The sequence below is a fragment of the Collinsella provencensis genome (genome assembly GCF_900199705.1).
GTDB lineage: Bacteria > Actinomycetota > Coriobacteriia > Coriobacteriales > Coriobacteriaceae > Collinsella > Collinsella provencensis.
This window is the reverse complement of record NZ_LT904908.1, coordinates 193,694-612,456: the sequence shown is the minus strand read 5'-3', so window position 1 is coordinate 612,456 and position 418,763 is coordinate 193,694. Positions and strand designations below refer to the sequence as shown.

Sequence of the window (418,763 nt, the reverse complement as noted above, 5' to 3'; positions counted from 1 at the left end):
CAGGTGGTCAACGCCCTCAAAGCGGATATCGGGACGGGTGTGTCCCTGTCTTTTAAACACACCCCAGCGGCGGGGGGGCCCCCCGCCGCGATAGTCAGATGAACGCCGGCTCGCGTGGCGGACGTTCCGGGGGCCGCGATAATCGCGGCAGTTACGCCACTCGTGGCAACGCGAATTCCGGCCAGCGTCGTTCAACCCGCCGTCCGGGCGATCACGGCGGGCGTCGGTAGCCATGCAAAAGCGGTATGTAGCGAAATGGCTCGTAGCGGCACTTGGCGTGCTCGCTGTGGGCTTTTGCTTCCAGCGCGCTGTGGTGTTGGCTATCCACAGCACGCTGATGCCGGCGCTACTGCCGTTGCTTGCCAGCAGCGGGTTCACGGGCTCGCTCGTTCCCGTCATGCTGGCGATCACGGAGCTCGCGTGCATCGTGGTGTACATCGGGTGGTGGTGCTCTTTGCGCCCCCGTTCGATTATCAAGCTGCGCAGTCGCCGTCTCGATGCGCGTTCAAATGTGCTGGCCCTCTGCGCTCTCGTGCTGTTGGGCGTCGGCTTGCAGCTTGGCATCTCGTTGGCGCTTCAGCTGGTACTTCCGTTGTTCCCCAGCTTGAAGGCCGAATACCATGAGTTGATGAGCTCGGAGGTGTTCAGCAGTCTTACCCTGCTTTCGCTGTTGGTCGTGGCACTCGGTGCCCCCATTTCCGAGGAGGCGCTCTGTCGCGGCGTCATATTCGAGTTCTCGCTGCGCGCGTTCTGTCCCGAACTGCCCCCAGAGCTTTCGAGGCGCCAGTTTTGGTGCGCCAACATCGTCCAGGCGCTGCTCTTTGGCATATTCCATCTCAATGTGGTGCAGGGTGCCTACGCGTTCGTTGTCGGGCTGGTGTTTGGTTGGGTCGTGTGGCGTACGGGCAGGCTGTGGTACGGGATGGTTTTGCACCTATCGTTGAACCTGTCGTCCTATTTCGTGTCCGATATGCATGCGATTACGGCGCCATGGGGACTGGTTGGCAATATCGCATTTGTGGCACTGCTGCTCATCTGCGGTTTTGCCGGGCTGTTCCGTGCAACAGATGGGCGATGATGCTGCAAAACGCGCATGAAGGCGTTGTTGGTGACAGACGCTTTTTTTTGAGACCGGACCGTTGTTGCAGATGCGCTTTTGAGACCGGACCGTTGTTGCAAAAAGAGACCGGTTTCTGCAACATTCGTCTGGTCTCATTTTTGGGCATGCAGCATCCGTCTGGTCTCAACTTCGGGCGTGACGCGGCGGTTCGGCCTCAACATCTATCGCAGCTGGTGCCGCGCCTCTCAACCGCGCTGGGCAAACCCGTCTGCCTTCCAGATACCCCGCCGACTTGATGGGTAGTAGAATGGAAGATGTCCGCATTTGACCCATCAAGGAGGAATCACATGCCGGTTTCTACGCCCATCGACCCCACCAAAACCCCTGCGTGGGAGGCGCTTCGCGCTCACTATGACAAGCTGACGAGCGAGGGAATCAGTCTCAAAGATTGGTTCGCTGCCGACCCTGAGCGCGTGGAAAAGCTCTCGTTCGATGCGGGCGACCTTCACTTCGACCTCTCCAAGAATCTCATCACCGATGAGACGGTGAAGCTGCTTGCCGACCTCGGTCGTGCGTGCGGTGTCGAGGCCCGCCGCGATGCCATGTATGCTGGCGAGCATATCAACACCACTGAGGATCGCGCCGTTTTGCACACTGCGCTCCGCCGCCCCGCCAGCCAGAAGGGTGAGCTCATCGTCGACGGCCAGGATGTCGTCGCCGATGTTCACGAGGTCCTCGACCGCATGTACGCCTTCGCCGAGGAAGTGCGCTCCGGTGCATGGAAGGGCGTGAGTGGCAAGAAGATCGAGCATTTGGTGTCCATCGGCATCGGTGGCTCCGACCTCGGTCCGGTCATGGTTTACGAGGCGCTCAAACCGTACGCCGACGCGGGTATCGATTGCCGCTACATCTCCAACATCGACCCCAACGACCAGGCGGAAAAGTTGCGCGGTCTCGACTCAGAGACCACGCTCGTGATCATCGTGTCCAAGACCTTCACCACGCTCGAGACGCTTACCAACGCACGCGAGGTCAAGGCTTGGATGCTCGAGCAGCTTCGCGCCGCGGGCGCCATCGACGGTACGCCCGAGCAGGATGCCGAGGCCATCGCCAAGCACTTTGTGGCCGTGTCCACCGCACTCGACCTCGTTGCCGATTTCGGCATCGATCCCAAGAACGCGTTCGGTTTCTGGAATTGGGTGGGCGGCCGTTACTCTGTCGACTCCGCCGTGGGTCTCTCGCTCATCATCGTGCTCGGTCCCGAGCGCTTCCAGCAGTTCCTTGCGGGTTTCCGCGCCATTGACGAGTACTTTGAGAGCACCCCGCTCGAGGAGAACGTCGTCGCGCTCATGGGCCTCATGAACGTGTGGTACGTCAACTTCTTCGGCGCCGACACGCACGCGGTCCTGCCATACACCCAGTACTTGCACCGCTTCCCGGCCTATCTGCAGCAGCTCACCATGGAGTCCAACGGCAAACATGTGCGCTGGGATGGCACGCCGGTGACCTGTCACACGGGCGAAGTCTTCTGGGGGGAGCCGGGCACCAACGGCCAGCACGCGTTCTACCAGCTCATCCATCAAGGCAGCGTGATGATCCCCGCCGACTTCATCGCCTTTGCCAACACCGCCAACCCCGCGGTCGACGGCGGCCAGGACGTGCACGAGCTGTTCTTGGGCAACTACCTTGCCCAGACCAAGGCGCTCGCGTTCGGCAAGACTGCCGACGAGGTGCGCGCCGAGGGCACGGCCGAGTGGATGGTCCCCGCCCGCGTGTTCGCCGGCAACCGTCCCACGACCTCGATTTTCGGCGACACGCTGACCCCGTTCGCGCTCGGCGAGCTCATCGCGCTGTACGAGCACATCACGTTCGTCGAGGGTGCCGTGTGGGGCATCGACTCCTACGACCAGTGGGGCGTCGAGCTGGGCAAGCAGATGGCCAAGCAGATCACGCCCGCCTTCCACGATGATGAGGCGCTGGCTGGCCAGGATGCCTCCACGCGCGCGCTGATCGAGTTCTACCGCGCGCACCGTCAGTAGCGTTTGGCTCGCACAAGCCCGCATTGAGGCGCGCACACCGCACGTAGCGTTTGGAGCGTTCGGCTTAATGCGCGTTGTAAATCAAGCCTTCAAGGCCCGTGTATGTTCGCATGCGCGGGCCTTTTTGTTGTATTGTGGGGTCCACTTCGCGCGATACCCAGTGCGGTGGAGGACAGGAGGGGACATCAAGTATGCAGAACAACGCAGTGCCGGCATTTCCATTCAAGGCGGTTATCTTCGACATGGACGGCGTCATCGTCGACACCGAGATGGCCTATGCGTATGAAACGCGCGACTTCCTGGCGAGCCAGGGCGTGACCGTCTCCATGGAGGAACTCTATGCGCAGGTGGGCCGCTCGCACCAGGACTTTTGCGAGACGCTGGTGGATTGGCTCGGCCGCGCAGGGGAGAACCTCGGCACGCAGGAGGCGCTTGCGCGCTTCGATGCCTGGGAGGATAGCGAACCGTTGGATTACGCCAAGCTGCTCAATCCCGGTGTGCGTGAGGCGTTGGAGGGCTTGGCCGCTCGCGGCGTGCGTCTTGCCGTGGCGTCGTCCTCGCCGCTCGACAACATCCATCAGGTTCTGACGGAATGCGAGATCCTGGACGCGTTCGAGTTCGTGACGAGCGGCGAGCAGTTCGTACGCAGCAAGCCCGATCCTGAGATCTACTTGCACGTGCTGGACGCTCTGGGCCTTTCCGCACGGGAATGCTGTTGCGTCGAGGACTCCGCCCCCGGAATCGCCGCGGGCAAGGCAGCGGGCCTGACGGTTGTTGCCAAGCGCGAGGAGCGCTTCGGTTTCAGCCAGGATGAGGCCGACTATGTAGTGGACCGGGTTTCCGATATCCTGACGCTCGAGTTCTAACGTTCCGGCGCAGCGACCCGTTGTGTGGAAATAGCCACGTCTCGGCCACATTTTGTTTCGCGCACGGGGGTTGCAGTATCATGGGGCGCAATTGACGCAAAACGTAAAAAACGATGCAACGCACGGAAAGGAACACGCCTATGGTCATCAAGGCAATTGCGGTCGATGTCGATGGAACCCTCACCAACGATGACAAGGAGATCGCCCCGCGCACGAGGGAAGTTTTGATTGATGCACAGCGCGCCGGCATCCGTGTGATCATCGCCTCGGGTCGCCCCTCGCAAGGCGTCAAACGCCTGGCCGAGCAACTCGAGCTCGCGCAGCACGGCGGCCTGATCGCCTCGTACAACGGCGGCCACGTCAAAGACGTCAAGACGGGCGAGATCCTCTATGAGCACGCGTTGCCCAAAGACATCATCAAGCCGTTGCTTGATCACGTGAGGCAGTTCGACGTCATCCCGTGGTTCACGCGCGACGGATACCTCTATGTGGAGCACGCCTTCGTGGATGACATCTACATCCGTGGCAAGGCCTGCAACATCATCAAGCACGAGTGCGAAGTGTGCGACCTGCTCGTGTGCGAAGTGAGGAGCCTTGAGAACCTGGCCGACATCCCTCAGTGCAAGCTGCTCACGGCGGGCACCGACACCTATATGGCGGAGCATTGGAAAGAGCTCGCCGCGCCGTTTGAGGGCGTGCTCGATTCGACGTTCACCTCGGACTTCTTCTACGAGTTCATGCCGAAGGGTGTGAACAAGGGCTCGGCTTTGGCGAACGTCCTGCCCACGCTCGGTATCGATGCCTCCGAAACCGTGACGTTCGGCGATGCGCAAAACGATGTCGAAATGCTGCGCTGGGCGGGCACGGGCGTTGCCATGGGAAACGCGACCGACGAGGTCAAGGCAGCTGCAGACATGGTGACGCTCACCAACAACGAGGACGGCATCGCCGCCGCCCTGGAGAAGCTTTTGGGGTAGTTGGATTTGGCTGGGACTTCGGATCGCCCCCGATGGAAGCAGGCCACGAGGGAAGGGGACCGTGCGATGGCGACAACTTCACGTGAACCGTCGTTTATTCCGCTTTGGCAGCAAGTGGTCAACGACCTCAAAGCGGATATCGGGACGGGTGTGTACGAGCTCCTCGACCGCATCCCCTCCGAGGCTGACTTGTGCGAGCGCTTCGGCGTGAGCCGCATCACAGTGCGCCGCGCTGTGGACGAGTTGGTGAACGAGGGGTATCTGGTGCGCAAGCGCGGGTGCGGCACCTTTGTGAGCCGACCGAACGTCCTCAAGGTCATGCAGCGCGACAACGTGGACCACACGGTGATGAGCTACTCGGGCATTTGCAGCCAGAGCGGCTATAAGCCCGGCGCCCGTCCCGTTTCGTGCCGCAAGACCAAACCGCCCGTTACGTGCCAACGGCTGTTCGGAGTCTCCCCATCCGCCGATGTCCTGCGCGTGGAGCGCGTCCGTACCGCCGACGACTTGCCGGTGCTCATCGAGACCAACTTCTTCTCCGGTCCCGCGTTCGACTTCCTGCTCGACCTCGACTTGGCCGACTGCTCGCTTTTCGGCTTGATCGAGGAGCACTTGGGACTGGTGCCCGAACTGCATGAGTCGTGCACCCTCGAGGTCTACAGCGCTTCTACCGAGATGGCCGCGGCGCTCGAAGTGGTTCCCGGCGAGCCGCTGTTCTGCCTTGCCGGCGACTACTACGACCAGTACGGGAATCCGCTGTTCTACGGCGAGCAATACATCGTCGGTTCGCGCTATTTCTTCGCCGTTTAAGCACTTGTCCGGGTGCCTCGGGCCCGTTGTCTTAGTTTTTGCGACATTTATGACACGCCCCTCCGGCACCGATGAATAGGGGCCATCGACCAGTTATCCGACCCTTCGTTGCCCGGCACGTTCGTATAGTCGAATGTGCCGGGCGCGTTCGTTTGCGCACCCGTGCCGTCGAGACATGCAAACCTACGGGAGGGGTTCGATATGGTTCGTGACATCCCAACGATGGAGACGTACATCGGTCGGTCTCCACAGGTGTTCGAAGATAACCTGCGGAGGGGGACCGAGCTCGTCGCCCCCATGGTGGAACTCTTCTCCCAGCAGGACGCGCATGAGATTCGACTGATCGCCTCAGGCTCATCGTATAACGCCTGTGCGGCGGTCCGCCCCTTCATGGAGCAGGTGCTCTCCGTTCGCGTGGACGTGCTCACGCCCTCCCGCTATCTGGATGAGTTCGAGCGCTTGGAACGTATCGCGTCCGACTCGTTCGAGGTGTTCATCTCGCAGAGCGGCTGCAGCACGAACATCATCGAGGCCGCCTGCGCCGCGCGCGAGCACGGTCACGTGGTGATCGGCCTGACGGGCAACGTCGAGGCGGATTTGCGCGCCCATGTCGATTCGATCGTCGAATGGGGCGTGGGAAACGAGACGGTCGATTTCGTGACGCTCGGCGTTGTGACGCTCATGGAGTTCTGGGCGCTGTTCGCACTGCAGACCGCCCGCGAGCGCGCCGTGATCTCCGATGCCGAATGGGCCTGCTGGATGGAGCAGCTTGCGTGCGTGCCCGAGCTCCACGAGGCGGTCCAAAGCGCTGTCCATCAGCTCATGGACGAGCATGCGCGGACGTTCCTCTCCCCGGGTCCCGCCTTCGTGTGCGGAGCGGGCGCTGCATATGGCACCGCGCTCGAGGGGGCGCTCAAGTGGCAGGAGACGCTCAAGTGCCCCGCCACTCCGCTCGAACCCGAGGAGTACATCCACGGTCCCAACATGCTGCTCTCACCGCGCTCCACGGTGATCTTCCTGGATCCGGTCGGCTATCCGGGCCGCACCTTTGACATCTACCGCGCTACACGCGAGGTGACCGATCGCGCCTTCCTCATCGCGGCGTATGACAATCCTGACGCGCGGGACGACCACGTGATCGGGGTCCACGCCGAGGTGGATCCCACAGTCGCGCCCTTCTTCCTGCTGCCCGCCGTGCAGCTGTTCGCGGCGCGCGGGATGCGCGAGCTCGACTGCGAGGAGTGCCATCCGCTGTTCGATCGTTTCGAGCGGCTCGTCAAATGTAAGACGGACGACTACGACGATGTGCAGAAGCGCAAGCTCGAGGTGGCTGGGTACGCCGCGGAAGGCGAGCGTCGCTCGTAGAGGGACGCGCGTCGCATGGGGGCGAGCGTCTTCGACTGCGCCCGTCACCTGCCCTAAAGGGGATTTCGGACGGATTTCGAGGCTTTTCGTCCAGTCCATACGGAAATGGAAGCAGTGGAAAGGGAAGGAGTACTTCATGATCAAGATGATTCGCGTCGATTACCGACTCCTGCATGGTCAGGTTGCCGTGTCGTGGACCAAGGCGCTTGGTCCCGACTGCATCTTGCTGGTAAGTGACACCGTGCTCGACGACAAGCTGCGCCTCTCGGCGCTGGCACTCGCCAAGCCCGATGGATGCAAAGTCGTCATCAAGAACACCGTCGACGCCATCGCGGCGCTCAAGAGCGGCGTGACCGACAAGTACAAGCTGTTCATCGTGTGCGAAACGGTCCAGCAGGCGGGGGTCATCGCGCGTGAGCTCGGGGTGGGCGAGATAAACCTCGGCAACATCCCGTTCAGCGAGGACGCCCGTCAAGTGTCGCAGTCCATCTTCCTCACCGACGAGAACAACGCGTATCTCAAGGAACTGATGGATGCCGGTATCGAGTTGTTCGTGCAGATGATTCCTGCCGATGGCCGGACCGATGCGAAGAAAATCGTGAGTTAGGAGGGGTGTTTTCATGCTTATCAAGACTCTGTTCATCTTTTTGATCGCCCTGCTCGGCTATTCCGAGTGGCTGCTCGGCACGAGCTACGTGCAGCGTCCCATCGTGCTCGGCCCTCTGGTGGGCCTGGTGATGGGCGACGTGGTGACCGGTACCATTATGGGTGCGACGATGGAGCTCGCCATGGTGGGCGCAATCTCCATCGGTGCCTACAACCCGCCCGACACCATCGCCGGCACGATCCTCGGCGTTTCGCTCGCCATGCAGGCCGGTGCTGACGCCTCCGCGGCTCTGACGCTGGGCATTCCCATCGCGACCATCTCTCTGGCGCTCGATACCGCGCTCGGCCAGCCGGTCATGCTCTTCCTGGTGCACCGTATCGATAAGAACGTCGAGGATGGCAACACGCGCGCCATCACGCGCAATATGTTCATTGCCGGCTACGCCCAGAGCTGGTGCGGCCTGCTGCTCGTCCCATTGGCGTTCTACTTTGGTTCCGATGCCGTGGCTCAGCTGCTGAGCATCATCCCCGAGTTCGTCCAGACCGGCATGGACATCGCCGCCGGCCTCCTGCCCGCCCTCGGCTTCGCCATGCTCGCCCAGATGATCATGAACAAGACGGTGCTGCCGTTCTTCTTCGCCGGCTTCTTCCTGGTCGCCTACTTCGGCGTCGGTACCACGGGCGTCGCGATCTTCGCCGCCATCATCGTGGCTGCCATGGTGGTGCTGGGCGGATTCACCAGGAAGCCCGAGCTGCCCGCAACCGAGACGACCACCGCAGGAGGTGCCTTCGATGAGTTTTAAGTTCGAGGCCGCATACGACAAGCAGATCACCCGCAAGGACCTGCAGCAGCTGTTCTTCCGCACGATTCCCTACGAGCACTCCTGGAACTACGAGCGCATGGGCAACGTGGGTTTCACTTGGGCCCTCATGCCCATCCTGCGCAAGTTGTATCCGGATGAGACCGAGTTCCGCGCCGCGATGAAGCGCCACATGGAGCTCTACAACGTGACGCCCTATATCGCCACGCTGCCCATCTCCATCGCCGCCGCGATGGAAGAGGCCAACGCCGCGGACGAGTCGTTTGACACGAGCGCCATCTCCAACGTCAAGCTCGCCCTCATGGGCCCGCTTTCCGGTATCGGCGACGCGTTCTTCTGGGGCACGCTGCGCATCCTCGCCACCGGCATCGGCACGTCGCTCGCGCTGCAGGGATCCATTCTGGGCCCGATTTTGTTCCTGCTGGTGTTCAACGTCCCTCATTACGTCATCCGCTACCTGCTGACGTTCGTGGGATACCGCTTCGGCTCCGATATGATCGCCAAGATCCAGGAGTCCGGCCTTATGGATACCATCGTCAAGATGACCTCCATCATGGGTGCCATGGTCATCGGCGCCATGACCATGGAGATGATCGCGGTCGACATCCCCGTCGCCATCGGCGTGGGCGAGGACGTGACGACCGTCGCGGAGCTGCTGAACGGCATCTTCCCGGGCTTTGTGACGCTCATGATGTTCGGCATCGTGTACTACATGCTCAAGAAGAAGATGAATCCGCTGCTCATCATGTTGATCATCCTGCTGGCGAGCATCGTTTGCGCCTACTTCGGCATCCTGGGCGTGGTGGGATAATCGCGTGCCGACAACGCGTTTCGCACATCCCCGCGATACACGTTTATCGAACGGGTCGAGACCGCTTTGTATGGTGCTCGACCCGTTTTTCGTGCGTGGCTTGCATGTAAAACTCGGTATCTTTTCGGAATTTGGGCGTGCGAAAGTGGGCGAAATGCCGAAAAGCCACCGAGCTGCGCGCGTGCGGACAGAAGGCGTGCGCATTCGCGGTCGCGTTCAGCGAGATTCTGGACTTAGAGGTGCCGCCGTCCAGTTGGTTGTGGTACCGTCTCGTATGACAGCATAAGACGTATCAATACCGGGGGAGGTCTACATGGCGCACACGTTGGACGAGGGTTCGTCGACGCCTCTGTACGCTCAGCTGAGGGACCTGCTCAAGCGCCAGATCGATAAGGGGGAGTTCGTGCCCGGTCAGCGAATCCCCTCTGAGGACAAGCTGAACGGCCTCTATGGCGTGAGCCGCATCACCGTTCGTCGCGCCTTGCAGGAGCTGGTGAACGAGGGGTACCTCGTGAAGTGCCCTGGCAAGGGCACCTATGTCAGAGCGCGCGCGTCCGACATCGAGCCCCCCTCGAAGATCCGCGCCAAGTTCACGCAGGACAATGACGTCCAGAGCTTCACCAAGGCGTGCGAGAGCAATGGCCAGCGCGCCGGCGCCCGCCTGCTCTCGTGCGACGAGGTCCCGGCCTTTGATGAGGCGCGTGAGTTTTTGGGCTTGGGGCCTGAGGACCGCCTGCTGCGCGTCATGCGTATCCGCACGGCGAATCGCATGCCCATCATGGTGGAGGAGAACTATTTCCCGGCGAAGACGTTCGGGTTCCTTCGCGAGGCCGACTTCGAGGACACCTCGCTGTACGATATCGTCGTGGCCCATGGTCATAGCGAGCCGATGCTCAACGAGCCGTGTGCCCTCGACCTCGAAAAGGCGCCCGCCGAGATGGCCCCGTATTTGGACGTGCCCGCCGGCGAGCCCTTGTTTTGCCTCGCGGGGCATTACTACGGCGCGGACGGATCACCCATGTACCTGGGAAAACTGCATATCGTGGGAACGAGATACACGTTTCGCATCTAATGGTTGGACGACGCCCCGACGCATTTCGCGCCGGGGCGTTTTTACTGCCCAAACGAGGCTGAAGCGTGTTTTCCAACCTCCGCCAAATGCTTTCCGTGCGCTGGATGGCTGCGAACCGGTATTACACTGTCATATACAACTTTGTACTAAGAAAAACCACTCACGGTGAAAAACAGGCCGTTGACAGAACGGTGACTATAACAGGCTATAACAGGTTATGCCCTGCCTATAATAGGTCTTGCAACAACGAAACCAGTTGGATGAGGGGGATGCACGATGGCTCAGATCATCATTGCAACGCATGGCGGGCTCTCCCGTGGCATGCTCGATTCGCTTCACATGGTCGCCGGCGGTGCGGCCGATGGCATCGAGACGTATAGCCTTGAGTTCGGCCAGAATCCCAATGACTATTACGAGCAGCTGCGTGAGCGCATCACCGCGAGCGACGAGCAGTTCATCATCATGTGCGACATCAAGGGCGGCAGCGTGCACAACGCGCTCTATCGCTTGACCGAGCTGCCCAACGTCGTCGTTTTCTCCGGTCTCACCATGGGCATGGCGCTCGAGATCGCGCTCACCGCCCGCGACGGCCTCGATGTCGCGGCGGCGCAGCGCGTGCTCGAAGCCGCCCGCGAGGGAGTCACCGTCGCCTTTGGCGGCGAGACCGTCGACGAAGAGGAGGACGAGGACTTCTAGGTTCTCGGTCAATGTGTTCCATTGCGTCGCTCAGCTATCCTATAGACATCGACCGTGCCGCATAAGCGGTTGGGATGAAAGGAAAACGTCATGATCAAGATGCTCCGTGTCGACCATCGCCTGCTCCACGGTCAGGTGGCCGTCTCCTGGAAGAGCGCCCTGGATGTCGATTGCATCCTCGTTGCCAACGACGCCGTGCCCGGCGATGCCCTGCGCAAGAGCGCCATCAAGCTCGCCAAACCGGCTGACACCAAACTCGTCATCAAGACGGTCGAGGACTCGATCACCGCCCTCAACAGCGGCGTGACCGATAAGTACAAGCTCTTCATCGTGGTCGAGTCCATCGCCGACGCCGCCCGCCTGTGCCGTGAGTGCGGCATCAAGTACCTCAACCTGGGCGGTACGAAGGCCACGGCCGACACCCGCGCCATCTCCAAGGCCATGAACGTCACGGCTGAGGAGGAGCAGACGCTGCGCGAGCTCGTCGCCGAGGGCGTGGACGTCGAGATCCAGATGGTCCCCAACGATTCGGCCGTCAAGGTGGAGCGCGCCCTCTAGCGCATCTTCCACCGCGACACCCAAGGGTGCCGGCACGGGCCCGGGTGTCGCGTTTGCGGTGGCGGTTTTCGCCTGGCACATCCCCACAACCTGGCATGCAAGGCCCATCAAGGCATGGGCGGGGGAGTGCTTGTCTGATATGCCGGGTTGGCACTAGGTGCACAAAGAGGTGGCGAGGGGCCGCCTCTTGAGATATGCAGAAAGGAGCACAGATGATTGTCCAAGCCATTTTGCTGGGCCTCGTCGCCATGCTCGGCAACGCGGAGTACCTGCTCGGTACCAGTTGCCTGTCCCGTCCGTTGGTGATGGGAGCGCTCACCGGCATCATCATGGGTGACATCCCCACGGGTGTTATGCTCGGTGCCACGTTGGAGCTCGCCTTTATGGGTTCGTTCTCCATCGGCGCGAGCATCCCGCCCGAGATGATTTCCGGTACCGTTCTCGGCACCGCCTTCACCATCTCGACCGGCTCCGGCCTCGAGACCGCGCTGACAATCGGCATCCCGGTCGCCTCGCTCGTCCTCATCGTCAAGAACGTCGGCATGGTCTTCATCCTTCCGCCGTTCGTCCACAAGGCCGACGACTACGCGGCCAAGGGCGACATGGCGGGCGTTGCGCGCATGCACTTCTTGGGCGGTTTCTTCGGCGTCAACCTCATCATCGGCCTGTGCGTCGCCATCGGCTTCTACGCCGGCGGCCCCGCGGTCCAGGCGCTGCTCGACATGATCCCGGAGTGGGTCTCCAACGGCCTGCAGATCACCATGGGCCTGCTGCCTGCCATCGGTTTCGCGCTGCTGCTTAAGATGATCATGAACAAGACCGTCGCCTGCTTCTTCATCGCCGGCTTCGCTCTGTCCACCTACCTGGGAATCCCCACCACCGGTATCGCCATCTTCGGTGCCGTCGTGGCCGTGGTCCTCTCCCAGATCCAGCAGAAGCTGAACGCCCGTCCCGCTCTCGCCACCGAAGGAGGTATGGACGATGACGACGACTTCTAATGACGCCGCGGTCCAGACCGCAGACGAGCGCAAGCTCACCAAGAAGGACCTCAACAGGGTTGCCGTCCGCTCGCTCGGTATGGAGTGGGACTGGAACTACGAGCGACAGATGAACATGGCCTTCTGCTACTCGATGCTTCCGATCATCAAGAAGCTCTACCCCAACAAGGATGATCAGGTCCAGGCCATGCAGCGCCACATGGAGTTCTTCAACACCACGCCGCATATGTCCACGCTCATCCTCGGCATCACCGCCGCCATGGAGGAGCAGAACGCCACCGACCCCGAGTTCGAGACCGAGTCCATCAACAACGTCAAGGTCTCCCTCATGGGTCCTCTGGCCGGTATCGGCGACTCCTTCATCTGGGGCACGCTGCGCATCATCGCCACGGGCGTCGGCGTGAGCCTGGCCGCCCAGGGCAACATCCTCGGCCCTATCCTGTTCCTGCTGCTCTTCAACATCCCGGCTCAGGGCCTGCGTTTCTACCTGATGCACGCCGGTTACAAGCTGGGTAGCGGTTTCCTCGCCAAGGTGCAGGAGAGCGGCCTTATGGACATCCTCACCTACGGCGCCTCCGTCCTCGGCCTCATGGTCATCGGCGGCATGACGGCGGAGAACGTCTCCGTCAGCGTGCCCTTGGTGATCGGTTCCGGCGAGACTGCAACCACACTGGGCGAGATTTGCAACACGATCATGCCCGGCCTGCTTCCGCTCGCCTTTACGATGCTCATGTACTGGCTCGTGAGCAAGAAGAACGTCAAGACCACCACGCTGCTCGTCGCGCTCGTGGTCGTGGGCCTCGCGGGCTCCTTCTTCGGCATCTTGGGCGTGTAGGTCGCAATTCGTATATTTTTCCTGCAAGGAGTGCATCGGCGCGCCTTGTCGGGGCGTCGGCCCGCACGGATACGGCTGGCGCCCCGTTTTTCATTTCTTTAGGGGAGGAATCATGCAAACGAGTGAGGAACGCATATGGACGATGGGGGACTACGTGGAGGAGTCCGTCACGGCGGTGCACGAGAATCTCAAGCGCGCCGATGAGCTCACCTCGCCGCTCATCGCCTGCTGCAACGGCCGGATGCCCGCTCGTATTCGCCTGGTGGCGTCGGGCTCCTCGTACAATGCGTGCCAATGCGCGCTGCCGTTTATGAAGGCGTGCTTGCCCGAGGTCCAGATCAGCGTGGTGACGCCGCACCGGTTCACGTATTACGAGTCTGAGGTCGGCGACGGCGAACTCGTCGCGGTGGTGACGCAAAGCGGTCTTTCCACCAACGCGCTGGAGGCGCTTGATGTCATCCGCGCACAGAGCGTCTGCGCGGTGTGCCTCACTGGCAACGTGGACGCCGACGCGCGCGAGCACGCCGACGTGATGGTCGATTGGGGCGCGGGCGTCGAGCTCGTGGGGTATGTCACCAAGGGCGTCACAACGCTCGCCCTGTTCCTCATGATGTTTGCCTGTCGGCTGGGCGACCGGCCCGAGCGCATGGCGGACCTCGCCGCCGCGGCTGAGGTGCTCGATTCCGTGCGCACGGCGACGTACGAGTTTTTCCGCAGGCACGAGAAGGCACTGACGTCGATGCGCGTGAGCTACTGCGTTGCAGCGGACGGCGCGCGTGGAGTCGCTCTCGAGGGCGCCCTCAAGATCGGTGAGACGGTGCACNGAGACGGGGGGGAACGGGGACCCGCCCCCGGCCCCGCCTATGAGGTCGAGGAGTTCATCCACGGCCCCAACCTGCAGCTCACCCCGGCGTACACCTTGTTCTTCTTCGATGCCCCCGACGCCGCGCGCGAGCGCTGCCGCACGGTGTATCGCGCGGCCCGCGAGGTGAGCGACGCGGCCTTCTTGTTGACGAGCGCGCAGGCCGTGGAGCCCGCCTCCACGTCGGACCTGCTCCGGGATCCCAACGTGCTCATGGTGCCCGAGCTTCCCGCAGGCGACCTCGCGTGCCTCGCGTACCTGCCGTTCGTGCAGCTGGTGAGCCACCTGGTCAGCAGTTCCCTGGGCAGCTCGAAACAGCATCCGCTCCTCAAGCGATTCAAGGCAATCGCCTCGGCCAAGACCGAGAGCTTCGTGAATTACGACGGGGATGATTAATTCTCGGCGCGATGTCCGAATAACCCCTACAATCATGCATAGCGGCTGCGCGTGCGCCCATCTGTGAGAACGTGTGGGTTGGGCGTCTGGACGCGCGCCGCTTTCGCCCATCAGACAGGAGATCTCAGCATGGCTCAACTCGGCTTTCCCTTTACCGCCGTCATATTCGATATGGACGGTGTGATCGTCGACACCGAGAGGTTCTACTTCGACACGCTGGCGCAGCTGTTCGACAAAGAGGGCATCGATGTGCCCCGTGTGGAACTGTGTCATGCCGTGGGGGCGTCATTCCAAGATTTCAAACGCAACCTCATGCGCTGGTACGGCATGGGCGGCGTGGAGATCACCGCGGAGGAGGGCCTTGCGCGGTACAACGAATGGGAGTCCCAACACGCGCCGGATTTCGCGGCCCTGTTGAACCCCGGTGTGGTCGAGACGATCAAGGAGCTCAAGGCCCGCGGCGTGCGCGTCGCCCTGGCGTCGTCTTCGCCCATGAACAACATCCTCGAAGTGCTTGGCGCCTGTGGGCTTGACGGTGAGTTCGAGTTGGTGACGAGCGGCGAGCAGTTCCATCAAGGCAAGCCCAGCCCCGAGATTTACCTGCACACGCTCGAGAACCTCGGCCTGTCTGCAGATGAGTGCTGCTGCATCGAGGACTCCGTCCCCGGCATCGCCGCCGGCAAGGCGGCGGGCCTGACGGTGTTCGCCAAGCGCGAGGAGCGTTTCGGATTTAGTCAGGACGCGGCCGACTGCATCATCGATTCCGTTCCCGACCTGCTCACGGCGGCCACCTCGCTGTAAGGCGCAACGCGTCGGGACGACATACGTGGCATGAGCCAGCCCGGGAAAAGGAGGTGCGGCGTGGTGGAAGAGCAGATGAGTATCCCGCCCAAAGATCGTGCGCAGGAGGGCATCAGGCACTATATTCGCAGCGCCGGCCTGGTGGGTGGAGACAAGCTACCCTCGGAGCGCGTGCTTTCCGAGCGGCTGGGGGTCTCGCGCACTGCCCTGCGCGCCGCGATCACGCAGCTGATTTCGATGCACGTGCTCGAGAGCAAGCAGGGGTCGGGCACGTACGTCTTGCCGTCCAAGCCCATCAACATCTTCCAGGAGACGCGTAATTTCTCGGATGCCGTGCGTCGCGTCGGACGGCGCCCGGGTGCGCACCTGCTCGACGCGCGCGTGCTCGAGGTGGATGAGGGACTTGCGGGCAATCTCGACCTGCCGTGCGGGTCACCCGTGTTCGAGGTGCGTCGCGTGCGCTTTGCCGACGACACGCCGGTCGCCTACGAGACCTCGTACATCAATCACGGTCTTTGCACGGGAATCGAGAAGCATGACTTTTCCCATGAGAGCCTCTATGATGTGCTGGCCCATGAATACGGCGTTCGCGTCGGCCATGGTGTTGAGCGCGTGTCGATCGCCCGCGCGACGACCCCGGAGGCGCGGCATCTCGTCATCGACGAAGGGGAGCCGGTCTTTTTCGTGCAGGCGCTAGAGCGCACGGTGAGCGGGGTTCCGGTGGAGTACCTCAAAGCGGTGTATGTGCCGAGTCGGTATCGCTTCGCGAGCAATGGTTGCAAGAATGGGGAGACGCCACAGGGGGTGAAGGGCACATGGCTCACGTGGTAGGTCACAACGCCACCGTGCGTGGGGGTGACGATGCATCGGCGCGCGCGCGTGCGTTCGATGCCGGCGCGGCCATCGCCGCAGCCCGTCTTGGCGACGACGCCCCACTGTATCTTCAGATTCGCCATGCCATCGAGCGGAGCATCGCCGATGGCACCTACCCTCCGGGTTCTGCGATTCCCTCCGAGCATGAGCTCGCAGCCGCCTTCTCCACCACGCGCCTTACGGTGCGCAACGCCATTGACGGCCTCGTCGAGCGCGGCGTCATTCGCCGTGTGCAGGGCAAGGGAGCGTTCGTGGCGCAAGGGGATGTGGAGTCCCGCAGGCGCGTGAGCGGATTCCGTTCGGCTGCCGGGGCGGCCAGCGAGGTCGCGTCGGTGCGACAGCTCTCGCGGTCGATTCGCGCCGCCGGTCCGCTGTATGCCGAGCTGTTTGGCATCGATGAGGACGACGAGCTCTATTCGATCAGGCGCCTCAATTGCGCGGACGGTGTTCCCGCCTCGCTCGAGCAGACGCTCATCCCCGTCGCGCTGTTCCCGGGCATCAAGGATGTCGACGTGTCGGTGTTCAGTCTGTACGAGACATACGAGATGTGCGGAAGGCCCGTCGCCTTGGCGCAGGAGAAGCTCGACGTGGTCGCCTTGTCCACGCGCGATGCCGGGTTGCTGCAGGTGGAGCCGGGCAGCCTCGCCCTCTCGCTCGAGTGCGTGAGCTTTGACGCCGATGGCTGCGCGATCGAGCACGCATACGCGCTGACCCCCGCAAGTCAGGGTGGATACATCTATCAGTTCTAAAGAAATGTTCGATACGATGTGGCGATTCTACCGCTTACGGAGAAGATGTGACCGTTTGCGTGAAAGACTTGTCTATCAAAAAACTGGTATGAAAAAGCGTTAAGATGTAATCAACAAGTGGTATTAAAAACTCTCGACTTGGATACGAGAGGCCACGGCGGCGACGAAGGGAGTTCGCAATGAAGGAGACCGAGAAGATCGAGATCATGAATTTCGACCAGGAGGGCTACCTCGAGGACGGCAAGAACGTCTACGAGGCCGGCAAGAAGATGACCGCCCTGGCCGACCGCGTGCACGAGGAGGGCTACGACGCCGTGTTCCTGCTGGGCGTCGGCGGCACGTGGGACGAGCTCATGCAGCTCGAGTACCTCATGAACAAGTTCGGCGACAAGGACCTCGAGGTCTACCTGATCCACGCCGCCGAGTGGAACGTCATGGGCCACAAGCGCATGACCGACCGCTCCATCGTGCTCACCGCCTCCGAGTCCGGCACCACGCCCGAGGTGCTCGAGGCCATCGGCAAGATGCAGGAGATGGGCGTGCGCGTCTACGCCATGACCAACCCCGAGGGCAAGATCGGCCAGGCCGTGGGCGCCGAGAACTGCGTCATGATGGCCTCCGACCACGGCGCCGGCGGTTGCGAGAAGGGCTACTACCTCGCCGACTGCTTCGGCCTGCGCCTGCTCAACCGCCGCGGCTGCTTCCCCAAGTTCGACCTGTTCATCGAGCAGACCAAGGACGTCTGGAAGGACCTGCTCGACATCCGCAAGCGCTTCGAGCCCCGCGCCGAGGAGCTCGCCCGCAAGTACGCTCTGGCCGACTACACCATGTTCATCGGCTCCGGCGCGCTGTGGGGCGAGACCATCCTCTATTCCATGTGCCTGCTGGAGGAGATGCAGTGGAAGCGCATCCGCCACATCACCAGCCACGACTTCTTCCACGGCACGCTCGAGCTCCTCGAGCCCGGCGTCCCGGTGTTCCTGTTCATGGGTGAGGACGAGTGCCGCGCCCTCGACGAGCGCGTCCGCGCTTTCCTCACCAGTGGCGTGACCGGCGACGAGGACTACGTCATCATCGACACCGCCGAGTACGCCATCCCGGGCCTCGACGACGACTTCCGCGTCATCGTGTCCCCCTGGATCCTCTCCGTGCTCACCACCGACCGCCTCGCCCGCAACTACGAGCTGGTCACCAAGCACAACCTCAAGTATCGTCGTTACTATCACCAGTTCGACTACTAAGAGACCGGCCTGCTCGAAGGGGCTGCGCTCTTTTGAGTGCGGCAGCCAGAGTCGCGAAGAAACGGGGCGTCCGCGTGGACGCCCCGTTTTTGTGGTTCGGGTTCGGCTGGTGCATTGTCTGCGCTGTGGCGTCGATTTCGCGTCGCTTCCGCCTGTCCCGGGACGGCGTTCGCAAATGTTCTCGTTATACGCCGAGAACTTCGGAGCTCGTCTGCGCCATGCGTGCGGCGAGCTCTTCTTGTTCGACGCCGCGAATGCGGGCGAGCGCCTCGAGTGTGCGGCTAAGCGAGTGTTCGAGCTCGTCGACGGGGTAGGGGGCGCTGAGCTGCGGCGAGGCGTCGGACTGCGGCGATATCTCGCGTTGTGGTCGTACGTCGAGCTGCGGAGGAGCGTCGGTTTCGAGGTGCAGCTGCTCGAGCGGCATCTGCCGCGCGTATTCGCGACCGCGTTTGGTAGCGAGCATGCGCTCATTCACCGAGATGTGGCAACCGAGGCGACGGAGGCGATCGAGGTCCGCCGACGTGCCCGAGAACCAGTGGAAGATGCACGTCGCGTGGTCGGGCAGGCCGTGGGCTTCGAGAATGTCGAGGGCGTCTGACGCGGCCCGCACGGCGTGGATGGATATGACGCGGTCCCGGCGCGGCTTGGCGGCGCAGGCGGAGACGATCTGCTCGAAGGCCGCGATTTGGGCGCGGGCGTTGTGCTTGTGGGCGGGGGAGAAGTCGAGGCCGATCTCACCGACGCAATCGGATGCCGCGGCGAGCGCGGCTGCTTGCTCGGCATCGGCGGTGCCCTCGGGGTCGTCGGTGACCCACCATGGGTGTAGGCCGGCGGCGATGCGCACATTGCCGCTTTCGGCAAGGACGTCTTGGGCAGATGCGACGTCGTCGGGCGTCACCGTGGTGCATAGGATGGCTATGCGGTGCTCTTGCGCGCGCATGGCAACTTCCGCCGCGTTTGCCATGCGATCGAGATGGCAGTGCATGTCCACGTAGCGCCATGGATCATGGAGCTCGGTGAGGTCGGGTGCAAGGAGGGTGTCTTTGTCGAAAAAAGATGGCAAATCGAGCTTGATTTGCGACATTTTTACCCGCGTTTCGAGATACATATCCGGGCAATCACTTTCGGATGCGCGCATCATTGCGCCCGTCCACCCCGTTTGCCCGCGAGGCGGCCCTTTTGCGCCGCGTCGTGCATGGCCAGCGCTGCGTTCACATCGTCGTTCGTGCCGATGCGTGCGATGGAGCGGATGACCTCTCCCGCAATCATCTGACCCATGATGGGAGGTATATAGGACATGCTGCCCATGCCGGAGCGCTCGCTGCGCTCGGTGCCGGGTAGCGCGGTGGCGGGGGTGGCGTCCTCGCAGGAGTACAGGACGCGCAGGTGGCGAATGCCACGCTTGCGGCATTCCTTGCGCATGATGCGCGCCAGGCGGCAGTTCACGGTTTTGTGCACGTCGGCGATGCGCAGGCATTCGGGGTGCAGCTTGTTCGCGCTGCCCATGGAGCTGATGAGCTCGAAGCCGCGCTCTTGGGCGAGCGAGGCGAGCGAGAGCTTGGTCGACACGGTGTCGATGGCGTCGACCACGTAATCGATGCGTCCGTCCACCTCGGCGAGGATGGTGTCGTACAGCTCTTCGATGTTCTCGGCAAGGACGAACGTGTCATGGGCGATCACGCGGCAGTCGGGGTTGATGTCGGCGATCATGGCGGCCATGACGCCGACCTTGCGCTTGCCCACGGTGCTTTCGAACGCGATGGCCTGGCGGTTGATGTTGGAGGGGGCGACGATGTCCTTATCCACGATGATGAGCGTGCCGATGCCGCCGCGGGCGAGCGCCTCCACGCAGCTCGATCCCACGCCGCCGCAGCCGAGCACGAGGACATTCGCTTGCTGCAGCCGCGCAAGCCGTTCAGCGCCCAGCATCCTGTGCAGACGGTCCTTCATCGTCTCCATTGCGGCCCCTTTAGAATGCGCTCTCCAACATTGAATCCCGTTTGACGCGGATCCAACGGTGCATTATCGATTCTTCTCGAATTAGGGTAGCACGGTTCGTCGTCGAACAGCCTTTTGTCTTGCCACTCGTTGTGCAATTCGGCTCCAATCCGTTCCGCCAAACGTAGTTTCCAATGAGTTTTCCCATTCGCTCATTCATTTCGTTTTCCCTGTATTAGCAGAAAGGACGTGCGGTTAGTGCTGCAAAGCACCCCTCTTTCCGAGTTTCGTGTGCCCGTATTGGGGCAACGATGGTTTCATGCGACAATACAAAAAGTATGACTATCTACCCTGTTCAAGAAACGGAGCACCCCTATGGCCGAATTTATCTACCAGATGTACCAGGCGCGCAAAGCGCATGGCGACAAGGTCATCCTCGACGACGTGACACTTTCGTTTTATCCCGGCGCCAAGATCGGCGTCGTCGGCCCCAACGGCATGGGCAAGTCCACCCTGCTCAAAATCATGGCCGGCATCGAGGAGGTGTCCAACGGCGATGCTCGACTGACCCCCGGCTACACCGTGGGCATCCTGCAGCAGGAGCCGCCGCTGGATGAGGACAAGACGGTCATCGAGAACGTCCGCCTCGCCTACGCCGACCTCAGCGCCAAAGTCGAGCGCTTCAACGCCATCAGCATGGAGATGTGCGACCCCAGCTGCGACATGGATGCCCTCATGGCCGAGATGGGCCGCCTCCAAGACGAGATCGACGCCGCCGACGGCTGGGACATCGACTCCAAGCTCGGTCAGGCCATGGACGCCCTTCAACTGCCTGACTCCGACATGCCCGTCAACGTCCTCTCCGGCGGCGAGCGCCGTCGCGTGGCCCTCTGCCGCCTGTTGCTCGAAGCCCCCGACCTGCTGCTCCTCGACGAGCCCACCAACCACCTCGACGCCGAATCCATCCTCTGGCTCGAGCACTTCCTCAAGAACTACCCCGGCGCCGTCCTCGCCGTCACGCACGACCGCTACTTCCTCGACCACGTGGCCGAGTGGATCTGCGAGGTCGACCGCGGCCACCTCTACCCCTATAAGGGCAACTACTCCACCTACCTAGAGACCAAGGCGGCGCGCATGGCCGCCCAGGGTCAGCGCGAGGAACGCCTTGCCAAGCGCATCGCCTCTGAGCTCGAGTGGGTGCGTTCGTCCCCGAAGGCCCGCCAAGCCAAGAACAAGGCCCGCTTGGCCCGCTACGAGGAGATGGAGGCCGAGGCCCGCGCCGCCCAGAAGCTCGACTACACCGACATCCGCATTCCCGTGGGTCCGCGCCTGGGTGCAAAGGTCCTCGTGGCCGAGCATCTGCACAAGGAGTTCGACGGCCGCGTACTCATCGACGATCTCTCCTTCACCCTGCCGCGCAACGGCATCGTGGGCGTGATCGGTCCCAACGGCGTGGGTAAGACCACGCTGTTCAAGACCATCGTGGGTCTGGAGCCGCTGACCTCGGGCTCGCTCGAGATCGGCGAGACGGTCAAGGTCTCCTACGTCGACCAGATGCGCGCTGGCATCGATCCCGACAAGTCCCTGTGGGAGGTCGTTTCCGACGGCCTGGACATCATGCAGGTGGCCGAGAACGAGGTTCCCAGCCGCGCGTACGTGGCGAGTTTTGGCTTCAAGGGTTCTGACCAGCAGAAGCGCGCGGGCGTGCTCTCCGGCGGCGAGCGCAACCGCCTGAACCTCGCGCTCACGCTCAAGCAGGGCGGCAACCTGCTGCTCCTCGACGAGCCCACCAACGACCTCGACGTCGAGACGCTCTCCGCGCTCGAGTCCGCACTGCTCGAGTTCCCCGGGTGCTCGGTGGTCATTTCCCATGACCGCATGTTCCTCGACCGCGTGGCCACGCACATCCTCGCGTGGGAGGGTACCGATGAGAATCCCGGTAACTGGTATTGGTTCGAGGGCAACTTCGAGCAGTACCAGGAGAACCGCGTCGCCCGTCTGGGTGAGGACGCCGCGCAGCCGCATCGCGTGCACCGCAAGCTCACGCGCGATTAACGTACGTCTGGGAGGAAGACGCGACGGCTGCGGCTGTCGCGTGGTTCCACTTGGTCGCTCCGCGTAGCTCCGTTGTCGGTCGATTCCCGCGCGTATTATCGCGCGCGCATGCGCATACGACACCTTGCGCAATGACCGTTCCCATGCTTGACCAGCTCACGCGTTTGCGTGCACATGTAATACTCCAGTCGTCCTGATTACGCCGACCTCAAAACAGCCCATTCATTCATGACCTCTCGGAGCGCCGTTTGCGCACTGAGAGGTCATAGTTTTCTTGCAGGTAATAGCTATCGCAAAAACTGAGACAGCCATTCCAATAGTGGGAGGGATGGAGCCATTGGCCAGTGTGCCGCCGCAGCCTCGTACAACAGCGGATAAGCTATCGAACAGCATCTGGTAGGCAAACCATTGTGGTTCGCGAAAGGAGTTGTTCCATGAAGGAAACTGAAAACGTCGAGATCATGCATTTTGACCAAGAGGGGTACCTGAAAGACGGAGCTGCTGCGGTAGAAGCGGGCAAGCGCATGATCGCGCTGGCCGATCAAGTTGCCGACGAGGGCTACGATGCCCTGTTCTTGTTGGGCGTGGGCGGTACATGGGACGAGCTCATGCAGCTCGAGTATCTCATGAACAAATTCGGCGACAAGGACTTCGAGGCCTACTTGATCCACGCTGCTGAATGGAACGTAATGGGCCATAAGCGCATGACCAACCGCTCTGTGGTGCTTACCGCCTCCGAGTCGGGAACGACCCCTGAGGTGCTCGAAGCGGTTCGCAAGATGAAGGACATGGGCGTGCGCGTGTTCGCCATGACCAAACCCGAGGGTCCCATCGGTAAGGCGGTCGGCGCCGAGAGCTGCATCGAGATGGCGAGCGCCCATGGTTCCGGCGGCTGTGAGCTGGGCTATTATCTTGCCGACTGCTTCGGCTTGCGTCTGCTCAACCGCCGTGGCTGCTTCCCCAAGTTTGACCTGTTCCTCGAGCAGACCGCCGATTGTTGGAAGGATCTGCTCGACATTCGCAAGCGCTTCGAGCCCAAGGCCGAGGAAATTGCCAAGAAGTACGCTCTCGCTCCGTACACCATGTTCATCGGCTCCGGCGCGCTTTGGGGCGAGACCATCCTGTTCGCAATGTGCATTCTTGAGGAAATGCAGTGGAAGCGCGTTCGCTATGTGTCCTCAGCCGACTTCTTCCATGGTACGCTTGAGTTGGTGGAAGAGGGAGTTCCCGTGGTCCTGTTCAAGGGCGAGGACGAGTGCCGTGCGCTCGACAACCGCGTCGAGGCTTTCCTGACCCGCGGCGTGACCGGCGACGACGACATCGTGATTATCGACACCGCCGAATATGCCATTCCGGGTTTGGATGACGACTTCCGCGTGATCGTTTCGCCATGGATTCTGTCCTCCATGGTGACCGACCGCCTGTCGGCGTACTACGAAACGGTGACCAAGCACAACCTCAACTACCGCCGTTACTATCATCAGTTCGACTACTAAGCGTTGTCGTAGTCGAGCAGAGCGAATACCCGCGTGGACGGGGTTCGTCAAAGGAGGCTTGCAATGAGGCAGTTCATTATCGCGTCGCATGCGCACTTCGCCAGCGGCATCAACGAGAGCATCTCCATGCTTTCTGGCGAGCGGGACAACATCCGCGTTCTTCCCATGTATGTCGATGGGAACAACGATCTGCAGACCGCTGCCCGTGAGCTGATCGACGCAACTCCCGAGGGTGACGACCTCGTTATTTGCACCGACCTGTTCGGCGGCAGCGTGAACAACGAGTTCTCCATCCAGCTGTTCAGCCGCCCTAACACCTATTTGGTGACGAACATGAACCTGCCGCTGCTCATCCAGCTGCTGTTCGCCGATGAGGGACGCGATACCGCCGAGGTTATCCGTGAGATTTGCGCTGCTGAGGATACGCGCGTGAAGTTCGTGAACGATCTTCTCGCTCCCGCCGAGTCGTCTGACGAGGAAGAAGGGTTTGACGAGGACTTCTAAACCTCGTTGGATGATGCAAGCACCACTATAAGCGGCGTGCAAACAGCCAGCACCGCAAGCAGCGTGTAATAGCGCACAAAAAGTGCCCGTACAGTCCGAAAAGGATTTGTACGGGCACTTTGTTTTCAAAAATGACGGAAATGCGCAAATCTTTTCGAGCACGGTGAGTATAGGCAGATTTGGTACTCGTCTCACCTGCGGTTTTGCTATTCAAAATTGACATCTACTCGGGAAGACGGAAATGATTTATGCATTTCCGTCTTTTTTGCCTTGGACACCGCTCTTGCGCTAGCGAACCTTGGAGAGTTCCCAGCGCAGGCCGGAGCCGGAGCGCTTTTTGAGCGTCACCGCAATAGGTTCGGTGCTGTCGAGATGTTCGACGCGCAGTGGGAACGTGACCTTGGCGCGTGTGCCGCTCAAAAGCTCAAGGTTGCGGGCACGCGTGTAGTCTTCCGCGAGCATGCCGAAGACATCAGTTCCATAGGGGAGCATCTCGCACAGGTCGGCGACGACATCGCTCGTGAGATACACGTCGGTCGAAAGATCGACGGGGTAGCCTGCGAGCGCCTCAGGCGAGGGACGGTCATCCCTGGGCTGAGGTGCCGGCGCGGTCCCGGGTTGCGGGGTTGCCGGAGTCGGCACCGCTTCGGGCTGCGGAGTTGCCGGGGCCGGCACAGCTGCTGTAGGGCTTTGAGCTGGCGCGATGACCGGTGCAGCTGCTGGTGCGGCTTCCATTTCGATTGACTGCGCGGCGTTCGGTGTATTTACGGGCGCAGGGGAATCCGCCGTTTGCATGGGAACTTCGTCGGCGACCGCTGGGGTGGCTTTTGGGAGAGAAGCGTGGGTCTCGGCGGGCTGCTTGGACTCAGAAGCGGGTGCAACTGGGTTGATAACGGGATTTGACGCGAGAACCGTCTCGTCTTCGTTGCCCGTGTACGGATCATACGTGACGGTGATGGAGATGGCGGGTTCGACGAAGGGCTTCGGAGCCGAGGGAGTTTCCTGATCGACAGCCTTGTCAGCTGCGGAGACAGATTCGGGTGAAGAAGCTGATTCGGATGCCGAAACGGATTCGGGTTCAACGGCGTCTGTCGATCCGGCTTCGGAACCGACCTCGGGATCGGCGCCATGCGCCGGAACGGCTTCTGCTTCCGTTGCGGGCTTGGAATCAGAAACGGATTCAGATGCCGAAGTGGATTCAGGCGTCAAAGCAGGCTCGGACTCGGCCTCGGACTCAGCCATGGGCACGGGCTTTGACTCAGTCGCGGGCATCGGCTCTGGCTCCACCTCCGGTTCAGGTCGTTTGACGCGTTTGGGACGGACAGGTTTGAGCGTCTTATCAGCCTTCTTGCGCTTCCAGGGCTTTCCGTTTTTGGGAGTTGCGTCCGCCTTATCGGCATTTGCCGCCGCAAGTGCCGCATCCCATTCGGGTTGCGCGATGATGGTCGCGTAGATGCGCCCTCCTTTGAATACGGTGAGCTTGACAAACTCCTCCAGTGTTTCGAGCAACGCCCGCGTGCTTTCATATCCCAGGTCATCGGCCGTCATGCGGTCGGATGCAAGCGCCTCTTCCACCGTGGTGATAAAGACCTGCTTGCCGCACCCCAACTCGGAGGAGAGCAACCGATAGAGATAGATGCGGTTGTTGAGTGTCAGCGTTGTCGTTTCGGTATAGCGTGCCATGATGGTCTCTTTCTCGATGCATGTGCAAACCATGGTAGCATCGCGTGGCTGCCAAGCAGTAGTTTTCCGCCGGACTCATAGGTAGACGGTTAAGACGAGCTTGACTTAGAAGCCGTCTTGGAAGGCGTTTTGGAAGTCGATGTTCCGTTCGAGGTGCCGGCTCCCGTTCCAGATGCGGGATCGGCAGGTGTACTGCCGGAGTTTCCTCCCGTCCCCGCATCTTCCGACCCATCGCCTGCTCCCTGGTCGGGAACGGTGGGCGTGTCCGTTGCAGATCCTCCGTCCGGCGCGCTCGGCGTATCTCCATCTGTTGCGCCGTCGCTCTCGTCAGGGGAGGGAAACGCGGTAGAAGCATTTCCGGCTTCAATGTCTCCAGGGTTTTCGCCTAAGGTTTCCTCGGATTGGGGCGCAGACGTAAAGATCGATTTCGGTTTGGCTCCCAGCCCGTTTCCCGCAGTGGTGATGAGGACGACCGCCACACACACGGCGACGGCGAGCGCCGCTATCCCCAAGGAGGCGAAGGCGATTTTGCGGGCGCTGGCGTTTCGCTTTGCAGCGGCACGTGCCTGCAGTTTTGTTGGGGCGATGCGCATGTTCGCGACCTGCGTGGAAGCCTCGCCGTACGGATTGTCACCGTATGGATTCGCGGTACGCGGTTCGTCCGCGTACGGGTTGTCCACATATGGGTTGCCCTCATACGCCCCGCTCTCATACGGCGTGCTCCCACTCGAAAGGCCACGCATGGGAACATATGCCCTGTTGTCAAAAGCGATTTGCGAGCGCTCGGGGGTTTGCCGCAGCTTGAGCTTCTCGGCGCTGGCATCCAGCGCGTTACGATAGAGCTGCGAGCAAATAACCGTCACCATGGAACTTACCGCGGCTCCAATGACGGAGCCGGCGATACCGATTTTCGAAGCAAGCAGCATGGAGGTCGCCGCGGCGGCGGACGCGGCAATGACCTGCGCGGCGGAGATGCCGTCGAGGAGTTTCTTGCGCGGCGCGCTCACAAGGGTTTGTCCCATCAAGTCCTCATTAACGGGCACGGAATTCTGGTAAACGCGCGTTTCTTGGTTGTCGAAAGACGACTGCATGGATCTCAATACCTCTCGTTCAAAGTTGTTCCAAAGATTTTCGTACCCCATCGACCGCAAAACCACCCGTCCGTTTCAAGTAACGCAAAGTCCCAACAGACGGGGAGGGTCTGTGAAGGAACGGCGGTTGTGCTATGGAGAGGGGCTTCGATGCTAGGCTACAATGCTGTGAGAGCAAAACGGCCAACTTCCATGCGGCAGGGGGAATACATGTCGGTACGTGCAGATTCGTTTGCTGGTATGTCTTCGGACGACGTTGCGGCTTTTGACGGTGGGAGCGTCGATGACGGCCTTTTGCGCATTGCCGCTGCAACGCCGAAAATCCGCGTGGGCGATGTTTCGGGCAACGCAAGCGCGATTCTCTCATGCGTGCGCGCGGCTGCTCGTGAGGGCGCTCGTGCCCTGGTGCTGCCCGAACTTTGTCTGACGGGCTATACCTGCGGTGACTTGTTCCATGATCGCGCCCTGCTTCGTGCGTGCGAGACCGCCCTCAAAAACCTGCTTGCGAGCACGACCGATATTCCCGTGCTTTATACGGTGGGATTGCCGGTGGCGTACGGAGAGTCGGTTTACAACTGTGCAGCGGTATGCTGCGCGGGCAGCCTGCTGGGTCTTTCCGTTAAGACGAGCCTCCCATCTTATGGCGAGTTTTATGAGGGGCGTTGGTTTGCGTCGGCAAACGCGCTCGATCGCGGTGCGCGTGTATCGTATGCGGGTTGCCGCAACGTTCCTCTGGCGGCGCGTCTGGTCTACACATGCGAGGACGAAGGTGCCGAGGATGTCCGCGTTGGCGTCGAGTTGTGCGAAGACCTGTGGGTTCCCAATCCGCCCTCGACGGACATGGCTCTGCACGTCGGCGCGACCGTGATGCTCAACCCAAGCGCATCAAGTGAAACCGTTGGCAAATCGGCATATCGTCGCGAGCTGGTGTGCGGTCAGTCGGCACGTCTGTACTGCGCTTACGCCTATGCCGATGCGGGTGAGGGAGAGTCCACCACCGATTTGGTGTTCGCCGGCGAAAACCTCATTGCCGAAAACGGCGCGCTACTTGCCAAAACCGACCTGTTCACCTGCGACATGGCCCTTGCCGACGTCGATATCGAGCGCTGCCTAGTTGAGCGTCGCCGCACAACGACTTGGGCGCCCTTGGGTGGCGCAAGCGTGCAGTGCGAGGAAGTGCCGTTCTCATTTCGCTCCTGCGATGCTGCTGAAGACGTGGACGCAGCTGCGCGCGTCGATGGCGAAACCGCTCCGAAGGCGCCCTCAATCCTGCGCTCCTCGCTCGATTCGACGCGCGTGGCGCCGCGCAAGCCATTCGTTCCCGCCAACACGGTCGATTTGTCCGAGCGATGTGAGACCATCTTCACCCTGCAGGCCGCAGGTCTCAAAACGCGTCTGGCACATACCAACACAAAGGCCGCTGTCATCGGGCTCTCGGGCGGCTTGGATTCCACGCTTGCACTTTTGGTGACCGTGCGCGCGTTCGACATGTTGGAACTGCCTCGAACGAGCATCTATGCGGTGTCGATGCCGGGCTTCGGCACCACGGAACGCACCAAATCCAACGCCGCCCGCTTGGCAGAGCAGCTGGGTGTCGACTTTCGCGTCATCCCCATCGGCTCAGCCGTCGAGCGCCATTTCGAGGACATCGGCCATGACCCCGCCGTGCGCGATGTGACTTACGAGAACGCGCAGGCCCGTGAGCGCACGCAGGTGCTCATGGATTTGGGTAACGAGGTCGGTGGCTTTGTGATCGGCACGGGTGACCTGTCCGAGCTCGCGCTCGGTTGGGCCACATACAACGCCGATCACATGAGCATGTACGGCGTGAACGCAGGCGTACCCAAAACGCTCGTGCGCCATCTGGTCGCCTATGCAGCGGATGCATTTGGCGGAGAGACCGCGCAGATTTTGCGCGACGTGCTCGACACGCCCGTTTCTCCTGAGCTCCTGCCGCCCACGGGCGATGGTGAGATCGCGCAAAAAACCGAGGACCTGGTGGGTCCCTACGAGCTCCACGACTTCTTCCTGTACCACATACTGCGTTTTGGCTTTAGGCCGGGAAAGATCTACCGCATGGCGTGCCGCTCGTTTGAGGGCGTCTACGAACCGACGGTTATCCTGCATTGGCTGCGTACGTTCTATCGTCGCTTCTTTGCGCAGCAATTCAAGCGCAGCTGCCTGCCCGACGGTCCCAAGGTGGGATCGGTGAGCTTGAGTCCGCGCGGTGACTGGCGTATGCCGAGCGATGCCTCTGCGGCGCTTTGGCTACAGGAGATCGACGCGCTGGAGTAGCGTCTAGTCCACGTCCTTGTCGGGTTGGATGAGCTCCTCGTAGTTGCTGATCGCGTCGCGCGCGTCGGGCAAGATGGGGAGCAGGAAGTTGTAGATGATCTCGATGAGCAGCGTGGCCGAAATCTTGGAAAACGCAAAGTCCGCGGTGGTGAGCAGCGCTTCGTAGCTCACGGTTTGAAGAACGACATCTGCGTCACGCGCAAGGGGAGCCGAGGGGTTGCTGCACAGGAGGACCACCGTCGCGCCCCCGCGTTTCGCTCCCTGCAAAATCCGCTGGAGACGCTGCGACTTTCCCGAGTTGCTGATGAGGACGAGCAAGTCGTTTTTATGCATGGAAAGCGAGAGCGACGTGGAGTTTTCTGTAATGGTGCTCGCGACGCTGCGCAGGCCGAGCTGACCGAATTTGATGGCGGCGTCGATGGCGACCGCGTTGGTGTTGCCCACCGCAGCGAATACGATGAGGTCGGCGTGGGCGAAAAGCTCCACGACGCGTCGGAGCGTCTCGGGGTCGAGTTCGTCGATCGTCGCTGCGATTTCCCGCTGTTTGGCGTGCTTGATATTGGTAAGGGACTGTTCGATGTCGTCAAGTGACACATCGCGTGTCAGCTCAACATCTCCCATTTGCGAAGCAAGGTCGCGTGCGAGGGAGAACTGGAACGAGCGGTAGTTTTTGAATCCGAGGTTCTTGCAAAAGCGCGAAACGGAGGCTTCCGAGGTTTCGCTCGCGCGGGCGAGTTGCGCAGAGGTCATCTGCGCCGCGCGGTCGGTATTGTTCAAAATGAAGTCGACGATGCGCTGCTCGGTGGCAAGAAGAGCGCGCGACGACGTGATTAAGGTCAAAGCGCTGGGCAAAATGGCTGATGTGGACATGGCGCCTCTCAAATTGGTATATAATCACAATTTCTTCATATATCAGAGCAGATGATGGGTTTCTTTCAGTGATTTTACTATGAAAGGAAGTTTCTTACCATTCACCCTTACAAAAATACCTTTCATGGAATAAACTCTACTTGAAAGAAACTTTCAACACATGCTGTCTAAGATAGGCATGAAGTTGCACCAAGAGGTGCATGAGTGTAAGGGGGGAATATGGCAGAGAAGTATGACATCATCGCTGCCACGGGCTGCCCAACAGGCATTGCCCACACCTTCATGGCAAAGGAGGCGCTCGAAAAGGCTGCGGCCGCGCGCGGACTGACCATTAAGGTGGAGACTCACGGACAGGTGGGTATCGAGAACGAGATCACCGCCGCCGAGATCGCAGCTGCGCGCGCTGTGGTCATTGCCGCCGACAAGGACGTGCAGGCCGAGCGCTTTGCGGGCAAGCCCATGGTTTCCGTGGGCGTTTCCAAGGCTCTTTCCGTCGAGGCCGCTGACGCGCTCATCGAGCGCGCTTTGGCCGCCAAGGGCGACGCCTCTGCTGTTACGGCAGTCGTCGAGGACGTTCCCGAGGAGAAGGAGACCCTGGGACACCAGCTCTACAAGCATCTGATGAACGGCGTTTCCCACATGCTCGTGTTTGTCGTCGCCGGTGGCGTGCTCACCGCGGTGTCGTTCCTGTGGGGCATCACGTCCTTCGATTCCACGGCCGCCGACTACAACAGCTTCGCGGCCATGCTCAAGATCATCGGCGGTACCGCCATGGGCCTCATGGTTCCCGTGCTCTCCGCCTACATCGCCGAGTCCATCGGTAAGCGCCCGGCGCTCGTTCCCGGTTTCGTCGCCGGCATGATCGCCATCAACGGCTTGCCCGTGAACGCTGAAACCGGCCTCATCGACGCCGGTGGCGCGGGCGTGGGCTTCGGTTTCCTCGGTGGCATCGTCGGCGGCTTCCTCGCTGGCTACGTCATCCTGCTGCTCGAGAAGGCTTTCTCCAAGATTCCTGCGAGCCTGAACGGACTCAAGGCCATCTTCCTGTATCCGCTGTGCTCGACCGCTATCGTCGGCCTTGTTATGCTCGGCATCTCCGGTCCCATGGCCGCCGTCAACCAGGCCATGATGGACTTCCTGCAGGGCCTGTCCACTTCCGGTCCTATCGTGCTCGGTCTTGCCATCGGCTGCATGTGCGCCTTTGACATGGGTGGCCCGGTCAACAAGGCCGCTTACACCACGGGCACCTTCCTGCTCGGCACCGCTCTCGAGGCTGGCGTGGGTACCGCTACCTACAACTTCGGCACCAACTTCATGGCCGCCGTCTCCGCTGCCTGCATCGTTCCGCCGCTGATCACCACCTTCGCCGTCGTCGTTGGCAAGAAGTACTTCAGCCAGGAAGATCACGACGCCGGTCTGGTCAACTTCATCTTGGGTTGCACCCACATCACCGAGGGCGCCATCCCGTTCATGACCAAGAATATCTGGCCCGTCATGCCCATCATGATGATCGGTTCCTCTATCGCTTCTATCCTCACCATCTTCTTCGGCGTTCATGACCCGGCACCTCACGGTGGCTTCCTGGTCCTGCCCGTCGTCGACGGCGGCGCCATGTGGGTGCTCGCCATCGCCATCGGCGCTGTTGTCGGTGGTCTCCTGTTCGTCATGTTCAAGAAGTACGACTGGACCAAGAAGCAGGCCGCTCAGGCTGAGGCTCCTGTCGTCGAGGCCGTCGAGACTCCTGCTGTTGCTGCTGCCGTTGATGCGGCTCCTGAGCAGGCTGACGAGGGCTTTGCCAAGGCTTCCAACGTGTTCTGCAATCAGCAGTTCGCAAATCGCGACGAGGCGCTTCGCTTCATCTCCAATCACGCCGTCGAGGCTGGCATCGCCGATGACGCAAATTTGCTGCTCGACGCCTTCCTCAAGCGTGAGGCTGAGGGAACCACGGGCATGACCGACGGCTTCTCCATTCCGCATGCCAAAACCGATGCAGTTAAAGAGGCTGCTGTCGTGGTCATCAAAGCATCCGATGGTATTGCCGAGTGGGACACCCTGGATGGTGCTGCAGTGAATTGTGCCATCGCACTGCTCGTGCCGGATGCTGAGGCCGGTACCACGCACCTGCAGATCCTCTCCAAGATTGCCACGGCTCTCATGGACGATGACTTCCGTGCTGCCCTGAAGGCGCAGGACGATCCCGCGAAGATCGCTCGGATCATCAACGAGCGTTTGGTGTAACGATTCGCCTTTTGACGGCGGCGCGACGGTTCGCGTCGCCGTCTTTGCGCTCGTTCGGGAATTGAGTGACGGATGCCGATACGAGTCGGCCCTAGATTGCGATCCACGCGGAAAGGTATTCCATGATTTACACGCTCACGGCCAATCCGACCATCGACTACAACATCTCCTGTTCGGGACTCAAACCCAACACGGTTACCCGTACGCGCGATGCGGTGTATACTCCCAACGGCAAGGGACTCAACGTCTCGTTTACCTTGGACCATTACGGTGTTCCCACGGCCATTCTCGGCTTTTTCGCCGGGTTCTCCGGTCGCTTTATCGTGGAAGGCGCGCGTGAGTTGGGCGTCGAGGTCTATCCCGTGTGGACCGAGGGCATTACGCGCATCAACGTGTTCCTCAACGCCGGCGACGACGTCGAGTACAACATGGTAAATGCCGGCGCAGCCATCACCTCCGAGGACGAGCAGGCGATGTTCGACCTGGTAAGTGGCTTGGAAGAACTCGACTGCCTCGTGATTTCGGGCTCGCTGCCGCCAAACACCTCCGAGGGCTTTTTGCGCACCGTTATCGAGCGCGTCGTTGCTGCGGGCTCTGAGTTCGTGCTCGACATTTCAAGCCCCCAGCTGGCAGACCTGCTTGCCCTTCATCCGCTGCTTATCAAGCCAAACGATGATGAGCTGCACGATATCTTCGGCATCGACGTCCAGGCGGGCGATGACGAATCTGTTGTTGCCGCTATGGCCGAGCTCCATGAGCGCGGTGCCAAAAACGTTCTGCTCACGCTGGGCGGAGCCGGTGCGTATTTCTCGAACGGCGAGCACCTGTGGTTTGCCAACCGCACGTTTGACGTCAAGGTGCTCTCCACGGTGTGCGCGGGCGATTCATCGCTTGCCGCGTTCCTTTCGATTTGGTTCGACGATTGCGACCGTGTAGAGGATGCCCTGCGTCGCTCCATGGCGACAGGTGCCAACGTGGTCGAGTGCGCTGGCTTGGGAGATTTCGCTCACGTCGCGGAATACGAGAAGGGTATCGCGATTCGCCAGGTCCGCTAGGCTGAAGGGGCGGCAAGCTCGTTCGATCTCCGACAGACAACTTTTCCTCGCGCTGTTCCGCGAGGTGAGAGGGGTGCCGCGTCGTGCTTGGAGCATGGCGCGGCGTTTCCGTTCTGTCAATATGAGGCCGTGTTGCCGACTCTCTCGCGTATGGTCGTGCCATAATGGACGGGTTCGCATCAACGGAAAGGTCCGAAATGGAATTCTCAGATAGACTCAATCGCTTCGGTGACGAAATCTTCGCCTCGCTCAATGCCAAGCGCGTGGCGCTCGAAGAGGCGGGGCGCACCATCTACAACCTGAGCGTGGGTACGCCGGATTTCGCGCCGTATCCTCACGTGGTCGAAGCGCTTACCACCGCCGCACAGGACCCCGCTGAATGGAAGTACTCGCTGCGTGACCTGCCCGAACTCAAACAGGCCGTGTGCGATTACTACGAGCGCCGCTTTGGCGTTGAGGGCATCACGCCCGACATGGTCGCCTCCTGCAATGGCACCCAGGAGGGCGTGGGTCATCTGGGCCTCGCGCTGCTCAACCCGGGCGATACCGTTTTGGTGCCCGATCCGTGCTATCCGGTGTTCGAGGCGGGCGTCAAGATCGCCGACGGCGAGCTCGCGTACTATCCGCTCGACGCTGAGCACGATTTCCTCCCTTATGTGGCCGGCATCGACCCCGAGGTCGCTGATCGAGCCAAGTACATGATCGTCTCGTTGCCTGCAAACCCCGTGGGTTCGGTGGGAAATGACGCCCTCTACGACGAGATCATCGCGTTTGCGCGCGAGCACGACCTGCTCATCGTGCATGACAACGCCTACTCGGACATCGTGTTCGACGGCCCCAAGGGCGGAACGTTCCTGGCGCATCCCGGTGCGCTCGAGGTGGGCGTCGAGTTCTTCTCGCTTTCCAAGTCCTTCAACGTCACTGGCGCGCGCATCGGCTTTTTGGTCGGCCGTCCCGACGTGGTGGCGGCATTCTCGAAGCTTCGCGGTCAGATCGACTTCGGTATGTACTTCCCGTTACAGCGCGCCGCCATCGCTGCACTCACCGGTCCGCTTGACGCGGTGGAGGAGCAGCGCCTCAAGTACCAGGAGCGCCGCGATGCCCTATGCGACGGCCTTGAGCGCTTGGGTTGGGAGCGTCCCAACGCGCACGGCTCCATGTTCGTGTGGGTTAAGCTTCCCGGCGGTCGTACGGATTCCGTGGCGTTCTGCGAAGAGCTCATGGAGCGCTCAGGTGTGATTGTGACCCCGGGTGCGAGCTTTGGGCCCCATGGTGAGGGGTATGTTCGTATGGCACTCGTATTGCCGCCTGAGGGGCTAGAGAAGGCCGTTGCAGCTATTGAGCAGGCGGGCATTTTGGGATAAAGCTGTGCGGCGGCTCTTTGAACGTGCCGCCGCGTTTATGTCATAGCGTGTTATATAAATCGGGTCGAGGCGAATGCGGTTCTCGGCCCGATTTTGTTGGCGTAGAATGGTTCGGCGGTTCGAACAAGACGATGCTGGGATAGGGGATTCGTGGCGGACGAGAAAAGCGAAAAAGGGCTTAAAGGCTTGATCGTAAAGGACAAGTCCAAGGACAGCGACCCCATCAACTTCCTCACCTATGTGCGCGAGCGGATGGATACCTTTGAGGAGCGCCCGCTGTGCAGCGTGGATAGCCTGGTGTTCTCATGGCTCGCCTACGCGCATATCGGTTCTTCGCTCGATGCCGCGTGTTTTTCCGAGGGCATCGCTCTTTCCGATCTGCTTCGCGCCGAGGAATTCGACAACATGTTCGGTACGAGTTGGGACCCCGTCGGAAGCCGCGAGCTGCTGTTTGCCGTCTGTGCGAGCCCGCGGTTTCGAACCGTGCGCCTGTGCGAGTTTCGGTTCAAGACCGATATGGGTGCCGAGGAACAGTTCGCCGCTATGACGTTTCGTCTGCCCACGGGCGCTTCCTATGTGGCGTTTCGCGGAACGGACTCCACGATTGTGGGATGGAAGGAAGATTTCAACATGACCTTCCTCAATCCCGTGCCCGCGCAGGTCGAGGCCGCGCGCTACCTTAACGAAGTGGCGCAGGTAACCGATGGTCCGCTCTATGTGGGCGGTCACTCCAAGGGCGGTAACTTGGCGGCGTATGCCGTTGCCATGTGCAAGCCCGAACATCGCGCTCGCGTCCAGCGCGTTTTCTCCCATGATGGTCCGGGTTTTCACCGCACGTTCGTGGAGCGGGAGGAGTATCAACGGTTGCTGCCGCTTATGGAAAAGACGACGCCTCGCTCTTCGCTCATCGGTCAGGTGCTTTCCGAGGACCCGGCATGCGAATGCGTGATTGTGGAGAGCGACGGTTTCTCGATGCTGCAGCACAATCCGTTTTTGTGGCACGTCGACGTGGATGCATGTGATTTTGTTCGCGTGGACGGTTACAGTGCCTCCTCGCGGTACTTCAACACGACGCTCGACGCTTGGATGGACAAGTATCCGCTCGAGGATCGTCAGCGCTTTGTCGACGCGCTGTTCTACGTCATCGGTGTCACGGGTGCCCATCGCTTCGGTGATATCGCGGCGGATTTCAAGACCAGCCTACCGCTCATGCTCGACGCCGCCGACACCTTCGATCCCGATTTGCGCGACTTCATCAAAGACGTGTTTAAGACCTTTGCCAAAACGGCGACGGTCGAGCGTGTGACCGACGCGGCAAGCGGCCTGCTCGACTCCATCAAAAGCACCCGACCCCTGTTGCTCATGAGCGAGGAAGGTGAAGCGGACGGGTTTGAGTCCGCGTTTGATGTCGAAGAACAGGCCGAAGACGATGCCGATATTCAGTAAAAGCTCAGGCTGAGCAGGCGTTCGATCTGAGTAGGAATTCAGGTCGAATGACCGCTCAGCATCATTCGGTGACCATGAGCGGGTCGCCGACCTTGACGAGGGGGCGTCCACCCAGCAGGGTGTTGGACGAACCGACTAAATGCACTTCTTCAAGCGATTGCGGATTGCTGATCACGCAGGTTACGATTTCGTCGTATCCCGCCTCCTTGATGGCGGCGATGTCGAAGCTCAGGAGCGGCTGACCTGCCGTGACGGTATCTCCCATCTCGACGTAACGGGTAAAGCCCTTGCCGTCCATTGCAACGGTGCCGATACCTGCGTGAATAATCACTTTTGCGCCATTTGAGGCGAGTAGACCGATGGAGTGGTTGGTAACGGTGGTCATATCCACGCGTCCGCTTGCCGGCGCGTAGATGATGTTGCCCACAGGCAGAATGCCGTAGCCCTCGCCGAGCATGCCCTCGGCGATTACCTCGTCGTTGATTTCTTTGCGGCTGACAAGCATGCCGGAGATCGGGGCGTAGATCGTATCGCTGCGGGTTGCGAACAGGGCGGGCACGGGGATCTTGGTATCGTCTGTTGCATGGAACAGGGTCTTGAATTTGCTGAAGATGCTCATGGTTGCCTCCAATGAGTTTCACGCACACCGTGATTGGCATGCGTTGCTGGTCATATGGTACCCATTGCCTATCAAAATACTAGGATATTCAATTCCTTCACAGGATTCGGTCATTTGGTTGTAACGGCAATAAAAAAACGAGGCCCCAAAGGAGCCTCGTTTTTCGAATCGCCTGATCTAGTGTTTGCTAAATGCGGTTCATCTCGGACAGCGTGTTGTTGTACCAGTTGAACCAGTTGGGCGGACAGTAGCGCTTGGCGTTGGCAACGCTGATGGTGTAGCCATAGCCGCGGGCAAGGCCGGACACGTGGGCGTCGATGGCCTCTTCCCAGCTGCTCCAACTCGCGCTGCCCCAGCCCCAGGCATTGTGCGGCTTGAAGCAGTGACGACCCTTGGAGCTCTCGGTGTTGGAGATGGCGGGGGACCAACGCGGGTCCACACCGTACTTCCAAGCGGCCGTGGCAAACGTGGTGCCCTGGCCCTCGAGCGGGGAACCTGCGAGATATGCGTCGATACGCGGTGCCCACTGCGATACGAAGGTGTCCTGATCGACGTTCCAGTCGACGGCGCCGTTATCGGGTTGGGGGATGGAACCGACGTCGGTTCCAAGTTCGGCCGCTGCCTCCTGGAGTGCGGCAGCTTCGGCTGCGGCTTCTGCGTCGGCCTGAGCCTGAGCCTCCTCGCGAAGTTTTTGCGCCTCGGCGAGAGCCTCCTCTGCAGCCTGCTTTTCCTGCTCGGCCTGGGCGCGCGCAGTGGCGAGCTCGGTCCTTTCGCTCTCAAGTTCAGCCTGCATGTCGTTAAGCTCCTCGAGGGCCTCAACGTTGGCATCCTGAACCATGCCCATGTACTTCATGGTGGAAAGGAGCTCGTCGAGACTCTGCGTGCTCAGCATGAAGCTCATCAGGACATTGGTGCCCTTCTGCTGCTTGTACAGGTCACGCATGGCGCGGCTTGCCTTGTCCTGTGCACTGGGGAGTTCCGCTTCGATCTCCGCGATGCGGGCCTCGTTCTCGCTGGCCTGCTCTTCGAGGTCGCAGAGCTGCTTGACGGCCTTATCATAGGTCGCGGCGGTCTCTTCAACTTTTTCCTGGGTCTCGGTGAGCTTGGCTTCGGTTTGGGATGTGATTGCTCTAGCCGGGACGGGGAACAACACGCTTGCTGCGATCGCAACCGTAACGCCAGCGCTCGCAATAAGACGGGCGGCGGCAGTGGTGCGCCACGTAGCGTGCAGCCTTGGATGTGCGTCCATGTAAATCCTCGTCTGCTTGCCTACCTTTGACGAAAGGAATGATACCACCAGTTTAGAGTTCAACTTGAAGGTTAGAGATTCTTTAAGGTTCAAGTTGAAGGTTTAAGCTTCAACTACCTGCGGTTATGAGGAAATGTGAAACAGTTTTGAAGTTTCAAGTTCATCTTTAAGGTGAGAGTTCCCCTAAGTGCCCAGTTGGGGAGGGGAGACGAGATTGCTCTTATTTTACCCTATCTACCTGCATGGACGTTGCTTTGAACCTCTGATAGGATGTACGGCTAGTTTGGCCGAGATGGTGGTGCGAAAGCACGTAGTTGAACCTTAAAGTAGGCTCATCTGCAGTGGAATCGGGGTGCGAATCCCCGGCTATACCAGTAACCGTAACTCGTGTGCCGCAATGCGCGTTTCCCTGATGATGTGGAACGTGAGCGGACGCTGACAAGTCGGATCTTCTCCCATCTACGCGGGCATGTGGCCCGTAGGCCCTGGATAGAAGGGACCAGATATGGTCGATGTATCTGTAAACAAAACGGCATGGTTCGCCCGTGTTCGCGCTACCGTCGCGGCGCTGTTCATCGCACTTGTGATGACGTGCGGTGTGGCCGTTCCTGCGGTGTTTGCCGAAGACGCGGCGGGAAAGGTGACCGTCTCCGTAGTGGGAGTCGAAAACGCGGACGACCCGCAACCGATGGGGGTTACCTGGGTTGGTCCCGTTACCAGCGAGTTTGCCGAAGGCGCCACTGCGTGGGACGCTTTCAAGCCCGCGCTCGACGAGGCGGGCTGCACGTATGACGCGCAGGATTCCGAGTACGGTATCTTCGTCCAGTCCATCACGTCTCCTGATGGCATGTTGCTTGAGGGAACCGACACCGAACCTTACAGCTATTGGTCGTTCTTGGTGAATGGCGAGATGGCGTCGGTGGGCGTGAGTGGTTACGAGCTGCAGGACGGCGACGCCATCGAGCTCGTGTATTACGCGAATGGCGAGGCGCCGACGGTTGGGGAGCAGCCTCAGGTCGATGCAACAGCCAGCACGGATGGGGAGGACGCGACGGATGCGGATTCCACTTCCGATAACTCGGGCTTGATTGCGGGTGGCGTTGCCGTCGCAGTGGTCGCCGTTGTAGCGGTTTTGGTCGTTAAGAGCCGCAAGAAGAGCGCCTAATGTGGCTCATTCGTATAGTTCCTGTGCATGACCTTATGTTTTAGGTGCGCGCATTGTATTATTGAGCAGTTTTGTGCGTATGCGCAGGCTGTATTGCATCGAAGGTTGGAGGTGAAGCAATGCGCGCTGTTCTGGCTCGTCCGGGCACCCAGCAATTCGTCAAGTTCGCCCTCGTGGGATTTGCGTCCCTCGCGGTTGAGTACGTGCTGCTCGCGTATCTGCTTCACTCTATGCATATGAACTATCTTCTGGCGACGACCATCTCGTTTGCCGCTTCGATCGTCTTTAACTACGGCCTGTCGATGAAGTACGTGTTCGAGCGCAAGGACGATATGAGCCGCCGTCGCGAGTTCACGATCTTCGCACTGCTCGCCGCCGTGGGCTTGGGTCTCAACGACCTGTACATGTTCATCGGCGTGGGCATGCTCAATGTGGGAACGATGGTGATGAAGCCCATTTCCACGTTCTTCGTGACCTGGTATAACTTTTTAAGTCGCCGTCGTTTCCTGGACGCCGGCAGGCAGTAGGTTCGGCGGGTTGAGCGGGCTAAGGTCCCGCTTACGGACAAATGTCCGATTCTCGCAGTTTTACATGCAACAAAAACGAGGGTCCAAACGGGCCCTCGTTTTGTTTTCCTTCAACAGAGTACGCAATTCCGTCAGTGCGCATGACGCCCTTGAATGCACAGAGTGTCTTTTGGCGTGCAGCGCCGCTACTCGCGTTTGCCTCTGAAGAAGTGCTGGTGCAAACCACCCCGCAATGGGCTGCGGCGTCCGCGCGTGGTTGCGTTGGCGATCGCCTCGTCGGGAAGCGGGACGTCGGCGGGTGCGCTTTCGAGCGGGTTCATGTCCGCCGCGGCAACGGGGTCGAGGATGGGTACTTCTGGCGTGGTTTCGGCGTCACGGTAACGGCGCATCATCTCTGCCTGAAGCTGCTGAGCCGAAGGGGGTGTCCAAATCACCGCGTTGGCGCCGGCGGCCACGGTCTCGCGCACGGAGAGTGACGAACGTCCGCCCGAGGCGATGAGCGGCAGGTTGGGGTAGCTCGCGCGCAGCTCGCGCAAAACAGCGGGCGTGTCTTTGCCGGCCGCCACGTTCAAGATCTTGGCTCCCGCTTTCACCTTGGCGTGCGCTATGGCATCGCAGCGCACGACGGTCGCGATGACGGGGATGTCGATGATGCCGCAAATTTGCTCGATAAGCTCGGGCGGGGCGGGGGAGTTCACCACAACGCCCGCAGCGCCCTGCATTTCCGACACGGCAGCGAGCTGCACTGAACGCTTGCCGGTGGTCGTGCCGCCGCCCACGCCCACGAACACGGGTGCTTCGGATGCCGTGAGCAGCGCCTGCGTGATGGCGGGTTGCGCGGTGAAGGGGTAGACGGCAAAGATGGCGTCGGCGTTCGAGTTGCGGATCACAGCAACGTCAGTGGTATAGAGCAACGACTTGATACGGCGTCCGAACAGCGTGAAGCCACCGCAATCCTCAAGTTCCTCGGGAACGCGCAGCGGCGCCTTGCGCAAACGGCCCTCGATGGGTGAGGGTTCCATGGGCAGCAACCCGCCCGGCGTGACCGCCATGGGCTTCTCGGCGAACTCGTCGGCAAGCTCAACCTCGGAGAAATCGATAGTGGCCTCGATGCTTCCAGGGACTTCCGCTGCAACCGCAATGGGATCGTCTAAGGAGTCGCCGGGCTCGAATTCAGCAGCCGAGGCGTCGCGCTCAATCGAAGGGGAGGAAGCGTTTGCACCCTTATCGACGGGTGTCGATTCGAGGTTAGACACGGGTTCTGCTTGCGACGTGGCGCCCATTGACGCATCGATGTCAGTTGTCGTGGTTGGTTTGTCCGTCATAGGCGTTGTATCTGCCATAATCGCATCGGGGCGCGGGTCGGGGTAGTCTTGGGCTGCGGTCGAGATGATCGTGTCGTTGTTCATAACCCATCCTTGGAACGAAATGAATGGGGGAATTGTACCCAACGTGCGCGCGCTCAAGCATGATGCGGAGCGAACATGCGCTCTCCATGAGTTTGGGTTTTGCGGGGGATGTGCAATGGCGAGAGGGAGGGGCCTTCAATCTGCTATGCTTTGCCGTCGAGAAGAAAACGAGTTGTTTTGAAAGGGGAGTGACATGCGATCGATGGGTATGTTCGATGTGTTGGCACCCGTGCTGCTGATTGTGGGCGCAATCGCCGTTGCTGCCCTAATTTATCTGGGCATCACGGCCATGAAGGACCGTCGTGCGGAAAAGCGCTCCGAAAAACAGGCAAAGGTTGCCCGTGTGGAAAAGCAGGACGCGCCCGCTCACTTCAAAAAGTAATCGCACTGGGGGTTTCAGCTGTCGGCTCCTTTGACCGCTGGTGTTTCATCGGCCGGCGGCTATAGCCGTCTGTAACCTAAAACTTGCGTCTGCGGTGACGGCGCCTAGCGCTTGCCGCGCGTACGCTCCTTCTTGCGGATGGCCGCGACGAAGAATCCCTCATAGTATTCGGTCGGTGCCACGGTGAGCGTTCCGGGTAAGGTGTTGCGGAGGTCGGGAATGGCAAACGTTCCCGCGTCGGCTCCCGCAAGCACGATGGGCTTGGGTGCGCAGTCATCGTCGCTCGCATCGTCCTCAGAAGCCGTGGCTGCCTCGCTGAGCGCCAGTGGGATGATCTCACAGTCGGAATGGCGTTTGAGGCCCATGCGCACCTGATCTTCATTTTCCTCGCACAGCACGGAGCACGTTGAGTACACGAGCGTTCCCCCGGGCTTGAGCACAGTGAGCGCACGATCGAGCAGTGCCTTTTGGGATTTGGTTACCTTGGCAAGTAGCTGCGGGGTAGTGCGCCGTTCCGCTTTCTCGTCACCGGCGCGGAATGTGCCGGTACCCGTGCAGGGAGCGTCGAGCAGGATTTGGTCAAAGCTGAAGAACTCATCCAAACGCCGTGCGTCCGTGCGCATGACGTTGACGTTGGCGACGCCGAGCTTTTCGAGGTTGTAGGCGAGTTTTTCGGCACGGGGGGCGCTCATCTCGCAGGCCGTGAGATGAGCGGCGTTGTGAGTGAGGGCGGCGATCTGCGAAGTTTTACCACCCGGCGCTGCACACATGTCGAGGATGTCCTTGCCTGCTTGCGGCTGCAAGATCAGCGGCGGCAGCATGGATGAGAGGCTCTGCAGATATACCGAACCTGTTTTGTAGATGTCGAGTTCCCAGATTGCGCGCTCGCGTTCCTCGGTAATGACGAAGGCATCTGCATACCACGGTACGCGTTCATAGGCGATACCCGCATGGTCCAGTGCCGCGGCGACGGTGCCCGCATCCGTTTTGAGCGTATTGGCGCGCAGCGTTACCACGCGGTTACGTGCGCGTTCGAAACCGGTCAAAATACGCTCATCGGTAATAGCTAACATGGGGTTCCCATCGTGATAGTTCGGCGTGTTCGAGTCCTACCTTACATCACAATGCCCAAAACGACGAGCATCGCGCAGAATGCCAGCGCAGCGAAGTCGAGCGCGGTAATGGGATAGCGCTTGTACGAGCTCTCGCGTGTACGCAGATAAAAACCGCGCTGCTCGGCCGCGAGGGCGGCTGCATCGGTCTTACCCACCGAGGTCACCAAAAGCGGGATGCAGATGGGCAGCATGAGCGAGAGCTTCTTGAAGGGGTTGCGCGTGTCAAACTCGACGCCGCGCGCGGTCTGCGCCTCCATAATCGCCTGCATCTCCTGCGTGAACACGGGGACGAATCGCAGGGCCGTGGTGAACGTGAAAGCGTAGCGGTAGGGGAGATGCAGAACTTCCACGCAGGCATTCGCCAGGTCGGTAAGGCGCGTAACCGTGAGCACGAGCACGAGGGGAAGCGCGATGCCGATCAAGCGCAGGCACGCGCGCCCTCCCGTCGCAAGGCCATTGGTGGTGGCGACAACGAGCACGGGCTCACCCGTTCGAACAAATATGACCTGCAGGATCAGCATGATGAGTGCAACGGGGATGAGCATGGCGAGCAACCCCTTAAGGCGCGAGAGCGTGCCCGCGTACGCTCCCAGGGCGAGGGTGAGCACGAGGAGCCCCACGAGTGCGAACCAGCTGTTGGCAAGAAGTGTTGCCGCGATGATGGCGGCGGCAAGCACCAGCTTGACAACGGGGTTCAGGCGATGCAGCACCGTGGTACCGGGAACATAATCGATGACGTTATTCATGGCGCACCAGCTCCATAACATGCCCGACGAGATGTGAAACCTCGGCAATTCCCGCAAAGGTCGGGGAGACGCCGCGCGATAGGCGCTCGGAAAGCGCGATGACCTGCGGCGGGGCGATATGGGCCGCTTCCATCAGTTGGGTATTGCGGAACGCCTCGTGCGTGGGCATTGTGCCCAAGATGCGGCCCTGCGCCATCACGACGACGCGCTGGGCAAAATCGCTGACGACTTCCATATCGTGGCAGACGAGCACCACGGCGCTTCCATTTTGGGCCATGTCGCGCACAGTTTCCATTACGGTCATGCATTCGCGGTAATCGAGTCCGCTGGTGGGTTCGTCGAGGATGACGACCTGCGGTTCCATGACAACCACGCTTGCGAGCGCCACCATCTGGCGCTGTCCGCGTGAAAGGCTGAATGGCGCTTCGTTTGCGGGAAGGCCGAAGCGCTCGATGACCGCCTGTGCTCGCCGCTGCGCTTCTGTGGACGAAACACCTTGCAGCTCAAGGCCGAAGGCGACCTCTTCGAGCACGGTGTTGCGGCAGAGCTGTCGGTCGGGGTTTTGGAAGAGGGTTGCCGCATGGCGGGCAATGGTCGATACGGGAGTAGTGTTCGTATCGTTGCCCGCAATCGCCACGGTGCCGCGTTCCGGTTTGAGCAGGCCGTTCAGCAGCTTGGTGAGCGTGGTTTTGCCCGCGCCGTTCTGCCCCACGATGCCCACGATCTCGCCGGGTGCCACGTGTAGCTCGAGGTCGTGCACGGCAGCGCCGCCGTTTGCGTAGGAGAAAGAGACGTTGCGGACTTCGACGACGGGCGATGCGTTTAATTCGACGCGCGGTGCGTGCGGTGAGCGGCCGCGCTCATCGTCGATCGGCTGGTGTACGTTTGAGGTGCGCGCGCCAGATTTCTGTGGGTTAATGAGGGACGAAACGAGCTTGTATGCCTCATCGACATTCAGGCAGGGCTCGCACGTGGGGATGAGCCCCGCGGTGGCGAGGCTATTCGAGATACGGGCGGTTCGGGGAACGTCGACGCCGATGCGACGTAGTTGTTCGGCATGCGCGAAAACCTCGTGCGGTGTGCCGTCGAGCGCCACCGTGCCTTGGTCGAGCACGATGACGCGATTGCAGAACTCGGAGAGCAACGCCACGGCCTGCTCGACGATGACGACCGTAATGCCGCGCGTCTGGTTGATGGTGCGGAGCACCTCGAACACCATGCGGGCGCTCACAGGGTCAAGGGCGGCCGTGGGCTCATCGAGTACGAGGACGCGTGGTTCGAGCGCCAGGATCGCGGCGATAGCCACCTTCTGCTTCTGGCCGCCGGAGAGCGTGGCTATTTCGCGTTGGCGCAGGTCGGCGATGCCGATGGCGTCGAACGCGCCTGAGATGCGTGCTTCGATCTGGTCGTGCGCGACGCCAAAGTTCTCGAGACCGAACAGCAGCTCGTCCTCAACGACGGAGGCGACCATTTGGGCGTCGATGTCCTGCAGCACCGATCCCACCACGCGAGCGATATCGGTGAGAGAAACCGTGCAGGTATCCATGCCCGCCACGCGGGCGGCGCCGAAGAACTTTCCCGAAAAATGATGTGGTACGGCTCCGGAGCATACGTGTGTGAGCGTTGTCTTGCCCGCGCCGGATGGGCCGATGATTCCCACAAACGTCCCCTCATCTATGGCGAGGGTGATGTCGCGCAGGCAACAGACGTCCGCGTCTGCATAGGTGAACGAGACGCGATCGAGCTCGATGATGGGTTCCATGGCGTTATGCGATCTTGAGTGCGTGCTTGATGGGCAGGTACAGGGCACCGACCAGGCAGGCGTTGAACACGGCGGTCAGCGCGACGACGGGCATCATGACGGCGGCGAGCTCGGTGGCAAAACCCATCATGGCCATCTTGACCACCATGAAGATGCAACCCGAGAGGAACGTGGTCACAAACGTGCCCACCACGGGGATGAAGCGCTCGGCAGGCGTTCCCATGCCGCCCTTGACGATGAGCGCCATGACGACGGCGGCGATGCCTTCGGCCAGGAAATCGATACCGGGGGAGGTGGTGGTGATTTGGATGACGGCGGCGGAGATGAGGCCGATGATGAGCGCTTGCACCATATCGGGACGGATCACGAGGATTGTAAGGCAGAAGGCGGAGATGATGAACTCAGGGGCGATGGCACCGCCGGAAATCGTGGTGATCGCCTTACCGACGGTGAAGTTGAGGATGAAGCCTGCGGCGAGCAGGACGGCGAGCAAGACGAGGTGGCGCACGTCAAGTCCGTTGTGCGTTTCGGTGATGACGGTGCGGGCCTGACCGGAAGGGGTGGTGTTCTGTGACATGGCAATTCCTCTCAAGAGAAGGTGGAAACATAAAAAGACCCCCGGTCAAACGGGGGCCATGCGTAACAAATGGAGTACGGACGGACTCACCGTTGACCGGCAAAACGGAAAGAACGCCACCAGTTGTTGCAAAGGGTTACGTTGGTTTTCATGCTGGTGACTCCTTTCGTGTGCGCGAAATGCGGTGTGTCTGAGAAGCACTCCATCACGCTAGAGTGCTCCGCTTGGGGGGAACTATAACACAGGAGTGTGGCCCTCTACACTGAGGGCGGGCATATTTCCGTTTCGTTTCAGGCGCGCTGAGGTGTTTCAGGTGTGCGATGGGGTCGATGCACGGCGACGCGGCGATATTGCGCGTGTCGGCGCACCATACATCGTGCAGCGGAACGTTTTGTGTTAGAGCTTCGCGAAGTCGTCCACGATGACGTCGAGGCATTGCGGTAAGACGCGTGCACCGAACACATTGGAGCTACCGTGGATGAGCTCGCCGTCGAATTCCATGCCAAGTGAGGGCGTGCAGGTGATCTTCGCCTCTTTGGTCTGGATGATGGTGAACTGCGGACGGCCAAGCCCCTTGCCAACGGGATTGAGGATGCCCGCCACGAGCGTGGGAAGGAGTTCGACGGTTTTCACCGGTTGGATCACCGCGATGTCGAGCAGGCCGTCATCCATGCGACAGTCGGGGAAGAGGTTGATTTCGTTTTGGATAACGGCGGTGTTTCCCGCCATGCAGCCGATGCCATCGAGCTCCTCAACAACGCCATCGTGCTCGATGGTGAAGTGGGCGACGGTGGGCTGGAGCGTGGCGAGTGCAGAGAGGAAGTAGGCGACCTCGCCCATGTCGGCCTTGTTCGCCTCCGCCTTGTGCATGATGTCGGCATCAAATCCCGTACCTGCGATGATAATGAAGCCGTGACGATGCGTTTCGTCCGCCTCGTCCTTCCAATACAGCTCTCCCATGTCGACGCACTTGGTGCGACCCTCGCGGCACGCCTTGGCGAGCGCCGCGGCCTCGGGCGCGTTGCCGATGTTGTTGAAGAAGAGGTTGGCGGTACCCGACGGGAACACGAGCACGGGAACATGACTGTCGCGGATGCAGTCGAGCACGTTGGAAATGGTGCCGTCGCCACCCGAAACCACCACACGGTCGAACATGCGCACGTCCTTCGTGGCGTCCCATGGCTCCATGCCGGTTCCGATAAAGCGCATAACGACCTCGTCACCTGCTTCTGCAAGGGCACGTGAGAAATCGAAGATTTCGTCTGACCGGGGGCCGGAGGCGGGATTGTGAATAATGAGGCAGCGCATAGTGAGTTCCCTGTTCGAGCAAAGCCGAGTATAGTTAACAACGTTTGTAATCCTACCCGTGTTTTCAGCGGATTTTTCAACCACCGGGAGACTGATGTACATCTCCACAAACGAGGACCTTGTCGCCTTTTGTCGTCGCGCGCGCACGTATGCCGTGGTCGCGGTCGATACTGAATTTCTGCGTGAGCGCACGTACTACGCCAAGCTCTGTTTGGTGCAGGTGGCAACGCCCGACGAGTGCGTCGCCATCGACCCGTTGGCCATCGACGATTTGACGCCGTTGGCCGAGCTCATGGCCGACGTGAATACGCTCAAGGTGTTCCATGCCTGTTCGCAGGACATGGAAGTGCTCGACCATACGCTCGGCGTCCTGCCCACGCCCATCTTTGACACGCAGGTCGCCGCGGGCTTTTTGGGCGAGCGTTCGCAGGTGTCATACAACGGACTGGTTCATGCGTTCTGCAATGTGACGCTTCCCAAGACGGAGTCTCTGACCGATTGGTTGCGTCGCCCGCTTTCACCCAAGCAGATCGAGTATGCCCTCGACGACGTGCGCTATCTCATTCAGGCGTACCCCGTGATTGCCGACAAGCTTCGCGCGCTCGGTCGCACGGCGTGGGTCCGCGACGAGATTCGCGTGTTGACGAGCCCCGAGCACTACCACACCGACCCTCGTCAGGCGTTCAAACGGGTCAAGCGCATCAGTTCCTGCACACGCCGCCAACTGGGTGTTGCGCGCGAGCTCGCCGCATGGCGCGAGCAGCGCGCCGAGGCACGCGACGTTCCGCGCAAATGGGTTATGTCCGACGAGGTGCTCTTGGCACTTTGCAAAGCCGCCCCGAAGACGGTCGATGGATTCCGCCGCATGCGCGGGACCGAGCAGTTGAGCGAGCGCGATGTCCAGGTCGCCCTTGACGCCATCGCCCGTGGCTTGCGTTGTCCCCAAGAGAACCTGCCTTCCATGGGGCGCGCCCACCACACACCCACGCCCGAGCAGGAAAGCGTGATCGACCTCATGTACGCGCTCATCCGTCTGGTGTCCGATCGCTCGGGTGTGGCGACGTCGCTCATCATCTCGCGTGATGGCCTGTTGAGCTACATCGACCATCCGGAGCGCAGCCCCTTGCGTGAGGGCTGGCGCTTTGAGCTTGTGGGCACGCTCATCGACGATTTGCTCCAGGGCAATATCGGCCTCACGGTCAAAGACGGAGCGCTCGAGATTCTGTAACGCGTTTCATCCGACGCTCTAGCTGCCTATCTTTCGGGCTGCACGCCCGTATATCATCCGGCGCTCGGGTAGTCCTGCTCACGACGAAGGCCCCACTGGGGCCTTCTGTTCGTGCGGAACTCGCGGCGGACGATATACGGGTGTGCGGCATGGAACTGTGCGTTGAACGATGTGCCTGGCCAGAGGTTAAATACGCCATTACATGTGGACAGTTGCTTGCTGTCACGAAATGGATACGTTTTCGTTTAGTCTTTAAAAAAATCGCAGCGAGTTCCGCATATTAGAAGATCCGCAATGTCTTAACGCGGTAAAAACAAACAATGGCATCAGAGAAGAGCATCCCCTCAGGCGATTTCTCGAAGAGCTGAGCCTGAGGGGATGTTCTTGTAAGGTCTGGGGGAGTGTTCGACTATGCGTTTGAGTTGCTAGTACACCATTCCCATGGCTTCCTGCACCTCTGCGAGCGTCGCGTTGGCGATCTCGTTGGCGCGGCGATTGCCCTCGTGCAGAACGTCCTTCACGTAGTCGAGGTCACGTGCGAGCTCCTCGCGGCGCGCACGGATGGGCGCGAAGTACTCGTTGACAACCTCAGTCACGTACTTCTTGAGCTGGCCGGAACCGCCCATGCCGATCTCCTTGGCAATTTCGACCTCGGTGCGGCCCGTGCAAATGGCAGCGGTAGAGAGCAGGCCGGAGACGCCGGGGCGCCCCTCGGGATCGAACGTGATCATGCGCTCACCGTCGGTCTGGCTCTTCTTGATGCGCTTAGCGGTCTCCTCTGCGGTCATGGACAGCGAAATCGCGTTGCCATAGCTCTTGGACATCTTGCGGCCGTCGAGTCCGGGCAAGAGGGGAGTGTCGGAAAGCAGCGCGTCGACCTCGGGGAATACCTCGCCGTAACGGTTGTTGAACTTGCGGGCGATGGTGCGCGTGAGCTCGATGTGCGGCAGCTGGTCGCGACCAACGGGAACCACGTTGCCCTTGCAGAACAGGATGTCGCATGCCTGGTGCACGGGATAGGTGAGTAGCAGGCCCGTGAGCTCATGGCCGCTCGCCTCCATCTCGGCCTTCACCGTGGGGTTGCGTTGTAAAAGCGCCTCGCTCACGAGTGAGAGGAAGGGGAGCATGAGCTGGTTGCATGCGGGAACGGCGGAATGGGTGTAGATCATGGTCTTATCGGGATTGAGGCCGCACGCGAGGTAATCCATAACCATGTTGTACACGTTGTCCTGGATGTTATCGGTCGAATCGCGATCGGTGATGACCTGGTAGTCGGCGATGAGAACACTGGTGCGCACGCCCATGTTCTGCAGTTCAACGCGGCTCTTGAGCGTTCCGAAGTAGTGGCCGAGGTGCAGACGACCCGTGGGGCGATCGCCCGTGAGCATCGTATAGTTCTCGGGATGCGCGGGAAGATCAGCGCGAATCTCGTTGCTGCGCTTGAGGCTCACTTCGTAGCTAAGCTCGTTGGGCATGATGTCTCCTTGTCAATTTCTCGGCGCGGATATGCCGATGGCTGATGGGTAACGAAAACGCATCCATATATTAGTGGACGTCCTTATGTTCACGGCCACGAGATGACGGATCCTCGTTTTTGCCGGGGATGAGTTGTTCCAAATGCTCCAACCGCTCTTCGTGCGCGGCGGCAGCAGCACGTTCTTCCTCGGCAAATGCCTCATCCTCGGGCGTTACGATCTCATCGCGATGCGTCTTGGGATTGTAATGGTGACGCAGCACGGGTTCAAACAAGTGCAGTCGAGTGGCAAAAAATGCCGAGCAAACGAATAGCGCGATGAAGATGAAGATGCGCGGTCCCACGCTGACCTGGTTGATGAGCATGGCGCCGAGTGAAAGCAGCAGGCACCAGGCGTAAATCATCAGCACTGCCTGACGCTGGTCGTAACCTTCCTGGATAAGGCGGTGATGGATATGGCCTTTATCGGCCTGACCGATGCTCACATGCGCGCGCATGCGGCGGATGATGGCCGAGAATGTGTCGATGATGGGAACGCCTGCCACGATGAGCGGAATGATGAGCGACGTGAGCGCCGCGGTGCGGCTCACATTGAGCAGCGAAATGGTTCCAAGGACGAATCCCAGCTGCAGCGAGCCCGAGTCACCCAAAAAGATGCTCGCCGGATGAAAGTTGTACCGCAAAAACGCCAGACACGCGCCGAACAGTGCGATGGCGAGCGCAGCTGCGTCCCCGCGGTGGGAGAGTATGGCAAACGAGAACATGGACAGCGAGGCGATTCCCGAGATGCCGGTTGCCAAACCATCGAGGCCGTCGATGAGGTTGATGATGTTCGTGAACGCGACGAGGTACACCACCGTGATAGGGTAGGCGAACCATCCGAGTTCGATCTCTCCTCCCGGGATGAGCGGATTGACCACGCGCCCGATGAGCAGGCCGCCCGTCGCGGCTATGCAGGCGGCGAGAATCTGACCTGCCAACTTTTTCCGGGGGGAGAGCTGGCGGACATCATCGACGGCGCCGGTTATTACGATAACGAGAACAGCGATGCCGAGCATCGGGTAGTTGATGGTCATGGAGGGGTGCGGAATGAGGATGGGGGGCCATCCCAGATGCTTGATGCCGTATATCTCAACGATGAGCGCCGCGGCAAGACCCGCGAAAACCGCGAGACCGCCCATGCGCGGGGTGGGTTCGACGTTGATGCGTCGTTTTGAGGGGTAGTCGATGGCGTTCAGTCGATACGCGAGGCGCCGTACGGGTGGGACGCAGAGCAGGGTGGTGAGGAAGGAGGCAGCTGCCACATATAGAAATGGCATCGCTTGTTCCATGTTTTGGCACCACCGTTTTGATCGACATTACCTTTGCGCCTTTTGACGCGCAACTTGTCCATGATAGCGGATGGAAATCGCCGTGTTTGTGTGGTTCACGTAAAGGCATCGTACCAGCACATGCTTGCCGGGTTCATGCACGGCAGTCGCAACCTTTCGCTTTTTCACGCGCTGGCTTTCGGGTCCTTTGCACTGATCGGCGATCCTGCCGAACGGTCTCTGGCATCAAAATAATTTAGTGCTTCTGAGCAGGCGTTTTTCTCTCACATAAAACAAAACGTATAGAAGTATTGGAAATAATGTGAAGAGAAGCGTACCCTTATCCATGCCATATAAACGAGTTCTGGAGGTTGTTATGGCTCAGACAGAGGAAGGAAAACAGGCAGAGCAGAAGGTCATGCTCTCCTCGTACACCCTTCTTATCATCATCACGCTGCTGGTGGGTGTGGCGACGATTGTGCTCGCACAGTTCGTCCCTGGCATCACCGCCGCGAGCGTGAGTGACATTCTCGCGTCGCCGATTCTCGGCTTTCTCGACGGTATCGAGGTGTCGCTCTTCTTGCTGATTTTGGGAGGCTGCCTCGGCATCGTAAACAAGCTCGGTGCCCTCGACGCGGGCATCGCCGCACTCGTCCGTGCGCTTCACGGCAAGGAGACGCTGCTCATCGCCGTTATCATGGCCGTCTTTGCCCTGCTTGGCTCGACCTACGGTTTCTGCGAGGAAACGATTCCGTTCTATGCCCTGCTTTCCGCAACGCTGTATTCCGCAGGGTTCGACACGATGGTTGCTACTGCAACGGTCCTTTTGGGCGCCGGCGTCGGTTGCCTCGGCTCTACGGTGAATCCGTTTGCCTGCGGTGTGGCAATTGACGCGCTCGCAAGTGTGGGCGTCGAAGCCAGCCAGGGTATCGTGATCGTCATGGGCGTGATCTTGACGGTCGTCACCTACGCCATCTCGCTGTTCTTCATCCTGCGCTACGCCAATAAGGTGCGTCGTGACAAGGGTTCGACCATCCTCTCGCTGCAGGAGCAGCAGGCTTCCGAGGCTGCTTTCGGCGAGGGGTCCAAGCTTGAGGAAAACGGCGTTGTCGACCTCGAGTTCACCCCGAAGCGCAAGATCGCACTCGCACTGTTCGGTCTGTCCTTTGTGATCATGATCTGCGGATTCGTGCCGTGGGGCGACTTCGGTGTCGACATCTTTACCGCCGGTGGCGTGTGGGATGAGGCTGAAGAGGCCTGGACGGTTATGCCCTGGAGCGGCCTTATCACCGGCTGCCCGCTTGGCGAGTGGTACTTCAACGATGCTTCCATCTGGTTCTTCATCATGGCCATCGTGATCGGCATCTTCGGCGGTCTGCGTGAGAACGAGATCGTCGACGGCTTCCTCGACGGTGCCGCAGACATGATCGGCGTCGCCTTGATGGTCGGCCTGTCCCGCGCCATCTCCATCCTCATGGGTCTCACCGGCCTCGACATGGTTATCCTCGACAGCGCTTCCGAGGCCCTTGCCGGCACCTCCGCGTTGGTGTTCGGCCCCATTTGCTACCTGGTGTACCTGGGTCTTTCGGTGGTCATCACGTCCACGTCCGCACTGGCGACCATCTCCATGCCCATCTTGGGGCCGCTTGCCGCCAATCTCGGCTTCCCGCCTGAGATCATCATCAGCATCTTCTGCGCCGCCAATGGCCTGGCGAATCTGTTCAGCCCCACGGCCGTCTTCCTGCCCGGTTTGGTGCTCGCACGCGTGCAGTACCCCACGTGGCTCAAGTGGGCGCTGGTGCCCATCGTGGTCATCGCCGTTGCCAGCGTGGTCATCTGCACCGCCGCGCTGTTGATCCTGTAGCTCTTGCTGGGCGCTTTGCAGCATTTGTTCCTTTACCACGCTCAATCTGGGAGGATTTGACGTATTTCGAACCTCATTTTTGACAGAAAACGTGTCAAACCTTCCCTGATTCCGCCAACAAGCAAGGCCTCGTGCTGCTTGCAGGCAAGGTTTCGTACCGCCAACAAACAAAGCCATGCAAAACAAAGCCGCCGTCCAATATCGTTTGGGCGGCGGCTTTTCATATAAAACGATGCGAGTTTCCATTCGCTCAAGACAGGTCGGCAGTTTTGCATCCACATCGAAAATAATCCGCGCAGGCGGTATAAGAGGGGAGGTAAACGGTTGCGATAATCATAATAGTGCATAAATTAGATAAAAATCTGCATAGCATCATGCGTGAAAACGAATGAAATAAATTGTGGAGATATACAGGAGAGAGTTATATTTATTCAAATCTAGTCACACACACGAAATAAAAAAATGCAGGTATCCTCCTTTAATGCACGTCATAACGCTTTATCGCGTAAAAGCGTTAACAGGAACAATTATGGAAATATACCGTTCCCCCTCCCTAATCTACCGTTTGGGGGTGAGGGGTAAAAATGAATCAGAATTGGATATAACGGTATTGTCCACGAGGCCCTGCGGAAGGGGCCTAGTAGAGCGGGGCCAAAGAATGGCCCCCTAAAAGAAAGGTAGGAGGCAAATGACGAAAGGCTTGCATGTCCCAAGTGAAATTGGGCAGCTCAAGAAGGTCTGCCTGCACAGGCCGGGCGAGGAGCTTTTGAACCTGCCGCCGTTCGAGCTTGAGCGCTTGCTCTTCGACGACGTTCCGTTCCTCGAGGTCGCTCAGGAGGAGCACGACGCTTTTGCTCAGATCCTTCGTGATCAGGGCGTTGAGGTTCTGTACCTCGAGAAGCTCGTGGCTGAGGTCTTCGATCTTCATCCCGAGGCTCGTCAGGAGTTCCTGGATCAGTACATCGCTGAGGCCGGTATCAAGGGCCAGCAGATGCCCAAGGTCGTCCGTGAGAAGCTCGATTCCATCACCGACAACCTCGAGTTCGTTAAGAAGACGATGGCTGGCCTGACCAAGGCCGAAGTCGATCTTCCTCTCGTGAGCTCCACCACCCTGGACTCCCTCGTGAACACCGATTCCGAGTCCGACCTCATCATCGACCCGATGCCCAACCTGTACTTCACCCGCGATCCGTTCGCGGTTGTGGGCAACGGCGTCTGCCTGAACCGTATGTACTCCGTCACTCGTAACCGCGAGACCCTGTACGGCAAGTACATCTTCAAGTATCACCCCGACTACAAGGATGTCTCGCTGTACTTCCGTCGCGACGCAGCCTTCCACACCGAGGGTGGCGACGTCCTCAACATCAACGAGCACACCCTGGCCGTGGGCATTTCCCAGCGCACCCAGGCTGCCGCCATTGACGTCATGGCCCAGAACATCTTCTGGAACAGCGACTCCAAGGTCGATCGCATCCTCGCCTTCGACATCCCGAACAACCGCGCCATGATGCACCTCGACACCGTGTTCACCCAGATCGACGTGGATAAGTTCACCATTCATCCCGCCATCATGGGCACCCTCAAGGTGTACGAGCTCACCCCGGGCAAGAACCCCGGCGACGTCAACATCAAGGAAATGGTCGACACGCTCGAGCATGTCCTCGAGGATGCTACCGGCGTCGATCAGATCAAGCTGATCCCCTGCGGTGGCGGCGACCCGATCGCTGCTGCTCGCGAGCAGTGGAACGACGGCTCCAACACCCTGGCCGTTGCCCCTGGCAAGATCTGCGTGTACGCGCGCAACACCGTTACCAACGACGTTCTCTACAAAGAGGGCCTCGAACTTCTGGTTTGCCCGTCCGCTGAGCTTTCCCGTGGCCGTGGCGGCCCGCGCTGCATGAGCATGCCGTTCTGGCGCGAGGACATCTAATTGATGTAGTTGCTGGCGCGCCGATCTGCTCGGCGCGCCGGCTCATGTCTTGCGAGGTTACCTACAACCTCGCCTTCGGCTTTTAAGCCGAGAATGCACGGAATCCAACTTTCGAAAGGAACCAATATGGGCGTTAACCTCTCCGGTCGTAGCTTCCTGCGTCTGCTCGACTTCTCCACCGAGGAAATCGAGTACATGCTCAACCTTGCCAAGAACTTCAAGGACCTCAAGCGTACGGGCACCCCGCACCGCTACCTTGAGGGCAAGAACATTGTCCTGCTGTTCCAGAAGACCTCCACGCGCACCCGCTGCGCCTTCGAGGTCGGCGGCATGGACCTCGGTATGGGCGTGACCTATCTCGATCCCGGCAGCTCCCAGATGGGCAAGAAGGAGTCCATCGAGGACACCGCCCGCGTGCTCGGTCGCATGTATGACGGCATCGAGTTCCGTGGCTTCGCTCAGGAGGACGTCGAGGAGCTCGCCGCCAAGGCCGGCGTGCCCGTGTGGAACGGCCTCACCGATCTGTGGCATCCCACCCAGATGCTCGCCGACATCCTGACCGTTCAGGAGAACTTCAACTACGACATCAAGGGCAAGACCCTCGTGTTCATGGGTGACTGCAAGAACAACGTCGCTCGCTCCCTCATGGTCGTCTGCGCCAAGCTCGGCATGAACTTCGTGGCCTGCGGCCCGCAGGAGTGCATGCCCGCCAACGACGTCATCGACGCCTGCAAGCCCATCGCCGAGGAGAACGGCTGCACCATCAAGCTGACCTCCGACGTCAAGGACGCCTGCACCGGTGCTCACGTCATCTACACCGACGTGTGGGTCTCCATGGGTGAGCCCGATGAGGTTTGGACCGAGCGCATCAAGCAGCTCGAGGCCTTCCGCGTCACCACCGAGGTCATGGCTATGGCCGACCCCTCCGCGATCTTCCTGCACTGCCTGCCCGCGTTCCACGACACCAACACCACCATCGGTGCCGACATCGCCGAGAAGTTCGGCGTCACCGAGATGGAGGTCGAGGACGCCGTCTTCGAGTCCAAGCAGTCCAAGGTCTTCGACGAGGCCGAGAACCGCATGCATACCATCAAGGCGGTTATGTACGCGACCCTCAAGTAAGTAGCGTACGCTTGTTTACTTACCGTATGGGCGCATCACTGCGCGCCCATACGGCCGTTGGCTGATTTCGTTTCACTGCTGGGATGCACGGCACGGAAAGCCCGAATGTGGGCGGGATCGCCTCAAAAAAGGAAGGGGGGATGAGAACCATGACTGAGACCGCGAAGAAAAAGCGTGGTATGCCTTCATCGTTCACCATTCTTCTACTGCTTCTGGCCATTGTCGCCATCGTTACCGTAATCGTTTCTGGCTCGACGCCCGACGTTACCGCCGCTCGCCTTGATGACTTCTTCATGGCTCCCGTGCGCGGCTTCCAGGACGCCATCTCCGTTTGTCTGTTCGTTCTGATCCTCGGCGGCTTCCTCGGCATGATGACCGAGACCGGCGCCCTGGATAACGGCATCGCTGTCCTCGTGAAGAAGCTCAAGGGCAACGAGATCATGATCATCCCGGTGCTCATGTGCATCTTCGCCCTGGGCGGTACCTCCTATGGCATGTGCGAGGAGACCGTTCCGTTCTACGCCCTGCTCGCTGCCACGATGATGGCTGCTGGCTTCGACCCCATGGTCGGCGCTGCGACCGTTCTTCTGGGCGCTGGCTGCGGCTGCCTCGGCTCCACGGTCAACCCGTTCGCCGTCGGCGCTGCCGTTGACGCTCTCTCCTCTCAGGGCATCGAGGTCAACCAGTCCATCATCATCGGTCTTGGTGCGCTCCTCACGGTCGTCACGACCGCCCTCTCCATCTTCTACGTCATGAGCTACGCCAAGAAGGTCAAGGCTGACAAGGGCTCGACCATCCTGTCGATGCAGGAGCTCCAGGACGCCGAAGAGGCTCACGGCGCCGCTGCTGCCGAGGCCGCCAAGGACGTCACCCTCACGGGTCGTCAGAAGGCCGTTCTGTGGATCTTCGCCTTCACGTTCGTCGTCATGATCGTCGGCTTCATCCCTCTGGCCGACCTCAACGAGGGCGTCGCCAACTTCTTCGACATGGGCGCCACCTATGATGCCGACGGTAACGCCATCACGCTCGGCTGGTCCGCCATCATCACCGGCTATCCCATTGGCCAGTGGTACTTCGACGAGGCTTCCACCTGGTTCTTCATCATGGCCATCATTATCGGTATCGTCGGTGGCCTGTCCGAGAAGGAGATCGTGAGCACGTTCATCAACGGCGCCGCCGACATGATGTCCGTCGTTCTCGTTATCGCCCTCGCCCGCGGCATTTCCGTCCTCATGGCCTCCACCGGTCTGGACCTCTACGTCCTTGACGCTGCCGCCAACGCCCTCGCTGGCCTTTCCGGCATCGTCTTCGCTCCCATGAGCTTCCTGGTGTACTTCGGCCTGTCCTTCCTCATTCCTTCGACCTCTGGCATGGCTACTGTGTCCATGCCCATCATGGGACCGCTGGCCGTTCGCCTCGGCTTCTCGCCTGAGGTCATGGTCATGATCTTCTCCGCCGCTATCGGTGTCGTGAACCTGTTCACCCCGACCTCCGGCGCAATCATGGGCGGTCTCGCACTTGCCAAGATCGAGTGGACCACCTGGCTCAAGTTCGCGATGAAGTTGATCGTTGCTCTGACGCTCGTCTGCATGATCATCCTGACCGTGGCTTGCATGGTTATCGTCCCGTAATGTGACGTGGCCATCGTCTGGGCCCGCGGTAATCCGGCGAGCCGATGGCCGCTTCCATGATGTCCAGCCGGTTGTCGTTTCCGGCAACCGTCTGAGACCCCGGCTTGGCCCCTCTTGTTTCCGTGCGCAAGAGGGGCCGACTTCTTTTTCGCCCTTGGCGGCGTGCTGTTTGCTCTCCAGCTTGGGCGTCGAGCAGTTTTGCACGATAACGTTTGAAACCGCTCCAATCAGCGTGTTTCGAAAAACGCTCCTGTAATCTCAACTACCAATTGGAGGAACGTGTATGTCGTCGCATGACACTCCTGTTGACAATCCGAAGGGCGTCGGCTTTTTCGGTTTAATCGGTTTGGTCGTTTCGTCCTGCATCGGTTCGGGCGTCTTCGCCTTGACCGGTCAGCTTGCCAACGTCGCATCGCCCGGTGCCGCGCTCATTGCGTGGGCCGTCTGCGGTGCTGGCTTCCTGTTCCTTGCGCTGTCCATCGCGAACGTGGGCTCCAAGCGCCCTGAGCTCGATGGTATCTGCGCGTACGCCGAAGAGGGTTTCGGCGTATTCCATGGCTTCATCTCCGGATGGGGCTACTGGCTCTCCGCATGGCTGGGCAACGTCGGTTTCGGCACCATGGTCGCTCAGGTGCTCGGTAGCGAGTACTGCCTTGGCGGCATCCTTCCCGGCGTGTTCTCTGATCCTGCGACGGGCAACCCCGCCGTGGGCGGCGTCATCATCGTGTCGCTCGTCCTGTGGGGCATCACCCTGCTCGTCATCAACGGTGTCGAGAGCGCCGCGTTCCTGAACGCCGTCGTCATGGTCGTCAAGATCGCCGCCATCCTCGTGTTCATCGGCTTCTCCATCATGTGCTTCAACGCCGGCGTGTTCACCGCCGACTTCTGGGGCACTCTTGAGCGCAACGCCGTTATCATGGCTGCAAACGAGTATGAACTGGGAGATGTCGTCAACCAGGTTATCCAGTGCGTGCTGATCCTCATGTGGGCCTTCATCGGTATCGAGGGCGCATCCGTCATGTCCAACCGCGCTCGCCGTCGCAGCGAGGTTGGCACCGCTACCGTGCTCGGCCTGTTCGTGCTGCTCGCGCTCTACATCGGCGCTTCCATCATCCCTTACGGCGTTATGGATTACGCCGACCTCGTCGCCGCTCCCAAGCCCGCAACGATTACCGTTCTCGAGTACATGGCCCCCGGTTGGGGCGGCGCCTTCATTTCCTGGGCGATCATCGTCTCCGTGTGCGGTTCCTGGCTGTCCTTCACCATGCTTCCGGCCGAGACTTCCTCGATGATGAGCGAGCATCATCTGCTGCCCGCATCCTGGAATAAGATGAACGTCAAGGGCGCTCCCCAGATGGCCCTCATCATCGTCGGTGTCCTTACCGAGTTGTTCATCATCATCGCCACGTTCGCGGCCGATGCCTACACCTTCGCAATTTCCATGTGCACCGTCACCATCGTGATCACCTGGGCTTATGCTGCCGCGTATCAGGTCAAGCTTTCCCATGAGAACGGCGAGGGCCTGCAGATGGCCTTCGGCATTCTCGCCCTGCTGTTCCAGGTCGTCGGCGTTCTGATGACCGGCTGGGGCTTCCTGCTGCTCGCCTGCCTGGGTTACATCCCCGGCTTCTTCTTCTACAAGCAGGCCCGTGGAGAGATCGGTGAGAAGCTCAACGGACGTGATTGGGCCTTCATCATGGTTATCTCCCTGCTCGGCATCATCTCCATCCCGATGACCTTCATGGGCATCATCCCTGTTTTCTAAGTTGTAAGGCCGCCTGTTGACGCGCCTCACCTGCGTGGTGCGTCGACAGGCGTTCGACGGGGGAGTTGCCCCGCTTTCGCTCCGCCGCATGGTGGGACGGCAACTGTTTCTTTTGAGTACGACCCAAAGGAAGGACTAAACATGGATATTCCAATTATCGGTGTTGAGGACTGGCTGAACGTTCATGAGATGGATGCGACGTGGGATATCGCCCAGTCGACGATTGCCTCGCTGACCATGGGCGAGCTGCGTGCGCTTGACGAGGCCGACGGTGCCACGTTCTACGAGCAGCTCGATCGCGAGAAGATGAACTACGGCTGGATTGAGGGATCTCCCGATTTCAAGGCCGAGGTCGCCAAGCTGTACGAGCACGAGATCAACCCGCGCAATATCCTGCAGACCAACGGCTGCACCGGCGCGAACCTCAACGCGCTCATGGCGGTTGTGCGTCCGGGCGACCATGTGATCGCCGAATGGCCCACGTATGCGCCGCTGTATGAGATTCCGCGTACGCTTGGCGCCGAGGTCGAGTACTGGCAGATCCACGAGGAGCTGGGCTGGATGCCCGACATCGAGGAGCTGCGCCGCCTTGTGCGTCCCAACACGCGCCTCATTTGCATCAACAACGCGTCGAACCCCGTCGGCGCGGTGCTCGACAAGGAGATGCTCGAGCAGATCGCCGAGATCGCCTCGAGTGTGGGTGCCTACGTCTTGAGCGACGAGGTCTACTTGCCGCTTGAGAACACTGAGAACTTCAAGTCGATGATCGACGTGTACGAGCACTCCATCGTGACGAACTCCGTGTCGAAGACCTACTCGGTGCCTGCGGCTCGCTGCGGCTGGGTCATTGCGGACGATGAGGTGTCCGACGCTATTCGCACCTATCGTGACTACACCATGATTTGCGGCGGTGTGTTCAACGACGCCCTTGCCACCTATGTGCTGCGCCATCGCGACAAGATTCTCGATCGCAACCGCGAGATCGTCTTTGGCAACCGCGAGATCGCCCAGGCTTGGATTGACAGCCAGCCGCGCGTTTCGTGGATTCCGCCCAAGGGCGTCTCGACGTCGTTCATCCGCTTCGATATCCCCGAGCGCGACGAGGACTTCTGCTTGCGTTTGCTCGACGAGCGCGGTGTGCTGCTCGTCCCCGGCAGCCGCTTTGAGCTGCCGTGCGGCGCCCGTTTGGGCTACTGCGCGCAGCCTGACGCGCTCAAGAAGGGCCTCGGCCTGCTCGGCGAGGCTTTGGCCGAGTTCGACTAGGCGCGCAGACGCTTCGAAGATGCGGTTTCTTTTCGGGAGCCGCACCAGATGACGTGCCGAACCGCACAAAACCCGGTATGTTTTAGGTATTTATGAGCTCTAAAAAAGGGTGAAATGCCGAAAAACTACCGGGTTTGCGATATCGAGGGTCTTCGCGCAGGGCGGCCGCTCTGCAGTCGCTATCCCAATGCGTACATCGCATGGATGCAGTCAATTGACGCGGGCGATGTGCGAAGCGAACGTTAGACTTACTCGGGTACCGTCGGGGCATATCGGAAGAGGGGAAGCGCATGCGCCAAGGGTTCGACAACGAGAAGTACATCGAAAGTCAAGCCGCACACATCAAGGAGCGCATCGCGCAATTTGGCGGTAAGCTCTACCTGGAGTTCGGCGGCAAGCTCTTCGACGATTACCATGCGAGCCGCGTGCTTCCCGGATTTGAACCCGACAGCAAGTTCCGCATGCTCAAGAGCCTGTCCGACGACGTCGAGATCATTGTCGCCATCAACGCCAACCATATTGAGAAGAACAAGGCGCGCGGCGACCTCGGAATCACCTACGACGAGGATGTCTTGCGCCTGGCCGACATCTTCCGCTCCAACGGCTTCAAAATCGCGGCCGTGGTCATGACCCAGTACTCCGGTCAGCCCGCGGCGGACCTGTTCCGCCAGCGCCTTTCCATGTTGGGTATCCCGTGCAAACTGCATTATCCCATCGAGGGCTACCCGCATGACATCGACCTCATCGTGAGCGAGAACGGCTACGGCAAAAACGAGTTCGTTGAGACCGAGCGCCCGCTCGTGGTCGTGACGGCCCCCGGTCCCGGCTCCGGCAAGCTCGCCACCTGCCTTTCGCAGCTCTACCACGAGCACAAGCGCGGCGTGGCGGCCGGCTACGCCAAGTTCGAGACCTTCCCGGTGTGGAATCTCCCACTCACACACCCGGTGAACACGGCGTATGAGGCCGCAACGGCCGATCTTGACGACGCGAACATCATCGACTCCTTCCACTTGGAGGCCTATGGCGAGACCACGGTCAACTACAACCGCGACGTCGAGGCGTTCCCGGTGGTCAAAGCCCTGATGGAGAAGATATTGGGGGAGAGTCCGTATCAGAGCCCGACCGACATGGGCGTGAACATGGTGGGTTACTCCATCACGGACGACGAGGCGTGCCGCGAGGCTTCCAATATGGAGATCGTCCGTCGCTACTTCGCGGCATCCACGCAGGTCAAGCGCACGGGTACGGGTCAGGATTTGGTTGACCGCCTGAAGGCGATCATGCGCAAGGGCGGCGTGACCAAGGACTACTCGCCTGCGCGTTCGGCCGCCTTGCTCAAGGAGGAGACGACCGGGTCGCCCGCGGGTGCCATGGTCCTGCCTGATGGCGCGGTGGTGACGGGCAAGACGTCCACGCGCCTTGGTGCGGCGAGCTCGCTTCTCATGAACGCGCTCAAGGCCGTGACGGGCGTCGACATGGAGCTCGAGGTCATTTCCAACGATGCGATCGAACCCATCAGCAAGCTCAAGACGACGTCGCTCGGCAGCGTGAATCCACGCCTGCATCCGGACGAGACGCTCATCGCGCTTTCCATTACGTCGGCGACGAGCGAGATCGCCGCACGCGTGCTCGCGGGTCTGCCCAAGCTGCGCGGCTGCGACGCGTTCTTCTCGGTGATCATCTCGAGCACCGATGAGGCGCTGCTCAAAAAGCTCGGCATCAACGTGTGCTGCGAGCCCAAGTTCGAGCGCAGCGGGTATTACCACCGCTGATTCCACGCAGCACATCGTCCCATTGAAGACCCGCGGCGCCCTGTTTTCGGACGGGGCGCCGTTTCGTTTCGGGCGCGTGAACTGAAAGAAAATCCTTTCGGCGAAATGGGTGAGTGCTACACTGAAATCCCGTAGAAGAGTTGTAACTTCGACGGGAATCGCAGGTAAACGCAATGACCAAGCACATTTTTGTAACTGGCGGAGTAGTAAGTTCACTCGGTAAGGGAATCACGGCAGCTTCACTCGGGTGCCTGCTCAAGGCGCGCGGCTACAAGGTGACCATGCAAAAGGCCGACCCGTATCTGAACGTCGATCCGGGAACCATGAGCCCGTTCCAACACGGCGAGGTCTTCGTGACCGAGGACGGCTACGAGAGCGATCTTGACTTGGGCCATTACGAGCGTTTCATTGACGAGAACCTCACGCGCGATTCGAATTTCACCACGGGCGCGATCTACCAGAGCCTTATCGCCCGCGAGCGCCACGGCGACTTCCTCGGTGGCACCGTGCAGGTGATCCCGCATGTGACCAACGCCATCAAGGACAAGTTCCGCAACGTCGAGGAGCAGCTCAAAGCTGATGTGGTCATCACGGAGCTCGGCGGTACCATCGGCGATATCGAAGGCCAGCCCTTCGTCGAGGCCATCCGCCAATACAAAAAAGATGCCGGCGCCGAGAACGTCTGTTACATCCACGTCTCGCTCGTACCGTATATCTCCGCAGCCCATGAGGTTAAAACCAAGCCCACCCAGCACTCTGTCAAGGAGCTCCGCAGCTTTGGCATCCAGCCCGACATCATCGTGCTGCGCAGCGATCATCACATCGACGATGCCGTGCGCTCGAAGATCGCCCATTTCACCGATGTGGATATGGAGCATGTGTTCACGTGCGAAGACGCCCCGTCCATCTATGACGTGCCTCGCATGATGGCCGATCAGGATTTTGATTTGCGCGTCTGCGAGATCTTGGGCCTCGACCCGCGCGAGCGCGACATGAGCGCGTGGGACGAGTTCCTCGCTAAGAAGAACCATGCCGAGGCGCAGGCAGAGCGTGTGAAGATCGCGCTCGTGGGCAAGTACACGCAGCTGCCCGATGCATACCTCTCGGTCATCGAGGCGCTGCACCATGCGGGGACCAACCTCGACCGCCATGTGGATGTCGAGCTGGTGGACGGCGAGGCGCTCACGTCGGAGAACGTGAATGCCGTGCTGGGCGATGCCGCGGGCATCCTCGTTCCCGGCGGTTTTGGCAAACGCGCTTTTGACGGCAAGATCTTGGCGGCGCGCTACGCCCGTGAGCACAAGATTCCGTATCTGGGGCTTTGCCTGGGTATGCAGGTGGCGGTGTGCGAGTTCGCGCGCGACGTGCTGGGCTTGACCGGCGCAAGCTCTTCCGAGTTCGATCCGGACGGTCCGCACTCCGTGATTGCCCTGTTGAACGAACAGATTGATGTGGTTGACATGGGCGCCACGATGCGTTTGGGTGCGTATCCCTGCGAGCTCGCGGAAGGCACGCTTGCGCGTGCGGCTTATGGGGAGGGGCTCGTGTATGAGCGCCATCGCCATCGTTATGAGTTCAATAATGCCTATCGTGCGGACCTTGAGCGCGCGGGGCTGGTGGTTTCTGGAACGAGTCCCGATGGTTCGCTCGTCGAGATGGTCGAGTTGCCGCCTTCGATGCATCCTTGGTTTGTTGCCACGCAGGCGCACCCCGAGTTCAAGAGTCGTCCCACGAAACCCCATCCGCTGTTCCGCGAGTTCGTTCGCGCTGCATGTGAATTCGCCCTTGCCGAATAGGCCTTAACGCATTGTTGTACGTGGTATGGTTGGTTGAGGCGTACGACGACGGGGGAGGGATAGCGGTCGGTGGCAACTGAGCTGGAGCAATGCTGCGTTGAATACCTAAACCACGTGGCGGTTGAGCGCAATCTCGCCGACAACACCATTGCGGCCTACCGTCGCGACCTCGATGCCTACCTCGCGTTTCTTTCCGAACGTCAGATTGATGCCCCCGATGAGGTGACGCGTCGCGACGTAGAGGACTTCGTCGCGGCAAAACGTGATGCTGGAGCGGCGGACACCTCGGTCAACCGGGCGCTGTCCGCCGTCAAGGGGCTCCATCGCTTCATGGTGCGCGAGGGGCTATCCAATACGCACCCCACTTCGACGATTCGCCTTCCCAAAACCGCCGAGCATCTTCCGGAGTTCATCAGTATCGACGAGGCGACCGCCTTGCTGGAGCAGCGGTTTCCCGATACGGCGGCGGGTGAGCGCGACCACGCGGTGCTCGAGGTGCTGTATGGCTGTGGCCTGCGCGTGAGCGAGCTTACCGGACTCGATACGCATGACGTGTATCTTGATGAGGAGTTTCTACGCGTGGTGGGTAAAGGCTCTAAGGAGCGTCTGGTTCCCATTTCCGGTGCGGCACGGCGCGCCATGAACACCTATCTAACAGGCGGGGCCCGCGACGAGCTGCTCTCGCATGCACGCTTAGGAAACCAGGGCTCCGCGGTGTTTCTCAACGCGCGTGGAACGCGCCTGTCGCGCCAAAGCGTCCACACCCTGTGCGAGCGCTATGGACGTGCGGCGGGAATCGAGGGACTTCACCCTCATACTCTGCGTCATTCTTTTGCGACGCATATGCTCGCAGGCGGTGCCGATCTGCGTGTGTTGCAGGAGATATTGGGGCATTCCGACATCTCTACGACGCAGATTTACACGCATCTCGACCGTACGCAGCTGCGTGAGGTTTACCTGGCCGCCCATCCGCGCGCGTGACGGCTTTCGCGGCGCGGCTCCACGGCTCCCTGACGGATTTCATCACACGCTGAACACAATCCGTTGCATGTGGGGCATTGATTTCACATGGCCCTGCGTCCCAGTTGGCGAGAGCGACTTGGGTGCGCGTTGAGGGCCTCGACACAAGATATTGTGTCCCTCCAAACAACCGTTCGTAACCGTCCATGCTCCCAATTGTACCGTCAGGGGAAGCTGGGGGAGAAAATGGGAAAAAATGTTGCGCAAGGGGACTCTGAACCATAAAATGAAATGCGTCGACAGCGGGGTGGCTCCCGCATGTACCCACGAGTAAGCCTAAGGGGGTGCGAGCCAGTGTATTTGACCGGTACTTACGATCGAAATCTCGATGAGAAGGGCCGTCTTTCGCTGCCTCCCGCCTTTAAGGGCGCTTTTGATGGGTGCAGGCTCAAGGTCATCTCTGCTCCCGAAAGGGAAGTCGATGCCGTGTACGTGTTCACCGAGGACACGTTCAAGGAGTGGCTTGATTCGGTGTTCATGGCGAAGGGTGGATACAATCCGCTCGATCCCACCCACCGTTTCATGAAAGGAAAGCTGAACGGCGAGGCAATTGAACTCAAAATAGACTCCGCCTCCCGCATCAGCATCCCTGAGGCTGCGCGTGTGAAATCGGGCCTTGATCATGAGGTGTCGGTTGTCGGTAACGGCGACCGCCTCGAGATCTGGGATCGCGAGAAGCTCGCCGATCGCCTTGCCGCCACCGAGAACCTTGCCGCAGACTTCTTCGGATAGTCTTGAGGTCGCCTCATGGATGCGAACATGGACGCAGGTACGTTGACACCTGAATATCGGCATGAACCCGTCATGCTCCAAGAAGTGCTCGAGCAGTTGAACCTGCAAAGCGGCTCTGTCGTGTGCGATTGCACGCTCGGCGGCGCTGGACATTCCGTACGGATGGCCGCGCAGGTCGGGCAGGAGGGCCTGCTGCTCGGAATCGATCAGGACGACATGGCGCTCGCGGCAGCGGGGGAGCGACTCGGTATCGAAGCCCCGCAAACACCGCGCAAGCTCCTCAAAGGTAACTTTGGGGACTTGGACGAGCTCCTGTGCAAGGCAGAGGTGCCCGGCGTCGATGGATTCCTGTTTGATCTGGGCGTTTCGAGCCCGCAACTTGATATCCCTGGAAGGGGGTTCTCGTACAACGAGGATGCCCCACTTGACATGCGTATGGATCCGGGAACAAACACCCTAAACGCAGCTGAGGTCTTGAACACCTACAACGAAGCCGACCTCGCCCGGATTCTTCGCATCTACGGAGAGGAGAAGTTCGCCTCTCAGATCGCGCGAGAGATCGTGCGGAGGCGCGCAACGACGCCGCTTCGCACCACGGGTGACTTCGTCGACGTCATCAAAGCGGGCATACCCGCGGCGGCGCGTCGACATGGAGGTCATCCGGCCAAGCGCAGCTTTCAGGCGATTCGCATCGAGGTCAATCATGAGCTCGATGTGCTCAAGCAAGGTCTTGAGGCTTCGATCCGCTGGCTTAATCCGGGAGGGCGCGTCTGCGTCATCTCGTATCACTCCCTGGAGGATCGCATCGTCAAGCGCCTGTTCCAGGAGCTGTCCCAAGGGTGCACGTGCCCGCCGGATATTCCGGTGTGCGTGTGCGGAAATGTGCCGATAGTCAAGGTCATCACCCGCAAACCGTTGGTTGCGACGACCGAGGAGGTCGCACGCAATCCCCGCGCGAGGTCTGCCAAGATTCGCACGGCCGAGCGCCTCTAGCTCCTTCGTGTCTTTGCAGCAAACTTCCGCAACGTAGCTTAAACACACCACACGCTCGGAAGGAGGGGCTGCATATCATGGGTTACCACACTTCAAACGCAGCATATGCCTATGATATCCAGCCCGACCTTCCCGCTCTTCGCATGGCCGCGCCTGCGTATCAGCAGGCACCGCGCCCCAATTTCGATGTCGTCGTCGGCAATGGTCGCGAGGCGAACCAGGATGTCTCTCCTCGTTTCACGTACTGCATGAAGGTCGCCGCCGTCTTAGTGGCGATGTTCATCGTGCTCGGTCTCTTCCGCGTGACGCTTGCCGGTGCGACGACGGCTGTCCTCAACAATGCTGCCACGCTTTCGAACGAGCTCACCACCGCCCAGGAGCAGAGCTCCGAGCTCGAGGTCATGCGCTCGGTGTATGGGTCTCCCACGCGCATCCGCGATTTGGCCGAGGGTTATGGCATGGTTGCCGCCGAGGGTGGCGTGACGCTTGACTTCACCGAGTACGTCTCTGCGGGTACTTCGGCTGTTGCGCGTTAGGCGCGTACCATGGCTTCAAATAGGAACAACACTCGCCGTGATCGACGCTCGGAGGCATCCGGGCGTTCGGCACGTGCGTCGCGATCCAAGGGTTCGGCGCTCCATACGGACGTTTCCGGCGAGCCGATTTCCAGGCATACATTTGTGACGGGTCTTCTTGGCGCTGCTGGCGTCGCAGTTGCCGGACGTTTGGCCTATTTTCAGATCATCAAGGCCGATGATTTTCGAGCAGAGGCAAATGCCCGTCGTCTTTCGAGTCAAAAGCTCTACGCTCATCGTGGAACCATCTACGATCGCAACGGCAACGTTATGGTGTCGAGCGTCGAGTGCGAAAACGTATATGTGAATCCGCAGCTCATCAAAAAGAAGCAGCGCAAGAAGGCGATTGACGCACTGGTGGACGTGCTCGGTGTTGACAGGGATTATGTGGAAGAGCTGGTCGATCGCGATACGACGTTCGTCTACGTCAAGCGTCAGGTCGACGAGGAGGACGCGCAGATTCTCGCGGATATGAATATTTCCGGTATCGAGTTCGAGCCCTCCATCAAGCGCGTATACCCTTACGACAACCTCGCCTCGCAGGTTTTGGGCATCGTCAACGTGGACAACGCGGGCGTCTCGGGTCTTGAATATTACTACGATGAGGTGCTGACGGGCACGGACGGCTCTCTGTCACGTGAGCGCGCCCGTGACGGTTCGTTCATTGCCGGCGGTGCGTACAAGAAGGTTCCCGCGCAGGACGGCATGGACATCGTACTCACGCTCGACGTCAATATCCAGCGCGCCGCCGAGGAAGCCATCGCCGATGCGGTGGAGCGCGTGGCGGCAAAGTACGGTTCCGTCATCGTGACCGACCCCACTACCGGTGAGATTCTCGCCGCGTGCTCGTACCCCACCTATGACCAGAACGATCTCGAGCATGCCTCCAATGCCGATTTGAACCTGCGCGTCGTGACCGACGTGTATGAGCCCGGTTCGGTGTTCAAGCCCCTGGTGGTCGCCGGCGGTATCGAGGCGGGCGCCATTACGGCCACGACCTCCTTCAACGTGCCCCCCATGGTCATGTCGGGCGACGACGAGGTGTACGACGTCGATAAACGCGATTTTGCCATGGACATGGACATTCGCGAGATTCTTCGTCGTTCATCAAACACCGGCATGGTGTTGGTGGGCGAGCGCATCGGTGCGGATAACTTTGACGAGAGCGTGATCAAGCGCTTTAAGTTCGGTGAGTCCTCGGGCATCGACTTCCCAGGACAATCCCTGGGCATTATCAAAGAGCGCGATGAGTACGACGGTGCAAGCGTGACTTCGATGTCGTTTGGACAGTCGCTTGCCGTCGAGCCCGTGCAGGTGGTGCGCGCGATGAGCAGTATCGCGAACAAGGGCGTTATGACCACTCCGCATTTTCTCAAGATGCGTGCGGGCGAGGAGGTCGATTGGACCGATGGCGAGGAGCGCGCGATAAGCGAAGAGACCGCCGCGACGCTCGCCGATATGATGCGCACGGTTGTCGATGAGGGAACGGGTGAGCTCGCCCAGGTTCCCGGGTATGAGGTTTCGGGAAAGACCGGCACCGCACAGCGTGCGGGCGAGGACGGAACGGGTTACCAGGAGAACAACAACATGGCTTCTTTCTTGGGATTCGTTTCGACGATTGATCCGCGCGTGATGTGCTACGTGACGCTCGACGGAACGGCGGCTCAGTCGTACGCCGCCACGCCGGTGTTCAAGACGGTGATGGAAACGGCGCTGCCCACGCTCGGCATCAAGCCGACGCGCTAAGGGCGGATGCGGCGGATGCGCCTATTGTCCACACGCCCTGCACGATATCGGAGGCTTATCGCGCTACCATGACAGATTGCAGTGAACGCACACGGGAGGATACGCCGTATGGTTGAAATAGCAGTGCAAGATCTTGTGCGCGCGACGGGCGCCGCGCTCCATGTCGGGGCGGCCGAGCGCGTGTGTCGCGGTTGTGCAATCGATTCTCGAGAAGTGGGGAAGGACGCTATCTTCGTCGCGTTTCCCGGTGAGCGCGTGGATGGCAACGCGTTTGCGCCCAAGGCGATCGAGGCGGGTGCCGCGTGCGTGGTGCTCACCGTCGAGCCTTCTGAAGAGCTGCTTTCCCTGGCTGCCGAGCACGGCTGCGCCGTTTTGACGTGCGATGACCCCACCGAGTTCTTGCTGCGTCTGGCGAAAGACTACCGTGCACGTCTGGGATGTACCGTTATCGGCGTGACGGGCTCCATCGGCAAGACCACCACGAAGGACGTGCTTTCCGCCTTGCTTGCCAAGCGGTATCGCGTACACGCGACGCGTGGCAACTATAACAACCTGATCGGCCTGCCGCTCACCATCCTTTCGGCGCCTGCCGATACGCAGGTCCTCGTGCTCGAAATGGGCATGGACGGTGCCGGTCAGATCGAGCGCCTCGCCGCATGCGCCCAGCCCACATTTGCCGTCATCACCAAGGTCGGCACCTCGCATATCGGCATGCTGGGTAGCCGGGAGAACATCGCCTGCGCCAAGGCCGAGATCATCTCGGGCATGGCCTCGGGTACGGCGGATTGCCGTCCCACGCTCGTGCTGCACGGCGAGGACGATTTCACCCCGTACATCATCGAGCGCTTTGCCCAGCCTGCGAATGTCGACGTCGTGCTTGCGGGCACTTCGATCGATGACGATGTCTACGCCGCCCACGTCGAACTCGACGACGAGGGGCATCCCTCGTTCGACATCACTTTTGAAGACGGCACGACCTTGAGGACGCACGTCGCCGTTGCCGGCGCCCAGTCGGTCCCCAACGTGCTGTTCGCCGTTGCGGTGGCACATCGTCTGGGTGTCTCCTGCGCCGAGATCGACGAGGCGTTGGGAGCGTTGGAGCTCACCGGTCGTCGTGCCCAGGTTCGCCGCACCGCAGATGGCGGGCGCGTCATCGATGATTCGTACAACGCCAGCCCCGAATCCATGGCGGCGGGTTTGGACCTGCTTGCGAGCCTGCCGTGCACCGGCGCCCGTATCGCCGTTTTGGGCGAGATGGGCGAGCAGGGCGACGAGGCCGCGCGTTTGCATGCGCTGACCGGCGCATATGCGGCCGCTAAAAAGCTCAACCTGCTGGTATGCGTGGGCGGCGAGCTTGCCCAGGAGATGGCCGCGGCGGCTCGCATGATGGGCATGGACGAGGGGGACGTGCAGGTCGTTTCCTCCTGTGATGTGCTGATTGACCGCTACGCTAAGCTCCTGCGCGAGCACGACCTCATGTTGGTAAAGGGCTCGCGTTTCGTGGGTCTCGATCGTTTCGTCGAGGAGGTGTGCTGATGTTCGGTAACCCCCAATATCCGACCTACCAGGTATTCCTGGCACTTCTCATCGCCGCGCTCATCGCCGGTTTCATCATGCCCCTATGGATTCGCCTGCTCAAAATCGAGGGAATCGGCCAGCAGATCCGCGCTGATGGCCCACAGCGCCATCTGGTGAAGGCGGGTACGCCCACGATGGGTGGCGTGGTGATCCTTCTGGCCGTGGTGCTCACGTGCCTTATCATGTGCAAGCCCACGTTCGAGCTTCTGCTTGCGATCGGTGCCACGCTCGCGACGGGTGCGCTCGGCCTGTTCGACGACATAACCAAGGTCGTGCAGAGCCGTTCTCTGGGCCTCACACCTTCCGGCAAGATGGCGGGCCTTACGCTGATTGTCGTGGTGTTCTTCGTGCTGGCAGTCAACTTCTGCGATGTGCAACCGGTTATCGCGTTCCCGGGCGGTTTTGCCATCGACCTGGGCATTCTCACCACCACGTTCATGGCGGGCGGCATGGAGATCCAGATTCCGTGGCTGTATCTCATCTTCGTGTTCCTGCTGCTCGCCGGTATGTCCAACGCCGTCAACCTCACCGACGGCCTTGACGGCCTCGCGGGCGGTACGGTTATGATGGCCATGCTGGTCATGGCTGCCATCTGCTTCATTCGCGATGACATCAACCTTGCGATGTTCTGCGCGTCGTGTGCCGGCGGCTGCATCGGCTTTTTGTGGTTCAACGCCTATCCGGCGAGCATCTTCATGGGCGATACCGGTTCGCTTGCACTCGGAGGTGGCCTTGCGGCCGTCGCCATCCTCACCAACACCGAGGTCATTTCGCTCGTAGTCGGCGCGCTGTTCATCGTCGAGACCCTTTCGGTCATGATTCAGGTCGTGAGCTTCAAAGCCACGGGCAAGCGCGTGTTCCTCATGGCGCCGCTGCATCATCATTTTGAGAAAAAGGGCTGGGCTGAAACGACCGTCGTCATTCGATTTTGGATTGTGTCCGCAGCGTGCGGGGCTCTTGGACTTGCCCTATTCTTCCAGTTGGGTTAGGAGCTTATATGCCGTTGCCCGATAGCTTTACGTTGTTGGTGTTGGGCCAGGGCGGGACGGGCCTCGAGGTCGTCTCGTGGGCCGTTGCGCATCTGGGCGAGCGCGTGTCCTCCGTGACGATGTACGGCGGGGCAAAAGCGCAACCTACCGAGCGTACGCGCGAACTTGAACGTGCGGGCGCGACGTTCGTTTACGGGACTGAACAGATTGAGGGCAGCTACGACATCTGTGTTGCAAGCCCTGGCATCTCAGAGTTCTCCGACTTTTTCCGCAATGCCCGGGCGGTGTGTGGCGAGATCATGGGGGAGCCCGAGTTTTCGTATCGTCTGTCGCCCGAACGGTGGTGCGCGGTAACGGGAACCAACGGCAAAACGACGGTGACGAGTCTCATCACAAGGCTCATGCAATCGGGTGGATTGCCGTGCGTTGCCGTGGGCAACATCGGCAATGCACCGATCCATGAGGTCGACAATCGTGCAGAGGGCGAATGGTTTGCCGCCGAGCTTTCCAGCTATCAGATTGCGACGACGAGTGAGCTGCATCCGCGTGCAGCGGTTTTGCTCAACATCACGCCCGATCATCTTGCATGGCATCATACGCACGAGAACTACGCTTTGGCGAAGATTCGCCTGTTCCAAAATATGGACGAGCATGATGTCGCTATCGTCAATGCCGAGGACGAGGGCATCGCGGCATTTTCCGAGCGCATCTACATGCCAGGTCGTCGCGTGCTCAAGTTCGGCCTTGCCGATGCCGGTGGCACCGACGCTGCTTTTGTGCGCGACGGCAGTCTTGTGGTTCGCCTTGCAGGGCGGGAGAGCACGCTTGTTCACGTCGACGAGCTCAAGATCGCCGGCACCCACAACGTGCTGAACGCACTTGCCGCAGCATCGGCGGCGCTCGTGTGCGGCGCCTCTCTGGAGGGCGTGCGCGCCGGCCTTATCGCATTCGCGCCGCTTCCGCACCGTTTGGAACCGGTGGGCGAGATTTCCGGTGTGCGCTACATCAACGACTCCAAGGCAACCAATACCGATGCGGTCGAGAAGGCGCTGGAGGCGTTCTCCGACTGCCGTATTTTGTTGTTGCTTGGCGGTGCCGATAAGCACACTCCGCTTGAGGACTTCATGGAGCGAGTCGCCGCGAACGTTTCGGGTGTCGTATGCTTCGGCGCCGCACGTGAACGTTTCCGCAAGGCACTCGAGGAGGCGTCCAGTGCCTCCGAGATCGATATCGCCGAGGCAGATGACCTGCGTGATGCGGTTGACGTCGCACGGTCGCTCGCCCAGCGCGGGGATCTTGTGCTGCTCTCGCCGGCTTGCGCTTCGTTTGACGAGTTCAGCGGTTTTGAAGAGCGCGGGGATGCGTTCCGCTCCTACGTGGCGGAGCTTGCGTCCGCGGTAGAGGAGTAGGGCGTCGTGGCAGAACGGACCGACAAAACGCCTAAGAAGGCACAGAAGGGCACCGCGCCTGCAACGTCGGAAGGCGTGCAGGTAGAAGCGCCCAAGCCTTCCAAGCGCAAGGTGACCAAAGAGCAGAAGGCGCGTGTGAAGCAGCAGGCCGCGACTGCGGCTTCGAAGAGCGCCCCTCGTCCTTCGAAACGTTCGCGTTTGCATGCCACCGCCACGGGCCATTCGGAAATCGGTGAAAAGCTCATCGCCGGTGTGCCCGCACGTATCATGCGCCCCCGTTTGGTGTTCATCTTTTGCCTGGTGAGTATCTGCCTATTCGGTTTGCTCATGGTCTTTTCCGCTTCTGCGGTCGAGTCGCTAAAAGAGAACGACAACGCGTTTTACTACCTCATTCGCCAGAGCATCTTCATGGTGCTTGGCGGGCTGTTGGTCGTATTCATGTCGGGTCGTTTTGGCGGGTTCCCCACCTGGAATATGTATCGCAGCGGTTCGCGCACGTTCTGGTTGGCCACACTCGTCCTGCTGCTCGCCGTGCTGTTTATCGGCACCGGTGGTGACAGCTGGGGCGCGTCGCGATGGATCCCGCTGCCGTTCTTTAACCTGCAGCCCGCCGAGTTGGCGAAGCCCGCGGTTATCCTCGTCATGGCGAACCTCTTTGCGAGCCATTATGAAGACGGGACGCTTTCGGTTCAGGAGTTTGTCGTACAGGGCCTCATCGTGTTGGCCTCCACCCTTGTCCTGATTCTTGCCGAACCTGATTTGGGCACGTCGTTCATCATTTTCGCCGCGGTGTTCTGCATGCTCTTCATTGCCGGTCTTTCGTGGCGGTGGACTATCGGTACCATCGTTTTGGGATTGTGCGCAATCGCGATCCTGGTCATTGCCGCGCCGTATCGTTTCAATCGCTTCATGATCGCATTCAATCCATGGAGCGATCCGTATGGCTTGGGCTATCAGCCCACGCTCGCCATCATGGCGTTCGCTTCGGGCGGAGTGTTTGGACGCGGTATCGGCAACTCCACGATGAAATACAACTATCTTCCCGAAGCGCATAACGATTACATCCTCGCCATCATCGGTGAGGAACTCGGTTTCGTGGGAACCCTCATCTTCATCGCGGTGTATCTTCTCATGATTTATGCGGCTTTCAGGATCGCCATGCGTTCCCCGACGTTTTATGGGCAGATGCTGGCAATGGGAAGCGCGCTGGTGATTGCGATTCAGTTTTTCGTCAATGTCATGGGCATCGTCGGTTGGCTGCCCATGACGGGCAAGCCGCTTCCGTTTGTCAGTTACGGCGGTTCGTCGGTCATAACGTCTTTGATGTTGGCGGGCATGATCATACGTGTGTCGCTGGAAAGCAACGTGGAGACCGCGGCCGATCGCCGTCGTGCCGGCTTCTCCGTTATGCACGACGATCCGTATGATCAGGAGGATGTTTCGGCGCATTTGGGTCGCAGCACCGCAGGTACCGTGAGAACGCGCTCAAGCCGCGCGTCCATGCGGCGTTCGGATGAGGCGGAACCGACGTATCGGAGGTCCTCGGGTTTCCGTGTGTTTGACGGCGGGCGCTCTGACGCTCCGCCTTTTCGGGACGGACGCAGGGGTGACGATGGCCTTCGCCGTTCAAGCCCGCGGCGGGAGGGGCCGTACGAACGCATCAACTTGAATGGTGACGGATCGGGTCGCCTGCGTCATGATGGCATGCGAACACGCGTCGATTACAGCGACATCACCCGTTCCGCCCGTCCGCGCCGCTCGGGCGACAATCGTTCGGGTTCATCATCGAGAGGAAATCGCTATGACCGATAAGAAGCTTACCGTCGCCATTGCCGCTGGGGGAACTGCGGGACATGTGAATCCGGCGCTTGCGCTTGCCGATGCGTTGCGCGATCGTGGCCATGAGGTGCATTTCTTTGGTGAGACGCGTCGTTTGGAGGGGACGCTCGTCCCGCAGGCGGGCTTTCCATTTCATCCCATCCACGTGACAGGGTTTGATCGCCAGCGCCCTTGGACACTGGTGCCTGCATTGGTGCGTTTGGCGAAGGAAGAGCGTCGCCTGGTCAGAGAGTTCAAAAACGGCTCCATCCCTATGCCCGACGTCGCAATCGGTTTTGGCGCGTATTTGGAGCTTCCCCTCGTGCGCGCGGCGGCGAAGCTGGGAATCCCTGTGGCATTGCACGAACAAAACTCCGTGTCCGGCTTGGCGAATAAGCAGTCAGCGAAACTTGCAAGCCTCATCGCGATGGGGCAGCCGGGGGCTGAGGACGTTTTGCGATCGCATGCCGGTGCGAATACGCGCATCGAGTTCACGGGCAACCCCGTTCGCACGAGTGTGCTCAACGGAAATCGCGCGCAGGGACGTGCCGCGTTGGGCATTCCCGAGGATGCCACGATGCTCCTTGTGTTTGGCGGCTCTCTGGGCGCCAAGCATCTCAACGAGCGCCTCGCCACACTCAAAGACGAGCTTTTGGGTGTAGAGGGGCTGCATGTGGTCCACTCCACGGGCAAGGGCGGTTACGAGGACGCATGTGCTGCACTCAACCTTACGGAAGACGAGGCAAAGCGCTGGCGTGTGTGCGACTACATCGACAACATGGGCGATGTGCTCTCTGCCGCCGATCTGGTTTTGTCGCGTGCGGGCGCCTCATCGGTTGCCGAGATTGCGGCGCTTGCCGTACCGGCGGTTCTCGTGCCCTATCCCTTTGCGACGGCTGACCATCAAACGACCAATGCCCGCCTGCTTACCGATGCGGGCGCAGCTGTGGTGTTTGCCGATGCGGATATCGATGACGATGATTTCAAGCAGGAGCTCATGGACCTGCTGCAGAACCCTGCGCGTCGCGCCGCTATGCACGAGGCGGCGCGTGGTCTTGCTCAAGATAAGGCGGCGGATCGCTTGGCTGATCTGTTGGAGGGTCTCGCGTAACGTTTGGAAAGCGGATTGCTTGGCAGACTTGTTAGAGGACTTCGCGTAGCACCTGGGCGGCAGATTGCTTGATCGGCCTGCTGGAGGGCTTTCGTAAATGGCAGCCGGCATGCGGAAAGCGCGGGTTGCAGACGAATTTGGGAAGGTTTGCTTGCTTTTCAAGTCGAAAAGCACGGGGAGACGTGTCAAATCTTCCCACATCGGTGTGCGAATGAAGCGTGAGCTTTCGCGCGTTGCAAGGTGAATGTCGTATACTAGCCTTCGGCTGATTACACTTTATCTGCGAGATACGCGAGGAGACGTCATGGCGACCATCGCTGTTCCTGAAGCAACTACTGCGCCCGATTTTAAGAGCGCGCACTTTATCGGCATCGGCGGTGCGGGCATGAGCGGCATCGCGCTCGTGCTCCACGAGCGCGGTTTCGACGTGACCGGCTCCGACCTCAAGACGTCGCGTTACATTCGCCAGCTTACGCGTGCCGGCGTTTCCATCCATATCGGTCATACGGCCGAGACCATCGATGAGATCATGCCCGATGTCGTGGTGGTGTCCACGGCCATCCCCGAGACCAACCCCGAGCTCGCTCGTGCTCGCGAGCTTGGTATTCCCGTCTGGCATCGCGCCAAGATGCTCTCGGCGCTGGGCTATGGCTTTACCACGATTGCCGCGGCGGGAACGCACGGAAAGACCACCACGTCATCCATGGTTGCCACCATGCTCGACCGCATGGGGCTCGACCCGAGCTTCCTCATCGGCGGTATCGTGGAGGGCTATGACACGAACGGCCGTTGCGGTTCGAGTGAGTACTTCGTTGTGGAGGCCGACGAATCTGATAGTTCCTTCCTCTACCTCAGCCCCAAGGTGGTTATCGTCACCAATATCGAGGCCGACCACATGGACCATTACGATTCGCTCGAGCAAATCGAGGAGACGTTCTGCACGTTCATGGGTCTGGTTGGCGAGGACGGCACAGTGATCGTGTGCGGCGAAGATCCGCATCTGGTGGAGCTTGCACGTTCGACGGGTCGCAAGGTTGTGACCTATGGCGAAGGGGAGGGGCACGATGTGACGTGCACTCCGGTTACCTCGAAGTACACGTTCGGCTCTACCTTCAACGTGACGCTGCCTGATGGCACTACGCACGAGGTTTCCATCAAGAGCAATCCCGGGCGTCACAACATGCTCAACGCGTCCGCGTCGCTTGCCGCAGCATACGTGCTCGGCGTTGATACCGCACAGGCTGCCGAAGCACTTTCGACGTTCGAGGGTGCACGCCGCCGTTTCACGCATGTGGGCGACGTGCGCGGCGTCACGATTGTGGACGATTACGGCCATCATCCCACCGAGATCAAGGCGACCCTCGCCGCTGCAAAAACGCTCGACTTCCCGCACGTCGATGTGGTGTTCCAGCCGCATCGCTATTCGCGTTTGCAGGCGCTCACCGACGATTTCGTCGAGGCGTTCGAGAACGCCGACACGCTGATCCTCATCGATGTGTTCCCCGCCGGTGAGATGCCCATCCCCGGTGTCACGAGCAAGATGCTCGCCGACCGCATTCGAGCTGCTCATCCCACCAAAGAGGTCTACTACGTGTCCGATCATCCCGCGCTCATGCAGCGTTTGGACGAGGCAGTCCATGCAGGCGACCTGCTCATCACCATGGGCGCCGGCGACGTCACGACGGTCGGCCCGGAGTACATCGAGCACGTTGCGCACATCGAGGCGGAGGCTCGCTAGGCCATGGGAGTCTTCAACGCGTTCATGTCGCTTTCGGGCATGATCGACACGGATGTCACGGAGCAGGAAAAGCTCGCTCGCCATACGTCCTATCGCATCGGGGGCAAGGCGGACCTGTTCGTGACATGCCACAGCTACCATTCGCTGCGCCGCGCCATCGAGGTACTCGCCCGCGAGCAAGTTCCCTGGGTCATCATTGGCAAGGGTTCGAACCTGCTTGTTGCCGACGATGGCTATCGCGGTGCCGTTGTCACGCTGGGCACGGAGTTCTCCCGCTTCGTGGTGGGCGAGGACGGTTGCACCATCACAGTCGGTGCCGGCGCCATGCTTGCGCGCCTGGTAAACGAGGCGCTTTCGCGTGGGCTTTCGGGTCTTGAGTTTGCCGTGGGTATTCCGGGCACCGTGGGTGGCGCCGTGTCCATGAACGCCGGCTCGCGTACCGACTGGATCGGAAGCCTTATCGAAGACGTGGTCACGTATAAGCCGGGCGAGGGGATTCGCCATTATGCGCACGATGATATCGTGTGGGGCTATCGAACCTGCGGTTTGCCGCGCGACGAGATCGTCCTCGAGATCACCCTTTCGCTCAAGCCCGCGTCCAAAGATGAGATTCGCGCCAAGATGGAGCGTTCGCTCACGCGTCGCCGTCGCACACAGCCCATGGGGGTGCCATCCTGCGGTTCCGTGTTCCGCAATCCGCCCAACCGTTCCGTTGGCGCTATGATCGAGGAATGCGGTTTGAAGGGATTTTCGCAAGGAGGGGCCGAGGTCTCCGATATTCACGCTAACTTTATCGTGAATAAGGGAACTGCGACCGCCGCCGATGTGGCCGCCGTGATCCAGCATGTCCACGGCAAGATTAAGGAAACGTATGGCGTTGAGCTCCAGCCCGAAGTCAAATTCCTCGGCTTCTAAGGCTCCCAAGCCCACCTATCGCCGTGCGTCGAGCGCAGGGCAGGCGCGTCCGTCGGCGAAGTCCGGTGCGGCAAAGCCGAGCTTGAAACCCAGCAAGAAGCCCTTTTCCAAAAAACCCACCGCCTCTGCAAAACAGCGGGGGACGGCTAAGGCCGCCGGTTCGTCGCGTCCCGTTGCCACTCCCAAACGGGCAGGCGCATCCAAGGTTTCGCCTCAAGTACAGGCGTCGAAGCCCAAACGGCCTGTTGCCTCTAAGCCCGCGCAGGCGTCCAAGCTCAAGCAGCCTGCGACTCCAAAAGCAGGACGTTCGCCTTTGCAGGCGGGTGGTTCGACCGTTTCGCAAAAGAGCACCTTGCGTGCGGCGCAAGTCCCGCACAAGGTCGCCAAGCGTCGTCGCTCCATAAAGATCCCCGGCTTTTTGAAACCCATCGCATCGGTTTTCTCCGCCGTAGGTCGCGCCATCGCGTCGGTTTTCTCCCGCATTCCGCTCCCGCATGTAAGTCGTGGGTTGGTGTTCGGCCTGCTCGGCGGCTCGCTGCTGGCGATTCTCGCTGCGTTTGTCATTGCGAACTCGCCCATCTTCGCCGCAACCGACATCCAGTTGAAGGGGAGCGCCCACGTTGAGCAGGAGACGGTGAGTGCGCTGGCAGAAGTTCCCGATGGAACCACGTTGCTTAATGTCAATGAGTCCGCCATCCTGGAGTCGCTCAAAGCGAGCCCATGGGTCGCCGGTGTGGATATCCAGCGTGAATGGCCCCATACGCTGGTGATTACGCCCGTCGAGCACAAAGTCCAGGCGATTGCCTATATCACTGCCGACGAGATCGCCTGGGGTATCTCGGAGGACGGAACGTGGATTGCGCCCTTGTCGCTTGCCATTGCGGTGGATGCCGATGGCAACGAGGTCGCACTTAACGATGACGGCTCGGCGCCGGAGGGGGCGACGCAGCTTTCTCCCTCAGATGCCGCTCTGCGCCTTGCGCAGGAAGCGGGAGCTCTCATTTTGACTGACGTGCCATCGGATGTGAATCCCAAGAGCGGTGAAACGGTGAATTACGAGGTGGTGCTTGCCGGTCTCGCGTATGCCAAGGGCTTTTCTCCTGAATTCGTCGCGCAGATTAAGAGCCTTTCGGTGAGTTCGGTTGAATCCATCGCTGCCAACCTTACCTCGGGGGTGGAGGTCTCGCTCGGCGAACCTGAGAACATCGTCGAGAAGGAACGCGTGGTCACCAAACTGCTCGAAGAGCGGGAGGGCGTGACGTACATCAATGTTCGCGAGCCGGGTGCGTACACGTTCCGTGCGGCACCGCAGTAGGTTTTGGCCCGTTACAAGGGGATAGCTGTCGTCTTGGGGGATAGGTGCCACTCGCGGTAGAGCTAGTACGAGACGCGCATGATCACGCCGCTCTCCTGCAAGGAAAACCGCTGCTACCGTTTGCATATGGCAAACGGTGCCCCATCTTACCTGCGGAAACCCCGTCAGCTCCACATTCTGTGTGAAGCAATTTGACTAAATGGGCGTTTTTGTGCAAACATAGGGCGGTTTACCTCGACTTTTAATCTCAACTTGAGGGTTAATGTTGTAGTGCCGCCTGATACAGGTTTAAACGAGGCGTTCGGAGGACCGCACATGCACGAGAACGAGATCAACAACTACCTTGCTGTCATCAAGGTCGTCGGTGTGGGCGGCGGCGGTACCAATGCCGTGAACCGCATGATTGAGGAAGGCATCCGCGGCGTCGAGTTTGTCGCCATCAATACCGATGCCCAGGCGCTCGCCATTTCCGATGCCGACATCAAGGTGCACATCGGCACCGATATCACCCGCGGTTTGGGCGCTGGCGCCAACCCCGAGGTCGGTCGCAAGGCTGCCGAGGAGTCCCGCGACGACATCTCCGAGGCGCTTGCCGGCGCTGATATGGTGTTCATCACCTGCGGCGAGGGCGGCGGCACCGGTACGGGTGCTGCTCCCATCGTGGCTGATATCGCACTCAACGACGTGGGCGCGCTGACGGTCGCCGTTGTGACCAAGCCTTTCACCTTTGAGGGCCGCAAGCGCAAGCTGTCCGCTGAGGAAGGCATCAAGACCCTTTCCGAGTCTGTCGATACCATGATCGTCATCCCCAACGACCGCCTGCTCGACATCGCCGAAAAGAAGACCACCATGCTCGAGGCCTTCACTACGGCCGACGGTGTGCTTTCCCAGGGCACCCAGGGCATCACCGACCTCATCACCGTTCCGGGCGTCATCAACCTCGACTTCGCCGACGTCAAGACCATCATGAAGCAGGCCGGTACCGCCATGATGGGCATCGGCGTCGCCTCTGGTGACACCCGCGCTACCGACGCGGCTCAGCAGGCCATTTCCAGCCGTCTGCTCGAGAGTTCCATCGACGGTGCCACGCGCGTCCTGCTTTCCATCGCCGGTTCCAAGGACCTCGGCATCCAGGAGATCAACGACGCCGCCGATCTCGTTGCCAACGCCGTCGATCCCGATGCCAACATCATCTTCGGTACCGTTGTGGACGAGTCTCTGGGCGACCAGGTGCGTATCACCGTTATCGCCACGGGCTTTACCGATGCCAACGTGAACCGTCAGGACGAGCTGTTCGCTTCCAGCAAGTCCGCACGCACCGCCGAGCACGCGTCCGAGCCCGTCTCCACTCCCGCTCCCACGCGCAACGTCGGCGGTACCGAGCTCCCCAACTTCGGCAACGACCAGTTTGAGCTGCCTGACTTCCTCAAGCGTGGCAATTTCTAACGTTTGAGCGCACTGCAGAAACTTTAAGAGAGCCGCCTTCGGGCGGCTTTCTTTTTGCATCAGACAGCTGTGAAGTTACATGGCTTACGCGAGCGTTCCTTACTTTTTCAAAAATGACGGAAATGCATAATTCTTCTTCTATGTTCCGAGTAGTCTGCCTTTTTCTGAAATAAAAGCGCAGGTAAATAAGGTAATAGATTTGCGTATACTCGTGATTCCGTTCTTAATCTATGCATATCCGTTATTTTTGAAATGCGCCGCTCTCATGGTGTCGTAGCATTTGCAATTTGAATCGTGCGATTTACGTATTTGTCCATAAGGCTGTATATATATAGGCCAAGAAGGTCTATGCTGTACAACGCATGAACAACCTACGGGACAATTTGGACGGATACGATGGCTACGGTGTGGGCAATGGCAAACGCAGAGGCGAATGCTGCAAAACGGCAGGATTCTGGTAGCCAGGCGCCCGCGCCCGCGCTCAAACCGCGCGAGACCCTCTATACGCAGCTTGCAGATATCCTTCGTGCCAAGATCTACTCAAAGGAATGGAAACCGCGCACCAAGATTCCCTCGGAGCACAAGCTCATGGAGCAGTTCAACGTTGCGCGCGGCACCGTGCGCAAAGCCCTGAAATCCCTTGTAGATGAGGGACTGCTCGTTCAGATGCGGGGGAGTGGAACCTATGTGGCGGAGCCCGGGATCTCCCACCCCGCCGGCGTGCGACCCTTGTCGTTTGCCGATTCTCTTGCCGAACAGGGCAAGAGCTTCAAGACGATCGTTATCGAAAAATGGACGGCGCCCGCTTCGTTTGAGGTCGCCGCGGAATTGGGTATCAACGCGGGCGAGGAAGTCATGTTTATGCGCCGCGTTCGCACGGTTGACGATGAGCCCGTGATGTGCCAAGAGAGCTGGCTGAACCTCGGCGCCTGCCCGGGGCTGTTCGATATCGATTACACAGCGGAATCCCTCTTCAATGCGGTCCAACGTTGCTCTGGGCGCAAGATCAAGACTTCCAACATGCGCTACAGCGCCCGGACTGCAGGCATCGAATACGGTTCGCTTCTCGCGTGCAGCGAGACTGCTGCCCTGCTTTTGCTCGAGCAGAACATTTCGCTCGAGGATGGAACGATAATCGAATGGACCAACACCTGGTTCCGTCCCGGGCAATCCATCGTGGGCACCGCCATTCAGCGCGACTGATCAAGTGCCACACAAACCGTACAACGAGAAATATCGACCTTTGATAAACCGAATTTGCGGTTGGCTCTTGCATAGTTGTTCATAGTGGGGTATACAACTATCTGTACACTGTGGAGTGGACAACTACAACCGAATGTTCACATTTGGTTTTCGCCCGTATCCACGCGGCCATCGTAGACGAGGAAGGTTGTGTCGATGGAGAAACAAGCGTTGAGGACTCCGTTTTTTGTGGTGAACCCCAAATCGTATCTGTATGGTGACGATATTCTCGCCCTCGCGAAGAAGACTGACGAACTGGCAGCGAAGTACGACTTTGATGTTCTGTTCACCGCCCAGCTCATCGACCTGCCCCGCATCATCGCCGAATGCCCGCATCTTATTCCGTGCGCTCAGCACATGGAGAGCCTCAAGCCGGGTCGCGGCATGGGCCACGTGCTTCCCGAGGCGCTTGCAGCCGCGGGCGTGAAGGCGACGTTCCTCAATCACGCGGAGAACCCCTGCACCGTGCACGAGCTGGCTTCCACGATCGCCCGCGCCAACGAGGTGGGCATCCTTACCGTCGTGTGCGCTGACTCCGTCGAGGAGGGCGAGTGGATTGCCGGTCTCGAGCCCGATGTCATGGTGTGCGAGCTCACGAGCCTCATCGGCACCGGTCAGGTTGCCGGCGAGGACTATATGCGCGCTTCCACCGAGGCAGTCAAGGCAGTTTCCCCCAACACCAAGGTTCTTCAGGCCGCTGGCATCTCCACCGGTCAGAACGTTTACGACGCCATCAAGTACGGCGCCGACGCAACGGGCGGCACTTCTGGCATCGTTGCCGCCGAGGATCCGTTCGCGACGCTCGACGAGATGTTCGAGGCTCTCGATCGCGCCCGCACCGATTTTTGCCAGGAGGCTTAAACCATGACCGTTTACAAGGATCTCATCAAGATGGACACCCTCGCCGGTAAGCCCACGTACGTGGACATCACCGCCGAGGTCGCCGCCGCCGTTGAGGCTTCTGGCATCAAGGAGGGCACCGTCACGGTCATCTCCTGCCACACCACGTGCGCCGTCTTCTCCGAGGAGTACGACCACGACCACACGCCCGCGGGCGACACCTACCTGCAGGCCGACCTCAACAACGGCCTCGACCGCGTCTTCCCCGAGCAGCACGATTGGAACACCTACCGCTATCCCGGCATGAAGCACTTTGAGGAGGTCGAGTCCTGGCCCAACCTCGAGTCCTGGCTGCCCGGCGGCGACCGCACCATGCTGTGGAACGGCGACGCGCACCTGCGCTCCACCCTCATCGGCCCCAGCGGCGTCTACGAGGTCGCTGACGGCAAACTCGAGATGAACGGCCTCGCGAGCATTTATTTTGTCGATTATGACCGCACCCGCGAGCGCACTCGTAAGGCCCGCGTCATCGTCATGGGCGAGTAGGTTCAGCCCAAACCCCATTTTTGTTACCACCTTTCGCCTATTATCCAAGAGGGGAGATAGGAAAAAGCGGTATTGTGGATAGGCATCGTTCCCAAGAAAGGAGAAAGACATGAAGAAGATCGTTTTGGCGTGTGGCTCCGGTATTGCTACCTCCACTGCTGTTGCGCAGAAGGTTAGCACCCTGCTCGACGAGAAGGGCTTCAAAGGCCAGTATCACATCGTGCAGTGCGCCATCGCTGAGGCTGCCTCCCAGTGCGCCGATGCTGACCTACTCATTGCAACGACTGTTGCTCCGGCTGGCATCACCTGTGAGTTCGTGAGCGGTCTGCCGTTCCTGACCGGCATGGGCCTTGCTGACACGCAGCAGAAGATCCTGGACATCGTTTCTAAGTAAAGTACGGTCCGCAACGTAGTAGTTTTACGGAAAGGAATGCAGCAATGGATGCAATCCTAGGTTTCTTTGGTTTTATTCAGGGCCTGGGCGTCTCTGTCATGATGCCCATCATCATCACCGTCATCGGTGCCGCCTTGGGCGTGGGCCTTGGCAAGAGCATCAAGGCCGGTCTGACGGTCGGCGTCGGCTTCATCGGCCTTAACCTCATCATCAACAACGTGCTCGGCACCAGCCTGGTTCCCGCCGTCACCACCATGGTCGAGAAGTTCGGCCTTGCCCTCTCCATCATTGATGTGGGTTGGCCTGCGTCCGCGGCAATCGCCATGGGCACCACCGTCGGTATGTTCATCATTCCGCTCGGCCTGCTCGTCAACCTCGTGATGCTGTTCACCAACACCACCCAGACCGTTGACGTCGACATTTGGAACTACTGGCACTTCGCCTTCACCGGCTCCATCGTCGCCATCATCACCAACGATCTGACGCTCGGCTTTGCCGCTGCCGTCATCAACGAGGTCATCGTCCTCATCCTCGGCGACATCACCGCTCCGCAGGTTGAGAAGTCCCTCGGCATGCCCGGCGTTTCCCTGCCTCACGGCTTCACCGCCGCCTTCGCTCCGATCGCCATGGCTGTGAACTGGCTCATCGACAAGATTCCCGGCGTCCGTGACATCAACCTCGACGTCCAGTCCATGCAGGAGAAGTTCGGCGTCTTCGGCGAGCCCATCTTCATCGGCACCATCATCGGTGTCATCATCGGCTGCGTTGCCTACTTCGATCCCGCTGACATCATGGGTTCCATCACCCTGATTCTGACCCTCGGCGTCTCCCTCGGTGCCGTCTTGGTGCTCATCCCCCGTATGGCTTCCCTGCTCATGGAGGGCCTGCTTCCCATCTCTGACGGTGCTTCCGCCTTCATCCAGAAGCGCATGCCCAACCGCGCCAAGATCTACATCGGCCTCGACTCCGCCGTGGGCGTTGGTCACCCCGTGACCCTGTCCCTGGCTCTGATCCTCGTTCCCGTTATGCTCGCGCTCGCTGTTATCCTGCAGCCGCTCGGCAACCAGGTCATTCCTCTGGTCGACCTTTCCGTCGCCACCTACATGCTCGTGCTCGTTACCCCGATCGTCGACCAGAACGGCTTCCGCGGCCTCATCGTCGGCATCGTCGTGCTTGCCGTCGGTCTGCTCATCGCCACGTACATGGCCCCGTTCCAGACCGCCGCTGCTGTCCAGTCCGGCTTCGATATCGCCAGCGCTGCTGGTAGCGCCAACGCCCAGATCTCTTCGCTCTGCGACGGCGCCAACCCGCTGACCTTCATCTTCGTGTTCCTGAGCAACATCAACGGCTTCGTCTGCATCGGTGTTACCGGTGTCGCCGCCGTCGCGTTCGCCATCTGGAACCGTGGCCGCATCCTGAAGGAGGCCAAGGAGCTTCACGCTGAGGCGTAAGTCCTGAGGTTTCACTCCGATATGCTGTGACACTGCCCGCGCCCATCTGCCCCGTTGAGGTGCAAGGGCGCGGGCTTTTTCACATACCAGACCTTTCTATGTTCGCGTTAGAGGAATACCAGTGGAAGACGCTCAGTCGCTTGATCGCATGCCAGAGGGCAAAACGTACGTATACAACGCACGCCGGTATCTTTTCGATGTGAAAGTGCCTGCCGTCGTTGCTGCCATCGCCTTCTTCGTGGCGGGGTACTTCGCCCTCGCGGGCATGTTCACCCCCATTGCCATCGGCGTGATGGTGCTGTGCGTGTACGTGTTGTTCAACACGCTCGTTGCCAAGACCTACCCCCAGACTGCGGCGCTCGTAGACGGGGAGCTGAGGTTGGTCTCCTTCGGCCGCACCGATGTGTACCGTGTCGACGAGATCACGCGCTTGCAGGTTCGCGAGAACGCTATGACTCACAATGCCTATCTTCGCGTAAATGGAGGCGGACTTCTTCGCGGCCGTTACTTTGTGGGCTGCGGAGACATGTACGACGAGAACGGCGAGAAGGCGCTCGACCTCTATCAATTCTTCCTCGACACTGAGGCGCGGCTCGATCCGGATAACATCCGCGTGCGTTCACGTACCGTCGAATCGAGAAAAAACGCCAAGAAGAACTAAGGGTATTCCACGTCCCTACATGCGTGCAGCTGGTCATCCACGATTGCCCATCCTTTTAATCCACCATTGAGAAAAGAGCCGACTATGCTCGTTAACCTTCGTGATATCTGCGCTATCGCCGAGCAGAACAACATGGCGATCGCCGCATTCAACACTCCGAGCCTCGAGGCCGTCCGCGCTGCCATCGGCGCGGCCGAGGCTACCGGTTATCCCGTCATCATCCAGCATGCCGAGTGCCATGAGAACATCGCGCCGCTCGACGTGATCGGCCCGGCCATGGTCGCCCTGGCCGAGCGTTCAACCGCTCAGATCTGCGTGCACCTCGACCATGGCGAGAACCTCTCCTACATCCGTCGTGCGCTCGAGATGGGCTTCACTGGCGTTATGCTCGACGGCTCCGCGCTTCCTTACGAGGAGAATGTCGCCATGTCTGCCCGCGCTGCAGCCATGTGCGCTAACTTCGACTGCGGTCTTGAGTGCGAGCTCGGCAGCCTCGGTGCCCGCGAAGGCGACGTGCTCCACGGCGGCGACACCCCGGCTGGCGGTACCGGTGCGACCTACACCGACCCCGACCAGGCCCGTGAGTTCCTCGATGCCACCGGTGCCGATTTGCTCGCCTGCTCGTTCGGTACGGTCCATGGCCTGTATCGCGGTGAGCCGCATCTGTCCTTCGAGGTACTCGAGCAGATCCGCGAGCGTGTGCCTCGTGCCGCCCTCGTCATGCACGGCGGTTCCGGCGTGTCCAACGAGGACTACCACAAGGCCATCGACGCGGGTATCCGCAAGATCAACTACTACACCTACGGTGTGAAGTACGCCGGTGAGTCCGTGGCCGAGCTTGTGGACGCCCGTCGCACCGCCGGTACTCAGGTGTATTGGCACGACATGACCATTGCCGCATATGAGCGCCTGCTTGCCGACTTCACCGACGTCATGAAGGTGTTCGCCAACGGCGCCGCACCTCTGGCATAGGGAAGATTGTGTTTTGCGGCTATGAGTCACTGTACGCATGCGGCTCATAGCTGTAACCTATATTCGTCGTATCGTTCTTTCTAACGAAGGGATTCGCATGGCCACCATTGATACCGATCTGTTCAAACCCGAACTCGTTTTCTTTGATTTTGAGGCTGAGGACCGCGAGGACTTCTTCAAGAAGCTCGGCAAGGAACTTGGCGACCGTGGCTACATCAAGGACACCTGGTATGACGCCATCACCACGCGTGAGGCCAATTATCCCACGGGCCTTGCCTGCCAGGCCATCAATGTCGCTATTCCTCACACCGACCCTGAGCACCTCGAGAAGCCCTACATCGCCGTTATCAAGCCCAAGAAGCCGGTCGTCTTCGAGTACATGGCCGGTATGGGCGATCCGGTGCCTGCTGAGCTCATCGTGAACCTCGGTCTGCTCCAGCACGCCGAGGGCCAGGTCGCCATCCTCCAGGCTCTCATGCGCGTGTTCATGGACGATGCCGCTTCTGCCGATATCTTGGCTCAGGACACGCCCGAGGGCATGGTCGAGACCATGGTTAAGTACTGCGTTGCAGAGTAGTACGTTTTTACACCGATAGCTTTGTGCTGAACGGGCCCAGCGCCCAAAACTGCGCGAAGTGTGGGGATTGTTCTTACCCTGTCGAGTAGACCCTTTTCTTACAAACGCTTGACCTGCATTTTTGCGGAGATAACAGTTGGGTATACTCGGAGCGTTCGATTACATCACCGCACTTCGCGCTTTTTTGTCAGAAAGGTCATGGGATGGAGCGAATCGAATCCAATGGGGTTGCGTTAACGGGTGTTTTCCCGAACGCGCAGGGTTCCTCGGTGGCATTTGGGTTCACAGAGCGGACAGGAGGCGTCTCTGTCGCCCCCTACACCTCGCTTAATCTGGGCACCCATGTGGGCGATGATCCATCTGCGGTTGAGGAAAACCGTCGTCGCGTGCTGGCGGCGCTCGGTTGCGAGGCGGATATGGCCGCGCTGCTCGTCCCCAACCAGGTGCACGGAGATCACGTGGTGCTGGTAACGCATGGCGACGAAGACGAGCTGTGTTCCGTGCGCGCCGAGATCGCCGAGGGTGCCGATGCCATCGTTTGCGTTGCCCCACATGTGCCGGTGATGCTTTGCTATGCCGATTGCGTGCCGGTAGTCCTTACCGCTCCAGGTGGTTTTGCAGTGGTCCACTCGGGTTGGAAGGGAACGTTTGCCCGTATCTCCGCCAAGGCTGCACGCGTGCTCGCCGAGGTAGCTCAGTGCCCGCTGAGCGCCATTTCAGCTTATATCGGCCCCCATATTCAAGGCGATGAATACGAGGTCTCCGAGGAGCTCATCCAGCGTTTTGATGCGGCGTTTGGCTGGCATGAGGCGGGCAAGACCCGCTTGCTCGACCTGACTCGCGCCATTCGCCAAGCGCTCGAGGAGGTTGGGCTGGAGCCCGATCGTATCGAAGACACGGGCCTTTCCACCGTCAAGGAAAACGATCGCTTTTACTCGTATCGCGTGGAGCAAGGGACGTGCGGTCGCCACGGTGCCGTTGCGGTTTTGATGGGGGAGTAGCCTCGTTCGCCCGGATCGATTCGGTATTCTGTTGCCCCTTTGTGACTATCGGTCTGTCCTGCGGTATCTGCATGAATTTGGGGTAGCATGGCGATAGGTCGAAAACGAGGGAGTGCACGGATGCACGAGCAATACGCGCATATGATTTGCGAGCGTCGTGAGGAGATTCTCGCGCGCATGGATGCCGCCGTGCGCATGTCGGGCCGTACGCTCGATGACGTGGAGCTCGTCGCCGTCTCAAAAACCGTGGGTATTCCCGAGGTCCTCGCGGCGATTGATGCGGGATATCGCACCTTTGGCGAGAATCGCCCACAGGAGCTCATGCGCAAACTTGAGGGCCTTGGTTCCATTGTCGACCTGCCATCTGTTCGCTTTGACATGATCGGCAACCTGCAGACAAATAAAATCAACGCCACGCTCGGCCGCGTAAAACTCATCCATTCCATCGGGTCGCTCCATCTCGCGGAGGCAGTTTCCTCCCGCGCGGCGCGTCGCATGGAAGCAGGGGAGTTGAAGGCTCCGCAGCCCGTGCTCATCGAGGTCAATGTGAGTGGGGAGGAGACGAAAGGTGGCTTTGCTCCCAACGACCTGCGGCGTCACATGGACCAACTTCAAAATCTTTGTGGAATTGATATCCGGGGTCTTATGACTATGGCGCCGCGTGGGAACAAAGATGTCGCGCGTTCGTGTTTTTCGGACTTGCGGGACCTGCGCGACGAGCTCGCTGTTTCGAGCGGTCTTGCCCTTCCGGAGCTTTCCTGCGGCATGAGCGAGGATTTTGAAGCGGCACTTGTCGAGGGTTCTACCATCGTTCGCCTAGGGCGCGTGGTATTTGACCCTATGTTTGAAGTACTATAGGTGGGTACGCCCTGCATGGTGCGAGGAAAGGTATTACCGTGAGTTTCTTAGATGATCTGAAAAGCCGTTTGCCGTTTGGCCAAAACGTCGAGCCCGAGCCCTATGGTGACGAACCCTACGACGACTGTTATGACGATGGAGCAGGCGACGGATACGATTCGTATGCCGCATCCGATTATGTACAGCCTGCACAAGACAGCTATCGCGGTTATGAGCCCGCAGCGCCCGGTAACGGCATGCTCGGTCAGACGCGTCGCGGCGAGGCTGAGTCGGTAGCGGTCTATACGCGTTCCGGCCAGCTCGTGGGTGATGCCGACCGTCACGCCACCATCTATACGCCGCCTGCGCGCGACGCGGGGTATCGTCCCGGCGCTTACGACACGCCGTCCAGCTACGCTCAGGCGCAGTCCCAGCATGCCGCCGCCGTTTCGACTGCGACCTCGGCGACCGACGCTCGCGTGAGTGCAGTGTTGGATGCCAATCCGCAGCTGCCCGCCTACATTTTGCGTCCTGAGAGCTATGACGATGTCGAGACGGTCGTGCGCCGCGTGCGCACCCGCCAGCCGGTCGCGCTCGTGTTCGCGGGCGTACGCACCGAGGTTGCCAAGCGCGTGCTCGACTTTAGCTATGGCTTTGCCTGCGGCCTGGGCGCCAGTGTGCGCGAAGTGGGCGACCGTGTGTTCATCGTGCTGCCGAAGGGTTGCGAGGTCAAGGATTCCGATCTTGCGAAGCTTCGCACCGAGGGCTATTTGAAGCGCTAGGAGTTTATAGACAGTGACGACTCTCACGATTGCTCGATTCATCCAGTCGCTTTTCAACTTCTACAGCCTTCTGATCTTGGCATACTGTTTTATGAGCTGGATTCCCATCCGCTCGGGCAGTGTTGTAGAGGACATCGCGTACGCGCTTCGTACGATTGTCGAACCGTATCTGGGCATTTTCCGTCGGTTCCTACCGCCTATGGGAGGAATCGATTGGTCGCCCGTGATTGCGATACTTGTGTTGAATATGCTGGAAACCTTTGTTTTGAGGTTAGTATTGTAGGGATAAGACGCTGAGCTGCGGGCGCCTGTTCGGGCGCCTCTCGCGTTGGAAAGGATTGACTCATGGCTATCACCCCCGCTGACATTCAGGCACAGACATTCTCCGAAGCTATGCGCGGCTATGACCCCGCCGAGGTCGACGTGTTCCTCGAGACGCTCGCTTCTGAGGTCGACGCCATGCTCAACAAGATCGTCGATCTTAAGAACCGTCTGACGGCTACCGAGCAAGAACTTGCCGCGGCCCAGGCACAGGCCGCCACTCCCGCGCTGACCCCCTCGCCCGAGTACACGGCTACCGCCAGTCAGATCTCCGCTGCGCTCATCGCGGCCCAGCAGTCTGCCGACGCCATCGTCGCCGAGGCTCGCGACAATGCCGATCGCATCCGCAATGAGGCCGATGCCAAGGCCCGCGAGGTTATTCGCCAGGCGCTCGCCGAGAAGCAGAACGAGATTGCCGAGATCGACCGTCTCAAGGCTTCTCGTGAGGAGTTCAAGGCTGAGTATCTCAAGCTCATTCAGCACTTCATGGACGAGGCCCAAAACGAGTTCCCGCCCAGCCTACTTTCCGGACTGCCCACGGGCTCCGAGGCAGCGGCAGTGGCTGCCCCCGCACCGGCGCCTGCGCCCGAGCCCATGCCGGTCGCCGATCCGTTCGCCCCGCTGCCCAACTTCGGCGCCGACGATCTGGACTAGCGTATTGCCAAAACCGCTCTAGCCGCGGGCCCAGGTGTATGCCTGGGCCCGTTTGTTTTCGAGGACTTCAGACGCATTCGTGAGCCTAAACAATGTGCGTCGAGGCACGATGGAAGGGGAGGATTGTGGACGACGTTTTGACCACCCAAGACGATGCGTTTTCGTCCTTCCATCCCGCATTGACGTTTTTTTACTTTTTGGCGATCATCGGCTGTTCCATGTTCGTGATGCACCCCGCCGTTCTTACCGCCTCGCTTGTCGGAGGCGTCTCGTATAGCTGGTATTTGACACGCGGGGCATCCCAAAGGGGCCTGATCACCATGATGCTTAGCGCGATGGTTCTCCCCGCGCTTATCAACCCGTTGTTCAATCACGCAGGCGCCACGGTGCTGTTCAGGTTGTGGTGGGGCGCTCCCGTCACCCTCGAAGCTGTTGCCTTCGGCCTATGCACGGGTTGCATGCTTGCATCCGTGGTCGCATGGTTTGCCTGTTATCGCGTGGTGATGACGTCGGATAAGACGATTTATCTGTTCGGCAAGGCGGTTCCCGCGCTTTCGCTCGTTTTCTCGATGACGTTGCAGTTTGTGCCGCGTTTCATGACGCAGTTCAAACGTGTGCTCAACGCCCAGCGCTGTATGGGGCGAGACGTCATTCACGGCACGCTGAGAGAACGTACAAGCACGGCGGCAAAAACGATTTTGATTATGGCGACGTGGGCGCTTGAGGGATCGATTCAGACAGCGGACTCCATGCGTTCACGTGGTTACGGATTGCGGGGGAGGACGAGCTATTCGCCGTATCGGTTTGATTTACGCGATCGGATGGCAGCTGCAGTCGTGTTGGTGCTTGTCGGTTTGATAACCTACGGCCTGTGGTCGGGTGGACTGGAGATGTCGTTTTTCCCCATGATCAATGCAGCCGCTCCATGTGCCAGTTCCGCAGCGGCATGCGGCGCTTTTGCGGTGTTGTGTATGTTTCCCCTGATAGTTGACGGCGCAGATGAGGTCCGATGGCGATATTTGAGATCAAAGATCTGACATTCTCATATCCAGATGCCCAACGTCCCGCTTTGTGCGGGATCAACATGGCTGTCGAACCGGGAGAGTTCGTGGTCGTGTGCGGTAAGTCGGGATGCGGCAAATCGACATTGCTGCGCCATCTGAAAACGGCGCTCACTCCTCATGGCGCGCGTTCGGGTGAGGTGCGTTTCGAAGGTCGTGCGCTCGAGAATGTCTCGGTGCGCGAGCAAGCTGGCGCAATCGGATATGTGCTGCAGAGCCCCGATGCGCAGATCGTGACCGACAAAGTATGGCATGAGCTGGCGTTTGGATTGGAAAACTTGGGCCTCGACCAGCAGGTCATTCGCTTGCGCGTAGCTGAGATGGCGAGCTTTTTCGCCATGCAACCGTGGTTTGACAAGCGCGTGGATGAGCTTTCGGGAGGGCAAAAACAGCTGCTCAACCTGGCATCGGTCATGGCGATGCAACCGCGCGTGTTGGTGATCGACGAGCCGACCGCACAGCTCGATCCGCTGACGGCGCGAGAGTTTTTGGACACAATCCATCACATCAACGTCGATTTGGGTACGACGGTGATCATGGTCGAGCACCGCTTGGAAGATGTGCTGCCCTTGGCCGATAAGGTCCTGGTGCTTGAACAGGGACGCCAGCTGCTCTATGGAGACCCGCGCACCGTGGGGCACAATCTGGTTGGGAATGAGCTGTTCCTCACCATGCCGAGCCCCATGCGCATAATGGAGGGATCGCAGCTGGGTGGCGACTGTCCGCTTACGGTGCGCGAGGGCCGTGTTTGGTTGGATGATCGTCTCGATGCGGGCGCGAGCACGCTGCGTGTACATGCCGCTCCTGATGGACTTGCCGGTTCAGACAGCAGCCTACAAAACGCCGGAGACAGTTCGTACAGCGTTGGTTTTGCCGCCCAGGAGGCTTGTGACGGATACAGTGTCGTGCCCAAGAACGGGGACGTGGTGTTGCGCTGCCAGGAGGTATGGTTCCGCTATGAGCGGCGTGCGCCCGATGTACTGCGCGGTCTCACGATGGAGGTGCGGCGCGGTGAGCTGTTCTGTCTGCTCGGCGCCAACGGAACGGGCAAGAGCACCGCATTGGGAGTACTCGCCGGTCTGTTGCAGCCGTATCGTGGGGACGTCCAGGTTTTTGGACGCAAACTGCGTCGCGGAGAACTGGCGACATCGACAGGCGGTGTCGGTATGCTCCCACAGGACTCGCAGTGTCTCTTTGCCGAGGACACGGTACGTGCGGATTTGGAAGAAATGCTTCTCGACCGCAAAGATATGGCACCTGACGAGCGCGCCTGCAAGGTCGAGCGCATGGCGGAGCTTGTCGAAATCACGCACCTGCTCGACATGCATCCCTACGACCTTTCGGGAGGAGAGCAACAGCGCGCGGCGCTTGCCAAAGTCCTGCTGCTTGAGCCGAAGATCTTGCTGCTCGATGAGCCGACCAAGGGCTTGGATGGACTATACAAGGAAAAGCTCGCCCACATCTTCACGCGCTTGCGCGCACAGGGTGTGACGATCCTCATGGTTTCACACGATGTGGAGTTCTGCGCCGCCCATGGTGGTCGATTCGCCCTGCTGTTTGACGGCTCCATCGTTTCTAAGGCAGATGCCAACACGTTCTTTTGCGGCAACAGCTTTTACACCACCGCGGCGAATCGCATGGCACGCCATCTCTTCCCGAACGCCATTACGGTCGAGGAGGTGGTTCACGCGTGCAAAGACGCGACGCGACGTCTATAGCCGCCCCTGCTTTTGTGTTGGTGCTCGTCGCCCTGTTCAACATCGTGGCATGCGTCCTGCTGCCATGGTTTGAAATTCCGGCTGTCGGTCACGCGGGCGCGCCGTATGAGTTCACCGCGTATGCGTTTGCAAGCGGTGCACGTGCCCTGCTGAGCCAGCTATACGGCGCCTCGACAATTCCGGTGAACATTTGGGCCCCGTTCGAGACGTGGGGCTGGGTGGTGCGGGTGACCGCTCTTGCGGACATTGCGTGTATGGTCGTAGCCATGCTGCTCATGTGGCGATTTCGTACCACCTCGGCACGTATGGTGCGCAGGTGCTTTGTCGCATCGTGCATGGTCCCGTGTCTGACGATTGCGCTGCTCGTGGTTTGCAACGCGAGCCTACATGCACTTACAGGGCAAGTACCCACCCTGGCCAATCTGACCTCCAAAGGGTTCATCCGGTTGACCTATGTTCCGTTGGCGCAGCTATTCTCAGGGCTGGCGGCGGCGTTGTCTGCTGAACGTCTGCTTGCGCCCCCTCATGAGCTCGTGGGGGAGGAGCGCGTTACGTGGAGTGTGCAAAACGACGGTGACGCTCGCAATCGCCCGCGCTTGTCGCTCATTGTCATAGCGGTGATTGTCCCGCTCATCATGGGGCTGGGCATCGTGCTGTTGGGTAATCGCAGCCAGGTGTTCATCAGCCTGTGTTTGGTAATCGCTGCTATGGCGCCTTTTGCCTGGTCGTTTGAGCATCGCGGTCCGCAAGCTCGCGAAATCGTGCTCATTGCGGTTATGACGGCGCTTTCCGTCGCAGGTCGCCTTGCGTTGTTCATGGTCCCCCAAGTCAAACCTACGTCCGCGCTGGTCATCATTTCGGGCATATGGCTTGGACCTGAGGCGGGATGCCTAGTCGGTATGCTTTCCGCCTTCACGTCCAATTTCTTCTTCGGGCAAGGTCCCTGGACGCCCTGGCAGATGTTCGGTTTTGGATGCATCGGATTTTTGGCGGGAGTGTTGTTCAAGGGCTCTCGCAAATCGGGCGTTACAAACAGGGCCTTGACATGCATATATGGCTTCATCTCGGTCATGCTCATCTATGGGCCGATCGTCGACACCTCAAGTGTGCTTTATGGCATGGGGGCCATGAATGCGCGCGCCTTCGGTGCCGTCTATCTTGCAGGCGTGCCATTCAACTTCGTTCACGCGGTTTCAACCGCCTTGTTCCTCTTCTTCTTGGCCGATCCCATGGGTAAGAAGCTCGCTCGCATCCAACGAAAGTACGGTATAGCGGGGTAGGGCATGTGCCCTTAAGTCCTCGTTCCATCTCTAACAAAAAGCCTGGCGACACAAGCGTCTCGCCAGGCATTGCAGAAGCGGAAATGTGTTCTCGCCTTAGCTGTTCTTCATGATGATCGACTCGACCGTATCGGCAACGTATTCGCTGGCGTCGGCGCAGAACTCGAGGAAGGTGTACACGTCACGCCACGAGACGATGGTGAGCAGGTCGGGCTCGGTGGTGTGGAGCCTGCGCATGGAATCGATGTACAGGGCGTCGCACTCGCTTTCGAGCGTGTTGACGGCGATAACGTGCTCGCGCAGGCTCTTGGAACGCTTGAACTGCGGCAGCTCACGCACGAGCTCACGCATCTGCTCGTACGCCTCGAGCACCTTTGCGGCCATCTCGAGCGAGTCGGGGCGAATCTCGCGCACGTTGGTGAAGTAGATGCGGTGCAAAACGCCCTCGACGCGGTCGACCATGGTGTCGAGTGCGTTGCTGAGGGTGGAGATGTCTTCGCGCTCGATGGGGGTGATGAACGCAGTGACGAGCGCATCGTCAACCATGTGGACGATGTCGTCGGCGGCGTTTTCGATCTCGCTCATCTTGTTCACGCTGGCTTCGATGGCCTCGGGGTCGAAGTCGTTCATGACTTCGTAGAGCAGTTCGGCCGCCTGAACAGCCAAATTGGCGCTGGCCATGAAGTTGTCAAAATAGAATGCGTCATTTTTCTTAGCCATGATGTGAGTCCTTTACAGATCGATCGTTCATATCATGCACGATGGGAACTAGACGAGAAGAAGGAACAGCTTTGCCATGAAAAAGCTGATGATACCGCATCCCGGGAATGTGAAGACCCAGGTGAGGAGCATGTCTTTGACCACGCCGAAGTTGATGGCGGACAGGCGCTTGACCGCGCCGACGCCCATGATGGCGCTCGTCTTGACGTGCGTGGTCGAAACGGGAATGCCCGTGAGGGTGGCGAGCAACAGGCACAGGGAGCTCGAGAGGTCGGCGGAGAAGCCCTGGTACTTTTCGAGCTTGACCATGTCCATACCCACGGACTTGATGATCTTCTCGCCTCCCACGCTCGTACCCACGCCCATGACGATGGAGCACAGGATCATGAGCCACACAGGGATGATCATGTCCACCACGGAGCTCTGGCCGTTGCAGAACGCGACGCCGAGGAAGAGCACGCCGATGAACTTCTGACCGTCCTGCGCGCCGTGCATGAAGCTCATAGCGGCGGCACCGGCGATCTGAGCGTACTTGAAGAACGTGTTGGACTTCCGGCGATCGGTGCCGGAGAAGAGCACCGTCACGACCTTGCAGGTGAGCCAGCCCATAAAGAAGCCGAGAACCAGGGAGAGCACCAGACCGTAGATGACCTTGATCCACTCGTCCATGTTCACGCCGTCGGCGCCGCCCAGAGCGATGGCCGCGCCGGTGAGGCCGGCGATAAGGCTATGGCTCTCGGAGGTGGGGATGCCGAAGATGCTGGCACCCACCGAGTAGACCACGATGGAGAAGAGCGCCGCACCCAGCGCGATGAGCGCGATCTGCGTGTTCGATCCGAAGTCGACCATGTTGGAAATGGTCGAGGCGACGCTCGAGTTGATGCTCGTCATGATGAAAACGCCCAGGAAGTTGAAGATGGCGCTCATGATGATGGCCTGCCGCGGAGGCATGCAGCGCGTGGTCACGCAGGTGGCGATGGCGTTCGGCGCGTCGGTCCAGCCATTGACGAAGATCACGCCGAGCGTGAGAAGGACCGTGAGGGCAAGTATTGGATTGGAAGTGACTTGCGCAATGAAAAAGGAGAATGATACGTCCACGTATACCACATTCCCGTCGGGTGCGATGCATAGCGCACCTGTTTACATAGCCGTATTAGTCTACCACCATGCGTTTGAGTTTGCCCCAACATCAAGGGCGTTTTTTGTCGAGATTGAGTGTGGGAAACCGGATGCTTGAGCACGAAATAATCCGACTCGTCTCGTGTGGTAATGCAGTTGAACGTGGGGAAGTGGGAGGTGTCAGCGGAGTGCGCAAAGAAAAGCAGAGCGAGCCGATAAGCCGGGTTCTGTCGAGGGCGATCATTTATCTTGCCTGCACGTTGCCATGCAGTTCCTCGCACGCTACCCGAACGCGAGTCGGGCCGACCCATGGCGTTCCTATTCGCGCTTGCTCCGGAAGGGGCTTGCCAAGCCGTCGCGTTGCCGCGACGCTGGTGGTCTCTTACACCGCCGTTTCAGCTTTTCTCTCACCCGCATGACACGGGCAGCGGGAGTCTTCTTTTCTGCGGCGCTTTCCGTCGGGTTGCCCCGCCTGGCCGTTAACCAGCTTCCTGCCCTATGGAGCCCGGACTTTCCTCACGTGCACGGCCCGAAGGTGCGTGCATCGCGCGATCGCCTGGCCCGCTCTGCGAGAGGGCATTGTACCACGGGGATTCTCGGGCGAGGCTTGGGTATCATGGACGCATGAGAAATGACACGAATGGGGTTGCCGGTATGGAAAACTACACCACACTTCGAGCGGGCGAGATGGCGATAGGGGAGTTCGTGGACCGCAAGAGCCGGTTCATCGCGCAGCTCGTGCATGTAGAAAGCTCCGAGGAGGCTGCGGCGCATCAGGCCGCCATGCGCGCCAAGCATTACGATGCGCGTCACAATGTTCCCGCGTTCATCTTGGCCGACGGAACGGAGCGGGCAAGCGACGACGGCGAGCCACAGCGTACGAGCGGTATGCCCACGCTGGAGGTGCTGCGCGGAGCGGGTCTGCGTGACGTGTGCTGCGTGACGACGCGCTACTTTGGTGGGACCCTGCTCGGTCCGGGCGGTTTGGTGCGCGCGTATACGGCGGCTGCGCAGGCGGCGATTGAGTCGGCACATGCCGCGGGGCAACTTGTGGAGATGACGAGCGTCGTGCCCGTTGACGTCACTGTGCCATATTCGCTGTACAACCAGGCCACGCGTCTTGTTGAGGACGCGGGCGGCAAGGTAGTGGGGACTGACTTCACCGATGTGGTTGCCGTGCACGTTGTGTTTCGAGTGGGGGAGGAGCGACCGTTCTTGGCGGCGCTCACCGAGCTGGCGAACGGTGACGAGTGCGCCGTTGTAGACACCCCGCGTTTTGATGAGTTCTAGTGCGCCGCCTTGCCTCCCTTGCGTGAAGGCGGAGGTTCAGGCGAGCCCGCGTATCCGCACGCATCGTTTCATGTGCGGCTCCGTATAAATTGGGTGTCAATCAGCAGGGAAGACGCGTCCTTTCAGGCGATTTCTCGAAGAGCTGAGCCTGATGGGACGCGTCTGCTTCGCTTGCGGGATTGTGCGTTAGCCTACCTGCGCTCCCTGCTCAATCATGATGTCGCAGAACAGGTCGATGGCGTCGTCGATGCATCCCGGGCAGCTGCGCAAGGGACCGTGGTCGGTGCCGATGCCCTTGAGCTCACGGCAGATGTTCGAACCGTTTTTTTCGCAGAAGCGTTCGCAGAGGTCTTTGGCGATCTTGTACGTGCGGCCCTTGCTTCCCGGGGCATCAAAACCGCTGCTTTCAACTTGGCCAAGCGCCGCAATCGCACCGCTGATGGCACCGCACGTCTCGGTCCTGCCGCCCATGCCCGCGCCGAACGCTTCCGTGAGGGCAAAGGCCACGTGCTCATCGAGATCGATACACGGTGCGAGGGCGCAGATGACCGACTGAGCGCAGTTGAAGCCGCTCTTGTGATAGGCGTCCGCCGTCTGCTTGAGCGCCTCGCGGTCAAGGGACATTTCTTCTTTGTTGATTGCCATGGTTCATCCTTTCGAATGCGATTGTTCGGTATACCATTTTACCCGTATTGCAATTCACAGCGCGGTGCAAACGCCGCGCTATCGAGCAAAGGAGCCCGCAATGGCAGAGCATATCGGAACAACGTGTGTGCAGGGCGGTTATCATCCCGGCGATGCCGAACCGCGTCAGATTCCCATCTATCAGTCCACGACGTGGAAGTACGATACCTCTGAGCACATGGGGCGCCTCTTCGACCTCGAGGAATCCGGCTACTTCTACACGCGTCTGCAAAACCCCACGAACGATTACGTGGCAGCGAAGATCGCCGAGCTCGAGGGCGGTACCGCGGCTATGCTCACGAGCTCCGGCCAGGCGGCGAACTTCTTCTCCGTGTTCAACATCGCGGGTAACGGTGACCATGTGGTGGCGAGCTCCGCGATTTACGGCGGCAGCTACAACTTGCTCGCCCACACCATGCACCGCATGGGCATCGAGTGCACCTTCGTAGCCCCCAACGCTACCGAGGAGGAGCTTGAGGCGGCGTTCCGTCCCAACACCAAGTGCGTGTTCGGTGAGACAATCGCCAACCCTGCGCTCGCCGTTCTCGATATCGAGCGTTTCGCTACGGCTGCCCACGCCCATGGCGTGCCGTTGATCGTCGACAACACGTTCCCCACGCCCATCAACTGCCGTCCCATCGAGTGGGGAGCGGACATCGTGACGCACTCCACCACCAAGTACATGGACGGCCACGGCGCGGCGGTGGGCGGCGCCATTGTGGACGCGGGCCGTTTCGATTGGATGGCACATGCCGACAAGTTCCCCGGCCTTACCACGCCCGATGAGACGTATCACGGTGTGGTGTATGCCGAGAAGTTCGGCAACGAGGGCGCATTCATCACCAAGGCAACATCCCAGCTCATGCGCGACTTCGGTTCCATCCAGAGCCCGCAAAATGCCTTCCTGCTCAACATGGGCCTCGAGAGCCTGCATGTGCGCATGGCCCAGCACTGCAAAAACGGCCAGGCTATGGCCGAGTACCTGCAGCAGCATCCCGCCATTCGTTTTGTGCGTTATCCGGGTCTGCCGGGCGACGAGTATCATGAGCTTGCGCAGAAGTACCTGCCGAACGGCTCCTGCGGTGTGGTGAGCTTTGGCTTCAACGGCGGGCGCCCCGCGGCAGAGCAGTTCATGAAGAGCCTGAAGATCGCGCAGATCGCCACGCATGTGGCCGATGCGCGCACCTGCTGTCTGCATCCGGCAAACGCCACGCACCGCCAGATGAACGATGCCGAGCTCGAAGCCTGCGGCATCGCTCCCGACATGGTGCGCCTCTCCTGCGGTATCGAGTCCACTGAGGACTTGATTGCCGATGTCGAGCAGGCGTTGGCTCAGCTGTAGCCTTTGAACGTGAAAACGGTTTATTTCCGGCGTCTTTGCACGTTGCGTGCTTCGTTTCGCGCTCCATATGCGAGGCGTTGGGATGGCCGATTGAGTAAAGGGATTTGAGGAGAAGATGGGCGCAACGGCACAGGAGCCAGCCATTGTCTATGAGGATGACTGGCTGCTTGCTGTGGATAAGCCCGCGGGCATCATCGTGCACGGCGACGGCACCGGTGCGCCCACGCTCACCGATGCCGTCCGCGACCATCTCAAGCAAGAGGGGCGCGTGCAGGCCGCCGCGCAGGTACAGCCCGTGCAGCGGCTCGACGCCGATACGACCGGCTTGGTGCTCTTCTCGCTCGACAAAAGCACGCAACCGGCCCTCGATGCACTCGTGGCAACGCACGACGGTATGCAAAAGCGCTACCTCGCCATCGTGCGCGGACATGTGCCGGCGTCGCTTACGCGCATCGACGCGCCCATCGCACGCGACCGTCACGACGCGCGCCGTATGCGCGTGGGTACGGGCAAGCAGGGCAAGTCGGCGACGACCCTCGTACGCGTGCTCGATACGACGCGCCGCCATGGGGCTAACCTCACGCTGCTCGAGCTCACGCTCAAGACGGGGCGCCGTCATCAAATCCGCGTGCATCTTGCGAGTCGTGGTTTCCCGATTCTGGGAGACCCGTTGTATGGCACCGCGGCGAATCGCGGCGGCCGAGCCCCGCTCATGTTGCATGCTGCCGCCGAGGTGTTTCCGCATCCCGCGACGGGCGGGCGTCTCGAACTGCGCGCTCCGTACCCCGACCGTTTTGTGCCATACTTTTCAAAGCGAGACATCGATTCGTAAAGAGAGGGCTTTCATGTCTGGAACGATGCGCGGCGTTTACACGAATTTGACTCAGATCCGTAGGAGGGTATTTACCGAGGTCGCGAAGATCGCATACGCGTCGGGCTCGGTCGACGCCTCCGCCGAAGGGGACGGTCAGTTGGGCGAGGTCGCCTCACGGCTCCATCGCCTGCCGTATGACATCCTTCCCGGCGACGTGGCAACGTACCGCGAGTCGGTCTTCTTGGAGCGCGCCATCGTGCAGGAGCGCATCCGCCTTGCCATGGGCTTGTCATTGCAGGACCTCGACCAGCCCGAAGGCGCGACTGGCGACATCAAGAAGGCCGCAGTGGCGGAGACCTACTACGAGCCGCCGCTGGTGAATGTCATCAAGTTTGCCTGCAATGCCTGCGAGGACAACGTCTATCGCGTGTCGCCTTCTGCCTGTCAGGCGTGTCTGGCCCATCCGTGTCGCGAGATCTGTCCCAAGGGCGCCATCACGTTCAAAGACAAGAAAGCGTTTATCGACCAGGAGAAATGCATCAAGTGCGGCCGTTGCGCCCAGGTGTGCCCCTACCACGCGATCCACCATCACGTACGCCCGTGCGCCGAGGCTTGCGGTATGCACGCCATCGGTTCCGACGAACACGGTCGCGCCGAGATCGACTATGAGAAATGCGTGAGCTGCGGACAGTGCCTCGTAAACTGTCCGTTTGGCGCTATTGCAGACAAGAGCCAGATCTTCCAGATCATCATGGCCATCAACGCGGGAGACGAGGTCATCGCCGAGGTGGCGCCTGCGTTTGTTGGTCAGTTCGGTGGCAAGGGCAACGTCGATAAGCTGCGTGAGGCCTTTAAGCAGCTGGGATTTGCCGGCATGGAGGAGGTTGCCCTCGGTGCCGATCTCTGCGCCGTCGAGGAGGCGGGCGACTTCCTGGAGGAGGTTCCCGACAAGATCCCGTTCATGGGCACCTCCTGCTGTCCGGCCTGGTCGGTTATGGCAAAGAAGGAGTTTCCCGAACATGCCGACTGCATCTCGATGGCTCTCACGCCCATGACGCTCACGGCGCGCCTCATTCGCAAACAGCATCCCAACGCGAAGATCGTCTTTGTGGGGCCATGTTCGGCAAAGAAGCTCGAGGCCATGCGCAAGAGCGTAAAGAGTGAAGTCGACTTTGTGCTGACGTTCGAGGAGATGGCCGGCATGATGCAGGCCAAGGACATCGAGTACACGGCCCTTGAGGGCGAGGGCGGTGATTTCGAGGTCGCTAGCGCCGACGGTCGCGGGTTTGCCGTGGCGGGTGGTGTGGCGACGGCGGTGGTGAACGCCATCCACCGCGAGCATCCTGATCTTAAAGTTAAGGTTGCCAACGCCGAGGGTCTCGACGAGTGCCGCAAGATGATGAAGCTCGCCACCAAGGGCAAATACGACGGATACCTGCTTGAGGGCATGGCGTGCCCGGGCGGTTGCGTGGCCGGCGCGGGAACACTGCAGTCCATTGCCAAAACCACCGGTGCAGTAAAAGCGTACGCCAAGAAGAGCTCGCGCAAGGATGCGACCGAGAACGCGTACTGTTCGCTCATCCCGGAGCTCGAGCGTCCCGAAGACGGCGTAATTGAGCGCGCGCAGGTTGCCGAGACCGACGAGGCGCAACGCCCCAAGGCGTAAAGCTTCTCATACGACCCTTTGGTTGAGGCATAAGCGCAGGCGAATGTGGGTATGAGTCCCACAGTTGATGGCGGCGCGTCCACAACGGGCGCGCCGTTTTCTTTTGAAAAAGGAGTGCCGCCATGCCGTTTGCCGACCTGACCCAAAGCCGCTATTCCTGCCGTCATTACGAGGACCGGCCCGTCGAGCCCGAAAAGCTCAATGCCATCCTCGAGGCGGGACGCATCGCGCCGTCGGCTCACAACAACCATCCCACGCGCGTGCTGGTATGCGACACGCCGGCGCTGCGCGAGCGTGCGGCTGCTGCTGCGGGACGCTTCGGGCGTGACGGCAGCGTGTTCGGTGCACCGCTCGTGCTCATGGTGTGCGAGAAGGTCGACACGGCGTGGGTGCGCACCTACGACTTGATGAGCTCCGCAAACATCGATACGAGTATCGTGGTCGATCAGATGATGATGCAGGCGGAGGACCTTGGATTGCATACCTGCTGGGTGTGCCACTTCGATCCGCGTGAGGTCATCGATTCGTTTGGTCTGCCAAGCGATTTGTATCCGATCCACATGCTCACCGTGGGCTATGCGAGCGACGAGATCGGTGATGCCGAAAAACGCGAGGCTCGCCGTATCCCCATGAGCGAGTTCAGAATCCCCTCGATGTTTTCCGAGTAAAACCTGCTGCCAGCGGGCTTACATCGATCATTTGTAGGGGAGCTTGCGCGCGTGCGGTCGCTATGAGGCTCGGGCGCGTGCTTGTCCACTTGGCGCGACTGCAGAGGAGCTTCCATGAAAACGACGACGCTAACGTATCCGAGCCGTGATGGTCGTTCCACGGTGCGCGCTTTGCTGTGGGAACCTGCCACGGTTGTCGCTGGCAGCGAGGCACCGCGTGGCTTGATCCAGCTCGTGCATGGCATGGCCGAACACGTGGAACGCTATGCTCCGTTTGCCGCATACCTGTGCGAGCAGGGTTTTGCCGTGTGCGCCAACGATCATGTGGGTCATGGAAAAACGGTGTCCTCCGCTGATGAACTGGGACACATGCCGCTTGAGGCGGGGGAGGACGTACTGATTGCCGATGTGCACACGCTGCGCAAGGCCGCGCTCGAGGTGCTTGCCAAGCAGGCGGACATGCGTCCGAGCAACATCCCGTACATCATCTTCGGCCACTCCATGGGCAGTTTCATCGCCCGTGTGTACATCACGCGGCACGCTCTCGGCGTCCGCGCAGCGGTGTTGTGTGGAACCGGTCAGCAACCGCGCGCGTTGACGCAGGCGGGTAAGACTCTCACGCGCTTGTTCGCGCGCACGCGCGGTGAGCACCATGTAAGCACTCTGGTAGACGGCTTGGGCGCCGGCGCGTACGGCAAGCAGATCGAGGACGCACAGACCGAGGTGGATTGGATTTCCACCGATCCCGAAGTTGTGGCCGAATATCAGCGCGACCCCCTCTGCGGTCAGCCGTTCACGGTGGGCGCGTATCACACGCTGCTGAGTTTGGTGTCCGATGCCACGGACGTGCGTTTGGCGCGCGGCATTCCCCATGGGTTGCCGTTGCTGTTCATCGCGGGCAGTGATGATCCGGTGGGTGAGTGCGGCGCGGGTGTGGACCGCGCGGTTGAGATGTATCGCAAGGCAGGCATCGAGCGTGTGGACGAGAAGCTCTACGATGGAGCGCGCCACGAGATCCTCAATGAGCCGATACGTGATGAGGTATATGCCGACGTGAACACGTGGCTTGCCGAGCGCGGTCTGTAAGCGCGCCGAACGCTGTACTTATGTCGCTTCCTTCGCCGTAAATGGGACGGAACCGACATATCGTCCGCCGCGAGTTCCGCACGAGCCGAAGGGTCCAGTGGACCCTTCGTGCGAACAGGACTGCCCGAGCGCCGGATGATATGTCGGCTCTCTCGTGTGAATCCTTATTTGCACAGAGCCTATTCGACAGGGTTGTCGTATCCTTCGAGCTTGCTCGTGCAGTTGGGGCACCGGGTTGCATCGTCGGCGATCTCGGACTTGCAGAAGGGGCACACGCGTGGTGCGGGTTTTGCCGCCTCTTCCGCTGCCTTGGCAAGACCGACTTTCTCGGCAGCGCGCTCCTTGATGTGAGCAGCTTCGTTCATCGCCTTGACGATGGCGAACACCGCGATCGCGGTGATGAGGAAGCTGATGATGGCGGAGATGAAGGCGCCGAAGTTGATTTCCTGGCCGTTGAGGTAGAACGCCAAGCCCTTGATTTCGGGCGAGCCACCCACGGAGTTGAGCAGCGGCTGGAGGATGTCGGTCACCAATGAGTTGACAATGCCGGTGAACGCGCCGCCGATGATGACGCCGACGGCCATATCCATGACGTTGCCACGGTTGATGAACTCTTTGAACTCGGCGATGATACCCTTTTTCTTGTCTGTCATGTGCGCTCCCGTCGATTTGGCCGCTGGATGTTCTCTATGATAACCGCCCGTGCATTCGCGTTGTATGCTAATGGACGATTTGGACGTTCGACGCGGAGGCGGAATGAATCGAGAGACGTTGAAGTTGAGCGAGGAGCAGCGGCGCGACCTTGTTGAGGGCAACACTCATGGCAAAAGTAAATGGGCCGTCTTGTTTACCGTGCTGATTATGACGTTCATGGCGACGCTCGATTCGAGCATCGTCAACGTCGCGATGCCCGTAATGCAGCGAGACCTTGCCGTCGGCCTTGACGAAATTCAATGGATCTCATCGATTTACCTGCTGGTGACCTGTGCGGTTCTTTTGGTATTCGGCCGTCTGGGCGATTTGTACGGAAAGGTCTGGATGTTTCAAGCCGGCGTCGCCGTCTTTACGGTGGGATCGCTTTTGTGCGGCATGTCGGCTACGCTGGGACAACTTGTGGCAGCGCGTGCGGTTCAGGGCGTGGGTGGTGCGGCGGCCATGGCGAACAACATGGGCATCATCACCGAATCATTTCCTGCGCGCGAACGCGGACGTGCGCTCGGCCTGCTCTCGAGCTTCGTGGCGCTCGGCATGATGTGCGGGCCGGTGCTCGGCGGGTTCATCGTCTCGGCGCTACCCTGGGAGTACATCTTTCTCATCAACGTGCCGGTAGGTATCGCATCGCTCGTCCTCGGCTTCAAGACGCTTCCCCATGTCAAGCCCCAGATTGCAGGTCGTTCGCTCGATGCGTTGGGCTGCGTCCTCATCGTTCCCGGCATGTTTTTGACCTTCGTGTGCGCATCTACGCTCGCCTCGGGCGTGGAGACGCCCGTCTTGGGCGGATTGGCGATCGGGCTTGTATTGCTGGCTGGGTTCGCGTTGCACGAGCGGCGCGCACGTGACCCGCTCGTACCGCTTGAGCTCTTCTCTGACCGCATGTTCGTGGTGAATCTGCTCTGTTTGTTCATCTCCTTCGTCGCCATTGGCGCCTATGAGCTCATGACGCCGTTTTACCTGCAGGATGCGCGCGGATTTACGCCGAGTTTGGCGGGCATTGTGTTTTGTGTCATCCCGCTGGCGAACGCCATCACCGGCCCGCTTTCGGGCGCTGCGTCCGATCGCATCGGGTGCGAGCTTCCCACCTGCGCCGGTTTGGCTACGTTCGCATTCGGCCTGTTCATGGTGGGGCGTTTCGACATGGAGAGCGGTCTGCCCGAGATTCTGTTCTTCCTGGGCTTGGCTTCGTTCGGCACATCGCTGTTCCAGTCGCCCAACAATTCGCTCATCATGGGATCGGTTCCGCACGAGTTACTGGGATTCGCCGGAAGTGCGAGCGCTCTGGCACGATATTTGGGCCTCGCCACGGGCATCACGGGCTCCATGTCGCTGCTCTACGGGCAGATGAGCGTGGCGGCGGGAGAGCACGTGACGGCGTTCGTGGAGGGTCGTCCGGATATCTTCCTCTTTGGATACGAGCGAGTGTATTGGGTGATGAGTGCCCTGGTCGCCCTTGGGTTCGCCCTCACGCTTTGGAGAATGCGCTCCCGGGCTCGATAGCGGTTTTGCATGTGACCTCTCCGAGAGAGGGGATTTGTCGGAGCGCGTGTATCTTGGGAGCAATTTGCCAATCCTGCGGTGAGTGACTGTACAATAAATGCGTCTATGAAATGCGTTTGAGGAGCGATTCATGCTGAACCCCGAAATTCGTTTCGGGGGGGGCGCTCAAAACTGAGGTTCTCTCCCAAGTAGATGGTGCTACCACGCTGAAGGCGCTGATCGTCAGCCTCAAATGGAGCTACGTGAAGGAGGTTCAGCCCTCCAAGCGTATCGAGGTCGGACTCTCCTTTTTGGAAGGGGAGTAGGCCATGGAAAAGGTCGACCTTGCAACGGCGGACATCGCCAGTGAGAACGCTGCTAAACTTGCAGAGCTGTTTCCTGATATTGTGACCGAGGTGTTGGATAAGGACGGCAACGTTTGCCATAGCATCGACGTAGAGGCACTCAAAGCCCATGTGGGTGATATTGCGGAGGACAAACGCGAGCGCTATCAGTTCACTTGGCCTGGCAAACAGAAGGCTCGTGCAGAGGCGATTCGCCCTATCGGAAAGACCATGCGCCCGGCACCCGAGGAGAGTGTCAACTGGGACACTACGGAGAACCTCTACATTGAGGGCGATAACCTTGATGCGCTCAAGATTCTGCGCGAGACCTATGCCGGCAAAATCAAGATGATCTACATCGACCCGCCGTACAACACGGGTCATGAATTCGTCTACAACGACAGCTTTGCTTGCACGGCGGAGGAAGAGCGTGTCGAGAATGGGGCCTTTGACGAAAGGGGCAACATTCTCGATGGGTTTGAGGAGAACCGTACGAGTAAAGGGCGTTTCCACTCCGACTGGTGTTCAATGATGTATCCGCGCCTGCTTCTCGCTAAAGATTTGCTGAGCGATGATGGTGCCATTTTTATTTCCATCGATGATCATGAGTCAAGAAATCTGCGCTTGCTGTCCGATGAAATCTTTGGTGTGAATTGTTTTGTGGCGGATATCGCTTGGCAGAAGACGTATTCGCCGAGGAATGACTCGAAAGGGATTCCTGCAGAAATCGAGCATATTCTGGTGTATTCGAAGCAGGGCATGTGGATTCCGGGTCGTCTTGAGCGGACTGCTGACATGGATGATCGCTATGCTTCGCCTGACGGAGACCCTCGCCCGTGGTCTTCTGGCGATGCTGCAGCTCCAGGTGCGGCAAATCATCAGGGTATGGTTTATGCAATTCAGCATCCCATCACTGGAGAGCTGCTGTACCCGCCGAACGGTCGGTGCCGACCGTTCGGCGGGTACAGCATGCTCGAAATAATGAATGAGTGGGCTGAATATGAATTCCGCAACATTCATGATGAGGAAAAGCGAGCGGAAATATGCGGTGTCGCTGTAGAGGATGTGCGCAAAGATGTTGACGCAATCATGCTGAAGAATCCTACTGAAGAGACTTTCGCTGCAGCCCAGAAAAGATATGAAGAGGGAAATTGGCCTCGACTTTATTTTACTGGCGGCGGTAAAGGGGGAATGCGCTTAAAGCGATATCTGGATACAATGGGCGGCAAAATGCCAACCAACCTATGGCCGTATTCTGAAGTTGGGCATACCGATGAGGCGAAGAAACATCTCAAACTGTTGTTTGATGATGTGGCGCCTTTTGATACCCCAAAGCCAGTTCGTCTCATGAAACGCATCTTGGATATTGCAACGGATGCAAACTGTATTGTTTTGGACTTCTTCTCGGGTTCTGCCAGCATGGCCGAGGGTGTTATGGAGAAAAACTCCGAAGATGGCGGCTTGCGGCAGTTTGTTCTTGTTCAGATTCCAGAAAAGGTATCTGGGCAATTCGGCAATCTCTGCGAAATCGGCAAGGAGCGCATCCGCCGTGCGGGTGCTAAGATTGCGGCCGAGGTCGAGGAGGCAAACGCCCAGCTGAAGCTTGGCGAGGAGCCAAAGAAGGTTCCCGACATCGGTTTCCGTGTGCTCAAGATCGACTCATCCAACTTCGAGGACGTCAAGCGTACTCCTGATGTAATTCAACAAGATCAGCTTTCCGGTTTGGCAGACAACCTCAAGCCCGATCGTACTCCCGAGGACATCCTCTTTCAGCTGTTCCCGCAGTTCGTAATTCCTTATACCGCCCGCATTGACAAGCTCGATATTTGCGGCAAAACGGTCTATTCCGTGGACGATGACACGCTACTGGCGTGCTTTGATCGCGAGGTGCCCGAGGATGTCATCCGCGCCATGGCCGAGCGCGAGCCGCTTCGTGCCGTACTGCGCGACGCGTCCTTCATCGGCGACGACGCTCTTGCCAACTTTGAGGAAATCTTCAAGACCATAAGCCCCGCCACCCAGACGAGGGTGGTGTAGGGACGTGCTACAGCAAGAATGTGTTTTTGCTCAGCGCCTTTGGATCCTCGCCGCGGAACAGAATGGCGAATGCGAGGACAGTCTGCTCAGCATCGTCAATCCAGTACAGAAGTTTGAACGAGCGAATGCTGACACCGCGGATCTCCTCACCGATGGCCCTGCTCGCATCTTTGTCAACCATGTAAGCGCGGGGGAACTCCTCTATGACTGCAAACTTAGCCTCGAGATCGTCGTACAACATGGAGGCGGATTTTGGGAGACCGAGGTCATCCCTGATGTAAGTGGTAATTTCACCCAGGCGTTCTGTCAAGGCAGGGACCACGCGAATTCTATAGGTCATACTGTGCCCTCAGCTCGGACAGCACCTCAAAGCCATCGCGAGTATTTCCCGCTTTGTAATCTGCCATACCAGCGCGGAAATCCTCGACGATTTCTTCGAGCTCCTGCTGATGTCTTAGTTCGCGCTCAAGCACGCGCTGCATGATTCGGTCGTAGCGCTCGAATACCTCGGTGCTCATGATGACCATGTCGCCGTATCCGTTTTTAGTGATGTGGATGGGCTCGTTGAGTTCGTGGCATTTGGCGGAAATCGCTGCTCCGTCTTTGAGTTCTTTGATTGGTGCGATAACCATACAAGACTCCTTTTCAAGGGATAGTAATCCCATTATAAAACCATCCTGTATGTTGATTGGCGTGATTATGGAATTCAAGTTCTCTGTTCTCGACTACCAGACGCGCGCGGCGGATGCCGTGGTCAACGTGTTTGACGGACAGTCAAAAATCGACGCGCAGTCCTACGTGCGCGACCTTGGCGCAACGCGCGTGGACAAGCGCGGGCAGAGCTCACTTGGGTTGACGGGCGCCGCCGACGGCGGTGTTGTAGTGGATAATGGTTCGGGTTTTCGCAACGCGCCGTTGCAACTCACCACTCTCGAGCTGCTCGAAAACGTGAAGAAGTCCCAGCGTAAGAACAGCATCCCCGTTTCCGCTGGCTTGCATTGCGATCTTGGTGCCGTGGAGATCGACGTGGAAATGGAGACGGGCACGGGCAAGACCTACGTCTACACCAAGACGATGTTTGAGCTCAATGCGCGTTATGGCTGGTCCAAGTTCATCATCGTGGTTCCGAGCGTGGCGATTCGCGAAGGCGTTGCGAAGTCCCTCGAGATTACCGCCAAGCATTTTCACGAGCAGTACGGCAAGCGCCTTTGGTCGTTTGTGTACAACTCGAGCCGCCTGAACGAGATCGACTCTTTTGCCAGTCGCGCGGACATCTCCGTCATGGTCATTAACATGCAAGCCTTCAATGCTTTTGATGAGTCCAAAAGCAAGGAGGGGCGTGGCGGTGACAAGACCGCGCGTATCATGTTCTCCGAGCGCGACGACTTTGGCAGCCGTCGTCCCATCGACGTGCTTTCCACCACTAATCCAATCCTCATCATCGACGAGCCTCAGAAGATGGGCAAGAAATCGGGTGCAACGCGCAAAGCCATGCAGCAGTTCAAACCGCTGTTCAGCCTCAATTACTCCGCTACCCATAAAGAGCGCCATAACACGGTGTTCGCGCTCGACCCTCTCGACGCCTATAACGAGCGCTTGGTCAAGCGTATCGAGGTCAAGGGCATCGAGATGATAGGTATGCGCGGTACCGATGGTTATGTGTATCTACAGGACATTCGCGTGAGTCCCACCAAGCCTCCTGTGGCAGTGATTGAGTATAAAAAGCAGCTCTCAGGCGGTAAGGTCACCAAGAGCATGGGGCGCTTCTCCGAGAACGACAACATTTACTATGCGTCAAATGAGCTTGAGGCGTATGTGCATGGGTACCGCATTCTGCGTATTGTGCCCGATCAGAACGGCGAAACGGGCTATGTGGAGTTTGACAACCACGAGAGGCTCTACCGTGGGCAGATTGCCAACGACTCCTCCGAAGAGGACCTGCGTCGTATTCAAATCCGCGAGACGATAGCCTCGCATCTGCAAAAGGAGGAGGTGCTGTTCCGCCAAGGTATCAAGTGCCTGTCTTTGTTCTTCATTGACGAGGTGGCTAAATATCGCGTCTACGACGAGGATGGTAGCGAGGGCGTAGGCGTATACGGACGCATATTCGAGGAGGAATATCAGGTTGCAGTCGAGGCGCGCACGGCCGAACCCACGCTCGATGACGCGCGTGATCCGCGCTATCTTCGCTATCTGCGCGAGTCTCTTGAGCATAAGGTTCACGAGGGCTATTTCTCCATTGACAAAAAGGGCCGCGCGATTGACAACAAACTCAAGCGCGGCACTGAGTTTGCCGAGGGCGAGGATGCGGTAGTGGCCTACGATCTTATTCTCAAGGACAAGGAACGTCTGCTTTCATTTGAGGAGCCTGTGCGTTTTATCTTCTCCCACTCCGCACTGCGTGAGGGCTGGGACAACCCCAATGTGTTCCAGATTTGCACTCTCAAAAGCTCGGGCGACTCGGATATTTCCAAGCGCCAAGAGGTGGGTCGCGGCTTGCGTCTATGCGTGGACCAAGACGGTACGCGCCAGGACGAAAGGTTGCTTGGCAGAGACGGTGTGCATGCGGTGAATCTGCTCACTGTAATCGCTTCCGAGGGTTACGACAGCTTTGTGAAGTCGCTTCAAAGCGAGACAATCAGCGAACTGCGTGAACGCCCAAAGAAGGTTGAGGAGAAGCTTTTCACTGGCTTTGTGCTGTCCGACGGTGTGGCGGAGTACAAGCTCACCGAGGAAGATGCCAACGAAATTATGTACGCGTTGGTTCGAAATGGTCTCATTGACCGTAAAGGTCAGCTTACGGACGAGTTTAACGAGAAGGGTCTCAAGGCGCTTGGAGATTCGGATATACCCGAGCACCTTGATGGATATCGTGCTCAAATCGAGAGTCTGGTGCGCAGCATTGAGGATTCGTCTGCTCTTGCGGGCATGTATGCAAACGGCTTGGGCACCAAGGTGGCAAGTAACGGCCTCAACGACAACTTCCGTAAAAAGGAGTTCCAGGAGTTGTGGGCGCGCATCAATCACAAGCATGCGTACACGGTGGAGTTTGACTCAAACGAGCTCCGACGCAACGCCGTGGCAAGTATCAATAAGAATCTCACGGTATCCGCTCCGCGTTATCGTCTCAAGAAAGGTGCGCAGCGTGATGAGACGACGCGCGAGCAAGTCGAATCCGCCGATAGCTTTGCGGCCCAGAGCAGTAAAACGCTTGAGGTCAATGCTGGTGTGATTTCAAATGTTGCATACGACCTGGTTGGCGAAGTGGCAGGTAAGGCGCGTATTACGCGCGCAACTGCAGCGGCGATTTTGTCGGAGATCGCGCCGGACCGATTTGCTGCATTCCGAACGAACCCCGAGGAATTCATCGTCAAGGTCGCGGCGCTCATTGTGGACGAAAAAGCGCGCATGGTGGTGGAGCATATCCGCTATAACCGCGTGGCGGGAGAGTACGATGCTGCGGAAATCTTTGCCGCGGATATGCCAGAGAGCCTGGGGCGCGCGTTGCCGACGTCTAAAAGGGGCGTGCAGAATTGGACGGTGTTTGACAGCGAGACGGAGCGTAAGTTTGCCCAGGAGCTCGAAGAGTCTGATGAAGTGTGCGTGTTTGCACACCTGCCGCGCTCATTCAAGATTCCCACGCCTGTGGGTGACTACGCACCCGACTGGGCAATCGCCTTCAACGAGGGTGTGGTGAAGCATATTTACTTTATTGCCGAGACCAAGGGCTCGCTCAACTCGTTCAGCCTCAAGGAAGTGGAACGGACAAAGATTGAGTGCGCACGAAAGCTGTTTGAGCAACTCGGCGAGGACGGCGTTCGCTATGACTTTGTGAGTACGTACGACGAGCTCATGGACAAGGTGATGAGGTAGGATCTCCGATAGGGCCTCCCGTCCCGTTCATGCGGCTTGTGCCCCTCGTGGGGACAGACGGAACGGGAGCGCTTGTGTCTTGCTGGCTCTATTGCAGAGCTATACAGCTATATAAAAATGAATAGTGTGAACTAAAATAGGTTCCATGAGGTAAAGGAGGTCCCTATGCCCGCCCCAACGATAAGTCCGGCTATGACACAGATGAACGTCCGTATTGAAAGCGAGTTGAAGCGTGCGGGAGATGCTGCGCTGCGAGCTGCTGGCTTTACGCCGAGTGAGGCGATTCGTGCTCTATGGGAGCGTGTTTCGGATTTGGGTGATAAGCCTGCGGATATCCATGCGTTGCTACGTCCCGATGAGTTTGAGGCGCAGCAAGCTGAGGCGGAAGCTGAGCGTCAACGCCGTATTGAGTGGGCGCGCCGTGGACCGAAGATCGTCGAGGATTTCTACCGCGAACAGGGACTTTCTTGGCCTCCAAAAATTGATCCCATTTCCGACGAAGAGCTGCGCTATCTCATGTTTGAAGAGCGTTTTGGTGCCTAGAAGCCTGTCTGGGTGGTTATATGATGCTTTTGCTCGATACCAATGTGTGGATGGATTATTACTCTGCGTCTCGAGCGGGTCATGTGAAAGCTTTTGAGCTCATCGACTATGCTTCTGCTCATGGGATAGATCTGCTGTATGCCGTCAATTCATCTCGAGACGTGTTTTATCGCGTGGCTGCTGACGCGAAACAGGCTTGTAGGGAAGACTCAGGCGGTGTATTAACGGATGCAGAGGCGCTTGCCGCTCAGGCTGTGGCATGGGCGAGCGTTGAACATATGCATGGATTGGCCACGGCGGTTGGCAGCGATGAGTCCGATGTGTGGCACGCTTGCAAAACACGTTCAATTCATAGCGACTACGAGGATAATCTTATACTTGCAGCCGCGCAGCGTGCACATGCCGATTTTCTCGTTACGGGTGATTTGAGACTCTTACAGCATAGTCTCGTTGCAGCGTTGAACGTCGATGACATGTTGGCCTATTTGCGTGCGAACGATTCTGAAGACACGCCGTCCGAGGGGCTGGCGTTGGGACAAAAAAGAACCTCGCAACCAGAGAATGACGCCCCAGTTACGAGGTGATGGGGTGAATAAGCGGAAGCCATTTCACCCCAATTCATCATCAACCCCCAATTCTCCGATACGACCTTCTTCGGTGATTGGCCTCATCACTCGACAAGGATTACCAACGGCGATTACCCCGGCAGGGACATCCTTTGTCACGCAGCTTTTGCCGCCAATGACTGCTCCCTCCCCAATGGTTACTCCGGGCAGGATGGTCACATCCGCACCAATCCACACATTGTCTTCAATGACAATTGGCAACGCTCTTTCCAGCCCCTTGTTTCGTTCCTCCGGGTTCAAGGGGTGCCCCGCCGTATACATCCCGCAGTTGGGACCGATAAAGCAGTGCCTACCGATGGTAATGGTGCCGCCGTCCATGAGATAGGCATTGTGGTTGATAAAAGTTCCGTCTCCGATCGTGGTTTTGACACCATAGTCGGCATAGATGGGAGCAAGGATTACGGTGTCATTCCCATGCCTGGGGATTAGTTGTGACAGAAGGCGTTCTTTTTCTTCCGATTTTTTAGGACTTGTGTGATTGAACCGAAAGCACAATTCATCTGCGTTTTCCCGTAGAGCCAGCAGCTCCGGGTCAAAATTGGCGTCATACCACAGCCCATTTTCCATGCGTTCTCTGTGCGTCATGTCGATATTTTCCTTTTCGTTTAATGTCTGCCGATGCATCCCCTCTGAATAGCGCTCATCCATATTCTCTGTTTTCGATCGTCAGAAGCGCACCTCTTACGCCGGCTTGAGCACGTTAAGTGCCTGCGGGACGATCTCGATGCGCATGTTGCGGGCCTTGAGGATTTCGCCGTCAAGTTGGATGGGGTAGGTGTCCTCGGCAAACTGCAGGTCAACTGAGTGCGCGCGCTGCAGATGGATGTGCTTGTTATTCACGTGATTACCGTTTTTGGCGGAAAGGAACACGGGAAGGGCGACGGCTCTGGGAACAGGCCCTTTTGCATAACAGATGTCGAGTGCCCCGTCGGCAGGGTCGGCACTGGGACAAATGTGGTAGCCGGAACCATAGGTGGGGCCGTTTTGCACAGCGAAGACGATGATTTTGAGGTTCTCAGACGTGCCGTCGTCGATGCGCACGGTTACCGGGAAGTTGCGGTATCCGCGTCCGAAGCATCTCATACCGCTTGCGGTGTAGAGTGGGGCACCTCGAAGTCCGGTTGACTTGCGAAGAACCTGCGTGTCGGCTGCGATGGCGGCACAAAGACCGAACGACACCGTTTCCACGGCGTATTCGACCTGATCGCGAGGTGCGTTTGTCGCATTTCCCATAACGGTGTTGCGCGCTTCCTCAACAGGTTCGTACGTCACCTTGAGCACGTCGATCGCGGTGCGTGCGCAGTCGAGAAGTGCGGACAAGTCAGCGTTGTTGGCGTTGGTGATTTCCGCAATACCGAGCGTCCTCGCAAAATCATTGCCCGATCCCACAGGCATGATCCCGAGCGTGGGTCGCTTATCCGCTTCGATTGCCATCAGGCCGTTTGCCACTTCATGCACCACGCCGTCGCCACCAAGGGCAAGCACGGTGTCGTAGCCTACGGCGTGTTTCGCAAGCTCGATAGCGTGGCGCGGATATTCGGTCCGTACCAGGTCAAACGTATTGCCATGGCTGTAGAGCGACAAGAAGCGCTGCAGACGTTCGGCAACGTTTGCAGCGGCACCGCTTTGTGCCGTGGGGTTGACGATGATGAGCGTTTTTCCAAGTGCCTTGAGACGGTTTTGCATCATTGTTCGTCCTTCGTGGAAGGGGCTGCGGTTTCGGCGTCTGTGTGGGATGGCTCGTGAACTTCGACGATTGTGCGGTGTCGTTCGAGGGCGTCTGCCACGCTGAGTTCTGCATCCTCTTTAAGGCTGCGGCGTTTAGGCGTGATGATACGCTGGGCGGGGTAGACCGCGCTATGACCCGCGACCAGATAGCCCACAAACGAAACGATGACAAAGTACGCTCCTGCGGTGCCTCCGAACATGTCGATACCCAGCATGATGGTGGTGACAGGCACGTTGAGCGCACTGCCGAACAAGCCGAGCATGCCAAGGGCAGCCATGAAGTCCGGTTCTCCGAGCGTCGCCTCGCCGAACCAGCCGCCGAGCGATGCTCCGATTCCGAATAGGGGAGTGACCTCGCCACCTTGGAATCCAGCGCCGACGGTGAGCGCCGTCATGCCGAGCTTGGCGATCGGATCCGCCAGCGTGGTTTGCCCTCGGAATGCAGCGGGAACGAGCCATTCGGAAAGTCCGCCGTAAAGGTGCAGCTTGCATCCGAGGAACAGGGCGATGAGCACAAGGCCGCTGACTACCGCGGCGGCGAGGTAGTTGGGGAAGAAGCGCGCATAGAACCGTTTGACGGTGCGAATGCAGAAGGTGAACAGGCGCGCGGTGAGACCGAAGAGGATGGCGGCGACGATGACGAGGGCGATTGTTGCGGGCTGCATGCTCGGCACCGCGCCGATGGGCTGGAAGACAAAGGTGCTGCCCAACCCTCGGCTCACAAAGTCGCCTACAAACGAGCCGGTAAGGCAGTAGAGCGCCGCACTGTAGTCGAGTTTTCCGATGAAGCACATCTCCATGCCGAAGAACGCGCCGGCCAATGGGGTGCCGAAAGCGGCGCCAAACGCCGCCGAGATTCCCGCCATCATGACGTCGCGGCGATCATGTCCGGTTACGTGGAATGCCGAGGCAACGGTGCTGGCAATGGTTCCGCCCATCTGCACGGCCGCGCCCTCGCGTCCCGCCGAGCCGCCTGCCAGGTGGGTTGCGGTGGAGCAGACAAATGTGAGCAGGCCCATCCGGCGATGGATGGGGGAGCCGCCGAGCGTGCTGTCGATGACCAGGTTATTGCCGCGCTGTGCGCGCAGGCCGTGGTTGCGGTAAATCCATGCCGTTGCGACGTTGACTATGGGAAGCAGCAAAAAGAGCCAGAGGTGAGCTTCGCGTGTGGCGGTTGCCCAGTTGAGCGCAGCGAGAAACGCCCAGCCCGCGATGCCCATGAGCGCGGCGACGATGATGCACAGGATATATACGCGCAGGCTATCGCGCAGATTGCGAACGTCGCGCGTGGCATCTGCAGTAAGCGCATGTGTGGAACGCGTGAGTCCGTCGCGTGTTGTCTCGAGTGCCTGCTTGGGTCGCATGGATGGACGTACCCCCTCGTCTTGCTTCACGTTTTAAGGTCTTTTGTATTAGCGGCTTTGTAATGAGCATACGCATGCTCAAGTATACGGCGTATCGCGCCGCCTAACTGCTCCAAAGAGCAATCGATTCCGCCAACATGCATTGAGAAATCCAGTGTGATTGACATGGGCCGTTCCCACGGTACGACGCTATCGCCTTCCGTATTCTTACCGAAAATGGAGAGGATTGACATGGGCTGTTCCCATGGTACGACGCTATCGCCTATGCCGGGTCGTTGTTCCTTATGGCAAATTGTCGTTGCCTATGAATTACTGCAGTATGAAAGCCTCAAAGCGCGCAAACCCATAGGCGATGGCGGGAAACCATAGATAACGGGATACAGGCAGGCGGAAAATGCGTGAGCGAGTGTCCATAGTGAGCGAGTGTCCATACTTTGGGCTGTTTTAGGCATTTGGCCCTCAATTACGAGGTCCGAATGCCGAATTTTGGCCCAAAGTTTTCTTATATGCAGCCAGTGACGGGAATCGCCGCGCGCAGGCGCGCTCTTTCCGCTTCGGCCCTTGCGGCCCTCGCGTGCTTCGCTGGCAAACGCTTCCGCGTTTCCGCAGCTCCGCACCCGCAACCGGGTTCGATTCCCGTTGGCACGTAAAAGAAGCGAGCCCGGAACCGCGATGGCTCCGGGCTCGAAAAGTCTCTGGAGCGGGCGACGGGAATCGAACCCGCCTCATCAGCTTGGAAGGCTGAGGTTCTACCAATGAACTACGCCCGCAAATATGGTCGGGACGACAGGATTTGAACCTGCGACATCCTGCTCCCAAAGCAGGCGCGCTACCAAACTGCGCCACGTCCCGAAGGTGTTGAGCAGCCGGGTTATATGACCCTGCTTGTCCCAAGGCGCTAGCGATTATAGAGGATTCGGTCCGAAGGAGCAAATGACCGGCATCCAGGTAACGTGGAAACGCCCGCACTCCACATGAGGCGCATGAGATGCAGGCAAATCACTCGTTGGAAACGTATTCGTTCTCGCTCGTTCACAGGCTAGAAACCTACAGGAAACGAGGGCAATTGTTCTCAAATCGCTTTAGTGAAGCGTAGTACTATGGCCTCGCATTACACCGCTATGCACTTTGGAGGCAACAATGACCTACACCGAAAAGGTCCTCGCCGAGCTCAAGGATCGCTATCCCGAGCAAACCGAATTCATCCAGGCTGCCACCGAGATTCTCGGTACCCTACAGCCCGCACTCGATGCGCACCCCGAGTACGAAGAGGCCGCCTTGCTCGAGCGTTTCGTCGAGCCTGAGCGCGTCATCATCTTCCGCGTCCCGTGGGTTGACGATGCGGGTAAGGTTCAGGTCAATCGCGGTTACCGCGTCGAGTTCAACTCCGCCATCGGGCCCTACAAGGGCGGTCTGCGCTTCAACCCAACGGTCACGCTCGGCATGCTCAAGTTCCTCGGTCTCGAGCAGATTCTCAAGAACTCCCTCACCACGCTACCCATGGGCGGCGGCAAGGGCGGTTCCGACTTCGACCCCAAGGGCAAGTCCAACAACGAGATCATGCACTTTTGCCAGTCCTTCATGACCGAGCTCTATCGCCACATCGGCCCGAACACCGACGTTCCCGCCGGCGACCTGGGCGTTGGCGGCCGCGAGGTTGCCTACATGTTCGGTCAGTACAAGCGCCTGCGCAACGAATGGACCGGCGTGCTTACCGGCAAGGGCCTCAGCTTTGGCGGATCGCTTGCCCGCACCGAGGCCACCGGTTATGGCCTGGTGTACTTTGTGGACGAGTACCTCAAGAGCAACGGCGATTCCTTTGAGGGCAAGAACGTCGTCGTGCACGGTTCCGGCAACGTCGCCATCTACGCCGTCCAGAAGGTCGCTCAGCTCGGCGGCAAGGTACTGGCCTGCTCCGATACCCACGGCTGGGTCGAGGATCCCGACGGCATCGACTACACCGTGCTCGAGCACGTCTACAACCAGAAGCGTTCCGGCCACGACAAGGGCGTCACGCTTGCTATGTATACCGAGGAGCGCCCGAATGCCGTCTGGCACGCCGAGGACGGCCGCGGTGTGTGGCAGGTCCCGTGTGACATCGCGCTTCCGTGCGCTCGCGAGAACACGCTGCTTCTCGAGGACGCTCAGGCACTCGTTGCCAACGGATGCAAGGTCGTGGGTGAGGGCGCCAACATGCCCACTACGATCGATGCCACGAATTACCTGCAGGAGAACGGTGTCGCCTTCATGCCCGGCAAGGCTGCGAATGCGGGCGGCGTACTTGTGTCCGGTCTTGAGATGAGCCAGAACGCCGAGCACCTCTCTTGGACGTTCGAGGAGGTCGACGGCAAGCTCGAGCAGCTCATGCGCGGCATGTTCCACAACGTCGATGATACGGCGCGCGCTTACGGCAACGAGGGCAACTTCGTCCTCGGCGCCAATATCGCCGGCTTCCTGAAGGTCGCCGATGCCATGATGGCACAGGGCGTCTGCTAAGTGACGAAGGCGATTTTCGTTAATCGCGCGGGCACGCTGGCGGGGGCATCGTCGCCGCTTGCGGGTTCGTCAAACGCAACATAACCCCTCATCCTGTGGAAACTGGGTATGCAAAGGGATGCGCGATGTTTCGTGCGTCCCTTTTTGTTATCATCTACAGCTTGTGTGACCATGTTGCGGGCGTGGCGGAATTGGTAGACGCGCTGGATTTAGGTTCCAGTGGGCTTCCCGTGAAGGTTCGAGTCCTTTCGCCCGCACCACAGTCCCAAATCGTGGTATCAAAAGGGGCCCCGACACCCATGTCAATGTCGGGCGTGTTTTAGAGGAGGAACGTTGAACATCACTTCTGACGTGAAAGACGGTAAGCTTACCGCTCAGGTCACCATTGAGGCCGAGAAGGTCGACGCTGCTATCAAGAAGGCAGCCAAGGACGCTGCCAAGAAGTATAACTTCCCGGGCTTCCGCAAGGGCAAGGCCCCGCGTCGCGTCGTCGATTCCGCGCTGGGCAAGGAGTACATCCTCGGCAATGCTACCAATGAGCTCATCGGCTCCAACGAGGGTGCCGTTCTGAACGAGCTCGATATCGTTCCGGTCAAGGAGGGCGATTACCAGGAGATCGACCTCTGCGCTGACGGTACCGACTACACCTACACCGTCGAGTTCAAGCTGCGTCCGGCTCCCGAGCTCTCCTCTTACGAGGCCGTTGCCATCGAGATGCCTCCGGCGGAGGTCACCGAGGCCGAGATCAACCAGCAGATCGACATGCTCATGGGCTATCACGCCACCTTCGAGGACGTCGAGCGCGCTGTCGAGGATACCGACTACGTGACCGTCGACATCAAGGACGTCGAGAACGCCGAGGCGCTTGCCGGTGAGGGCCGCATGTTCGCGGTCGGCGGCGGCAACCAGCCCAAGGAGTTCGACGAGGGCCTCAAGGGCATGAACATCGGCGAGACCAAGACCATCACCTGGACCTTCCCGGGCGAGGAGGAGACCACCGCTTCCTCCGAGGTCACCGTCAAGAGCATCCGCACCCGCAACATCCCCGAGCTCACCGACGACTTCGCCAAGGAGAACTTCGGCTTCGACGGCATCGACGCCATGCGCGACGCCGTGAAGCTCGAGATCGAGCAGGACAAGACCACCCAGCTGCCGCAGCTCAAGGAGAACCGTGCGGTCGCCGAGCTCGCCAAGCGTCTTGAGCTCGAGGAGCTCGACGAGGATTACGAGCAGTCCGTCTTCCAGGACCTCGGTCAGAACTTCCTGCAGAGCCTCTCCTCCCGTGGCATGAACCTCGACACGTGGCTCCAGGCCAACCGTCTGACCGCCGACCAGTTCATCGGCGACCTGCACCGTCAGGCCAACGATGTCGCTCGCGAGTCCCTCGCGCTCGATGCGCTCGCTCGCAACCTCAAGGTTGAGGTCACCGACGAGGACATTGACGCCGAGTTCGCAAACGCTGGCGTCGAGGACGTCGAGGCTGCCAAGGCCGCGTTCCTCGCCGACGGCCGCATGGCTGCCATCCGCGACTCCATCCGTCGCACCAAGGCCGTCGAGTGGCTCGTTGAGAACGCTCAGGTCACCGAGGTCGACGAGGTTGCCAAGGCTGCCGAGGCCAAGGACGCCGAGTAACTCGGACCCCCATACCGTTTGACGCGGTAGGACCGCTGCAAACGGGGTATCATAGCGGCTGTACGCTTATTGTTCGTGCGGTGCGTGGCAGATGTGCTTGAACGAGCGTCCGCCGCGCGCCGCATATCTATCTCGATACTTCTCACGAAAGGAGCATCATGATTCAACGCCTTGATTCGGCCCTCGTGCCTTATGTCATCGAGCAAACTCCGCGCGGTGAGCGCAGCTACGACATTTACTCGCGCCTGCTCAACGACCGCATCGTCTTCTTGGGCGAGGAGGTCAACTCCGTTACGGCGAATCTCGTCATCGCCCAGCTCTTGCACCTTGAGAGCCAAGATGCCGAGAAGGACATCTCGCTGTATATCAATTCCCCTGGTGGCGAAGTGTATTCCGGTTTGGCGATCCTCGACACCATGAACTACATCAAGCCCGACGTTTCCACCATCTGCGTGGGCATGGCGGCTTCCATGGCCGCCGTGCTGCTTGCCGCCGGTGCCAAGGGTAAGCGCTTCTGCCTGCCCAACTCCATGGTCATGATCCATCAGCCGAGCGGTGGCGCCCAGGGCCAGCAGACCGAGATCGAGATCGCCGCGCGCGAGATCAAAGAGATGCGCCGCAACCTCAACCAGATTCTGTCCGACGCCACCGGCCAGCCGTTTGAGAAGGTTGAGCGCGACACCGAGCGCGACAACTACCTGCGCGCGAAGGACGCTCTCGAGTATGGTCTCATCGATCGCATCGTTACCTCCCGCAACGACGCAGGAAGCGAGCGCTAATGCCCCGCGATACCACAACGCACAATCCCCATTCCTCCGACGACGGTTCGATCCGTTGCTCGTTCTGCGGAAAGACGCAGGACCAGGTGCGCAAGCTCGTGCGCGGTGCGGATGGCATGTTTATCTGCGACGAGTGCGTCGACGCATGCAACGAGATTTTGGGCCAGTCGTTTGCCCAGGATGCCATGATGCAGGCCTTCGGCGCCACTTACGTTCCGCATATGGAGGAAGACGAGCCCGAGGAGGCCCCCGCACCCACCATGCGTGAGACCGCTTCGGCCCTTATCACGCGCGTTCCCACGCCGCATGAGATTTATGATGCGCTGTCCCAGTACGTGATGGGGCAGGAGGACGCCAAGCGTGCCATGTCGGTTGCGGTGTACAACCACTATCGCCGCGTGCTTGAGGGCGACGAGCCCCATACCGCAGGCGAGGCGTTCGATGCTCTCGACGAGGATGTCGAGCTTGCCAAGAGCAATATCTTGCTGCTCGGTCCCACGGGTACGGGCAAGACGCTGCTCGCGCAGACGCTCGCCCGCGTGCTCGAGGTGCCTTTTGCCATCGCCGACGCCACGGCGCTCACCGAGGCGGGCTATGTGGGCGAGGATGTTGAGAACATCCTGCTCAAGCTCATTACCGCCGCCGACGGCGACATCGATCGCGCGCAGATCGGCATTATCTACGTCGACGAAATCGACAAGATCGCCCGCAAGGCCGAGAACCTCTCCATCACGCGCGACGTGAGTGGTGAGGGCGTGCAGCAGGCGCTTCTCAAAATCCTCGAGGGCACGGTTGCGAGTGTTCCTCCCACGGGAGGCCGTAAGCATCCCCAGCAGGAGCTGTTGCAGATCGACACCACGAACATCCTGTTCATCTGCGGCGGCGCCTTCGTTGGCCTCGACAAGATCATCTCCGACCGTGTGGGCAACCAGGGCGTCGGCTTCAATTCCGAGATCGCCGGCCCCACGTCAAAAGACGAGAACGTCCTGCTCAAACAGGTGCTGCCCGAGGACCTCAACAACTTCGGTATGATTCCCGAGTTCATCGGCCGTACGCCGGTTATCACGCAGACGCAGGCGCTGTCCGAGGATGACCTGGTTGCCATCCTCACCGAGCCGCGCAACGCCGTGGTCAAGCAGTATCGTCGCATGTTCGCCATGGAGGGCGTCGATCTCGTGTTTGAAGCCGAGGCCCTGCATGAGATCGCAAAGAAGGCGTTGGCCCGCAAGACCGGTGCCCGTGGTCTGCGCAGCATCTGTGAGGAGCTTCTCCAGCAGACGATGTTCGACTTGCCGAGCGAGACCGGTGTCCGCCAGGTTGTGGTGACCGTTGCCGCTGCACGTGGCGAGGAGCAGCCTCGTCGCGTGTACGAGCAGGGTGCGCAGGCGCCGAGCCACGCGTCCGTCGCCGAGGGTGCGGCCGCCGATACCCGCGTTGCCGATGCCCCTGCATCCGGGTCGGCGACTGTTCGTGGTGGCGGGCGAACTGCACCGGATGCGTTTGACTTGGATTAACACGTAGGGCAGCCATGCGGGGCGCTTCGTGCGCAACGTTTTGTTCCGGTGTTTTCGAGCGGGGCCGCTCCGCTCGGACACATAGATAGGCGAGTTCGAAAGAAGGGTTTCCATGAACGGGTTCATCTATAACATTCCAGTCAAGGTTTACTTCGGCGAGAATCAGCTCTGCCATCTGGGCGAAGAGCTGAGCAAATTCGGATCTCGCGTCCTGTTGACGTATGGTGGCGGCTCCATCAAGAAGAGCGGCTTGTACGATCAAATCGTAGCAGAGATCGAGAAGGCCGGTCTGACCCTCTTTGAGCTCTCTGGTATCGAACCGAATCCCCGTATCGAGTCTGTCCGTACGGGCGCTCAAATCTGCAAGGACGAGCACATCGACGTGCTGCTCGCAGTCGGTGGCGGTTCCACCATCGACGCCACCAAGTTCATGGCGGCTGGCGCCTGCGTCGATCACGACCCCTGGCTGTTCCTAAGCGAGCGCGCCCCCATCGAGAAGGCCCTGCCCATCGTCACGGTGCTGACGCTTTCCGCTACGGGTTCCGAAATGGACAACGGCGGCGTGATCTCCAACCCCGAAACCCAGGATAAGCTGGGAAGGGGAGCGGCTGCGATGCTGCCCAAGGTGTCGTTCCTCGATCCCACCATCACGTATTCTGTGAGTCCGTATCAAACGGCTTGCGGTTCGGCCGACATGTTCAATCACATAATGGAGGTCTACTTCAACACGGAGCAGGACCTTTACATGTTGGATTGTTTCATGGAAGGCATGATGAAGACCATCGTGAAGTACGCGCCCATCGCCATGAAGGAGCCGGACAACTACGAGGCTCGTGCCAACCTGATGTGGACCAGCTCGTGGGCGATCAACGGCTTTGTCGATGGCGGACGCACCCAGCCGTGGAGCTGCCATCCCATCGAGCATGAGATTTCGGCTATCTATGACATCACCCACGGTCTGGGCTTGGCGATTCTCGCGCCGCGTTGGCTCGAGTACTGCCTGGACGAGACCACGTTGCCGCGCTATGTGAGCTACGGCGTGAACGTGTTCGGCATTGACGCGAATCTCGAGCCGATGGAGATTGCCCACAAGGCCATCGAGAAGACCTCCGAGTTCCTTTTCGACACGCTGAGCCTCACTAGCACCCTTGGTGAGCTGGGCATCGATGACACCAACTTCAAGGTCATGGCTGAGAAGGCCGCGTCCCATGGTTTGGACCACGCTTTCAAGCCGCTTTCGGCTGAGGATGTCGAGAACATTTTCAAGATGTGCCTGTAGTGAGGTAGCAGCACAGTCTCGTAATGCCGCCGCGCGCTCTTACCCGGCGTATTGCTTGCCTTGAGTTGCCGCCGTTCAATTTCCCTTATCTGATCGGGGTCGGTTCGCAGAAGGATGCCTTCGTGCGAGCCGGCCCTTTTTCGTACTGAGTGATTCAACGGGTGCCGCCTGAGACGCTTCGCTTTTATCGGTGTGCAATATGATTCTGCTATGGGTGACGGATCGGCATATCGTCTCGTAGCGTAAACCCCATTTCGGGCGCTTGCGATAGGTGCCAACGTCGTTTCAGTCGATGGGAATCTCGGGGCTCGCGTCTGCCAAACGACTGAAGAACACCTCAAGTTCACTCCGATAGCGGGGTAAATCGTAGCCAATCGTCTGGGAGTTAGAACAGGCTTTTCGATAGGCGAGCGCGGTCATTCCCGCTACATCGGCGAACTGCCGATTGAATGTTCGAATCGACGAATAGCGGCACATGAGGGCGATTTCACCGACAGGGCGGTCGGTCTGCACGAGCAAACGGCGCGCTGCATTGACGCGTGTGACGGCGGTATATGAGGCGAGGGACAATCCGAGCACCGGCTTGAGGGAACGCGAGGCGTATGTGCGCGAGATTCCAACCGTTTGGGCGATGCTGTCGAGTGACGGGTTCATCTCGTCGACTTCGATGTACGCTGCGCGTGCAAACCGATCCTCCATGCTCTCACAGTGTCGTTGCGGGAGATGCTTCGCGCGTGTCATGCGCGTCGAAAGAGAGTCGAGCAGCAAGCCGAATCCACTCATAAGTTTGATTCCGGTTTTAAACGCCGTGGGATGCGAAATGAGGTGACCGATGGCCTGGTAGATCTCTGGATCGTCCAACGCATGCTTGATGATGAACGCCGAGACGTTCATCTCGTCGACGAACTCAGTGAACTGTGGCATGAGGTCGCAGCTGATACCGGCGAGTAAGGCTGAAGAGTCAGGACTGAAGCAAAACCCGTGCGTTGAAAGACGGTCGACGAATACGAGGTCACCCGCGTGTAAATGCCGAGCTAACCCACCGACGTACATGATGCCGTCTCCATATTCGAGGTAGATGATCTCATGACCATTTTGCCGATGTAGGGGGTAGAGCGCTCCGGTCGCCGTGATTGCGACGATGGAAGGAGAGAAGCGATCGGTAACGTCACCGCGCGCAGCTACTGTCATAGTTTCCACCTTCCTTCCCAAGTAATATGTCTGGGATGTTTCGGACTGTTTAACTTTTTTCCGACACCGTGAAGAGTGCACGGTGTAGCACCGTGCAAGATGAGTGCAATTTCTGTCCCTTTTGCGCTATCCCATTAAAGCACTCTCGTAGAGTAAAGTGCAATATTTGTCCAAAAAATAATTTCTATTGAATGCCCTGAATTGACTATTTGTGGCCCTGAAATCGAATTCGTGAATAAAACGTGCCGAACATCTGCATTTTTTGGATGCTAGTATACCGAAAACCTTTCGAAGAGAACGAAGGGCGAAGCACCCGCGACTATGGGAAAGGGAAAGGTGAGAGCAATGAATGGTTGTGCACAGGGAAACAACGGAGTCTCCCGTCGTGGTTTCGTAGGAGGCATGGGAGCCGCTGCGCTAGCAATGCTTTCCTCTGGCTTGGTCGCGTGTGGCGGCGATTCCGGCACCGGTTCGGTTGGCGAAGACGGATACAAGGATACGCTCGTCGTTGCCGCCTATGGCGACCAGGACACCCTCGACCCCCAGATCAACGTCACGAATGACAAGGTTCTGCGCCTGCTGTACAGCGGCCTGCTCGTCGTCCAGGAGGACGGCAGCATCGCCGGCGACCTTGCCGAGACCTATGACATGAGCGAGGATGGCCTTACCTGGACCTTCCACCTCAAGGAGGGCGTCAAGTTCGCCAACGGCGAGGACTTCACCTCCGCCGACGTCGTGGCTACGTTCGAGCGCCTGCTCAACCCCGATCACCCGCTGCGCTACACCGATACCGTCGCGTTTATCGACAAAGTCGAGGCGACCGACGATTACACCGTCGTTATGACCATGAACACCACCTACGGCGCGGTCGAAGACACCCTCGCCATGCAGTGCTGCTTCATCATGTGCAAATCCACCCTCGAGGAGTTCGGCTACGACATCGGCACCGATCCTGAGACAATCAACGGCACCGGTCCGTACAAGGTCACGAGCTGGGATATCGACGAGCAGATGACCTTCGCGGTCAACGAGAACTGGTACCTGGGCGAGCCGGGTACCCCGAACATCATCATGAAGGTCATCCCTGAGGCTTCCAGCCGTGCCATGGCTTTGGAAAACGGAGAGGTTGATATCGTCGACCGTCCCGCTGTCGACGACGTCGAGCGCCTGAGCTCCATTGAGGGCCTCACTCTGGTTTCCGAGCCCGGCTACGGCCTGCAGGGTTTCCAGTTCAACTGCTCCGAGTACTCGAAATGCCAGGACGTCAACGTCCGTAAGGCCATCAGCATCGCCATCGACCGCGAGGCTATCGTCGGCTCCCTGTTCAAGGAGATCGGTGAGACTCCGACCCACGGTCCGCTCGTCCCGATGAATCGTGGCTACGTTGACCTTGGTGTTCCCACCCGTGACGTCGACGCCGCCAAGCAGCTGCTCGCCGAGGCGGGCGTCCCCGACGGCTTTGAGATGACCATCATGACGTTCGACGGCTACAACAAGGGTGTTGAACTCGCCGAGGCGATCAAGGATCAGATCGCCGACGCTGGTATCATCGCCGAAATCGTCACGGTCGACTCCGCGACCTTCAATGCCACCCTCAACGGCCTTACGCCTGAAGAGATGAAGTACGACATGTTCATCATGGGCTTCGGAGGCAGCTCGCTCGACCCGGATGCGTCCCTGCGCCGCATTTGCGTCACGAGCGAGGACGGCCTCAACACCAACAACTACGGCTGGTACTCCAACGCTCGCGTCGACGAGCTGCTGAACGGCGCCATCACCCTGGTTGACCAGGAAAAGCGCATGGAGATGTACGAGGAGGCCCAGCGGATTATCTATACCGAGGATCCGTTCGCCGTGTATCTGAACCTGCGCAACAGCCTGTTTGTCATGGCCGAGGGCGTGGAGAACTTCTCCCTCAACCCGCTGCAGGTGCCCTGCTTCGAGACGATTAAGGTCAAGGCGTAAACGCCCTGGCAGATCGTAGGTACGCGAGGGGTCCGAATGCCATCCCGGACTCCTCGCTTCTTTGTCAGATGGGAGGACGACCGCCATGTTCAAGTATGTCGTCAAGCGCTTTTTGCAGATGCTTGTCATGCTGTTCGCGCTGTCGGTGATCGTCTTTTTGATGGTCCGCCTCATTCCCGGCGACCCGGTCACCATGATGTTGGGGCAAGGTGCGGGCAAGGAGGCCATTGCGGCCGAGCGTGCGCGCTTGGGACTCGACTATCCACTGCCGCAGCAGTACGTGATGTGGCTCACCAATGTGTTCCACGGTGACTTCGGCACGTCGATCACCACGCACAAGCCCGTGCTCACCGAGATCGTGCGCCGGTATCCGCTCACCATCATCATCGCTGTCGGCTCGACGGCGCTTTCCGCCGTGGTGGGTATCGCCTTCGGCATCATCTCCTCGGTGTACCACGGCAAGCTGGCCGACAACATCCTGATGTTCGTCTCTCTGTTCGCGGTCTCGACCCCGTCGTTTTTCCTGGCGATCCTGCTGCTCATCATCTTCTCGGTGACGCTCAAGTGGTTCCCCTCGGGCGGCGCCTCAAGCTGGGTCGGCTTGGTGCTTCCCATCATCACGCTGGGCATGCAGGAAGTCGGTTACATCACCCGCATCACCCGCTCCGCTATGCTCGACGTGTTAGGCGAGGACTATATCCGCACTTCGCGCGCCCGTGGCGTCGCCGAGCATGTGGTCATTTGCGTCCACGCGCTCAAGAACGCCATCATTCCGGTTCTGACGTCGATCGGCCTGCGATTCGGCTCCCTGCTTGCGGGCGCCACGCTGGTTGAGACCGTCTTTTCCCTTGCGGGCATCGGCCGCTTGACCGTCGACGCGGTCGCCGGGCGCGATTACCCGCTCATCCAGGGGTGCGTGCTCATCCTCGCCGCGACCTTCGTCATCGTCAACACCGTCGTCGACGTGCTCTACACCGTCGCCGATCCCCGTATCGAATTCGATTCCTAAAGGAGGTGCGTTTCGGTGAAAGAGATCGTTCAGCGCTTCTGCCGCAAGAGGATGTCCGTGGTCGCGGGCGTGATGCTCATCCTCATCATTGCCGCATGCGCGTTCGCGCCGCTTTACGTGCACGTCGATCCGCTCAAGCAGAATCTGTTCAACACCTACGCGCGCCCCAGCGCCGAGCATTTACTGGGCACAGATAACCTCGGGCGCGACATCCTGGTGCGCCTGCTTTACGGCGGCCGCAGCTCGCTTGCCATCAGTTTCTCCGGCGTGCTGTCCGGCACGGCGGTCGGCGTGATCCTCGGCGTGATCGCCGGGTACTTCGGCGGCATCGCCGACACGCTCATCTCCCGCCTCATCGACGTGTTGCTGGCGTTTCCCGGCCTGCTGCTCGCCATCGTGGTTGTGGCTATCCTCGGCTCCGGCGAGTCGAACACGGTCGTCGCCATCGCGATCTTCTCGATCCCGACGGTCGCTCGTATGGTGCGCGGCGAGGTCCTCAAGATCCGCTCCGCCGACTACATCGCCGTGTGCAAGGTCATGGGGGAGAGCAGCGCGCGTGTTATCGTCCGCCACGTGATCCCCAACGCCATCTCCCAGATCATCGTCAACGTGACGCTGCAGTTGGGCACGGCGATCCTCACGACCTCGGCCCTGTCCTTTTTGGGCCTGGGCGTGCAGCCGCCTGCGCCGGAGTGGGGCGCCATGCTCTCCTCCGCCCGCGACGTCCTGCGCTCGTATCCGCTTCCCGCCGTCGTTCCGGGCATCGCCATCACCCTGGTCGTGGTGTGCTTCAGCCTGGTGGGTGACGGCTTGCGCGACGCGCTTGACCCGCGCCTCAAGAACGCGTAAAGGAGGGGTTATATGAGCGAGAACACCGCGCCCGTTCCCGAGGTGGACGTCGAGAGCACCCCGCTGCTCAAAGTGCGCGGTCTCACCACTGCGTTCAAATCCAGCGGCGCGATGACCAACATCATCGAGGGCATCGACTTCAACCTGTATCCGCATGAGACGCTCGCGATCGTGGGCGAGTCCGGCTGCGGCAAGTCCGTCACCAGCCTATCGATCATGCGCCTTATTCAGTCGCCCGGAAAGATCGTGGGCGGCTCTGTGGAGCTTGAGGGCACCGACCTGCTGCAGCTTTCCGAAGAGGAGATGCGCGGTGTGCGTGGCAACAAGGTCTCGATGATCTTCCAGGAGCCCATGACGAGTCTGAATCCCGTCTTCACCGTGGGTAGCCAGGTCATGGAGTCCTTCCAGATTCACCAGCACCTCTCCAAGCCCGAGGCGCGCGAGAAGACCATCGAGATGCTCCGCCTCGTGGGCATCCCCGCGCCCGAGACGGTTTTCAAAGAGTACCCGCACGAGCTTTCCGGCGGTCTGCGCCAACGCGTCATGATCGCCATGGCGCTCGCCTGCCGTCCGCGCGTGCTGATCGCCGACGAGCCCACCACGGCGCTCGACGTGACCATCCAAGCCCAGATTCTGCGTTTGCTGCGCGAGCTGATGGACGAGACGGGCACCGCTACGATTCTCATCACCCACGACCTGGGCGTCGTGGCGCAGATCGCGACCTATGTCATGGTCATGTACGCGGGCCAGGCCGTGGAGTACGGCTCGGTGCGCCAGATCATCGAGGATCCGCTGCATCCGTACACGCTCGGCCTGCTGCAATGCCTTCCGCGCCTGCACGAGAAGACCGACCGTCTCTTTACCATCCCCGGTGCCGTTCCCAGCCCCGATTCCTATCCCGCAGGCTGCCGCTTCTGTCCGCGCTGCAACCGCGCCTGCGAGCGCTGCCGGGACGAGCGTCCGCCGCTCATGGAGCTGCCCGACGGCCGCCGCGTGCGCTGCTGGCTGTATGCCGACGCGGAGGGCGCCGTCGATGTCTCAACCGCCGCGCCGAAAGGAGGCGAATCCGCATGACGTCATTGCTGAGCGTGAAGAACCTCAAGGTCTACTACCCCGTGAAGGCCGCCAATCGCCTGAGCAGCCGTGTGTCGTGGCTCAAGGCGGTCGACGACGTGAGTCTCGAGGTCGCCGAGAACGAGACCGTGGGTATCGTGGGCGAGTCCGGCTGCGGCAAGTCGACGCTGGGTAAAGCCGTCGTCGGTCTGATCAAACCCACCGAGGGAAGCATCGAGTTCGACGGCCGTTCCTATGCCGAGATGTCCACCAAGGAACGTGCCCGCAACATCCAGATCATCTTCCAGGACCCGTATTCCTCCCTCGATCCCCGCATGACGGTGGGGGAGTCCATCGAGGAGCCACTCGCGGTCATCGAGGGGATGTCGCGCGCAGAGCGCCGCCGTCGCGGCCTTGAGCTCATGGAGGAGGTCGGTCTGCGTCCCGACCAGTACAACCGCTATCCACATGAGTTCTCCGGTGGTCAGCGCCAGCGCATCGGCATCGCCCGCGCCCTGGCGACCAACCCCAAGATCGTCGTGTGCGACGAGGCCGTTTCGGCCCTCGACGTGTCCATCCAGGCTCAGATCCTCAACCTGATCGACGATCTGCAGCGCCGTCACCACCTGTCCTTTGTGTTCATCTCGCACAACCTGAGCGTGGTGGAGCATATCTGCGACAAGGTGGCCGTGATGTACCTCGGCCACATCGTCGAGTATGGCGACGTCGAGTCGATTTTCGAAAACCCGCAGCATCCGTATACCAAGGCGCTGCTCGAGGCGATTCCGCAGATCAAATTTGACGACGTGGAGCCCGTGCGCGGCTTGGAGGGCGATGTCCCGAGCGCCCTCGACCCGCCCTCGGGTTGCTGTTTCCACACGCGCTGCCCCTTTGCGACCGAGTGTTGCTCGGCGGCGCGTCCCCAGACGGTCCAGGTCGGCCCCTCGCACTGGTGCGCCTGCCATCTGGTTACCGGCGATGCTGCCGGCGAGGGCACCCCTGTATAAGGGCCCTCTTGTCGTGCATTTAGCACGCTCCGTCCGCGTCGCCGTGCGGATGGACCCCCTTTGGGAACGATGCGCCTCACCCGGGGCGCTGCTCCATCGAAGAAGAAAGGAAACAACCCATGATCGAGAGAACGCTTAACCGCTCCTATGAGGTCTCCGACCCCAACCCCAGCACGTACACGCCCGACGAGGAGCTCGCCGCGATTGAGGCCAAGCTCGCCGAGGACCCCGACAACGCGCAGCTCTGGATGGAGAAGGGCCTCGCCCTCGCCGGCGCCGAGCTCTATCGCGAGTCCGAGGAGTGCTACGCCCATGCGATCTCCCTCGAGCCCTTCAACGGCATCCTCTACCGCCATATGGCGCACCGCATGCTGTCCCAGTGGCGTTTCGAGGACGCCCGCGCGGGCTTCACCATCGCCTCGCGCCTGATTCCCGACAACTGGGATGTGTGGTACCACCTCGGCCTGTCCCACTTCCTGCTGCGCGACTACGAGAAGGCGGCTCAGGCCTATCAGCGCTGCCTCGAGCTCTCTCGTGAGGTCGACGACTTCATCGCCGTCTGCGACTGGTATTACATGACCGAGCGCCGTCTGGGCAACGACGAGAAGGCGCTTGCGCTGCTCGCCAACGTTCCCGATGAGGGCTATGAGGGCGAGAACCTCGACTACTTCGAGCGCACCCGCATGTACAAGGGCATTCTCAAGCCCGAGGATGTCTTCCCGGAGGACTTTCGCACGCTCGACGCCATCGACATCATCACCCGCGGCTTCGGCGTGTCGAACTACTATCGCATGAACGGCGATGTCGAGAAGGCTGACGCTATCGTCGACGCCATCATCGAGGCCGGCGATGAACGCGAGTGCTACTTCGCCTTCGGTTACCTTGCCGCCATGGTTGACAAGAGCGAACGATAAGGAGCATCACATGTTTGGAACCCCCAAGGACCACCAGGTCGCCGATCCGCAGCGCACCGAGACCGAGCGTTCTGAGGAAACCGTTCGTTTGGCAGCCGCTGTTGCCGACAATCCGCGCAACGCTGACCTGTGGCTCGATTATGGTTTGGCGCTTTCCCGCGACTCCTTGATGCGCGAGGCCGTCGAGGCGTACTCGCGCGCCATCGCCCTCGATCCCTTCCGCGGCATCCTGTACCGTCATCGCGGTCACCGTCATCTGAGCTGCTGGGAGTTTCCCGAGGCTGCCGCTGACTTCGAGGTCGCCGCACGCATCATTCCGGACAACTGGGATGTGTGGTACCACCTCGGCCTGTCCTACTATCTGCTGCGTGAGTACGACCTTGCCCAGGCCGCCTACAAGCGCTGCCTCGAGCTGACCGATATGACCGATATCGAGGCGTTCCCCGCGGTGATCGACTGGTCGTGGCGTACAGCACGCCGTCGCGGTGACGAGGCCTATGCCGCCGAGCTGCTCGCGATGCTGCCCGCCGATTTCGAGGTCGGCACCGACGAGTGCGGATATGCGCTCAACTGCGCCGTCTATCAGGGTCGTGCGACGGTGGACGATGTGCTTGTGATGTGCGCGGACAAAGATCCTCTGAATGCCGCCACCAACAGCTACGCCATGGCGAATTACCTGCGCGAGACCGGTGAGGAAGCGCGTGGTGTGGAAGAGCTCGGCAAGCTCATGGAGAGCCTCGACGCCGAGGGCTGGTGCACCTTCGGTTATCTGGCGGCCATGGTTGACCTTAAGGGCTAATACGAGGGGTGGACCGGTTTGCCGGCAGCCAGCTTGGATATCGAATTGTTTGAGCCTTCAGGGCAAATTGCCTTTGCGGGCGGTGGACACAGGGTTCACCGCCCGTTTTGTTTGATATGAGGGGAAGTCCTTACCTCAGCAACGAATGCCGCTTTTGTTCACATGCAACCATATCCAGGTAATCCTCACAGGTAAGCGTGGGTACGGAGAAGTACTGATATTTCCCAATCAAGTGATCGATTATCGTGCTCTCCAATTCATCGTCGACCATCTGTGAAAGGTGCTCAGCAGCCGCCCTTACCATCGGTTTTCTGACTCGACGATATCGAGATACTCTTCGCAGGTGATTGCCCGTATCGTTGAACGCTTGAATGCTTCCGAATCGCGAGTGAGGATGAAATCGACATCATTGAGTTCTGCGGCAGCGCGTACCATGCCGTCTTCAAAATCGGGCTCATTAGATTCTGCAGCGATGATGCATTCCTCGGGCCCGAAGGGAAGGACGACCAATAGAGCCAAAAGGCTCTTGACGGCTTCGCGCGCCCATGATTCTCCGTAGTTTTTTCTGAGCACATAATATGCATCATTGAGGGATGAAGGGGATGCGATTCCCATATCACCACCACCATTGCAGCATTGAAGTGCTCGACATGCCGCTTCGGAGTGCTCGCGGGTGGCATCAGCGGCGTCGATCAACGTGTTGGTGTCAAACAAAATGCGGTGTTTCCTTTGCTTTACCATTATAAAAGCGCCTCGTATTCTTTGAGCTTTTCGTTCGCGAGGTATTCTTTAAGTTCGCTATTGGTCATTTCCGGCACGCCGCTTTCCGTGTTTTGAACTTGCATTTGTTCACGGATCAGCATGAACTGCTCGAATGCATCTGTTGTTTCGGTATCGGATTCCACGGAAAACCGGGGAACACTTTTTGTCTGAGCAATATACGTCCAAAGATCGTTTATAACCTCACCTACGGTAAGTCCGGCAGCGAGAATGTAGGCTCCCGCCCGATCCTTCACATCGGAATCGACGCGTCCTGAAACGATTGCCGTACTCATACTTGCCCCTTTCTGTATACGCGTATACACTATACACCATGGCGAGCCCTTGTGCCAGGTGCCGATAGCGCAAAGGAGGTTTCGGCGTCTGTCCGCCTTCCCGTTTTCGCATGCCGTGTGAGGGTTATTCGAGCGCGGGGTTCTCGCTGGTTCGTGTGCTATTCTGTTGAGCCATACGACTTGATTCTTTGGTCTGAAAAGCTGAGGAAGGATATCCCATGGCAGAAGAGATGCCCAAGAACTACAATCCTGCGGTCAATGAACCTGCGATGATTCAGAAATGGCTCGATGGGGGTTACTATCGCCGTCGTCCCGGCGTGGGTGACTGCACGGTTACCATTCCGCCGCCCAATGTCACGGGCATCCTGCACATGGGCCACGCCACCGACGATTCCATTCAGGATGCCATCGTTCGTATGGCGCGCATGCGTGGCCGCTCCACGCGTTGGATTCTCGGAACTGACCATGCGGGCATCGCCACACAGACCAAGGTCGATAAGAAACTCAAGAGCGAGGGCATTTCGCGCCTTGAAATCGGCCGCGAGAAGTTCCTTGACGCTTGTTGGGACTGGACGCATGAATACGGCGGCACCATCGTCGAGCAGATTAAGCGCATGGGCTGCTCCATCGACTTCGATGGTGAGCGCTTCACCATGGATGATGATTACGCCGAGGCCGTTCGCAAGGTCTTTTGCGATTGGTATCACGACGGTTTGATTTACCGCGGCAAGCGCATCGTCAACTGGTGTCCCGACTGCACCACCGCTATTTCGGATGACGAGGCTGAGTACAAGGATGAGGCCGGCCATCTGTGGCATTTGCGTTATCCGCTCACCGAGCCCGTGAACGGCCAAGAGTACATTGTCGTTGCAACTACGCGTCCCGAAACTATGCTCGGCGACACCGGTGTTGCCGTGAGTCCCAAGGACCCTGAGAAGGCAGCCTTTGTGGGTAAGACCGTTCGCCTGCCCATTGTCGATCGCGAGATTCCCATTTTTGAGGATTGGCACGTCGACGCCGGTTTTGGCTCGGGTTTCGTCAAGGTCACGCCCGCGCACGACCCCAACGACTACGCCATGGGCCAAGCCCACGACCTGCCGCAGATCAACATCTTCGACGAGCACGCGGTTGTTGTCGAGGGGTATGGCGAATTCAGCGGAATGACGCGCGACGAGTGCCGTGAGGCTGTTGTCGCGTGGTTCGAGGAGCATGATCTACTCGATCACGTAGAGGATCACGACCATTCCGTCATGCACTGCTACCGCTGCGATCAGACGCTCGAGCCGTGGCTCTCCGAGCAGTGGTTCGTGGCCGTCGACAAGCTCAAGGGCCCTGCGCTTGATGCCGTGAAGGACGGTCGCGTGACGTTCCATCCGGCTCGTTGGACCGATACGTACACCACGTGGATGGAAAACCTCAAGGACTGGTGCATCTCTCGTCAGCTGTGGTGGGGTCACCGCATCCCCGTGTTCTACTGCGAGGATTGCGGCTGGGAAGACGCCTGCATGGAGGACGTCGACGTATGCCCCAAGTGCGGCGGTCGCCATGTGCATCAGGACGAGAACGTGCTTGACACGTGGTTCTCGAGCCAGCTGTGGACCTTTGCCACGCAGGGCTGGCCGCAGCACCCCGAGCAGCTCGAGGGTCATCATCCCACGACCGCGCTGGTCACCGCGCGAGACATCATCGCGCTCTGGGTTGCCCGCATGGTCATGAGCTCGCTGTACTTCCTGGATGAGATTCCCTTCCATGACGTGGTGATTTACCCTACGATTCTCGCCAAAGACGGCAGCCGTATGTCCAAGTCCAAGGGCAACGGTGTGAACCCCATGGACCTCATCGACATGTATGGCGCCGATGCCATGCGCTTCAACCTGTACACGCTGTGCACCAACAACCAAGACGTCAAATTTGACGCCGATATCGACAAGAAGACCCACGAGCTAAAAGGCTCCCCGCGCACCGACCAGGCCCGCGCGTTCGTGACCAAGATCTGGAACGCCAGCCGTTTCCTGCTCATGAACATGGAAGGCTACACCCCTGGCGAGCCGATTGCCGAGACCGCTGCAGATGCGTGGATGTTCAGCCGCCTTGCCAAGGCCGTCCGTATGGTGACCGAGGGCATCGAGCAGTATTCCTTTGGTGACACTGCCCGTGGCGTGCAGAACTTCTTCTGGAACGAGGTGTGCGACTGGTACATCGAGGTCACCAAGACGCGTCTCAAGGACGATGATGCCCGCCTGCAGGCTCAGCGCAACTTGATCTTCGTGCTCGACACCTCGCTGCGCATTATGCATCCGCTCATGCCGTTCGTGACCGAGGCGATTTGGGACCAGATGCCTGCAAGCTGGCTCGATGTGAACGAGGCGGGGGAGTGCAATCGTGCCGAGGCACTTATCGTTGCCGCATGGCCGGAGCCCGAGGCGTTCGAGCGCTATGTTGATGAGCCTGCCGAGCGCTCCTTCGAGCTGGCGCGTGCTGTGGTGGGCAATGTCCGTTCCACGCGCGCTCGTTATCGCCTGAGCCCCAAAGAGCCGCTTGCCGTAGTTGTGAAGGCCGCGAATGCCGAGGTCGCCGACGCGATCGAGGGCATGTCCGCCTTCATCTGCGGTTTGGCGAACATCAGCGAGCTCGCCGTGTGCGGGTTTGAGGGCTTTGATAAGCCGGCCCAGTCGATCGCGTTTGCCGGCTCTGATTTCGACTCCTTCGTGGTCGTGGGCGATTTGGTTGACTTTGACGCCGAAAAGGCGCGCCTGCAAAAGGAACTCGCTGCGGCTGAGAAGGAGCTTGCTTCCGCGCAGAAGACCCTGTCGAACGCGGGCTTTGTTGCAAAGGCCGCACCTGAGGTCGTCGCCAAGAAGCGCGATCGCGCAGCGGAACTTACCGATACCATTGCCGCAATCAAGGCGCAGCTTGCCGACTTCGGGGCGTAGTAGTATCGAATTGTTCGGGTAAGGTCCGGCTGGGTGTTTTACCTGGCCGGACACGTTATTTTTCGGTGAGGGGAAGTCGTCATGTCGGGTATGCAACAACATAATGAGTGCGCGTCGGCTGTCATGCGCCCCCCCGCCGAGAACCTCACGGCGGTTGAGAACGCGATGGCGGCGAAGGCGAACATGCCTTTGGTGCGCGCATTTGCGCTCGCCGTGCTCGCTGGCGTGTTCGTTGCCACGGGCGGATCGTTCATGATTGCCGTGCGTTCCGACGCTACGCTCGGCTCCACTGCTTCAGCGATCATAGGCGGTCTGGCATTTTGCTTTGGCTTGTTTGCCGTTATGGCGGCGGGTGCGGAGCTGTTCACGGGCAATAGCCTCATGGCGATCGGCGTGTTGCGCGGTCGATTCAGCATGGGACGCATGCTCAAGATGTGGGCCGTCGTGTATGCGGGAAATCTCGTGGGTTCGCTGCTCATGGTGGCGCTGATTTATTGTTCCGGATGTCTCGGTCTGTTCGGCGGCGCCTTTGCACAGACGGCATACAACGTGGCGGTGGGCAAAGCGAGTCTTGCCCCGCTTGAGGCCTTCGTGCGCGGTATCTTGTGCAACTATCTCGTGTGTTTGGCCGTTTGGATTGGTAGCGCCGGAAAGACGACGTGCGATAAACTTGCGGCCACCATCTTGCCTGTGACCGCGTTCGTGGTGCTTGGCTGCGAGCACTCGGTTGCCAACCTGTTCTTCTTACCGCTCGGTTTGGCCATTCAAGGTTTGTTCGGCGCTGTGGCTCCTGCCACGGGCCTCGCCGCTTTGTGCCAGGGGGTGCTTGTCAACATCGTTATCGTGACACTCGGTAACGTCGTGGGTGGCGTGGCCTTCGGCACGACGTATTGGGTCGCGTTTGGACGCGAATAATCGAAGGAGCCTTTCGTGTCAAAACGTATGCAGACATATGCTGTGCCCTTTGAGGTGCGGGAACTTGGCTATGAAGAGGCGCTCGCCGTTGCATTTGATACCGGAAAGATATTCGGTACGGGAACGGCGCTGCTTGAGACGGTCGTGGCGTTGCTCGACGAGCTCGAGCGTCCCGACGAGCATGTGGACTGCATTCAGGTTGCGGGCACCAATGGCAAGACGTCCACGGCGCGCTTTACCGCGGCCATTTTGTCGGGCGAGGGGCTGAAGACGGGCTTGTACACATCGCCCCAACTCGTGCACTTTGAAGAGCGCATCGAGATTGCGGGTTCTCCTGTCTCGAGTGAGGTTTTTGCCCACGGAGTGTCAGTTGCCGTGGAGGCTGGACGCCGCGTTAACGAAAAACGTGTTCAAGCGGGGAGGGAGCCGTATGGCATCTCTCCGTTCGACCTGCTGACCGTCGGCGCCTTTGTATTGTTTGCCGAGGCACGCGTCGATGTGGCGGTGCTCGAAGTTGGCTTGGGCGGACGTTGGGATGCGACGAGCGCAGCCGACCCCCTCGCCGTCGCCATTACTGGCATCGGTCTCGACCATATGCATATCTTGGGAAACACGCTCTCCGAAATCGCAGGCGAGAAGGCGGCTGTTATCAAACCGGGTCGAGCGGTGGTGCTCGGCGAGGGCGTGCATGAGCCGAGCGTATGGCGCGTAATGCAAGAGCGCTGCGCGGCATGCGATGTCGATCCTGTAGTGGTGTCCCACACGACGCTCAAGGAGCCGGCGTTTTTGGGCGATACCGTTGAGTTCAAGACTACAACGACCCACGCTACCTACCATGCGTCTCTGCATAAGCCGAGCTATCAGCCGCAAAATGCCGCATGTGCAATCGCTTTGGCCGAGGCGTATCTGGGTCGGAAACTTGATGACACCGTACTTTCGGAGAGCCTCGATGCCTGTCCGACACCTGGTCGTTTTGATGTGTTGCGCGTCGATCCGTTGGTGCTTATCGATGCGTGTCACAATCCGCAGAGCTGTGAGAACTTCGTGTTCGCCCTTGATGAGATTGAACCATGTGTGGAGACCCGTCCCACGCTGCTTGTCGCTGCGCTTTCCGACAAGGACGTAAGCGGTATCGTAGATGTGCTTGTTTCCGCGTTTCCGCGTGTGGTGGTAACTGCCACATCGAGCGAGCGCGCGCTTCCGGCTGACGAGCTTGTCGGGCTCATTCAGCCGAAGGACAAAATCGTCGCAACATACGCCACGGTTGAAGAGGCCGTGCATGTGCTTACCGCAGCGGGCACACCGTTTGTGGCGGCGGGTACCATCACCCTCGCCGGCGAGGTTGCAGGGCTGTTCCGCTAAACTTGCTGGTGGTTTTGGCGGGAGCTTCAGCCTTTTGTGCAGCTTTCAACAAATGAGTCGCGTGCGTTCTTGCGAACTCAGCGCACGCTGAGGCTAGCGACGACATCCGTCCCGGTATCCAGGATATTGGAAATCACGACGTCACCCATGGAAACGGGCGCTTGGACGGTGGTATGTTGGAGCAGCTCCATCGCTTGTGCGTGCAAGTCGAGAGGAATTGCCTCGGCGGTCCGCACGGGCAGCAGGCGCTCATCTGCATCGTGCAAAATCACGGTTGTCGTGAGGACGCGCATGGGGCGGGTTATCTCCTGATGGGCAAAGGCGGCTCCCCGGGGGCAGCGATTGCCGCTCACCTCGCGCACGCCCACCTCGACGCCCATGGAGTCAAGCTCCACCTCCACGGTGAGCAGGCACTCTGAGGGGCAGGTGGTGCAGTGGATCTGCCTGATCTCAATGGTGTTCGTATCCGTGCCCATGTGTGTTACCCCTCAATCGGCTCAATGGAAAGCGTGATGGTGCCTTGGGCGGCGTCGATCATTTTGGCGGTAAGCGGTGCCGCCTCCATGATGCTCGGCTTGAACGCACGCGGTTTGCCCTCGAACAGCACACGGTCGCCCGAGAGGATGCGCAGGCGTGCATGGTCAAGCGGTTTGCGCACGCGGAAGTAGAGCTTGGTGGAGGCGGGATGCGTGATGCGCGAGGGCATGACGTATCCGGCAAATCCTGCAGGCTCGACGGTGATGTCGCAGGTAACGGTGGCATCTGCGCCCTCAAAACCCATCTCGCATGCATATGCAGCAGCTGCGCGGCCCGCTCGCTCCGCTTCGTCGGTGACATTATCTGCCAGGTCATGCACGTGCAGCACGTTGCCGCACGAGAAGATCCCCGGGACGTTCGTCTGCAGGTCTTGATCGACCGCGGCACCGCGTGTGCGCGGGTTGAGCTCAACGCCCGCTGCGGTGGCGAGCTCGTTTTCGGGGATGAGACCCACGGAGAGCAGCAGGGCGTCGCAGGGGATGACCCGCTCGGTTCCGGGAATCGGGGAGAGCGAATCGTCTACCTGGGAGACCTCGACCGCCTCCACGCGCTCGCGCCCGATGACGCGCGTGACCGTGGTGGAAAGATGCAGGGGGATGCCAAAGTCGTCCAGGCAGTTTTTGATGTTGCGGTGCAAACCGTTGGCATAGGGCATGAGTTCGTAGACGCCTTCGACCTCAATGCCCTCGAGTGCACAGCGGCGTGCCATAATGAGGCCGATGTCACCCGAGCCCAAAATGACCACGCGCCGTGCGGGTTTGAGGTTTTCGATGTTGATGTAACGCTGCGCCAGGCCCGCGGTAAACACGCCCGCCGGCCTGCTGCCGGGGATTTTGATTTCGGAGCGCGTGCGCTCGCGGCATCCCATGGCGAGAACGACCGAGCGGCAGGAAAGTTTTATCATGCCTTCGCTCGACATGACGGTGACGGTATGGTGGCCGGTCGGCTTGCCAGACACGTCTGCATCATCGGAGTCGATGCCGAGTACCATGCTGTTGAGCATGACATCGATATTTTCGGCTTCCACCAGATCGATGAAACGCTGCGCATATTCAGGGCCGGTAAGCTCTTCGTTGAAATGTTTGAGGCCAAAGCCGGGATGGATGCACTGGCGCAGGATGCCGCCTAAGCGCTCGTTACGCTCGATGAGGGCGACTCGTGCACCCGCCTCATGTGCAGAGAGTGCGGCTGCCATGCCCGCCGGGCCGCCGCCTATGACAACGACGTCGGTATTGGTTTGGGCTGCTGGGACATGGCGCTCATCAAGTGGGCGGGCTGCAGTTGAGGTATCGCCCTTGAGCGCTCCCTCGACGATCCAGGATCCGGAATCTTCGAGTAAGACTTCTTCGGGCTTGCAATCCAATTCGCGCGCGAGGATGTCCACCACGCGACTCTGGCAAAAGCCACTTTGGCAACGACCCATGCCCGCACGGCAGCGTCGTTTGACGCCCTCAACCGAAACGGCACCCGGCTCTCGATGAATCGCGGCGACGATTTCGGCCTCGGGGACCGTTTCGCAGCGGCAGACGATGCGACCCCATGCGGGATCTTGGGCAATGAGTTCTTGCTTGCGCGCAAGGGGGGCGACATCGAAGTCGTCGGGTGCGATTCGGCGCGGGTTCCAATCGGAGCGGGGGACGAGGGGCACGCCGGCGTCTCTCATAACATGCTCCATGCTCTCCGCGACTGCGGGCGCGCTCGCAACGCCGGGGGATTGGATGCCCGCAGCGTGGAAAAGGCCTTCGACCTGTGTTGACGCTCCGATGTAGAAGTCGTTCAGACCCTCGATGACGGCTCGCCCACCGCCAAAGGCGCGCACCACACGTCGCGTATCCAAGCTGGGGACGAGCTTGCGAGCGCCCGTGAGCAACGCTTCGATATCGGCGGCGTACGTATCGGTGTCACCAGGCTCGCGCAGAGCCGCGGTGGCGGTGATGACGGTGTTGTTGTGGACGGTGCCGGTAACGATCACGCCCTTGGAAATGGGCGTGGGAACCGGGTAGAGCGGCATGAGTGCGCGCGGCTCTTTGTCGAGGACGACGATGTTTCCCTGGCGCCACTTGAGTTTGAATTCCTCGCCACCTGTCATACGGGAGATGTCGGCCGCGCCCGCGCCCGCCGCATTGACGAGAAAACGGGAGCGCACCGTTCCCGCGGTTGTGGAAAGCTCAAAATCGCCGTTTTCGGTGTGTTCGATGGATTCGACCGCCGCGCTGCGCAGGAAGGTCACACCGTTTGCCACGGCGTTTTCTGCCGCCGTGATGGCGACCTCGAAAGAATCGACATATCCGGTGGATGGGCACCACAGTGCACAGGTCGCCTCTTCGCTGGCACGCGGTTCAAGTTCGTGGATGCGTTCGGGCGTGATAATCGAAAGCTCCGGTACGCCATTTGCAATGCCGTTGGCTTTCAGATGCTCGAGTCTCGCACGGTCCTCTTCGCTAAATCCCAGCACCATCGATCCGGTGCGTCGGAACGAAAAGCCAAGCTCATCCGACCATGTGCCGTATAGGGAACATCCGCGTGCGTTAACCGAGGCTTTCACGGTGCCCGGCGCGGGGTCATAGCCTGCATGTACCAAGCCGCCATTCGCCTTGGAGGCGCCCAACGCAATGTCATTTCCCGCTTCGACAACGCATATCTTGAGTTCGAACTGTGCCAGGTGTCGCGCGATTGCGCACCCTGTGATACCGGCTCCGACAATGGCGACATCAAAACGTTCCATGTTCGTGCTCCCGTCCGCGATGGTCGCGTGCTTACAGGCTCCTCTGTATATCCTACTCGTTTTTAGGTCTTCCGTTTTCGAGGGTTTCTCGTGGCGCTCGCGTGCGACCTGCGTGTTGTGGGGCGCATGCCCGTATGTGCGGGTATACAATGCTGAACGTAAATGACCAGTTTGCGTTCTCGCAGCCCGCTGAAAGGTTAATCAGCATGTCGAAGTACATCTCCGAGCTTATGTCTCCGCAGCTTATGATGGTGGTTTACGCCTTCATTGCTTTTGTGGTCGCACTTTACGTGCTCTCCGTCGTCTATGTGTTCATCGACGCGAAGCGTCGCGGTGTCAGGCAGTTCTGGGCTTGGGGTCTCGTTGCCCTCATTCCCTTCGTCGGTCTCATTGCCTACGTGGTGCTTCGTCCCAATTCCTATCTCTCCGATCGTGAAGAGCAGGAGCTCGACGTTGCCCTGCGTGAGCGCCAGCTTGCGCAGTATGGCACTTGCCCCAACTGCGGTACCCCCATCGAGAAGGATTTCATCGTGTGCCCCGTGTGCAACACGCAGGTTCGCAATGTGTGCCCCACCTGCAAGAAGCCGCTCGATGCGCNAAACGACGTCCCCGTGTATGTCCGGGGCCCGCTTGGCGCGCCGACTTGCCCCCGCCGCATCAACGCTGGCGGGTGCCTTTGTTTGTACCGTGGGTCGTCGATTGCAGGACTAACTCGGTAGATAAACGAGTACACTGTTTCAAGTTCAAATGCGTGAACGCAGCTCTCGAGGAAGGTTTTGAATATGAAGGCACTGTATAACGACGGGTCGGTGGCTGAGGTCGAGGGCGCTGAGGCCCTGCACGTCATTCGCCACTCCGCCGCTCATATCATGGCTCAGGCCATCAAGCGTTTGTATCCAGGTGCGGATTTTGCCTATGGTCCTGCTACGGACAATGGTTTTTACTACGACGTCGATCTGGGAGACGCGCAGCTCGGTGAGGAGGACCTGCCCGCCATTGAGGCCGAGATGAAGAAGATCGTCAAGGAGAACCTCAAGTTCCAGACCTTCGAGCTTCCGCGCGCCGAGGCCATCGCCCTTATGGAGGAGCGCGGCGAGAAGTACAAGGTCGAGCACATCGGCGACCTGCCTGAGGATGCGCGCATCACCTTCTTCCAGCAGGGCGATTACATCGACATGTGTGTGGGCCCGCATCTCACCTATACCAAGGCGCTCAAGGCGTTCAAGCTCACGGGTGTTTCCGGCGCTTATTGGAAAGCCGACGCCAGCAACAAGATGCTTACCCGCGTGAATGGTACGGCGTTTGCCACCAAGGATGAGCTCGAGCATCATCTCAAGATGATTGAAGAGGCTAAGCTGCGCGACCATCGCAAGATCGGTCGCGAGATGGACCTCTTCATGATGCGCGACGAGGCCCCGGGTTTCCCGTTCTTCCTGCCCAACGGCATGATTCTCAAGAACACGCTGCTCGAGTACTGGCGCGAGATCCATCACAAGGCCGGTTACGTCGAGATTTCCACGCCGCAGATCATGAACCGCCAGCTGTGGGAGACCTCCGGCCACTGGGATCACTACAAGGACAACATGTACTCCACGACCATCGACGACGAGGAGTATTGCATCAAGCCCATGAACTGCCCCGGCGGCGTGCTCGTCTACGCTTCCAAGCCGCACAGCTATCGTGAGCTGCCCATTCGTGCGGGCGAAATTGGCCTGGTGCACCGTCACGAGATGCGCGGTGCCCTGCACGGCCTGTTCCGTGTGCGCTGCTTCAACCAGGACGATGCCCACTTGTTCGTGACGCCTGAGCAGCTTACCGACGAGATCGTGGGCGTGGTCAAGCTCATCGACTCCGTGTACCAGAAGTTCGGCTTCAAGTACCACGTCGAGCTTTCCACGCGCCCCGAGGACTCTATGGGTTCCGACGAGGACTGGGCTGCCGCTGAGGATGGTCTCAAGACCGCGCTTTCGCAGCTGGGTATGGATTACGAGCTCAACGAGGGCGACGGCGCCTTCTACGGTCCTAAGATCGACTTCCACCTGGAGGACTCGCTCGGACGCACGTGGCAGTGCGGTACCGTGCAGCTGGACTTCCAGATGCCGCAGAATTTCGACCTGCACTACGTCGACGCTAACGGCGAGCAGCGCCGTCCCATCATGCTGCATCGCGTGTGCTTCGGCTCCATCGAGCGCTTCATCGGCATTCTGATCGAGCATTACGCCGGCAAGTTCCCTGTGTGGCTCGCGCCGATGCAGGTCAAGGTCCTGCCCGTTTCTGAGAAGAGCCGCGACTATGCGCACCAGGTTACCGAGCAGCTCGAGGCTGCTGGCGTTCGTGCCGTTTGCGATGACCGTGACGAGAAGATCGGCAAGAAGATTCGCGACGCTCGCAGCATCGACCGCGTGCCGTACATGCTCATTTTGGGTGAGCAGGAGGCTGAGGCCGGCAACATCTCCGTGCGCGACCGCTCCAACGAAACGGTGCCGATGGCCATCGATGAGTTTATCGCCAGGGTCACAGAGGAGATTCGCACGCGTGCGTAACGGCGGCTGTGTGGAAGATAGCTAAACGAGCGAGCGGGGCACCTGGTTGCCCCGCTGCTGTTTGGATACGTGGCGCATACGGTGCATGGTATGGGGCGGACGTGTTCTTTTTTGCAGGTGAAAGGTGGTTTTGATGGTGTTGTCTCGGCATGAGCTCGAAGCTCGGTATGCGGAAGCAGTTGGCGCCACGACCNTTTGCAGGTGAAAGGTGGTTTTGATGGTGTTGTCTCGGCATGAGCTCGAAGCTCGGTATGCGGAAGCAGTTGGCGCCACGACCTCCCTCTTTGTATATGCAGGGCACGTTGATGAGGTGCTTGAACGGTTTGCGCTGGCGGGAGAGCACGACGTTGCGGTTGACGCTCTTGGTGGGGCCGGCCTGCGCGTCCCCGACCTGCGCGCACGCGCACAGGGGGTGCACGTTGCCGGCGGGCGCTTGCTGGCGGACATTACCGTTCCGTCGCATTTTGGTTGCAGGCCATTTGAGCTGGGCGCTGACGTGAGCTTTGAGGCATTTGATCGCATTGCCGCGGGCAAATTGCAACGCAAGGTAGTCGCGGTGGCTGCGCGTGGCCCACTTGCGCTTGATGCTGACGAGCTTGATACGTGCGATCTCGTTGCTATTTCCGAGGGTCTCAGCACCGTGCCCGAGCGTATGCAGCGGCATTTCGACCATGCCCGCGCACTTGCAGAATATTTAAGCTGTTGCGAGGAGCTTGCCTCAGTGTCGTATCCGGGGCTGCCAAGTCATCCCGACCATGAGGTTGCCACCCGCATGTTGATGCACGGCTTCGGCCCCGCGGTCGAGTTCCAGCTTGACCCAGCAGCGGGCATGACGGCGGGGGAGTTCATCGAGGCGTGTCGCTTGAACGGACGGACGTATCCGGTTGGCGGATCTCACACGCGGATGTGCGCACCCAATGGCAGCGATGGCCATACCGTTCGCATCTTCGCCGGTCTCGATAACCCGCTGGAGGTTGCCGCAGAGCTCGACCGCGTGTTTCGCTCGTTGCGCCGCGGGGAGTAAGGTTGCTCTCTCAGCCACACCGTCCACCTGATAGATTCGCGAAAGGAAGCGCATGATTTCTATTACGGGCGCAGCATTGCTCGAAAGCTTCGTCTTGGGCATTGCCCTCGCTATGGATGCGATGACGGTCACACTCTCCAACAGTCTGTGCGAACCCGACATGTCGAAGGCGTTAAAGTTCGGCATGCCCGTGTATTTTGCGTTGTTTCAGATGTGTATGCCCATACTCGGATATGTGGGCGGCATTATGATCGCCGACTACATCAATGCGTATGCGGGAGTCGTTTCGCTGGTCATTCTCGGTATTGTGGGCGGCAAGATGATCGTCGACGCCGTGCGCGAGCTGCGCGAGCCTGAAGCTTGTCCGTCAACGCATCTCACCTGGCGCATGGTCAGGATGGAGGCTATCGCAACGTCCATCGATGCGCTTATCGTAGGAGTATCCCTTGCTGCGGATGGAAAAAGCCTTGCGCTGTACAGCTGCATGATCGGTGTTACTACATTTGCATGTTGTATATTCGCGCTGCTACTTGGCCGCAAGCTCGGCGATCGATTTGGCACGCGTGCTCAGATTGCGGGCGGTATTGTTTTGATTTGCATCGGCCTCAAGGCGTTTTTGGGTTTGTAGGCGATGGTTTTCGCAAGCCGGCATGCATTTTTTCTTGTCCAAGACGCGAAGTGGCCGTTTTTGCCGGATATGCGTGATTCGGAGTCGCTTGCATAGGGGAAGCCAAAAGTAGGGCACGCCCGCACGGGAATGGGCAGACCGTTTGAAGACGGTTGCCGAGGACCACTTGATCACATTACTGCGTTACAATGGCTCAATCGTAACTAAAGGGCGTTAAAGCTACGCGCAAAACGACCTCAGCCAAGTCGGTAGTAAAACGTAAAGGAGCATCATGGCAACGTTCTTCCCCGGTGAGTCCCATACCTTTTCCGAGTATCTGCTTGTTCCTGGTTACTCGTCTTCCGAGTGCATTCCAACAAACGTCTCCCTTAAAACCCCGCTGACCCGCTTCAAGCGCGGTGAGGAGCCTGCGATTTCCCTGAACATCCCCATGGTGTCGGCCATCATGCAGTCCGTGTCCGGCGTGAACATGGGTGTTGCCCTTGCAACTGAGGGCGGCATCAGCTTCATTTACGGCTCTCAGACCGCTGAGGACGAGGCTGCCATGGTCAAGGCCGTTAAGGACCACAAGGCCGGCTTCGTGGAGTCCGATTCCACGCTGACGCCCGATATGACCATGGAGCAGGTTATCGCCCTCAAGGAGAAGACCGGTCATTCCACCATGCCCGTCACCGACGACGGAACCCCGCGTGGCAAGCTGCTCGGCATTGTGACGAGCCGCGATTATCGCCCCAGCCGCGATGACCACTCCAAGAAGGTCGCCGAGTTCATGACGCCGCGCACCGAGCTCGTGGTTGCCGACAAGAGCATTTCGCTCAAGGACGCCAACGACCTGATTTGGGACAAGAAGCTCAACGCCCTTCCCGTGGTCGACGAGAACGACCACCTTGCCGGCATGGTCTTCCGCAAGGATTACGACAGCCACAAGACCAACCCCAACGAGCTACTCGACGAAAACAAGCGCTACATGGTCGGCGCGGGCATCAACACCCGCGACTACGCCGAGCGTGTGCCGCTGCTGGTCGAGGCCGGTGCCGACGTGCTGTGCATCGACTCCTCTGAGGGATTCTCCGAGTGGCAGAAGCGTACCATCGAGTGGATTCGCGCCAACTACGGCGACACCGTCAAGGTCGGTGCCGGCAACGTGGTCGACGCTGAGGGCTTCCGCTTCCTCGCCGACTGCGGCGCTGACTTCATCAAGGTCGGTATCGGCGGCGGTTCCATCTGCATTACGCGTGAGACCAAGGGCATCGGCCGTGGTCAGGCTACCGCGCTTATCGACGTGTGCCGCGCCCGCGACGAGTACTTCGAGGAGACCGGCGTGTACGTGCCCGTGTGCTCCGATGGCGGCATCGTGTACGACTACCACATGACGCTCGCGCTCGCCATGGGCGCTGACTTCCTCATGCTCGGTCGTTACTTTGCTCGTTTTGACGAGAGCCCAACGAGTCGCGTGAACGTGAACGGTCAGTACATGAAGGAGTACTGGGGCGAGGGCTCTGCGCGTGCCCGTAACTGGCAGCGCTATGACCTGGGCGGCGCCCAGAAGCTCTCCTTCGTCGAGGGTGTCGACTCCTACGTGCCCTACGCTGGTTCCCTCAAGGATGGCGTGAACGGTACGCTCTACAAGGTGAAGTCCACCATGTGCAACTGCGGTGCGCTCACTATTCCCGAGCTGCAGGAGAAGGCGCGCCTCACGCTCGTGTCCGCCACCTCCATCGTCGAGGGCGGTGCCCACGACGTCGTGGTCAAGGACTCCCAGCAGACGGTGAGCTACAGCTAAGTGGTGAACCCATCCGTTTGAGATGCAAAAGACCCGTGCTTCGGCGCGGGTCTTTTTTATAAGAGCAAACCACCCCTTATGGGGGTTCTGATGGGGAATTACCGTGGCAAAAGCCGACGGATGATGCTCGCGCCTCCAACCGAGCGGTGCATAGAATCGACTCCCAAATCATTGTTGCATGTTGATGCTGCCCGCACGATTCATACCTGCTAGAATAGCGAACGTTATTGAATATGTAGTACTCGTATGACATGACGTGACCGAGGAGCAGGCTATGTGTGATTGCACTGATCATCAGGCCGAGCGCGTGGCGGGGGAGATTCCCACCTACGATGCGCAGGCGATTGAAACCAAGTGGATGAAGGCATGGGAGGAGCAGAACCTCTTCGCCGTGGACACGGATTCGTCCAAGCCCAAGAAGTATGTGCTCGAGATGTTCCCGTATCCGTCGGGCGACCTGCACATGGGCCATGCCCGCAACTACACCATCGGTGACGCCATGGCTCGCCAGGCCCGCATGCGTGGCTTCGACGTGCTGCACCCCATCGGCTTTGACGCCTTTGGCCTGCCCGCCGAGAACGCCGCCATCAAGCATAAGACCCAGGCAGCCGCGTGGACGTACAAGAACATGGACCAGGCGCTCGCCACTATGAAGCGCATGGGCTTCTCCTACGACCTCGATCGTCTCGTCAAAACTTGTGATCCCGACTACTATCGCTGGGGCCAGTGGATCTTCGAGAAGCTCTGGGAGCGCGGCCTGGTCTACCGCAAGAAGAACCCGGTCAATTGGTGTCCCAAGTGCAACACCGTGCTTGCCAACGAGCAGGTGATCGAGGGCCGCTGCTGGCGTTGCGATTCTGAGGTCGAGAAGCGCGAGCTCGAGCAGTGGTATATCAAGATCACCGAGTACGCCCAGGAGCTGCTCGACGATCTGGAGAAGCTGCCCGGTTGGCCCGAGCGCGTCAAGCAGATGCAGGCCAACTGGATTGGCCGTTCCGAGGGCGCCGAGGTCGACTTCACGCTTTGCGATGCCAACGGAGCCCCCATCGAGGGCGACGAAGGCAAGCTCACCGTCTTTACCACACGTGCCGACACCCTGTTCGGCAATACGTTCTTCCTGCTCGCTCCCGAGTACAAGGGCCTGATGGGGCTTGTCGAGGGCACCGAGTACGAGGCAGGTGTCCGCGAGATCGTCGAGGGCGCCAAGCACATCTCCGCCGTCGAGCGCGCGCAGGGCGTCGTGGAGAAGCACGGCGCATTCACCGGCCGCTACGTAGTGAATCCCGTCTCGGGCGCCAAGGTGCCCGTGTGGGTTGCCGACTACGTGATCTCCGACTACGGCACCGGTGCCGTCATGGCCGTGCCGTGCGGCGATACGCGCGACTTCGAGTTCGCCAAGAAGTACGACCTGCCCATCGTGCCCATCATCCTTTCCGATGACGATCCGCTGTATGAGCAGCTCAAAGACGAGCAGGGTACTGTGGTCACCAGCGTGGACTGGGATGAGGCCCTCACGTGCGAGGGCACGCTCGTTCAGTCCGGCAAGTACACCGGCATGACGGGCGGCAAGCATTCCGAGGGTGAGGCGGCCATCGTTGCAGACCTCGAGGCCGCCGGCACGGGTCGTCGCAGCGTGCAATTCCGTCTGCGCGACTGGCTCATCTCCCGTCAGCGCTACTGGGGCAACCCCATCCCTGCGGTTCACTGCGAGCACTGCGGCATCGTCCCGGTGCCGGAGGACCAACTGCCCGTGCTGCTGCCCGATAACCTCGATCTTGCCAGCGGTCAGACGCTTGCAGAGTGCCCCGAGTTCTACGAGACGACCTGCCCTGTGTGCGGTGCTCCCGCTCGCCGCGAGACCGACACCATGGACACGTTCACCTGCTCGAGCTGGTATTACCTGCGCTATACCGACCCGCACAACACCGAACTGCCGTTCTCGCGCGAGGCGGCCGATCGTTGGATGCCCGTTGACAACTACATCGGCGGCATCGAGCACGCGATTTTGCACCTGCTGTACTCGCGCTTCTTCACCAAGGCGTTGCGCGACATGGGCATGCTCGGCGCCGACGAGCCGTTCACCAACCTGCTGTGCCAGGGCATGGTGAAGGACGCCAATGGCGACACGATGTCCAAGTCCAAGGGCAATGTCGTGCCGCCGAGCTCGGTAATCGAGCCGTTCGGCGCCGACACCATGCGCCTTGCCATCCTGTTCATCGCTCCGCCCGAGAAGGATTTCGACTGGGATGAGAAGGCCGTCGAGGGAGCCAACCGCTTCATCAAGCGCGCATGGCGCACCGTGTGGCAGCTCGTCGATGGCGTCGATAAAACCGCCGTATTTGACAAGTCCGCATTGGACGAGGAGGGTTTGAAGCTCTATCGCGAGCGTCATCGCACGCTTGCCAAGTGCACCAACGATTTCGATCGTGGCCAGTTCAACACGGCGATTTCCGCGATGATGGAGCTTGTGAACGCAGCGAACGCCTACCTCAACGCGACGCCCGTGGATGCCCGCGACGCGGCGCTCTGCACGCTTGTGGCCGTGGATATCGTGAGTGTCCTTTCGCCCATTTGCCCGTTTGTCTGCGAAGAGCTGTGGCATGCCGCGCTGCAGTGCGAGGGGAGCGTCTACACCGCGCCGTGGCCTGAGTTCGATGAGGCCGAGGCCGCTGCCGACGAGGTTGAAATCGCGGTTCAGGTGTTGGGCAAGATGCGCGCCCGTGCGATGGTTCCCACCGACGCCGACGCAGCTGTCATGCAGGCTGCCGCCGAGGCCGCTGCTGCCAAGTGGATTGAGGGCAAGACGGTCGTCAAGGCCATCTGCGTTCCCGGTAAGTTGGTCAACCTGGTCGTGAAGTAGCGCCCTGCGGCGCGCTCAAAACGACATAGCTGTCGGTATGTGCGGAATTTGTGGGCTTACGGCCCTCCCGTTCACCGCCGAGTGTGCGTAAAATTGCCCCTTATGCTGGGGATGTGTTATATTGCTCTGGCAAATGAAGTTGTCACGTGAAGGGAGTGCGGCATCCGCCGCGCTCCCTTTTCATGAAAAAGGAGGTGCTGCATGGTCAAGAGCAAACTCGAGCAGAGCATCATCGATGCCCTCGAAGAGAAAGCCGCAGCTCACGATATCGATATTGTGGATGTCGAGATTGTGGGCGCCACCAAGGCCCCGTGCATCCGCGTACGTTTGGACAAGCTTTCGGGCGATCCCATCAACCTCGATGAGGTCACTGCCCAGACCGCCTGGGTTTCCGACTGCATCGAGGCACTCGATCCCATCGAGTCGGCGTACACGCTCGAGGTCAGCTCCCCGGGCATGAATCGCCCTCTGCGCCGTCCATCCGATTTCTCCCGTTTTGCGGGCGAGCCCGTCGAACTCACCACGACTGCGACCGAGGGTCGTCGTTCGTACAAGGGCACGATCGCCGAGGCGCACGACACGTCCGTCACCCTTGAGCTCGAAGAGGGCGAGACGGTGACCATCTCCTATGACGAAGTGAAGAAATGCACGTTGAAGCCGGTTTTCGACTTCAAGGGCTCCAAGGAAGGGAAGTAAGATGGCCGAAGAACTGAACATGATGGAAGCGCTCATGGCCCTGTGCCAGGAGCGTCACATCGACCAGCTCCTCCTGATCGATCGTCTCGAGGCAGCGCTCGCCGAGACCTACGCCAAGAACCTCAAGCTCGACTGGGGTGCCAAGGTCACCATCGACCGCGAGACCGGCAAGATCTACGTTTACGAGCTCGAACCCATCGACGACTCCATGGACGAGGAGGGAAACTTCACCGAGTTCATCGAGAAGAAGCTCGACCTCAAGGGCGTGAGCCGCTTTGCCGCTCAGACCGCCAAGGCCGAGATCAACGCCATCGTGCGCAATGCCGCCCGTGAGCAGATCTACGAAGAGTTCTCCGGCCGTATCGGCGACCTCATCAACTGTACGGTGCTCCAGTCCACCGCCGACTTCACCATCGTGAAGATCCGTGAGGGCGTCGAGGCCGAGCTGCCGCATTTCGATCAGCGCCGCAACCCCGGCGAGCGCAACGAGCGCCCGATGGGCGAGCGTTACCCGCACGGCCAGCATCTCAAGGCCGTCATCATCGACGTGCGCGATCCCAACTCCACGTTGCCGCCCGTCCGCGGCGAGCACTCCCGTCCGCCCATCGTGATCTCCCGTACCCATCCCGAGCTCATGCGCCGTCTGTTCGAGCAGGAGATTCCCGAGGTCTACGACGGTGCGATCGAGGTCAAGTCCATCGCACGCGAGCCTGGTCAGCGCTCCAAGGTCGCCGTCCACTCGCTCGATGACCGTCTCGATCCCGTGGGCGCCTGCGTGGGCCCCAAGGGCAGCCGCGTGCGCGCGGTCGTGGGTGAACTGCGCGGCGAGCGCGTCGATGTCATCCTTTGGGACGAGGACCCCGCTGTCTACGTCGCCAACGCCCTGTCTCCCGCCAAGGTCACGCGCGTCCTCATCGACGAGGAGAAGAACTACGCCGGCGTCATCGTTCCCGATGACCAGCTGTCCCTTGCCATCGGCAAGGAGGGCCAGAACGCCCGCCTCGCCGCACGTCTGACCGGTTGGCATATCGATATCAAGAGCGAGACCCTGGCCGCCGACATCCTCAAGAACGTTCCGCTTCCCGCGGAGCCCGTCGAGGACCTGCTCGACGATGAAGGCGAGCTCGAGGTCGAGCGCTGCGCCTACGTGAGCCCCGAGGGCGTTCAGTGCCGCAACCATGCACGCCCCGGCTCCAACTACTGCGGCGTGCATGACCCTGCCGACTTTGATGGCTCCGATTCCGATGTCTTTGAGAACGCCGAGGACCTCATCTAGTCTTCCGCCCGCGTTTGTGCCCGTTTGTTTGATGATCCGCACCGCGTGTGCGTAAGAGGTAGGTGAAGCTTATGGCGAAACAACGTATCTCCGCCCTGGCCAAGGACTTCGGCATGACGTCCAAGGAGCTCATGGGCTATCTAGAAGAATTGAAGATTCCCGCAAAGTCCGCATCTTCCACCCTTGAGGACGCCTATGTCTCCATGGTGAAGAAGCATCTCGCCCCCATTATCGCGGCCCGCGCCGCCGAGGTCGAGGCCGCCAAGAAGGCCGAAGAGGAAGCCGCACGTGCCGCCGAGGTCGAGGCCGCCAAGAAGGCCGAGGAAGAGCGCCTGGCCACCGAGGCTCGCCGCGAGGAGGAGCGTCGCCAGTCCCAGGAGGCCCAGGCTGCCGCCGAGGCCGCCCGTGCCGCCAAGGAGGAGGCCGAGCGCCGTGCCAAGGAGGAGGCCGAGAAGGCCGCCCGCGAGGCCGAGCTCGAGGCAAAGCGCCGTGCCGTTCCCGCGAGCGACTCCGGTCAGCGATTCCGTTCGCTGCTCGATCAGATCGCCGAGCAGGAGGCCGTGCTCAAGGAGAAGAAGGAGGCTACCAAGCCCGAGGAGCGCGCGCCCCGCAATGAGCGCGGTGGTCGTCGCAACAACCGCAACGCCCGTTCCGGCGCTCCCGCTGCTGCCGCTGAGGCCGCTTCCGAGGCGCCCACGCGCAGCCGTCGTCGCAGCTCCGCGCCAACCATGCCCGATAATTCCCCGCCTGCGCCCGAGAAAGCGGCCAAGGGAGGCAAGAAGCGCCGTGGTCACGAGCAGCCCGAGGGCGAGGACCGCTACGCGCGCATGGCCCGCGAGGCGGAGGAGTACAGCCGCGAGAAGGTGCTCGAGGAGGCCCGCGCCGCCGTCGAGGAGGCTTCCCGCGAGTCCACCGGTCGCCGCAAGAAGCGCAAGGAGAAGCGCGCCGCCGAGGCTGCCGCTGCCGCCGAGGAGCGCAAGATCGAAGAGGCTCTGGCACAGGGCATCAACCCCGAGGACCTCGACGCCGTCAAGGTCTCCGAGGGCGTGACCGTGGCAGAGCTCGCCGAAGCGCTCGATGTCTCCGCAAACGACATCATCAAGCGCCTGTTCCTGCTGGGCACCCCGCTCACCATGACGCAGACCATGAGTAACGACCTCGTCGAGCTCGTGGCCGACGACCTGGGTCGCCAGGTGCGCATCGTCACTCCCGAGGAGGAGAACTCCTTCAACTTCTACGACGACCCCAAGGACCTCAAGCCCCGTCCGCCCGTGGTCACGGTCATGGGCCACGTCGACCACGGCAAGACGTCCCTGCTCGACGCCATCCGCCACACCAACGTGTGGAGCGGCGAGGCCGGCGGCATCACCCAGCACATCGGCGCTTCCGAGGTCACGATCAACGGCCGTCAGATCACGTTCGTCGACACCCCGGGCCACGAGGCGTTTACCGCCATGCGTGCCCGCGGTGCCAAGATCACCGACGTCGTCGTGCTGGTCGTCGCTGCCGACGACGGCGTGATGCCTCAGACCATCGAGGCCATCAACCACTCCAAAGCTGCCGGCGTTCCCATTATCGTCGCGGTCAACAAGTGCGATAAGCCCGAGGCCAACCCCGACAAGGTGCGTCAGATGCTCACCGAGTATGGCATCATCCCCGAGGAGTGGGGCGGCCAGAACATGTTCGTCAACGTGTCCGCCAAGGTGCGCACGGGTATCGACGACCTGCTCGAGACCATCTTGCTTCAGGCCGACGTGCTCGAGCTCAAGGCCAATCCCGACACGTTCGCGTCGGGTAACATCATCGAGGCCAAGCTCGACCGCGGTCGCGGTCCCGTTGCCACGGTGCTCGTCACGCGCGGCACGCTGCACGTGGGCGACACCATCGTCGCAGGTATGAGCTACGGCTCCGTCCGCGCCATGCTCGGCCAGCACGGCGAGCACAAGGACGTGGCCCGTCCCTCCGATGCCGTCGAGATCCTCGGCCTCAACTCCGTCCCGGCCGCCGGTGACGAGTTCCGCGTCTTCGAGGATCCGCGCGATGCCCGCAACCTGGCCGAGCAGCGCTCACTCAAGGCCCGCATCGAGGAGCAGAACAAGGTCAAGCACGTCACGCTCGAGACCCTGTTCGACGAGATGAGCAAAAACGAGCTCAAGGAGCTTAACCTGGTTGTCAAGGCCGATGCTCAGGGCACCATCGAGGCTCTGGCCGACTCCATCAGCAAGATGGACCAGTCCGAGGTTCGCATCAACATCATTCACTCCGCCGTCGGCGCCATCTCCGAGACGGACGTCACGCTTGCCATGGCATCCAACGCCATCATCATCGGCTTCGGCGTGCGCCCGCAGCCCAAGGCCCGTGATGCGGCGGAGCGCGAGAACGTGCAGATCAAGACCTACTCCATCATCTACAAGGCCATCGAGGACATCGACGCCGCGCGCATCGGTATGCTCAAGCCCACGGAGGAGGAAGTCCAAACCGGTTCCGCCGAGGTCCGCGACACGTTCCGCGTGCCCAAGGCCGGCCTCATCGCCGGTTGCATGGTCACCGAGGGCGAGATTTCACGCGACGACAAGGTCCGCGTGGTCCGCGACGGTGTCGTGGTGTTCGATGGCGTCTTCGGTTCCATGCGCCGCTTCAAGGACGACGTCAAGACCGTCAAGAGCGGCTACGAGTGCGGTTTGGGCATCGAGAAGTTCCAGGACATCAAGGTCGGCGACATCCTCGAGGCCTACAAGATCGTCGAGGTCGCACGTACCGAGTAACGCGTGCCACCTGGTTGTTTGTTTGAGATTGAGGGCCCGCTCGTTTGAGTGGGCCCGCGTTGAAGGAGAGCTATGAAGCAGACGCCGATGACCCGTCGTTTGGGCGAGCAGCTTCGCGAGAAGCTCGGTTACATCCTGCTGTTCGAGATTGCCGACCCGCGTCTCGAGTTCGTGACGCTCACGGGCGTCGAGGTCTCCCAAGATCGCTCGTTTGCCCGTGTGTTCGTGAGTTGCGACGCCGATCGCTACGAAGAGGTCCTCGGTGCGCTCAATGCCGCCAAGGGCCGCATTCGCAGCCTGCTCGCGCGCGGCCTCGATTGGCGCGTGACGCCCGAGCTCGCGTTCAAGATCGATCGCTCTACCGATGAGGCGGAGCGCATTTCGCGCGCTCTCGAGAACGTGCCTGCCACGCTTGCCGTGGAAAAGGACGAATTCGGTTATCCGATCGAGCAGGCCGACGGCAAGGGAGCGGAGAACGCCGATGAGGCTGAAGATGCGCCCGTTGACGACGCTGTCACCGAGGAGGAAGGCGTCGATGAGCGCTAGCACGTCGCCCTGCACGGGGCGGAGCACAACACCGGATATGTGGGAAAGCGTCATCGACTACATCGAGGACGCGCGGACAATCGCCATCTCGGGGCACACGAACCCCGATGGTGATGCCCTCGGTTCCGTTTTGGGGCTCTTCCTTTCCCTGTGCCAGCAGTTTCCGTCCAAGCGCATCGACGCGCTTTTGGCCGATGACGGCGCGATTCCGCGGATCTACCGGTTTTTGCCGGGTTCCGACAAGCTGACCCCGTCGGTTCAGCATATGGAAGCGTACGATCTCTTCATTTCGGTGGACGCTCCCACGCTCGAGCGTTTGGAGGATTCCGCTTCGGTGGCAAAACATGCCATGGGGCGCGTGTGCATCGACCACCATCCCGCACGCGAGGAGTTCGCCGATGTCACAGTGCGCGTTGCTTCGGCTGCCGCTACCGCCGTGCTCGTATTCGAGCTGATCGATGCCGCCGGTTGGCCCCTGACGCCCGATATCGCAACGTGCCTGCTGACGGGTGTCATGACCGATACGGGTCGCTTCCAATACCAAAACGCCAATCCTTCGGCATTTGCCTGCGCATCTCACCTGGTGGATGCCGGTGCCCAACCGTCGAAGATCGCACTCGAGGTGTACCAGAGCCAACGACTCGAGTACCTGCATCTCGAATCTGTCGTGATGAGTCGCATCGACACGCGTTGCGGTGGGCGTGTGGCCTACAGTTACGCATTTGCCGAGGACCTCGAGAGCCGCGGTGTCAAGCCCGCGGAATGCGACGGCTTGGTCGATGTGGTGCGCCAGGTTGCCGGAACCGAGCTCTGCCTGTTCCTGCGTGAATCCGCGCCCGGTGTCGTGCGCGGCAATTTGCGTTCTAAGGGACATGTCGATATCTCGGGCGTCGCCGTCAAATTGGGCGGCGGCGGTCATGCGGCTGCGGCTGGTTTTACGTTCAAAGGCACGGTCAAGGAGGCTGCAGAACGTGTGCTCCCCATGTTGGAGGCGTTGCTGTAACCATGGCGAAGAGAAAGCCCAGTGAACTGAATCTCCTGCTTGCCGTCGATAAGCCTGTGGGTATCACCTCGCATGACGTGGTATCCAAGGTTCGGCGTGCGGTGGGGGAGCGGCGCGTGGGCCATGCCGGAACCCTCGATCCGCTCGCGTCCGGCGTCATGATTGTAGGCGTGGGTCAGGCAACGCGTTTGCTCGGCCGCATCACGCTCGATCGCAAGGGGTATCTCGCGCGCATCGCCTTTGGATCTGAGACGACGACCGACGATGCCGAGGGAGAGGTCACGCGCACGGCGGCTTTGTCGGAAAACCTTCTCTCGCCCATGTTTGCCCGCCAGGTCCTCGCGGATTATGTGGGAGAGCAAGAGCAGGTTCCCCCGGCGTTCTCTGCGATTTCCATTGACGGTGTGCGTTCATACAAACGCGCCCGCGCGGGGGAGGACATCGAGCTTCCCGCGCGAACCATCGAAGTGTATTCCGCCGAACTGGTCGCTATCGACCAGATTGGCGAAACAGTGGTGTGGACCTGCGTATTTGAGGTGAGCAAGGGCACCTATATCCGTGCTCTCGCGCGCGACATCGGACGTGCGGCGGGGAGTGCCGCCCATATCTGCGATTTGCGTCGCACATCTTCGGGCTCCATCACGAGTGGCATGTGTCTGCGTATCGAAGATATCAATCCGCAGGCCGCCCGCGAACATGCGCTTGACCCTGTTTCCGTGTTGGGCTTGCCGGCAAGTGAACTGACCGAAAAGGAATTGACATTTGTGATGAACGGACGTGCCATTGCCCGCGACCGTGAATATCGAGGGACAGAGGCTTCCGGTGCTCCGGGTGTTGCCCTGGTTCATGCGGGACAGCTTCGCGCCATCGCCGGATGCGAGGGCACCGCGCTTGCCATGGAGCTGGTGTTTCCCCAGGGAATCGAAGGCGTTGCACTATGACGAGCACCCCTGTTCCCCGTGCATCCATGCCCGATGTTCGCGAACTTCAACGTGATTTTCTTTTGTCCGACGGCGGCGGGCGGATGTTTTACGTCGATGGGGCGGAGGCGCCACGGGGTCTACCCTGCGTTATCGCCATCGGCGCATTTGACGGTTTTCACCGTGGGCACCAAGATCTGCTCGCTCGCGCTGCCGCCGATGCCGCATCGCGCGGCGTGGCGACTGTGGCGGTCACGTTCGATCCTGACCCCGATGAGGTGCTTTCCGCACACCCCGCCCATAAGCTTCTGAGCTTTGACGATCGTGTGTGCGCCCTGCTGTCGACTGGCGCTCATGTGGCGGTCGTTCCATTCACGCCTGCACTTGCCGAGCTCGATCACGATGCGTTCTTCTCGCGCGTCCTGGCGCCTGCCCTCGACATCCAGGCGATTCACGTCGGCACGGATTTTCGTTTGGGAAGGTGCGGCGCCTCGACAGTCGAGGTCATGCAGGCGTGGGGCGCGCAGCATGCCATCGAGGTTCACGGTCACGCATTGCTCGAGGATGATGGTGCGCCCATAACCGCCACGCGCATCCGCACGCTATTCGCCCAAGGCTCTATCGAGATGGCGCGTCGCGAACTGGGGCGTCGTCCGCTTTTGCGCGGTACGGTGCAGCATGGTCGTGGTCAGGGAGCCGATATGGGGTTTCCCACCGCCAACATGGCTTTGCACACGGGAATCCAGCTTCCCGCAAACGGCGTATATGCCGGTCTCGCCCTTATCGACGCCAGCGTGTGGCCCGCCGCCATCAACGCCGGACTGCCCCCCATGTTCGATTCGGACGCCCATTCCGCGCATCTCGAGGCAAATCTCCTCGGCTGCACGGGTGATCTGTATGGTAGGGACATCGCAATCGCCTTCGACCGTCGCCTTCGACCGTCGCGCAAGTTCGAATCGATTGACGCGCTCATCGAGACAGTCAACAATGATATTCAGACTGTCCGAGGGCTGTTCGGCGATACGGGGGTGAGGCTCGCATGATTTCCGAGGAAGACAAAAATAAGGTGCGTGACGCAACCGACCTTGTCGCGCTTGTGCAAGAGACTGTTGAGCTCAAGCCCCGCGGCAGCAATGACCTGTGGGGTTGCTGCCCGTTTCATGGCGAGAAGACGGCGTCGTTTCACGTGATTCCCGCCACGCAGGTTTGGCACTGTTTTGGCTGCGGTGAGGGTGGCGACGCTTTCACGTATGTGATGAAGCGCGAGAATCTGAGCTTTCCCGAGTCCATTCGCTACCTTGCCGAGCGCGCGGACATCGAGATTGAGGACGACCCTTCGTTCAAACGCACGGGAACCAAACGCAATCGCCTGATCGACGTTTGTGAAGAGACGTCGAGCTTCTATCACATGCTGCTCATGCGCGGCAAGGACGCTCGGGGTCGCGACTACTGCAAAGGTCGCGCCCTCGATGCCGATACCTGCCGTAAGTATCGTTTGGGATTCGCGCCGGGCCGCAACATGCTCGTTCAGCATCTGTCTTCCAAGGGTTTCACCTCTCAGGAGATGATCGATGCCAATGTCGTCTTCCGCGGACGCAACGGTGGGTTGGTCGATCGCTTTTTCGACCGCGTGATATTTCCCATCTTCGATGAGCAGGGTCGCTGCATCGCGTTTGGCGGTCGTGCGCTCGATAAGGAAAAAACCAACGCCAAGTATCTCAACACCTCCGAGACGCCCATCTTTCACAAGGGTAAGAACCTGTATGGATTCAACTGGGCAAAAGACCATATCGTGAACAGCGACGAGGCCATTGTCGTTGAGGGTTACATTTCGGCCATGAGCTGCTGGAAGGCCGGTATCGAGAACATCGTCGCGGTGCTCGGTACGGCGCTTACCGAGCGCCACGTCAAGACGCTCACGCGTTTCACGAAGAAGATCATCTACATGTTCGACGGTGATGCCGCAGGTCAGAAGGCCGCGCGTCGCGCCATTCAGTTCATCGAGAAAGACGACATCGACTTGCGGTGCGTCATCTTGCCCGATGGTATGGACCCAGATGATTACGTGCGCGCCAACGGAGCCGCAAAGCTGCGTGAACTGCTCGACAACTCTATTCCCCTCATGGATTTCGTGTTTGGGAAGCTGGAGGAGGAGAGCGATATCTCGACGCCAGGCGGTCGTGCCAAGGCCATGCGTGCGGCGCTCGAACTCATCTATCCGCTTCGTGCGAGTTACATGATCGATGGCTATTACATGCAAATCGCCGACCGCCTGGGCTTGGATGTCGAGATGATTCGCGGCAACGCCGGCAAGGTGTTCCGCGAGGTCCAGCAGCGTGAGGAGGCGAACCGTCGCCGTGAGCAGCAGCGCGAGCGCTTGCAGGCCGCGCGTGACGGCGAGCAGATGGACCGCGCCGGAATGCCGTCTCAGGCGACGAATGCAAGCGTGGCACGCGCCGCATCGAGTGATGACTATCCGCCCTATGACGAGGTCCCCTACGATTATCTTCCCAATGATGGGGGAGTGTCCGTCGACGAAGGTGCGGGTGCACCCATAACTTCGGGTTCGGCGCAACCGACTTCACCCGTCAACGACGATCTGTCTGTGCTCACCGATTTGGAACGCCGTCAGTTGGCATGTGAGCGTGAGCTGCTCACGCTGCTCACCACATTCCCCGACAGCTTCCGCATGTTCGCTGATCGCATCACCGAGATCGAGTGGGTGGACGCACGTCATGAGGCGATTGCCTGGTCAGTGCTGGCAACCCCTGAGCAGACCGGCGCCGTAGACGTCATGTCGGCGGCTCGTGCGGTATGTCCCGAGGCAGCACAACTCGTTTCGGCGGGCAGCATGTCTTCGACCAGCGCCCATCCAACCGAGACGAATATCCAGTTTTTGCTCGATACCTTGGAGCTCTACACACTGCGTCGTCGCCTGAAAAGCGCGCAGTCCCGCTTGCGCACCGCCTCGTCGCTTTCCAGCGAGGAGCGCCGTGCCCTTACCATCCAGGCGTCTCAAAACACCGCACGTATACGCGAGCTTGAGCGCGCTGTCGGCGATATCGCCGATCCATTCAAAACGGATTAGTTCTTTAGCGAGTTTATGTAACATTTTGGTTTGAATGGGTATAGAACCGTGGTAAAGTGATGAATCCTATGTGCTATGAAGGGAGCATCTGTGCCAAAAAAGACTCAAAGCACCGGATCTGAGTTGGACCCCACGATTGAAAAACTCGTTGATGCAGGGTCAAGGACGGGATCCGTTACTGAGGACGACATCCAAATCGCCCTTAAAGATGTCGATGTCACCGATGCCCAGCTGAGTTCCATCTATCAGGCGCTGCGCAACCGCGGCGTTGAGATTGTCTCTGCCGGCGAGGATGATGAGCCTGCCCTCTCTGTCGACGATGATGACAACGATGTCATGGACGTCGACGATCCCGATCGCGATGAGAGCGACGAGGACCATGACCTCAAGATGGCCAAGCAGGCTGATGCCGAGATGGCTTCCACTAAGTCGAAGAAGAAGGCCCGCACGGTGCGCACCACGCGCAGCCGCTCGCGTGTTCGCGGAATCGATGCCTCCACGGTTATGCTTACCGGCGATCCGGTGCGTATGTATCTCAAGGAGATCGGCAAGGTCGACCTGTTGAACGCCGCCGAAGAGGTCGACCTCGCCATGAAGATCGAGGCCGGTCTCGACGCCACCGACAAGCTCGAGCGCCAGGAGGCCGGTGAGCTGGAGCTCTCCCGCGCCGAGATGCGTCGCCTCATGCGCGTGGAGCAGGTGGGTCTGGATGCCAAACAGGCGCTGATTTCCGCCAACCTGCGTCTGGTCGTCTCCATCGCCAAACGCTATGTCGGTCGCGGCATGCTGTTCCTCGACCTCATTCAGGAAGGCAACCTCGGCCTGATTCGCGCGGTCGAGAAGTTCGACTACGAGAAGGGCTTCAAGTTCTCCACGTATGCCACGTGGTGGATTCGCCAGGCCATCACCCGCGCTATTGCCGACCAGGCGCGCACCATCCGTATCCCCGTGCACATGGTCGAGACCATCAACAAGCTCGTTCGCGTGCAGCGTCAGCTGCTTCAGGACCTCGGACGCGACCCGACTCCCGAGGAGATCGGTGCTGAGATGGATATGAGCGCCGATCGCGTGCGCGAGATTCAAAAGATCAGCCAAGAGCCCGTGAGTCTCGAGACTCCTATCGGCGAGGAAGAAGATTCCCAGCTTGGAGACTTCATCGAGGACTCCCAGGCTGTGGTGCCTGCCGATGCCGCGAGCTTCTCGATGCTGCAGGAGCAGCTCAAACAGGTGCTTGACGGTCTTGCCGATCGTGAGCGCAAGGTTATCGAGCTGCGTTTCGGTCTTGCCGACGGTCATCCGCGCACGCTTGAGGAAGTCGGTCGCGAGTTCGGTGTCACGCGCGAGCGCATTCGCCAGATCGAGTCCAAGACGCTTGCTAAGCTGCGTCATCCCAGCCGTTCCAGTAAGCTCAAGGATTACATCGAGAGCTAAGCTGGCTGTTGAGCTACATTGGGTTTCAGGTTTGTCGCCGAATTGTATTTCAAGTCAAGTTGCTGGTAAGGCCGCACCTCCGGGTGCGGCTTTTTTGTGTACACGCAACAAACGCGGAGCGCACCATTTATACGCGACGGCATTTTTTGCGTACGTGTGCCGCCTCTTCTGCGCGCCATTTCTTCCGCACTGCGAATTCCGTTGGTTTTTCGGCATTTGAGGGGTGAAAACGGGCTGAAAAGTGCGAAAAAGCAACGGAATTCGATTGGGTGTTTTGATTTGAGCTGGCTTTGATTGGATGTCATTCAATTGAAAGTAAATAAAAAACCCGCCGGTGGGGGCGGGTGGAAGTTCTGGCTCCTCGAGTAGGACTCGAACCTACAACAACGCGGTTAACAGCCGCGGGCTCTACCATTGAGCTATCGAGGAATATGTAGCTGCGCGTGCGCAACGGAGTTCATTATACGACATGGGTTCATATGTGCAACCTATTTTTTCTAAAAAATTTGAGAGATTGCCAATACGGCATTTGACCTGTGCTTCTTAAAAACGAGTGCATTTTCGTTGTGCAGTTCGAAAGGAAGCCAAAAGTTTGTGTGCATGCGACAACTATCTGTGTACAATAGGTTAGACCTTTAATCGTGGTACGAGATACCCGCAAGGAAAACATAGCTCTTGACTCGGAGTCTTCGTGGGTGTGCTCGTATCGCGTGACGCGGTCGGGCATTATTTTTTGGCTGTTGGGCCTATTGGAACACGGCCATGGCACAAAGGAAGGAGTTTGATGGGCATGTCTTCACCTAAGGCGGTCATCATGGACGAAACCGCCATCAGCCGTGCGATCACGCGCATTGCGCACGAGATCGTCGAGAAGAACGAGGGCGTTGAGAATCTCGCGCTTGTCGGCATCGTGACCCGCGGCGACCTGCTCGCCAAGAAACTCGTGGACGAAATCGAGCGTATCGAGGGGGTGCGCGTCGAGCTCGGAAGCCTGGACATCAGCTTCTACCGTGACGACTTCGCTACCTTCGCTCCCGAAGTGCACGCCAGCAAGGTCGAGTTCAACGTCGATGGCAAGCGCATTGTCCTCGTGGATGACATCCTCTACACGGGCCGCACCATCCGCGCCGCTCTCGATGCCATTATGGACCTGGGTCGCCCCAGCCGCGTCGAGCTGGCCGTGCTCGTCGACCGCGGTCATCGCGAGCTGCCTATCTGCCCTGATTTCGTGGGCAAGAACGTTCCGTCCGCACACAACGAGAACGTCCGCCTGTATCTGCAGGAAGTCGACGGTCGCACCACCGTCGAGATCTTCGATGTCGAGCCGGGCTCCCGCGTGGGCTCCGCGCCGCTGGGAGGCGAGTAGTCCATGTTCAACAACCATAAGCACCTGATCGACATTTCCGAGTATTCCGACTCGGAGCTCATGACGATCCTGACGACCGCCAAGGCCTTCTCTCAGGTCAACGAGCGTGCCATCAAGAAGGTCCCCACCCTCAAGGGCAAGACCATCGTCAATATGTTCAACGAGCCTTCCACGCGTACCCGCTCCTCCTTTGAGCTCGCTGAGAAGCGCCTTTCCGCCGATACTCTGAACTTCGGTGGCTCCTCCACCTCCACGGTGAAGGGCGAGAGCCTCATCGACACCGTCATGACGCTCGACGCCTACAAGATCGACTGCATCGTCGTGCGCGACCGCCACGCCGGCGCGCCCTACATCGTAAGCCAGGCCAGCCCTGCCGTCGTCATCGACGCCGGTGACGGTAAGCACGGCCACCCGACTCAGGCCCTGCTCGACCTGTACTCCATTTGGGAGCGCAAGGGGAGCTTCGACGGCCTCAAGGTCGGCGTCGTGGGCGACATCGGACACTCCCGCGTCTGCGGTTCCCTCATCCCTGCGCTCAAGATCATGGGTGCCGAGGTCACCGTCGTGGCTCCCGGTACGCTCATGCCGCCCGCGCCCGAGGTTCTCGGTGCCGACCACATCGCCTATAACCTGGACGACGTCCTACCCGATCTCGACGTGGTCTACATGCTGCGCATCCAGCGCGAGCGCCTCGAGGGCGCTCCGTTCCCGAGCCTGCGCGAGTATCACCAGCTCTTCGGCCTCACCAAGGCCCGTGAGCGCCTCATGAAGCCCGACGCGATCATCTGCCACCCCGGCCCGATCAACCGTGGCGTCGAGTTCGATTCCTACATGCCCGACCATCCGGAGCGCTCGGTCATCATCGACCAGGTCTACGCCGGTATCTGCGTGCGCATGGCTGCCCTGTATCTGCTGCTTGGAGGTGCCGATAATGGCCTTGCTTCTTAAGAATGCCCACGTCGTCGACCCGGCTGTCGAGCTCGACGGCATCATGGATGTCCTCGTTGACGGCGACAAGATCGCCGCGGTAGGCGAGGGTCTCACCGCCGAAGGTGCCGAGGTTCTCGACCTCACCGGTAAGTACCTCGTACCCGGCCTGGTGGATATGCATGTCCACCTGCGCGAGCCCGGTTACGAGGCCAAGGGCGATATCGAGTCCGAGACCGCTGCCGCTGCCAAGGGCGGCTTCACCGGTGTGTGCTCCATGCCCAACACTGACCCTGTGACCGATAACGGCGTGGTCATCGAGTACGTCAAGTCCGTTGCCGCCGTCAAGGGCCACTGCCGCGTGTATCCTTCCGGTGCCATGACCAAGGGCCTCAAGGGTGAGGTCATCTCCGAGATGGGCAACATGGTCGCCCACGGCGCCGTCGCCTTCACCGATGACGGCCGCGGCGTCCAGGGTGCCGGCATGCTGCGTCGTGCCATGGATTACGGCAAGATGTTCGGCAAGGTCTTCATGAGCCACTGCCAGGACGAGGACCTCGTCGGCGAGGGCCAGATCAACGAGGGCGTCGTCTCTACCCGTCTCGGTCTGCTCGGCTGGCCGGCGGAGGGCGAGGAGATCCAGATCGCCCGCGACATCCAGATCGCTGAGCTCACCGGTGCCAAGCTGCACATCCAGCACATCTCCACGGCCAAGGGCCTCGAGTATGTGCGCGCCGCCAAGGCCAAGGGTCTGCCCGTGACCTGCGAGGCCACGCCGCATCACCTTTTCCTCACCGAGGAGGTCTTCGACGGCACGTATGACACCTGCCACAAGGTCAACCCGCCGCTGCGCACCGCTGCCGATACCGAGGCGCTGATCGCCGGCGTGCTCGACGGCACGGTGGACGCCATCGTGACCGATCACGCCCCGCATTCCGACTGGGAGAAGTCCCGCGAGTTCGAGCTCGCCCCCTTCGGCATGATCGGTCTGGAGACCTCTCTTGCCCTGGTTATCACCAACCTGATCAAGACCGGCAAGATGGGTTACGCTCGCATGGTCGAGCTCATGAGCTCCAAGCCGCGTGAGATTCTCGGCCTCGAGCCCGTCACCATCGCCGAGGGCAGCGTCGCCGACATCACCGTGTTCGACGCCGATGCCACGTGGACGGTCGACGAGAACGAGTTCGTCAGCCACGCCAAGAACTCCGGTTTCAAGGGTGCCGAGCTTACCGGCCGCGCCACGGATGTCTTCGTGGGCGGCAAGCGCACGCTCGCCGAGGGCGTTGTTTGCTAACATAGCCTCAAGGGGCGCGCGGTGCGGCGACAAGATTGGCCCGTGCTGCGCGCCCATTGTCTCTGTCAACATTTTGCAAGGGAGAGGGGATACACATGCCAAATCCTTCACCCGCGCGCATGCATGACTTCGAGGTCATTTCAAACGAGAAGATTGCCGACGGCATCTTCTCGCTTGTTATTTCGGCCCCTAGGCTCGCACGTGCGCTCAAACCCGGTCAGTTCGTGAATATCCGCGTACCGGGTGACGCTTTCGAGCTCTTGCGCATTCCGCTGAGCTACGTGTCGGCAGATCCGGAGCACGGAACGGTCGAGATCTGGTATGCCGTGGTGGGCAACGCCACGCGTCGCATGTCCGCTTGGACGCCTGGAGCTACCAGCGATCTGCTGGGCCCCGGTGGTCACGGTTGGACCGCACCCGAGGGTACCAAGCGCGCTCTTGTGGTAGGCGGCGGCATCGGCGTTCCGCCCGTGCTGTGCCTTGCGCGTGACCTGATGGAGCGTGGTATCGCCGTCGATGCCTGCATTGGCGCGGCGACAGCCGACAAACTCGTGGGCGTTGAGGACTTTAAGGCCCTGGGCTGCGAGAACGTGTGCGTCGCCACCGACGATGGTACGGCGGGGGAGCACGGTTTTTGCACCGATTCGGCTTCGCGGCTCCTTGCCACGGGCGCGTACGACTACGTTGCCACCTGCGGTCCGGGCGTCATGATGCACGAGGTCGCCGATGCGGCGGCTGCGGCGGGCGTGGCGTGCGAGGCTTCGCTTGAGCGCATGATGAGCTGCGGTTTCGGTGCCTGCAGCACCTGCAATGTGGAGACCACGGACGGCATGCAGGGCGCCTGCATGTGCGGACCGGTGTTCGATGCGACCAAGGTGGTGGTTTGGTGAGCAAGGTGAATATGGCCGTCAACTTCGGCGGCGTGCAGATGAAGAACCCCATCAACACCGCTTCGGGAACGTTTGGTCAGGGTTGGCAGTTCAGCGAGCTCATGGATGTGAGTCAGCTCGGCGCCATTACGACCAAGGGATGCGCAGCCGAACCATGGCCCGGTAATCCCGCCCCTCGCATGACCGAGGTTCGCGGCGGCATGATGAACTCCGTAGGCTTGCAGAATCCGGGCGTCGAGGCGTTTGCTCGCGATTACGGTCCGTGGCTCTCCGACCTCACCGATAAGGGGACGCAGGTCATTTGCCAGGTCGCCGGTCACTCTACCGAGGAGTATGTCCGTGCGCTCGAGATGTTCGTGGAGCTGTGTCCCTGGGCTGCTGGCTTTGAGATCAACGTGAGCTGCCCCAACATCGCCGCGGGCGGTGCCGCTTGCGGCTCCACGCCCGAAGGGGCTGCGGGCGTCATGCGCGCTTGCCGCAAGGTGACGGACAAGCCGCTGTTTGTGAAAATGGCCCCGGTTCGCGTGCCCGAGATCGCCCGTGCCCTCGAGGCGGAAGGCGCTGATGGTCTAACGATCATCAATTCGATTTCCGGCATGTCCATCGATGTGCATACGCGCCGTTCCAAGCTCTCAAAGCCCACGGGTGGCATTTCCGGTCCGGCTTGCCATCCGATTGCCGTGCGCATGGTGTGGGAGGCCGCAAAGGCCGTCAATATCCCCATCTGCGGCGTCGGTGGCGTTATGACCGGCGAGGATGCGGCCGAATTCATCCTCGCGGGTGCGTGCTGCGTGTCGGTTGGCATGGCGAGCTTCATCGAGCCCGATGCATCCGTCCGCATCCTGCACGAGCTTGAGGCGTGGGCGGAAAGCCAGGGAGTTTCTGACATCAACGAGCTGATTGGAGCATTCGAATGCTAGAGTCCGATGCACGCGATCGCATTATCGTCGCGATTGACTGCGACCGCGACCGCGCCATGGAGCTCGCCGATGCCCTTGAGGGCCATGCGCAGTGGCTCAAGGTGGGTATGACCCTCTTTTATGCTGAAGGTCCGCAGATCGTGCAGGCGTTTAAGGAGCGCGGATTCAAGGTCTTCCTCGATTTGAAGTTCCATGACATTCCGCATCAGGTGCGTGGAGCTGCGCGTTCCGCGGCGCTTGCCGGGGCTGACTTGATGTCCGTCCATGGCTTGGGCTCCGGTGCGATGCTTGCGGCATGTCGCGAGGGCGCCGAACAGGCAGCCGAGGTGCGTGGCGATCGCCCCAACCTCGTTGCCATCACGGTGCTTACGAGCATGAATCAGGATGCCTTGGCCGAAATCGGCGTGACTGACGCGGTGGCCGATGAGGCGGCTCGTTTGGCACGCTTGGCGCAGGATAACGGTATCGACGGCATCGTGTGCTCTCCTATGGAGGCCGAGTCCATGCGCACGCTGTTGGGTCCGGATGCATGGATTGTCACCCCGGGCGTGCGCCCCGCAGGCGCCGCACTTGGCGATCAGTCACGCGTGGCGACGCCCGCCCAGGCCATCGAGCGCGGAGCAAGCCACATCGTGGTGGGGCGTCCCATCACCGGTGCCGATGATCCCGTCGTTGCGTACGAGGCGATTGTCTCTGAGCTTGTAGCGGGCGTGGAGTAACGATGAAGCGACCCCTGTAGCTGCGCGTATATTGCAAAAAATGCGCGAATACGGGGGTTTTAGTGCAGGTTTTGCCCGACATGCTTGCACTTTGCCCCACGTTAGACTACGCTATGATGCCGTTGAAGGTTCGAATCTGCACGTAACAACACGTAGAGAACCAATGACATGTAAGAAGAAGCCTATTATTTGGAGGTTCAAATGGCGCTTCCTCAGCTCACCGATGAGCAGCGCAAGGCTGCACTTGAGAAGGCCGCTGCCGCCCGTCACGCTCGTGCCGAGCTCCGCGAGCAGATCAAGAAGGGTTCCGTTTCCCTCGAGTCTGTTCTCAACTCCGACGATCCGATTGCTTCCCGCATGAAGGTCTCCACGCTCATCGAGTCTCTCCCCGGCTATGGCAAGGCCAAGGCCGCAAAGATTATGGACGAGCTGGGTATCTCCGCCACCCGTCGCGTTCAGGGCCTCGGTGTCCGTCAGCGCGAGCAGCTCCTCGAGCAGCTTACCAAGTAAGTGAGCCTCACCGAGCCAAAGCTCTTTGTGATTTCCGGGCCGTCAGGCGCAGGGAAGGGTACGCTGGTCGCGCGCGTGCGCGCGGTGCGTACCGACCTGGGTCTGACGGTTTCCGCTACCACGCGAGAGCCGCGCGCCGGCGAGATCGACGGCGTGAACTATTATTTTTTGACCGACGATGAGTTCTCCGCCCGCATCGAGGCGGGGGATTTCGTTGAATGGGCGCAGGTGCATGATCACCGCTACGGCACGCTTGCCAGCGAGGTCGATCGCAATCTGGCCACGGGCCAATCCCTCATTCTTGAGATTGACGTTCAGGGTGCGCTTGCCGTTAAGGAGCGCTTCCCGGAGGCTGTTCTCATTTTTATCGAGCCACCCTCGCTCGAAGTTTTGAGAGAGCGCCTCATCGGCCGTGGCTCTGAGACTCCAGAGTCATTGGCGCTGCGTCTGCATACTGCTGAGAGCGAGATGCAGCTGCGCGACCGTTACGACGACATCGTGGTCAACGACGATCTCGACCGTGCTACCGACGAGCTCCTCGTCGTCTTAAACGCTCATGAAAGGAATGCTTGCTAATGTCTGTTGTGAAGCCTGCTATCGACGATTTGCTCGAGAAGACCGATCACAATCGCTTCCTTCTCGCTTCGCTTGCCTCCCAGCGCGCCTGCGATATCAACAATATGCTGCGTGGCCAGCACAATCGTGTGTTGACCGTCCAGGATACCGATGACATCACCGTGATGCTCTCCGGCAAGGACACCATTTCCATGGCGATGGAGGAGATTGTGGATGGCACGATTTCCTACGATCACGAGCGTTATGCGAACGCTCTGAGCCACATCGATCCCACGGAGGAATAAGTGGCCAGTCGTGTTTGCCTGGTTCATTATCATGAGATAGGGCTCAAGGGCAAGAACCGCTCCCGGTTCGAGCACGTGCTCATGGATTCAATCAAGGCGGCTTTGGCCGCCTTTTCCGTTGCGACCATCACGCGCATTTCCGGTCATATTTTGGTGACGTTTTCCGAGCGTGGCGAGGCCGAAGCCGCTATGCCGCTGATTGCCAAGGTTCCGGGTGTCGCCCGATGCTCTCTGGCATTTCACACCAATCGTGAACCGGCTGAGTACTGCAAGGCGGCCATCGAGGCTCTGCGTGAGTTTGGGTCGTTTGAAACGTTTAAAGCTGCCTCGCGCCGCTCCAATACAGATTACGAGCTTACCAGCATGGATTTGAACCAGCAGGTGGGCGAGGCGCTCTGTTTGGCGTTCCCCGATAAAAAAGTCAAGATGAAGGATCCCGATGCCACGGTGCACGTGCTCGTGGTGCAGGGAAGCGTCTACGTGTACGCCAAGAGCATCCGCGGTGTGGGAGGCTTGCCGCAGGGGTCTGCCGACAAGGTTGTGACGCTGTTGAGCTCGGGTATCGATTCTCCGGTTGCAACGTGGCTGTTGGCTCGCCGCGGTGCGGTGACGGTTCCCGTGCATTTTTCCGGGCGCCCGCAGACGGCGGATACGAGCGAGTATCTCTGCCAGGATATTATTCGCGAGCTGGCTCCCGCGGTGCAGATTGGCCGCATGTACGTGGTGCCGTTCGGTGACTGTCAGCGTGAGATTTCGCTCAAAACCCCCTCTGACCTGCGGGTGATCATGTATCGACGCGTGATGTACTCCGTTGCGGAGCGTATTGCAAAGCTCGAAGGCGCCAAGGCACTCGTGACCGGCGAATCGCTTGGCCAGGTGGCATCGCAGACGCTTGAGAACATCATGGCAGTCAATGAGGTCGTGGATATTCCCGTCTTCCGTCCGCTTATCGGTTCGGATAAGCAGGAGATTATCGCGCGTGCTCAGCAGATCGGCACGTATGACATCTCGTGTCAGACTGCTCCCGACTGCTGCACGCTGTTTATGCCGCGTCGTCCCGAAACGCATGCCAAGCTCGATGCAGTGCATGAGGCGTGGGAGATGTTCGACCATGAGGCGATGATCGAGCATTTGGTCGATTCGGTCGAATACGTCGATTTCGATGCCCCGGTGTACCATCGTCCTCGTGCGATGAAGGCGCGTCACGAAGTGCTTGCGCCACGTGAGACTCGTGTTCGTAATCATAGTGACAAGACGTTTGACGATGAGGAATTGCTCGAGAAGTAATCCGAATACTCCAGCTGTACGTTGATAATTGCCCCTTGGTGCATGCCTTCCTCGTGATTTGCATGGGCCAAGGGGTTTTTATTTAATTTACCTACATTTACCTGCGATTTTAGATGACGAGGGGTTAACTCGTAAGGTCGCATTCCACTTTCTGTTTTTGTTTGCCGCCGGCACATTCCATCTTGGCACTATAGAGATGGAGGTGGTTGGATGGCACAGCTGGAACGAGGGGAAGAGAAAAAGCGTCGGCTGATCACAACGTTACGGCAACGTCCTATGCTTTTGGTGGCGTTGACACTAGTTGTGGGGTTACTTGCTGGTTCGGCTCTGTTTGGCGTGTTGCAGGCAGTGGATGCAGGCGGTATTGAGATTGAGCGCGTGAACCTGCGAAGTGACGATACGGCAGATGATGCCGAAGCTACATCTAAGGGACAGCGTGAGGCAGGGGAATCTGACGATAAGAATGATGAAGAAGTCTCGTCCCCGCAGGGTGATGTCATTGTTGTAGATGTTGCGGGGGCGGTTGAAAGTCCTTCGGTTGTTCAATTGCGTGAGGGGGATCGCGTTCAAGATGCGATAGATGCTGCCGGTGGTCTTTCAAGCGATGCGGACGTGTCGAGCGTGAACCGTGCGGCAAAGCTTGTGGATGGACAACAAGTGTACGTTCCTCACGAAGGTGAGGACATATCGACACGGGCATCGGGTAGTGCATCTGGAGGAGCATCAAGCGTAACATCCGGTTCATCGCTGGTGAATATTAACCTAGCGAATGTGGAGGAGCTCGATACGCTGCCGGGAATCGGGCCTTCGACCGCGCAATCCATTGTCGATGATCGCGAAGCGAATGGTCCATTTGCATCCCCTGAGGACTTGATGCGGGTGAGCGGCATCGGTGAAAAGAAGTTTGAGAAGCTCAAAGCATCGATTTGCGTGTGATGGCGCATGCGTACGGGGAAATTGGAATTACCTCCGCGGCCCTATGTGCCTCCGACTGCCTTCGGTGCCCTGGGATTATGCGGGTCTGCCGCACTTGTGCTGAATGAGGGGTGGCGTTGGCGCGCCATGTCGTGCATTCTTCCTGTCGGTCAGATCGGCGCGCTTGTTGTGCTGGGATTTCTTGTCCTCGCCCTTGGAGTGATGTGTAGAAAACGAATGGGAGCTGCAGAGCGATTATGCAATCAAGTTCGCTGGAAGGAGGCCTATAAGGTTCTCTGCTGCGTGGGCGTAGGTATGCTCGTGGGTTGTGTGACGGCGTCTGTTTGGTTGTTGAGATGGCAGGGACACGCTCGCTCGCTTGGGGGCGTCTCGATTGGCTCGTGCACGCTTGTGGTGAAAGGTGACCCAAGCATCGGAGAATTTGGGATTTCGTCGACTGCCGACGTGCTGGACGGAGTGTCGGGACGGTATCGAGCATCGGTTCGTTTTACGGCGGATGAAGCGTTTGAGGCGGGTTCTAAGCTCAGAGTGGTTGGCAGGCTGAAGCCGCTTGGCGACGATGAATGGGCGCGAAGCCGATTCATGAAGGGAGAGGTGGCCCATCTACAGGTAGTGCGGGTGATCAACGCTGATGGCGGCAGTTTTTTGCACGGCGTGGACGGACTACGCTCCTTACTCCTCACCGCGATAGATCCCAGACAGACTGATGCGCGAGCGTTACTTGCAGGAACGATTTGCGGACGGACGACAGAGCTGAACAAAACTGAGGCGAACGAGGCATTTGCGCGCTGCGGTCTTTCTCACCTCGTTGCCGTATCCGGAAGCCATCTGGCGTTCATTTCGATGCTGCTCGAGGCGGCTTTGCGCAAGACACGGTGGGGAAGTGGCTTAACGCGCTTTGTGGTGCTTGGCGTGATGGTGTGGTATGTGTTGTTTACCGGTTGCGCCCCCTCTGCGATACGTTCGGTGGTGATGGTCGCAGCGAGTATGGCCACGACCCTTTTCAAACGCCGTGCTCACCCGTTGTCAGGATTGTCGTGGGCGATATGCGTCTTGATGGTTTGCAATCCAGGCACGGTCTACGATCTGGGCTTTCAACTGTCTGCGCTGAGCGTTTTATTCCTGCTGGTATTTGGCAAATATGTTGCACATCTTTTGGAACAACTGGGTATTCCGAGCGTGATGTCCGAACCGCTCTCGCTCACGCTGGTTGCGCAATGGGCGACGCTCCCATTGACCGTTCCGGTCTTTGGGGAGATGTCGGTTGTGGCCCCCTTGGCAAACGTGGTGGTTGGTCCGGTCATGAGTGCCTTGCTGGTTGTGGGGCTACTGGTCACCCCCGCGGCGTTGCTGCCGTTTGGCGCCTGCATGCTGGTGATCCCCGACACTCTGGCACGTGTTTCGATCTTTCTCGCAAACATGTTTTCACGGATTCCATATGCGTCGGTGAAGATTGAAGCAAGTTGGTGGTTACCGATTGTCGCGTATGGTTTTGCCGTACTGGCGTATATCGCATGGAAAGATGTGAGTCGCGCCACGATGGCGATTGCGTTTTCACTTGTTGGGGCGTTGTTGCTTGGGAACACGGTGCGTTGGTTGCTATTCGCACCGCCTTCAGTCGTTGTTTTGGATGTTGGGCAAGCGGATGCCATTTTGTTGCGAGACGGGCCTCATACCATGCTTGTAGATGCAGGTGTCGATGAACAGGCTGCTATTGCGCTTACACGCAATTATGTGATGCATTTGGACGCAGTGGTCGTGACGCATTGGGATCGCGATCACTGGGGAGGTTTGCCTGACATACTCGATTCGATTCCCGTTGATCGCATCATCGTGGCAGAAGGGGCGCTTGCCGCTATGCCCGAGGAGCTGGAAGAGCGGACGATAGAGAAAGCTGAACTTGCTGAGGGCGACTGCGTACATGTGGGCGCTTTTGCATGCACCATGGTGTGGCCAGATGTTCCCGTTGATGGCGAGGAGAACTGCGATTCAGTTTGTCTCGGTGTTTCATATGAACGAGCAGGCAAGACGCTCGACATGCTTTTGACGGGAGATGCCGAGTGCGAAGAGCTGGCAGTATTTGCGGATGAGGTCGGCGATATTGATGTGCTTAAAGTGGGGCATCATGGCTCGAAGGTTTCGTTGACCGGAGAGCTGCTGGACGTGCTGGAACCTGAAATCGCCGTTGCAAGTGCCGGCGAAGACAACTCATACGGACATCCGGACAGGGCGTGTGTCCAGCTCGCCAAAGATGCAGGCGCTTTGTTTTTATGCACGAAAGATGTTGGGGATATCGTCATTTATCCAGGCGAAACAGGCCCGCGCGTCACGACGGAGCGTTCAGAGATTTTGAAGTAGCCAAGAGGGAAAGGAGGACGGTTGAATGGCGAGAGGGTAGAATGAGCCGAGTGTAGATACTGCACATGAGTGAGCGGAGGTGAAGCTATGGCTGAACAGCAACTTTTGCCGGGATATCTTGTTGTTGGGGCGGATGAACTGAAGCGCGTGCGTTCAATCGAGCGCATGCGCGCCCGCCTTGAGAAGACCGGTATGGCGGACTTTAATATCGATGTGCGCGATATGGCAAAAGACCCGCAGATCGATGATGTCATCGCTTCGCTCAATACGTTTCCCATGGGCGCGGATTTCCGTCTTGTTATCCTGGAAAACTGCGACAAATTGCCCAAGACGGTGAGCGAGCCTCTGGTCGAGTACTTTGCGAATCCGTCTTCAACGACGGTGTGTCTCGTCATTGCGACATCGCTTGCGAAGAACACGCGTCTGTATAAGGCGATTGCCAAGCTCGGGTCGAAAGCTGTGATAGATTGCGGGCTTAAAAAAGCATGGGAGATGCCTCCGCAGGTAGTCAAGATGGCGCAAACGCATGGTAAGCGCATGTCGATTAACGCGGCGGAAGCGCTTGTCGCCCGTGCAGGTGAGAATACCCGCATGCTCGATAACGAACTGAAAAAGCTCGCAGCCATGATTGAGGGTCCGGAAATCTCGCTTGCCGATGTAGAACGCCACGTTGCGCGCACCGTGCAGGTCAAGCCGTGGGAGTTTTTGAACGCTGTTTCTGCGCGCGATGCGAACAAGGCCCTCGAGCTGCTTAAAATGCAGCCTGAAAAAAGTGAAGTGCGCTTGTGGTCACTTTTGGTGACGCGTATCCGTGAGCTCATCATCGCAAAGGCGCTGGATGCACGTGGACAGGGGAGCCAACTTGCCTCGACGCTCGGTGTGCAGGGCTGGCAAGTGAAAAATCATCTTACGTGGGCGCGTCGCTGGCGCATGGAAGAATTGCTCGACGCCCTATCTACGGCAGCGGAAACGGAGCTGGCGTTGAAGGGGTCTCGCGACAGCGAGCTCGCTTTTCTCATGTGGGTGACGGGAATCATGCGTCCCTAGCGCTGTGCCGTAGGTCATCGAAATGAACTAACTTGTGGATTCTGCTGCGTAACCTGCACAATTGGGCGATATGTGCTTGCACGAGGGCGAAGGCGTGTGTACAATACTCGACCGTATGACCTCAACCCGTGTCTCAGAGGCCGGATAGAACGTAAGAAGTATTCGAAAGGAACCGAACCCGATGGCAAACATCAAGTCCCAGAAGAAGCGCATCCGCACCAATGAGATCGCTCGCGTTCGCAACAAGGCGATCCGCTCCGAGCTCAAGACCGTGATCAAGCACGTTAAGACCGCCGTTGAGGCTGGCGACAAGGCTGCTGCTCAGGCTGCTGCCACCACTGCTTATCGCAAGCTCGACAAGGCCGTCGCCAAGGGTGTTATTCACAAGAACCAGGCTGCCAACCGCAAGTCCGGCGTTCAGAAGCTCGTGAACAGCCTCTAAGTTTTCCAACATCTTTGATGTGTGACGGGTCCCGCAGGAGCGGGGCCCGTTTTTTGTTGTACGGCTTATATTGACGCATTTCCTCTTCCGTTAAACTTTGATGACCTATAGGTCACTCCATTTCGATAGAGTGCACAAAGGTACAATCCCACGCATCGTTTGTTTGACGCTTTGGGCGGTTTGAAGAACAGCGATATGCGTTGCCGTTTAGCGGTTTGAAAGGAAGGCTGAGCAATGATTACAGAGAACTTGGGTGCGAAGAAAAAGCAACTTGATTGGTCGAATTTGGACTTCAACTATCGCAAGACCGATTACAGCTTCGTATCCAATTGGAAAAACGGTGCATGGGACGCTGGCGAGCTTACAGCGGACCACACGATTACGCTTTCGGAGTGCGCTGGCATTTTCCATTACTGCCAAGAGGTTTTCGAAGGTCTCAAGGCTTATACCACGCGCGATGGCGACATCGTGTGCTTTCGTCCTGATTTGAACGCGCGTCGCATGGCCGATTCTGCTGAGCGCTTGGTGATGCCGCCGTACCCGCAGGATCGTTTTGTCGATGCGGTTGAACAGGTTGTACGTGCTAACGCAGCATGGGTTCCGCCGTTTGGGTCGGGTGCAACGTTGTACGTGCGCCCCCTTATGATCGCTACAGGCGATGTTATCGGTGTCAAGCCGGCCGATGAGTATCAGTTCCGCATTCTGGTCACACCCGTGGGTCCTTATTTCAAGGGTGGAGCCAAGCCCATCCGTCTGTGCGTTGCGCGTTATGATCGCGCGGCGCCCCATGGAACGGGCAATATCAAGGCGGGTCTTAATTACGCCATGAGCTTGAAATCAGGTATGGATGCTCATGCTGCAGGTTTTGCCGAGAATCTCTATCTGGATTCGCAGTCGCGCACCTACGTTGAGGAGACCGGTGGCGCCAACGTGCTGTTTGTCGATCGCTCCGGCAAGCTGGTGGTGCCCGTTTCTCATACCGATTCGATCTTGCCCTCCATCACACGTCGTTCGCTTGTACAGGTTGCGCGCGATTTGGATGTGGATGTCGAGGAGCGTCCCGTTACATGGGATGAGGTTGCCTCGGGTGCGTTTGTGGAGTGCGGTCTGTGCGGTACCGCTGCGGTGATTTCCCCGGTGGGTGAGATTCACGATGATAAGGACGTCGTGACGTTTGAAGAGGGGCACGAGTGCATGGGTCCCGTTATGACTCGCCTGCGTGAGACGCTTACAGGTATCCAGGATGGAACGGTCGAGGATGTTCACGGTTGGGTGCATAAGATCTGCTAGGTTTTGAATGTATGCCTTGTCTTGCGACAAATTACATCGTTATCAAGATGAAACATCCGAAACATGAATGTAACGAGAAGCAAAGAGGATGGACTTTAGCAAAATAGAGTGTATCCTACCAACAACTGTTGGCAGACGCGCCGCTTTGAGCGGTGCGTCTTAAGAAGAAAAGGTTGTCGATCATGAGCATGAGCCGTCACGAGCTACTAACCATTATTGAGATTATCTAGCGCGGGTGGCTGCTGGTCGCCCGTGGGATTACGGGCGGCTCGACATACAGATGCGAGGTAGAGGGCCGTCGTTAAATGCGACGGCCCTCTTTTTGTATCTATAGGGTGCATGTATTGGTTGTGTGGCAGCATCTCGAAAGTGTTTTCCAAGTTCGCAATGGGCTTGCAAAAAGCGTTTAAGACGACACGCGACAGATGTTTTCGATGACATTTCTTGGAAAGGAAGTAATATGAACGGAGTTGTTGTAATGGCGGTGGCTGCGGTGGTGCTTGCCGCAGGTTACCTTGTCTATGGCCGTTGGCTGGCAAAAACGTGGGGTGTAGACACCGATGCCCTTACGCCGGCACGCCGCATGGAGGACGGGAAGGATTTCTCACCTGCATCGCGTTTCACCACGTTCTCGCATCAATTTAGTTCGATCTGCGGAGCGGGTCCCGTTACGGGAACCATTGTCGCCATGATGTTCGGTTGGCTGCCGGTGCTTTTGTGGGTCATGGTGGGTGGCATATTCTTTGGTGCTGTGCACGATTTTGGTGCGCTGGTCGCCTCGATGAAGAACAACGGCAAGTCACTCGCCCAGCTCATCGAGAAGTACATCGGCCGTACGGGACGTCGCCTGTTTTTGCTGTTTACGTGGCTCTTCTGCATCATCGTGATTGCTGCATTCACCTCGATGGTCGCCGGAACCTTTAAGACCACGGTTGACGCTGCAACGAATGCTGTGAATTTCGATGCTTCGTATGCGGCGGGGTGCGCGGGTACGATTTCGATGCTGTTCACCTTTGTTGCCATCGTCTTTGGATTTGTGTGTCGCAAGTTCAACCTTGCCGGTGTGCGTCAGTTCGCGTTTGCCGTCGTTCTCATGGTTGCGATGTTTGCGGTAGGTATGCAGTTCCCCATCTATCTGGACATGAACGGGTGGATTGCCGTCGTCATGGTCTACCTGGTGTTTGCCGCAGCGATGCCCATTCAGGTCCTCAAGCAGCCTCGCGACTACCTCACCAGCATCATGATGATTCTGATGATTGTCTGCGCAGTGTTGGGCATCATGGTTTTGGGAGTGAATGGACAGGCAGTTATGACCGCGCCTGCAGTGGTCGATGCGGCGACGCTTGATCAGCTCGCGCAGCGAGGCAACTATCTGTTCCCCGTGTTGTTTGTTTCCGTTGCCTGTGGCGCCCTTTCCGGTTTTCACAGCTTGGTCTCTTCGGGAACGTCTTCCAAGCAGGTCGAGAAGGAGTCTGACGCGTTGCCCGTGGCATACGGTGCCATGGTGGTCGAATCTTTCGTGGGTGTGCTGGCTGTAATCATCGCAGGCATCATGTTCTCGACCATGAATACGACCGGCGCCGGTGGCGCGGCTGTGGGAACACCGTTCCAGATTTTTTCGGCAGGTATCGCACGCGGTATGACCTCGTTTGGCGTGGATTCAACTGTTGCGACGGTCTTCATGACTATGTGCGTCTCGGCGCTGGCACTTACCTCCCTTGATGCCGTAGCGCGCATCGCACGCACCTCACTTACTGAGTTTTTCGCCTCTAGCAATGACGCACTTGCCGTTTCGGCCGAAAAACGTGGGGCCATGCGCGTGTTTGGCAATCCCTGGATTGCTACTGCCGTGACATTGGTTCCCGGTTTGGCTCTCACCTTTGGCGGCTACACCAACATCTGGCCGTTGTTTGGCGCGAGCAATCAGCTGCTGGGTGGTATGTGCATGATTACGCTCGCAGTCTTTTGCAAGTGCACGGGTCGTCGTGGCTGGATGCTGTATGTGCCGGTGGCATTCCTGCTGGTGTGCACGTTCACCTCGCTGGTTCAGAGCGCTTGGGGTTGCTACGTTGCGGTATCTGCCTATGGCTTCTTTGGTTACATGCCCGACGCATCTGGTGCTTTGATATCGGTCGCAGCTACCAAGGGTTTGCAGCTGGTATTTGCCATGCTCCTCATGGTTTTGGGCGTTATCGTGGCCTATCGCTGCCTGCGTGAGCTCTTTACCAAGCAGGCAGGTTCTTTGCCCGACGAGGAGCCCGAGTGGACCGAGATGGGACGAGATCATGTGACTGCTTCGGAACGTTCGGTTTCTGTCGTTCTTCCGATGGGAGAAGGCGCCGAGGCATAAAACGTTTGGGTATACGGGCACGCTTTGGACGTTGTTCTGTCGATTGGTATCGGGGCATGTTTCAGCGCGCCACCCAGCTGCGCGGCTACTTGTTCTTTTGAAGTGCACATGCCGCCTCGTAACTTCTCAATCTCCTGAAAAACGTGGAAATACCTGTTAGAAATGATAGGTCAGACGTGGATTATCTGTGCTCCTGATACCTGTCCTAGGCGAAAAGACACCGCCTAGCGAACAACCCACCAGCCTTTTGGTTGCCTCTATAAACTTGATTTCAAGGCGGTTCTCGAGAAGGGAGCATCGGATGAACTACGAGATTTTTGGACAGACCGTTCCTGCCGTTGAATTGACGCTCGATGCGGGTGAAACCGTCTTCACGCAATCTGGCGGTATGTCGTGGCAGACTGATGGTTTCGAGATGGGCACGAACACGCGCGGCGGTTTTCTCAAGGGCCTTGGGCGCGCCTTTGCGGGTGAGAGCATGTTCATGGCGAACTACACCTCGATGCGCGACGGTTCGAAAATCGGTTTCGCCTCAACGGTTCCCGGCACTATCGTCCCTGTTGATGCGAGCAGAGACCCCCTCGTTATTCAAAAGGGAGCGTTCCTGTGCGCCGAGACGACCGTAGAGCTCAACACGATTTTGACAAAGAAGGCCGGCGCTGGTTTCTTCGGCGGCGAGGGCTTTATCCTCCAGAGCCTCGGTGGCACGGGCATGGCATTCCTCGAGGTCGACGGCGATGCCGTCGTGAGGGAGCTCGCCCCTGGTGAGGTGCTCAAAGTTGATACGGGCAATGTCGTTGCCTTCTCTCCCTCCGTCAATTATGAGATCGAGACGGTTAAGGGCCTGGGGAACATCGTGCTTGGCGGCGAGGGTCTGTTCCTGACAAAGCTGACGGGGCCGGGCAAGGTTATCGTCCAGACGATGAACGTCGCTGAGTTTGCCCAGCACATCGCAACGCTCATTCCTGCAAAGGGATAGTTTTGTAGATTTCTGCGAAGAGGCGATCCCGAAGGGATAGCGATTTTATCGGGTCGGTGCACTATGGGGTGCATCGGCCCGATACGTGTTATTATGCTGCCCACAGGCGTTGATGGGGACGAGTAGGTCGTATCCATGCGGATGAGAGAGCTCGGGGAAGCTGAGAACCGAGCGCGTGTGGCCGAGTTGAAAATCACCCCGGAGCCGCGGTCCGAACGATTGTCTTGCCGCATGTGAAGGAGCAGGCGTCCGCCTTGTTTCGTGCACGCAATCAAGATGGTTCAGTAGATGCCGCCGGGATGGTCGTCGTTACGGACCAGCCGAGTAACGGGGGAGTGCGCAGCCAGGCGCACGAGCCTAAGCTGGGTGGTATAGCGAAACGCTTCGCGCGCAAGCAGGCTGTGAAAATCACAGCGTCCAACTGCTCAAACGCAATTCTCAAGGCGCTTCGTCCCAGCTTGTAAGGGACGGGCGCTTTTTTCATGTCGTGACGGGGTGTCATGATGTACTGCATGCATCTCGACGTGAAGTGCCCACAACAAGAAGGGGGTATTCGTGGCAAACGAGTACAAGCAGACGATGAATCTGCCCAAAACCAAGTTCCCCATGCGCGCCGCTTTGGCGCAGCGTGAGCCGGAACGCCTCAAGCGCTGGCAGCAAAATCACGTCTATGAGCTCATGCTCAAAAAGAACGCCGGCAAGAAGGGCAAATTCGTTTTGCACGATGGTCCTCCGTATGCCAACGGCCCCATCCATCTGGGCCACGCGATGAACAAGATCGCCAAGGATATGATCAACCGCTACAAGGCCATGCAGGGCTTTGAGACTCCGTACGTTCCCGGTTGGGACTGCCACGGCCAGCCGATCGAGCACAAGGTTGAGGAGAAGCTCGGCACCGAGAAGTTCAACCAGACCTCCACGGCTGAAATTCGCGAGCTGTGTAACGAGTTTGCTGTTGAGAACATCGACCTGCAGCGTGCGGGTTTCAAGCGCCTGGGCGTGCTGGGTGATTGGGACAACCCGTACCTCACGCTGTATCACCAGCATGATGCCGCCGACATCGAGGTCTTCAAGGCGATGTTCGACAAGGGCATGGTCTATCGCGGCCACAAGCCCGTGCACTGGTGCAAGCACTGCCACACGGCGCTTGCCGAGGCGGAGATCGAGTATGGTGACGAGACAAGCCCGTCGATTTACGTGCGCTTTGAGCTCACGAGCAAACCTGCCGGTCTTGAGTCCTTCGACGGTCCGGTTGACTTCGTGATCTGGACTACGACCCCGTGGACCATCCCCTCCGACCAGGCGGTCTCGCTCAAGCCCGAGGCCATCTACACCGCTATCGAGCACGACGGCCGCGCCGAGATCATGCTCAAGGACCTGGCGGAGAAGGTCTGCGGCATCGCGGGCTGGGATTGCACGCCGGTCATGGTCGGCGGCAAGCCGTACGAGGTCCCTGCGGAGACCTTCGATCACCTGCACTACAAGCAGCCCATTTTCGATGGTATCGAGGGTGTGGCGCTGCTCGCCGATTACGTCGGCACCGAAGACGGTACCGGTATCGTTCACAATTCGCCTGGTCACGGTGTGGACGACTACTATGTCTGCCTTAAGGAGGGCATGGATATTTGCATGCCCGTCGACGATGACGGTCGCTTCTACACCGGCACCGAGTTCGGTACGGGCGGTCCGTTCTCTGGTATGGATACCGACGAGGCCAACCCGCACATCATTCAGTTCCTGCGCGACCGCGGCATGCTCGTTGCCGAAGTCAAGATCACGCACAGCTATCCGCATTGCTGGCGCTGCAAGCACCCGGTGCTCTTCCGCGCAACCGACCAATGGTTTGTTTCCATGGACAAGACCGGTCTGCGCGAGCAGGCGCTCGATCAGGTGCGCAACCACGTGAAGTGGTATCCCGCACATGCCTCCAATCGCATTGGCGCCATGGTGGAGCAGCGTCCCGACTGGTGCATTTCGCGTCAGCGCAATTGGGGCGTGCCGATTCCGAGCTATACCTGCGCCGACTGCGGCGAGAAGGTTATGAACGACGCGACCCTCGATGCGGTTATCGCCCTGTTCCACGAGAAGGGCTCCGATGCCTGGTTCACCGATGCCCCCGAGGACTATCTGGGTGAGGCCTGCGTGTGCCCCAAGTGCGGTGGCCACCATCTCAAGGCCGACCGTGACATCCTCGACGTGTGGTGGGATTCCGGCGTTTCCTGGAAGGCCGTGTGCGAGTATCGCGACGAACTCGAGTATCCGGCGGACGTGTACCTTGAGGGTTCCGACCAGCATCGCGGATGGTTCCAGTCCTCGCTGCTTACTTCCGTGGGCGCGAATGGTGTCGCTCCGTACAAGGCAGTTGTGTCCCAGGGCTTCACGCTCGATGGACAGGGTCGCAAGATGTCCAAATCGCTGGGTAACGTCATCGACCCCAACAAGATCTGCGACGAGATGGGTGCCGACATCGTGCGCCTTTGGGTCGCTTCGGTTGACACGTCGACCGACGTCGCCTGCGATCACGAGATCCTCGCCCGTACGGCCGATGCCTATCGTCGCTTCCGCAACACGCTGCGCTTCCTGCTCTCCGTGCTTGAGGGTCAGTTCGAGCCCAGCACCGACGGCGTTGCTTTCGACGACCTCATGCCGCTCGACAAGCTCATGCTTGCGCGCCTCACGCAGGTTCAGGCCGAGGTTGACGATGCTTATGCGGCCTTCGAGTTCAACCGCGCCTACCGCACGCTCTACGACTTTGTGGTAACTGAGCTTTCCAACGTGTATCTCGATGCGCTTAAAGATCGCCTGTACTGCGAGAAGAGCGATTCGCTCGAGCGCCGATCCGCCCAGACCGTCGTGGCAGAGCTGCTTTCCATGCTCATGCGCGATTTGCAGCCTATCCTTGCCTACACGGTGGACGAGGCTATGGAGTACGCTCCTGCGGGCTGCCGCGACAATCAGGAATACGCGGCGCTGCTTGATTGGTACCAGGCCCCCATCACACTTGAGCAGGCCAACGAGTACCGTCCGGTGCTCGAGGCTGCGCTTGAGCTACGCGGTGTGGTGACCAAGGCGATCGAGGATGCACGTGCTGCCGGTACCTTCACCAAGAGCCAGCAGGTACGCGTCGAGGCCGTTGTTCCGGCAGAGGCTTATGCCCTGCTGACCGGCGAGTACGCCGTCGATCTTGCCGAGTTCTACATCGTGAGTGAGGTCGCGCTTGCCGAGGGCGACGCGTATGCTGCTACGGTTGAGGCCGCGCATGGTGAAGCATGCGACCGTTGCTGGAACTACCGTGAGAGCACGGGAGTTCATGGCGAGCACGCCCATATTTGCGACCGTTGCGCTCAGGCGCTCGACGCGTAATGGCTACCGAGTTGAATAACAAGAACAAGCCAGAGGTGGATTTCGATCCGCCTTTGGCGTGGCGTGTGCCCGTGGCGCTCATCGTGAGCGTCACGGTGTTCGCGCTTGATTACATTTCTAAGGTCTATGTGCGCAACACGTTGGCAGCGACGGGGGAGAACATCCCGTTCATCCCCGGTGTGCTGAGCTTTCGCTTTGTCGCCAATATCGGTGCCGCTTTCAGCATGGGCGAGGGCATGGGAATCCTCTTTGCCCTGTTCGCCTTCGTTGTAGTGGCTTCTATCGTTGTGTATCTATTGCGCAGCAAGCAGCTCTCGCGCGTCGAAGTTTTCGGGTTGTCGCTGGTTGCCGGTGGAGCGCTGGGAAACGCACTTGATCGCGTGATGCTCGGCTACGTCGTTGACTTCATCGCGACCGATTTCATCTCGTTCCCGGTGTTCAATGTGGCGGACATCGGCGTTACCTGTGGTGTGGCACTTGCCTTTGTGGGCTTCATGTTCCTTTCGCCTGCAGCGAAGGTCGATGCGGGTGCTGAGCTCGATGCGCGTGACAAGCGTGCCGCTGCTCGCCGTGCCGAGCGTCGTGCCGAGCGTGTGCGCAAACGTACGAACAAGGACGGAAAATAATGGCGGGCGAGCTGCATATCGTGGTGCCAGCTGAACGGGCGGGCGAGCGTCTCGATGCTTTTTTGGGTACGCTCGAAGCCTGTCCGTCTCGTTCTGCCTGCGCCAAGTTGATAGAAGCGGGTGCGGTTGTCATCAACGGCGAGACATGCCTGTCAAAAAAGCAGCAGGTGGTCGAGGGCGACCGCATCTCCGTTGAGCTCCCTGAAGTGCGGGAGCCAGGTGCGATTGTGGGCCAGGCGATTCCGCTCGACATTCGCTATGAGGACGACTACCTCATCGTGCTTTCAAAGCAGCGCGGTTTGGTGTGCCATCCCGCGCATGGGCATGAGGACGGAACCCTTGCCAATGCGCTCGTGCATCACTGCGGCATCGAGCACCTTGGAACTGTCCAGGGAGAAGATCGCCCTGGTATCGTGCATCGTTTGGATCGCGACACCTCGGGTTTGATGCTTGCCGCCAAGGATGACGATACACAGCGCGCCTTGCAAAATCTCATTCGCACGCGCACGCTCGATCGTCGCTACATCACGCTGGTCCACGGCGAGATCGTCATGGACGAGGGGACCATCAGCACGGGTATCGCTCGCTCGACGCGCGACCGCGTGAAGATGGCCGTATCGGATGATCCGTTTGCGCGTCAGGCGATCACGACGTTCCGCGTGCTCGAGCGCTTTGAGCCCGCGCGTGGCGACGAAGGTTATACGCTGGTGGAATGCCATCTCTATACGGGTCGTACGCATCAGATCCGCGTGCACATGCGCCATATCCACCATCCGTTGGTGGGTGACCCGTTGTACGGTAAGGGGTCTGAGCACGCGAACCTCGACCTCGATCGCCAGTTCCTGCATTCATGGCGCGTTCAGTTCAAGCATCCGGTTACGGGCGAGCATATCGAGTGTCGTGATGAGTTGCCATGGGATTTGGCCGCGGCGTTGGACGAACTTCACGATCGCTCGCTGGGACGCACTGAAGCCGGCGAGGAAATCATCCCGCAGCTCGGGCTCTTGGAAGACTAGGCATTCATTCGGGTGGCAAGCTGCACATCCGAACGCGTGCGAGCACGCCTCCCTTAGCAGCTGCTTGGAGATTGCGTGCCCGTGCAAGAGATGACGTACACTTATCTGCGGCAGTATCTCACGTTCAGGAGCGTGCTTTGACACCTATCGTTATCTTCAATTCCATTGTCGGCGTGATCTTCACCGTCTGCTTTCTTTATCAGGTCGTTTTCTTTTTCATCGGCCTCATTCGCGGTCAGGTGAAGATCCCCAAGGCCAAGACGCTGCATCGTTATGCGTTCTTCATCGCCGCTCATAACGAGGAAGCGGTCATCGCCAATTTGGTGCGTTCGATCAAGGATCAGGATTACCCTTCCGAGCTCATCGACATCTTCGTGGTTGCCGATGCCTGCACCGACAACACTGCTGCCGAGGCGCGCGAGGCAGGCGCCATCGTGTATGAGCGCAACGACCTTTCGCGCAAGGGCAAAAGCTGGGTCATGGATTACGGTTTCGATCGCATTCTCGAGGAGTATCCGGACCGCTATGAGGGGTTCTTCATCTTCGACGCGGACAACCTGCTCGCGCGCGACTACGTGAGCATCATGAATGATGCCTTTGACCAGGGATATCTAGCCCTGACGAGCTACCGCAATTCCAAAAACTTCGGCAGCAGCTGGATCAGCTCCGCGTATGCCACGTGGTTTATCCGTGAGGCGCGCTATCTCAACAATGCCCGCATGATCTGTGGCACGTCCTGTGCGGTTTCGGGTTCGGGATACTTGGTGTCCTCAAAGATCATCGAGGGCATGCGCGGCTGGGATTTCCACACGCTTACCGAGGATATTCAGTTCGCGACGTTCTGTGCCATTCACGGCGTGCGTATCGGTTATGCCCCTGCGGAGTTCTTCGACGAGCAGCCGTTGACGCTCAAAGCGTCCATCAAGCAGCGCATGCGCTGGACCAAGGGTTTTTACCAGGTGCTTTTCAGCTACGGTAAACACATGCTCACGAGTATCGGCAAATTCAGGCGCTTTGCCGCCTATGACATGCTCATGGTTGTGGGTCCCGCCATGCTGCTGACGCTCATGTGCTTGATGGTGAATGCCACGTTCCTGATCGTCGGCGGCTTCAGCCACGGTTTCCTGGCTACGGATGCAGAGCTCGAACAGACGGCGGCTTCGGTCATTGGGCTGTTCCTGTATATGTATGGAACCTTCTTCGTGATGGGGCTAACCACGACGATTACCGAGTGGAAGCACATTCACTGTCCCAAGAAATGGCGCATCTTCACCAATCTGTTCACGTTCCCCATCTTCATGTTCACGTATATGCCGCTGACGGTTGCTGCGCTCTTCCTCAAGGTCGACTGGGTGCCCACGCCGCATGATGTGTCCGTTACGCTCGATGACGTGTTGAACGGTGCTCAATAACTGGGCGTAAAGCGCGATTAAACGAGCTGGCTGCTGAAATAAAACCTGTCGGTTGCCAAAACATAACCCCGCGTTTGAACGGCGCGGGGTTTAGTCGTTTGCAACGTATGGACGCTGCAGTCTGTGTTTTACAGGTTATCGCTGCTACACGCGTATGTGCGATTCGCCCGTGAGGGAGTCGATGAGCTTCTGCTCGAACTCGTCGAGCTCATCTTCGTAGTAGTCATCGTAATCGTAATCGTCGTAATATGCATCATCGTCATAGTCGTCGTAGTAGTACGCCATATCGGCAGTTGCCTGGAAGACTGAAAACACCAGGAACGTGAGGCCGAGGGCGAGCAACGTGAGGATGCCCAGCACCGAGCCCGTAAGGATATAGGCAAATTTGGACGACGAAGTCTGACAGGCGGTCGATGCGCTCGCGCTTTCGATGACAGCGGGCGTGGCGACGGGTGAGAGGTCCGTTGTACCGTTGCTCGGCTGCTGGGGATTGGACGTGGGGTTGTTATAGTTGAAATCAGGCGCTTCCATGGCGTCTCCTATCGTCTTGAGAACTTGGACCATTATACCCGTCTGCTTAGGTTCGGGCGTTCGGGGGTATCATCCCCAGCATATCGAAACGCAATGGAAGGGCGGGGGAGAGCATGGCGTGGTCGCATATCGTCGAGTTGCTGCAGCCGGTGCTCGGCGTTCTCGTGCTGGCGCACGTTCTTGCCGCCGCGGTTATCGATGCTCGTTCTCGTCGCTTTCCCAATGCGCTTGCCTGCTCGTTTGCCCTGTGCTGCGCCCTGTTCAGCATATCGCTCGGTGGTGTCGAGCATCTGCTGGTTTGCGGTGTTCAGGCTGTCATATGCTGCGCCGCACTCGTCGGTTGTGAGCTCTTGTGGCGGCGCACCCATGATGGGGACACCGGTCTCGGAATGGGGGACATCAAGTTTCTTGCCGCATCTATGTTGATAAGTCCCTTAGGTGCCCTGCTTTCCTTCTCGTTCGGGCTTATGGCGCTGGCGTTAGTCGGTGTTCTTTGGAAAAAGCACTCGCTTCCGTTGTTGCCCTTTGTTGCGAGCTCCATGGCCGTTCTTTTCTTTGTGTCAAACGTTGCGTAGCCTCGCGTGTTTTGTCCGAGCGGTGTGCGAAGATAGCGTTGAAAAAATATCGTGAGGGGACAGGCGTATGACTGACGTGAACAGCGAGCTGCGGGAGCGGTTGCTTTCGATGCCCGATGAGCCTTCTGCCGAGCTGCTTGAGCGCATGAAGGAGAATCGTGCCCGTGGATGGGTCAATCCCTATCGGGCAAGTGACGACACGGCGATTCGCCGTGACGATCGTCCGGGAGACGAGGGGAATATCCTGCGCCCCGCGTACGTGCGCGATGTTGAGAAGATCCTCCATCTTCCCGCGTATAACCGTTACAACGGGAAGACGCAGGTGTTCAGCTTTCGCAGCAACGACGATTTGTCGCGTCGTGGCCTTCACGTGCAGCTCGTTGCCCGCATTGCGCGCGATATCGGTAGCGCCTTGGGTCTCAATTGCGATCTCATCGAGGCGATTGGCCTAGGGCACGATTTGGGGCACACGCCGTTTGGACATGCGGGTGAAAAGCACCTCAACGAAATCCTGTTCGAGCGGACGGGGCGCTCGTTTTTCCACAACGTGCACTCCGTGCGCGTGCTTGACAAGCTCTATGGGCGCAATTTGAGTTTGCAGACGCTCGACGGCGTGCTCTGCCATAACGGTGAGTACGAGCAGCGCATCTTCGAGCTTTCGGGGCTCGATTCATTTGAGTCGTTCGACGAGGTGGTTGAAAACTGTTATCGCAACGATTTCGATTACGTGAAAACGTTGCGTCCCATGACGCTTGAGGGTTGTGTGGTCCGTATCTCGGACATCATCGCTTACGTGGGTCGCGATCGCCAAGATGCCATCGAGGCGGGGTTGCTTTCCGAGGACGCCTTCGATGACGGGTTGGGCGGCGGCTATAACACGTGGATTCTCACCCACGCGTCAATCGACATCGTTGAACACAGCTACGGTAAAAATCGCATTGAAATGAGCGAGGAGCTCTTTGACGAGATCGCCCGTGCCAAACGCGAGAACTACACAAAGATTTACAGCTCAGGTGGCGTGGAAGAAGAGCACGGCGACATGATGGCCCAGGCGTTCCGTCGCATGTACGAGCATTTCTATCACGATCTTGAGCACGGGGATGAGTCGAGCTTCATCTTCCGCCATCACATCGCGCGCATCGAAAAGGCGCTGAGTTATTACGACCGCACGTATGACTGGCAAAGCGACCTCGACCAGACGGTCGTCGATTACATCGCCAGTATGACCGATGGGTATTTCACTGAGCTTGCGACGACGCTTTTCGATGACTTGGAGTTTTTGCAGCGCACGTACATCAAGGCGAATCACGTAGGAGTCTAACCGCAACGCTGGGCATTTTTGCAGATAGAGTAGGATATGGACACCCTTTTTTCGAACAATGAACGCGTGAGGCAGCTTAAGAACGCACCGCTTGCCGTGCGCATGCGCCCCTCTTCGCTTGAGGACTATGTGGGTCAAGAAAAGGCCGTCGGGCCCGGTTCGTGGCTTCGTAACGCCATCGAGCACGATGTGCTTTCAAGTGTGATTCTGTATGGTCCGGCCGGCACGGGGAAAACCACGCTTGCCCATATCATCGCTTCGTCCACAAAAAGCGAGTTCGTCGAGGTCTCCGCCATTACGGGAACTGTCAAAGACCTGCGCCGCGAGATTGAAGAAGCCAAGCATCGCCTTATGATGTTCGACCGTAGGACGATTCTGTTTATTGATGAGATTCACCGATTCTCGCGTTCGCAGCAGGATGCCCTGCTTCATGCGGTGGAAAACCGCACTGTGGTGATGATTGGCGCCACCACTGAGAACCCCTACTTCGAGGTCAACTCGGCGTTGCTTTCGCGCAGCCGTGTGGTCGAGCTCACGCACCTGAGTGATAGCGATGTTGAGAAACTGGTGCGTCGCGCCCTATCCGCACCCGAGGGATTGGCGAATAAGTATGAGGCCTCCGATGAGGTGATCGCTGCCATTTGCACCCTTGCTGCGGGGGATGCCCGTGCCGCACTCACGACGCTCGAGCTTGCGAGCGAGATTGCCCTTACGCGTCCGGTTGATTCCACGGGTGAAGCGCCAGACGAGAACACTGAGCCGCGTGGCGAGGAAGTGCCTCTCGCCATCACACTCGAGGATGTCCGTCAGGCGAATCCGCGTCGTGGGTTATCGTACGACAAATCGGGCGACATGCACTACGACGTCATCTCGGCGTTTATCAAGTCCATGCGCGGTAGCGACCCCGATGCGGCGGTGTATTGGCTCGCCCGCATGATCGATGCGGGGGAGGACCCTAAGTTCATCGCGCGCCGTATCATGATCCAAGCGAGTGAGGACATCGGCAACGCTGATCCCATGGCGTTTTTGATTGCTGAGGCTGCGTTTAAGTCTGCCGAGGTCATCGGGTATCCCGAATGCCGCATCAATTTGGCTCAAGCGGCGATTTACAACGCGTTAGCGCCCAAGTCGAACGCAGCAGAAGCCGCCGTCGACGCTGCGATGGAGGATATCCACACGAGCGGGCAGCGCGAGGTTCCCAGCTATCTGCGCGATCGTCACCGTCCCGGTTCCGATGAATACGGGGAGTACAAGTATCCACACGACTATCCTGAAGGGTGGGTTGAGCAACGCTATCTGCCCGAAGGGTTGGAGCGCGGAGCGTTCTGGAAACCGAGTGGCCGCGGTTGGGAACAGTGGCGTGCGGAGAACAAGCCGCGGTAACGCTCGTTTCGTTTCGGCGTGCGTTGCGGATTGTTTCTTGCGCCAAACGGGTATCATCAGAAGAGCTGTGTATTCAACGTGACCGGAGGCACATATGGAGCCTATACAAATCGCACTTATCGTCCTGGTACTCGCCGGCGCTTGGGCCGTTGTCGAGCTCGCGCTCACCCTGCGCCGCACCCGCGGTGTCGTTGACTCACTCGATAAAACGGTTAGCCAACTCAACGGTACGCTCGAAGAGGCGCGTCCCATGGTCGCCAAGCTCGATGCCGCCATCGACGAGTTGCAGCCCGCCATGGCGCAGATCGAACCTTTGCTTAAGCAGACGAACGTTGCCGTCGAGGCGCTTTCGGCCGACCTGATTGAGGTGAACGGCGTACTGCGCGATGTATCGACGGTGAGCGGTGCTGCGGCAAACACCTCGAATGCGGTGACCGGTCTTGCCGATGCGGCAAGCGAAAAGGTGCAGAAGTTCTTCGGCAAGGGCACCAAGTCTGCGCCCGTGGATGGCTCGCGTACGCTCGAAGAGGCTTCCGGTTCGTCGACGCCCGACGAGCTCGACTTGGATGAACCTCCTGTGCACGATGAGACTGCGAGTGAGCCCCAGCAGCCTCAGCAGTATTACACCTACGGGCAAACCGAGGAGTCGTCTCATGAGTAAAGCTACGCACGTGTCCCTTACGGTTGCCTGTGATCCGCATCTTGCCAGAATTGTGCGTATGACCGCGGCGAATGTCGCCACGCTTTCTTCCATGTCGGTCGAGCGCGTTGAGGATATTCGCATGGCGGCCGAAGAGGCGTTTATCTATGCCTGCGGAACCGCGGCGGGCAGTGACCTCGTTATCGATTTCGATACCGACGAGACGCATCTTGCCATGACGTTTGCGCTCGATGTTCCCGCGTTTGCCGAGCCTTCCGATGATGACCCCACGGCAGCGTATGTCGACCTCATTCTCGGCAGCGTTTGCGACGTGTATGAAAAGCATGAGCAACCCGCTCGTTTGCTGCTTGACGTAAAGGCGGATGTTAATGCCCTCTAAGACCTCGGGAAAAACCGCTTGGGATAAGGAGAAGACGCGCGAACTTTTCAGACGCTATAAGGAAGAGGGCGATACCGACGCCCGCGAAAAGCTCGTGATGTCTCACCTCAATCTGGTGCGGTTTATCGCCAATAAGTTCAAAAATCGCGGTGAGCCCATCGACGACTTGATTCAAGTCGGGTACCTCGGTTTGCTCAAGGCCATCGATCGCTTTGATCCGAGCCGCGGTCTTGAGTTCACGACCTTTGCCACCCCCACCATCATGGGTGAGATCAAGCGCCACTTCCGTGACAAGGGCTGGAGCGTTCGCGTGCCCCGCCGTTTGCAGGAGCTTTCTGCCAAGGTGAATCAGGCTACGGACGCGCTGACCGTGCAGTTGCAGCGCTCGCCTACAATTGAAGAAATCGCCGATTATCTCGATGCAACGGTCGATGAGGTGCTCGAGGCGATGGAGTCCTCTTCCGCTTACAGCTCCGTTTCGCTCGAGGCGCCCTCGGGCATGGAGGACGATGACACACCGTCGGTCATCGATCGCTATGCCACCGAAGATCAGGAGCTTGCCTTCACGGACGATCGCATCGTGATCGAGGAGGCTCTCGCGAGTTTCTCGCCGCGTGAGCGCGAGGTCATCGAGCTGCGCTTCCTTCAGGGCATGACGCAAATCGAGATAGCTGAAAAACTGGGAATCTCTCAAGTGCAGGTTAGCCGTCTGCTGCGTCGAACGCTCAAGAAAATTCAGGAAAAGATCGACCCCGACGGGGTCATGACCGGCTAGAGGGTCCAGTGCCACCCGGTAGATTACGAGGCAGCATGCAACAAGATACGTCGCGCTCAGAGCGCATGGCAAAGATCACATTTCTGAACATTTGGATCGTCATCGGCTTTTTCATCATTGGAGGTTTTGCGCTCCGCGTGATTGGGACGCTGTCGGACGTGTTGTTGTTCCTCTGTGTGGGAGCTATGTCGGCGTTTGTCGCTTCACCTATCGTCAACAGGCTTGAACGCCGTGGCTTTCCGCGCGGCGTTGGCGCGCTTATCGGCTTGGTGGTCGTGCTGGTGGCGCTCGTTTTGTTGTTCGTGCTGGTCATTCCTCTGGTGACGGGTCAGCTCGTCGATTTGGTGAAGGATGCCCCCGGAAAGATCGCTGGTATCGGCACGTGGATTGCCGGACTCGAAAAACAATATGCGATCGTCGAACACCTGAATGACATGGTCAAGTTCGAGGACCTGTTCGCGATGCTTCAGGACATGCTCAATCAGGTGTTCACGGGACTGCTCGCGGCGATCCGCGACGGGCTTGTTCCCATGGTGAACAATGTCGCCTCCGTGCTCTTCACGGTGTTTTTGGGTTTTGTGCTGGCGTATTGGCTGGCTAATGACTATCCGATCATCAACGAGGAGATCTGCCGCGTCCTTCCCGACAACGTCGCCGATGACTACCGCTTGATGATCGCCGTCGTGAGCCGTTCAGTGGGCGGTTACCTGCGTTCTACGCTCATCAACTCGACGATTCAGGGACTGCTGGCATTTTTGGGATTTTTGGTCGTGGGCCATCCGTATGCTGCGACTATGGGCTTGCTTTCGGGTCTTTTGAACATCATCCCCGTGGTCGGTCCCTCCATCTCAGCTGCGATCGCAGTGATAATCGCGCTGTTTTACAGCCCCATCATGGCATTCTGGACGCTGGTTGTGGCCGTGCTTTCCCAAAACGTCACGGACAACGTGATTGCGCCCAAGATCAATCAGTCCACGATGTCGGTGCATCCGGTGCTCTCGCTTACCGCGCTCGTTATTGGCTCGACGTTTGGCGGGGCGATCGGTATGGTCGTTGCTCTGCCGTTGGTCGCTGTCATCAAGTCGCTGTTCATCTTCTACTTCGAGAGTCGTACGGGGGAGCAGATCGTGTCGTATAAAGGTGCACTGTTCCGTGGCACACCCTTCCACGATGCGGACGGCAGGCCCGTGCCCGCCTATGACGCACTAGGGGATGACGCGTTCGTGGCGCACTCGCAGATCCTCGATAACGATTCGATGCCCGATGCGGAAATGGAGCCCAAACCGCAGGCCGATTTGGATAATCCGTGGGCAAAACTCATGGTGCTCGATAATCCGTTTGGCTCTTTTGAGAACCCCTTTGCCTCACATGAACACGATTCTGAGTCTGAAGACTCCGAGAAGGCAGAGAAACCCGAGGAAACCGACACAACACGGAGCGGTCGTTAACGTATAATCGTTGAGTTTAAGAATCGCCCGTAGTGGGCTGCAACTCGACAATCAGGGAGTACCTTCATGGCCGCTGACTATCCAACCATGACGACTGCCGAAATTCGTTCGGCATACCTCAACTTTTTCGTGGAGAAGGGCTGCAAGCTCTACCCGAGTTCCTCACTCGTTCCCGATGACCCCTCGCTGTTGCTCGCAAACGCCGGCATGAACCAGTTCAAGGAGTTCTACCAGGGAAAAAAGACGATGAAGGAGGTCGGTGCATGCTCGTGCCAGAAGTGCGTGCGCACCAACGACATCGACATCATCGGCGCCGATGGCCGTCACGCCTCGTTCTTCGAGATGCTCGGCAACTTCGCTTTTGGCGGCGTGCCCAAGGATCAGGCTTGCGCATGGGCCTACGAGCTCATCACCGAGGTTTTCAAGCTGCCGGCGGAGCGCCTGTACTTCACCGTGTTTACCGACGATGACGAGACCTTTGAGATTTGGCGCAGCCTGGGCGTGCCCGCCGACCATATCTCCCGCTTGGGCGAGGATGACAACTTCTGGGCCGCCGGCCCCACTGGCCCCTGTGGTCCGTGCTCCGAGATTTACTTCGATCAGGGAGAGGAAGTCGGTTGCGGCAAGCCCGACTGCGCTCCCGGCTGCGATTGCGACCGCTTCCTCGAGTTCTGGAACCTGGTCTTTACGCAGTTCGATCGCCAGGAGGACGGCTCCATGCCGGAGCTTCCGCACCGCAACCTCGACACGGGCATGGGCCTCGAGCGCATGGCCGCCATCATGCAGCACAAGAGCTCCTTCTATGACGGTGACGTCATGCAGAGCCTCATCGCCCTGGGTGAGAGCATCTCGGGCAAGAGCTATGTCGAGGACGATTACGTGGGCGCTTCCCGTTCCCTGCGCATCATCGCCGATCACGCGCGCTCGGTTGACTTCCTGATTTCTGACGGCGTGCTTCCGGGCAACGAGGGCCGCGGCTACGTGTTGCGCCGTCTCCTACGTCGCGCAGTGTTCCATGGCCGTTTGCTCGGCATCGAAAAGCCGTTCCTCAGCCAGTTCATCGACGCCGTCAACGAGGTGATGGGCGACGCCTATCCCGGTCTTATCGAGAACGCCGCCCTGGTCAAGGGTATCGTGAGCGCTGAAGAGGATCGCTTCTCCACCACCCTCAACAACGGCCGTGTGTACCTTGATGCGCAGCTCGCAAAGCTTGCCGAGGGCGAGGTTCTCCCCGGTGAGGCCGCCTTTATGCTGCACGACTCCTTTGGTTTCCCCATCGATCTCACCATCGAGATCGCAGAGGGGATGGGCCATGCCGTCGACATCGAGGGCTTTAACGCCAACATGGCCGAGCAGAAGGCGCGCGCTCGCGCCGCTGCCAAGGGCGACGCTTGGGGTTCGTTCAACGACGTGTGGACCGAGCTTTCCGACGAGATCCGTGCGACCGAGTTTGTGGGCTATGACGAGGAAGAGCTCGATGACGCCCAGGTGCTTGCAATCGTCAAGGAAGGGGAGCGCGTCTCGTTTGCGAACGCGGGCGACGAGGTTGAGATCGTGCTTGATCGCACCCCGTTCTACGCCGAGATGGGTGGTCAGCAGGGAGACGCCGGTGCGCTTGCAACTGATGCGGGCGCCGAGGTGATCGTGTCCGACACGCACGCGCATGGTGGCCTATACGGCCACGTTGCCAAGGTGCTTGAGGGCACTTTGACCGTGGGTGATTCCGTGTGCGCCTCCATCGATTTCGAGCGTCGCGCGCTGCTGCGTCGCAACCATACCGCTACGCACCTGCTCGACGCCGCGCTCAAGATGGTTTTGGGCGACCATGTGAATCAGGCTGGCTCGCTCGTTTCCCCGGATCGTTTGCGTTTTGACTTCACGCACTTCGAGGCACTCACCACTGAGCAGCTTGTTCAGATCGAGCATATTGTCAACGATGAGATTTTCGCTGCCGAGCCGGTTATCACCAAGGTCATGGACATCGAAGAGGCAAAGGCCTCCGGTGCCGTGGCGCTCTTCGGCGAGAAGTACGGCGATGTCGTGCGCGTCGTTTCCGCTGGTGAGGGCGACGAGCCCTTCTCGCGTGAGCTGTGCGGCGGCACCCACGTGCGCAATACGGCCGAGATCGGTCTGTTCAAGATCGTTTCCGAGTCCTCCACCGGCTCGAACATCCGCCGTATCGAGGCTGTGACCTCGAAGGGCGCCATCGAGTACCTTGAGAACCGCGCTGCTTTGGTCGACCAGGCCGCGGCAGGTCTCAAGTGCCGTGCCAACGAGGTCCCTGCTCGTATCACTGCGCTCCAGGCGGAGCTCCGTGAGGCGAATCAGAAGCTCAAGAAGACGCTCACCGGCGGTTCTTCCGACGCGATTTCCAGCGCCATCGAGGCTGCGGCCGACATGGGTTCCTACAAGCTCGTGACCGCTGAGCTCGCCGGCCTTGAGGCCGCTGACCTGCGTAACGTATGGGATACCGTGCGTGAGAAGATCGCCGGTCCCGTTGCCGTTGTGTTGGGCACTGTGACTGAGCAGGGCACCCCTGCACTGCTCGCCGCCGCAACTGACGAGGCTGTTGCCGCTGGTTTCCATGCGGGCAATATCATCAAGCAGATTGTCCCCGCGGTAGACGGACGCGGAGGCGGTCGTCCGAACATGGCACAGGCGGGTGGCAAGAACGCCGCTGGTATCGCCGCGGCGCTCGAGGCGGCCAAGGCTGCGCTTTCCGAGTAAGGAACACCTTGTGATCGCCCTTGCCCTTGACATCGGTGGTGCTCGTACCGGTATCGCGGTCTCCGATCGCACCGGGAGCGTGGCGAGTCCCGTCAAGGTGTTGCCCGCAGCCGAGGTCGAGGGCATGGCGCGGTCGTTTCGCATGATTCTCGAGGATTACGAACCCGAGATTTTGGTGTGCGGCTTGCCGCAGACCATGGCGGGGGAGGAAGGTCCCCAAGCCGAGCACATCCGCTCCGTGGCGCAACGCATTGCAGACGCTGCGGGGCTTCCGCTCGCATTTATCGATGAGAGGCTTTCCTCAACCGAGGCAAAACGGATTCTGCGTGCGCAGGGATTGAACGAAAAACAGATGCGCGGCAAGGTCGATATGATCTCCGCCTCGTTGTTCTTGCAGGCATGGCTTGATTCCCAACGTCGAAAGGAAGAGCGTGGCTAACGTCCCCAACGGGCAGCGCCCCACACCTAATCCAAGTCAACGTCCCGCCGGTACTCGGTTCCGTACCGATTCGGATGCAGGTGCTCAAACTCAGGGAGGACAACATGCCTCCGCAAGAGCGAGCAACGTTCGTTCGACTCAGGGACATGGTGCCGCTCCCGCTTCTTCCACCGGGCGTCCCGCCGGCACCCGTTTTGCCAATCAACCTGCGCAAACGCGTCCCGCACAGGACATGGCGCCTTCTCGTGCCGCATCTGCATCTCGCGGCACCGTGCCGTCCCACGGTCGTTCCGCAGCTTCCTCGCATAACGCCGCATCTCCGTATGCCCGTCGTCAGCCGCAAAAGAAGTCGTCGCCTCTTCCCGTCATTTTCGGCGTCGTTATCGCCGTTGCGGTTGTGGCCGCAATCGCGCTATTCGTGTTCCCTGCGCTGTTCGGCGTTCCAGGTGAGGCTCCCAACACCGTCGAACCCGGTCAGGAGGTCACGCTCACCATTCCCGATGGTGCGAGCGGTGATGAGATCGCGTCCATTCTTTCCGAGAATCACGTTATCGAGAATCCCAAGGATTACTATGCCGCGGTGAAAAGGCTCGATGCGGAGATGTCGCTCAAGCCCGGTGCATATGTGTTCTACACAGGACAAGACCCCATCGAAGTCGTCAAGCAGCTTGTGGCAGGTCCCAACGGGGATACGCTCAAACTTGTCGTTCCCGAGGGCAAAACCGTAAAGCAAACGGCTGCTTTGGTGGAAGAGACGTATGGGATTTCCGCAGATGACTTCTTGGCACAGGCGAAGGCCTCGAATTACGTTGAAGATTATCCGTTCCTTGAGGGCGTGAACGACGATTCGCTCGAGGGCTTCCTGTTCCCCAAGACCTATATGTTCAACGGGGACCCCACGTCCGATCAAATCATCCGAGCCATGCTCGATCAGTTCCAGATTGAGGTGTTGAATGTGGTGGATTTTGATTCTGCCCGAGCTGCGCTCAACGAACGCTATGGCCTTGATTTGAGTGTGTATGAGCTCGTCAACTTGGCTTCCATTGTCGAGCGCGAGGGACTGTATGCCGAGCAGCGCGCACACGTGGCCTCGGTGTTCCTCAATCGCCTTGCCGGCAGGGGAGACTTTGCCGGTAGGCCCTACCTGCAAAGCGATGCCACGCTCATGTACGAGACGGGCGGTGCTGTGACGGCAAACGATATCCAGACCATTGAGAGCCCATACAATTCGTACAAGAATCCGGGTTTGCCTCCCACGCCCATCTGCTCCCCATCGCTTGAGGCCATCAACGCAACGCTGAACCCCGCGGACTCCAACGACCTGTACTTCTTCATTACGCAGGAGGAGGAGTACTTCTCCGAAACCTACGACGAACATATGCAATCCTGGAATTAACCTATGAGCAAATTCAGTCCCACTCGTTACATTTCATGTGTTGAACATATCGACCTTGACGCCTTATGGGCGCAAGGCAAGCGCGCGCTGCTTTTTGACCGCGACAACACGTTGGTGCCGCGCGATCGCACGACTGCCCCCGATGCGGTATGCGCATGGATGGATCACGCGCGCGAGCTGGGGTTCAAGCTCATCATGGTTTCGAATAACTGGCACAAGAACCATGTCGCCCGCTCTGCTCGCGAGTTGGGTATGGATTACATCTTCTTTGCTTGCAAACCGTTGCCGTTTGCCATCAACTATGGCCTTGAACGCCTTGGCGCCAAGGCGGATGAGTCGGTCATGATTGGCGATCAGCTGTATACCGATGTGTGGGCGGGCAACTTCGCCGGCGTGGAGACCATTCTGGTCAAACCGCAAACGCACGTTGATATGTGGTACACGCACATCTTCCGCATCTTCGAGCGCCGCGCGTTGGCGCACCTGGAATGCGAGGAGTAGGTCGCTATGGCTGAGCTGGAAAAACGCGGCTGCGACCACGTGTTCTTCGTGGGTTTTCTCGGTGCGGGTAAGTCGACGCTTGCACGCAACCTCGGTCGCATGTTCCGCCGTCGCTACGTCGATACCGACCGACTGGTCGAACGCCGTGCCGGGCAAAGTGTTACCGAGCTGTTCGGAGCCCATGGTGAGGAGCATTTTCGCAGGCTCGAGACTGCCGTGCTTGAGGATTTGAGTTCCGAGAGGAGCTTGCTGGTCTCGTGCGGAGGCGGCATTGTCGAGACGCCCCGTAACATCGAGCTCATGCACCAGATGGGTTACTGTGTCTATCTCGACGGTGACCTGGACGATTCTCTGCGGCAGATTCGTCGTTCCGACACGCGTCCGGATTTCAAAAGCGTGGAACATGCCGCGGGGCTTTTGGAGCATCGCAAGCCCCTGTATGAACAGGCTGCCGATCTTACCGTTGACATTCGCGGCGCATCGTTCACCGATGTGTCGTATACCGTTGCTGAATTGCTTTTGGAGCGTGGTTTGCTATGACGATCCGTCGCCAGCTGCTCAACTTTGGTGGATATACCACGGATTACCGCATGGGATGTGGTGCGCTTGACGAGCTGCCGCGCCTGTTGGGCGGATCGGTGGGAAAGGCATGCCGTGCGTTTTTGCTTTACGGTGCTTCTGAAGATGAATCGCAGGTAGAGTGCGTGCGTCGCGCCCTTATTGACGGTGGTTTCAGCGTATCCGAACTGACTGTCGAAGAGACTCGGGCAACAGCATTCTCGACCGTCGAGCGCGTGTTGCATGCGCTTGCCACGTCGGGAATTACCGGTGAGGACCTGCTCGTGGGCTTCGGCGATGCGAGTGTGTGCTCTTTGGCGAGCTTCTCCTCGCGCATGTGGGCGGGGCGTCTGTCGTGCGCGCTTATTCCAACCACGCTTGACGCCATGATTACGTGTCCCACTGCCGCTGGACCGTTTTCTTTGGATGAAGAGGGCGCTGCTGCTGGTCAGCAGGGCCTCGTGAGCCTCATGCCCGAGGCGACGCTGGTCGTGTGCGACCTTGATTTGGTGCGCACCGCTTCGTTTGAGCGCAACGCTTTGGGCTTTGTACGCATGGTCGCTGCCGCGCTTACGGACAGCCGCCGCGCATGGGAAGGCTTTGAAAAGCGCATCGAGGGTTTGCTCAGCGGCGGGGAGATCGCCTATATCGAGGGCGTTGGCGCGGCTCTTACCGCGCGCCTGAATACCGTGAAGTCCGTGAGCCCAGCTTCGCGCAAGGCGTTCATGTACGGCGAAACCACGGCCCATGCTCTGCGCGCGTGTCTGGGTTCACAGTTCCCCGAGTATCAGCTGCTTGCCGAGGGTCTGCGCTTTGAGGCCCGCATCGCGGTCGATGCGTTCGGCTTCTCCGTCGATTCCATGTTCTTGCAGGACGACTACCTCGAGGACCTCGGTGTTGAAGAGCTGACGTTCGAGCTCGAACCCGAGGTGTTTATCGAAGCGCTCAAGCGCGAACGTTTTCGCGAGGCCAATCGCTTCCAGCTCGCTCTTCCCAAAAATCCGGGCATCATTCGTCTCACAAGTGTTGATGATGAGATACTTGAGCGCCATGCGCGCGCCTTCCTCTCATCGCGCTCGTGTGCGTGATAGGCTGAGTAACAGGACGAACGTCGTATAGAAAGGCAGTATTGCTATGAGTGAAGTTCTTTCCGGACCTGCAGGTCGCATTGCCCGCCTGCGCACCTTCATGGACGAGCGCGGCTATGACGCGGTCGTTGTGCGCGACGAGGCGAATCTTCGCTGGTTGACGGGCGCCATGGGCGTGTTCGACTACACGGGCGAGTACCCGCATGTCGCGTTCATCACTGCCGATGAGTGCTATCTGCACACCGACTCCCGCTACTTCAACACTTTTGAGGAGAACCTGCCCGAGGGACATCCTTGGAAGCTCGATATGTTGGTCATCGACATGCCGCTGTGGGTTGCCGAGCGCGCACGCGACACCAAGAGCCGCGTGATCGCCGTTGAGGACGACATGCAGATCGGCTTCTACCGTGGTATCGAGCGCGGCCTGGAGGATTGCTCCATCTGCGCCAACTTGCCGCTCATGCATGGTGATATCCAGCTCATGCGTGCCATCAAGGACGAGGAGGAGCTCGAGCTCATGCGCCATGCGCAGTCCATCACGGATGCGGCGTTTGCGCACATGTGCGAGTTCATCCGTCCGGGTCTCACCGAGAAGGAGATTCGCTCCGAGCTCGAGAACTTTATGTTCAACAACGGTGCCGATTCCCTGGCGTTTGGCTCCATCGTGGCGAGCGGCCCCAACACCGCCAACCCACATGCCATTCCCTCCGATCGCGTGGTCGAGAAGGGCGACTTCGTGCTCATGGACTACGGCGCGGGCTATCGCGACTATCGCTCCGACATGACCCGTACGGTCGTTTTGGGCGAGCCGAGCGAGAAGCAGCGCGAGCTTTACGACTTGGTGCGCCGTACGCACGAGGAGTGTGTCAAGGCGGTTCACGCGGGCGTTGACGGCCACGATATCCACCTTCTGAGCCAGAAGATCATCGGCGATGCAGGCTATGGTGACTACTATGGCCACGGCCTTGGCCACGGCGTGGGCATCGACATCCATGAGCTGCCGAACTTCGGTCGCAAGAGCAATGTCGTTGAGGCTGGTGCCGTTGTGACGGTCGAGCCCGGTGTGTATCTGCCCGGTGTGGGCGGCGTGCGCCTTGAGGACTACGGCGTGGTGACCGAGGACGGCTTCGAGCCCTTCACCACCTCGACCCACGACCTGGTGGTCATCGACTGCTAGTTTGAGTGGTGCGGGAGCTGCGATTTGATCGCGGTTGGCGCGAACAAACCAAAGGTGCCTGGGGAACTCAGGAAAACACGCCCCCATCTCTTGGATGCAAAGTCGCAAATCCAAGAGATGGGGCTTTTAATGCACAACGGGATAGGGTTTTCGCACAACTTTGGAATTTCTCCAAGTAGAGAGTAAATCAGCGAAAAGAAACCGCAGGTAGAAGTGATGCTCTTTTTCTTAAAACGGCGATCTACTCGGCGGTTAGCCAAAACTGTGCGAAAACCCTACCCCATTGTGCATTCAATGCTTTTCGAATGGGCGCCAAGCATGCAAAAGCCAGTGTTTACGCCGCGATGCCGGATAGATAACAGAAGATGTCGACTACTATGAGCGTTCCAAGCAACGCTGCGGTCACGAAGCGCCTGCGTCGTACGGTTTGCACGAGATACCAGAGCAGACACAGGTCAAACGAGATATGCAACAATGGGCTCACTGATGTAAAGCTGCATGCGCCAAAGAATATGAGCGCCGATAGCGCTGCTCCAATGACCAACTCGATATACATTGCCTTAGGGCTGATTTTCTCGTCCATGTCTTCCTTCACTAGTCGGAAAGTATTTATCAATTATTACACAATATGAATGCAGGAATATAATAGGTTGAACGAATGGCTTGTCATCGTGGGTTTATAACCTCTGATGGCATCTTTTCGATGGGTATACTGATAGGGTTAGTGTTGTTCCCAAGTGGATGGGGGAGGCAATGAGCGCTATCAATGATTCGGCGAGTAGTTCTGTGCAGAAGCGTCACGTACCTTTTTCATGGCGCATCGGTGTTGTGGTTCTTTACGCTCTGATCCTTCTGTCTGCGCTTTTGGCTGCCCATTGGTATGGGGAGCGAACTCGTATCCTTGACGGAGCCACGGCTGGCTATTCGCTGCGCGGAACATACCAGAATCCGAAAGTGCCAGATGGGTCGTGTTTCAGCGCCGCCTTCATGAACGATGGAGTTGCCACCGATGAAGGAGAATGGCAGCTTGTGTTTTACGATGCTGAAGCTCAGCGCCAGTGGGTGAGCGAAGGTACGTATCAAGCAACGATCGATCCCAACGTTTACACCCTGCTTGATGAAGAGGGGCAAGAGGTGGGATCTGCCCATCTGGCCTATGCGACCCAAGAGGGTACAACAGGACGCATCTACATCACCTACGGCGGAGAAACCTATAGCCTGCCAAAAATCAGTTCTCAGCCGGCAATCTACGCTGATTTCTCCTGGTAGTGCGGATACGTGATAGGTATGTTTGAAAAGCGCCTGCATAACAAAGGAGCACGGGCGGTTTCGGTGCTCGGCTATCTGAATGTGCTGCTGACGCTTATATGCGTCTTCGAATTGTTCATATTCTTCTCGCCCCTTTACGGCATTTCTATCGCTCTTTATTTAAGTCTCTCTCCTTGTTTGGTTGGCTTGTTGACCAGTGCACTATTGCTTCCTGTGCGCAAAGCATCTGTATTGAGGGACGCGACAATCATCAAAATAATAGAGCGCGTCACGTTAATTGGTTTTGGTGTGTGTGCTTTGGTGCTCTGCGGGATATGCGCGTTTCGCATTCAACCCGTTGATGTCTCTATGCTTCTTGCAATACAGAGTTTATGTACTATGGCGAGTACGCTTGAGGGTTGGGCTATTTACCTGGTTGTTCGATTTTATTTCGATTCTGTCAATCGTACCGGGCAAACAGAAGGAGTAACCAAGTTCCAGGACTCCAATGACGCCGATTCGGAAGAAGCCCGAGTGATTGCCCCGCTTATTGAGGTCTTGGAACAACGAGGTTTATCTCAGAGGGAATCTGCCGCACTTGCATACACGCTGAATGGATTGACATCGGCGCAGGTGGGGGAGTACATGGAAGTCCAACCGCCGACTATTCGGACCTATTTGCAGCGAGCTTATAAGAAACTGGGCGTTTCTTCTCTGTCTGAGGCGCGCAAACTACTTCGAGATGAGCTGGAGCCCACACTTATTCTTCGTCATCCAAGAGAGGAAGAGTCTCACAACAATCATGGTGCTTCTTCAATGCAATCACTGTTTGTCTTTGTTCGTTTTTGCGGGCTTGGTGTTCTTTTGGGAATGTTTTTTGTTGAAGCTATGACTCCCGGGACGTTCTATCCTTCTGCGGTTTTCGAAATCCCCCTTGCCACTCCGTTGATTGTCGCTTGTGCTTACCTTGTTAGAAGACAAGTTATAAGTGATGGCTTGCTGTCCAACGTTCCCGTATTTGCTTTGCTATCTGTCTTGTGTGCTGCGTTGTTATTGGTGACATCTGTATCGGTGAGCGTGCTGATAACCGCATGTACAAGTGCCGTGTTGATCGCGGCTCATTTTAACAAGCGTATCGCGTGTCCTCGTGTTGTTCTTTGCCTGTGTCGGGGAGTTGCTGCAGGGTTTCTGCTCGGATTGCACCTTGCTTTGTTTGACATATTTGTAGTTATGCATTTTGTTCCAGGTATTGTTGTCGTTGACCGGGAATTGCTTTTGGCATCTCGCGTGTTTGTCTTTAGCGGTTTTGGGCTCACGGCAGTCTCACTGCTCGCATATGGCTTGATGGCAATGAAACCCGTTGATTCAGTTCAGTTTTGTACGGATGCTCGCAATGCGGTTCTTTCATATCTTGTGGGTCGCGGGCTTTCCGAGCTGCAATCTCAGGTAGCTTGGGGCATCTTTGAAGGGAAGACGGGCCCTGAGATTGCTCAAGAGCTTTCATATTCGCTCGGATCGGTTAATGTCGCACGGCGCGAGGCGTATCGACTGCTTCGCGTTCACAGTGCATTCGAGTTGCGCACTCTTATTCAGTCTGATGTTCCCGCAGTTCATGTGGTATGACTAAACTGTGGGAACCTCCACACTGTGGAATCCAGCTGGGTAGAGTGCATGTCATGCGCTTGTGGGTTATACTTCTACAGTTACGCAACAACAACGAGGAAAGGTAAGCCATGGCTTCCATCACTACCGCTGATTTCAAGAACGGCATGGGTCTCAAGATCAAGGACAAGTACTACTCCATCGTCGAGTTCCAGCATGTCAAGCCGGGCAAGGGCGGCGCGTTCGTGCGCTACAAGACCCGCGACCTCAAGACGGGCCGCGTAGTCGAGAACACCTGCAACGCCGGTTCCAAGTTCGAGAGCGTGCAGCTCCTCACCAACGAGATGCAGTACCTCTACAACGACGGTGACAACTACTACTTCATGGACATGGAGACCTACGAGCAGATTCCCGTGTCCCAGGAGTTCATTGGCGACAACGCCAAGTGGCTGCGCGAGAACGACACCTGCCAGCTTCTTTACGCCGACACCGAGCTGCTCGGCGTGAACCCGCCCATGTTCATTGAGGCTGAGGTCATCGAGACCGTTCCCGGCGCCAAGGGCAACACCGTTCAGGGTGCCACCAAGCCTGCCACCATCGACACGGGTGCTCAGGTCATGGTTCCCATGTACCTCAACGAGGGCGAGCGCATCAAGGTCGACACCCGCACCGGCGAGTTCGTTCAGCGCCTCTAATCCCCGGGCACACAATACTCCACGTACCCTTCTTCATCCGTTCACCGTTGTTAGGAGTGAGCATGTCGCAAGAGATCACTATTGCCGGCATCGGCATTGCACCCGAGGTGCTGGCCGCTATCGTCGCGCGTTCCGTCGAGGGCGTCGAGGGCGTTGCATCGGTGGGCGTAAAGGACCTTGCCACCAACCTCGTCTCCATGTTCTCCACTAAGACCACCTCGGTTTACGAGGATGTCGAGGCCGAGGTCGTTGACGACAAGCTTCGCCTGACGGTGCACCTCACGGTGTTCTTCGGCTATCCGTTCAAGAAGCTCGCCGAGTCCGTGCGCGAGTCCGTGGTGAACGCCATCGACGCACAGGTGGGCGTTGACGTGGAGTGCGTGAACGTTTGTATTGACAGCCTCGTGTTCCCCAAGGAGTAGCCGGTGGCGTCACTGAAGGTTAACCGCGGGCGCACGCTTGCCCGTAGTCAAGCTTTGCAAATTCTGTTCCAGGCGGAGATGCGCGGCGAGGCCGTGGATGATGTGCTGGCGGGCGACTTCGTTCTGTCGAAGGGTCCGCTTGCCGACTATGCCGTGGAAATCGCCCGCGGCGTTGCGGCCAATCGCGAGCGCATCGACTCTGCGCTGCGCGCTGTTTCGACCAACTGGACGCTGGAGCGCATGCCCGGGGCCGACCGCAACTTACTGCGCGCCTCTGTGTACGAGCTGTATTTTCAGGTTGCCGACACGCTTGACGCCGCCGTTGTCATTAACGAGGCGGTCGAGATCGCCAAGGCGTATGGCACCGATGATTCCGCCGGTTTTGTGAATGGCGTGCTCGGACGCATCGTGCGCGATCGCCATCTGCCGAGCCTCCAGCATGTTGCCTGCACTGTAACTGCAGACGACTGCGAAGCCGCGTGCATTTCGGCTCTGTGGTTCGAGATCGACCCGCTGCGCGCTCGCCAGGAAGAAGAGCAGAGCGACTACCGTTCCTACTTGGATGACGAGCGCTCCCTCGAGGGCATCTTCGTTGACCCGTACGACGTTGAGGACGGGGAGTAGCTGTGGCTGAGGGGACGTTCGACGACATCACCGCTCGTTTGGACGAAATCATCACGACCGTCCGTTCTAAGGACACGTCGCTCGAGCGCAGCCTCGATCTGTTCGATGAGGCAATCGAGCTCGGTTCGCGCGCGGTCGATATGGTCGATTCGTTCGAGCTCTCGCCGCGTGAGGCTGAAATGCTTGATGAGCGTGAGGTTGACGCGCAGGACGCTGCGGACGAGGGTGCATCGGAGGGCGACGTTTCGTCGGATGAAGCGGATGCAGTCGCTCAGGCCGGCCAGGGCGCCGAGGATTCGGCTGCCGAACAACAGGCATAGGGGCGCGCAATGGCGCGCGTCCGTCTTGATGATGAACTGATTTCCCAGGGCATCTGCGCAGACCGCGCGGATGCCCTGCGCACCTTGATGGCAGGTCTCGTCTCTTCGGGCGGTCAGCGCCTGACGTCTCCCGGTATGAAAGTAAAGCCAGGAATAGAATTGCACGTCAAAGGCCATATTCCCTATGTGGGACGCGGCGGGCTCAAGCTTGCGGGCGCACTCGATGCGTTTGGCGTCAATCCGTCGGGTATGCATTGCCTTGACGTAGGCTGCTCTACGGGTGGTTTTACCGATTGCTTGCTCAAACGCGGTGCGGCGACGGTCCTTTCCGTTGATGTAGGGCGCGCGCAGTTCGACTGGTCGCTTCGCAACGACGAACGCGTGACGTTGCTTGAACGTACGAACATCGTCGATGTGCCCGTGCAGGGGTTTGCCGCCGCGTGCGATTTGGCCGTTTGCGATGTTTCCTTCACGAGCATCCGAACCATCCTGCCTGCGGTTCTGGAGATCCTAGGACCGGACGGCATGTTTCTCACGCTGGTGAAGCCCCAGTTTGAGGCCGAATCCCATGAAGTGGGCGAGGGCGGCATCGTGCGCGACCCCGCAATTCATGCGCGTGTGCTGCGCGATACGGTAACGCTGTTTGCCTCGAGCGGTCTTGCTCCACTTGACCTGTGCGTTTCGCCCATTACGGGTGCGAAGGGCAATCGAGAGTTCTTCTTACTTGGTGTCCGCGGGCAACGTGACGAAGCGCATCTGCTCGATTCACCATCTGCCCTTGAGGAGCAGGTGCTGAAACTCGCTGAATATGCGACTCAGATTTCAGAGAAAGCGACACGGCTATGAAGGTGTTTCTCGTCCCCAATTACTACAAGAACGAGGCGGTTCAGAGTGGCTTAACGCTTGAGCTGTGGCTTACGCGTCAGGGCTTTGAGGTCATTTGGGCAGCCGATCAGCGCTCGGGCATCGTGAGTGAACCCGATTTGAGCGATTGCGGTCTGGTCATCTCGCTGGGGGGCGACGGAACCCTGCTGCGCGCGGCGCGCATCGTGGGGTATCGAGAGATTCCGATCCTGGGTCTTTCCTATGGTCATCTTGGCTTTTTGACGGCGGCGAGCCCGCAGGAAAAGGACATCCTCGCGGTGGTGAGCGATGCCCTGGCGGGTGAGCTTCATGTGAGTCGCCGTGCCACGCTCGATTGCGAGGTCATCTTCCTCGACGGTGCGGGAGAAGAGCAATCGCTCCACGGCTTTGCGCTGAACGATGTCGCTGTCACGCGTGGTCCGCTTTCCGATATGGTCGAGTTTGACATCACCGTATCCGGTCACCATATCGACCGTCTGCGTGGCGACGGTGTGGTGGTCTCCACGGCAACGGGTTCCACGGGTTACGCGCTTTCTGCTGGTGGACCCATCGTGAGCCCCGATTACACGGGTCTGGTGTGTGTGCCGGTGGCGCCGCACACTATCCAGGCGCGTGCTTTCCTCACTTCGCCTTCCGATGTGGTGGAAATCAAGATGTCCAAAGATCGTCCCTCGGTTCCGGCTATCGCGCTCGATGGTCAGTTCATCTCGTGTGAGGGCGAGATCGATCGCGTCATCGCGCGTCGTGGCGAGGCGGATATTCTCTTGCTCGATTACGGCCCGGAGAGCTTTTACAACTCGGTGAGCCGCGTGTTCTACGGAGTGCGCAATGATCGATGAACTGCATGTCGAGAACATCGCGCTCATCCGCGAGGCCGATTTGGTCCCCTGTGCGGGTCTGACGGTGCTCACGGGCGAGACGGGTGCGGGCAAAACCGCGTTGCTTTCCGCGCTTAAACTGCTCATGGGCTCCCGTGCGGATTCCTCCACGGTGCGCGAGGGGAGCGACGGCGCGCTGGTTTCCGGTCGTTTGTTCGCGGGCGCGCATGATGAGGATGGGTTCGTCGTGACCCGTCGTTTGGGCGCGGATGGGCGCTCGCGCATCAAGATTGACGGTGGCATCGCCAGCGTGCGCGAGCTTTCCGAGCGCGTGAGCCCGCTCATCGATTTGTGCGGACAGCACGAGCATCAGCGCCTGCTGGATGCGTCTTCGCACATCGATATGGTCGATGCATGGGCGGGAGTGAACGTGGCCGACGCGTTGGCTGCCTATCGCGAGGCGCTCGTCCATGCGCGCGAGGCGGAAGCCGAGCTCGCGCGTGTTGAGGAGGCGAGCCGCACGCAGGGGAGCCGCCTTGAGGAAGCCCGTTTTGCGCTCGAGCGCATCGATGAGGTCGACCCCCAACCGGGCGAGTACGAGGAGCTTGCGGAGCGCCTGCCACGAGCCGAGCATGCCGAGTCGCTGGCAACCTGCGCGAACGACGCCGCCGAATCGCTCTCGGGCGAGAATGGGACGCTCGACGCCCTTAACAGCGCCATTGCCGAGCTCGCGCGCATGGGACGTGTAGACGCCAAGCTCGCCGAGTTTGCCGATGTTCTGACGGGTGCCGCGATTTCCATCGAAGATACTGCTGCCGACTTGGTTCGCTATCGCGATGAGGTTGATTTCGACCCCGCCGAGCTCGCGGCTGCCCAAGAGCGCTTCAGTGCGTTCAAGGGACTGTTGCGTCAGTGGGGTCCGCACATGGAAGACGTGTTCGCACGTCGCGCGGAGGCCCAAGATCTGTTGAGTTTGGTGAATGATGCCGAGGCACATGTTGCCAAGGCGCGTGCCGCTCACGATGAAGCCGAGGCTGTGCTCGCTGATGCCGCCCGTACGCTCATGCGTCGTCGCAACGCCGTTGCCCCGCGTTTTTGCCGCGAGGTCGGCAAGCAGATGGCCCGTCTTGAGATGGGTCGTGCCGAGCTTGTGTGGGAAAGCCGCGACCTTCCGCGCGATCGCTGGACGATGCAGGGGCCGTGTGCCTGCGAGCTGCTGTATCGCAGCGGCTCGGGCCTTACTCCGCGTCCACTCAAACGCATCGCCAGCGGCGGTGAGCTCTCACGTGTCATGCTTGCCTGCAAGGTGACGCTGGGAGAGTCCGACCAAACCGATACGCTGGTGTTTGACGAGGTCGATGCCGGTGTGGGCGGAACCACGGCGCGTTCGCTCGCTGCGGTGCTCGCCGACTTGGCGCGTACGCACCAGGTCATCGTGGTGACCCATTTGGCGCAGGTTGCCGTTCAGGGCGAGACGCACTACGTGGTTCGCCGTTCCGATGACGATGTGCCCGAGACCAGCTTGCTGCTCGTCGAGGGCGAAGATCGCGTCAACGAGATTGCCCGCTTGCTTTCCGGTGATGCGAGCGAGGAGAGCCTGGCGCATGCAAGGCAGATGTTGTTAGAAGCCGGACGGTTATAAGTCTTTTGGTTGAGAAATGTGCTTAACGGTGTTTTGGCAGATACCAACAAGGCTCAGCGTAGATTTCGCACGCAAAGGAGCGTCCAGTGGACGCTCCGTCTTGCGCAGGACTGACCGAGCGCGGAGTCTTGTTGGCATCTGACGAGAGAGACCTTTGCGAGCACCCTATTTCGAGAATTTAGGTACAATGACCCGCATGGATACGATTGACACTTCACATATCAGGAACTTCTCCATCGTCGCTCATATCGACCATGGCAAGTCGACCATCTCCGACCGCATTCTCGAGCTCACGAGAACAGTGGAGGAGCGCGACATGGAGTCGCAGTTGCTCGACACCATGGATATCGAGCGCGAGCGCGGCATCACCATCAAAAGCAACGCTGTGCGCGTGATGTACGACGCCGACGATGGCGAGACCTATCAGTTCAACCTCATTGACACGCCGGGCCATGTCGACTTTACCTACGAGGTCAGCCGCAGTCTGGCGGCATGCGAGGGCGCCGTGCTCGTGGTTGACGCTACCCAGGGCGTTGAGGCGCAGACGGTCTCCAACGCGAATCTCGCCATGAACGCTAATCTTGATATCGTACCCGCGATCAACAAAATCGACCTGCCTTCCGCCCATCCCGAAGAGGTCAAAGTCGAGATTGAGGACGAGCTCGCCATCCCGGCCGACGACGCCGTGTGCGTGTCCGGCAAGACGGGTGAGGGCATCCATGACCTGCTCGAGTCGATTGTGTTCCTCATCTCTCCGCCGAAGGGCGATGCGAGCAAGCCGCTTAAGGCGTTGATTCTCGATTCCTATTTTGACGAGTATCGCGGCGTCGTCGCTACGGTTCGCGTGTTCGACGGCTCGGTGAAGAAGGGCGACCAGCTGCGCATGATGCAGGGCGGCGAGGACTTCCTTGTCGATGGCGTCGGCGTGCGTCGTCCCGCCGAGGTTGCCGTGGATGTGCTTGCGGTGGGAGAGGTCGGCTACGTTGTCACGGGTCTCAAGGACCCTGAGGCGGTGCATGTGGGTGACACGCTCACGTTCCGCGACAATCCTTGCGATGCTCCGCTGTCCGGTTACCGTGAGGCCAAGCCGATGGTGTATACCGGCCTATTCCCGATCGATAACAAGGATTACGAGAACCTGCGCGACGCGCTTGAAAAACTGCGCGTCAACGACCCGTCGCTTATCTGGACGCCCGAGACGTCGGTGGCACTTGGCTTTGGTTTCCGTGTTGGCTTCCTCGGTTTGCTGCACATGGAGGTCGTGAAGGAGCGCCTTGAGCGCGAGTTTGACCTCGACCTCATTGCCACGAGTCCCAGCGTTGACTATCACGTGTACAAAACGGACGGCGAGATGATCGACGTCCGCAGTCCGCAGGACCTGCCCGATGTCACGCGTATCGAGCACATCGAGGAGCCGTATCTCAAGGCAAAGGTCATCGCTCCGCCCGAGTATACCGGCGCTGTCATGCAGCTTGCCATCGAGCATCGCGGCATCACGACTGACATGATTCACCTTTCGCAGAAGTCCGTCGAAATGCATTTCGACGTGCCGCTCGCCGAGCTCATTCTTGATTTCTTCGACCAGCTCAAGAGCCGTACCAAGGGGTACGCGTCACTCGATTATGAATTCTCGGACTATCGCGTGAGCGAACTTGTCAAACTCGACATCCTGCTTTCGGGCGATGAGGTGGATGCGCTTTCGTTCATCGTGCACAAGGACAAGGCATATGCGCTTGCGCGCAGTCTGTGTGACAAGCTCAAGGAGATCATCCCTCGTCAGCAATTCGAGGTTCCCATTCAGGGTGCCATCGGCAACAAGATCATCGCGCGTTCCACGGTGAAGGCGCATCGCAAGGACGTGCTAGCCAAGTGCTACGGCGGCGACATTTCGCGTAAACGCAAGCTACTTGAGAAGCAAAAAGAGGGCAAGAAGCGCATGAAGGCCATCGGCTCTGTCGAGGTGCCGCAGGAGGCGTTCCTCGCCATCCTCAAAGTCGAGGACTGATCTGGTTTCCTCAAGTACGGCATCTTGGCGTTCAAACCGTCGCTCGCGTATCTTAGTACGCGTCGCTCCTCTTTCACGCCAATCTGCGGTACCTGGAAAAGCCGAAGTTGTTTTCAAATGGGAGCCAATCTGCGGCGCTTGAGAAACTCAGGTATGTGATCAATTAAAGGACTGTGAGCATGCACAATCGCTCAGAAGCATTACGAGAACAATTCGCCCGCCAGCCGTTTCTGATGGCGCCCATGGCGGGGGTTACCGACGCGGCGTATCGCATCATGTGCCGTCGTCGCGGCGCGGAGCTTGCCTATACCGAGATGGTGAGTGTGGCTGGGCTTGCCTATAAGAGTGCCAAAACGTGGGTCCTTGTTGAACCCGAGCCCGAGGAGCCGCAGATTTGCGTGCAGCTGTTCGGCTCCAAACCCGAGCAGTTCGCCGGAGCGGTTAATGCTGTGCAAGAGCGGGTGGGGGACAAGCTTTTCCTTATCGACATAAATATGGCGTGTCCCGCGCGCAAGGTCGTTACCAAAGGCGAGGGGTCCGCGCTCATGAAGACGCCCGAACTTGCGGAGGACATCGTGTGCGCGGCAGTGCACGAAGCGCAGGTGCCCGTAACCGTGAAGATCCGTAAGGGGTACGCGGCGTGCGATAACACGGCTGCTGAGTTCGCTGCACGCATGGAACAAGCGGGGGCAAGTGCGGTTGCAGTACATGGCCGTACGGCGAGCCAGTTGTATGCTGGATCTGCCGATTGGTCGGTTATCGACGAGGTGGCATCCCGCATTTCGGTGCCGGTTATCGGGTCGGGCGACGTGTTTTCGGCCGATGATGCCGTGCGTATGTTGCAGACCACATCTGCGGATGCCGTGTTCATCGCGCGTGGAACGTATGGGAATCCCTGGGTGTTCGGTGACGCACGAGCCTGTGCGCTTGATGGCGTGCCGGTGCCCGAGCATGCACCACTCGAGCGTCTTGAGGCCCTTCGCGAGCATTTGGGGCTACTGCACAGCACGCAGCCGTTCATGGCGCGTGCCCGCACGTTTGCGACGTGGTATCTCAAAGGCATGCCCCATGCCGCTACATGGCGGGGGCGCGTGGTACGTTGTACGACCTACGAGGAGTTCATGGCGCTGCTTGACGAGATTGAGACCGACGTGGCGAATCAGGGAAGTTTTGACACACTTTCCGCTTCAGAATGAGGCTCAAATACGTAAAATCTTCCCAAATTCGACGGTCTTACTCGACGGTCTTACTCGACGGTCGATATCTGAGATGTGAGGTGCAAACGTGAACGAGACATCGTATCAGGCGCTCTACCTTCACATCCCGTTTTGCCGTTCAAAATGCGCGTACTGCGACTTCGATTCACGTGCGTTTGCGCCTTGCGAGTTGGATGCGGCTCTCGATGCCTATTGCGTGCAGCTTGAGGGGCTGCTGGACAAGCATGGTAAAGCAGGGGAGCTCGATCAGGTGGCAACCGTCTACATCGGCGGCGGAACGCCTTCTATTATGGGAGAGCGTTTGCCGCGCCTCGTTCGCCGCGTGTGTGCCTATTGCAACCCTGTGGAGTTTACCTGCGAGGCTAATCCCGAGTCGTTTACGCCACGGCAGGCACGGGAACTTCGCGATGCGGGGGTGACGCGCATCTCCCTGGGCATTCAGTCGCTCAATGCGGTTGAGCTCAAAATCCTCGGTCGCATTCACAGCGCGGAGGAGGCGCTTGAGGCGCTTGAGCTTGCCAAACGCAACGGTTTTTCGACGTCGTGTGACCTCATGTGCGCTTTGCCAGGTCAAACGTACGAGAGCTGGCGTACAACGCTTGCGCGCATTATCGCTGCAGCTCCAGATCACGTTTCGGTGTATCCGCTGCAGGTCGAAGGCGGGACACCGCTGGCTCGGCTTGAAGAGGCGGGCAAGATCGATATCCCCGATGAGGACTTTCAGGCGCTGTGTATGGAAGAGGCGGCAAAGCAACTGCGCGCTGCGGGGTATGCCCGCTACGAAGTTGCCAGCTATGCGAAGCCGGGGCATCGCTGTCAACACAATATCGCGTACTGGACGGGAAAGCCCTATCTTGGTTTGGGGCGGTCCGCCTCGAGTATGCGTCACGTTGCGTCCGAGCGCACCAATGATGTGTCTGAAGATGGCGCGCATCGGCCGTTTGTGCGTGAGCGCTTTACGCAGCTTGATGATGCCGGTACACGTTTTGACCGCGAGATTCTGATGCCGCGTGAGGCATATGCGGAGGACCTCATGCTCGCCTGTCGCATGACCGACGGCATCCCGCGCAATCTGCTTGAGCGTGCCGAGGCATATATCCCATCCGCAGAGCTCAAAGCTGCATGCGCACGCGCCGTTGCCTTGGAGTTGGCAACATGGCGCAACGAGTTACTGTGCCCTACGCAACAAGGATGGCTGTGTGGCAACGAGCTCTACGGCCTCTTTTGGGATTTGGCTGAGTAGAGAAAGACCACCCTCGGACAATTGACGCTTGAACTGGGAGCCATATTGCGGCATGCTGTGCAAAACGCGTTGATGGGAGGATGTATGCCGGGCAAACGCGAAGATGTGATCAGTTGGGACGAGTTCTTCATGCGTGCGGCCGTTGCGGCGAGCATGCGCAGCAAGGATCCGAATACCCAGGTGGGTGCCTGCATTGCCGATACCAACAACCGTATTCTCTCGGTGGGGTACAACGGCACGCCCTCGAGTCTCAACGACGACGATTTTCCCTGGGGCACGGCGGACGACCCGCTGCACGACAAGCACAACTATGTCATTCACGCCGAGGCGAATGCCATTCTCAATTATCGCGGTTCACTCAAGGATATGGCGGGCGCCACGGTGTACGTCACCTTGTTCCCGTGTCACGAGTGCGCGAAAACCCTCGTGCAAGCGGGCATCGGTGAGGTCGTGTACTTGGACGACAAGTACAACGGAACCGAGGACAACTTGATTTCCAAGAGCATCTTGGACCTGTGCGGCGTTGCATATCGTCAAATCGAGCTGTCCCACGAAGGGTAGGTCGGCGGTAGCCGTTGTTCGGTAGGTCGTGGCCGTTGGTTGCTGCTGCGTTCCCACACGCCTTGCCTCGCCCACGCACAAACTGAAGCGTCCCACATGTTTGCGTGCTTTTTGCTCACATTGAATGAGGCTTCTGTCCTCGGGATATAATTATCCAACTATGCAATCAGCACGTAGGGAGTTATGTGCCACATGGCAGGCATGAACGAAAAAGATTATTACGCCATTTTGGGTGTTGAGAAGGACGCCACTGCGAAGGAAATCCAAAAGGCGTTTCAGCAAAAGGCGCGCAAGCTGCATCCTGATGTCAATAAGGAACCTGATGCAGAGGAGCGTTTTAAAGAGGTCTCCGAAGCGTATGCCGTTTTGTCGGACGAGCAAAAGCGCGCTCGCTACGATGCGATGCGTTCGGGCAATCCGTTCGCAGGCGGCACTCCGGGCGCTCCGGCTGGCTACGGCGGAGGTTATTCCGGCGGCTATACCGACTTCGGCGGTTTTGGAGGCTTTGGCTTCCCCTTCGGTGGCATGGGTGGATTCTCCAGCCAGCGCCGTCGTCGCTCGGCGTCGGCGTATAACCCTGCAATGGGTGCCGATGTGGTGGTTGAGGTCAAGCTCAGCCGCGAGCAGGCGCGCGATGGTGCACGCGTTGCGGTGAAATATCCGCGCTATGAGGCATGCGACAACTGCCATGGCTCGGGTTCGGTTGCGTCTGAGCATCATAAAACGTGTCCTACCTGCGGTGGAACCGGTTCCATCGCCGTCGATCTGGGTATGTTCGGCATGGGTCAGGCACGCATGGTCTGTCCCGAATGCGGAGGCTCGGGTCAGGTCGTCGCCGACCCCTGTCCCGTTTGCGGGGGAGAGGGCCGCACGCGTGTGCAGGCTGAGGCGGTCGTTGAGTTTCCGCCTGCCACACATGATGGCGACCAGGTTCGCATGAAGGCGCGCGGTAATGCCGGTACGAACGGTGGCGAAGCGGGCGATTTGGTCGGTCGCGCATATGTCGCCGCGGAGCGCATGGAGGGTCGTGCCCGCTCCGGCTTCTACATGGTCGGTTTGGTGTTGCCGTTCCTCGTCTTCTCTGCGTTCTCCGGCACGCTTTCGGTGTTCATGACCATCTGTGCCGTTCCGCTTTTGCTGGGCATTTTTATGATCGCGTCGGATGACGTGTTGCATCGCAGTGTCCTATGGTGGAAGCGCGGCTTGCAGATCATGGTGAGCGGCGTTTCGAATGGGCTGTTTTTCGCACTCATCTCGGTATGGCTTACGAGTTGCACGCAATCGCTGTTCTTGATGCCGTATCGGTTTATGTAGGTGCCTTGAGGTGCAGCTTTACGTGCTTACGAGCTGATTGACGGGGTACAAACGACGATGCTGCAAACGATAAGGTAAGGATTATTTGGGGGAGGGCCACGTCGTGGCGGAAAAAAGGGATTACTACGAGGTATTGGGTGTCGAGCGTGATGCAACACCCGAGCAGATCAAGCGCGCGTTTCGCAAGAAGGCGATCAAGCTACATCCCGACCGCAACGACGCTCCCGATGCCAACGAGCAGTTCGCCGAGCTCAACGAGGCATATTCGGTCCTCTCGGACGAGCAGAAGCGCTCCATGTACGATCGCTATGGAACCGTCGATGGCGTGGGTTCCGGCTACGTAGATTTCTCTGACATCTTCGGCGGCATGGGCGTCGACGATATCTTCTCTTCGTTCTTCGGCGGTGCCGCCGGCGGCGCAGGTTCGAGTTCACGCAGCCGTGCCCAGCGTCGTGTCGGTCGCGACATGGCGATTTCCCTGTCGATTTCCCTCGAAGAAGCCGCAACGGGCTGCAAAAAGACCATCTCCTATGACAGGCTTGCCTCGTGCGAGGACTGCAACGGTTCCGGCATGGAAGAGGGCGGCTCGGAAAAGCCGTGCCCGCGTTGCGGCGGAACGGGATATGTGACCACCGTTCAGCGTTCGATTTTTGGCCAGATGCAGTCCACCGCTCCGTGTCCGGATTGCGATGGCGAGGGAACGATCATCGATAAGCCGTGCCCCCATTGCCACGGCCAGGGTCGTGCTCACAAACACGAGAAGATCGACGTCGAGATTCCCGCTGGCGTTTCCACGGGGCGCCAGCTGCGTGTGCGCGATTACGGTGAGGCGGGCTATCGCGGTGCCCAGGCGGGCGATTTGCTCGTCACCATTCAGGTCGAGGAGCACGAGCGCTTTAGGCGCCGTGGCGACGACCTGTTGTCCGAAGTCCGTATCGGCATTGCGCAGGCGGCCCTCGGTTGCACGGTCAAGGTCGAGGGCATTCTGCCTGACGAGGTGTTTGATCTCGAGATTCCCGCTGGTGTTCAGTACGGTGACACGGTCGCGGTTCCCGAGCACGGCATGCCCCGCATCGGCGGCGGCGGTTCGCGTGGACGCTTTATCGGGCATATCGTGGTCGTCGTTCCCACAAGCCTTTCCGATGAGCAACGTGCGCTGCTCGAGCAATACGTTGAGCTTTCGGACGAACAGACTGAAGGTGAGCCCAAGAAACGCTCGGTGGGCGATCGCATCCGCGATGCCATCGACGATATCCTCGATTAAGGGTTTGTCATGAGCCGTCCGTTCGTGTGCGTAGTTAACCTGGGCTGTCGCGTCAACCGTGTGGAATCCGACCGCATCACCGCCGATCTTGCCGCGGCGGGCTTCGCGCTCGTCGATCAGGACGAAGCGGAGATCATCGTCATCAACACCTGCGCGGTGACCGGCGAGGCAGAAGCAAAGACGCGCAAGGCGGTTCGTCATGCGCTGAACCTGCCGCAGGAACCGATGGTCGTAGTGACGGGATGCGTGGTGAACTTGCATCCAGAGGAGCTCACCGAGCTATCTGATCGCGTTGTTGCCGAAGCGTCTAAAATCGACGTCGCTGCCCGTGTGGCGGAACTCGCCGGTATGCCACACGTGATGAGCGGTTCGCACGGTATGGCAGCGGACGCAACTGATTCTGTACATGATCTCGCCGGCTTGCTTGGCCGTTCCCGTCTGGGTATCAAGGTGCAGGATGGGTGCAACAACCGCTGCACGTATTGCATCGTGTGGAAAGCTCGCGGGCCCGAACGTTCGGTGCCAGTCGAGTCGGTGCTCGAGCAGGTGCGTACGGCGGAAGCCGCCGGTATTCCCGAGGTCGTGCTCACGGGCGTTAACCTCGGTGCTTACGATTATGCGAACCAGGATGACGCGCACATCGAAATCGATGAGCTGCTTTCAATTATCCTGCGTGAGACTTCCATCCCGCAGGTCCGCTTGTCTTCGCTCGAGCCCATGGATGTCAACGAGCGTCTGATAGACGCTATGGTGGCGGGCGGCGATCGCGTGGCACCGTTTTTGCATCTGCCCTTGCAATCTGGCTGCACCGACACGCTCGTCCGCATGAACCGCCCATATACTGCGGACGAATATGCCGCGATGGTCGATATGATTCGCGCAAAGCTGCCTGCTGCGGCTATATCGTGCGACATCATTGCGGGATTCCCCGGTGAAGACGAGCGTGAATTCCAGGAGAGCCTGGATTTCTGCAAGCGAATCGGTTTTGCGCATATGCACGTGTTCCGCTATAGCGCACGTCCTGGGACTCCCGCCGCTACTGCCCCTGATCAGGTCGACCCCGAGGTCATGGCGGCACGTGCGGCTGCACTGCGCGCGACGGCGCTTGACTGTTCCAAAGCCGATGCACGTGCCCGCATCGGCACCTGCGAGCGTGCGGTGCTCGAGTACGGTAACCGCGGCACGCTCGGCAGTTTCCACCGCGTGGTGGTGGACGATGCAGATGCCGAGGCTACCGGAGCGCTGGTAACTGTTGCTATCATGGGTATGGATGATCACGGAACGCTTCACGCGGTTTTGCGTGAGCGCGCCGAGTACAAGTCTTGTCGCCCCTAAGGGGCCGATCACCTGATGAGGAGCGTGTATTGAGCACCGACGTCGCAAAGGTTCGCCTATCTATTCCCGAGGGTATCGACCCTGCCTGCATCACGGGCGCCGGGGACGTACTGCTACGCACCATCGAGCGCCGTTGCGAGGGCGAGATCGTCGTGCGCGGCACGGATATTTCGATTGCGGGTGAGCCTTCCGAGGTCGAGGTTCTCGTACGCTTATTCACGCATCTCATCAAGATTGCCGCGGGAAATGAGGTTTCCACAACCGATGATGTCGAACGCGCCATTGATGCCATGCGTGCGGAAGAGGCGGACGCCTCGGGTTTTCGCGATGACATTTTGCTCACGTATCGCGGTAAGGCCATTCGCCCTAAAACGCCGGGTCAAAAGCGTTATATCGACGCGATTCGCAATAACACGGTGACGTTTTGCCTGGGTCCCGCTGGTACGGGCAAAACGTATCTCGCTATGGCGATGGCCGTCGCCGCACTCAAGCGCCATGAGGTGGGTCGCTTGGTTCTCACGCGTCCCGTGGTTGAGGCGGGGGAGAACCTCGGCTTTTTGCCCGGTACGCTCGAAGAGAAGGTCGACCCGTACGTGCGTCCGCTGTACGATGCACTTTTTGACATGATGGATACCGAGCGCGCCCATGAGCTCGTCGAGCGCGGTGTGGTGGAAATCGCCCCGTTGGCGTATATGCGCGGCCGCACGCTTAACGACGCTTTTGTGATTTTGGATGAGGCACAAAACACCACGCCCGAGCAGATGAAGATGTTCCTCACGCGCTTGGGCTTCAACTCGACGTTTGTCATCACCGGTGATGCGAGTCAGCGCGATCTTCCCGGTAAACGCAACGGTTTGGCGGAAGCCGAGGAGATTTTGGGTGACGTAGATGATATCGTGTTCGTTCGCCTGACACGTACCGATGTGGTGCGCCACCGCTTGGTGGGCAAAATCGTTGAGGCGTACGACGCGTTTGATGCACGTAAAGAGGGGAGCGGCCATGGCCGTGCTCATAAGTAACGATGCCGAGCTATCGACGCTGATTTCCGAAGATGAGGTTTGCTCTATCGCGGCGCACGTCTTGGCAGCCGAGGGCGTGGAGCGAGAAGTTGAGATTTCCGTCTCCTTCGTCGATGAGGAGGAGATGCACGCTCTGAATGCCGAGTGGCGCGGCATCGACCGCACGACCGACGTTCTTTCCTTTGAGTGCGACAGTGCCTTTGACGAGGATATCCCCGCGGATGGGGTACTTGAGCTGGGAGATGTGATTTTGGCTCCCCAGGTTATCGCGGCACAGGCCCCGGACTTTGGTAACACGCCTGCTGATGAATGCCGATTAATGCTGGTGCATGGGTTGTTGCATCTGCTGGGTTACGATCATATCGAGGACGATGAAGCCGAGGTCATGGAAGCCCGCGAGGATGAGCTTTTGCGTGAGCTGGCGGCTTGCCGCGGCGATGACCCGGATGCCATCGTTCATGGTCCGCTGACGCATCACGAGAATGACTAACGACTAGCCACTACCTACGACCAACCACGACTATCTGGAGAACGTCATGATTCCCGGTTCCAACAAAGAGCACCCTTCGTTCGTCCGCTCATTCGGCTATGCAATCCAAGGGTTTTTCACGGCGGTATGGACTGAGCGCAACATCAAGGTCCAGCTGCTTGCCGGTTTGGCGACGTATGTCGCGGGTACGGTTGTGGGACTCAACTGGCTCGAGTGGAGCATCGTGACCATTTGCATCGGCATGGTGATTTCCGCCGAGTTGGTTAACACGTCGCTCGAGGCGGTTGTGGACCTTGCTTCTCCCGAGCTGCATCCGCTCGCCAAGCGCGCCAAAGATATCGCGGCGGCGAGCGTGTTTGTTCTTTCTGTTGCTGCGGCGATTGTGGGCGTCATTGTGTTTGCCCATGCGCTTAATCTGCTGTATATGCTGGGTATTCGCACGGTTTAGGCAGTGAGGATTGCTGGCGGGTGCGGGGTTTTACCTGCGCTGTCCTTCTGCGCTGTTTGCCTGTCTTGTCCATTTTCCGTTTTAGGTTTCACGTGTTTGATTCGAGGAGATTCAGATGTCCGACATGGTAGATTTCGATCCGTTCGCCGACCTTTCCGACGAGGAGCTCGATGCCATGATCGAGTCGGGTGAGCTGGGTGAAGACGAGAGTCTTTCCGCTGGCCTCTCGTTTGGTACGGATGTTCCCGAGGGCTTTCGTTCGGGTTTCGTCGCACTTGTCGGGCGTCCCAACGCCGGTAAATCGACGCTGCTCAATGCCTGTTTTGGCCAGAAGATCGCCATTACCTCGCCCGTGGCGCAGACTACGCGTCGCCGTTTGCGTGCTGTGGTGAACCGTGAAAACTGCCAACTTGTGATCGTGGATACGCCGGGTATCCATAAGCCCAAGGACGGTTTGGGCTCAGAGTTGAATAAGAGTGCGTTGGGTGAGCTCTCCGATGTTGACGTGATTGCGTTCGTAATTGATGCGAGCGCGCCGATCGGCCGTGGCGACGCGTGGGTTGCCGAGCGTGTTGCCGCAGCTCGAGCTCCAAAAATCCTGGTGCTCACGAAGGCGGACAAGGCGACGCCCGAGCAGATGCAGGCCCAGCTCGCCGCTGCGCATGAGTTGGTCGATTTCGACGATGAGCTCGTGGTGTCTGCCACCGAGGGCTTCAACGTCGAGACCTTTGTCGATGTGGTTGCGGAGTATCTGCCCGAGGGCCCGCGTTGGTATCCTGAGGGTATGGATACCGATGAGACCGAAGAGGTCATGGTCGCGGAGTTCGTGCGTGAGAAGGTGCTGCTGCACACGCGCGAGGAGATTCCGCACGCAGTTGGTGTCATCTGCGATGAGTTCGAGCGTCCCAAACGCGATTTGCTGCGCTTGCATGCAACTGTGTATGTGGAACGTGAAGGCCAAAAGGGCATCATCGTGGGTAAGGGCGGCGAGATGATCAAGCGCATCGGTGTCGAAGCGCGTCGTGACCTTGAGAAGATGTTCGGTTGCCGCGTGTTCTTGAGCCTTGATGTGCGCGTGAAGCCGCGCTGGCGCGAGGACGCGCGCGAGATTCGTCGTTTTGGCTATGCGGCACCCGACGACGAGTAAATGACGATGCAGCTAAGTCCAACATATATCGTCGAATGCGAGTTCCGCACGAGCCGAAGAGCCCAGTGGGCTCTTCGTGCGAGCAGGACTGCCCGAGCAGGCGATGATATATGTTGGACTACTGTGCAGTTTGCATCCGGAGCGCACCATGGCTGGTAGTCGCACATATCGCACGAAGGCGATCGTCCTCGATAAGACGAAGCTCAAGGAAACCGACCTCATCCTCACGTTGGTTGCCGAGAGCGGACGGCAGATTCGCGCGGTTGCGAAGGGCGCGCGCAAACCGGGGGGCCGTTTGGCGGCGCGGTGCGAGCTGTGTTGCGAGGTCGATTTGTTGTTGGCTCATGGCCGCAATCTTGATGTCGTTTCACAAGCCGATCTGATCGCAGCTCCTCTGGGTGCGAGCCCGAGCTACGAGCTGCTCACTGCGGGTTCGGCTGTGGCCGAGGTTGCGAGCCGTTGCACGTTCGAGGACGCCGACGATCCGTTTGTTTTCCCCATCACCAGTGCGGTTCTCGAATGGATCGCCTCTGTGGATTCCGCTCATCTCGATCTTCTAGTTGCAGCGTACATCTTTAAACTGCTCTCGCATGTGGGGTATCGGCCTGACTACACGGGTTGCGTCGCATGTGGTGATGAGGCACCAACGTATTTCTCAGCGCAGGCCGGTGGCGTGTTGTGCGCGAGTTGCGCTTCGAATATCGCGGGTGCGGAGGAACTCGATCCAGTGACGCTCTCATGGCTGTCCGCTCTTATCGCGCTGCGGTTTTCGGAGCTGGCGGCGGCGCAGATCGACTCTTTCACTGCATCGCATCTGCTGGCGCTGGCGCACCTGTGGGCTGCCACGCATCTCGATTGTCGTCTCCGCGCGCTCGAGTTCATGCTGGGATGCTAGATAGCGGCTCGGTTTATGCAAATCCCGTGCACAACGGTCTAGTTGTGCTTTTATGTCGTCTGCCAGCGCTTCTGTGGTAACATATCGACCTGTTGGTACCCCCACCTTGGACGTTCGCTCACACCGGCGGCGTTCCCAGATGAGGGCGAATCGAGGTCATGGGGAAGCGCATTCCCGCGACCGTTAGCAGAAAGGTGAAATCATGACGATTTCCAAGGAGCGCAAGGCGGAGCTCACCGCCCAGTTCGGCAAGAACGCCCAGGACACCGGCAACTCCAAGGTTCAGGTTGCCATCCTCACTGAGCGCATCAAGGAGCTCACCGAGCACATGAAGTCCCACAAGAAGGACTTCCACACCCGCCGCGGCCTGCTCATGCTCGTCGGTAAGCGTCGTCGTCTCCTCTCCTACATCAAGAAGAACGACATCAACGAGTACCGTGAGCTCATCGCTCAACTCGGCATTCGCGACAACATCCAGTAGTCGCCAAGTTCGTGCATGTGGGGGCGCCGCAAGGTGCCCCTTTTCATGTGGGAGACGCACAGGCCGCAACGGCGCGTCTTCACACCGATCGGCGGGAGGGTCCCGTCGACCTTTAGAAGCCCGTGTGCAAGGGGCATACGGGGATTGGAGTAATACATGACACTCGTTAGCAAGACCTTCGATCTGTACGGCAAGACCTACGTGCTGGAAGCCGGCGAGCTCGCCAAGCAGGCAACCGGCGCCGCCCTCGTCAAGCAGGGCGATTCTACCGTGCTGAACACCGTGGTGGTGTCCAAGGAGCGCAAGAACTACGACTTCTTCCCGCTCACGGTGGACTTCCAGGAGAAAATGTACGCCGCGGGCCGCATTCCCGGCGGCTACCTCAAGCGTGAGGGCCGTCCCTCCGAGAAGGCCACGCTTACCGCCCGCATGATCGACCGTCCCATCCGCCCGTCGTTCCCAGACGGCTTCCGCAACGAGGTGCAGGTTGTTGCAACCTCGCTTGTTGCCGACCAGAAGAACCCCGTCGACGTCATCTGCGTCATGGGCGCCTCGCTTGCCATGCTCATCGGCGGCGTGCCCTTCGAGGGACCGCTTGCTTGCGTGCGCATCGCCCGCAACAAGGAGACCGGCGAGTTCATCGTGAACCCCACCTATGAGGAGCGCGAGGGCTCCGACCTCGATCTCGAGCTCGCGGGCACGCGCGACTTCATCTCCATGGTGGAGGCCGGTGCCGAGGAGGTGTCCGAGGAGGACATGCTCGACGCCATGCAGTTCGGTCAGGAGGCCATCGGCGCCTTCTGCGACGCCCAGCTCGCCTTTGTCGAGGAGTGGGAGCAGGTCAACGGCCCGATCGTCAAGCGCGAGTATCCGCTCGACGAGCCGGTCGAGGAGGTCCACGACCGCATCTTCGCCCACTACGATGAGATGGCCGCCGCCCTGCGCGACGCCGATAAGCTCGCCCGCCAGGACAAGGTCGCAGAGCTCAAGGAGGCCATCAAGGCCGAGTTCACCGAGGAGGAGCAGCTCGAGTGGGAGCGCGAGATTCCGGTGAACCTCAAGAAGCTCGAGAAGACCGCCATGCGCCGCATGGTCGTCGAGACCGGCGAGCGCGTTGACGGCCGTGCCGCCAACGAGATCCGTCCCATCATGGTCAAGGACAACTACCTGCCGCTCGTGCATGGCTCCGGCCTGTTCCAGCGCGGTCAGACCCAGGTGCTTTCCGTGCTGTCGCTCGGCATGCTCAACGAGGCCCAGCGTCTCGATACCATCGAGCCGGTCGAGGGCAAGCGTTACATGCATCACTACAACTTCCCGCCCTTCTGCACCGGCGAGACCGGGCGCATCGGCACCCCGAAGCGCCGCGAGATCGGCCACGGCAACCTGGCCGAGCGCGCCTTGCTGCCCGTGCTGCCCGACGAGAACGAGTTCCCGTACGCCATTCGCGTCGTCTCCGAGGTCATGGAGTCCAACGGCTCTTCGTCCATGGCTTCCACCTGCGGCAGCTGCCTGGCGCTCATGGACGGCGGCGTGCCCATCAAGCGCCCCGTTTCCGGCATCGCCATGGGCCTCATCCAGGAGGAGGGCAAAACGGTCGTGCTGTCCGACATCCAGGGTCTCGAGGACTTCCTCGGCGACATGGACTTCAAGGTCACCGGCACCGAGCGCGGCATCACGGCGCTCCAGATGGACAACAAGGCGACCGGCCTGACGTTCGACATCCTGCGCACTGCTCTTGAGCAGGCAAAAGAGGGTCGTGCCTACATTCTCGACAAGATGCTCGAGGTTATCCCCGGCCCGCGTGAGGACACTCGCGAGACCGCCCCGCGCATCACGACGATCTCCATCGCCGTCGATAAGATCCGCGAGGTCATCGGCAAGGGCGGCGAGACCATCCGCGGTATCCAGGATGAGACCGGCGCTTCCATCGACATTCAGGAAGACGGCACCATTTACGTGGGCGGCGTGGGCGACTCGGTGGGCCAGGCCATCGAGCGCATCCAGCTTATCGTGAAGGAGCCCGAGGTCGGCGAGGTCTACGACGGTCGCGTCGTGACCGTCCAGTCCTTCGGCGCCTTCGTGCGCCTGTTCGGCAGCAAGGACGGCCTGCTGCACATCTCCCGCGTTGCCCAGGGTCGCGTTGAGCGCGTTGAGGACGTGCTGAACGTGGGCGATGAGGTCAAGGTCAAGGTCATCGAGATCGATGACAAGGGCAAGATCTCGCTTGATCGCCTTGATAAGCCCGAGGCTCCTGAGGGTTCCGGCTCTGGCCGCTCCGAGGGTGGCGAGCGTCGTGAGCGCCGCAGCAGCCGCGACAACGGTGCCCGCGGCTTCGACCGTCCCAACCGTGAGCGTCGCGAGCGCGGAGATCGCCCGCGCCGTCCCGGCGACAGCGGCGGCCGCACCCCGCGTCGTCATCACGAGGCAGAGTAGCGATAACGCACTAAGCTTTTATTAAGAGGTCCACAGCATTTGCTGTGGACCTCTTTTCTGTGTACAGCGATTTGGAATAAGAAGTCGATTGCGTCGTTGGTGCGTGTGATTTCCCATGTGGTAGAACCTGCTGTTTTAGCCTTGCATCAAATTATTAGCGGGAAATAGCGTTAAATCGTTTGCTGGATCAGGCCATATATAGTCCCACGCGCAGTTCCGCACGAACAGAAGGCGCCGGTGGCGCCTTCGTCGTGAGCAGGACTGCTTGAGCATGGGATGATATATGGCCTGGCTCTATGGCCGTATTCAAAGAGCTGATTTGATTACTCAATGGACGTCAAACGCTATTCGATGGCACTCCACCTCGCGAATTCGGTTCAATTTTCCGGACATGTCGAGCAGAGCTTGATATTGAGAAAAATGCGAGCACTGTACCTGCGGTTTCTTCAGGCGTTTTGACTCGAAATCGTCGTATACTTCGCATGTCGTAGAAATTGAACCGAATTCGAGTACTTTCCATGCGTCTTCGAGAGTTTTGCCCTTCATTGAGCCGTTCTAATGCAAATGTCAGTGGAGCCAAAAGGTTAAAGTCCAAGCTTTTCCGCAAGAAGCTGTAGAGCGTGGGCGTATCCCTGCAGCCCTTCGCCGGTGATAGTGGCAAAACATGCCATGCCGGCATAGGAGATTTGGCGAAAATCTTCGCGCTCTTCAACAGCTGAAATGTGAACCTCAACTGCGGGAATGGCGACGGCTTTTAGGGCGTCGAGGATCGCGACGCTGGTATGCGTATATGCAGCGGGGTTGATTACGATGCCGTCGATAGTGCCGTACGCCTCTTGAACGCGATCGACAAGAGCTCCTTCATGGTTTGATTGAAATACTTCGACGCCCGTAAATCCTGCCTCTTCAGCGGCAGTTTGGCAAATCTCGACGAGCGCCTCGTAGTTGTCGGAACCGTAGATGTTCGGCTCGCGAATTCCGAGCATATTGAGATTGGGACCATTGATAACCAGGGCTTTCATGGACACTCCTTAAAGACACGGAATAGGGCTCTTGTTACATCTCGAGCATGGGAGGCAGGGCATCGCATACCGCCTGCGCAGTATTGGCGGCGCAATTGAGTGAATCAATGACGATGTCCGCCCAGGACCGATACAGTGGCATGCGGCGTTCGGCGAGCGCTTCGATACCGTCGCGCGCCGTAATGGGGCGCCCCTTCTTCGAAAGCTCTTCCAAGGGACGGTTGAGCATGACGATAAGGCTATTTTGATGCAAAAGCGGATAATTCTCAGGTCGGGTGACTACGCCGCCACCGCAGGAAATGATGAGTCGCGATTGCTTGGCAACTTCCGCCACCATAGCGGCTTCTTGTTCGCGGAATGCGACCTCGCCTTGCTGTTCGATGAAATCTGCGCAGCTCATACCCAAGCGTTCGGCAAGAGCCTGGTCGATGTCGATGCGTTCGCGTCCCAATAGCTTTTCAAGTTGCTCGCCCACTCGGGTCTTCCCGCAGCCAGGCATGCCGATGAGCACGATGTTCTGTTCGGTGGCCGAAAGCCGCTTGGTAACATCAAGCATACGGTCGACCGAAATAATGTCCCCGGTGTAGCGTTCAACGGCTTGAGCGGCTTGGGCAACCAGCATGAGCAATCCGCCTGCGCAGGGAATGCCGCGCTTCTCCGCTTCCATCATGAGGCCCGTACAAGCGGGGTTGTAGACGATGTCAATGAAACCCTCAAGGTTGGGAAGCGCATCGAGTGTGCAAGGGGCGGCGGGGCAGTTGGGGTACATGCCAACGGGCGTGCAGTTGACCGCGAGTGCAGCGTCTGCGTGCAGATCAAGCTTCTCGTAGGTGTCCGCGCCTTCTCGTCCAATCGACACGGGATCCATTCCCATGTCGGCAAGGACGGTTCGGACAGTTGTGCCAGCGCCGCCGTCTCCACCGAACACCACTGCTTTTTTTCCAGCAAGCGACAGGCCGAGTGACTCAAGCAGCACTTTGAAGCCGAAGTAATCCGTGTTGTCGCCGCGAAGCCTTCCGTCGACCAGGCGTGTCACGGTGTTGACGTTTCCCAAGCGTTGCGCGATCGGGGAGACATCATCGACGATTTCATACACGTCCTTTTTGTAGGGAATGGTGACGTTGACTCCTTCCCACACGTCGGAACGCATGAACTCCAAAAGGTGTTCGGGTTCAACTTCAAACTTACGATAGTCGATTCCCGCAAGCTCGCGATAAATCACAGGCGTATAGCTGTGACCGAGGACTCGGCCCAGAACTCCATAAGGACGCGCGGTCGTATCACCCATTACAGCACCTCCGTGTAGCTGCCGAAGTACGTAAAGCTGTCACATAGGTCGTCGAGGCTGTCGAGCAGCGTGGCGAACGCCGGGCTCGTGGCCGCGCACGACAGGTCGAAGTAGAACATGAACTCGAAGTCGCTGCCCGGAACGGGACGGCTCTCAAGTTTGACAAGGTCGATGTTGAGCGCGTAAATGCGCTCAAGCACGCGATACAGTGCGCCTGGCTCACTGGTGAGCGTGAGTTGAATCGAGGAGCGGTTGGCGCCGGGATAGATGGCGGGATCACGGGCGATAACCACGAAGCGCGTGTAGTTGTTGTCGGAATCTTGTACATTGCGCGCAAGCGGAATCAAGCCGTAAAGCGACGCGCAGGAGAAAGACGAAAGCGCGGCAAGATCGGTGCGTTCGGACGAGGCGACAAGCTCGGCAGCGCGCGCTGTATTCTCGCATACGGTCGTCTTCACTCCAAGGTTGTTCAGGAACGCGCGGCTTTGGTTGAGTGCCTGGCTGTGCGAGACGACTTCACGGATGTTCTCCAGGCGGGCACCCGGTTTGGCGAGAAGGTTATGATCGATTTTGAGGCGCACAGAACGAACGATGGAAAAATGATGCCTGCTGAGCAGGTCATACACGGCGTTGACCGAACCCGCCGTTGAGTTTTCGATGGGGAGCACGCCGAACTGGCAGGTACCTGCCTCAACTGCCTCGAACACGCCCTCAAACGTAGGGGAGAAGGTGATGTCGGGAACATCGAAGAGCTTGCATGCGGCCTGCTGACTATACGCGCCTTCGACGCCTTGGCAGCAGACAGTGGCGATGGTGGGGAATGCGTCTTCAAGTGCACGATACGAGGCGCGCATCTTCTTCGACTGCGCCTGCTCCTTCGCCCCATTGATGATGCGGAGCTGCTCAGCCTTGTTCATGCTCATAAGCAGGGAGAACAATGCAATGCTTTGGTTTTGGAGTCCGTCGGGAGACTGGGCGGCGATTGCGGCAAGCTTTGAGCGCTCGCGTACCGGGTCGAACACCGCTTTGCCCGTATCGACTTTGCTTGCGGCAACATCGCGTGCAAGGTTCATACGCTGCACGAAAAGGTCGAGCAGTTGGCCGTCAATCTCATCAATCTGTGCGCGAACGTCGCTCAGCTCCATGTGGTTCCTTTCTTATGGTTGGCCCTCTTCCGAATTCCGTTGGTTTTACTGAATTTTGGACGTTTATTTCGAGGGAAAATGCGGAAAATCCAACGGAATTCGAAGGATGGATGAAGAGTGGGTGATGGATGGTGTTTGCTGGGCACGATAAGAGGGGTCCAGTATGTTTAACCTGCAGCGTTTGGCTGGTTAACACTTGTAAGGAAGTGGCAGACATACAGACCTCTGAATGTTTACCGGACAGTGTTTGCCTTGCAAACGTTTGGGTTTGCAAGGTCGAGCACAGGATTCTCGAGCATCGCGTCCAGCAGGGCGAGGGCGCATGCCGCTTCGGCAACCGGCACTGCGCGTGGGACGATGCAAGGGTCATGGCGGCCATGGACTACTAAATCAGCATCCTCACCTGCGGCTAAATCGACACTATGCTGGGGCATGCCGATGGAGGGTGTGGGTTTGACCGCCATCTGCCAGACGATGGGCATGCCGGTCGTGATGCCGCCTAGAATGCCACCGGCGTTGTTGGTCTGCGGCGCAACCCGGTCCTCGACCATCCGATAAGCATCGTTGTTTTGAGAACCGCGCAGGTAGGCGGCGCTAAATCCGGCTCCAAAATCGATACCCTTAACGGCGGGGATGCCGAACGCGATGCGCGCGATACGGTTTTCGATACCGTCGAACATGGGGTCGCCTAGACCCGCGGGAACGCCGTATGCCGCACATTCGACGACGCCGCCCACGCTATCGAGGTTGTTCTTCGCTTCGAGGATACACGCGTGCATGTGCTCGGCTGCTTGTGCGTCGATGCAAGGGAGCGGATTGGAGAGAATCGCCTTAAGCTGCGTTTCGTCGAGTTCAAGATTGTTGAGCGCGGTGTCGGGAATGCCCTCGGGTCCCAGGTTTGCGATATGGGCGGCGATGCGGATCCCCTTGGTTTCGAGCGCTTGCAGCGCGATGCCGCCGGCTATGCACAGCGGCGCCGTCAGGCGACCGGAGAAGTGCCCGCCGCCCGCCACATCTTGGAATCCGCGGTATTTCACCTGGGCGGGGTAGTCGGCGTGTCCCGGGCGCGGAATGCGGCGCAGCTCGTCGTAGTCGCGGCTGCGCGTGTTGGTGTTGCGGATAATGGCGGCGATGGGGGCGCCATTGGTGTACCCGTCGGTCACGCCGGCGATGATCTCGGGGATATCACCCTCACGCCGCGCGGTGGCGGTGCCGCTCCTGCCGGGTGCGCGACGATTCAAAAACGCCTGGAGGCGCTCCATGTCCACGGGAATGCCCGCGGGGATGCCGTCGAGCGAGCATCCGATGGCGGGGGAGTGCGATTGACCGAAAATCGAGAGATGCAGCACGTTGCCGTATACAGAGGCCATGGGCGTCTCCTATTCGTCGATGAGCTCGACCTCGCCGCCGAGCAGGCGGTAGTGGTCGAAGAATGCGGGATAACTCTTATTCACGGCTTCGGCTCCGAGGATCTCCACAGGGCCGTCGCAGCGAATGGCGGCGACGGCGGCCATCATGGCGATGCGATGGTCGTTGTGGCTTTGCACGCGTCCGCCTGCGAGGCGCTCGCGTCCTTGGATGACGAGAGAGTCGCCCTCGACGCGCACATCAGCCCCGAGGTTGTTGAGCTCTTGCGCAGTGGTCATGAGGCGATCGGATTCTTTGATGCGCAGGCGCGCGCAGCCGGTGATCCTGCTCTCGCCTTCGGCGCAGACTGCGACGGCGGAGAGCACGGGGACCAGATCGGGGATGTCGTGTGCATCGAGCGTGATGCCGCGCAGGCGGTCAGGACGGATGGTCGAGGATTGCGCATTGCGGCGTCCTTTGGCGCCGAACAGCATGAGGGCGGCGTTGACGGCTCGATCACCCTGCACCGAAGCGGCATCCACGCCGCGTACGGTAACGGCATGGTCTCCCAGGGCTCCCGCGCACAGCCAAAACGCGGCGTTTGACCAGTCCCCTTCAACGGCGATCGCCCCCGGCGTGCGATACGTCTGCTCGGGTACCGTGAATTCGGTGAGTGACAATCCACCCGGCGTCGCCCCCGTTTCAATCTCGACGGTGACGCCAAACGATTCGAGCACATCGAGCGTGAGGTCGATGTAGGGACGGCTTTCGAGCGTTCCCGTGACGGCGATTTGCGTGGTGCCGCCCATGAGTGGCGCTGCGAGCAGCAAGCCGGAGATGTACTGCGAGCTCACGTTGCCGGGAAGTTCAAAACGGCCGGGGCGTAGGCGTCCCGAGGTTCGCAAGGGGAACGCACCCAGTCCCTCAAGCGAGCAGCCGCCCGCGATGAGCTCGTCGGAAAGCGGTGCGAGCGGGCGCTCGCCCAAACGTCCTGCTCCCACGAAGGTCGCCTCTGCGCCGAGGGCGCAGGAGACGGGCAGCATGAAGCGCAGCGTGGAACCGGATTCCCCGCAGTCGAGCGTACCCCCGCAAAGAGCCTTGAGCAGCCCGTGTTCCACGCTTTTGGGCATGGGGTGCACATCGTAGCCCGCGGGCGTCACGTCGATGCGGGCGCCGAGGGCTGTAAGGCAGCGGATGGTCGCATCGATGTCCGCACAGGTGGTAGCCGAGGTCACATGAGTGACGCCATTGGCCAACGCCGCGGCGATGATGATGCGGTGCGCCATCGATTTCGACGCGATGGCGGGAACCGTTCCAGCAAGCGGGCGGGGAGTGATGCGCGCTAGCATGCGTCCTCCTCTGTAGAATCGGGATGAGCGAGGGCTCGTGTGCAGGCAAGTCCGACCTCAAGGATGCGACGGAACTCGTCAAGCGGCGTGACCTGATGGGATACCGTGCCGATCTCGCGGGGGACAATCAAGTCGATGGTATCGCCCGAGCGTTTCTTGTCGTGTAGCGCCTCGGCATAAATACGTTCAGATGTCGCGGTGAAATCAAGCGAAAGACCATGCGCTTGCAATAAAGCGCAAAGGCGTTCGGGAACATCCTCGGCGCAGACATCGGCTGTCACGCTTGCGCTGGCGATGGCTACCATGCCGATCCCCACACAGGTGCCGTGACCCAGGCGAAAGCCCTCGGCGGCTTCAACGCCATGCCCGATGCTGTGGCCGAAATTCAACAGTTTGCGCAGGTTCGTTTCGCGCTCGTCGGCAACGACCACCGCACGTTTGATGTCGATGTTGCGGGCAATGAGGTACGCCACGCGGCCCAAATCGCTTTTAAGGAGCGCCGGTGTGAGCGGGGTGCGCTCGAGTTCCTCGAACAGCTCGGCATCGGCGATGGCGGCGTGTTTGACAACTTCACCGCAGCCGTCGGCAAACTGCTCATCGGTGAGGGTGCCCAAGCACCCCACGTCGACAATGACAGCCTTGGGCTGCCAAAATGCGCCGGCAAGGTTTTTACCGGCCGAGAGGTCGATGGCGGTTTTACCGCCCACCGATGAATCCACCATGGCAAGCAGGCTCGTCGGGATCTGCACGAAGTCGATGCCGCGCATATAGGTCGCCGCGGTGAAGCCCGCCATATCGCCCGTCACGCCACCGCCCAGAGCGATGATGACATCGCTGCGGGTGAGCTCTTCCTCAGCGCAGCGCTCGAGGAGTATCTCAAGCGTGGAGATGCGCTTGTTCGCCTCGCCTGCTTCAAACGTGGCAACGGCAACGGTGAGCCCCGCTGCGGCCAAGCTTTCCTGGACAGGCGCGGCATAGAGCGGGCCCACGTTCGAGTCGGTGATGATGAGCGCGCGCTCGGCGCGAGGGCACACGGCATGTGTGAAAGTCCCGGCTTCTTCCAGCAGAAACGTGCCGATGTGTACCTGATAGGGCTGGGGCGTGTCAATGTCGAGGGTGTAGGCGGTTGCCATAAATCCTGCTTTCATGCATGGGTCGAAGGGATGAATACGATACGTGTTCGGTCAACAGGCGCCCGAGATGCAACGGGTGGAAACCTCTGCGGGAACACAGTGCGGGAAATGCGGCGCTATGCCTCCTGCTCCCGTGTGTCGTCGAGAGCGCGTTTGATGCGATCTCCCTCAGCGAGCAGCTTGCGCAGGCGATTGGTGTCACGCGCGTCCAGTGCGTCGCGCACGGCGCCGAGGTTATCGATGATCGTAGTGAGCTCAAAGCTGAGGTTGTCGGCATCGTCCATCATGAGCTCCGACCACATCTGCGGGTTGAGGTGCGCCACGCGGGTGAGGTCGCGGTAGCTTCCCGCAGAAAAACCATGGTGCTCCTGCGCCGTGGGGCTTTTCACGTAGGCGTTTGACACCACGTGTGCGAGCTGGCTCGTAAACGCGATGACGCGGTCATGCGTGTTCGGCGTGGTGACGGAAAACGATCCAAAACCGCAGGGTTTTAGCAGCATATGGACGCGGTCGAGCAAATTGAGGCGGTCGATATCCGCAAACACGGGCGGCACGAGCACCATGGGAGCTCCGCAGAACAGGTCGGCGCGTGCATGGGCAAAGCCCGAAAACTCCGTGCCTGCCATGGGATGCGCCCCGCAAAAGGCGAAGCCGTATTGCTTGGCCAGCTCAAAGGCCTCATTACAGACGTGTTCCTTTACACCGGCAGTGTCGATGACGAGCGGTCCCTCGTGCACGGGGTCGGTAGTTGCGCGTGCGAGCGCCTCTGCGTGACGGCGTAGCCAATCGAGGCATGCCTCGGGATACGCGGCAAGTACGATGAGATCACAGGTGCCGAGCGTCTGGTCATCCAAGACGCCGGCGATGGTGTCGATGCGGGCGAGGTCCATGGCGTCCGAGTTGGGGTCATACGCCAGCACCGTCGTCCCCGCCGCGGCATAGGCGCGTGCAAACGATCCGCCGATAAGGCCCAGCCCCACGACACCGACGGTCACGCTGCCCGCCAGATTGCCAGAAGGGAATTCTTCAAGGGATGCGTGTTTGTTTGCGGGTACCGTCACGGGTCTTATGCCTCCTCAGTGCGCTGTTCGGCAATGACAGCGCGGATTGCGCGGATACGATCCATGGCGCGGTCAAACTGGTCGGGCGTGAGCGCCTGCGCGCCATCTGACCAGGCGTTCGCCGGGTCGTCATGAACCTCGATTTCGAGTGCGTCGGCACCGGCCGCGCACGCTGCAAGCGCCATGGGCTCAACGTAGCGGGTGTATCCGGTTGCGTGGCTTGGATCTGCAACGACCGGCAGGTGAGACAGGTTGTGCAGGACGGGTACCGCGTTGAGGTCGAACGTGTTGCGGGTGCGCGTCTCAAATGTGCGGATACCACGTTCACAGAGCATCACATGGTCGTTACCCTCGCTCATGATGTATTCGGCTGCCATGAGCAACTCGTCGATGGTGCCGGCGATGCCGCGTTTGAGCAGCACGGGGGTGTTTGTCTTACCTACTTCTTTGAGAAGGTTGAAGTTCTGGGCGTTGCGCGCGCCGATCTGCATGACGTCGATGCCCTTGTCGACGAAGATGGGGACGTCGCGGACATCCATAACCTCCGTCACGATGGGCATACCGAGCTCGGCTTTTGCCTCGAGCAGCAGGTCGAGACCGCGTTCACCCATGCCCTGATAAGCGTAGGGGCTGGTACGTGGTTTGTAGGCTCCTCCGCGGAGCATGGTGGCACCGGCCGCCTTTACACGGCGGGCGATATGCAGGAGGTTTTCGCCCTCAACGGAGCAGGGACCTGCAATGACCTGGAAATTGCCGCCTCCGATTTTGATGCCACAGCCAAAATCCACAACCGTATCGGCGGGGTGGAACTTGCGATTGGCCTTCTTAAATGGGTCGGATACGCGCTGCACGCGCTGGACGACATCGATTGACTCGAGCAAGAAGGGGTCGATTTTGGTGGTGTCACCCACAAGGCCGATGATCGTCTCGTTCTCACCGCGGCTCACATGGGCGGTGAGCCCCTTTTTCTCGATCCAAGAGACGATGTGCCCGACGGCTTCCTCGGATGCGTCCTTGCGAAGAATGGCGATCATGGTGCGATCCTTTCCGGCGTATGCCGGAAATGCCCGGCGAGCTGCATAGTTGAGATGCACGTTAGTGTACCGCAGCGTTCGGGCATTCCGCCGCGCGCGGCTGGATTGCAACAAAGGGGACACGGGTTTGCAGCAGAGATGAAAGAACGATGCTTCGTGATTCTTGTTCATGTTGTCCAAATGCGAGCAAGCCCCCTCCATCCTGTCGATGAAAGGGGGTTTGCATTTTTGTGATTTAGACGCTGCAAAGTTTAAACGCCATTGGCCAGGCTACTTTGTTTGATCTTTGTCTTCGGTGATGATTACGATGTCATCGTCAAAGCTGTAATGACGGTATCCATCGTCTTCGACGGTGTATTCATTTGCGCTTCCGTCCATTATTTTGTCCATGTTGTTTGCTACATCATTAATCACGTTAACGTTGGTCACGATTTCGTTGTGGCCCGTGCACAGAAAATTGATATCCATTGGTGCGATTGTTTCTGCGAGTTTATGGAGAGACGAAGCATAGATTTCCACATCAGCGTCAGCTGAGAAGGCGTATATATCGTCAGGATAATAGGTATCCCCGGAGAACAGGATGCCATTTTCTCGATCGATGAAGCAGCAGGAGTCAGAGGTGTGGCCAGGTGTATGAACGACGCTAAGGGATCTTCCTCCCAAGTCAATCGTATCTCCGTCTTTAAAGGTACCGGCCGGCTTCACTCCCTTGATTTCGAAGTCTTCAAAGGCCATGCCATCGGGCAGCCCATTTTTGAGCGCTTCCTCTTCGACCTCATATGTCACATCTTCAAATTCGTCAATTCCGGTCTCTAAGCGTTGACGAGCATCATCGGAGTCAAAGCACCAGACGTCATCGAACTCGTGGGCGCCGCCGATGTGGTCATGGTGGGTATGGGTTAGGAATACGGTTATGGGCAGGTCGGTCAGCTTGTCAACAACAGGCTTGATTGGGCTGATGCCCAGGGTGGTGTCGATGAGAGCCGCTCGATCCTCGCCGATTACAAGGTAGACAATGTCTTCCTCCCACTGGGAGGTATCCTCGATAGCATAGACATTGTTGGGGAGCTCGTATACGGTGTACCAGTCGGACACATCGGACACGTCAATCTCTTCGAAGTTCGACCAGCTTTCACGCGGCAGCTCGTCGTACCATGCCGCGCTTGCGCTGACGCCTTCGGTAGAAGATGCCGTAGACTCCTCACCTGTCGTCGCGCTTCCCACGCTTTGGTTGCCAGTGCATCCCATGAGGGGGAAAGCGCCGAAGATAAGACAGAATGTGAGCAGTTTGATTGAGATTTTTTGCAGGCGGTTTGTTCGCATGTTTCCCATGGCAGTTTCCTTCCTTCCTTCATGCTCCTTGCGCGCACGAATCGAAGATACCTTGGATCTATCTTTTGGAACATCGGCCCAATGTGCTATTTTTCTTCTAGATCAATTGATGTATGTGGGCAGTGCGAAGGGAGTATATATGACTGGTTTTGAAAAGGAGCTCGCCAATCTTGGCTGCGCACTCATCCAGACGCGTGACTTAGATGGTTTTGCGTATGCTCTACTGAATGCTTGCCCTCATATTGTGCATTGTGACAAAACATGGCTTAGCTTTGCGGGTCTTGCTGCGTCTGGTGGCGGCTTTCCCTCATATTCAAACACCCTTACAGATGATGAAATCAACGCCTACTACCGTGATTTTGCAATCGACGATTACACCGCTTGGTATCTACGAGACCCCGAGGTGCGCGCGTATAGGGATTCTGAGGTTGTTTCGCCTGCCATGCAGGAACGTTCTGCCATTTTTGAGCATTGGGTCAAACCGATGGGCATGTATTGGTTGGGTGGTTTTGTTCTTCGGATCGACAGAGAATGCGTCGGCGATTTTCTGATTATGCGCGCCAAAGAAGTCGGTGATTTTTCGGACGAGGAGCTCGAAAAGCTTGAGCTCGTGGCCAATCTTGCGGAATCTTGGCTTTGCTCCAATCGTCTTGCTATAACCGAGGCAAGCCCTGTCGGCAACCTTACGGACCGTGAGGCGGAGGTGTCCAAGCTCGCAGCACAGGGCGTGGGTCTTCGACAAATCGCTGACGAGCTTTGTATTTCTTATGCCACGGTGCGTACACATCTTGCCAACGTCTATTCAAAGCTTGGTGTTCATTCTCGTGTGGAACTTTCTCGCAAAATCAAGGATCTCCTCTAGCAATCGCTTTTCTTGTTGAATTGTGATTCTTCAGATAAAGCTCGGGTATACTAGGGCGCGTGCCGTGCCCTGTTAGCTCAGTGGATCAGAGCGTCTGCCTCCGGAGCAGAAGGCCGTAGGTTCGAACCCTATACAGGGCACCAGTTGGTTTTTCGGGTCGTGAGCATTTTGCTTGCGACCTTACTTATATATGGGTGAGGAGTCGTATGCCGGACACCGCAACCAGCCCCTTTACCGAGCGCGGACTTTCCGCCGCCGAGGTGGAGCAGCGCATCGCGGAGGGCAAAATCAACGTAAACACTGAGCTCAAGACCAAGTCGGTCAAAGAGCTGGTGATTGAGAACGTCTGCACGTTGTTCAACCTCATCAACGTGATCCTCGCCATCCTCGTGCTTATCACCGGTGTGTGGAAAAACCTCACGTTCCTGGGAATCGTCTTCCTCAACACCGCAATTGGTATCGTGCAATCTTTACGCTCCAAGCGCATGGTCGACAAGCTCACGTTGCTTGCCTCGAAAAAGGCGGTCGCGCTGCGCGATGGGCGGGAGGTTGAACTTGAGCTTGACCAAATCGTGCTTGATGACCTCGTGCGTCTCGGCCGAGGCGACCAGATACCCGCCGATGCCGTGGTAGTCGAGGGCGAATGCCGTGTCAATGAAAGCTTGCTCACCGGCGAGAGCAATCCCATCTTTAAGCAGTCGGGCGACGAGCTCATGTCGGGCAGCTTCATCGATTCCGGTCTCGTGCTGGCGCGTGTCATCCATGTGGGCGCCGACAACTATGTTGCACGAATCAACAACGAGGCTAAGTACGTCAAAAAGGTCAATTCGCAAATCATGAACGCGCTGAACACCATCGTTCGGTTTGCGTCGATTCTCATGATTCCCTTAGGTTTGGCCCTGTTTTATTCCAGTCTTCATGAGGCGTACCTGCTTTCGCATCCCGTAGGCGTCGATTTTGCGGGTTGGCTGTTCTCCGGATCGGATGCCTGGACCTCTATTTCCGCGTCGATCCTCACCACGGTCGCTGCACTTTTGGGCATGATTCCCCAGGGCCTCGTGCTCCTTACCTCCTCGGTACTCGCCATCGCGACCATTCGCCTTGCACGGCGTAACGTGCTGGCGCAGCAGCTGTATTGCATCGAGACGCTCGCACGTGTCGATGTGCTTTGCCTGGACAAGACGGGCACCATCACCTCGGGCCACATGAAGGTTGCGGGCGTCTATGTCGCTGAGGGTGATGAGGCGGTTTCCGTAAATCGTTCCTCTTCAGATTCCGCCGCTCTCGTGAATACGGCGCTTTGCAGTATCGCGCAAGCTACCTCCGCTGATGCGAACGAAACCTGCACGGCCATTCTCAAACACTACAGCACGCATGAAGCCGAGACGCTTGCTCCTACGCGCGTTATCACATTCGATTCCGCCAAGAAGTGGAGCGGCGCCTCGTTTGGCACGGAACATTACGTGATGGGCGCCGCGCAGTTCGTGCTAGGCGGCGCGACCTTCGCGCGTTTCGAGAACGTGGTCAACAGCCTCGCAAGTTCCTCTCGCGTGCTCGTGATCGCAGCGGTGGACGGTTATACCGATGAAGGCGATATGATCGGCACGGCGCGCCCCTTGGGCTTCGTGACCATCCAAGATGAGATTCGCACATCTGCGCCCGAGACCATTCGGTACTTCTGCGAGCAGGGCGTTACGCTCAACGTGATTTCCGGAGACGATCCGCGCACAGTTTCGTCGATTGCCAAGGTGGTGGGCATCCCTGGTGCGGAGACGTTTGTGGATACGACCACGCTTGACACGCCTGCGAAGCTCGACGCTGCCGTTGACAAATACCACGTATTCGGACGCGTGACGCCGCAGCAGAAGCGCGAGCTTGTGGTCGCCCTGCAAAAACGCGGCCACACCGTTGCCATGACGGGCGATGGCGTTAACGACGTGCTTGCGCTCAAGGAGGCGGATTGCTCCGTTGCCATGGCCGCCGGTTCCGATGCGGCGCGCAACGTAGCGGAAATCGTGCTCGTGGATAACGACTTCGCCTCGATGCCCGCGGTTGTGGCGGAGGGCCGTCGCTCCATCAACAACCTGCAGCGTTCTGCGGCGCTGTTCCTCACCAAAACGCTCTTCTCCATGGGTCTTGCCGCCATTTGCGTCATGCTGCCGCCGTATCCGTTCCAGCCCATCACCATGACGCTCATCAACTTCTTCTGCATCGGTTTCCCGAGTTTCGTGCTCGCCCTGGAGCCGAATCATGCGCGCGTGAAGGGCTCCTTCCTTTCCAACGTGCTCAAAAAAGCGCTGCCCGCGTCGGTCGGAGTTCTTGTCTCGACGCTGCTTTGTATCATTTCGTCTCAGGTTTTCGGTTTTTCCGAGTCGATGCTCTCGACCATGTGCCTGATTTCCACCTGTGCGGTGGGAACAGCGCTCATCTGGCGTATCTCGGTGCCGTTTACGCCTCTGCGCATCGCCGTGTTGGTGATTGTGGTTGTGGGAATTTGCGTCGGCGTGGTCGTGTTCCCGCGTTTCTTCTCGATTGCCCGCGTCGAGTTGGGACCGGCGATTCTCATGCTCGTCTTCGCGGTTATCGGCTGTGTCCTGTTCTTCCGCCTTGCCCAGGTGATGGAGCGTGTGCCAGAACGCTCGACTCAGCGCGCCACAGGTTTTGGCCGTGGCGTACGGGTGAGTGTGAAGCGCAACGGACGTGGCAAAGTGAGTTCCACGGGAACGAGCATGCAGCGCTTTGTCGATCGCATGGTCGCTAAACGTGCGCGTCGCGTGCGCGATCGCACGCAATCAACTCCGTCGGTACCTGCTGATTCTTCGCGTAAGAGCCATGCCTCTGTGCAGGATCGCGTCGTTTCTGCATCGAATAAACCTGCAAAAACGACTTGTGAGTCGATTTCAACAGATAACGAACGGGTAACCCGCGGAAGTACTCCCGTCCCGGAAAAGGGTCGCGGTGATAAAGTAGGATTCCATTTGACGCAAACCAGTGGCGGCATTCATGTGAAGATGCCCTCGGCACGGAAGAAGAAACGATGAGTGGATCTCAGTTTATATACTGCGAAGGCTGTGGTGCTCGTCTTGATCCGCAAGATCGCAGTTGTCCTAAATGCGGTCGACCTGCTCCGGGTATCCTGTCCGCAGATTCCTCGGCGCATGATCTTGCGGCTGGCAAAACGGCGAGCTTCCCCAAGCTTTCACAGGAGCTGATTGAAAGTTCGATTCCCGCCCCCTCTTCGGACTTTTCCAGTCATGCAAGCCCTTCATTTGATGAGCAGGCTACCGGCGTGCTCGATAGAGCGGCTTTGGAGGGAGCTTCTGTATCCGAGCGCAAGAAACCTCATAAGGGACCCCGTTCGACACGTGACTCTGTGGCGGACGATTCCGAGTCCTTACAACGTAGGCGTTCGCTTCATCGTTGGGCCATTGCCGCGGTCGTGGCGTTGTTGGCTGTCGGCGTCGGTTTGTTCGCGTTGATTGACCCGCTCCATGTCATGCCTGAGGTGTACGACGCGTTTGAGCAGGCTGCCTCTGATGCATTCCCGAGTCGTCAGGAACCACAGGACGGCGCGGAGCAGGCGATGGATGAGGATGAAGATGACACCGATGCCGCAGCGGCGCCCGACCTCTCCGATGCCACGTTGAGCGAAGATGCCGCTTTTGAGAAGCTGACGGAGATCTATCAAAGGATCCGCGGCTTCGAGGATGACCTTGGTCCGGTGGTCGATAGCTACAACGGCTACTATATTGCGTATGATTTGCCAAAGCGAAAAGAGCATGCTCAAACTGCGTATGACTTGCGCGATAGGATTACGCAAACCCAAGACGAACTCTCCAACCTCAACCTTGCACAGGATTCGGCTTACAAAGAGGATGTCGAGCATCTCCAACAGCTTGCAACGTGGATGTACAACCGCGTTGACGTGCTGTGCCGCTCATGGGACATCTCGCTCGCCATTCCGGAAGGCGAATATCCCTCCGATTCACAGGACGAGATACTAGCTCCGTTGCGTCATGTCGAGAAGGTCGATGGTAAGGCGGTCGACGTTCTCGAATATGAGCGCAATGTCATCCCTTGGGAGCCGCATCAGAAGTAATGCGAGCGCGCTCGTGTTCACCGTGTGCGTGGAAACACTGTAAAACACGGGTGTATACGCTGTTTCTTGCTAAAATATCGGAAGTATGCCTAAAGACAGGGGGACCGCTATGTTCCAAAAGACGCTTCATACACCCGAGTATCAGCTCGCCGGTGACGAGGTCGCTATCATCGAAACCACGCAGGGCACGATTCGCGTACGCCTTGATTGCGATGGTGCGCCCATTCACGTTGCCAATTTCTGCGAGCTCTCGGTTATGGGTTTTTACGACGGCTTGAAGTTCCATCGTTACGTTCCGGGTTTCGTGATTCAGGGTGGTTGCCCCAACACGCGCGACATGACGCGCGAGCAGGTTGCGGCCGGCCAGGTTGGTCCCGACGGGCAGCCTGGTACGGGTGGTCCCGGCTGGTGCATCAAGGAGGAATACTCCACCAATCCGCGCAACAGCCATGAGGACGGCGCACTTGCCATGGCACGCTCAATGAATCCCAACTCCGCCGGCTCTCAGTTCTATTTCTGCTTGGGTCCTCAGCACGGCCTCGATTCCGGATATACCGTGTTTGGATTCACCCTTGAAGGTAAGGATGTCATCGCTAAGCTGCGTGCTGGTGACGAGATCTTGCACGTTGAGATTGCGCACGAAGCGTAAAACCTTGCATACCGACACTCCATACGCTGCATAAACAAAGGAGCTCTCGTGGATAACCAAGCATTGCAACAGGCCCAGCAGGCATACCGTACCGGCGACTTCGCTACCGCAGCGCAGATGTTCAGCGCTGCAAAGGCTCCTTCAGAGCTGGCAGGCGAGGTCGATCATCTGCGCGGTAATGCCCTCATGCGCATTGGCATGTATGCCGACGCGGCAGATGCCTATCGCTCGGCTCTTGCCGATACCGCATACGGCAAGCGCGGAGCTCTTCTCACCAACCGTGGCAAAGCCCTTGTCGCCGCCGGCAATCTTCCCGGCGCCGTCGAATCTTTCTCCGCGGCAACGCAAGATGCAAGCTATGCCACCCCGTATAAGGCATATTTGGGTTTGGGTGGCGCCCTTGAGAAGCTCGGCAACTTCACCGAGGCTGGTGTCGCGTATCGTCAGGCGGCCATTGACGGCACGAATCCCGCTCCCGCGGGTGCCCTTTCAAGCCTCGGTGAGTGTTTTGTCAAGCTGGGGCGTCCCGAAGACGCTATCGAGGCGTATCGCACCGCAGTCGACTTCGCCGGCCCGCGCGATGACGTTCGTGCCATCAATGCAGGTCTCGGTCTTGCCTATGTTTCGTGCAACCGCCTGACCGATGGCATCGACGCGTTCAACGCCGCAGTCGCCGATGGCATCTACCAGCTATCCGAGGAGCAGCAGGCTGCGTTTGAGCGTGCTCAAGATACCATGTCGGCGAATGCCGCCATGATGCTGATGGGCAACGGGTATCAAGGCGGCGTCGATCCGCTCGATCCGCTTGGTCAGTCGGGTAACTTCATGCCCGATCCCTCCGATACCGGCTTTTTCACGCTGAGTGAATCCGAGATGATCCAGCAGGATCGTTCGGAGACCAAGGTGCGCCGCAAGAAGCGCCACACGGGCCTCAAGGTGTTCATCGCCGTGCTCGTCGTGCTCATCCTCGTGTTGGGTGGTCTGGGCTTTGCATATACCCGTGGTTTCGGCTTCCCCTCGCAGCAGGATGTCCTCACCAAGCTGTTCGACGCCGTTTCCAATGACGAGGACGCAACCCAGTACCTTGCCTCCAATATGGATGACAGCACCAAGTCCATCCTTGTCGCTTCTATTCCCTCCGGTGCGACGCCGACCATCGAGGGCATGGATGCCTCTATGAGCACCACTGAGGCGACGGTCACCGTCGAGCTCGAGCAGGGTGGAACCATGCGTTACGAAGTCGACTTCGTTCGCGAGGGTATCGGTTGGGCTGTCTCGAATATCTCCACGGACTTCAACGTGGGTACCGTTACCACCGAGTAGATGGACTTGCCGTGCGTATCCCTGCTCGTACTCGCATGGGTGGGGGAGCGCACGTTACACTTCTAAAGCGAGCTATCTTAATTGCGTTCGAGCGCATGAACATACGTAGGAGCTATTTTGTTCTCATTCATGGATACGTTTTTCGGCCAGTATGACGGCGATCTTGCGATTGACCTCGGTACAGCCAATACGCTGGTTGCCGTGCGTGACAAGGGCATCGTTATTCGCGAACCCTCCGTCGTCGCCATCGATAAAAACGATGAGCGCATTCTCGCCGTCGGCATCGAGGCCAAGCGCATGCTCGGCCGTACGCCGGGCAATATCGTTGCCGTGCGTCCGCTCAAGGACGGTGTCATCGCAGATTTCGACGTGACCGAGGCCATGCTCCGCTATTTCATCGATAAGGCGAGCGACAGGCGCTACCCCTGGACGCCGCGTCCTCGCGTGGTGGTGTGCGTTCCGTCGGGTGTCACTTCGGTCGAAAAGCGTGCAGTTTTCGAGGCGACTATTCAGGCAGGCGCGCGTCAGGCGTATCTGATCGAGGAACCCATGGCCGCCGCTATCGGCGCCGATCTTCCCGTTGAGGAGCCCACGGGGTCCATGGTCATCGACATCGGAGGCGGCACCACCGAGGTGGCGGTTATCGCCATGGGAGGCATCGTCGTATCGCAGTCCATTCGCGTCGCGGGCGACGAATTCGATCAGGCGATTTTGCAGCACGTCCGTGATGTTTACAATCTCGCTATCGGCGAGCGCACTGCGGAGGACATCAAGATCAAAGTCGGTTCCGCCGTCCCGCTTAAGGACGAACTTGACGTCGAGGTCAATGGCCGCGATGTCATTTCCGGTTTGCCGAAAACCGTGCGTATCGAAAGCGAGGAGATCCGCCGCGCGCTCGATAAGCCTCTTGATGAGATGGCGAAGGCCGTGAAGGATGCGCTCGACGCCACGCCGCCCGATTTGGCATCCGATCTTATGTATTACGGCATTCTGCTCACGGGTGGTGGCGCACTGCTGCGCGGCCTTGACGTGCGTCTGCGCGACGAGACCGGTGTCGCGGTGAACGTAAGCCCCACTGCCCTCGATAACGTGGTCAATGGATGTGCGCGCGTGCTTGAGGCCAACGCATTCGACGGCGGTTTTGTTCAGAGCAACGCATAACGGGAGCTGTTCGTGTCGAGGAAACCCAAGTACTCCTCAAATTTGCATAGTCGGCAACAATCAACGGGTGGACGCCCGTTGATTGTTTTGTGCCTCATTTCCGTGCTTCTGCTCACGTTCTACATGCGTGAGGGAGACGGGGGCCTGGTTCATTCGCTGAGGTCTGCGGCGATGACCATCACCTCTCCCGTTCGCGAGTTGGGCTCGATTGCCGCCTCTCCGTTCAACGCATTGGGTAACGCCGCGTCAAACGCCTCTGCGTCATCCGAAACCCTCGAAGAGCTTCGCGAGGAAAACAAGCGCTTGACTGCTCAGGTGGCAGAGCTGACTGAGGCCCAACATACGGCCGAGCGTCTTGAGGAGCTTAATAATCTTCAAACCGAGTACAAGCTGGTATCGACTCCCGCTCGCGTCATTGGGTCTGCGGGAAACGCCTGGTCGAGCTCGGTGATTATCGACAAGGGAAGCAAGGACGGCTTTGAAGTCGGCATGCCGGTCTGCAATTCGGGCGGTGTTATCGGTCAGATCGTCGAAGTATCTGCCACGACGTCGACGGTGCGCTTGATCACCGACGAGCAGTCGAGTGTTTCCGCCATGGTTCAAATCTCACGTGCACAGGGCATGCTCGCCGGTCAGGCGGATGGTACGCTGCGTCTGCAATATGTTGTTGCGGATTCCGAGGTTGAAGTCGATGACATCATCGTCACATCCGGTTTGGGCGGTGTCTTCCCCAAGGGCCTTCCTCTGGGTACCGTTTCTTCGGTTGATCGCTCTGCGAACGATGTGTACTACACCATCGTGGTCCGTCCTTTCTCCCTTGCGGAGAACAACGAGGAAGTTCTCGTCATCACGTCGATTGACGACAGCCAGGTCGCCAACGATGAGGACGTGGCGAGTGCGAATAAGAATCCTCAGGGCACTTCCGCGGCAGATGCGAAGAGCTCATCCGATGACGACTCCGATTCGGTTGATGACGGGTCAAATGGATAGGAGGTAGACATGGCGTTGGAGCTTCAGAAAACAGGGCGCAACAACCGCTCTCTCATCATTACCAGCATCATTGCCGCCTTCTTGCAGGTCGCCTTGGCGCCGCAGCTTTCAATTTTGGGGGGTAGCATTAATTTCATGCTTGCCTTGACGGCAACAATCGCTATCGGATGCGATTCGCGCACGATGGTGTACGTCGGGTTTTTCGCCGGCCTGTTTTTCGACCTGACCTCGCTTGTTCCCATCGGACTCATGACGCTGCTACTCACCTTATTGGGCTATGTCGCGGCCTCGATATCGCGCGGCATCGCCCCTGGGTTTTCAATGGATGCCCTGCGTATCGTATGTGCGGGCGTACTTATTGTTGAGGTGCTGTATAGCGTCCTTCTCTTTTTCATGGGGGTGCAGACAAGCTTTTTCGTCTCACTTGGACATGGATTGAGCGGTGCTCTGTTGACCATCCTCGTATGTGCGGTCTTTCTGTTCGTGAGCGGAGCGGGGAGTTCCTCGAACACCTTTGGCCGCGGCGGTGTTTCGTCGGGCGGCATGCGCTTCAAGGGCTCGCGCTAGGTGCCTGTCATGGATGCTCAGCTAATCGTCATCATAGCCGGCGGCCTGCTTGTCGCGGCGATTATCGGTTCGTTGGTGTTCCTTCACGGTCATAACGGTCGATTTACTTTCGACACTAAAACGGGAACACGTCCACGCGCTTTGGAGGGGGAGGGCAATACCACCGCCGTTTCCTCTAAGGGCCGTTTCAAACTGCTCACCGCTGGCGTCGGTGCCGTTTTTGCCGCAATCTTCGCCAAGCTTTGGAGCATGCAGATGGTCTCTTCAGACTATTACGACAAGCTCGCGGAGCAAAATCAAACGCGCACCGTTACCACGCCCGCGCCGCGTGGACGTATTCTCGACCGCAACGGCGTGGCGATTGTGGATAACCGACCTGCTCTTGCCGTGGTCGCCTACCGCGATCTTGCAGAAGATACCGTTACCGTTCGTCACCTTGCCAACGTGCTCGGCATGCCCTACGTGGCGGTGCTTCGTAAAATCCAGGACAACACCGAAGGAGCTCAAAGTCCCCACACTATCGCGACTGATGTACGTCGTTCCACGGTTGCCTACATTCAGGAGCATCAAGAGCAATTTCCCGGTGTGTCCATCGCGGAGCGAACTGAACGCGCCTACCCTTATGGCTCTCTTGCCTGCCATGTTGTCGGTTATACGGGAACGGTGACGCAGGAGCAGCTCAAGGCGCAGGAAGAACTCGATGAAGATCAAAAAGCAGGTACAATCACCTACCAATCGGGTGACGTTGTGGGACAAGCGGGCGTTGAATACTATTACGAGAGCTTGCTTCAGGGCATTCGCGGTGAGCAAACCGTAAAAGTCAACGCAGGCGGCAATGTGACGGCGCAGGCCGGCGCTGTTCCTGCGGAACCGGGCAGCGATATCAGGCTCACCATCGACATAAAGATCCAACAGGCATGTGAAGAGGGCCTCAGGTTGGGTATGGAAACCGCTCAGCGGGTGGGTGATCCCGGCAATGCAGCTGCATGCGTGTGCATCGACTGCACGAATGGCGAGATCCTCGGTATGGCAAGCGCGCCCGCCTTCGAACCATCTGCGTTTGTGGGCGGTATTTCCTCAGATTTATGGAATGAGCTCAATAAAGAAGACGGTGACCATCCGCTTATCAATCGCGTCATTGCGGGCTCATATCCCTCCGCGTCTACCATTAAGCCGCTGAGTGCTATGGCAGGCATCGAATACGGGGTGTATACGGCCGATATGACCTCGAACTGTGCGGGTTGGTGGACGGGTCTCGGTGAGGCTAACGGTAAATGGTGCTGGCTGCACGCCGGTCATGGTACCCGCGATCTCGAGACGGGCATCCGCGATTCCTGCGACGCTGTTTTTTACGATCTTGGCAAGAATTTCTATTACGACAAGGAGAACCCCGAGGGACTCCAGGAGATGTTCCGACGCTTTGGACTTGGGTCGACGACCGGTGTCGATTTGATTGGTGAGGCAGAAGGCCGTGTTCCCGATGCCGCGTGGAAAGAAAGCTATTTTAAGGACTGGTCTTCCGACGAGCGAGCTTGGAATGCGGGCGACTCGACGAATATCGCCATCGGACAGGGCGATATCCTCGTCACGCCGATCCAGATGGCGCTCGCCTATTGCGGCATCGCGATGAACGGCGTGGAATGGCGTCCTCACCTGCTTCTTTCTGCGGTTTCCCGCGATGGCGAGGGTGATGCGTACGAGTTTGCCCCCGAGAAGCGTTTGACTGCGGAGCTTAAACATAAGGATGCGCTCACCGTTGCGCAAAATGGCTTGCATCGCATGATCTATGAGGAAAGCTCGAGTGTCGCCCGTCAGTTCCAAAGTCTGCCTGTGCAGGTTGCGGGCAAGACGGGTACCGGTGAAAAGACTGGCGAGTCGCTCTATGGTTGGTTTATCACCTATGCGCCGTTTGAGGACCCCAAATATGTCATCGCCAGCATCGTCGAACAGGGCGGCTTTGGTTCCGTTTGCGCCCTTCCCGTCGTTCGTACCGTTTTGGGTGCGATTTACGATTGTCCGTCCGAGATCGACTTCTTGGACACGACGGATCAGTCGAGGTAGGTGAATGGTATGTCGCAGGATAGTTTGAAGCGCGTGAACAAGCGCATGGTTTCCAACAAAAGCACGTTGAGGCAAAACGTCAACGTTCCGTTGTTTGCCGCATGGGCTGGCCTCATCCTTTACGGCGCGTTCACCATTTGGACCGCCTCGTTAACCATCGCCGACGCGTCGTTTACCCGTCAGTTGTTCGGCATTGCGCTCGGATCGGTGCTGGCGTTTATCTGCTGGCGCTCGGATTTCTCCGGCTTGGCGAGCATGACCACCGTCTTGCTGGTAATCGACCTTATCGTTTTGTTCAGCCCATATTTCCCCGGTTTGTCATATCGCGCCAAGGGAATGACGGGATGGATCAAGATCCCTCTCATTGGATTGACGTTCCAGCCGATCGAGCTTGCCAAGCTCATTACGATTTTTTATATGGCATCTCTGGGCGCCCAATATAACGGGCGAATTGACGATGTGCGAGAGTACGTCAAACTGTGCGGCATGCTTCTTATTCCGTTTGGAGGGGCACTCGCGGCAGGTGACCTTGGCTCGGGTCTCGTCGTGTTTTCCTCGGGCGCTGTCATCATCATGATGAGCGGGCCTCGCAAAGAGTGGGTTTTGTGTACGATCGCCCTGTTGATCGGTTTTGTTTCCATCATGCTCGCTGCCGACTCCGTACTTGACGGACTGCTTGGGCACGATGTCCTGCTCAAGGAATATCAGATGAATCGCCTGCTCGTCTTCATCAATCCCGACGCTGACACCTCGGGTGCGGGATACAACCTCAAGCAGTCGCTTATCGCAGTGGGGTCTGGCGGGTTTTTCGGCAAAGGTATCGGTAACGCATCGCAGGCGGGCGAGGGGTTTTTGCCCGAGGCCCATACGGACTTTGTGTTCGCGTTGCTTTCCGAGGAATTCGGTTTTCTCGGCGCCATGCTTTTACTTGCGCTTTACGCGACACTTATCATCTCGACCATTCGCGTCGCACATCGCTCGGACTCCCTTTTCCTTCAACTTGTTTGCTGTGGCATTGTGGGTATGTGGACGTTTCAACTCCTCGAGGAAGTCGGTATGTGCATCGGGCTCATGCCCATCACGGGTATCCCGCTGCCGTTTATCAGTTTCGGTTCAAGCTCGATGCTGATGCAATGCGCGGCCTTTGGTATTGTTCAATCGATTTGGCGCTCGCATGGAAAGACGCTGTAGCGCTTGTTTGTTCGGATGGGATTTTGACGCGGTTCTCGTGCAAAGCGCATATTCGGTTTTTCTCAAGACGGAAAGGAGACAACGATGAACATTCCTTTCGATAAGGTGGTTAGCACGTTCAAACTCGGTGCGTCCGTGCAAGGTGACGCCGACACGCCCGTACGCGTTGCGGTTTTCGTTGACGAGAATGCCACGCCCTTTTTGATTGAGACTATTCGCGATGCCTTTGTGCCTCGAACGACTGCGGCGCTCGTGCGCGTGGCGCGTCTGAGCGCCGAGCCGCTCACGGTGAAGCCCGACACCGATGTTGCCCTGGTGCTTTCCTGTGGGTCTTCGTATCTGCAAGAGCAGGTGCAGTCCATTGTGATTGCAGGCATCCCTACGGCGATCATCTCCGAGTCAAGTGTCGAGGTTCCCTTCGTTCAGCAGGACAATCGCATGCTGGGTCTTATCGCCGCTACGGACGAGGTACACCTGCTCGATACCCTTGCTCGTTGGATTCTCGACCGTACTGAAAAATCCACGGCGTTTGCCGCAAACTTCCCCTTCATGCGTATCGCCGCCGCTAACCGCATCATTTCATCTGCCGCTATGGGGAATATGGTTACCGGCGCCCTGTTCTTCATCCCCGGTGCTGATTTTCCCGTCATGACCGCCGCACAGATGGGCATGATGCTGCAGCTTGCGGCCGTATTTGGAAAACCGCTGCGCATCGAGCGAGGATACGAGGCCGCTGCCATCTTTGCCGCCGCACTCGCTATGCGTGCGGTGACGCGCGAGCTTGTCAAACACGCGGGGCACGCGGGTTTTGCGGTAAAGGCACTTATGGGCGGTGCGGGCACATACGGTGTCGGCCGAGCCCTCTGTGCGCTTTACGAACGCGATGTCGATTACACGCGTGTTAACGAGGCGATTCGAACCGCTTATATGTATGTGAAGGATGCCGTTGGTGCCGTGAAGGACATGCGTGACGGGCAGAGTTCCGCGTCCACATCCGTCGTATTGGCAGACTAGTAGGGTTTTGATACATGAAGGTTATCTACGAGAATCGATTTTCCGAGCTTGAGCCCTTGCTTGCGCGCGTTGAAAAACCAACGCGCTACATCAATCATGAGTGGGGATCGCTCTACAAGCCAGAGGCTGAACATCGCTGCGTTTTGATTTACCCTGACGTGTACGAGGTCGGTTTGCCCAACCAGGGCATTGCGATCCTCTACCGCAACCTCAACGAGACCGAGGGCCTGTCCTGTGAGCGCGGCTACATCCCCTGGATGGATATGGCTGATGCCATGCGTGAGGCCCATGTTCCGTTGTTGTCGCTCGAAGGAGCGGCGCCCATCGCGTCCTTCGACGTTGTGGGATTCCATGTTCCGCACGAGATGGCATGCACCAATTACCTCGAGGGCCTTGATTTGGCCGGTATTCCACTTTATGCCGCCGATCGCGGCGAGGATGACCCCATCGTCATCTGCGGCGGTCCGTCCGTGTATAATCCCGAGCCCCTTGCCCCGTTCTTCGATTGCATGTTGATCGGCGAGGGTGAGGAACAGATCGTCGAGTTTTGCCAGCGCCACCGCGAGTTGCGCGATGCGGGCGTTCCGCGCGCGCGGATGTTGCGAGAGCTTGCCCACGTTGGCGGCGTATACGTACCGTCGCTCTATGAGGTGCGCTTTGACGAGCCCTGTTCGGCTCACGGCTATACCGTGCCCAAGGCGGGGGAGGATGTACCTCCCGTGGTATATAAGCGCGTGGTCAAGGATTTTGGCGCAACGAACCCTGTTCCGCAGACGGTTGTTCCCTATGCGCAGATCGTTCAGGATCGCCTTTCCATCGAGGTGCTGCGCGGGTGTGCGCGCGGATGTCGCTTTTGCCAAGCGGGCATGACGTATCGCCCTGTGCGCGAGCGCTCTGCCGATCAGGTGGTCAGTGCGGTGACGCGCGGTCTTTCGTCTATGGGTTACGATGAGGTTTCACTCAACTCGCTGTCTACGACCGATCATTCGTGCTGCGAGGAGATTCTCAACCGTCTCAACGCACGTCTGAGTGACACGGGCACTTCGATCTCCGTTCCTTCCCAGCGTCTCGACTCTTTTGGAGTCGATATGGCAGCGGCGGTTGCAGGCGAAAAGAAGGGCGGGCTTACCTTTGCCCCCGAGGCGGGAAGCCAGCGCCTGCGCGATGTCATCAACAAAAATGTGACGGAAGAAGACCTCGAACGTGCCACCCGTGCAGCCTTCGAGGCTGGATGGCGACGTGTGAAGCTCTATTTCATGATGGGTCTGCCGGGCGAGACGGACGAGGATATCGTTGCCATCGCAAACCTCGCCGATCATACGCTCGAAATTGCACGCGAAGTCGTTCCAAAGGAGCAACGCGGTGGCATCTCCGTTTCGATTTCCGTCTCGGTGTTCATCCCTAAGGGGCAAACGCCGTTCCAGTGGTGCGGTCAGACGCCCGACGAGGAGGTCAAGCGCCGCCAGCAGTTGCTGCTGCGCAGTGTGAAGAACCGTGCCGTCCGCGTGCATTACCACGACGCGGATACCTCCTTGCTTGAGGCTGTCATGTCGCGTGGCGGGCGCGATATCGCCCCGCTCATCGAGGCGGCTTGGCGCCGAGGTCAGCGTTTCGACGCGTGGACTGAGCAATTCCATCTCGAGTGGTGGGAAGAGGCGGCTGCCGAATGCGGACTCGATTTGCGAGAGATCGCCCAGACGCCGTACGAGCTCGATTGGCGATTGCCCTGGGAGCATGTAAGCCCCGGCGTTTCACGTGGCTTCCTGCAGCGTGAATACCGTCGCTCGCTTAAGGCTGAGACCACACCCGATTGCACGCGCACGTCCTGCACGGGTTGCGGTATCTGCCCGACGTTGCATGCCGAAAATGTCTTGGTGGGTGAGCGCGTATGAGTAACGCTTCCGAGCAAACGCTGTTCCGTCTGCGTGTGGCCTTCGTCAAACAGGGCCGCCTGAAATACCTCGGGCATCTCGAGGTCATTCATACCATTGAGCAGATTGTTCGCCGCGCCAAACTCCCATATGCCGTCACGCAGGGCTTCTCGCCGCACATGCGCATCGCCTATACCTCGGCGTTACCTGTGGGTACTTCGTCCACCTGCGAATATTTCGACGTGTATCTCAACGAGCTCGTTTCGGTTACCGATGCACTCGATCGCCTTCGCATCAGTGCGCCCATGGATTTGCAGCCGCTTTGCGCAGGTTACGTGGAACTCCGCCGTCCGGCGCTCACCGCCGAAATAACGCGTGTCGATTACCTCATTGAACTGTTCTTCAAGGATGGAAGCGCTCCAAATATCGAGGAGCTGCGCCAGTCGTTTGACACCTTGCGCGCTCGCGGAACAATTCCCTACACACGCGGCAAGAAGCACAAGGAACTTGACATCGCCCGCACGCTTGAGTCGATCGCGCTCGCCAATGGGGAGGATGCGCACGTCTATGTCGCCCTTGCAACCCATTGCGATAACGAGGGGTCACTTCGACCTGAGATCATTCTTGCCGCGCTCGACCAAGCCTTGCGCGGTGTAGAGCCGGGCGTGGGGGAGGAGATCGTATCAACGGGAATCCAGCAGCTTTCGGTTATAAAGAGCTATAATGTCGAGCGCGTCGGACAGTATATTGTTGACGAGCAGGGCGAGACCCACGCGCCGCTCGAGATGAAGCCCGAGGTTCCCGAAGGCAGTCTGCTCAAACAATCGCCCATCGGGGCTTTGTCGAACCTGTGAATATGCAGGGAGAACGTTCAAATTACCTGTTGACGCGCCATAATCGTCCTGTTACCATATCCGACTGTTGCACGAACTGATGCATGAAGGGCAAGAACATGTACGCAATCGTTTCTACCGGCGGCAAGCAGTATAAAGTCGCCACCGATGACGTCATCACCGTCGAGAAGATTGAGGGCGAGGTTGGCTCCAAGGTCGAGCTTCCCGTTCTCTTCCTCAACGATGGTAAGAAGATCGTCACGGATCCTGCCAAGCTCGCCAAGGCTAAGGTCACTGCTGAGATTCTGGAGCAGTTCAAGGGCGAGAAGCAGCTCGTCTACAAGTTCCACAAGCGTAAGCGCTATCACCGCCTCAAGGGCCATCGTCAGCAGCTCACCAAGGTGAAGATCACCAAGGTTCAGGCTACGTCCCGCGCTGCCGCCAAGAAGACCACCAAGGTCGAGGAGCCCGAGGCTCCCGTCGCTGAGTAGACGCAGTTTCACCGTAGAGTTTTAGAGAGCAGGTACCTGACATGGCACACAAAAAAGGTCTCGGTTCCTCCCGCAACGGTCGCGACTCTCGCGGCCAGCGTCTGGGCACCAAGCGTTATGACGGTCAGACCGTGAAGGCCGGCGAGGTTCTCGTCCGCCAGAACGGCACTCACATCCACCCCGGCGAGAACGTCGGTCGTGGCAAGGACGACACCCTCTTCGCGCTCGTCGAGGGCAAGGTTAAGTTCACCAGGGGCACCAAGCACCGCGTGAACGTCCTTCCGATCGTTGAGGCTTAGTCCACCCTTTCTGCATTTGCATCTTTTGGGAGACCCTCTGCGCATGGCGCTGGGGGTCTCCCTTTTTGGTAAGGTGGAACACGGAATACGAACTGCGGGCTGCTGGGCTTCCAATCGCTGGCTGGCATGTTCGCTGTCGCTTACGATGAGGAGGGGCTTCGATGTCCCAGTTCACAGATATTTGCCGTATCAATGTCAAAGGCGGAGACGGCGGCGCCGGTTGCATGTCGTTCAGGCGCGAGGCCTTCGTTCCCAAGGGCGGACCCGATGGAGGCGATGGCGGTCACGGCGGCGATGTGATTATCGAGGCGAACGCCCAGCTTTCCTCGTTGATCGACTATCGATTCAAGCATCACTTCAGGGCTGAGTCGGGTACGCACGGCAAGGGTTCCAAAAAGGACGGTGCCGACGGTGCCGACTTGGTACTCAAGGTGCCCATGGGCACCGTTGTGCGCGAGCTCGATCCCGTGACGATGGAGCCGCTGCACGAGATTGCCGATCTCACACATGATGGGGAACGCGCGGTTGTCGCACCAGGTGGTACAGGTGGCTTGGGCAACCCCCATTTCGTCACCTCCACGCGTCGTGCTCCTGCGTTTGCCCAGAAGGGTGAGCCCGCCATTGAGCATTGGATTGAGCTTGAGATGAAGCTCATGGCCGATGCCGCGCTTGTCGGCTTCCCGAGCGTGGGCAAGTCGTCCCTCATCGCACGCATGAGCGCCGCACGACCCAAGATCGCCGATTACCCCTTTACCACGCTTGTCCCGAACCTCGGCATGGTGCGTGCGGGGGAGTACTCCTATGTGGTTGCAGACGTCCCAGGATTGATAGAGGGCGCGGCCGAAGGCAAGGGCTTGGGTCACCAGTTCTTGCGTCATGTCGAACGTACGGCGCTCATCTTGCATGTTGTCGATATCACGGGTTCCTACGAGGGTCGCGATCCCGTTGAGGATTATCACATCATCAACGATGAGCTCCGTCGTTATGCTGCCGATTTGGCCGACCGTCCGCAGATTGTTGTTGCGAACAAGTGCGATGCTTCGGGTATGACCGAGCGTGTGCAGCAGCTCAAGCAAGCTGCCCTTGCCGACGGTCACGAGTTCTTCGCAGTTTCCGCGCTCACGGGTGCCGGGCTTCAAACGCTCATGCTCGCCTGCGGTGAGCGCGTGAGTGAGCTGCGTCGTGCTTTGGCTGAGGAACAGGCTGCCGAGCCCGCCTTTGACGAGGAGAAATGGGAGCGGGCACGCAAGTCGCGCGATAAGCGCTTCACCGTGGAGCTCGAGGAGCCCGGTGCATGGCGTGTGGTTGGAACCAATGTCGAGCGCATGGTCGTCCAGACTGACTGGGAGAACGAGGAAGCCGTTATCTACCTGCAGCATCGTATGGCGCGCATGGGCGTTGACGATGCTCTCGCAAAGGCGGGTTGTCGAACGGGCGATGAAGTCAGGATCTTGGGCTATGCCTTCAATTTCGAGGGATTCGATGACGAAAACGACGATGACTTTGAAGGCGATGAGGCCTTTGAGGTTGATGTGATCGATCTTGACGTTGCTGAAGACGAGCTGGCTGAAGCCGATGAGGAGAACGAGAGCGATGAATAGCCCTGCTCCTGTGCTGCCACCGTTGGGAAGCTACCCTGCACGTACGTATCGCCTGGGTATCATGGGCGGTACGTTCGATCCCATCCACTACGGCCATCTCGTTACCGCTGAACAGGCGCGCGAGGCGCTTGATCTGGATTTGGTTTTGTTCATGCCTGCCGGCGTTCCCGCTTTCAAGCAAGACCGTCATGTGTCGAGTGGCGAGGATCGCTATGCTATGACGCTTCTCGCCACGGCAGCCAATCCGGCATTTGTGGCGAGTAGGTTCGAAATCGACCGCGCGGGTGTGACCTACACGGTCGATACGCTTCGTGAGCTGCGCGCTCGATATCCCGAAAACGTCGAGCTGTACTTCATTACCGGTGCCGATGCCATTATGGACATCGTCTCTTGGCATAACGCCGAGCAGATCGGTGATTTGGCGACGCTTATCGCCGCAACGCGTCCCGGCTACGACATCGAAACCGCTAAGGCGCACATTACCGCCGCGGGGCTGAACATTGACGTACACTACATCGAGATACCTGCTCTTGCCATCAGCTCCACGCATCTTCGTGAGCGTATTGCCGAAGGAAAGAGCATCCGGTATCTCACGAGTGAATCCGTCATCGGATACATTCGCAAGAATTCACTGTACCTACCTGTCGAGGAGTAGCATGGCTTTCACGCCCGATCAAGAAGTAACCCTTGCGCGCATGCGCGATATGCTGCGCACGCGCATGAAAGACAAGCCACGTCGTTATGAGCATTCCCTGGGTGTAACGGAAACTTCCATCATGTTGGCTCAAACCTATGGGGTTAATGTATTTGATGCGGCGGTTGCCGGCCTGCTACACGACTGGGACAAGGTGCTCGACGACCATGACCTGCTTGCTCGCGCCGCTCAATTCGGTATCGAGGTTGCAGGGTCTCCCGTTGCCGCAGTGGGCTTGCTTCACGGCCCCGTTGCTGCGTGCGAGTTGCCGCACATCTTTCCTGAATTATCTCAAGAAGTGTTGCAGGCAATTGCTCGCCATACCGTGGGAGCCTGCGATATGACCCCGCTCGACATGGTCGTCTTCGTAGCGGATGCCATCGAGCCCCATCGCTTCGGCTCGTATGCCGATGACCTGCGGTCCATGGTTGGTGAAGCGCCTCTTGAGGAACTGTTTTTCAAGACGTTTTCCCAAGGACTCGTCTATGTGATTTCGGGCGGACGATATTTGTATCCCACTGCCGTTGACATTTATAATGCCTACGCGCAAACACGTTGCCATTGATTCAGTTTGAAAGGCTTGCATATGACTGATATGACCGATGCCCAGCTCCTTGAGTATGCGGCGAGCATTCCGGCGAAGAAAACCGAAGAGGTCGAGGAAGGTTCCACGGCATCCGTGGAACGGAGTGCTGCCACGCCTTCGAGCACAGGTGTGTCTGCCCTTGATGTTGCTCGTACCGCTGCGGCAGCTGCAGAGTTCAAGGGCGCCGAGGACGTCTGCATCATCGATCTTACCGAGCTTTCCGACGTGTGCGATTACTTCGTCATTGCCACGGGTTCCAATACCCGCATGGTCGATGCCATTGTCGACGAGGTTGAGGAGCGTGTGGCTCAGCATTGCAGCGACGAGCACCCCTTCTCCATCGAAGGCCGTGAAGAGCGCTCTTGGATTCTCATGGATTATGGCTCGGTGATCGTTCACTCCTTCACGCCCGAGGCTCGCGCGTATTATCGTCTCGAGAAGCTGTGGGGCGATGCGCCTACCGTTGAGCTATAGGATCACCATCTCGTCATTTGTTGTGACGAGCGCTCTGAGATTTCAACGTCTCGTTTACTGAATATGACCAGGTGTCCAATCGGCTCCTGGGCATATTCGATAGATTGCGTGACGTCGAACTCAATCGTTCGGTTTGTTCTGATTGAGGAATTTGGACGGATCGACCAGTTCTCCGTTAAAGCGCGTGGCTCGGCCGAACGTTACGGCGTCAGTTCCGAACTTGTCGCGTACGGCATCCATGGTCACAGAGAGCTTGCGGCGCTCACTTGACATCGCGCCGCGTTCGTCCACCTCACAGAACAGGTCCGTTTGGATGCCTTCCTCGTCATGGAAATCGCTAATGCCGATTCCCGCCAGCCGTACATGGGTTCCTTCCGACCAGATGTTCCCCAAAAGCTCGATCGCCACAGGTGCGAACACGTTCTCGTCATCGGTGGGATGGGCGAGCTTGCGTTGGATAGTGCGTCCTTCACCATAGGAGTATTTGAGTTTGAGTGTGACGGTGCGTCCCGCAAGATTCTTACGACGCAGGCGCCGACCCACCGACTCCGCCAACAGGATGATTGCGGCTTCGATATCCGCGCGGTCGGTGAGATCGGAGGCAAACGTGCGCTCGTTGCTGATCGATTTGACGTCCTCGGGCGTATCGTAGGGTGTGACCTCGCTCACTTCTTTACCCGCCGCACGCATGCGCATAAGGTCGGCGTTGATACCGAAGATGGGGGAGAGCAGCGTGTCCGATGCCTCGGCAAGTTGACCGAGCGTACGGATCCCCACCTGGACAAGGGCCTTTTCCGCGGCCTTTCCAATTCCACTCATGGCGCGCACGGGCAGTGGGGCCAAAAATCCTGCCTCCGTACCGGGGAGTACAACGGTGAGCCCACGTGGTTTTTCGCGTTCGCTGGCGATTTTCGCAACCGTTTTGTTGCAGCCCAGTCCAATGGAGCAGGTCACGCCCAGCTTTGCGACGCGATTCGAGATGCGCCGTGCGATGGCGAGGGGGCTTTCTGCCGAAAACCTGCCAGGGGAGATATCGAAGAATGCCTCGTCGATGGAAACTTGATCGACGAAGGGGGTTTCGTCTGCCAAGATATCCATGATGGCAGCGCTCATCTCACGGTATCTGCCAAAATGTCCCGGTGTCCAAATGGCTTGGGGACACAGGCGTTTTGCCTGCGCAGAGGACATGGCAGAGTGAACTCCAAACACGCGTGCCTCATACGAACACGTCGAAACGACACCGCGGCGTTCGGGACTACCGCCCACGATTACAGGTTTACCGCGCCATTCGGGATGATCGAGCTGTTCCACACTGGCAAAAAACGCATCGAGATCCATGAGCCCGATGGCCGGCCCGCTCCACGAACCGAATAGACCCGACGCGAGCGTGGTGGCATCGAGCGTCTGCTCGGAAATCTCCGAGCAGGGTGCTGTGGGAAAACCGTATGTATGTTCGATGTCGTCCATGTGATGAGTATACCTAAAATGAGGGATGTACGCTGCGTGAACTTGCTTGCATTCCGCGCAAACTCGGATAAGATACTGAATTGCTTGCGACTTTCCTAATGAAGCCGGTCTCACATGCTTCCCGTCAAGTCGTTGGCATGTAGATTGTCCTGTTTATGGAAAAGCAGCTGAGTGCTGCGCAAGTGAAGGAGTTTGCATTGGCAGTCAAGATTCGCCTTGCCCGTCACGGCTCTAAGAAGCGTCCGTACTACCGCGTCGTCGTGGCCGATTCCCGCACCCGTCGTGATGGCCGTCCCATCGAGGAGGTCGGTCGTTACAACCCCATGACCAACCCGAAGGTCATCTCCCTTGACCTTGAGAAGATCGCTGATTGGCAGTCCAAGGGCGCTCAGCTCACCGATGCCGTCGCCGCTCTGGTGAAGGCCGCCAATGAGGGCGAGAAGGTTGCCGCCGCCCCCAAGAAGTCCAAGAAGCAGCTTGCCAAGGAGGCCGAGGAGGCCGCTCGCAAGGCTGAGGAGGAGGCTGCTGCCGCCGCCGAGGCTGCTGAGGGCGCTGAGGAGTAACGGTGTCTGAAGAGTTGATCTCCGAGCTGGACGTCGAGACCGCTGTTGACGCAACCGATGCCGAGGAGTTTGTCTCCGACCGTATCGCGGATCTGGTCGAGTATCTCGTCGTCAACATCGTCGATGACGCTGATGGTGTGAGTCTCGAGGTCATCGACGGGGTCGGTTCCTCTACGATCGAGGTCACCGTCGCCGATGGCGACGTTGCCAAGGTTATCGGCCGTCACGGTCGCACCATTAAGGCCATTCGCACGCTTGCCCGTGCATTGGCCGCTCGCCTCGACACGTCCGTCGAGGTTGAGGTCATGGGCTAAACCCCCGTGCCGGCTCAATACAAAAATATTGCCCGTGTGGTTCGCCCGCACGGGACCAAGGGGGAGGTTCTCGTGGCACCGCTGCGGGGCCTTCCTCTTTTACTCGTTGAGGGAATGCGCGTGTCTTTGACGCCTCCCGCGTTCAAGCGTGAGCGCTTTTCGACGGTCAGGTCGATTTCCGAGGCTCCTGACGGAGCGCGTATTTTGTTCTCATGCAGCCGTACCCTGGATGATGCTGAGGGTCTGACGGGCTGCTATGTGTTGGCGCTCGAGTCCGATCTTGACCTTGACCCCTTTGACGTCGCGTATGACGACTTGATCGGCCGCGAGGTTGTCGATGAGCGCCATGGTTCGCTCGGTACCATCCAAAGCATTATGGAGACACCGGCAAACGACGTGTGGGTCGTTGATGGCTCTGACCACGGCGAGGTGCTCATTCCCGTCATCGAAGACGTTCTGTGCGAGATTCCGCATGAAGGCCCCATCGCCGTGTGCATAATGGATGGCCTGCTCGACCTGTAACCTGTAAGGGAAGTGCTCATGCTCTTCGAGACCCTCTCGGTCTTTCCCGAGCTCTTTGAACCGTATATGTCGACGTCGATTATGGGGCGCGCACGCTCCAAAGGTCTGTTCGATTTTAAGTCGTATGACTTGCGCGATTGGACGCACGACCGCCATCGCACGGTGGATGATGCTCCGTTTGGCGGCGGTGCGGGCATGCTCATGAAGGTCGAACCCCTATATGAGGCCATTACCGCCATTGCGAATCAGGGCGATGTCAAGCCCCGCGTGGTGTTTTTCACCCCGTGCGGCGAGCCGTTTACCCAGCAGGTCGCCCGGCGCTTGTCTGCGACGGAGCGCATTTTGTTTGTGTGCGGTCGCTATGAGGGCATGGATGAGCGCGCATATGATTTGGCTGACGAGCGTCTGTCCATCGGCGACTACGTTCTTACGGGCGGAGAGCTGCCCGCCATGGTCGTAACCGACGCGATTGTGCGCCTGCTGCCTGGTGCCCTTGGCAACGAGATGGGTAGCGTCGACGAATCGTTTTCCACGGCAGACGACGGAGGGCTGCTCGAGTATGAGCAGTACACGCGTCCAGCCGACTTTATGGGACATGCGGTTCCCGAGGTGTTGCTTTCGGGCGATCACGCAAAGGTCGATGCGTGGCGCCGTGCCAACGCGCTCGAGCGCACCTGCCGTTGGCGTCCCGATCTGATTGCCTCTGCACGCTTGACCGATGAAGAGCTTGAACGTGCACAGGAGCTTATTGACCGATTCCATGGAGATTCGCATGAATGAATACGACCGTCCGCCTCAGCATTTTGCTCCGAACGTGCGGGATACGAGGCCAAGTAAATTCAAGATCTTCTTGAAGAATTTCCTAGAGTGGGTTGGCGTTTTCCTTATCGCGTTTGCGGTTTTCGCGCTTGTCCGCACCTTTGTGATGGCGCCCTTCACGGTTCCCTCCGGCTCGATGGAGCCGACCATCCACGTTGGCGACAACGTTTTTGCTCAAAAGGTGACGCTCAATCTCGGCCAGGATGTCGAAGTGGGCGACATCGTCGTCTTCAAAAATGTCGAACCAAGTGCAGAGCACGAAACGCTCATCAAGCGCGTTGTCGCGACTGAAGGCCAGACAATCGAGTTCATCGACGGTGTTGTGTACGTCGATGGCGTCCCCCTTGACGAGCCGTATACGGTGGGGACGACATATGAGCTGGTTCCCACAGACTCGGTGGGTCAAATCATTTATCCGTATACGGTTCCCGAAGGCTTCATTTGGGTGATGGGTGACAACCGCGAGAATTCAGCGGATTCGCGCTACTTCGGCCCCGTGCCTAAAGAGAACCTCATCGGCGTTGCGTTCTTCCGTTACTGGCCCCTCGACCGCATCGGGGTACTGTAGGGCATCTGTAAATGCCGTCCTCGTTTTCCGTGCACCATGTTTTGCTTGTAAAACTTGCTAAAATGCCCTCTTGTATGTTCAAAGCTCGATAAGGGGGAGTAGCGCGGGATGAATCCGAACGCATTGACCTTCCAAGACATGATTCTCAAGCTGGAGGCCTACTGGGCGAGCCATGGCTGCACGGTTATGCAGCCATATGACTCCGAGGTTGGTGCCGGCACCTTCCATACGGCCACCTTGCTGCGCAGTTTGGGCAAGGCGCCCTGGCGTACCTGCTATCCTCAACCGTGCCGCCGTCCGGCTGACGGCCGTTATGGCGAGAACCCCAACCGCATGCAGCATTATTATCAGTTCCAGGTGCTCATCAAGCCGAGCCCCGAGAACTCCCAGGAGCTGTACCTCGATTCGTTGACCGCCATCGGCCTCAATCCCGCCGAACATGACGTGCGTTTCGTCGAGGACGACTGGGAGAGCCCGACCCTCGGTGCCTGGGGCCTTGGCTGGGAAGTGTGGCTCGACGGCATGGAGGTTACGCAGTTCACGTACTTCCAGCAGGTCGGTGGCATCGAGTGCGATCCCGTGCCCGTCGAGATCACCTACGGCCTCGAGCGCATCGCCATGTATGCCCAGGGCGTCACGAGCGTGTACGACCTGGTTTGGAGCTATCTGCCCGATGGCACCCCTATGACGTATGGCGACGTCTTCCTCGAGAACGAGCGCGAGTTCTCGGCTTACAACTTCGAAGTTGCCAATGTCGAAATGATGCGCCAGAAGTTCGACGACTTCGAGGCTGAGTGTCACAGCTGCCTCGACGCAAAGCTACCGTTGCCCGCCTACGACTGTGTGATGAAGTGCAGCCACAGCTTCAACGTGCTTGACGCCCGCGGCGCCCTTTCCGCGACGGAGCGCGCGGCATACATCCTACGCGTGCGTACGCTTGCCAAGGCTTGCTGTGAATCGTACCTGGCCGAAGTCGCTGGAGATGGCACAACCGATGCCGCATCTTCGGAAGGGGAGGTGGCATAAATGATGTCCACTCGTGATTTCCTGCTTGAACTGGGCGTTGAGGAGATGCCCTCCGCTCCGCTCAACAATGCCGTTTCGCAGATGAAAACCCTTGTGGTCAAGGGTCTCGATGAGGCGGGGCTCGCTCATGGCGATGTCCGCATCATCTCTTCTCCGCGTCGTCTAGCAGCTCTCGTTTCCGACGTCGCCGAAGCGACCGAAGAAATCCATTCCGTTTTGCGCGGACCTTCTGCAAAGATCGCTTTTGACGCCGATGGTAATCCGACTAAGGCGGCTGAGGGTTTTGCCCGCAAGAACGGCATTGCCGCTTCCGAGCTCGTTCGCCGTGCGGAAGCCGACGGCAATGAGTATGTCTTTGCCGAGCAGAACATTCCCTCTGAACCCGCTATGCCGATCCTGACACGTGTGGTTGAGCAGCTTATCCCTGCTATCGAATGGCCCAACTATCGCAGCCAGCGTTGGGGCTCTGAGCGTGCGACCTTCGTTCGTCCCGTTCGTTGGATGTGTTGCTTGTTTGGCGAGGAGGTCGTGCCCGCCCACTTTGCCGATGTTACGAGCGGCAACACCACGCGCGGTCACCGCGTGCTTGCCCCTGGCGATCATGTGGTCGCATGTCCGGCTGTCTATGAGCAGGTGCTCGAAGACGCATACGTGCTTTCCGCCGAGCGGCGCCGTGCTGCCATCCAGTCCGGTATCGAGAAGATTCAAAACGAGCTTGGCCTGCGCGTCGACACCCCGAAGAAGATTTTCGATGAGGTCGTGAACCTGTGTGAATGGCCCACGGTGCTCGTCGGTCGCTTCGACGAGGAGTTCCTTGCCGTACCGCAGGAGATCATCTGCGAGTCCATGCTGTCTAACCAGCGCTATTTCCCCACATACGACGCGGACGGCAAGCTGACCCGCGCGTTCGTAGTCGTCTCCAACGGCAATCCGGATGTGAGCGATACGGTCGTCGACGGCAACGAGCGCGTGGTGCGCGCCCGCCTCTATGATGCCAAGTTCTTCTATGACGAGGACCTCAAGGTTTCACTCGAAACGTTCCGCGAGCGTTTGTCGAGCGTCGGTTTCCAAAAGAAGCTCGGCACCGTGCTGCAAAAGTCAGAGCGCATGGAAGATCTTGCGCTTGTAATCGCCCATGAGGCTCGTATCGGGGCAAGTTCCGCCTCGGATGCCCAGCGTGCCGCGCATCTCGCCAAGGCCGACCTTGTTTCCTCCGCTGTCGTCGAGTTCACGAGCCAGCAAGGTGTCATGGGCGGCTATTATGCGGCTGCGGCGGGGGAGAGCCCCGAGGTCGCCGCAGCCATTCGCGATCATTATCGTCCCCGCTTTGCCGGTGATGATCTGCCCGAGGGCATTGCCGGTTGTATCGTCGCCGTGGCGGACAAGCTCGATACCATTGCGGGCATGTTTGCCATTGACGAGCCGCCCACTGGCTCTAAGGACCCGTTTGCCCTCCGTCGCTCTGCAATCGGCGTGCTGAACATTTTGCGCAGCCGCTTGAAGTGCGGTTATGAGGCTCTGATCGACGCCGCCCTGGATGCCTACCTTGAGCAGGGTCTTGAGTTCGATAAGACGGCCGTTTCCAAGCAGGCGTGCGCGTTCATCAAGGGCCGTATGGAGCAGATGGCGCGTGACGAGAAGATCGCCGCCGACACGGTTTCCGCCGTTTCCGCCGGTTCCGTTACGGTTCCGACCGATTACTTCGATCTTGCCCATGCGCTTGAAGATGCTCGTGCCAACGATCGTGCGGCGTTCGACAACCTTGCCACCGCCTATGCTCGTGCCGCGCATCTTGCTAATGCCGAGCTTGGCGTCGAGGTTGACGAATCGCTTATGGGCGAGGCCGAGAAGGCGCTGTACGAGGCGACGGGCCGAGTGCGCGAGCAGGTTTCCGACGCCTTGGCTTCTAAGGACTTCACGGCTGTCATTGCATCGCTTGCATCTTTGCGTGAGCCCATCGACGCCTTCTTCGATGACGTCATGGTCATGGACGAGAACCCCGCACTTCGCGATAACCGTCTCCGTTTGCTTAACGGATTCGAAGCAGTATTTGCCGGTATCGCCAACATCGGCGAGCTCGCTCGTAAATAACCCGAGATTAAGAGGTGGCCATGCTTCAGTTCGATCCCACGGCGCAGAATATCGAGCGCACGATTCTCATCATTTCCGATGCGTTGGGTAACACTGCCCACGGGCTCGCACTGGCAGCACTTGGCCAGTTTGATGCTGATGCCGCACGCATTGTCCGTTTAAGCAAAATCACCAGCATCTCGCAGGTGGAGGAGCATTTTGCCGAGTTTGCGTATGAATCGGGTAAGTTCGCGGTCATCCAGACTATCGCTTCACCGGCTCTGAGCAAGGATGTTTCAATCTACTTGAACACGCATGACATCCCCTTCATTGACGCTTTAGGCCCAGCAATCTCCCTCGTAGCAGGCCTTACCGGTATGACGCCCAAAGGCATACCCGGCGTGACTCACCGCGTCGACGAGCGTTACTTTGAGCGTATCGAGGCCATGGAATATTTTGTCGAGCACGATGACGGCAGGGGGGCAGATGATCTTTCCCGTGCCGAAATCGTGCTGCTTGGCATTTCGCGCACGGGCAAAACGCCGCTTTCCATGTACCTTGCCTTCCAGGGCTACCGTGTTGCCAACATCCCGCTCATGCACGGCGTCGAGCCTCCGGCTTCGGTGTACGACATCGACCCGGCAAAGCTCTTCGGTTTGATTTCGACCACGAACGTCGTATCGAGCATTCGCCAGACACGTATTGGCGAGGAAGTCGCGCGTGGCTTTACGGGTACGTATGCGAGTCCCGAGCACGTTTCGCTTGAGATGGATGAGGCCCATGCGCTCATGCGCCGTCTGGGCTGTTTCATCGTTCGAACGGACAAGCGAGCCATCGAGGAGACGGCGTCGGAGATCATTTCGCGCATTGAGCTTGTTGCGGCGGCTCGTGCACGCCGAAACATGGCGTAAATACTCTGCACAGACTATCTCCACGTCATCAGTGGTATCCCCACAAGATGACCACGTGCAAAACCGCTTGCTCACAATTTATAACCGCCTACGGACCCTCTTATTCTCTGCAAATTTCAGAGTTGTTTGGTCCGTATAGTGCTCCCTAACCCACGTTTTCAACGCGGGGAGATATTGAAACGTCTCGTAAGAGACAGGGAAAGGGAGACAAGGTAAACATGGAACAGCACGTTTATCGCTTCGGTGCCGATCGCACGGGCGCCGATGTCACCGAAGGCAACGCCTCGATGAAATTCATGCTTGGCGGCAAGGGCGCTAACCTTGCTGAGATGGCACGCCTCGGTTTGCCGGTGCCTGGCGGCTTTACCGTGACCTGCCAGACCTGCATGGCGTATTCCAACGCCGGCAACGTTTGGCCCGAGGGCGTTCTTGACGAGATTAAGGTCGCACTTGCAGACATGGAAGAGCGCATGGGCAAGCGTCTGGGTGACGCCGACGACCCGCTGCTCGTTTCCGTCCGTTCCGGTGCCCCGTTCTCCATGCCCGGCATGATGGATACGGTTTTGAACCTCGGTATGAATGACGAGTCCGTTCAGGGCCTCATTGCGCAGACCGAGAACCCCCGTTTTGCTTGGGACTCTTACCGTCGCTTCGTGCAGATGTTTTCCAATGTCGTTCTCGGTGTCGACTCCGACCTCTTTGAGAACGCGTTGACCGAGAAGCGTCTCGTCGCCGGTGTCCGTTCCGATGCAGAGCTTGCCGAGCAGGACCTGCGCGAGCTTGTGGCTGAGTTCAAGCAGATCGTCTCCGAGCATGTCGATCCCGAGCAGTATCCCGAGATCGTCGTCGATGGAAAGGTCGTGTTCCCGAGCGACCCGATGCTCCAGCTTCGTCTTGCCATCCAGGCCGTTTTCGGCAGCTGGATGAACGAGCGCGCCGTTCTTTACCGCGCACTCAACAAGATTCCCGATGACCTCGGCACTGCCGTCAACGTTCAGTCCATGGTCTTCGGCAACAAGGGCGATACCTCTGCCACCGGCGTTGCCTTTACGCGCAACCCTGCAAGTGGCGCTCGCGAGTTCTATGGTGACTTCCTGGTCAACGCTCAGGGCGAGGACGTTGTCGCCGGTATCCGCAACACCGAGCCGATCTCCGACCTCAAGAAGATCCCCGCGCTGCACGAGGCAGGCGAGGAGCTCGAGCGCATCTTCGGTATCCTCGAGGGCCACTTCCGCGATATGTGCGACATCGAGTTCACCATCGAGCAGGGCAAGCTTTGGATGTTGCAGACCCGCGTGGGTAAGCGCACCGCCACTGCCGCACTGAAGATCGCCATCGACATGGTGGAGGAGGGCCTCATCACCAAGGAGGAGGCCGTCAAGCGCATTGATCCGGCTCAGCTCGATCAGCTGCTCCATCCGCAGTTCGACAAGACGGCTCAGTTCGATATTCTGGCCAAGGGCCTGAACGCAAGCCCCGGCGCCGCCGTCGGCGAGGTTGTCTTCTCCTCTGATGACGCCGTCGCACGCGTCAATGAGGGTCATAAGGTTGTTCTCGTGCGTTGGGAGACCAACCCCGACGACCTCAAGGGTATGACGGTCGCCGAGGGCATTTTGACCAGCCATGGCGGCAAGACCAGCCACGCTGCCGTTATCGCCCGTGGCATGGGTACCCCTTGCGTCTGCGGCGTCGAGACCTTCCGCATCGATGCCGGCGCTAAGGAAGTCCGTATCGAGGGCTCCGACGTTATCTTGCACGAGGGCGACATCATCTCGCTTGACGGCACGCAGGGCATCGTCGTGCTGGGCGCCGTTCCGCTTACGTCCGCAGAGATCACGGGCGACCTTGACACCATGCTGTCCTGGGCAGACGAAATCCGCCTCGATGAGACCGACGGCCGTGCCTACCATGTGCGCGTCAACGCTGATAACCCCGCCGATGCCGAGCTCGCTCTCGACTTTGGCGCCGAGGCCATTGGTCTGTGCCGCACCGAGCATATGTTCTTGGGCGATCGCAAGCAGATCATCCAGAGCTTCATCCTCTCTGCTGACGAAGCTGTTCGCCAGAAGGCGCTTGACGACCTGCTGGCCGTTCAGACCGACGACTTCGTGAAGATGCTTCGCACGATGACCGGCCGCGATATGGTCATCCGCCTGCTCGATCCGCCGCTGCATGAGTTCCTGGACGATCCTCGTGAGCTTGAGGTCGAGATCGCCCGCGCTGAGGCGACCGGTGCCCTGAGCGGCAAGGAGCTCGAGGAGCGCCAGGCGTTGCTCCGTCGTATCAACGGCATGACGGAATCCAACCCGATGCTCGGCCTGCGCGGCGTCCGTCTGTCCATCGTCTATCCCGACCTGCCGCTCATGCAGGTGCGTGCTATTGCCACCGCTACCGCGCAGCTCAAGCGCGATGGGTTCGATCCTCGACCCGAGATCATGGTCCCGCTCGTCTCCATTACCGAGGAGCATGTCCGTGTTCGCGCCGTCATCGAGCAGACGCTTGCCGAAATCGCCGCTGAGTACGATGTCGAGCTCGATATCCCCATCGGCACCATGGTTGAGCTGCCGCGCGCCTGCGTTGTTGCCGACCAGATCGCCCAGTACGCCGAGTTCTTCTGCTTCGGCACCAACGACCTGACGCAGACCACCTTCGGCTTCTCCCGTGATGACGCCGAATCCAAGTTCATCCCGCTGTACCTGCACGAGAAGATCCTGCCGGTCAACCCGTTCGAGACCATCGACCCGGCTGTCCTCGAGCTCGTCAAGATGGCAGTTGATAAGGGCCGTTCCGTCAACCCGGATATGCACTTCGGTGTGTGCGGTGAGCACGGCGGCGACCCCGCTTCCATCTCCGGCTTCTTCAACGTCGCCGGTGTCAACTACGTGTCCTGCTCGCCCTACCGTGTCCCGCTGGCCCGCCTTGCCGCTGCGCAGGCCAAGCTTGACGCGAGGAAGTAAGCGTTGACTTAACGCTTGACGCGTTCTTTGCGACCCGAGTTGGCGTCGTTTCCGAGTGGCTCATTTGAGCTGCTGGAGGCGATGTCGGCTCGGGTTTTTTCGTACTGCCGTATTCAAGTTCTCTTCTCCAGATGCCCGTACTTTTGGTGTACTTCCAGCGCAATGCCGTCTATTCGGTACAATGGGTTTTGTATGCGTCGATGATTGTCGCGCACATTGCATATGACCTGTACGGCGGGGGAGACCTGCCGTTGATGTGTAAACGCAACTGAAAGGAACTACACCCTACATGGCAGCTGAAAAGAAGAAAAAATCTCCAGCGCTCAAGATCATCCCCTTGGGCGGCCTTGATGGTATTGGCAAGAACATGACCGCGTTCGAGTACGGCGAGGATATGCTCCTGGTCGACGCGGGCCTCATGTTCCCCGACGACAACCAACCCGGTATCGATTTGGTGCTGCCGGATTACACGTATGTGCTTGAGAACGAGCATAAACTTCGCGGCATCATCGTCACGCATGGTCATGAGGACCATACTGGTGCCCTGCCGTACCTTCTTCAGGATCTCAATTCGAAGGTCCCCATCTTTTCGAGCAAACTCACGCTCGGTTTCATTGAGGGTAAACTCGCCGAGTTTAAGATCCGCGCACCTCAGTTCCGTGAGGTCAAGGGCGGTTCGCATGTAAATCTCGGGTGCTTCTCCATCGAGTTTTTCTCCACGACGCATTCGATCCCCGGTGCACTCGGTGTGTATCTCAAGACCCCTGCCGGTACGGTCGTGCATACGGGCGACTTCAAGCTCGACCAGACGCCCATCGACGGTGTCACGCCCGATTACGCCTCGCTGGCACGCGCGGGTAAGCAGGGTGTCGACCTGCTGCTTTCCGACTCCACAAACGCCACTGTCCCAGGCTTTACCAAGTCCGAGGCGGAGGTCGGTCCCTCGCTGCTCCACATCATCAAAAACGCAAAGGGCCGTGTATTCGTGGCTTCTTTCTCCAGCCACATCCATCGTTTGCAGCAGATTTGCGATGCCGCGAAGAAATGCGGGCGCAAGGTCGTGGTGACCGGCCGCTCCATGCTCACCAACACGCGCGTGGCGCGTGAACTGGGCTACCTTAACGTTGATGAACACGACTTGGTAGATGCTTTCGATATCAACGGTCTTCCCGAGGACAAGATCGTCGTCATGTGCACGGGCTCACAGGGAGAGCCGCTCTCTGCGCTTTCGCGTATGGCGAACGGCGAGCACAAAACGCTTTCGATTCACGAGGGCGATACGGTCATCATCTCCGCCACTCCAGTCCCCGGCAATGAGAAGGCTGTTCAACAGGTCGTCAATAGCCTTGCCAAACTCGGTTGCGACGTGTACGACAAGAGCCGTGCCTTGGTTCACGTTTCCGGTCATGCCAGCCAGGAAGAGCTCAAGCTCATGCTGGCACTCACGCGACCCACGTACTTCATGCCTGTACATGGTGAGGCCGTGCATCTTCGTGCCCATGCGCATTTGGGTGAGAAAATGGGTGTTCCTACGAGCAACATCTTTGTCCTTGATAACGGCGATACGCTCGAGATGCGCGATGGCGTCGTCAAGCGCGGTCAGTCGGTTGAGAGCGGCGTGGTCTATGTCGATGGCCTGCGCATCGGTGATACCGACCCCATCGTGCTGCGCGATCGTCAAAAGCTTGCAAGTGACGGCATGGTAACGGTTGTTGCCATGCTCGATATGAAGCGCAAGAAGATCGGTAATGTTGAGTTTTCCGGTCGTGGCGTTTCGTTCCCCATCGACGATCAATTTGCCGCCGACGCTCAGGCCGCGGTGCTCCGCGCTATCGAGAAGGGCTCGTTCAACTTCTCGAGCTCTGGTACCGACGCGCTGCGTAAGGCCGTGCGCGATTCGGTTTCCAACTATATTTGGAATAACAATCGCACGCGTCCCATGATCATCCCGGTTGTCATGGAGGTGTAAGTTGGGTCGCTCCAACTCCGCCAACGGAAAACAGAAGACGACCTCAAAGGGCAAACGTGCAGCTAACAGCAAGGCTGCCTCGCGTAGCCTTCGAGCAAATGAAGGCAAGCATGCCGCTCCCCAACGTGAGCTCGAGCCGCTCATGGACAATGGGGCCTCTCGAGAAATTGCCGCCGTGATACTTGCCGTCATCTCGGTGATTTCGTTCATCGCGGTTGTCAGCAATTCTAGCGAGCCGGTGTCCGGCGCCATTTCCGGATTCTTTCATTTGGGATTCGGTATGGGTGCGTATGTGATACCACTCGCTATGCTCATGTTTGCCGCTAGCCTCTTTTTGCGCGACCGCTCGCCGTTGAACGTTCGCACGCTTTCTGGCGGTGCTCTCATACTCGTTGCTGTGCTGGGCATTCTTTCCCTCATGGTCCCATTAACCGATTTGTCAACTGTGGGAATGTTTGAGCCTGATGCGCTCGTCACGTCCGGCGGTTATCTCGGCGCGTTTGTCGCGAGTGCATTGCAAAGCGCATTGGGTAAGACGATTTCCTACGTAGTTCTCGTCGGTGTCATCATTATCGGATTGGTTGTCATCGGGTTCTCGGTCAGCGACTTTTTCCAGGCGGCACGCGATCGCGCGCATGCGTTTGTAGAGCGTCGCCATGTAGATGTGAACGAGATGCCCTGGGGCGATCAGCCCGGCGTTTTTGACAAGCCGGCTATTGATGCGGCGCAGCGTGCACCTGTCGTGCAGGGCAGCCTTTTCGATGATGCTCAGGCTGCGCAGGATTCGTATCTCGGCGCGAGCAAGACTAAAGTTATTGTAGATGCCGACAACGCGGGCGAAGACCCCTTCGTCGACGTTTCTCCTCAGTTGGCCGCCGAGCGCGCCGAGACGACGCTCATTCCCGTGCGTGATCGGTATGTCGAAACTACACGAGAAGACGCATCCGCGCCGACGGTTCCCGATACGCATGTTGAGTTTTCCGCAGTCGATCCTAAGCCTTTCGACGTTTCTCTGAATCAAGAGCAGGCGCCTTCCACTGAAGGGGATACGCCGACTCCCGTCGAAGTGTCTTCTCCTCAGGTTGCGACAGCCGATGGCCTGCGCCCGATTCCCGATTTCCTCAAACGAACGCAGACAGCAGGTGAACAGAGCGCTTCTCTCACAAGCGAGCAGGACGATGGCACTGAGCCCAGCGCCTCGGAGTCTTCAGGACAGGAAAAGAAATCTCCCGCAACCAAAGTCGCGGTACCTCATGCGGAAAACATCGAAGAGGATGGCGGCACACTGGAGCTTCCTCCGCTCACGATGCTTCGCCACAATCCAAAATCGGCTACTTCCGCATCCTCGGAAAAAGAGCTGGAACAGACCGCTCAATCCCTGCAGTCCACCTTGCAGGAGTTCGGTCTTCATTCCAGGGTCGTAGGTTGGATTTCGGGACCGACGGTAACAACGTTTAAGGTTCAGCCAGGTGAGGGCGAGCGAGTAAGTCGCATCTCCAACCTGGAAGACGATATCGCTTTGTCGCTTGCCGCCCAGTCGGTCCGCATTTTCGCTCCCATTCCGGGTACGTCGCTCGTCGGCATTGAGATTCCCAACGCCAAGCGTCAAAACGTCAACCTGGGCGATGTGCTTCCGTATGCCCAGGGCGAACCGCTCGAGCTGGCCATCGGCCGCGATGCGGAAGGCGCTCCTGTCGTTGCGGACCTTGCCAAGATGCCGCATCTGCTTATCGCAGGCACAACGGGTTCCGGTAAGTCGGTGATGATCAACTCCATCGTCATGGCTCTGATCATGCGCAATCTCCCCGAGGATGTCCGCTTGATCATGGTCGATCCCAAGCGCGTCGAGCTTTCAGGTTATAACGGGCTTCCGCACCTATATGTCCCCGTTGTCACCGAGCCCAAACAGGCGGCAAGCGCCCTGCAATGGGGCGTTTCGGAAATGGAACGCCGCCTCAAGGTCTTTGAGCGTCTGGGAGTGCGCAACATCGCCACGTTCAACGCGAAGCAACAGGCGGGGGAGTTTGAGCATTACGACAATCCTCCGCAGAAAATGCCGTTCCTCGTCATTATCATCGACGAGCTCTCCGACCTCATGATGGTTGCGGGCAAGGATGTCGAGGCTTCCATCGTGCGTATCGCTCAGCTCGGACGTGCCGCCGGTATTCACTTGATTGTTGCAACCCAGCGTCCGAGCTCTAACGTGGTCACCGGCCTCATCAAGGCGAATATCACCAACCGCATTGCATTCAACGTCGCCACGGGTATCGACTCCCGCGTCATCATCGACCAGATGGGCGCCGAAAAACTCACCGGCTACGGCGACATGCTGTTCTCTAAGGTTGATTGGGGAAAGCCCAAGCGCATTCAGGGCTGTTTTGTTTCAGATGACGAGATTAACGGTGTTGTCGAGTTCGTCAAGGAGCAGGGCGCACCTGATTATCACGAAGAGATTCTGTCCGTTGTGAGTCCTGCATCTGTGGGTGGCGGCGGTGGGGGACACGCGTTTTACAACGAAGCCCCCTCGGATGAGGATCCGCTGCTGTGGGATGCCGCGAAGATCGTTGTCGAGTCGCAACTCGGTTCTACTTCGGGCTTACAGCGTCGCCTCAAGGTGGGCTACGCCCGTGCCGGCCGCATCATGGATATGCTTGAGGAAAAAGGCATTGTAGGTCCGCCCGACGGTTCAAAACCGCGTGAGGTGCTCTACGATGAAGAAGGGCTTGCAGCGCTGAGAGCTGTTGAAGAGCCGCTTTCGGATGAAGAGATATTTGGGGGGATGTAAATGCCGCAGCGTTTTGGCGAGATGCTTGTTTCGCGCCGCCGCGAGATGGGCATGTCCATTCAACAAGTCTCAAATATCACGAAGATCCGTCCTCAAATCATCGAGTATGTCGAAACGGAGAACTTCCAGGCACTCCCTTCTCGAGGGTATGCCCAGGGGATCATCTCGAGTTACGCGCGTTTTTTGGGACTCGATCCCAATCAGGTTGTCGATGCGTATTTCGATGCCCTCGATGAGTATCGTCGATTTGGAGCCGGTGCTTCGAGTGGACGTTTTCAAGAGGTTACGTCCGAGGCGAATCTTCGCAGCGCGCAAGCTGCCTCTCGGTATCATTTAATCGATCCCAATCGCGCGGGTTCACGATACGCTCAACGCCCGCCGCAGGCAGGCTATGTGCCCGAATCCAGTTCTCCACATGAGCCGATGGAGACCACGCGCCTTCGTCCGTCCTCCGCTGCCGATAGGCGTAGAAGTCCCGCGTTGGCGGGAAATGGTTATTCCCAGCGCAATACTACGGGGCGTCAAACGCAGCAGCGTCGTTATGATCACGCGGGTGCAACGGGTGATTATCGTTCGGCGCAGCAACGTCGTCGTCCGGCCGAAGCATACGACCCGCGCGAAGGTCGTCCTTCTTCCCGTGCTGGTTACGGTCATGATCCGCGCCGCGGTGATCCTCGCATGTCGCGAACCCGCGGCAACGGGCAAGCTCCACGCGGTGGTCGCAATGGTCGCAATGCTGCTCCGAGGGGAGGGCGCGGCGCAGGAAGGTCGAACAATCCTTTGAATCCAAAGGTTTTTGTAGGAGGCGCCATAATCGTCCTCTTGCTCATCGTTTTGATCGTTGTGACGCTATTGCGAGGGTGCGCTCCCAAGAATGACCCGACAACTGGTTCGACGCCGACAGCGGTCCAAAAGGTGGACAAGAAGCAAGACGATACGTCATCTAAAGATGACGATGGATCGGATTCCGATGGAGCCGACTCGAACGATGACAATTCCGACAACGATAGGCAATCCGCCCAGGAACCCGAAAAGACCGTTGTGAAGGTCACTGTCAAAGAAGAAGGCGTTGTCGCCTGGGTTGAGGTCAAGCTGGACGGTAAGTCCGTCCTCGCAAAACAGGTTGTTGGACCTTTTGAGCAGGAATACACCGTTGAGCAGCAAATCGACATCACAACCGATACGCCAAATGAGGTGACGGTTTACAAGAACGGCAAGAAAGTTCGTTACGACACCAAGGTCTCTGGTGTGGCAAAGGTCAGCATTTCTGCACCAAAGCCCGAAACTGTTGATCTTACCGTCGATACGGATGGGGATGGCGTAGCGGATATGACGGCAACGGACGCGCGTGATGCAGGCTATGATGTCGAGGCACGCACCGTCGCTACCATTACTGTTTCTAAGTCTGAGTACGAGAGTTCCAAATCTGATTCTTCTGAGTAGACCTTCTGATACCTGAAAGGAGCCATCATGGCAAAAGATTCCAGCTTTGACGTCGTGTCCGAAGTCAACATGCAGGAGGTTGACAACGCCTTCCAGCAGACGACACGTGAGCTTGCGCAGCGCTACGACCTCAAAGGGTCCGGTGCATCCATCGAGCTTTCCAAAGGCGATAAGCTTTTCACACTCAATGCTCCGGCGGATTTCGTCGCGCGTCAGGTCATCGACATCCTCAATACCAAGCTTATCAAGCGCGGTGTCGATATCAAGGTCATCAAGTGGGGCGACCCGATTGCAGCCAGCGGCGGAAGCGTTCGCTTGCTCGGTTCGATTGTCGAGGGCATCGATCAGGCTACGGCAAAAAAGATCAACAAGGACATCAAAGACCAAAAGCTCAAGGTAAAGGTGACCATCGAGGCCGACAAGCTACGTGTTTCCAGCGCATCTAAGGATGCCTTGCAGCAGGTTATCGGTTTCTTGCGTGACCAGGATTACGGTCAGCCGCTCCAGTTCACGAACTATCGCTAAGGACGCTTTTCATGGCACACGCCTCCCTTATGTACATCACGCTCGGCTGCGCAAAAAACGAAGTCGATACCGACCGCATGCGCTCTCTGCTTACCGCCGCTGATTATGAAGAGGTGTTCGATCCTGCAGAGGCTGACGCTGTCATTATCAACACGTGTTCTTTCCTTGCCTCCGCTACTTCCGAGAGCATCGAAACGACGCTGGCGCTTGCTGACGAAATTGCAGACGGTGTACGCAGTACGCGCATCATCATGTGCGGCTGTGTTCCCTCGCGCTATGGCGACGATCTTCCCCAAGAGTTGCCCGAAGTTGCGGCGTTTGTTCGCACCGATGAGGAAGACGGCATCGTTGCGGTTGTCGATGAGCTGCTGGGTGTCGAGCGCGAGATGCCGCCGTTCATCCCTACGGTCAAACGAACGGTCGAAAGCGCAGTTGCGTACGTGAAGATTTCCGACGGCTGCAACCGTTTCTGCAGTTTCTGCGCGATTCCCTATATCCGCGGGCGCTATCATTCGCGGTCTGCTGAAAGCATCCTTGAAGAGGTGCGTGATCTGGTAGCCGGTGGTGTGCGGGAGATCGTGCTCATCGGACAGGATACGGGCATCTGGGGTACCGATTTTTCCGATGAAGTGCAGGGTCCTCGCAATCTTGCGCAGCTCATGCAAGCAGTTGCCGAGGCCGTGCGCCCCGAGCATGTTTGGATTCGCGTGCTTTACCTGCAGCCCGAGGGCATGACCGACGAGTTGATTGCGACTATCCGCGATACGCCCGAGGTGCTGCCGTACATCGACATTCCCGTACAGCACTGCAATGCCCGTGTGCTCAAAGCGATGCATCGTTCGGGCTCTGAGGAGCAGCTCTCCGAGCTGTTTGCAAAGCTTCGTCGTGAGATTCCCAACATGGTTATTCGTACGACGAGCCTTGTGGGCTTCCCGACTGAGACCGATGAGGAAGCCGAGCAAATGCTTGCGTTCATGGATCGCGAGGGCTTTGATTACACGAGCGTTTTTGCCTACTCGCAGGAGGAGGGAACGCGTGCGGCCACCATGGACGACCAGATTGATGAGGATGTCAAACTCGAGCGCACGCAAGGCGCTATGGATTTGGCTGAATCGCTCGGGTTTGCTGCGACTGCATCGCATGTGGGTGAGATCGCCGAGGTCATCGTCGATGGCATTGAGGAAACGGACGACGGACCGGAGCTCATAGGTCACGCATGGTTCCAGGCACCCGACTCAGATGGTGCCGTTCATCTCGATGCCTCCGAGGCGTCCGTGGGTGATATTCTGCAGGTGAAATTTATCGATAGCTTCTGCTACGAGCTTATCGGCGAAGTCGTGGAGGATTAGACAATGGCCGTAAACAAAATGGGCAAGGAGATCACGAGCATTTGGACTCCTGCCAATGTGGTCACATGCATTCGCATTGTGTTCATTCCTGTTTTCATGATTCTGAGCGAGTTGTCGTTCGGCGGTTATGCCGCTGTTCCCTTGCAGGAAGATGCCTCACTCAGTGGGTTTGCCATCGCGGCTTTTGCCGTCTATATGCTTTTGAGCTTGACGGACAAGGTGGATGGTGAACTGGCGCGCAAGCGTGGCGAGGTGACGGATTTCGGCAAGTTCCTCGATCCCATCGCCGATAAGCTCTTGGTGTTCTCGGCTCTTCTCATCTTGCTTGAGCACCAAATGGTAAATGTGTGGTTCGTGTTCATCATCATGTTCCGTGAGTTCCTGGTGAGTGCGCTTCGTATGGTCGCAAGTGCAAACGGCACGGTGATCGCCGCAGACAAGCTTGGAAAGGCGAAGACCGCTACAACTATGGTGTCGCTTTGCACATATCTGCTGGTCATCGCCATGATGACGTGTGTTGTTCCGAGCAATGTGCTGGGTCTTGTGTCAGCGCTTCGCCTCATCGCCGATGTTTTGATGGCTGTTGCGGTGATTTTGACCGTCGCTTCAGGTGCCCAGTATTTCTGGAATGCCCGTCACATCGTTTTTAGGGTCTAGACCCTGACGATGATTCACTTGGACTAGCTATAGCACATGTTTTGGCGCGATGGGCACTGCCGTATCGCGCCTTTTTCTTGAAAGGATGATGCGGTGAGTTTTCAGAACATGATTGAAGCGCACGCACGCAATCTTGTGCGTCAAGCTATTGAAAAGGGTCTGACTGTTGCCACTGCAGAATCCCTTACGGCGGGTTTGACCGCGGCCTCAATCGCCGATATACCAGGAGCGAGTGCCGTTCTGCGCGGAGGAGCCGTAACATATTGCGATGAAATCAAGCATAAAGTCTTGAGCGTATCTGAACAGACGCTTCGTGAACACACGGCAGTTTCCGCAGAGACCGCGTGTGAAATGGCGCATGGAGCGCGTCAAGTTTTTGAGAGCGATATCGCAGTGAGTCTGACAGGTTATGCGGGTCCCGATGGGGGAGGCCTCGATAAGCCGGCGGGTACTGTTTACATTGGCGTTTCTGACAAAACGGGTACTGAGTGCACGCGCTGTCAATTTGAAGGAAGCCGCAATGAGGTACGTATCCAAGCAGCCAACAAAGCACTTGAAATGCTGCTTGAGCGGGTCAATCGTCTGTAGATTATGCGCAAAATCAAGGCAATCTGTGCTTGTTACATGAAGCCCTCAACGCTTTGAACTGGGAATATCTTTTCATTTGAAATGCGCATTGGGACTCGACTGACAACAGCAGGAATTCTTTGAGATACGTGCCGATACCATTTTATCGCGAGGCCTTGACCACGAACACCCGTTCGCGTATTATCGAACAAGCACAGAGCAACAAGGAGGAACCATGGCCAAAAATTCCGGTCCGGCGCGTGTTATTCACGAAAAGACTACCGGAGAAGATCGAGAGAAAATGATTGAAGCCACCAAGGCGGATATCGAAAAGAAGTTCGGCAAAGGTTCCATCATGCGCTATGGCGATGGCGGACCTGAGCTCGAGGTTGAGGTCATTCCGACGGGGTCCATCGCCCTCGATGCCGCACTTGGCATCGGAGGCGTGCCCCGTGGTCGCATCATTGAGATCTACGGTCCTGAGTCTTCGGGTAAGACGACGCTTTCGCTTGAAATTCTTGCAGAAGCTCAAGCCATGGGCGGAGTGGCTGCGTTTATCGACGCCGAGCATGCGCTGGATCCAACCTATGCAGCCCGTATCGGCGTTGATATTGATGAGGTTTTGATTTCTCAGCCTGATACGGGTGAGCAGGCTCTGGAAATTTGCGACATGTTGGTCCGTTCTGGCGCTATCGACGTCGTCGTAATCGACTCCGTTGCAGCCCTTGTCCCGCGTGCTGAAATCGAGGGCGAAATTGGCGACACTACCGTTGGTTTGCAGGCGCGCTTGATGAGCCAGGCACTCCGCAAGCTGGCTGGATCTCTTGCAAAGTCTAAGACTACCTGTATTTTCATTAACCAATTGCGTGAGAAGATCGGTGTGATGTTCGGCAATCCCGAGACGACCACCGGTGGACGTGCGCTTAAGTTCTTCTCCTCTGTACGTATCGACATCCGTCGTATCGACAGCATTAAAAATGGCTCCGACATTGTGGGCAATCGCGTTCGCGCTAAGGTAGTCAAAAACAAGCTCGCTGCTCCGTTCCGTTCAGCTGAATTCGACATCATGTACGGTACCGGTATTTCCAAAGAGGGTTCCGTGCTTGATATGGCGGTCGATTTTGGCATTGCTACGAAATCTGGCGCCTGGTACACCTACGAGGGAGAGCGTCTCGGCCAAGGTCGTGAAGCCGCAAAGGACACCCTGCGCAAGAATCCTGAACTGCTGGATGAGATCGATCATAAGGTTCGTGTTGCCTGTAGTCTTGAATTTGAGGACGAACCGGTTGGAACCCTCGTCGAACCACTTGACAACGCATCTGATGCGCTTGGTAACTCTTCCGTTGAGTAACGAAGCACATAGGTTCTCCCTCGGAGTGGTATGACGCTGCGCATGACTGAACTCGAGGTACGCCTTCCTGATAGAAAGCGTACTTCGAGTTCTTTTTCAAAGAAAAAACCCGTTGCTGAAGTTTCTTGCATCATGGAAAACGGCCGTGTGCGAGAAATAGTCGTACCTGTGCGTGTGGGTCGTATCCTTGACAAGGAGGGTATCGAGTTGCCTCAGGATGAGGAAGACGCTTTTGACGCGATTCATGCGCTTGAGGGGCGTGTGTGTTTCACCCTGCTTACCGAAATGCTTTCACGTCGCGATCACAGCACTGACGAAGTTCGTCAAAAGCTCTTCGACTACGGATTTCGCAACCAGGAGATAGAAGCTTCGATTTCCCGTGCATTGGCACATGGCTTTCTCAATGACGATCGATTTACAACGTATTTCATTGAAGAACGTAAGCGCCGCGGATGGGGAAGGCGTAAAATCGAAATGGAATTACGACGCAGGGGAATCGACCTAGAGAGTTGTGCCGGTTATCCAGATGCATTTTTCAACGAAGAGGATGACCGAACGCGTGCCTTTGCCGTATTGCGACGAAAGCCGATCCCTTCCACTCGAGCGTACGAAAAGTTAGTTCGGCATCTTATGACAAAGGGATTTCCCTATTCGATTGCCTCTGATGTAGTTAAAGATCATTTGAGTGGCAATTTGTCGGACGAAGAAGTTGTGTAATCTCTCTTCATAATTGGTGATTATACCTACACAACGAGGGGTTTATTTCAACCGATAGCTGCCCATCTTTTGACAAATCCCCAGCTTCCACGTACGATACAGAAGTCATTTGTTTGTTATGAGCTCATCTTTACGATGAGATTGACGATATTTCCTATCGGTTTGATTTCACACTCCACAAAGGTGGACCATACCCGGCAAATGTCCCACGCTTGCCCTGAGGCGAGCGTTGGTTATACGCGTATTGAACCACTTTAAGGGAGTTCCAATGACTGAACTTATCATCGCCCTCGTGGCGCTCGTGATTGGTGCAGCGGTTGCTGCGCTTGTCATGCGAAATTCTAAGATGGGAGGTCTTCGCGAAGCAGACGAGAAGATGCAAAACGCTCGCGCGGAGGCCGATCAGGTTGTTGCCGAAGCACGTCGCGCTGCCGAAACGCTGAAAAAGGAGGCCCTGCTCGAAGCAAAAGAGCAGATCATCCAGAGCAAGCAGGCTGCAGAGGCGGAAGAAGTCCAGCGTAAGAAGGAAATTCGTTCGCTTGAAAATCGCGTGATGCAGCGCGAGGAGTCGCTTGATCGCCGTAACGACGCTCTTGACAAGCGTGAGCATCAGCTTTCAAGCCAGCAAGGCCAACTCGATAAGCGTTCGCGTGAGCTTGAAGAGCTTTATGAGCGCCAGACCGATGAGCTCGAACGTATTTCTGAGCTTACTCGCGAAGATGCTCATGCCGAGCTGCTCGAAAAGGTTCGTGGCGAAGTCACGCATGAGGCTGCAACCATCATTCGTGAATCCGAACAGAAGGTGAAGGCCGAGTGCCACAAAACCGCTCAGGAGATCATCTCTCTTGCTATCCAGCGTTGCGCTTCTGATCACACTGCCGAAGTGACCGTGACTTCGGTCCACATTCCCTCTGATGACCTTAAGGGCCGTATCATCGGCCGAGAGGGCCGCAACATTCGTACCTTCGAGCAGATTTCTGGCGTTAACCTCGTGATTGATGATACGCCTGAGACCGTTGTGCTTTCTTGCTTTGATCCCGTTCGTCGTGAGACGGCACGCGTTGCACTCGAGAACCTCATTGCGGATGGACGCATCCACCCGGCGCGTATTGAGGAGATGTATCGCAAGGCTTCTGATTTGGTGCAGGAGCGTGTTCGTGAGGCCGGTGAACAGGCCGCTTTCGATATGGGAATCCACGATTTGCATCCCGAGCTCGTTAAGACCCTTGGCGCCCTGCGCTATCGTACGTCCTTTGGTCAAAACGTTCTACGTCACTCCATTGAGGTCGCTGAGCTTTGCTCCATCATGGCCGCTGAACTGGGCATCGACGTTGTGACCGCAAAGCGTGCCGGCCTGCTACATGACCTGGGTAAGGCAATCGACCATGAGGTCGAGGGACCCCATGCCGTTATCGGTGCTGAGCTTGCGCGCCGTTACGGTGAGAAGCCCGCGATCGTCCATGCCATTGAGGCGCATCATGCTGACACCGACCCCAACACGGTCCTTGATGTTCTCGTTCAGGCTGGAGACGCTATCTCCGCGTCTCGCCCCGGTGCTCGTCGCGAGTCTGCTGAAAACTACATCAAGCGCCTCGAGCAGCTTGAGGAAATCGCCAACTCCTACGATGGTGTTGAGCGCACATACGCCATGCAGGCGGGTCGTGAGGTCCACGTCATGGTGCAGCCTGATAAGATCTCTGATGCCGATTCGACGGTGCTTGCTCACGGCATCGCTCAGCAGATCGAGGAGAAGATGCAGTACCCTGGACAAGTTCGCGTTGTCGTGATTCGCGAGAGCCGCGCCGTCGATATTGCAAAGTAGTATCTGATCATGGCTGATGGAAACGATTTGATCTCGTTTATCGCTTCGATGTCGGGGGAGGGTAATCTCCGCGTCGAAGAGAATCTTGGCGAGGGGTTCGTCCGCCTTCGTGTTTCCGAAGCCGAGCGCCGTCAGGCAAAGCATGATATTCAACATGTCGAAGATATCGTTGTCGAGATGCTGCGCAATGCCCGCGATGCTGGTGCGAAAAATATCTATCTTGCAACGGTAAAGGAGGAGGGTATTCGTACCCTCCTCTTCTTTGACGATGGTTCGGGTGTTCCCCAAGACATGCAGGAGCGCATTTTTGATGCGCGCGTTACCTCCAAGCTAGAATCCATGAAAATGGACAAATGGGGTGTCCACGGACGTGGCATGGCTTTGTTTTCCATTAAGCAGAACACGGTATCATCGGAAGTTGTTACTTCTGGTACAAATCTAGGTTCTGCTTTTAAGGTCGTAGCAGACACTTCCCAACTCTCCGAACGTGCGGATCAGTCCACGTGGCCGCAGGCTGCAAAGGACGACGAAGGCGTATTGTCCTGCGTGCGCGGCCCGCACAACATCGCCCGTGCTGTGTGTGAGTTTGCCTGCGAGGAACTTCATGGGTGCGATGTGTATTATGGAACGCCAACTGAGATCGCTTCGACTCTGTATGCGCACGCCTCGGGCGCCCTCGATGCTTCTCGGTTGCTGTTTATGGATAACGAGCTGGATTTGCCGGTGGTTTCTCGTTTGGGATACGCTGCAGACGCTGCAGACTTTATTCGAATCGCTGCTTCGCTCGGTCTCGATCTCTCCGAGCGTACCGCGCACCGTATTCTTGCTGGTACGATTGCCCCCTTGCGCAGTGTTGCCTCTCGCTTGCTGCGCGAAAAGGAACATGTTGCCCGTTCAAAGGCCGAAATTGACCTAGAGCGTGATCGTCGTGGATTGAAAATTGGCAAGGAAGATCTTGCTTCGTTTTCGCGTGCACTTGAGCGCGACTTCAACGATTTGGCGTCTCGCTATTATCTGACGCTTTCCCACGACCCGAAGATCCGCGTGACGCATGACCGCATTACCGTTACCTTCGAGATTGATAAGGAAGACGCTTAATCCTTGCCCCTGGCTATCGCTTGCGTTATCGTTATCAATTAGCTGCAAAAACGTACTATACCTGCTGGAGAAACGTACATGGACTTCCTCAAAGTATCGAGCAAATCATCGCCTGCATCGGTTGCTGGTGCCATTGCCGGCATGGTGAAGGACGGCGTGCCCGTCAACATGCAATGCGTTGGTGCGGGTGCCGTCAATCAGGCCATCAAGGCTATGGCCATTGCGCGAGGTTTTCTCATTCCTACGGGTTTTGATATTTCCTGCGCACCGGTTTTCTCCGACATATTGATCAACGGTGAATCGCGCACTGCTATTCGTCTATCCGTATATGTTCACCGTATCTCGGTAGCTAACTCTGAGATGGCCGAATCCCTCGACGACGTTCAACAGGTAATCTAATATGGCTAACCTTTCAATTCTTGCTGGTAAAACGTACTTTATCCGTACGTTTGGATGTCAGATGAATCTCCACGATTCTGAGCGTGTGAGTGGTTTATTGGACTCCTGTGGATGCTTGCAGGCATCGGAACCCGCTGATGCCGACATTGTTATCTTCATGACCTGCTGTGTCCGAGAAGCAGCTGACACACGTCTTTACGGACAGTGCTCGTCGTGCAAGAGCCTTCCTGCTCCGCCGTCCGGACGTCGCGTGGTGGCTGTGGGTGGCTGCATCGCCCAGCGCGATGGGGAAGGGTTGCTCACCAATCTTGATAACGTCGACGTGATATTCGGCACGCATTCCATCACTCATGTGGCTGATTTGCTTGCAGCAGCGTTTGAGCAGGGTGGGCATCAAGTTCGAACGGAGGAAATCGATACCGGCGAAGCCACCGATATGCCATGGCACCGTGAGACGACGTATCACGCCTGGGTTCCGATTATGACGGGCTGCAATAATTTTTGCAGCTATTGCATCGTCCCCTACGTTCGCGGACGCGAGAAAAGCCGTCCGATGGACGAAATTGTCGACGAGGTCTCGGCGCTGGTCCGTCAAGGTGTTCGTTCAATTACCTTGTTGGGTCAGAATGTGAACTCTTACGGCCGCGACCAAGGCTCTGGTCCGCGCTTTGCCGAGTTGCTTCGCCGTGTGGGTGATACGGGAATTGAGCGCATCTACTTTACCTCGTCTCATCCTAAGGATTTGCTCCCCGAAACCATCGATGCAATGGCCGAAGTTCCGGCTGTCATGCCACAGCTTCACTTGGCGGTCCAGTCTGGTTCTTCGCGTATTCTCAAGCTCATGAATCGTCGTTACACGCGTGAACAGTATCTTGATCTGGTTCAGCGCGTTCGAGCTCACATTCCGAATATCGCGCTTACCACTGACATCATCGTTGGTTTCCCAGGCGAGACTGAGGAAGATTTTGAGCAGACATTAACGCTTGTCGACGAAGCTCAATTTGCACAGGCATTTACTTTCATATATTCCAAGCGCGCGGGTACGCCTGCTGCGGAGATTTTCGATCCAACGCCGCGTGAAGTCATTCAGCAACGTTTTGACCGCCTCGTAAAGCACGTAGAGACAACCGCCTATGCGTTTAATCAACACTCCCTTGATACGGTTGTTCCCATGTTGATCGAGGGCTCTTCCAAGAAGAACGATCGCATTTTACAGGGTAAGAGCCCATGGAATCAAACGGTCCACTGTCCTATTCCTGATGACTATGAGACGCACGAGCTGGTCGGTCAGGTTCTTGACGTGCATATTGATACAGCTCGTACGTGGTATCTGTCTGGCAACGCCGTCGGCAATCCACGATGATTCCTGTTGTCGCCATTACCGGCCCTACCGCAGTAGGGAAGAGTTCCGTAGCCGATCGCTTAGCCCTCGGATGGGACACCGAGGTTATTTCCTCCGATGCCATGCAGGTATATCGCGGCATGGATATCGGAACAGCAAAGACGCCCGTTGGTGAACGACTTGTTCCGCTCCGACTCGTGGATATCGTCGATCCCTGCGAGGCGTACTCAGCCGCTCTGTACCAGCGTGATGCTCGACGGGAGATTAAACGACTGCAATCTGAGAATCGCGTTCCTGTCCTTTGCGGAGGGACGGGACTGTATATCCGCGCTGCATTAGACGAGATGACTTTTCCAAAAGGTGATGTGTCTGACGAGCGACGCACGCACTACAACCAATTAGCCGATGAGCTTGGACCCGAAGGCCTTCATGCACTGCTGGAGCAGCGTGATCCTGAGAGCGCGGCTCTCATTCATATGAACAACGTCAAACGAGTTGTCCGCGCTTTGGAGATGTGCGATGAGGGCGTTTCGTATGCGGAGCAGAGCGCTGGTTTTTCTGCACCTGTTATGCGCTACGACCATATGACCTTTGCATTGACGATGGACCGTGCGCGACTTTACGAGCGCATTAACGCCCGTGTTGACCAGATGATGGAAATGGGATTGTTGGATGAAGTCAAATCCCTGGTAAAACATGGCGCGGCGAACGCCCTTACCTCACGTGCGGCCATTGGTTATAAAGAACTCATTCATTATTTTGATGGCGAACTGTCGCTTTCAGAAGCCGTTGACCTCATAAAACAACGTTCTCGTCGCTATGCAAAGAAGCAGTTGATTTGGTGCCGTCGTGACGTGCGCATGCATTGGCTTGATATGGACAAGCTGGGTATAGACGGTGCGGTCGAGGCAATTCAGCGTGAAGTGGAGCGCCATGGCTCGTTTTAATCCAATTTCCACTGCTCCTGTGCCTGAACGTGCCATTTTGGTTGGTGTTGATTGGCGTGAGGACGATTGGCCCATTGACCGCTCCCTTGATGAGCTTGAGCGTCTTGCCGACACCGCAGGAGCTTGCGTGGTCGGTCGCCTTACGCAGAAACTCGACCGACCGATTCCAAAAACCTATATCGGTTCGGGAAAAGTCGAGGAACTGAAAGGTTTTGTTTCTCGCCTAGATGTCGATGTGGTGATATTCGACGCCGATCTTAGCCCCTCTCAACAGTCGAATTTGGAAAAGGCCGTGGGTTCTCCGGTTAAGATCATCGACCGCACGGCGTTGATTCTCGACATCTTTGGTCAACATGCGCAAACACGCGAGGGCCGTTTGCAGGTGCAACTTGCCCAACTTCAATACCTGCTTCCGCGCTTGCGCGGCATGTGGAGCCATCTGGCAAAAGAGCAAACGCGTGGCGGAATCGGCAGCCGTTTTGGTCAAGGTGAAAGCCAGCTTGAAGTTGACCGCCGCATGATTCGCAATAGGATTTCCGTTCTTCGCCGTGAATTGAAGGAGCTTTCGAGTCGTCGCGACGTTCAATCTAAATGGCGCGTCTCATCTCCTGCCTACCGTGTTGCTCTTGCCGGGTATACCAACGCTGGCAAATCGACCTTACTTAACCTCCTGACTAGTTCTTGTGTTCTCTCGCAAGACAAGCTCTTCGCAACGCTTGATCCCACAACAAGGGCATATGTGCTACCTGGTGGTCGCGTTATGACGATAACCGATACTGTTGGATTTATTCAGAAACTGCCTCATGGGATTGTTGAAGCATTTAAATCTACGTTGTCTGAAGTACGCGATGCTGACTTGATTCTAAAAGTTGTCGATGTATCAGACGACAACAAACTTCGACAGCTAAAAGCAGTGGAGCAAGTGTTGCAAGAAATCGGAGCAGGTGAGCAGAATGCGATTACGGTCTACAACAAAAGCGACCTACTTGACCCCGTTGATCTAGCCGCGCTTCGCCTTCGCTATCCTTCTTGTGTGTTCTTTTCCGCTGCAACAGGCGAGGGACTTGAGCAGCTGACTGACCGCATCGCACAGGAGGCGGCTGCAAGCGACGTATTGTTGTCCTGTGCTCTTCCTTATAGTGAAGGAGCCCTTTTAGCCGCAGTACACAAACAGGGACAGGTGCTCAGTGAAAACTATGAGCACGATTCGGTACGACTTGTTTGTAAAGTGCCTGTTCGTATCCAGGCTCTGCTTGAGCGATATCGTACAGAATAGCCCGTTAACCAAGAATAAACTGCAATACGGCTAAGATCGCAACTTGGTGCAGGAGATAGATCGGAAGACTCTTTGTTCCGATGAAACTGAGTACGGGGCACCAATTGCGATATGTCCATTCGGGATAGGTGTGTCCCTGCTGCTTCCATGCGTTTCCTAAAACAGAAAAAGCAAGGTACAGAAAACTAAATGGAATAAGCGGGTAATAATCTCCCGATGAAAAACCCGCAGATGGAAAACCGAGCCAAGCAAGTCCTGAGACGTCGTAAATATGTCGAGGTATACGGTAGAAAACGAGAAAAGTGACGATAAAGAATATAGAGAGCATAAAAGGATGCCGCTCTATTGTCTTAGATGTCGTACGTTTCATGAGGACCCAAGCCCATGTGCTTCCTGCCATACAAAAAAGGATGCCAAAAGAAATGGGCGTATCCACCGATGCAATCGTCGTTGCAACCCAAATGATGAATGCTGCAGCACTGTAAAGATACGCCCTACGCACGTTATCGCGTGAAAGGGACGTCATCCAACCAGCTAAGGAAAGAAAAACCCAGCTAATTGATATTCGCCAAAGCTCTTGAGCAGGTCCTACGGTAAACCAAGGAATTTGGCAACCATACAGGTAGACAAGGTCATAAGTCGTATGAAATGCGACCATTGAAACAATGGTAAAACCACGAATGGTGTCAAACAGACAGACGCGATTCTCACCCGTTACCGTGTTCAAATGGCAATCAGTTGTAGACGATTGCGAGAGCATGAGTTAGAAACGACGCATGAGAGCGACGACTTTACCCAAGATTGTGGGATTATCTGCGTAAATCGGTTCCATGGCATCGTTTTCAGGCTGCAGACGCACGCGACCACGCTCTTTGTAGAACGTTTTGACTGTAGCTTCGCCATCGATCATGGCGACCACGATCTCGCCATTCATTGCGTTTTTCTGTTCGCGAACAATGATGTAGTCACCGTTGAAGATGCCTGCGTTGATCATCGAATTGCCGTGCACCTCTAATACGAACGAGCTGGAATCAGTTGCGATCTCAGTTGGAAGCGTGAAGGTATCCTCGACATTTTGCTCGGCAAGAATAGGCATGCCTGCGGCAACGCGACCTACGAGAGGGAGGGACACCGTTCCTCGATTCGGTGTTTCGACAACCTCTGCAAGCTTGACGGTGCTTCCGTCTGTATTGAAAACCTCAAGCGCACGAGGTTTAGTTGCATCGCGTTTGATGAGGCCACGTTCTTCCAAGGCATTGAGGTGCGCATGGACGGTGGAGGGGGAGGAGAGGCCGACGGCTGCAGCCATTTCACGAACACTTGGAGGATAGCCCTTATCGCGCTGATAAGAACGGATGAAGTCGTAAATCTGCTGCTGACGCTTCGTAATTTTGCGAGCCATGGCCGCTCCTTTCAAACCTACAAACATTTGTTCGTTTTTCATTGACAAGAACAACTGTTCGAGGATAATAATACACGAACACCCGTTCTTGCGCTAGAGAATTTGTCCGAATGAGTCGGTATATCTATAAGCGACAAGAAGAGTGAGAGGAGCAGAAATGAACTCGATGGTCTACGGTAATTTGGCACTTTCTCCGCAGGAACCGAACAATGGCTTTACGGTCGTTTCGGGCGGCAAACAATCGCTTACCGTTGCGCCGCAGCGTCAATTTTTTGCTCCTGATGTCTACCCGCACGCTGTTGCATCTTCTTTCCTTCTTTCCGCAAAGATGTTTGCAGTTGCGATAGCGTTAACGCTTATCTGCATCCTCGGTATTGCTTGTGGCATTTCTTATGCGAGGTTCGCTACTCAGAATGCGGTTCTTGAGGAGACGGCGCAAATGGAAGTTAAAATCCAGCCTGGTGAATCGCTGTGGAATCTCGCAGAAACTCACCCAATCAACGGCCTGAATACAAGTGAAACAGTTGAGGTCATCAAGAACTGGAATGGCCTGTCCTCATCGATGCTGCACCCAGGCGAAAGTCTTGTTGTCCCAGCCATTTCATAGCGATTTAATCTATGGGAAATCGATGCACGATATATCACATTTTTTAATCCTTTAATTTCATACGTGGTATCCTGATACGGTTGAACGTTGAGGGGGTATTTACATGCGTTGTCCGAAGTGCGGCAATGACGAAACTCGAGTGGTCGATTCGCGCATGCAAGACGCCTCCAACGCCATCAAACGTCGTCGTGAATGTCGTGCCTGCGGCTATCGTTTTACCACGTTTGAACGGTGCGAAGATCCAATTGAAGTGCGTAAAAGTGACGGTACTATTCAACCATTTGACCGCAACAAGCTGCTCGTTGGCTTAATGCGCGCCACCATTAAACGTGACATCGATCTCTCGACGCTCAATGCATTAATTGATGATATTGAGCTTGAATTGCGTGGCAGTACTCTGTCTACGGTCTCCTCCCATGATTTGGGCGACATGGTGCTCAAGCGTTTGGAAAAAGTCGACAAGGTCTCATACATTCGATTTGCCTCAGTGTATCGAGATTTCAAAGATATTGACGAGTTTTTGCTGGAACTGGATAAGCTGAGGTGATTATGAGCGAGCTCAACGTCTCCATTAAACGTCTCGATCCCACTATTGAACTTCCTTCGTATGCGTATGAGGGAGATGCTGGCCTTGATTTACGTGCCAATGAAACGGTGGATATCGCACCATACGAGCGTGTGCTGATTTCCACGGGCATAGCTATCGCACTTCCTGATGGGTATGCGGGGTTTGTGCAGCCGCGGAGCGGTATGGCACTCAAACGTGGCCTGTCGATTGCCAACACACCTGGTCTTATTGATGCACATTATCGCGGCGAACTAAAAGTTATCGCTGTTAATCTCGATGCACATGAAACTATTCATATCGAGCGGGGCGAACGTATCGCCCAGCTCGTTATCCAGCAGGTGCCTATCGTGCACCTCATTGAGGTCGAAGAACTTGACGAAACCGATCGCGGAACCGGTGGGTTTGGGTCAAGTGGTTCGAAATAACCGGTCCAACGAAGAGGGGGAAATCTATGGACCAATTCTTTAAATTGGCAGAGCGCAAGTCGAGTGTTGGCACTGAGCTGCGCGCTGGCCTGACGACCTTCCTGGCGATGGCATACATCATCGTCGTCAACCCGCTTATCCTCATGGATGGCGGTGTGCCGATGACGGCAGCGGTGACCGCTACCTGCATCGGCGCAGGCATCATGACGATCGCCATGGGTGTGTTCGCCAACCGTCCGCTCGCATGTGCGTCTGGTATGGGTATCAACTCGGTTGTTGCCTATACGCTCTGCCTCGACATGGGTCTTGGCTGGCAGACCGCCATGGCTATCATCTTCATTGAGGGTATTGCCATTTTGCTTCTCGTGCTCTGCGGATTGCGTGAGGCGATCATGGACGCGATTCCGGTGACGCTGCGTCACGGCATCTCCATCGGCCTTGGTCTCTTCATCGCCATGATCGGCCTTAAGAACGGTGGAGTCATCGTTGCGAACGAGGCGACTATGGTCTCTTTGGGCAATATCAATGACCCGGTGTTCCTTGTCGGTATCATCTCGATCATCTTCACGGTCATCTTCTCGTCTATGAACATCAAGGGTTCCTTGCTTTGGGGCATCATCATCGCAGCTCTTTGCGGCATCCCGCTGGGCGTGACCGCTGCTCCTTCTAGCATCGTCGCTCCGCTTGACTTCTCCACCTTTGGCGCGCCGTTCATGCCCGGTGAGGATGGCGTTATGGGTGTTGTGAAAGCCCTGACCACGCCGACCCTGTTGCTCTTCGCCTTCTCACTCATGATGAGCGACTTCTTTGACACCATGGGTACGGCCATGGCTGTTGCGAAGCCCGGCGAGTTCCTTACCGAGGACGGTAGGGTAGAGGATATCAAGCCGATCTTGATTGTCGACTCCATCGCTGCCGCTGTGGGCGGCGCCCTGGGCGCATCTTCCATCACGACGTTCGTTGAGTCTGCTTCCGGCGCGGCGGATGGCGGTCGTTCTGGTCTCACATCTATTTGCACGGGTGTTCTCTTCCTGCTCGCCGCTTTCTTCTCGCCGATCATTGGCTGCATCAGCTCCGCTGCCACGTGTGGTGCTTTGGTCTACGTTGGCTTCCTGATGATGAGCGAGGTTACCGAAATTGACTGGTCCGACATTATCGAGGGCTTCCCGACGTTCATGATCATCGTTGGTGTGCCGTTCACGTACTCCATTTCCAACGGCATCGGCCTGGGATTCATTTCCTATATCCTCGTTGCTGCGGTGACGGGTAACATCAAGAAGGTTCGTCCGCTCATGTGGGTGGCAGGCATTGCATTCTTGGCATACTTCCTGCTTCTTTAGGATGTGCAACATAAACGCATGTTGATTGCGTAAAAAACGAGGGCCCGTAGGTTAAGAAAACTTACGGACCCTCGTTCTATTGAGAGGAAGCGTCGAACGCCCCTATTATTGAAAGAGCTCTAATGCTGAATGACAAAGCTGCGTTCGATAAGCGTTGAGGTTAACGAGTGTGCGCGGGTTTTCCACCCCAATAAAACTCAGCAAAATGGCGATCGCGCTCACAAGGAACGCCAACCAGCTTCATGGTGCTACGCACTATATCTTCCGCGGCAGACGGCCTACGAAGCGATTCAGCATTGACTAATAGGGCGTGGAGCATCTCAGGATGTTCATACAGGCGATGCAACAGAACAATGAGCTCACGGTAAGTCGTTGCGTGCATACTTGCGCCAAAGGCCGTCAACATGGTTGTATTGGACTTTTCCTGACCATAAGACTTGCCGAGCAGCAACATGGGCAATTCGGCACAGAGGCACTCTGTTACGGTGAGCCCTCCAGATTTTAGGATTGCCAGATCAGAAGCATGCATGAGCGCTGCCATGTCATCCACATAATCTATCACCGAGACGTTGGGGAGCTTCATGCCATCGAACACAGTTCGAAGATGTGCTGCGTAATCACGATCCTTACCTGGCAAAAAGACGAAATGCATGTTTTCGAAACTTCTAAGATATGGCAAAGTCTGCTCGATCGCCGCGCGAAAACGTACGTAAGGTTGAGGAAGCGAAGCTCCCGCCATTACGAGGATGATCTTCTTATCTTGCGGAAGGTTGAATTTATCTCGAACAGCAGTGATGTCATGCGCATTGTCAAATCCCCGACGGATGGGAATACCCGTGATAGAAATTGCCTTTTCATCGACTTTGCGCGGCCGTAGCGTCTCTGCCATGAACTCAGTTGCAACGCAAAACAAGTCGGTTTCGCGATGAGGCCACCAGCCTTCGATTTCATAATCGGTGGGAACGCAGACAACGGGATAATCGACACCCGTGAGCATGCGAGCACCTACGGCGACGTTTGCCGCCGTGATATGGGTGCAAATGACAGCCAACGGTCGCTTTTCCAGCACATAATTGTTGAAGCTTTTGAACATGATGCGGGACCATGCGGAGCCTCCGCCCCACAACAACCGGCCCGTAAGCGTGTACCGCCAGGTCACGTCGTAAATTGGACGCGTAGCTCCCGTGAATGCTGCAGCGGTCTTATTCCCGTCGAATTTGATGCGACCAAAATCGAGAACATCCAATACCTCTATTAAGACATTTTCCGGGATGTTTTCTGTGCCACGCATGGCTTCAAAAGCCTGGGCGATTGCAACCGCCGCAGCTCGATGCCCTGAGCCCACAGATGCATGCATAACGGTAATGACGGGTCGTGTATCAGTATGCACCTGCTCATCCGGTGCGTTGTCGAGAGCAGGCGAAGCTTCGATAGCCATGTAAAAAACTTCCAGTCGGAATCATATGGTGCCTATTGTACGGTTATCAACGCATGAACGCAGGACATGAGGGGTAAGAGCAAAGAAACAACGTACGAAAGGAAGCGACATGGAGACTCAACTCTACGATGCCATCATTATTGGCGGAGGTCCTGCAGGGTATTCTGCAGCGATTTATGCCAGCCGTGCCGGTTTGAATACCTTGGTACTTGAGCAGGGAATGCCTGGTGGACAAATCGCCACGTCGGACATGATTGATAATTATCCCGCTATTCCAAGCTGTTCGGGTTCTGAACTAGGCCAACGCATGCAAGATCACGCAACGCAGGTCGGCGCTGAGACGGCATATGGAATGGTAATTAGCATTGAACGTTCGGATCAAGGCGTCTTTACCGTTCAAACTGACATGAATGCCTATCAATCTCTGAGTGTGATCGCTGCGACGGGCGCAACCCCACGTACCGCCGGTTTTAAGGGTGAAGACACATACCGTGGAAGGGGAGTGTCGTATTGCGCAACCTGCGATGCCATGTTTTATCGTGGAAAACATGTCTTTGTGATTGGCGGCGGAAATTCTGCGTGCGAAGAGGCTATCTACCTTTCAAACGTCGCAGAATCGGTTGAAGTTATTTTGAGGCGTGATCAGTTCCGCGCATCGCGTGGCATGGCCAATCGGATGCTGTCCCACGATAACATTACAGTGAGGTACCAAACTAGTATTGTTTCCGTCGAGGGCGACACGTTTATCAATTCAATTACCTTCAAGAATAATTCTACCGGTATCGAATATGAAGAACACTTTGAGGCCGGTAGCATTGGCATCTTCGTTGCCACAGGTCATAATCCCGCAACCGATCTTGTCGCGAACTTCGTTGAATTGGCTTCAGATGGTAGCGTCATGGTCGATAGCTCAATGGCGACTCAGACACCCGGCTTGTTCTGCGCGGGTGACATGCGTGCCGGCTCGCTTCGACAAGTTATCACTGCGGCAGCTGATGGTGCCATTGCCGGAGTTTCGGCTTATAAGTATGTGGAAGCTTGCAAAGAAACTCTTTGATTATTTACGACTGTGTTCCATAACGCGAAAACCTCATCGTATTAGAGCAGTATTTCAACATAGTGCCGGAACTAATCCCTGTTATCTTGAGTTTGCTTAATTCGAGATAATATATATTATGTCAAGTAGAAAAGAAGAAGGAAAATGGGGCGTGTCCTGTGTCTACACGCCCCATGCTTTGGAGCCGTCTCCTGCTTTGCCAACAAGTCAATCTGAAGAACGTGCGTCACAGCATCTCGTAGCCCACAATAAGACCCGTCTGCTCTGCATAGTATGAACAGAGACCTCCACATGGAATGATATGGACTTCAGCAGTTGGCCAGGTGCTCATAATCGCATCGCGTAGATGTGATGCTCCCTTTGCATTGTCGACATGATCGATATAGACCATGCCGCCATGGAAGCCGTCAGCAGCCATACACTCAATGATCTTTCGATTCGTCTTTTTGTCGCCACGTGTGGGTGCAACCACCTTTATCGTTCCCTGTGGGCTTGCCGTACCCAGCATGCGAATGGAAAGTGAACTCGCGACACTTCCAACAAGTTTGGGCATACGCCCGTTTTTAACAAGGTTGTCGTAACTTGAAAGTGAGAAAAGCACTTGGGAATGTTCGATGATTTCCTGAGCATAGTTTGCAACTTGCTCAAATGAAGCTTCAGGATTTTCTGTTAGATACCTATCTATCAACACCACTGCAACTTCGAGTGGTCCGCCAGCAGCTTTGGAATTGATGACCTGGATATTCTTACCTTCAATAGAACCCGCATGGTCGCGAATGTACTCATCCATAGCGATGGTTCGTCCCATAAGCGCGGCCTCATAGCTACCTGAAAGGTTAGCCGAAATCGTAATGGCTATTACCTTGTCGGCGCTATGGAAAAGCTCTGCCCACTCCCCTGCACTGGGACATGCACTTCCCGAGGCTGATTTTTCTTCAGCAACACGACGATTTAAATCATCAACATCGAGGTATTCGTCGTCGATGTATTCCTGTCCAGCGATCTCGATTTTAAGCGGAGCGATTGCAAAAGAGCAGTCGGGTGCGGAGGGCACATATCCTCGAAGATTGCAGCTGGAATCGGCAATCAAAGCCCAGCTCATGTAGGTCTCCTCCCCTTCTATTAAAGGTTAGATACCAGTATACCAGTCGTTACCACAACTAACCTATATTCCACCTTGGGAAATATGAAACATGAATCATTATATTTTTTGTACTAGATCTAATCCAAAAAAGATTCATCATATCTTGGATTCAAGGCGCCTAATCGACATCAAGCGGACGGACGCGAATAGGTTGAACAGCCAGCTCGCTTGCGTCTAGGGGGTCAATTACCTGAGAAGCGGACACTTGCGCTGCATGCTCGGCGCGCGTGATCTCATCGTCGATTGCATCGATATCGGCATCATCGACCACGGCATTAAGAGAGCTGAACACACGATTGCGCAGCAAAGCAGTGCGAACGCCGTCGGTAAGATCATGAAGCGTCTTAAAGGCGCGCTCAAGCTTGGCTTCACGGTCGTCATCTGAGTCATCGGAACCGAGCATGCCGACGAGCACCTGTTCAAACAAGGTCGACTCACGGTTTGCAGCGCTTACATACTGGCGGAGGTTGCGCGGCTCGATATGGAAACGCGAGAGCTCGGCACAATGGCGAATGATTTCGAATTCACGTCCGTCAATGAGCTCACGGTTTTGCGGGCTGCGAATGATGCGAATGAGATCGTTATCGGCAAGCTGGCGAATAAAGGAGATCTCAACTCCCAGCAAATCCGGAACGTCCTCAATGGGATGGAGTTTTTGGCGCGTTTCTTTGGAAGCGACCTTCATGGGTGCATCGGTAAGCAAGCCTACCTCGAATGCGAGCGTCGACAAGTCGGTAGCGCTATCGAGCTTTTGCTTAATGGCAGACAACGGCATATAGCGCGTCTTCTGCAAATGCAAAATGACTTCCAAGCGATCGACGTCTTCCTTGGAATACTGACGATATCCCTTGGGGGTACGATGCGGCGTAATGAGCCCCTCGTCTTCCAAGAAGCGAATTTTGGAGTTTGAAAGATCGGGATAGGTGGCACGAAGTAAGTTCACGACCTGCCCGATACTCAGGTAGCTACGCTCTGCCACCGTTACTCCCCGGTTTCGATGCGCTCCGCAGTGCTTTCGTGATAAATCAGCGTGAAGGTGCCGATTTGCACGGATGAGCCGTCGTGTAACGGAGCGGAATTGACGATGGCACCATCAACCCATGTTCCATTGAGGGAGCCAAGGTCCTCGATAAGCGTGCCGGCGGCATTGCGCAGAATCTTTGCATGGCTGCGAGAAACCGTCATATCGTTGAGGAAGATGGTGTTGGAAGGATCGCGCCCCAGCGTGACCTCAGAGGCGTCGAGTTCAAAGTTATTACCCGTTTGCGGCCCCTTGATAATAGAGAGCACGGGCACGGGAATCTGAGCGCTCTTCATGAGGTCGGGCGCGGTCGCGTCGCTCAAAGGCATACGAAAAACACGCGTCGTCTCGTTCTGCTCGATATTAGCCATGAATGCTCCCAACTTGCAAACGGCCACAAGGCCGCGTAAACGTCCATTACGGTATTCTACCGCACTCTAGAGGTAGGAAAGCGAATTACGCTGTTTCGACACCCTCAACCAACGCATCATCCTCAATCTCGGGATTGAGAAAGTCGATATCCTCTTCCTCGGGATGTGTAATGGCTCGACGGATAGCGGCGGCGCCCTTGAAGGTATACACAACACCCGTGAGAAGCGAGCACGTAACACCAGCGTAGACGAAATAGATACCCAAAGGAGCGCTCGCGCTGTTAAGTCCCGGTAGCCACGTAAGGGCGTCGGGCACGATATGCAGGCCGTCGAGAATGGGAAGACCGAGCAGCATGAGTGAGAAACCGCTCATCAAGAGGGCCGTGGCGAGCTTTCCGATAAAGACGACGTCGATGGGGCGCTTGTGATAGCGGCGCACCACGAGATTACCGAGGAACAGATAGCAATCACGACCCACGATGGCAATGCAGATCCATAACGGAAGCTCACCGCGCACGGCCAGACCGACGACGCCCGTAAAGAGCAAAGCACGATCGACGATGGGATCGAGCATCTTGCCCAGCCAGCTCACGGTTCTGGTCATGCGGGCAATCTGACCGTCTAACCAGTCGGTTGATGCGGCGATGGCATAAATCGCAAGGGCGACGTAGCGATTGCCATCGGAAACAAAGAGATACAGAAAAACACCCGTGAGGATAAGGCGCGTGAACGTGATGAAATTAGAAATCGTAAAGATCTTATTCGAGGGGTAATCGGAGGTGCCGATCAGCTCCTTTTTGATCTTCTTCCGAATCTTACTTGAGGCCACGCGCGTCTCCCCGTTAAATGATACATACACTAGATGCATCATACCCGCTTGCCCGCGGGGATAACCGTTAATTGAAAAAAGGGCAGTCAAATGACCGCCCTTTCAAGCTCCATGGTCGGGACGACTGGATTCGAACCAGCGACCCCTTGACCCCCAGTCAAGTGCGCTACCAAGCTGCGCCACGTCCCGAAGCGAGTAGATACTTTACCCAACCCGACCGTCAGATGCAAGAGATAATTTGGACTTCTATTGGGATTTCAACATATGCGCACGTCGAAGCAGCTCAAATGCGAGTGCTTGCTTGCCCATGCACGGCAAAGGCTCCACACATGTTTCCGTTACCCAGGTCACGGCATCTGTATCAGATCCAAATGTCGAATCTGTCCGTGAGACATCGTTGGCAACAATCGCGTCGCATCCCTTACGCGCGCGCTTAGCACGGGCTCGTTCTTCAAGGTTATTGGTTTCTGCGGCAAAACCAACGACAATACGCTCCCCTTTCTGAGCAGACATGTCGGCGAGGATGTCAGCGGTTTTCACGACAGGGATAGAAGTGAGCTCACCATCAGCCTTGCTGAGCTTCTCCCCTGCCGGATTTGCGGGAGTGTAATCCGCTACCGCGGCTGCACAGATGAGCATCGTCGCGTTTTCAAATCGCTCGGACACAGCTGCGTGCATCTCAGCGGCACTCGTCACACGCACGCCGGTTACGCCGTAGGGAATGGAAAGATTCGAGGGACCCGTTACAAGCGTTACCTCGGCGCCCATCGCACGCGCCGCACGCGCAAGTGCGTAGCCCATCTTGCCGGTAGAACGATTGCCGATGAAGCGAACGGGATCAATCGCCTCGTGCGTACCTCCGGCGGTGATAAGCACACGCTCGCCCGCCAGCAAACATGAGGTTTGAAGGGCCGCAAGGGTACGTGCGACGATCTCATCGACCTCCGCCAGCTTGCCCTCTCCTGTATCTCCACAGGCGAGGTATCCGGTAGCGGGACGCACGATGTCGTAGCCCAGCGCTTCGAGTGCGGAAATGTTGTCCTGGGTCACAGGCGCCTGCCACATGCCAACGTTCATTGCAGGTGCCACGACAACTGGGACATCGGTGGCGAGCACCGTAGTTGTAAGCAGGTCATCTGCCTCTCCGTGGGCGATTTTAGCTATCACGTTGGCCGTTGCGGGTGCAATCAGCACGGCATCCGGCTCTTTGGCAAGTGAAATATGATGAATGGGGTCGGAAGGGTTATCGAAAAGCCCAACAGCGACCTCTTCGTGCGTCAACGCGCGAAACGTCGTGGGTCCAACAAAGGACGTGGCATGTTCGGTCATGCACACCTTGACGCGTACACCGGCTTTCTGTAGTCCGCGTACGATCTCACATGCTTTATAGGCTGCAATACATCCCGTAACACACACCAAGGCAGTTTTGCCTTGAGCTGCCGCAAGGTTCGCCATGCTATTCGCCCTCATTCAATACGAGAATGCGATGGCAATACGGGCACTCGGCAATGTCGCTTGCATGGCGCAGCTGATCCATAGATGCGGTCTGCAACACCGTGCGGCACACAGAGGGAATCTTTCCTTCGAGCCTTTCAACGGCGATACCCTTAAAACGACGCGATGTCTGCTCATACTTTTGCAGTGTGTCGGCAGGCAACTTCGAAGCAAGACGTTCGCGCTTTTGCCTTGAAGCTTCGATGCGACCCTGGAGCACCTCAGCCTCCTCGCGAGCTGTTTTGGCATCGCTGAGAATCGCCTGCTCAAAGCGCTTGATATATCCCGTAAGCTGGTCTTCCTTTTGCTTGATATCTTCAAGTGACTTTTCGGCGGCGGGACGGTCGAATGCGATTTTATCCAATCGCTTGGCAAGAAGGGACAACTCGATTTCAAGGTCCTGGACAGAACGGTAATCGGTCAAGGTAGCCTGCTTATTCTGAATCCCAGCTATCTTCTCGTGACAGGAGCGCTCGGCATCGTCCAAATCGCCCACGGCGATTTCGGCATCCTTTCGGCGGGCGAGGATTTTGGTCGATTCGGACTTCAATTTGGCATACGTTGCGCGCTTTTTCGCAAGCTCGGAGAGAATCGGAAGCTCTTGCAGCTCTTTGGTGGTGCGCTCGAGTTCCAAGTCGAGGTCTTGCAGTGCGAGCAGGTCGGCACCTAGGCTCATACGGATCTCCTTTACGCTACAGTCCACCATGTGGATGGGTGTGAAATGATATGGATGCGGTCCTGTGGTACGCCAGCATCGCAGGCCGCGGCGGATAGGATAGCGCAAAACGGTTGTTCGGAACGGTCGTGGCCGAGAAGCACAACGCAAAGTCCACGTGCACACAAGTCCTGAACAACGTGGTAACCGCACTCCCCCGTTACGACGGCATCCACATGCGCCCTAACCGCCAACTCGCCGAAATCCCCCAAGGATCCGCCGAGAAAAGCAACGGATTGAAGGTTGCGACTCACGTCTCCCCAAACACGGGCTCTTGTCTCGAAAATATCCGAGGCGCGTTTCGCAAGTGCCTCAAGTGTCATGTCGGGACAACGGCACAATGAGCCAAGCCCCAGACGCTCGGGGTCGTCTGCATACTCAAGCGAACTTTCAGCCGAGAATCCCATAAGCGCGGGAAGTTTCATGCGCGCTTCCAACGAGCGATCGAGGTTGGTATGAAGCGAGATGATGCTCACACCCATGCGCGCTGCCGTATAAACTGCCGCTGCGCTTGACGGTAGCTCGGAAGTGGCGGGTGTAAACGCATCAGGCGCCTTGATATACACCGGATGATGGGTAAGCAGCACATTTGCGCCCAGTTCGACAGTGTGCAAAACGTTTTCCTCGGTTGCATCAAGCGCACAGACAACCGCCTTGACCTCGTCAGCAGGATTACCTACCGATAGACCGACATGGTCCCAAGGTTCGGCGTTCTGGACGGGAAAACGGCTCAAAAGCGCATTGCATAGATCGCGTACGTTCATTTAGCGAACCACCTCAAGTAAAGCATCGGCAAATCGATCGAGGTCAATTGGATCAACACGGTCATCAAAGGAGATTCTGAGTGACCCTAGAGCCTCTTCGCGTGAGATGCCCATAGCACGAAGCACATGACTTGCATCCAACGAACCACTCGAACAAGCGCTCGCCGCAGAGACCTCGAAGCCGCGTCCGTCGAGCTGCAAGATGAGCTCTTCAGAGTCCATGTTGTCAACGAAAATGCTCACAATGCCGGGAAGACGATCGACGGTCACCCAATCTCCCATAGTGGCATGGATATGGGGGTGTGTGCAGATTCGTTCATAGAGAAGGCTAGACAGACCAAGCAAGCGCTTGGAGTCTTCCTCAATATGGGGGTGAAGCGCATCTGCCGCCGCCGCAAGCGCAACGATGGCGCGAAGGTCCTGCGTGCCGGGGCGGAGGTTGCGCTCTTGACCGCCTCCAAAGCTGCGAGCACGTAACGGGGTGCGATTCTTGAGATACAAAGCACCAATCCCCACCGGTCCACCGATTTTATGGCCAGCGACAGAAAGGGCATCGATGTTAAGCTCCTGCACGTCAAAGGGTGTATGCAGCCAACCCTGAACAGCATCGGCGTGATAGAGCGCGCCACGCGCATGAGCGACGGCGGCAAGTTCACGCACGGGCTGGATAACGCCCGTTTCATTGTTGGCGAGCATGACGGAAACGAGTGCGACGTCATCTCCCATGCAAGCTTCGAGCGCCGCTGGTTCAACGTAACCAGCACGACAGGGCTTTATAAGCTCTGTGGTAAAACCTGCCGCGTGGAGCAGCGAAAGGTTGTCGAGCATGGAATCATGTTCGATGGCGGAAAGAATCACACGCGTTCGATTGCGATCCTGTTCACGCACCGCCTCGGCGAGGCCGAACAATGCGAGAACGTTTGCCTCGGTGCCGCCACCCGTGAATATGACTTCACTCGAGCGAACGCGTGGACCAAATGAACGTGCAATCGAACGTCTGCATGTTTCGAGCTGCGCTGCCGCCTTACGACCGAGCGTATGAAGTGAATTGGGGTTTGCACCCGCAATGTCCGAGGCATCATAGGCGGCCTGTGCACGTACCGCCTCAACACGCATGGGCGTCGAGGCGGCATAATCCAAATTGACGAAGGAGTTGTCGAACATCACTATGCGTCCTGCTGTGCGCAGCCGCGCTTTCCTGCTGCACGAATGGCATCAACAGCCGCTGCAGGATCATCAGCGCCAAACACGGCAGAACCGGCGACAAATACGGTGGCGCCTGCCGCAGCGAGCTGCCCGGCGTTGGCAACGCTCACGCCGCCATCGATCTCAATCTCGGGATTCGCGCCATGCTCGATACACATCTTACGCAGCTGACGCAGCTTCTCGAGAACGCGCGGAATGAACTTCTGACCGCCAAAGCCAGGGTTCACGCTCATAAGCAGCACCATATCGAGTTCGTCGATGATGTCTTCGAGCACGTTTACGGGAGTGCCAGGATTAAGCACCGCTCCTGCCTTACAACCACGTTCCTTAATGTGGGTAATCGTGCGATGCAGATGCGTGGATGCCTCAACATGAACCGTAATCAGATCCGCACCGGCGTCGATGTACCAATCGACCGTGCTGTCAGGATTCGTCACCATCAGGTGGACATCAAGGGGAATATTGGAGGCAGACTTGCATGCCTTGACAATACCTGTTCCAAAGGTCAAATTCTGTACGAAATGACCGTCCATAACATCGATGTGGATGTAGTCCGCATTGGCAATGCGCTCCAAATCATGACCCAGCTGAGCCATATCAGCCGAAAGAATCGATGGGGAAACCTTAATCTGAGTCGTCATGAGTTGTCCTCTCCTACCCTAGTCGTCCAAACCATAGAACTCTTCACTGGGAATACGGCTCACGAGTATATCCAAGGCATCGTCCAAAGACACGTCGCCGTAAAGCAACTGTTCAAGGGCAAATGTAAGTGGAACGTCAACGCCCTTGGCACGAGCAAGCTCGCTTACGCTTTTTGCCGCCACTGCTCCCTCAACGACCATATGGCGGCGCGCCTGGTACTCTTCAAGTGTTTCGCCCTTGGCAAACGCCTCGCCAAAGGTACGGTTACGCGAATGCTGCGAGGTACAGGTCACAATAAGGTCACCCATACCGGCAAGACCCATGCAGGTGATTGCCTCGCCACCGCAGGCATGTACCAAACGGCTGATCTCGGCAAGACCACGAGTCATGATAAGCGCGAGGGCATTGTCACCCAAACCAAGTCCAGCCGCGATACCACATACGATGGCTATAACGTTTTTCATGGCACCGCAGAGCTCGACACCGGTCATATCAGTGGAAAGATAAACGCGAAAGTTTTGGCTCAACGTCAATTGTTTGAAAAACTCACCGATTTCAGCGCTTTCAGAGGCAATGGTTGAAGCGGAAAGGGCACCGTGACAAATCTCCTCGGCGTGATTGGGACCGGAAAGCGCTGCGATACGCTCAGGATGACCGATTTCGCTCGCGACTACATCGCTCATGAGAAGGCCGGTTCCAATTTCGATGCCCTTTGACAGGCACATTACAGGCAAATCTTCGGGCACATATTCAGCGCAATTGTGAGCGACACTACGCAAGAAGGCAGACGGTACGGCAAAAATCGCCGCATCCGCCCCATCAAATGCCTCGGCGAAATCCGTGGCTGCGCTTACGTTATTGGGAAGTACAAAATCCTTGAGATAACAGGCATTGGTGTGATACGTGTTAATCTCGAGTGCCGGCGCCTCCTCAAACGACCACATCACAACATCATGACCGTGGCCCGCAACGAGGCCGGCCATAGCCGTACCCCAAGAGCCAGTTCCAATCAACGCGATTTTCATGCGGCATCATCCATTCTGTCGACACGTTTGGTAAATGACAACTTTGACTCCGTTCCGAAGCGAAGTTTCTTAATGTTAGAGCGGTGCGCCCAAACCACTAACAGGCCGAGAGCCGCCATGATGAGCTTAAAAGCCAAAGTCGCATTTGGGAAATAAAGGCTTACCGTAAGACCGACCAGCGCCGCAGTAACAATCGAGCCAGCTGAAACATACCCGGTTATCGCAACAAGCACGATAAAGATGCCCAAATGAATAAGGGCGAGCGGCCAGGCAAGGCCAAACAGGACACCGACGCCCGTCGCAATTGATTTGCCACCATGGAAATGTAGGTAGGGCGAAAACATATGGCCAAGGACACACGACAGGCAAAGCAAAGCGATGAGATAGTCGTGTGCCGTTCCAGGCGCAACGGCACTTGCATTAAAACCCAGACCCTCAAGTGCGATGACTTGGGTTCCAAGATACACACATCCAAAACCCTTGAGCACGTCGCAAAGAAGTGTTAGTGCAGCGACTTTCGGTCCACCAGCGCGCAGAGCATTGGTGGTACCGATATTGCCTGAGCCGACCTTTTGCAAATCGACCTTGCACATGCGATTTGCGATGATCTTACCGAAGGGAATGCCGCACACCAAATAGGCAACAACCATGCAAATGACGGCGACAAGGTCTGGATGACCGGAAAGCGTCATGCGGCTTTACGCCTCCTTATCCTTAGTATCCTTTTTTGCGCGGAAGCGCAGGCGAATGGGCGTTCCCTTGAAGTCGAAGGTGGAGCGCATGCGGTTTTCGATATAGCGACGATAGTTATCAGTCACCAAGTCGGTGTGGTTGACGAAGAACGTGAACGCGGGTGGCTTCTCACCGGTCTGCGTCACGTAGTGCATCTTAAGACGACGCTTGCCGTCAGAAACCGTATGACCGAATTCACGCATGTCAGTAAGCAGGCGATTAAGCTGTGAAGTGGAGATATGGGTAGCGCGTCGCTCCGCAGCCGCATCGATCATATCCCAAATCTTATGGACGGACCTACCCGTGAGAGCAGAAATGCGCAGGTATTCAGCCCAAGGAGCCATGGTCAATCGACGATTGACCGTCTCCATGACCGCCTCGCGCTCATAGTCGTCTTTAAGCAGATCCCACTTGTTGAGCAGCACTACTAATGCGCAACCGCGCTCGATGGCCAAGTTGGCAACTTTCTGGTCTTGCTCGGTTACGCCCGTGGACGCGTCTACCACCAGCAAAGCAACGTCGGCACGGTCGATGGCGCGCAGACCACGCACCATGGAATAATATTCGATGTTCTCATACACGGTGCTCTTTTTGCGAATACCAGCCGTGTCGACCATGCGGTACCGCTTGCCATTGCGCTCGACCACCGTATCGATGGCGTCGCGCGTGGTACCGGCGATGTTGCTCACAATGGAGCGATCGGAGCCGATGATCTTGTTGAACAGCGAAGACTTGCCGGCGTTGGGGCGCCCGATGATGGCGACGCGAAGCGTATCGGGCTCATCGTCCTCGTTCTCGCCGTCGTCTTCAGGAAGCAGGGCAACGACGTCATCGAGCAAGTCGCCCGTGCCATGTCCGTGGAGCGCAGAGACCGCAACGGGGTCGCCCACGCCCAAGCTATAGAACTCCCAAAGGCGCTCATTTTCGCGGTCAGGGTTATCGAGCTTGTTTACAAGCAGGAAGGTAGGCTTCTTGAGTTTGCGCACCATGCGCGCAACGCTCTCATCCTCTTCGGTAACGCCCACCGAACCGTCAACCACGAACAAAATGACGGCGGCTTCCTCGGCTGCGGCAAGCGCTTGGTCGCGAATGGACGTGGCAAAGACGTCGTCACTCTTCATGGGCTCGATGCCGCCCGTATCAACGAGCATGAACTCGCGACCGTTCCAGTCGGCAACGTGATAGCTGCGGTCACGGGTGACTCCGCGGCTCTGGTGCACGATGGCATCGGAAGTTTGTGCAATACGGTTGACGAGCGTCGACTTGCCCACATTCGGACGGCCGACAATCGCAACGATAGGTCGAGACATAGGTTCTCCTTGTGTTGTCATAGCTGAAGTCAGTCTACCATGCGCAGGTTATGCGTCCGTCTTCAGGCAAGCGTCTGGACAGAATCTCTGTAGCCATGCGCCTGGCTCAACCCGCAGGTATTGTCCTGCAGGAGGAACAGCGGCAATATGCATGTACGGATTACCCCGAGTTCCAAACACCTAGGCTATTCGCCAAGCTCGTCAAGCATCTTGTAGGGACTTGAAACACACGTTTTGACACAGGCACCGCGCGCCGCAAGCGACCTTTCGACGAACTCACGCGTTTCACCATCGAGGGTTAGGCCATCGTAGTTGTAGATGACTTCGGGGATAAGCACGATCGCGCTCGACAGGTCCTCGGGCAATTGAGCGAGCAAGTCACAGGCGCAAATCAAGCCCGTTACATTGACGTTGCCACCGAAGTACTCGTTCTTAATCGCCTGTGTCAACACCTGCGCATTCGAAGAGAACAATGCGCAGAACGCGTCAAACGTACGTTGCGCAGCTTCGCCACAGACAACAATGACAGATGCATCACGCTGCGAAAGGTACTCCCCCACTCGCTCAACATCATCCATGTGGGAACAACGCAGCTCCTCGACTTCATCAAGAAAGCTCCTGAGCATGCCGATGCCATCATAGAACTGTGGAAAACCGTCATACGTCTCCGCAGGCGGAACATCCAATTCCGCATCGACGTAAAACTCATCGGCAAGCTGAAAGACCGTACAACCACGCGTCGCACGTGCACGCTCTTGAAATGGCTCCAAAAGCTTGACCACCGCACGCGACCCCTCGACATCATCAGAGTACGAGGTGGTGAAACGCTTCTGGTGCTTGGTAAAGCCCAAAGGCACGATTGCAAGGCTCGTGATGCCGGGATGCTGCTCCACATACTCAAGCGTGGCAAGCAATTCGTCGCCGTCGTTGATACCGGGGCACAAAACGATTTGCGCGTGAATCTCAATTCCGGCGTCAAGGAATCGCTCGAGCACCTCGATGCCGCGCGGTGCGTTGCGTCCGATGAGCTTACGACGACATTCCGGATTGATGGCGTGAAGGCTCACGTTCATAGGCGACAGCATCTTACCGATGGCATCGTCGACCTCGGCATCACTCATGTTGGTAAGCGTGACAAAATTGCCCTGTAAAAAGCTCAAACGATAATCGTCGTCACGAATGGAAAGCGAATCCCGGCTCTCCTTGGGCAACATATTCATGAAACAGAAAATGCAAGCATTCACGCAGGTACGCATACCGTCGAACACCGCACCATCAAACTCGACGCCCCATTCTTCCCCGGGGAAGCGCTCGATTGTCGCACGTGCAACCGTGTTATCACGCGGATCGAACACCTCAAGGTCAGCCTCAAGATCATCGGTTTCCCACAGCCAAACGATCATGTCCGTGAGCTCATGCCCATTGACGGAAAGAACGCGCATACCGGGCTCGATACCCAAGTCATCAGCGGGAGACTCAGGTACGACGGAAATCACAAGCGCACCCTCCGCATCGGGATGACGGCTCGCGCAATAGTTTGCAACGCTGGCAGCATATTGTGGAACGGTTGGCAAACTGGATTGCGGCATGGTATCCGCCTCTTCAAAACCCATGGACATCGCCTATGCTTTCGATGCGTTACGTAAAGCTTCGACGACTTGCTCGATATGAGCGGCAGGTGTCGAAGCGCCCGCAGTCACACCGATGAGCTGCGCATCTTCAAGCCACGAAGGATCAAGCTCGCATGCCTGCTCGATATGGTAGGTCCTTGAACATCTTTCAGAGCAAATTTGCGCGAGCCGCTGTGTGTTGCCCGAGTTTTTTCCACCAACAACGATCATGACATCGGCACGCGATGCAAGCTCGGCGGCACTCGCCTGGCGCTCCTGCGTGGCGGTGCAAATCGTATTGACAACACGCAATTCCGAAACGCGTGGAAGCACCGAAGCAACGACAGCATTAAGGGTGTCGGCGGTCTGTGTCGTTTGCACAACGATGCCTACTTTGCGCCCGAGCTCAAGTTCATGTAAGTCTTCAGGAGAGGAAACGATATGCGCATCCATTCCGGCATGACCCATGATGCCCTCAACCTCGGGATGACCGCTCTCCCCTACAACCAAGAGTTGATAACCTTCTCGCTCAAGGCGTTCGGCAGCAACATGGACTTTTTTTACAAACGGGCATGTGGCATCGATGATTTGCAGCCCCTTGTTTTGCAACTCGTCGATCACTTGTGGAACAACCCCGTGTGCGCGAATAATCACCGCTCCCTCGACACAGTCCTCAACAGAGTTGGCCACAGACACGCCGGACTGTTCCAGTTCGTGTACCACGATGGGATTATGGATAAGCGGACCCATGGTGCAAACTGGACCAGTTGCAGTGGATCCAGCCTCTTTGGCAAGCGTCAGCGCGCGTTCAACGCCATAACAAACGCCCGCATATTGAGCGACTTCGATGCACGGAATACCCATTAATGCCGTCCCGGATGCTCAACACGCAGCGCGTCTCGAATTTCGAACATGCGACGTAGCGCCTCATCTTCAACCCACTGGGTACGCTCGCGGCGTTTCATACCCTCTGGCGCGTCCTCAAGGCGAACGAGATCGCCGGCGCGCATCCAGCACTTCATCGGTCGCATCACCTTTTTGCCAAGCGGTGTGATATCGCGGAATCCGCATACCGCCATGGGAGCGATAGGGGCCTTGCCCATTTGGGCGATCAGTGCGAAGCCACCGTGAAGCTCAACGGGCTGCTCATCACTGCGAATACGGGTACCCTCAGGGAAGATCAAAATATCCTCGCCACGCTGTAGAGCATGTTGGGCAGCACGCAGAGCGCTCAAATCAGCGGTTCCACGGTCGACCGGAATGCCTCCCGCCAATGCGAAAGCCCAGCGCACGATACCCGTCTTGTTGAATTCAGATTTAAAGATGGGTCGCACACGACGGCCCATTGCCCATAAGTGCGTGACGATGGGTAGCACCTCGGCCATCGAAGTATGATTGCAAATGATGACCGATCCGTTCACGCCGTCATGGAGTTTATCGGCATCTTCAAAGTTCCAACGCCACATGATTTTGCTGAACACCCACAGCACAGCCATAACAAACGCATAGATAGCGCGATCCAAAAGAGAAAATGAGCTCATTCCCTTGTCATAGTGGGGATTACTCTCGACGTGCGAAGCATCCACTGCGGTATTTGCCGCCATGTGCTACCTCCGTTCGTTGATAAGCTCGCCAATCTGCTGAACGATCTCATCAATTGTATAACTCGTAGAGTCGATACGCATAGCATCGTCCGCGCAGGTAAGCGGTGCGGTATCACGCTGAGAGTCCAACGCATCGCGTCGTTCGATATCGGCCAGCGTCTCATCGATCTCGGTTTCCAACACCGCAGGGTCAACGATTTGACCCTCATGGCGTTGCAAAACGCGACGACGAGCGCGCTCACGTGGATCGGCAGTGAGAAACAGCTTGAGCTCGGCATGAGGAAATACCACGGTCCCCACATCACGGCCTTCTGCCACGACATCGCGATCTTGCGCAAATAAACGCTGCGGCGCCAACATCGCCGCACGGACGCCAGGGTTGGCCGCGGCGGCAGATACATTACGATCGACCTCGGCGGTACGGATGGCATCACTCACATCCACACCGTCCACAAACACCGAAACGTTGCCATGCTGCTCAGACCCGAAGGTAATGGAAATGGTGCGTGCAAGCTCGGCGACGGCATCGGTTTCATCAAGGGAGACACCCCGCTGCAAAGCAGTCAAAGCAACGGAACGGTACATCGCACCGGTATCGAGCTTGGCAAAACCAAAGCGGGCGGCAACTTCTCGGGCGATGGTAGACTTGCCCGAACCCGCCGGACCGTCGATTGCAATGATCATCGTTCCTCCTACCTATCCTGCTGAGCAGGCGATTCCTTAAGTGTACGTACTTCGAGCTCCGTGAGTTCACGCCAAGTTCCGGGCTTCAAGTTTCCCAACTCAAGCTCGCCGAACTTGCTGCGATGTAAGCGCAACACGGGGTGGCCGATTTTTGACAACATACGTTTTACCTGATTTTTGCGACCCTCGCGAATCACAACTTCAACGGCGGTGGTTCCGGGTCGTACGCCATGTGGTGCGACGACATGCGCTTCTCGATTTGGGAGTACGCGGCAACGCGCCGGCTGACAAGGGCCGTCATCAAGCACAATGCCCCGACGCAGTGCGTCGAGTTCCTTATCGGAGCATACGCCATCAACTAGCGCGAGGTATGTTTTCCACACGTGATGCGAGGGGTGCAGCAACATTTGCCCCAAATCACCATCGGTGGTGAAGAGCAAAAGGCCCGTCGTGTCTTTATCGAGTCTGCCCACAGGGAAGAGGCCGGGGTACCGGTCAAGTGACATGAGCTCGGCAACCGTAGTGCGCCCATAAGGGTCGCTCATGGTCGTCAATACACCTGCAGGTTTGTTGAGCATCAAATAGGACGCACCAGCACCGAGAACAACGGGAACGCCGTCGACGGTGACGACATCGACAATCGGATCGACCTTGGTGCCAAGCTCGGTTTTAACCTCGCCGTTCACACATACGCGCCCTGCAGTCATCAAATCCTCGGAGCCACGCCTGCTTGCAACACCTGCGCGTGCCAAAAAACGTTGAAGACGCATGGGGACCAACATCGCGTCATCGGGGTGAACCCTCATACCATTGTCGCGAGGAAACTCAGACATCGAAGTCCTCATCAGAGGCATCTCCGATAATCATCAAGTCATCGTCGGCGTCGTCTTCCTCGGTATCGATCAAGTCACGTTCCTCGGCTAAATCGTTATCGACCTCGTCGAGCGTAGATTGAATGGAACGGCCCGAAAGACGCTCTCGAATGAATTGGCGCGATTGCTCATCGGGGGCGAATTGCTCCAAATCGGGCAGATCGCGCGTGCTGCGCAAACCGAACTTTTCCAAGAAGGCGTTCGTGGTTCCGTAGAGAATAGCCTGTCCTCGATCGGCATCACGCCCCATCTCGCGAATAAGCCCCTTATCGACCAGTGAGGAAATAACGCCATCGGAGTTTACGCCACGGATTCCTTTTACCATTTCCCTTGTAACGGGCTGGTGATACGCAATGACGGCAAGTGTTTCGAGAGCCGCCTGAGAGAGCTTTTGCGTGTCCCACGACAGCACGAACGATTCAACCTGCTCATGATAGGCGGGGTGGGTGAACAAACGCCATCCACCCGCAACTTCGCGGAGTTGGAAGCCGCGGTTCGTCTCCTCGTACTCGACCTTGAGCTCGGCGAGCAACGACGCGACCTCGCCAGGGGCCACATTGAGCACCGAAGCGAGCTGACTGGCGTTCACAGGGTCGCTAGAGACGAGCAGCATGGCTTCAAGAGCGCCTTTGAGCTCACCAGCCTCGAGAGTTGAAAGGTTGTTCACGAGTCCTCCTCGTCAAAAAGGGTGCCATCGCCGGGGTGGTATTCAGGCGCACCTTCAACGCGATCAATCTGTATCGTGCCAAAATTCTCATCTTGCGAAAGCACGAGGGAACCGCGTTTGGCAAGTTCCAAGATGGCCAAAAACGTCGACACGATCTGTTCGGTCGTGGCATCACCATCAAGAAGCTCACGAAAGGTGGTATGAGGTTTGGAAATCGTCACACGGTCGACTGAGGCCACCGTGAGTTCGATGGGAACGCGATGGGGTGCAACGTGTTCCGCTTCAAGCAAGAACGTCTCACGTCGCCCTGCCAAGTCAGCGCAGATAACCGCAAGACCACGCAGCGTGATGCCAGATAGATAGTCGGGCATGAGATTGAGGAATTCCGGATCAGGTCCCGCAACGCGTGGATGCATACGGCTCTCGGCCTCCATGCGCGCGCCCAAAGCCGCGGCGGCGCTTTTGAACTGTTTGTATGCAATCAAGCGCTGGATTAGAACCTCGCGCAGGGCGTCGCCATCCAGTCCCTCATATTCATCTGCTTCGTCTTCTTCGTCGAAGCGCTGCTTGGGAGCGTCCGCAGGAACCAGAGAGGCTGCCTTGATGTCGAGCAGCGTAGCGGCAACGAGTAAGAAATCGCTCGCAACATCAAGGTCCAGAGCTTCAAGACGCTCAACCTCAGACAGATACTGCTCTGCCACTTCGGAGATGGAAATAGAGCCGATGTCGACCTTCTGGCGGCTCACCAATTGCAAGAGCAGGTCAAACGGTCCTGAGTAGACCTGCGTGGAAACACGATATGACAACGCGGGCCTCCTCACCAAACGCAAATGTGCAAATAGACGGACGTGGGCTAGTGTAGCGCACTCCTACCCCAGCGCGAAACGAAGAAGCATAAAGAACAGGGGATCGACTGTCGCGCTGAAATACATATCAATCAAATCGATGTGCAGCACACTGGGAAGCAGGTACAGCACAACGATCAAGATGGGCATGGTGTAGCGCTGAAGCTCGTAATACGTGCGAAGCGCCTTGCCCTTGAGAAACGGAACGAGTAACGACGAACCGTCAAACGGAGGAATCGGAATTAAATTGAAGAAGGCGAGTGACAGGTTGACAGAAATCGAGCTGACGAAGAGCAGCACTGCAAAGTCGATCGCACCCGTTCCCATCGTCACATAAATCGAGGCGGGCATCGAGCCAAATGCGTGTAACAGCAAGGTAGCGAGTAATGCAAGAAGAATATTCGACGCGGGGCCCGCAAGCGACACCAAGATCTCATCGCGCTTGGGGTGCTTGAGGTTGCCCAAATACACAGGTACCGGTTTGGCAAAGGCAAACACCGGTCCACCGGCGGCAATCATCAATAGAGGCAAGATAACCGTGCCAAAAGGATCGATATGGGCGAGCGGATTGAACGAGATGCGTCCGCGTTCCCGCGCCGTGTTGTCACCCAGCAGATAGGCAGCCAGAGCGTGCGCACTTTCATGTACAACAATGGCAAACGCAACGGCAATGGCGCTGGTGATCATGGAAAGCAAATCGTACACGCAGCTCTCCCCTTTCAGCTAACGAAGGCTGCGCGCAAGACGTGCGCACAGGTAGTCGACTATGAATAGCACGACAGACATGAGCATGAAATCAAAACGGAACACGCCGCCAAACGGCGTGGGAATCAAACCATAACCGGCAATGACATCGGGCAGCGATTGCGTAAGCTCGATGACAAACGATACGATGCCGAGTCTGGTCGAAACACCGCTGAAGCACAGCAAGACCGTGAGCGCACACAGCAGAAGCGCGAGAATACGACACGCATAGCTCAGCACATTAAAAACAATGGCACCTGCCTTACGCGCATCCACGTGCGGTTTCCTCCTCAATCGTGGTGGACAGCTCAAGCCACTCATCTTCGAGCGCGGGGAGCTGTTGCTTCAACTCGTTATATTCGGCAAGCGCGGCGTTGAACTTGTCTTGGTCGGCATAGAGTTCCTCGCTTGCCATAAGCTCCATGAGCTCGTCATAGCGCTTACGCTTGGTTTCAAGCTCCACTTCGACCCTTTTGAGGCGATCTTTGGTTCCTTTAAGACGGCGGTTGAGTTCCGCACGGGCCTGGGCCTCAGCGCGACGCTGCTCCTTGGTCTTTTTACCCTCACGAGGAGCAGACGCATCGACATGCGTACGGGGAACGCGATGCTCTGTTGACGCGGAGCCGGCGGCTTCCTTGCGAGCGGTACCTTGTGCCATCGCGTCCTGCTCCACGGCGGCACGCTGTGCCAGATCCTCACGTTTGAACTGGTAGTACTCGTAATCTCCATCAATTACGGTCATCTTGCCGTCACGGATGTCGACAACGCGGTTTGCAACCGAGCGCACCAGATGCTCGTCGTGGCTGATGAGCACAATCGTGCCCGGGAAGCGCTTGAGTGCATGCTCGAGCATATCGACCGAGTCGATGTCCAAGTGGTTGGTAGGCTCATCGAGGCACAGGAGGGCTTCGGGTGCCACGAGCATCTTTGCAAGCGCCAAACGCGCCCGTTCGCCGCCCGAAAGGACGCGTACGCGTTTGTCGACGTCTTCTCCCGAAAACAGGAACGCACCGAGAAGGCTGCGCTGCTGGGGAACGGTCCACGTTGGGGCGACCGAGTCGATCTCTTGCAGTACCGTGTTGGACTCGTTGAGGCCTTCAAGCTGGTGCTGCGCATAATACGCCACACCCACGTGCGTACCAAGGGTGCGTGTGCCTTCGTCAAGCGGCGTCTGTCCGATAAGCATCTTGAGGAGCGTTGATTTTCCAGCACCATTGGGTCCGACCAGCGCAACGCGGTCGCCGCGATACAAGGTTAGGTTGGCGTCTTCGTAAAGCGTCTTGGAACCGAAGCGCTTGGCGAAGTCCTTAAGCTGAATGACCATATCACCTGAACGCGGAGGATCGGGGAACGTGAAATTCACGTGCTTGTGGCCTTCAGGCAAGATGACGAGCTCGCTTTTAATCTGCTCGATGCGGCGTATACGCTCCTGTGCCTGCGCAGCCTTCGTCGGCTTATAGCGGAACTTATCGACAAAGACCTGCATATGGGCGATCTCACGCTCCTGAGCGGCGCGTTTGGCGCGCATCTGCTCGAGGTTGTCGGCACGCTGTTTGAGGTAGGAAGAATAATTTCCCACGTAGGTGGTGATACGACGATTCTCTATAGCCGCAACATGATCGACCGAGGCATCCATGAACGCACGGTCGTGCGAGACGATAACGACCGCGCCCTCGTAGTTTGCGATAAAGCCACGCAACCACTGAACGCTTTCGAGGTCCAGATGGTTGGTAGGCTCGTCAAGCAGCAGGACATCGGGATGACGCAGGAAGAGCTTGGCAAGCGCGATACGCATCTGCCAACCACCCGAGAACTCCGAACATGGTTTTTCGAAATCAGAGGGATGGAAGCCCAGGCCGGCAAGGATCTGTCGCGCGTTGCTTTCAAGCTCATAGCCGCCCAAGCGCTCAAAACGATCCTGCACATGACCGTATTCTTCAAGCAGCGCTCGAGGCACCTCTCCTTGCTCTCCCGCTTCGGCAATCTGAAGCTGCAGCTCTTCGGCGCGCTCGCCCATATGTCGGATTTCCAAAGCGGCATCCATGACTTCCTGCAAGATTGAGGTGTCGCTTGCAAGCTTGGTTTCCTGCTCCAGGTAGCCGACGTTCACATCTTTGGCAAAAGTGACCGTGCCCGAATCGGGAGCATCGATGCCCATGATGATTTTGAGCAGCGTTGTTTTACCCGCGCCGTTGGGACCAACCAGCGCGTAGCGCTCGCCGGCATTTACCTGCAAAGAGGCACCCGTAAAGAGGGTGCGCACACCAAACGACTTCTCAATCTTGTCGAGCAGAAGGATCATATCCGTCAATCCAATCCACACTTCAGACGTACTGGAAATATCAGGTGCTTCTGTACTATGTGAGAAACACCCGAGTGATAGCAAAAAGGCCCCAGTTGCCTGGAGCCTCTACTGTGTGATGGTGGGCGATACAAGATTCGAACTTGTGACCCCATCCGTGTGAAGGATATGCTCTACCCCTGAGCCAATCGCCCGTGCTTTTCAGCAAGGAAAATAGTACCACGGATATCACGTTGAGCCAAGAGGGAATTTCTGAGCGTTCGTTCAACATGAAAAGTGTCCATTGTCTGCGGTCACTTGCCATTGCCTATGATTTTCGACCGTTTGGCTTCTTGAAATTGCAGGAAATCATAGGTAACGGGAACAGGGTTCGAATCCATACAAGTAAGCCAAACAAGAAAAGGCCCCATTGCTGGAGCCTTGTTCATTCCTGGTGGGCCCTCCGGGATTCGAACCCAGAACCCAGGGATTATGAGTCCCCTGCGCTAACCGTTGCGCCAAGAGCCCGCATGTTAGAAAAACGACCCCCGGAATATCCGAGGGTCGTTAAATCTCATGGGTGGAGACAAGGGGGATCGAACCCCTGACCTCTTGACTGCCAGTCAAGCGCTCTCCCAGCTGAGCTATGCCCCCATAGAGAGAAGAAATTGCAATGGTGGAGACGAGGGGGATCGAACCCCTGACCTCTTGACTGCCAGTCAAGCGCTCTCCCAGCTGAGCTACGCCCCCAAGCAACAGATAAGAACTATACGAGAAAGTTACTCGGTGTGCAAGGACTTTTTTACGCGCCTACAAAATACTCGCTCGCAAAAGAAAGGCGTGCGGTCGAAACATTGCCCACACGCCTTTCTCCTACTCAACCGTTACGCGCGCTGAGGGATTACCAAAGCAGCGACCTTGGACGCCACCTCGTCGATGGCAACATCCTCACGCTCGCCCGTGGCACGATCTTTCAGTTCAACCGTGCCGTTGGCAAGACCGCGCTTGCCAAGCACGATTTGATACGGGAAGCCCATAAGGTCGTTGTCGGCGAACTTGACGCCGGGACGTTCAGAACGATCGTCCACAACGACTTCGATACCCGCATCACAAAGCGCCTCGACAATCGCGTCACACGCACTCTGGCAGGGCTCCTTGCCCGGATCGAGCGGAATGACGGAAACCTCGAACGGGGCGATGGAAACCGGCCAAATGATGCCATGCTCGTCATGGTGCTGCTCGACGGACGCGGCGAGCGTACGGGAGACACCCACGCCATAACAACCCATCAAAAACGGCTTCTCAACACCGTTTTCGTCTGCAAATGTAGCTCCCATAGCTGCAGAATACTTGGTGCCGAGCTGGAAGACCTGGCTCACCTCGATGCCACGCGCGCCGGCAAGCGGTTTACCGCAACGGGGGCACGGATCGCCCGCGACGACGGTGACGAGGTCCTCCCAGGCATCCGCCTCAAAATCGCGACCCGGGCAGGCGCCTGTGTAGTGGTAGTCAATCTCATTGGCACCGCATGCCCACTGCTTGGAGTCCTTGAGACTCACGTCACAGACCAAACGGACGCCTTCGGGCAGATTCACCGGCCCGATAAAGCCCTTGAACAGGCCGACCTGCTCAAGCTCCTCGTCGGTCATCATGCGCCAGCCCTCGCCAAACGCGTGGTCGGCTTTGCACTCATTGAGCTCGTGGTCGCCCGGGACAATGGCGACAACGGGCTTGCCCTCAGCGTCGAACAGAGCCAGAGACTTGCGAGTGCCGTTCTCAGGGAACTCGAAGAATGCCGCAACATCGGCAATCGAACCGAGACCAGGAGTGTGCACCTTGGTAAGCGTGCCGTCGCCAGGGCCTTCGGTCACGGCGATGCGGGTGGAGGCAGCCTCGTCGTCTGCCGCATAACCGCAGTCATCGCAATACACAAGCGCTGCCTCGCCGGCATCGGCCAGTGCCATGAACTCGACGGAAGTGTCGCCGCCAATCTGACCGGAGTCGGCAACAACGGGAAGGGCCTTGATGCCACAGCGCTCGCAAATGTTCGCATACGCTTGCTTCATTGCGTCATAGGTCTCCTGCAGGCTCTCCTGCGTTGCATTAAAGGAGTAGCCGTCCTTCATGATGAATTCACGACCGCGCATCAAACCAAAGCGCGGACGCATCTCGTCGCGGAACTTGTCCTGAATCTGATACAGGTTGACAGGCAACTGTTTATAGCTTCTGAGCTCGTTCTTGATCAGGTCGACCACGGTCTCCTCATGCGTGGGGCCGAGCACGAACTCGCGCTCATGGCGATCGGAGAAACGCATGAGCTCCGGACCGTATGCGTTGTAGCGACCGGACTCATGCCAAACTTCGGCATCGACCATGATGGGCATGAGCAACTCCTGAGCGCCGGCGGCATCCATCTCGTCGCGCACGATGTCCTCGATTTTGCGTAAAGAGCGCCATGCAAGCGGCAGGTAGCTGTAGAGGCCGGCCGCCTGCTTGCGAATCATACCGGCGCGCAGCATCAAACGATGGCTGGCGAGTTCGGCATCGGCCGGATCCTCCTTAAGGGTGGGTGCATAGAGTTGGGACATCTTCATGGCGCGCGTCTTAAACACTGGCGACCTCCTCATAGAAATACAGTCAAACGAAGCAATGGTACCACAGGGCTAGAGCAGGGCGATTTCCTCCATGAGGGCATCAACGATCTGATCCTCAGGGACCTTGCGGATGATTTCGCCATGGCGAAAAACCATACCCACTCCCCTGCCGCAGGCAACCCCCACATCGGCGTCCGACGCCTCGCCAGGACCGTTGACCACACATCCCATCACCGCGACGGAAATCGGCTTGTCGCACGTTTTGAGTCGTTGGGATACCTGTTCGGCAAGATCGATCAAATTCACCTGCGTGCGTCCACAGGTGGGACAGCTTACCAGCTCGGGACCACGCCGGCGCAAACCGAGCGACGAAAGGATTCCCCATGCGACCGGCAGCTCATCCACGGGATCGGCGGTAAGCGACACGCGCAACGTATCGCCAATGCCCTCGGATAGCAGGACGCCGAGCGCGACAGAGCTCTTGATGGTTCCCTGCAAGTGCGTTCCCGCTTCCGTTACGCCCAGGTGAAGGGGCACCGTGGGAAGCTCACGCGAAAGCGCGCGATACGTCTCGATGGTGGTGTTAACACTGTGGGCCTTCGCGGATAATACGATGTTTTCGAATCCACGCTGCTCGAAGTGCTCGACAAACTGCAACGATGACGCAACGAGCTTCTCGGGCTGCGTAAGGTCATCGCGAGCGGCAATCGTCTCGTCAAGCGACCCCGCATTCACACCGATGCGAATGGCAGCGCCCGCCTCGCCCGCCGCATCGATAACGGCATCGACGCGTTCCCACGAGCCGATGTTGCCGGGGTTGATGCGCAGCTTGGCTGCACCAGCCCGTACCGCCCCAATTGCCAGGCGATAATCAAAATGGATATCGGCGACGATGGGAACAGGGCTCTGCGCGCACACGCGCCCAAAAGGTTCCAGCGCCTCACGCGTGGGAACGCTCACACGCACAACATCACAATCCACCTCGGCGAGCGCACGAACCTGCGCGAGCGTGGCTTCAGCGTCAGTCGTCGGCGTACAGGTCATCGATTGGACCACGACAGGTGCACCGCCACCGATTTGCACGTTGCCAACCATAACGGGACGCGTCAAATTACGGGCAAGTGAGGTCATGTTTCCATCTCCCGTTATAAGAAGAACCGAATGATGTCAGCGCGCAGCATGTAGATGAAGAGCAGCATGAACAGCCCGACGCCGATAAACGACAGGATCGTTTGCACCTTGAGCGATACTTCACGGTGCAATATGGCCTGGACAATCTCAATGACGAGCTTGCCACCGTCAAGCGGAGGTATGGGCAGAAGGTTCATAAATCCGAGCGAGAACGAAATGAGTGCCGCGAAGTTCAAGAACGAAGCGACACCCGCAGAAGCCGCCTGAGCTGACAAGATTGAGATACCGACCACCGAAGTGGAATTATCAAGCACCTCTTTCGTGTGCTGCGGGTTGATCAAACTTGCAATTGAACGCGCTGTAAGCACGATATTCTCCACTGCAATAGAGCAGGAATCGAACGGATTGAGGCGAACGCATTCTTCCTTAACCGAGATGCCGATCATACCCGCGTCATCAAGCTCAACGGGCACGGTCTTTATCTCGCCGTCCGCGCTCTCAAATTCGATTTGAACGGTATCGCCAGCTTCAAACGCATCCAATTCATCAAGAATGGCCAACCAGGAATCGGTCTCAACGCCATCAATCGAGATAATGCTGTCTCCACCATGTAGACCGGCCTGATCTGCAGGCGATCCAGCGGTCACCGCCCCCAGTTCATTGGTATTAATGGTGATGTCCACGCCGATGACGGAGTACACCATAACGATAAACAAAAAACCGGTGACGATGTTGACCGCAATACCGGCAACAAGCATAAACGCGCGCTTCCAAAAGCCCTTTCCCTGGTACGTCCGGGAGCGTTCTTGGGCATAGAACGCCTCGTCATCCATAGGGGGTTCCCATACCTCCCCCGCCTGCGTTGCGTTTGCTCGATCGAACAACCGGCCGTCAAACAACGTGTTTCCTTGCGCATCGCGTGGAACGGAACGAAGAACGTACGAAAAGCCCTCGATTTCTGGATGATCAGCAGACGGTTCAATCTCCTCGGTTGTAATGGATCCCCAGTCCTGTAGGAGGTACACCGCTTCAGACAATTCATCGGCACTCAAACCAAGTTCTCGATGAGCATCCCACGCACTGATGGTTCCATGGCGATGCACCAAGGCGAGCACGCGACTTCCCCAAGGGGCAGGCGTGGGGTCCATGCCGCAAATAGCCGCATAACCGCCGAGTAGCAAGGGCGTCACGCCAAACTTGGTGCCCATGCGCCTTGATACATGATTGATGTTGAATTTACAGGGCAATCCAAGGAAAAACTCGCTCACACGCACGCCACAGGCGCGCGCGGCAAGGAAATGTCCTCCCTCATGGAGAAAGACAATGACCGATAAGAGGAGCAGGCCCCAAAACAACGGACCGAGAATTCCGAGAAGATAGTCCATACCATCCAAATTTCTGTCGTACTGATATACGGCTCGATACAATCGCTCCATCGAACATACCCGCTGGGGGCAAACTGCATGCAACGCCCAAAAAAGAACCTGGTTTTATGCAAGTGAAGCCAGTACCTGAGCGGCACGTGAACGCGCCCAAGCATCTACCTCATGCAATTGCTCGAGCGAAGAAACTTCCATACGATCGTGCGCTTCCATGCATGTCTCGACAACGCGCGGAATATCGTTGAACGAACAAGCTTCTTGCAAGAAAGCCTCAACTGCTACCTCATTGGCAGCGTTCAACACACAGGGCATCGTACCGCCCACTCGACCTGCAAAATCGGCCAAGCGCAAAGACGGGAATGCCTCGACATCGGGTGCATCAAACGTAAGCTTGCCAAGCTCTCGATAATCGATTCGAGGGGCAGGAGTGCTCCAACGCTCGGGGTATGAGAACGCAAACTGAATGGGAATACGCATGTCGGAGGTGCCCATATGGGCCATAACCGAGCCATCTGCATATTCGACCATCGAGTGGATCTTCGACTCACGTTGAATGACGATCTGGATTTGATCAAGGTCGGCATCAAACAGATGCATAGCCTCAATACGCTCCAAACCTTTGTTCATAAGGGTCGCGGAGTCGATGGAAATTTTCGCACCCATGTTCCAATTAGGATGAGCCAACGCGTCTTGCTTCCCCACGCGAGCAAGCTCATCGTGAGAACAACCGAAAAACGGGCCACCTGAACAGGTGAGCCAAATGAGATGGACCTCGCGAGGTTCCCCCACCATCGAGCATTGATAGATTGCAGAGTGCTCGGAATCTACCGGGATGAGTTGCCCGGGAGCGGCCAAAGGCATGAGCAAGTCACCGGCAGCAACCAGCGGCTCCTTGTTTGCAAGCGCCAATCGCTTGCCAGCCTTAAGCGTCGCATAACTCGCCTCGAGCCCAACGGCACCGACGACGGCAACCAAAACGATATCGATATCTTCAAGATGCGGAAGGTCGGCAAGCGCATCGGAACCGAAAAAGAGTGCACAACCATCGGGCAGCTCGGATAGAACGGGGTCATTGCAATGCGCCTCGTCAGTTACCACAACACGAGTCGCCCCGAATTCCCGAGCATTTGCAACGAGTTGGTGCGTATTTGAATGAGCGGTCAGGGCAACGACCTGAACCTTATCGGTATGTTGACGGCACACATCAAGTGCCTGAGAACCGATTGATCCTGTACAGCCTAAAATTGCGACGCGCATGCGCGTGTCTCGTCGTTTGTCCAGATCCATGCAAGCTTTATAACGAAGCGTCATTACAAAACACCACCGATATGAAGCAAGAGATACGCGGTGATGACACCGAAGATGAGAGAATCGGAACGATCGAGCATGCCGCCATGACCCGGAATCAAGTTGCCTGAGTCCTTAACGCCCACACCGCGCTTAATTCGGCTTTCAATAAGGTCGCCGCAGACACCCATAATCGACACGACGATTCCGCAGAGAATCGCAAACCAAATCCCAATGGTATTCGAGCAAAGAACCCAAATGAAAATCCAAACTAGAACAGAGCCGAGCAGTCCGCCGAAGAAACCCTCCCAACTCTTTTTGGGAGAGATTTTTGGAACCATTTTATGCTTACCAAATTTGCTGCCAACCATGTAGGCGAAGGAGTCACTGATCCACAGTGAAGCACAAACGCCAATAGAGAAGATAATTCCCTCAAAACCGGGAAGCGCGGCGCGCAAAAGAACGACTGCCGAAAGCATGTAACCGGTATACACCGGACCAAACAGCGTAACTGCAACGTCAGACAAGCGCACACGGGGCATTTGGATATACCAAAGACCCAAGGCGAGTACGAGGAGGAAATTGAGGACGGTAAGCCAGACGCCATCTACCAGCGCCGACAACGGAAAAAGAACCGTGGCGACTAAGCCAATGAATTCATTGGGAACCTTACCGTCGATACGCACCATGCGGTAAAACTCGATGCAGCACAGCAAGCTCATCACAGAAACAAAGATTGCAGTGGGAACAACTCCGAGCAACAGGGAGCCCATAAAAAGCACGGCATATACGATGCCGGCGCTTGCGCGAACGACAAATGAGTGCAGAGGGGTATTATTGCGCTCGGTATTCGAGCCCCCCTTCATCGAAGGGGCGGAATTGGTATCCATAGAATCTCGCAGCTTTCCTTAACCATGACTTACAGCGTGATTTACTTGCTGTCGGTCAATCCTCCAAATCGACGATCTCGCGCTTGGAATGATGCAATGGCGCGCACCAGTCCCCAACGATCGAAATCGGGCCAATAGGTATCTGTGACATAGAACTCTGAGTAGGCGATTTGCCACAAAAGGTAATTTGAGACGCGCATCTCACCCGAGGTGCGAATCACCAACTCAGGATCGGGAAGGTCAGAAGTGTAAAGCCTCGCAGCAACGGCCTTTTCATCTACTTTTTCTGCCATGAGCTTTCCAGACTGAACGTCCTGGACGATCAGACGCGCAGCACGGGCAAGCTCGGCTCGGGCTCCGTAATTAACCGCAAGCGCCAAGATCATGCCGGTGTGATCTTTCGTCTCAGCAAGACCATATTCGAAGACCTCACGCGTCTTCTGCGGAAGAGCGGAGATATCGCCCAAAAATTCAACGCGGACATTTTCACGCTTCAGGAGCGGCAGTTCGTCGATAAACGTTTTAGCGAACAAATGCATGAGCAAGTTCACCTCAGATTGAGGGCGATTCCAGTTCTCAGTGGAAAACGCATACGCCGAAAGTACATCGACACCCATACGGACGCAGGCAGTGATGATTTCGCGCAGCGCAACGATACCGGCCTTGTGTCCTTCGCCGCGATTCATACCGCGGCTCGTCGCCCATCGGCCGTTTCCGTCCATAATGCAAGAGATATGGCGCGGGAGACGCGCCATATCAATGTCATCAATCGAGATGTCCTCGGGATGCTCGGCAAAGTATTCGGCGAATTTAGTTTCGTCGTATTGCATGCCTAGATCTCCATGACCTCTGCTTCTTTAGCCTTTAGCAGCTCGTCGATCTTGGCAACATACTCGTCGGTCGCCTTCTGGACCTTCGCCTGCTCGCGGCGCACATCATCCTCGGTAAGGTCCTCGTCGCGCTCAAGTTTGTTGTTCGCATCGCGACGGATATTGCGCACAGCGACCTTTGCGTGCTCGGCAAGCTCGTGGCATTCCTTCACGAGCTCACGACGGCGCTCCTCCGTAGGAGCCGGGAACGGAAGGCGAACGACCATACCATCGGAACTTGGTGTAATGCCAAGGTCGGAAGCGGTAACGGCCTTGACGATGGCATTAAGGAGCGCCTTATCCCACGGCTCGATGACGAGCATATGAGCCTCAGGTGCCTTCACGGCGGCAATCTGCGTAATCGGCGTGGCCTGACCATAATAATCGACCGTGATGTCGGCCAGGATGTTGGCATTGGCGCGACCCGTGCGGACCTTTGAGAAGTTGTGCTTCAGGTTCTCGATGGTCTTTTCCATGTTCTCTTTGATATCAGACATTGCTAATCCTCCTGCATGACAACGGTACCGATAGGTTCGCCGGCGAGGGCGCGCTGAATATTGTCGTCCCCGTCGATATTGAGCACGATGATGGGCATGTGGTTGTCCTGGCACAGAGCCGTTGCGGTCGAATCCATGACCTGCAGGCCGCGCACGAGGACCTCATGGTAGCTGATGTTCTCGAAACGGGTGGCATCCTCGTTCTTGACCGGGTCCATGTCGTAAACACCGTCGACCTTGGTCGCCTTAAGCAGGCAATCAGCACCGATCTCACATGCGCGCAGCGCGGCAGCGGTGTCGGTGGTGAAGTATGGGTTACCCGAGCCGGCGGCGAAAATGACAACCTCGCCCTTCTCAAGGCTGCGCATGGCGCGACGGCGAATATACGGCTCACAGACTTCGTTCATCTGAATACCGCTCATAACACGGCACGGGCAATCGATGCGCTCAATGGCATCCTGGAGTGCCAGCGCATTCATGACGGTTGCGAGCATGCCCATATAATCGGCCTGCGCGCGCTCCATGCCCTTCGCGGAACCTGCAACACCACGGAAAATGTTGCCTCCACCGACGACGATGGCGACCTCAATCCCCTCTTCATTCAGCTGTTTGATCTGCTTTGCCATGTGGGCGACAAAGTCCGGATCGATACCGTACTCGTTGTTGCCCATAAGAGCTTCACCGGAAATCTTCAGCAATACGCGCTTGTACTGGTACTCGGACAAAAGAACCCCTCCTCGAACGCGATTTCATCTATTCTAACAGGCTTTGGAAAAGGTTGCTGACCATGACAACACATACAAAAAAGCAGGCCGTGAGCGGAACCCACGACCTGCTCTCATGTTCATAATGCGAAGTTACTCGCCAACGACCAGACGGTCAAATGCGACGACCTTGACGTTGTCGCCGAGCTCCTTGGAAACCTTCTCGGCATATGCCTTGATGGTAAGGCTGGAATCCTTGATGAACTCCTGCTCGTTCAGAACGAAACCCTTGAAGAACTTCTCGAGGCGGCCAACGGCCATCTTCTCCTGGATAGCCTCAGGCTTACCAGACTCGGCAGCCTGGGCCTTGTAAATGGAAACCTCGTGATCGATAACTTCCTGGGCAACGTCCTCACGCACAGCGGCGATGGGAGCGGTAGCAGCGACCTGCATGGCAACGTCGTGCGCAAAGGCCTTGAAGGCATCAGCGGAACCGGTCTCGGGCTTGTCGAAGGAGAACTCGACGATAACGCCGATCTTGCCACCCATGTGGATGTAGCTGGAGACAGCACCGTTAGCGGGCTTGCGCACAGCGCAGCGGGAAATCTTCATGTTCTCGCCGATGATGTGAATCATCTCAGTGAGGGCGGACTCCACGGTCTCACCGTTCATAGCGGCGGCCATAAGAGCCTCGGGCTCGGTGATATCGGTATCGCACACAACCTTGGCGACCTCACCGACAAAGCCGGTGAACTTGGGGTTGGAGGCGACAAAGTCGGTCTCGCAGGCAACCTCGGCGAGGGCACCCATGGCGCCGTCCTCGGAGACGTATGCGGCGACGGCACCCTCGTTGGTATCGCGACCGGCCTTCTTGGCAGCAGCAGCAAGGCCGTTCTTGCGAAGAATGTCGACGGCGGCGTCCATATCGCCCTCAGCCTCGACGAGAGCCTTCTTGCACTCCATCATAGGAGAGTCGGTCATCTCGCGGAGCTGCTTGACCATAGCGGCGGTAATCTGGGCCATGTTCGTTCCTTTCAAAGAGATGCGTTCGTTACAACGTAGTTGGTTACTCAGCGACTGCCTCAGTAGCAGCGGCCTCAGCCTCGGGAGCCTCGCCAGCCATCTCGGCCTCGGAGATCTGCTCCTTACCAGAGCCAGCAAGGCAGGCGTCGGCGAAGAGCTCGCTCATGAGCTGAATGGCGGAAATGGCGTCATCGTTGCAGGGAATGCCATAATCGATCACATCGGGATCAGAGTTGGTGTCGATAAGGGCAACCACGGGAATGCCGAGACGCTTGGCCTCCTTGATTGCGTTCTCCTCGCGCTTGGTGTCGATCACGAACAGGGCAGCCGGAGCGGCCTTCAGATCGCGAGCGCCACCGAGGTTGGCCTGGAGCTTAGCGAGCTCCTTGCCCAGAACGGCCTGCTCCTTCTTGCCACGCAGCGCCATGGAACCGTCAGCGACCATGCCCTCGAGCTCCTCGAGGCGGTTGATGCGGGAACGGATGGTCACGAAGTTGGTGAGCATACCACCGAGCCAGCGCTGGTTGATGTAGGGCATGTTGGCGCGCTCGGCAGCGGCCTTCACGGCCTCCTGAGCCTGCTTCTTGGTGCCGACAAAGAGCACCTTGCCGCCCTTGGCAGCGGTCTCCTTGAGGAAGGAATAAGCGCGGTCGGCCTCGATGATGGTCTGCTTGAGGTCAAGGATATAGATGTTGTTGCGCTCGCCGAAGATGTACGGCTTCATCTTGGGGTTCCAACGACGGGTCTGATGACCGAAGTGGCAGCCAGCCTCGAGCAGAGTACGGATGTTAATCTTGGTAGCCATGTTTACCTCCCGGTTTTGCTTTCGCACGGTGTCGTCCACGTCGGCCACCCGGATATGTGCTACCAAACCCCAGGCACCGCGGCCGACGTGTAGCCGTGCGTGTGTGATGAAACGTTGCGTTTTCGCAACCCGATGAATGATACCAGCTCATCTGCCATCTGCCAAGGCTTCACAAAGACAACGCGCATGCGCATCGATATCAGGGCCGTTCGAGATGGTCATCCCCTTGGATGCGCTTGGTGCACGGCCACTTTGAGCCGATCGGGAGTCAAATGCGTGTAAAGTTGCGTCGTGCTAAGGCTTGCATGACCGAGAAGCTCCTGCACGGAGCGCAAATCAGCGCCACCGCCCAGCAGCTCAGTCGCAAACGTATGCCTCATGGTGTGGGGAGTTACATCACTTGAAATTCCAGCACGCCGTTTGAGTACATCAAAGCGGTAGCGCAATGCTGCAGCATTCATCGCACGACCACGATTGGATACAAAAAGCGCATCCACAGGACTGCCTGCGCCACTCTCCCCTATGAGTTTGACGCGACCGTCATAGACATAATCCATGACGGTAGTAACAGCTCGCCGATACATGGGAACGATTCGCTCTTTTGAACCTTTTCCGAAAAGCCGGACGAACCCCTCTCTCTCATCAATATCGCCGACGGAAAGCCGCACCAACTCCGAGATGCGCGCACCGCTCGCAATGAACAGCTCGAGCATGGCAGCATCTCGCTGCCCCTCAGCTGTCTCTTTTTCCGGTGCCTTCATCAGCAGGTCGAGTTCCGCCATAGTCAACGTATGGGGCAGTGGCTTATCCAACTTGGGCGTCGCAAGCGCCCCAACGACATCCGTATCCACTATGCCCTCAAGGTTTAACCAACGGAAAAAAGAGCGAAGAGCCGAGAGATGGGCGGCAACGGTCCTGCCTGCATAACCTGCGGACCGAAATTCAGCCAAATATCCACGCAACATGCGCGCATGAGGGTGCAAGCCGTCAACCTGAGAACGTTCACTCCAGCGTGCATATGCCTCAAGATGCTGGGAATACGCGCGGACCGTCTCAGGAGACATCCCCTCAACACGCGAGATATATGCAACGTAATCGTCTATCGCGTCGTACAACGCGTCGTGCGCACCCATCGACATGCTCTATGCACCACAAGCGAACAAATCGCCACGTGTGGCCATGTAGCCATCCAAATCCCGCAATGCCCTGTCGGAATACGCTGCATAGCGGTCACGCTTGCTTCGGCGCGTCCCATCCTCCAACGGCGGGACAACGCCGAAGTTCACATGCATGGGCTGATAATCAACCGTCTCGGGATTGGTTGCGTGTGCAACGAGAGAACCAAATGCACCCGTAACGGGCAAAGATACCCGTTCGGCTCCAATGGAATCAGCATACGTATTCAGAGCGGCAAGTAACCCTGAAGCAATGGCCTCCGTATAGCCTTCCGTTCCGGTGATTTGTCCTGCAAGGCGAACCGAAGTTCCAGGAACCCTAAAGGTGCGATCGAGTACGTGGGGGGCATCGACAAACGTGTTACGGTGCATAACTCCATACCGGAAAAACTCCGCGTTCTCCAAGCCAGGAATCATACGGAACACGCGCTTCTGTTCACTGAACGTCAAATTGGTTTGGAAACCCACAAGGTTATACGCTGTGCCCGCTTCATTTTCGGCACGAAGTTGAACGGCAGCCCATGGGCGCTTCCCCGTTCTCGGATCGGTCAAACCGACGGGTTTCATAGCGCCAAAACGAATGGCATCATGCCCCGTGCGCGCAACTTCCTCAGCGGGCTGACACGCCTGAAAAAGCTCACGTCGCTCAAAATCTTTCAGAATGACGCGGTCGGCTCCAACTAAGGCATCGATAAACGCGTCGTATTCATCTTTAGTAAATGGAGCGTTGAGATAATCTCCAACAGCCGCATCATCGTAGCGAGATTGAGCAAACACGATCTCTCGATCGATTGTTGACGCATCCACAATCGGCGCCGCCGCATCAAAAAACGAAAGGGACTCTCCGCCCACGAGCTCCATCACACGTGTTGAAAGCGCAGGAGAACATAGCGGGCCCGCAGCAATCACACATGGACTTTCAGGTATTTCCGTTACCTCACCTCGAACCACCTCGATAAGCGGACGAGCGGAGATTTCTTCCTCGACAAATTGAGAAAAACGCTCTCGATCGACGGCAAGGGCCCCACCGGCCGGAACAGCCACTCGCTCAGCGCATTTCAGCAGGACAGATCCCATACGCCGAAGTTCCTCTTTAAGCAGTCCGGCGGCGGAGTCAATCCGGGTGGATTTTAACGAATTGGAACACACGAGCTCGGCAAGACCGTCGGTTTTGTGCGCAGGCGATTCAACCTCGGGACGCATCTCGCATAAGCGGACTTTCATTCCGCGATCGGCAAGTTGACAGGCGCATTCACAACCAGCCAACCCTCCGCCAACCACCGTTACACAATCAAATGGCATGATGCCCCTATCGGTCGAATCCTACGTTCATCCATTTTGCCCCAACCGTGTAAGTGCGTGAAGTGCGGTCTTTGTGGGCGAAAACCTTCCATCAATCAAACGCTTGACCAACCCACTCACCTCCATCCTGCTTAGAAGCTGAAGACAATCAAGACTGCTCAATTTCATAGATAGAGCAAGTTCCTCGACACGCATGGCATTTGCAATCAACATGGTCAGGGCTCGGCGTTCATCAGCGCTAACCCCTTCAATTCCTTGAGCTTGAGGCCGTTCAAATCGTAAAACACCATATATTCGCGAAATCGCAACCTCAAGGGTCTCTTCGTCTGCAATACAGCAGGCGCCGTTCGATATAAGGTAATTTGCCCCGCGTGATTGAGGCGAGAAAACCGAACCAGGCGCTACAAGCAATTCTCGCCCAAGCTCTGAAGCCGTTTCAGCCGTGCTGAAGGTTCCGGAGGGCATCCCTGCCTCACCGATGAACAATGCCTGCGATAGAGCTGCGATCACACGATTTCGCTTGGGAAATGCCCAGCGTTGGGGAGGTGTTCCCCATGGCTCCAGCGATACAACCGCTCCTCCCCGTTCCAGAGTTTCTTCAATCAGCGATCGAGATGAGGCAGGGTATGGCACGTCTGCCCCTGTTCCCAATACCACGACGTGCTTTCCTCCAGCCTTGAGGGCCGCTCTACCTGCAGCGCTGTCACATCCCTTTGCGCCACCTGAGACTATCGTGAGCCCCGCTTCGGCTCCAATACGCGCCGCCATCTCCGTCAAAGCTAATCCATAAGGAGTCGCAGAACGTGACCCGATAATCGAAAGAGCGGGGGCGCCCAGCATCTCGACATTACCGCGCACATACAGACGTTGCGGGGCGTCATGAAGCTCCAAAACGCAGGCGGGATACGCTTCGTCATCCCGTTCAATCTCAAGTCGCATGTCACATGTGCTCATTCCCGCGTCTCCCTTGCAACTGTGACGCTTCAAGTAAGTGCAATGGACTCACATGCTCAGCCTCATCAATATCTGCAATCGTACGAGCGATTCTGCAAAGGCGTACGATGCCACGTCCGGTCAAATGATTTCGATGCGAGATATCAAGCAGCATATCCTGCCCTTCACCATTAAGGTCAAATTCCGAGATAGCGGCATCTAAACTTCCAGCCGTCTTGTTAACGGCTCTCCCAGTTTTCGCTGCTCGCTGTTCTCGCCAAGTACAAAATGCCCTGCCGCGCTCAACTTGCCCTCGCATCTCTTGCGTGCCCATGCCCTCTTCTCCCTGCACAATCAACCGTGCATCAGGCCGTGCCACGTTCAAAATCAAATCGATTCGATCGGCTAAAGGACCGCCCAACTTATTCTGGTACCGTTCAATTGCCGCGTCAGAGCACCTGCACGTCACCTCTCTGTCGCCTAGATATCCGCAAGGGCAGGGGTTGCTCGCTGCTATCAGCTGAAAGTGTGCTGGAAACGAATAAGAGCCATCCACGCGCACGATTCGCACGGCACCGTCTTCAAGCGGTTGACGAAGCATTTGCAGTGTCTGAGACGAAAACTCAGCGAGTTCGTCCAAGAACAGCACTCCCCCGTGGGCCAAACTAATCTCCCCCGGCCGAACGGGCCTGCCACCTCCCACCAGGCCGGCAGAAGAAATACTATGATGTGGGCTTCTGAAAGGCCGAAATCCAGCAAGCAGCATGTCGGTTGGTTCGCCCATGACTGAATGCACGCAAAGGGCCTCCTGCTGCTCACGCTCCGAGATGGGCGGAAGAATCCCCGTCATCCGTCGTGCAAGCATCGATTTTCCCGAACCAGGCGAGCCAATCATTAGCATCCCCAAACTGCCTGTTGCCGCGACCGTGATGCCACGCTTCGCCACTTCCTGGCCAATCACGTCGCTGTAATCAAGCACCGAAAGTCGGATCTCGTCCTCGGACCGATTGTTCATGAAGGTCTTACTAGCCCGCTCAATCCCCTCTCGAAGCCCATCGAGACGATCGAGGTATCTTTGTTCGACACCTGCAATCGCAACGTGGTCCTTCGAATGGCCACTTATCAACCGTAGGCCGCGTTCACGCGCGAGCAATTGGTAGGCAACCTCACCCTTGACTCCGCATACCGATCCATCAAGTCCCAGCTCCCCCACAAAAAGGCAGTCATCAAGATCGGAAAGCGGTATCTGATTCGAGAGCGCAAGAACCGCAACTGCAATAGGCAAATCAAAGCCCGACCCCGTTTTCCGAATGTCTCCGGGCGCCAAGTTCACCGTAAATGAGCTACGAGGAACTTCAAAACCGCTGGAACGCAACGCACACCGTATTCGACTTCTCGCATCGAGAACAGCTGCATCCGCCATCCCCACGATACTGATTCCCGGAATGCTTCCGGACGCCGAGACCTCAACCGTCACGGAAAAGGCCTCGACGCCCCGAATGCAGGCCGCATGTACGGCATACGTGCGCATTGCGGCCTTCCCGCTCACCGCTCCGCCTCCCAATCAAAAGCACGGCAGATGTGGTGAATCGTGCCTGTTCTCGCCTCTTGATCTGGATCGATGCAAACGGCGATGACATCAAAACGGATTGCGGGAACGGGATAATGCTCCGCCGCATAGTAATGGGCAATACGACGATAGCGCTGTCGTTTATGGGGTGTCACGGCTTCCTCGGGATACGTCATGTCAATTCCCGAACGCTCCCGGCGTGTCTTAACCTCAACGAGCACAACTTCGGAGTTGTCCTCGTCAAGCACGACGATGTCCGCTTCCCCTTCAGGGCAGCGGTAATTGCGTTCAACAATCACATATCCGCGCTCTTCGAGATACCAAGCGGCGACTTCTTCACCTAATGCTCCCAGCAACTGCGTCGGAAGACACTCCAGCCCCTCATCGCCCAGCTCAGAAGAATCCCCTTGCAAGAGTGCCTCGAGCAGCTCGTGTGCACGCTCCCTGTTTTTGCTTCGACCCATAACCCACTCCTCTCAACGGAACGTGAAAGGAGTATCAATCTGAGGGTCTCAAATTAATCCCTTTGAGTGCCCAGATGAACTGACGCGCTTCCAACACCCAAACAGACTTCAACTAAAACGAAAGCTCAGGACGACAGGCAATTTGATTGTGCGGTGCAACTCAACACAGGAGCATCAAAACAAGCGAGCAGTCTCCAGAAAGTTTCCGCAGAAGCTCACGCGGTGTATAGGTGTAAGCCCATGTTCCTTGATCGCTTGGATGTGTTCGGGAGAGGCATATCCCTTTGATTGGGCAAGATGGTAACCGGGGTATTCGCCATCAAGCTCAACGAGCATCTCGTCACGCGTCACTTTGGCCACGATAGATGCGGCGGCAATGCACGCAACCTTGGCATCGCCCTTGACGACATCCCGTTCATTGGGAACGGCTCCGAGCGGGTTGCCATCCATAAGCACGCAATCGGGCGTTAAACCCGTGTCTGCCACAGCCCCGGCAACCGCCTCGCGTAGCGCACGGGCCATCCCGATCTCATCGATTCGTTCAGGCGGAATATGGCAAAGGCCAATTGCACGAGCGACCTCGGCAATTCGGACAGCGAGCATTTCACGGCGTGCAGGGATCAGCTTTTTGGAATCATTCAAGCCCCAGATGTGCGGCTCTGCGGGTAGACAAACGGCACATACGGTCAACGGGCCCGCAACGGAACCGCGCCCCACTTCATCAACACCGACAACTACGCCCTCGCCACCCAATTCAAGCATGGTGGCATACATGTCATCGACTCGATTGCGCTCGGCAAGCTCATTTTCATAGCGATTCATGGCACGTGAACAGGCCTTTTGAACCTGAATACGCGGGTCCTCGGCGTAGCGATCAACCAGCGTCTTAATTTCCTCAAAGGGAGCGCTTGCCAGTTCAGCAGCCACAACAGTCGCCGAAGCAGAGATTGTCATATTTGCCATCGTTATACCTCGCATCCATTCGACAGCATTGTGGCACAAAAAAGCGGGCCACCCAAAGGGCGACCCGCAAACAGCACGGATGAAACCGGTGCGTGCGTCTTAGCGCTTCTCGGGAATACGAGCGGCCTTACCAGAGCGATCACGCAGGTAGTAAAGCTTGGCGCGACGGACTTTACCGTGACGTACAACCTCGAGCTTGGCGATCTTCGGGGAATGAACCGGGAAGGTACGCTCAACACCGATACCGTAGGAAATCTTGCGGACGGTGAAGGTCTCACGGGAACCAGCACCCTGGAGACGAATGACGTCGCCCTGGAACACCTGGATGCGCTCGCGGTCGCCTTCCTTAATGCGGTAGTGAACCTTGACGTTGTCACCAACGAGGATGCGGGGCATATCCTCACGGATCTGCTGACGCTCGATTGCGCGGATGTAATCCATCTTTGCTTCCTTACTCTTCTAGAGGTGCCGCACGCGTACGCCGACACATAGGTTGAACAAACGTCGACAAGTATACACAAGACAGGTGCATTCACCAAGGAAAATCTCAAGCTCTCCACGTTGTTACACATGGAAAGGCAGATTATACGTGATATTGCCAGACCTACTTCATCCGCAGGTAAATTGCACGCGCTCCCGACTGACCATCAGGCTCGTTGAACTCATACGCATCGAGCGATTTCAGGAACGGGAACAGGCGGTTGAAGCCGTAATTGCGAACATCGAAATCAGGCAGGCGCTTAACGAGCAGGTTGCCCAACCATGCCAGGTCGATCCAACCGTCGTCGTCACCGTGGATGTCGAGAATCGCATCAATTGCCGAAAGAACAGGAGCCGTGCTGAGCGTTTTCATGGTGCTCGTATCACCAGGCTTGCGGCGCGAACGATGCTGCTTTTCAGGTCGCGTGGAAGCTAACACGGCATCCTCGGTATCCTCAACCACCTCAGTTTCGTTGTTTTGTTGCTGTGCATAGAGCAGGTCAAGGTACTTGAATTGATTGCATGCCGAGATAAACGGCTTGGGGGTCTTTTGCTCCCCCATACCGATGACCTGCATGCCGCTCTCACGCAAGCGCGCGGCCAAACGGGTGAAGTCCGAATCGGAACTAACAATGGCAAAACCATCGACCGTACCCGAATAGAGGATGTCCATGGCATCAATGATCATGGCCGAGTCAGTCGCATTTTTGCCGACGGTATAGCCGTACTGCTGCATGGGCGTGATCGAGTTATCGAGCAGGCAGGACTTCCAACTGTTGAGCCTTGTGCTCGTCCAGTCACCGTAAATGCGCTTATACGTTGCCACGCCGACATTTGCGACCTCATCAAGCACGATCTTGATGTACTTCTCGCTTGCGTTATCCGCATCGATCAAGACCGCAAAACGCACATCATCATTTTGAAATGCCATGGGCACCCCCTTTCATTTGAATAAACTATGCAGTCTACTGTTAACCATTCGTCTTCGGCATGAGCGGGTTCTCACGAGTGAGCAGGTTCATGAACTCCTCGCCCGTGATGGTCTCCTTCTTGTACAGGTAATGAGCGAGCTCATGGAGCTTGAACTTGTTCTCCTTGAGCGCCTGAAGTGCACGCTCATGAGCCTCGGCGATAAGCTGCTTCACAACCGCATCGACGCGCTCAGCCGTACCAGGAGCGCACGTCAAAGACGTGTCCTGGTTGAGATAGGCGTTCTGAACCGTACCGAGGGCCATCATGCCGAACTCGTCGGACATACCGAAGCGCGTCACCATGTTTCGAGCGAGCTTAGTCGCCTGTTCGATATCGTTAGCGGCTCCCGTAGTCATCTCACCGAAGATAAGCTCCTCGGCAGCACGTCCACCGCAGTACACGGCGAGCTTGTCGAGCACCTCTTGCTTAGTGGTGAGGAAGTGTTCGTCCTCTTCGACCTGCATGGTATAGCCCAGAGCACCGTTCGTACGAGGCACGATGGTGATCTTGGTAACCGGGGCACTCCCCTTCTGACGCGCCGCAACGATGGCGTGGCCAATCTCGTGGTACGCGACAACCTGCTTCTCATGGTCGGAAAGCACAGTAGATTTACGCTGCTGGCCAGCGATGATGACCTCAACGCTCTCTTCGAAGTCCTCCTGCGTGGCACGCGTGCGACCCAAACGGACGGCACGCAAAGCGCCCTCGTTGATGATGTTCGCCAAATCGGCGCCAGAGGCACCAGGCGTTGCACGCGCGATAGCGGAAAGGTCGATGCCGGGCTCCGTCTTCACATCTTTGGAATGAAGTTCGAGAATGGCCTTACGACCTGCCAGATCGGGAAGCTCAACGGGGACGCGGCGGTCAAAGCGACCGGGACGCAGCAGAGCCGGATCGAGCGTGTCGGGACGGTTCGTGGCAGCAAGCACCACGATGCCCTTCTGGTTGTCAAAACCGTCCATCTCGGTAAGCAACTGGTTCAGGGTCTGCTCACGCTCATCGTTACCGGAGAAACCGGAGCCGTCGCGCTTTTTGCCGATGGTATCGATCTCGTCGATAAAGACGATACAGGGAGCCTTTTCCTTTGCCTGCTTAAACAGGTCACGCACCTTCGCAGCACCACGGCCCACGAACATCTCAACGAACTCAGAACCGGAAATGCTGAAGAACGGCACGCCCGCCTCGCCGGCAACTGCCTTGGCGAGCAGAGTTTTACCGGTACCCGGAGGACCTACGAGCAGGGCACCACGCGGCAGCTTGGCACCAATTGCCTCGTAACGCTGCGGCTTCTCAAGAAAGTCAACGACCTCCTTGAGAGATTCCTTGGCCTCTTCCTGACCGGCAACATCCTTAAACGTCACACCGACATCCTTGGAAGCGACGATGCGGGCACCGGACTTACCGAGCCCGCCACCTCCGAAGCCGCCGAAGCCGCCACTCGAGAAATCCATCGAAGGGTTGTCATCGCCCATGGCCTTCTTCATGCGGCGATTGAGCCAACGTCCAAACAGGAAGAATACAAGAACAGGCAAAACGATCGTTACAAACAGGTAGGTCCACATGCCCGAATCGCGATCGGGAACCGTCACCTTGAGGGTGGCGCCTGCCTCTTGAATGCGATTGGTAAGATCGGCATCGGTAGGCATGGTCGTTGTGCGATAGACCTTACCCTCTTCACCCTTGAGCGTGTAGACCGCCCGAGCGTCATCGGTCGTGTACTTAATGTCCTCCACGCGCTTGTTCTCAAGATCGTCAAGGAGCTGCGTGTAGTTCACATCCTGCGTTTGCACCCCACCGTTTTGCAGGTTGGGGAACAAAAACGTGTTGAGTACCATATACACCACAAAGGCAATCAGCACGTAGAGCAGCATATTCCGCTTGCGTTTGTTATCGTCCAGTTGCATGGATCTTCTCCATCCGTAGTAATACGTAATGGTTTGAGGATACCCAGCAATGCGGACAATAAACGGATAGGTTGTCGGGAACCTCCCGCCAACATCGTCGCCCCATCTTAAATGGAGAGCTCCAGCTTTTCGCGACGTTCCTCGGCGTGCGTGAGCCAATGACCGAAGTGGTGATAAAGCACGAACAGTACGGCCGTGAGTATCCACGTCACGGGATAAACGAGCAGCATCGTTTCGAGGGTGTGATGCATCGGCACAACGAGCAGAAGCCAAACCACTCGGAACACGCAGGTTCCCACAATGGTAAGCAACATGGGGCGGAAGCTCTCTCCCGACCCGCGAATGACGCCCGATGTGTTGTCGACCACGGAGTAAAACAGGTAGAACGGCGCGATGAAGTGGATCATCTTGCTGGTGTACCCCACAACGACATCGTCGTCGATAAAGAACCGTGCAAGCGGATTCACAAACGTGACCAGGAAAAGAGCCAGACATCCGACGAGCGTGACGGTGATAACCAGGGACGTGTGGTAACCCTTGCGCATACGCTCGTAGTTGTGCGCACCAAAATTCTGGGCAGAAAACGTGGTGATTGCGACGCCGAGCGCCTCAGTCACCATCCACACGATGGCATCCAAACGACCGGAAAGACCCCAGCCCGTCACCGCGTCGGCGCCGAAGCTGTTCACCGTGGACTGCGCGATGATGTTAGAGAAGGAATACACGCTGGACTGGATACCGAGCGGAAGACCGCACGAAATCATGCTTTTGCACAGTGTGGGGTCGATGCCGAGCTTATGGATATCGAGCCGCCATGCGCCCTTCGCACGCATCATGCGCACCATCACCATCGTGGCGTTGATGGCGATAGTCAAAGCCGTTGCGATACCGCAACCCAGCGCCTCCATCTTAAAATGCGCCACGAAAATGAGGTCGAATATCACGTTGAACACGCAACCTGAGGCGATGATAAGTGCGGGCGCACGCGTGTCACCCACAGAGCGCAGAAGCGCCGTTCCCATGTTAAGAACGAGCGCAAAGACCATGGCTCCGAAGTAGCAGCGCGAATACGCAACGGACTCCCACATGAGCTCTTCAGGGGTACCCATGAATGCGAGGATGGATGGCATGAAGACCACACCGAGAACCGATAGGACGGCACCAAGCACCAAGGCAATCGTCATCGCGGTATGAACCGAGCGGGAAAGATGCTCGTCATCTTTCTGACCGAAGAACTGGCCCGAGATAACCGCACAACCGGCACCAAGTCCAACGGAAAAGCCGACGGCGAGTTCGGTCAACGACATCGTTGCCTGAATACCGCCCAGGGCGTTTTTTCCTCCGAATTGACCCAAGATAAAGGTATTGATGAGGGAATATGCCTGTTGGAAAAATGAGCTGAAGAAAATGGGGACGCACAGGATGAGCAACTGCTGCCAGATGACTCCCTCAGTAACATCGATTGACCCGTTTTTCGCGCGCTTCGCCATAGACCTTCCCCGTTATCACGCTCGCTCAAGCTCGTTCAAATCCCTATAGCACGGTACGCTTTTACCTGAATGCCCGCAACACCGCATCTTACGGTTCACATCTTCTCATGATTTAAGAAGCCCGCAGGAAATACGCTATGAATTTTTATAATAAACCAGCAGGGGTTTAGGCGAACATCCCCGGTCGATAGTGATACCCATTATCAAGGTGGGGGCACAATTGCCAAAACGCAACAGCACTCGCGGCGGCAACATTAAGCGAATCGACGCCATGCGCCATCGGGATACGGATGGTCTTGTCGCAGCCCGAAATCGTCGTTGCCTTAAGGCCCGCGCCCTCGGTGCCCATGAAGATGGCAAGCCGATCAATCCGCTGTAAGGACGGGTCATCAAGGGAAACCGAATCATCGGTGAGCGCCATAGCGGCACATTCAAAACCGACCTCGTGCAAAACGGAGAGCCCGTCCTTTGGCCATGCATGTGCGTCGGAACCGATACGACACCACGGAACCTGAAACACCGTACCCATCGAAACTCGCACGGAGCGTCGATACAACGGGTCACAGCATGTGGGGCTTACGAGGATGCCATCCACGTTAAGCGCCGCAGCGGAACGAAAGATGGCACCAACGTTGGTATGGTCGACGATTCCCTCAAGCACACAGACACGAACAGGGCGCTCCCCCGCCCGCTCGACAAGTGCCTGTAAAAAAGCCGAAGCATCTGCCATACGCGGACGACGGAAGGTAGCCAGAGCACCGCGCGTGACGGAAAAGCCCGTGAGCGTCTCCATGAGCTCCATGCTTGCAACGAACACGGGAATATCAGCCTCAGGGCGCTCGCAAGCGACTTGCTCAAGCAGCGGCATGAGCTGGTCGAGCCAACGCTCCCCCATCAAGAAGCTCACGGGCTCTAGACCGGCGCGAACAGCACGCTCAATCACCTTGGCGCTCTCAGCGATAAAGATACCCTTTTCAGGCTCGAGGACGCACCTGAGCTCGCGCTCGGTCAAACGCGTATACGCGTCAAGGCGCTCGTCCTCAAGAGACGAGATGCGAATGATATTTGGCTGAACGTTGCTCTCCACGCGCTTCATTCCTCAAATTCGACAATCGAAAAAGGGTCTACTTCGCCGGAATGATCTCCAGGTAGAAGCCGTCGGGGTCGGCGATGAAATAAATGCCCATAGCAGGATTTTCCTTGACGATGCAACCCATGCGCTCGTGCAGCTCGTGTGCAGCGTCCATGTCCTCAACGGCAAACGCCAGATGGATGTCACGACCGCCCTGGTTGTACGGCTCAACGCGGCCCTTGTTCCAGGTCAGCTCAAGCTCGCACTCACTGGCCTCATTGCCGAGGAAAACGAGCTTCCAAGATCCATCCTCAGGGCCCTTCTCACGAACGGGGTGCAAATCAAGCGCCTCGGCATAAAACGCCAAGGAAGCATCAAGATCGAGTACATGAATTTCGGTGTGAGCCATTTTGAACTGCACGAGATTTCCTTTCGGTTGCAATTTCAGATGCGACGATACGTTACGAACTCGTAGGTAACGCCCACATCTCCCTGCCCTTCTTCAATGATACTTGTATCTGAACGAGCGACGACCCTCCAATGTGAATCGGAAGCCAAGTTGGGAAAGAACGTATCTACTTCATGCGTAACGTAATTATGCGTTACCACGGCTTCCTCGCAGTACGGCAAAAACTGCTCGTACACCGCTCCGCCGCCGATAACCCAAGCGACTTCCTCGTTCGCAACAGCAGTCAAAGCCTCTTCAACGGAATGCACGACCTCCACGCCGTCAGGAGCGTAAGCCGCATCTCGCGAAAGTACAATGTTCCGACGGTTTTTCAGCGGCTTTCCGCCCGGAAAGCTCTCGAGCGTTTTGCGACCCATAATGACAGGACGCCCTTTTGTGCAGGCAACGAAATGCCGCATATCAGTGCGATTGACGACCACCATATCGCCATCGCGACCAATCCCCCAGTCGTCACACACCGCAACGATTGCCTTAAGTTCGCACGTCATGAGCTACACCGCAATCGGAATGCCCTTGATTTGCGGGCCATGCTGGTAGTCCTCAACGATCAAATCGTCCGTCGTGAAATCGTAGAAGTTGGTCACCTCAGGATTGAGCGAGACCTTCGGCGCAGGATACTGGGGGCGCTCGATGAGCTCGCGCACGATGTCCACATGACGGTCGTAGATATGGGCGTCCACAATTACATGCAGCAGTTCACCGGCGATCATGCCACAGTGCTGGGCAACCATCATGAGAAGGATGGCGTACTGGCACACATTCCAGTTATTGGCGGCAAGAATGTCCTGTGAGCGCTGCATCAGCACCATATTGAGCGTAGGCTTATCGCAACCCGGATCCTGCGTCACGTTATACGTAACCGAATAAGCGCATGGATACAGGTGCATCTCGGAAAGATCGGAGAACGTGTACATGTTCGTCATGATACGACGCGAATACGGCGTGTGCGTGAGGTCGTACAGCACGCGGTCCATCTGGTCGAAGTCGCCCTCGGGATAATGCGACTTCTGCGCAATCTGATAGCCGTACGCCTTACCGATGGAGCCGGTCTCGTCCGCCCATTCATCCCAGATGTGGGAGTGCAGGTCGTTGATGTTGTTCGATTTCTTCTGGTAAATCCACAAGATTTCGTCCATGGCACTCTTGAGCGCAGTGCGACGCAAGGTAGTCGCAGGGAACTCCTCACGCAGATCGTAACGAGCCGTCACGCCAAAGTTTTTGATGGTATAGGCAGGCGTGCCGTCCTCCCAATGCGGACGCACCTTCTGTCCTTCAGTCGTCGTTCCATGGTCCAAGATGTCCTGGCACATGGATACAAATAGCTTGTCTGCCTTGCTCATATGCCGCCCCTTTACTTGCGCTTGTACTGATCGTTCATACGCATGAGCTTGTCCATGTCGGTCATACCGCCACCAAGGCCGCCCATACCACCCATCTGGTTCATGAGCTTGTTCATGTCCATGCCACCCATACCGGGCATGCGCATCTTCTTTCCCTTTTTGCCCTTCTTGCCCTTTTTACCGCCCTGCTGCTGGGTCATAGCGCGCATCTTGCCCATCATCTTGTTCATCTCGCCCCATTGCTTCATGAGGACGTTGACGTCAGCGGGCGTCAAACCGCAGCCACGTGCGATACGGGCGCGGCGCTGTCCGTTGATGATGGAGGGACGGTTGCGCTCCTCGGCGGTCATGGACTGGATGATCGCATCATGGCGATCGAACACGGCCTCGTCAAGGTTGCCACCCATCTGATTGAGGGCCTTCTGGCCGCCCGGCAGCATGCCGAGGACGCCCTTCATGCCACCCATCTTCTTGAGCGCGCGCATCTGCTCGAGCATGTCGTTCATCGTGAAGCCGTCGCGAAGCATGCGCTCGGCGGCTTCCATCTGCTCGGCTGTAGCGATCTCTTGGGCCTTTTCGATGATGCCGACGACGTCACCCATGCCCAGGATGCGCTTGGCCATACGCTCGGGATTGAACACCTCGAGCGAGTCGGGCTTCTCGCCCATCGAGACGAACTTGATCGGCTTGCCCGTAACCTCGCGAACGGACAGCGCGCCGCCGCCACGGGCATCGCCGTCAAGCTTGGAGATGATCACGCCGTCAAAGTCGGTACGCTCGGCAAACGTGGACACCACGTTGACGATGTCCTGACCGGTCATGGCGTCGACCACCATAAGGACCTGATCAGGCTTGACCGCGTGCTTGATGTCCACAGCTTCCTGCATCATCTGCTCATCGATCTGCAGACGACCGGCGGTGTCGACGATGACCACGTCGCGCATCTTGTCCACAGCCTCGCGGATAGAAGCAGAGGCGATCTCAACCGGGTTCTTGCCATCGCCGCGGAAGACTGGCACGCCGATCTCGCCGCCAAGCGTAGCAAGCTGATCGGCAGCGGCGGGACGATACACGTCGCACGCGGCGAGCAAGGGACTGCGACCCTGCTTTTTAAGCATGTAGGCGAGCTTCGCGGCAGCGGTCGTCTTACCGGAGCCCTGCAAACCGACAAGCATAATCACGTTGGGGATGCGGCTCGAGAACACCAGCTTGCTCTCCGTACCGCCCAGCAGCTCGGTCAGCTCATCAAGAACGATCTTTACGACGTTTTGCGCAGGGGTGAGCGAGTCCATGACGTCAGCGGTGAGGCAACGCTCTTTGGTACGCGTCACAAAGTCCTTCACCACACGGTAGTTGACGTCAGCCTCGAGCAACGCCATGCGGATTTCGCGCATGGCAACGTTGATATCGGCCTCAGTGAGCTTGCCCTTGCCACGCAGGCGGTCAAATGTGTCGGTCAAACGATCGGAAAGCGATCCGAATGCTGCCATATGCTCTCTCCTCAAACGAAGACCAAAAGGTCGTACTTATCCGATGCTATTCGATGCCAACCAAAGCTCGGCAGAAATCGTGAGCATTAAAACGCTGCAGGTCATCCACCTGCTCGCCCACGCCGATACGATAAATCGGCAACTTGAGCTGGTTGGCAACAGCCAAAGCGATACCGCCCTTTGCCGTGCCATCGAGCTTGGTCATGATAATGCCATCGAGCCCCAAGGCGTCATTGAACTCCTTGGCTTGATTGAGGCCGTTTTGGCCGGTAGCGGCATCGATAACGAGCACCGCGTGCACAGGCATGGGGCCTGCGGTGCAGGCCTCCGCGCGCTTACGCGTAACCTTGACCACCTTGGCAAGCTCGCGCATGAGCTCCGGGCTCGAATGCAAACGACCCGCGGTGTCGATGAGCACTAGGTCGCTGTTGCACTTATCCGCCTCGTCAAGCACGTCGTAGCAAACGCTTGCGGGGTCGGAACCGCGGTCGCGCTTGATAACGGGCACGCCTGCACGCTCGCCCCATACGTCCAGCTGCTCAATGGCGGCGGCGCGGAAGGTGTCGGCACTGCCGATCACCACGTTCTTGCCAGCGGTCGCCTCGGCGCTCGCGATCTTGCCCACCGTGGTGGTCTTACCCGCTCCGTTGATGCCTACAAACAGCACGCAGCTCGGCGTATCGTCAAAGATGTCCGACTCGGGTGCGACGAAAAACTCCTCGAGACGCTCGGCAAGCGCGGCGCGCAGCTGATCGGCGGTTCGGAGGTTCTTGCGTGCAGCCATCTCACGCAGGTCGTCGGTGACGCGCATGGCGATTTCGCCACCCATATCACCCATGACAAGCGTGTCCTCGAGCTCCTCCCAGAAGTCCTCATCGACCTCGCCACCAAAGTAGAAGATCTCGTTGAGCGCCTCACGGCTGCGCTCCAGACCGTGCTTAAGGGAATCAAACAGACCCATTATGCATTCACGACCTTTCCGGTTTTTCGATCGAGTTTTTGACTGACCACGCGGCTCACGCCGTCTGCCTGCATGGAGACACCGTACAGCACGTCGGCGTCTTCCATGGTACGGCGCTGGTGGGAAATAACGAGCAGCTGCGTAGAATGACGCAGGTAATCGATGGCACCGATGAGCTTGGAGAGGTTCGAGTCGTCAAGCGCGGCCTCGACCTCGTCAAGCACGTAGAACGGCACGGTGCGCGTGCGATACACGGCGAACAGCAACGCGAGCGCGGTCAGCGACTTCTCGCCGCCGCTCATAAGCGTCATCTTGGTGATGCGTTTGCCGCGCGGCTGTGCAATAACCTCGATACCCGTCTCGGCGGGATGCTCGGGGTCAGTCATCTCCAAATGAGCCTGACCGCCAGGGAAGAGCATGGAGAACACCTCGCGGAAGTTCTCGTCAACCTTCTCGAAGGTGGTCAGGAAGCTCGCACGCATCTTGCGATCGATTGCAGCGGTGATCTTGGTGAGCGCCTTACGAGCGGTCTCAAGATCTTCAAGCTGGGAGGCGATGTAATCGGCGCGCTTCTTGAGCGTCTCGTACTCCTCCATGGCAACCTGGTTCACGGGTCCCAAATTGTTGATTTGGCGCACCAGGTCATTCAGTTCGCGCTGTGCGGCCGCACGGTCCTCAGGCGCGGGAAGCCTCAAAGCCTCTTCAAGTACCGTCTTACCATCAGCCGTAATGGCCTTTACTGCAGTTTCGACCTGCACTTCCAGCTTGCCGCGAGCAACCTTGGATTCGTTGACCGCCACGTTGGCGAACTCAACCTCCTCCTTGGCACGCAACACCTCGGCGCGAGCGTTCTCGATCGTGCGTTTGAGCGAAGCGGAATCCGCTTCCTCAAGCGATGCCTGGTCGCGCAAGCGCGCCGCCCAATCCATGGCGCGCTCGGAAAGCGCCTGATAACGGTCGTGCAGAGGGTCAACGCGCAAACGCAGCCCCTCAAGCGACCGCGCCGCTTGCTCGGTGCCGTGAATACGGCGGTCGATGGCCTCAAGTCGCTTTTCAAGTTCGGGGACACGTGCGGAAAGGCTGCGCACGCGCTCGGTCGCCTGGGCAAGGCGAACCTTGGCGTCGGCGAGTTTGGCACCCGCCTCGGCATCATCACGACGTAGACGCTCAAGGTCGTCGTGCGCGACGTCGAGCTCATCGGCAAGGTCTTTAAGCTGCCCCTGGGCCTCATCACGTGTTGCCGAGAGCTCTTCGAGCTTTGGCTGGGCGGCGCGCACCGATTCGGCCGCTGCCTCACGACGACGCGTCAAATTGGAATGCTCGGAAAGCATGGCGGAAAGCGAGTGCTCCATGCGACCAATCTCAAAAAGAAGAGAGCTTTGCTCTCCCTCAAGACGCGAAATCGCACCGGCCTTCTCAGTCTCAATCGATCGCGCCTCTTCAATGGCAGCCTGAGCTTCGATGACGCGCTCAGCCGCGTGTTCAAAAAGTACAGATACCTCGGGCTCGAGACCCTCGAGCTCGCGAATGCGACGCTTGCGCTCAAGCGCACCGGACATCTCACCGCTTCCGCGCCCCACGCGCACCACGCCGCCATCGCGGACGCGCGCACCATCCAGGGTCACATACAACACGCCCGGAACGACGGGGGCAGATAAAGCAGCTGCAAGATCGTCAACAAGGTAGATATGTCCCAACAATGCCGCAACGGCAGGTCCATATCCCTCGCGAATATTGAGAAGTTCCACCAAGCGCTTGCCCGCGGCCCCCTCGGCAAATACGGGTGCCTTTATGTCACGCGCGAGGAGCACCGCCTCGCCGGACGCATCCGACGCCTCAAGCGCAAAATGGGCGGCATCGGAAAGCCCTGCGGCGTCATTGCACACGAGCGCATCAATGTCGTGGGAAAGCAGATTCTCGACCAGTGCCTCAAGCTCGGCGGGAGCCTCGATCGCATCACCCAGGCGGCCCGCAAAACGCTCGGCACGCTCATGCGCCACACGTGCAACGAGCGGGGAGGCATCGGCCATGCTCGCATCGAGCTTCTTCAAACTTGCAAGTTCGGAACGGACATCGGACAGCTTGCCGCGTGCGATTTGCTCCTTCTCACGAAGGTCGTTCAAGGCTGCAAGTGCAACCTCGACGGCGGCCTTAGCCTCATCTCGTGCAGTTCTAGCGGACTCGAGCTCACTCTCAAGCTCCTTCGCGCGCGTACGACGGCTCTCCAAAGAAGCAGTGAGCGTCTGCGTCTCATCGTCGATCTGCTCGAGGCGCTTGGCGTACATACCGTCCTCGAGCTCTGCGTTCGAAAGCGTCTCCTTCACCTTGACCAGTTCAAGGGCTGCGGTATCGGCGGTACGCTGAACCTCGCGCTGGGTACGCGTGAGAGTGGAGATGAGTTCATCCAACTCGACGCGACGACTGTGCAGTTCGTCGGCCGCCGGCTCAAAAGTTGCGACATCGCCACGCGCCACTTCGGCGGCGGCACGCTCCCCATCAAGCTGACGATTGATATCGGAAAGTTCTTCAACCGTCCGACGACGCTGATGCTCCGAACCGGACAGCGTCCCGCGCATCTCAGAGAGGCGCGAGACCATATTGCGGCCCTTTTCCTCGAGCAGGCGCATATCGGAACCGATGCGGCCAACGACGTCTTGCATGTGACGACGCTGTTCGCCGAGGTCGCCCACGAACAGGCCCTTTTCCTCGAGCATCACCTGCAGTTTTTCGAGCTCGCGTTCCTTTTCGCTCAGTCGATAGCGGGCAAGCTCCAATGCGGCAGAGCTCTCTTTTGAGGATGACTCAAGGTCGGCCCATTGCGTTTGCAGCTGACGCAGCTCATCGACAGCGAGAATCTGCGTGAGCTCAGTCGCGCGGCTCGACAGGTCGCGATATTTACGTGCACGGTCGACCTGGCGCTCGAGGGGCTTAAGCTGACGCGAGATCTCTCGATTGATATCACGGGCACGCGTGAGATGCTCGTCCATGTTTTTCAGCTTGCGCAGCGCGCGCTCCTTGCGGCGCTTGTGTTTGGAGATGCCCGCGGCCTCCTCAATCAAAGAGCGACGCTCCTCGGGACGGCTCTGCAAAATCGAATCGAGCTTACCCTGGGAGATGATGGAATGGGTGTCTTTGCCCAAGCCCGAATCGTGCAGGATATCCTGGATATCCATCAAACGGCATGGACTGGAATTGATGAGATACTCGCTTTCACCCGAACGATACATGCGCCGCGTGATCGCAACCTCGTTGAAGTCGACGGGCAGCATGTGGTCGGAGTTGTCCAGCACGAGCGTGACCTCGGCCACGCCGACGGGCTGACGTGCGGACGAACCGGAAAAGATCACATCTTCCATGGCCTGACCGCGCAGCTGCTTGGCGCTTTGCTCGCCCAGGACCCACAGAATAGCATCGGAGATATTCGATTTGCCGGATCCATTGGGTCCAACGATGACCGTAAGACCGGGCTCGAATGTCATGTGCGCGCGATCGGCAAAAGATTTGAACCCTTTGAGGGTGAGAGATTTTAAGAACACGTGCCCTCGCTATCCAAGCTTCTTCTTGAGAATGACGCCATTGGTGGTATACCCCATACGTTCAAGTGCATCGAGCGCTGCGGCAGCTTCGGCTTCCTTCTTCGAAGAACCGGTCCCACGACCACGGCGAATGCCATCGACGATGGCAACCGCGGTGAACGTGGGCTGATGAGCCGGACCCGACTCCCCCACCACTTTATACGAAGGGGGGTCAAGGCGGTCGGACTGCACACATTCCTGCAGGTAACTCTTGGGATTCGAAGGATGTTCGGCACGTTCGGAGGCTAGATGGGGCTTGAGGGTGCGCAGGATGAAGTCCTCGGCAACATCCCAGCCGCCATCGAGATACAGCGCGCCAACCAGCGCCTCGTACACGTTTTCAAGCGCAGAGTGCATGCCACGCGCACCGGTTCCCTGCTCGGAGGCACCCAGGATGATCACGTTGTTGATACCGAGCTCTTCTCCCACGTCGGAAAGCGTGGAGCCGGCAACGAGGGACACCTTGAGACGTGTGAGCTTGCCTTCGTCGAAATCGCCATACGTGCGAAACAACGAAAGTGCAACCACGCTGCCCAAGATGGAATCACCCAAAAACTCCAAGCGTTCATAGGAGGCAGAAACAGGCTCACCCTCCACAGCGGAAGGGTGCGTTACGGCGCTCCTAAGAAGTTTTTTATCGGAAAAGGTGTATCCGCAGATCTCCTCTGCGGCGGCGAGCTTCTCGCTAATCGACAAAACCTTACCCCTCCAGCGTTTCCTCAATCGCGTCGATAGCCTCGGAAACCGAATTGATCTCCATGAGCTTGTCGTCGTCGATCTCGATATCGAACTCGTCCTCCATGGCCGTTACCAGCTGGAGGCGATCGAGCGAATTGGCGTCGAGGTCGTCGAACGTGGTTTCATAGGTAAGCTCATCGGCTACGATACCCAGCACGTCAGAGGCGATATCGCAGACCTTTGCATAAATCTCGTCACGATTCATAGCCATGGGATGCTCCCTTCAGCAAGACGGAAAACACGACGCTCCCGCCATTCACAGACGTCATTCATTTTAGCCGCATATCCAGGCTCGCTCAACAACACGACGCCTCATAGACGAAGCATCACTACACGAACGCACCCATGGATTCCGCCACGCGCTCCACAAGGCCCTGTCGTGCTGCGTCGGCCACCGCGAGCGTACCGTTCTTCACGGCCTCCACGCTCGTAGCGCCGTGTCCAATAACCACGACCCCTCGCAAGCCCAGCAAAACGGCACCGCCCTTGGCATCGCCCGAAAGCTTAGCTTTGAGCCCATGCAAGGTGTCTTTAAACAAAAGGGCGGCGAGTTTAGTTTTGAGCGAGCTCATGAATCCGGCTTTGAGCTCTTGCATCATGAACTTGGCAGCGCCTTCGATGGATTTCAGCGCGATGTTGCCCGAAAACCCGTCGCACACCACCACATCGACATTTCCGCTCGTCACATCCGTGCCCTCGCAATTCCCCGCAAAACCGGGAACCTGCTCGCGCATGAGCGGATAACATGCCTGCGTAAAAGCGTTGCCCTTGTGTTCCTCGGTGCCGTTGGCCAGCAAGCCGACGCGCGGATGCTCGATACCGAGCACGCAGGTGGCGTAGGCAGCACCCATCTGTGCAAAGCGGACGACGTCCTGCGGTTCAACATCGGGATTGGCACCCATATCGCACAAGACGGTCAGACCACCCTTGCGATTGGGCAAAGCGTTGGTGAGGCACGGACGTACCGGACTGCGCTTGCCGTCGGCCTCTACTTTATAAGGTGTCACATATGCAGTCCCCGCTGCGGTAACTGCTCCCGTCGAGCCGGCGGAGAAGAAGCCCGCAGCCTGACCCTTTTTAACCGCGCGGCATCCCAGCACAATGGACGACTTGCGCTTTTTCATAACGGCGGCAATCGGGTCGTCTTCCATGGTGATGACATCGGGGGCGATCAAGGCCTCGGCACGCTCGTGCGCGTCGCAGAACGGCACCACGACGTCCTCAGGTCCGGCAACGAGCACCTCAAGCTCGGAATCCGCCTCCAACGCGGCAGCAATGCCTTGCAGAACCGTCTCGGGCGGTTCGTCGCCGCCAACTGCATCAACGCAAACACGCACCTTGCTCATGAGCAACCCCTCTATACAGAAATGGCCGACTCACCGAGCCGGCCATAACAACTCAACGTAACCGCCAGTCGAGCTACTCGACGACGATGACCTCGCGGTCCTTGTAGAAACCGCAATTGGGGCACACGTGGTGCGGAAGCTTCACAGCACCGCAACGAGGGCAGGTGGACTGAGCAGCAGCGTTGATCTTCATGTTCGTCGAACGACGAGAGTGCGTCTTAGCGCGACCCTTTTTTTGCTTAGGTACTGGCATGATGACCTTCCTTATGAACTCTGTACTGGCGGCGATTACGCGCAAGTAACGATATTAACAGAAAACACCTGCATACACAAAACATTTGCAAGAAAAATCATATGAAACAGAAGCTTTGGACCTGCGTATTATGCCCAAAGCAAGCTACTCGTCAAATTTAAGGTTCTTAAGCGCAGCGAAGGGATTCTCATCAGACTCGACCCAGGCATCTTCCGCCTTGGCTGAGCAGCCGCAATCCCCCTCATTGAGGTTGGCACCGCACGTGGGGCACAGGCCAAGACAATCAGGCTGGCAGAGCACCACAAACGGCGTATCCATAATCACGGCATCGGAAATGGCATCGCCCAAATCGATGACGCGATCCTCGCCCACAAGCTCAAATCCGTCTTCGTATGCGTCGGAATTCTCAGGTTCTTCGAACAGGAAATACTCCTCGATCTCGCCGGAGACCTCAAACGAAGCGGGCTCGAGGCAGCGATCACACTCCCCTTCCACCGAGGCGCGCACGATGCCCGTCACCAAAATGCCATCGCCGGCATTGGTGAGAACGACATCGTACTTGGGGTTCGCAGGCAACGAAAACGTCTTCTCGCCCACCGTATACTCAGATGCTTCGATAGCGCCGGCAAGCTGGATGGAGTCGCCGGGGTCCTCGAGGCGCTCGGACAAGTCGACGGGGATGGAGCCAAAACAGCTCATGACTTACCAGCCCTGATTCATGTTCTGAGAAGCAGTGTCGGTCAATTGCTGACGGCAACGCGCAACGGTGCTCGTCAAAGACTTGAGGTTCTCCTCAAGATGCGTGAAGACCTGCTCGGCGTAATCCTCAGCGGCATAACGGGTCTCGCGCTCATACTGATTGGCGCGATCGGTGATCTCGTCGGCCTGAGACTGTGCAAGACGGACGATCTCCTGCTCAGAGGCAATGGTAAGCGCTTGCTGCTGTGCGTCGGCGATAATCGAATCGGCCTGAGCGGCGGCGCTGGCCAGAAGTTCGTCACGCTCCTTGAGAATACGACGGGACTTCATCCACTCCTCGGGATAGCTCATGCGAATCTCATCGAGGATATTGAGGAAGACGTCGCTTTCGATAACCTTGAGCTGACCGCCCTTGCCCCACGGCGATTTGGACTCCGCGATGATGCCCTCGAGCTCATCGACGAGGCTTTCGATGCGCTCGCCAGGAAGGTTCTCACCCGGCATGAGGACTCCTTTCACATTAGGTACATTCTAGTGGCTAATAGTACCACAACACTTTGTTACAACCGAAGCGCAGGTACCGGATGCAAAATGACGCTACTTGAAGCTCTTTGCGCAAAGGCGCCACGCGAAGTGCCAGACGTTGATTCGAAGCTTCCTCACGTTCCACAACGTCACACACTACATAAAACGTTCGTGTAAAGCCTCTGTCACGCATGCGGGGACAAAATCACTCACATCCCCGCCCATCGAAGCGAGCTGGCGCACCACCGAGCTCGACAGATACCCGTACTCGGGAGCGCTCATGACGAACATGGATTCCAAACGCGGATTGAGTCGATAGTTGAGGTCTGCCTGCTGCAGCTCATATTCAAAGTCGGTCATCGCGCGCAATCCCTTGACCACGCCCTGAGCGTCGACCTCACGGGCAAAATCAACGAGAAGGCCCGTGAAGGGAAGCACGTCCACACCGTCAAGGCCATCGAGCGCTTCGCGTGCCAACGCAACGCGCTCTTCCAGCGAAAACGTGGTTCCGACACCGTTTTTCCCCAAGCTTTCGGCCACAGCCACGGTCACATGCGGACAGATGCGCCGCGCACGCCGCACGACATCCATGTGGCCATAGGTAATGGGATCGAAAGTACCCGGAACCAACACATGTTGAATAGCATCGGACATGCTATTTCCTCCTCAACACATCGATAGACGTCTGACCGTATCGTTTTTCCTTGACATGCTCAAAACCTGCCACCTCAAGCGCGGGCGTAGTCGAGGTGCGCTCGAAAATCACAACGGCACGTGGAGAAAGCAGGTCATGCTCAAGGAGAGACGCAAGCAGCTGCTCAGCGGGAGCGGTACCGAGAGCATACGGCGGATCGATAAGCACCACGTCAAAAGGGGCACCGGGCAGACGACCGCGTTTTGCACCCAGAAGCACATCGCCGCGCACGACGTGAAAACGCGCGGGCGAACAGGTCACCTTTTCGAGGTTGTGTTTGACGAGCGCAGCTGCCGAGCGATCGATATCGAAAAACGTGGCATGCGCCGCCTCGCGTGAAAGCAACTCGATGCCCATGGCCCCCGAACCTGCAAAAGCGTCGAGTACACGCGTGCCCTCAATGCCGCTATCGATGGCAGAATCGAGCACGGAAGCGATGGCTTCACGCACTCGATCGGTCGTGGGGCGACTCACATCGCGGCCCTTTGGCGGGTCGATGGGACGCCCGCGCCACTGCCCTCCAACGATTCTCATCCTCCACTTACCTCCTTGAATACATCGCCATAACGCGCAATGACCTCATGACGCAACGGCAATACGGCAGTCGCGTTGAGGCTAGGCGCATAGCGCAAAAGCTCCACGGCATCATGGTGCGCCGCTTCGATAAGATCCGTATCGTCATCAAGGTCGACGAACTGCAAGGACACGCCTCCATGTTGGCGCAATCCCAAAATCTCGCCCTCATGGCGCAGGCGCAAGTCCATCTCGGCGAGCTCAAAGCCGTCCGTCGAATGCTCAAGGGCTTCCAAGCGCTCAATTGAAGGGGAACGCTTACCGCGCTTGGCGCGCAACTCGGTAATGACATAGCAGGTGCCCGAGAGCTTTCCGCGTCCCACACGACCGCGAAGCTGGTGCAGGGTCGCCAAGCCAAAACGCTCGCCGTTTTCGATGATCATCAGCGTGGCATTGGGAACATCGACACCGACCTCAACCACCGTCGTGGAAACGAGCACGTCGATATCGCCCGCTCGAAACGCGTCGATAACCTCGTCTTTTTCACGAGCGTTCATCCGGCCGTGCAGCGCCTCGATGCGAGCCTCGGGAAGCAAAGCTCGCATGCGATCGACTTCGGTCGCAACATCATGCAGCGTCATCGCCTGCTTGGCACGGCCCTCTTCATCGATATCCAACCCGGGGACATCCTCAAGCTCGTCAGTACCCTCTTGCGGTGCCACAAGCGGACAGATGACGTAACCCTGCCTGCCATTCCCTATAGCCTCACGCAGGGCATCGTATGCGATATCGCGGTTCGCGCTCTCCAAAACTTCGGTCGCAACACCGGCGCCGGGAACAGGGCGATGCCGGATGATGCTCGTGTCCAAGTCTCCATATACGGAAAGCGCCAAAGTGCGCGGAATGGGGGTTGCAGTCATCACAAGCAAATCAGCGCCGGGGCCCTTCGAGCGCAGGGCATTTCGCTGCCCCACGCCAAACCGATGCTGCTCGTCAATCACCACGAGGGACAAGCGCTTGAAGCGCACATCATCACCGAGCACCGCGTGCGTACCGAAGAGAACTGTGAGCTCTCCATTTTCCAAACGGCGGAATATCTCGGCACGCTCCGAAGTGGGCGTGGCGCCCGTGAGCAATGCCCAGCTAACCCTAGCGCTCGCAAGTAGAGGTCCGGTCTTCACCGCATATTGTTGCGCCAGTACGCTTGTGGGCGCCATCACACACGCCTGCGTGCCTGAGTCTGCAACGGCGGCAAGTGCAACGCAAGCAACTGCGGTCTTACCCGTACCGACGTCACCGAGCAACAAGCGGTTCATAACGCGGTCGGGGTTTGACATGTCCGCCAAAATCTCATCGGCAGCCTGCTGTTGCTCGTCGGACAGCGAAAAGGGCAGCGCACCATAGAGAGCTTCAACATGTGCGCCCGGCGTGTGCGCAAGCGGCGCTACGTTCAGCAAATTCGAATCGTTGCGCAGGCGGAGCGCAAGCTGAAGATACATGAGCTCATCATAGGCAAGACGACGGCGGGCAAAGGGAACCTCGGCCATGGTACGCGGGAAGTGAATGGTTCGCAGCGCGCGAGACAGGCTCATGAGGCCGTTACGTGCGCGCAGCGGTGCCGGCATGGGATCAGGAAAACTCCCAACCGTCTCCAGCGCCACGGAAGCCAAACGCCGCATCCAAGCCTGGGACAAGCCTTCGGTCACACGATGAACAGGCAGTATCGTGCCCACGCCACTTGAAGCATCGAGTTTCTCATAATGGGGCGAAGCCATCTGTTTGAAGCCATAGGCGAACTCGACTTTACCGATCACGGCAAGGCGATCTCCCTGCGCCAATTCTCGCGCGATCCACGGTTGCTTGAAAAAAGCGACCTTCAGCACACCGGTTTCATCAAGCACATACACCTCGGTCACCGTCATACCGCGCTTAGAGGTGAGACGATTGGAAACCTTGTCCACCGTGCCCACGATGGTACACACCTCGCCTATCGGCGCATGCTCGATGCAATACGCGTGCGTGAAGTCGAGATAGCGAAACGGCGCATGCAAGAGGAGGTCCCCCACCCGCTCGATACCGAGCCTGCGGAGGGCCTCCTCACGTACACCAGAAACGTATTTCAGACGCGATACATCCTCGAAAAGGACGCTCGCGTGCGCCAAACGAGACGCGGCGCGCGGTGTCGAAAGGGCGCCAACCATCACGCCGCCGTCTTACTCGATGGAGAAAATCACCGGATAGAGCGGCTGCTCACCGCGGTGAGGGTCGATCTCAAGATCAGGCTGAGCCTCTTCGATGGCGTCGATGATATCCTGGAATGCCTCGTCATCGAGCTCTTCACCTGCAAGGATCGTCAGCGAGTCGCCTTCCTCGTCCTCCATCATGCGGTTGATGCAGTCGAGAGTGACCTGCTTGATGTCGGAGCCCACGATGTCAATGGAGTCGCAAATGATACCCATGACGTCACCATCGTGGATGGGTGTGCCATCGGAAGCCTGCGAATCGCGGACGGCACGCGTGACCTCGCCATCGCGCACCTCGGCCTTAGCCTCGGTCATCGCCTCGACGACCTCCTCAACGGGAGTATCGGGCATGACGGCGAACAGCGCAGAGAACGCCTGCGGCACCGTCTTAGTGGGCACCACATACACGTGCTTGTCCTCACATGCGCTCGCAGCAGCCTCGGCAGCCATGCGGATGTTGCCGTTGTTGGGCAGGATAATGACAGACTCGGCGTTCACTTTGGAGACGGCATCGAGCAGGTCGGCAGTGGAGGGGTTCATCGTCTGACCGCCCGAGACGATCACATCGACACCCAGGGACTCGAGAATCTCAGCCTCACCGGAACCAGCGGCCACGGCAACGAAGCCCAGAGGCTTGGCAGGCTCGGCATCAGCCTCCTGATCGGCATGGATCTTGGCGGTGCGTTCGGCGACCTCGAGGTCCATGTTGTGGATGAACACCTCGTACACCTGACCATACTGGAGCATGTGCTCGAGCACCAGGTTCGGCGTGTTGGAGTGGACGTGCACCTTGTAATCGGGGTATGCGCCCACGAGCAGCTCACAGTCGCCCATGGAACCCAGGAACTTGAGGGTCTCGTCCTCATCAAACGGCTTCTCTGCCTTGAAAAGGAACTCGTTGCAGTAACGGAACTCCGAGCCCTCCCAGTCGTCATTGGCCTCGATCTTGACGCGATCGAGCGCACCGGCCTTGGCGGAGCCGGCGTCGAACGTTGCGGAGAAGTCCTCGATCCTGGCGGTGCGACCGAGGGCAGCGGCTACAAAGTTCTCCAGGAAGATAGCAAAGCCGAACGCGCCGGAGTCGACAACGCCGTTCTCCTTAAGAACGGGCAGCAGGTCGGGCGTGCGCGCAACGGACTGATAAGCCTCGACGACGAGCGCGTCGAGGGTCTCCTCGACCGTGAACTTCTTCTTTTCGCACTCGTCGGCCTTGGTGGAAACGTCACGGAGCACGGTAAGAATCGTACCTTCGATGGGCTTGCGAACCGCCTGGAAGGCGACCTTGACAGCGCGACGGAACGCAGCGGCAACGTCGGCGCTCGAAACGGGCTCGCCGGCGTCTTTCAATCCTTCGGCAACGCCGCGCAGAATCTGCGAGGTGATAACACCGGAATTGCCGCGCGCACCCATGAGCGAACCGTGGGTGATGGCACCGGCGATACCCTCCATGTCTGCGTCGACGGGCAGTGCGGCAAGCTCTTTTACCACGGACTGCAGCGTGAGCGACATGTTGGTACCCGTGTCACCATCAGGTACGGGGAACACGTTGAGTTTATTGATGTCCTCTGCTTTTTCGGCAACGGCGTTGACGGCAATGGGGAAACAGGTGCGAATGGTTTTTGCAATCATGTATCTAGGCACTTTCGTCTCGTGAATGCTGGTTCAGCGTAAACGGCGTCGCGTTTACAGGCGCGACTTCATGCCATCGATATGGATGGCGATCTTGAGGTGAGCAGGATCGATCTGCGCGATCTCCTGCAACGTGAACGAAACGGCGCTCGCGAGGTTCTCGCTCACGGACTTCATGTTCACACCCGACTCGATGACGACGTGCAGGTCGACGGTAAGGCCATTCTCGGTAGAGGTGACGAGCACGCCCTTGCGCATGCGCTGGCCGGCAAGCAGACGCACGCTTTCGGCACCCTGAAGCTGCTCGGCCATACCGACCACGCCGTAGCACGACATGGCTGCGTAACCGGCGATGTGGGCAATGACGTCGTTGCTGACACTCAGAGTACCGGCGATGGGCTCAGACATAACAATCTCCTTTACTGTGCATGCGCAACGATGCGACATGAACATACAGTTGAGATATTGTACAACTAATGCCCATTCCGCAGAAGGGCAACCAGAGGCTCCATACGTGCGCTATGCTTCCATGCCTTCGTCGAACTGGGAGTTATAGAGGTCCGCATAGAAACCGCCACGGGCAAGCAACTCGTCGTGCGTGCCGGACTCGACGATGTCACCATCGCGCAGTACCAAGATCATGTCGGCATTGCGAATCGTGGAGAGGCGATGCGCAATGACGAAGCTCGTGCGGCCAGCCATGAGGATGTCCATCGCGCGCTGGATGCGCTCTTCGGTACGTGTGTCGACGTTTGAGGTGGCCTCATCCAAAATGAGGATCGGACGGTCGGCAAGCAGGGCTCGCGCAATGGTAAGCAGCTGCTTTTGGCCCTGACTCACATTGGATGCCTCCTCATTGAGTTCGAAGTCGTAGCCACCAGGCAGCGTGCGGATGAAATGATCGGCCAACGCGGCACGCGCTGCCGCCTCGACCATGGCGTCGTCTGCCTCGGCGTTGCCGTAGCGGATGTTCTCGCGTACCGTTCCCTTGAACAGCCACGTATCCTGAAGCACCATGGCGAAGTTGCGGCGCAGGTCCTCGCGCGCATAATCGCGGACGTCCACCCCATCGACCTTGATGGAGCCCGAATTGACGTCGTAAAAACGCATAAGCAATTTCATGAGCGTGGTCTTGCCCGCACCCGTGGGGCCCACGATGGCAACGGTTTGGCCAGGTTCAACGGTGCAGCTGAAGTCGTGGATGATGGTCTTGTCGGGCACATAGCCAAATCGCACGTGCTCGAAATCGACCGCTCCCTTGCAGCGGGAAAGCTCGGGCGTCGTGGCGTCGGGGCTCTCCTCGGGCTCGGCGAGGAAGTCGAAGATGCGCTCCGCGGCCGCGGAAAGCTGCTGCAACATGTTCGATACCTGAGAGAGCTGTGTGATGGGCTGCGTAAAGTTGCGAACGTACTGCATGAACGCCTGTACATCGCCGATGGAAATAGTCCCCACGATGGCCTGGAACGCCCCGATCACCACAACGGCGACGTATCCCAGATTACCTACGAAGTTCATGATGGGCTGCATGAGGCCCGAGAGGAACTGAGCAAGCCAACCCGACTCCATGAGGCGGTCGTTGACCACATCGAATTCCTCAACCGAACGCTCAGACGCGTTGAACGCCTGGATGATGTTTTGACCTGCGAAGCTCTCCTCGATGATGCCGTTTGCCTGACCGAGGAAGGTCTGCTGACGACGGAAGTACTTCTGCGAGGAACGCACCACGAGGATGACCGCGATCAGCGAGATGGGAACCGTAAGGAACGTCACGCCCGCCAGCATGACGGAAAGCGACAACATCTGGATGCTCACACCCACGAGCTGCGCAATGGAGGTGATGAGCTGCGTCACGCTCTGATTGAGCGACTGTCCGAGCGTGTCGACGTCGTTGGTCACGCGGCTCATAACGTCGCCCGTGCTCACGCGCTCAAAATACGCAAGCGGCATGCGGTCGACTTTCTCGATGATCTCGCGACGCAAGCGATAGCAGACGCGCTGCGTGATGCCCGTCATGAGCCAACCTTGCACAAGGTTGAGGAAGGCGGAGCTCACGTAGATGCAAAGCGCCGTGGCAAGGATCATACCGACCGCGTCGAAGTCGACGCTGCCCGTACCCGCAACTTTGGCGGCAATGCCCTCAAAGAGCTGCGTCGTCGCATTGCCGAGCACACGAGGACCCGTGACGTTGAACGCCACGGAGCCGACCGCACAGGCGATGGCGATGAACAGGCGGACCTTATCGCGCGCAAGGTAGCGCACGAGCTTTAGAAGCGTACCCTTGAAGTCCCTAGCCTTCTCGGTCGCATGATGACGAGGTCCCATCGGCGGCATTAGCGCTCACCCCCTTCCGTCTGCTCGGCAAGTCCGAGCTCTTGAGCCGACAACTGGCTCGTGGCGATCTCCAAATACGCGGGGCACGTTTTGAGGAGCTCTTCATGGGTGCCCTGCCCCACCACGTGCCCGTCATCGAGCACGAGGATTTCATCGGCATGCATAATCGTGGCGATGCGCTGCCCCACGATGACCACCGACGCATCCTTTGCCTCCTGGGCAAGCGCGGCGCGCAGCGTCGCGTCCGTCTTATAGTCAAGGGCGGAGAAGCTGTCGTCGAACACGAGGATCTTCGGCCGGATGGCAAGGGCACGCGCGATGGCGAGACGCTGGCGCTGTCCACCTGAGACGTTCGTGCCGCCCTGGGCAATGGTGCTCTCATACCCGTCGGGCTTCTCGTCAATGAACTCAGTAGCCTGGGCAATGCGTGCGGCGCGCTCCATGGAGGCGTCATCCATGTCCGGATCGCCGTACTTGATGTTGCTCGCGATGTCACCCGAGAACAGTAGGCCCTTCTGCGGAACATAGCCGATGAGCCCACGAAGCTCTTCCAGCCCGATGGTTCGCACATCCACACCGTCCACCGTCACACGACCCTGTGTGGCGTCATACAGACGAGGGATGAGCTGGACAAGCGTTGATTTGCCCACGCCGGTGGAGCCGATGATGCCGAGCGTTTGACCGGGACGCACCGTAAAGCTCACGTGGCTGATGGTGGGCTCGTCGGAACCCGGGTAGGTAAAGCTCACGTCGTTGAATGAAAGCTCGCCCGTCCAAGGCATAACCTCACCCTCTGCAGTCTGCAGATGCGCTCCACCGCGCGGGCTCTTGGCAGGATCCTTGATGCTGGAATACGTATCGAGCACCTTCTTGACACGGTCGGACGAGATGTCGGCACGCGGGAGCATCACGGCGATCATCGTGATGATCATGAAGCTCATGATCACCTGCATAGTGTAATTCATGTACGCCATCAGGTCGCCCACCTGCATGGTGCCCGCGTCGACGCCGTGGCCACCAAACCACACGATCGCAACGGAGATGACGTTCATGATCACCATCATGATGGGCATCATGAAGCTCATTGCGCGGTTGGTGAAGATATACGTACCCGTGAGCTCGCGGTTTGCCTCGTCATAGCGCGCTTCCTCGTACTTCGAACGCCCGAACGCGCGCACGGGCATGATACCCGTGAGAATCTCGCGAGCGATGAGGTTGTTGCGGTCGACCAGGTTCTGCATGGTGCGGAACTTGGGCATGGTGAGACCCATGAGCACACCGATCACAATCGAGATAACCGCCAACCCGGCGACGATAATCCACTGGAGCCCGGTCGAACCGAAGCAGATGACCTTCACCACGGCACCGATACCCATGCACGGGGCAAACAACACCATGCGCATGCACATCACGAGTACCATCTGGATCTGCTGGATGTCATTGGTCGCACGCGTGATGAGCGATGCCTCCGAGAACTCGTTCATCTCGGCGGGTGAGAAGGACAAAACACGCTCATATATGTCATGGCGCAGGCCGCGCGCGATCTTTGCCGCCGTACGCGAGGCATTGAACGCCGCACCGATGGCACACAGCGCACCGACCAGCGCATAGGTGAGCATGAGCGAACCCTGGCGAATCAGGTAATCAGTTTGGACGGCGTTCACATCGACCCCAGCTCGCCCAAGCGCATCCTTCACGAACATGATTGCCTGTGAGGTCACGATGGTGTCGCCATTTGAACCGAGCTGCTCCATAAACGAGCTGCGCATCTGCGCGAACGCGCCCGGACCGAGCTCCACGGGCTGCCCCGCCTGCATGGAGGCCATAATGGTCATCAACTGCTTGAACTCCTCGAAGTCCATGGACTCGCCAACCTGTGCTTGAAGTGCGTTGGCATCAAAGGAGCCGTCCGTTTCCATACCGGGCATCTCGGCAAATGAGTCCACCGACACACCCTGCTCGAGCGTATAGACGAGCATCTCGGCCTCGCCCATGAAGCCTTCAAGATCGGCGCGCTCGGATTCCTGTCCGATGAACGTGCGCACGCCCATTTCGTCGGCAGCGCCATACGCAGCTTCAACGGAATCGATCTCACTCGGGCGCAAAAAGAGCTCGATATTCGCGAGATCATCGCCGGCGATACTCTCAGGCACCACGCTTTCGATACCGCCGCGGCTGATGCCCGTATCCACGATGTCGCTCATCACTGTCGGCAGCGTCAATTCGCAATACGCCTGGACCATGAGCAGACAAAGCGCGATGAGCAAATTAATCTTGTGATGTTTTAAGAAACCGAACGTCTTCACGTGGATTCTCCTCCCAATACGCAATGGTTAGCATTCTCTCCTTACGTCGCCACGCAAAACGGTCGATCGGCAATTCCACAAAAGCTCAACCATGCACACAAACTTCCCCAAAAGACGCATTAGGACCTTGCGCGGAGGAACGCACTCTATATAATTGGTGCCGCATGCTTCGCATCCCACGCCGCGATGCATGTTTTCCCCGCTCATTGTGGAGATTCCGCACATGAGAAGGGTTCTGTGTTATAGTTCAATGCTGTTTGTTCACGCGGCGCTCTATACAGCCGCCTAAGAAGGGTCACTGACATGTCCAAAGTTTGCGAAATCTGCGGTAAGCACCCCGTTGCTGGTCGCTCCATCAGCCACTCCCACCGCGTCTCCAACCGTACGTTCCGTCCGAACATCCAGCGCGTGTACGTCGTCGTCGACGGTCACCGTCGCAAGATGAACGTGTGCACCAGCTGCCTCAAGGCTCAGAAGGTGGCTCGCTCCTAACGCACCCCTTTCTTTGGACAAACGTTTGCTTGCATGCATTGCGCCCTTGGTTTACCAAGGGCGTTTTTCTATACCTTGGCTCTCTGTGAGGAATGATTCATGGACGACTTTATGAAAGATCGCTACGGCGTTGACGAGCTTACGACCGTCTTGGGCGTAACGGGCATGTTGTTTGCGCTTGTGGGTTCTTTGCTGCACAGCAAGCCACTCATGTGGATTTCTATCGTCGTGGTGCTCGTGGCGCTTGCCCGCGCGTTCTCTAAGAACCTTCCCGCACGTCGCAAAGAGAATGATTCTTTTAAGACAATCGCGGTGAAGATTCCCGGCGTACGCAACCTCGTTTCCCGGCTCAACACGAATGGCATGTACAACGAAGCAGGCAAAACGCACGGAGCTTCCTCCTCTCGTGCCGATGCTCAGGCGCGCAAAGAAGAACTTGAACGGAATAAGCGCCTTGCAAAGCGGATGTGGAAGGAACGCAAGACCACGAGCTTCATCAAATGCCCCGTATGCGGACAGGTTCTTTCCGTTCCCAAGGGCAAAGGCAAGATTCGCGTCACATGCCCCAAATGCCACACCAAGATGGAAGCTAAATCATAAACTGCCTGCACTCTGTCAAAGTTTTTTTGAACGGGCATTTGTAATCGACGCGCATATTCATGTTGATTCATCCTTGTTAGAGCATTCGCTCCTAAGCGCACATTGCTCTCTATTCAGATCAGAACCGATTTACAGTGCGCGACTTTACAAAGTGAAGCGATTCAACTCTCCCTTTCAATCCACCTTCTGAACACAATTTGTGCCTATTTTGGTCGATTGAAGCGATTCATTTATCATTTCTAAGCCACTTTCCCCAACTAGAGTGAATTGAATCGTTTCAATACGCTAAAGTTCGCGTTGTTGGGATAAACCGCTTCTCGTAAAGGAGAGAGCAGATGGCGAAGAAACCTACTGTTACCGCCGCCCCTGAGATCGTAGACTCCATTGAATCCCTTGAGGCAAAACTCGCTCAAATGCGCGAGGCCCAAGGGATTTTTGCCACCTACTCCCAGGAGCAGGTCGACAAAATCTTCTATGAGGCTGCGATGGCTGCAAACAAGGCCCGTATCCCCCTGGCGAAGCTCGCCATCGAGGAGACCGGCCGTGGTGTGCTCGAGGACAAGGTCATCAAGAACCACTACGCCGCCGAGTACATCTACAACGCCTACAAGAACACCAAGACTTGTGGCGTAATCGAGCGCGACGATGCCTACGGCATCACCAAGATCGCCGAGCCCATCGGCATCGTGGGCGCTGTCATCCCCACCACCAACCCCACTTCCACCGCAATCTTCAAGTGCCTTATCAGCCTGAAGACCCGCAATGCCATCATCATCTCCCCGCACCCGGCAGCCGCTAAGTGCACCATCGCCGCAGCCAAGCTCGTGCTTGACGCCGCAGTGAAGGCTGGTGCTCCTGAGGGCATCATCGGCTGGGTTGACGTTCCCTCCATCGACCTCACGAACAAGGTCATGGCCGACGTTGACATCATCCTGGCCACCGGTGGCCCGGGAATGGTGAAGGCAGCTTACTCCTCCGGCAAGCCCGCCCTGGGCGTCGGTGCCGGCAACACCCCCGTGGTGATCGATGACACCGCCGATGTCAAGCTCGCTGTCAACTCCATCATCCACTCCAAGACTTTCGACAACGGCATGATCTGCGCCTCTGAGCAGTCCGTAACCGTTCTCGACACCATCTACAAGGACGTCAAGGACGAGTTCGCCCGTCGCGGTTGCTACTTCGTGAAGAAGGGCGCCGAGATGGAGGCCCTGCGCGGTGCCATGTTCAAAAACGGTGCGCTCGACCACCGCATCCCCGGCATGCCTGCCGCCAAAATCGCCGAACTCGCCGGCATCGAGGTCCCCGCGAAGACCAAGATCCTCATCGCCGAGGTGACCTCCACCGACCTTGAGAAGGAGGAGTTCGCTCACGAGAAGCTCTCCCCCGTTCTCGCCATGTACAAGGCCAAGACCTTCCAGGAGGCCGTGGACAAGGCCGAGCACCTCGTGTTGGCAGGTGGCCCGGGCCACACCGCTTCCCTGTATGTGCACCCGGCCGAGGCCGAGAAGATCAGCCTCTTCGAGCACACCATGAAGGCCTGCCGTATCGTCATCAACACCCCCTCCTCGCAGGGCGGCATCGGTGACCTGTACAACTTTGGCATGGCTCCGTCGCTCACGCTGGGCTGCGGTTCCTGGGGTGGCAACTCCGTCTCCGAGAATGTTGGGGTGAAGCACTTGATCAACGTCAAGACCGTGGCCGAGCGCCGCGAGAATATGCTGTGGTTCCGCGCTCCCGAGAAGGTCTACTTCAAGAAGGGCTCCACGCCCGTCGCGCTCGATGAGCTCGGTACCGTCATGGGCAAGAAGCGCGCCTTCATCGTGACCGACCAGTTCCTCTTCAAGAACGGCAACACCCGCGCCATCGAGGCCAAGCTCGATTCCATGGGCATCGCTCACGACTGCTTCTACGATGTCGAGCCCGACCCGTCCCTGCAGTGCGCTCGCCGTGGTGCCGCTCAGATGGCCCTCTTCGAGCCTGATGTCATCATCGCCGTGGGCGGTGGCTCCGCTATGGACGCCGGCAAGATCATGTGGATGATGTACGAGCACCCCGATGCGAACTTCGAGGATATGGCCATGGACTTCATGGATATCCGCAAGCGCGTCTACACCTTCCCCGAGATGGGCAAGAAGGCCTACTTCGTGGCCATCCCCACCTCCTCCGGCACCGGCTCCGAGTGCACGCCGTTCGCCATCATCACCGACAAGGAGACTGGCATCAAGTGGCCGCTCGCCGACTATGCGCTGCTGCCGAACATGGCGATCGTCGACGTCGACAACGCCATGACCGCACCGCGCGGCCTCACCGCCGCCTCCGGCATCGACGTCATGACCCACGCCATCGAGTCCTATGTCTCCATCATGGCTTCCGACTACACCAAGGGTCTGTCCATGAAGGCCGCCAAGCTCGTCTTCGAGAACCTGCCGAGCTCCTTTGAGAACGGCGCAAAGGACCCGCATGCCCGCGAGGAGATGCACAACGCCTCCTGCATGGCCGGCATGGCCTTCGCCAACGCCTTCCTGGGCGTCAACCACTCCATGGCCCACAAGCTCGGCGCCTTCCATCACCTGCCGCACGGCATCGCAAACGCCGTCATCCTCACCCGCGTCATGCGTTACAACGCTGCAGAGTCCCCGGTGAAGATGGGCACCTTCTCGCAGTACCCCTACCCCAACGCGCTGGCCGCCTATGCCGAGATGGCCCGTTACTGCGGCATCGAGGGCAAGGATGACAAGGAGGTCTTCGAGAACTTCATCGTCGCGCTCGAGGACCTCAAGGCGACCATCGGCATCAAGGACACCATCGCCGACTACGGTGTCGATGAGCAATACTTCCTCGACACCCTTGACGAGATGACCGAGCAGGCGTTCAACGACCAGTGCACCGGTGCCAACCCGCGCTACCCGCTCATGAGCGAAATCAAGGAGCTCTACCTGGACGCATATTACGGCCGCGAGCCTCAGGACTACGCCGTCCTGTAAGCAACGTCACCCGCTTCCCGCCCGTTTCGCGCCGCTCGTCCACACGTGTAGGCAGCGGCGCTTCGGGCGATTTACGATGGTGCAAACCCGTACAGAAAGGACGGTAACGCCATGATTCTTCCCGAGTCTAAGATCGTGATCGTCGAGCACTCCAACAAGAAAGTCTACGACCTGGGCGACAGCATCGCCAAGGTCTTCAACGCCAACAAGCCCGCTTCCGATGTGTTCAACGAGGCCCTCGCGCTCGCCCGTATTTACGAGTCCGGCGTGCCTGCGCCCAAGCCCCTCGAGGTTTCCGAGGTCGAGGGCGAAGGCTGGGCCATGGTTACCGAGAAAATCAAGGGCACCACGCTTGCCGACAAGATGGCCGCTGAGCCCTCCAAGTTCTACGAGTACCTCGAGCAGTTCGTCGACCTGCAGATTCAGATCCATGCGAACCACTCCCCGCTGCTCAATCGCCAGCGCGACAAGTACGCCCGCATGATCAACAGCTTGACCAACCTCAACGCCACCACGCGCTACAACCTCATGGAGCGCCTCGATGGTATGAAGAAGGAATTCCAGATCTGCCACGGCGACTTCAATCCCAGCAACGTGATCATCACCGACGACGATAAGTGGTTCGTCTGTGACTGGGCACATGCCACCCAGGGCTCCCCTGCCGCCGACGCTGCTATGACCTACCTGCTCTTCGCCCTGAACGACAAGCAGCAGGCCGACGCCTATCTCGAGCTCTACTGCAACCGCGCCGACCTGCCCATGCAGGTGGTGCAGCAGTGGATGTCCATTGTCGCCGCCGCCGAGCTTTCGCGCGGCCGCACCGACGTGAACGACGAGTTCTTGATGAACTGGATCGACGTCGTGGATTACATGGGCTAAGACTCCCTTAGTACTCCGGTTTCTCCATTTAGTTGATGGGGATTGTCGATGCCCTCGGATGCTTTTCTCCGCGCTCACTTCACGAGCTTCGCTCGTTCAGAAATCGCGCTTGAGAAAACATCCGAGGGCTTACGCCTATTTATTCTAAAAATGCAATAACCGAAGTCCCTGCGTCCACGCCCTGTGAATCTGGCTCAAATTAAAGCGCTTATCCTTACGCTTCGAAGTTCAAGATCTCGTCAAGTAGACCGGCGCGGTAATCTTCGATGAAGATCTCGCAATTGGCGCGCACCTTAGCTTCATCCTGATGGCCGTTGGGGTCGAAAATGCCCACACGGCGATATCCCACTTCACCCGTACTCTTTAGACCGAAAAACGCATCTTCGAAGACCCAGACATCCTCGTGGACCACCTCGCCCAAACCGTGCTGCTCCGCCAAGCGAGCAAGCGCGAGATTATATACATCTGGGCGCCGTTTACTTGTTCCGGAATCCTTAGTAGTGGTGATGTTCGAAAAATACTCAAGCAAGCCATGGGCCTTGAGGGCAATCTCAACCGAGTCTTTGTCCGTGGAAGTGGCAATCGCCATGGGAATGCCCACATCGCGAACAGCATCCAGAAACGAACGAACGCCTTCACGGGTGGGGACACACGTTACATACGACTCGCGGATGATTTCGAGCAATCGATTGACGACCTCGGCTGCATTCGCCCCAACACCCCAATGTTCATGATAGGCAGCGCATTCATCCTCGATTGCCAAATGCTCGAATTGGGCAAGGTCCTCAGGCGTCGCTTCGACCCCGTACTCGGAAAGCAAACGAGAACTTGCCTTGATCCAAGCGCCCATGGAATCTATCAGCGTTCCATCACAATCGAAAATGAAGGCCTTTGGGGTTGCGAACATAACGCTCCTTTCATGGCGGCTACCGATAATCCACCGCACGGTACACCGAACGATACTAACAAACATGCAGGGCAGGATGCCGACTAATCGAAGACCCAGGCAACAACTACGCCTTCATGGCAGGTGAACAGGGCATTGTTGGATTCGATCACATTCGAGATGCCAAGATCGCTCAAGAGCTCCACAGGTGCGCAGTTGAGCTCCCAGCGCATACCGAACTCGCTGACCACAGCTTCGGGACTCAACGGCACAAACGAGAACCGCTTACCCCAGGCATCCTCAACATGCAACATGAACGGGCCATGAAGCACGTACGAGCGAAAGCCGTCCTCCCGTAGCTCGATGAGGCTCTCGCGACATGCCGCAAGACGACCGTACACGGCAAGTGCATGATCGGGGTTTCCACCCGTCAAGCACGTGCACACAAGCTGGGCATCCGGCCAGCGCTCATCAATCGCGCGCAACGCGAGCGCAAGGTCGGTGTAGTCCTTATGAGGGTCGTAACGCTCGACAGCACACACCAGTCCCTGCTTCCCCGCTTCGCAAGCGTGAACCAGCTCGGCACCCCGTTCGCTCACCGAATCGGCATCCCCACAAAACAGATCGCAGGCAATTCCCACTTCGAGCAAGACGTCCAAGCCGCGATCGACAGCGACTACCGCGTTGCACTGCGCAGCGAGATTGGCCACCAACACAGCAGAAGACGGTTCGGGAGAACCGCCCACGATGAGCACGCGCATATCTTCCAAGATGCACCGCCTTTTCTCAAAACAATCGCTCACATCCTAACAAATACCGTTCCTCGCCCGCGCAACGATTCCGCTAACAAAATGCAGTGAAAACAAATCGCCATCTGTCAAGTAAAAAATGAGGAACTTCATCCACGGCGTTAATTCCCACCATCGACCAGGTTTGCATAAGATAAAACACCCACAAGTGATAGGGTATTTGTGTCACTGGTTCCACATGCGCGTTAAGTGCGTGGAATGCACGGATTTAAGTCCTGTCCCGTCGATGCGCGTATGTGAACCTGAGATATTTCGTCCGCATATGGCCAAACGCCATAATAGCGATGGGAAGGTTCGAATGGCCAAAGCATCGGCTCCCAAATCAGCACTATCTAAATCTCAATCCAAGCGAACTGCGCGCACGGCAAATCTCTGTCCCAACCTCATACTCACCAATGACGATATCCACATGTTCTCGGCAGGCACATGGCAGCGTGCCTGGGAGAAGATGGGCGCACATCGCGATATTCAAAACGAGCGTGAAGGTTGGCTGTTCCGCGTATGGGCTCCCAACGTCACCAGCGTCCACGTGGCAGGCGATTTCAACGACTGGGACCCGCGGGCAACCCCGCTTTCCCGCGCCAATCAAAGCGACATCTGGGAGGGCTTCGTTCCCGGGCTTGAAGCGGGAGAGCTTTACAAGTATGTAATCGAAACCGCGGACGGCACGCTTCTCTGGAAAGCCGATCCCTTTGGATTCTATGCTGAGACCCCACCCGGTACTGCCTCGAAACTTTGGGACCTCTCGGGCTATGCCTGGAAGGACGCAGCGTGGATTCGGAAACGCGATAAGCGCGACCTCATGGCAAGCCCCCTCAACATCTACGAAGTCCATCTGGGCTCCTGGCATCGCCACGGCAATGAGCCGCAGGGCGAACCGCGTGAGGACGGCACCTACCCCGGTCCGGGCGACCCCTTCCCCGCGCAGCGCGGCACCTACTACACCTATGACGACCTGTCTCAAGAGCTCGTCGCCTATGTAAAGGAAATGGGTTACACCCACATCGAGCTCATGCCCCTCATGGAGCACCCCTTCGACGGGTCATGGGGTTACCAGGTAACGGGATACTACGCTGCCACCTCGCGTTATGGCACCCCACAGCAGCTCATGCACTTCGTCGACGCATGTCATCGCACCGGCATCGGCGTGATCCTCGACTGGGTCCCCGGAGGCTTTTGCGCCAACGCCGAGGGTCTTGCGACCTTCAACGGAGAAATGCTCTTCGAGCACGAGATCCATCCCAATTGGGGCACGCACAAGTTCGATTTCTCCCGCCCCGAGGTCCGCAGCTTCCTCGTGTCCAACGCGCTGTTCTGGGTCGAACTCTTCCATGCCGACGGCATCCGCATGGACGGCGTTTCGAGCATGCTCTATCTCAACTTCGGCGTCGATAATCCCGCAGACAAGAAGTTCAATAAGTACGGCACCGAGGAAGACCTCGACGCATCCGCCTTTATCCGCCAGGTCAACTGCGCTGTGGGACGCGAGTTCCCCGGCGTGATGATGATCGCCGAGGAATCCACCGCGTGGCCCCTGGTGACCTACCCGGCCGAAAACGGCGGCCTCGGCTTCCACTTCAAGTGGGACATGGGCTGGATGAACGACACCCTGCACTATATGCAGTGCGATTTCCCGTGGCGCCCCGGCAACCACAGCCTTCTCACGTTCTCGATCATGTATGCCTTTAGCGAGAACTTCGTGTTGCCGCTCTCACACGACGAGGTCGTGAACGGCAAATGCTCGCTCATCGGCCGTATGCCGGGCGACGACTGGCGTCGTTTTGCCGGCCTGCGCACGCTCATGTTCTATCAGATGATGCATCCGGGCGCGAAGCTCTCGTTCATGGGCAACGAAATCGCCCAGCAAATCGAATGGCGCTACTACGAGTCAATCGAATGGTTCCTCGCTGAGCAATTCGAGCTTCATGGCGGCCAGCAGCGCTTCGTCGCCGCACTCAACCACTTCTACACGCGCATGCGCGCCCTGTGGACCCACGCCTACGACGAAACGGGTTTCGAATGGATCGACGCCAACAACGTGGATCAGTCCATCGTGAGCTTTGTGCGTCACGGCAATCGTCCTTCCGACGATCTGCTCATCCTCATCAACTTCGATCCCGCTTCCTATAAGACCTTCAAGGTCGGCGTTCCACGCGAGGGTGACTGGGAGCTCGTGTTCTCCACCGATGAACCCGAGTTCGGTGGATCCGGGTATGCCAAGGTCGAGATGGCCTCGTCCAAACCCGAGCCATGGAATGGCCGCGATGACTCCATTGAGATCTCAGTTCCCGGCCTTGCGGGACTGGTATACAAGCGCCGTCGCAAATCTTCGTACAAACCGGCCGAGCTACCTTCAAGGACATCTTCTGCGACCAAGTCCGCAGCGACTACAAGGAAGACGACTCCAGCGCGTGCGAAAACCAAGCCAGCAGCCTCGAAGACCAAGAAGGTGACTGCCCGAACGAAGCGCGTGTAAATGCGATTTCCTAACGCTCATATGCCATGTTTGGCTCTCATCGGCTGTCATGTGTGCAATTATGGAATGCGTCCTATTCATCGTGAGAAGGGTATCTATGGAAAAGATTTTCGAAAGCAAGGAGCAATTTATCGAGCAGTACCGCCAAAGCGTGCGCGGTCTGTCCGGTAAGGAATTCGAAAACGCAAGCGACCTCGATCGCTTCACCGCTCTGGTCAACATGATCGCTTCCGACGCCCGCGTCATTGCGGCTCAAACCGACGAGCGCAACAGGAAGCAGCACAAGAAGCGTGTCTATTACTTCTCGATCGAATTCCTCATCGGCCGTTTGCTCGATAACTATCTTTTGAATTTCGGCATCCGCGACATGGTCGCCGAGGCTATTACAGATATGGGCGGCGACCTTGACGTCATCGAGCGCCAAGAGCCCGACCCCGCGCTCGGCAACGGCGGCTTGGGCCGTCTTGCCGCGTGCTTCCTCGACTCCCTGGCACAGGAGGGCATCGCCGGCTACGGTAACGGCATGCGCTATCGTTACGGCCTGTTCAAGCAGGAGATCCGCGACGGTCGCCAGGTCGAGGTGGCAGACGAATGGCTCTCCAAGGGCTATCCGTGGGAGGTCAAGCGTCCCGACAAGGCCGTCCGCATCGGCTTTGGCGGTCACGTGGTGGCACATGAGGAGAACGGTCACACCGTCTACTCCGTCGAGGGCACTGACGATGTTCTGGCCGTTCCCTACGACATCCCCGTGGTGGGTTACGGCGGAACGACCGTAAACAAGCTCCGTGTTTGGAGCACCGAGCCTATCGACGACCATTTCGATCTCGATGCGTTCAACGTTGGCGATTACACGGGCGCCGATCGCGACCGTGCGAACGCCGAGGCGATTTCCGCCATCCTCTACCCCAACGACGCGGGTGAACACGGCCGTTTGCTGCGCCTCAAGCAGGAGTATCTGTTTGTTTCCGCCGGCATCCGCACCCTGCTCGACACCTATGAGCGCGAGCATGGCGAGACATGGAGCGACCTGCCCAAGTACGTCGCCATCCACACCAACGACACCCATCCCGCCATGTGCGGCCCCGAGCTTATGCGCATCCTCATGGACGAGAAGGGCCTGGCATGGGATGAGGCTTGGGAGATCGTGACGCACACGGTGTCCTTCACCAACCACACCATTTTGCCTGAGGCTCTTGAGAAGTGGCCCATTTCCACGTTCTCCACGCTGCTTCCGCGCGTGTACCAGATCATCGACGAGATCAACCGCCGCTGGCGCGAGGGCTTCGACATGACGCAGCCCGATGCCGCCGAGCGCCTGCGCGCCACCGCCGTTCTGTGGGATGGCGAGGTCCGCATGGCCAACCTCTCCGTCATCTGCAGCCACTCCGTCAACGGCGTCGCCAAGATTCACACCGAGATCCTCAAGAACGCCGTTCTCAAGGACTTCTACGCGCTCCAGCCCGAGAAGTTCAACAGCAAGACGAACGGCATTTCGCACCGTCGCTTCTTCGCCGAGGCGAACCCCAGCTACGCTAAGCTCGTGACGAGTGCCATCGGCGACGGCTGGCTCTCCAACGCCGACGAGCTCAAGAAGCTCACCGCCTTCGAGCACGATGCCGACTTCCTCGAGCAGGTCGGAACCTCCAAGCGCCTCAACAAGGTGCGTCTCGCCAAGTACGTCAAGCGCGAGTTGGGCCTCGTTATCAACCCCGACAGCATCTTCGACGTGCAGGCAAAGCGTTTCCACGCCTACAAGCGCCAGCTGCTCAACATCATGAAGGTCATGGACCTCTACAACCGCCTGCTGAGCGATCCCAACTTCACGGTTGAGCCCACCACCTTCATCTTCGCCGGCAAGGCCGCCTCGAGTTACACCTTCGCCAAGGAGGTCATCCGCCTCATCAACGGCGTCGCCAATGTCGTCAACAACGACCCGCGTGTGAACGAGCTCATCAAGGTGTGCTTCATCCCCAACTTCGCCATTTCCAACGCTCAGCTCATTTACCCGGCAGCCGAGATCTCCGAGCAGATTTCCACGGCGGGCAAGGAGGCCTCAGGCACCTCGAACATGAAGCTCATGATGAACGGCGCCATCACGCTGGGCACGATGGACGGCGCCAACATCGAAATCGTCAAGTTCGCCGGCGAGGAGAACGAGATGATCTTCGGTCTTACCACCGACGAGGTCAACGAGCTGCGTGCCAACGGCCAGTATTTCGCATGGGACATCGTGAACAACGACCGCCCGCGCCTCGGCCGCATCATCGACGAGCTCGTCGACGGCACCTTCGCCGCTCAGTCGGGCAACTTCGAGAGCATCCACCACGAGCTCATGTTCAACAACGACCATGACCTCGTTCTCAGGGATTTCCACTCGTATGTGGACGCATGGGAGCGCCTCACCGCAACCTACTGCGACGCAGAGAGCTGGAGCCGTCGCTCGCTGCACAACACCGCGATGTCCGGCTGGTTCTCATCCGATCGCACCATTCGCGAGTACTGCGACGAAATCTGGCACGTGTAAGGAGGCAATCTCGAGGTAGGCATCTGGAAGTCATAGTTGCAAGCAACGGTTGCGGCGGGCACGGGTACGCCGCAACCGGTCACGGTAGGTCCCGAATCCATTATCTGTGTAGGTATCCGATCGGATCAAAGGGAGAGATCAATGGCAACTAAAGAATGTATCGCCATGCTCCTCGCAGGAGGACAGGGAAGCAGGTTGGGGGCGCTCACATCTAAAATCGCCAAACCTGCCGTCAGCTTCGGAGGCAAGTTCCGCATCATCGACTTCTCATTGTCGAACTGCGCCAACTCCGGCATCGACACCGTGGGTGTGCTGACCCAGTATCGTCCCTATCAGCTGCACGAATATGTTGGATCCGGTCGTGCGTGGGATCTCGCCGAGCGCGGCGCGGGTGTGTCGATCCTTCCTCCGTACGCTACGCAGGAAGGCGGCGCCTGGTATGCGGGCACGGCTGACGCCATCACGCAGAACCTTGACTTCATCAAGAGTCACGACCCCGAGTATGTGCTGATTCTCTCCGGCGACCACCTGTATCGCATGGACTATCGCAAGATGCTCGAGAGCCACATCGCCCACAACGCCGACCTCACCGTTTCGGTCATGCCGGTGCCGTGGGAGGAGGCGTCCCGCTTCGGCATCATCACCGCCGATCCCGAGGACGACCGTATCCAGAAGTTCACCGAGAAGCCCGAGAAGCCCGATTCCAACCTGGCATCCATGGGCATCTACATCTTCTCGACCGACGTCCTGGTCAAAGCACTTGAGGACGATGCCCTCGATCAGCGTTCGAGCCATGACTTCGGTAACGACATCATCCCCAAACTGCTCGCCGAGGGCAAGCGCCTGTTCACCTACAAGTTCACGGGCTTCTGGAAGGACGTCGGTACCATCGCGAGCTATCACGAGACTTCGATGGATCTGCTGGGTGCCAACCCCGAATTCGACCTGTTTGACAAGTCCTTCCCCATCATGTCTAACGACACTACCCGTCCCCCACACTTCATCGGACCTGATGGTCGCTTGGACGATTGCCTGGTCTCCAACGGTTGCCGTATCGATGGTACCGTGCGCCACTCCATCCTTTCCACCGACTGCGTGGTGGGCAAGCGCGCCATCGTTGAGGACTCCGTCCTGCTGCCCGGCGCCGTCGTAAAGGACGGTGCGCACGTGGTTCGCGCCATCCTGGGCGAGAACGCCGCAGTTGAGGAAAACGTCAAGCTCGGTAGCGTTGACGTCACAAAGGACACCGCCGTCGTCGGAAATGACGTCGTGATCGGAAAGGGGGAATGATCCGATGATCAACCGTAAGGCCATCGGCTACATCACCGCAAACTATTCCAGCAAGGAGCACAGCGCTCTGCTTGAAAGCCGTCCGCTCGCAAGCTGCCCCTTCATGGGCCGTTATCGTCTCATCGACTTCCCGCTCTCCAACATGATGAACGCGGGCATCCGCACCGTGGGCGTCGTACTCCCCACCAACTACCGCTCCATCGTCGACCACCTCGGCAGCGGTCGCGAGTGGGAGCTCGACCGCAAGAAGGGCGGCCTGTTCCTGCTTCAAGGCAGCGCCTATGGCACCGCTAAGACGGGCATCCGCTTCTTGCTGCGCGACATCATCAAGAATCGCACCCTGTTCGAGCGTGCCCCTGAGCCCTATGTGGTTATGAGCGGCACCAACATCGTCTTCAACATCGATCTTGCCCACGTGATCGAATCGCATGAGACGAGCGGCGCTGGCATTACCATGATCTATCGCGCTGCCGACCGTGCACTTGACGACATCACACGCCTTGAAATCGGTGAGAACGGACGCGTCACCTCATTTGCGAGCGGCTGCTCCTATGGCGACAACAAGTTCCTCGACTGCTTCGTCATCAACCGTGACCTGCTGCTGCAGATCATCGACGACTACGAGAGCATCGATTACCTCGACCTGTTTGAGGCGATTCGCAACGACTTCGGTCGTATCGATGTGTGCAGCTATGAGTTCAAGAGCCTCGCCGTCGGTATGTTCAACGAGGAGACCTACTACCGTCGCAGCATGGAGATGCTCAATCCCGATGTCATGCATGCGCTGTTCACCCACGAGCGCCCCATCATGACCAAGGCTCACGATACCCCGCCGGCGAAGTATGCACCAAGCTCCAACACGCGCAACTCCTTCATTTCGGCCGGTTGCCGAATCGAGGGTGACGTGAGCGGCTCCATCCTGTCCCGCGATGTCATTGTCGAGAGCGGCGCCTATGTGTCGAACTCCATCATCATGCAGGGCTGCGTTATCGAACGCGGCGCCCGCGTGGAGAACGCCATCCTCGATAAGAACAACACCGTGCCGGCCCAAACCGAGCTGCGCGGAACGCCCGACCACGTCCTCGTGGTCCCCAAGAAAGACCTGGCACGCGCCAAATAGACCTGACGTCGCCTAGTTTTGATGCGTCGCCTGAGCTCGTGCCGGGCGGCGCATCTTTCGTACAAACACGCGATAACGTGCGTGTCAAACAATGAATGCGGAGTATTGCATGACTGAAGAAGTAACCCCCAAGCTGCACGTAGCCTTTGCAAGCGCAGAGGCGGCACCTTTCGTGAAAACGGGCGGCCTGGGTGACGTGGCCGGATCGCTCCCCCATGCCCTCAAGGCGGCGGGCGCCGAGGTCGTGGTCCTCACCCCCAAGTACGACACCATTGCCCAGGAGTACAAGGACCGCATGGAGCACCTGTGCGACTTCTACGTTCCGTTGGGCTGGCGCAATGAGTACTGCGGCATCGAGCGCCTCAATCATAAGGGCGTCGATTACCTGTTCCTCGACAACGAGCACTATTTCAGCCGCGGCTACCCGTACGGTTTCTTCGACGACGGCGAGCGCTTCGCATTCTTCTCCAAGGCCATCGTCGAGTCGCTGCAGTACCTCCCCAACGTTATCGAGGGCTTTACCTGCGATGTTCTCCATTGCAACGACTGGCACACCGCCATGGCGCCGGTGTTCCTGCGCGAGTTCTATCAGGCATCGCCTTTGTATCGCAACGTCAAGACGGTGTTCTCCATCCATAACATCGCCTTCCAGGGACAGTTCAGCGCAAAGGTGCTGAACGACATTCTGGGTCTCGCCCATGTTCCCGCCGCGGCGTTCCAGCTCACCTGTGGGCCCGACGCCATCAATTACATGCAGGGAGCCCTCAATTACACGGACTCCATCACCACCGTCTCCCCCACCTATGCCGAGGAAATCAAAACGCCCGAGTTCGGTGAGGGTCTCGACGGCCTTCTGCGCCGCCGCGCACCGATTCTGCAGGGCATCCTGAACGGCATCGACGTCGAGGGCTTTAACCCCGCCACCGATTCGCGCATCGCCGCCAACTTCACGGTCAACGACCGTTCGGGCAAGGCCATCTGCAAGGCAAAGCTCCAGGAGGAGTTGGGTCTTGAAGTGCGCGACGACCGCCCGCTCATGGTCATGGTCACGCGCCTTACGCGCCAGAAGGGCATGGACCTGGTCACGTATGCGCTCGACCGCATCCTCTCGGGTGGCGTGCAGGTGGCGGTGCTCGGCACGGGTGACGCCGAATACGAGAACGCCCTGCGTTATTTCGAGCACAAGTACCCCGGCACCATGGCGGCGCGCATCCAGTTTGACCCCGCACTGTCCCAGCGTATGTATGCCGCAGCTGACCTCTTCCTCATGCCGTCCCTCTTTGAGCCGTGCGGCCTGTCGCAAATCATCGCCATGCGCTACGGCACCCTTCCTGTGGTGCGCGAAACCGGTGGCCTTAAAGATACGGTCATACCCTACAACCAGTACACGGGCGAGGGCACGGGCTTCTCGTTTGCAAACTTCAACGGTGATGAGCTGGGCGACACCGTATTCCGCGCGGCACGCCTGTTCTGGGATGATCGCAAAGCCTTCGATCAGCTGGTCACCAATGCCATGAAGCAGGACTTCAGCTGGACACGCTCGGCCGGTGAATACCTGGCGGTTTACCACAACCTGCATCCCGAGATTCCGATGCCTGGAGCTGCAACGGTTGACGCCCCTGCAAAAGACGAGGCAGAGGCTCCCGCTCCCGAAAAGGACGAGGAGAAGACTCCTACAAAGAAGACGCCTGCCAAGACCGCTGCGGCCAAGAAGCCCGCAGCTAAGACTACAACCAAAAAGACGGCTACGAAGACTACCACTAAAAAGGCATCTGCAGACATTGAGGCAAAGCCCGCTGCAAAGAAGCCTGCGACTAAGAAAAAGACGGTCGCTGCAAAAACGACGAACGCACCTGAGGGCACGACAGGGCCGATAGCCGAAAAGCCCGCCGCAAAAGCACCTGCTCGCACGGCCAAGACTGCAACGACCAAGGCCACTGCGTCCAAGACAACGACTGCTAAGAAGGCCACGACCAAGGCCGCTACGTCCAAAAAAGCCGTAAAGGAACCTGAAGTCGTGGCCAAGCCCGCTGACGAAAAGCCCGCAGCCACAAAGAGCACAGCAAAGAAGGCAGCTGTTGAGGCGAAGCCTGCAACTGAGGCAAAACCTGCTCCGGCAAAGACCGCTGCAGCAAAGACCGCGACTCAGAAAAAGCAGCCCGCAAAGAGCGTTTCCGAGGCAAAGGGAACGCGCAAAGGTGCACGTAAGTAGCCCACTGTAATAACCGGATTGCCCAATCTGGAATTTACTATGCGGGAGGTGGCTTTTACCACCTCCCGTCTTTTTGTATACTGTGCAGGTCCTATTCCCGACCCAACAGTTGATGCCATGAATCTCATTCATAACACCCGTAAATCGGAATTCCGCGTACCCTTTGGCGCCGTCGTTGTTGGAACTACCGTCCATCTCACGTTGCAAGTTCTCGATGCCGACGCCAGCTTTCTTTCCGCTACCGTCCGCACATGGATCGACGAGGTTGGAGAACAGCTCATCCCTATGGAGCTCGGCGCCAACAACACGCTCGTAGCCGAACTTCCTTGCCCCGAACCTTGCATCGTTTGGTATAGCTTCTGCGTCACCACCAGCGACGGTACGTGCCTGCGCGTTGGCGCGCGCGAAGGCGCGACGGGCGGCGAGGGCGTTATCTATACCGACCGCGCAGATGTTCCCTCGTTCCAAATCACCGTGTACCAACACCGCGCAACGCGACCCGCATGGTACGAGCACGGTATTGTGTATCAGATTTTCCCCGACCGCTATCGCCGCGACGCAGCATGGCGCGAACGCGCACAGACCGTTATCGATCAGCCTCGCAAGGGACCCGGCAAGCATCTCGTTGAAAACTGGAGCCAGCCGCCCGTTTACGACCGCAACCCCGACACCTCCATTCGGAGCTGGGACTTCTACGGCGGATCGCTCGAGGGTATTCGCGAAGACCTGCCGCGACTTAAGAGCATGGGTGTCACGGCAATCTACCTCAACCCCATCTTCGAGGCGCTGAGCAATCATCGCTACGATACGGCCGACTACCTCAACATCGACCCGATGCTCGGCACCAAAGAGGACTTCTGCCGTCTTGCGCAGGACGCGCGTGAACTCGGCATTTCCCTCATCCTCGACGGCGTGTTCAATCACACGGGCGATGACTCGCGTTACTTCAACCGCTACGGTACCTATCCTGAGCTCGGTGCGTGGCAGGGCGAAGACTCCCCTTGGCACGACGCCTACTGCTGGCACGAAGACGGCACGTATGACTCATGGTGGGGCATCGCGAACATGCCTGCGCTCAACGAGAACTCCAAGCTTGTCCACGAGCTCATCACGGGCGAAAACGGCGTCGTTCGCACCTGGCTGCGTGCGGGAGCACGCGGCTGGCGCCTCGATGTCGCAGATGAGCTTTCCGATGAACTCATCGCTGAAATCAAGAAGGCCATGCTCGAAGAGTGCCCCGACGGCCTGCTGCTGGGCGAGGTGTGGGAAGACGCCTCCAACAAGGTGAGCTACGGCAAACTGCGTCGCTATCTGCTGGGCGATGAACTCGATTCCGCCATGAATTACCCGCTCAGGGACGCCATCCTCGGTCTGCTGATCGGCGGCGAATCGGCTTACCAAACTGCCGAGCGTATTGAGACGCTCCGCGAAAACTATCCGCCCGAGGCGTTGGCCTGCTGCCTCAACCTGCTTGGCAGCCACGACAAGCCGCGCATCGCTTCGATTCTCGGCGGTGGCCCCGACGAGTCGCAGATTCCCGAAGAGGAGCGTGGGCGCTTCCGCTTGGACGAGAACTCCATGGGGCTGGCCAAGGGCCGTTTCTGGCTTGCCACCCTCATGCAAATGACGCTACCTGGCGTCCCCTCCATCTACTACGGCGACGAATATGGTCTTGAGGGCCTCTCGGACCCCGGCAATCGCCGCACCCTTCCCACTCCGTTTGATGCACGCGATCGCGACATGCTCATCATGGTGCGCAACAACGCGATGCTACGTCGCGCCCTCCCCTTTCTGATCGACGGCACGCTCGAGGCACACGCCTACAACGATGACGTGCTGAGCTATACACGCCGCGGCTCTGACGGGCAAACTGCGTACGTCATCGTGAACCGAAGCCTTACCAACACGCGCTCGGTCCGCGTTCCCATCGAAGGCGATTTTGCCATCGACCTGATTTCCGGCCTTGACCTTGAACGCGGTATGGATGGATGCGCCGAGGTTCGCCTCTACCCGCTCGGCTCGTCCGTCGTGTATATGCACCACACCAAACGCCTGCAAAAGCCGCTTGACCGCGGCGCGGGCGTGGTCGCGCACATCACGTCGGTACCCAACTCCAACGGACGTCCGGGTACCCTCGGTGCGCCTGCTCGCCGCTTCATCGACCATCTCGTCACCATGGGAATGCGCTACTGGCAGGTACTTCCGGCCAATCCCACCGACGCGTTCGGTTCCCCTTACGCCGGCCCTTCTGCCTTTGCGGGCAACCCCAACTTGCTTGAGGAGAACCCCTCCGAACTCATGAGCTCGTATCGTCACTTCAAGGCAACAGGTGGATTCACCAGCAAGGCGTTCTTCGATTTCGCCCTTGAAAACGAGGGCTGGCTCGATCCGTACTGCGCCTTCATGGCTGTCAAGGACGCTTTAGGTGGGGCGGCGCGCCATACGTGGCCTGCGGAGCTACGTCGCTATAACGTTGCGATCTTCGCTGACGCGCGTTTCTCGGAGCGTGCGCGCTACCATGCGTTCACCCAATTCAAGTTCGAGCAGGAATGGCAGGCCATGCGCTCCTATGCCAACGAGCGCGGCATTCAAATCATCGGCGACATCCCCATGTACGTCTCCGACGACTCTGCCGACGCTTGGAGCGAACCCAGCATGTTCTCGCTGGGCAAAGACGGCATGCCGTACGAAATCGCAGGTGTTCCGCCCGATCGCTTCTCCGCCACGGGGCAGGTGTGGGGCAACCCGACATACCGCTGGGACAGCATGCGCGAGGATGGTTACGTGTGGTGGATGGCACGCCTGCGTCGTGCGTTCAAACTGTACGACCGCGTGAGACTCGATCACTTCCTCGGCTTCCACAACTACTTCGGTATCCCCGCAGGCGGAACCGGTGCCGATGGAGAATGGATTCCCGGTCCCGGCATCGAGTTCTTCGAGCATGCATACCGCGAAATGGGGCCTTTGCCCCTCATCGCCGAGGACCTGGGCCTTCTCACGCCCGGTGTGCGCGCGCTGGTCGCAAGCTGCGGCTTCCCCGGAATGGATGTCCTTGAGTTTGCCGACTACGACGTTCGCGAAGGTATCCATCCGCATAAGGAAAAGGTACTCTACACCTCAACGCACGACACCTCGACGCTCAAGGGCTTCTGCCAGCGCTCGTTCTGCTCCGATCAGGATGAGGAGGGTGCAAGCTATCTGGCGCACAACATCATGCGCCAGGCCCTGGGAAGCGATGCCGAGTTAGTCATGCTGCAGTTGCAAGATGTCATGGACCTGGGAGACGAGGCACGCATGAACGTCCCCGGCACCGCAACGGGCAACTGGAGCTGGCAGGCGGATGAGGAGCGCATCAAAGAGCACGAGCACGCTATCATGGGCATGATGACCGAAACTGGCCGCTTTGCCTCGTAGGGAGCGTCTCTAGGGGGCCGGCTGTTTAAGCTAAAGTCTGCCTTTATGTGCATATGCACCCAAGCTGTGCGATTTGCAGATTTTAGGGTAGAGTATCCCCGTACAAACACTGCGCCCGTCGAGCTTCATGCACGGCGGGCGCCTTTGAGCACATGAGATTGGATTCGATTCATGGCCGTCTATGACTATCGCTGCACTTCATGCGGAAACGTTTTCGAGGTTTCCCATGGCATGACCGAACACCCCGATGTAACTTGCCCCACCTGCGGAAATCCCGCAAATAAAGTATTCAGCGCCAATGGCATCAAATTCGAGGGTTCGGGTTTCTACAACACCGACCAGCGCGGTGGCGGTTCAAGCACGGCAGCTACAAGTGCTTCGTCCTCTCATTCGTGTGGATGCGACAACTGCCCGCACAAGGAATAACTGAAACCTTGCTTGGCATCCATTATTTAGGCTGAATCTTGCCCGGCACCTCGATACTGGGATTGACACCATGCTCGGTATTTCCCATACCGAATTCTGCTGAATGCCAAACGGTCAACTAGCTCTTGCGCACAAACCGAGCGCAGAAATGGCCGTCAAATCCGTGCAAGCTAGGCGCGGTCTGGAAGAGCCCACGCTCATCTTCATGCTCTTCGACTTGGACACGAGCCGGCTTATAAGCGGGAAGCGTGAAGATGTCCGCCTGAGAAAGCGGTACAAGCTCAAAGCTCTCACCGTGCTCCGAACCCAAGAATGCGTCGACCACATCCCCATTCTCAGCTGTCATTACCGAGCAGGTCGCATAGATGAGCTCTCCACCAAGCGCAACTCGCTCGGAAGCGGACTCAAGCATGGCAAGCTGCAGTTGGGGAAGGTTCTTGCGCGTATCCTCGGGCGTCAGGCGCCAAGGAATCTCCGGGTGGCGGCGCATGGTGCCCGTTCCGGAGCAGGGTGCATCGACAAACACCGTGTCAAATAGGGTACGCCCTCCGCTTGCAGCATCAACATCGACAAGCACAGAATCGAGATCACACGCATCACCTGCAACCGTTTGCAGCTCACCAAAGCCCGCACGAGCAATGCGCTCGGCATTCGCACGACATTTTCCATCAAACAAATCAAGAGCAATATACGTCCGCTTCATGTGGGCAACATGCACATGGGCATGCATCATAAACGTTTTGGTACCGCGACCGGCACCGATTTCCAAGCAAGACCCCGCGCGTGTCGCCGCAGCCGCAATGAGCTGTGCATGATAATCCGAGGCGACAAGATCCGCGCTCTCAAATGCGTCGGTCGCAGCAATGCCCGCCATATGCCCAACTGCATACGATTCAGGCAAAGCAAGAGGCGTTGCTTCAGCATTCAATAATGCAGCATCCACATGGTCGGCTCTCAACGGATTAGCCAACACGGCAAAAGGAGCCGGCTCAAGCTGAGCTGCAAACAAAGCGGCTGCCCGAGAATCGCCTAATGAGACCTCGATATCGCGGGCAAGCCATACAGGCAGGCCCGCATGACGCGCAACGGACACAATACGCTGCTGATTGGCAGAGGCATCTGTTGCAGATAAAAACTCCTGTCTGCCCGCGCAAACGCGACGCAATACAGCGTTTGCAAGACCTGCGGCATTCTTCGCACATGAGCGTACAAGCTCAACACCCTGGCTTACCACAACCTCGGACGTAACATCCAAATACAGAGCCTCGAATGCGGAAATGCGCAGCGCGGTTCGCACGCGTGCAGAAACCTTTTTGGGTTTAGCGAGATACAAATTGAGGATGTCGTCCAGGATGCCTTCGGTAGCCGTAACCCCCAAGGCAAGACGCAAGGCAAACGCGGCATCGCGAGCATCGCACGAGTCGGAAGCACTTGAACCTGCGAGGATTTCACGAACATAACGCCCCGTTTCCTGCGCTTCCATAAGCACATCGAGCGCCAGACGCCGCGCAGGCGAAAGCTTGGCCATGTCCGTTCACCCCCTCAAACTCTGAAATGCAAAACTGGTCTGCACATGGCATAACATGCCGCGCAGACCAGCGATTTTTACGATGTGCTTACGCCAACAGCTCCCATGTGCCTTTGTTCTCATGTTGCCCCGCAGCCCACGCACTGGAGTCCATGGCACGCTTGCCATCGGGTTTGATGCTCGTTACCTCAAAACAACCGTCCGAACAGCCCAGGTATAAACACTTCTGCATGATGGCAAAAGCACCCGCCTCGACATGCGGTACCCCATCCTGTGCGCAAACCGCGTGCATCACGCGCGCAGGCTTGCCGCCAAGTACGCAACGCGCAGGTGCGGCATCAGAAGACGCCAAAACGCGTCGAACGTTGTCCTGAGCAGTGGCAGCAGAATCCAAACGAAGCTCGGACTTGGCGATCTTTGCCGCATGCGTCACCTGAGACTCATCTTGCTCGGTCCATACCGCGGTGCCATCAGCAAGTGTTGGCAACACATTGACCAGCAGATTTCCGCCGATTTCCGCAAGCTCGTCGGTAAGCTCATCAGCGGTTTTGCCGGGAACCGTGCAGCTTCCCTGCGCGCAATAGGCACCGGTGTCGACGCCCTGCCCAATGCGCATAATCGAAACGCCCGTCTTGGCATCGCCCTCAAGAATGCAACGTTGGATGGGCGCCGCACCACGCCAACGCGGCAGCAACGACGCATGAACGTTGACGCAGCCCAGCGGTGCCATGGTCAGAACCTCGTCGGGTAGAATGCAACCGTATGCGGCAACGCAAAAGACCTGCGCATCGACCGCGCGAAGCTCGTCAAGGACCTCGGGTGTCATGCGATTCGCCTCAAGAACGGGCAAGCCAAGCTCAAGCGCCGCTTCCTTCACCGGTGATGGCTCGAGCTTCTTGCCACGCGAACGCACCGCATCCGAGCGCGTAACTACAAGTGCCACCTCGTACGATGCGGCCAATTTCCTCAACGACGGCACCGCGAACCGCGGGGTACCCATAAAGACAACGCGCATGGTTACTCCGTTTCGCCCGGCCTGGCACCGCGGTCAAGTGCCTCTTGATACTGCTTCAGCGCAGAAATCCGCTGCTTGGGCAACAGGCGCTCGAACATGGTCCTACCATGCAGATGGTCGATTTCGTGCTGGAGGCATACGCAGAACAAATCGCCCGCCGCCTCGTAACGCATCAGGTCGCCCTCAAGGTCATACGCCTCGACGACCACATGATCGGGGCGTGAAATCTCACAAGTGATACCCGGAATCGAAAGGCATCCCTCATTGAAGGGAGCCAAGGTGTCAGACTGCTCCACGATAACCGGATTGATCAGAACATAGGGGTCGTAATCGTCCGCCGAGGTGTAATCGGTATCCACGATGCACAGGGACAGCAGCTCGCCCACCTGCGGAGCAGCCAGACCGCAGCCGCCGTTCTCGAACATCTGCACCTTCATGCGTGCGACCAGTTCCTCGATCTCGGGTGTGATCTCCTCGATCTGTGTGCACTCCTGACGCAGACGCGGATCGGGCGACAAAACGATACCGTTGATTTCCATACGTTTCCCTCCATTGGAAGTATTCAAGAGCTTTTCACGTGCTCTATCCTACCCGAGGTAGCGCATGGGATTTCCGCCATTTTGATTTCTGGACATCGCGGCCAAAGAAACTATACGAGAAGGAGGGCAATCGCTGTTTCACAGTGAGATGAGAAAAAGCAGATTCTACAAACCGACGGCAACGACCGAAAGCGCGCCGCGCATCTCACATCATATCGTACGCATCGACATCGACCGAAACGCTCACTCCACGCTGTGTTCCCACATGGTCGAGCGCGGCGGAGATTGCAGGTGAGATGGGATAATCGTAAGACGCCTTTATGGTGACATGGAAGCGATACCGATCCTTGGCGCGCTCGATAACGCAGCTCATGGGGCCCATGACCTGCACGACGTCAAGCTCCGCGACACATGCCGTACGATTATCGATTGTCTGCGCGGCCTCCGTGTCGTCGGCATGCAAATCAAACTCCGGTACACCCAGCAGCGCACGCAACTCATGGGCAAATCGCTCGATATAAGTGCGCGTCGCACGTTCGTCATATCCCCAAACCAGCACGTTGACCAAGCGCACAAACGGCGGATACAGTGCATCGAGGCGCTGCGCCTGATCGTGCTCGGTAAAAATCGACCGATTATGCTGGGCAACAGCGCGGATCACCGGATCATCGGGCAGATATGTTTGGATAATGACCTCACCGGGCTTGTCGCCACGTCCCGCACGGCCCGCAACCTGCTCCAACAGGTCAAACGCACGCTCGCCCGCACGGAAGTCGGGCATCTTGAGCGCATAGTCCGCATTGACCACACCCACCAGCGTAACCTCGGGAAAATCGAGACCCTTGGCAATCATCTGCGTGCCCAACAACACCGCGCACTCCGCCGCATCGAACTCCTCGAGCAGGCGCTGATGCGCGCCCTTCTTGCCCGTGGTATCCGCATCCATGCGAATCACTGCGACATCGGGCGGCAAAATCTCACGAAGCGCATCCTCGACCTGCTGCGTGCCTAGACCCATCTTGGCAAGGTAGCGGCTTCCGCACCGCGGGCAAGCACTGCCCAAAGCTGGATAGGCACGTACGCGATACCGAGAACCGCACGTGTGACACACGAGTTCATGGGTGCGTTCGTGGTACGTAAGTGCTGTGGAACAATGCTTGCACGTTGGTACGCAACCACATTCACGGCACATGAGAAAGTTGGCAAACCCGCGACGGTTGTGCAACAGCACAGCCTTCTCGCGACGCTGGACTACGCCCATGAGCGCATCGAATAATGGCTTTGAAAAGATACCGCGTTGTCCGGACACAAATTCGTGACGCAAATCAGCGACGGTGACATGCGGCAACGTGGCACCTTGAGGACGCTCGGGCATTTCCACGCGCGTCCAGGCTTGGCCGCGAAACGTGCCCGCGGCGCTGCGGGCAAGCGCCTCAGCGGAAGGAGTAGCGGAACCAAGCACCAACGGACATCCATAGCGGCGCGCCATCTCGGCGGCGACTTCGCGCGCGTGATAACGCGGACTGCTCCCCTGCTTGTAGCTTTGCTCATGTTCCTCATCGATTACGATGAGTCCCAGGCTGCCAAACGGACAGAACAACGCCGAGCGCGCACCCACCACCACGCGGGCGGCTCCGGAACGCACCATATCCCATTGATCCAAGCGCTCGCCTGCCGAAAGACGCGAGTGGAATACCGCAACCGCATCGCCGAAGCGAGAACGAAAACGCCCGACCGTCTGCGCAGTCAGGGAAATCTCGGGTACCAGCACGCAGGCCGACTTGCCTTGAGCAAGCACGCGTTCAATCGACGCGAGGTACACCTCGGTCTTACCCGAGCCGGTCACGCCATCGACCACGACGACGTCGCCGACTCCGCGTTCAGATGCCTGTTCGATGGCATCGAGCGCATTGCGCTGTCCCTCCGTCAGATGCGCCGGAGCAGTTCCACATGCTGATGAAAGCGTGGTCGCCACATCGCAGGTACGCCATGCACGACGCTCCTCAACGGACACAACGCCCTTCTTTTCGAGCGCACGAACCGCAGCGGACATATCTCCATTGAGCATATTGAGCTCGCGCGTGGTAACCGGACCGCACGACAAGGCATCCATAAGCTGACGCTGACGATGGGCATTACCAGCTGGTTCATAAGTGCGCCCCTCGTCTGTGAGCGAGACCCAGCGTGCCGTTGAAGCTGTGACAGTAGGTTGCTCAACGGAATACGTTCCGTCCTCATGACGAATCACACGAGAACCGCCGCCGGGAGGCAAGAACAAACGCAAGCACTCGGAAACTGGTGCCACGTACTCACGGCTCATCCAAAACGCGACCTCAACGGACACCGTTGAAAACGCGGCATCAGCCAGGACTTGCTGTACGGCCTTTACACGACTCGCTGAAAGACCCTCCGTCCCCGGAAGACCCGAGAGTTCATGAGCTCGGGCGATAACATAGCCCGCTTCAACGCGATGCCCAAAAGGAACGAGCACCGTTGCGCCCACACAGCAGGACTCGCACAGTTCCAGTGGCACGGCATAGGCAAACGGCTCGGACAGCGTACGTGCGGGAATGTCGAGCACCACAGCGGCGTAGGAAACAGGCGCGTCTGCAACATCGCCCAAACGGGAATCAGCCTCAACTGCGTCAGCATGCGCATAGGAAACGGGGGCACCCGCACCAGCGGGCACCCTCGATTCCGTTTGCATCCCTTGTGAAAAAAGCGAATCCTGACGCGCCATGCGCACATCCCTTTTGCTGCTTCGCGGTGTTTACGCGATGCCTATGCGGTCAGGCCGCAGGCAGCGCGGAGCTCCTCTACGCGGTCGGTGCGCTCCCAGGTAAAGTCGGCATCCTCACGGCCAAAGTGACCATACGCGGCCGTCTTCTCGTAGATGGGACGACGCAGGTCAAGGTCGCGGATGATAGCGCCCGGACGCAAGTCAAATACCTTTTTAACCGCCTCGGTAATCGCATCCTCGCTCACCTGAGCGGTGCCGAAAGTGTCGACCATGATGGAAAGCGGATAGCTCACGCCAATGGCATAGGCAAGCTCGATCTCGCAGCGTTCGGCAAGGCCCGCCGCAACCACGTTCTTGGCCACCCAGCGTGCGGCATACGCAGCGGAACGGTCGACCTTGGTGCAGTCCTTGCCCGAAAAGGCACCGCCGCCGTGACGGCCCATGCCGCCGTAGGTGTCGACGATGATCTTGCGGCCCGTAAGGCCCGTGTCGCCCATGGGACCGCCCACCACGAAACGACCCGTGGGGTTCACATAGAGTTCGGCGTTGTCCCAAGCGATGCCCGCGGCCTCCATAACGGGCGCGATCACGTGCTGGCGCATGTCGGCCTCGATGATGGACATGTCCTCGATCTCGGGCGCGTGCTGCGTGGAGATCACGATCGTCTCCACGGCCACGGGACGTCCGCCCTCGTAGCGCACGGTGACCTGGGTCTTGCCGTCGGGACGCAGGTAGTCGAGCGTTCCGTCGTGACGCACGGCGGCCAGGCGCTCGGCCAGGCGACTGGCGAGATAATGCGGCATGGGCATGAGTGTAGGCGTCTCGTTGGATGCATAGCCGAACATCATGCCCTGATCGCCCGCGCCGATGAGGTCGAGCGGGTCGGTCGTGCGACCGGCCTGCGCATCGTAGGACTCGTCGACACCCTGCGCGATATCAGGGCTTTGCTCATGGATGAGATTGAGTACACCGCAGGTATCGCAGTCAAAACCGAACTTGGCGCGGTCATACCCGATACGACGCACGACCTCGCGCGCGATGCTCTGCACGTCGATATAGGACTCGGTGCGAATTTCGCCCGCCACGATGACGGTACCCGTCGTCACGAAGGTCTCGCAGGCGCAGCGCACGTTTTCGAGCTTGGCAGGCGTTCCGCTCGGAGCGATGTAACCCGCGGCCTCAAGCTTGGCCTCCTGAGCGAGGATAGCGTCGAGAATGGCGTCGGAGATTTGATCTGCCATCTTATCGGGATGGCCTTCGGTAACCGACTCGGAGGTGAACACGAAGGAATCTGCGCCGAAATCGGTGGCGCGAGCCGGTTCCATGGTGGAACGAAGATCATTTGGCATGAAATGCCCCTTTCATATAGACGCCCGGCGACCGTTACCATTCCGCCGGGCTGTTGCGTAAGAGATTGTAGCGCGTGGGCAGGACGTAAAACGCGAAGCGCCCACGAACACGGATATCCTATAATGTTGAGCGATTGACCCGACCACCTATCCAAGCGACCAAAAGGAGCATCCATGAGCTCGAATGTCCGCGTTCGTTTTGCACCCTCGCCCACCGGTAAGCTGCACATCGGCGGCGCACGAACCGCGATTTACAACTGGGCCTTCGCCCGTGCCAATGGCGGCACCTTCATCCTGCGTATCGACGACACCGACCCCACCCGTTCCACCGACGAGAACACCCAGATCATCCTGCGCGCCATGCGCTGGCTGGGTCTCGATTGGGACGAGGGCCCCGAGGTCGGCGGCGACTTTGGCCCCTACTCTCAGACCGAGCGCCTCGACCTGTATCGTGAGGCGGCCGAGCGCCTGCTCGCCGAGGGTCGCGCCTATCCGTGCTTCTGCACGCCTGAGCAGCTCGCAGCCGACCGTGAGGCAGCACAGGCCCGCAAGGACCCCTTCCAGGGCTATCAGCGTCGCTGCCGTGACCTCGACCCTGCGGAGGCAAAACGCCGCATGGATGCCGGCGAGCCCTACACCCTGCGCATCAAGGTTCCGCTCGACCGCGGCGACGTGGTCATCCATGACGCCGTCCATGGCGACGTCGTCTTCGATGCCAAAGAACTGGACGACTTCGTGATCTTCCGCTCCGACAGCACGCCCACCTACAACTTCGCTACCGTGGTCGACGACGCCCTCATGGGCATCACCCACGTCATCCGCGGCGACGACCACCTGTCCAACACCCCGCGCCAGGTCATGGTGTACGAGGCCCTGGGCGCACCCGTCCCTACGTTCGCACACATTTCCATGATCCTCGGCTCCGACGGCAAGAAGCTCTCCAAGCGTCATGGCGCCACCTCCGTTGAGGAGTACCGCGACGCGGGCTACCTCTCCGACGCTTTCGTGAATTACCTCGCACTGCTGGGCTGGTCGCTCGACGGCGAGACCACAGTGATCCCGCGCGACGTGCTGGCAAGCCAGTTCAGCCTTGAGCGCATCTCCAAGAACCCGGCGACCTTCGACCCCAAGAAGCTCGACTGGATGAACGCCGAATACATCAATGCCATGGACAACGCCTCGTTTGCGCACGAGATTATGCTTCCGCAGCTACGCGAGGCAGGCATCATCGCTGAGGACTTTACGGCTGAGGATGCCTGGCTCGACGCCCTTGCCGAGATTGTGCGCCCGCGCACCAAGATGCCCGCCGACGCAGCCACCGTCGCAGCACCCGTATTTGCCACGGCGGAGACGCTCGAGTACGACGAGAAGTCCGTCGCGAAGGGCCTTGCCAAAGAGGGCTTGGGCGCCGTTCTTGATGCTGCCCGTGCGGCACTCGAAGCGATTCCCGCCGACGGTTGGACCGCTGAGGCAATCGACGAGGCGCTTGAGGTCCTGCCCGAGCAACTCGATATGAAGAAACGTTTGGTCTTTGGTGCGGTTCGCGTTGCCGAGTGCGGCAACATGGTCTCCCCTCCGCTTGGCGCCACCATGGAGCTCATCGGTCGCGACGACTGCCTTGCCCGCCTCGACCGCGCTCGTCCGATGGCCCTGTAAGCAGGTAGCACCAGCTCCTGTCGTCCAATAACCGCGTGGCATCTAACGTGTCCGCGCGTCGTGATACGATGCGAGATACGTCATGCCACGCATAAAACAAGGAGTACGCCATGGCAGGAAAACCGCAATCGTTTGCCACAACCTCGGCTTTCGAGATTCTCGGACCTGTCATGGTCGGTCCTTCGTCCTCGCATACCGCAGGTGCCCTGCGTTGCGCGCAGGTGGCGGCATCCCTGCTCGAAGGCGATATCAAACACGTGACCTTTACCCTGTGGAACAGCTTTGCGCATACCTACCGCGGACACGGCACCGATCGAGCGCTTTTGGGCGGCGTTTTGGGTCTCGACACCGATGATGAGCGCATTCGCGACGCCTTTGCCCTTGCGCAGGAGCGCGGCGTGACGTACACCTACGAAATCGGCGGAGACGACCCGCTCATCCATCCCAACACCGTTGACATCCACCTGGAAAACACCGAGGGGGCCACTGCGGAAGTCCGCGGCGAGAGCTTGGGCGGTGGACGCATGCGCATCAGCGCCATCAACGGCGTCCATGTGGAAATCTCGGGACTCTACGCTACCCTATTCGTTGCCCATCAAGACGTGCCGGGTGCGCTCGCATCCCTCACCGCCGCACTTGCGTACGACAAGATGAACATCGCGTTTTGCCGCACCTATCGCACCGAAGCGGGTGGGCAGGCATATTCCGTGTTTGAGACGGACAGTACCCCGAGTGACAGACTGCTGCCCGCCATCCAGTCACTCGACATGGTGAATTACGCAACATTCATCGAACTTCCCGGTTCCGCTTCGTCGTTGGCGCCGGGCATCTCCGTTCCTGAGCTCTTCGATGACGGCGCTCAGCTGCTTGATGCCTGTGACTCCTACGGACTCACCATCGGTGGCGTTATGCGCCTGCGGGAAGAGCGCATGGTCGGAGTCGAACGTACCGCCATACAGATGAAGCGTGTGATCGAAGTCATGCGGAGCGAAACTACCGCCACGATACGTACGCCCCAGCGCTCACTCGGCGGCTTCCTCAACGGCGAGGCGAAGACCGTCAACGATGCCATCGATCGCCTCTCCCCCATGCTCATGGGCGCCGTTCAGTCCGATGCCGTGGCCCGCGCCATGGCCGTCCTCGAACGTTCCGCGACCATGGGCGTCATCGTGGCTGCACCTACCGCAGGCTCCGCAGGTGTGGTGCCCGGTTGCGTCCTCGCCGTTGCAGACGCTCTCGGACTTATGGACGAGCAAGTTGCCAGCGCGTTGTACGCCGCATCCGCTGTGGGTCTCGTGCTCTCCACGACCGCCTGTGTAGCGGGTGCCGAGGGTGGATGCCAAGCAGAGGTCGGCTCTGCTGCCGCCATGGCTGCCGCGGCCCTCGTACAGATGCTCGGCGGTACGCCTGAACAGGCACTCCATGCCGCATCCATTACCCTTGGCAACCTTTTGGGCCTTGTATGCGATCCCGTAGGCGGCCTTGTCGAAGTCCCCTGTCAAAATCGAAACGCCATCGGCGTCGCTGCCGCCTTCTCATCTGCACAGCTCGCGCTCTCGGGCATCAAGAGCCTCGTGTCCTTTGACGAAATGGCGCGCGTCATGCTTGATGTGGGCCATGCGCTTCCCGCCTCGCTGCGCGAAACCGCTCAGGGTGGTATCGCCACTTCCCCGAGCGCGCTTTCCGCGTGTGCCCGTTGCGGAATGTGCTCCTAGGAGCCCTAAAACGCACGACGCGCTATAATGGCAAAACCCAATGTAATCAAACCCAAGAGGTGACTATGACGAGCAACCCTGACGGCTTGCCGCAAAACGATAGCAATCCCTATGCTTCGGGTTCCCAGCAACCCGTGAGCGTTATTTCCGCCGACCAGCCCACGACGGTCGCCCCTCAAACGATTTCGGAAGCACATGCCGCCCCATCGGGCGCAGGTGCAAACGCGAAGACCTCCCAGCAAAAAAAGAACGGCGAATCAGGTGCGCACTTTTCCTTTGAACCTGAGCGTCGCCCTAAAAAGCCCCTTATCATTTTGGGTGTCATAGCCGCCTTACTCATCGCTGCCTACGGCGGTGGCGTCTATGCCTTCTCAAGCGTTTGCTACCCCAACACGACCATCGCGGGGGTGGACGTCTCCCTCATGACTCGCGATGATGCCGTGCAGCAGGTAAAAGCTTCAGCGAAAAGCTACAAACTCACCGTCGAAGGCGAAGGTTTTTCCTGGACGTATACGCCCGATTCACTTGCAAACATCTTCGACGCGCAAGCGGCCGTCGACCAAACCCTTGAGGCCAACGAGCCATGGACCTGGCCGTTCCGCGTTACTCAAGCTTTTTTGAATCAAGATGAAGCGGCGGCAACCAATGCCGAAGACCTCGATACCATCAATGTCAACGAGCTTGAATTCCCCGATTCCTTCGACCGCGAGGCGTTTTCCACCAGCCTCAAAGCGGCAGTCGACGAATTCAACGCAACACATCCCGGCACGTTCGACGCGGTGGGCGCTTACGACGCCGAGGCGCACAAGTTCACGCTTGAACAGGCACATGCCAATCAGCAGCTCGACTTCGAACCCATCGAAAAAGCGGCGTTGGTTGCGCTCTCCCGCTTAACCGGAAGCGTCGAGCTCGATGAAAGCTGTCGCATTCCCCTTGCGGAAGATGCCACCGACGAGCAATTGCAGGCAGCACTTGACAAGGCAAACGATCTCATCGGCACGGACGTCGATCTCACCATGGGCGGCAACACGGTCGCGACGCTCGACGGAGCCCAGCTTGCCACTTGGATCACCTTTGACGACAACCTCACGCCGGCCCTCGATACTGAGATGGTCACGACGTGGGCCCACGACCTGGCAACCAATACGCTCGATACCGTGGGAACAAAGCGCACCTACACGCGACCTGATGGCAAACAGGTCGAGGTGGAAGGCGGCACGTATGGATGGATCTCCGACGAGGAACAACTTATCGCGCTCGTGCAAAACGCCGTAGAACAAAAGCAAACCGGCACGCTCGAGGTTCCCACCAAGAGAACCGCAGATACCTTTAACGGGGCGGGCGGGCGCGACTGGGGAGCCTATGTCGACGTCGATCTTTCGGAGCAGTACGCCCGTTTCTACGATGCTTCGGACAATGTGATTTGGGAAACCCACGTTATCAGCGGCAACGTCAACCTGGGGCGTGGCACCCCGAGCGGCGTATACATGCTGAACAACAAAGCCCGCAACGTAACGCTGATCGGCGCCGATGAGGACCACGACGACGAGCCCGACTACAAGACGCCCGTCGCCTACTGGATGCCCTTCGTAGGTGGCGCCGTGGGCCTGCATGACGCCAATTGGCAATCGGATGCGGCGTTTGCCGACCCGAACGCCTACACCTATCGCGGAAGCCACGGCTGCGTGAACCTGCCCACTTCTAAAGCGGCAGAGCTCTACGACATGATCAGCGTAGGGACCTGCGTCATCGTCCACTGGTAGCGTTAGCCTCCTCAAACTTCCAAACAAGACTTCCGGTGCATAGCTTGAAAAAGAGCGGTGTTTTCACGCAGTCTCGTCGAACACTTACAAAACTGTCACACATTACGCTCTGGGCTTCGACATAGGCCGAACTACAATCGAGCAGTACGCCCATGCAGCGGGCAAAACGAAGTAAGGGAGCGCAACGCATGTCTTCATCTGATCGTATTTTGCTGGTCGAAGATGATTCGCTCATCGTGGACGCCCTCACCGAGTTGCTTGCCGGCGCGGGTTACGCGGTCGACACCGCCGACACACAGCAACATGCCATCGAACTTGCAACATCGAATGACGCCAACTATCAGCTCGCACTTCTTGACGTCACCCTCAAATACGGCAACGGTTTTGCCGTTTGCGCCGCCATCAAGGAAGCCACACCTGAGGTTCCCGTTATCTTCCTTACGGCGGCTGATGACGAATTCAACATCGTCACTGGTCTCACTATGGGAGCAGACGATTACGTGTCAAAGCCCTTCCGTCCGCGTGAGCTGCTCGCCCGCATCGCCGCGGCAATTCGTCGCTCACAACCCAACCGCCGCACCGTGAACCTCGGCCCTATCCATATCGATGTAGAACGTGCCTACGTAGAGCGAGATGGCGTTGAACTCACGCTGTCGGCACTTGAATACCGGCTACTGCTCCTGTTTGCCACAAGTCAGCAGAAGCTCATCACGCGCGACATGATTCGCGAGGCCTTATGGGATAGTGCGGGTATGTACATCGAGGAAAATACGCTGTCGGTCTATATCAAACGCCTGCGTGACAAAGTGGAAGAGGACCCCTCACATCCTCAGCTCATCCAAACCGTGCGCGGCATGGGTTACAAAACAAAGGGATAAGAGATGCTACTGCGCAATCGCGAAGTCAAACGCACGCTGATTCTTGCTGTTATCCTCTGCGTGCTGGGAGCATTTGCTACGGGCACCATCGTCGCCCTTTACGCCAATAACGTCCTCGCTATCAGCACACTCGACATGGAAATGCTCACACTTCTTGCCGCTACAGGCGTGCTCGTCAGTGGCATCTTTATCGTAACGGTCTTTATGTACGCCACGCGTCAACGCTATCGCGATCTCGCGCGTATGGCCGAAAAGCTCGATGCAGCGCTCGCCGGCGAACGCTCCATTGGTTTTTGCGATATGAAAGAGGGCGAACTTGCCATCCTCGCAAGCGAACTCGATAAGGTAATCACGCGTCTCAACCTGACTGTTGACGAGCTTCAAACAGAAAAGCTCGCACTCTCCGATGCACTAGCCGACATTTCGCACCAGCTAAAAACACCGCTTACATCCATTGCTTTGAGTACCGAGCTCATGCGTAAACGTCTTATCGAACGAGACGACGCTCCGGAAATCCTCGAACGCGTGAGGCTGATACAAAACCTCCAATATCGCGTGGAAAACCTCATCGCTGTCTTGCTCAAACTCGCCCGTATCGATGCAGGCGTCATTAAGCTGGTAAAAGCCCCTGTACTTGCAGAGGAGTTGATACAGAAAGCGTACGAGCCGCTCGCCGTTGCGTTCGATATCGCTGATATCACATTCGAAACGGACGTTCAGCCAGGTGCACAGTTTGATGGCGACCTCACCTGGAGCGCCGAAGCACTCGAGAATATCATCAAGAACTGCATGGAATACACGCCCGCGGGAGGTCATGTACGCGTGCAGGCAACAGAAGATGTTCTGGCCTGTCGTATCCGTATAGAAGACACCGGACCGGGCATCGCGCAAGCAGATCTGCCCCATATCTTCGAACGATTCTATCGTGCAAGCCATGATGAGCAAGAATCTTCTAAGGTGAATCCCGCTGGCGTGGGAATCGGGCTCTCCCTTTCAAAAAGTCTCGTCACCGCACAAGGTGGCACCATCACTGCCGAGAACGTCAAAGATTCCTCGGGATCCGTCTGCGGAGCGGCTTTCACATTCGTCTTTTTCAAAACTGTGGTGTAGAGGCATCAAGACATTGTCGTGTACAAGAACCCTGTGCATTACGGGCGCAAATGCGCAACGATTACAAATCTGTCATCGCACGGTAAGAGCCCAGAAACAGCTCACGTACATCATGATGTTCGACGGAAAACAAATGGAAAGGCCGCGCTATGAACATTCTTTCAGTCGAGCATCTCACCCGTGTGTACGGAACGGGTTCCACTGCCGTCAAGGCGCTCGATGACGTGAGCTTTGAGGTCGAAGCAGGCGAATTCATCGCCATCATCGGCAGCTCGGGTTCGGGCAAATCCACCCTCATGCACCTCATGGGCGGCGTGGATCGCCCCACTTCGGGTACGGTGAAGCTCCAGGGGCAGGACATCTTCGCACGCAGCGACGAGCAACTGGCGGTGTTCCGCCGGCGCGAGGTCGGCCTGATCTACCAGTTCTACAACCTTATTCCCGTGCTCAACGTGGTGGAAAACATAACGCTTCCCGTCCTTATGGATGGACGTGCTGTCAATGAGCAGCGCCTTTCTGGCCTTGTCCGCGCACTGGGGCTCCAGGGCCGCGAACACTACCTTCCCAACCAGCTTTCGGGAGGACAGCAGCAGCGCGTCGCAATCGGGCGCGCCCTCATGAACGAGCCCGCCATCGTGCTCGCCGACGAGCCCACCGGCAACCTGGACTCCAAGAACTCGGCTGAGATCATGTCCATGTTGCGCGCGGCGAATCGTCAGTTCAAGCAAACGCACATCATCATCACCCACGATGAGAACATCGCTCTCATGGCCGACCGCGTCATCGCCATCGAAGACGGCCGCATCGTGCGCGACGAGCGGAGGAACTAGCATGTCCTCCGAACGTCTCACTCCCCCGCCCACCGCATCCGCCGAACGCGCGACCCCCGCCCTTCCGCATCGCGTTTTCTCTCATTTTGCACGCCGTTCATTGGCACTCAACCGCAGTCGCACCGTCGTTTCCATCATCGGCATCACGCTATCCTGCGCCCTCATCACCGCTATCTTCACCAGCGCGGCCACACTTATGCAGAGTCTCCTCAATGCCACCATCGAACATAGTGGGTCGTGGCAGATCGAAGTCGAGAGCATGACTGACGACGCACTACAGGAACTTGAAAGCGATGGTCGCGTCGCGCAGCTCTATGAGCGCCCGTACTATGGCAGCGCGCTGCTTCCCGAGGAGTGCGAAACATGGTATTACCGTTATTTGAACGCCCAGGCATGGCCAACCGAAGAAGAAACCCAAGGGTTACTTCCTCTACCCAAACTCATCGAGGGGCGAGTTCCAACAACAGAAAACGAGATCGTCCTGCCTTCATCCCTCAAAGGGCGGCTCGAATCCGATTGCGCTTGGGACTCGGGTGAAACGCGCACTGCAACGGGTAGAGACGACGCAGTGCCGCGCATGACCTGGTACGACAAGCTTGAGATCGACAGTGAGATTGAGCTCGCTTTTGGTGAGCGATTGTGGCTTGACCCCGAGCTCAACCGCGAGCACGCGGCTTTGGCGAGCGAAACGCTCTACACCGATTTACAGGGCGATGAGTCTCAGTTGGGCGAATGGCTCGGCAACGTCGAAACACCCCAGCGCTTCCGTGTCGTTGGATTTTACGAAGAGGATAGTGTTTGGATGAGCACCAATGGGTACCTGGGATTTGTCTGCCGTGATACCACGCTTCCCGTGCGCTCTACCGATGCCTTTATGAGCACCAATCTCTCCGACCGCACCTCCATCGACGAGCTTGCAATCGATTACACCAAGCAAACAGATCAATCGCAAACCGGCGTCATCCACGACACCATTGCCGAGCGCCACGAGACGCTTTTGCGCTACCAGCTCCTAAACGATAACCGCGATATTTGGGGCACGCTCTATTCCCTCGCGGCCATTCTTTCTGGCGTCGTGATGATCGCCTCGATATCGCTTGTCTACAATTCGTTTGCAATCTCGATCTCTGAACGCACGCGCCAATACGGCCTGCTATCCTCCCTCGGCGCGAGCCGTCGTCAGATACGTCGCACGGTGTTTACCGAAGCGCTCATCCTCGTATGTATCAGCATCCCCCTCGGTCTGCTCACAGGCCTTATAGGCACCTCAGTCGTTTTCCATATTGCAGGAGAGGGCATCGAAAAACTCGTAGGTGCGACACTCGGCGTAACCAACCGCACTCTCAACATCGCCATCAACCCGTATGTACTTGGCGTCGCTATCGTGCTTACGCTTTTCACGGTATTCATCAGTGCCACTGTCCCCGCCTTTCGCGCCAGCCGAGTCTCGGCCGTCGAAGCTATCCGCCAAACGCGTGATGTGCACGTAGTGGGGAAAAGCCACAGAGACAGCAAGCACGCAGGACAACTTGAAACAACTGATTTCATGCCTCGCGGGTTCGATAGGCTGCGCATGCGCCTGCTCGGCGTACCCGACTGGCTCGCACACCGCAATCTCACGCGTGCCCGCAGCAAAGGTCGTGTTGCGGTGGCTTCGCTTGCGGTATCCGTTTCGCTGCTCATCGCCTCGGGATCTATCTCGCATTACATGAGTTACCTTGTCGATGTCGTCGACAGCAATGCAAGCAATATCGTGTTGGACGCCTCAGTCACCCCCAGAGGCGACAACGCCTCCCAAACCTTCCTGTCCTCAATTGCCGCTGCATACCAGGATCTTTCAGATGTCGAGGGAGTCACACCACGTGGATATTTTTTCACTGTGGAACTATATGCCAAGGGAACGCCAGGCACCTTTAGTACCACCGACGTAACGAGCGAAGCTGCCCGCACCGTCTCTGATATACCCGAGCAGCTCCTCGCAGACGACGGAAGCATCTACGCCCGCACGTCCTTAGTGTTCGTAGATGACGAGTCTTGGGAGAGCATCGTAGAGGATAACGGTCTCGACAAGACGGTTTACTGCGATGCAAATCACCCCGTGGGCATCGGTCAAAATGACATGCCAACAAACGATGGCAAACGCTATGGCTCTCGTAATCCATTCGACGCGCCTGGCACCCTCGAAGCCTATACGCATATCGCCGCACAGGATGGAAGCTGGTTTAGCGGTATCTCCCTGCAGGACGGGAAGATAATGGCACGGTATGATCAAGTCGCTTACAACGACGGCGATACCACGGAAACCAATCTCCCGTTGAACGATGTCGCGCTCGACACCTATGAGCTGCCCATCGGTGCAATCCTCTCCAATGTGCCCAGCTGCCTTGGTAACCATACGTTTATCTGGCCTACGGTCATTCTGCCCGCCTCAGCACTGCCCGCACTTGCCCAAGGCAGCGCTTATGAGGTCGCTAGTAGCTTTGATACCAATTCGAACGCCCCATTCGTGTTCAACAAGGGCTCGGAAGACGCCAATGCGGCGACGCTTGCTCTTACCTTCTCCTTTGACGCAACGAACGCCCATATCGCTGAAGAGGAGATGAACCGCTCCATTTCCGAAGGGCTGAACAATGACACCTGGGGTGTAGGCTGGCAACGAATAGATTTGATCAACAACGCGGAAAATGCTCGCAACTCCCTGCTCGTGTACCAAACCATCCAGCTGTTTATCGGGTGCTTCTTCCTTATCACTGGAGCTATCGCCATAAGCAATGTCTTCACCACGCTCTCGAGTTCCATCATTCTGCGTCGACGCGAATTTGCCATGCTCAAGAGCGCCGGTATGGGCGAGCGTGCGTTCCGTCGCATGATTGCCTTCGAATGTGGCTCCTATGCGTGGCGCGGTCTCGTAGGCGGACTGGCGATCGGCGCCATCGTGACGTACTTCATTTGGCGCGCGATGTGCACGTCCTTCTATGAGATCGATTATTCACTACCACTTGACTGGGTTATTGCTTCCTTCTGCGTGGTTGTCGGCGTACTGGCCCTGTCGACAAGGTATGCTTTGCGCAAGTCGGGCCATGGCTCGATTATCCAAACCCTGCGCGAGGACGTGATTTAACCGTCAAACCATGTCGCTCTCATCCTACGTAAAAACCGGGCATTCACCAGCTCCTTTCGCACGGCGATTCAATCCAAGGAGATGTCATGTCAGATTCCAACCGCCCCGATAACCAACCGGTCGATAAATTGGCGAGCTCACATGCGGCGTCGCCCCTGAGCGCGCGTGATGCCGAACCTGAAACCACACGGGTGCTCGATGTTCCCATCATCCCCACACTCAGCACGCTTTCCAATCCTTCGCAGAACGCGCACGGTGATGCAGATGTCCCGCTTGAAGGCTCTGACGCCGAGGCCTATGAGGCCCTCAAAAAGAAACGCGCCGAGCGTCGGCGCAAGAAGCTCATCCGCCGCGGCATCATCGCCGGCGTCGTGGTCGGCGTGCTCGTGGTGGGCGGCATCGCGGTCTCGCTCATGAACCAGCAGCCCGAGACGACCATGGACACGATCACCGACATGGCGATGCAGGGGTCGTTTACCAAACAGGTCGATGCGAGCGGTACGCTGCAGCCGCTCTCCTCCACCGTCGTCGCACCCGAGATCGACGGACAGATCGAGACGGTCAACGTGAACGCGGGGCAGTATGTCAACGAAGGCGACACGCTGTTCACCATCAAGAACAATTCACTTGACCGCGATGTCGCCCAAGCGGAACGTGCGTTAAAGGCGGCGAAGCAGAGCCTTGCGCTGGCGCAGCAGATGCCTGCAACGCCCGTCGCCGATCCGGAGACAGGTGATCCGACAGGCGCCTACGACACCTCCGAGCGGGATTCGGCCATCCTTTCGGCAACCACAGAGGTCGAAAGTGCTCAGGAGGCCTACGACCTCTCCGTTTCGCGTGCGGCCCAGCGTACGGTCAAAGCACCCTGCTCGGGTTCCATCGTGGCCCTGAACGCGCAGCCCGGCGCCAATCTCTCCGACCTCGCCGCGGGCGGCAGCTCGAACGGCCCCCTCGTCCAAATCGCTGACCTCTCCAAGATGAAGGTTACCGTGCAGGTAGGCGAAGAGGACATCGCCAGCGTGGCGGTCGATCAGACGGGCGATATCACGTTCCCGGCGTTCGAAGACCTCACGCTCGAGGGCCGTGTGACGGGCATCGCCTCAATCGCCACGGGCAGCAGCGAATCCTACTACGGAGACGGTTCCTCCCCCACCTTCGCGGTCGACATCCTCATCGATGCCCCTGACGCGCGCCTCAAGCCTGGCATGACGGCCGATGTGTCCATCATCACCGAAAGCTACGACAACGTCGTCATGGTTCCCTTGAGCGCGCTACTCTCCGACGATGGCGAAACCCACTATGTCAACGTCATGACCGATCCCGAAACCGAAGAGATGGAGCGCGTCGAGGTAACGGTGTACGCTCAAAACGACGATTACGCCGTGGTGGGCAAGCCCAAGGACGCCCCTGCCGATGAGAACCCCGACCTCAAAGAAGCGCCCATCGCCGACGGCGACATCTTGGTCATCGCTGGCGGTATGATGGGCGACGACGACATCGACGCCGGCTTCACGAGCGAAGTGGCCGTGATGTAGTGTGGAAACCCCAACGTATACCCCACGCCATGCCGTGGGAGAAGCCGGCAGTACCGCACGGCCCATCATCGACATACGTCATATCCATCGCATTTTTGAGAGCGAAGCGGGCCTCGCGCACATCTTGCACGACATTTCATTCACCGTGCAACAGGGTGAGTTCGTGGCGATCATCGGACCTTCGGGATCAGGCAAGTCGACGCTCATGAACATCCTCGGCTGCCTGGATACGCCAACCTCCGGGACGTATCTACTCGAGGGTCTTGACGTTGCCAAGCTGACAGACGATGAGCTCGCCGAAGTGCGCGCCACGCGCATCGGCTTCGTGTTCCAAAGCTTCAACCTGCTGCCCCGCATGAGCGTCCTTGACAACGTTATGCTCCCGCTCGCCTACATCGACGTGCCGCGCCGCGAACGCGAGATGCGCGCCGTCCATGCACTGCGCGCCGTGAGTCTCCCGCTCGATCACTACGACCACCGCACCAACGAGCTTTCAGGCGGACAGATGCAGAGGGTCGCTATCGCCCGTGCGCTGGTCAACGACCCCGCCATCATCTTGGCCGACGAGCCCACAGGCAACCTCGACTCGACCACCGGGCATCAGGTGCTCGACACCTTCCATCATCTCAAAGACCAAGGCAAAACCATCGTCCTCATCACGCACGATTCCAGCGTCGCCGCAGAGGCGGACCGCATCGTCACCATCCGCGATGGGCGCATTTTCGAAGGGAGCACAAAATGAGCATGCGCGATTTGGCGCGTGAAGCGCTGCGCTCTCTTGAGGCGAACCGCGGTCGAAGCTTACTCACTATTCTGGGTATCGTAATCGGCATTGCGGCGGTCATTGCCATGACGTCGCTCATAGGCGGCGTGCGCAACAGCTTGGTAAGCGGTATGGGTCTCAACGCCGCACGCACCATCTTCATCAGCTGCGCCGAGCCGTTGGACGAAGATGACCTCAACGACCTCGCCCGACGTATCCCCGACTACGAGATGATCGAGGGAACCTACGACTCATACACACAGGTCCAAGTGGACAACGAAATGATCAGCGTGGGCATCACCGGCAGCAACCCGCAGTTCCTCGAAATGACCGGCATGCACAGCAAAGTCTCTGAAGGTCGCATCTATACCGAAGAAGAAGCCACTAGCGGAGCTCGCGTGGCCCTTATCAGCCGAGCAGGCGTGGAAGCGCTCTTTGGCACCGGGACCTCGAGTGCCGTGGGTGAGACGCTCAAACTGAACAACAAGGCATACACCATCATCGGCGTTATCGACGACGGCATCACCGGTACGGGCTATTGCAACGCGTATATTCCCAGCAAAGCCCTTCTCAAAGACTTCAGCGACGGATGGCATTACTTCTCGCAGGTTACCGGCCTCGCTCGCGAAGGGGTCGACATCGACGCCCTGCAGGAGGAGACGAAAACGCAGCTTGCCAAAGTCAAACGCATCGATGACGAGGATATCGAAGACAACGTGTATGTCTATTCGCTCAAGTCGTCTATCGATCAGTTCAACACGTTCATGATGTCCTTCCAGGTCATGATCGGCTCGGTTGCGGGTATTTCACTGCTGGTAGGCGGCATCGGCATCATGAATATGATGCTCACCAATGTAACGGAACGCATCCGCGAGATCGGCGTGCGACGCGCACTCGGTGCATCAAGACGCGACATCACCCTGCAATTCCTGGCAGAAAGCTCAGCCCTGTGCATCGCGGGCGGCATCATCGGCACCATTGTGGGCTACCTCATCGCCTGGGGCCTGGCATTTGGCATCACCGCTTTGGGAATCGACTTAAGTGAAGTAACGGGGTCCACGAGCGCAGCTTTCACACCCGCCATCGAACCCGCAGCTATTGCCATTGCGGTCGGAATCTCCGTTTTCATCGGCGTGGTATTCGGCTACTACCCCGCCCGTCGCGCCGCCAAGCTCGATCCCGTCGAGTGCCTGCGGTATCAGTAGACTGCACCTTTCTATGCCCCCGTCGGAAGACTAACTTTTTTGCGAAACCGGGTCCATAATGGCAATTTTTGCCAGATTGTGACATCTCTACGATCGCATGAAAACGAAAGACTGATGACGCGCGGATCCATACAAGGCATCGAATCAAAACGACCTGCGGTTTTGCTGAATCGACATCGAACAAAACGTTACGACCACGCCTGAAAGCTCTCTCGGGTTAGGTGCCAGGCCTCATAATCTGGCAAAAGTTGCCACAAAACTGGGCTTAGAGGACAAAACTACAGCCGTGGAAATAGCCAACTGAGAACCGCAAGAAAAAAAACCCGGGCCCCAAACGGGACCCGGGAACGCATGTGGTAGCCCGTACCAGATTCGAACTGGTGATCTCCGCCTTGAGAGGGCGGCGTCCTAAACCGCTAGACGAACGGGCCATATGTGAGGGGCTTGGAGTGCCCCGAGGAACTCATGGTAGCCCGTACCAGATTCGAACTGGTGATCTCCGCCTTGAGAGGGCGGCGTCCTAAACCGCTAGACGAACGGGCCATACGATAAGAAATAAGTGCATCATGGCTGGGATGGAGGGAGTCGAACCCCCATTGACGGAACCAGAATCCGCTGTCCTGCCATTAGACGACATCCCAATGAGATGCACATTAGGTCTTAGCGCGAGGAAATACTATACGGAAAGTTCCCCGTCTTCGCAAGCCCTAAATCAAGAAAAATTAGTGTTGTGAACAAAATGAGAAGCCGCCGTGCCCATATGGTGGCAAACGATCCCTCACAAGAAGACCAAACGATTGCGCACTCAAACATAGAAAAGAACTTCTACAATGGGTGTGTTGTAGCGCCTATCAAGGAGGCTTCCTTGTCGAGCTCCTCCAAATATACTTCACCCGCTCCGCAGGTCGACGCACCTGCTGGAGGCGACGATAAAACCATGGCGCGTCGCGGTGCCATTTTCATCGGCATCGTGTTGATCGCCTACATTGTCTACCTTGTAGTCACAGGTCAAATCGCCCAATTCTGGGAAGCCATGCAAAGTGTGCAGGCGCCTTGGCTCATCGTAAGCTGTCTGTGCATGCTGCTCTATCTCATCTTCGGCATCGGCGCCTACGCCATTGCCGTCTGGCTCGACCCCAAGAGCCCCGTAGGCGTGCGCGACCTCATCTCCGTTGAGGCGAGCGGCATCTTCTTTGGCAATCTCACACCCATGATGATGGGCTCCACGCCTGCGCAGATCTACCGCCTCACCAAGGCTGGTCAAAACGTGGGCGAAGCTGGTGCCATCCAGTTCACGCGCTTCATCGTGTACCAATTCGGCCTGGTAGCTTGGGGCGCCATCCTCCTGCTTGCACGTATGCCGTTTTTTGCAAAGCAGTATGGTGACATCACGCTCCTGTGCGTGTTCAGCTTCGGCGGGCATGTACTCATCCTGCTTTCCATCTTCGCCATCGCTTTGATGCCCACCACCGTGATTCGTCTTTCCCATTGGGGCATCAACGTGCTTACACGCATGGGTGTGGGCCGCAACAAAGCCGAAGGCTGGCACGAGTTTGTCGACAACGAGATCCATGCGTTCTCAGACAAATTCCGTTTGGCCGCAGGCCACTTCAAATCCATGGCGATCACCGTGGTCATCACCATGATGCAGCTGGCGTTTTTCTACCTCGTCCCCTATTTTCTCATGCTCTCGTTCGGCCATAACGACGTCGACTTTTTCTCGGTCATGGCTGCCAGCGCCTTTGTGCAACTGTTGAGCTCTGCCGTGCCGCTGCCGGGCGGAACAGGCGGTGCCGAGGGCGGTTTCGCGCTGTTCCTCGGTCACTTCTATGGAAGCGCCGCGACTGCCGGCTATCTGCTGTGGCGTCTTATCACCTTTATCGCGCCCACTATCTTGGCAGCCCCTCTGCTGGGTCTCAAGAGTTCTCATCATGCCAGCCTGCATGATCGCTGGGACCGCGCGGTGTCCAAGTTCGGTCGCAGCAAGGTTCAAAAACTCGAGCACGAAAAATCTGTGGCAATGGCCACGTCAGCTCCCATTGCGCGCACCGCTTCTGCCAGCACGACTTCCACGCACGAAAGCACGGCGCCGACACATGTCCTTGCACCCGCCGCCTCTTCAACTCAACACAACAAAAAAGCACAGGAGCGCACCATTCGTCGAACTTCAGCAGGCATCACGGTCTCGCCCAAGGCGTTTAACAAGAAGAAGAAATAGCGTATGCGAGCAGATCCTCGCGTTCGTTTGCAACCTCACCGCGCATCGTCGCCTCAAGCGCCCGTTTGAGCGCCGCGCCGATTTGCGGACCAGGCGTCATACCTGCGGCAATCAAGTCCCCGCCCGTCAAGGCAAGCGTCTTGATGCTGTACGCCTCCCCACTCTCGAACAGCTCGTGTGTCATTGCGCGCATATGCTCGATATCTTCAACGTAATAGAAACAGCTCGGAGCCTTACCGAGCGTGTCGGCACGCTTGAGGTCGAACAGCTCGTCCATCAAGCGATGCGTATCGACGCCCTCCCCTGCTATGTTGCCCATCATGTACAATAGGCGCTCGCGTGTGGGGCGCATCGGCTCGTCATGAAACCGAATGAGCAGACACGCATCGCGAATCAAATCGTTGTTGCACGAAAAACGACGCATGATGTCTCGCGCGACCTTCGCACCGCGCTCAGGGTGCCCATAAAAATGCCCGCGCCCGTTCTCGTCCACGGTAAAGCAATCAGGCTTGGCGATGTCGTGGAGCAGCGCCGCCCACATAAGCGAAGCCGATACGGGCGAGGTCGGATCTCCCCCGTCAATGCGGGAACTCGACAACTCGCCTGCCACCGTAAGCACACGCGCCACATGATCGTATACGTCAAAGGCATGGTACTGAGTACGCTGGTCAAAGCCGCGCGAAGCCGCAAGCTCCGGAATCGCTGCACACATGAGCTCCGGATAACGCAGGAGTGCGTCCCCCCCGTGACGTGTAAGCAACATCCCATTGAGCTCGATACCCACGCGCTCGCGTGCAACTTGATCCAGCAACGGGGCGCAAGTCGCAAGCGCCTTTGCCGTCTGCTCTTCGATCACAAAATCCAAGCGACATGCGAACCGCACCGCACGAAGCATACGAAGCGCATCCTCTTCAAATCTGCGACGTGGCTCACCCACCGCACGGATCACGCGGCGCTCAATGTCACCACGCCCGTCGTACAGATCGAGCAGACCGCGTTGAGGATGCCACGCCATGGCGTTGACTGTGAAGTCTCGACGCGCGAGATCCTCCTCAACGCACGAGGCGCGCACCACCTGCTCGGGATGGCGCCCGTCGCTATAAAACCCGTCCAAGCGATATGCGGTGACCTCGATGCGCTCACCGTCCACTACAGCGGTGATACCGCCGAACTTCGTACCCGACTCAACGACATCGATGTCGCGCTCGCGCAATGCGGCGGCGCTTTGCTCCCATGAACCGCTACAGCAGACATCGATATCATGGCACGCAACGCCCATCAAAGCGTCGCGCACCCAACCGCCCACCAGCCACGCTTCAAGCCCCTGTGTTTCAAGGGCTTCAAGCACACGCAACGCGGCTGCGCTTGGAACCGCGCCGTTGAGCGCCGAACCGGCAAACGCGATATCCGTCATATGCTCCATGGGCCTCCCAATTCACCTGCATTCATAGGGTTTGACTACATCTTAAGCCAATCTCGCCATACAACGGGCTTGCCATCTAAAACAAATCGGACGCCCCGAACCACTGGGTCGAGACGTCCGATCGTTTCACGAAACGTGATGCAAATCAGCGACAAACCTCATCGAACAACAGGGCAGCGCCGCAAAGCAAACCGCCCGATAAACGCACGCCACCGCTGGACGGCGAGGAAATCGCAAAGGCTACTCGCGCTCGAGCTTGCGCACCGTAATGCGCTTGCTGTACTCGTCAACACGGCCAAAGTCGCCCAAGCCCACAGCCTCGGCAACGTTTGCGCCGGTGGCAAGAGCGAGCTTCATGGCATCCTCGACATTGTCGCGATCCTTATACCACTTGTGCAGGAACGCAGCGAGCGTGCAGTCGCCTGCGCACACGGAGGAAACGAGCTTGATGTTGAACTCGCGCCTGGCATACCAGATGTCCTCACCGTTGGAGAAATACGCGTCACCACGGCTACCACGGGTGAGCAGAACGTTCTGAACGCCTGCCTCGTGAGCCATGCGCATAGCGACACGCACCTCGTCGTCCGTGTTCACCGGGACGCCAAAGATGGCACGCATCTCGTGATGGTTCGGCTTGATGAGCAGCGGCTTCTTGTGAGCGAGCTCCTTCAGCGTCTCGGAAGAGAGGTCGAGCACCACGTCGGCGCCACGTGCCTGAGCGTGATCCATGACCTTGGAAAGGAAGTCCTTGGATGTGCGCGGGGGAACGGAGCCGGAAACCACCAGGCAGCTCACATCGGAGCTGGTGTCGATAATGTCGTAAAGCTTCTCCTCATACTGTGGAGTCAGCGGAGGTCCCGGGTTCAAGACGCCGTACTCATGCTCACCGTCGTTGATGTACGCGCAAATACGCGTAATGCCATCGATCCACACCGGACGGCACAGGCAACCGAGGTTCATGGTCTCCTCGACGATGTAACGGCCGGTAAAGCCGCCGAAGAAGCCGAGCGCGACGGAGTCGACGCCGAACTTCTTGAGGGCGAAGGAAACATCGAGACCCTTGCCGTTGGCGGTGTAGCTCGCAGAGCCCGCGCGCACGTTCTCATCGGGAACGAGCGGGGAGCTGGACACCGTCATATCGACAGCCGGATTGGCTGTAAGCGTATAGAACATGCAAGCCTCCTCATCTGCGCTATTCCACGTGCAAAGCGCATCGCGAAAAAGCGTGTCGGTTACAATCACGGGCACAAGGCCCAAGTGCCAAGCCATAGAACGGCCATGGACCGAACAGACAGTCCATGGCCGTTTTTCAAAGCTTAGCGTGCTGCAGCCTCAAGCAGCTCTTTGACCTCTGCCGCGGTGGAGCAGGCAAGGGCCTTCTCGGCGAGCTCGTCGCACTCGGCCTTGGTCCACTGGGAGATGGTCTTGCGGGCGCGCAGGATGCTCGGTGCGGACATGGAGAACTCCTCCAGGCCGAAGGAGATCAGCAGCGGCTCGAGCAGCGGATCGGCGGCAGCCTCGCCACACATGCCCACCATGATGCCGGCGTTGACACCGCTCTCGATGATGTTCTTGATCGAGCGCAGAACGGCCGGGTAGTAGACCTGATACAGGTTGGAAATATGGTCGTTGCCGCGGTCGGCGCACATGGTGTAGCCCGTAAGATCGTTGGTGCCGATGGAGAAGAAGTCAACTTCCTCGGCGAGCTTATCGGCGATGAGGGAGGCAGCGGGGGTCTCCATCATGACGCCGACCTCGATGTTCTCGTCGTACTTCAGGCCCTCGCACTCGAGCTCCTTCTTGCACTCCTCGACGAGCTCCTTGACGGCGCGAACCTCCTCGACGCAAGTGACGAGAGGGATCATGATCTTGACATCGCCAAAGGCGCCAGCGCGCAGCAGGGCGCGGAGCTGGACCTTGTACTGATCGGGGTTCTCGAGGCAGTAGCGCACGGCGCGGAAGCCCATGAACGGGTTCTCCTCCGGCTCCATGTGCAGATACGGAATCGCCTTGTCGCCGCCCACGTCGAGCGTACGGATGATGACCGGGGCACCCTTCAAGGCCGTAGCGACCTTACGGTATGCCTGGAACTGCTCCTCCTCGCTCGGAAGCTCGGTGGCGTCCATGAACAGGAACTCGGAGCGGAACAGGCCGATAGCCTCAGCGTCATGATCGAGCGCGTTGGCGACGTCGTCGGGGCTGCCGATGTTGCAGCCGAGAATCTTCTTGATGCCGTCGGCGGTCACGGTCTCCTTGCCGCGGAACGCCTCGAGAGCGGCCTTGTTCTCGGCGTACTCTTTGGCCTTTGTCTGGTACTCGGCCAACACGTCGTCATCGGGCTCGGCGATGACGATGCCCTGCCCACCGTCGACGATGACGGGCATGCCGTTGGTCAGCGCGGAGCAGCTGTTGGCCACGGAGAGCACCGCGGGAATCTCGAGCGCGCGGGCGATGATGGCGGAGTGGGAGGTACGGCCACCCGTCTCGGTCACAATGCCGGCGATGTGCTCCTTGTCGATGGTGGCGGTCATGGACGGCGTGAGATCATGCACGACCACGACGGTGTTCTCGGGCAAAACGGAGAGGTCCACGACCTCGACGCCCAGAAGCTCGGCGAGGATACCGGTACGGATGTCGGCGATATCGGCAGCGCGCAGGCGGAACATCTCGTCGTCCATGGACAAGAACATGTTCTCGAACATGGTGCTCGTGTCCACGAGGGCCTTCTCGGCGCAGGTGCCCGCCGCGATGGCGTCCGTCATACCGGGGTCCTGGGCGAGCATGATGTGACCGGCCATGATCTCGGCCTCGGCCTCACCCACGGCGACCTTCATGTGGTCGGCCTGAGCTTGGGTCTTCTCACAGAAAACCGCGAGGGCCGCCTGATAGCGCTCCTTCTCGGCTGCAGTGTCGGAAACCTCATGCGGATCGAAGGTCAGATCGGGGTCGACGGCGACCATAACGGTGCCGATACCGATGCCTTCGGAAGCATTGACTCCCTGGTACATTCCCATTTCCTCTCTCTGTGTCCCGTTATCGCTAACGGAAATCCCGTACTCCCCTCTCCGTGCGGAGGGGATATACAAAATGCAGGCGCCCACGGAATCCGCAGACGCCTGTCAAATACACCTATGAACTAGATGTTCGTCATCAAGATGCCCGCGCGCGAGTTACTCGCCCAGACCGCTCTTGATGAGCTCGATGGCGGCCGCGAGGGCCTCCTGCTCGTCAGCACCGTCGCACTTGACCTCGACCTCGGTACCACAGGGGATACCAGCGGCCATGAGGGCCATCGGGGACTTGCCGTTGACCTCCTTGTCGGGGGCGACAACCGTGACCTCAGAAGCGAACTTGCCCATGGTGGAGGCGAAGAGGCCGGCGGGACGCATGTGGAGGCCCTGCGGATTGACGAGGGTAGCCTTCTCAGAAACCATAACGTGACTCCTTTTTCATGTGACCCGCACGCAAAGTGCGAGTCAAACATACGACGTGCTTTATTGTAGTACGAACGGACGATATTTGGCAGATAAAACCGCAAAGATGAATAGGACTCGTCAAATCATGCAAAAAGACGAGGTAGATGCAGCAAACGAATCAGTTGAGACGTACATTGACGACGTCTGCAATGAGCTCTGGATCAGTCTCGTTTTTGAGCGTGCGACGGAAATCCTCGTCCATGAGCGCCTGGGCAACCTCGGACAAAAGCTTGATGTGCGTGGTGCCAGCCTTTGACTCGGGGGCGAGCAGGGCGATGGCGCAGGTAACCGGCTGATGATCAACGCTTTCCCAAGCAGAGATTCCCTCGGTGACCTTGAGGACAATGACGCCGGCATTCTTGACCGCGTCGGTTTTGGCGTGCGGAATGGCAAAACCGTCCATCATGGCTGTGGAGCCCTCAGATTCGCGCTTAATGAAGGCGCACATGAGGGCATCGGGATCGTCTGCCATACCGAGTTTGACCGCGTTGTTGGAGATAAAGGAGAGGGCGTCATCGCGGGAGGCAAACGACTCCGTGCAGAACACATGCGCCGCGCTGACAAGAACCTCATTTGCGCGATGTTCGTCCTTGGACTGGTCTTGCTGGACGACAGAGCTCGTTTTGGATGCCGAGACGCCGCTGGGCGACGTGTTGCGCTTGCGGTTTTCAAAACTCACAACTAGAACTCCGCCGATGGCAAGACCGATGATAACGGCGATAGCGACGCCGAGCTCCATGCGAACCTCCCCTTTTCCCACCGCGCGAGAATGCCGGTTGAGCCTGGCATAGCGAGTGGAGGCAAATACCTGTACTTGAAGTTGAAATTATACGAAGAAACAACATGGGGACGCAAATAGAAAGGTCGGCTATAATCAAGTGCGGTTCTTGTTGGGCGAATGCGTTCAGCAGGCAATCACGCGCCATTAGCTCAGCTGGATAGAGCACCGGACTTCTAATCCGATGGTCGAGGGTTCGAATCCCCCATGGCGCACCAGTGAACGTTTCAGCCCAGGCTCGCTTGTGAACCTGGGCGTTTTGCTATCAAGCACAGGGATTCGGACCCATGAGGGTCACGAGGCTGTGGAAACGCGTCGAGTGTTTCCACAGCGACTGGAGACTGCGCCACCTTACATGAACGAAACAGCACTATTGTCGCTATCCACGAATCTTGCGAACCACTTTCTTAGCAAAATCACGACGAGCAGATCCGAGCGGCGCAATAGGATCGATAAACCTTCTAATCCTGCTGTTCGGCGAAATGAGCGGCTCGTTGCTAAAGCGACCAGTCGAACGTGAAACGGGGACACCCGAAGTAAGCTGCACGAGCAAGCGCTCATAGAACGGCGTTTCGCGTGCGTAGCGCCAGTACAGTTCCGACCGATCACAATTTGATTGTTTCCACGGTTTTTCGCAACCGGCATAATGCACAATCTTCTCGTGATTTCTAGAATCCATAAAGGCATCGAACATGGACGCGGGGGCAAATGGGAACAAATTGCCGATACGACCGCCGCAATCAATCATGACATTCCAGTCATAATCGAGATATATGACCCGACCTTCGCAATGCGCATTCAGAACATCTTGATCGTTGTATATAAAGCGATCGTCTGAAGCAAATTCAAGCCACTGCTCCATAGAGCACTCTGAACGCATGGCACGGGTATTCAAAACCAAAACACCCGCCTGGAAATAGCTATAAGGATCTTCCATTCCGAGAATTTTCTTAGCGTAAGAGAATCGATCTCCACGCTTCAAATTAACATTGGCAACAAAGTCGACATCATGAGTGGCTGCTAAAAGATTGTCTCCCAAATCGATCTTGAAAAGCTCGGAAACATTCCCTTCAACAATAAGATCGGAGTCCAAATAAAGCACCTTGTCATAATGGGGTAAAAGATCCTGAATAAGGAAGCGATAGTACGTCTCAACGCTGATGTGGGGATTGTTGGTCGTAAGCTGGTAGCGTTCAATAATTTGAGACACATTACAAAATGACAAGCGAGCGTTTTCAAATCCATGGACAAATTCACGCATAATACGCTGGTTCACAGCGGAAATGTCTCGAGTGAGAACGATCACATCGAAATAGTATTTCGAAGACGCATTCTTAAGCATCGAATATATCGTGGTAGTAAGCATTGGAACATAGTTGTCATCAGATGCAAACACCACGGGAATAATTGGCCTGACATCATTTGAACGTATGGGTATCTTCAATCCAGGGTTGAAGTCAGGGTGCTCAAAATGAACACACTGCAGACGCTTGACATTCCACTCCGGATGAACGCGCTGTTGATGCAGCAAGAAGATGTTCAATAGCCGCTCGGAAAGATGGCCAGGAGTTCGCACGCCCTCGCGACTGTATCGGCTCATATCCGTAGTGTCGACAAACTCTCTGAGAAGAGGGAAAAGCCATTCACAATACTCGTTGAAGATCTCGCGCCTCATAACAAACATGTTGCAAAAACACGCGTTATGTCCAGAAAGGAACCTATCGGCATCCTCAGAATATTCAGGGTGATTCTTCTTTAGAATGTCGATGACTCGATCAAGGTCCTCTACATGAAGATGATCGGCTGCGCCATATTGGGAGCGAAGGGTAGCGAGAGGACCCATATAGGATCGAATATCCTGCACGACCGTTGTCACGATGTCCGCCCCGGCAAGTGCGACGCGAATTGAGTCATCATCAAGATGGTATTTCGACTGTGTAACGCTATCGATGCGACCGTCCATTATCTCGCCAAAGGAATTTTCCATATGCTTTTCAGGGGAAAAGTCGAAGTAACGACGATAGTGGCAGAATCCAACATAGGGGGCGTCAACGTTTTTCCATGCCCAATACTGCGTCGTAAGTTCACAATACATTGCATTTAGAGTGGAGATGTTTTCTCCCTCATCATCGTGCAATGCCCAGTCATAACGATAATCTCTTAAGGCACAGCCAACCTGAACAGGCTGAAGGATCAGGCTGTCAAAAAGATCGACACGCTTATGGGTGGATACAAAAATCCTAATATCCTGCTTTTCATATTCTGCTATCCGGGATTGACGACGCAAATCGTCGATGTGATCTTTTGCAGCATGGAAAAACTCTTGGAACCGGTTAGAGCAGGCACCCTCGTTGCCCGCAAGCTGCTGAGCGGCATCAAACCAAGACAATAACGGTTCATCCTCAGATAAGATGTCACCGCGTTCCCAAAGACCGTACGCCTTATCTCTTACGAGCCTCATAAGTTGTACGGCACATTCGAGACGAGAAGACACCTCTGCTGCAAAATTTGCAGCATCCACCTTTTCGTTGTCTGAAACTCGATAGAGCCAATCATTGAACAGAAGGTCAAATAGCTTATGACGAGCACCGAGAGCACACTCGATCAGCGACGAAGAATTCTGTGTTTCAGCAAAGGCATCGATTGCCAGAATCGAAGACCAGAACTCAGCGGCATCCTCGGAAAACTGCTCGGGTGTAAGAGGGTCACCCGAGTTCACACCACGTCCGTAGCAGTACCGAAGCCCAATAATGTCGTTTCTGGTAACCGCATGATCGGCCATAGCAAGAATAACGAAGCTCTCATACGCATCCTCAGCGCGTCCCAAATCAGAGACTGTCATGACATCAAAGGCCCGCTTAAGAAGCGGTGTTGAAATCGCACGCTGGGTAACACGCCAATCCTGGCGATAACCACCAGTACTTGACGAGAAAACGGCATGTGTTATTTGATCGCAAGAAAGAGGTTCGACTAAAGCGTTCACGAACTTCTCGAAGTCACGAGCCTCTCTCTCCCCAACCCCGCAATCTACGACCTCAATACCAAAGTGTAAAAGATCAACCGGATTCTCATCAAGTGCGACGTTAAGTTTTGAGAGAAAGCCCGGGATGAACTCGTCGTCCGAATCCAAAAAGACAACGTATTCTCCAACCGCATGCTCAACAGCCTCTCGGCGCGTTAAATGCAGTCCCAGGTTTTCATCTCGATCCACTACAACAACACGCTGGTCGCGGGCGGTAAACTCAGAAAGGACCCCGGAAGTCCCATCGGTGCTGCCGTCGTTAATAACAATGACTTCAAGATCTTTGTAATCCTGATCGAGAACGCTTTTCAAACAAGAAGGAAGATATGCTGCGTTGTTGTATGTAGGAATGCAAATCGAAAAACGTGGCACAAAAGCCTCCAGGTAAGACGAAGACAAGGACATCGGAGTTTGCAGCGTTAATCAATTCAGAATAACGCGGCCCTATTGGTTGATTATAGTCGCACCGCCAAGGTGAGGTTTCAAAGCACGCTTCGCAGTCAAAAAGACAATGCCAAATACAAATGAAAGCACAATGACCGTTGGAGGGCGAACACCCAAGTCCCAAATTATACGGTGAGGAACATATACGTCTAACATGTGGATAACCAACATATGAATGAGATAAACGTAAAACGGAACGGAAGACAATAAGCGAAACGCCTTACCTCCGAATGCAGAAACATCTCTCATCCTAGATTCAGCGTCCTTTGCCAAACAAAAAACGGCACAGGAATAGGTGCTGCAGAATATGTTGTAGACGTTAATATAAAAATTATCGAACTCTGCAAAATTACCAGATATAACAGTGTGAGACACATTTGTCTTGTATGTCATAACTGCCATTATTGCAAAGCAAATTATTGCAACCCCAATCGCACCAAGGCGAATCTTCCTTGTTATTTCAACGTAACGCTCAATGTAGTAACCCAACAGATATAGAAAGATTGATCCGGAAAGATACGGAACCACAAATAAGTCGAGCAGCGTATGTATTGGTGCAAATCGATTCACAAGGGGAATCGCCGCAGTTGAGATAAAGCTGACGATTAGCAAATAGCGCAGAAGACCCTTGTCGTCTGCCGCGAGCGACAACAAGGGAGTAACGAAATACAGCGCAAGAATTGCATACAGAAACCAATATACATCGCAAATGCTGTTCGTAAACAAACCGGCCACGAAACCAGAAATGGACAGCTCGCGCGCTGGAAGCCCGAAGAATCCAGGCGCAAAACAAGAAAGCAGATAATACAGAGCGCTAAAACCGACTAGTGGAATCGCAACACGTTTAAGGCGCTTAATTAAGAAGGTTTTCGTATCGTACTTTTTGCGATAGCCAATAAGGTTTGCCCCGCTAATCATGAAGAAGACTGGTACCGCAAAACAAAAAAGCGATTGAACGATAATCGAAAAAAACCAGAGCAAATCACCCTGATTTACATATACAACCGTCGAACAATGAAGATATACGACCGCCATGCAAGAAAGAATGCTGAGCACATCCATATAGATATTACGTTGAGTCATACATCCCCTTAATCCTGTGTAACAAATATCAAGTCAAACATAACATGCTGAAGCTCAATACGAATAGGACAGTACCCTCCAACCTTGTCCTTCGCGATGAACAAAAGCTAAATGTTCAAAACTATCGGATTATTTTCAACAACTTGTTTACTCCATCATCCAAAACAACCTCATATTCCTGACCATTGGGATCGATTGTCTCGAATGCCTCCCATTTCGTATAGGGATAGAGAATGAACGGAGACCAGAGCTCCTCATCCGAAAAGGGAAGATAATTCGAAGTATCCATGATTAGAATGTATCGTGCATCTATATCCTCGACCGCCTTTTTCACTCTCTGATTTTCAGGATATTCATCGATGCCTCGCCGTATGGTAATCGAGTCCTCGCTCTCGTGCTTTTGAGAGGGGAATGCCTTGTAATAGACGTTGATGCCGTAAACAGAATATGCAAACACAGACCCATCGAAGGGATTGTTTATCACCATGTCGTTCCCGGTAACAGCAGCGACCTCCTTGAGGAAAGCATCTTCCTCCGCAGTGACTATCTTGTTTTCGTTTTTGACGTTCAAGCTGGACAGCTCTAGATAGACTTCCGTGAAGGCACCTTGCGAATAGCCATAATTGGGCATCAGAACGTTTGTAACGACCGCGGCAAAGCCAACAACAAGACATGCGGCAATCTCAACGGCATAATGAGATTGAACACAGTGGGGGACCTTGGACCATACAGCACGAACAAGGGTGGCAAGTGCCAGCGAAGCGATCGGCATCGCGAGTAATGCAACGGAAGCGGCAGTGCGGTAGGGGTCTGTGTACCAAAAACCCGCAAGGAGCTGTTTCAACAGACCCTCAGAGGTAATGCCCACAACGTAAATCAAACCCATGATTCCGTAGGAGAAGGTCATCCAACGATAACGAGCGTCAAAAAGCGCAGCCATCACACCGACAAGCACCAAAACCGCCGCAACATATTGAGGGAGGTCACGGCGAAGACCCAGACTGAACAAGCTCCAGATTCCATACCCCACTGTATAAAGCTTTTCCCATCTAAAAGTTACGACAGATTGAAAAGCCGGAAGCTTAAAGCATATAACCCAAACAGTGACGGCAAAGCCAGCAAATAATAGAGCGGCGAGCAAACCACGTTTACTCCGTATGGGTTCGCCCTTCTTTTTAGGTGAAGAGAAATGTTGGTACAGGGCATGACAACAAAAGGGCGTCAAAAAGACGATGAGAAGAAACACGGTGTTAGGTTGCAAGGATGCGAGCGCAACGGACGAAAGGAAAAAGAGCAACGCGAACGCGAGGCGCTGGCAAACAGGCCTGCATTTACTCCAAATGGAAATGAACGCAAACGCCACATGGGGAGCGCAGCACATAGAGGCCATGTTTGGATACAACGGACCGTAGAGCAATAGTCCAAACGGAAAGGCTGCGAACATCATGGTGGAAAAAGCACCGAAGAGAACAGCCCCGCGATTGTCTTTAAACAAGGCTACATGCATCAAATATGAACCTGAAGGAAGAACAAAGGCCATAAAAACGAAGAGGACAACATTCTCCGCAAGAGCAGCGGATACTCCGAACAGATTCACAGAAAGCGATGCGAGCAGGGGGAGCGCCGCTGGATAAAAGCCCGCTTTGATATTGAGAGGCTGAGCGACAGAAGACATACTAGAAGGGTATACACCGGTGTGCAAAATGGAAAAGGAGCCATCAACCGCCATTGCCTTAATTCTTCCTAGATGGGCTGTGTTGTCCGCATATTGAACAAACGAATCAGGACCATCGAGCGGCAGAACGAAAAAGACGCCGCATATCACCGCCGCCACAAATAGATAAAGTAGCAAGTAGTGCATATCGAAATATCCAGCATCGATGGTTGGATCAAATAAATTATGATGTATACCACCGTGCGGCTTCGCACGACCCGGAGAAACGGCGCTGGACGACAATGCGTGTCTCCGAGCAAACACAGTGACGGCTGACGCAGTGATGCAAATCACAAGAACGCCTGTAACGAGCGCTGAGGCAGTAATTCTTATTGATAGAGTGTCGCAGATAATTCCAGCAACACATAAAAGCGCGATTGTGATAGGCGATGCCATCCCAATTGAAACCGCTATCGAGAACCCACACGCTCGAAGAGGAAGCACCGATATTAATAACAGACAGAAATAAAATGCTGCTAGCACAAAAAAGAACAACCAAGACAAAATAAATCACCCATCGAAAGCACAACAATCATTAGATTATTGTATCGTTTCATCAATTATTGCAGAATGGCTCCTTACCAAATGCGTGTGTTTCTTTCCATATTACGTGCGCTTTGCGGTTGTTTGTCAAAACTCGTTCTTATTTATTCAAACCCAAAAGTCGATTACGCATGTGTGTTTTTATAAGACGGTTGATTTTCAAACCTAGCGAAACGTGAATCTACCCCGATTCCATTGACACTTTCTACGCCGCCTTGTCGTCGCGGCCTTCCTCGGGCCAATTGGCCTCTTCGAACTCGGCCGGGCTCATGAAGCCCGGCGCAGAATGCGTCCTGATCCTGTTGTAGATGACCTCGATCCACTCGAACAAATCGAGCGCCGCCTCCTCGCGCGTCGCGTACGTGCGGGCGTGCACGCATTCCGACTTCACGATCCCCATGAGCGATTCCATGGCCGCGTTGTCCCGCGGCGACGATATCGACCCCATGGACGGCCTCGCGCCGTGATTCCGCATCGTCTTGGAGAGAGGCGGCGACACGTATTGGGGGCCGTGATCGCTGTGATGTATGCGGCCCTCCGGCGGGTTTCGCCTGGCCGGCGCCATCTTCGGCGCGTCGTCGGCCAGCTCGGCCGTGATGTTGGGCCCCATGGACCATCCCGCGATGCGCCTCGACCGGATGTCCGTCACCGGCGCCAAATAGAGCCGGCCCTGCCTGGTCTTGACGTGGGTTATGTCGGCTTCGCCGGCTCTTCGTCGCGCATGGCG

357 protein-coding genes, 14 tRNA genes, 1 other RNA gene and 2 pseudogenes are annotated in these 418,763 nt (G+C 58.0%); 240 read left to right on the top strand and 134 right to left on the bottom strand.

Annotated elements, in window-relative coordinates:
* Positions 1-232: 232 nt before the first annotated feature.
* From C1711_RS02720 to C1711_RS02630, 18 genes are all read left to right on the top strand, one after another.
* Positions 233-1,078 (top strand): CPBP family intramembrane glutamic endopeptidase, encoded by an 846-nt coding sequence (locus C1711_RS02720; RefSeq protein ID WP_102337682.1) that lies wholly within the window; start codon positions 233-235, stop codon positions 1,076-1,078.
* 329 nt (positions 1,079-1,407) lie between these two features.
* Positions 1,408-3,099 carry a glucose-6-phosphate isomerase gene (gene pgi / locus C1711_RS02715; protein ID WP_102337681.1) on the top strand — a complete coding sequence of 564 codons (1,692 nt, stop codon included), beginning with the start codon at positions 1,408-1,410 and terminating at the stop codon, positions 3,097-3,099.
* A gap of 191 nt (positions 3,100-3,290) precedes the next feature.
* Positions 3,291-3,965 carry an HAD family hydrolase gene (locus C1711_RS02710; protein ID WP_199824828.1) on the top strand — a complete coding sequence of 225 codons (675 nt, stop codon included), beginning with the start codon at positions 3,291-3,293 and terminating at the stop codon, positions 3,963-3,965.
* A 140-nt stretch (positions 3,966-4,105) separates the two neighbouring features.
* The gene (locus C1711_RS02705) at positions 4,106-4,942 is read left to right on the top strand and encodes a Cof-type HAD-IIB family hydrolase (RefSeq protein WP_102337680.1); all 837 of its coding nucleotides are present in this window, start codon (positions 4,106-4,108) and stop codon (positions 4,940-4,942) included.
* A gap of 66 nt (positions 4,943-5,008) precedes the next feature.
* Complete coding sequence (locus tag C1711_RS02700; protein WP_102337679.1) at positions 5,009-5,752, top strand: GntR family transcriptional regulator; 744 nt, start codon at positions 5,009-5,011, stop codon at positions 5,750-5,752.
* A 201-nt stretch (positions 5,753-5,953) separates the two neighbouring features.
* Positions 5,954-7,117, top strand: a complete 1,164-nt coding sequence (locus C1711_RS02695) for an SIS domain-containing protein (protein WP_102337678.1) — start codon at positions 5,954-5,956, stop codon at positions 7,115-7,117.
* 136 nt (positions 7,118-7,253) lie between these two features.
* Positions 7,254-7,724, top strand: a complete 471-nt coding sequence (locus C1711_RS02690) for a PTS sugar transporter subunit IIB (RefSeq protein ID WP_102337677.1) — start codon at positions 7,254-7,256, stop codon at positions 7,722-7,724.
* Between the two features lie 13 nt (positions 7,725-7,737).
* Positions 7,738-8,526 (top strand): PTS mannose/fructose/sorbose/N-acetylgalactosamine transporter subunit IIC, encoded by a 789-nt coding sequence (locus C1711_RS02685; protein ID WP_102337676.1) that lies wholly within the window; start codon positions 7,738-7,740, stop codon positions 8,524-8,526.
* A complete protein-coding gene (locus tag C1711_RS02680; protein ID WP_102337675.1) occupies positions 8,516-9,355 on the top strand; it encodes a PTS system mannose/fructose/sorbose family transporter subunit IID in 840 nt (279 codons plus the stop codon). Before C1711_RS02685 ends, C1711_RS02680 begins: the two co-directional genes overlap by 11 nt.
* Before the next feature lie 313 nt (positions 9,356-9,668).
* Complete coding sequence (locus tag C1711_RS02675) at positions 9,669-10,427, top strand: GntR family transcriptional regulator (protein ID WP_102337674.1); 759 nt, start codon at positions 9,669-9,671, stop codon at positions 10,425-10,427.
* Positions 10,428-10,703: 276 nt separating this feature from the next.
* Entirely contained in the window at positions 10,704-11,123 is a 420-nt protein-coding gene (locus C1711_RS02670; protein WP_102337673.1) for a PTS sugar transporter subunit IIA, read from the top strand.
* 90 nt (positions 11,124-11,213) lie between these two features.
* Positions 11,214-11,681, top strand: a complete 468-nt coding sequence (locus C1711_RS02665; protein WP_102337672.1) for a PTS sugar transporter subunit IIB — start codon at positions 11,214-11,216, stop codon at positions 11,679-11,681.
* Positions 11,682-11,893: 212 nt separating this feature from the next.
* Positions 11,894-12,679: a PTS mannose/fructose/sorbose/N-acetylgalactosamine transporter subunit IIC gene (locus C1711_RS02660; protein WP_102337671.1), complete on the top strand. Its 786-nt coding sequence runs from the start codon at positions 11,894-11,896 to the stop codon at positions 12,677-12,679.
* Positions 12,663-13,514 carry a PTS system mannose/fructose/sorbose family transporter subunit IID gene (locus C1711_RS02655; protein WP_102337670.1) on the top strand — a complete coding sequence of 284 codons (852 nt, stop codon included), beginning with the start codon at positions 12,663-12,665 and terminating at the stop codon, positions 13,512-13,514. Before C1711_RS02660 ends, C1711_RS02655 begins: the two co-directional genes overlap by 17 nt.
* A 1,387-nt stretch (positions 13,515-14,901) precedes the next feature.
* Positions 14,902-15,573, top strand: a complete 672-nt coding sequence (locus C1711_RS02645; RefSeq protein WP_102337668.1) for an HAD family hydrolase — start codon at positions 14,902-14,904, stop codon at positions 15,571-15,573.
* Between the two features lie 60 nt (positions 15,574-15,633).
* A complete protein-coding gene (locus tag C1711_RS02640; RefSeq protein WP_234346191.1) occupies positions 15,634-16,404 on the top strand; it encodes a GntR family transcriptional regulator in 771 nt (256 codons plus the stop codon).
* Entirely contained in the window at positions 16,389-17,195 is an 807-nt protein-coding gene (locus C1711_RS02635; protein ID WP_102337667.1) for a GntR family transcriptional regulator, read from the top strand. The genes C1711_RS02640 and C1711_RS02635 overlap by 16 nt, the downstream gene beginning before the upstream one ends.
* Before the next feature lie 179 nt (positions 17,196-17,374).
* Positions 17,375-18,436, top strand: a complete 1,062-nt coding sequence (locus C1711_RS02630) for an SIS domain-containing protein (RefSeq protein WP_102337666.1) — start codon at positions 17,375-17,377, stop codon at positions 18,434-18,436.
* Between the two features lie 184 nt (positions 18,437-18,620).
* On the opposite strand, the gene C1711_RS02625 is transcribed toward C1711_RS02630, so the two are convergent.
* On the bottom strand, positions 18,621-19,520 hold the full coding sequence (locus C1711_RS02625; protein WP_102338537.1) for a TatD family hydrolase: 900 nt from the start codon (positions 19,518-19,520) through the stop codon (positions 18,621-18,623).
* 53 nt (positions 19,521-19,573) lie between these two features.
* Positions 19,574-20,395 carry a tRNA threonylcarbamoyladenosine dehydratase gene (locus C1711_RS02620; protein WP_102337665.1) on the bottom strand — a complete coding sequence of 274 codons (822 nt, stop codon included), beginning with the start codon at positions 20,393-20,395 and terminating at the stop codon, positions 19,574-19,576.
* 354 nt (positions 20,396-20,749) lie between these two features.
* Between C1711_RS02620 and ettA the strand changes: the two genes are divergently transcribed.
* The 3 genes from ettA (at position 20,750) to C1711_RS02605 (ending at position 24,429) form a co-directional block, all read left to right on the top strand.
* On the top strand, positions 20,750-22,429 hold the full coding sequence (gene ettA, locus C1711_RS02615; RefSeq protein ID WP_102337664.1) for an energy-dependent translational throttle protein EttA: 1,680 nt from the start codon (positions 20,750-20,752) through the stop codon (positions 22,427-22,429).
* Between the two features lie 434 nt (positions 22,430-22,863).
* A complete protein-coding gene (locus C1711_RS02610) occupies positions 22,864-23,925 on the top strand; it encodes an SIS domain-containing protein (protein WP_102337663.1) in 1,062 nt (353 codons plus the stop codon).
* A gap of 63 nt (positions 23,926-23,988) precedes the next feature.
* Entirely contained in the window at positions 23,989-24,429 is a 441-nt protein-coding gene (locus C1711_RS02605) for a PTS sugar transporter subunit IIA (protein WP_102337662.1), read from the top strand.
* Positions 24,430-24,717: 288 nt separating this feature from the next.
* Here C1711_RS02605 and C1711_RS02600 read toward each other — a convergent pair whose 3' ends face one another.
* Complete coding sequence (locus C1711_RS02600; RefSeq protein ID WP_102337661.1) at positions 24,718-26,112, bottom strand: hypothetical protein; 1,395 nt, start codon at positions 26,110-26,112, stop codon at positions 24,718-24,720.
* A gap of 89 nt (positions 26,113-26,201) precedes the next feature.
* Complete coding sequence (locus tag C1711_RS02595) at positions 26,202-27,134, bottom strand: ICP22 family protein (protein WP_159060026.1); 933 nt, start codon at positions 27,132-27,134, stop codon at positions 26,202-26,204.
* A gap of 309 nt (positions 27,135-27,443) precedes the next feature.
* Between C1711_RS02595 and C1711_RS02590 the strand changes: the two genes are divergently transcribed.
* Positions 27,444-29,498 carry an NAD(+) synthase gene (locus tag C1711_RS02590; protein ID WP_102338536.1) on the top strand — a complete coding sequence of 685 codons (2,055 nt, stop codon included), beginning with the start codon at positions 27,444-27,446 and terminating at the stop codon, positions 29,496-29,498.
* 3 nt (positions 29,499-29,501) lie between these two features.
* Here C1711_RS02590 and C1711_RS02585 read toward each other — a convergent pair whose 3' ends face one another.
* Positions 29,502-30,368 carry a MurR/RpiR family transcriptional regulator gene (locus C1711_RS02585; protein WP_102337659.1) on the bottom strand — a complete coding sequence of 289 codons (867 nt, stop codon included), beginning with the start codon at positions 30,366-30,368 and terminating at the stop codon, positions 29,502-29,504.
* 219 nt (positions 30,369-30,587) lie between these two features.
* Between C1711_RS02585 and C1711_RS02580 the strand changes: the two genes are divergently transcribed.
* The 4 genes from C1711_RS02580 (at position 30,588) to C1711_RS02565 (ending at position 36,471) form a co-directional block, all read left to right on the top strand.
* The gene (locus C1711_RS02580; RefSeq protein WP_102337658.1) at positions 30,588-32,606 is read left to right on the top strand and encodes a fructose-specific PTS transporter subunit EIIC; all 2,019 of its coding nucleotides are present in this window, start codon (positions 30,588-30,590) and stop codon (positions 32,604-32,606) included.
* 122 nt (positions 32,607-32,728) lie between these two features.
* Complete coding sequence (locus C1711_RS02575; protein WP_102337657.1) at positions 32,729-33,661, top strand: 1-phosphofructokinase family hexose kinase; 933 nt, start codon at positions 32,729-32,731, stop codon at positions 33,659-33,661.
* A gap of 197 nt (positions 33,662-33,858) precedes the next feature.
* The gene (locus tag C1711_RS02570; protein WP_102337656.1) at positions 33,859-35,025 is read left to right on the top strand and encodes a pyridoxal phosphate-dependent aminotransferase; all 1,167 of its coding nucleotides are present in this window, start codon (positions 33,859-33,861) and stop codon (positions 35,023-35,025) included.
* 150 nt (positions 35,026-35,175) lie between these two features.
* The gene (locus C1711_RS02565; RefSeq protein WP_234346188.1) at positions 35,176-36,471 is read left to right on the top strand and encodes a DUF2974 domain-containing protein; all 1,296 of its coding nucleotides are present in this window, start codon (positions 35,176-35,178) and stop codon (positions 36,469-36,471) included.
* A 61-nt stretch (positions 36,472-36,532) separates the two neighbouring features.
* Here C1711_RS02565 and C1711_RS02560 read toward each other — a convergent pair whose 3' ends face one another.
* The gene (locus tag C1711_RS02560) at positions 36,533-37,090 is read right to left on the bottom strand and encodes a PTS sugar transporter subunit IIA (RefSeq protein WP_102337655.1); all 558 of its coding nucleotides are present in this window, start codon (positions 37,088-37,090) and stop codon (positions 36,533-36,535) included.
* A gap of 187 nt (positions 37,091-37,277) precedes the next feature.
* Complete coding sequence (locus C1711_RS02555; RefSeq protein WP_102337654.1) at positions 37,278-38,339, bottom strand: coiled-coil domain-containing protein; 1,062 nt, start codon at positions 38,337-38,339, stop codon at positions 37,278-37,280.
* Between the two features lie 505 nt (positions 38,340-38,844).
* On the opposite strand from C1711_RS02555, the gene C1711_RS02550 reads away from it, so the two are divergent.
* Together C1711_RS02550 and C1711_RS02545 are read left to right on the top strand one after the other, a co-directional pair.
* Positions 38,845-39,504, top strand: a complete 660-nt coding sequence (locus tag C1711_RS02550) for a DUF4430 domain-containing protein (protein ID WP_102337653.1) — start codon at positions 38,845-38,847, stop codon at positions 39,502-39,504.
* Between the two features lie 119 nt (positions 39,505-39,623).
* Positions 39,624-40,031 (top strand): GtrA family protein, encoded by a 408-nt coding sequence (locus tag C1711_RS02545; protein ID WP_102337652.1) that lies wholly within the window; start codon positions 39,624-39,626, stop codon positions 40,029-40,031.
* A 185-nt stretch (positions 40,032-40,216) separates the two neighbouring features.
* Here the strand turns inward: C1711_RS02545 and C1711_RS02540 are convergent, their stop codons facing one another.
* On the bottom strand, positions 40,217-41,440 hold the full coding sequence (locus C1711_RS02540; RefSeq protein ID WP_234346187.1) for a beta/alpha barrel domain-containing protein: 1,224 nt from the start codon (positions 41,438-41,440) through the stop codon (positions 40,217-40,219).
* Between the two features lie 193 nt (positions 41,441-41,633).
* Here C1711_RS02540 and C1711_RS02535 point away from each other — a divergent pair, with 193 nt between their 5' ends.
* A complete protein-coding gene (locus C1711_RS02535) occupies positions 41,634-41,822 on the top strand; it encodes a hypothetical protein (RefSeq protein ID WP_102337651.1) in 189 nt (62 codons plus the stop codon).
* A gap of 104 nt (positions 41,823-41,926) precedes the next feature.
* Here the strand turns inward: C1711_RS02535 and C1711_RS02530 are convergent, their stop codons facing one another.
* From C1711_RS02530 to C1711_RS02510, 5 genes are all read right to left on the bottom strand, one after another.
* Positions 41,927-42,895, bottom strand: a complete 969-nt coding sequence (locus tag C1711_RS02530; RefSeq protein WP_102337650.1) for an RsmB/NOP family class I SAM-dependent RNA methyltransferase — start codon at positions 42,893-42,895, stop codon at positions 41,927-41,929.
* A gap of 41 nt (positions 42,896-42,936) precedes the next feature.
* On the bottom strand, positions 42,937-43,683 hold the full coding sequence (locus tag C1711_RS02525) for an energy-coupling factor transporter transmembrane component T family protein (protein WP_102337649.1): 747 nt from the start codon (positions 43,681-43,683) through the stop codon (positions 42,937-42,939).
* Positions 43,676-45,445, bottom strand: coding sequence for an ABC transporter ATP-binding protein (locus C1711_RS02520; RefSeq protein ID WP_102337648.1), 1,770 nt, complete (start codon positions 45,443-45,445; stop codon positions 43,676-43,678). The genes C1711_RS02525 and C1711_RS02520 overlap by 8 nt, the downstream gene beginning before the upstream one ends.
* Positions 45,446-45,449: 4 nt before the next feature.
* Positions 45,450-46,022 carry a hypothetical protein gene (locus C1711_RS02515; RefSeq protein ID WP_102337647.1) on the bottom strand — a complete coding sequence of 191 codons (573 nt, stop codon included), beginning with the start codon at positions 46,020-46,022 and terminating at the stop codon, positions 45,450-45,452.
* Positions 46,023-46,418: 396 nt separating this feature from the next.
* Positions 46,419-47,330, bottom strand: a complete 912-nt coding sequence (locus C1711_RS02510; RefSeq protein ID WP_102337646.1) for a diacylglycerol/lipid kinase family protein — start codon at positions 47,328-47,330, stop codon at positions 46,419-46,421.
* Between the two features lie 94 nt (positions 47,331-47,424).
* Between C1711_RS02510 and rnd the strand changes: the two genes are divergently transcribed.
* Positions 47,425-48,558, top strand: coding sequence for a ribonuclease D (gene rnd, locus C1711_RS02505; RefSeq protein WP_102337645.1), 1,134 nt, complete (start codon positions 47,425-47,427; stop codon positions 48,556-48,558).
* A gap of 425 nt (positions 48,559-48,983) precedes the next feature.
* Here rnd and trpS read toward each other — a convergent pair whose 3' ends face one another.
* Positions 48,984-50,033, bottom strand: coding sequence for a tryptophan--tRNA ligase (trpS, locus tag C1711_RS02500; RefSeq protein ID WP_102337644.1), 1,050 nt, complete (start codon positions 50,031-50,033; stop codon positions 48,984-48,986).
* Positions 50,034-50,103: 70 nt separating this feature from the next.
* Complete coding sequence (locus tag C1711_RS02495) at positions 50,104-51,363, bottom strand: glycosyltransferase family 4 protein (RefSeq protein ID WP_102337643.1); 1,260 nt, start codon at positions 51,361-51,363, stop codon at positions 50,104-50,106.
* A 355-nt stretch (positions 51,364-51,718) separates the two neighbouring features.
* Here C1711_RS02495 and C1711_RS02490 point away from each other — a divergent pair, with 355 nt between their 5' ends.
* The 38 genes from C1711_RS02490 to C1711_RS07780 all read left to right on the top strand — a co-directional run bounded on the left by C1711_RS02490 (position 51,719) and on the right by C1711_RS07780 (position 96,207).
* Positions 51,719-53,206, top strand: coding sequence for a YfcC family protein (locus tag C1711_RS02490; protein WP_102337642.1), 1,488 nt, complete (start codon positions 51,719-51,721; stop codon positions 53,204-53,206).
* A 688-nt stretch (positions 53,207-53,894) separates the two neighbouring features.
* Positions 53,895-55,136 carry an arginine deiminase gene (arcA, locus tag C1711_RS02485; protein WP_102337641.1) on the top strand — a complete coding sequence of 414 codons (1,242 nt, stop codon included), beginning with the start codon at positions 53,895-53,897 and terminating at the stop codon, positions 55,134-55,136.
* 126 nt (positions 55,137-55,262) lie between these two features.
* Entirely contained in the window at positions 55,263-56,258 is a 996-nt protein-coding gene (gene argF, locus C1711_RS02480; protein WP_102337640.1) for an ornithine carbamoyltransferase, read from the top strand.
* 140 nt (positions 56,259-56,398) lie between these two features.
* On the top strand, positions 56,399-57,889 hold the full coding sequence (locus C1711_RS02475) for a YfcC family protein (RefSeq protein WP_407641520.1): 1,491 nt from the start codon (positions 56,399-56,401) through the stop codon (positions 57,887-57,889).
* A gap of 283 nt (positions 57,890-58,172) precedes the next feature.
* The gene (locus tag C1711_RS02470; RefSeq protein WP_102337639.1) at positions 58,173-59,654 is read left to right on the top strand and encodes an amino acid permease; all 1,482 of its coding nucleotides are present in this window, start codon (positions 58,173-58,175) and stop codon (positions 59,652-59,654) included.
* 141 nt (positions 59,655-59,795) lie between these two features.
* Positions 59,796-60,917, top strand: coding sequence for an aminotransferase (locus C1711_RS02465; RefSeq protein WP_102337638.1), 1,122 nt, complete (start codon positions 59,796-59,798; stop codon positions 60,915-60,917).
* A 290-nt stretch (positions 60,918-61,207) separates the two neighbouring features.
* Complete coding sequence (locus C1711_RS02460) at positions 61,208-62,689, top strand: DUF1846 domain-containing protein (protein WP_102337637.1); 1,482 nt, start codon at positions 61,208-61,210, stop codon at positions 62,687-62,689.
* Between the two features lie 173 nt (positions 62,690-62,862).
* Entirely contained in the window at positions 62,863-64,485 is a 1,623-nt protein-coding gene (locus C1711_RS02455; protein WP_102337636.1) for a CTP synthase, read from the top strand.
* A 69-nt stretch (positions 64,486-64,554) separates the two neighbouring features.
* Entirely contained in the window at positions 64,555-65,466 is a 912-nt protein-coding gene (locus C1711_RS02450; RefSeq protein WP_102337635.1) for a site-specific tyrosine recombinase XerD, read from the top strand.
* A gap of 333 nt (positions 65,467-65,799) precedes the next feature.
* Positions 65,800-66,237 (top strand): division/cell wall cluster transcriptional repressor MraZ, encoded by a 438-nt coding sequence (locus C1711_RS02445; RefSeq protein WP_102337634.1) that lies wholly within the window; start codon positions 65,800-65,802, stop codon positions 66,235-66,237.
* 27 nt (positions 66,238-66,264) lie between these two features.
* Entirely contained in the window at positions 66,265-67,230 is a 966-nt protein-coding gene (rsmH, locus tag C1711_RS02440) for a 16S rRNA (cytosine(1402)-N(4))-methyltransferase RsmH (RefSeq protein ID WP_102337633.1), read from the top strand.
* 77 nt (positions 67,231-67,307) lie between these two features.
* Positions 67,308-67,766 (top strand): hypothetical protein, encoded by a 459-nt coding sequence (locus C1711_RS02435; RefSeq protein ID WP_102337632.1) that lies wholly within the window; start codon positions 67,308-67,310, stop codon positions 67,764-67,766.
* Positions 67,767-67,910: 144 nt separating this feature from the next.
* Positions 67,911-69,551 (top strand): peptidoglycan D,D-transpeptidase FtsI family protein, encoded by a 1,641-nt coding sequence (locus tag C1711_RS02430; RefSeq protein ID WP_234346184.1) that lies wholly within the window; start codon positions 67,911-67,913, stop codon positions 69,549-69,551.
* 108 nt (positions 69,552-69,659) lie between these two features.
* Complete coding sequence (locus tag C1711_RS02425) at positions 69,660-71,087, top strand: UDP-N-acetylmuramoyl-tripeptide--D-alanyl-D-alanine ligase (protein ID WP_102337630.1); 1,428 nt, start codon at positions 69,660-69,662, stop codon at positions 71,085-71,087.
* Entirely contained in the window at positions 71,087-72,118 is a 1,032-nt protein-coding gene (mraY, locus tag C1711_RS02420; RefSeq protein ID WP_102337629.1) for a phospho-N-acetylmuramoyl-pentapeptide-transferase, read from the top strand. Before C1711_RS02425 ends, mraY begins: the two co-directional genes overlap by 1 nt.
* A gap of 8 nt (positions 72,119-72,126) precedes the next feature.
* On the top strand, positions 72,127-73,527 hold the full coding sequence (gene murD, locus C1711_RS02415) for a UDP-N-acetylmuramoyl-L-alanine--D-glutamate ligase (RefSeq protein WP_102337628.1): 1,401 nt from the start codon (positions 72,127-72,129) through the stop codon (positions 73,525-73,527).
* A 6-nt stretch (positions 73,528-73,533) separates the two neighbouring features.
* Positions 73,534-75,339, top strand: a complete 1,806-nt coding sequence (gene ftsW, locus C1711_RS02410; RefSeq protein ID WP_102337627.1) for a putative lipid II flippase FtsW — start codon at positions 73,534-73,536, stop codon at positions 75,337-75,339.
* Positions 75,329-76,456, top strand: coding sequence for an undecaprenyldiphospho-muramoylpentapeptide beta-N-acetylglucosaminyltransferase (gene murG / locus C1711_RS02405; protein WP_102337626.1), 1,128 nt, complete (start codon positions 75,329-75,331; stop codon positions 76,454-76,456). The genes ftsW and murG overlap by 11 nt, the downstream gene beginning before the upstream one ends.
* Before the next feature lie 304 nt (positions 76,457-76,760).
* On the top strand, positions 76,761-78,194 hold the full coding sequence (gene murC, locus C1711_RS02400; protein WP_102337625.1) for a UDP-N-acetylmuramate--L-alanine ligase: 1,434 nt from the start codon (positions 76,761-76,763) through the stop codon (positions 78,192-78,194).
* Between the two features lie 3 nt (positions 78,195-78,197).
* Positions 78,198-79,109 carry a UDP-N-acetylmuramate dehydrogenase gene (murB, locus tag C1711_RS02395; RefSeq protein ID WP_102337624.1) on the top strand — a complete coding sequence of 304 codons (912 nt, stop codon included), beginning with the start codon at positions 78,198-78,200 and terminating at the stop codon, positions 79,107-79,109.
* Complete coding sequence (locus tag C1711_RS02390) at positions 79,066-80,424, top strand: cell division protein FtsQ/DivIB (protein WP_102337623.1); 1,359 nt, start codon at positions 79,066-79,068, stop codon at positions 80,422-80,424. The genes murB and C1711_RS02390 overlap by 44 nt, the downstream gene beginning before the upstream one ends.
* Positions 80,425-80,739: 315 nt before the next feature.
* Positions 80,740-81,870: a cell division protein FtsZ gene (gene ftsZ, locus C1711_RS02385; RefSeq protein WP_102337622.1), complete on the top strand. Its 1,131-nt coding sequence runs from the start codon at positions 80,740-80,742 to the stop codon at positions 81,868-81,870.
* A 414-nt stretch (positions 81,871-82,284) separates the two neighbouring features.
* Positions 82,285-83,073: a GntR family transcriptional regulator gene (locus tag C1711_RS02380; RefSeq protein ID WP_234346182.1), complete on the top strand. Its 789-nt coding sequence runs from the start codon at positions 82,285-82,287 to the stop codon at positions 83,071-83,073.
* 195 nt (positions 83,074-83,268) lie between these two features.
* The gene (locus C1711_RS02375; RefSeq protein WP_102337620.1) at positions 83,269-83,973 is read left to right on the top strand and encodes a triose-phosphate isomerase; all 705 of its coding nucleotides are present in this window, start codon (positions 83,269-83,271) and stop codon (positions 83,971-83,973) included.
* 3 nt (positions 83,974-83,976) lie between these two features.
* On the top strand, positions 83,977-84,498 hold the full coding sequence (locus C1711_RS02370; RefSeq protein ID WP_102337619.1) for a YjbQ family protein: 522 nt from the start codon (positions 83,977-83,979) through the stop codon (positions 84,496-84,498).
* Between the two features lie 109 nt (positions 84,499-84,607).
* Positions 84,608-84,892 carry a PTS sugar transporter subunit IIB gene (locus tag C1711_RS02365; protein ID WP_102337618.1) on the top strand — a complete coding sequence of 95 codons (285 nt, stop codon included), beginning with the start codon at positions 84,608-84,610 and terminating at the stop codon, positions 84,890-84,892.
* A 44-nt stretch (positions 84,893-84,936) separates the two neighbouring features.
* Entirely contained in the window at positions 84,937-86,343 is a 1,407-nt protein-coding gene (locus tag C1711_RS02360) for a PTS galactitol transporter subunit IIC (RefSeq protein WP_102337617.1), read from the top strand.
* Between the two features lie 121 nt (positions 86,344-86,464).
* Positions 86,465-87,004: a hypothetical protein gene (locus C1711_RS02355; protein WP_102337616.1), complete on the top strand. Its 540-nt coding sequence runs from the start codon at positions 86,465-86,467 to the stop codon at positions 87,002-87,004.
* Positions 87,005-87,088: 84 nt separating this feature from the next.
* Positions 87,089-87,976: a class II fructose-bisphosphate aldolase gene (locus C1711_RS02350; protein WP_102337615.1), complete on the top strand. Its 888-nt coding sequence runs from the start codon at positions 87,089-87,091 to the stop codon at positions 87,974-87,976.
* A gap of 97 nt (positions 87,977-88,073) precedes the next feature.
* Positions 88,074-88,553 (top strand): PTS sugar transporter subunit IIA, encoded by a 480-nt coding sequence (locus tag C1711_RS02345; RefSeq protein ID WP_102337614.1) that lies wholly within the window; start codon positions 88,074-88,076, stop codon positions 88,551-88,553.
* 203 nt (positions 88,554-88,756) lie between these two features.
* Complete coding sequence (locus tag C1711_RS02340) at positions 88,757-89,554, top strand: polyphenol oxidase family protein (RefSeq protein ID WP_102337613.1); 798 nt, start codon at positions 88,757-88,759, stop codon at positions 89,552-89,554.
* Between the two features lie 120 nt (positions 89,555-89,674).
* Positions 89,675-90,412 (top strand): YggS family pyridoxal phosphate-dependent enzyme, encoded by a 738-nt coding sequence (locus C1711_RS02335; RefSeq protein ID WP_102337612.1) that lies wholly within the window; start codon positions 89,675-89,677, stop codon positions 90,410-90,412.
* Positions 90,413-90,450: 38 nt separating this feature from the next.
* Entirely contained in the window at positions 90,451-91,173 is a 723-nt protein-coding gene (locus tag C1711_RS02330) for a cell division protein SepF (protein ID WP_102337611.1), read from the top strand.
* A 13-nt stretch (positions 91,174-91,186) separates the two neighbouring features.
* Positions 91,187-91,456 carry a YggT family protein gene (locus C1711_RS02325; RefSeq protein ID WP_102337610.1) on the top strand — a complete coding sequence of 90 codons (270 nt, stop codon included), beginning with the start codon at positions 91,187-91,189 and terminating at the stop codon, positions 91,454-91,456.
* Positions 91,457-91,518: 62 nt separating this feature from the next.
* On the top strand, positions 91,519-92,148 hold the full coding sequence (locus C1711_RS02320; RefSeq protein ID WP_102337609.1) for a DivIVA domain-containing protein: 630 nt from the start codon (positions 91,519-91,521) through the stop codon (positions 92,146-92,148).
* Positions 92,149-92,273: 125 nt separating this feature from the next.
* Positions 92,274-93,185, top strand: coding sequence for an energy-coupling factor transporter transmembrane component T (locus C1711_RS02315; RefSeq protein ID WP_102337608.1), 912 nt, complete (start codon positions 92,274-92,276; stop codon positions 93,183-93,185).
* Positions 93,158-94,927 carry an ABC transporter ATP-binding protein gene (locus C1711_RS02310; protein WP_102337607.1) on the top strand — a complete coding sequence of 590 codons (1,770 nt, stop codon included), beginning with the start codon at positions 93,158-93,160 and terminating at the stop codon, positions 94,925-94,927. Before C1711_RS02315 ends, C1711_RS02310 begins: the two co-directional genes overlap by 28 nt.
* The gene (locus C1711_RS07780) at positions 94,900-96,207 is read left to right on the top strand and encodes an ECF transporter S component (protein WP_199824827.1); all 1,308 of its coding nucleotides are present in this window, start codon (positions 94,900-94,902) and stop codon (positions 96,205-96,207) included. Before C1711_RS02310 ends, C1711_RS07780 begins: the two co-directional genes overlap by 28 nt.
* A gap of 96 nt (positions 96,208-96,303) precedes the next feature.
* On the opposite strand, the gene C1711_RS02300 is transcribed toward C1711_RS07780, so the two are convergent.
* From C1711_RS02300 to rnpB, 3 genes are all read right to left on the bottom strand, one after another.
* Positions 96,304-96,927 (bottom strand): DUF47 domain-containing protein, encoded by a 624-nt coding sequence (locus tag C1711_RS02300; protein WP_102337606.1) that lies wholly within the window; start codon positions 96,925-96,927, stop codon positions 96,304-96,306.
* A 48-nt stretch (positions 96,928-96,975) separates the two neighbouring features.
* On the bottom strand, positions 96,976-98,025 hold the full coding sequence (locus tag C1711_RS02295) for an inorganic phosphate transporter (RefSeq protein WP_102337605.1): 1,050 nt from the start codon (positions 98,023-98,025) through the stop codon (positions 96,976-96,978).
* A gap of 221 nt (positions 98,026-98,246) precedes the next feature.
* An RNA gene (gene rnpB / locus C1711_RS02290) (RNase P RNA component class A) lies at positions 98,247-98,614 on the bottom strand.
* Positions 98,615-98,700: 86 nt separating this feature from the next.
* On the opposite strand from rnpB, the gene C1711_RS02285 reads away from it, so the two are divergent.
* Positions 98,701-99,336: an IMPACT family protein gene (locus tag C1711_RS02285; RefSeq protein WP_102337604.1), complete on the top strand. Its 636-nt coding sequence runs from the start codon at positions 98,701-98,703 to the stop codon at positions 99,334-99,336.
* A 186-nt stretch (positions 99,337-99,522) separates the two neighbouring features.
* Here C1711_RS02285 and C1711_RS02280 read toward each other — a convergent pair whose 3' ends face one another.
* Positions 99,523-99,981, bottom strand: coding sequence for a C-GCAxxG-C-C family protein (locus tag C1711_RS02280; protein WP_102337603.1), 459 nt, complete (start codon positions 99,979-99,981; stop codon positions 99,523-99,525).
* A gap of 100 nt (positions 99,982-100,081) precedes the next feature.
* Here C1711_RS02280 and C1711_RS02275 point away from each other — a divergent pair, with 100 nt between their 5' ends.
* The 5 genes from C1711_RS02275 (at position 100,082) to C1711_RS02255 (ending at position 105,596) form a co-directional block, all read left to right on the top strand.
* Positions 100,082-101,362, top strand: coding sequence for an O-acetylhomoserine aminocarboxypropyltransferase/cysteine synthase family protein (locus C1711_RS02275; protein WP_102337602.1), 1,281 nt, complete (start codon positions 100,082-100,084; stop codon positions 101,360-101,362).
* Between the two features lie 115 nt (positions 101,363-101,477).
* Positions 101,478-102,194, top strand: coding sequence for an RluA family pseudouridine synthase (locus C1711_RS02270; protein ID WP_102337601.1), 717 nt, complete (start codon positions 101,478-101,480; stop codon positions 102,192-102,194).
* 13 nt (positions 102,195-102,207) lie between these two features.
* Entirely contained in the window at positions 102,208-103,842 is a 1,635-nt protein-coding gene (locus tag C1711_RS02265) for a 4Fe-4S dicluster domain-containing protein (RefSeq protein WP_102337600.1), read from the top strand.
* 122 nt (positions 103,843-103,964) lie between these two features.
* Positions 103,965-104,510 (top strand): nitroreductase family protein, encoded by a 546-nt coding sequence (locus C1711_RS02260; RefSeq protein WP_102337599.1) that lies wholly within the window; start codon positions 103,965-103,967, stop codon positions 104,508-104,510.
* Between the two features lie 114 nt (positions 104,511-104,624).
* On the top strand, positions 104,625-105,596 hold the full coding sequence (locus C1711_RS02255) for an alpha/beta fold hydrolase (protein ID WP_102337598.1): 972 nt from the start codon (positions 104,625-104,627) through the stop codon (positions 105,594-105,596).
* Between the two features lie 179 nt (positions 105,597-105,775).
* Here C1711_RS02255 and mscL read toward each other — a convergent pair whose 3' ends face one another.
* Positions 105,776-106,249, bottom strand: coding sequence for a large conductance mechanosensitive channel protein MscL (mscL, locus tag C1711_RS02250; RefSeq protein ID WP_102337597.1), 474 nt, complete (start codon positions 106,247-106,249; stop codon positions 105,776-105,778).
* 103 nt (positions 106,250-106,352) lie between these two features.
* Here mscL and C1711_RS02245 point away from each other — a divergent pair, with 103 nt between their 5' ends.
* Together C1711_RS02245 and C1711_RS02240 are read left to right on the top strand one after the other, a co-directional pair.
* Positions 106,353-107,810, top strand: a complete 1,458-nt coding sequence (locus C1711_RS02245; RefSeq protein ID WP_102337596.1) for an MFS transporter — start codon at positions 106,353-106,355, stop codon at positions 107,808-107,810.
* A gap of 308 nt (positions 107,811-108,118) precedes the next feature.
* A complete protein-coding gene (locus C1711_RS02240; protein ID WP_102337595.1) occupies positions 108,119-110,170 on the top strand; it encodes a site-specific DNA-methyltransferase in 2,052 nt (683 codons plus the stop codon).
* Between the two features lie 7 nt (positions 110,171-110,177).
* Here the strand turns inward: C1711_RS02240 and C1711_RS02235 are convergent, their stop codons facing one another.
* Together C1711_RS02235 and C1711_RS02230 are read right to left on the bottom strand one after the other, a co-directional pair.
* A complete protein-coding gene (locus tag C1711_RS02235) occupies positions 110,178-110,510 on the bottom strand; it encodes a type II toxin-antitoxin system RelE/ParE family toxin (protein ID WP_159060025.1) in 333 nt (110 codons plus the stop codon).
* Positions 110,500-110,802 (bottom strand): type II toxin-antitoxin system Phd/YefM family antitoxin, encoded by a 303-nt coding sequence (locus tag C1711_RS02230; protein WP_102337593.1) that lies wholly within the window; start codon positions 110,800-110,802, stop codon positions 110,500-110,502. The genes C1711_RS02235 and C1711_RS02230 overlap by 11 nt, the downstream gene beginning before the upstream one ends.
* A 67-nt stretch (positions 110,803-110,869) precedes the next feature.
* On the opposite strand from C1711_RS02230, the gene C1711_RS02225 reads away from it, so the two are divergent.
* The 3 genes from C1711_RS02225 (at position 110,870) to C1711_RS02215 (ending at position 115,170) form a co-directional block, all read left to right on the top strand.
* Positions 110,870-114,043 carry a restriction endonuclease gene (locus C1711_RS02225; RefSeq protein ID WP_102338531.1) on the top strand — a complete coding sequence of 1,058 codons (3,174 nt, stop codon included), beginning with the start codon at positions 110,870-110,872 and terminating at the stop codon, positions 114,041-114,043.
* Between the two features lie 165 nt (positions 114,044-114,208).
* A complete protein-coding gene (locus C1711_RS02220) occupies positions 114,209-114,586 on the top strand; it encodes a type II toxin-antitoxin system RelB/DinJ family antitoxin (protein ID WP_102337592.1) in 378 nt (125 codons plus the stop codon).
* A 20-nt stretch (positions 114,587-114,606) separates the two neighbouring features.
* Positions 114,607-115,170 (top strand): PIN domain-containing protein, encoded by a 564-nt coding sequence (locus C1711_RS02215; protein WP_102337591.1) that lies wholly within the window; start codon positions 114,607-114,609, stop codon positions 115,168-115,170.
* Positions 115,171-115,194: 24 nt separating this feature from the next.
* Here C1711_RS02215 and C1711_RS07950 read toward each other — a convergent pair whose 3' ends face one another.
* From C1711_RS07950 to C1711_RS02185, 5 genes are all read right to left on the bottom strand, one after another.
* Positions 115,195-115,860 (bottom strand): sugar O-acetyltransferase, encoded by a 666-nt coding sequence (locus C1711_RS07950; RefSeq protein ID WP_234346181.1) that lies wholly within the window; start codon positions 115,858-115,860, stop codon positions 115,195-115,197.
* Positions 115,861-115,893: 33 nt separating this feature from the next.
* Complete coding sequence (locus C1711_RS02205) at positions 115,894-116,901, bottom strand: diacylglycerol/lipid kinase family protein (RefSeq protein ID WP_102337589.1); 1,008 nt, start codon at positions 116,899-116,901, stop codon at positions 115,894-115,896.
* Positions 116,898-118,304, bottom strand: a complete 1,407-nt coding sequence (locus C1711_RS02200; protein WP_102337588.1) for a chloride channel protein — start codon at positions 118,302-118,304, stop codon at positions 116,898-116,900. The genes C1711_RS02205 and C1711_RS02200 overlap by 4 nt, the downstream gene beginning before the upstream one ends.
* A 696-nt stretch (positions 118,305-119,000) precedes the next feature.
* A tRNA-Gly gene (locus C1711_RS02190) sits at positions 119,001-119,074 on the bottom strand.
* A gap of 5 nt (positions 119,075-119,079) precedes the next feature.
* Positions 119,080-119,156 (bottom strand) — tRNA-Pro (locus C1711_RS02185).
* A gap of 288 nt (positions 119,157-119,444) precedes the next feature.
* Here C1711_RS02185 and gdhA point away from each other — a divergent pair.
* The 6 genes from gdhA (at position 119,445) to C1711_RS02155 (ending at position 126,004) form a co-directional block, all read left to right on the top strand.
* A complete protein-coding gene (gene gdhA / locus C1711_RS02180; protein ID WP_102337586.1) occupies positions 119,445-120,800 on the top strand; it encodes an NADP-specific glutamate dehydrogenase in 1,356 nt (451 codons plus the stop codon).
* Positions 120,801-120,976: 176 nt separating this feature from the next.
* Positions 120,977-121,060, top strand: a tRNA-Leu gene (locus C1711_RS02175).
* 73 nt (positions 121,061-121,133) lie between these two features.
* The gene (gene tig, locus C1711_RS02170; RefSeq protein WP_102337585.1) at positions 121,134-122,432 is read left to right on the top strand and encodes a trigger factor; all 1,299 of its coding nucleotides are present in this window, start codon (positions 121,134-121,136) and stop codon (positions 122,430-122,432) included.
* A 158-nt stretch (positions 122,433-122,590) separates the two neighbouring features.
* Positions 122,591-123,211: an ATP-dependent Clp protease proteolytic subunit gene (locus C1711_RS02165; RefSeq protein ID WP_102337584.1), complete on the top strand. Its 621-nt coding sequence runs from the start codon at positions 122,591-122,593 to the stop codon at positions 123,209-123,211.
* Positions 123,211-124,725: an ATP-dependent Clp protease ATP-binding subunit ClpX gene (gene clpX, locus C1711_RS02160; RefSeq protein ID WP_324761437.1), complete on the top strand. Its 1,515-nt coding sequence runs from the start codon at positions 123,211-123,213 to the stop codon at positions 124,723-124,725. The genes C1711_RS02165 and clpX overlap by 1 nt, the downstream gene beginning before the upstream one ends.
* A gap of 112 nt (positions 124,726-124,837) precedes the next feature.
* Positions 124,838-126,004 (top strand): iron-containing alcohol dehydrogenase, encoded by a 1,167-nt coding sequence (locus tag C1711_RS02155; protein WP_102337583.1) that lies wholly within the window; start codon positions 124,838-124,840, stop codon positions 126,002-126,004.
* A gap of 285 nt (positions 126,005-126,289) precedes the next feature.
* Here C1711_RS02155 and C1711_RS02150 read toward each other — a convergent pair whose 3' ends face one another.
* Entirely contained in the window at positions 126,290-127,195 is a 906-nt protein-coding gene (locus tag C1711_RS02150; protein ID WP_102337582.1) for a helix-turn-helix transcriptional regulator, read from the bottom strand.
* A gap of 345 nt (positions 127,196-127,540) precedes the next feature.
* Between C1711_RS02150 and C1711_RS02145 the strand changes: the two genes are divergently transcribed.
* The 7 genes from C1711_RS02145 (at position 127,541) to C1711_RS02115 (ending at position 134,791) form a co-directional block, all read left to right on the top strand.
* Entirely contained in the window at positions 127,541-129,160 is a 1,620-nt protein-coding gene (locus C1711_RS02145) for an ABC transporter substrate-binding protein (protein WP_159060024.1), read from the top strand.
* An 85-nt stretch (positions 129,161-129,245) separates the two neighbouring features.
* Positions 129,246-130,169 carry an ABC transporter permease gene (locus tag C1711_RS02140; RefSeq protein WP_102337580.1) on the top strand — a complete coding sequence of 308 codons (924 nt, stop codon included), beginning with the start codon at positions 129,246-129,248 and terminating at the stop codon, positions 130,167-130,169.
* A 15-nt stretch (positions 130,170-130,184) separates the two neighbouring features.
* A complete protein-coding gene (locus C1711_RS02135) occupies positions 130,185-131,018 on the top strand; it encodes an ABC transporter permease (protein ID WP_199824826.1) in 834 nt (277 codons plus the stop codon).
* Between the two features lie 12 nt (positions 131,019-131,030).
* Complete coding sequence (locus C1711_RS02130; protein WP_102337579.1) at positions 131,031-132,092, top strand: ABC transporter ATP-binding protein; 1,062 nt, start codon at positions 131,031-131,033, stop codon at positions 132,090-132,092.
* Positions 132,089-133,078 (top strand): ABC transporter ATP-binding protein, encoded by a 990-nt coding sequence (locus C1711_RS02125; protein ID WP_102337578.1) that lies wholly within the window; start codon positions 132,089-132,091, stop codon positions 133,076-133,078. The genes C1711_RS02130 and C1711_RS02125 overlap by 4 nt, the downstream gene beginning before the upstream one ends.
* A gap of 119 nt (positions 133,079-133,197) precedes the next feature.
* Positions 133,198-133,992, top strand: a complete 795-nt coding sequence (locus C1711_RS02120) for a tetratricopeptide repeat protein (protein WP_102337577.1) — start codon at positions 133,198-133,200, stop codon at positions 133,990-133,992.
* A 10-nt stretch (positions 133,993-134,002) separates the two neighbouring features.
* Positions 134,003-134,791: a tetratricopeptide repeat protein gene (locus C1711_RS02115; protein WP_159060023.1), complete on the top strand. Its 789-nt coding sequence runs from the start codon at positions 134,003-134,005 to the stop codon at positions 134,789-134,791.
* A 297-nt stretch (positions 134,792-135,088) separates the two neighbouring features.
* Here the strand turns inward: C1711_RS02115 and C1711_RS02110 are convergent, their stop codons facing one another.
* Both C1711_RS02110 and C1711_RS02105 read right to left on the bottom strand, forming a co-directional pair.
* Positions 135,089-135,505, bottom strand: a complete 417-nt coding sequence (locus C1711_RS02110) for a type II toxin-antitoxin system VapC family toxin (RefSeq protein ID WP_234346179.1) — start codon at positions 135,503-135,505, stop codon at positions 135,089-135,091.
* A 26-nt stretch (positions 135,506-135,531) separates the two neighbouring features.
* Positions 135,532-135,846, bottom strand: coding sequence for a type II toxin-antitoxin system RelB/DinJ family antitoxin (locus tag C1711_RS02105; protein ID WP_102337574.1), 315 nt, complete (start codon positions 135,844-135,846; stop codon positions 135,532-135,534).
* Positions 135,847-136,064: 218 nt separating this feature from the next.
* On the opposite strand from C1711_RS02105, the gene C1711_RS02100 reads away from it, so the two are divergent.
* The 3 genes from C1711_RS02100 (at position 136,065) to C1711_RS02090 (ending at position 141,056) form a co-directional block, all read left to right on the top strand.
* On the top strand, positions 136,065-138,779 hold the full coding sequence (locus tag C1711_RS02100) for a valine--tRNA ligase (RefSeq protein WP_102337573.1): 2,715 nt from the start codon (positions 136,065-136,067) through the stop codon (positions 138,777-138,779).
* A gap of 81 nt (positions 138,780-138,860) precedes the next feature.
* Complete coding sequence (locus tag C1711_RS02095) at positions 138,861-139,694, top strand: formate/nitrite transporter family protein (RefSeq protein ID WP_234346178.1); 834 nt, start codon at positions 138,861-138,863, stop codon at positions 139,692-139,694.
* Positions 139,695-139,721: 27 nt separating this feature from the next.
* Entirely contained in the window at positions 139,722-141,056 is a 1,335-nt protein-coding gene (locus C1711_RS02090) for a bifunctional folylpolyglutamate synthase/dihydrofolate synthase (protein ID WP_102338528.1), read from the top strand.
* Between the two features lie 77 nt (positions 141,057-141,133).
* Here the strand turns inward: C1711_RS02090 and C1711_RS02085 are convergent, their stop codons facing one another.
* Positions 141,134-141,532 carry a DUF1667 domain-containing protein gene (locus tag C1711_RS02085; RefSeq protein WP_102337572.1) on the bottom strand — a complete coding sequence of 133 codons (399 nt, stop codon included), beginning with the start codon at positions 141,530-141,532 and terminating at the stop codon, positions 141,134-141,136.
* Between the two features lie 5 nt (positions 141,533-141,537).
* Positions 141,538-144,318 carry an FAD-dependent oxidoreductase gene (locus C1711_RS07945; RefSeq protein WP_324761436.1) on the bottom strand — a complete coding sequence of 927 codons (2,781 nt, stop codon included), beginning with the start codon at positions 144,316-144,318 and terminating at the stop codon, positions 141,538-141,540.
* Positions 144,319-144,524: 206 nt separating this feature from the next.
* On the opposite strand from C1711_RS07945, the pseudogene C1711_RS02070 reads away from it, so the two are divergent.
* The 15 genes and pseudogenes from C1711_RS02070 to rpoD form a co-directional block, all read left to right on the top strand.
* A pseudogene (locus tag C1711_RS02070) lies at positions 144,525-144,941 on the top strand (double zinc ribbon domain-containing protein); the annotation flags it as partial.
* 159 nt (positions 144,942-145,100) lie between these two features.
* Positions 145,101-146,861: a threonine--tRNA ligase gene (gene thrS / locus C1711_RS02065; protein WP_102337571.1), complete on the top strand. Its 1,761-nt coding sequence runs from the start codon at positions 145,101-145,103 to the stop codon at positions 146,859-146,861.
* Positions 146,862-147,078: 217 nt separating this feature from the next.
* Entirely contained in the window at positions 147,079-147,885 is an 807-nt protein-coding gene (locus C1711_RS02060) for a PLP-dependent transferase (protein WP_234346176.1), read from the top strand.
* Between the two features lie 52 nt (positions 147,886-147,937).
* Positions 147,938-148,513: a manganese efflux pump MntP gene (locus tag C1711_RS02055; RefSeq protein WP_102337570.1), complete on the top strand. Its 576-nt coding sequence runs from the start codon at positions 147,938-147,940 to the stop codon at positions 148,511-148,513.
* Between the two features lie 271 nt (positions 148,514-148,784).
* Positions 148,785-150,296 carry an IMP dehydrogenase gene (locus C1711_RS02050; RefSeq protein ID WP_102337569.1) on the top strand — a complete coding sequence of 504 codons (1,512 nt, stop codon included), beginning with the start codon at positions 148,785-148,787 and terminating at the stop codon, positions 150,294-150,296.
* 274 nt (positions 150,297-150,570) lie between these two features.
* Positions 150,571-153,156: a leucine--tRNA ligase gene (gene leuS / locus C1711_RS02045; RefSeq protein ID WP_102337568.1), complete on the top strand. Its 2,586-nt coding sequence runs from the start codon at positions 150,571-150,573 to the stop codon at positions 153,154-153,156.
* A gap of 201 nt (positions 153,157-153,357) precedes the next feature.
* Complete coding sequence (locus C1711_RS02040) at positions 153,358-153,852, top strand: ribosome maturation factor RimP (protein ID WP_102337567.1); 495 nt, start codon at positions 153,358-153,360, stop codon at positions 153,850-153,852.
* Position 153,853: 1 nt separating this feature from the next.
* Positions 153,854-155,128, top strand: a complete 1,275-nt coding sequence (gene nusA / locus C1711_RS02035) for a transcription termination factor NusA (protein WP_102337566.1) — start codon at positions 153,854-153,856, stop codon at positions 155,126-155,128.
* 71 nt (positions 155,129-155,199) lie between these two features.
* Positions 155,200-157,893 carry a translation initiation factor IF-2 gene (gene infB / locus C1711_RS02030; protein ID WP_102337565.1) on the top strand — a complete coding sequence of 898 codons (2,694 nt, stop codon included), beginning with the start codon at positions 155,200-155,202 and terminating at the stop codon, positions 157,891-157,893.
* A gap of 72 nt (positions 157,894-157,965) precedes the next feature.
* Positions 157,966-158,439, top strand: coding sequence for a 30S ribosome-binding factor RbfA (rbfA, locus tag C1711_RS02025; RefSeq protein WP_102337564.1), 474 nt, complete (start codon positions 157,966-157,968; stop codon positions 158,437-158,439).
* Complete coding sequence (locus tag C1711_RS02020; RefSeq protein ID WP_234346175.1) at positions 158,429-159,442, top strand: DHH family phosphoesterase; 1,014 nt, start codon at positions 158,429-158,431, stop codon at positions 159,440-159,442. The genes rbfA and C1711_RS02020 overlap by 11 nt, the downstream gene beginning before the upstream one ends.
* 2 nt (positions 159,443-159,444) lie before the next feature.
* The gene (truB, locus tag C1711_RS02015; protein ID WP_102337562.1) at positions 159,445-160,383 is read left to right on the top strand and encodes a tRNA pseudouridine(55) synthase TruB; all 939 of its coding nucleotides are present in this window, start codon (positions 159,445-159,447) and stop codon (positions 160,381-160,383) included.
* Positions 160,380-161,405, top strand: a complete 1,026-nt coding sequence (ribF, locus tag C1711_RS02010) for a riboflavin biosynthesis protein RibF (protein ID WP_234346173.1) — start codon at positions 160,380-160,382, stop codon at positions 161,403-161,405. Before truB ends, ribF begins: the two co-directional genes overlap by 4 nt.
* On the top strand, positions 161,402-163,450 hold the full coding sequence (gene dnaG, locus C1711_RS02005; RefSeq protein WP_102337561.1) for a DNA primase: 2,049 nt from the start codon (positions 161,402-161,404) through the stop codon (positions 163,448-163,450). Before ribF ends, dnaG begins: the two co-directional genes overlap by 4 nt.
* Before the next feature lie 90 nt (positions 163,451-163,540).
* Positions 163,541-164,881 carry an RNA polymerase sigma factor RpoD gene (gene rpoD / locus C1711_RS02000; RefSeq protein ID WP_102337560.1) on the top strand — a complete coding sequence of 447 codons (1,341 nt, stop codon included), beginning with the start codon at positions 163,541-163,543 and terminating at the stop codon, positions 164,879-164,881.
* A gap of 354 nt (positions 164,882-165,235) precedes the next feature.
* On the opposite strand, the gene C1711_RS01995 is transcribed toward rpoD, so the two are convergent.
* A tRNA-Asn gene (locus C1711_RS01995) sits at positions 165,236-165,310 on the bottom strand.
* Positions 165,311-165,665: 355 nt separating this feature from the next.
* Here C1711_RS01995 and pyrR point away from each other — a divergent pair.
* From pyrR to C1711_RS01885, 21 genes are all read left to right on the top strand, one after another.
* A complete protein-coding gene (gene pyrR / locus C1711_RS01990) occupies positions 165,666-166,247 on the top strand; it encodes a bifunctional pyr operon transcriptional regulator/uracil phosphoribosyltransferase PyrR (RefSeq protein WP_102337559.1) in 582 nt (193 codons plus the stop codon).
* A 3-nt stretch (positions 166,248-166,250) separates the two neighbouring features.
* Positions 166,251-167,195: an aspartate carbamoyltransferase catalytic subunit gene (locus C1711_RS01985; protein WP_102337558.1), complete on the top strand. Its 945-nt coding sequence runs from the start codon at positions 166,251-166,253 to the stop codon at positions 167,193-167,195.
* Positions 167,179-168,468 carry a dihydroorotase gene (locus C1711_RS01980; RefSeq protein ID WP_102337557.1) on the top strand — a complete coding sequence of 430 codons (1,290 nt, stop codon included), beginning with the start codon at positions 167,179-167,181 and terminating at the stop codon, positions 168,466-168,468. Before C1711_RS01985 ends, C1711_RS01980 begins: the two co-directional genes overlap by 17 nt.
* A gap of 119 nt (positions 168,469-168,587) precedes the next feature.
* Complete coding sequence (locus C1711_RS01975; protein ID WP_102338524.1) at positions 168,588-169,358, top strand: dihydroorotate dehydrogenase electron transfer subunit; 771 nt, start codon at positions 168,588-168,590, stop codon at positions 169,356-169,358.
* 11 nt (positions 169,359-169,369) lie between these two features.
* On the top strand, positions 169,370-170,278 hold the full coding sequence (locus C1711_RS01970; RefSeq protein ID WP_199824873.1) for a dihydroorotate dehydrogenase: 909 nt from the start codon (positions 169,370-169,372) through the stop codon (positions 170,276-170,278).
* Entirely contained in the window at positions 170,272-170,997 is a 726-nt protein-coding gene (gene pyrF / locus C1711_RS01965; protein WP_102337556.1) for an orotidine-5'-phosphate decarboxylase, read from the top strand. The genes C1711_RS01970 and pyrF overlap by 7 nt, the downstream gene beginning before the upstream one ends.
* 201 nt (positions 170,998-171,198) lie before the next feature.
* Entirely contained in the window at positions 171,199-171,507 is a 309-nt protein-coding gene (gene mihF / locus C1711_RS01960) for an integration host factor, actinobacterial type (protein WP_102337555.1), read from the top strand.
* Positions 171,508-172,083 (top strand): guanylate kinase, encoded by a 576-nt coding sequence (gene gmk, locus C1711_RS01955; RefSeq protein WP_102337554.1) that lies wholly within the window; start codon positions 171,508-171,510, stop codon positions 172,081-172,083. It abuts the gene before it with no gap.
* Positions 172,083-172,367 carry a DNA-directed RNA polymerase subunit omega gene (locus C1711_RS01950; RefSeq protein ID WP_102337553.1) on the top strand — a complete coding sequence of 95 codons (285 nt, stop codon included), beginning with the start codon at positions 172,083-172,085 and terminating at the stop codon, positions 172,365-172,367. Before gmk ends, C1711_RS01950 begins: the two co-directional genes overlap by 1 nt.
* Positions 172,368-173,654 (top strand): tRNA uracil 4-sulfurtransferase ThiI, encoded by a 1,287-nt coding sequence (gene thiI, locus C1711_RS01945; protein ID WP_102337552.1) that lies wholly within the window; start codon positions 172,368-172,370, stop codon positions 173,652-173,654. It abuts the gene before it with no gap.
* 210 nt (positions 173,655-173,864) lie between these two features.
* Positions 173,865-174,590, top strand: a complete 726-nt coding sequence (locus tag C1711_RS01940) for a ComEA family DNA-binding protein (RefSeq protein WP_102337551.1) — start codon at positions 173,865-173,867, stop codon at positions 174,588-174,590.
* A 126-nt stretch (positions 174,591-174,716) separates the two neighbouring features.
* A complete protein-coding gene (locus tag C1711_RS01935) occupies positions 174,717-176,948 on the top strand; it encodes a DNA internalization-related competence protein ComEC/Rec2 (protein ID WP_159060022.1) in 2,232 nt (743 codons plus the stop codon).
* An 87-nt stretch (positions 176,949-177,035) separates the two neighbouring features.
* Positions 177,036-177,995 (top strand): DNA polymerase III subunit delta, encoded by a 960-nt coding sequence (gene holA, locus C1711_RS01930; RefSeq protein WP_102337549.1) that lies wholly within the window; start codon positions 177,036-177,038, stop codon positions 177,993-177,995.
* A 181-nt stretch (positions 177,996-178,176) separates the two neighbouring features.
* Entirely contained in the window at positions 178,177-178,437 is a 261-nt protein-coding gene (gene rpsT / locus C1711_RS01925; protein WP_102337548.1) for a 30S ribosomal protein S20, read from the top strand.
* A 234-nt stretch (positions 178,438-178,671) separates the two neighbouring features.
* Entirely contained in the window at positions 178,672-179,727 is a 1,056-nt protein-coding gene (locus C1711_RS01920; RefSeq protein ID WP_199824825.1) for a branched-chain amino acid aminotransferase, read from the top strand.
* A gap of 460 nt (positions 179,728-180,187) precedes the next feature.
* Positions 180,188-182,077, top strand: coding sequence for a carbon starvation CstA family protein (locus tag C1711_RS01915; protein WP_102337547.1), 1,890 nt, complete (start codon positions 180,188-180,190; stop codon positions 182,075-182,077).
* Positions 182,078-182,378: 301 nt separating this feature from the next.
* A complete protein-coding gene (locus C1711_RS01910; RefSeq protein WP_102337546.1) occupies positions 182,379-183,056 on the top strand; it encodes a TIGR00266 family protein in 678 nt (225 codons plus the stop codon).
* Between the two features lie 555 nt (positions 183,057-183,611).
* A complete protein-coding gene (gene ileS / locus C1711_RS01900) occupies positions 183,612-186,419 on the top strand; it encodes an isoleucine--tRNA ligase (protein WP_102337544.1) in 2,808 nt (935 codons plus the stop codon).
* A complete protein-coding gene (gene lspA, locus C1711_RS01895; RefSeq protein ID WP_102337543.1) occupies positions 186,419-187,045 on the top strand; it encodes a signal peptidase II in 627 nt (208 codons plus the stop codon). The genes ileS and lspA overlap by 1 nt, the downstream gene beginning before the upstream one ends.
* Positions 187,045-188,061 (top strand): RluA family pseudouridine synthase, encoded by a 1,017-nt coding sequence (locus tag C1711_RS01890; protein WP_102337542.1) that lies wholly within the window; start codon positions 187,045-187,047, stop codon positions 188,059-188,061. Before lspA ends, C1711_RS01890 begins: the two co-directional genes overlap by 1 nt.
* Before the next feature lie 137 nt (positions 188,062-188,198).
* Complete coding sequence (locus C1711_RS01885) at positions 188,199-189,473, top strand: glycosyltransferase family 2 protein (protein ID WP_102337541.1); 1,275 nt, start codon at positions 188,199-188,201, stop codon at positions 189,471-189,473.
* Between the two features lie 144 nt (positions 189,474-189,617).
* On the opposite strand, the gene C1711_RS01880 is transcribed toward C1711_RS01885, so the two are convergent.
* Positions 189,618-190,004, bottom strand: coding sequence for a hypothetical protein (locus C1711_RS01880; RefSeq protein WP_102337540.1), 387 nt, complete (start codon positions 190,002-190,004; stop codon positions 189,618-189,620).
* A gap of 113 nt (positions 190,005-190,117) precedes the next feature.
* On the opposite strand from C1711_RS01880, the gene C1711_RS01875 reads away from it, so the two are divergent.
* The 14 genes from C1711_RS01875 to C1711_RS01810 all read left to right on the top strand — a co-directional run bounded on the left by C1711_RS01875 (position 190,118) and on the right by C1711_RS01810 (position 204,432).
* Entirely contained in the window at positions 190,118-190,579 is a 462-nt protein-coding gene (locus C1711_RS01875; RefSeq protein WP_102337539.1) for a prepilin peptidase, read from the top strand.
* A 67-nt stretch (positions 190,580-190,646) separates the two neighbouring features.
* Positions 190,647-191,900 (top strand): deoxyguanosinetriphosphate triphosphohydrolase family protein, encoded by a 1,254-nt coding sequence (locus tag C1711_RS01870; RefSeq protein ID WP_102337538.1) that lies wholly within the window; start codon positions 190,647-190,649, stop codon positions 191,898-191,900.
* Between the two features lie 36 nt (positions 191,901-191,936).
* Positions 191,937-193,283, top strand: coding sequence for a replication-associated recombination protein A (locus tag C1711_RS01865; protein WP_102337537.1), 1,347 nt, complete (start codon positions 191,937-191,939; stop codon positions 193,281-193,283).
* A gap of 94 nt (positions 193,284-193,377) precedes the next feature.
* Positions 193,378-193,944 (top strand): hypothetical protein, encoded by a 567-nt coding sequence (locus C1711_RS01860; RefSeq protein WP_102337536.1) that lies wholly within the window; start codon positions 193,378-193,380, stop codon positions 193,942-193,944.
* The gene (locus tag C1711_RS01855; protein ID WP_102337535.1) at positions 193,937-194,323 is read left to right on the top strand and encodes an ATP-binding protein; all 387 of its coding nucleotides are present in this window, start codon (positions 193,937-193,939) and stop codon (positions 194,321-194,323) included. The genes C1711_RS01860 and C1711_RS01855 overlap by 8 nt, the downstream gene beginning before the upstream one ends.
* A complete protein-coding gene (locus C1711_RS01850; RefSeq protein ID WP_102337534.1) occupies positions 194,313-195,098 on the top strand; it encodes a SigB/SigF/SigG family RNA polymerase sigma factor in 786 nt (261 codons plus the stop codon). The genes C1711_RS01855 and C1711_RS01850 overlap by 11 nt, the downstream gene beginning before the upstream one ends.
* A gap of 35 nt (positions 195,099-195,133) precedes the next feature.
* Positions 195,134-196,546 carry an AI-2E family transporter gene (locus tag C1711_RS01845; RefSeq protein WP_102337533.1) on the top strand — a complete coding sequence of 471 codons (1,413 nt, stop codon included), beginning with the start codon at positions 195,134-195,136 and terminating at the stop codon, positions 196,544-196,546.
* Between the two features lie 66 nt (positions 196,547-196,612).
* Positions 196,613-199,273 carry an alanine--tRNA ligase gene (gene alaS, locus C1711_RS01840; protein WP_102337532.1) on the top strand — a complete coding sequence of 887 codons (2,661 nt, stop codon included), beginning with the start codon at positions 196,613-196,615 and terminating at the stop codon, positions 199,271-199,273.
* Between the two features lie 10 nt (positions 199,274-199,283).
* Positions 199,284-199,712, top strand: a complete 429-nt coding sequence (gene ruvX, locus C1711_RS01835) for a Holliday junction resolvase RuvX (RefSeq protein ID WP_102337531.1) — start codon at positions 199,284-199,286, stop codon at positions 199,710-199,712.
* Positions 199,705-201,108, top strand: a complete 1,404-nt coding sequence (gene mltG / locus C1711_RS01830; RefSeq protein WP_234346172.1) for an endolytic transglycosylase MltG — start codon at positions 199,705-199,707, stop codon at positions 201,106-201,108. The genes ruvX and mltG overlap by 8 nt, the downstream gene beginning before the upstream one ends.
* Positions 201,109-201,111: 3 nt before the next feature.
* Positions 201,112-201,609 carry a YqeG family HAD IIIA-type phosphatase gene (locus C1711_RS01825; RefSeq protein ID WP_102337529.1) on the top strand — a complete coding sequence of 166 codons (498 nt, stop codon included), beginning with the start codon at positions 201,112-201,114 and terminating at the stop codon, positions 201,607-201,609.
* Between the two features lie 6 nt (positions 201,610-201,615).
* Complete coding sequence (locus C1711_RS01820) at positions 201,616-202,149, top strand: shikimate kinase (RefSeq protein ID WP_102337528.1); 534 nt, start codon at positions 201,616-201,618, stop codon at positions 202,147-202,149.
* Positions 202,146-203,255 carry a dehydroquinate synthase/iron-containing alcohol dehydrogenase family protein gene (locus C1711_RS01815; RefSeq protein ID WP_102337527.1) on the top strand — a complete coding sequence of 370 codons (1,110 nt, stop codon included), beginning with the start codon at positions 202,146-202,148 and terminating at the stop codon, positions 203,253-203,255. Before C1711_RS01820 ends, C1711_RS01815 begins: the two co-directional genes overlap by 4 nt.
* A gap of 46 nt (positions 203,256-203,301) precedes the next feature.
* The gene (locus C1711_RS01810) at positions 203,302-204,432 is read left to right on the top strand and encodes a M24 family metallopeptidase (protein ID WP_102337526.1); all 1,131 of its coding nucleotides are present in this window, start codon (positions 203,302-203,304) and stop codon (positions 204,430-204,432) included.
* A 334-nt stretch (positions 204,433-204,766) separates the two neighbouring features.
* On the opposite strand, the gene C1711_RS01805 is transcribed toward C1711_RS01810, so the two are convergent.
* A complete protein-coding gene (locus tag C1711_RS01805) occupies positions 204,767-205,015 on the bottom strand; it encodes a hypothetical protein (protein WP_102337525.1) in 249 nt (82 codons plus the stop codon).
* 170 nt (positions 205,016-205,185) lie between these two features.
* Here C1711_RS01805 and C1711_RS01800 point away from each other — a divergent pair, with 170 nt between their 5' ends.
* The 23 genes from C1711_RS01800 to C1711_RS01690 all read left to right on the top strand — a co-directional run bounded on the left by C1711_RS01800 (position 205,186) and on the right by C1711_RS01690 (position 228,519).
* A complete protein-coding gene (locus C1711_RS01800; protein ID WP_102337524.1) occupies positions 205,186-205,701 on the top strand; it encodes a hypothetical protein in 516 nt (171 codons plus the stop codon).
* Between the two features lie 18 nt (positions 205,702-205,719).
* Positions 205,720-207,303 (top strand): LuxR C-terminal-related transcriptional regulator, encoded by a 1,584-nt coding sequence (locus tag C1711_RS01795; protein WP_102337523.1) that lies wholly within the window; start codon positions 205,720-205,722, stop codon positions 207,301-207,303.
* Between the two features lie 110 nt (positions 207,304-207,413).
* Entirely contained in the window at positions 207,414-207,977 is a 564-nt protein-coding gene (efp, locus tag C1711_RS01790) for an elongation factor P (protein WP_102337522.1), read from the top strand.
* Between the two features lie 62 nt (positions 207,978-208,039).
* Positions 208,040-208,399: an Asp23/Gls24 family envelope stress response protein gene (locus tag C1711_RS01785; RefSeq protein WP_102337521.1), complete on the top strand. Its 360-nt coding sequence runs from the start codon at positions 208,040-208,042 to the stop codon at positions 208,397-208,399.
* 3 nt (positions 208,400-208,402) lie between these two features.
* The gene (nusB, locus tag C1711_RS01780; protein WP_102337520.1) at positions 208,403-209,023 is read left to right on the top strand and encodes a transcription antitermination factor NusB; all 621 of its coding nucleotides are present in this window, start codon (positions 208,403-208,405) and stop codon (positions 209,021-209,023) included.
* Between the two features lie 2 nt (positions 209,024-209,025).
* Entirely contained in the window at positions 209,026-209,343 is a 318-nt protein-coding gene (locus C1711_RS07835) for an exodeoxyribonuclease VII small subunit (protein WP_234346170.1), read from the top strand.
* Positions 209,344-209,352: 9 nt separating this feature from the next.
* Positions 209,353-210,189 carry a TlyA family RNA methyltransferase gene (locus tag C1711_RS01770; RefSeq protein ID WP_102337519.1) on the top strand — a complete coding sequence of 279 codons (837 nt, stop codon included), beginning with the start codon at positions 209,353-209,355 and terminating at the stop codon, positions 210,187-210,189.
* A complete protein-coding gene (locus tag C1711_RS01765) occupies positions 210,186-211,046 on the top strand; it encodes an NAD(+)/NADH kinase (protein WP_102337518.1) in 861 nt (286 codons plus the stop codon). The genes C1711_RS01770 and C1711_RS01765 overlap by 4 nt, the downstream gene beginning before the upstream one ends.
* The gene (locus C1711_RS01760; protein ID WP_102337517.1) at positions 211,036-212,667 is read left to right on the top strand and encodes a DNA repair protein RecN; all 1,632 of its coding nucleotides are present in this window, start codon (positions 211,036-211,038) and stop codon (positions 212,665-212,667) included. Before C1711_RS01765 ends, C1711_RS01760 begins: the two co-directional genes overlap by 11 nt.
* Positions 212,668-212,863: 196 nt before the next feature.
* The gene (lepA, locus tag C1711_RS01755) at positions 212,864-214,672 is read left to right on the top strand and encodes a translation elongation factor 4 (protein WP_102337516.1); all 1,809 of its coding nucleotides are present in this window, start codon (positions 212,864-212,866) and stop codon (positions 214,670-214,672) included.
* Positions 214,673-214,851: 179 nt separating this feature from the next.
* Complete coding sequence (dusB, locus tag C1711_RS01750; RefSeq protein ID WP_102337515.1) at positions 214,852-215,868, top strand: tRNA dihydrouridine synthase DusB; 1,017 nt, start codon at positions 214,852-214,854, stop codon at positions 215,866-215,868.
* A gap of 88 nt (positions 215,869-215,956) precedes the next feature.
* Positions 215,957-217,132 (top strand): radical SAM family heme chaperone HemW, encoded by a 1,176-nt coding sequence (hemW, locus tag C1711_RS01745; RefSeq protein WP_102337514.1) that lies wholly within the window; start codon positions 215,957-215,959, stop codon positions 217,130-217,132.
* A gap of 84 nt (positions 217,133-217,216) precedes the next feature.
* On the top strand, positions 217,217-217,693 hold the full coding sequence (locus tag C1711_RS01740; RefSeq protein WP_102337513.1) for a deoxycytidylate deaminase: 477 nt from the start codon (positions 217,217-217,219) through the stop codon (positions 217,691-217,693).
* Positions 217,694-217,885: 192 nt separating this feature from the next.
* Positions 217,886-219,007: a DnaJ domain-containing protein gene (locus C1711_RS01735; protein WP_199824824.1), complete on the top strand. Its 1,122-nt coding sequence runs from the start codon at positions 217,886-217,888 to the stop codon at positions 219,005-219,007.
* Between the two features lie 103 nt (positions 219,008-219,110).
* Positions 219,111-220,271 (top strand): molecular chaperone DnaJ, encoded by a 1,161-nt coding sequence (gene dnaJ / locus C1711_RS01730; RefSeq protein ID WP_102338520.1) that lies wholly within the window; start codon positions 219,111-219,113, stop codon positions 220,269-220,271.
* Positions 220,272-220,280: 9 nt separating this feature from the next.
* On the top strand, positions 220,281-221,606 hold the full coding sequence (gene mtaB / locus C1711_RS01725) for a tRNA (N(6)-L-threonylcarbamoyladenosine(37)-C(2))-methylthiotransferase MtaB (protein ID WP_102337512.1): 1,326 nt from the start codon (positions 220,281-220,283) through the stop codon (positions 221,604-221,606).
* 29 nt (positions 221,607-221,635) lie between these two features.
* Positions 221,636-222,625, top strand: coding sequence for a PhoH family protein (locus C1711_RS01720; RefSeq protein ID WP_102337511.1), 990 nt, complete (start codon positions 221,636-221,638; stop codon positions 222,623-222,625).
* Positions 222,606-223,115 carry an rRNA maturation RNase YbeY gene (gene ybeY, locus C1711_RS01715; protein ID WP_102337510.1) on the top strand — a complete coding sequence of 170 codons (510 nt, stop codon included), beginning with the start codon at positions 222,606-222,608 and terminating at the stop codon, positions 223,113-223,115. The genes C1711_RS01720 and ybeY overlap by 20 nt, the downstream gene beginning before the upstream one ends.
* Before the next feature lie 46 nt (positions 223,116-223,161).
* The gene (locus C1711_RS01710; protein ID WP_102337509.1) at positions 223,162-223,563 is read left to right on the top strand and encodes a diacylglycerol kinase family protein; all 402 of its coding nucleotides are present in this window, start codon (positions 223,162-223,164) and stop codon (positions 223,561-223,563) included.
* A 115-nt stretch (positions 223,564-223,678) separates the two neighbouring features.
* Entirely contained in the window at positions 223,679-224,710 is a 1,032-nt protein-coding gene (gene era, locus C1711_RS01705; RefSeq protein ID WP_102337508.1) for a GTPase Era, read from the top strand.
* 148 nt (positions 224,711-224,858) lie between these two features.
* Positions 224,859-225,605, top strand: coding sequence for a DNA repair protein RecO (recO, locus tag C1711_RS01700; RefSeq protein WP_102337507.1), 747 nt, complete (start codon positions 224,859-224,861; stop codon positions 225,603-225,605).
* Between the two features lie 202 nt (positions 225,606-225,807).
* The gene (gene rpsO, locus C1711_RS01695; RefSeq protein ID WP_102337506.1) at positions 225,808-226,086 is read left to right on the top strand and encodes a 30S ribosomal protein S15; all 279 of its coding nucleotides are present in this window, start codon (positions 225,808-225,810) and stop codon (positions 226,084-226,086) included.
* Between the two features lie 156 nt (positions 226,087-226,242).
* Entirely contained in the window at positions 226,243-228,519 is a 2,277-nt protein-coding gene (locus C1711_RS01690) for a polyribonucleotide nucleotidyltransferase (protein WP_102337505.1), read from the top strand.
* 584 nt (positions 228,520-229,103) lie between these two features.
* Here the strand turns inward: C1711_RS01690 and aroQ are convergent.
* From aroQ to C1711_RS01645, 9 genes are all read right to left on the bottom strand, one after another.
* Positions 229,104-229,541 carry a type II 3-dehydroquinate dehydratase gene (gene aroQ / locus C1711_RS01685; protein WP_102337504.1) on the bottom strand — a complete coding sequence of 146 codons (438 nt, stop codon included), beginning with the start codon at positions 229,539-229,541 and terminating at the stop codon, positions 229,104-229,106.
* Between the two features lie 34 nt (positions 229,542-229,575).
* Complete coding sequence (locus C1711_RS01680; RefSeq protein ID WP_102337503.1) at positions 229,576-230,829, bottom strand: shikimate kinase; 1,254 nt, start codon at positions 230,827-230,829, stop codon at positions 229,576-229,578.
* Positions 230,829-231,974: a bifunctional chorismate mutase/prephenate dehydratase gene (locus C1711_RS01675; protein WP_102337502.1), complete on the bottom strand. Its 1,146-nt coding sequence runs from the start codon at positions 231,972-231,974 to the stop codon at positions 230,829-230,831. The genes C1711_RS01680 and C1711_RS01675 overlap by 1 nt, the downstream gene beginning before the upstream one ends.
* A gap of 233 nt (positions 231,975-232,207) precedes the next feature.
* Positions 232,208-233,344 (bottom strand): chorismate synthase, encoded by a 1,137-nt coding sequence (gene aroC / locus C1711_RS01670; RefSeq protein ID WP_102337501.1) that lies wholly within the window; start codon positions 233,342-233,344, stop codon positions 232,208-232,210.
* Positions 233,345-233,353: 9 nt separating this feature from the next.
* The gene (gene aroA / locus C1711_RS01665) at positions 233,354-234,670 is read right to left on the bottom strand and encodes a 3-phosphoshikimate 1-carboxyvinyltransferase (protein WP_102337500.1); all 1,317 of its coding nucleotides are present in this window, start codon (positions 234,668-234,670) and stop codon (positions 233,354-233,356) included.
* Positions 234,664-235,803: a 3-dehydroquinate synthase gene (aroB, locus tag C1711_RS01660; RefSeq protein ID WP_102337499.1), complete on the bottom strand. Its 1,140-nt coding sequence runs from the start codon at positions 235,801-235,803 to the stop codon at positions 234,664-234,666. Before aroB ends, aroA begins: the two co-directional genes overlap by 7 nt.
* Positions 235,804-235,919: 116 nt before the next feature.
* Positions 235,920-236,864, bottom strand: coding sequence for a prephenate dehydrogenase (locus tag C1711_RS01655; RefSeq protein WP_324761434.1), 945 nt, complete (start codon positions 236,862-236,864; stop codon positions 235,920-235,922).
* A gap of 5 nt (positions 236,865-236,869) precedes the next feature.
* Complete coding sequence (aroF, locus tag C1711_RS01650; RefSeq protein ID WP_102337498.1) at positions 236,870-237,898, bottom strand: 3-deoxy-7-phosphoheptulonate synthase; 1,029 nt, start codon at positions 237,896-237,898, stop codon at positions 236,870-236,872.
* Between the two features lie 270 nt (positions 237,899-238,168).
* Positions 238,169-239,230 (bottom strand): MBL fold metallo-hydrolase, encoded by a 1,062-nt coding sequence (locus C1711_RS01645; protein ID WP_102337497.1) that lies wholly within the window; start codon positions 239,228-239,230, stop codon positions 238,169-238,171.
* A gap of 139 nt (positions 239,231-239,369) precedes the next feature.
* On the opposite strand from C1711_RS01645, the gene C1711_RS01640 reads away from it, so the two are divergent.
* From C1711_RS01640 to rsfS, 20 genes are all read left to right on the top strand, one after another.
* Complete coding sequence (locus C1711_RS01640) at positions 239,370-240,092, top strand: helix-turn-helix transcriptional regulator (RefSeq protein WP_159060021.1); 723 nt, start codon at positions 239,370-239,372, stop codon at positions 240,090-240,092.
* 66 nt (positions 240,093-240,158) lie between these two features.
* Positions 240,159-240,235, top strand: a tRNA-Arg gene (locus C1711_RS01635).
* Between the two features lie 63 nt (positions 240,236-240,298).
* Positions 240,299-243,133: an HAD-IC family P-type ATPase gene (locus C1711_RS01630; RefSeq protein WP_102337496.1), complete on the top strand. Its 2,835-nt coding sequence runs from the start codon at positions 240,299-240,301 to the stop codon at positions 243,131-243,133.
* Positions 243,130-244,191: a zinc ribbon domain-containing protein gene (locus tag C1711_RS01625; protein WP_159060020.1), complete on the top strand. Its 1,062-nt coding sequence runs from the start codon at positions 243,130-243,132 to the stop codon at positions 244,189-244,191. Before C1711_RS01630 ends, C1711_RS01625 begins: the two co-directional genes overlap by 4 nt.
* A gap of 109 nt (positions 244,192-244,300) precedes the next feature.
* Positions 244,301-244,840, top strand: coding sequence for a peptidylprolyl isomerase (locus C1711_RS01620; protein ID WP_102337494.1), 540 nt, complete (start codon positions 244,301-244,303; stop codon positions 244,838-244,840).
* 48 nt (positions 244,841-244,888) lie between these two features.
* A complete protein-coding gene (locus C1711_RS01615; protein WP_199824823.1) occupies positions 244,889-246,163 on the top strand; it encodes a tetratricopeptide repeat protein in 1,275 nt (424 codons plus the stop codon).
* Positions 246,164-246,292: 129 nt separating this feature from the next.
* Positions 246,293-247,324 (top strand): rod shape-determining protein, encoded by a 1,032-nt coding sequence (gene mreB / locus C1711_RS01610; protein ID WP_102338516.1) that lies wholly within the window; start codon positions 246,293-246,295, stop codon positions 247,322-247,324.
* Positions 247,325-247,402: 78 nt separating this feature from the next.
* On the top strand, positions 247,403-248,314 hold the full coding sequence (mreC, locus tag C1711_RS01605; RefSeq protein ID WP_102337493.1) for a rod shape-determining protein MreC: 912 nt from the start codon (positions 247,403-247,405) through the stop codon (positions 248,312-248,314).
* Between the two features lie 9 nt (positions 248,315-248,323).
* The gene (gene mreD / locus C1711_RS01600; protein ID WP_102337492.1) at positions 248,324-248,881 is read left to right on the top strand and encodes a rod shape-determining protein MreD; all 558 of its coding nucleotides are present in this window, start codon (positions 248,324-248,326) and stop codon (positions 248,879-248,881) included.
* Positions 248,882-248,890: 9 nt separating this feature from the next.
* Positions 248,891-250,942 carry a penicillin-binding protein 2 gene (gene mrdA, locus C1711_RS01595; RefSeq protein WP_102337491.1) on the top strand — a complete coding sequence of 684 codons (2,052 nt, stop codon included), beginning with the start codon at positions 248,891-248,893 and terminating at the stop codon, positions 250,940-250,942.
* Between the two features lie 9 nt (positions 250,943-250,951).
* On the top strand, positions 250,952-252,133 hold the full coding sequence (locus C1711_RS01590; protein WP_102337490.1) for an FtsW/RodA/SpoVE family cell cycle protein: 1,182 nt from the start codon (positions 250,952-250,954) through the stop codon (positions 252,131-252,133).
* A gap of 84 nt (positions 252,134-252,217) precedes the next feature.
* Entirely contained in the window at positions 252,218-253,147 is a 930-nt protein-coding gene (locus tag C1711_RS01585; RefSeq protein ID WP_199824822.1) for a hypothetical protein, read from the top strand.
* A 14-nt stretch (positions 253,148-253,161) separates the two neighbouring features.
* Positions 253,162-255,039 carry a TIGR03960 family B12-binding radical SAM protein gene (locus C1711_RS01580; RefSeq protein WP_102337489.1) on the top strand — a complete coding sequence of 626 codons (1,878 nt, stop codon included), beginning with the start codon at positions 253,162-253,164 and terminating at the stop codon, positions 255,037-255,039.
* On the top strand, positions 255,036-255,872 hold the full coding sequence (locus C1711_RS01575) for a TIGR03936 family radical SAM-associated protein (protein WP_102337488.1): 837 nt from the start codon (positions 255,036-255,038) through the stop codon (positions 255,870-255,872). The genes C1711_RS01580 and C1711_RS01575 overlap by 4 nt, the downstream gene beginning before the upstream one ends.
* A 98-nt stretch (positions 255,873-255,970) precedes the next feature.
* Entirely contained in the window at positions 255,971-256,342 is a 372-nt protein-coding gene (gene rplU / locus C1711_RS01570) for a 50S ribosomal protein L21 (protein WP_102338515.1), read from the top strand.
* 41 nt (positions 256,343-256,383) lie between these two features.
* Positions 256,384-256,641 carry a 50S ribosomal protein L27 gene (gene rpmA, locus C1711_RS01565; protein ID WP_102337487.1) on the top strand — a complete coding sequence of 86 codons (258 nt, stop codon included), beginning with the start codon at positions 256,384-256,386 and terminating at the stop codon, positions 256,639-256,641.
* Positions 256,642-256,802: 161 nt separating this feature from the next.
* Positions 256,803-258,242: a GTPase ObgE gene (gene obgE, locus C1711_RS01560; protein WP_102337486.1), complete on the top strand. Its 1,440-nt coding sequence runs from the start codon at positions 256,803-256,805 to the stop codon at positions 258,240-258,242.
* Positions 258,235-258,897: a nicotinate-nucleotide adenylyltransferase gene (gene nadD / locus C1711_RS01555; protein ID WP_102337485.1), complete on the top strand. Its 663-nt coding sequence runs from the start codon at positions 258,235-258,237 to the stop codon at positions 258,895-258,897. Before obgE ends, nadD begins: the two co-directional genes overlap by 8 nt.
* A 1-nt stretch (position 258,898) precedes the next feature.
* Positions 258,899-259,501, top strand: coding sequence for a bis(5'-nucleosyl)-tetraphosphatase (symmetrical) YqeK (gene yqeK / locus C1711_RS01550; RefSeq protein WP_234346168.1), 603 nt, complete (start codon positions 258,899-258,901; stop codon positions 259,499-259,501).
* Between the two features lie 21 nt (positions 259,502-259,522).
* Entirely contained in the window at positions 259,523-259,996 is a 474-nt protein-coding gene (gene rsfS / locus C1711_RS01545) for a ribosome silencing factor (protein WP_102337484.1), read from the top strand.
* A gap of 120 nt (positions 259,997-260,116) precedes the next feature.
* Here rsfS and dinB read toward each other — a convergent pair whose 3' ends face one another.
* Positions 260,117-261,463, bottom strand: coding sequence for a DNA polymerase IV (gene dinB, locus C1711_RS01540; RefSeq protein ID WP_102337483.1), 1,347 nt, complete (start codon positions 261,461-261,463; stop codon positions 260,117-260,119).
* Positions 261,464-261,660: 197 nt separating this feature from the next.
* On the opposite strand from dinB, the gene rpsP reads away from it, so the two are divergent.
* From rpsP to hflX, 24 genes are all read left to right on the top strand, one after another.
* Positions 261,661-262,026, top strand: a complete 366-nt coding sequence (rpsP, locus tag C1711_RS01535) for a 30S ribosomal protein S16 (protein ID WP_102337482.1) — start codon at positions 261,661-261,663, stop codon at positions 262,024-262,026.
* A 2-nt stretch (positions 262,027-262,028) separates the two neighbouring features.
* Entirely contained in the window at positions 262,029-262,340 is a 312-nt protein-coding gene (locus C1711_RS01530; RefSeq protein ID WP_102337481.1) for a KH domain-containing protein, read from the top strand.
* 6 nt (positions 262,341-262,346) lie between these two features.
* The gene (gene rimM / locus C1711_RS01525) at positions 262,347-262,862 is read left to right on the top strand and encodes a ribosome maturation factor RimM (RefSeq protein ID WP_102337480.1); all 516 of its coding nucleotides are present in this window, start codon (positions 262,347-262,349) and stop codon (positions 262,860-262,862) included.
* Between the two features lie 18 nt (positions 262,863-262,880).
* Positions 262,881-263,642 carry a tRNA (guanosine(37)-N1)-methyltransferase TrmD gene (gene trmD / locus C1711_RS01520; protein ID WP_102337479.1) on the top strand — a complete coding sequence of 254 codons (762 nt, stop codon included), beginning with the start codon at positions 262,881-262,883 and terminating at the stop codon, positions 263,640-263,642.
* Positions 263,635-264,249, top strand: coding sequence for a signal peptidase I (lepB, locus tag C1711_RS01515; RefSeq protein WP_102337478.1), 615 nt, complete (start codon positions 263,635-263,637; stop codon positions 264,247-264,249). Before trmD ends, lepB begins: the two co-directional genes overlap by 8 nt.
* 108 nt (positions 264,250-264,357) lie before the next feature.
* Complete coding sequence (locus C1711_RS01510; RefSeq protein WP_102337477.1) at positions 264,358-265,275, top strand: glycine--tRNA ligase subunit alpha; 918 nt, start codon at positions 264,358-264,360, stop codon at positions 265,273-265,275.
* Positions 265,276-267,366: a glycine--tRNA ligase subunit beta gene (gene glyS / locus C1711_RS01505; RefSeq protein WP_102337476.1), complete on the top strand. Its 2,091-nt coding sequence runs from the start codon at positions 265,276-265,278 to the stop codon at positions 267,364-267,366.
* A 20-nt stretch (positions 267,367-267,386) separates the two neighbouring features.
* A complete protein-coding gene (locus tag C1711_RS01500) occupies positions 267,387-268,256 on the top strand; it encodes a pyruvate, water dikinase regulatory protein (protein ID WP_102337475.1) in 870 nt (289 codons plus the stop codon).
* A gap of 218 nt (positions 268,257-268,474) precedes the next feature.
* The gene (gene ppdK, locus C1711_RS01495; RefSeq protein WP_102337474.1) at positions 268,475-271,213 is read left to right on the top strand and encodes a pyruvate, phosphate dikinase; all 2,739 of its coding nucleotides are present in this window, start codon (positions 268,475-268,477) and stop codon (positions 271,211-271,213) included.
* 289 nt (positions 271,214-271,502) lie between these two features.
* Positions 271,503-273,182: a ribonuclease J gene (locus C1711_RS01490; RefSeq protein WP_102337473.1), complete on the top strand. Its 1,680-nt coding sequence runs from the start codon at positions 271,503-271,505 to the stop codon at positions 273,180-273,182.
* Position 273,183: 1 nt separating this feature from the next.
* The gene (locus C1711_RS01485; protein WP_407641519.1) at positions 273,184-275,967 is read left to right on the top strand and encodes a DNA translocase FtsK 4TM domain-containing protein; all 2,784 of its coding nucleotides are present in this window, start codon (positions 273,184-273,186) and stop codon (positions 275,965-275,967) included.
* Positions 275,968-277,410, top strand: coding sequence for a helix-turn-helix domain-containing protein (locus C1711_RS01480; RefSeq protein WP_102337472.1), 1,443 nt, complete (start codon positions 275,968-275,970; stop codon positions 277,408-277,410).
* 27 nt (positions 277,411-277,437) lie between these two features.
* On the top strand, positions 277,438-277,935 hold the full coding sequence (locus C1711_RS01475) for a YajQ family cyclic di-GMP-binding protein (protein ID WP_102337471.1): 498 nt from the start codon (positions 277,438-277,440) through the stop codon (positions 277,933-277,935).
* Positions 277,936-277,946: 11 nt separating this feature from the next.
* Complete coding sequence (gene rimO, locus C1711_RS01470; protein ID WP_102337470.1) at positions 277,947-279,284, top strand: 30S ribosomal protein S12 methylthiotransferase RimO; 1,338 nt, start codon at positions 277,947-277,949, stop codon at positions 279,282-279,284.
* A 3-nt stretch (positions 279,285-279,287) separates the two neighbouring features.
* A complete protein-coding gene (gene pgsA / locus C1711_RS01465) occupies positions 279,288-279,941 on the top strand; it encodes a CDP-diacylglycerol--glycerol-3-phosphate 3-phosphatidyltransferase (protein ID WP_102337469.1) in 654 nt (217 codons plus the stop codon).
* A 93-nt stretch (positions 279,942-280,034) separates the two neighbouring features.
* A complete protein-coding gene (locus tag C1711_RS01460; protein ID WP_234346161.1) occupies positions 280,035-280,529 on the top strand; it encodes a CinA family protein in 495 nt (164 codons plus the stop codon).
* A gap of 214 nt (positions 280,530-280,743) precedes the next feature.
* Positions 280,744-281,859 carry a recombinase RecA gene (gene recA / locus C1711_RS01455; RefSeq protein ID WP_102337468.1) on the top strand — a complete coding sequence of 372 codons (1,116 nt, stop codon included), beginning with the start codon at positions 280,744-280,746 and terminating at the stop codon, positions 281,857-281,859.
* A gap of 30 nt (positions 281,860-281,889) precedes the next feature.
* A complete protein-coding gene (locus tag C1711_RS01450; RefSeq protein ID WP_102337467.1) occupies positions 281,890-282,576 on the top strand; it encodes a regulatory protein RecX in 687 nt (228 codons plus the stop codon).
* Positions 282,577-282,844: 268 nt separating this feature from the next.
* Entirely contained in the window at positions 282,845-284,398 is a 1,554-nt protein-coding gene (gene rny / locus C1711_RS01445; RefSeq protein WP_102337466.1) for a ribonuclease Y, read from the top strand.
* A gap of 9 nt (positions 284,399-284,407) precedes the next feature.
* A complete protein-coding gene (locus tag C1711_RS01440; protein ID WP_102337465.1) occupies positions 284,408-285,496 on the top strand; it encodes an ATP-binding protein in 1,089 nt (362 codons plus the stop codon).
* A 78-nt stretch (positions 285,497-285,574) separates the two neighbouring features.
* Entirely contained in the window at positions 285,575-285,895 is a 321-nt protein-coding gene (locus C1711_RS01435) for a stage V sporulation protein S (RefSeq protein ID WP_102337464.1), read from the top strand.
* 1 nt (position 285,896) lies between these two features.
* A complete protein-coding gene (gene miaB, locus C1711_RS01430) occupies positions 285,897-287,258 on the top strand; it encodes a tRNA (N6-isopentenyl adenosine(37)-C2)-methylthiotransferase MiaB (RefSeq protein ID WP_102337463.1) in 1,362 nt (453 codons plus the stop codon).
* Positions 287,255-288,184 carry a tRNA (adenosine(37)-N6)-dimethylallyltransferase MiaA gene (miaA, locus tag C1711_RS01425; RefSeq protein ID WP_102337462.1) on the top strand — a complete coding sequence of 310 codons (930 nt, stop codon included), beginning with the start codon at positions 287,255-287,257 and terminating at the stop codon, positions 288,182-288,184. Before miaB ends, miaA begins: the two co-directional genes overlap by 4 nt.
* Positions 288,171-289,460, top strand: a complete 1,290-nt coding sequence (gene hflX / locus C1711_RS01420) for a GTPase HflX (protein WP_102337461.1) — start codon at positions 288,171-288,173, stop codon at positions 289,458-289,460. The genes miaA and hflX overlap by 14 nt, the downstream gene beginning before the upstream one ends.
* 4 nt (positions 289,461-289,464) lie before the next feature.
* On the opposite strand, the gene C1711_RS01415 is transcribed toward hflX, so the two are convergent.
* Both C1711_RS01415 and lexA read right to left on the bottom strand, forming a co-directional pair.
* Positions 289,465-290,187: a heparan-alpha-glucosaminide N-acetyltransferase domain-containing protein gene (locus tag C1711_RS01415; RefSeq protein ID WP_234346160.1), complete on the bottom strand. Its 723-nt coding sequence runs from the start codon at positions 290,185-290,187 to the stop codon at positions 289,465-289,467.
* Between the two features lie 36 nt (positions 290,188-290,223).
* Positions 290,224-290,862, bottom strand: a complete 639-nt coding sequence (gene lexA, locus C1711_RS01410; protein ID WP_102337459.1) for a transcriptional repressor LexA — start codon at positions 290,860-290,862, stop codon at positions 290,224-290,226.
* A 157-nt stretch (positions 290,863-291,019) separates the two neighbouring features.
* Between lexA and C1711_RS01405 the strand changes: the two genes are divergently transcribed.
* The 4 genes from C1711_RS01405 to C1711_RS01390 all read left to right on the top strand — a co-directional run bounded on the left by C1711_RS01405 (position 291,020) and on the right by C1711_RS01390 (position 293,802).
* Positions 291,020-291,469, top strand: a complete 450-nt coding sequence (locus C1711_RS01405; RefSeq protein WP_102337458.1) for a LysM peptidoglycan-binding domain-containing protein — start codon at positions 291,020-291,022, stop codon at positions 291,467-291,469.
* A 103-nt stretch (positions 291,470-291,572) separates the two neighbouring features.
* Complete coding sequence (gene nrdR / locus C1711_RS01400; protein WP_102337457.1) at positions 291,573-292,016, top strand: transcriptional regulator NrdR; 444 nt, start codon at positions 291,573-291,575, stop codon at positions 292,014-292,016.
* Between the two features lie 2 nt (positions 292,017-292,018).
* The gene (gene dut, locus C1711_RS01395; protein WP_102337456.1) at positions 292,019-292,462 is read left to right on the top strand and encodes a dUTP diphosphatase; all 444 of its coding nucleotides are present in this window, start codon (positions 292,019-292,021) and stop codon (positions 292,460-292,462) included.
* Positions 292,463-292,488: 26 nt separating this feature from the next.
* On the top strand, positions 292,489-293,802 hold the full coding sequence (locus C1711_RS01390; protein ID WP_102337455.1) for an NCS2 family permease: 1,314 nt from the start codon (positions 292,489-292,491) through the stop codon (positions 293,800-293,802).
* A 160-nt stretch (positions 293,803-293,962) separates the two neighbouring features.
* On the opposite strand, the gene C1711_RS01385 is transcribed toward C1711_RS01390, so the two are convergent.
* Positions 293,963-295,240 carry an MGDG synthase family glycosyltransferase gene (locus tag C1711_RS01385; RefSeq protein ID WP_102337454.1) on the bottom strand — a complete coding sequence of 426 codons (1,278 nt, stop codon included), beginning with the start codon at positions 295,238-295,240 and terminating at the stop codon, positions 293,963-293,965.
* A 109-nt stretch (positions 295,241-295,349) separates the two neighbouring features.
* Between C1711_RS01385 and C1711_RS01380 the strand changes: the two genes are divergently transcribed.
* Positions 295,350-296,297, top strand: a complete 948-nt coding sequence (locus tag C1711_RS01380) for an NAD(P)/FAD-dependent oxidoreductase (RefSeq protein ID WP_102337453.1) — start codon at positions 295,350-295,352, stop codon at positions 296,295-296,297.
* 226 nt (positions 296,298-296,523) lie between these two features.
* On the opposite strand, the gene C1711_RS01375 is transcribed toward C1711_RS01380, so the two are convergent.
* The 67 genes and pseudogenes from C1711_RS01375 to C1711_RS01045 all read right to left on the bottom strand — a co-directional run bounded on the left by C1711_RS01375 (position 296,524) and on the right by C1711_RS01045 (position 361,476).
* Positions 296,524-297,399 carry a DegV family protein gene (locus C1711_RS01375; RefSeq protein WP_102337452.1) on the bottom strand — a complete coding sequence of 292 codons (876 nt, stop codon included), beginning with the start codon at positions 297,397-297,399 and terminating at the stop codon, positions 296,524-296,526.
* A gap of 160 nt (positions 297,400-297,559) precedes the next feature.
* Positions 297,560-298,420 (bottom strand): transcriptional regulator FtsR, encoded by an 861-nt coding sequence (ftsR, locus tag C1711_RS01370; RefSeq protein WP_102337451.1) that lies wholly within the window; start codon positions 298,418-298,420, stop codon positions 297,560-297,562.
* Between the two features lie 2 nt (positions 298,421-298,422).
* A complete protein-coding gene (locus C1711_RS01365) occupies positions 298,423-298,833 on the bottom strand; it encodes an FHA domain-containing protein (RefSeq protein WP_102337450.1) in 411 nt (136 codons plus the stop codon).
* Positions 298,834-298,918: 85 nt separating this feature from the next.
* Positions 298,919-299,662 (bottom strand): CDP-alcohol phosphatidyltransferase family protein, encoded by a 744-nt coding sequence (locus C1711_RS01360; RefSeq protein ID WP_234346159.1) that lies wholly within the window; start codon positions 299,660-299,662, stop codon positions 298,919-298,921.
* 112 nt (positions 299,663-299,774) lie between these two features.
* Positions 299,775-299,851 (bottom strand) — tRNA-Pro (locus C1711_RS01355).
* Positions 299,852-299,908: 57 nt separating this feature from the next.
* On the bottom strand, positions 299,909-301,117 hold the full coding sequence (gene coaBC, locus C1711_RS01350; protein WP_102337448.1) for a bifunctional phosphopantothenoylcysteine decarboxylase/phosphopantothenate--cysteine ligase CoaBC: 1,209 nt from the start codon (positions 301,115-301,117) through the stop codon (positions 299,909-299,911).
* A 1-nt stretch (position 301,118) separates the two neighbouring features.
* Positions 301,119-301,832 carry a zinc ribbon domain-containing protein gene (locus tag C1711_RS01345; protein WP_102337447.1) on the bottom strand — a complete coding sequence of 238 codons (714 nt, stop codon included), beginning with the start codon at positions 301,830-301,832 and terminating at the stop codon, positions 301,119-301,121.
* An 11-nt stretch (positions 301,833-301,843) separates the two neighbouring features.
* Entirely contained in the window at positions 301,844-302,635 is a 792-nt protein-coding gene (locus tag C1711_RS01340; RefSeq protein WP_102337446.1) for a Nif3-like dinuclear metal center hexameric protein, read from the bottom strand.
* On the bottom strand, positions 302,636-303,799 hold the full coding sequence (locus C1711_RS01335; protein WP_102337445.1) for a cysteine desulfurase family protein: 1,164 nt from the start codon (positions 303,797-303,799) through the stop codon (positions 302,636-302,638).
* A gap of 2 nt (positions 303,800-303,801) precedes the next feature.
* Positions 303,802-304,482 (bottom strand): ribulose-phosphate 3-epimerase, encoded by a 681-nt coding sequence (gene rpe / locus C1711_RS01330; protein WP_102337444.1) that lies wholly within the window; start codon positions 304,480-304,482, stop codon positions 303,802-303,804.
* Between the two features lie 18 nt (positions 304,483-304,500).
* Positions 304,501-305,508 carry an NAD(P)H-dependent glycerol-3-phosphate dehydrogenase gene (locus tag C1711_RS01325; RefSeq protein WP_102337443.1) on the bottom strand — a complete coding sequence of 336 codons (1,008 nt, stop codon included), beginning with the start codon at positions 305,506-305,508 and terminating at the stop codon, positions 304,501-304,503.
* The gene (gene plsY, locus C1711_RS01320; RefSeq protein WP_102337442.1) at positions 305,505-306,200 is read right to left on the bottom strand and encodes a glycerol-3-phosphate 1-O-acyltransferase PlsY; all 696 of its coding nucleotides are present in this window, start codon (positions 306,198-306,200) and stop codon (positions 305,505-305,507) included. The genes C1711_RS01325 and plsY overlap by 4 nt, the downstream gene beginning before the upstream one ends.
* Positions 306,201-306,206: 6 nt before the next feature.
* Positions 306,207-307,550, bottom strand: a complete 1,344-nt coding sequence (der, locus tag C1711_RS01315; protein ID WP_102337441.1) for a ribosome biogenesis GTPase Der — start codon at positions 307,548-307,550, stop codon at positions 306,207-306,209.
* Between the two features lie 185 nt (positions 307,551-307,735).
* Positions 307,736-309,163, bottom strand: coding sequence for a DUF512 domain-containing protein (locus C1711_RS01310; RefSeq protein ID WP_234346158.1), 1,428 nt, complete (start codon positions 309,161-309,163; stop codon positions 307,736-307,738).
* Between the two features lie 9 nt (positions 309,164-309,172).
* A complete protein-coding gene (locus C1711_RS01305) occupies positions 309,173-310,024 on the bottom strand; it encodes a 4-hydroxy-3-methylbut-2-enyl diphosphate reductase (protein WP_102337440.1) in 852 nt (283 codons plus the stop codon).
* Positions 310,024-310,764 carry a lysophospholipid acyltransferase family protein gene (locus C1711_RS01300; RefSeq protein ID WP_199824821.1) on the bottom strand — a complete coding sequence of 247 codons (741 nt, stop codon included), beginning with the start codon at positions 310,762-310,764 and terminating at the stop codon, positions 310,024-310,026. The genes C1711_RS01305 and C1711_RS01300 overlap by 1 nt, the downstream gene beginning before the upstream one ends.
* Before the next feature lie 3 nt (positions 310,765-310,767).
* Entirely contained in the window at positions 310,768-311,448 is a 681-nt protein-coding gene (cmk, locus tag C1711_RS01295; RefSeq protein WP_102337439.1) for a (d)CMP kinase, read from the bottom strand.
* A gap of 8 nt (positions 311,449-311,456) precedes the next feature.
* Positions 311,457-312,281, bottom strand: a complete 825-nt coding sequence (locus C1711_RS01290) for a pseudouridine synthase (protein WP_407641518.1) — start codon at positions 312,279-312,281, stop codon at positions 311,457-311,459.
* Entirely contained in the window at positions 312,274-312,987 is a 714-nt protein-coding gene (gene scpB / locus C1711_RS01285; RefSeq protein WP_102337438.1) for an SMC-Scp complex subunit ScpB, read from the bottom strand. The genes C1711_RS01290 and scpB overlap by 8 nt, the downstream gene beginning before the upstream one ends.
* Positions 312,984-313,793: a segregation and condensation protein A gene (locus tag C1711_RS01280; protein WP_102337437.1), complete on the bottom strand. Its 810-nt coding sequence runs from the start codon at positions 313,791-313,793 to the stop codon at positions 312,984-312,986. Before C1711_RS01280 ends, scpB begins: the two co-directional genes overlap by 4 nt.
* Before the next feature lie 63 nt (positions 313,794-313,856).
* Positions 313,857-314,519, bottom strand: a complete 663-nt coding sequence (locus C1711_RS01275; RefSeq protein ID WP_199824872.1) for a site-2 protease family protein — start codon at positions 314,517-314,519, stop codon at positions 313,857-313,859.
* A 36-nt stretch (positions 314,520-314,555) separates the two neighbouring features.
* Entirely contained in the window at positions 314,556-314,852 is a 297-nt protein-coding gene (locus C1711_RS01270) for a hypothetical protein (RefSeq protein WP_102337435.1), read from the bottom strand.
* Positions 314,853-315,513: 661 nt separating this feature from the next.
* Positions 315,514-316,878 (bottom strand): annotated as a pseudogene (locus C1711_RS01265) (ABC-F family ATP-binding cassette domain-containing protein); the annotation flags it as partial.
* Positions 316,879-316,997: 119 nt separating this feature from the next.
* A tRNA-Val gene (locus C1711_RS01260) sits at positions 316,998-317,072 on the bottom strand.
* Between the two features lie 237 nt (positions 317,073-317,309).
* A tRNA-Ile gene (locus C1711_RS01255) sits at positions 317,310-317,385 on the bottom strand.
* A gap of 53 nt (positions 317,386-317,438) precedes the next feature.
* Positions 317,439-317,511, bottom strand: a tRNA-Ala gene (locus tag C1711_RS01250).
* Between the two features lie 20 nt (positions 317,512-317,531).
* Positions 317,532-317,607 (bottom strand) — tRNA-Ala (locus C1711_RS01245).
* A gap of 134 nt (positions 317,608-317,741) precedes the next feature.
* Positions 317,742-319,451, bottom strand: coding sequence for a proline--tRNA ligase (locus C1711_RS01240; RefSeq protein ID WP_102338508.1), 1,710 nt, complete (start codon positions 319,449-319,451; stop codon positions 317,742-317,744).
* Positions 319,452-319,520: 69 nt separating this feature from the next.
* Positions 319,521-320,582, bottom strand: coding sequence for a flavodoxin-dependent (E)-4-hydroxy-3-methylbut-2-enyl-diphosphate synthase (ispG, locus tag C1711_RS01235; protein ID WP_102337433.1), 1,062 nt, complete (start codon positions 320,580-320,582; stop codon positions 319,521-319,523).
* Positions 320,583-320,596: 14 nt separating this feature from the next.
* Positions 320,597-321,967: a M50 family metallopeptidase gene (locus tag C1711_RS01230; RefSeq protein ID WP_102337432.1), complete on the bottom strand. Its 1,371-nt coding sequence runs from the start codon at positions 321,965-321,967 to the stop codon at positions 320,597-320,599.
* 105 nt (positions 321,968-322,072) lie between these two features.
* Entirely contained in the window at positions 322,073-323,221 is a 1,149-nt protein-coding gene (gene dxr / locus C1711_RS01225) for a 1-deoxy-D-xylulose-5-phosphate reductoisomerase (RefSeq protein ID WP_102337431.1), read from the bottom strand.
* Between the two features lie 53 nt (positions 323,222-323,274).
* Complete coding sequence (locus C1711_RS01220) at positions 323,275-324,117, bottom strand: phosphatidate cytidylyltransferase (RefSeq protein ID WP_102338507.1); 843 nt, start codon at positions 324,115-324,117, stop codon at positions 323,275-323,277.
* A gap of 65 nt (positions 324,118-324,182) precedes the next feature.
* Complete coding sequence (locus C1711_RS01215) at positions 324,183-324,971, bottom strand: isoprenyl transferase (protein ID WP_102337430.1); 789 nt, start codon at positions 324,969-324,971, stop codon at positions 324,183-324,185.
* A gap of 2 nt (positions 324,972-324,973) precedes the next feature.
* Complete coding sequence (gene frr, locus C1711_RS01210) at positions 324,974-325,507, bottom strand: ribosome recycling factor (protein WP_102337429.1); 534 nt, start codon at positions 325,505-325,507, stop codon at positions 324,974-324,976.
* Between the two features lie 2 nt (positions 325,508-325,509).
* Positions 325,510-326,232, bottom strand: coding sequence for a UMP kinase (pyrH, locus tag C1711_RS01205; protein WP_102337428.1), 723 nt, complete (start codon positions 326,230-326,232; stop codon positions 325,510-325,512).
* Between the two features lie 132 nt (positions 326,233-326,364).
* Entirely contained in the window at positions 326,365-327,234 is an 870-nt protein-coding gene (tsf, locus tag C1711_RS01200; RefSeq protein ID WP_102337427.1) for a translation elongation factor Ts, read from the bottom strand.
* Between the two features lie 43 nt (positions 327,235-327,277).
* Positions 327,278-328,039, bottom strand: a complete 762-nt coding sequence (gene rpsB, locus C1711_RS01195; protein WP_102337426.1) for a 30S ribosomal protein S2 — start codon at positions 328,037-328,039, stop codon at positions 327,278-327,280.
* Positions 328,040-328,257: 218 nt separating this feature from the next.
* Positions 328,258-329,172, bottom strand: coding sequence for a tyrosine recombinase XerC (locus C1711_RS01190; protein ID WP_267892297.1), 915 nt, complete (start codon positions 329,170-329,172; stop codon positions 328,258-328,260).
* Positions 329,173-329,181: 9 nt separating this feature from the next.
* Complete coding sequence (trmFO, locus tag C1711_RS01185; RefSeq protein WP_102337424.1) at positions 329,182-330,516, bottom strand: methylenetetrahydrofolate--tRNA-(uracil(54)-C(5))-methyltransferase (FADH(2)-oxidizing) TrmFO; 1,335 nt, start codon at positions 330,514-330,516, stop codon at positions 329,182-329,184.
* Positions 330,517-330,543: 27 nt separating this feature from the next.
* Complete coding sequence (locus C1711_RS01180) at positions 330,544-331,455, bottom strand: DNA-processing protein DprA (protein WP_234346147.1); 912 nt, start codon at positions 331,453-331,455, stop codon at positions 330,544-330,546.
* A 1-nt stretch (position 331,456) separates the two neighbouring features.
* Positions 331,457-332,980, bottom strand: a complete 1,524-nt coding sequence (locus C1711_RS01175) for a YifB family Mg chelatase-like AAA ATPase (protein ID WP_102338506.1) — start codon at positions 332,978-332,980, stop codon at positions 331,457-331,459.
* Positions 332,981-332,994: 14 nt separating this feature from the next.
* Positions 332,995-333,483 carry a YraN family protein gene (locus C1711_RS01170; RefSeq protein WP_102337422.1) on the bottom strand — a complete coding sequence of 163 codons (489 nt, stop codon included), beginning with the start codon at positions 333,481-333,483 and terminating at the stop codon, positions 332,995-332,997.
* Between the two features lie 174 nt (positions 333,484-333,657).
* A complete protein-coding gene (locus tag C1711_RS01165) occupies positions 333,658-334,446 on the bottom strand; it encodes a ribonuclease HII (RefSeq protein ID WP_102337421.1) in 789 nt (262 codons plus the stop codon).
* A 99-nt stretch (positions 334,447-334,545) separates the two neighbouring features.
* Complete coding sequence (gene rplS, locus C1711_RS01160; RefSeq protein WP_102337420.1) at positions 334,546-334,887, bottom strand: 50S ribosomal protein L19; 342 nt, start codon at positions 334,885-334,887, stop codon at positions 334,546-334,548.
* 163 nt (positions 334,888-335,050) lie between these two features.
* Positions 335,051-335,857 (bottom strand): NYN domain-containing protein, encoded by an 807-nt coding sequence (locus tag C1711_RS01155; protein WP_102337419.1) that lies wholly within the window; start codon positions 335,855-335,857, stop codon positions 335,051-335,053.
* A 40-nt stretch (positions 335,858-335,897) separates the two neighbouring features.
* Positions 335,898-337,802 carry an ATP-dependent zinc metalloprotease FtsH gene (ftsH, locus tag C1711_RS01150; protein ID WP_199824820.1) on the bottom strand — a complete coding sequence of 635 codons (1,905 nt, stop codon included), beginning with the start codon at positions 337,800-337,802 and terminating at the stop codon, positions 335,898-335,900.
* Positions 337,803-337,909: 107 nt separating this feature from the next.
* On the bottom strand, positions 337,910-339,292 hold the full coding sequence (locus C1711_RS01145) for an MATE family efflux transporter (RefSeq protein WP_102337418.1): 1,383 nt from the start codon (positions 339,290-339,292) through the stop codon (positions 337,910-337,912).
* Between the two features lie 166 nt (positions 339,293-339,458).
* The gene (locus C1711_RS01140) at positions 339,459-340,379 is read right to left on the bottom strand and encodes a TrmH family RNA methyltransferase (RefSeq protein WP_234346146.1); all 921 of its coding nucleotides are present in this window, start codon (positions 340,377-340,379) and stop codon (positions 339,459-339,461) included.
* A 37-nt stretch (positions 340,380-340,416) separates the two neighbouring features.
* Positions 340,417-340,785, bottom strand: a complete 369-nt coding sequence (locus C1711_RS01135; protein WP_102337416.1) for a VOC family protein — start codon at positions 340,783-340,785, stop codon at positions 340,417-340,419.
* Positions 340,786-340,808: 23 nt separating this feature from the next.
* The gene (locus C1711_RS01130; RefSeq protein ID WP_102337415.1) at positions 340,809-341,321 is read right to left on the bottom strand and encodes a dihydrofolate reductase; all 513 of its coding nucleotides are present in this window, start codon (positions 341,319-341,321) and stop codon (positions 340,809-340,811) included.
* Between the two features lie 3 nt (positions 341,322-341,324).
* On the bottom strand, positions 341,325-342,173 hold the full coding sequence (gene thyA / locus C1711_RS01125) for a thymidylate synthase (RefSeq protein ID WP_102337414.1): 849 nt from the start codon (positions 342,171-342,173) through the stop codon (positions 341,325-341,327).
* An 11-nt stretch (positions 342,174-342,184) separates the two neighbouring features.
* Positions 342,185-343,663 carry a signal recognition particle protein gene (gene ffh / locus C1711_RS01120; protein ID WP_102337413.1) on the bottom strand — a complete coding sequence of 493 codons (1,479 nt, stop codon included), beginning with the start codon at positions 343,661-343,663 and terminating at the stop codon, positions 342,185-342,187.
* A 46-nt stretch (positions 343,664-343,709) separates the two neighbouring features.
* Positions 343,710-344,624: a signal recognition particle-docking protein FtsY gene (gene ftsY, locus C1711_RS01115; protein WP_102337412.1), complete on the bottom strand. Its 915-nt coding sequence runs from the start codon at positions 344,622-344,624 to the stop codon at positions 343,710-343,712.
* The gene (gene smc / locus C1711_RS01110) at positions 344,624-348,160 is read right to left on the bottom strand and encodes a chromosome segregation protein SMC (RefSeq protein ID WP_102337411.1); all 3,537 of its coding nucleotides are present in this window, start codon (positions 348,158-348,160) and stop codon (positions 344,624-344,626) included. The genes ftsY and smc overlap by 1 nt, the downstream gene beginning before the upstream one ends.
* A gap of 9 nt (positions 348,161-348,169) precedes the next feature.
* The gene (rnc, locus tag C1711_RS01105) at positions 348,170-348,895 is read right to left on the bottom strand and encodes a ribonuclease III (RefSeq protein WP_102337410.1); all 726 of its coding nucleotides are present in this window, start codon (positions 348,893-348,895) and stop codon (positions 348,170-348,172) included.
* A gap of 4 nt (positions 348,896-348,899) precedes the next feature.
* Positions 348,900-349,148 carry an acyl carrier protein gene (locus C1711_RS01100; RefSeq protein WP_407641517.1) on the bottom strand — a complete coding sequence of 83 codons (249 nt, stop codon included), beginning with the start codon at positions 349,146-349,148 and terminating at the stop codon, positions 348,900-348,902.
* A 118-nt stretch (positions 349,149-349,266) separates the two neighbouring features.
* A complete protein-coding gene (gene plsX, locus C1711_RS01095; protein WP_102337409.1) occupies positions 349,267-350,283 on the bottom strand; it encodes a phosphate acyltransferase PlsX in 1,017 nt (338 codons plus the stop codon).
* 73 nt (positions 350,284-350,356) lie between these two features.
* Positions 350,357-350,536 (bottom strand): 50S ribosomal protein L32, encoded by a 180-nt coding sequence (rpmF, locus tag C1711_RS01090; RefSeq protein ID WP_102337408.1) that lies wholly within the window; start codon positions 350,534-350,536, stop codon positions 350,357-350,359.
* Positions 350,537-350,680: 144 nt separating this feature from the next.
* Positions 350,681-351,235, bottom strand: coding sequence for a YceD family protein (locus C1711_RS01085; RefSeq protein WP_102337407.1), 555 nt, complete (start codon positions 351,233-351,235; stop codon positions 350,681-350,683).
* Between the two features lie 3 nt (positions 351,236-351,238).
* Entirely contained in the window at positions 351,239-351,739 is a 501-nt protein-coding gene (locus tag C1711_RS01080) for an ATP synthase subunit B family protein (protein ID WP_102337406.1), read from the bottom strand.
* Between the two features lie 177 nt (positions 351,740-351,916).
* Complete coding sequence (coaD, locus tag C1711_RS01075; RefSeq protein ID WP_102337405.1) at positions 351,917-352,414, bottom strand: pantetheine-phosphate adenylyltransferase; 498 nt, start codon at positions 352,412-352,414, stop codon at positions 351,917-351,919.
* Between the two features lies 1 nt (position 352,415).
* On the bottom strand, positions 352,416-352,988 hold the full coding sequence (rsmD, locus tag C1711_RS01070; protein WP_102337404.1) for a 16S rRNA (guanine(966)-N(2))-methyltransferase RsmD: 573 nt from the start codon (positions 352,986-352,988) through the stop codon (positions 352,416-352,418).
* The gene (locus C1711_RS01065) at positions 352,985-355,168 is read right to left on the bottom strand and encodes an ATP-dependent DNA helicase RecG (RefSeq protein WP_102337403.1); all 2,184 of its coding nucleotides are present in this window, start codon (positions 355,166-355,168) and stop codon (positions 352,985-352,987) included. The genes rsmD and C1711_RS01065 overlap by 4 nt, the downstream gene beginning before the upstream one ends.
* Before the next feature lie 12 nt (positions 355,169-355,180).
* Positions 355,181-356,839: a DAK2 domain-containing protein gene (locus tag C1711_RS01060; protein WP_102337402.1), complete on the bottom strand. Its 1,659-nt coding sequence runs from the start codon at positions 356,837-356,839 to the stop codon at positions 355,181-355,183.
* A gap of 54 nt (positions 356,840-356,893) precedes the next feature.
* Positions 356,894-357,247 (bottom strand): Asp23/Gls24 family envelope stress response protein, encoded by a 354-nt coding sequence (locus C1711_RS01055; protein WP_199824819.1) that lies wholly within the window; start codon positions 357,245-357,247, stop codon positions 356,894-356,896.
* Positions 357,248-357,358: 111 nt separating this feature from the next.
* Entirely contained in the window at positions 357,359-359,161 is a 1,803-nt protein-coding gene (locus C1711_RS01050) for an ABC transporter ATP-binding protein (RefSeq protein WP_102338502.1), read from the bottom strand.
* An 8-nt stretch (positions 359,162-359,169) separates the two neighbouring features.
* A complete protein-coding gene (locus C1711_RS01045) occupies positions 359,170-361,476 on the bottom strand; it encodes an ABC transporter ATP-binding protein (protein WP_102337401.1) in 2,307 nt (768 codons plus the stop codon).
* A 303-nt stretch (positions 361,477-361,779) separates the two neighbouring features.
* Here C1711_RS01045 and rpmB point away from each other — a divergent pair, with 303 nt between their 5' ends.
* From rpmB to C1711_RS01025, 4 genes are all read left to right on the top strand, one after another.
* Complete coding sequence (gene rpmB, locus C1711_RS01040) at positions 361,780-361,968, top strand: 50S ribosomal protein L28 (protein ID WP_102337400.1); 189 nt, start codon at positions 361,780-361,782, stop codon at positions 361,966-361,968.
* A gap of 99 nt (positions 361,969-362,067) precedes the next feature.
* On the top strand, positions 362,068-362,568 hold the full coding sequence (locus C1711_RS01035) for a zinc ribbon domain-containing protein (RefSeq protein WP_102337399.1): 501 nt from the start codon (positions 362,068-362,070) through the stop codon (positions 362,566-362,568).
* A gap of 335 nt (positions 362,569-362,903) precedes the next feature.
* The gene (adhE, locus tag C1711_RS01030; protein WP_102337398.1) at positions 362,904-365,552 is read left to right on the top strand and encodes a bifunctional acetaldehyde-CoA/alcohol dehydrogenase; all 2,649 of its coding nucleotides are present in this window, start codon (positions 362,904-362,906) and stop codon (positions 365,550-365,552) included.
* A gap of 111 nt (positions 365,553-365,663) precedes the next feature.
* Positions 365,664-366,431 (top strand): phosphotransferase family protein, encoded by a 768-nt coding sequence (locus C1711_RS01025; RefSeq protein WP_102337397.1) that lies wholly within the window; start codon positions 365,664-365,666, stop codon positions 366,429-366,431.
* A 214-nt stretch (positions 366,432-366,645) separates the two neighbouring features.
* On the opposite strand, the gene C1711_RS01020 is transcribed toward C1711_RS01025, so the two are convergent.
* The gene (locus tag C1711_RS01020; RefSeq protein ID WP_102337396.1) at positions 366,646-367,338 is read right to left on the bottom strand and encodes an HAD family hydrolase; all 693 of its coding nucleotides are present in this window, start codon (positions 367,336-367,338) and stop codon (positions 366,646-366,648) included.
* 83 nt (positions 367,339-367,421) lie between these two features.
* Positions 367,422-368,078, bottom strand: a complete 657-nt coding sequence (locus C1711_RS01015; RefSeq protein ID WP_102338501.1) for a thiamine diphosphokinase — start codon at positions 368,076-368,078, stop codon at positions 367,422-367,424.
* A gap of 457 nt (positions 368,079-368,535) precedes the next feature.
* Here C1711_RS01015 and glgB point away from each other — a divergent pair, with 457 nt between their 5' ends.
* From glgB to C1711_RS00980, 7 genes are all read left to right on the top strand, one after another.
* Positions 368,536-370,602, top strand: a complete 2,067-nt coding sequence (gene glgB, locus C1711_RS01010; RefSeq protein WP_234346355.1) for a 1,4-alpha-glucan branching protein GlgB — start codon at positions 368,536-368,538, stop codon at positions 370,600-370,602.
* A 97-nt stretch (positions 370,603-370,699) separates the two neighbouring features.
* A complete protein-coding gene (locus C1711_RS01005) occupies positions 370,700-373,126 on the top strand; it encodes a glycogen/starch/alpha-glucan phosphorylase (protein WP_102337394.1) in 2,427 nt (808 codons plus the stop codon).
* A 141-nt stretch (positions 373,127-373,267) separates the two neighbouring features.
* Positions 373,268-374,416 (top strand): glucose-1-phosphate adenylyltransferase, encoded by a 1,149-nt coding sequence (locus C1711_RS01000; protein ID WP_102337393.1) that lies wholly within the window; start codon positions 373,268-373,270, stop codon positions 374,414-374,416.
* Between the two features lie 4 nt (positions 374,417-374,420).
* Positions 374,421-375,536, top strand: a complete 1,116-nt coding sequence (gene glgD, locus C1711_RS00995) for a glucose-1-phosphate adenylyltransferase subunit GlgD (RefSeq protein WP_102337392.1) — start codon at positions 374,421-374,423, stop codon at positions 375,534-375,536.
* A gap of 109 nt (positions 375,537-375,645) precedes the next feature.
* Positions 375,646-377,748 carry a glycogen synthase GlgA gene (glgA, locus tag C1711_RS00990; protein ID WP_102338500.1) on the top strand — a complete coding sequence of 701 codons (2,103 nt, stop codon included), beginning with the start codon at positions 375,646-375,648 and terminating at the stop codon, positions 377,746-377,748.
* Between the two features lie 117 nt (positions 377,749-377,865).
* The gene (locus tag C1711_RS00985; protein WP_102338499.1) at positions 377,866-381,162 is read left to right on the top strand and encodes a 4-alpha-glucanotransferase; all 3,297 of its coding nucleotides are present in this window, start codon (positions 377,866-377,868) and stop codon (positions 381,160-381,162) included.
* A 171-nt stretch (positions 381,163-381,333) separates the two neighbouring features.
* Complete coding sequence (locus C1711_RS00980) at positions 381,334-381,588, top strand: FmdB family zinc ribbon protein (protein ID WP_102337391.1); 255 nt, start codon at positions 381,334-381,336, stop codon at positions 381,586-381,588.
* A gap of 118 nt (positions 381,589-381,706) precedes the next feature.
* On the opposite strand, the gene C1711_RS00975 is transcribed toward C1711_RS00980, so the two are convergent.
* The 5 genes from C1711_RS00975 to metK all read right to left on the bottom strand — a co-directional run bounded on the left by C1711_RS00975 (position 381,707) and on the right by metK (position 388,759).
* Positions 381,707-383,116 carry an RsmB/NOP family class I SAM-dependent RNA methyltransferase gene (locus tag C1711_RS00975; protein WP_102337390.1) on the bottom strand — a complete coding sequence of 470 codons (1,410 nt, stop codon included), beginning with the start codon at positions 383,114-383,116 and terminating at the stop codon, positions 381,707-381,709.
* Positions 383,117-383,204: 88 nt separating this feature from the next.
* On the bottom strand, positions 383,205-384,131 hold the full coding sequence (gene fmt / locus C1711_RS00970; protein ID WP_102337389.1) for a methionyl-tRNA formyltransferase: 927 nt from the start codon (positions 384,129-384,131) through the stop codon (positions 383,205-383,207).
* Between the two features lie 2 nt (positions 384,132-384,133).
* A complete protein-coding gene (def, locus tag C1711_RS00965) occupies positions 384,134-384,670 on the bottom strand; it encodes a peptide deformylase (RefSeq protein WP_102337388.1) in 537 nt (178 codons plus the stop codon).
* A 205-nt stretch (positions 384,671-384,875) separates the two neighbouring features.
* Positions 384,876-387,410, bottom strand: coding sequence for a replication restart helicase PriA (priA, locus tag C1711_RS00960; RefSeq protein ID WP_407641516.1), 2,535 nt, complete (start codon positions 387,408-387,410; stop codon positions 384,876-384,878).
* Between the two features lie 41 nt (positions 387,411-387,451).
* A complete protein-coding gene (gene metK / locus C1711_RS00955; protein WP_102337387.1) occupies positions 387,452-388,759 on the bottom strand; it encodes a methionine adenosyltransferase in 1,308 nt (435 codons plus the stop codon).
* A 174-nt stretch (positions 388,760-388,933) separates the two neighbouring features.
* Here metK and gltX point away from each other — a divergent pair, with 174 nt between their 5' ends.
* From gltX to C1711_RS00905, 10 genes are all read left to right on the top strand, one after another.
* Positions 388,934-390,415 carry a glutamate--tRNA ligase gene (gene gltX / locus C1711_RS00950; RefSeq protein ID WP_102337386.1) on the top strand — a complete coding sequence of 494 codons (1,482 nt, stop codon included), beginning with the start codon at positions 388,934-388,936 and terminating at the stop codon, positions 390,413-390,415.
* Positions 390,416-390,525: 110 nt separating this feature from the next.
* Entirely contained in the window at positions 390,526-392,130 is a 1,605-nt protein-coding gene (gene sdaAA, locus C1711_RS00945; RefSeq protein ID WP_102337385.1) for an L-serine ammonia-lyase, iron-sulfur-dependent, subunit alpha, read from the top strand.
* Positions 392,131-392,195: 65 nt separating this feature from the next.
* Positions 392,196-393,893 (top strand): L,D-transpeptidase family protein, encoded by a 1,698-nt coding sequence (locus C1711_RS00940; protein WP_102337384.1) that lies wholly within the window; start codon positions 392,196-392,198, stop codon positions 393,891-393,893.
* Positions 393,894-394,081: 188 nt separating this feature from the next.
* Positions 394,082-394,771 carry a response regulator transcription factor gene (locus tag C1711_RS00935; RefSeq protein WP_102337383.1) on the top strand — a complete coding sequence of 230 codons (690 nt, stop codon included), beginning with the start codon at positions 394,082-394,084 and terminating at the stop codon, positions 394,769-394,771.
* A gap of 3 nt (positions 394,772-394,774) precedes the next feature.
* Complete coding sequence (locus C1711_RS00930; protein WP_102337382.1) at positions 394,775-395,881, top strand: sensor histidine kinase; 1,107 nt, start codon at positions 394,775-394,777, stop codon at positions 395,879-395,881.
* A gap of 149 nt (positions 395,882-396,030) precedes the next feature.
* Entirely contained in the window at positions 396,031-396,711 is a 681-nt protein-coding gene (locus tag C1711_RS00925) for an ABC transporter ATP-binding protein (RefSeq protein ID WP_102337381.1), read from the top strand.
* Position 396,712: 1 nt separating this feature from the next.
* On the top strand, positions 396,713-399,832 hold the full coding sequence (locus tag C1711_RS00920; protein ID WP_159060019.1) for an ABC transporter permease: 3,120 nt from the start codon (positions 396,713-396,715) through the stop codon (positions 399,830-399,832).
* Between the two features lie 86 nt (positions 399,833-399,918).
* Positions 399,919-401,367 (top strand): efflux RND transporter periplasmic adaptor subunit, encoded by a 1,449-nt coding sequence (locus C1711_RS00915; protein WP_102337379.1) that lies wholly within the window; start codon positions 399,919-399,921, stop codon positions 401,365-401,367.
* A 34-nt stretch (positions 401,368-401,401) separates the two neighbouring features.
* Positions 401,402-402,109: an ABC transporter ATP-binding protein gene (locus C1711_RS00910; protein ID WP_324761451.1), complete on the top strand. Its 708-nt coding sequence runs from the start codon at positions 401,402-401,404 to the stop codon at positions 402,107-402,109.
* On the top strand, positions 402,106-403,335 hold the full coding sequence (locus C1711_RS00905; protein WP_102337378.1) for an ABC transporter permease: 1,230 nt from the start codon (positions 402,106-402,108) through the stop codon (positions 403,333-403,335). Before C1711_RS00910 ends, C1711_RS00905 begins: the two co-directional genes overlap by 4 nt.
* Before the next feature lie 354 nt (positions 403,336-403,689).
* On the opposite strand, the gene C1711_RS00900 is transcribed toward C1711_RS00905, so the two are convergent.
* The 3 genes from C1711_RS00900 to C1711_RS00890 all read right to left on the bottom strand — a co-directional run bounded on the left by C1711_RS00900 (position 403,690) and on the right by C1711_RS00890 (position 403,976).
* Positions 403,690-403,766, bottom strand: a tRNA-Glu gene (locus tag C1711_RS00900).
* Between the two features lie 35 nt (positions 403,767-403,801).
* Positions 403,802-403,878: transfer RNA gene (locus tag C1711_RS00895), tRNA-Glu, on the bottom strand.
* A gap of 24 nt (positions 403,879-403,902) precedes the next feature.
* Positions 403,903-403,976, bottom strand: a tRNA-Gln gene (locus C1711_RS00890).
* A gap of 224 nt (positions 403,977-404,200) precedes the next feature.
* Between C1711_RS00890 and C1711_RS00885 the strand changes: the two genes are divergently transcribed.
* On the top strand, positions 404,201-405,553 hold the full coding sequence (locus C1711_RS00885; RefSeq protein ID WP_199824818.1) for a lysylphosphatidylglycerol synthase transmembrane domain-containing protein: 1,353 nt from the start codon (positions 404,201-404,203) through the stop codon (positions 405,551-405,553).
* Here C1711_RS00885 and C1711_RS00880 read toward each other — a convergent pair.
* From C1711_RS00880 to C1711_RS00860, 5 genes are all read right to left on the bottom strand, one after another.
* A complete protein-coding gene (locus C1711_RS00880) occupies positions 405,534-406,976 on the bottom strand; it encodes a CCA tRNA nucleotidyltransferase (RefSeq protein WP_102337376.1) in 1,443 nt (480 codons plus the stop codon). The genes C1711_RS00885 and C1711_RS00880 overlap by 20 nt on opposite strands.
* 240 nt (positions 406,977-407,216) lie before the next feature.
* Positions 407,217-408,149 (bottom strand): 1-phosphofructokinase family hexose kinase, encoded by a 933-nt coding sequence (locus tag C1711_RS00875; protein WP_102337375.1) that lies wholly within the window; start codon positions 408,147-408,149, stop codon positions 407,217-407,219.
* 143 nt (positions 408,150-408,292) lie between these two features.
* A complete protein-coding gene (ptsP, locus tag C1711_RS00870; protein WP_102337374.1) occupies positions 408,293-409,984 on the bottom strand; it encodes a phosphoenolpyruvate--protein phosphotransferase in 1,692 nt (563 codons plus the stop codon).
* 162 nt (positions 409,985-410,146) lie between these two features.
* Complete coding sequence (locus C1711_RS00865) at positions 410,147-410,410, bottom strand: HPr family phosphocarrier protein (protein WP_102337373.1); 264 nt, start codon at positions 410,408-410,410, stop codon at positions 410,147-410,149.
* 160 nt (positions 410,411-410,570) lie between these two features.
* On the bottom strand, positions 410,571-411,191 hold the full coding sequence (locus C1711_RS00860; protein WP_102337372.1) for a PTS sugar transporter subunit IIA: 621 nt from the start codon (positions 411,189-411,191) through the stop codon (positions 410,571-410,573).
* A 180-nt stretch (positions 411,192-411,371) separates the two neighbouring features.
* On the opposite strand from C1711_RS00860, the gene C1711_RS00855 reads away from it, so the two are divergent.
* Positions 411,372-411,448: transfer RNA gene (locus C1711_RS00855), tRNA-Arg, on the top strand.
* A gap of 161 nt (positions 411,449-411,609) precedes the next feature.
* Here the strand turns inward: C1711_RS00855 and C1711_RS00850 are convergent.
* From C1711_RS00850 to C1711_RS00835, 4 genes are all read right to left on the bottom strand, one after another.
* The gene (locus C1711_RS00850) at positions 411,610-414,624 is read right to left on the bottom strand and encodes a DUF4422 domain-containing protein (RefSeq protein WP_159060018.1); all 3,015 of its coding nucleotides are present in this window, start codon (positions 414,622-414,624) and stop codon (positions 411,610-411,612) included.
* Positions 414,625-414,696: 72 nt separating this feature from the next.
* Positions 414,697-415,779 carry an acyltransferase gene (locus C1711_RS00845; protein WP_102337370.1) on the bottom strand — a complete coding sequence of 361 codons (1,083 nt, stop codon included), beginning with the start codon at positions 415,777-415,779 and terminating at the stop codon, positions 414,697-414,699.
* 121 nt (positions 415,780-415,900) lie between these two features.
* A complete protein-coding gene (locus tag C1711_RS00840) occupies positions 415,901-417,937 on the bottom strand; it encodes a DUF6541 family protein (protein ID WP_324761450.1) in 2,037 nt (678 codons plus the stop codon).
* Between the two features lie 304 nt (positions 417,938-418,241).
* Positions 418,242-418,763, bottom strand: a 522-nt coding sequence (locus C1711_RS00835; RefSeq protein WP_108722513.1) for an IS3 family transposase, incomplete at its 5' end; no start/stop codon positions are given.

Coding starts and splice junctions, on each gene's coding strand:
- C1711_RS02720 (WP_102337682.1), top strand. CDS start 233: ATGCAAAAGCGGTATGTAGCGAAATGGCTCGTAGCGGCACTTGGCGTG.
- pgi (WP_102337681.1), top strand. CDS start 1,408: ATGCCGGTTTCTACGCCCATCGACCCCACCAAAACCCCTGCGTGGGAG.
- C1711_RS02710 (WP_199824828.1), top strand. CDS start 3,291: ATGCAGAACAACGCAGTGCCGGCATTTCCATTCAAGGCGGTTATCTTC.
- C1711_RS02705 (WP_102337680.1), top strand. CDS start 4,106: ATGGTCATCAAGGCAATTGCGGTCGATGTCGATGGAACCCTCACCAAC.
- C1711_RS02700 (WP_102337679.1), top strand. CDS start 5,009: ATGGCGACAACTTCACGTGAACCGTCGTTTATTCCGCTTTGGCAGCAA.
- C1711_RS02695 (WP_102337678.1), top strand. CDS start 5,954: ATGGTTCGTGACATCCCAACGATGGAGACGTACATCGGTCGGTCTCCA.
- C1711_RS02690 (WP_102337677.1), top strand. CDS start 7,254: ATGATCAAGATGATTCGCGTCGATTACCGACTCCTGCATGGTCAGGTT.
- C1711_RS02685 (WP_102337676.1), top strand. CDS start 7,738: ATGCTTATCAAGACTCTGTTCATCTTTTTGATCGCCCTGCTCGGCTAT.
- C1711_RS02680 (WP_102337675.1), top strand. CDS start 8,516: ATGAGTTTTAAGTTCGAGGCCGCATACGACAAGCAGATCACCCGCAAG.
- C1711_RS02675 (WP_102337674.1), top strand. CDS start 9,669: ATGGCGCACACGTTGGACGAGGGTTCGTCGACGCCTCTGTACGCTCAG.
- C1711_RS02670 (WP_102337673.1), top strand. CDS start 10,704: ATGGCTCAGATCATCATTGCAACGCATGGCGGGCTCTCCCGTGGCATG.
- C1711_RS02665 (WP_102337672.1), top strand. CDS start 11,214: ATGATCAAGATGCTCCGTGTCGACCATCGCCTGCTCCACGGTCAGGTG.
- C1711_RS02660 (WP_102337671.1), top strand. CDS start 11,894: ATGATTGTCCAAGCCATTTTGCTGGGCCTCGTCGCCATGCTCGGCAAC.
- C1711_RS02655 (WP_102337670.1), top strand. CDS start 12,663: ATGACGACGACTTCTAATGACGCCGCGGTCCAGACCGCAGACGAGCGC.
- C1711_RS02645 (WP_102337668.1), top strand. CDS start 14,902: ATGGCTCAACTCGGCTTTCCCTTTACCGCCGTCATATTCGATATGGAC.
- C1711_RS02635 (WP_102337667.1), top strand. CDS start 16,389: ATGGCTCACGTGGTAGGTCACAACGCCACCGTGCGTGGGGGTGACGAT.
- C1711_RS02630 (WP_102337666.1), top strand. CDS start 17,375: ATGAAGGAGACCGAGAAGATCGAGATCATGAATTTCGACCAGGAGGGC.
- C1711_RS02625 (WP_102338537.1), bottom strand. CDS start 19,520: ATGTCGCAAATCAAGCTCGATTTGCCATCTTTTTTCGACAAAGACACC.
- C1711_RS02620 (WP_102337665.1), bottom strand. CDS start 20,395: ATGGAGACGATGAAGGACCGTCTGCACAGGATGCTGGGCGCTGAACGG.
- ettA (WP_102337664.1), top strand. CDS start 20,750: ATGGCCGAATTTATCTACCAGATGTACCAGGCGCGCAAAGCGCATGGC.
- C1711_RS02610 (WP_102337663.1), top strand. CDS start 22,864: ATGAAGGAAACTGAAAACGTCGAGATCATGCATTTTGACCAAGAGGGG.
- C1711_RS02605 (WP_102337662.1), top strand. CDS start 23,989: ATGAGGCAGTTCATTATCGCGTCGCATGCGCACTTCGCCAGCGGCATC.
- C1711_RS02600 (WP_102337661.1), bottom strand. CDS start 26,112: ATGGCACGCTATACCGAAACGACAACGCTGACACTCAACAACCGCATC.
- C1711_RS02595 (WP_159060026.1), bottom strand. CDS start 27,134: ATGGGACAAACCCTTGTGAGCGCGCCGCGCAAGAAACTCCTCGACGGC.
- C1711_RS02590 (WP_102338536.1), top strand. CDS start 27,444: ATGTCTTCGGACGACGTTGCGGCTTTTGACGGTGGGAGCGTCGATGAC.
- C1711_RS02585 (WP_102337659.1), bottom strand. CDS start 30,368: ATGTCCACATCAGCCATTTTGCCCAGCGCTTTGACCTTAATCACGTCG.
- C1711_RS02580 (WP_102337658.1), top strand. CDS start 30,588: ATGGCAGAGAAGTATGACATCATCGCTGCCACGGGCTGCCCAACAGGC.
- C1711_RS02575 (WP_102337657.1), top strand. CDS start 32,729: ATGATTTACACGCTCACGGCCAATCCGACCATCGACTACAACATCTCC.
- C1711_RS02570 (WP_102337656.1), top strand. CDS start 33,859: ATGGAATTCTCAGATAGACTCAATCGCTTCGGTGACGAAATCTTCGCC.
- C1711_RS02560 (WP_102337655.1), bottom strand. CDS start 37,090: ATGAGCATCTTCAGCAAATTCAAGACCCTGTTCCATGCAACAGACGAT.
- C1711_RS02555 (WP_102337654.1), bottom strand. CDS start 38,339: ATGGACGCACATCCAAGGCTGCACGCTACGTGGCGCACCACTGCCGCC.
- C1711_RS02550 (WP_102337653.1), top strand. CDS start 38,845: ATGGTCGATGTATCTGTAAACAAAACGGCATGGTTCGCCCGTGTTCGC.
- C1711_RS02545 (WP_102337652.1), top strand. CDS start 39,624: ATGCGCGCTGTTCTGGCTCGTCCGGGCACCCAGCAATTCGTCAAGTTC.
- C1711_RS02540 (WP_234346187.1), bottom strand. CDS start 41,440: ATGAACAACGACACGATCATCTCGACCGCAGCCCAAGACTACCCCGAC.
- C1711_RS02535 (WP_102337651.1), top strand. CDS start 41,634: ATGCGATCGATGGGTATGTTCGATGTGTTGGCACCCGTGCTGCTGATT.
- C1711_RS02530 (WP_102337650.1), bottom strand. CDS start 42,895: ATGTTAGCTATTACCGATGAGCGTATTTTGACCGGTTTCGAACGCGCA.
- C1711_RS02525 (WP_102337649.1), bottom strand. CDS start 43,683: ATGAATAACGTCATCGATTATGTTCCCGGTACCACGGTGCTGCATCGC.
- C1711_RS02520 (WP_102337648.1), bottom strand. CDS start 45,445: ATGGAACCCATCATCGAGCTCGATCGCGTCTCGTTCACCTATGCAGAC.
- C1711_RS02515 (WP_102337647.1), bottom strand. CDS start 46,022: ATGTCACAGAACACCACCCCTTCCGGTCAGGCCCGCACCGTCATCACC.
- C1711_RS02510 (WP_102337646.1), bottom strand. CDS start 47,330: ATGCGCTGCCTCATTATTCACAATCCCGCCTCCGGCCCCCGGTCAGAC.
- rnd (WP_102337645.1), top strand. CDS start 47,425: ATGTACATCTCCACAAACGAGGACCTTGTCGCCTTTTGTCGTCGCGCG.
- trpS (WP_102337644.1), bottom strand. CDS start 50,033: ATGCCCAACGAGCTTAGCTACGAAGTGAGCCTCAAGCGCAGCAACGAG.
- C1711_RS02495 (WP_102337643.1), bottom strand. CDS start 51,363: ATGGAACAAGCGATGCCATTTCTATATGTGGCAGCTGCCTCCTTCCTC.
- C1711_RS02490 (WP_102337642.1), top strand. CDS start 51,719: ATGGCTCAGACAGAGGAAGGAAAACAGGCAGAGCAGAAGGTCATGCTC.
- arcA (WP_102337641.1), top strand. CDS start 53,895: ATGACGAAAGGCTTGCATGTCCCAAGTGAAATTGGGCAGCTCAAGAAG.
- argF (WP_102337640.1), top strand. CDS start 55,263: ATGGGCGTTAACCTCTCCGGTCGTAGCTTCCTGCGTCTGCTCGACTTC.
- C1711_RS02475 (WP_407641520.1), top strand. CDS start 56,399: ATGAGAACCATGACTGAGACCGCGAAGAAAAAGCGTGGTATGCCTTCA.
- C1711_RS02470 (WP_102337639.1), top strand. CDS start 58,173: ATGTCGTCGCATGACACTCCTGTTGACAATCCGAAGGGCGTCGGCTTT.
- C1711_RS02465 (WP_102337638.1), top strand. CDS start 59,796: ATGGATATTCCAATTATCGGTGTTGAGGACTGGCTGAACGTTCATGAG.
- C1711_RS02460 (WP_102337637.1), top strand. CDS start 61,208: ATGCGCCAAGGGTTCGACAACGAGAAGTACATCGAAAGTCAAGCCGCA.
- C1711_RS02455 (WP_102337636.1), top strand. CDS start 62,863: ATGACCAAGCACATTTTTGTAACTGGCGGAGTAGTAAGTTCACTCGGT.
- rsmH (WP_102337633.1), top strand. CDS start 66,265: ATGGACGCAGGTACGTTGACACCTGAATATCGGCATGAACCCGTCATG.
- C1711_RS02435 (WP_102337632.1), top strand. CDS start 67,308: ATGGGTTACCACACTTCAAACGCAGCATATGCCTATGATATCCAGCCC.
- C1711_RS02425 (WP_102337630.1), top strand. CDS start 69,660: ATGGTTGAAATAGCAGTGCAAGATCTTGTGCGCGCGACGGGCGCCGCG.
- mraY (WP_102337629.1), top strand. CDS start 71,087: ATGTTCGGTAACCCCCAATATCCGACCTACCAGGTATTCCTGGCACTT.
- murD (WP_102337628.1), top strand. CDS start 72,127: ATGCCGTTGCCCGATAGCTTTACGTTGTTGGTGTTGGGCCAGGGCGGG.
- murG (WP_102337626.1), top strand. CDS start 75,329: ATGACCGATAAGAAGCTTACCGTCGCCATTGCCGCTGGGGGAACTGCG.
- murC (WP_102337625.1), top strand. CDS start 76,761: ATGGCGACCATCGCTGTTCCTGAAGCAACTACTGCGCCCGATTTTAAG.
- murB (WP_102337624.1), top strand. CDS start 78,198: ATGGGAGTCTTCAACGCGTTCATGTCGCTTTCGGGCATGATCGACACG.
- C1711_RS02390 (WP_102337623.1), top strand. CDS start 79,066: ATGGCGTTGAGCTCCAGCCCGAAGTCAAATTCCTCGGCTTCTAAGGCT.
- ftsZ (WP_102337622.1), top strand. CDS start 80,740: ATGCACGAGAACGAGATCAACAACTACCTTGCTGTCATCAAGGTCGTC.
- C1711_RS02380 (WP_234346182.1), top strand. CDS start 82,285: ATGGCAAACGCAGAGGCGAATGCTGCAAAACGGCAGGATTCTGGTAGC.
- C1711_RS02375 (WP_102337620.1), top strand. CDS start 83,269: ATGGAGAAACAAGCGTTGAGGACTCCGTTTTTTGTGGTGAACCCCAAA.
- C1711_RS02370 (WP_102337619.1), top strand. CDS start 83,977: ATGACCGTTTACAAGGATCTCATCAAGATGGACACCCTCGCCGGTAAG.
- C1711_RS02365 (WP_102337618.1), top strand. CDS start 84,608: ATGAAGAAGATCGTTTTGGCGTGTGGCTCCGGTATTGCTACCTCCACT.
- C1711_RS02360 (WP_102337617.1), top strand. CDS start 84,937: ATGGATGCAATCCTAGGTTTCTTTGGTTTTATTCAGGGCCTGGGCGTC.
- C1711_RS02350 (WP_102337615.1), top strand. CDS start 87,089: ATGCTCGTTAACCTTCGTGATATCTGCGCTATCGCCGAGCAGAACAAC.
- C1711_RS02345 (WP_102337614.1), top strand. CDS start 88,074: ATGGCCACCATTGATACCGATCTGTTCAAACCCGAACTCGTTTTCTTT.
- C1711_RS02340 (WP_102337613.1), top strand. CDS start 88,757: ATGGAGCGAATCGAATCCAATGGGGTTGCGTTAACGGGTGTTTTCCCG.
- C1711_RS02335 (WP_102337612.1), top strand. CDS start 89,675: ATGCACGAGCAATACGCGCATATGATTTGCGAGCGTCGTGAGGAGATT.
- C1711_RS02320 (WP_102337609.1), top strand. CDS start 91,519: ATGGCTATCACCCCCGCTGACATTCAGGCACAGACATTCTCCGAAGCT.
- C1711_RS02310 (WP_102337607.1), top strand. CDS start 93,158: ATGGCGATATTTGAGATCAAAGATCTGACATTCTCATATCCAGATGCC.
- C1711_RS02300 (WP_102337606.1), bottom strand. CDS start 96,927: ATGGCTAAGAAAAATGACGCATTCTATTTTGACAACTTCATGGCCAGC.
- C1711_RS02285 (WP_102337604.1), top strand. CDS start 98,701: ATGGAAAACTACACCACACTTCGAGCGGGCGAGATGGCGATAGGGGAG.
- C1711_RS02280 (WP_102337603.1), bottom strand. CDS start 99,981: ATGGCAATCAACAAAGAAGAAATGTCCCTTGACCGCGAGGCGCTCAAG.
- C1711_RS02275 (WP_102337602.1), top strand. CDS start 100,082: ATGGCAGAGCATATCGGAACAACGTGTGTGCAGGGCGGTTATCATCCC.
- C1711_RS02270 (WP_102337601.1), top strand. CDS start 101,478: ATGGGCGCAACGGCACAGGAGCCAGCCATTGTCTATGAGGATGACTGG.
- C1711_RS02265 (WP_102337600.1), top strand. CDS start 102,208: ATGTCTGGAACGATGCGCGGCGTTTACACGAATTTGACTCAGATCCGT.
- C1711_RS02260 (WP_102337599.1), top strand. CDS start 103,965: ATGCCGTTTGCCGACCTGACCCAAAGCCGCTATTCCTGCCGTCATTAC.
- C1711_RS02255 (WP_102337598.1), top strand. CDS start 104,625: ATGAAAACGACGACGCTAACGTATCCGAGCCGTGATGGTCGTTCCACG.
- mscL (WP_102337597.1), bottom strand. CDS start 106,249: ATGACAGACAAGAAAAAGGGTATCATCGCCGAGTTCAAAGAGTTCATC.
- C1711_RS02245 (WP_102337596.1), top strand. CDS start 106,353: ATGAATCGAGAGACGTTGAAGTTGAGCGAGGAGCAGCGGCGCGACCTT.
- C1711_RS02240 (WP_102337595.1), top strand. CDS start 108,119: ATGGAAAAGGTCGACCTTGCAACGGCGGACATCGCCAGTGAGAACGCT.
- C1711_RS02235 (WP_159060025.1), bottom strand. CDS start 110,510: ATGACCTATAGAATTCGCGTGGTCCCTGCCTTGACAGAACGCCTGGGT.
- C1711_RS02230 (WP_102337593.1), bottom strand. CDS start 110,802: ATGGTTATCGCACCAATCAAAGAACTCAAAGACGGAGCAGCGATTTCC.
- C1711_RS02225 (WP_102338531.1), top strand. CDS start 110,870: ATGGAATTCAAGTTCTCTGTTCTCGACTACCAGACGCGCGCGGCGGAT.
- C1711_RS02220 (WP_102337592.1), top strand. CDS start 114,209: ATGCCCGCCCCAACGATAAGTCCGGCTATGACACAGATGAACGTCCGT.
- C1711_RS02215 (WP_102337591.1), top strand. CDS start 114,607: ATGATGCTTTTGCTCGATACCAATGTGTGGATGGATTATTACTCTGCG.
- C1711_RS07950 (WP_234346181.1), bottom strand. CDS start 115,860: ATGGATGAGCGCTATTCAGAGGGGATGCATCGGCAGACATTAAACGAA.
- C1711_RS02205 (WP_102337589.1), bottom strand. CDS start 116,901: ATGATGCAAAACCGTCTCAAGGCACTTGGAAAAACGCTCATCATCGTC.
- C1711_RS02200 (WP_102337588.1), bottom strand. CDS start 118,304: ATGCGACCCAAGCAGGCACTCGAGACAACACGCGACGGACTCACGCGT.
- gdhA (WP_102337586.1), top strand. CDS start 119,445: ATGACCTACACCGAAAAGGTCCTCGCCGAGCTCAAGGATCGCTATCCC.
- C1711_RS02165 (WP_102337584.1), top strand. CDS start 122,591: ATGATTCAACGCCTTGATTCGGCCCTCGTGCCTTATGTCATCGAGCAA.
- clpX (WP_324761437.1), top strand. CDS start 123,211: ATGCCCCGCGATACCACAACGCACAATCCCCATTCCTCCGACGACGGT.
- C1711_RS02155 (WP_102337583.1), top strand. CDS start 124,838: ATGAACGGGTTCATCTATAACATTCCAGTCAAGGTTTACTTCGGCGAG.
- C1711_RS02150 (WP_102337582.1), bottom strand. CDS start 127,195: ATGACAGTAGCTGCGCGCGGTGACGTTACCGATCGCTTCTCTCCTTCC.
- C1711_RS02145 (WP_159060024.1), top strand. CDS start 127,541: ATGAATGGTTGTGCACAGGGAAACAACGGAGTCTCCCGTCGTGGTTTC.
- C1711_RS02140 (WP_102337580.1), top strand. CDS start 129,246: ATGTTCAAGTATGTCGTCAAGCGCTTTTTGCAGATGCTTGTCATGCTG.
- C1711_RS02130 (WP_102337579.1), top strand. CDS start 131,031: ATGAGCGAGAACACCGCGCCCGTTCCCGAGGTGGACGTCGAGAGCACC.
- C1711_RS02125 (WP_102337578.1), top strand. CDS start 132,089: ATGACGTCATTGCTGAGCGTGAAGAACCTCAAGGTCTACTACCCCGTG.
- C1711_RS02120 (WP_102337577.1), top strand. CDS start 133,198: ATGATCGAGAGAACGCTTAACCGCTCCTATGAGGTCTCCGACCCCAAC.
- C1711_RS02115 (WP_159060023.1), top strand. CDS start 134,003: ATGTTTGGAACCCCCAAGGACCACCAGGTCGCCGATCCGCAGCGCACC.
- C1711_RS02105 (WP_102337574.1), bottom strand. CDS start 135,846: ATGAGTACGGCAATCGTTTCAGGACGCGTCGATTCCGATGTGAAGGAT.
- C1711_RS02100 (WP_102337573.1), top strand. CDS start 136,065: ATGGCAGAAGAGATGCCCAAGAACTACAATCCTGCGGTCAATGAACCT.
- C1711_RS02095 (WP_234346178.1), top strand. CDS start 138,861: ATGTCGGGTATGCAACAACATAATGAGTGCGCGTCGGCTGTCATGCGC.
- C1711_RS02090 (WP_102338528.1), top strand. CDS start 139,722: ATGCAGACATATGCTGTGCCCTTTGAGGTGCGGGAACTTGGCTATGAA.
- C1711_RS02085 (WP_102337572.1), bottom strand. CDS start 141,532: ATGGGCACGGATACGAACACCATTGAGATCAGGCAGATCCACTGCACC.
- C1711_RS07945 (WP_324761436.1), bottom strand. CDS start 144,318: ATGGAACGTTTTGATGTCGCCATTGTCGGAGCCGGTATCACAGGGTGC.
- thrS (WP_102337571.1), top strand. CDS start 145,101: ATGAAGGCACTGTATAACGACGGGTCGGTGGCTGAGGTCGAGGGCGCT.
- C1711_RS02060 (WP_234346176.1), top strand. CDS start 147,079: ATGGTGTTGTCTCGGCATGAGCTCGAAGCTCGGTATGCGGAAGCAGTT.
- C1711_RS02055 (WP_102337570.1), top strand. CDS start 147,938: ATGATTTCTATTACGGGCGCAGCATTGCTCGAAAGCTTCGTCTTGGGC.
- C1711_RS02050 (WP_102337569.1), top strand. CDS start 148,785: ATGGCAACGTTCTTCCCCGGTGAGTCCCATACCTTTTCCGAGTATCTG.
- leuS (WP_102337568.1), top strand. CDS start 150,571: ATGTGTGATTGCACTGATCATCAGGCCGAGCGCGTGGCGGGGGAGATT.
- C1711_RS02040 (WP_102337567.1), top strand. CDS start 153,358: ATGGTCAAGAGCAAACTCGAGCAGAGCATCATCGATGCCCTCGAAGAG.
- nusA (WP_102337566.1), top strand. CDS start 153,854: ATGGCCGAAGAACTGAACATGATGGAAGCGCTCATGGCCCTGTGCCAG.
- infB (WP_102337565.1), top strand. CDS start 155,200: ATGGCGAAACAACGTATCTCCGCCCTGGCCAAGGACTTCGGCATGACG.
- rbfA (WP_102337564.1), top strand. CDS start 157,966: ATGAAGCAGACGCCGATGACCCGTCGTTTGGGCGAGCAGCTTCGCGAG.
- C1711_RS02020 (WP_234346175.1), top strand. CDS start 158,429: ATGAGCGCTAGCACGTCGCCCTGCACGGGGCGGAGCACAACACCGGAT.
- truB (WP_102337562.1), top strand. CDS start 159,445: ATGGCGAAGAGAAAGCCCAGTGAACTGAATCTCCTGCTTGCCGTCGAT.
- ribF (WP_234346173.1), top strand. CDS start 160,380: ATGACGAGCACCCCTGTTCCCCGTGCATCCATGCCCGATGTTCGCGAA.
- dnaG (WP_102337561.1), top strand. CDS start 161,402: ATGATTTCCGAGGAAGACAAAAATAAGGTGCGTGACGCAACCGACCTT.
- pyrR (WP_102337559.1), top strand. CDS start 165,666: ATGGGCATGTCTTCACCTAAGGCGGTCATCATGGACGAAACCGCCATC.
- C1711_RS01985 (WP_102337558.1), top strand. CDS start 166,251: ATGTTCAACAACCATAAGCACCTGATCGACATTTCCGAGTATTCCGAC.
- C1711_RS01980 (WP_102337557.1), top strand. CDS start 167,179: ATGGCCTTGCTTCTTAAGAATGCCCACGTCGTCGACCCGGCTGTCGAG.
- C1711_RS01975 (WP_102338524.1), top strand. CDS start 168,588: ATGCATGACTTCGAGGTCATTTCAAACGAGAAGATTGCCGACGGCATC.
- C1711_RS01970 (WP_199824873.1), top strand. CDS start 169,370: ATGGCCGTCAACTTCGGCGGCGTGCAGATGAAGAACCCCATCAACACC.
- pyrF (WP_102337556.1), top strand. CDS start 170,272: ATGCTAGAGTCCGATGCACGCGATCGCATTATCGTCGCGATTGACTGC.
- mihF (WP_102337555.1), top strand. CDS start 171,199: ATGGCGCTTCCTCAGCTCACCGATGAGCAGCGCAAGGCTGCACTTGAG.
- C1711_RS01950 (WP_102337553.1), top strand. CDS start 172,083: ATGTCTGTTGTGAAGCCTGCTATCGACGATTTGCTCGAGAAGACCGAT.
- C1711_RS01940 (WP_102337551.1), top strand. CDS start 173,865: ATGGCACAGCTGGAACGAGGGGAAGAGAAAAAGCGTCGGCTGATCACA.
- C1711_RS01935 (WP_159060022.1), top strand. CDS start 174,717: ATGTCGTGCATTCTTCCTGTCGGTCAGATCGGCGCGCTTGTTGTGCTG.
- holA (WP_102337549.1), top strand. CDS start 177,036: ATGGCTGAACAGCAACTTTTGCCGGGATATCTTGTTGTTGGGGCGGAT.
- rpsT (WP_102337548.1), top strand. CDS start 178,177: ATGGCAAACATCAAGTCCCAGAAGAAGCGCATCCGCACCAATGAGATC.
- C1711_RS01920 (WP_199824825.1), top strand. CDS start 178,672: ATGATTACAGAGAACTTGGGTGCGAAGAAAAAGCAACTTGATTGGTCG.
- C1711_RS01915 (WP_102337547.1), top strand. CDS start 180,188: ATGAACGGAGTTGTTGTAATGGCGGTGGCTGCGGTGGTGCTTGCCGCA.
- C1711_RS01910 (WP_102337546.1), top strand. CDS start 182,379: ATGAACTACGAGATTTTTGGACAGACCGTTCCTGCCGTTGAATTGACG.
- lspA (WP_102337543.1), top strand. CDS start 186,419: ATGGCTACCGAGTTGAATAACAAGAACAAGCCAGAGGTGGATTTCGAT.
- C1711_RS01890 (WP_102337542.1), top strand. CDS start 187,045: ATGGCGGGCGAGCTGCATATCGTGGTGCCAGCTGAACGGGCGGGCGAG.
- C1711_RS01880 (WP_102337540.1), bottom strand. CDS start 190,004: ATGGAAGCGCCTGATTTCAACTATAACAACCCCACGTCCAATCCCCAG.
- C1711_RS01875 (WP_102337539.1), top strand. CDS start 190,118: ATGGCGTGGTCGCATATCGTCGAGTTGCTGCAGCCGGTGCTCGGCGTT.
- C1711_RS01870 (WP_102337538.1), top strand. CDS start 190,647: ATGACTGACGTGAACAGCGAGCTGCGGGAGCGGTTGCTTTCGATGCCC.
- C1711_RS01865 (WP_102337537.1), top strand. CDS start 191,937: ATGGACACCCTTTTTTCGAACAATGAACGCGTGAGGCAGCTTAAGAAC.
- C1711_RS01860 (WP_102337536.1), top strand. CDS start 193,378: ATGGAGCCTATACAAATCGCACTTATCGTCCTGGTACTCGCCGGCGCT.
- C1711_RS01855 (WP_102337535.1), top strand. CDS start 193,937: ATGAGTAAAGCTACGCACGTGTCCCTTACGGTTGCCTGTGATCCGCAT.
- C1711_RS01850 (WP_102337534.1), top strand. CDS start 194,313: ATGCCCTCTAAGACCTCGGGAAAAACCGCTTGGGATAAGGAGAAGACG.
- C1711_RS01845 (WP_102337533.1), top strand. CDS start 195,134: ATGCAACAAGATACGTCGCGCTCAGAGCGCATGGCAAAGATCACATTT.
- alaS (WP_102337532.1), top strand. CDS start 196,613: ATGGCCGCTGACTATCCAACCATGACGACTGCCGAAATTCGTTCGGCA.
- C1711_RS01825 (WP_102337529.1), top strand. CDS start 201,112: ATGAGCAAATTCAGTCCCACTCGTTACATTTCATGTGTTGAACATATC.
- C1711_RS01820 (WP_102337528.1), top strand. CDS start 201,616: ATGGCTGAGCTGGAAAAACGCGGCTGCGACCACGTGTTCTTCGTGGGT.
- C1711_RS01815 (WP_102337527.1), top strand. CDS start 202,146: ATGACGATCCGTCGCCAGCTGCTCAACTTTGGTGGATATACCACGGAT.
- C1711_RS01810 (WP_102337526.1), top strand. CDS start 203,302: ATGAGTGAAGTTCTTTCCGGACCTGCAGGTCGCATTGCCCGCCTGCGC.
- C1711_RS01805 (WP_102337525.1), bottom strand. CDS start 205,015: ATGGACGAGAAAATCAGCCCTAAGGCAATGTATATCGAGTTGGTCATT.
- C1711_RS01800 (WP_102337524.1), top strand. CDS start 205,186: ATGAGCGCTATCAATGATTCGGCGAGTAGTTCTGTGCAGAAGCGTCAC.
- C1711_RS01795 (WP_102337523.1), top strand. CDS start 205,720: ATGTTTGAAAAGCGCCTGCATAACAAAGGAGCACGGGCGGTTTCGGTG.
- efp (WP_102337522.1), top strand. CDS start 207,414: ATGGCTTCCATCACTACCGCTGATTTCAAGAACGGCATGGGTCTCAAG.
- C1711_RS01785 (WP_102337521.1), top strand. CDS start 208,040: ATGTCGCAAGAGATCACTATTGCCGGCATCGGCATTGCACCCGAGGTG.
- C1711_RS01770 (WP_102337519.1), top strand. CDS start 209,353: ATGGCGCGCGTCCGTCTTGATGATGAACTGATTTCCCAGGGCATCTGC.
- C1711_RS01765 (WP_102337518.1), top strand. CDS start 210,186: ATGAAGGTGTTTCTCGTCCCCAATTACTACAAGAACGAGGCGGTTCAG.
- C1711_RS01760 (WP_102337517.1), top strand. CDS start 211,036: ATGATCGATGAACTGCATGTCGAGAACATCGCGCTCATCCGCGAGGCC.
- lepA (WP_102337516.1), top strand. CDS start 212,864: ATGGATACGATTGACACTTCACATATCAGGAACTTCTCCATCGTCGCT.
- dusB (WP_102337515.1), top strand. CDS start 214,852: ATGCACAATCGCTCAGAAGCATTACGAGAACAATTCGCCCGCCAGCCG.
- C1711_RS01740 (WP_102337513.1), top strand. CDS start 217,217: ATGCCGGGCAAACGCGAAGATGTGATCAGTTGGGACGAGTTCTTCATG.
- C1711_RS01735 (WP_199824824.1), top strand. CDS start 217,886: ATGGCAGGCATGAACGAAAAAGATTATTACGCCATTTTGGGTGTTGAG.
- mtaB (WP_102337512.1), top strand. CDS start 220,281: ATGAGCCGTCCGTTCGTGTGCGTAGTTAACCTGGGCTGTCGCGTCAAC.
- ybeY (WP_102337510.1), top strand. CDS start 222,606: ATGGCCGTGCTCATAAGTAACGATGCCGAGCTATCGACGCTGATTTCC.
- C1711_RS01710 (WP_102337509.1), top strand. CDS start 223,162: ATGATTCCCGGTTCCAACAAAGAGCACCCTTCGTTCGTCCGCTCATTC.
- era (WP_102337508.1), top strand. CDS start 223,679: ATGTCCGACATGGTAGATTTCGATCCGTTCGCCGACCTTTCCGACGAG.
- recO (WP_102337507.1), top strand. CDS start 224,859: ATGGCTGGTAGTCGCACATATCGCACGAAGGCGATCGTCCTCGATAAG.
- rpsO (WP_102337506.1), top strand. CDS start 225,808: ATGACGATTTCCAAGGAGCGCAAGGCGGAGCTCACCGCCCAGTTCGGC.
- C1711_RS01690 (WP_102337505.1), top strand. CDS start 226,243: ATGACACTCGTTAGCAAGACCTTCGATCTGTACGGCAAGACCTACGTG.
- aroQ (WP_102337504.1), bottom strand. CDS start 229,541: ATGAAAGCCCTGGTTATCAATGGTCCCAATCTCAATATGCTCGGAATT.
- C1711_RS01680 (WP_102337503.1), bottom strand. CDS start 230,829: ATGGGTGATACGACCGCGCGTCCTTATGGAGTTCTGGGCCGAGTCCTC.
- C1711_RS01675 (WP_102337502.1), bottom strand. CDS start 231,974: ATGGAGCTGAGCGACGTTCGCGCACAGATTGATGAGATTGACGGCCAA.
- aroC (WP_102337501.1), bottom strand. CDS start 233,344: ATGGCCTCTGTATACGGCAACGTGCTGCATCTCTCGATTTTCGGTCAA.
- aroA (WP_102337500.1), bottom strand. CDS start 234,670: ATGCTAGCGCGCATCACTCCCCGCCCGCTTGCTGGAACGGTTCCCGCC.
- aroB (WP_102337499.1), bottom strand. CDS start 235,803: ATGGCAACCGCCTACACCCTCGACATTGACACGCCCCAGCCCTATCAG.
- aroF (WP_102337498.1), bottom strand. CDS start 237,898: ATGATCGCCATTCTTCGCAAGGACGCATCCGAGGAAGCCGTCGGGCAC.
- C1711_RS01645 (WP_102337497.1), bottom strand. CDS start 239,230: ATGGGAAACATGCGAACAAACCGCCTGCAAAAAATCTCAATCAAACTG.
- C1711_RS01640 (WP_159060021.1), top strand. CDS start 239,370: ATGACTGGTTTTGAAAAGGAGCTCGCCAATCTTGGCTGCGCACTCATC.
- C1711_RS01630 (WP_102337496.1), top strand. CDS start 240,299: ATGCCGGACACCGCAACCAGCCCCTTTACCGAGCGCGGACTTTCCGCC.
- C1711_RS01625 (WP_159060020.1), top strand. CDS start 243,130: ATGAGTGGATCTCAGTTTATATACTGCGAAGGCTGTGGTGCTCGTCTT.
- C1711_RS01620 (WP_102337494.1), top strand. CDS start 244,301: ATGTTCCAAAAGACGCTTCATACACCCGAGTATCAGCTCGCCGGTGAC.
- mreB (WP_102338516.1), top strand. CDS start 246,293: ATGGATACGTTTTTCGGCCAGTATGACGGCGATCTTGCGATTGACCTC.
- mreD (WP_102337492.1), top strand. CDS start 248,324: ATGGCGTTGGAGCTTCAGAAAACAGGGCGCAACAACCGCTCTCTCATC.
- mrdA (WP_102337491.1), top strand. CDS start 248,891: ATGGATGCTCAGCTAATCGTCATCATAGCCGGCGGCCTGCTTGTCGCG.
- C1711_RS01590 (WP_102337490.1), top strand. CDS start 250,952: ATGTCGCAGGATAGTTTGAAGCGCGTGAACAAGCGCATGGTTTCCAAC.
- C1711_RS01585 (WP_199824822.1), top strand. CDS start 252,218: ATGAACATTCCTTTCGATAAGGTGGTTAGCACGTTCAAACTCGGTGCG.
- C1711_RS01580 (WP_102337489.1), top strand. CDS start 253,162: ATGAAGGTTATCTACGAGAATCGATTTTCCGAGCTTGAGCCCTTGCTT.
- C1711_RS01575 (WP_102337488.1), top strand. CDS start 255,036: ATGAGTAACGCTTCCGAGCAAACGCTGTTCCGTCTGCGTGTGGCCTTC.
- rplU (WP_102338515.1), top strand. CDS start 255,971: ATGTACGCAATCGTTTCTACCGGCGGCAAGCAGTATAAAGTCGCCACC.
- rpmA (WP_102337487.1), top strand. CDS start 256,384: ATGGCACACAAAAAAGGTCTCGGTTCCTCCCGCAACGGTCGCGACTCT.
- obgE (WP_102337486.1), top strand. CDS start 256,803: ATGTCCCAGTTCACAGATATTTGCCGTATCAATGTCAAAGGCGGAGAC.
- nadD (WP_102337485.1), top strand. CDS start 258,235: ATGAATAGCCCTGCTCCTGTGCTGCCACCGTTGGGAAGCTACCCTGCA.
- yqeK (WP_234346168.1), top strand. CDS start 258,899: ATGGCTTTCACGCCCGATCAAGAAGTAACCCTTGCGCGCATGCGCGAT.
- rsfS (WP_102337484.1), top strand. CDS start 259,523: ATGACTGATATGACCGATGCCCAGCTCCTTGAGTATGCGGCGAGCATT.
- dinB (WP_102337483.1), bottom strand. CDS start 261,463: ATGGACGACATCGAACATACATACGGTTTTCCCACAGCACCCTGCTCG.
- trmD (WP_102337479.1), top strand. CDS start 262,881: ATGCTCTTCGAGACCCTCTCGGTCTTTCCCGAGCTCTTTGAACCGTAT.
- lepB (WP_102337478.1), top strand. CDS start 263,635: ATGAATGAATACGACCGTCCGCCTCAGCATTTTGCTCCGAACGTGCGG.
- C1711_RS01510 (WP_102337477.1), top strand. CDS start 264,358: ATGAATCCGAACGCATTGACCTTCCAAGACATGATTCTCAAGCTGGAG.
- glyS (WP_102337476.1), top strand. CDS start 265,276: ATGATGTCCACTCGTGATTTCCTGCTTGAACTGGGCGTTGAGGAGATG.
- C1711_RS01500 (WP_102337475.1), top strand. CDS start 267,387: ATGCTTCAGTTCGATCCCACGGCGCAGAATATCGAGCGCACGATTCTC.
- ppdK (WP_102337474.1), top strand. CDS start 268,475: ATGGAACAGCACGTTTATCGCTTCGGTGCCGATCGCACGGGCGCCGAT.
- C1711_RS01490 (WP_102337473.1), top strand. CDS start 271,503: ATGGCAGCTGAAAAGAAGAAAAAATCTCCAGCGCTCAAGATCATCCCC.
- C1711_RS01480 (WP_102337472.1), top strand. CDS start 275,968: ATGCCGCAGCGTTTTGGCGAGATGCTTGTTTCGCGCCGCCGCGAGATG.
- C1711_RS01475 (WP_102337471.1), top strand. CDS start 277,438: ATGGCAAAAGATTCCAGCTTTGACGTCGTGTCCGAAGTCAACATGCAG.
- rimO (WP_102337470.1), top strand. CDS start 277,947: ATGGCACACGCCTCCCTTATGTACATCACGCTCGGCTGCGCAAAAAAC.
- pgsA (WP_102337469.1), top strand. CDS start 279,288: ATGGCCGTAAACAAAATGGGCAAGGAGATCACGAGCATTTGGACTCCT.
- recA (WP_102337468.1), top strand. CDS start 280,744: ATGGCCAAAAATTCCGGTCCGGCGCGTGTTATTCACGAAAAGACTACC.
- C1711_RS01450 (WP_102337467.1), top strand. CDS start 281,890: ATGACGCTGCGCATGACTGAACTCGAGGTACGCCTTCCTGATAGAAAG.
- rny (WP_102337466.1), top strand. CDS start 282,845: ATGACTGAACTTATCATCGCCCTCGTGGCGCTCGTGATTGGTGCAGCG.
- C1711_RS01440 (WP_102337465.1), top strand. CDS start 284,408: ATGGCTGATGGAAACGATTTGATCTCGTTTATCGCTTCGATGTCGGGG.
- C1711_RS01435 (WP_102337464.1), top strand. CDS start 285,575: ATGGACTTCCTCAAAGTATCGAGCAAATCATCGCCTGCATCGGTTGCT.
- miaB (WP_102337463.1), top strand. CDS start 285,897: ATGGCTAACCTTTCAATTCTTGCTGGTAAAACGTACTTTATCCGTACG.
- miaA (WP_102337462.1), top strand. CDS start 287,255: ATGATTCCTGTTGTCGCCATTACCGGCCCTACCGCAGTAGGGAAGAGT.
- hflX (WP_102337461.1), top strand. CDS start 288,171: ATGGCTCGTTTTAATCCAATTTCCACTGCTCCTGTGCCTGAACGTGCC.
- lexA (WP_102337459.1), bottom strand. CDS start 290,862: ATGGCTCGCAAAATTACGAAGCGTCAGCAGCAGATTTACGACTTCATC.
- C1711_RS01405 (WP_102337458.1), top strand. CDS start 291,020: ATGAACTCGATGGTCTACGGTAATTTGGCACTTTCTCCGCAGGAACCG.
- nrdR (WP_102337457.1), top strand. CDS start 291,573: ATGCGTTGTCCGAAGTGCGGCAATGACGAAACTCGAGTGGTCGATTCG.
- dut (WP_102337456.1), top strand. CDS start 292,019: ATGAGCGAGCTCAACGTCTCCATTAAACGTCTCGATCCCACTATTGAA.
- C1711_RS01390 (WP_102337455.1), top strand. CDS start 292,489: ATGGACCAATTCTTTAAATTGGCAGAGCGCAAGTCGAGTGTTGGCACT.
- C1711_RS01385 (WP_102337454.1), bottom strand. CDS start 295,240: ATGGCTATCGAAGCTTCGCCTGCTCTCGACAACGCACCGGATGAGCAG.
- C1711_RS01380 (WP_102337453.1), top strand. CDS start 295,350: ATGGAGACTCAACTCTACGATGCCATCATTATTGGCGGAGGTCCTGCA.
- C1711_RS01375 (WP_102337452.1), bottom strand. CDS start 297,399: ATGAGCTGGGCTTTGATTGCCGATTCCAGCTGCAATCTTCGAGGATAT.
- C1711_RS01365 (WP_102337450.1), bottom strand. CDS start 298,833: ATGGCTAATATCGAGCAGAACGAGACGACGCGTGTTTTTCGTATGCCT.
- coaBC (WP_102337448.1), bottom strand. CDS start 301,117: ATGGCGAACCTTGCGGCAGCTCAAGGCAAAACTGCCTTGGTGTGTGTT.
- C1711_RS01345 (WP_102337447.1), bottom strand. CDS start 301,832: ATGAGCCTAGGTGCCGACCTGCTCGCACTGCAAGACCTCGACTTGGAA.
- C1711_RS01340 (WP_102337446.1), bottom strand. CDS start 302,635: ATGAACGTACGCGATCTATGCAATGCGCTTTTGAGCCGTTTTCCCGTC.
- C1711_RS01335 (WP_102337445.1), bottom strand. CDS start 303,799: ATGTTCGACAACTCCTTCGTCAATTTGGATTATGCCGCCTCGACGCCC.
- rpe (WP_102337444.1), bottom strand. CDS start 304,482: ATGACGACTCAGATTAAGGTTTCCCCATCGATTCTTTCGGCTGATATG.
- C1711_RS01325 (WP_102337443.1), bottom strand. CDS start 305,508: ATGAAAATCGCGTTGATTGGAACTGGCTCTTGGGGTACGGCTATGGCC.
- plsY (WP_102337442.1), bottom strand. CDS start 306,200: ATGACGCTTTCCGGTCATCCAGACCTTGTCGCCGTCATTTGCATGGTT.
- der (WP_102337441.1), bottom strand. CDS start 307,550: ATGTCTCGACCTATCGTTGCGATTGTCGGCCGTCCGAATGTGGGCAAG.
- C1711_RS01310 (WP_234346158.1), bottom strand. CDS start 309,163: ATGGGTTTTGAAGAGGCGGATACCATGCCGCAATCCAGTTTGCCAACC.
- C1711_RS01305 (WP_102337440.1), bottom strand. CDS start 310,024: ATGGGTATTCCGTGCATCGAAGTCGCTCAATATGCGGGCGTTTGTTAT.
- C1711_RS01300 (WP_199824821.1), bottom strand. CDS start 310,764: ATGGCGGCAAATACCGCAGTGGATGCTTCGCACGTCGAGAGTAATCCC.
- cmk (WP_102337439.1), bottom strand. CDS start 311,448: ATGATCATTGCAATCGACGGTCCGGCGGGTTCGGGCAAGTCTACCATC.
- C1711_RS01290 (WP_407641518.1), bottom strand. CDS start 312,281: ATGTCTGAGTTTCCTCGCGACAATGGTATGAGGGTTCACCCCGATGAC.
- C1711_RS01275 (WP_199824872.1), bottom strand. CDS start 314,519: ATGATCACCAGCGCCATTGCCGTTGCGTTTGCCATTGTTGTACATGAA.
- C1711_RS01240 (WP_102338508.1), bottom strand. CDS start 319,451: ATGAAGATGTCCCAACTCTATGCACCCACCCTTAAGGAGGATCCGGCC.
- ispG (WP_102337433.1), bottom strand. CDS start 320,582: ATGACCTCACTTGCCCGTAATTTGACGCGTCCCGTTATGGTTGGCAAC.
- C1711_RS01230 (WP_102337432.1), bottom strand. CDS start 321,967: ATGGACTATCTTCTCGGAATTCTCGGTCCGTTGTTTTGGGGCCTGCTC.
- dxr (WP_102337431.1), bottom strand. CDS start 323,221: ATGCGCGTCGCAATTTTAGGCTGTACAGGATCAATCGGTTCTCAGGCA.
- C1711_RS01220 (WP_102338507.1), bottom strand. CDS start 324,117: ATGAAGGGGGGCTCGAATACCGAGCGCAATAATACCCCTCTGCACTCA.
- C1711_RS01215 (WP_102337430.1), bottom strand. CDS start 324,971: ATGCAATACGACGAAACTAAATTCGCCGAATACTTTGCCGAGCATCCC.
- frr (WP_102337429.1), bottom strand. CDS start 325,507: ATGTCTGATATCAAAGAGAACATGGAAAAGACCATCGAGAACCTGAAG.
- tsf (WP_102337427.1), bottom strand. CDS start 327,234: ATGGCCCAGATTACCGCCGCTATGGTCAAGCAGCTCCGCGAGATGACC.
- rpsB (WP_102337426.1), bottom strand. CDS start 328,039: ATGGCTACCAAGATTAACATCCGTACTCTGCTCGAGGCTGGCTGCCAC.
- C1711_RS01190 (WP_267892297.1), bottom strand. CDS start 329,172: ATGGGTGCGCACGACGCGTTGTACGACGCGATAGACGATTACGTTGCA.
- trmFO (WP_102337424.1), bottom strand. CDS start 330,516: ATGCCATTTGATTGTGTAACGGTGGTTGGCGGAGGGTTGGCTGGTTGT.
- C1711_RS01180 (WP_234346147.1), bottom strand. CDS start 331,455: ATGCGACTTGAGATTGAACGGGATGACGAAGCGTATCCCGCCTGCGTT.
- C1711_RS01175 (WP_102338506.1), bottom strand. CDS start 332,980: ATGCGCACGTATGCCGTACATGCGGCCTGCATTCGGGGCGTCGAGGCC.
- C1711_RS01170 (WP_102337422.1), bottom strand. CDS start 333,483: ATGGGTCGAAGCAAAAACAGGGAGCGTGCACACGAGCTGCTCGAGGCA.
- C1711_RS01165 (WP_102337421.1), bottom strand. CDS start 334,446: ATGGCAAATATGACAATCTCTGCTTCGGCGACTGTTGTGGCTGCTGAA.
- rplS (WP_102337420.1), bottom strand. CDS start 334,887: ATGGATTACATCCGCGCAATCGAGCGTCAGCAGATCCGTGAGGATATG.
- C1711_RS01155 (WP_102337419.1), bottom strand. CDS start 335,857: ATGGCATTTCAAAATGATGATGTGCGTTTTGCGGTCTTGATCGATGCG.
- ftsH (WP_199824820.1), bottom strand. CDS start 337,802: ATGCAACTGGACGATAACAAACGCAAGCGGAATATGCTGCTCTACGTG.
- C1711_RS01145 (WP_102337418.1), bottom strand. CDS start 339,292: ATGGCGAAGCGCGCGAAAAACGGGTCAATCGATGTTACTGAGGGAGTC.
- C1711_RS01130 (WP_102337415.1), bottom strand. CDS start 341,321: ATGACGTGCGAACTTAAGGCAATCGTTGCGGTGTGTGACGACTGGGGG.
- thyA (WP_102337414.1), bottom strand. CDS start 342,173: ATGAGCAAGGCAGACAAGCTATTTGTATCCATGTGCCAGGACATCTTG.
- ffh (WP_102337413.1), bottom strand. CDS start 343,663: ATGGCAGCATTCGGATCGCTTTCCGATCGTTTGACCGACACATTTGAC.
- ftsY (WP_102337412.1), bottom strand. CDS start 344,624: ATGGGTCTGTTTGATTCCCTTAAGCACGGTCTGGAGCGCAGCCGTGAG.
- C1711_RS01100 (WP_407641517.1), bottom strand. CDS start 349,148: ATGGCTATGAATCGTGACGAGATTTATGCAAAGGTCTGCGATATCGCC.
- plsX (WP_102337409.1), bottom strand. CDS start 350,283: ATGAGCAAGGTGCGTGTTTGCGTTGATGCAGTTGGCGGCGACGAACCG.
- rpmF (WP_102337408.1), bottom strand. CDS start 350,536: ATGCCAGTACCTAAGCAAAAAAAGGGTCGCGCTAAGACGCACTCTCGT.
- C1711_RS01085 (WP_102337407.1), bottom strand. CDS start 351,235: ATGAGCTGTTTTGGCTCCATCCCCGTCGACTTGTCCGAGCGCCTCGAG.
- C1711_RS01080 (WP_102337406.1), bottom strand. CDS start 351,739: ATGCCGGGTGAGAACCTTCCTGGCGAGCGCATCGAAAGCCTCGTCGAT.
- coaD (WP_102337405.1), bottom strand. CDS start 352,414: ATGTCCGATGCTATTCAACATGTGTTGGTTCCGGGTACTTTCGATCCC.
- rsmD (WP_102337404.1), bottom strand. CDS start 352,988: ATGAGAATCGTTGGAGGGCAGTGGCGCGGGCGTCCCATCGACCCGCCA.
- C1711_RS01065 (WP_102337403.1), bottom strand. CDS start 355,168: ATGGTTGGCGCCCTTTCGACACCGCGCGCCGCGTCTCGTTTGGCGCAC.
- C1711_RS01060 (WP_102337402.1), bottom strand. CDS start 356,839: ATGATTGCAAAAACCATTCGCACCTGTTTCCCCATTGCCGTCAACGCC.
- C1711_RS01055 (WP_199824819.1), bottom strand. CDS start 357,247: ATGTCTGAGCCCATCGCCGGTACTCTGAGTGTCAGCAACGACGTCATT.
- C1711_RS01050 (WP_102338502.1), bottom strand. CDS start 359,161: ATGGGACCTCGTCATCATGCGACCGAGAAGGCTAGGGACTTCAAGGGT.
- rpmB (WP_102337400.1), top strand. CDS start 361,780: ATGTCCAAAGTTTGCGAAATCTGCGGTAAGCACCCCGTTGCTGGTCGC.
- C1711_RS01035 (WP_102337399.1), top strand. CDS start 362,068: ATGGACGACTTTATGAAAGATCGCTACGGCGTTGACGAGCTTACGACC.
- adhE (WP_102337398.1), top strand. CDS start 362,904: ATGGCGAAGAAACCTACTGTTACCGCCGCCCCTGAGATCGTAGACTCC.
- C1711_RS01025 (WP_102337397.1), top strand. CDS start 365,664: ATGATTCTTCCCGAGTCTAAGATCGTGATCGTCGAGCACTCCAACAAG.
- C1711_RS01020 (WP_102337396.1), bottom strand. CDS start 367,338: ATGTTCGCAACCCCAAAGGCCTTCATTTTCGATTGTGATGGAACGCTG.
- C1711_RS01015 (WP_102338501.1), bottom strand. CDS start 368,078: ATGCGCGTGCTCATCGTGGGCGGTTCTCCCGAACCGTCTTCTGCTGTG.
- glgB (WP_234346355.1), top strand. CDS start 368,536: ATGTTCTCGGCAGGCACATGGCAGCGTGCCTGGGAGAAGATGGGCGCA.
- C1711_RS01005 (WP_102337394.1), top strand. CDS start 370,700: ATGGAAAAGATTTTCGAAAGCAAGGAGCAATTTATCGAGCAGTACCGC.
- C1711_RS01000 (WP_102337393.1), top strand. CDS start 373,268: ATGGCAACTAAAGAATGTATCGCCATGCTCCTCGCAGGAGGACAGGGA.
- glgD (WP_102337392.1), top strand. CDS start 374,421: ATGATCAACCGTAAGGCCATCGGCTACATCACCGCAAACTATTCCAGC.
- glgA (WP_102338500.1), top strand. CDS start 375,646: ATGACTGAAGAAGTAACCCCCAAGCTGCACGTAGCCTTTGCAAGCGCA.
- C1711_RS00985 (WP_102338499.1), top strand. CDS start 377,866: ATGAATCTCATTCATAACACCCGTAAATCGGAATTCCGCGTACCCTTT.
- C1711_RS00980 (WP_102337391.1), top strand. CDS start 381,334: ATGGCCGTCTATGACTATCGCTGCACTTCATGCGGAAACGTTTTCGAG.
- C1711_RS00975 (WP_102337390.1), bottom strand. CDS start 383,116: ATGGCCAAGCTTTCGCCTGCGCGGCGTCTGGCGCTCGATGTGCTTATG.
- fmt (WP_102337389.1), bottom strand. CDS start 384,131: ATGCGCGTTGTCTTTATGGGTACCCCGCGGTTCGCGGTGCCGTCGTTG.
- def (WP_102337388.1), bottom strand. CDS start 384,670: ATGGAAATCAACGGTATCGTTTTGTCGCCCGATCCGCGTCTGCGTCAG.
- priA (WP_407641516.1), bottom strand. CDS start 387,410: ATGGCGCGTCAGGATTCGCTTTTTTCACAAGGGATGCAAACGGAATCG.
- metK (WP_102337387.1), bottom strand. CDS start 388,759: ATGCCAAATGATCTTCGTTCCACCATGGAACCGGCTCGCGCCACCGAT.
- gltX (WP_102337386.1), top strand. CDS start 388,934: ATGAGCTCGAATGTCCGCGTTCGTTTTGCACCCTCGCCCACCGGTAAG.
- sdaAA (WP_102337385.1), top strand. CDS start 390,526: ATGGCAGGAAAACCGCAATCGTTTGCCACAACCTCGGCTTTCGAGATT.
- C1711_RS00940 (WP_102337384.1), top strand. CDS start 392,196: ATGACGAGCAACCCTGACGGCTTGCCGCAAAACGATAGCAATCCCTAT.
- C1711_RS00935 (WP_102337383.1), top strand. CDS start 394,082: ATGTCTTCATCTGATCGTATTTTGCTGGTCGAAGATGATTCGCTCATC.
- C1711_RS00930 (WP_102337382.1), top strand. CDS start 394,775: ATGCTACTGCGCAATCGCGAAGTCAAACGCACGCTGATTCTTGCTGTT.
- C1711_RS00925 (WP_102337381.1), top strand. CDS start 396,031: ATGAACATTCTTTCAGTCGAGCATCTCACCCGTGTGTACGGAACGGGT.
- C1711_RS00920 (WP_159060019.1), top strand. CDS start 396,713: ATGTCCTCCGAACGTCTCACTCCCCCGCCCACCGCATCCGCCGAACGC.
- C1711_RS00915 (WP_102337379.1), top strand. CDS start 399,919: ATGTCAGATTCCAACCGCCCCGATAACCAACCGGTCGATAAATTGGCG.
- C1711_RS00905 (WP_102337378.1), top strand. CDS start 402,106: ATGAGCATGCGCGATTTGGCGCGTGAAGCGCTGCGCTCTCTTGAGGCG.
- C1711_RS00880 (WP_102337376.1), bottom strand. CDS start 406,976: ATGGAGCATATGACGGATATCGCGTTTGCCGGTTCGGCGCTCAACGGC.
- C1711_RS00875 (WP_102337375.1), bottom strand. CDS start 408,149: ATGTTCTATACGCTTACAGCCAATCCGGCTGTCGATATGACGGTGTCC.
- ptsP (WP_102337374.1), bottom strand. CDS start 409,984: ATGTACCAGGGAGTCAATGCTTCCGAAGGCATCGGTATCGGCACCGTT.
- C1711_RS00865 (WP_102337373.1), bottom strand. CDS start 410,410: ATGGTTTCTGAGAAGGCTACCCTCGTCAATCCGCAGGGCCTCCACATG.
- C1711_RS00860 (WP_102337372.1), bottom strand. CDS start 411,191: ATGGAGCTCGGCGTCGCTATCGCCGTTATCATCGGTCTTGCCATCGGC.
- C1711_RS00845 (WP_102337370.1), bottom strand. CDS start 415,779: ATGACTCAACGTAATATCTATATGGATGTGCTCAGCATTCTTTCTTGC.